Origin of the sequence: Lysobacter sp. Root76 (genome assembly GCF_001428685.1) — a bacterium.
In the GTDB taxonomy this organism is placed as follows: Bacteria; Pseudomonadota; Gammaproteobacteria; order Xanthomonadales; family Xanthomonadaceae; genus Lysobacter.
In genome coordinates this window covers 379055-836865 of record NZ_LMIK01000005.1, presented here as the reverse complement: position 1 = coordinate 836865, position 457811 = coordinate 379055, and the positions used below count along the sequence as shown (strand labels likewise).

Genomic DNA, 457811 nt, shown 5'->3' with positions numbered 1-457811 from the left:
GCGTGGCGGTGGCGGCGCAGTCGCAGACCCGGGATCCGGCCAACGGCGACAACCAGGCTTCGGCCGAGGTCGTCGTCACCACCCTGGCCGACCTGTCGGTGAAGATCGCCGGCGGCGCGCTGCCGGTGCGCAAGGGCGCGATCGCGACCTTCCTGGTCCCGGTGAGCAACGCCGGTCCGGACGCCGCGGCCCAGCCCAAGCTGATTCTGACCGGCAACGTCTCGGTCTCGGCCGCGGCGGTCGCCGCTCCGGCAGGCTGGACCTGCGCCCGCACCTCGGTGCCGACCGGTTTCCGCGCCGAGTGCAGCCGCAACGGCAGCATGAGCCGCGGCACCCAGTGGTTCGCGCTGGCGGTGGTCGTGCCGGAACGCCCGGCCGTGGGCAGCGCCCTGGAGTTTGGTGCCAACATCGGCGCCGACACCCCGGACCCGGTCCCCGGCAACAACAGCGACACGATCAGCGTGCAGATCCGCCGCTGATCCGCAACACCGGTAGGACCGAAAGGGCGCGGCGCAAGCCGCGCCCTTTTCGTTTGCGCCGCCCGCCTCTTCGCCATGGGGTAGGAGCGGCGTGAGCCGCGACTGCGGCAATACGACTACGACGACACCATCGCCAGCATGCGCGGTTCCGGGTCGCGGCTCACGCCGCTCCTACCCCGAGGCACCGCGGCTCCATACGCCTGCGTCCGCCGCCCGCCTAGCCCTTTCCGCACTTTTTTGCATGCCGCAGCGCGCAACGGCGCTTAACACGCCTTTGGGTATCATCTGGCACACCACGCAACGGCCGCCGCTAGGGCCGCTGCGGCAGCGCCAGGTCCGCAGCGAGCCGCACACCGCCGCCTCGGACCCAGCCAGTCTGAACGGTCTGCGCGCCGGCACTGGATCCGGGCGGGACGGTTCGGGCCTCCCCCATCCTTAAGTCAGGACTGCCCGCGATGACCGTCGCCGCGACGTTCGAAATCGAATACCTGCAATACCTCGGCATCGACGGCAAGCCCGTCGCCGAGTTGCCGCCCGCGTTCCGCGACGCCAGCAAGCTGCTGCCGCTGTTCAAGCAGATGCTGTTCGTGCGCGTGTTCGACACCAAGGCGATCGCCCTGCAACGCACCGGCAAGCTCGGCACCTACGCCGCCTGCCTGGGCCACGAGGCCACCCACGTCGGCATCGGCGCCTCGATGCTGCCCGACGACGTGTTCGCGCCGAGCTATCGCGAGTACGGCGCGCAGTTCATGCGCGGCGTGCTGCCGCGCGAAGTGCTGCTGTACTGGGGCGGCGACGAGCGCGGCAACGACTTCTCCGGCCCCAGGAAAGACTTCTCCTGGTGCGTGCCGATCTCGACCCAGTGCCTGCACGCCGCCGGCGCCGCGCTCGCGTTCAAGCTGCGCAAGGAAAACAACCTGGCCGTGGCCTGCTGCGGCGACGGCGGTTCGTCCAAGACCGACTTCTACGCCGCGCTGAATTCGGCCGGTGCCTACCAGCTGCCGCTGATCCTGTGCGTGATCAACAACGGCTGGGCGATCTCGGTGCCGCGTTCGGCCCAGACCGGCGCCAAGACCCTGGCCCAGAAGGGCATCGCCGGCGGCCTGCACTGCCTGCAGGTCGACGGCAACGACCTGATCGCGGTGATGGAAGGCATGCGCCGCGCCGCCGAGCGCGCGCGCAACGGCGAAGGCGGCAGCGTGATCGAGTTCATGACCTACCGCCTGCACGACCACACCACCGCCGACGACGCCCGCCGTTACCGCGGCGAAGCCGAAGTCAAAGAAGCCTGGACCCGCGACCCGGTGCCGCGCCTGCGCGCCTACCTGACCGCGCAAGGCCTGTGGAGCGAAGACGAAGAGAAGGCCTGGGCCGAGGAATGCGGCAAGAAGGTCGACATCGAGATCAACGCCTATCTGGAAACCCCGGTGCAGCCGGTCGAGGCGATGTTCGACTACCTGTACGCCGATCCGCCGCCGGATCTGCTCGCGCAACGTGCGGCCGCGCTGGCCCTGGAGGGTCGCCGATGAACGTCGATACCAAAGTGAAGGTCGAGACCGCCGACGCCGTGGCCGCACCGGTCGCGATCACCCTGATCGAAGCCATCACCCAGGCCCTGGCCTACGAAATGCGCGCCGACGACACCGTGCTGGTGCTGGGCGAGGACGTGGGCGTCAACGGCGGCGTGTTCCGCGCCACCGCCGGCTTGCAGCAGCAGTTCGGTTCCGAGCGCGTGCTCGACACGCCGCTGGACGAAACCACCATCGCCGGCCTCACCGTCGGCCTGGCCGCGCAGGGCATGAAGCCGGTCGCCGAGTCGCAGTTCGACGGCTTCGTCTACCCGATGGTCGACCACATCATCTGCCACGCCGCGCGCTTCCGTTACCGCACCCGCGGCCGTCTGCATTGCCCGATGGTGCTGCGCGTGCCGTGGGGCGGCGGCATCCGCGCGCCGGAACACCACAGCGAAGCCAACGAATCCATCTTCACCAACGTGCCCGGCCTGCGCGTGGTCATGCCGTCCTCGCCGGCGCGCGCCTACGGCCTGTTGCTGGCCGCGATCCGCGACCCGGATCCGGTGATCTTCATGGAGCCCAAACGCATCTACCGCCAGTACAAGGAAGTGGTCGCCGACGACGGCGAAGCGCTGCCGCTGGACGTGTGCTACGTGCTGCGCGACGGCAGCGACGTGACCCTGGTCAGCTGGGGCGCGCAGGTCAAGGAAGCGCTGGAAGCCGCCGACAAGCTCGCCGCCGAGGGCATCAGCGCCGAAGTCGTCGACGTCGCCACGCTGCGTCCGCTGGACTTCGCCACCATCGCCGAATCGGTGAGCAAGACCGGCCGCTGCGTGATCGTGCACGAGGCGCCCAAGACCGCCGGCTTCGGCGCCGAGATCGCCGCGCGCCTGGCCGAGGAGTCGATGTACGACCTGCTCGCGCCGGTCGAACGCGTCACCGGCTACGACACCCACATCCCGCTGTTCCGCCTGGAAATGAAGTACCTGCCCAGCGTGGAACGCATCGTCGCCGCGGCCAAGCGCGCGCTGGCGGCGGGCTGAGCCGCGGGCGATGCGCCGCGCCCGCGTCGTCGTCGGCCACCGCGTGCCGGATCGGTCGCCGATCCGGATCGAGCGCGGCCAGCGCGTGACCCTGGGCGACCGCGACCGCGACTGGCCGCAGTTCGTCTGGACCGTGCTGGCCGAAGGCCAGGGCGGCTGGGTACCGGCGGCCTTGTTCGACAGCGAGCACGGCCCCGCCACCGCCCTCAGCGACTACGACACCCGCGAACTGGCCGCCGCCGCCGACGAAGTGCTGACCCTGCACTACGAGCTCGCGCAATGGTGGTGGGCCGAGAATGCGCGCGGCGAGCAGGGCTGGATCCCGGCGCGCGCACTTGAGTACATCGACGAGCCCTCGCCATGACCGAATCCGCACCACCCGCCCACGACGCGATCAATCTGGCCGACAAGCTCGCCCGCTTCAGCGAGCACTGGTCGCCGCGGGTGATCGCCGAGATGAACGACTACCAGTTCAAGCTGGTCAAGCTGCAGGGCGAATTCATCTGGCACACGCACGAGCACACCGACGAGGTGTTCATGGTTGTGCATGGGCGCATGCAGATCGGCTTCCGCGATCGCGACGTGGATTTGGGCGAAGGCGAGATGTACGTGGTCCCGCGCGGCGTCGAGCACATCACCCGCGCCGAGCGCGAATGCCATGCCCTGATCATCGAGCCGCGCGGCGTGGTCAACACCGGCCAGGCCGGCGGCGAGCTGACCGCGCAGAACGACGTGTGGGTCTGAACCTTATCTACCGCCGGCCCGGGCCGGCGGCGACCGCATAACCAACGAGACGATCGAACCATGACCGACACGAAAACCTTCCTGCTCCCCGACCTCGGCGAAGGCCTGCCCGACGCGACCATCGTCGAATGGGCGGTGAAGGTCGGCGATACGATCCGCCTCGACGACACCCTGGTGTCGATGGAAACCGCCAAGGCCGTGGTCGAGGTGCCTTCGCCGGTCTCGGGCAAGGTGCTCAAGCTGGCCGGTGCCGCCGGCGATATCGTCGTCACCGGTACCATGCTGGCCGAATTCGAACTCGATCCCAACCAGCCGCAACGCGCCGACGGCCAGGACACCGGTCATCACCACGGCGGCGGTCACGCCGCGCCGGCCGCGCCCGCGCCGCAGGCCGAGGCCGCTCCGGCCAAAGCCGCCGAGGGCGAACGCGCCGACAGCGGTACCGTGGTCGGGGCGATGCAGTCCTCCGACGCAGTGCGCAGCGAACAGGCGGTCGCGGTCGGCGGAGTCAAAGCCATGCCGGCGGTACGCGCACTGGCGCGCAAGCTCGGCGTCGACCTGGCGCGCGTGCGCGCGACCGGCGCCGAGGGCGTGGTCACCAGCGACGACGTCAAGCGCGCCGCCGCCGACGGCAGCGCGGCCGCAGGCGCCGCACCGGCGCCGCGCGCCGCCGATCGCGCCGCGGCCGCCGCACCCGCACCGGTCGCCGCGCCCGCACGCAGCGCACTGTCGGCCAGCGGCCGGCCGATGCGCACCCAGCCGCCGGGCGTCAGCGTCAGCGGTCAGCCGGAACAGCTCAAGGGCGTGCGCCGCAACATGGCGCGGGTGATGGCCGACGCCCACGCCAAGGTCGTACCGACCACGCTCAGCGACGACGCCGACATCCACGCCTGGGCGCCGGGCAACGACATCACCGGCCGCCTGGTGCGCGCCATCGTGACCGCCTGCAAGACCGTGCCCGCGCTCAACGCCTGGTTCGACGGCGACCAGCTCACCCGCACCCTGCACCCGCACGTCGACATCGGCATCGCGGTGGACACCGACGACGGCCTGTTCGTGCCGGCGCTGCGCAACGCCGACGTGCTCGACGCCCGCGGCGTGCGCGAAGCGGTCAACCGCCTGCGCGCGCAGGTCGAGGACCGCAGCATTCCGGCCTCGGAACTCAGCGGCTACACGATCTCGCTGTCCAACTTCGGCATGTTCGCCGGCCGCTACGCGACCCCGGTGATCGTGCCGCCGACCGTGGCCATCGTCGCCGCAGGCAAGGGCCGTCACCAGATGACCCCGGTGATGGGCGGCTTCGAATCGCACAAGGTGATTCCGCTGTCGCTGACCTTCGACCACCGCGCCTGCACGGGCGGCGAAGCCGCGCGTTTCCTCAAGGCGATGCTGGACGATCTGGCGCGCCCGGCTTGATCGCATCGGCGCGAGCACCGGCCACGCACGCGCGCGAGCACGGCGCGTCGTGAGCCTGCTCGCGCTGACGCCGATGCTGCGCACGCCCGACCTGCCCGCATCGATCGCGTTCTACACCGACGTCCTGGGCTTCCAACGCCAGGGCGGCGGCGCCGCCGAGGGCTGGGCCGCGCTCGCGCGCGACGGCATCGAACTGATGCTCAGCGGCCTCAACGCGCACGAAGGCGATACCGCGCCCGCGTTCACCGGCTCGCTCTACCTGCGTACCGACGATGTCGACGGCTGGTGGCGCAGGCTCCAGGACACCGCGCGCGTGTGTTATCCGATCGCGGTCTTCGGCTACGGCATGCGCGAGTTCGCCGTCTACGACAACAACGGCTACCTGCTCCAGTTCGGGCAGCCGATCTCCGCCCACGACGAGGCCACTCCATGACCCACCGCAGCCGCCTGGCCGGTTTCATCATCGATTGCGAGACCGGCGACGTCGATCGCGCCGCCGGTTTCTGGAGCAACGCGCTCGGCCTGCCGCTGGGCGACGGCTACGACGACGACGGCGCCAGCTACGTCGAGCTGCGCAACGCACCGGGCGAGTTGCAGGTGGAAGTGCAGAAGGTGAACCACGCCTCGCGCGTGCACCTGGACATCGAGTCCGACGACATCGACGCCGAGGCCGCGCGCCTGGAGCGGTTGGGCGCGAAGAAGATCAAGTTCGTCAAACGCTGGTGGGTGATGGAAGCGCCGACCGGCCACCGCTTCTGCGTGGTGCGCATGAAGCACCCCGAACGCGGCGCCCCGCCCAAGGTCTGGGACTGATCGCATCGGCCGCACCCGCCCCGCCGGCGCGCGCCGGCAGCGAGCCTGGATCGCGCCGCTTCAACCACGGCACCTTCAAACCACGGCGTTTGCAAACCACAGCGTTTGCAAACCGCGGCGCGTTCAAGCCGCCGCGCTCTCCGCCGTGGTCGGACCGATCACGTTTTTCACCTGCGCCACGCGCGTGACCGGAAAACCGCCGAGTTCGCCATGGCGGCGGATGCTGGCCTCGTCGGGCGCGATGTAGACGCAGTAGATCTTGTCGTCGGTCACGAACGACTCCTGCCACTGCACTTTCGGCCCCAGGCCATCCAGCACCTCGCAGGATTTACGCGCGATCGCTTGCAGCTCGGCGCCGCTGAGCGCGCCGGCGCCGACCAGGTCGCGTTCGATGATGTATCTGGGCATGACACGCCCTCGGAGAAGCGCGTGCTCGACGTCCCTTGTCCGGCTACGCGGACTGCGATCGCGGCCCGGCTCCGCCTGCCGCCGCCTGCGCCTGTGCGCAAACGCAGTCTGCTCCTGCCCCCGCGGGCCGGCAAGCGCTATTCGCGCTGCGGGGTGTCGTCGGCGACCACGCGGTCGCGACCCAGGTTCTTGGCCCGGTACAGGGCCTGATCGGCGCGATCGAACACGCGCTCGGGCGTATCGCGGCCGGGCTCGCCCGCGGCCAGGCCCACCGACACCGACAGCGCGAACGGCAGCGACGAGCGCGCCACCCGTTCGCGGATGCGCTCGGCGATTTCGAAGGACTGCGCCAGGCGCGTGTCGGGCAGCACGATCAGGAACTCCTCGCCGCCGTAGCGCACGGCGATGTCGCCTTGGCGCACCGAGGACGCGACCGCGTCGGCCACCGCGCGCAGGGCACGATCGCCGAGCAGATGGCCGTAACGGTCGTTGACCAGCTTGAAGTGATCGACGTCGAGCAGCAGCAAAGCATAAGGCGCGCTTTCCAGGCGGCGTATCGCTTGCGGGCTGTCGCGCAACTGCGCCAGCGCCGCTCGATTGAGCAGGCCGGTCAGCGCGTCGTGACTGGCGCTGTACTGCAGCTCGTCGTGGCGACGCTGCAGATCGGCCTGCGCGTCCTCGAGCCGGCGCGCGAAGGCTTCGCGCTCGTTGAGCAGGCGCCGCTGCTCCAGCGCGTAACGGCGCAGTTCGAGCAGGTGCTGGGTCTGGCGCGCCAGCACTTCCAGGCCGTCGCGCTGGGCCGGACGCAATTCGCGCGGCTGGCTGTCGAGCACGCAGATCGTACCCAGCGCGTGGCCGTCGGGGCTCATCAGCGGTACGCCGGCGTAGAAGCGCAGTGGACGGCCTTCGATGCTGACCACGCGGGTGCTGAAGCGCGGATCGTCGGCGACGTCGCGCACGATCAAGGTCTGGCCCGGGGTGCGGATCGCGTGATCGCAGATCGCCAACGCGCGCGGCGTCTGCGACTGGTCCAGTCCGACCCGCGCCTTGAACCACTGGCGGTCGCGATCGATCAACGAGATCGCCGCCGCCGGCGCGTCGCACAGCGTCGCCGCCAGGCGCACGAGATCGTCGTAGGCCTGTTCGGAAACGGTGTCTACCACCGCGTAGGCGTCGAGCGCGTCCTGGCGCTGAGCCTCGTCGGCGGGCGCCGGAACGGCGCGTAGGCGGGCAAGGGACATGGGGGGTACCGGGGAGACCCTTGCAGGCTACCGTCCCGGGAAACGCCGTCTTGTGACCGCCCTCACAGCTGCCGGGCCGGTAATACCCCGGTTAAGCCAGGAGTCGTTCAGGCAACTGAACCCGCGCCCGATCGAGTCAATCGGGGCGCCGACGCCCGGTCCAGCCAGACCTCCAGACCCTGGGCATTGAGCTCGATGTCCACCGCCAGCAACGCCCGTACCTGCCCGGCGTCCATCGCGCTGCCATGTGCGGCCGCGCGCGCGACGTACAGCTCGCCCAGCGAGGCGACCAGGCGCGCGTGGCGGTCGGCGTGGCCGTCGGCCGCGCGCGCCAGCGCAACCATCGCATCGATCTGCGCCAACAGATCGTCGGCGAGCCGGGCGACGTCGCCGACCGGGCCGTAGTGGGTGAGCCGCATGGTCTGCGGTTCGCGCGCGAGCAGCTTGCGGATCGAAGCCTGCAGCGCTTCGGGTTCGAACTGCACCGGCGTGCTGGTCGGAATCGCCAACGCGCCGCGCGCACTGTCGAACTCGCGATAGGACAGGCCGAAGGTATCGCCGGTGAACCAGCTGCGGCTGCGCTCGTCCCACAGGCACAGGTGATGGCGGGCGTGCCCGGGCGTGTCCACGCACAGCAGCGGGCGACCGGCCAGATCGATGACATGACCGTCGCCGGCCATGACGACACGCTCGGCCGCGACCGGCAGGATCTCGCCGTAGCTGCGCGCGATTTCCTCCGCGCCGTAGACCGCGGTGGCGCCGGCGACCAGACGCGAAGGATCGATCATGTGCGGCGCGCCGCGCGGATGCACGGCCAGGCGCGCGTTCGGCAGCCGCCGCATCAGCGCACCGGCGCCGCCGGCATGGTCGAGGTGGACGTGGGTCAGGATCAGCCAGTCGACGTCCTCGGGCGCCAGCCCCTGCGCCGCCAGCGCGGCGAGCAGCGCCGGCACCGAATGCTGGGTGCCGCAATCGACGAAGGCACCGCGGCCCTGCTCGACGATCAGATAGGCGGCATCGAAGGCCGGGCGATGGAAGCCGGTGTCGATGATGACGATGCCGTCGGTCATGGGCGCAGGTCCGCTAGCGGTGGAGCGCCCAGTCTAGGCCGCCCACCCGCGATTGGCGACGACGCCGGCGCGTCGCACGCGCTCGCGCATGCACGGCCTCAGCCCTTTCCCGCCTGCGGGAGAGTGCCGAATACGCCTCAGCCTTCCTCGACCGCGAACTGCGCCAACGCCTCGATCACCTCGGCCAACTCCACGCCTTCGTGCAGGTGCCCGATCAAGTCCTCGCCCGCATGCACCGCCGCGGCTTCAGCGCCATGCAAGGCAGCGCCGCCTTCCTGCTTGAGACGTCCGATCAACTGGCCGGCGGTGCGCGCCGACTCGTGCCCGACGCTCTGCAGCAGCACGCGGTCGCCATCGACCAGCTTGAAGTAGAACTTGCCGTCGCTCTCACGGTACTGCTTGAAGGTCGGCGCCGTGCTCTTGGCGGTCTTCTTGGCCGCGCCCGCGACCACCTGCGACAGATCGCGCAAGCCGACCGCCGCACGCAGGGTCTGCATGAACGGCACGCCGTGGGTCGCGCGCACGCGCTGCGCGCCGTCGCGCAGGATGGCCTCGATCTCGGCCGGCTTGGCGATCAGCGCCTCGTACTTTTCGCGCAGCGGCGCGACTTCGGCGTCGATGCGTTCGAACAGCGCCTGCTTGGCCTCGCCCCAGGCGATGCCGTCGGCGAACGCCGCGCGCATCCGCTCGGTCTCGGCGCCGCTGGCGAAGGCCTGGTACAGCTGGAACACGTTGGACGCGTCGGCGTCCTTGGGCTCGCCGGGCGCGCGCGAATCGGTGACGATGGAATAGATCAGCTTCTTCAGCGTCTCGCGCGGCGCGAACAGCGGAATGGTGTTGTCGTAGCTCTTGCTCATCTTGCGGCCGTCCAGACCCGGCAAGGTCGCCACGTGCTCCTCGATCGCCGCTTCCGGCAGCACGAAATGCTCGCCGTACAGATGATTGAAGCGCTGGGCGAAGTCGCGCGCCATCTCGATGTGCTGAACCTGGTCGCGGCCCACCGGCACCTTGTGCGCGTTGAACACCAGGATGTCGGCGGCCATCAGCACCGGGTACATGAACAAGCCGGCGTTGATCGCGGCGTCGTCGTCCTCGCCTTCGGCGCGGTTGCGGTCGACCGCGGCCTTGTAGGCGTGGGCGCGGTTGAGAATGCCCTTGCCGGCGACGCAGGTCAGGAACCAGGCCAACTCGGGGATCTCGACGATCTCGCTCTGGCGATAGAACCAGACCTTGTCCGGCTCCAGCCCGCAGGCCAGCCAGGACGCGGCGATCTCCAGCGTCGAGCGCTGCACCCGTTCGGGTTCCTGCACCTTGATCAGCGCGTGCAGGTCGGCGAGGAAATAGAAGCTTTCCACGCCCGGCGTGCGGCTGGCGGCCACCGCCGGCCGGATCGCGCCGACGTAGTTTCCGAGATGGGGGGTGCCGGACGTGGTGATGCCGGTCAGGACGCGGGTCGGGGTCATTGCGGGCCAGGATGGAGCATGGCCGCCCAGTTTACCCGCTGAATTCGGCCGCCGCGGCCGGCCCGGCCGGGGCCGCGAACCTGAGTGGCCGCCAACGCGCCAGCCGCGTGTGCCGCCGCTTAACCCCACGCCCGACGCCGGCGCGTTCGCAGCAGTGCCCACACCGGAGAACCCGCCATGTTCCGCTCCCTCGTCTTGCTGGTCGGCGCCCTGATCGCCGCCACCGCCTGCGCGCCGCTGTCCGCGCGCCCCCTGGTCGACGTGTCCGTGATCGATCGCGACTCGGGCGACTGGCTGCCCGCCTACCCGCACCGCGGCCAGCAGTGGATCGCCGGCGCTCCCGGCCACCGCTACGCCGTGCGCCTGACCAACACCAGCGATCAGCGCGTGCTGGTGGTGCTGTCGATCGACGGCGTCAACGCCGTGACCGGCCAGGACGCGCATCCCTCGCAGGCCGGCTACGTGCTGGAGCCCTGGCAGAGCACCGAGATCAACGGCTGGCGCAAGTCGCTGGAAGACGTCGCCCAATTCGTGTTCACCGACCTGCCCGACAGCTACGCCGCGCGCACCGGTCGGCCCGACAACGTCGGCGTGATCGGTGTGGCGGTGTTCCAGGAAGCGCGTCCGGTCTACCGCTACGACTACCCGGCGCCGATCGCACGCGGCGAGCGCGAACTCGAGCGCCGCCAGCGCGCCGGCAACGACGGCGCCGCCAAGTCTTCCGCACCGGCTGCGGCCGAAGCGGTCAGCGACGCGATGGCCACGCAATCGATCGGCACCGGTCACGGCATGCGCGAATGGTCGCCGGTATCGCAGACCGGTTTCGTGCGCGCCTCGCGCTCGCCGTCCCAGGTCAGCCAGTTGCGCTACGACGATTACGACACCCTGGTCGCGCGTGGCGTGCTGCCTCGCTATCCGCGTTATCCGGGCTACCGCAACGACGAACCGCGCGCGTTCCCGAGCGGCTTCGTCGCCGACCCGCCGCGCTGGTGAACGCAAACGAATGGGCCGGGTTCGCACCCGGCCCATTCATCGGTGGTCCTGCCGCCTGCGCGCCGTGATCGGCGCTACAGCCGGCTTAGTCGGTCGAGATCGTCAGTTCAAGGTCTTCTCGAAGTCGCGCACTTCCTTCTCGGCGCGATCGCGCTCCCAGCCGTAACGCTCCTGCAGCTTGCCGGCGAGGTATTTGGAATCGCCCTGCGCCACGTCGAATACGTCATCGGTGAGATCGCCCCACTTAGCCTGGGCCTGGCCCTTCAGCTGAGTCCACTTGCCCGCGATGATGTCTTTGTTCATGAGTCAGTCCTCGATCTCGTTTTGGGGGTGACGATGCCTGTTGTCGGCATCGTTTGCGCAGCATCGCAAGAACGACATTCGCGCAAGGTCGCGATTGCGTTATGCGTGCCTTGATGTCGGTGAACGCGATGAACGCTTCAGCTGCGGGCGCGGCCCCGGATGAATGCGCGCGACGAAACGGCGCGAAGGGAGAAGGCGAAATAAAAGAGAAAGGCCGGATCGCTCCGGCCTTTCCGATTCGCGAAAACCGCGGCGCGATTACTTGCCGTCGCGCACTTCCTCGGCCTTTTGCTCGACCTTTTCGCCGGCTTTCTGCACGTCCTTGCCGGCGCCGGCAACGGTGTTGCAGGCGGTCAGGATGCCCATCGAAAACAGGGCGAGCAGCAACAGGGCAGTCAGACGCTTCATTGAATTCTCCTTGGTCGGTAGAACCGGTCGGCAACCCGTTCGGACGCGTTGTCCAGCGGCGCGACCTTGATGAAATGAGACTTGAGACGACGTGAAGCCGGTGTGGAATCGCCTGTTTTCCACCCGCCGCGGTTCATCCATTGGCCGGTCGCGTTCAGTCGCGCATCAGCGTCGATTTGCCGAACAAGCTCTCGACCAGGTCCACCGACAGCTTCGCGGTGCGGTTGCGCTTGTCCAGCACCGGGTTGAGCTCGACGATGTCCAGCGAGGCCAGGCGGCCGCTGTCGGCGATCATCTCCATCACCAGCTGGGCTTCGCGATAATTCGGACCGCCCGGCACCGTGGTGCCCACGCCCGGAGCGATGCTGGGGTCGAGGAAATCCACGTCGAAACTGACATGCAGATGGGTGTTGTCGTCGATGCCTTCCAGCGCCTCCTCCATCACCCGCTTCATGCCGATCTCGTCGATGTAGCGCATGTCGTACACGTCCAGGCCGTGTTCCTTGATCAGCTGCTTCTCGCCCGGATCGACCGAGCGGATGCCGATCTGGCGGATGTCCTCGGCGCGCATCGCCGGCGCCTCGCCGCCCAGCGTGGTCAGGGCCTCCGGACCGATGCCGCACAAACAGGCGACCGGCATGCCATGGACGTTGCCCGAGGGCGTGACCTGGCTGGTGTTGAAGTCGGCGTGCGCATCCAGCCACAGCACGCGCAGCTGCTTGCCGGTTTCGCGGCAGTGGCGCGCGACGGCGGTGATCGAACCCAGACCCAGGCAGTGATCGCCACCGAGCAGGATCGGCATGCGCCCGTCGCGCAGTTCCGCCGCGACCGCGTCCATCACCAACCGGTTCCAGGCCACCACTTCGGGCAGATGGCGGTAGCCCTCGACCGGCTTCTGCCAGGGATTGCGCGGACCGTCGAGGTTGCCGCGGTCCACCACGTCGACGCCGCGCTTGACCAGGGCCTCGCCGAGACCGGCGATGCGCAGGGCTTCCGGCCCCAGCCGTGCGCCGCGGTGCCCGGCGCCGACATCGGTGGGCGCGCCGATCAAGGAAACCGGGGGATAGGTACGACTCATAGAGAATCCTCTGGCCGCGCTGGCTGACGGACGAGCGCGCGGCATCGATAGGTGAACGCGGACGATGCCCGCGGCACCGCGCGATCGCCGCAACAGGGCCGCTGCGGCCGCCGACGATGCCCGCATTCTAATCCTTCCGCGATATCCCGGCCTGCCATCGCGATCCAGGAGCTGGTCTGGCCATCGCCGGCGCCGGCCAGGGATATGCCGCAGCGGTCGTTTCTGGATCCAAACGGTGCCGGCCGGTCGGCGGCTGGCACCGGCATCCGGTACGCAGACTCCGGTTTCGGGCCGACTAGTCGCACAACGACGAAGGATCGACGATGGCTTGCACGCGATACGTGTTGCGTCCCGCCTTCTTGGCCTCGTATAGCGCCGAATCCGCCGCGGACATCAATGCCGCAACGTCGATCGGCGCGCTCGAATACGCGATCCCGACGCTGGTCGTGACAGCCAGGCGCTGGTCGTCGACCGCTATCGGGACCTGCATCGCCTTGATCAACTTTCGCGCGATGACCTCGGCCGCTTCCGGCAGCATCGCGTCCTCGATGACGACCGCGAACTCGTCGCCGCCCAGGCGCGCCACCAGATCGGTACTGCGCACGCTGCCAAGCAGCCGTCGCGCGAATACGCGCAGGATCTCATCCCCGGCGGCATGGCCATGGTTGTCGTTGACACGCTTGAAATGGTCGACGTCGAGGTACATCAATGCGACCGGAAATCCCTGGCGCCTCATCTTCTTCAGCGTGAGCGAGAGGTACTCGTCGAACTGACGCCGATTCGCCACGTCCGTGAGCGTGTCGACCCGGGCCAGACGCTCCAGTTCCAGTCGGCTTTCCTCCAGCGCCCGCTCGGCGACGACACGCCGGGTCACATCGCGGCCGGCATAGATGATGTCCAGCTCACCGGCCCGGTCCGCGCTGGGAATCGGCCGGGTGACCGCCTCGACCCAGACGTAGTGCCCGTCCTTGTGACGCACGCGATAGATCGCGGTCTTGGCCTGGCCCGATGCGATGACCTCCGCCATGGCGCTCTTCTGGCGGTCGCGATCGTCCGGGTGGACGAGGTCCCAGCGCGAACCGAGCATTTCGTCGGGCGACCAGCCCAGAATGTCCTTGGCCGAAGGCGATACGTAGAGCCGCTCGCCATCGGCGCGCATGCGCACGATCACATCGTGAGAATAGTCGGCGAGCATGCGATAGCGGTGCTCGCTCTCGCGGACGCGGGCGGTCAGGCGCTTGCGCTCGGCCATGGCCAAGGCGACGGGAATGGTCATCAGACAGCCGCCTGCGATATAGAGCTGCAGCAGCGCGATACGTCCCGTGGCGCCGATGTCCTGCACCAGCCAGAGCGGCCCGCGGCCCATGGTCGTGGCGACGCTGCCCACGATCGCGAGCAGGATCACGCCCGCGGCCACGCCCGCGAAACGATGCCGGAACGCCCCCAGCAGCAGCGGCGGATAGGCCATGAACAGCACGGGATAGCGGGAATTGAAGACGGCGACGCTGACTCCGGCCAGCAGCAGCATGCTGACCAGAAAGGCCCAGCGCCGGCCGGGCGCGCCGGCGAAATCGAGGCCTTCGCGAAGCACCACCAAGGTGGACGTCGCGACGATCACCATGCCCACGACATGCGCGGCGAACCAGCTGATGAAGTTCATCGCCAGCGAATTGCCGTGTACGGCCGAGGTGATCGACGCTCCCAGCAGGCCGGACACGGCGCAGGCTACGAGCGTGCTGGCGATGGCGATACCGCCCAGACTGATCCAGCGCTTCGGATCGCCGACGTCGGGCACCAGACGCCTGACGACGCCGGCGACGATGAGCACTTCGATGAGATCGCTGATTCCCATCGACGCGGCATGCAGCACCGAATAGCCGGCGACGAGCTGCGCGACGATATCGGCCGCCAATCCCTGCAGGACGTAGCCCCGCCATATCGAAGTGGGCCTGGCCAACAGCCAGCCGGTGAAGATGCCGTTGCCTATCCAGATCGCGGCCAGCTCTCCGGGGCCGCGCGCCAGCGTGAGCGACAACCAAGCCGTGATCCCGACCAGTAGCGCCATGGCCGTTCGGTCGATCCAGGGCCGCTGCGGCGACGCCAAGAAACTGTTCACGCCGACCTCTCATCCGGAGAGCTGCCGGTTACCCTAGCCTTGAGGCGTGTGATGGCAGGTGAAAGCCCCGGAGAGCCGCACGATCGCTGTTTTCGCCCTTGCTGCGAGATGGGGCGATCTCCTCCCAATGGTGGCCTTCGCCGTCGAATGGACGATGCATGGTCGCCGGGTTCTGCATCGCCGCAGCGATAAGGCGGCATCGGGCGCCATGAGACGCCTCAGCGCTCGGCCATAAAAAAACCCCGCAGGTCGCGAGGTTCTCATGCCCACTGACGCGGCGGGATATCCATGGGATCGCCTATGGTGCGGCAGTCGGCACCGCAAAGCCGAGCCAACGCCGGCTGAAAGCTTGCTCGCGCTGTCAACGATCTCTTTTGCGATGCGTCGCCTCTCGCTGTTCGTCATTGTTTCTGCGATATCGGGCTCAGCCAAAGACGAGGCAACCGCGCCGACGATCCAGCTATCAAGTGGCAGTCGCTCTATCTCAAACGGCTTAACCCTTCTCTTGTCTTGCAGCATTGCAACCACAGCGGCGAGCGCGCCCGATGCAGCTAGCTTCGCAAGTTGCGGGTCACGCAAGCGCATCTCCAGACCTCGCTCGTACCGTTGCTCGTCCGATTCCATGTCCGTTGCTCGCTGAAGAATTTTCGATGGCCGGGTTTTTCACTAAAACCCACCCTGTCCGGATCCACGCAGGTTGTCCGGTAAGTGACCGTAGTGTCTCGCGCTAACCCTTCCCGCTAACGGGAAGGTTTCTGGGTTCCCGCCGCCGCTCGATTGATCGGAATCACTTTCGCACCGACCCGCAGCAGGTCCAAGTAGTCGGCCCACGCCTGCATCATCTTCACGCGCTCGGCCATGTATTGGGCGCGGTTGTAGGCGGCGCGGACCTTGTTTCGCTCCGCATGGGCTAGCTGGCGCTCGATCACGTCCGGCAGCCAGCCAAGCTCGTTTAAGCGCGTGCTAGCCATCGCGCGGAAGCCGTGGCCAGTCATGGTGGCCTTGTCATACCCCAGGGAGCGCAGCGCGGCATTGACCGTGTTTTCGCTCATTGGAGCCGTCGCGGTGCGCAGACTGGGAAACACGTAGCGCCCCCGTCCGGTCAAGGGTTTCAGCTCCTGCAGGATTGCCAGGGCTTGCGACGAAAGCGGGACCACGTGCTCCTCCCTCATCTTCATCCGTTGCGCCGGGATTCGCCATTGCGCGGCGTCTAGGTCCAACTCGGCCCACTCCATCGCCCGCAGTTCGCCGGGGCGCACGAACAGCAGAGGCGCAATCCGTAGTGCACAGCGGGTGACATGCTGGCCGCCGTAGCCGTCCAACGCCCGCAGGAGGGCGCCGACTTTGCTCGGGTCCGTAATAGCAGCGCGCGATGTGCGCACAATGGGGGCCAGTGCTCCGCGTAGGTCGGCGGACGGGTCACGCTTAGCCAACCCATGGGCGATGGCGTAACGGAACACCTGCCCGCATTTCTCCTTGGTCCGGTGCGCGGTTTCGTGCGCGCCTCGGGCTTCGATGCGCTTGAGCGCGGCCAATAGCTCAGGGGGCTCAATCTCAGCAACGGGTCGAGATCCCAGCCACGGCAGCACTTGGTCGAGTAGCCATTGCGACTTCGCGAACGTGGCGGGAGCAAGTTTCCTCTTCTGAGTCGCCATCCATGCGTCTGCGACCGCCAGAAAGCTGTTGGCGGCTGCGACGCGAGCCGCAACCTTGTTCGCCCGCTTCAAGGCACCCGGATCCTTGCCATCACGGATCACCTCGCGCGCTGCATCGCGCTTCCGCCGCGCCTCGGCCAGCGATACCTCGGGGTAAACACCGAATGAAAGCAGCCGCTCCTTGCCGCCGTGGCGGTACTTCATTTGCCAGTAGCGCGCGCCGCTCTCCTTGGTCAGCAGGAACAAGCCGCCGCCGTCAAACAACTTCCCAGGCTTGCTTGCCTTGATCGCCGCAGCGGTCAGCGTTCCTGTGTTCGCCGCCATTTCCGTTATCCCCGCCCCTTTTACCCCCACGGGGGCCTGTTACCCCCAACGTTACCCCCGCGCCTCACCGGCTGCAATGGGACCACTCGGGACGTTCTGAAACAAAAAACCCCGCGATTTGCGGGGTTTCGTGATGACTCCGAGTTGTCCGGGGACCGCTTGAAACCACCCTTTGGTGCCGGCAGTCAGAATCGAACTGACGACCTACCGCTTACAAGGCGGTTGCTCTACCAACTGAGCTATGCCGGCGATCACGCCATTCTATCCCGCGCGCGAGCCCGATGGCGGGCTTTGGGCGATCCGGGATCGGGCGCCGGGGCGCGAATCAACGCATCTTGGCGCAGTCCAGGCTGCGGCGCTGGATCGCGATCGCGGCCTGGGCGGCATCGGGATCGAAGCCTTCGCCCGCGGCCACGTCCAGCCAGGTGCTGGCGCGCGCGTCGCCCAGCGGTTCGGCCTGGGCGGCGAAACCGGCGGCATTGAGGCTCTGCGCGCGTTTGCGCGCGGCGTCCTCGGTGCGGTAGCGGCCGAGCGCGATCGCATTGGCCTCGGCACCGTCGGCGACCACGAAGTAATCGTTGAAACCGGCCGCGGCGATGCGTTGCGCCAGCGCTTGCGCCTGTTCGCGCGAGGGCTGCGGCGGCAGCACCACGCGCCAGCCGCGCGCGGGCGCGGTGCGCTGTTCGCGCATCGCGATGCGCTGCGCCAGCGGCTGCAGGTAGCGGCGCGCGGACGACGCCATATCCGCGTTCTCGAATGGGCCGAAGCTATAGCAGCGCGTGGTTTTGGCGAGCGGCGCGGAGGTTTCGGCGGCGGGGGCCTCGGTCGCGGCGGCAACCGGCGGCGGTGCGGGTGCGGGCGGCGGTGTCGCTGTTGCGGCGCTTGGCGGCGGCGTGGTGGCGTCGCGCAAGGCCGCGACCGATGCGTTCGGCGCCGCCGGTTCGGCAACCGACCGGGCCGGCGCATCGCGTTCGGCCAACAGTTGCAGGCGCGCCACGCCCAGCTGCGATGCGGCGGGCGCCGACGACGCCAGCGGCGTGCGCAGTCCCCACCACGCGGTCACGCCGAGGTTGAGCATCAACAACAGAACGAGCAGCGCGCGGACCAGCATGGCGCGATTCTAAGCCGGCCAGCTCACGCGCTCACGGTTCGCGCGCGGATCGGACGCGCACGTTGCGACGCGCGTCATATTCGCCGTGTGCATTGACGCATCGCGGTGACGTTCGTCATGCCGGCATTGTCGCAACGGCGACATCGGCTGGCGCGCCGGCTCGACGCTCACCCGCCTCTCGGCGACACGTCCGGACCGAAGCCCGCAAGCGCGGACGAAGTATCGGCATGGACGCAGTTGCGTCGACGCCTGCGTATCGACTCGAACGGCCGGACGGGTTCGAGCGGCTCCGCCGGAACCGCAGCGCCGCGATCAGTTCGCCGGCGGCGCCGAGGGCGCCGGCGCGGCTTCCGCGCTGGCGACGGCAGGCAAGGCCTGGGCGATGGTCGCCGCCGGCAGCGCCGGCTTGGCGGCGATACGCGGCCGCGGCCCGGTTTCGCCGACCAGCCGCAAGGGCGCGACCCCCGACAGAACCGTCGCGGCCGCGGCGGGCGCCGGAGCGCGCTGCCACCACCACACGGCGACGCCCAGGTTCAGCACCAGCAACAGGACGATCAAGGCGCGCAGCAGCATGGGCCGTATCCGGGCGGGGTACGGCCCGATTCTAGGCAGGAAGCCCGGCCGGCGGCACCTGCGAGCTGGCTGGACGGCGCCGCGTGGGGATCAAGCGGTGGTGCCGGCCGCCGCCGCGCCGGCCGGATCGGTCGCGACCCGCTCCACCGCGGCCCAGATCGCCAGTCCGTCCAGCACCAGGTTCGGGGCCAGGGCGGCCTCGGCCAGGTGCGGATGCATGGCGTCGGCGCCGCCGCCGTGCAGCAGCAGCCGCGGCGGCCCGCCCAGGCGCTGGCGGGCGGCGGCCAGGCTGCATTCGATCAGGGCCAGCGCCGCGCCGTCGCAGCCCGAGGCCAGGGCGTCTTCGGTGTCGCTCGCGAAATCGACGTAGTCGCCGCCGGTTTCCGGCAGTTGCGAGGCGCGCGCGTGCAACGCCTCGCGCATCAGGGTCGGCGATGGCGCGATGCGGCCGCCGAGATGGCGGCCGTCGGCATCGATCAAGTCAACGGTCAGGGCGGTGCCGACGCCGCAGACCAGCGCCGCGCCTTCGCCGCGCGCGCGCGTGCCCAGCAGGGCCAGGAAGCGATCGACGCCGAGCTTGCGCGGGTCGGCATAGGCGATGCGGACCTCGCCCAGGCACGGCTGGGTGCGCGCAATCGCGATCCGCGCGCAGCGCGCGGTCAGCGCCTCCAGCACCGCCAGGCGCAGGCTGGGCGAGGCCACGCTGGCCAGATAGGCGACATCGATGCGTTCGGGCAGCGCCTGCGCGAGCGCGGCGGCGACGTCCTCCTCGCGGTGCGACAGCGCCACGGCTGCTCCGGGGCGGCCGTCCGCGCGCAGCGGCGCGCATTTGAGGCGGGTGTTGCCGAGATCGAACAGCCAGGCGCTCATGCGTTCGCTCCGGGCGCGCGGCGCACGCTGACTTCGCCGGCATGGAAATTCTGCACCGTGCCGTCGTCCAGGCGCAGGCGCAGGGCACCGTCGTCGGCCAGGCCGATCGCGATGCCGTCCTGACGCTGGCCGTTACCGCCGAGCACCGCGACCGCCGCACCCGCGAGCGCGTCCAACGCGGCATAGCGCGGCAGGAACGGAGCCAGGCCCGCGCCATCGAATTCGTCCAGCGCCGGCAGCAGGCGCGCCAGGACCGCGGCCGCGATCGCATTGCGCGCGGGCGCGGTACCGTCACCGAGCCCGCCGCTGCCAAGCCCGCTGTTGCCGAGCATGCTCAGATCGCACCAGGGTTGATCGATGGCCGCCGCGGCGGCCGCCGGCATGCGCACGTTGAGGCCCAAGCCGATCACTGCGCGCGCCGGGCCGGCGTGTTCGCCGCCGCCCTCGATCAGCAGCCCACCGAGTTTGCGCAGCCCTTGCGGGTCGACTACGACCAGGTCGTTCGGCCATTTCAGGCGCACGCCTTCGTAGCCCAGACCATGCAGGGCCTCGACCGCGGCGATGCCGGCGACCAGGCTCAGCCCTCCCAGCCGCGCCAGCCCGCCGCCGAACTGACGCGACAACGACAGATACAGATGCGCGGCCAACGGCGAGGCCCATTCGCGCCCGCGACGGCCGCGGCCGCCGGTCTGGCGCTCGGCCAACAGCACCGCGGCGCCCTGCGCCGGCGTGGTCCGGCGCAGGAGTTCGCTGTTGGTGGAATCGATGCTCCAGGCGACTTCGATCTGGGCCAGACGCGCGCGTTCGCTCGCGGGCAGGGCCGCGGCGATCGCGTCGGCGTCGAGCAGATCCAGCGGCTGGCTCAGTGCGTAGCCGCGGCCGGGCTTGGCTTCGATCGCGACCCCTGCTTCGCGCAAGGCTTCGATCCGTTTCCAGACCGCGGCGCGGGTCTGGCCCGACGCGCGCGCGAGCGCATCGCCCGAGGCCGGGCCGGCAATCAACCGTTGCAGCAACGCGCGCTCGTCCATCAGCTGCGGCGCAGACGATGCAGCAGCCGCGCACGCGCGAAGCGCGCCTCGGTGCCGGCGCGCAGGCGCGCGAGGTTGCCGCGATGGGTGTAGACGATCAGCAGCGCGACCGCGCACGCGAACCACAGACGCGGCTCGCCGGCGTCGCTCCACCAGGCCAGCAGCGGCAGGCACAACGCCGCCAGCACCGTCGCCAGGCCGACATAGCCGCTGAGCACGACGGTCGCGATCCATACGATCAACAGCAGCGGAATTCCGTACGGCCACAGCACCAGCAGGCCGCCGACCGCGGTCGCGGCGCCCTTGCCGCCACGGAAGCCGTGCCACAACGGCCAGACATGGCCGATCACCGCCGCGAACGCCGCGGCGTAGCCGTGGGCGGTCACGCTCAGCGCACCGGCGACCGGCGCGTAGCGCAGCGCCAGCCAGGCCACCAGCGCGCCTTTGCCGATATCGATCGCGACCACGCCCAGCGCGAAGCGCCAACCCTGGGTACGAAACGCATTGGTGCCGCCGGCATTGCCGCTGCCCTGCTGGCGGATGTCGACACCGCGCAGGCGCCCCAGCAGCAGGCTGCCGGACAGGGACCCGATCAGGTAGGCGGCGGCGATCAGCGCGTAGGTCGACGGGGCGATCGAGGAGAGGGACGCGGGCAGCATGGGCGGATTATGAGGGAGCGCCGCGCCTGCGTAGCATGTTTCGCCCAGGGGTAGAGCGGCGTAGGCCGCGGTCGCGCCCATGCGGTAGACGGTGCGAGCGTCGGTCTTGCGGCGCGGCGCTATCCGCCGGTGGTTCAAGCACGCCCAGACGCGGAGCTCGCGTCGGCAGTGAGTTTCGCGGTCGCGGCTTACGCCGCTCCTACCCCTGTGCGGATGGGTCGGGGCGGCGCCGGCTGCACCGACACCAGCAGCGCGCCGCGCCCCGCATGCGCGCCGATCGCCGGGCCGGTTTCGACCAGATGCGCCTCGACCAGATCGACCCGGCGACGCAGGGTTTCGAGCAGGCGCGCGCCGTCGTCGCGGGCATCGCAATGGCCGACGATGGCGCGCCAATGCTGCCCGCGCGGCAGGCGCCGGGCGATGTAGCCGGCGAACTTCTCCGGCGCGCTGCGTCGCGCCAGCAGTCCGCCGGCCACGCTCAGGCGGCCGTCGGCCTTCATCCGCGCGATCGGGGTCAGCCCGCTGTAGCGCACCACCGGCCCGGCCCAGGACGGGATGCGGCCGCCGCGCACCGCGTGCGAGATGTCGCGCGCCATCGCCCAGGTCAGGGTCAGCGGACGCAGGCGTTCGAGTTCGGCCAGGATCGTGGCCAGATCGGCGCCGGCCTCGGCCAGTTCCGCCGCGCGCCAGGCCAGCAGGCCCTGGCCGCCGGCCGCGTTGATGCTGTCGAACACGCGCACGCGCAGCGGATCGGCGCGCGCGGCCGCCTGTTCGCCGGACTGCAAGGTGCCCGAGACCGCGCGCGACAGGCCGACATAGACCACCTCGGGATGGTGGGCGAGCAGGAAATCGAACGGACGCCGGAAATCGCCGGGCGGCGGCTGGCTGGTCTTGGGCAGGTCGGCGGACGCGCCCATGCGGCGGTAGAACTCGGCCGTGGCCAGACCGACCTTGTCGAGGTAGTCGCGGCCGTCGACGCTGACCCGCACCGGCACGACGTGGATCGCATGCCGTTCGAGCACGGCTTCGGGCAGGTCGGCGGCGCTGTCGGCGACCACCGCCACCCGCTGCGAGGATTCGGCGCTGCGTTGCTGCAGCAGCATGTCGTCGGCCTTCATGCCCTCGACCGCGCCGAAGCGCGCGCAGGCGTCGAACAAACGCTGCGGCACGCCGACGTGCGCATGCACGCGCATGCGCGTTGCGCCGCCGGCGAGCACCAGCGAATCGGCGCCGATCGCTTCGAGCGCGGCGCGCAGGGTTTCGCGCTCGATGCCCTCGCCCAGCAGCAGGCATTCGCTGCACCAGCGTCGCTCGGGATCGACGTCCTCGTGCGGCGCGTGGACGTCGTTCGCGCTCGGCGCCTCGTTGGCCGCGGCGACGGCGCCGTGCATGCGCAGCGCGCGCGGGCCGCCGTCGACGAACTCGGCGATGCCTTCGAGCAGGTCGACGAAGCCCTGGGCGCCGGCATCGACCACGCCGGCGCGCTGCAGCAGCGCCATCTGTTGCGGCGTGCGCGCCAGGGCGATACGCGCACTGACCAGGGCGCTGGCGAAGCCCGGACGCGGATCGCCCTGCCCGCTCGCGCCGCGCGCGGCCTCGTCCAGGGCGTCGGCGAAGGCGCCGATCACGCTCAGGATGGTGCCCTCGACCGGATGCGCGAGGGCCGCGCGGGCACTGTCGGCGCCGTGCCGCACCGAGGCCGCCAGCGCAGCCGCGTCCAGCACCGGCTGGGCGCGCGCGTGCTCGGCCACGCCGTGCAGGAACTGGGCCAGGATCGCCCCGGAATTGCCGCGCGCGCCGTCGATGGCATCGTTGCCGATCCGCAGCAGCAGCTCGCCGATATGCCGGCTGCGTCGGCTCAGCGCCCCATTCAGCAAGCTGCCGAGGGTGTGCGCCAGATTGTTGCCGGTGTCGCCGTCGGCGACCGGAAACACATTGATCCTGTTCAAAGTGTCGCGCCCGGCGATGACCCGGCGGGCACCCGCGATCAGGGCCCGGCGCAGGGCCGGCGCAGTCAGGGGCGGGCGCGGGTTCGTCATGGCCGGAGTCTGCCTCAACCGTTCGTCCGAACCTGCTGCGACGCAGCATCGGCCGGCCCCGCGGCATGCCCGGATTCGCGCTATAGTCCGGATCTGTCCGGCGGCTGTGCATGGCCGGGCTCACGAGGATTCCGCCATGCTACGGATCTGCTTCTGCCTGCTGATCGCCTTCGCCAGTGCGAGCGTCGCCGCGCGCGAGGTCAAGCTGAGCCCGAACGAAAGCTGCCCGGAAAGCGCCTCGCAGAAGAAGGACACGGTCCGCGCGAGCAATCGCGCAGTCGTCGCTCCGGCCCGCAGCAACGAAACCAAAGCCAAGCCCACGGTGCACAGCGACGCCAACAACGGCCGCCTGCAGTCGCCGCGCTGGCACAGCTTCCTGCCGGGCATGTTCCGCTAAGCCGGATCCGCGTGAGCGCGGCGCGCTCACGCTTGCTGCGCTAATCGTTCCGTCCGATACCCATTCAAGCCTTGCGCGCTTGTGCGCGAGCGAACGCTTGCGGTTAGCCTGTCGCTCCCTAGGCAACGTCTTCGCCCGCCTTGTTCGACTTTCTGCGCCGCCTGCGGCGGCCACCGCCCATCGCCGACGCACTCTGGCGCGACGCACGCGCGGCGGTGCCGTGGGCGGCCGCGCTCGATCCGGCGCGCGACGCGCGCCTGCGCGATCTGGTCGCGCGCTTCCTGCACGAAAAGACCATCAGCCCGATCGGCGAACTCGTCCTCGACGATCGCCGACGCTGCATGCTGGCGATGTTGTGCTGCCTGCCGCTGCTGGAGTTCGGCGCCGAGGGCCTGCGCGGCTGGTCGCAACTGATCGTCTATCCGGATGCGTTCCGGGTGAAGCGCAGCCACATCGACGCGGCCGGCGTGCTGCACGAATGGCAGGACGAACTGATCGGCGAAGCCTGGGACGCCGGTCCGGTGATCCTGTCCTGGGCCGACGTGCTCGCCGATTGCGAGGATCCGCGCGCGGGCTTCTGCGTCGCCGCGCACGAGATCGCACACAAGCTCGACGCGCTCGACGGCCTGCTCGACGGCACTCCGCCGCTGCCGCGGCCGTGGCAGCGCGAATGGGCGCGCGATTTCCAACGCGTGTACGACGGCTTCATCGACGAGGTCGACTCGGGCCGCGAGACCGCGATCGATCCCTACGCCGCCGAGGCGCCGGAGGAGTTCTTCGCGGTCGCGACCGAATACCACTTCAGCGATCCGGCCCTGCTGCGCGAGTCGATGCCGGAGATCGCGGCGCATCTGCAGCGTTTCTATGGGCCGTCGCCGTTCGCTCGATAAGGGGAACCGAGGGGGCTGGCCCTTTCCGCCCGCCGCTTACAGACCGGGCGGCAATTTGACTTCGAAACGCGCGCCGCCCAGTTCCTCCGACGGCACCACGTCCAGCGTGCCGCGATAACCGCGCACCAGGTCCTGCACGATCGCCAGGCCGATGCCGTGGCCGTGCACGCGCTCGTCGCCGCGCACGCCGCGCTGCAGGATCAGCGCAACCTTCTCGGGCGGAATGCCAGGGCCGTCGTCCTCGACCGCGAGCAGCAGGCCGGGGCGGCGACCCGGCGCGGTCTCGCCCGGCTTCACCGTCAGCAGCACGCGCGAGCGCGCCCACTTGAACGCGTTCTCGAGCAGGTTGCCCAGCAGTTCCTGCAGATCGCCCGGCTCGCCGTGGAACTGCACGCCCGAGGCGACTTCGAATTCGCACAGCACGCCCTTGCCGGCATAGACCTTTTCCAGGCCGCGCACGATCTGTTCGGCATGCGGCTCGATCGCCACCGGCGCGGCGAACAGGGCGTGGCCGCCCGAGGCCGCGCGCGCGAGCTGGTAGGACACCAGGTCGTTCATGCGTCGCAATTGCAGATCGACGTCTTCGCGCAGCTCGCCGTCGGGCGCGTTGTCGTCCAGCCGCGCGCGCAGCACCGCCAGCGGCGTTTTCAGGCTATGCGCGAGATCGGCCAGGGTGTTGCGCTGGCGGTCGAGGTTCTCGCGTTCGCTCTCGATGAAGGCGTTGATGCTTTCGGTCAGCGGCTCCAGCTCGCGCGGGTGGCGCTCGCTCATGCGCGAGGCCAGGCCGCGCTGCACGCGCTTGAGCTCCTCGATCACGCGCTTCAGCGGGCGCAGGCTCCACTGCATGATCAGCGCCTGCAGCAGCAGCAGGATGAAACCGGCGCCGCCGAGGTAGCGCCACAGCGCGCCGCGGAACACCGCGACCTGGCCGCTGAGCGAGGTCGTGTTTTCGAGGATGTAGATCGTGTACGGGAATTCGGCGCGCGGATCGCCGCCGGCGGCCCAGGTCAGGCCGATGCCGTAGCGGTAGGCCTCGCCGACGTCGCCGTTGATCTCGGTGATCGGCAGCGGGCCCTCGAAGCGGCGCTCGCTGGGCTTGAGCATGGACGCGGCCGGCAGCAGCGGACCCTGCGCCGAGGGCGAGTCCCAATGCCCGTTGGGCAGCACCAGTTCGGCGTACAGGCCGCTGCCGGGCTGGTCGAAGCGCGGGTCGATCGGTTCGTAGGGCTCGACGAATTCGCCGCTGCGGTCGAAATCGCCCTTGGCCGCATAGGCCAGAGCGTAGCCGTGCAGGCGTTCGCGCAGGTTGTTCTCGGCAGTGTCGAGGAAGGCGCGGTCCAGCGCGTAGCCGGCCAGGGCCAGGAACGCGAGCAGGCCCAGGCTGGCGGCGAGCAGCTGCCGGGCCTGCAGCGAACGCGGCTGGCCCCAGCTCACGGGCGCACGCCCACGAACGAAAACCGGGCGCGAATCGCGTTCGCGCCCGGTCTGTGATGTTCGTTTGAGGTTGAGTCCGCCCGCATGCCGGCCCGACGCCCTCGTCCGGCCGCGGCCGGACGAAGCCCGTCGTTACTCCCCGCTGCGCGGAATGGCGAAGCGGTAGCCGCGGCCGCGCACGGTCTCGATCGGCTTCATCGCGCCGTCCGGGTCCAGCTTCTTGCGCAGGCGACCGATGAAGACCTCGAGCACGTTGGAGTCGCGGTCGAAGTCCTGCTGGTAGATGTGCTCGGTGAGGTCGGCTTTGGAGACCAACTCGCCGGCATGCATCATCAGGTACTCCAGCACCTTGTACTCGTAGCTGGTCAGATCGACGTTGGTGCCGGCGACGCTGACCGTCTGCGCGGCCAGATCCAGCATGACCGGTCCGCATTCCAGGGTCGGCTTGCTCCAGCCCGCGGCGCGGCGCACCAGCGCGTTGAGGCGCGCCAGCAACTCCTCGACATGGAACGGCTTGACCAGGTAATCGTCGGCGCCCTGCTTGAGGCCTTCGACCTTGTCCTGCCAGCTCGAACGCGCGGTGAGGATCAGCACCGGGAATTTCTTGCCTTCGTCGCGCAGCGCCTTGATCAGCTCCATGCCCGACATCTTGGGCAGGCCAAGGTCGATGATGCCGAGGTCGAACGGGACTTCGCGGCCCATGTACAGGCCTTCTTCGCCGTCCTGGGCGGCGTCCACCGCGAAGCCTTCCCGCTTCAGGCGCGCGGCCAGAGTCTCGCGCAGCGGTGCTTCGTCTTCGACCAACAGAATTCGCATGGGCACTCCCTTATCAGTCGACCGCGCCGGAGGGCGCGACCTCTACGCCAGAGGTTAGTCGTTGTCGTTGTCGTCGCCGCGTGTACGGCCGCCGTCGTCGCGCCGGTTGCGGGCCTGCTGCGGGTCGTCCATGTAGATGCGGACCCGGCCGCTGGGGTCGACGACCTTGACCCGATTGACGTCGCGGCCGTCGAACGGCACGCGCTCGGCGCTCAGGACCTGGCCGCCGCCGCTTTCGCGTTCGACGCGGCGTACAGCATCGGACAACGCGCGGTGGCCCTCGTGCCGGTCATGGCCGTCGTCGCGCCCGCGGCGCTCCTGGCCCTGACCCTGGCCCCGGCCGCCCCGCTCCTGGGCCCAGGCGTCGCCGGCCCCGACCGCGAGAGCGGCGAGCAGCAGCGATGCCATGAGGCGGGCGGGCAGGATGTTCATGGGGACTCGAAGGCAACGTGACGGAACAATAGCGCACGGGCGCTGGATGAGGTGGCATTCTCGGAACGGAGCGGTGAATCCGGTCTGAACTTTTTCTTCACGTTCCAGCCGCCATTCAGACCGGTGCGTGCGGCGACCGGCGCGGCCTGCGGTCGAAACCGTTCGGTACTGAAATTGCGCGCCGGCGGCCACGGCCTGCCAGGCCCGCCCCGCCGCGTTATCAGGCTCGCGGTCGCGCCGGCGCGGTGCGCCGGGTCCGGCCTCAGTAGATCTCGCCCACGCAGCAGCGCAGCGAACCGCCGCCGGCCTCGATCGCGTCCAGCTCGACCGCCGCGACGGCGAAACCGGCCCGATCCAGCGCGGCGCGGCTGGCCGGGCTCAAGGCCGCGGCGGCCGCGGCGCTCATCCAGACCCGGTCCTGGGACAATGCGATCGCGTTGCCGGCGAAGGCGGCGTGCTCGGCCGGACTCAGTTCGATCGCATGCGGGCCGTAGACCCGGGCGATGGCGGCGGCCGCGGCCGGGTCGGCGAAGCCGCCGGGGCAGATCAGGGCGGCGCGGCCCGCCAGCACCGCCAACACCACGTTGGTGTGGTATTCGCCGGGCGCCAGATCGAACAGCAGGGTCGCGCGCAGGCCCAGGGCCTCGTGCATCAGGCGCGCGCCGTCGGCGTCGCAGCGCTCGGACAGGCCGCAGTAGCCCAGCCCGCGCGCGCGGTCGATCACCAGCGCGCCGGTGAGCTCGCAGGGGTGCGGCTGGGTCGACAGGTCGATCTCGGCATAGCCCAGCACTTCGCGGAAGAAGCCGCGGATGTCGGCGCGCTCGGCTTCGCGCTGGCGCACCGGGTGGCGCATGCGCCCGATCAGGGTCCGGCCGGGCGCGGTCGCATAGACGTTGTTCGGGAACAGCGCGTCGGGCGTGTCCGGGTCGCCGGCGAAGCAGATTGTCGGCAGCAACGCCGACAGCGCGCGCTGCAGCTCACGGTGCTGGGCGCTGGCGCGGCCCGGATCGAAGCCCTCGGCCGCGGCCATGTAGCGGTTGTCGCCGGCCGACTGCTCGGCGCGGGCGAAGCCGTCGGGCGCGACCAGGAACGCGGCACGCGCCGTAGCCGGGCCGAAATCGGCCGCGCAGGCCTGGGCGACGGCGAGGAAGGCGTCGGTGTCGCGGGTGATCATGCGGCGTCGGCCTGGGCCTCGGTCGGCGCCAGGGCGCGCTCGATCAGCGACCAGTCCGCGCCGGGCCGGTGCGAGCCCTCGCTGAGCACCTGGCGGAACGCGCGCCCGCCGCGCTCGCCGTGGAACAGACCGAGCAGATGGCGGGCGATGTGCTTGAGGTAGACCCCGCGCGCCAGCTGGTCTTCGATATAGGGCCGCAGGCCGCGCAGCAGTTCGGCGCGGCTGCGCAGCTCGCCGCCGAACCAGGCCACGTCCAGGCGATGCAGCAGATAGGGGTCGTGATAGGCCGCGCGGCCCAGCATCGCGCCGTCGCTGTGGGCCAGGTGCGCGCCCGCGTCTTCGAAACTGGCGATGCCGCCGTTGACGATCACCTGCAGCTCCGGATGGTCCTGCTTCAGGCGGTAGGCCCAGTCGTAGCGCAGCGGCGGCACCTCGCGGTTCTCCTTCGGCGACAGGCCCTTGAGCCAGGCGTTGCGGGCGTGGACCACGAACAGGCCGCAGCCGGCCGCGGCGACGCGCTCGATGAAGGCCAGGAACACCTCGTAGTGCTGGTCATCGTCGACCCCGAGCCGGCACTTCACCGTCACCGGCACCTCGCAGGCCGCGACCATGGCCGCGACCGACTCGGCGACCAGCTCTGGCTCGCGCATCAGGCAGGCGCCGAAACGCCCGGCCTGGACCCGGTCGGAGGGACAGCCGCAGTTGAGATTGATCTCGTCGAAGCCATGCTCGGCGCCGATCCGCGCCGCCTGCGCCAACAGCGCCGGCTCGCTGCCGCCCAATTGCAGGGCCACCGGATGCTCGACCGGGTCCATCGCCAGCAGCCTGTCGCGATCGCCGTGGATCACCGCATTGGCGTGGACCATCTCGGTGTACAGCCGCGCATGCGGCGCCAGCGCGCGGTGGAAGACCCGACACTGGGTGTCGGTCCAGTCCATCATGGGCGCAACCGAAAGCCTGATGCCCTCTGTATTCAACGGCTTGCTAATTTGATCAATCACTTAGGCGCACCCCAGCATCCCCGAAAGTCCCGCAAAATCCCGCCATTTCCCGACCCCGGTGTACCATCGGCGTACCCGAATCGGCTGGTACACATGGCGACCTTCCAACAGCGTGGGGACAAGTGGCGAGCCATTGTCCGCCGAAAGGGCTTCAAGCCCAAGTCCCGTACTTTCCCAACCAAGACCGCGGCGAAGATCTGGGCCGAGCGCATTGAGCGCGAGCTAGCCGAGCAAGAGGCACGCGGCACCTCGGAGCTAGACGGCGCTACCGTCGCCGACCTGATCGACTGGTACCGCGACTACGTCGGCAAGCTCAAACGCATCAGCCCCACGCAGAAAGGGAACCTCACCCGGGTGAAGGAAGGTCTTGGCGCGAAGGTGGCCAGCCGCCTCGTCGCGGCCGACGTGATCGAGCACGTCCGGCGCCGGCGACAGGGAGAGCACGTCAACTCTGCAGGTAAGCAGATCCCCGCCTGCAGTGGCGCCACGATGAACGTGGAGCTGGGCTATCTCTCCGAGATGCTCAAGGTGGCCAAGTCCATGGGCAAGCTCACCCTGCCCCACGATCCGATCGCAGAAGCGCGGCCAGCACTGCGCCTGGTCAAGCTGGTGGCCAAGCCGATTAGGCGCACACGCCGCCCGACCCAAGACGAGCTGGACCGCCTCAAGGCCCACTTCAAGGCCAACGAGTGGCGCATGAAGATACCGATGGTCGACATCATCGACTTCGCTGTCGGAACGGCAAAGCGCCAGGAAGAGATCACTCGTCTCCTTCGCGAAGACCTGGATGCCGAGACCCGCACCGCGCTGCTGCGCGATGCCAAGCACCCGCGCGCGAAGGAGGGCAACCACAAGCGCTTTCCGCTCCTTGGAGAGATGTGGGGCCTGGTCGAGCGCCAGCCGCAGACTTCGCCCCGCATCTTCCCCTACAAGCCCGACTCGATCGGCACCGCCTTTCGGCGTGGCTGCGTCGCCTTGGGGATCCAGGACCTGCACTTCCACGACCTGCGACATGAGGCGACGTCGCGCCTATTCGAGCAGGGCTACGGCATTGAACAGGTCGCTACAGTTACGCTGCACGAGAGCTGGCAGGAGCTAAAGCGCTACACGCAGATCAGGCCGGAAAGCCTGCACCGAGACTAAGAACGCGCCGACATCCCATCACCCGATCAGGCCCAGTGACTAGCGAGCGCAGACGCATTAGCGCCCAATCTATTCCTCGATAGAACTTGGAAAGCAACACACACTAGACGGCCGACGACTGCCTACAAAAACCAGGGCGATTCAGTTTCGCTAACTCGCCGCGCTGGTTCTTTCTCTCCTCTCATCATTGAACTGCAGAACAACCGCGGTCTGGCCCGCGGAAATGCAGTAGAAGATGACCTGCGGGCTATGAGGATCCGATTCCGCAAGCAATTCAAAGACCTCAAACGCGCCAAGCTCCGTGAGGACGACAGACATCATGTCCATGACTTTGAACGATAGGTAGTGTCGAAGATCGTGTAAATCACCCTGACTTTTCGTTGCCCCCTCCCTAACCAGATAGCGGCCGAGCGAGTCTTCTATATCTCGCACACCGCCATCCAATCGCTTCACCGAGGAGAATCGCAATTGAGGTAGCCAGTGATAGTAGTTCCTAATGACCTCATCAACGGAGCGCCCGTCGTCAACATGAACTACGTAGCAGCATGAGGAGTAGTCACGCAGCCCCCCATTCATCAAAGCCAAGCCGGAGAGAAATCCGTCAATCCGGGCAACTTCTCGCTCAACCTTTGACGTGTCATCAGTCTTCATGCTGGGCAAACTCCACCGCAAATGTCCCTATAGGCAGCTTCAAGCTTGACCAGTGCCGCCGAAAGCAGAGCAATTCGCTCTTTATGACCGACGTAACTGCTTGACCAGGGATTCAGATCCGTCTTTCGCCAAGCAATCTGTGCTCTCAGTACTCTAATCGCATTTGCAAGTCTAACGCACATATCGCCGCCTCCGAATGGATCCGGCGTGAAATAGAGAGCGTCAGTCTCCTCATAGTGAGTGTGAGGCGCCCGCTCCTTCGCGAGCCCTTCCGTGTATTGCTTACAACTATCATCGATGAGACAAAGCCAAAAAAAGGGCGGATAGGCCTGACCAACGTCACCTCCGGTTACGCGAGGCCCACCCATGTCATTGAAGCCATACGGATTCTGTCCAGGTGGCGGCGCACCAAGCCTACTGGCGAGCGTTGCTTGCAAGCCAAACGGATCAGAACTTCCGAGCGGCGCCCCACCGACATAAGAGTATGTTGAGGCTCCTCCTCTCATGCCAATCGGATCGCTTTGCGAATAGCGCCCTGCACGCGCCTCGTAATCCCTGAAATAGTTGTAGTTGAATCCGCTGACAGCATCGTAGCGCTGCCCCGGGAACCGCAGATCGAACACGAACGCGGTGCCGTTGTTGTCCGGGTCTTGGTTGGGCGCACTGTCACCGAACGCCTCGTTACCTAGTTGCCAGTTCCACACCGACTTCTCCGCAACCGGATCGATCACGTTGCGCGGCGTGCCCAGGTGATCGGCCTGGACGTAATGCAGCTTGTTCGTATCGATCACGCCGACTGGCAGATCGCCCAGCCAGATAACTTCCTGGATGCGATTGCCCGTGTGGTCGTACACACCCACGGTACGCCCCGCCTCGTCATAGCTGGCGTAGGTCTGCGCCGTTGATGTCGTGGTCGGGTAGCGCCGCGTCTGCTCGCCCTGGCCGTTGTAGGCGTAGTTCATCACCGCACTGCCGCTCTGCTTCACCTGCCCCATGCGGTTGGCGGCGCTGTAGACGAACTCCTGGGCCGTGCCGCCGATGGCAACGGTGTTGCCGGTGGCGTCGTAGCTGCGGGCGGTGGCGCCGACCTGCGACAGGCGGTGGCTGGTGGTTGGATAGGTGTAGGTCTGCGTCGCACCCGCGTCGGTCTTGCTGGTGCGGTTGCCGGTGGCGTCGTAGGTGTAGCCCTGCAGCAGCGCGTTGCTGGTGCCGTCGCGGGTTTCGGTCAGGCGGCCCAGCCTGTCGTAGGCGTAGGCTCGCAGCGGCGGTTCGGACTGGTCGCCCTTGCGCAGCTTGATCAGGTTGCCGACCGCGTCGAACTCGTAGCCCAGCGACAGGCCGTCCGGGCCCACGTCCTCGATGACGCCGGGCTGGTAGTTCTGGTTGTGGGTGCGCTTGAGGCGGCGGCCGTCGCCGTACTCCAGCTCGGCGGCCGGGCCGAACGGGTAATAGGTGACGCCGGCCAGCAGCACCTGCGGGCTTTGGCCCGGCTGGGTGACCGTCACGCCGCTGGGCTGGCCCAGGGTGTTGTAGGTGTAGCCCACCTGCATGCCGCTGGGATAGGTGACCGACGCCAGCTGGTTGGCGAGGGTGTAGCTGTAGACCAGGGTGAAGGTTTGGCCGTTGGTGGTCTGGACCTTACGGACCACGTTGCCGCGGCGGTCGTAGCAGTAACGGGTGTTTCCGCTGCCGTCGTCCATACGGGTCATGCGACCGGTGCTGAACGTCTCACCGCTTTGGCAGACGGCCTGTGTGGTGTCGTAGGTGTAGCCGACGTTAAGCGCCGTATCGCTGTAGGCGATGCCGACGACGCGGTTGAGGGCGTCGTAGCTGTAGGTCGCCGTCTCGTTGCGAGCATCGGTCTGGGTCTTGCGGTTGCCGGCGCTGTCGTAGGTGTAGCCGGTGACGCCGGTATCCGGGCTGGTCAGCTGGGTCAGGTCGCCCAGGCCGTTGTACTGGTACTGGGTGTTCAGACCCTTGGGGTCGGAGACCTGGGTCAAACGGTCCAGTGCGTCGTATTGAAACTGCGTCTGGGCGTTGATCCCGGCGGTGTCCTGCAGGGTCTGCGCCAGGCGGCCGATCGGGTCGTAGGCGTTGTCCGTGACCGTGCCCTGGGCATCCGTGGTGGTGTCCAGTTGGCCGGCTGCGTCGTAGACGTAACCGGTGGCGTGGTTGTAGGCGTCCTTGCCGGTACTGAGCTGGCCGAGCTGGTTGTAGACGCGCGACAGGGTGCGCAGCAGCACGCCGCCGCTGTCCTTGGTGTCTTCCTTGGTGCGCTGGCCCGCGTTGTCCAGGGTGTAGACGATCTGGTTACCGGCGTTGTCGGTGATCGTGGTCAGGCGATGCGCGGCGTCGTAGCCGAAGGTGGTGTAGCTGCCGTCGGGCTGGGCGATCTTGTTGATCAGGCCGGTAGGCGTGTACTCGTAGCGGTTGATCGCGTCGTCGGTTTCGCTGCCGGCGTTGGGGCCGCGCAGCTTCTGCGCCGTCAGCCAGCCACGGGGGTGGTACTCCATATCGGTGATCACGCCATTGGCGTCCTTCACCGACAGCGGGCGGCCCACGCCGTCGTAGGCCAGCGTCTCAGTGACCTGCCCCAGCGCGTTGGTGACCTTCCACAGGTCGCCCTTGCGGTGCGGGCAGGTGGTCGGGGCGCTGGCGCAGGTAGCGTCGTCGCTGGCGTAGTACGTGAGCTGAGTCGTGTCGGCCACGTCGGTGCGCGGGCCATTGACCGAGGTGACCAAGCCCAACAACGGACAGGTGCCAGCGGTGATGTCGGTTTGTTCGCAGTAGGCGGTGGTGCTGGTGCGGGTGTTGGACGGCGTCGCCGGGTCGGTGGCCGTTGCGGTCAGCGCTTGGCCGCGGGCGTTGTAGCTGTAGTCCTGTTTCGCCAGCAACGCGCCACCCGCGGTGTAGGTCTGGCGCTGCGTGGGCAGGTCCAGCGCGGTGTCCCAAGCCGTGGTCTCGCTGCGCAGGCGGGTGCTGGCGGCAGCCAGGGCGTCGGTGGCCGGGCATTGGGCCGTGGTGGCCGCCGGGTAGTCGTAACGCGCGATTACGCGCAGCCAGTCGGTGTCGTAGTACAGGCAGGTCAGCAGATCGCCGCGGCGGCGGTTGGACACGTTCGACTTGGTGTCGTAGACGGTGCCCGCAGCGATGGTCACCCCACCCGCCCCCGACTCCACCTGCTGGCTGGGCACCCGCATGCCGAACCGGGTCTGGAACTGGAACTGGGTATTGCCGCCCTGCGGCGTGGTGACGTTGACGTTGCTGCCGTCGGCGCCGTAATTGACCACGTAACGATCAACGCCGCCGGCGTGCTCGGTGGAGGTGGCGCGGCCGTTGTTGCTGTCGTACGTGAACGTGGCGTACGTCACGCCGTTGTGCGCCACTTCGGTCAGGTACCAGCTGTTGACGATCTTGATGTAGCTGTAGGTCGTGACCAAAGCGCCTTGAGTCACGCTGGCCAGTTGGCGGTTGACGTCGTAGGCGTAGACGATGGCCTGCCCGTCCGGCAGGTCGATGCGGTTGAGCAGGCCGCCGGCGTCGTAGGTCAGCGTGGACACGCGGCCGTTGGCGTCGGTGACGGAGGTTACGTTGCCACTGGCATCGCGCGCGTACGTCGCCACCACGCGGCCGTCGCGGATCTCACGCTGGAACTGGCCCTGGGCGTCGTAGATCTCTTGCGCGTTACCGGGCTTGCGCAGCTCCCAGAAGCTTTGGCCGCCCACCTGATAGGGGTTGAGGCGGTACAGGCGCTGATCGTCCTCGGGCTTCCACTGGCCGTTGCCGTCATGGGTGAACGCCAGCGAGCGCCCGTCCGCACGCATCACCAGCGCCGCCTGGAACTGCGAGGGCCGCGCCTCGCTCACGACCAACTCGCGCGTCAGGTCGGAGAACCAAGAGCCGCCATACGGATTCGGTGAGCCGATGAAGGTGGGGAACGAGTTGTAGCTGCGCGCCAGGCTCAACTGCGCCGTCAGCTCATCGCGCGCGCGCTCGATCTTGACGCCGCTGTTGACGGAGATGGGGTTGCCGACGTCCGTGGGGCAGTGCTGGCAGGCCTTGGCGGGCGCCACCACCGACGAGTAGCGCACGCAGGTGAACTGGTTCTTCAGGTAGTTGTATCCGGCCGGACACACCTGTTTGGGCGCCACGTAGTTCTGGCGGAACACGTTGTACTGCGTCTGCCCCGTCGAACGATTGGTCTCGTCGTAGTAGCACCCGATGCCGGCGGTCGGATGGGTGCCGTATCGGCCATTCGCATAGGTGATCGGCGGCTGAGGCGAGTTTCGGGTGATGGAGTCGCCCACCAGTCGGCAGGCCACGTTCGCGTTCGTAAAGAGCAAAGGCTTACCGTCGACACCGCCCTGATACATGGTGGTGGACGGCAACGAATGTTCCTGCGCCCAAGCAGTGGCCGTTGCGCACAGCAGCAGCGCGAGCGCGAAGGCCCGTGTAATCCGTGTCATCCCCTGTTCCCGAAGCGTTGCGATCGGCGGACATGATCGCGGGTGGGACACAGGCGGCACAAGACCCGTCAGCTGCATATTTATGTCGGGCTTAGCCAGGGCCCTGCGTGATGGGCACGGCCACCGACAACACTTCCGCCCAGAGCGGCCCCGTCTGGAACCAGACGAATTTTGGCGGCAGCTGCAGGAGATTGAAGGTCGACATGGCGCCAGGATAGCGCTGGCCATCTCAGGGGCTGCGACCGCTCAGCGGAAGATGCTCTAGGTGGTGGACTTGAAGCCGCTCCACACCCAGCTCGCCAGGACTTTAAGTCCAAGGCTCGCAACGTAGGCCAACACGATCGGCAAGATGAACACGATCAGCGACTGCCCAGCGCTCCCTAGCCGCGGCATGCCGGCCAGGATGCACGCCCACCACATCAGCACGGCAGCCCGAATAGGGCAAGCGAGAGTCGCCTGGTGCCTTCGGTCTTGCAGAAATAGGGATTGATCACGACGCACGCTCCATGTGGCAGGGAACCTCTTCACCCCTACATATCGCCGGAACGCCGACCCGCAGGACATCGCCTCGTCCAGGGGATTTGCCGAATTGGCCTTGCTCAAGGGCCGCGCGGTTGAGCGGCCTGGGGCCCGCACTCGGCATGCTTAGGATCGCGCGGCGAACTTGCCAGTGCTGTCGGCGCGGTGCGCATCGACGCGTAGGAAAACTCCGAATTAAACGTCAGGACACGGAGTCCCTCAGTCCAGAATCGCGGTCACCCACATGAAGGGTTCGCCCGGATTCCCTGGAACCGCGAGCGCAACATAGCGGCGCTCCTGTTGGGCACCCCAGGCATCGAACTCCTCGAACAGCCTATCTTCGTCCTCAGCGACATCGCTCGTGCGGCGGAACGCGGAGACCGCAATTGGTATGTACCTGCCGCCGCTGTCGTCGCGCTGCCAACGATCTTTCGGAAGTTCATTGAGCCAGCTGAAGTCCATGTGGCGCCCCTGCCCAAACCGGCTCGGTGCCGGCGCCGTGAGCCTAACACCTCGACCGGGGCTTCACGGCAAGCCAACCGCTGCGCCGTACTGCGCCACTCGGGCATCCTCCAGGCCGCCAAAGATCAGGAACGCCTCGGAATAGGTGTTGTCAGTTCCCTCGGTCAGCAGGCCGCGGTTGGCGACCAGCATATCCAGGCCGCCGCCGCCATAGTTCGTTAGTGGCGTGACAGAGCCGCTGCCGAGAAGTGCGCCATTGCCGAACAGCTTTACTGTGCCACCAGCCGTGATGGTCACCATCAGCAAGTGCGCCTGCCCGACGCTCATGCCATGAGTTGCGCTGACGGTCTGCGCCGATCCGGGAATCTTCACGAACTGCACGCTGCTGCCATTCAGCCGGAACTGCCAGCGGCGACCGCCGCCGGCGTCGTTGTCGCGGTTGACCAGATGGCGCAGCCCGGTAAGGGCGGCCGGCTTGACGATCACACCCAGCGTCATCTGCTCCATCGTGGCCGGAATGCCTGATACCGGGAAGCTGGCCGCCTTGTTGCTGCCCGTGGTGTGCATCGACGTGGGGCCGCCGACATACAGCGCCGTGTTCCCGAGCGAAGGCGCATTGAGGTACGAGCCATCGGTGCCACCCGCTTCGTTCTCAGCTACCGTCCACCGACACCCGCGGCAGCAGGATGCCGGCGAGCCCTTCGACCGTCTCCAAACGGGTATGACGTCGGCCGCGGGCTGCGGCGCATTGGGTCGTGTGGCCTGGGTGCTGCAGCCAGCGAGCAGCAGCGCTGCGGTTGCCATCAGGATGGTGCGCATCAGAACTCCCCTACCGTGGCACAGGCCACGTCCATGGCTTCTTGGGCTGCCTTGCAGCTGTCGGGGCGCTTGGCGTACGTCTGCCACCAGGCGCGGCTGCTGCGTTCGGCTATCTCCCTCTGGCGCCTGATCTGCTCCAGGGCCGCGGCGTTGTCCTGCTGGGCCTCGGCCAGGTCCTCGGTCTGCTGGCGCTGCAGTTCGGCGTACCGCTGCTCTTGCTTGCGGTAGGTAGCCAGCGTTGCCTCCAAGTCGGTGATGCGGCCCACGGCTTTGGACACGTCCGAGAGGGCGCTGTCCCGCTCCTTGGTGATCACCACGATCTGCCGGTTGGCCTGGTAGCTGGTCACGCTGGCCACGGCCGCTACGATCGCGAGTACGGCGCAGGTCGCCCTGAGCGTATTGCCGGGCTTGCGCAGCCACTGCACACCCTTCCGCAGGGCATCCAGTGCCAGGCCGCTGACGGCGCTGGCCAGCTTGGCCGCGGCCAGGGGATTCAGCACGGCGAAGGCGATCAACCCGACCAGCGCGCCGCTGCCGGCGATCCAGGGCCAATAGCCCGAGACCCAGTTCCAGACGCTCATCAGCCAGCTCATGCGATGTTTCCTGCTCGCCGGCGCCAGCGCACCAGCATCAGCGCCGCGACGGCGGTACGGATCACGCACAGGTGCCACTCCGTCGGACTGGGATGGCTGACGTGGTCCAGCATGTAGCCCACCGCGGCGACCGCGATGGCGATGTGCAGCAGGCCCCACACCGCCCAGCGCGCGCTGCAGCCCAGCGAGCGTTCCGGGTGAGGCGTTTGGATCAGGCGCCAGCAGACGGCCGCGAACAGGGCGAAGGTCGAGGCGACACCGCACCAGTAGAGGGTGCTCATTGGATCCTCCCGAACAGGCGGTCCGCGGCGCCCTCCAGGCCCTTCAGGTACCTGGGCAGCAGCGGTCGGATGAAGGCGCCGAGGATGCCGGCGTAGGGCATCGCGGCCGGGCCTACCTTGCCCCGCTCGTCCATCATCAGCGCGGCGATGGTCCAACCGTCGAGGAAGGCGAAGCACAGCACGCCGATGCCCAGCATCAGCGCCTTGAACACCACCCGGCCGTACCAGCGCCAGGTGTACTCCCGGCCCTCGAACAACGACGCCGCGTCCTTGCTCGGCATCAGGTAGCACCCGATCAGTGCGCCGACGATCGCCGCCAGCAGCACCGACTGCGGAATGCCGAGGATGCTGCGCTCGACGTGGTCGATCACGGTGACCGCGGTCTGCGTGGCTGCCAGGGCTGCCAGTGCGCCGACCGTGGACTTGACCGCCATGGCGCCGGAAATGGGCTCGCTCATGCGGTCAGCGCCGCCATCGCGCGCTTGTAGCGGTCCTGGCGGTCCTTCATGCCGTGCGTGCCGCCATTGATGATCTTGGTGATGCGCTCGAACTGCTGACCGTCCGCCAGCTCGTTCAGGCCGTGGTGGCTCCAGAATGCGGCCGCGGTGATCGCGGCCCAGCGCACCTCCAGCAGCGCGTCCGGGACCAGCACGAAGTCCGGTGCGTCGGGGAAGCGCGTGCGCACGATGTCGCGGTTCGATTCGTAGTTGGCCTTTCCGGTGATCTGCAGCCAGCCGCGGCCGCGGAACCGGTAGCCGTCCCCGGTCTCCTCCGGGCCGTTGCCCATCCGGCCGCCGTAGGCGGCATTGCCCAGGCCCTGCGGGTTGTTGGCCAGCTCGGCTACGCGCGGCAGCAGCGATCGCCAGCGTGTCCCGGGCTTCGCGTCCGAGCAGACCTCGCGCAAGCGCTCCGGCCGGTAGCTCAAGGACTCATACAGTCGACTGAAGCCCAGGGACTCGTGCCCAACCTGAGCCAGAAAGCAGCCGAGGCGACGCGACGAATCATCGATCTCGTACGCAGCTACGGCCTCGCGCAGGGGCGCGGCGATGGTTTCCGCCAAGCCGCGGCCACAGCCGACCGCCCGCGCGATCAACTCGGCGGTGATTACCTTCATGGTCAGATCCAGTTAGATGCCCGGCGGCCCGAGGGCGCTACGACGACGACGAGGAAGCCGCGGCCGGGCGAAGTGGAGCGGGCCGCGGGGATCGAACCCGCGTGGTCGGCTTGGGAGGCCGGTGCCTAGCCCCTCGGGCAGACCCGCACAACGCAGAAGCCCCGGCTTTTGGCCAGGGCTTCAGAGGTAGTTCGGGAACGTACCCAGTATTTAGGTGTTTTTGTCTAGACGCAACCCCGCCATCAACTTTATTCCGGCGAGATCCTGATGGACCCAGCGCCAGCCGGATCCGCACAACTCCCCGAACGCGCGCCGGCATACGTCCGAGAACTTTGCCTTGTGCTCCTCATTGCTCAGGTCCAAGGCGAACCACTCCCCGTGCGAGTGGTACTCGTTGAGTCCCCAGTGAATTCGGCGCTCCGCCTGATATGCAAAGTTTGAGGTAGCCATCGCCACATAGGCGACATCAGAAATCCGAACCGGGCAACCGGTCTGGACCTGGCAGATGCGATCCCAGAGAGAACCGGTCACTCCGACCTTGCAGTAAGTGGCGCCCCCGGCATGGACCACCATCATGTAGACGCACCAGCTCATGCAGCTGCGGCCCTGTTGAGTTGCCCTGCAATGTACGCCTTGGCGATCGCCAAGTAGTCGTAGTAGCCAGCCCGACTGATCTTAACCCCTACCTGCGCCAGGTTAGTCAGCCGCAATTCCATATGGGCGTCCGGCATGAAGTACTCGCAGCGCAACACATGGGCTTGGCGCCCGTAGCCGATCTCGTCCATGCCGCGCACCGCTGCCTCAATCTCATCGGCGGCTGTATAGATTGGCGTGGGAATGTATCCCCGCGCAGAAGGAACGAACCCTTCGTGCTCAATCAGGGTCTTGAGGATGTTTCGGCTGGGGTAACCGATCTCCTCATAGCGGCCGCCGCCGTACTCCGCGGCCCACGCTTCCAGCCTTGCGTCTAGCTTCCGCCGGTCCATCGCGCCTTACGTAGCCTCCCTGTAGTTCGCATGGCTGTAGAACACGTCCTCACGCAATTCCGCCAGGGACACGCCTCGGGTGTAAGTGCCGATCTCCACGAGCTCGGTAGCCCGCCGATCGTTTGCAGACCAGACCACGCGTCGGCCGCGAGTCAGATGCAGCGTGCGGCTACGACCGACACTCATCCTGGTGAGCGCCACCCAGGCCACTTCAATCTGAAGTTCCAGGGCCTCGCTCATGCAGCCTTCCTCGCAATTTGCTCAGTCACGTATGCCCAGTACGCCACCAGCAACGCGTCAGCCCGGCCAATATCCTTCTTGCGAGCCAGCTCGACCGCGATGACTGGAAACAGCTTGATCGCCAACTGGCGGGCAGCGTCCTTGTCCTTGTTGTCCAGACCCAGATGGCGTTTCCACGTAAGCGGAGGCACGTCGATCAGCGGCAGGCGTAGCGCGCCGATGACACCACGCGCTACGCCATCAGCCTGGCCAAACCTGAAGACGCTACTGACCCCTTGCTGCGGCATGGCCGCCACCCGCTCGATGACTGCGTATCGACTAGCGCCAGGGTGCTTGGAGAGCAGCTCGCGCAGCGATCTGGCGAGGTGCCCTGCGTCAACCATCTCGCCACCAGCTTTGCGGGTGAGGGTCGGCATGTCGACAAAGCCGGCAGGCTGGCCATCGGCTAAGAGGGCCACGGCGCCGGTCTGACCAGGGTCGACACCGGCGATGACTTGCAACGTCATGCCGCGGCCTGCCGGAAGGATCCGCGGCGCGCTTCGGCCCGGAGAACTTTGATCTTGGCGAGAGCCTCGGCAGAGAGCGACTTCACGGCTGCCGGCTCCGAGAAATCCCAAGAGACCTGGACCTTCTGAAGCTCGCGCGCTAGCCACTTGGCGCTTCGCTCTTCGGGAATCTCGTTCAACACCGCGTAGCCGGTGGCCCGGTGGGTTACCACCCATCCAGCGAGGTATGCGCTGGCCTCCCGATGAACGAGGAACGGACCGATGATGTCGCCAGTAACTTCGCGATGGAACTCCATCTCCCCTGTGACTGGATTGCCCATGGGGATGCTGAGCTTGGATCTCATGCTGCCTCCTGTTTGGCGATGAGTTGGTTCTGGTAGGCCAGTAGCGCTTCGTCACCTCCGAAGCGCTCACGAAATGCGCGAGGCTCGAGGGCGTAGCTCGGCCCGTAGGTAGCGGCCCCGAGCTCGGCGCTGCCGAAGGCATTCACTCCGCGGTGGTGCCAGCTGCATAGGCCGATGGTGAAGTCGTGGCCGCGCCTACGCTGGCCGTGCCGGCCGCCCACCGTGAGGTGGTGAATCTCGGCGGCCCGCCGAATCCTGTAGTGCTTGCGGCAAACGATGCAGCCGTACTCTTGGATAGATCCGCAGGCATCGGCCGCTTATTCGGTCGCGACTCCACCGCTCGGTTGAGCTGCGACAGAGCCAGCACCGGAACGTCCAGATCGCCGGCGAGCATCTTGAGCTTCTGGCTGATCTCAGTGACGCCCAGTGTGTGGTTCTCGGCGCCCTTCGTGTCGAGCAGCTGCAGGTAGTCCAGCACGATGAGCTTCAGGGGCTTCTTTGCGTGCCGGCGACGCGCCTGGGCACAAACCGCGTCGATGCGAGACGTACGTGGGCGCGAGACCCGCAGCGGCGCACCCCTGAGCCGGCGTATGGCCAGGGTGACTTTGCTCCATTCCTCGTCTTCGAGCTGCCCGCGGCGGAAGCGATCGTGGTCGACCTCCCCTTCTGCGCAGACCATGCGTTCCATCAGCTCCTCGGGCGGCATTTCGAAGGTGAAGAACGCGACGTGCTGCCGCTGCTCTACCGCCACGGCTCGCGCGATGCCGAGAGCCAGGCTCGTCTTGCCCATCTTGGGTCGGGCCGCCAGCACATACAGGCGACCGCCCTTGAGACCGTTGAGCACGCGGTCCAGCTCGGTCAGGCCAGTGGAGACCCCATCCAGTGCGCCGCCGAGCTCGTAGCGCCGCTGCAGGTTCTCGAACACACGTACGAGGACCGGCCCGACCTCCTCCAGCTCGCAGGGCTCGGCTTGCATCAGCTCACCCAGCGAGGCCATCGCATGCCCGACGATCTCGACGCTGTTCCTCCCATCCGGATTGAAGCCCATGTTCTCCAGGCCCGCGCCCACGTCGATAACGCGGCGTAGCCGGGCCTTGTCCGCCACGATCTCCGCGTATGCGCGGATGTTGGCCGCCGACGGAGTCGTCCTGGCCAGCTCCATCAGGTACGCGCCGCCGGCGACGTGTTCGGCCATGCCCGCGGAGGCGAACCACTCGCCAAGGGTCACCGCATCGAACGGCCGCCGCTTGTCAACCAGTTCGGAGACCGCCTGCCAGATGAGCTGGTGATCGCGGCGGTAGAAGCTCTCTGCTGTAGGCGAAAAGATAGTCCGGTGTGCCATCAAAACGCCTTAAAGGAACGCCCAATACACTTTTGACGCGCTCCAGGCTCAAGTCATCTCGCGACTCCAACCCTTCAAGCAGCTGCAGGAACCGTTTGCCGATCTCCACGGCGCTGCGTTTTGGATTGTCAGTCGCAGGATTGGATCCGGGCGTGACCATGACGGCATGTTCCTTGGCAGGCTGGCGGTCGGGTTCGGCTGTGGAGTGCGCGCATGCGCAGAGAAGCCAGCCCCCGGAGACGGCGAACACGATCGAAAGAAAAGGCGGTCTCATGAGCTGTCCTTGCCTGGCTAGACGCAACGTAGGGATATCAATATGAAAGGCTCGTTAGCTGCAGAGCCCTGAGCAAAGTAAGCGGTGCCAACCTGTTCGCACCATGCACCCTGTATCGCCGCAACATATTGCATTTAAAGACAATTTAGCCGCTAACGACTCAGTCCATCATGGGCGCCACCGGCAGCCGAATGCTTTCGGCGGGCAGCGGTAGCGCGTGGGCTCCGGTCACGGAGCGGGCACAGGCGGGCATTGCGACCGTCCATAGTCGGCGCAAAGCGCACCCAGCCCAAATCGGGCGACCAGCCGCGCTGTTCCAAGGCCACTACCATCACGCGGGCCGTCGCGTCAGCCTGAACGGGGCCGGGTCCACAGCCGCGTCACCGCCGGCGGCGGACACTGCCCGGTGCAGGGGCCGCGACCCAGGAGGCCGCTATGAAACCGCAGACCCTCGCCTGTACGCTGAGCTTCGCCGCCGCGCTCGCGGCGATATCGGCCACGGCCCAGGAAACCCCGAAGATGCGGCCGATGATGACCTCGGCCGAGAAGATCGCCACGATCGACAGCGACCACGACGGCATCGTCACCGCCGCCGAGCACGCCGCCGGCGCGCGCGCGATGTTCGAACGCATGGACGCCAATCACGACGGCAAGGTTACCGCCGCCGAAATGGATGCCGCGCACCAGGCCATGATGAGCGGCGACGGCGCCAAGAAGGCCAATGCCGACGATCCGCCGCCGAACGAGCGGCCGATGGACAACAAGAAAAAGGACTGATTGCGGCGCTACGCCCCGCGCCCGCGCCTACTCGGGCGGGTGCCAGATCATGTAGACGTCGGCGCGGGCGTAATGCGAGCCCGGCCGCGGCGCCGGGTAATGCCGGAAGCCGACGCTTTCGTAGAGCTTGAGCGCGGGCGCGAGCCGGGTGCTCGATTCCAGGAACAATTCGCGACCCCGCAGGGCGCGGAACTTGTCCAGCACGCCCCGCATCAGCAAGCGGCCGATGCCGCCGCCGCGCTGCGCGCTGTCGACCGCCATCTTGGTCAGCTCGTAGACGCCGTCGCCCTCGTACTTGAGCGCGACCGTGCCGACCGCGCGGCCGTCGCGGTCGATCGCGAACAGGATCTGGCCGCCGCCGGCGAGCAGATGGGTTTCCGGATCGCCCAGCACTTCGCGGTCGATCGGCTCGACCGCGAACCAGCGTTCCAGCCATTCCAGATTGAGGCGGGCGAAATCGTCGCGCCACTGCGGCGCGAAATCGACGATACGGATATCGGAGGCGCGAGAGGCGTCGGTCATGCGGCCATGATACGGCCCTGCGCCAATGCGGCGACCGGACAGCGGCGGAGATCGGATCGCTTATGCAGCGGCCCGGCACCGCGCGCGACCACCGCGCAATCAGTCCTTGCCCTTGCCCTTGGCGTGCCCCTTGCCCTGCCCCTTGGCTTTTGCCTTGCCGGCCTCGTGGGCCTGCGGTGGCAGCGGGCGCTTGCTCTTGACCGTCGGCCGGTTCGGGAAATCGCGACGCAGCTCGGCGTCGATCGCGATCGGACGGCCCCAGCGGTCGTAGGTCGGCACGAAACCGCGCTTGAGGCGATGGAATTCCGGCGAACCGGGCTTCAGCCCCAGCCGCTGCGCGACCGCGCCCCAGCCCTCGCCATGGCTGCGTTCCCACTCGTCGACCACGTAGCGGCAGGGACGGCCGAGCACCTGCGCCATCGCGCAGGCGTAGTAGACGTCGCCCGGCGCCCAACGCCGCGTCGCCAGCAGTTCGGACACCAGCTCGCGCGGCGCGCCGTAATTGCGCACCATCTCGTCCACGAAGGGTTCGCGGTAGCGCGTGCCGTAACGGTTCACATCGCTCAGCCAGGTATCGACCCAGGCGTCGCCGCTGCGCGGATCCCAGCCGAAGGCGAAATCCTGGGCCCAGCTCTGGCCAATACCGAGCACCGCCGCGATCGACGCCACCAGGGCGAGCAGACGCACCCGCACCGGGGAGCGCGGCGAACTATTCGACGGCGGCGCGATGCTGCGGTCCATGCTCAGCGTGAAATCACGAATTTGCCGAAGGCCACGCCCAGGTCCCAGCCCTCGCCCTTGCCGGCCAGGGCCAACGAGACTTCGCCCTTGGTCATGACCTGGGCCTTGCTGGACTTGACCGCGCCGGCATGGGCCTCGGCGGTGGCATAGGTGCCCAGGATCTCGGAGATGTTATGGACGCCGGAGAATTCGCCGACCCCGTTCTCGATCCGGGACTTGCCCACGGTGAGGCCGCCGCCCTTGGCGCTGATCTTGACCGCCATGCTCTGGCCGTTGCTGCACTGGACGGTACCGCTGCCGGAGGAGGTCTTGTAGAACACCGACCAACCCGACATGTTGAAGTGGAGCTTGCAGTCGACGTTGCCCGCCGCCTGCGCCGCCGGGGCCCAGGTGGAGGCTAGGCCGGCGACGGCCAGACTGGCGCACAGCAGCAGCGATTTCATGACGGGACGACTCCTCGCGGACAGGGCCGCAGGCTAGCACCGAAAGCGGCGCGCGGCAGCAGAAACGGCGACGGCACCGCGGAGAGCGGTGCCGCCGCCGGTGGCGGTCAATCGTCGTAGCGACGGCGATCGTAGCGGTAGTCGCTACGGCCGTCGTAGTAACGGTTGTCGTAGCGATTGTCGTAACGGCGGCCATAGCGGTCGTCGTAACGCGGGTCGTAGTACTCGGTCCGGCACTTGCCGTACCTGTTGCAGGTCACGCGCTGGCGGCTGTGCTGGTTGCGATAGCCGTAGGCGTTGCCGTACGGGGGCTGCGAGTAGTAGTTGCGGCGCGGCACGTTACGGTAATAGGTCGGACGACCGTAGCGGTCGCGGACCACGATCAGGCGATCGTCGTAGCCGTAGTTGCCGTAGCGGTAGTACGGGGTGTTGCCGCGGATGATCACGTCGGCCACATCGACGATCACGCGAGCCAGGTCATCGTTGCTCTGCGCCACCGCCGGAGCCGGCGTCATCGCGACCACGCCGAAGCCGGCGGCCACTACCACCGGGGCGAGCCATCGGGACAGTGCGGTCATGTCGTTCTCCTCAACGCCTGCACCATTGCAGGCATGGGCAGACGATGCGACCGCGACGGTGAACGACTTCCTAATTTTCCGGGCCCGGCCCGGAATCGCTCAGCCGGCGTTGGGAATAATGCCGGCCGCTGTTCAGGTGGCGGCGGCGCGGGCCAGTTCGCGCACCGCCTGGGGCAGCGCGGCGGCGCCGTCGACGCGACGCAGGCGCGGCGCATCGGCAGCGATCTCGGCCTCGTTCTCGTGCGCCCAGGTCACGTGGTAGGGCATATGGATGCCCCAGCCGCCGAGCTCCAGCACCGGCGCGATGTCCGAACGCAGCGAGTTGCCGATCATCACGAACTGATCCGGCGCCAGACCGAATTCGTCGAACAGGCGCGCGTAGGTCGAGACGTCCTTCTCGCTGACGATCTCGATGCGGCGGAACAGTTCGGCCAGGCCGCATTGGCGCACTTTGGACTCCTGGTGGAACAGGTCGCCCTTGGTGATCAGCACGACGTCGTACTCGGCTGCGATCGCGCGCACCGCCTCGGGGATGCCGGGCAGCAGTTCGACCGGATGCCGCAGCAGGTCCTTGCCCAGGCCGACGATGCGATGCAGGTGGGCTGCGCTGATCCGCTCGCCGGTGATCTCGACCGCGGCCTCGATCATCGACAGCACCATGCCCTTCACGCCGTAGCCGAACAGCGCGATGTTGCGCTTCTCGACTTCGTACAGGTGCTCCTGTACGCCGGCGTCGTGCAGGTCGACGTAGGCGCCGACGATGCGCTCGAAATCGAGCTGGGCCTGGTCGAAGTAGTCCTGGCTGCGCCAGAGCGTGTCGTCGGCGTCGAAGCCGACCAGCCGGATGCCGGCCGCGTGCGTGGAATTCATCCGCGCATTATGCCGCGCTGCGGGTCCGCCCAAAACAGCGGATAGAAGCGGCCCGTAAAAACAGGAAGGGCGGCCCTAGCCGCCCTTCCTTCCGCAGGGAGTCCACACCCCTTGGTTTCGAACCCGATCAGCCGCCGTGCTTGGCCGGCTTGCCGCTCTGCGCCTTGGCCACGTAGGCCTTGTATTCGGCGGCGGTCAGCGAACCGTCGGCATTGGAGTCGGCCTTGTCGAAGACCTGGCCCAGCGCGGGCACCGAGGACGCCTCGGTCTTGCTCAGATTGCCGTCCTTATCGGCGTCGACGTCGCTCCAGCTCTTCTTCTGCGGCGCGGCGGCGGTCGCGGTCGCCGCTGCCGGTTCGCTGGCCTGGGCGGCGGCATCGCCGGCGGTCGTAGCCGCAGTAGCCGCCGCGTCGGCGCTCTGTTCGGTCGGCGGAGCCTGTTCGGCCTGCTGCGCGAACGCGAGCGGAGCCGACAGAGTGGCGACGAGGGCGAAGGCACCGATCAGCGACTTGCGGGACAGGTTGTTCATGCGTTCTCTCCTGGATAGATGTGTTGCGCGGATGTCAGAAAGCTTGGGGGCCACCGCACGACTGCACCTTGCCGGTGCGCATCTGAACCGATCTCAGGCACGAAGCGTTAAAGCTACGTTCGCTTAACCACACTTGCCGCGAATGACGTTAGGACCGTCCGCCGAAACGCGTCAAAACGTGACGCAGGACGGCCTTGCGCCGGGTTGCGCTGTGCGGCGATTGGCTGAACACAACACAACCTTTACGAAATCGCAGATCGATGGCGTTTTGGCGCGCATTTTTCGGCGCTGGCATCCGCAGCGAACGACTGCACCGAGATGTCGCGCTGAATGCATGGATTGCGCGGCGTACTCAGCGGTCGCCGGCCTCGAAACGCAGGTCGTGTGCGAGTCCGGGCGCAAAGCTCGCCAGACAGCGCGCAGCTTCGTCGCCCAGCGCCGCGCGATCGGCCTTGGACAGCCGCGCGAACGGCACGATCGTGATGGCCGCCGCGTCCTTGCCGCGCTCCATGCTCCAGGTGCCGCGCACGAAGCCGTCTATCAGGATCGTCGCGCGGACGATGCCGTTGCGGGTGAAGATCGTCGGCTTATGGCGCTCCTCGAAGATGCGGCTGCGCTCGGCATGGGCGAGCAGGACGTTATCGAAGTCCGCGAGCAGGCGCGGCGGCACCGCTTGCCCGGCATCGGGCAGGCCGAGGTCGATGGGATCGAACAGCTCGTTACCGTGGACGTCGCGGTAGGCGCGCAGCCGCGGACGCAGGCGCGCCACGATCGCGCGCACGCCCTGCAGGCCCGACCAGGCCGCGATGTCCTTTACCGAGGCCGGCCCGAACGCGGCGAGATAGCGCAGCACCATGGCGTCGGCGGCATCGTCCGTGGACAAGGGCTGGCCGAGCCAGTCCGCGGCCGGCGCGAAGGTCGCCGCCTGGTGCGAATCCCATACCCCGGCCGGCGGCACGTGGACCAGCGGCTCGACGCTGCGCACCCAACGCGCCATCGCCGCGGCGTCGCGATCCGGCCACCGCTCCCGCAGCAGCGGCCCGAGCGCGGTCGCGCTGAGCGGCTTGCGTGCGAGCAGCGCGCGCCCGGCCGCATTCAAGGCGTCCAGGTCCATGTCGTGTACCGCACGTCCCTGATCGCTCTGCAGGGACAAGCGCCGCAAGACGGGCTGCAGGGTCGCGCGCCAGGCCAGGTAGTCGCGCGCGCTCACCAGATGCAGGGTGCCGCGCATCATGGTCGCGCGCACCACCTGCCGCGTTTGCATGAGTTCGGTCAGATCCTCGGGGCGGAAAGCCGTCAGCCGTGTCCACAGGCCCAGGTACGGTGGATTCGGCGCCTGTCCCTGCAGGCCGCCGAGGCGCTCCACCATCGCCAAGGCCGATTCCGACGAAGGCTGCAGCAGGGCCTGTCGATGCAGCAGGGCGCGATTGAGCGCGCGCGGATCGAGCGTGTCGCTACCGGAGCCGCGAGCGGCGGCGGATTTCCTTGCGGGCATGGTCGTCGCTGTGGTTTTACATACGACGAACGATAGCCCGAACGACGGCAAACGTGGCTTCACCGCTGCGATGCGATCGGCCCTGCGGGCGAAACGTCGAAGTCGCTGGATGGTCGCCCTCGCGCGATGACGAGCATGCACCCTGCGGGCGCCGCGACCGACGCTTAGGCTTCGTCTTCTCCGCTGACGGCGACTTGCGGCTCGCCGTCTTCGTCGACCGCGACGGCGACGACGATGGGCCGGCAGCAAACCTGGCAGTCCTCGATGTAGTTCTGATCGCCGGCCGAGAGATCCATCATCAGGCTGATCGTCTCCCCGCAATACGGGCAGGTCACGTCGACAAAAGGTTGCATGGCCATGGCTATCGTCCCTCGCCGCTAGACGCGATCGGTCTGCAGCGCTTCGCCCGCAGCGTTTGCCGCCACGTTCACGGCTTGGCCTTGGGCAAGGTCTGGTCGGCCGCGGGCACCAGCAATGTTTCGACCGGTTCGCCGGGGTTGTGGCTGCGGATGCGGAACTCGCCCGCGTCGAGCTTGAGGATGTCGGTCGGATACGACTGCCCTTCCTCGATCAGGGTCAGCTTGCCGGCGTCGAACTTCCATTGCCCGTACAGCGGCGTGCCGCTGTCCGAATCCACGACCAGCGTGCCATCCGCCAGGAAGGCGTAAGTGGTGCCGGCCTCGACCGCGGAGGAATCCTTGACCTGCCAGACCTTGCCGACGAAGGCCTCCGGAGCGATCGTCGCGCTGGGCGCCGGCGCGGCGGCGACCGGCGTCGGGGTGTCGGTGGACATCGCCGGCTGGGTCGAGGTGTCGGCGGTGGTCTGGGTCTCGGCCGGCGTGGGCGCTTCCGGTGCCGGTGCCGGCTTGCAGGCCGCAAGCGTCAGCGCGGCGACGGCGGCGAGTGCGTAGGCGGAATACTGCGTGCGCATGCGGGTCTCCGTGTAATGCGGTATCGAATCGAACAGACATTAACACCGCATCGTTAAGGCGAAGCGCAGGCGCCGACGCCCGTCACATGACGGTAACCCGGCCGCGCCCAAGCTCGTGGCGACGGCCGGGCGGTAACGCGCTAGGAGTGCGTTCGCTCCGGTCGCCACCCGCACGGTGCGCGGCGTGGCGATGCGCACCTGACTCCGCGTCAGGAGGAAGCATGAAGATCCGACACGTGTTCAGCACGCCAGATCTGAACAGCGCCCAGGCCGCGATGAACGCCGCACTGGAAGCCGGTGTGAACGACGACGACATTCTGTTGATCGCGCGCTCGGACATCGAGCTGGCGTCGATCCCTAACGAACGCAGGGAAGCCGACACCGACCTGATGCCCGCCGCGCTGCGCGGGGCCGGCATCGGCGGCGCCGCGGGTCTGGCGGCAGGCCTGGCGGTGGTCGCGGCGACACCGATCGCGCTGACCCTGGCCGGCGCGGCCGCGGCAGCCATGGCCGGCGCGATGGTCGGCTGCTGGGCCTCGGCCTTGGTGGGCTCGTCGCTGCCGGATCCGATCCGGCGCAAGTTCCATGATGAGATCGAAGCCGGTCGCATCTTGGTCGTGGTCGACGGCAGCAAGGAACTGCTGACCGCAGCCGAACCGCGCATCGTCGCCCAGAGCGGCGCGATTCCACTTCCTTTCGAAGCGCATAAGGCCGCGGTGGCCTGAAGCCCACCGCACCGGCCTGGGCCGCGGCGCTCAGCGCTTCTTCGCGCCGCGCTTGGGCTGGGCCGCCAGGGCGAGGCGGTAGTTTTCGTGCAGGGCCTGGACTTTGGCGATGTAGGCCTGGGTCTCGCGATACGGCGGCACGCCGCCGTAGCGGGCGACCACGCCGATGCCGGCGTTGTAGGCGGCAGCGACCAGGGTCAGGTCGCCCTTGTAGCGCCGGATCAGTTGCTTGAGATGCCGCGCGCCGGCGTTGATCGAATCCTCGGCCGAGAACGGATCAACCACACCGTACTCCTTGGCCGTGGCCGGCATCAGCTGCATCACGCCCTGCGCCCCCTTGGGCGAAACCGCCGCGGCGTTGAAGCCGCTTTCGGCGTGGGCGATCGCGCGCAGCCAGGCATCGTCGACGCCGGTGGCCTTGGCCGCGGAGCGGAACTGCGCGGCGTACTTGTCCAGTTGCGGCTTGCCGACCCGGCCCAGACCGACATGCGCGGGCTCGCCCGGCGGCGTTTCCACCATGAACGACAGGACCTTGACCGAACCGGGCAGATTGCGCGTGCTGTAGACGGTCTTGCCGTCCTGCTGGCGTTCGTAGAGCGTGCCGCTGATCACGCCCATCGAGCCCCACAGGTTGGGCACCTTGGCGACGTTGTCGTCGAACTCGCGCACCTCGCAACGCGAGCCCGGCTCCGGCGCAGTCGCCAGGCTGACCGTGCCGTCGCGTCCGACGCAGCGATAGACCTTGCGCGCGTGCGCGCTGCCGGCCACGCCCAGGGCGAGCGCGGCACCCAGCGCCAACACCGCCGGCAGGGGCGCGCGCGTCTTAATGCGCGGCCGCCTCGGTGGATTGGATCGCGACCACGCGCACGTCGACGGCCTTGCAGTCGTTGTCCTTGCAGATGCCGTTGATCCAGGCCTCGCCGTTGCCGAACATCACGCCCTTACCGCTGACGGCGAGCTCGGCGTACTTCTGCTCGGACACGACTTTGGCGATCGCCGGGGTCACGATCTTGTCGTAGGCGGCGACGAACGCGGCGGCGTCCTTGATCTGGGTCGGCTTGCCGTCGGCGGTCGCCTTGAACGGGTAGTCGGCCATCCTGGCGACCGCGGCCGCATCGTGCGCGGCGACCGCTTTCTGGAACGCGCGGATCGCCGGTTCGTAGATGGCCGGATCGCCGAGCACTTCTTCGATCGACTGGTTGACCTGGGCGCTGCCTTCGTCGCTGGCGGGCGCGGCCGGCACGGACTCGATTGCGGCCGGAGCCGGCGTAGCGGCGGTCCCCGGCTCAGGCGCGGGCGCCTCGGGGCTCGCCGGCGCGGTCGCCGGCGCGGGCGTGGCGGCCACAGGCGCAGCGGTGTCGGTCGGCGCCGGCTTGCAGGCGGCCAGCAGCACGACGGCTGCGGTCAGGATCAACGCTCTCATTCGGGTCCATCTCCTTGGGGGCGGCCGCCCGGCGGCGGCACGAGGCGTGCGGATAGTAGCGCCGCGGCCGTGATTTCCGGCCTAACGGACGCACAACCGGTGTCGGCGGTCGCGATACGGCGGGTCCGCGCTGGATTCGCGGCGTCCGACTGGGGCACTCTGGCCCTCACGCTCCCGCCGGGTGATGCCTTGGAACCGTCCTCGTCGTCGTCTTCGTCCGATCGCCGCGGCGCGCCGCCCGCCGACGCCGCTCCCGCCCCGCTGCGCGCAGTCAGCCGCTGGCAATTGCTGGGCCTGTCGATCAACGACGTCGTCGGCAGCGGTATCTATCTGTTGCCGGCGACCGCGGCCGCGCTGCTGGGTCCGGCCAGTCTGTGGGCGGTGCTGCTGGCGGGCGCGGCGGTCAGCCTGCTGGTGCTGTGCTACGCCCAGGCCGCGAGCTACTTCGACCAGCCCGGCGGCGGCTATCTGTATGCACGCGAAGCATTCGGCGCCTTCATCGGCTTCGAGGTCGGCTGGATGCTGCTGCTCACCCGCATCGCCACCGCGGCGGCGCTGAGCAACGGCCTGGCCGAGGCGGTCGCGCATTTCTGGCCGGGCGCCGCTGCGGGCCCGGGGCGCATCGCGGTGGTGGTCGGCTCGCTGGCGCTGCTGGTCGTCATCAACATGGTCGGCGTGCGTACCGCCGCGCGCGCCGCGGTGCTGCTGGCCATCGCCAAGCTGCTGCCGCTGTTCCTGTTCGTGGCGATCGGCGCCGTGCATTTCGACGCCGGCCTGGCCGACGCCGCCGGCGCGCTGCCGGGCGATGCGATTCCCTTGCGCAACCTCGGCCAGGCGGCCTTGCTGCTGCTGTTCGCCTACGCCGGGTTCGAAAACCTGCCCGCCGCCGCGGGCGAATACCGTAACCCGCGTCGCGATATTCCCTTCGCGCTGCTGACCATGATCGCTACGGTCACCGCGATCTATTTCGCGGTGCAATGGGTCGCGCTGGGCACCTTGCCGGGGCTGGCCGAATCCAAGGCCCCATTGGCCGACGCGGCCGCGCGCTTCGGCGGCTGGTGGCTGGCCCTGGCCCTGACCGTCGGCGCCAGCGTTTCGATCCTGGGCACCAACAACAACACGGTGATGATGGCCCCGCGCTACCTGCTCGCGCTGGCTGCCGATGGTTACGGCCCGCGCGCGCTGGCCGCGATCCATCCGCGCTTCCGCACCCCAGTGGTCGCCATCCTCGCCATCGGCCTGGTATCGCTGGCCTTGGCGCTGTCGGGCTCGTTCGTGCAACTGGCGCTGCTGTCGGTGGTCTCGCGGCTATGCACCTACCTCGGCACCGCCGTGTCCGTGCTGGTGTTGCGCCGCCGCCATGGGGATCGTGCCGAAGCCCTGCAGCTGCCGGGCGGGCCGTTGATTCCGATTCTGGCGACCTTGCTGTCTCTGGGTTTGCTGGCCAGTGCGAGCGCGCAGAACCTGATCGCCGCCGCCATCGCGCTGGCGGTGGGCGCAGTGGTTTATCTGCTGCGGCGAAAGCCGGAAGCCGGATCGCGGAACGCCTGAGGGTCCACCGCTTCCAGCGAAAGCAGAAGACGGACACAACCGCGTCTCGCCAGGAAGAACCCCGGCCGGAGCCGGGGTTCTTCGCCAAGCGGTCGTTCAGCGCGCGCCGCCGCAGCTGGCGTTGGCGCACACGTTGCGTTGCTCCAATGCCCGATCCACGCCGCTCTTGTTGGCGCGGTTACGCGCGGAGTCGTGTTCGGCCTGGCGCTGCGCCACGGTCTTGCACACGCGCTCCACCCGATTGCTGCCCATGGCCTTGACGCGCTCGCAGACCATTCGTTCCTCGCCGCTGCGTTGCGGCGCCGCTTCGATCCAGGCCAGGGTTTCGCTGGCCTGACTGCGCTCGGCGGCACTGAGGTCCTCGTAGCTGCGACCTTCCAGCAACTTGAACAATGCGTCCTGGCGCGCCGACACTTCGCGGCGGGCGTCGGCCGGAAGGGCGCCGTAGCGGCCGGCACCGGCGTCGAGATCGCTGCGGATCCGCTTTTGTTGCGCTACCACCGCAGTGGGGTCGAACGTGGCCGCGTCCTGCGCGGCGGCGATGGGCGCGACGGACAAGGCCGCGATCAGAATCAAACTCAAACGAATTGCGCGCATGGTTTCCTTTGCCTGCTGAGAGGCCGGACGACCGGTCGCGCCCATCTCGTGTGTATGCGGGCGCGCGCGTCCACGGTCGCCCACGCCGGCGCGCGTGAGCGGCCGGCGCGATCGATGCTAAGGGAGCTAGCGAGTGCGCCGACGCGCTCACGTGATTCCGCCAAATTCGGACAAGTCGCTCAGATGGCGTTGTCCATGGCGGCTTCCGTCATTGCGGCACGGACTGCGGCAAGGCCATCAGCTGCAGCTGCAGGTCGTAGAGAATCTCATCGTCGTCGGGCAGCCAGGCGTCGCTCTCCTGGCCGCGGTAGTGACGATGGAAGGCGCGGCGCGCGGCGGCGGGATCGCTCAGGTCGTAGCCGATCGTGCGCAGGGCGGCCCAGCGGTCGAAGCCGGGCGGCACGGCGGCGCGTTGCGCGCGCGGCCACAGGCCGTAGCCGGCCTCGGCCAGGCGCTGCCAGGGAAACAGCGCGCTCGGGTCGTGCTTGCGCGTGGGTGCGATATCGCCGTGGCCGATCACCAACTGCGGCGGAATCGACAGCCGCCGGGTGATGTCCTGCAGCAGTTGCAGCAGGGTCTGGATCTGCGCTTCGGCGAACGGCGCCGCACCGTCGTTGTCGAGCTCGATACCGATCGAGGCCGAGTTGAGGTCCTCGATGCCGGCCCAGGTCGCCGCGCCGGCATGCCAGGCGCGGTCCTGTTCCGACACCAATTGGTACAGGCGGCCGTCGGCGCCGATCAGGTAGTGCGCACTGACCCGGCGCTCGGGATCGCGCGCGCTGAGCACGCGCAAGGCGCCCTCGGCGCTGTCCATCTCGGTGTGGTGCAGCACGATCAGCTGCGCCCGGCGCGGGCCGTAATTGGGCGAACCGCGCCATTCGGCGAGCGGGTTGCGCGCGGGCACGCTCGCGCAGGCGCACAGGCCGGCGAGCAGCAGCCCCACGCATACCGAGCGCAGCCAGCGCGCCGCGTTCACAGCAGCTGCGCCGCCGACGTTTTCACAGACGACCTTTCCAGGATCGGATAACGACTGCACTGTCGCGCCTCTGATTGCATCGCCGGCGGATCGTCGCACGATAGCCGCATGCAGGCGAGCCGGGACCTGCGAATCCACGACCACGGCGGCCTCCGGCGCCCACCTGTCGCGGCCTTCGGCCAGGACGCGCACAGGCCACGGTTCCGGAGGCCGCCACCTCGATGGCGGCGGCGCCTTGGCGGATCGGGCAGCGCGCTTATTCGGCGGACGCATTCGGCTCCGGCAGCGACACGGGCGCCGGCCGGCGGATCTGCCGGCGCAGGCCGATGCCGTACACCAGGTAGTAGCCGACCAGGGTCGCGGCGATCGCCATCGTCAGCGGGCTGGTCTGGGTCATCGGCATACCGCCGGAGAACGCGCCGCCGGCCCAGCGCCAGGCCAGGCGCCCGATCAGCAGCAACGACAAGGCGCCGCCGATCCAGGGGTTGGGCGTGTAGTACGCCGCCTTCAGGCAGGGCTCGACATGCGTATGGCGCAGCGCGAACACACCGATGGCGGCGCCGATCAGGCTGCCCGCGAGCACGCCCGGCCACACATGCGGCAGCATGACCGCGCCGAAGATCAGCGCCAGCATCGCCACGCTCAGGATCGTCAGGCGCACCAGCGCGCGCGTCGGCCGATAGGCCTGGCGGCCGAACTGGCTGCGGATGCGGCGGTAGTACAACCATCCGATGCCCGCGGTGGCGAGGATCGGAGTCATGGCAGGCAGGGTCATTTGCATGGCGGCGCTCCTGGATTCAGGCGCACTTTGCGCCGGCGCCGCCGCCGCGGATAGGTGCCGGAGGTAACTTTCTGCGTGCGCCGCTAGCCGGCCTTGATCTTGTGGCCGCCGAACTCGTTGCGCATCGCCGCCAGCAGCTTGTCGGCGAACGAATCGCTCTCGCGCGAGCGCAGCCGCTCCAGCAGCGAGGCGGTGATCACCGGCGCGGCCACGTCCAGGTCGATGGCCTCGGCGACGGTCCAGCGGCCCTCGCCGGAGTCCTCGACATAGGGCGCGATCCCCTCCAGGGCCGGGTTCTTGCCCAGCGCGTCGGCGCCCAGGTCCAGCAGCCAGGACCGCACCACGCTGCCGTGCCGCCAGATCTGCGCGACCTGGTGCAGGTCCAGATCGAAGCCGGGTTTGCGCTGCATGATCGCGAAGCCCTCGGCATAGGCCTGCATCAGGCCGTACTCGATGCCGTTATGGACCATTTTGGTGAAATGCCCGGCGCCGCTGGGACCGACCCGGCCCCAACCGCGGTCCGCCGCCGGGGCCAGGGTTGCGAAGATCGGCCGCAACCGCTCCACCGCGGCCTCGTCGCCGCCGATCATCAGGCTGTAGCCCTCGGCCAGGCCCCAGATGCCGCCGCTGGTGCCGGAATCGACGTAATGCAGGCCTTGCTGGGCCAGCAGGGCCGCGCGCCGCATCGTGTCCTTGTAGTTCGAGTTGCCGCCGTCGATCACGCTGTCGCCCGGCGCCAGCAAGGGCAGCAACTGGGCCAGGGTGTCGTCGACGATCTGTCCGGCCGGCACCATCAGCCACACCGCGCGCGGCGCCGGCAGCGCCGCGACCAGCTCCGCCAGCGACGCCGCCGCCACGATGCCGCGCGGCGCCGCTTGCTCGCGCGCCGCAGCCCCGGGGTCGTAGCCCGTCACACGATGCCCGCCGCGCACCAGGCGCTCGGCCATGTTCGCGCCCATCCGGCCCAGCCCGACCATACCCAGTTCCATCGCTCGCTCCTGTTGGCGTATACCCGCAGTGTTGGCGCCCGGGCGCGCGCTTGCAACGCCGGATCGCGCAACGCAGCGGTGCGCGGCCGCTGCTGACAGGAATTGACACCGTCCTGGGCGATCATGCGCCCAGGCCCACCGAGGACGTCCCGATGACCCTGCAAGGCAGCTGCCATTGCGGCAAGACCCGTTTCGAATTGAGCTCCGCTCCCACCGAGCTGACCAGTTGCACCTGCTCGCTGTGCAGCAAGCGCGGCGCGCTGTGGGCCTACTACACGCCCGACCAGTTCCGCCTGTTGACGCCGCTGGACGACGTGGCGACCTATCGCTGGCGCAGCCGCATCATCGCCAACCACTTCTGCGACCAGTGCGGCTGCAGCACCTACACCGAAAGCCCGAGCTGGGTCGACTTCAAGCCCGACTTCGATCACCCGAAGATCGGCGTGAACGCGCGCCTGCTCGAGGGCTTCGACCTGGACGCGGTGCCGGTGACGGTGCTCGACGGCAAGAACCTGTGGTGAGCATGGCGGCGCGGCCTGGATGCCGTGCCCGCCCACCGGCACCGTCGTCGTCCCGGCGCTGAAACCCGCGATCGACGGCGCAGCTCCGGGACGACGCCTCCTACACGCCCCGCAACTATGATGAAGGCGCGCGAGCCGGCACGGGCTCGGCGCCCTACTTCCGGCGAGGTGCACATGCCCTGGACCCGCGCACAACTCGACGCCGAACTCGCCGCGCTGGAGGCGCGCCTGTCCGAGATCGAACGCGAGGCCGACCGTCACGACGTGCTGTCGCGGTTCGCCCTGTCGGCCAATCCCATCCTCGAAGCGGCCGCCGCCGACGACTACGCGCATGCGCTGGACCGGGTCCAGGCGATGCTGGCCGCGCGCGGGTTGGTGCTGGAGGACGACGGGGTCGCCGGCTAGGCGGCGCTGGCGTCGAACAACTCGGTGCCGTAGGCGGTCAGGCGCTCCAGCAGACTGGCCTGATTCACGCACTCGAAAATGCGCACCCGCCGCTCGACGAAAGCCTGCGAGGCTTCCTGCATCAGGAACGGCAGATGCTGGTCGTCGCCGACGATGTAGATCGAAGGCTTGCCCAGGATCAGCGCCCAGCCGGCCTCGTAGATCACGCTGGACACGATCTTCTTCGGATAGAACAGGATGAAATAGCGGCTCTCGCGCAAGGCGGCCATATCCTTGCGCAGCGCCAGTTCTTCCGGATCGAAGTCCTCCATCGTCGCCATATTCATGCCGGCGTAGAACACCGAGTCGAATCCGCAGCGTTGCTTCAGGACCTCGATCATCGCCAGCACGGTGTTGCGATTCTCGGTGTACTCGGCGTCGCCGTTGTGGCCGGCCATCGCCGCGGCCACGAACACGTCGTATTTGTAGCGGTTGAGCGCGATCTCGATGCGCTCCTTGACCCACGGGTAGACATCGCTGTCGCGGTCGGCCGGCGTGACGACGGACGTGTGCGAGCCGCGCACCACCTTGATCCGCGACGAGGTCAGGCCGATGCCCGCGCTCAGCGAATCCACCCAGCGGTCGTGGACGGCCTCCACCGCCCAGGTCGGAATCGTGGTCCTGCGCAAGGTGCTCACGCGCTCGTCCAGGGCGATGTGGTTCTCGAAGGTGTTGTTGATCTTGAGCACCAGCCTGCCGTGCGGCTGCAGCGCACGCGCGTCGAAGGACAGGGCGCTCAGCAGCCGCGGCACCCGCAGCGAACCCAGTTGCGGCGTCGCCATCAGCACCAGGCCGGCGATGCGGTTGAGCGCGTCGTGCTCCGCGGTCTCGACCAGACGATGGATCGCGGCCTTGCACAGCAGGCCGCCCATGCTGTGGCCGATCAGGACGATGCGCTTGTAGTTCTTGAGCTGGTCGCGGATCAGGTCGGCGAACACGCGCGCCTCGTCCTCCAGTTCTATCGACTTGCCCCAGCCCAGGCGCCCGGCCGCGGTGCGGTACTGGTACATGCCGATGTCGACCTGGGACAGGTCGTCGTACAGGAACGCCGGGAAGCGGCCCCAGGTCGCGCCCGGTCCGTAGCGGCTGCCGCCCAGGCCGTGCACGAACACCAGCAGGCTGTCGTTGACGCTGGCCGGCGTGCGCTGGTGCACGACCAGCGCTTCGTCCAGCAAGCGCGGATAGTCCGAAGGGTCGGCGTATGCGTCCTGCGCCTCGCGTTTCATCGTCGTCCTCTCCATGAACGGTGCGATCCCCGGTCTTGAAGTCCAACGGCGCAGGCGCCGGCGATGGGCCAGGGCGCAGCCTGCCGCGTCCTGGCCCCGCGCCAGTTATGCGGCCAGGGCCGCGATCGCCTCAACCTCGAACAGCATCCCGTCCAGGGCCAGGCGCGGCACCGGGATCAGCGTGCATGCCGGCTTGGCGCCGGCGCCGAACGCGGCCTCGAGCTCGGCGCCGAACACGTGCAGCCGCTCCTCGCTGTGGTCGACGATCAGCACGGTGAGCTTGGCGACATCGACGGTGCCCGCGCCGGCCGACGCCAGGGCGATCTTCAGATTCTCCAGCGCCTGCCGCACTTGGTCGCGGAAGTCGGGCGACAGGCGGCCGTCCTGGGTTTCGCCGCCCTGCCCCGCGACCAGCAGCCAGCGCGCCGCGCCGCTGACGCTGGCCAGATGGGAATAGCCGTTGGGAGCGGGGTCGTACAAGGCGGCCGGATTGGAGAGGGTCAGTACCGGGGTCTGTCGGAAGCTGGTCATGGTCGTCCTGATGCGGGGAGGTGTGCTGTGCGACATGGAGACCGCGGCGGTGCGATCAAGCGCGCGCCGCGCGGCCGCCCTGGTCGGCGGATACGGAAACGACGATCCGATGTGCGCCGGCGTGACGTCGCCGGACCTCGCATTCATCGCCGCGCCGCCCGCAAAGCTCACAGCCGCGGCCGCGCCGCGTTGGTAACGACAGGCGGACCCGTGCGCGCGTCCGCCGTCCCTACCACGTGCGCACGGAGAAGCGACATGAGCCCTGCAACACACAAGTTCGCCCATGCACTGCTGGGTGCGACGTTCTGGCTGGCCCTGCTGGGTTGGAGCGGCCAGGCCCTGGCGGCCTGTCCGGGCGCCAGCCCCTGCGAAACCATCAACGTCTATCGGATCCAGTCGTGGCCGACGATCCAGTTCGACGCCACCGGCCGCCCCCTGATCTCGATCCAGGAAGCCAACGGCGCCGACGAAAAGGCCTTCAAGGTCGCCGTCAGCGGGCAGACCGCCTCGACGGCGCTGGCGATCCGCTACAACGTCACCCGCATCGAGGATCCGCCGAACGACTACTGCGAGTGCAACCTGGAGAACAACGCCAAGGGCTGTCCCTCCAGCCTGCCGCCGCTGCAACTGCATCAGTGCTCGCGCGTCTGCCGTCGCGGCAATCTGGCCTGCACCGGCACCGGCTTCAACGTCAAACAGGACAGCGGCGGCAAGTGGTATTCCTTCCCCGCGGCGACCCAGTGCGGCGGCGTGCGTGTGAACTGGAAGAAGCACAGCTTCGGCGCGGTCAAAGCCACCTCCTGCGATTGGCTGGAGAACTCGCGCGTGATCAAGACGGTCGGTTGCATCGCCACCGCGCTGGCCACCGCCCCGGCCCCGAGCCTGGACGCTCTGTTCAACAACAACGCGATCTGCCCCGCCGTCGCCGAAGCGACGCTGGTGTACATCCCCTGAGCTGGGTTGCGACCGGCCCCGCGCGCTCGCCGGTCCGGCGGGCGCGCTCTTTTGGCCGGCACCGAAGACCGGCCGGCGCCTACAGTCCCAGATCGCTCAGGCCCGGATGATCGAGCGGGCGGCGGCCCGCGGCGTCCCAATGGAACTTGCGCTCGCCGGCGTCGATCGCCAGGTCGTTGATCGACGCGTGACGCTGGCGCATCAGACCGCGTTCGTCGAATACCCAATTCTCGTTGCCGTAGGCGCGAAACCAGCGGCCGTCGTGGTCGCTCCATTCGTAGGCGAAGCGCACCGCGATGCGGTTTCCGCCGTAAGCCCAGAGTTCCTTGATGAGCCGATAGTCGAGTTCCTTCGCCCATTTCCGGGTCAGGAAATCGACGATCGCGTCGCGACCGCGAAAGAACTCGGAGCGATTGCGCCATTGGCTGTCTTCGCTGTAAGCCAGGGCGATGCGCTCGGGATCGCGACCGTTCCAGGCGTCCTCGGCGGCGCGTACCTTGGCCAGCGCGGTTTCCAGAGTGAAGGGCGGAAGCGGCGGGCGCGATTCGGTGGGGTTCATGGCTGTCTCCTGGATGGCGGCGCTCCGGAATTCCGGAGCGCCGCGAGGCTGGTTCAGTGCTTGGCGAGGAATTCGCGGATCAGCTTGGCGATCTGCGGGCTCTGGGTTTCCAGGGCGAAATGACCGGCATCGAGCAGATGCACTTCGGCCTTGGGGTTGTCGCGACGGTAGGGTTCGGCGCCCGCGACCAGGAAGATCTGGTCGTTCTTGCCCCAGATCACCAGGGTCGGCGGCTGGTACTTGCGGAAGTAGGCCTGCCATTGCGGGTACTTGGGCAGGTTGTTGCGGTAGTCGTAGATCATCGCCAACTGGATGTCGGTGTTGCCGGGCCGGTCCAGATAGGCCTGGTCGAGCGCGTACGCATCCGGGCTGACCAGGGTCGGGTCCGGCTCGCCGTGGAGGTACTGCCAGCGCGTGCCGTCCGGGGTCAGCGCGGCCTTACGGATGTGCTCGCGGTTCTCGGCGCTGTTGTCGTTCCAGTAGGCCTTGATCGGATCCCAGAACTTGCCGATGCCTTCCTCGTACGCATTGCCGTTCTGCACTATCAGCGCACTGACGCGCTCGGGATGCTGGGAGGCCAGGCGGAAGCCCACCGGCGCGCCGTAATCCATGAGGTAGAGCGCGTAGCGCGGCAGTTCCAGCTGTTGGGTGAACTTGTCCATCAGCACGGCGTAGTGGTCGAAGCTGTAGTCGAACTGCGCGGGCGCGGGCATGACGCTGCGGCCGAAACCCGGGTAGTCGGGGGCGATAACGCGGTAGCGGTCGGCCAGGCGTGGGATCAGGTCGCGGTACATCTGGCTGGAGGTCGGGAAGCCGTGCAGCAGCAGCAATACCGGCGCGTCGCGCGGGCCGGCTTCGCGATAGAAGATCTCCACGCCATCGACGCTCGTGGTGCGGTAGTGGATGGCTGCCGTGTCGTGACGCGATGCGCCGGCGGACGGTGCCGGGTCTTTGGCCAACGCCAGCGGAGCCGCGAAAGCGGCCGCCGCGGCCAGCAGCAGCGATGCGCTGGCGCGCAGGAGACGCGAGGAGGGTCGTGCGGATAGGACGGACATGGGGTGGCTCCGGGGTGGATGGACGTTCTTGTACCGAACGATCGGTACAATAGATCTCGGGCCCGGACCCGTCAACGACGCCGATGCGGACGCAGCGTTGCATCCATGGATGCGTTGACCGCGCCCCTGCCCCGGGCCATATTGGACCGATCGTTCCAGTCGACTTGCCGCCATGCCCGCCCCTCTCCTGCCCCGTGATGCCGTGGTCGATCGCCTGCTGGGCGCGTTCCGCCGCTATGGCTACGACGCCGCGTCCTTGGGCCAGCTGTCCCAGGCCACCGGCCTGGGGCGCTCCAGCCTGTATCACTACTTTCCCGGCGGTAAGGAGGAGATGGCGCGCGCCGTGTTCGATCGCGTGGACGCCTGGGTGCACGACGAGATCCTCGCGCCGATGCAGGGCGCCGGCACCCCGGAGCGCAGGCTGGCCAAGGTGATCGCAGCCTTGGACAGCTTCTACGCCGGCGGCACCGAAGCCTGCCTGTTCGGCAATCTGGTCGTCGGCGATGCGCAGGCGCTGTTCCAGGATCGTCTCAGCGTTTCGCTGCGCGGCTTGATAGACGGATTCGCGCGGCTTGCGCGAGAAAAGGACGGCGTGTCCGCACGCGAGGCGCAGCGACGCGCCGAAGATGCGGTGGTGCGCATCCAGGGCGCATTGATCGTTTCGCGCGGCATCGACAATCCCGATCCGTTCCGCCGCGTGCTCAACACCCTGCCGCAACAGCTGTTGGGCTGATCGCGCAGGCGGCACCGCTCCTCCAGGCAGGCCAAAGGATGGCCCGTCCCGCGTGTCGCATCCGCGCAAGAGAATGAACGCGTCGTCGCCGACCGTTCGTCGCTCGCCTGGCCGATCCTTCGCCTCCGAATCGTTCGTCTCTTGGGAGTGGCGCCCGCCCCTGGCGGCGCAGGACGGATTCGTAGGGCGACAAGGAGGTTGGCCATGCCGAACAGCGCGGACATGCTGTGGTTCAAGACCCGTTTCGCAGCGCGCGTCGTGCCTGCGCTGGCCGGCACCCCGCTCACCCTGGACCTGATCACCGCGCTGGCCTGCCAGGAAACCGGCGAGGTCTGGCCGGTGCTGCGACGCAAGTCGATGAGCGAGGAGCGCATCCTGGCCCTGTGCGTGGGCGACACGCTCGATTCCAACGCCGGCCGCAGCGCCTTCCCCAAGACCAAGACCGAACTGGTGGCGGCCTCGCGCGGCGACGAGATGTTCGCGATCGCGCGCAAGGCTCTGGTCGACATGGCGGTGCACATCGAGGCCTACCAGGGCGCGGCGTCGCGGCCGAACAAGTTCTGCCACGGCTTCGGCATGTTCCAGCGCGACCTGCAGTTCTTCCTCGACGATCCCGACTACTTTCTCGAACGCCGCTACGAGCGGTTCGAGCAGACCTTGGCGATGTGCGTGGCCGAACTCAAGCGCGGGCTGCGCAAGCTCCGGCTACAGGATCGCGCATCGCTGACGACGATGGAGTTGGCCTCGGTCGCGATCGTCTACAACACCGGTGGCTTCCGCCCCGAGCGCGGCCTGCGTCAGGGCCATTTCGACGGCACCCGCTTCTACGGCCAGGCGATCTTCGATTTCATCCGCCAGGCCCAGACCGTGCCGACGCCCGACGCGCCGGCGCCGCTGCCCGCGCCGCTGCCCGGCGAAGCGCCGGTGCCGCCGCCCAGGCCGATCGCCGCGACCGGCCCGTTCTTCCGCGTCGACACCCGCGTTTCGACCCTGCGCCTGCGCCGCGAGCCGCGCATCAGCCGCCCGCCTACCGCCAACGTTCAGGCCGAACTGCCCGACGGGCATCCGGTGCGCGCGGTCACCGGACGCGCCGTCAACGGTTTCATGGAAGTCGAGACCAGTCTGTTCGGCGCGTTGCTGCGCGGGTTCTGCTCGACCGATTTCCTGGTCCGCGACAACAGCATCGTCGACATCCCGATCGTCGAGCCCGTGCGCGATCCGCCGCGCGCCGGCGTGGTCGCGGTGTTCATGCCGCGCCGGCCGGGCCGGGTGACCCGGCGCCGCGACGCGGCCGGCGCGCATTCGCTCAACGAAGACGGCCAGCCCGAACGCTCCGGTTCCACCGCACCGGAGCTGCGCGAGGACCTGGGCGCGATCATCGACTGGCTCGCGGTCGACAAGGCCTCGCACAAGCGCTACCAGCCGCACTCGGGACTGACCTTCTGCAATATCTACGCCCACGATTACTGCCATCTGGCCGGCGTCTACCTGCCGCGGGTGTGGTGGAGCACGCCGGCGATCGAGAAGCTGCGCCGCGGCCAGACCGTCGAGCCGTTGATCGCCGACACCATTTTCGAGATGCGCGCCAACGACCTGTTCCGCTGGCTGCGCGACTTCGGCCCCGAGTTCGGCTGGCGCCAGGTGAGTTCGCCCACGCGCCTGCAGGAAGAAGCCAACCAGGGCGCGGTCGCCCTGATCGTGGCGCGGCGCAAGATCGAGGGAAAATCCGGCCACATTCTGCCGGTGGTGCCCGAGACCGAAACCGAGCATGCGCACCGCACCGCCTCCGGCGAGGTCGACCGGCCGCTGCAGAGCCAGGCCGGCGTCAGCAACTTCCGCTACGGCACCAGCACTGCCAACTGGTGGAAGGACGAGCGCTTCGCCGAAAGCGCGTTCTGGGTCCACGCCTGATCCGGGCCTTGGGAATCGCCGCGCGGTCGGGGGGCCGCGCCGCGCAACGGGCGCCGGCGCGTCTCACGCCCGCACGGACGGCGTGGGGCGCGCCGGCTAAACCTTGCGCCGCGTTCGCGCATCGCATCCAGGCAGGCGCGTGTCGGCAACGGCCGCGTCGGTATCATGGCCCTGGCAATGCGTGGAGCAGCGGATGAAGGCTTGGTGGTCGGTGGCGGCGCTCAGCGTCGCCAATCTCGTTCCCGCGTTCGCGGCGGATACGCCGGCAGCGCAAACCGATCGCGGCGCCTGGTGGATACGCGACGTGACGGTCATCCCTGTCGACAGCGATGACGTGTTGGCGCATCGGGACGTGCTGGTGCGCGACGGACGCGTCGCTGCGATGTCGGAGCACGGCAAGGATCGGCCGGCGCGCGATGCGACCGTGATCGACGGCAACGGCAAGTTCCTGATTCCCGGCCTGGTCGACGCCCACGTCCACATCGCCACCGAAGGCGCGTTGCGCGACAGCAAGAATCCGGTGCGGTCCGGGCTCGACCCCGGCCCGGACCATGTCTACGACCGTCGCGTGCTGCTGAGTTTCCTCAAGGCCGGCGTGACCGGCGCGGCCAACCTGGGCGGCGGCGCGCGCAGCGACGAGGACCTGCTGTGGCTGCGCGACGAGATCGCCGCCGGCCGCATCCTCGGACCGCGCCTGTACGTGGCCAAGCGCATCAACGGCCCGCGCGCCGAAGTCGCCTCGCCAAGGCCGGCGCAGGTGCCGGTCTCCACGCCCGCCGCCCCGACCACCGCCGCCGACGGCATCGCCGCGGTACGCGCCGCGCGCGAGCGCCGCTACGACCTCATCAAGCCTTACCAGTTCCTCAATCGCCAGACCTACCAGGCCATCGTCGAGGAGACCCGCCGCCAGGGCATGGTCAGTTCCGGGCATCTGCCCGAACTGGGCTGCGGCGTCTGCGCCGACCGCGCATTCGCGTTCGCGCATCGCCTGGACAATATCGCCCACAGCGAGGAGCTGGGCCGCTACGGGCGCGAATCCAACCTGGCGCCACGCGACATCGATGCGCTCGCCGACCTGGTCGCCGCCAACAAGATCGGCGTCACCCCGACCCTGATCACGCTCAAGCAGATCGTCCATATGTACGTGCAGCGCGAGGTGCCCGCGACACCGGGCGACTGGGGCGCACTGGTCGATCCGGTCACCCGCCTGGACTGGGCGCCGGCCGGCAACAACTACCTCAGCGCCAGGTTCCGCAACCAGGACGGCGCCGACACCTTTTCGGCCGGCTACGACTTCTCGCGTCTGCTCACCCGCGAGTTGTGGAAGCGCGGCGTGGCGCTGACCGTGGGCACCGACGCGCCGATGCCCGGCTTGGCGTTCGGCGTCTCGGTGCACCAGGAAATGCTGGAGCTGCGCGAAGTCGGACTGTCGCCGCTGGAAGTGCTGCGCGCGGCGACCGTCAATGCCCATCGCCTGTTCGACCGCAAGGGCGGCAACGGCGCGGTGCGCGTGGGCGAGCGCGCCGACCTGGTGCTGCTGGACGCCGACCCGCTAGCCGACATCCGCAACGTCGCGCGCATCCACGGCGTGTTCGTGCAGGGTCGCTGGCTACCGGCGGCGCGGATAGACGCGCTGCTGGCACAATCGGATGAGGCTATGCGCGAACTCGCGCGAGCCATTGAGACGCGTCAAGCTGAGGCTAAGGCTGAGGCCGACCGGACGGCGCCGACGCCCTAACTCCATCGCGCAGCCGCCATGATCTCCCTGGCCTCCGCGATGCCCAGGCCAGCACGATAGCCGGCAGCAGAATCCCGGGCACTCGTAATTCCACAGCAGCCTGACACCCACGCGTTTCGAGCGGCTGAATTATTCTTCAGCGACCGGAAGGAGAGCATGTTCCGGTCTTCGTTCAATTGATACAAGAAAGAACCGATATGAATCCGATGCTCCCAACCGACGAAGAAACCAATCGCTTCTTCGATGAGGTGGTTTCAGACTTGCACGCAAGCTTCGGCTACTCGGTAGCCGATGCATCAACCCTCGCCAGGGAGTACTACTCTCGGTTCCGGAGCGCTCAGCACTGCGGCGCCATTGGAATTCCAGTGCAGGATGACGATTTCTTCTTCCATGAAGGCGTGACAGGAATGGCTCTCCGGAGTCACTACCATGTCGGACTAGGCAAGGACCCCTACCCTCATGCTTTCATTGAATGGCGATCCTCGTTTTGCAAGCCAAATTGAAATCGGGCCGCAGTGGCTGGTTCGTACAAGGAATGTCGGCGAGCTAAAGGCGAGGGGCTGGAGCACGTCGCAAAGAAAACCTTCCTAAAGACTTCCAGCCCACCGTCATGAGGCCGAACAGAAGGCCGAGAAGAGGCTCCCCGAAGCGACCTCGCTTTTCGGACGATGGACCGCAAGCGTTTAAAACGTAACTCGAGAAATCCGCAATTCCACGACAGCCTCCCACCCAAGCAAACCATGCAGCGGGGTAATTCTTTGGCGGCCAGAAGAGGTCGGCGTCCCTGGAGACCGTCGACGTGGGAGGCCAGGCCGTATGACAGCTAGACCAAGGCAGAGGACATTGATCATGGAATGCAATTTTCCCACCATGGCGAACCAGCATATCGAAGACTGCAGAACACTCAATCGTCCATCGAAGAGGCGGCGTTTCCGATAATTATTAGCGCGAAGAAATACACCGATGAAGAAGTAAAGCGCACCCTCTTCGCGCTCCCGGGCGACGTTATGGCAGAGATTGAGCTATTACTATCTGAATACACAAAGACAGGCGAGTACTACGTCATTTCAAGTGCAGGCACGAGAGATCTTTCCGAACTCATGAAGCGCATATGCCGACTGGTCTCAGAGAAGGTCAGAGATGACGACAACTGAGAACGGAGTCAAGCGCACCCGCTTTCCGGTCTCCCGCAAGACCTTCTGCAGATGAACGCAAGAATGGCCGCGCAAATCGTTCGCTCGCGTCGCGGCTGACTTGCAGAAGTTGGCCGATGCTGCCGCAATCCTCACTTTTGCCGCGATGGATTACGAAGACATCTATCGCATCCGAGACGAGCGAGCGGCCACACCGTTACGAACGCTTTGAAGCACGGGGCAGTTCTTTAAACAGACCACCCGATCGGCCACACCTTCACCGATGGGAAGACCGGGGATCGCGAAGCCGCCGACGGCCTCAAAGAAGCTCAGCCCCCATCGCTCTGCGGTGGCCAAACCATGCAAGCCGGGCGACGACGCAATCGCTTAAAGAATGATCCGCCGTGTCACGCGCGCACGCGCCGCGCGATCTCGCTGATCGCCGCGATGCCCAAGGTCAACGCGATGGTCGACAACAGCTGCATGCGCGGGCCCTCGGTGAGCAAGGCCAGCGCGATCACGCCGCCCAGCAGCGCCAGACCCAGCCAGGTCAGGTAGGGAAAGGCGTTCATCCGGAACGGCAGCGGCGTGCCCTCGCGGTCGGCGCGGCGGCGCAGGATCAACTGCGACAGCAGCGACATGCCCCATACCAGCAGGCAGGTCGAACCGACCACGTTCAGCAGCGCCGGCAGCACGCGCTCCGGATACCACAGCTCCAGCAGGGCGGCGAAGAAGCCGAACGCGACGCTGGCCAACACCGCGGCCACCGGCACCTGGCGGCGATCGACGCCGGCCAGGAAGCGCGGCGCCTCGCGGCGTTCGGCCAGCGAATAGATCATGCGCGAAGCGCCGTAGAGGTTGGCGTTGAGCGCCGACAGCAGCGCGATCACCGCGACCAGGGTGATCGCAGCCGCCGCGCCCGGGATATTGGCGACCTGCAGCACCGCGGCGAACGGCGACTTCAGCGACTCGCTGGTCCACGGCACCACCGCGATGATGACGCTGACCGAGCCGATGTAGAACACCAGGATGCGCCAGGCCACGGTGCGGATCGCGCGGGTGATGCTGCGCACCGGATCCTGGGTCTCGGCCGCGGCGACCGCGACGATCTCGGTGCCGCCGAAGGCGAAGATCACCACCAGCAGCGCCGCGCCCACGCCGGCCCAGCCCTTGGGCGCGAAGCCGCCGTGATCGACGAAGTTGGACAGGCCCGGCGAGCTCACGTTCGGCAACCAGCCCAGCAACAGGGCCGCACCGACCGCGATGAAGGCGAGGATCGCGACGACCTTGAGGATCGCGAACCAGAACTCGAAGGCGCCGAAATTCTTGACGCCCAGCAAATTGATCGCGGTGAATACGGCCATGAACAGCAACGACATCATCGCCACCGGCAAGCCCGGCCAGACCGTCGCCAGCAGACCGGCCGCGCCCACCGACTCGGCCGCGATCACGATCACCAGCTGCGCCCACCACAACCAGCCCAGGGTCGCGCCGGCGGTGGCGCCCATGGCGTCGGCGGCGTAGACCGAGAACGCGCCGCTGGCCGGCTTGGCCGCGGCCATCTCGCCCAAGGCGCGCATCACGATGATCACCAGCACGCCGGCGATCAGGTAGGACAGCAACACCGCCGGACCGGCCGCCTGGATGCCCACGCCCGAGCCCAGGAACAACCCGGCGCCGATCGCGCTGCCCAGGCCCATCATCACCAGCTGACGCGGTTTCATCGCGTAGCCGAGCTGGGTTTCGTCGGGGCGGGCGGTCTCGGTCTGGGAGTTCATTCGGCCATCGGCAAGAGTGCGGCGGAGGCCGAACGATACAGCAGGCGGGGTCCGGGCGCGGGTGCCGGTCCGCGCCCCGAGGCCGAGGGCGCTAGGGCTGTCCGCGCTCGCCCTCGGCACCACCGGAGCCAGCCGGTCCGCGGCTTACTTCGCCGCCGACACCTGCTCCGCCCAACTCTTCACGTCGCTGGTGCCGTCCAGGAACGGCAGCGCCGTCGTGGCCAGGCGCGGCGAGGCGAAGATGTCGTAGTGGGTCAGGTCGGGCAGGATCGCCAGACGGTTCCTGGACAGGGTCTCGCGGCCCCAGCCGGCGTCCTGCAGGCCGCCGCCGAGCAGCTGGTAGAACTTGATCACGTGCTCGGGGCGATACATGTCGCCGTCGCCGTAGACCAGCATCACCGGCATCTGCAGTTGCTTGACCTCGGCCGACCAGTCGTAGTGACCGCGCATGAAATCGCCGAGGGTGTCGAGCAGGCGCGGGAACTCGCCGACGTTCGGCGCTACCGCCGCGTAGTTCAGGTACATCGGCGTGTCCTTCATCATCGGCGCGGCGGCGGCGGTCAGGCCGTTCTGCTGGGCGCGGATGCCGGGGTAGTAGCCGTCGTCGGAATAGGCGCCCGACACCAGCACCAGCCGGCGCACGCTCGCCGGCCGCTGGATCGCCATGCGCAGCGCCACGCAGCTGCCCAGCGAGTAACCCATTACGTCGACCTGCGGGTGGCCGAGCTTGCCGACCAGCGCGGCCATGTCGTCGCCGCCGGACTGGCAGCTGAAGGGCCGCTGGCCCAGCGGGGTGCGGCCATGACCGTGCAGATCGACCGCGATCACCTGCCGGTGCTCGCTCAGTTTCGGCATCAGCGGGGCGAACATTTCGATCGAGCCCAGGCCGCCGTGCAGCAACAGCAGGGGCTCGCCCTTGCCGCGGATCTCGTAGTAGTAGTCGACACCATCGATGCTCTGGCGGCCCTTGATGACCTCCGCGCTGATGTTGACGACGGGTCGCGCTTCGGCCGCCGGTGCGGCGACGGGCAGCAGGACGGCGACAGCGGTATAGGCCCACAGGGCCAGCGTTGCGAACTTCATGATCGGTCTCCGATGAGGTCCGGCGTCGGATTGACGCCAAAATCCTGGTCTCACTGGAGCGACGAACCAGGCAGGCACGAATCGACATGCGGCCGGAAATTTTTTTTGAGACCCCGCGCCGGCGTACTCAGTCTTCCTCGACCAGGCCCGTCGCCAGCGCCCGCTCGCGGTTCTGGAAGATCGCCATGGCGGTGCGCATGCGCAGGAAGCCGAGCTTGCGGTAGAAGCCCTCCTTGCCCGGGTTGGCATAGAGGATGATCTTGCGATGGCCGGCCGAGAGCGTGGTCAGGCGCTCGATGATCGCCTTGCCCAGCCCGCTGCCCTGGTACTGCGGGTGCACCGCGACATCGCACAGATAGGAGCAGTCCAGGCCATCGGCCAGAGCGCGGCCGGCGCCGACCAGTCGGCCGCCGTCGTAGGCGAAGCACACATATCGGCTGTTGCCGAACACCACTTCCAGGTCGCGTGCGGGTTTCTCGCCCAACGGGGCGATCCGGTACAGCTCGGACAGTTCGTCCCAGTCGATTCGGTCGCGGTCCAACCGCCATTCCATCGTCGTCGTCACGTGGGCAGTCCGTTGTTCTTCGAGTTCGGGCCCGACGCGCGGGCGGCGTCGGGATCGGCGATATCGTACTTCGCGGATCGGCCAGGGCGGATGCTGAAGAGGTAGCGGCCAGGATTTGCCGGAGTGCGTCAGTCGCTTTCGGCTTCGTCGAAACCTTGCTCTACCGCAACGGCGATGCGCGAAACTCAAGCAGGATCGCATCCGCTCACCGCAAAACGATGCGGATCTCTAGTGGTTTTCACTCAGGACGCGACCGATTTCGCAAGCATCGCGTGACGCCGGCGTGACGTTGTGCAGGTGCACAACGAATCCACAATCGGCTTCACAGTTCTGCTTGCGCAGTAATGGCAACCTGTAAACGAGTCCGGCACTGGACTCCTCTCGAACACGTCAGGACGACGACATCGCAACGGGTGCGGCAGGCAGGCCGCAGCCGTTTCGTCGATGTGCACAAGGAGCGGTGCGATGAACGATGCGCGTGCAGTTTCGTTGCCCCTGTCCGTGGCCCAGCTCGGTCTCTGGTTCGGCCAGAAGCTCGCCGGGCCGGGCGCCAACTTCAATCTCGCCGAAGCCATCGATATCCGCGGCTGGATCGATCCTGGGCTGTTCCTGCGCGCCTTGCGCCAGGTGTCGTCGGAAGCCGAGGCCCTGCGCCTGCGCCTGATCGATGTCGACGGCGTTCCGCGTCAATGCATCGTCGGCACCCGCATCGACGATTTCCCCTACTTCGACTTCAGCGACGACAGCGATCCGGCCGCCGCGGCCGAACGCTGGATGGCCGCCGAACTGTCGGCCCAGGCCGAGCTGGACGACAGCCCGATGTGGGCCTGCGCCTTGTTCAAGCTCAGCCACGAACACCACGTCTGGTACCACCGTGCCCATCACATCGTCCTGGACGGCTACGCAGGCGGCCTGATCGCGCGACGCGTTGCCGAGATCTACTCGGCCTACGCGCTCAACCGTCAGCCCGAGGCCAGCGGCTTCCATTCGCTGGCCTCGCTGCTCGAAGCCGAAGACGCCTACCGCGCCTCGGACCGCTGCCGCCGCGACCGCGAGTACTGGCATGAGCAACTCGCCGAACTGCCCGAACCGGTGACGCTGTCGCGACGCCGCTCGCGCGGCGACGGCGGGCTCCGGCGCAGCAGCGGCTTTCTGTCCGGCGACAGCACGCGCCGGCTGCGCGCATTGGGCAAGGAACGCTCGGCGAGCCTGCCGCAGGTGCTGATCGCGCTGGTCGCCGCCTACTACTTCCGCGCCACCGGCGCCGCCGACCTGGTCCTGGGCATGCCGGTCAGCGGGCGGGTCAACCATCAATTGCGGCATACGCCGGGCATGCTCGCCAATGCGGTGCTGCTGCGCCTGCGGATGACGCCGACCCAGACCGTGAGCGAGCTGATCGCCCAGGTCGCACGCGTGGTCGCCCAGGCGCTGCGCCATCAGCGTTACCGCTACGAAGACCTGCGTCGCGAACTCGGCCTGGTCGGCCAGGGCCAGCGCGTGGCCTGGCTTGGGGTGAACATCGAGCCCTTCGATTACGCGCTCGACTTCGGCGGCGCGAGCGGCGTGCCGCGCAATCTGTCCAACGGCTCGGCCGAGGACCTGACCGTGTTCGTCTACGACCGCGGCGACGACGGCGGCCTGCGTTTCGATTTCGACGCCAACCCGGCGCTATACGACGCGGCCGAGCTGGACGAGCACCGCCGGCGCATGCAGCGCCTGATCGACGCCGCGCTCGCCGATCCCGACGCGACGCTGGGCGGCATCGATGTGCTCGGCGAGGAAGAACGCGAACGCCTGCTGCGGCGCTGGAACGACACCGCCGCGCCGGTGCCCGCGCAGACCCTGCCGGCGCTGTTCGCCGAACAGGCCTGGCGCAGTCCCGAGGCCACCGCGGTGCGCTACGGCGAGCGCCGCCTGAGCTATCGCGACCTGCACGTGCGCTGCCTGCACGAGGCCAACCGGCTGATCGAACGCGGGGTCGCCCCCGGCCAGATCGTGGCGATGGCGTTGCCGCGCGACGAGAACCTGCTGGTGGCGACGCTGGCGATCGGCTTCGCCGGCGCGGCATATCTGCCGCTGGATCCCGATACGCCCGACGAACGCCTGGCGAGCATGCTGGCCGACGCCCAGCCGGCGCTGTTGCTGACGTCGCCGCGGCTCGCGCCACGGCTCGCGCGCCTGGGCACGCCGCTGGCGACACTGGCGCCGGCCGACGTCGTCGCCGCGCTGGCGACCCCGCGCGCCTTCGACCTGTCCACGCCCGAGGCCACCGCGTACATCCTCTACACCTCCGGTTCCACCGGCCGGCCCAAGGGCGTCGAGGTCAGCCATCGCAACCTGGGCAACCTGCTCGAAGCGATGCGCCGCCAGCTCGCACCGATCGCCAGCGACCGCTTCCTCGCGGTCACCACGGTGGTCTTCGACGTTGCCGCGCTGGAACTGTTCCTGCCTTTGATAGTCGGCGCGCAGACGGTAATCGCCGGCGGCGACATCGTGCGCGACCCGCCGCGCCTGGCGGCCTTGATCCGCGAACACGGCATCGGCTACATGCAGGCGACGCCGTCGCTATGGCGCATGCTGCTGTCCAGCGGCGACACCGACCTGTCCGGCGTGCACGCGCTGGCCGCCGGCGAGGCCCTGTCCGGCGAACTGGCGCAGCGGCTGGCGCGGCTCGCGGACAAGGTCAGCAATCTCTACGGACCGACCGAGACCACCGTCTACTCCACCGCGATCGAGTTGTCGGACGCGGACCTGGCCGCGCCGCCGATCGGGCGTCCGATTCTCAACACCCGCCTGTACGTGCTCGATGCCGGCGGCAGTGCGGTTCCGACCGGCTGCCCAGGCGAGCTGTACATCGCCGGCGCCGGCGTCGCCAAGGGCTATCTGCATCGGCCGGAGTTGACCGCGGAACGCTTCTTGCCCGACCCCTTCGATCGCGACGGCAGCCGCATGTATCGCACCGGCGACGTGGTGCGCTGGCGCGAGGACGGCGTGCTCGAATACCTGGGCCGCAGCGATCAGCAGATCAAGATCCGCGGCATCCGGGTCGAGCCGGGCGAAATCGAGAGCCGGCTGCTCGAACACGCCGATATCGCGGACGCGGCGGTGATCGCCGAGCCCGCCGGCAGCGAAGGCGGCGTGCGTCTGAACGCTTATCTGGTGCCCGTCGCCGGCGCCACGCTGCAGGTCGATACGCTGCGCCGCCATCTCGCCGAGCGCCTGCCCGACTACATGATTCCCAGCGCCCTGGTGCCGGTGCCCGCGCTCCCGCTGACGCCCACGGGCAAGCTCGACCGCAAGGCCCTGCCCACGCCCGAACGCGGCGAGCGCAGCGGCTTCGTCGCGCCGCGCACGCCGGTGGAGCGCAAGCTCGCGGCGATCTGGGCGGAACTGCTGGGCCTGCCGCGCATCGGCATCCACGACAATTTCTTCGAGCTCGGCGGCGATTCGCTGATCGCCGCGCAGCTGATCGCGCGCCTGCCCGATCGCTTCGGCAAGCGCTTGCCGGTGGCCAGCCTGTTCGAAGCCTCGACCATCGCCGGCTTGGCCGCGCTGCTGGAGCGCACCGACCACGAGCACGGCGATCCGCTGGGCGCGGTGCTGTCCTTGCGCAAGCCGACCTCCTCCACCGCTGCGCCGCCGCGTCCCTTGTTCTGCATCCATCCCATCGCCGGGCTCAGCCTGGGTTACTCCGGCCTGCTCCGTCACCTCGATCCTTCGATGCCGGTGTACGGACTGCAGTCGCGCGGGCTGCGCGGCATGGAACCGTTGCCGGCCAGCATCGACGAAATCGCCGCCGACTATCTCGCCCAGATCCGCCGCATCCAGCCCGAGGGCCCGTATCGCCTGCTCGGCCGTTCGCTGGGCGGGCTGATCGGCCATGCCATCGCTGCGCAGTTGAACGAGCAGGGCGAACGAGTGGAGCTGCTGGCGATGATCGACAGCTATCTGTTCTCGGCACCGACCCAGACGCACGACCCGGCCGACGAAGTACGCGCGGCGCTGGGCTTCCTCGGCATCGCCGCGGATCGCGGCCCGGCGCCGCGCAGCCTGGACGAACTGGCCCCGGCCCTGCTCGCCCACAACGCGCGTTCGATGCCGCTGCTGCGCGAGATCGCGCGCGACCACCCGCGCTTCGTCGAGCATGCATTCGCGGTGATGCGCAACAACCTCACGCTCGCGCGCCGGCACGCGCCGCGCAAGCTCGATCTGGACCTGGTGTATTTCCACGCCACACAGCGCCTGGGCGACCCGTCGGGGCTGATCGAGCACGACCCGGAGACCTGGCGGTCCTATGTCGGCGGCCGCTTCGAACTGCATGCGCTGGACTGCCATCACGAGAGCGTGCTCGACCACGCGCCCGCCGCGCGCATCGGCCAGGTGCTGCGCCAACGCCTGGACCTGTTGCAACGGCCGGCCGTGGACGCGCTCGACGACGACAGGCAGGCATGGTCGGTGGTCCATGCCTGAGCCGACCATGTCCGCCGCGCGGCCCGTCGTCATCTTCACTATCGGCACGCTCGGCGACGTGCTGCCCTGCGTCGCGCTGGGCCAGGGCCTGCGGCGCGCGGGCTATCCCGTGCGCATCGCCACCAGCGCCAACTTCGCCGCGCTGGTGGGCGACGCCGGCCTGGAGCATTACCCGCTGAGCGCGGATTTCCAGGCCATGCTCGACGCCGACCGCAGCATCGCCGATCGCGGCCTCAATCTGTACGCCATGGCGCGCACCTTCCGTGAGCGCTATGCGCACTGGGCCCGGGACTGGGCCGCGGAAGGCCTGGCCGCCAGCGACGGCGCGGGCTTGCTGATCGGCGTCAGCAACGCCATCCAGCTGGCCAAGGCCCTGTCCGAAGCACGCGGCCTGCCGTTCGCGATCGCGCGCCTGCAGCCTCTGACGCCGTCGCGGATCCTGCCGCCGATGGTGATGGCCGGATCTCGCGAGCGCCTGCCGGGCGCGCTCAGCCTGGGCCTGTACAAGCTGATCCATCTGCTGGTGTGGTACGTGATGAAGCCGGCGATCAACGACTTGGTGCGGCCGCAACTGGGTCTGCCGCGCTATCCCTGGCACGGCCCGCATCTGGGCCGCAATGCCCAGCAGGAAAAGACCCTCAACGGCTACAGCGCGGCCCTGCTGCCGCGTCCTGCGGACTGGCCGGAGAGTTCGCAGATCACCGGTTACTGGTTCGCCGAACAGAGCTCGTGGCAGCCCAGCGAGGACTTGCGCCGCTTCCTCGCCGGCGGCGACAAGCCGGTCTATGTCGGCTTCGGCAGCATGGTCAACGCCGACGCGGTCGCTTTCACCCGCACCGTGCTCGACGCGGTCGAACGCAGCGGCTTGCGTGCCGTACTCGCCACCGGCTGGGGCGGCCTGGACGGCGCCGACGGCGCGCGCGACGCACGCACTTACTTCCTGCGCCACGCGCCGCACGATGCCCTGTTCCCCCACATGTGCGCGGCCGTGCACCACGGCGGCGCCGGCACCACCGCCGCCGCGGTGCGCGCCGGCATCCCCTCGGTGGTGGTGCCGTTCTATGGCGATCAGCCGTTCTGGGCGCGTTGCCTGCAACGCCGCGGCGTCGCGCCGCCGGCGCTGCAACGCAAGACCCTGGATGCCGCGCAACTGGCCGAGGCCATCCGCGCCACGCAACAAGCGCCGATGCTGCGGGCGGCGGCAGAACTGGGCCGCACGGTGCGCGCCGAAGACGGCATCGGCGCGGCGCTGGCGCAGTTGCGCGCCTGGGGCCTGCTCGATCCGATCGCGCCCGAAGCGCCGCGGCTGCGGAGCGTCGCATGAGCACCGTCCCCGCACGTCCGCTGACCCTGTTCGAACGCGCCCTGTACGGCGACGGCAGCCTGCCGGGCAACGTCATCGCTACCGCCTGCGTCGAAGGCCGCATCGATCAGACCGCGCTGCAGCGCGCACTGACCCAACTGCAGGCGCGTCACCCGCTGCTGCGCTGCCTGATCGTCGAACGCGACGGCCGGCCGTGGTTCGAAATGCAGCACAGCCCCCTGCCGATCGCCCTGCGTATCCTAGGCCGGAACGGCGACGACGGCTGGATGACGACCTCGGCGCGCGAGCTGCAACGGCGCTTCGATGGCCGCAGCGAACCGCTGGCACGGCTGATCTGGCTGCGCGGCGAGAACCAGAGCGAGCTGGTCCTGGTCTGCCATCACGCGATCTGCGACGGGCGCTCGCTGATGACCTTGCTAGGCGAGCTGCTGCGCTGGTCCGACGGCTCCGAACACGCGGTCGAACCCCGTCACCTGCTGGCGAGCTTCATCGATCTACTGCCCGACTCGGTGCGCAACGACCGCGGCTTGCAACGCAGCATCCGCTGGCGCGCGGCCGCGTTGTCCCTGGCGCTGCGGCTGCTGGTTAGGTCCAGGCCGGCGCAGCGCTACGGCGAGGTCTATCGCGAACTCTGGACTCTGGACGAGGCCGCCAGCCGACGGCTGTCCGAGCACTGCCGCCACGAGCGCGTCAGCACCTACGTCGCGATCAGCCTGGCCTTCATCGCTGCGTTCCGCGCGGTCTGCGGCCCGCGCTGGATCCAGCGCTACACCGCGCCGGTGGACATGCGCAGCCTGCTGCCCGCACTCGCCGACGACGACTTGTTCGGGATCGCGCCGACGATCGCGCTGCAGCCGGGCAAGGCGCGCGCGGGCGAATGCTCGCCGACCGAGTTCTGGGAGCAGGCACGGGCGCTGCAGGCAGACCTTCAGGCCAAGGTCGAAGTCCTGGCGCCCAAGGTCTACCGCAACTTCCTCGGCCTGGAACGCCTGCACGGCGTATTCGAACGCATGGTCTCCTACGGCCGTTCGCGGCGCGCCGGGCGCGAACTGACGCTCAGCAACCTGGGCCGGCTGTCGCTGGCGCAGGACTATCACGGCTACCGCCTGCGTGCGGTGCGCGGCGTCTCCGGCCTGGTCGGCGCGACGCCGGCGCATCTGGTGGTGATGTCGCGCTACGCCGGCCGCTACGACTTCGTGCTCGCCTCCGACGAAGACTCGTTGCCGCGCGCGCAGGCGCAGCGGATCCGCGAACACGCGATGGCGCTGCTGGAATCGATGACCGCGCCGCAGACGCAAACCGCCCAGCACGCGCCCTCGTCCGCACCGGTACGCGCCTCATGACTCGCTACGGCCTGATCTTCGTCCTGTACCAGCCGGGCCCGGAGTTCGTCGACAACTTGCGCCGCGCGCGCGCGATCTGCGCCGATCTGGTCGCGATCGACAACTCGCCCGAACCGGATGCGTCCCTGCACCGGGCCCTGCACGACGAACACATCGACGTACTGGTCAACCGCAACCGCGGCGGCCTGGCCGGTGCCTACAACCGCGGCGCCGAAGTGCTGCTGGCGCGCGGCTGCGAAGTGATCTTCCTGCTCGACCAGGACTCCAAGATCGAGGCCTCGTTCTTCGAACAGATGATGCAGGCCTGCGCCACGCTGGGCAACGACTGCTTCGTGCTCGGGCCGCGCGTGTACGAGATCAACCTGCGCAAATGCATGCCGACCTTCCCGCCGGGCCGGCGCTTCCCGCGGCCGGTGCGCATGACCGAGCGCAGCCAGGGTTTGTTCCCGACCCTGTTCGTGATTTCCTCCGGTTCGGCGATCTCGGCCGCCGCCTATCGCAAGCTCGGCGCATTCCGCGAGGACTATTTCATCGAGTACATCGATATCGAGTACGGCCTGCGCGCCTCCAGCCAGGGCGTGCCGGTACTGATGAACGCAGACGTGGTGATGAACCAGACCACCGGCCAGATCCGCCGCCACGGCAAGCTCTACACGACCCATCACGTCGCCTGGCGACGCTACTACGGCGCGCGCAACGCGGTGCATTGTCTGCGTCTATACAAGGCCCATTGGGGCCTGCACTGGCTCAGCGGCGCGCTGGCCCTGCACCAGAGCCTGTGCGTGGCGCTGTTCGAGCCGGACAAGCTGCGCAAGCTGACCGCCATCGCCTGCGGCTACTTCGACGGCCGACGCGGCAAGCTGGGCACGTTCGAACGCCTGCATCCGCGTATCCACGCCTACTGCTCCGGCGCCGCACGTGGGGCGCCAGCCGCCGCAACCGCGAGCTCGAGGTCGGCGCCGGGAGACGCCTCGTGAGCCGCAAGCTGTCCACGATCGAACATCTGATCGACGGCAGCCTGGTCTATGCGGTCCGGCTCGAAGGCGGCATCGACGAAACTCGCCTGCGCGAGGCGCTGGCGCGCGTGCAGCGCAAGCATCCCGCCTTGCGCGCCACCATGCAGGCGCGACGCGGCGGCCTGCACTATGTCGAAGACAGCGCCGGGCCCATCCCGCTGCGCGTGCTCGACCGGAACGGCGACGACGACTGCCGACGCGAATCCGTGGATGAAGCCGAGACCCCGTTCGCGCAGGGCCAGCCGCAGCTGCGCCTGGTCTGGCTGCGCGGCGCGGACGCCAGCGATCTGCTGTTCGTCGCCTCGCACCGCATCTGCGACGGCATGAGCCTGCTGATCCTGGTTCGGGAAACGCTGCGGGCCCTGTACGACGACGCGCCGCTGCGGCCCTACGCGGCGCTCAGCGCCGCCGATATCGTCGGCGACTACCGCCCCGAACACCCGCGGCGCCGGCGCTGGACCGCGCGCCTGATCGGGCTGCTGCTGCGGGTGCTGCCGCCGCTGCCTGCCCCGCGTAATCGCGAACATCACCTGGAATGGAATGCCGGGCCGGCCCTGTCGGCTGCGTTGCGGCAGCGTTGCAAGCATGAGGGCGTGTCGGTGCATGCGGCGCTGGTGGTCGCGCTGGACAGCGCCCTGCTGACCGCGCTGGGCCGCGAGCGGCTGCCGGCCTGGATCGAAAGTCCGATGGACGGCCGCCGCGGCCGTCTGCCGGCGCTGGCCGACGACATGCTGTTCTACGGTGGCGGCGGCCTCAAGTTCCGCACCGGCGAAGCCGGCGCTGCCGATTTCTGGGAGTGCGCCCGCACGGTGCATCGCTCGATGCAGGGCCAGATCGAACGCGAGACCCACGACATCCCGGGCCGCTACCACTTCTGCGAACTGATCCGCCCCCCGGCGCCGGCGCAACTGCATGCGCTGATCCGGTTCGGCAACGCGCTCGGGCTCAACGGCAGCTGGAACCGCTTCACCCTGTCCAACCTGGGCAATCTCGACCTGCTCGGCGACGACGCTCCGTTCCGCCTGCGCGATCTGCGCGTCTTTGTGCACTCGCGTTCGGTCCGTGCGCTTGGCTTGATCGTCTATGCCCTGCATGGCCAGATCCGCTTCTACTGCATGGGCGACGAACGCTGCATCACTCAGGAGCGCGCCCATGCCCTGCGCGACGCGCTGACGGCGATGCTGGACGCCCAGGTCGGCCGGTCCCAGCCGGTGCTGTCGGCCGAAGCCGGCGCGGCCGGCGTGGCGCTGGCCGGCTAGACGCGCCGATCAAGATTGGATCGACATCGGATCGACGCAACCACGCTGCGGCACCGGCCGTATCGGGCTAACCTGTCGTTCCGACCGGTTGCAGGAATCCGCGATGGCGCTCGTTCTGTACCAGCATCCCCTGGCTTCGTTCTGCCACAAGGTGTTGATCGCCCTGTACGAGAACGGCACCCCCTTCGAGCCGCGCCTGATCGAACGCGCCGCCGCCGACGAGCACGCACGTTTCCTCGACCTGTGGCCGGTCGGCAAGATGCCGGTGCTGCGCGACGAAGCGCGCGATGCGACCGTGCCGGAAACCAGCATCATCATCGAATACCTGGACCGCCATTACCCGGGCCCGTTACCGCTGCTGCCGGCCGACCCGACCGCCAATCTCGACGCGCGCCTGTGGGATCGCTTCTTCGATCTCTACGTCAGCGTGCCGATGCAGAAGATCGTGCTGGACCGCCTCCGCGGCGAAGGCGAACACGACCCGCGCGGCGTAGCCGACGCCCATGCCAGCCTGGGCATCGCCTACGGCATGCTCGAGCACCGCATGAGCGGCCGCCTCTGGGCCGCCGGCGACAGCTTCGGCCTGGCCGATTGCTCGGCCGCACCGGCCTTGTTCTACGCCGGCATCGTGACTCCGTTCGGCGAGGGCTTCCCGAACCTGTCGGCGTATTTCGAACGCCTGTTGCAGCGCCCCTCGTACGCGCGCGTGCTGGCCGAGGCGCGGCCCTACTTCAAGCTGTTCCCCTACTACGAGCGCATGCCGGTGCGCTTTTTGGCCGAGGACTGACGTGCTTGCGGCCGGCGCGTGGCTGCGCCATGACCTGCGAGGTCATGGCCGGCATGCCCGCCCCCGCCTATCATCGGCAGCGGACGCCTAGCCCCCGGGGCCGCACGAGCACGATGACGGATTTCGCAGTCTCCCGTTTGTTCGACAGCGGCACCGTCGCCGTGCGCAACGTGCTGTGCGCCGGTCATTGTCGTCACCGCAGCGCCGAGGAATGCGCGTCCTCGACCCATCTGGTGTTTCCCTACCGCGGCCTCTACCTGCGCCACGTCGGCCAGGACCAATCGGTCGCCGACGCCAACCATGCCCTGCTGTTCAACGCAGGCGAGGCCTATCAGGTCAGCCACCCTGTGCTCGGCGGCGACTCCAGTCTGGTGCTGGCGATATCGGCGCCGCTGCTGCGCGAATTGGCTCCGGCCGAGCTGCTGCACAAGCGCGACGAGCTCGGCTTCAACCGCCAGTCGCTGCGCATCGACGCGCGCGCGCAAGCCTTGGTCGCGTTGCTGCGGCATAGCCTGCAGATCGGCCATATCGAGGCGCTGGAAGCCGAAAGCCTGGCCCTGACCCTGGTCTGCCGCAGCCTGGGACCGCGCACCGCGCACGCCACCGCCGCGACCCATTCGCGCCGGCGCCTGGTGGACCGGGTCAAAGTGCTGCTGGCCGAGGATCTGACCCGGCGCTGGAGCCTGGAGGAGATCGCGGCCGAGATCGGCGGCTCGGCGGTCTATCTGACCCAGGCTTTCCAGCAGGTCGAGGGCCTGCCGCTCTATCGCTATCACCTGCAACTGCGCCTGGCGCGCGCCCTGGACCTGATTCCGCACAGCCAGGACATGTCGGCGCTGGCCCTGGACCTGGGTTTCTCCAGCCACAGCCACTTCAGCGCCGCATTCAAGCAGGCCTATGGCCGCACGCCCACGGCGTTCCGGCGCTCGGCCTACGCCAAGAGCGCGTGAGCGCGCTTCACAAGCGGCTCGTTCACGAGCGGGTCGTCCGCAAGCGGCCCGCAAGTCGCTAAAGATTCCGACAGCGGCCGAGCCGCCGCGATGGTCTCCTGGTCTCGCCCGGCCAACGGGCCCACCTCGGAGAAAATCATGAACGACAACACCTGCGCCGCTTGCGATTGCGAGCTGGACGAACAGGCCATCTCGATCAGCGTCGGCGGCCACACCGTCGAAGTCTGCTGCGAAGAATGCGCGCAGAAGCTGCGCGAAGCGGACGTGCGGCCATGAACGGCGAGACCTACTTCGCCGCGCGCCGCTCGGTCGACACGCCCTCGGGCCGGATCAGCTACGTCGAACAGGGCCAGGGCCCGGTCGCGCTGTTCGTGCACGGCGTGTTGCTCAACGGCTATCTGTGGCGCCATCAGCTCGCGGAACTGAGCGACAGCCGACGTTGCATCGCGGTCGACCTGCTCGCGCACGGTTACACCGAGGCCGGCGACGGCCAGGACGTGTCGGTCACCGCCAATGCGCACATGCTGGCGCAGTTCCTCGATGCGCTGGGCATCGACCGCGTCGATCTGGTCGGCAACGACAGCGGCGGCGGCGTCTGCCAGATCTTCGCCGCGCACTACCCCCAGCGCATCCGCAGCCTGGCGCTGAGCAACTGCGACGCCCATGACAACTGGCCGCCGGAGGCCTTCAAGCCTTTCGTCGCCATGGTGGCCGCGGGCGGCCTGGGCGATACGCTGCAGGCCATGCTGGCCGACAAGGCGGTGTTCCGTAGCGCGTTGGCACCGGCCTACGAGCGACCCGAACAGATCGCGGACGCGACCATCGACACCTACCTGCGACCGCTGCTGGATCCGGCCCGACGCCTCGGCGAACTGGAACGCTTCGTCAATGCCTTCGATTGCCGCCACACCCTGGCGATCGAGGACGGACTGCGCCGCCTGCAGGCGCCGACCCTGATCGCCTGGGGCACCGATGATATCTACTTCCCGCTGGCCTGGTCGTTCTGGCTGCAGCAGACCATTCCTGGCACCGTGCGACGGGTCGAGTTCGACGGCGCGCGCATTTTCTTCCCCGAAGAACGCTGGCAGGACTTCAATCGCGAACTGCGCACGCATTGGCAGACGCACTCCGTCGAACCCGCAAACGCACAGGCGGCCATCGCATGAGCCACGCTCAGATCCGCGCCGCGGCGTCGGCAGGCAAGACCGTCGCCGTCTACGGCGCCTACGGCCATACCGCAGGCTTCGTGATCGACGAACTGCTCCGGCGCGGCCTGGTGCCGCGCCTGTGCGGGCGCGATGCCGCCAAGCTGGCGGAGCTGGCCGACGCCTATCCGCATTTGCAGCGAGGCCAGGCGTCCATCGAAGACCCGCAAGCGCTGGATCGGATGCTGCAAGGCGCCGTCGCGGTGCTCAACTGCGCCGGCCCCTTCCTCGACACCGCCGCGCCGGTGCTGGAAGCGGCGTTGCGCGCGGGGCTGCCCTATCTCGACCTGTGCGCAGAGCAAGGCGCGGTACTCGATCTGGTGGCGGACTACGACGAGCAGGCGCGCGCCGCCGGCATCGTCGCGATTCCGGCCATGGCCTTCTTCGGCGGTCTGGCCGATCTGCTGACCACCGCTGCGCTGGATGGTGCATCAGATGCGGATGCGGTCGAGATCGCGGTCGCATTGGACAGCTGGCATCCGACCCTGGGCACACGCGTGACCGGTCAACGCAACCAGCGTCCGCGGCTGGTGATCGCCGATGGCCGGCTCGCTCCGCTGGCGCAACCGCCGGCGACACGCGAGTGGACGTTTCCGCCCCCGTTCGGCGCGCAAGCGACCCTGGCCCTGCCGTTCTCGGAAATCGCCACCTTGTCGCGGCATCTGCGCTGCGCTCAAGTCGATTCCTACATGAACCTGACCGCCGTGCAGGACGTGCGCGATCCCGGCACGCCGACGCCGACCGCAGTCGATGAAAGCGGGCGTTCGGCGCAACGCTATGTCGTCGACGTGCAGGTACGCCGGGATGGCCGCTCGCGTCGGGCGACCGCGCAGGGCCAGGACATCTACGCGGTCAGCGCGCCGCTGATCGTGGAGGCGCTGGTGCGCATACTCGACGGGCGTGCGATAGCCGTGGGGGTGGTCGCCCCCGGCCAGGCCTTCGACGCCGCGGACTTCCTGACCTCGTTGACTACTCTGGAATGGACGCTGGATCAGCACCCGTGATCGGATCGACCGGCGGGCCGCGCCGCTGCCCGCCGGTCGCGACTCAATAGAACGCGATGCCCGGACGCAGCACCAAATGGAACACCAGGGTCAGGGCGATCAGCGCCAGCAGCGGAATCGCGATCGAGCGCAGCGGGGTCGCGTCGCCTGTGCGCGTGGAGATCGCGAACCAGGCCGCGGCCTGCATCCACGCCACGCCGATCACGTATTCGGCCACCGGCACGATCGCGACCTGATCCAGGCTGCCCGGCACCCGCATCGCCAGGATCAGCGGCAGCGCCAGCAATCCCGGCAGGGTCGCGGCGCGGAACACGAAACCGTTGCGCCGGCCCGGCGTGGCGATCTGCTCCGCGTGCGTGGCCAAGGCCAGCAGCGGGCGCAGCAACCGGACCGCGATCCACACGATCAAGGCCATCGCCAGCAAGGCCGCGACGGTCTTGGTTGCCGCGCTCCATTGCAGGTACTCCATCGCCATGCCCACGTCGTTGCCCGGGAAGATCGCCCCGACCACGAATTGCGGCAGCGCCTGGAAGCAGCCGTGGAAAACCATCCAGAACGCGAACAGGCGCCACAGTGTCGAGCGCGGCGGGCAACGGCGCAGCCAATACGCGCAGATCGCGGCGACGATCAGTGTCGCCACCGCGCCGGTGCCCTGGAACAATTTGGCCAAAGGGTTGTCGCCGTCCCAATAGTGGTTGTTGTGGAACAGGGTCGGGCGCAGCCCCGGCGTGAACGCCTTGGGCAGCACCAGGAACAGCTCCTGGATGAAGAAGATCAGGCTGAAGCACAGCGCGTAGAGCAGCATCGAAGCCAGGATCAGCTTCCAGTCCCAAACCGGATGCAGTGTCGGCGTGGTCGCGCGGTCGCGGCGGCGCAGCAGCCCGGCCAGACCGAGCAGCACGGGACCGCCCAGCGCGAACGCAGGGGCGAAGACGGAAAGAAAACCGGTGGCAGTCATGCGGTCGTGCGGGAGTGGGGACCGCGCGAGTGTAGGCCCAGTCGTGGCCGCGCCGCGATCCTGCGCACGGACTAGCGACGGAATTCGTAGAGCACGTCTTCGCGCATGCGTTCGAGCAGATCCACGCTCAGCGCCTGCCTTGGCACGGCTTCGCGGTCCAGCAGCGCGATGTCCGCGCTTAGCGCGCCGTCGTAATCGTGCAGCAGGAGCCCGATGCGGGCATTGCTCCCATAAGCCAGCACCTCGCCGAGGAAGGCCACCCACACCGCCAGCGCCTCACGCGCCGCGACCGCGTCCACTTCGTCGACGGCGCCGCGCTTGGCCTGCTGCTGGGCCTGCGCGCGCTCGATCTTGGCCTCGCTCCAGCCCTTGCGGCGCAGCCGCTGCGCCGCTTCGGCCGGATCGGGCTCGCGACGCGAGCGCTCCGGCGCCCGCCTGCCCAACGGCGTACCGCAGTCGCAATGGCCCAGGGTGGTCAGGAAGTAACGAAAGCCGGGACCGATCTGGCGCTCGATGCTCGCGTTCGCCATCGGCTGCAACTGCCGGCCGTGGCGGCGCGCGATCGCGTCCAGCGCAGCGATATCGGCGGCGATCGGCAGGGTGGCGGTGATGAAGCGGCACATGCGGCGAGTTTATCCGACCAAGGAGGACGGCCTGAGCTACCTCCATGGCATCCATTCCCCGAACCTCGCCGGCGCAGAAGCTGGCGCGCGGCGTGCGCAAGGGCTTGCCGCAGGCCGGGCGCGGCGGGCCGAGCATGGCGACTCGGCGATGCCGCAGCGCATCGACATGGGTCTCGCGAGCCCGGTCCGGCGCCATGACAGGCGCCGGATCCGCCGGCGAGGGGCCTGCAGGCGCAACTTCAGAATTCTTCACTCGCCGATCAGGTACTTCATACGCAATGCGGCTGTGATCTCGGCTCCTTCCGCCAACGAGAGTCCGCCCATGCCCCTACCCCGCCTCCTGCTGTTGCTCGCCCTGGCCAGCCCGGCCGCGTTCGCCGCGCCCGGCAACGCCACACCTGATGACGGCTCACCCAGCGACGGCTGGCCCGCGGCGCGCGCCGCCGACACCGCCTTCGAGCCGGCGCGGCTGAAGACGCTGGACGTCCGCCTCGGCGACGGCAGCCTCAAGCAGCTGACCAGCGTGATGGTGGTGCAGCGCGGTCAGCCGGTGTACGAGCGCTACTTCAACGGCGCCGACGCCGGCACCCTGCACGACGTGCGCTCGGCGACCAAGAGCGTGACGGCGCTGCTGGTCGGGGCGGCCATCGACCGCGGTCTGCTGCCCGGCGTACAGGATCGCGTCTACGACCGCTTCCCGCAGTTCACCGCCCGCCACGAGGTCGACCCGCGCCTGCGCGCCACCACCCTGGCCGACCTGCTGACCATGAGCTCGCAATGGGAGTGCAACGACGAGAACCCGTTCTCCAGCGGCAACGAGGAACGCATGTACGTCACCGAACGCTGGCTCGACTTCGCCCTGGCCCTGCCGGTCAAGGGCTACGCGCCGTGGATGAGCAAGCCCGCCGACAGTCCGCACGGTCGCGCATTCGCGTACTGCACGGCCGGTTCCTTCGTCGCCGGCGCCGTGGTCGAACGCGCCGCCGGCAAGCCGCTGGCGGAGTTCGCCGCGGAAACCCTGGAGCGGCCGCTGGGCATCGCCCGCAGCCAATGGAACCGCTCGCCCGAGGGCATCGGCATGGGCGGTGGCGGCACCCGCTACCGCACCCGCGATCTGGCCAAGTTCGGCCAGTTGGTGGTCGACCACGGCCGCTGGCAGGGCCGCCAGGTGATCTCGGCCGACTACATCGCGGCGATGACCAGCGAACAGGCGAAAGCCGACGACGACGCCGAGTACGGTTACCAGTGGTGGCGCCTGCACTTCGATGTCGGCGGCCGCGACGTCGCCGCCTGGGCCATGTCCGGCAACGGCGGCAACTACGTGATGGTGGTGCCGGAGCGGCAACTGGTGGCGGTGATCACCAGCACCGCCTACAACCAGCGCAACGGCCATACCCAGTCGCGCGAGATCTTCCGCGAGCTGCTGGCAGCGCTGCGCTGAGGCTCAGGGCACGTCGGCCGGCTTCCATGCGGCCGACGTCACCTGCGCGCGCTGCCTGGCGATGTCGGCGTCGATGCGCGCCAACACGCGGGCGTAGCCGGGGTCGCCGCGCAGCGCCGCGAACAAGGGCGAGGCCTGCAGATAGGCGCGGTCGCGATAGCCGGCAGTGACCGCCGCGTCCAGCGCGGCCGCCGCGGCGACCGGTTGCTGTCGTGCCAGTTCCAGCATCGCCAGTTCCAGGTGCACGCCCGGCCATGGCGCGGGCTGCGTCGGCAACGGGCGCAGCTCGGCGATGCGCCGGGCGACCCAGTCCGGCGTCGGCGCGGGTTCGGCGTAGAGCCCGTTGACGGTGAGTCCCAGCGAGCTCTGCGGCCGCAGCCGCAGCGCTTGCGCGAACGCGGCCCGTGCCGCCGCGCGGTCGCCGCGTTGCAGGGACAGTTCGCCTTGCAACATATATAGGTCCGGATGAGGTGTGCCGCGCGTCAGCGCCTCGGCCAGGGCGCCGGCGGCCTCGTCGTAGCGGCGCTCGCCGAACAGGCTGCGCGGCCAGGCGATGTTGGAGAACACGTTGTCGGGAAACAGACGGAAGTTGGCCTGATGGCGGCGGCGCGCGGCTTCGACGAAGCCGAGCAGTTCCAGTTCGCGCGCGACCTGCACATCGCGGAAACGCACCCGCGCCGGATCGCCGCGCAGCTGCATGTTGCCGCGCAGGGCGTCGGCGACCCTGCCCTGCTCCTGGTACAGATACGCCAGCGAGGAGCGGGTGTTGTCGGCGTCCGGGTCCAGCTTCAGCGCGCGCTCGTAGCCGGCCACGGCCGCACCGATGTCGCCCAGGCAGTCGTGCGCGTAGCCCAGCGCGGACCAGGCCTTGGCGTTGCCGCCGTCGCGGCGCAGCAGCTGCCTGGCCAGGGCCAGGCCGCGCTCGGCGTCGTCGCGGCCGCCGTTATAGAGACAGGTACGCGCACTGGACAGGCGGCTCAGGCCGAGCAACGCCGAGACGTCGTCGGGATCGGCGGCCAGGGCCTGCCGGTACAGCGCGATCGCGCGCTCGTTGTCGTCGGCCTGGCCGATGCCGGCGTAATAGTCCGCGCGCGCCAGCAAGGGCGACTTCGGCGGCGGCGTCCCGTGCCGCCACCACAGTGCGGCGGTCGCAGCCGCCACGACCAGCACCGCAGCCACCGCCCATAGCCAGCGCCGCGCATTCGAGGGCGACGCTACCTCGGCCGTTGCAGCCTCCGCGTCCGCCAACGTCTGCGGCAGCGCACACAATTGATAGCCCTGGCCGCGCACCGAACGGATATAGCGCGGCGCGCGGCTGTCGTCGCCCAGCGCCTGCCGCAGCAGCTTGATGCGCTGGGTGATGGTCTCCTCGCTGACCACCGCCGGCGCCCACACTTCGTGCGCCAACTGGTCGAAGCCCAGCACCTGGTCGCCGTGCGAGAGCAGGCAGGCGAACAGACGGAAGCTCAGCCCCGATACGTCCAGTGCCGCGCCCTCGCGTTCGACGCGTTGGCGCTGCAGGTCGACGGTGAGGTCCAGCAGTTGGAGTCGGGACACGGCTGCGGCGACGAAGCGGAGGGACGCCGCGGGCGCGCGGCACCGGCGATGCTACACGGGTGCGCGCTGCCGTTGGCGCCGACGCGGACGATCCCGGCCGCGATCGCGCAGCGCTAGCCCTCGCGGCGTACGCGAAACACCACGCTGATGCGCGGCCCCTGAGCGCGCCTGGTCTTGGGAATGCCGTGCTCGTGGCTGAGCTGGGACGCGTGGCTCATGCTCAGCAGGCTGCCCGGAGCCAGGTCCACGGCCAGGGTGTCGCGCGCGCCGCGCTGGGCCCTGATCAGCATGCGGCGCGGCGCGCCCAGCGAAACCAGGGTTATAGGCCGGCCGGGCACGAGGGTATGCAGCTTGTCGTGGTGCATGGCCACGCTGTCGCGGCCGTCGCGGTACAGGTTCATGCCGATGCGGTTGTACGGCGCCGGCACCTGGGCGCGGACCCGTTGCAGCATGTCCGCCAACGGCAGGTCATCGGGCAGCTCCTGGGTGTCGTAGTGCGCCAGCAGACGCGGCACGTCGACGATGCGGTCGTACATCGGCCGCTGCAGATGCGTCCACGCCGCCCGCGCATGCAGGATTTCGAACCACGCCTCCGCGGTCGCGGCGTCGACGAAGCCGGGCCAATAGCGCACGCCGCCTTCGGCATCGTCCACCAGAGTCCGGCAGTCGATCGCGAACAGGTCGTCGGCGTGGGCGCACAGCGCTTTCATGCGGCGTCCTTCAATGGAAATCGCGCGAGGAGGTCTGCAGATCGCCGAGCAGATGACTCAGATCCTGCAGTTCGCGCGCGATCAGGTGCTGCACGCCGTCGACCTGCTCCCAGCGCCCGCGCACCGCTAGCAGGCGCGCCCCCAGCAGGGCCTTGCGCGAACGCAGCGCCACGTCCTGCCACACCACCACGTTGACCATGCCGTGTTCGTCTTCGAGGGTGACGAAGATGGTGCCGCCGGCCGTGGCCGGACGCTGGCGCTGGGTGACGATGCCGGCCGCGTGCACGCCGCGCCCATGCCGCTGTTCGCGCAACTGGCGCGAGTCCATCACCCGGTGCGGTTGCAAACGCTTGCGCAGCAGCGCCATCGGATGCGTGCGCAGGGTCAGGCCGACGGCGCGGTAATCGGACAACACGTCCTCGCCCTGGGTCGGCGCGGGCAACTCGATGACATCCTCGTCCGGGCTGTCCGGCAGCAAGGGGCGCTGGCGCTCGATACCGGCCACCGCCCAGCGCGCGGCGTGGCGATGCCCGGCCAGGCTCTGCAAGGCGCCGGCCTCGGCCAGGGCGTGGCGCGCCTTCTCGTCCAGCCCGGCGCGCAGGCACAGATCGCGCACGTCGGCGAACGGCGCCTGCGCGCGCGCGGCGACGAGCGCGCGCGCCATCGTTTCCGACAGGCCGCTTACCTGGCGCAGACCCAGGCGCAGCGCCGCCTGTCTGCCGTCGTCTACGCCGACGCGATATCCGCCGCCTTCCAGGGTGTTGTCCCAGTCGCTGCAGGTCGCATCCACCGGGCGCACTTCCACGCCGGCACGCTCGCCGCGGCCGCGTCGGGTGTCCTGCACGATCTCGCTGGGCGAATAGAAGCCCATCGGCTGGGCGTTGAGCAGTGCGCAGGCGAAGGCCGCCGGCTCGTGGCGTTTCATCCAGCAGCTGACGTAGACCAGTTTGGCGAACGAGGCGGCGTGGCTCTGCGGAAAACCGTAGGAGCCGAAGCCCTTGATCTGTTCGAAGATCTGATCGATGAACGCCGAGGAGTAGCCCTTATCCTCCATCAGGGCGCGGATGCGCTCGCGATGCGGTTCCATGTCCCCGCCCCGGCCCCAGGCCGCCATCGAGCGGCGCAGGCGATCGGCCTGCTCCGGCGTGTAGCCGGCATGGATCACCAGCTCCATCACCTGCTCCTGGAACAGCGGGATGCCCAGGGTCTTGCCGAGGATGTCCTCGATGCCTGCCGAGGGGTAGACCACCGGCTCCTTGCCCTGCCTGCGCCGCAGATAGGGATGCACCATGCCGCCCTGGATGGGACCGGGCCGGACGATGGCCACTTCCACCACCAGGTCGTAGAAGTTCTTCGGCTTCAGCCGCGGCAGCATGCTCATCTGCGCGCGCGATTCGATCTGGAACACGCCGATCGTGTCGGCGGCCTGGATCAGTTCGTAGGTCGGCCCATCGCCCGGCGGCAGGCGCGCGATGTCCAGGCGATAGCCGCGGTGGCGTTCGATCAGGTCCACCGCCTTTCGGATGCAGGTCAGCATGCCCAGCGCCAGGCAGTCGACCTTCAGCAACTTCATGGTTTCCAGATCGTCCTTGTCCCACTGGATGATGGTGCGGTCGTCCATGGCCGCGTTCTCCACCGGCACCACCGTGCTCAGCGGCGCATCGCTGATGACGAAGCCGCCGACGTGCTGCGACAGGTGGCGCGGATGGCCGCGCAGCTGCGCGGTCACCGCCAGGACGCGCCGGATCAGCGGGTTGTCCGGGTCGAAACCGGCCTCGCGCAGGCGCTGCTCCATCGGCGTCTCGCCGTTGCCCCAGCCGTAGCACTCGGCCAGTAGCGCGATCTGGTCCGGCGGCAGCCCGAAGGCCTTGGCCACGTCGCGCACCGCGCTCTTGCCGCGGTAGCGGATCACCGTGGCGGCCAGCGCCGCGCGCTCGCGGCCGTACTTTGCGTACACGTACTGCAGCACTTCCTCGCGCCGTTCGTGCTCGAAGTCAACGTCGATGTCGGGCGGCTCGCCGCGCTCCCTGGACAGAAAACGCGCCATCAGCAGCCGGCTCTCGGCCGGATCGACCGCGGTGATGCCCAGCGCGTAGCACACGGCCGAGTTGGCCGACGAGCCGCGGCCCTGGCAGAGGATATTCAGCGATCTGGCGTGGCGGACGATGTCCTCCACGGTCAGGAAGAAAGCCTCGTATTTGAGCTCGGCGATCAGTTCCAGCTCGGTGTCGATCTGCGCGGCGATATGCGCCGGCGTACCCCCCGGCCAGCGATCGCGCATGCCGGTCTCGGTCAAGGCGCGCAGCCAAGTGCTGGGCGTATGCCCTTGCGGCACCAGTTCGGCCGGATAGTTGTAACGCACCTCATCCATGCGGAAGCCGCACCGGCGCGCCAGCTGCACAGCGGCGGCCAGCAGTTCGGGCGGATAGATGTTGCCCAGCGCGCGGCGCGTGCGCAGGTGGCGTTCGCCGTTGCGGAACAGCTGCGCGCCGCAATCGGCCAGCGGCGTGTTGTGGCGGATCGCGGTCATGGTGTCCTGCAATACGCGCTGGCGGCGCAGGTCCATATGCACGTCGCCGGCCGCCACCGGGGTCAGCTCCAAGTGCGCCGCCATCTCCAGCAACAATTGCAGGCGCGCGGCATCGTCTTCTTCGCGGCGCAGCTCCACCGCCAGGAAAGCGCGCTCGCCGAGCAAGGCGCGCAGCCAGCGTCCCTGCGCCGCGTCCGGCACGCCGGCCGGCAGCCACAATGCGAACACGCCGGCCTCGCCATCGCCCAGTACCTGTTCCAGGTCCTGCCGGGTCAGGTGGTATGCGCCCTTCGGCGCCGCACGGCGCGCGTTGGTGATCAGCCGGCACAGCTGGGTGTAGCCCGCTTGGGTTTCCACTAGCAGCACCAGCTTGAGTCCGCAGTGCAGAGAGAACTCGCTGCCCACGATGAGGTTCAATCCGGTCGCGCGCGAGGCCTCCAGCGCACGCACGATGCCGGCTAGCGAGCACTCGTCGGTGATCGCCAGCGCTTCGTAACCGCAGTGCGCGGCACGCGCGAACAAATCCTCGGCGCTGGACGCGCCGCGCAGGAAGGAGAAGTCCGACAGGCAGTGCAACTCGGCATAGGCGGGCAGATCGCCGTCGCCGTCGGCATCGTCGTTGGCCGCATGCAGGCGCAAGCGGTGCGCGACCTCCCAGGCACGCGGCGGACGCCCGCCCGGCGTGTCGCGATAGACGCCGTTCACGGCATCGTCCCAGCTCATGCGAACCATCCGTGCAGCATCCAGCCCTCGCGCTCGCCCGGCGGCGCGTACGCCCAGGCGCGCTGGCCGCGGCCGGTCTCCACCAGGTAGTAATCGCGACGCGCGTCGGCACCGTCCCACCAGCCGCTTTCCAGCCGCTCCGGGCCGGACACGATGCGCAGCTGCGGATCGCGCAGCAGCATCGGCTGCGGCAATAGCCACAGCGGCCGCGGCGGACGCGCGGGCGCGCTGCCGATGCGGGTCTCGTCGCCGTCCACGCGTCGCCAGGCGCGTTCCGGGCGCGGGTCGCCGGAGGGCGTCACGCGGTACACCGCCTCGTCGCCCAGGCGCGCGCGCAAACGTTCGCGCAATTGCGGCCAAGGCTGGGTCTGCTGGGCGCGCGCGTCGAACAGATCGCGCGAGGCCGGCACGAACGGCGGCAGCTCGCGCGCCAGCAGGCGCAGCGCCACCACCGGCTGCGCGATCTGCACCCGCTCCAGGCGATTGCGGGTGAGCTCGAACAGCATCGCCGGCTCGCGCTCGGATGCCAGCAGGCCGACGTCGACATCGGTGTGCGCGCCCTCGTGCTCCAGGCGCAGCACGAAGCGCTGCACGCCGCCGTCGCGGATCGACAGATAGGTGCACAGATCGCCGATCAAACGCCGCAGCGGGAACAGCAGCGCCATGTGGCTTTCCACTTCGTAACCCAGCTCCACCCGCGCATCGAAGTGGTCCGGCGGAGCGTAGTAAGCCAGCGGATCGTCGGCCTGCCCGTACAGACGGTCCAGATGCTCCAGCAACGGCAGGCCGAAACGGCGGCGCAGGCTGTCGCGCGGCAGATTGCGCAAAGCGCGCAGATCGCGCACGCCCATGCGCTGCAGGCGCTCGCCATCGCCATCGGGCAGACGTGCGCGCCGCACCGGCACGCGATCCAGGTAGTCCGCCATCGCGCCCGGGTGCGGCAAGGCCAGGCCATCGCTGAGACCGGCCAGCACATGCGCCGCACGCGGCGTCGGGGCCAGCGCGATGCGGTGGCTGAAGCCGAGCGCGGACAGCTCTTCGCGCAACCGCGCTTCGATGCGCGGCCACGGCCCCAGCAAGCGAAAACTCGCGCGCACTTCCAGCACGATGCAACCCGGCCATTGCGCGCTGACCAGGGAGCTGTGGCGGTAAGCCCATGCGGCCAGGAAGCGCTGCCAGCGCGCCTCGGCCTGCGGCTCGTATTCCACCATCGAGAATTCCGGCAGCAAGGCGTGCGCGGCGGTCAGGCGCATGCCTGCGCGCAAGCCGGCCTCGGCGGCGCTGGCGTTCACCGCATGCAGGCTGCGCAACTGCGCCGGCCCGGCGACCAGGGCCAGCGGCGGGTCGGGATCAGGCAAACGCCGGAGGACGGCGTCCAGCGCCAGCTGCGGCAGCAGTATGCAGGCCCACAACATGCGCGCGCCTCACGCCGTGCCCGGTGCGTAGGTCTGCGCGGGCGCGGGACCGCCGCGGCATTTGCGCACATGCCAGGCGTCCCTGCCCTGCGCATCGCGCGCGTACTCCACCCGCAAGGCGGCAGGCGACGGGTTGGCCGCGTGCTTGCGGTCGCGCAGGGCGAAGCCCAGGCAATCGCCGCTGTCGGCGGCTACCTGCAAGCGGCGCAAGGCCGGCGCATCGGCATGCAAGGGCCAACCGATCACCGCCGCACAGGCGCCGCTGCGCAGGCATTGTTCGAACGCCCAGAGGGCATCGCGCGGCGAGGCGTCGACGATGTGCAGCGCCGCCAATTCCACCCCAGCCGCCTGCCAGGCCGGCGCATACGGCAGATAGGGCGGCGCGATCAGCGCCACCGTGCCGCCGGCCTGGGTCATGCGCACCAGGGTGGGCATCAGCAAGGACAACTCGCCCACGCCGTCGGCCGGCAGCAGCAGTTCGGTCAGTGCGCGGCGCGGCCAGCCGCGTTGCGGCAACAGCGCATCCAAGGCTGCATGGCCGGAGGGCTCGCCCTCGGCGGCGATGCTCGCGCTGCGCCCGGCATGCCACAGCGTCTGCGCAGCCAGCAGGGTTTCGATGGCGACCACGGCGCCCATCTCAGCCCAGCCGCACCAGGCCGCAGTAGACGCCTTCGATGGCGAAGTCCTGCCCCGCTTCCACCACGATCGGCGCATGCGCGGGATTGCGCGGCAGCAGGCGGATCTGCCGGCGCGTGCGCTGCAGGCGCTTAATGGTCAACTCGCCGTCGATGCGGGCGACCACCGTCTGTCCGTCGCGCGCGTCGCTGCTGCGGTGCACGCCGACCAGGTCGCCATCCAGGATGCCGTCGTCGATCATCGAGTCGCCCTGCACCTTCAGCAGGTAATCCGGCGCTGGCGAGAACAGGCGGCGGTCCAGCCACAGCTGTTGGTCCAGGCCGATGTCCGCACCGATCGGCGCGCCCGCCGCGACCCGGCCCAGCACCGCCAGGGGCAGCACGTCGGCGCCGCCGCCCGGCAGGCGCAACCCGCGTTTCTGGCCCGGAGCCAGAGCCAGCAGGCCGTCGGCGACCAGCGCCTGCACGTGCTTCTGAGCGGCATTGCGCGAGGCGAACCCGAAGGCGGCGGCGATCTCGGCCAGGCTGGGCGCGCGTCCGGACGCCAGCTCCCGGCGCAAAAAGGCCAGCACGGCGGCGCGTTGCGGCGGCAGGGAGTCGATAGGATCCATAGGTGTACATTTGTACACCCATTGGTCGCAGGAGGCGAGACCCGGTACGCCGCCCGTCGGGCGCAAGCGCCTGAGCACCCATCCGGACGCCCCGCCGCGCCTCGCCCTCGCCCTGCCGCAAGGGTCCCCAGGGGCGGTTTACGGCCGCCCTAGGCCCATGAAACACTCGCGCCGCCGCCCAGCGCGGCCGTCGCCGGGGAGGCGGCGCAGGGGTGCAATCACACAGGGGAACCACATGCTCGTACGTCTCGTGGCGTCGCTCGCCGCGCTTTGCCTTTCGTTCAATGCTCTGGCCGCCAAGCCGGTGCCGCTGCCCATGCCGATCGCCCAGGACCTGCCGGTCGAACTGGTGCTGAGCCAGCAGGAAGTCGCCATCGACGTGCCCAACACCGCCTCGGCGATGGGCGCCCAGTTCGGCCTGATCGGTGCGCTGATCGGCAGCGCCGTGCAGAACTCGCAAACCAAGACCGCCGAAAAGCGCGTCGCCGACCTGCGCAACCTGCTGCTGGACTATCGCTTCAACGAGCGCATGGAACAGGCGCTGCGCGCCAGGCTGGCCGGCGAAGGCTTCTCGCCCAATCCGCAGGTGGCGGTGATGGCCACGCCGTGGGATGCCGCCAGCGCCAAGGACAGCGCCAAGCTGCCGCAGGACGTGCTGGTGCTGACCCCGCGCTACTCGATGAGCACTAACCTGGGCGGCCTGACCGTGCGCCTGCAGGCCAGCTACATGCATCGCGAGCGCAAGAGCAATGGCAAGGTCAAGGAAACCGTGCGTTTCAGCCGCCCCTACACCTTCCAATACAACGTCACCGACTACCCCAGTGAAGACGGCGCCATCGACCGTCGCTGGCTGGCGATGGGCCCGGCCGGCGTGAGCGCGCTGATCGACAACGGCATCGCCCAGGTCACCGACATGCTGGCCTACGACTTCTCCGCCGCCGGCCGCGCCGAATCGGCGACCAAGGTGAAGAACGACAAGATCCCGTTCGCCGGCAACATCTACCGCGGCCGTTCGCTGCGCGCCACGCCCGACCAGGTCTGGGTGCGCAGCGGCAACAGCTGGATGCAGAGCGTCAACGGCTACACCACCCTCAACGCCGGCAAGATGACCGCCGCCGCGCCGGCCCCGCAGCCCGTCGTCGAGGCCGCACCGGCCGTTGCCCCCGTGGCCATGCCCGCAGCACCGGCCGCCAACGACGCCGCGCCCTCCGCGGCCGGTGCCGATGCAGGCGCAGGCGCAGGCAGCCGATGAGCCGCGCGTTACTCCCGCTGGCAATGGCAATGGCGGTTGCGGCGACGCTCGCCCTGAGCGCGTGCAGCCAGAAAGTGCATCAGGTCGTGGTGCGTTCGGACCGCCTGCCGGCCACCGCGCCGTCGAAGAAACTGCCGCGCCTGAGCTGCGTCTACCAGCTGATGGACGTCGTCGACGCCCGCGCCGCCGGCAATCGCGCCGGCGGCCTGGGCAATCACCAGTTGCTGCTGGACGACGCCCCCACCCTGGTCCGCAACCAGCTGCAGAAAGTCGGCATGACCAGCGCGGACGCGGCGGCCGACAGCGACGCCCGCCGCGTGGCCGTGCAGATCAAGCAGCTGTACCTGGCCCAGAACCAGGTCACCAAGGTCCCGGTGGCCGTGTACAGCGTGCGGGTCGGCGACGGCGCCCCGTTCGTGATCCGCGCCCAGGCCGCGACCATGAACTGGAACGGCTCGGAGAAAGAGGCCTACCAGGCCTTGGCCGACGTTCTGGGCGATGCCAGCGCCCAACTGGTCAACACGCTCAACAAGGACTGCGGCGCGAACAAAGCCAGCTGATCGCCGCGTCATCGTTTACGGTAGCCAGGGTGGACACCTCCACCCTGGCGCACCGCCGTCAGACCGCATACACATGGAGCGATACCCGTGGCCCGAATGCTACTGCTGCTTGCGGTCTGCCTGTTGAGCGGCTGCTCCCTGGGCGAGGGCACCGTCGCCGCCGACGTCGTCAGGCTGTACCCCGGCTGCCAACTGGACAAGCTCAACGAGACGCATCCGCTGGCCGCCGACAGCGAACAGATCCTGGCCAAGTTCACCTACACCTGCAAAAACGAATCGCACCTGCGCTACGGCAACCTCGTCTACCGCAAGGGCATGGATACCGGCGTCACCATCTATTGCTGCGCGCGCGAGGCCACGCCCGAGGAGATCTGAGCGCCGCGGTCGACCGCGAAACTCGGGAGTACGAGCGGGTATCCACGGATCGTCTTGTACTGCCTGCGACTTCGCAGTCCCAGCCATCGCGCCGCACTGCGTCATCCCAGATGTGTCGTGTAGCGTTCTGACAACGGTTCGGACTGCCCCGCGGGCCCATACACAATTCGTTGCCGACCCCGATGCTAGGTTCGGCGCTCCTCACTTCGGAGCGCAGCATGGAAACCCAGCGCATTCACCGTGGTCGCCTGATCGATCACATCCAACTGGTGGTGAAGGACCTCAAGGCCAGCCAGGGCTTTTACGAGGCCGTATTCAAGGTGCTCGACGTGCCCATCGGCGGCACCGGCGACGATTTCTTCTGGGCCGATGAACTGTTCGTCTCCACCGCCGACAGCGAGGCGGCGCAGGGCGAGCTGACGGGACGCCACCATCTGGCCTTCCAGGCCAAGGACCGCGCGACCGTGGACGCCTTCCACAAGCAAGCGCTCGCCAACGGCGGTCGGGACAACGGCGCGCCCGGCGAGCGTCCTTACCATCCGGGCTACTACGCCGCGTTCGTGATCGATCCGGACGGCAACAATATCGAGGCGGTCCATCACGGCGAAGGCGAGCGCAGCGCCGCTTCGGTGACGGTCGACTTCAAGGCCTAGGCAGAACGAGACGTGCGCGTCGCGGCCGGCCGGGAGCCGGCCGCGCTCAGCTCTTGTAATTGAACGTCCGGTTGATGCCCAGCGCGGCGAGCGTGCCGATCGCGCCCGACAGCAGATAGGCGCCCAGCCAGGCCAGGCCGAACTGCGAGCACAGGCCCAGGGCGACCAGCGGCGCGAACGCGGCGCCGATCAGCCAGGCCAGATCGGAAGTCAGCGCGGCGCCGGTGTAGCGGTAGCGCCGGCCGAAGTTGGCCGTAACCGCGCCCGCCGCCTGGCCGTAGGACAGGCCGAGCAGGGCGAAGCCGATCAGGATGAAGGCGTCCTGGCCCATCGAACCCGCGCCCATCAAGGTGGGGGCGAAACCGCTGAACATCGCGATCACGATGGCCAGGCCGCCCAGAGTGCGGGCGCGACCGACGCGGTCGGCGATCAGGCCGGACACGACGATGCCGCCGGCGGCGATGAAGCCGCCCAGGATCTGCACCATCAGGAAGCCGACGATGGACTGATCCGAATACAGCTTGATCCACGACAGGGGAAAGATCGTCACGATGTGGAACAGCGCATAGCTGGCGAGCGCGGCGAACGCGCCGACCACCACGTGCTGGCCCTTGGCGCTGAACAGCTCGCGGATCGGCGTGGGCTCCAGTTCCAGCTCGCCCATCTTGTCCTGGTATTCCTCGGCCACGACCAGGCGCAGCCGCGCGAACAGCGCCACCACGTTGATCGCGAACGCGACGAAGAACGGGTAACGCCAGCCCCAGCTCAGCAGATCCTGCTCGCCCAGGTTCGCGTACAGGAACGCGAACACGCCCGAGGCGACGATGAAGCCGACCGGCGCGCCCAATTGTCCGAGCATCGCGTACCAGCCGCGGCGTTCCTTCGGCGTGTTGAGCGCCAGCAGCGACGGCAGGCCGTCCCACGACCCGCCCAAGGCGATGCCCTGCAGCACGCGGAAGAACGCCAGCAACGCGATCGACAACCCACCCAGGGTGCCGTAACCCGGCAGGAAAGCGATGCCCGCCGTGGCGGTGCCGAGCAGAAACAGGGCCACGGTCAATTTGACGCCACGGCTCCAGCGCGTCTGGATCGACATGAACAGCATCGTGCCCAGCGGACGCGCCAGGAATGCCAGCGCGAAGATCGCGAAGGACCACAGCGTGCCCTGCAGCCGATCCAGGAACGGGAAGAACACCGACGGAAACACCAGCGCCGAGGCGATGCCGTAGACGAAGAAGTCGAAGTATTCGGACGCGCGCCCCACCACTACGCCGACGGCGATTTCGCCGGGAGCGACATCGGCATGCGCCTTGGCGCCGTGGTCGTGCGAGGAAGCGGTGGGGCCGGGAACGGTAGCCATCTGGGGGTGCGCGTCGACTTCAGGCAGGGATAGTTCGAGCCTAGGCTGACAGAGGCGGAGGCCCGAAGCGATAGGACAAAACGTCCAATACTCGTGAATGGGCGCGCGGACTACATTGATGCGCATCAAATAAGACTCCGCCCCAACCCCCTCATGCCCATCGCACGCAGACTCCTGCAAGCCGCAGCGCTGCTGGCCGCCGCCAGCCTGCTTTCCGGCTGCAACCTGGTGGTGTTCAACCCCGCCGGGGACATCGCGGCCCGCCAGGGCCAGCTGATCATCGCGGCGACGGTGCTGATGCTGATCGTGATCGTGCCGGTGATCGCGCTGACCTTCTGGTTCGCCTGGAAATACCGCGCCTCCAACCGCAGCGCCACCTACACGCCGGACTGGGACCATTCCACCCAGCTGGAGCTGGTGATCTGGGGCGTACCCCTGTTGATCATCATCGCGCTGGGCGCGATCACCTGGATCAGCACCCACCTGCTCGACCCCTATCGTCCGCTCGACCGTATTGCGGCGGGACGCCCGGTACCCGCGCAGCTCGAACCGCTGGATATCCAGGTGGTGGCGCTGGACTGGAAGTGGCTGTTCCTCTATCCGAAGGAAGGCGTGGCCTCGGTCAACGAAGTCGCGGTCCCGGTCGATCGGCCGGTCCGCTTCCACATCACCGCGTCCTCGGTGATGAACACCTTCTACGTGCCGCACCTGGCCGGAATGATCTACGGCATGCCGGGCATGGAAACCCAGCTCAACGCCGTGATCAACGCGCCGGGCGAGTACGAAGGCTTCTCCGCCAACTACAGCGGCGCGGGCTTCTCGCACATGCGCTTCAAGTTCCACGGCATGTCCAACGCCGACTACGACACATGGATCGCCGGGCTGCGCGGCAGCAAGCAGTCGCTGACGCGTTCGGCCTACCTCGAGCTGGAGAAGCCGAGCGAACGCGAGCCGGTGCGGCACTACACCAACGTCGACAGCACGCTCTACAGCGCCATCCTCAACCGCTGCGTCGATGCCGAGCGCCTGTGCATGGATCAGATGATGGCGCTGGACGCAGGCGGCGGCCTCGGCCTGGAAGGCCTGAACGCGCTGGCGATGCCGCGCCGCGGCGACCCGCGCCTGGGCGCGTACGTCTCCGCGGACGTGTGCACCGTCGACCAGCCGCCCCTGTCGCCCCTGGCGGCCGGCATGAAGGCGCCCTGAGGCGCCCGCTCCGACGAGCCTGCCCCGACGAGCCCGCTCTACGAGCTGCACGACGCCCCGTATCGTTACTGGAAGTTTTCCGATGTCCCTCGAAAGCGGCACCATACCGACCTCTCCGATCTTCGGACGCATGACCTGGGACGCCGTGCCCATGCTGCACGAGCCGATCGTCGCCGCGACCTTCATCGGCACGGTTCTGATCGGCCTGGCCCTGTTCGCGGCGATCACCAAGTACCGGCTGTGGGGCTACTTGTGGAAGGAGTGGTTCACCAGCATCGATCACAAGAAGATCGGCATCATGTACATGGTGCTGGGCCTGGTGATGCTGCTGCGCGGCTTCGCCGATGCATTGATGATGCGCCTGCAGCAGGCGATGGCTTTCGGCGACAACCTCGGCTACCTACCCCCTCACCACTACGACCAGATCTTCACCGCGCACGGCGTGATCATGATCTTCTTCGTGGCCATGCCCCTGGTCACGGGCCTGATGAACTACCTGGTGCCGCTGCAGATCGGCGCGCGCGACGTCGCTTTCCCGTTCCTGAATAACTTCAGCTTCTGGATGACCGTCAGCGGCGCCGTGCTGGTGATGATGTCGCTGTTCTTCGGCGAGTTCGCCGCCACCGGCTGGCTGGCCTACCCGCCGCTGTCCGGGGTCGCCTTCAGTCCAGGGGTCGGCGTCGACTACTACATATGGGCGCTGCAGATAGCCGGTGTCGGCACCCTTCTGTCGGGCGTGAACCTGCTGGTGACCATCATCAAGATGCGCGCACCCGGCATGGGTCTGATGAAGATGCCGGTGTTCACCTGGACCTCGCTGTGCACCAACGTGCTGATCGTGGTGTCGTTCCCGGTGCTGACCGCCGTGCTCGCGCTGCTCGGCCTGGACCGCTACGCCGGCACCAACTTCTTCACCAGCGACCTCGGCGGCAACGCCATGATGTTCGTGAACCTGATCTGGATCTGGGGCCACCCGGAGGTCTACATCCTGATCCTGCCGTTGTTCGGCGTGTTCTCGGAGATCGTGTCCACTTATTCCGGCAAACGTCTGTTCGGCTACTCCTCGATGGTCTACGCGACCGTCTGCATCACCGTGCTCTCGTACCTGGTGTGGCTGCACCACTTCTTCACCATGGGCTCCGGCGCCAGCGTCAACTCGTTCTTCGGCATCACCACGATGATCATCTCGATCCCGACGGGCGCGAAGATCTTCAACTGGCTGTTCACCATGTACCGCGGCCGCATCCGCTTCGAAGTGCCGATGCTGTGGACCATGGGCTTCATGGTGACCTTCGTGGTCGGCGGCATGACCGGCGTGCTGCTCGCGGTGCCGCCGGCGGATTTCGTGCTGCACAACAGCCTGTTCCTGGTCGCGCACTTCCACAACGTGATCATCGGCGGCGTGGTGTTCGGCCTGTTCGCGGCGATGACCCACTGGTTCCCCAAGGCTTTCGGTTTCAAGCTCGACGACTTCTGGGGCAAGGTCTCGTTCTGGTTCTGGCTGGCCGGCTACTGGTTCGCGTTCACTCCGCTGTACGTGCTGGGCCTGATGGGCGTGACCCGCCGCATGAGCCACTTCGACGACCCCTCGCTGCAGATCTGGTTCCAGATCGCCGCGTTCGGCGCGGTCCTGGTCGCCATCGGCATCGCCGCGTTCCTGATCTGCATCTACGTCAGCTTCCGCAAGCGCGAGCAGCTGCGCGACCTCACCGGCGACCCCTGGAACGCCCGCACCCTGGAGTGGTCGACCTCCTCGCCGCCGCCGGAGTACAACTTCGCGTTCACCCCGGTGGTGCACGACAACGACGCCTGGTGGGACATGAAGCAGCGCGGCTTCCAGCGCCCGACCTCCGGCTTCCTCGCCGTGCACATGCCCAGGAACACGCCCGCGGGCGTGGTGCTGGCAGCCCTGAGCACCGCCTGCGGTTTCGCCCTGATCTGGCACGTGTGGTGGCTGGCCGCCGCATCGCTGCTGGGGATCGTGGCCTACGCGATCTACAACAGCTTCGATTACGACCGCGACTACCACATCCCCGCCGAAACGGTCGCCGCGACCGAACAGGCGCGCAGCGCCCAGCTGAAGGCTTCCCATGTCTGAGTCCATCGCCCTGACCCGCGAGGATGGTTCGCCCGTGTTCCTCGACACGACCGGGCACCACCATCCTCAGAACGGAACGCTGTTCGGCTTCTGGCTGTACCTGCTCAGCGACCTGATGATCTTCGCCTGCCTGTTCGCCACCTACGGCGTGCTGGGGCGCAGCTACGCCGCCGGCCCTTCCGGCGCCGATCTGTTCGAGCTGCCGCTGGTCGCGCTCAACACCGCGATCCTGCTGCTGTCGTCGATCACGTATGGCTTCGCGATGATCGCGATGCAGAAGCGCAACAAGACCGGCATGATCCGCTGGCTGGTGCTGACCGGCCTGCTCGGCCTGGGCTTCCTGTCCGTCGAAATCTACGAGTTCGCCCACCTGATCCACCTGGGCGCCGGCCCGCAGCGCAGCGCCTTCCTGTCGTCGTTCTTCGCCCTGGTCGGCACCCACGGTCTGCACGTGCTATTCGGCGTGATCTGGCTGACGGTGCTGTGCGTGCAGGTGCAGCGCCACGGCCTGACCCGCGCCAACAGCCGCCGCATCGCCTGCCTGTCGATGTTCTGGCATTTCCTCGACGTCGTCTGGATCGGCGTCTTCACCTTCGTTTACCTGATGGGAGTGCTGCCATGAGCCAGCACGAGACGCACGATCGCCACGACGACCAGCTCGAAGACGGCATCCCGCACGTTTCGGCGCGCGACTATCTCACCGGCTTCGTGCTGTCGGTGGTGCTGACCGCGATCCCGTTCGGCCTGATGATGGGCAAGGTGATTCCGAGCCCGGGCCTGGTCGCCGTCGTGCTGCTGGCGTTCGCCGCCGTGCAGGTGGTGGTGCACATGGTCTACTTCCTGCACATGAACACCCGCTCGGAAGGCGGCTGGAACGTGCTGGCGCTGATCTTCACCGTGGTGTTGGTGGTGATCGTGCTGTCGGGTTCGCTGTGGGTGATGCACCACATGAACTCGAACATGATGCCGGGCCTGCACGACATGCAGGAAATGATCAAGAACGCGCCGTGAGCGATCGGCGGCACGCAGCGGTCGAGCAGGCAAGCGGCCGTCGTCCGCTGCTGCTGGCCGTGTTCGCTTCCTCGCTGCTCGTGGCTTGCGCGGGCTTCCTGGCGCTGGGCGGGTGGCAGGTCCAGCGCATGGCCTGGAAGCACGATCTGATCGCGCGCGTCGAAGCGCGCCTCACGGCCCCGCCCGCCGCTCCACCCGCGCGCGAACAGTGGGCCGCGGTCACCGAAGAACGCGACGGCTACCGCCGGGTGCGCCTGTCCGGGCGCTTCCTGCCCGCGCTGGAAACGCGTAGCCAGGCCGTCACCGAGCTGGGCGCGGGCGCCTGGGTGCTGGTCCCGCTGCGCACCGACGAAGGCGACTACGTGCTGGTGAACCGCGGCTTCGTGCCCGCGCAGGAGCAAGCCTCAGTGCCGCCCGCCGGCCAGGTGCAGGTCGAGGGCCTGCTGCGCATGAGCGAACCCAAGGGCGGCTTCCTGCGCAGCAACGATCCGGCCCACGAGCGCTGGTACTCGCGCGACGTCGCCGCGATCGCGCGCGCGCGCAAGCTGCCCGGCGACGCGGTCGCGCCCTACTTCGTCGATGCCGTGCGCGGCCCGGCCGACCCCGCTTGGCCGCGCGGCGGCCTGACCGTGGTGAAGTTCCGCGACCACCACCTGTCCTATGCGCTGACCTGGTTCGGCCTGGCCGCGCTGAGCCTGGTCGCGGGCTACCTTCTGTTCGCTTCGGAGCGTCGTTTGCGGCAAGATCGTGCGCAGCGAGGAGGCTCCCCCGATCATGCAAGCCCGATCCAGAGTCCTTGAGGCCGCCGCGGACACCGCGCTTCGCAGCCTCGGCGTGAACGGCGCCCAGGACCGCACCGGCCTGCGCAACATGCAGCAGTTGATCCAGTTGCGCTGGATCGCGGTGGTCGGCCAGGTCGTCACCATCTTCGTCGTCCACTACGGCATCGGCATCGCCCTGCCGCTGGGCACGATGTGCGCGGTGCTGGCGGCGCTGGTCGCGTTCAATCTCGGCAGCCAGCAGTGGTGGAAGCGGCGTGCGCACGTTTCCAACCTCGCCCTGCTGGTCGGTCTGCTGGTCGACGTGATCTCGCTGAGCATCCAGCTCTATCTCAGCGGCGGCATCACCAACCCCTTCGTCTTTCTCTATCTGTTGCAGGTGGCGCTGGGCACCGTCCTGCTGCGCTCCCCGGCCAACTGGATCCTCGCCGCCGCGGCCGGAGTGTGCTTCACCGCTCTGGCGGTGTTGCCGACGCCGCTGCACATCGCGGCCGATCCCGGCAACGGCCTGGCCGACCACTACGTGCAGGGCCTGCTGATCTGCTTCCTGCTGGTGGCGGCGCTGCTGGTGGTATTCATCACCCGCATCGGCCGCATCCTGCGCGAGCGCGACGCGCGCCTGGCAGAACTGCGACAGCGCGCCGCCGAGGAAGAGCACATCGTGCGCATGGGCCTGCTCGCATCCGGCGCCGCGCACGAACTCGGAACGCCGCTGTCGACGCTGTCGGTCATCCTCGGCGACTGGCAGCACCTGCCCAGCATCGCCTCGGAAACCGAACTGCACCACGACGTGGCCGAAATGCTGGCGCAGGTCGCGCGCTGCAAGTCCATCGTCACCAACATCCTGCTGTCCGCCGGCGAAACCCGCGGCGAGTCGCCGGTCGAAACCACCCTGCATGAACTGCTCGACGACCTCGCCGACGAATGGCGCGCGGCGCGCACGCCGGCCGCGTTCGAATACCAACGGCGCTGCGAGGACGACCCCAGCATCGTCTCCGACGAGGGCCTGCGGCAGATGGTGTTCAACGTGCTCGACAACGCGCTGGAGGCCTCGCCCGCCTGGGTGGCGCTGGACGCGGATTGCCGCGACGGCGAACTCGTCATCCAGGTCAGCGACGCAGGCCCGGGCTTCTCCGCCGACGTCCTCGAACGCCTGGGCACGCCCTACAACAGCAGCAAGGGTCGTCCCGGCGGCGGCCTGGGCCTGTTCCTTTCGGTCAATGTCGCCCGTACCCTGGGCGGCAGGCTCACGGCACGCAACCAGCCGCAGGGCGGCGCGGTGGTCACCGTGACGCTCCCGCTGTCGGCCATTGCCCTCGAGGAGCACGGCGATGACGAATGAACGCAGGCTGCTGATCGTCGAAGACGACACCACCTTCGCCCGCACCCTGGTGCGCTCGTTCGAACGGCGCGGTTATCTGGTGCGCCACCTGCCCGGCGAGGCGGGCCTGCCGGGCCTGCTGGAGGAATTCCCGCCCACCCACGCCGTGGTCGATCTCAAGCTGGCCGCCAACGCCTCCGGCCTGTCCTGCGTCAAGCACCTGCATGCGTTCGATCCCGACATGCTGATCGTGGTGCTGACCGGCTACGCCAGCATCGCCACCGCGGTCGAGGCGATCAAGCTGGGCGCGCGCCACTACCTGGCCAAGCCTTCCAACACCGACGACATCGAGGCCGCGTTCCAACGCGCCACCGGCGATGCCGAGGTCGAGCTCACCGGCCGCACGACCTCGATCAAGACCCTGGAGTGGGAACACATCCACGAGGTCCTCGCCGAAAGCGACTTCAACATCTCCGAGGCTGCACGCCGGCTCGGACTGCATCGGCGCACCCTGGCGCGCAAGCTGGAGAAGCGGCGCATCAAGTAGGCGCGGCGTAGCGGCCAGCCCGGACAAGAACCCGAACGACGCGCGGTTCGACCTGTATCGACGCCTCTTGGCGCGCGAGCTGGACGAGCGGCGGCTCAGGCGATCACGCTGTACGGCACGCCTGCGGCCTCATCGTTCGACTCCTGGGATTGAACGTGCGGCCGGAGCGGCTGGTGCCGGCCACAGCACGGCCCTAAGGTCTGTGTCGGCGGTATCGATGCCGCAAGCCTTCAGGAACGCCATGACCGTCGCGACCGTCCACGCCAGCTCCCAGTCCACGCCCTACGCGGTGACCTTCCTCGACGACGGCGGCCACCGCTGGCAGGCCGATGAGCCGGCCGACCTGGGCGGCGGCGACACCGCGCCCACGCCCGAGCGCCTGCTGCTGTCCAGCCTGGGCGCCTGCACCGCCATCACCGTGCGCATGTACGCCACGCGCAAGCAGTGGCCGCTAGCCGGAGTCGAGGTCGCCCTGCGCTTCAACCCCGACGGCAAGCCGGCCGCGGGCACCGACATCGAACGCAGGATCACCCTGCAAGGCGAACTGTCGGACGAACAACGCGAGCGCCTGCTGCAGATCGCCCAATTGCCCAGACTTATCCGCCTTCATGTAGAACGTCGCCAGCGCGTTGGCTGCCTCGCCAGAACCGGCATATGCGGCCGCCTTATAGACGGGACTGTTGCCGAACGCCTCGCCCTGTAGCGCCCAGGTCCAGATGGCGACGTCGCGGGTGCGGTCGATGACGGCACGGAGGCTGCCCAGGTGGTCGGGCTCGATGTAGTGCAGTTTCTGGTTGGCGCCGGCGCCGGCGAGCAGGCCGACGGGAAGGTCGTCGAGCCAGATCGCTTGCTGCAGGACGGCGCCGTTGTGGTCGTAGTCGCCCAGCCAGCGGCCGGATTCGTCGTAGACGGTGTAGGTGTGAACGTCCGGCGTGCCGCCGCTGCCGTCGGGGTTGCCGGTCGTGCCCGGGATGGTCGATACCACGCGCTCGCCCAGGGCGTTGTAGGTATAGCTGCGCACGATGGCGCCGCCCTGCTGGACGCTGCTCATGCGGTCGTCTTCGGCGTAATTGAACTGCTTCGCCGAACCGCCAATGGCGGTGGTGTTGCCGACGCCGTCGTAGGTCCGTGCGATGCCGCCGGCCGAACTCAGGCGATGGCTGCTGCCGGGATAGGTGAACGCGGTGGTGATGCCGCCGTGCAGCAGGCTGGTGCGGTTGCCGGTGGCGTCGTAGGTGTAGCCCTGCNCCGTGCGATGCCGCCGGCCGAACTCAGGCGATGGCTGCTGCCGGGATAGGTGAACGCGGTGGTGATGCCGCCGTGCAGCAGGCTGGTGCGGTTGCCGGTGGCGTCGTAGGTGTAGGTCTCGATCGGGATGCCGCTGCTGTCGCGCAGGATGGTCAGGCGGCCGAGGTTGTCGTAGTCGTAGCGCGACAGAAACGCGCTCTGCAGGCCGTCCTTCAACTCGGTCAGCTGGCCGGCGGCGTCATAGCCGTAATGCAACGACAGGCCGCCGCTGGCGTTGTCCTGGATGGTGGCAGGTCGATAGTCGAGATCGTGCTGGCGCGACAGGCTGCGGCCGTTGCCGTAGGTCCAGCCGACCGCAGGGCCGAAATGTGGGTGTCCTCATTTAGCGCTCATTTAGCGTCACCCTATCCGCTGAGATTCCCGGAACAGCGGGACAGCATGAAACAAAAAAAGGCCGAAAGCCTTGATTGGCTTCCGACCCTTTCTGAGCCGTCCTGAGGCAGATGTATGGTGCCCCCGAAAAAAAATGGGCGCAGCAAGGCTGATTTTGCGCAGGATTCGGGCTCCCGCAACGCATCAATGTCCCAGATGCGCTCCTAATCCCAAGCGGGCTCGGCCCGAATGACTTGTTGGACCAGGCCTGAGCTCTGCGACCAGTAGCCACGCCCTATCGCCTCGATACAGCCAGAAAAATCTGATCTGGATGTCAGGCACTGCGGAACTGCGGGTGTCCCGTCTCGATCGTCGCCCCACTTTGCTCGTTATGTCAGATCTGAGAACCGCTGATCACCGCAAGCACAGCGAAAACCAAAGAAACCACCATTACAAGGACTAAGGACAACCATTCCCATCCACTCAGCGTTGAAACAGGAAAATTGAAAGGACTTAACCCTGTTCGTCCTGACAAGCCTCGCCGCTTCGCATTGAGATAAAAAACAGCATTGCCACCTACAACGGCTGTCGTCACAAAAAGAATAACGAATAGCCATTGCAGACCATTGAGACTGGAGATCGCAACTCCAACCTGATCCAATATTGAAAAGCTCACTATGCTCCCTCCATATATACGCCTATCAACGCGCCCCAGCTCGCGCCCTTATATAACGGATTATTGCATTGGGGGACAAGGTCCAGGTGGTTGTCTTTGAAGCAGAAAGTCCCGCGCCAGGCCCAACCGTGAAACTTGCACCATTCAACCCTTGATCATCGAAACTGAGGGCGGGAGAGATCTTGCCTGCATTAATATCCAAGCCCACTCCTTTTCCTTCGATATCTCGACAAACATAACCCAAGCCAGCACCGATGCCGACGTTACCCCCATAGGATTCACCTATGGAGAAGTAGACACCAGAATCAAGCAATGAATCGGTGTCCAGAACTTGACCAAAATTGATCTCGACACCAAGGCCCGCCGTCAAATCGATGTCGAGGGTGCTATATATGTCGTCGAGTCCATATTTGTCGGTGTGTGAAACCGGCCTGCCGCCGACATATCCAAACGTGTCTGTCCCAGCCTCTAGCCCAATCGGATCCGACTGCACATACCGTCCACTCCCCGCATCGTAATCCCGGAAGTAGTTGTAGTTCAGCCCCGTCGCCGCGTCGTAGCGCTGGCCCGGGAAGCGCATATCGAACACGAAGTTCGTGCTGTCCAAATCCGGATCCTGATTCGGGGGACTGTTGCCGAACGCTTCGCCCTGTAGCGCCCAGGTCCAGATGGCGACGTCGCGGCTGCGATCGATGACAGCACGCGGGGTGCCCAGGTGGTCGGGCTCGATGTAGTGCAGTTTCTGGTTGGCGCCGGCGCCGGCCAGCAGACCGACGGGAAGGTCGTCGAGCCAGATCGCTTGCTGCAGGACGGCGCCGTTGTGGTCGTAGTCGCCCAGCCATTGGCCGGATTCGTCGTAGATCGTTTGGGTGTCCGTTCCGCCGGTGAACACTTGAGTAGCGCGCACGCGCTCGCCGAAGCCGTTGTACTGATAAACCGCCTGAGTTAGCCCGCCGACGTCGATCTGGGTTAGACGGTTGAGACGGCCGTAGACGAAGGTCTTGCCATTCATGCCCGTGGTATTGCCCGCAACACTGTAGCCGCGCGCGGCACCCCCCATAGCGCTGAGCTGATGGCTGCTGGACGGGTAGGTGTAACTGGTAGTTACGCCGCCGTGCAGCAGGCTGGTGCGGTTGCCGGTGGCGTCGTAGGCGTAGGTCTCGATCGGCACCGCGCTGGGGCCGTCGCGCAGGATGGTCAGGCGGCCCAGGTTGTCGTAGTCGTAACGGGCCAGGAAAGCGCTCTGCAGTCCGTCCTTCAACTCGGTCAGCTGGCCGGCGGCGTCATAGCCGTAGTGCAGCGACAGGCCGCCGCTGGCGTTGTCCTGGATCGTCTGGGCACGGTAGTCCAGGTTGTAGCTGCGCGACAAGGTGCGGCCGTTGCCGTAAGTCCGAGCATGCCCATCTAGCAATACCGAAATGCGCCCGATGAAATGCTAGTGCCTGGAGGGCAGGCCGAACAGTTGCGCTCCCTCGCCAAAAATATGCCAAACCGTGAAGTGGCTTCATTCCGACTCGAAAGGATCTGAACTCAGCTGACGTGAGTTGGCCGTTAACGCTTACACGCCTCCCTCTCCACATAATCCGCCACCGACCCCGGCGCCACCGGCGCCATGTCCTCGTCGGGTTTCGACTGCGCCATGGCGTCCAACGTGGCGCCGGCGCCCAAGAACTTCACGGTGTGATTGAGGCAGTCGTAGAAACGCTTGGCGTAGTGCGTGCCGCTGGGGCTGGTGCGCCGGGTGATGGCGGTGCGGCCGGGCCAGGTGCCGCCGATTTCCAGGATGTAGTGCTGGGCCTGGGTATCGCTGGGGATGGTGAGCGGCCAGTCGTAGGCGTGGGCGATGGCGGAGCACGCGAGCAGTGCCGCACCGAGGGTAAGACGTCGCATCGATCGCTCCTTTGGCTGACGCCTGAACTGGACGAAACGAAACGGGCGGTCACGCGCCGCGCTATTTGGCGTGGCTGGGGGCCGCTATGGGCTTCTGCTGCTCCGGCGCTTGGGTTCTTTGCTGCTCGGTGGTATCCACGCCGCGGCCGACCATGGTCTGCTCCACGCCCAGGTTGGTGCCGAAGGTTTGCGCGGTCTGCACGAACTGTTTGACGGGGCTCTCGCGCAGGGCCACGCGCAGGGGTTCGGCTTCGCGCCTGCCCACCTTCGACAGATCGAGGTCCGGCGGCAGGTCCGGCACTTGGAATCCCTGCTGCAACGCGTTGACGAAGGCGTATTGATAACGCGCGGTTTCGTTCAAGGGGACTTGGTTGCTGAAGCCTATGGTGCCGTACATGTGCAGCATGTTCTTGCTGAATAGCTGATCGCCGAGCGCTTGGGCCTCTTGGTCGGTGCGTTGCCCGGCGCCCCATTTGTCGTGGGTCTTGGCGGAGAAGTCGTTGCTTTGCTTCACCAGCATGGGCCGCTCTTTGTCGGGCATCCGCATGATGTCGCACACGTCCATGCCGGCCAGGCTGGTGAAGCTGTGCGGGTCGTTGAGCGACTGCAGGATGGCGGCGCGGTCGTCCTGCTGGAGCGTGCCGAAGCGCTGGCTGGCCTGCAGCAGGCCCGGCCGGTCTTTGTCCGGCAGGTCCATCAGCTGCTGCAGGGTCATGCCGCTCGCGTTGATGTAGTCCTGCGGTTGCTTGAGCGCGGCCACCAGGTCCTGGCGTTCGTTCTCGCTGAGGGCTTTCAATTTTTGCTGACCGGCGGCATCCAGCGCGAAGCGCGGGTCGGCGTGATCGAACGGCAACGCGGCAGCGGCGGGTGGCGGCGCGGGTGGCGGCGCGGCCTGCACCGGCGGCACGGCGGCCTGATGGGGCTGCGCCTGTTGCGGCTGTTGCGGGGCGCCGGGCGCGGGCGGTTGGGCCGGCGGCGGGTCGTTACGGAAGAACTCCACGAATCGCTTGAACATTCCACTTCCTCCCTGAAGGGTGGATCGGCGTTTCATGCGTACTGCGCCTACCGGCGGACTCCGCTTGCCCCCGGGTCCGTTCGCAGCGGGCCGGGCCATCATACGCCCGGTTTCGGGGTGGGGTCAGGAGGTGGGCGGGGTGTCGTCCTCCGGGAATATCGGCCGCCTAAACGCAAATGCCCGGGCACCACCGATTGGGTCGGCGATGCCCGGGCGTCCCCGTGATTGCGGAGTTACCTCACCCGGTGCGGCTGCAGCCGGGCTGTTTCATCGGTTTACTTCGACAGGCGGCGATACGCCGGGTCGGCCAGCGGGTTGCTGGCGCGCTTGGCGTCGCGGCCGTATTCCAGGGCGCCGCTGGTGCTGGCCAGGAACGGGCTGTCCTTGGCGGGCACGTACTCGGCGACCACGCGCTGGCCGGCGATGGCGTCGGGCGACACGGACCAGCTGGCGCGACCGGCCTTGTCCAGCCTGACGCCTTCGGCGATGTCCTTGCCGTCGATCAGCAGGCGCACGCCGCCGGTGGGCACTTCCTGGCCGCGGGCCAGACGCGCGACGGTGGCGGTCAGGATCAGGCTGTCGCCCTTGCTGTTGGCGCCCAGCGAGGTCTTGGTGCCGCCCAGTTGCACGTCCTGACTGACCTGGGCGCTCTTGGCGAAGATCTCATCGCCGGTGGTGCCGACGTCGAACTCGCAATCGCCGCGGATCTGGCGGTCTTGCAGCGGTTCGCAGACGCGGCGCGCCAGCTCGACGTTTTCGGGCTTCATCGGCGGGATCTTGTCTTCCGGGAAGGGATCCTTGCGGTAGTTGCCGGTCGAGTCTTCCTTGGCGTAGTCGAACAGCGAGGTCTTGTCGGTGACGCGCCACGAATCGACGAAGCCCGGGCGGTTCCATTCGTTGGCCGTCAGCACGCCCATGATGCCTTCGGTGGCGGGCGTGTGGTACGCACGCACGTTGATGTACCACTGGCTCTGGTTGGACCACCAGTTGGAGGTAGCGATCAGCGTGGTGCCGTCGGGGAAGTCGATCTGGAGGCCGTCGCTGCCGTACTTGCTGACGCGGCCGCCGACGCCGAGGGCGATGCCGCCCGGGCCGGGACTGACCAGCGCGCCGTTGACGCGCAGCTGCAGGCCGGTGGGGTCCGGCACGCCGCTGAGGTTGGGCACCCAGGTGACGCGGTAGCTGCCCACGCGCGCGGCGATGGCGGTGTTGACGCTGACCCACGGCGCGCTGGGGACGACGGTCTGGCGGGTCTGGACTTCCATGCCCATGTTGCCGAGCAGGGCGACGAACTCACCGCCGGGCTGGAAGTCGTAGTGCAGGCCGTTGACGGTGGTGATGTGTGGGTCGCCGTCGTTGAAGCCGTCGTTGAGCGAGCCGTAGTGCAGTTGCTCGTTCGGCGAACCGGCGCCGGGGTTGATGACGCCGGGCCACAGCGGCGTGGCGGCGGTGTTGTCGGCGTTGTGGATCGCGGCCCAGACCGCCGCCGGCGTCGCTGCCGGGTGGATCTGCAGGTAGCGCGCGGCCACGCCGGCCACGTGCGGCGACGCCATCGAGGTACCCGACATGACCATGGTCGCGGCGTCGTTGGCGATGCCCGCCGACAAGGTGTTCACGCCCGGTGCGAACAGGTCGACGCAGGTGCCCCAGTTGGAGAAGCTGGCGCGGGTGTCGCTGGTCGGGTTGATAGCACCCACCGTGATGGCCGCGGGTGCGCGCGCCGGCGAGATGTTGCAGGCGTCGCCGTTGTTGTTGCCGGCGGCGACGGCGTAGGTGACGCCGGAGGCGACCGAGTTGGCGATCGCGGTGTCCAGGGTCGGGCTGGGCGAGAAGCCGGAGCTGAGGTTGGCGACCGCGGGCAGCACGCGGTTGGCCGTCACCCAATCCACCGCCGCGATGACCGGCGCCAGGTAGGTGTTGGCGCAGTCGCCGGCGCGCACCGGATGCAGCAGCGCTTGTTTGGCGATGCCGAAGGTGGTGCCGCCGATGGTGCCGGCGACGTGGGTGCCGTGACCGTGGCAGTCGCCGGTGCCGGCGGCGAGGTTCATGGTGTTGGTGCCGCCGGAGACGCGGCCGACCATTTCGTTGTGGGTCGGGCGGATGCCGGTGTCGATCACGTACACATGCACGTTGTTGCCGGTTTCGCTGTAGGTGTAGCGCAGGTCCAGCGGCAGCAGGCGTTCGCTGGTGCGGTCCAGGCCGGCCGGCGGATTGTTCTGGACGACGTTGAGATCGCCCACCTGGTCGACTTCGATGTAGGCGACGTCGGGCCGCTCGCGCAGGCTGCGCACGGCGTTGTCCGGCAGGGTCGCGCTGAAGCCGCGCAGCGCGGCGCTGTAGGTATAGCCGATCTTGCCGCCGAGCAGGCGTACGCGTTCCTGCGACGACTGCACGGTGGCCTTGGCCACTCCTTGTTTGAAGACCACGATGTACTGGCCCGGTATGCGCTTGGGCGCGTTCTCGTTGATCAGCGGCGCCAGTTGCGTCTGGGCCATCGCGCCCAGCGGCAGCATCGCGGCGAACAGACCGCAGGCGACCCAGGTGATGACTTTATTGCCTCGTCGTTGCGGCGTTATCCGTACGCGTCCGATGGGCTTGTCCATTGCTCTTTCCATGATCCTTTCTCCATGATGTTGCGATTCGCCTGGCGACAGGCGTCGATCGTCGCTACCCGACGATTCGGATAGGGACGACGCGGCCCGCCCTTCCGGGCAAGGGGCCGGTCTTGAATGCACAGCGGGGGTATTGGTCTGTCGACCCGATGCGTACTGCGGACGACATCGTCGGCGGAGCGACGATGGCACTACGATTGGCGCGGTTACTCGGCGCAAGCCTCCATGGCTGATGCACTGTCCCTGTGTAATCCAATCAACGCGGGAAGCGGCGGCGACAGGTCATCGCGGTGTTGCGCCCAGCGCTGCGATACCGACGCTCGGCGTGAGAGACGCCCCATTTAGTGCGTTAAGGCGCGCAGGCGGCCTTCAACCGATCGACGCGATGAACGCTTCGCTTCGGACGAAACCCTCGATCGCTCGCTGCCGGAATGCACACGGGAGACCCTGCGGCATGGTCGTTGCAGCGCAATGAACGTCATGCATCGGGTGAACTGTCGCTGCGACGCAGCCTTCACTTCGCACACACGAGGTCACACCGACTTCATTGCGCCCGTCGGACACTCCGCACAGAGGCTGCGGCCGTCTCGGCTTCGCTGCCTCGAAGGAGGCCGCCATGCTTCGCGTACTAGCCCTCGCACGCGCGACCGCGTACGCGCTGTCGCTGTTCGCCGTCGCCGGCTGCGGCGGGTCCGCCCGTCTGGCGGCCAAAGCCGACACCGGGCCGAACCCCACGCTGCCCGAACCGACGCGCTCGCTCGTTCCCACCGTCAAAGTGGCGAAGGCCGTCGGCTGGTCCGCCGGCGCGACGCCGACGCCGACGCCGGCGCCCGGGCTATCGGTCAACGCATTCGCGTCCGGGCTGGACCACCCGCGCTGGTTGTACGTGCTGCCCAACGGCGATGTGCTGGTCGCGGAAACCAACCGCCCGCCTACGCCCGACCCGCCGGCGAATCCGATCCGCGGCATGTTCATGAAATCGGCCTTCGCCAAGGCCGGCGCCGCGGCGCCCAGCGCGAACCGCATCACCCTGTTGCGCGATGCCGATGGCGACGGGGTGGCGGAGACCCGCAGCGTGTTCCTGCAGAACCTGATGTCGCCGTTCGGCATGGCCCTGGTCGGCGACGAGTTCTACGTAGCCAATGCCGACGCGATCGTGCATGCGCCGTACCGCAGCGGCGACACGCGCATCGACGCGACGCCGGCGAAGCTGACGGATCTGCCCGGCGCTCCGCGCAATCACCATTGGACCAAGAGCCTGCTCGCCAGCCGCGACGGCAGCAAGCTGTATGTCGGCGTCGGATCGAACAGCAACATCGGCGAGAACGGCATGGACATCGAAGCCGGCCGCGCCGCGATCCACGAGATCGACATCAAAACCGGCCAGGGGCGCATCTACGCCAGCGGCCTGCGCAATCCCGTCGGCCTGGCCTGGCAACCGCAGAGCGGCGCCCTGTGGGCGGTGGCGAACGAGCGCGACGAGCTGGGCAGCGACCTCGTGCCCGATTACCTCACCTCGGTACGCGACGGGGCGTTCTATGGCTGGCCGTACAGTTACTACGGCGCGCATGTCGATACCCGCGTGCAGCCGCAGGACCCGGCGCTGGTGGCCAAGGCGATCGCACCCGACTATGCGCTGGGCGCGCACGTCGCCGCGCTGGGCCTGGCGTTCTACGACGGCAAGCTGCTGCCTGAGCGCTACGCCAACGGCGCCTTCATCGGCCTGCACGGCTCGTGGAACCGCAAACCGCCCAGCGGCTACAAGCTGGCGTTCGTACCGTTCGCGAACGGCCGGCCCGCCGGCCCGATCGAGGACGTGCTCACCGGCTTTCTGGACGAACAGGGACAGGCGCGCGGACGTCCGGTCGGCGTCGTGGTCGACAAGCACGGTGCCGTGCTGGTGGCCGACGACGTCGGCAACGTGGTGTGGCGGGTGGTGCCGGCGCGTTGATGTTTTCGGGAATGCGTCGCCGGATCGGCTGCACCAGCGACGGTTCCGCACCGGTATCTCATCGACAACCACCCGGTTGTTTGCCCCCTAGAGGATCACGACCATGCTCCAGACCGCGACCATCCTGCTGGCGATCACCGCTTTGGGCGGACTGCTCATGGCGATCATCCGTTTCACCACCAAACAAAACCCGCCGGCCTGGCTGGCGATGCTGCATGGGCTGCTGGCCGCGTCGGGTTTGACGCTGCTGGTCTATGCCATCTGCACCTTGGCGGTCCCGCCGATGGCGACTCTGGCACTGGTGTTGTTCCTGCTGGCCGCCGCCGGCGGCGCGGTGATGAGCCTGGCGTACAAATGGCGGCAACGGCTGTTGCCGGCGTGGCTGGTCGCGGCCCACGCCTCCGCGGCGGTGGTTGCGTTTCTGTTGCTGTTCTTGGCGGCGTTCGGTCAAGCGTAGTCGCGTCTCGCCTGGTGGCCAGTGCCTACTACGTCCGGCACGCGCGCCCCATCATGGCCAGAGCGTTGCGTTCTTGGGAAACCCCGGGCGCTGGACACGGACGACGCAGAACCGTTGCCCCGTGGGCGCCTGCATGACGACCCAGCGCTCCAGGCGCTCGACTACCTGCGCGCCCAAGGTTTCCAAGCGGGCGACTTCGGCGGGGATGTCGTCGGTTTCGATATCCAGGTGCACCCGGCTCTCGTGGTCGACGCGCTGGATTTGCACGATGGGCTCGTCTTGCGGCGTTTCCAGCATGCGGTAATTGCCGCGCGTGCCCGGATGGTCCGGGTCCAAGGGACGGCCCAGGGCTTCGGCCCAGAACTTGGCCGCCTGGTCGATATCGGCAGTGTTGCAATCGATCAGCAACGCGCAGAGTCGGGAATGGTGCATGGCTTCTCTCCGACGGACATGAGGATGGCGCCTAAGCCAAGGTGGCCTGCGTAAGCGCCAGGAATCAGTGCAGGTGGACGGCCAGCCAAAGCGCGCCTTCCGACACGCGGCGCACGGTGTGGGGCGTGCCGGCGGGCAGGAACAGGTAATCGCCGGTACGCAGCTCGACTAGCGCGCCGGCCACTTCGAGCGTCGCCTCCCCTTGGATCATCGCCACCCACTCGTCCTGAGTCTGCACGTACTGCGTCGGCGTAATGTCCGCGGAGCTGACGATGCGCTCGATGACGAGGTTCTTGTGGCTGAGCAGCGCTTCGAAGCGCTCGCCTTGAACCGGCGGCTGCGCATCGGCGAACAGGTTTCCGGTTTGCATGCGGTGTCTCCGTGGCGCGATGAGTTAAGCCCGATCGCAAAGCAGCGCCGGCTGGGCGAACGCCTATGCGCCGCGCCGAGCGGGTTCGCTCTGGTGCAGGAACTTCGTGTAGAGGTCGCGGGGCGGGTCGATCGCGATGGACTTGAGCACTTCGCCGACGTTGCCGCGATGGTAGCCGCCGTGGGTGACGACGTGCAGCAGCATCTCTTCCCTGGACATCCGGCCGCGGTCGCCGTCGGTGAACTGGAAGTCCAGGACTTGCGCGGATTCGGACTCCGTAAGGCCGGAGACGTAGGCCAGGTACCAGGCATCCGTGGCTTGGACGTCGGCCTGGAGCTGTTGGAGGGTGGGCGTGTCTTGCGTGTTGGTCGCGTCGAACGGGCGCGACGCGGCGCTCAGGTGGGCGCGAAAAATACTGTCGGTGACATAAACGTGGTTGAGCGTGCGGATGCAGGTATGCAGCGGAGCGGCGTGCTCCGGCGGCACCGTGGCCAAGAGCGCGAACAGCTCGGCGTTGGCCCAGGCTTTGTAGCCGAACAGGGACTTCAAGGGGGCGGTGGTCATGGCGTGCGCTTGGTCGTGGGAGGCAACGGCTTCGACTGGCTTGAACCGGGGATTCGCAAGACGCTCTCGAATGGAAACGAATCGCATCGCTGGCGCCAGAACGCTCTGGTCCGGTGAGTTTATAGGGTGGCACGGGGCGGCAGGGTGTGACGCAAGCCGCGACTACGCCCTCTTCGGTTGGCTGCGCGGTCGCGGCTTATGCCGCTCCTACCCCAAAGCGCGGGATGGGCGTATCAGTCTTCGTTTGCGCCGTGCGCATCCTGTTCTGCCGCCTCTTTGCGCAGCCACTGACAGAAGGCTTCGACGGCCGGATGGGCCTGGGCGTCGTGCCGGCGCACGATCCAGAACGCATAGGCGTTGGCCAGCGCCGGGCCGAACGGTCGGACGAGGCGGCCGCGCTGCAGGTCTTCCTCGACCAGCGGGGCGACGCCCAGCGCGACACCGTGCCCGGCGACCGCGGCTTCCTGGGCCAGGTAGATGCTGGCGAAGACCGGGCCGCGGGAGGCATCCACGCGCTTCGTACCCGAGGCGTCCAGCCACGCACGCCAGTCCGGCACGCCGGGGCGGCCCGCGGCGCTTTCGTCGTGGAGCAGCGTGTGGTGGCTCAGATCGTCGGGGACCTTCAGCGACTGCTGTACGTCGCTCCGCAAAGCAGGGGCGCACACCGGAAACACCGGCGCGTCCATCAGCCGCTCGGCGTCGACGCCCGAGTAGCCGCCGGGCCCATAGCGGATGGCGACATCGACGCCGTCGCGGAAGAAATCGGTGGGCTCGTTGCCGGTTTCGATGCGCAGCTTGAGATCGGGGCAGTCGCGATGAAAGCGGTGCAGCCGCGGCGCGAGCCATTTCGCGGCGAAGGACTCCACGGTGCTGACGCGCAGGTGCGCGGCCTTCGGCGCGGTCGCACGGTTCAGCGCCAGATCGAGCTGTGCGAACACGTCGCTCAGGGATGCGGCCAGGGCCTCGCCCGCGGGCGTCAGTTCCACGGCGCGGTGGCCGCGACGGAACAACTCGACGCCCAGGTAGGCCTCGAGTCGTTTCACCTGATGACTGACCGCCGCCGGGGTGACGAACAACTGCGTGGCCGCGGCCTGGAAACTGAGGCAACGCGCGGCCGTTTCGAAGGCGCGCAGTGCATTGAGCGGCGCTGGGTGGCGGGGCTGCACGGTCGCTACGCCGGAGTGGAGGACCGGCTCATCCTATCAGGTTACTTTTCCTAACCCGACGACGAAAACATCTCGTTTGTCGCCACCGCCGGCGCTGGCAATGATGGCCGCATCGAAACGATGGGCGAGCGGCATGCGAGTCGAAGAGATAGTCCCCAATGTGCTGATGTTCGTCGGCGACGAGTACGAGTCCGTCGCCACGGCCTTCATCGACGGCGACGATGCCTTGCTGGTCGATGCGCTCGCCAGTTTGGACGACGCGCAATGGCTGCGGCGCGTGCTGTGCGAGGAGATGGGCAAGACCGTGCGCGCGGTGGCGGCGACCCACTATATGAGCGACCACCTCGCCGGCATGTCGCTGTTCCCGGATGCGTTGACGATCGCGCACCGCCACCATCGCCACGCCTTCCTGTCGCAGAACCGGCGGGTGGATGCCTTCTATCGCGAGCCGCGGCTCGTGTTCGACAGTGCTATGACGCTGCGATGGGGGCCGCACGAGCTGCGTTTCGTGCACAACCCTGGCAAGACCATGGACCACGTCAGCGTGGACGTGCCCAGCGCCGATCTGGTCTGCGCTGGCGACAACATCGTCGGCAACATCGTCTATTTGTCGAAGGCGGACCCTGCCCTGCTGCGCCAGGCCATCGTGCGGATGCGGCAGTTCGGCCGCGGCACGGTGATCGGCGGACACATGGGCCGGTTCCCGGCCGCGACGCTCGACCACGCGGTGCACTACCTGGACCGGCTGCAGGCGGCGGTCGTGGCCATCCGCGCCACGGCGGAACCGCAGGCGATCGACGCGCGTATCGCGGCGATCCACATCGAGGCCTGTCTGGCGCCGCAGGTCGAAGCGGTGGCTTTCGAACGCGAATGGCACCAGCGCAATCTGGAGGCGATCGTGGCTCAGTCGGTCTTTGCGCTGGACACGGCGCTGGCGTCGCGGGAGGCGTACGCATGAACGGCAAGCGGGAATTCCGCATCGGGCGCAGAGCCTTCCTGTCGGGTAGCGTCGGCATGGCCGCCGCGGCGCTGTTGCCGGGCGGCCGCGCGTTCGCCGCCGCTACGCAGGGGCTACGCATCCAGCGACTGGCGTGGGCGGGCATACGCCTACAGTTGCCGAACGCGACCCTGTTCATCGACCCGCTGACCGATCCGGAAGCATGGGGACCGGCGCTGAAGGACGCGCTGATCCCCGTCGACGATGCGATCGGCGACGCGGCGGTACTGATCACCCATGCGCATCCCGACCACTTCGATGCCAAAGCCGTGGCCGCAGCGCTCGCCAAGGGCGGCACCCTCGCCCATCTCGCCGGGATCAATCCATTGCCCGTGCCTGCGGGCGTTCGGGCCAGACCGAGCGAGCTGTGGGAACCGCAGCTGATCGGCGATTTCACCGCGACCCCGGTGCCGGCCTCGGACGGCTATGGCGATCCGCAGGTGTCCTGGGTGGTGTCGGCCGGCGGCCGGCGCATCTTCCATGGCGGCGACACGCTCTGGCACGGGCATTGGTGGCGCATCGGCCGCCAGTTCGGACCGTTCGACGCGGCCTTCCTGCCGGTCAACGGCGCACGCTTCGGATGGCGCAAGCCGGTCAGCGGCCAGCCTGGCGTGCTGACGCCGGAGCAGGCCGTGGCCGCCGCGACCATTCTGGGCGCGCGCGTGCTGGTGCCGATCCACTATGGGATTTCGGGAATGGAGGAGTACGTGGAAGTCGAGGATCCGATCGGGCGCTTACGCGGACTGGTGCAAGGGACTTCGATCCAGTTGCAGCCGATCGCGCCCGGGGGCTGGGTGGATTGGGGGCGGTGAGCGAATCCCCGGTCAACTTCATCAGCTGCCATATGCAGGAGCACTGCATCGGGAGCTGACGATCGAGGAATTGGCGGACGAGACCGGCGGTTCGCACTTTCACTTGAACCGTCTGTTTCACACCACCATCGGATTTCAGCTGGGTTGGCGCGCTGCGCGGGCATGAGCCTGCCGATCAGTCGATCACTCGATCGGTCGTTAGCGGCCGGGTGCGGCAGCGTCCGTCTGGGCCGCGAGCGACCGCAGTTCCACTATCGCTTCCAGGCCGCCGCCCTCGCGATTGCGCAGGGTCAGGGCGGCGCCGATGGAGTCGGCGAGCTGTTGCGCGATCGCCAGGCCCAGGCCGGTGCCGCCGGTGTCGCGGTTGCGCGAGGCTTCCAGTCGGTAGAAGGGCTGGAACACTTGACCGAGTTCTTCTTCCGGAATGCCGGGGCCGCGGTCGCGCACGCTGATTCGTGCGCCGCCCTGGCCGTCGTCGCCGACTTCCAGTTCGGCCGCGCCGGCGTACTTGATGGCGTTGTCCAGCAGGTTCGCCAGCACGCGACGCAGCGCATGCGGGCGCGTGGTCATCGCGCCGTCGTAGCGGCCGCTGAAGGCGACCTGCTTGCCGGTGTCGAGATAGTCGTAGACCAGGCTGTCGAGGAAGGCGGCCAGATCGATACGCAGCGGCGGCTCGGACGCCGCGTGCGCACTGCGCGCGTAGGCGATGCCCTCGCGCACCAGGTGCTGCATCTGGCCCAGGTCCTCGGCCATCTTGTCGCGCTCGGGCGACTCGGCCATGGCCTCGGCGCGCAGTTGCATGCGCGTGATCGGCGTCTGCAGGTCGTGCGAGATCGCAGCGAGGATCTGCACGCGCTCCTGTGTGTACTGGGCGATGCGGTCCTGCATGGCGTTGAACGCCGCCACGGCGTGGGCGACTTCGGTGGGGCCGCCTTCGCGCAGACGCTCGCCGTCGCCGGACGGGCGCAGGGTATCGGCGGCTTCGGCCAGGCGTTGCAGCGGCCGGGTCGCCAGCCGCACCACGGCCCAGGTGCACAGCAGCAGCAGGCCGAGTTGCGTGACCAGCACGTAAGGCAGCCACCGCGCCAGCGGCATCACCGAGGGCTGTACCTCGATGGTCATCGGGCTGCCGTCGCTCAGGCGCAGGTGCACCTGGAAACGTTCGGGATCGGTGGACACGACATTGGCGATGATCGGGTGCTTCGGTCCCAGCGCCGACGCGATCATGCCGGCCATGTCGCGCGAGGTGTCGCTGACCAGCGGCCCGCCGGTTTCGCCGGGCCCCAGCAGGTAGTGGAAGGTCCGCCGCCGCAGCATCGGCAGCCAGTGCGCGCGCTCTTGCGCCGGGAGATGGTCGAGCAGGTTCACCGCCACGACCACGTCCTGTTCGAGATTGCTCATCAGCATCGAGGTCGCGGACTCGTAGCGCTCGTAGAACAGCAAGCCGAACGACAGCCCGTGCGCCAGCAACAGGCCGCTGAACAGGATCAGGTACAGGCGCGAGGCGATCGACTTCGGCAGCCAGCGCGATTCGCCTCGGGGACGCGGCGCGTTCATTCGTGCTCGCCGACCAGGGTCACCGGCATGCTGAAGACATAGCCTTCGCTGCGCACGGTCTTGATGTAGCTCTGCTCGCGGGCGTCGTCCTGCAGGCGTTGCCGCAACCGGCTGATCAGCAGATCGATGGAGCGATCGAAGGGTTCGGCGTCGCGGCCCTGGGTCAGGCTGAGCAGCTGATCGCGGCTGAGCACGCGGTTGGGATGGTCCAGCAGGGTGCGCAGCAGGCGGAACTCGGCGCCGCTGAGAGCCACCGCGGTGCCGTCGGGATCGAGCAGGTGGCGTGCGGTCGTGTCCAGGCGCCAACGTCCGAACGCCAGCACGCGGCTGGCTTCGGTGACCTGCAGATTGGGCGGCAGCATGCGCGCGCGGCGGATCACCGCCTTGATGCGCGCCAGCAGTTCGCGGGCGGCGAAGGGCTTGGTGACGTAGTCGTCGGCGCCCATTTCCAGGCCGATGATGCGGTCGGTCTGGTCGTCGCGCGCGGTCAGCATCACCACCGGCACCGCACGGTGCTTGCCCGCACGCAGATTGCGGGCCAGGGTCAGGCCATCCTCGCCCGGCATCATCAGGTCCAGCACGATCAAGTCCACGGCATGGGTGTCGAGCACGGCGCGCATTTCCCGGCCGTCGGCCACGGCGGTGGCGCGCAGGCCGTTCTTCTGCAGGTAATCCGCGACCATCTGCCGGATCTCGCGGTCGTCGTCGACGACCAGGATGTGATCTACGTGTTCCATGGGGCCCTCGTCGGCGCTCCGGATGCGGTGCTGGCCTGTCCGCGATTGTGCCATCGCGTCCCTGCGATGACGCGGTCAGGGTTTGGCCAGCAATTGGCGGATGCGGGCTTCGGTGGCGTCGTAGGCGCCCTCGCCGTAGTGGCGGTAGACCACCCTGCCGTCGCGATCGATCAGGTACACCGCCGGCCAGAAGCGATTGCCGTAGGCGTTCCAGGTCTTGTAGCCGTTGTCCTGCGCGACCGGATAGCCGATGCCGAAGCGCTGGATGGCGGCCCGGACATTGGCGGCGCTGCCCTCCTCCGGGTATTCGGGGGTGTGCACGCCGACCACGACCAGGCCTTGGTCCTGGTAGGTCTGATGCCACTGCTTCACGTAGGGCATGACGTGGATGCAGTTGATGCAGGAGTAGGTCCAGAACTCCACCAGCACGACCTTGCCCTTCAGCCCCGCCAAGCTCAGCGGCGGACTGTTGTGCCATTGCTCGATGCCGACGAACTCGGGCGCGGGCTGCGCCACTTCGGCTTGGGCGCCGGGTGCGCAGCCGATGGCGACCAGGGACAACGCGGCAATGATCGACTTCCACATGGTTCAACCTCCAGCGAGCGGATCGGGCTCGGCCTGTTTCACGCCTGCGGCCTGCAGGATGGTGTCCGCGACCTGCGCGGGCTCGGACAGCGGGGAGGCGTGGCTGCTGCCGATCGATTCCAGCGTGGCGCCGATGCGCCGTGCGGTGGCCGTCTGCAACTGCGGCGCGATCATCCGGTCCTTGCGCGAGACCAGGTACCAGCTCGGCTTGGCGTGCCAAGCCGCCGTCGTCACCGGCTCGACGAATGCGCTGGCGCGGATCGGGCGCTGATTCGCGAAGATCCGTTGCGCTTGCTTGCCGCTCAGATCCTGGGCGAAGTCTTCGCGTGCGCCAGTCTCGCTCAACCACAGCGAGCCGTCGCGTTCCTGCAACCGGGACAGGCCGGGCGGAGCCGGGAAGCCCTTGCCCTGGTCCGCGGTGTTCTGGCCCAGGTCGGGCGCGAACGCCGCGACGTAGACCAGCGCGCCGACCTTGTCGTCGCCGCCGGCCTGGGTGATCACCGTGCCGCCCCAGGAGTGGCCGACCAGCACGACCTTGCCCGGCGCAGCATCGATGGCGCGGCGCGTGGCGGCGACATCGTCGGCCAACGAGGTCAGCGGGATATCCACGGCCACGGTGCGCACGCCCTTACGCTGGAGTATGTGCGCGACCTGGTTCCAGCTGGCCGCGTCGGCGAACGCGCCATGCACCAGCACGACGGTGGGCGGGTCCGCGGCCGGCGCGGTCGATGCGGCGGCTTCGACCGCCGACGCGAAGCCTGCGGCCGCGATCGCCGCGGAAAACAGAACGGTACGCAGCATGTCGATATCCTCAGGCGATCGCCAGTTGCACGTCCACGTGTCCGCGCGTCATGCGCGAGTACGGGCAGGTCTGGTGGGCGGCTTCGATCAATTCGCGCTTCAGGCTGTCGTCGACGCCGGGAAGATCGATGTTCAGTTTCACCGCCAGCTGGTAGTCGCCGGCGCCGGTCTTGCCCAGCGTGACCTCGGCATCGACGGAGGCCTCGTCCGGCAATCGCAGTTTCTTCGCGGCGGCGGCGAGCTGCAGCGCGCCGATGAAGCAGGCCGAGTAGCCGATGCCGAACAGCTGCTCCGGATTGGTGCCGGGCTTGCCCGAACCGGGCGTACTCAGCTTGACGTCGACTGCGCCGTCGCTGGAACGGCCGGCGCCGCTGCGGCCGCCGGTGACATGGGTGTGTGCGGTGTAGATGACGGTTTCGAGGGGACTGCTCATGGTCAGGGCTCCAATGCGTGTTGGGGATGGGTGTTGGCTTGGCTGTTGCGGATTTGCGCTTGCTTGCGCTTGTTGGCCTGGGCCCATTTGCCGACCAGACGGACGGCGACCGCGGCGCAGAGGATCGAGAACGGGATGGCGTACGCCACGCCCATGCTGGGAATGCGCTTGAAGAACGACAGGCCGAAGATCGCGGCGATGACCCAGATGCCGACGGTGTGCAGGCGCTTCCACGTGGCTGCGCTCATATGCCTGGAAACGGCATGGAACGAAGTGACCGCCAGCAGCGCGATGAACACATAGCCGATCGTGCCCGGCGTATTGGTCAGGGCACCGCGGCTGGGCCAGAACTTCGGATCGAGCACGCCGTAGCCGACGATCGCGGCCATATGCACCAGGTGCGAGAACGCGAACGACAAGCCCAGGTAGCGGCGCTCGCGCATCAGCGCGCGGGTGAACGCATTCGGCACCAGCGCGGCCAGCGACGAAGCCACGAACGCGGCCAGGAACAGGACGAACGAGGTCCGTGCCGTCGCCCGGATGACCGTGCGCGTGGCCTCCACCGGATCGGGGCCGACCGCCAGCAGCAGCCCGGACATCAGCAGGATGCAGGCGCCCAAGGCACAGAACAGCCGCCAGCCGGCCAGCTTCGAGGACAGGGCGTTCATGCCGGCTCACCTGCGGTCAGCGTGCCGAGGATCACGCCCTGCGTCCGCAGCTGTTGCAGCAGCGCCAGACCCTGGGTGTGCAGTTCCCGCGGATCGGCGCCCGCCTCCATCGCCAGCGCAGCCAGGTGCTCGCGGCCGGTCATCGGCTGTTCCTGCAGCGAACTCAACAGCCGATAGACCAGCGGTGCGATGCGGGTGAAACGCACCTGATGGCCGGCATCGCGATGCACCAGCAGCGTGGTCGGCTCGGTCGGCGGCGCGTCCGGCGTGTAGTCGGGACCGATGTCGGTGACCGGCCAACGGTAGGCCAGGGGCAGCGCGAGCGGCGAAAGCACAGGCGTGCCGTCGATCAGGTCGCCGTGCGGATCGTGCGGCGGCGGCGATGCGTCGCTGACGAACAGCGCCTGCTCCACCCATTCGTAGTGCACCAGTTCCGGCAACCACGGCGGCAGCTCGGCCGCCCTTTCGAGGAAAGCGACGAACTCGGCGGCGATCCGCGTGAACAGCGGCGTGCGGCTGCGGTGCGTGGCATAGAACGCGCGAACCAGCGAGGTCCAACGCGCATCGCCCAGGGTTTCATGGATCACCGGGAAGCCACTGGCGAGCAGACTGCGGATATTGTTGAAGAACAGCTCGCGGTACACGCGCAGGCGCCGTGCTTCGATGCCGGGCGGCGGCGCATTCCCGTCGGGGTCGCGCAGATGGCTCGCCAGGGCGAATTGCTGGTCGCGCAGGGTGTCATGCCGCATGGGCCTGCTCCAGCGGTCGGTCGCGCGCCGGCCGGCCGATCTGCATCGCGCGGATGCGATCGGTCTCGTCCAGCAGTTCGCGCAACGGCGGGAAATTGAAATCGCGTTCCAGCAGGGTCGGACGCACGCCGAAACGCCGGTAAGCGCTGGCCAGCAACGACCACACGTCGGACTTCACCGGCGCGCCATGGGTGTCGACCTTCAGGTCGATGTCTTCGTCGTAGTGGCCGGCGATGTGGTACGAGGCGATGCGATCGGCAGGAAGGCGGGCGAGGAACTGCTCCGGGTCGTAGCCGTGGTTGATCGAGTTGACGTAGAGATTGTTGACGTCCAGCAGCAGGTCGGTGTCGGCCTCGGCCAGCACGGCGTCGATGAAGTCGATCTCGGCCAGCGCCTGGTAGGGAGCGGCGTAGTAGGAGACGTTCTCCACCGCGATGCGCCTACCCAGCACGTCCTGCACCTGGCGGATGCGCCCGGCGACGTGGCGTATCGCCTCGTCGGTGAAGGGAATCGGCATCAGGTCGTACAGCTGCCCGTCGTCGGAGGTGTAGCTCAGGTGCTCGCTGTACAGGAAGACCTCGTGGCGATCGTTGAATTCGCGGGTTCGCGCGAGCAGCTCCTCATCCAGCGGTTCGGTTCCGCCCAGGGACAGGGACAGGCCGTGGGCGCTGATCGGAAAGCGCGCCGACAACTGCGCGAGCGCCTCGCCGAACTGGCCGCCTACGCCGATCCAGTTGTCCGGCGCGACCTCCAGGAAGTCGACCGCGTCGCCGGACATCGCCAGCAACTGCGGCAGCAGTCCGCGGCGCAGACCCAGCCCGGCGGCGGTGGGGGAATCGATGGTGCGCATGGCCCAGGTCCTCGGAAAGAGCGCCCCGACGTGAGCCGTCGGGGCGCGGAACGGCGCAGGTTTATTCGACGATGTCGGCGAACAGGCCCGACGGCATCGGCTTGCCGTTGGCCTTGAAGCGGGCCTTGATGTAGTCGTAGGCCTCCTGCTCGCTGATGAAGCCGTCGTGGTTGGCGTCCTTGCGGGCGAAGCCGGCGGATCCGTCCGGCACCACGGCGACGTACTCGGCGCGGGAGACCAGACCGTCCTTGTCGGTATCGGTCTTGCCGAAGCGGGCATCGCCGCATTGGCCTTCGCCGCACTTGCCTTCGGCGGTCTTGGCGCCGCCGGTCTTGGCCGTCTTGCCGGCACCGCACTTACCTTCGCCGCATTTGCCCTCGGCGGACTTCGCGGCGCCGGCCTTGGCCGTCTTGCCGGCACCGCACTTGCCTTCGCCGCACTTGCCCTCGGCGGCTTTCGCGGCGCCGGCCTTGGTCGCCTTGCCGGCACCGCACTTGCCTTCGCCGCACTTGCCTTCGGCACCGGCGTGACTGGCGGACAGCAGGTAGCCCTGGCTCAGCGGCTGCATGGCGAACGCGGAGCCGCTGAGGACCAGGCCGGCCAGGGCGACGCCGAGCATGCCGGCGGTATTGCGGGTGTTGGTACGGGACATTGTCTTTCTCCAGATGGGGAGCACGAGGTCGTGCGGGGGGCACCGCGTTCGCGGCGAAATTCGAGACGAGAGGCGATGGGCGACCGAGCAACCGTCAGGCGCTGGCGAAGGTTCCCAGTGCAGCCGCGCGGCGGCGCGGCCAGGTCATCAAGGCGACGCCGACGATGGCCAGCGCGCCGCCGGCCCAGGGCAGCAGCAGCGACACGGTCGTGCCGATGGCGAACAGCACCAGACCCCAGGCGGTGGAATCGGCGGCAGCGGATGCGACCGGTGCGCGACGCATCGAGATCAGTCCATCGAGGCTGAAGCGACCGGCACCGCCCAGCATCAACGGCAGCAGCATCGCCAGATAGATCAGCGGCAGCTTGTAATTGCCGAAACCGTCGTTGCTGATCGCATAGCCCTGCCACAGCTGCGACAGGCTCGACCACTCGGACGGCCAGTGCACCGCGTAGATCGCCACGACGGTCAGCACCCAGAGCGCAGCGGCCACGTAGCGCGTGCCCAGGCCGAGCAGCAATGCGACCGCGCCGGCGAGTTCCGTCCAGGTCGCCATGGTCCAGTTGAGGTCGGCGCCGAGCAGCGAGAACGGCAGCGGAAACTTATCGCCCAGATCGGCGAACCAGTTGCTGCCTTGCAGCTTCTCGCGACCGGCCTCGAAGAATTCCCAGGCCAGCAGAACGCGCAGGCCGAGCGGAGCGAGCCACTGCCCCACGCCGTCGACGCGGGACATCAGCGGTGCGGTATTGCCCTGGTAGGTAGCGCTGGACATCGTGTACTCCCGGCGGCCGGGCCGCGTGTTTTCGTTGAGGCGATTACGAGCCTCCGGGGTATCGCGCAGGTGTCGGGCAAAGCGGGGATTTGTCTGGAAAGTTGGCTATCCGGGCGCTGGATACATTCGGATACAAAGCCGGCGGGCGGATCGCGCTGTCGGAGCGCACCCGCGGGCCGGGCCTTGAATTCAGGCCCCAAAAGGAAGCCGGGCCGCCACCCGTACGAAGCGGAGGACGGCCCAGACGGGCGCTTACGGCGGCACGGCCTGTTGGCGGCGGCATTCGATGACCGACGGACCGCCGCCGTAGCGCTCATCCCGCCTCGCCCGGCGCCTCCGGCATGCCGTTCGGGACTGTATAGTTCCGCCGAGCAAGGCGGGTACGGTGCCCGGCCAAAGAATCGCGGGGAGATGTCATGGGTCTGGTGCAGGCAGTGGCGGGTTCGATCGGCGGCGTGCTCGCCGACCAGTGGAAGGACTTCTATACGGTTCCGGAAGGCTTGCCCGCGACCGCGGCGCTGTTCGCCGCCGTGCCGCGCGGCACCAATGCCGGACGCGGTTCGAATACGAAGGGCTCCTCGAACATCATCACCAACGGTTCGAAGATCGTCGTCCCCGAGGGCTACGGGCTGCTGCTGTTCCAGGACGGCGCGATCACCGGCTTCGCCGCCGAGCCGGGCGGCTACGAATGGAAATCCGACGACCTCAACTCGCAATCGGTCTTCGCCGGCGACGGCCTGGTCAGCTCGCTCATCAAGCAGAGCTGGGAGCGTTTCAAGTTCGGCGGCCAGCCGGGCTCGCAGCAGGCCGCCTTCTTCGTCTCGCTGAAGGAACTGCCGGATAACCGCTTCGGTACGCAGTCCGAGATCTACTGGAACGACGGCTTCATCGGCACCCAGGTCGGCGCGCTGACGCGCGGCTCCTACACCCTGAAGATCGTCGACCCGATCCTGTTCGTGAAGAATTTCGTGCCGGCCGCGTATCTCCAGACGGGCCAGGTCTTCGATTTCACCGACATCGACAACGCCGCCGCCGGCCAGCTCTTCAACGAAGTGGTCGGTTCGCTCGCGCCGGCCTTCAGCCTGTACACGAACGACCCGGACAAGGGCAATCGCATCACCAAGCTCCAGCAGGACTCGCTTGGTTTCGCCAAGAGCCTGTCCGATGCGGTGGAGGCCGGCTACCAGTGGAGATCCGACCGCGGCCTGGCCATCGTCAAGACCGCCATCGTCTCCATCGAGTACGACGCCAACACCCGGGAACTGCTCAAGACCGTGCAGCGCGCCGACGCGCTGTCCGGTTCGCGCGGCAATTCCAATTTGCAGGCCAGTGTCGCCGCGGGCATCCAGTCGGCGGGCGAAAACGGCGGCGCGGCGGGCATCATGGGCGTGGGCATGGCGACGGGCATGGTCGGAGGTATCGGCAGCTTGCAGCAGCCGGTTGCGCCGGCCGCACCGGCGGCCGAAGACCCGGTCGCGAAATTGAAGAAAGCCAAGGAAATGCTCGATCTCGGCCTGATCACCCAGACCGACTACGACGCGCTCAAAGCCAAGGCGCTGGGCCTGTAAGCCGGGAGCCGCGCAAGCATCATGTCGAACGCCAATAGTTCGCCGCCGCCGTTGCCGCCGCTTACCGGCCCGGGGTCGCCGCAGGACGTGCCGCCCTTGCCTGGCAGTTCGCCGATCGACCCGGCGACGTTGCCGCAGCCGATCCGCGACGAGTTGCTGGCGCCCGACCCGGTCGCCATCGATACGTCCTCCGATGAGCTCAAGGACGGCCTCAACCGCTGCCCGAAATGCGGTGCGACCGATATCCGGCAAAAGCCGGGCGGCGACCTGCTGATCTGCCTGTACTGCCGGAATGTATGGCATGGCGCGCGGGTGGAGGAGGAATTCGGGCTCGGCGAGGGCATCGACCAGCTCAAGGGCACGGTCGTCGCTTCGGGGGCGCGCGACATCGCGGCCGATGCCGCCAGCCTGATGACCTTCAAGTGCACCGGCTGCGGCGCCGAGGTGACGGTCAATACCGACAACGCGATGACGGCCCGGTGCCACTGGTGCCGACACGTCTTCGGCGTCAACGAGCAGGTGGACAACGGCGCGGTGCCGGACGCGGTGCTGCCCTTCCACATCAGGAAGGAGGACGCGGTCGCGCGCATTCGCCAGTTCGTGGACAAGCGACGCTTGTTCGCGCTGAAGGCATTCAAGGAACAGTTCACGCCCGAGAACGTCGTCGGCGTCTACCTGCCCTACATGATCGTCGACGGCAACGCGAGCGCCGACATCGCCGGCCAGGGCGAGATCGAAACACGCCGCTACACGCGCGGCACCGGCGACAAGAAAAAGACCTACTACGACGCGGACGTCTATCAGGTGGAGCGGCACGTCGACTTCACCGTGGACGACTTGCCGCTGGAATCCTCCACCGAGCGCGGCAACCTGGACACCAAGGTCAACACCAACAACATCATCAACACGATCCTGCCGTTCGACACCAAGAATGCGGTGAAGTGGAACGCGTCCTATCTGTCAGGCTTCAGTTCGGAGAAGCGCAACGCCGACGTGCAGCACCTGCTTCCACGCCTGGAGGACCAACTCCTGTCGATCGCCCGCGCCCAGGTCGAGGCATCGGTGAACCGCTTCGATCGCGGCGTGCGCTGGGAGCAGGAGCGGCTCGACGTCCACGGCACGCGCTGGGTGTCGATGTACCTGCCGGTGTGGCTGTATTCGTATCATCAGCCGGGCCGCAACGGCGGCTTGCTGCACTACATCGCCGTGAACGGCCGCACCGGCGAGACGATGGGCAGCGTGCCAGTGCAGCAGTGGAAGCTGCTCATGGCCGCGATCACCGTCGGCACCATCCTTGAAGGCATTGCACTGTGGATCGTGGGGGCCTCGTCATGAGCGACGACAGCGGACTATGGCTGCTCCTGCTCGGCCCGGCCGGCGCCACCGGACTGTACTGGACCCTGTACCGGTACTACCGCAACACCGACAAATCGCACGCGTTCGAGCGCGAAACGGCCGTCGAGGCCAAACCGGTGACCGGCTCGGACGACAAGATCGACGAGGTGACAGGGACGCAGGAGACGGAGATCGACGGCAATAACGTGACGGCATACCGCAAGCGCGTGCAGCGCATCGAGGGCGACACGGGCTGAGTTCACGCCGCGCGGGGCTGGCGCACGAAGCGCGGCTAGCGAGCCTGCCTATCGATCCCGATGCGTCACGGGGCTTTTTTGGATTCCGGTGTTTGGATCCGGCAACTTCCCGAACGTCGCGATCGTCTTCTCTATCCAGTCGCGGTAGTGCTCCACCCGCACCCCGTAATTGGTCTGTCCGTATTTGCCCGGCCAGGTTTCCACCGGGTTGCCCTGCACGTGCTTCCATGCGGAGATCCCGGCCACCTGCCATTCCTTGCCTACGGCGACGAGCATAGGGCTGCCGCTGTCGCCGTTGCCCGACGAGGCCTCCAGGGGAAGCGCTGCCGGCGGCGGGTCGAAGGTGTATCCGATCCATCGGCCTTCGGAGATGCTGATCTCGTTGTAGCCCTGACGCAGATCGGTCCTGTTCGGGCCGTGCGGATGATGCCCCTGAGAGCCCTTCCCGGTGGCACCCCGCCCCATGATGCGCACGACTTTGCCCAGCGCCGATTCGCTGTAGATGCGCGCGGGGGCCACGTCGCGCACCGGTTCGGCCAACTCGATCAAGGCGATGTCGTCGGAAGCGGTCATGAACGCCAGAAAGGCCGTCCAATCGCCCGACTTGATCGCCGCGTCGATCATGGACTGGGGCGGCTTCTTGTAGTCCGGGTGGACGACGACACGGCTCACGGCATAGGGAGTGCCGCCGACGGCGACCACATCCACCGCTTCCTGCCAGCTAACCGCGTGGGCCGCGGTCAGCACCCACCGCGGTGCGATCAGGACCCCATGGCCCTCGCCCGGCACGTCGGCCAAAGCCGGGAATTCGGAGACGGCCATCCGATACCGCATATCGGGGACGTCGTCCCGAATGACGACCGCGTCGGCACCGAACGAGACCAGTAGAAAAAACGAAAGGACCGCACAACGCATCAGGGGCACCCGGGAGGCGATCTGTCGGAAAAGGAAGGGGCTCGGATGAGCCCCATTCGAGTATCGGCAATTTATGGGCGCCTAGCCAGCGGCTCCAGGGCCGATGGCGCCCCTGCGCTCCTGTCCCGTCAGCTCTGCACTCCACAATCCGAACGACGCCTGGCGGCCGTCCGGACCGGCTACCGTACCTGCCTTTGCGGATACGTCGATGGTCACGATCCACCTGCGAGCAACTCATCCAGCTGCGCGAACTGTTGCGGCAGGGCTTCCGCCGAACCGGCGAGGGCTTCGTCGAGGGCCGCTGCCGTGGGATAGAGTTCGTGCAAGGTGACCAGCGTCCTACCAGCATTTTCTTCGAACGTTACCGTGGTCACCGCGCCCTGATCGCTTTCCTCGTTCGTCCACACGATGCGCTCGTGAGGCGTTACTTCCGTGTACGTGCCGAAGAACGCCATCGGCTCATCGAAGGCCGGATGGCGGAACACAAGGCGATACTTGCCCCCGGTGCGAACATCCATTTCGCACGAGAGCAGCGACAGGTCCGCCGATGCCGGAACCCACCACTGCTTGAACAATTCGGGCCTGCGCCACGCTTCGAAGACGATGCGCGCGGGAGCATCGAACGTTCGCGTCGCGACGAATTCGCAGTCGGACTTGCGCTCCACAACGGTACGGTTCACGACGGCGGGACTACCTTCGTTTCCCTTTGGCATCTGCCTTCTCCTCGCGTTTCAATTGTTCGACTATCTGGTCGAGCGCGTCGAAGCGCGCACTCCAGAGCTGACGGTGCCGCTCGATCCAGGCGGCTTCTTCTTCCAGTCGGCGCTGTCCGAGCTTGCAGGTCCGTACACGACCGACCTTCTCCGTGGTCACCAGCCCCGCCTGCTCCAAGACGCTGACGTGCTTCTTCATGCCCGTGAGGGTCATGTGGAATTTTTCGGCAAGATCGGTGATGGAGGCTTCCGAGCCGCCCAGGTGCTCGAGCACGCCGCGTCGGGTGACGTCAGAGAGCGCGGCGAAGGTTGCGTCGAGACGGGCTTGATAGTGAACCATATGGTTCACTGTAGAATACGCGCAGGCGCTTTGCAAGCGGATGGCCGCATGGGCGCGAATCGCAGCCGGCGCCGGCCTCGTGGCGAGTGGCGGCCCGCGCCCGAGCGGCCGCTCATCACGTTTGGTCCGTCTTCGGGCTGTCTTTCCACGCACCGAACCGGTAAAAGAACCGGCACGCGCAGGCGAAGCCGGAAGCCCATGATCGACCGCGAGCAACTCCATCGGGACGGATACGTCCTGCTGCGCCGCGAAATCCCGGCGCAGTGGCTGGCCGATCTCCGCCGCGCATTCGATGTGGGCGTGCAGCCATCGGAGCAATGGCCGGTCCCGCGCGATCCGGGCTGGCGTCATTCGCTGCTGGACCATTATCCGACCGTGCAGGCGGTCTGCCGGCTGCCGCGCTTGCTGGCCGCGGTCGGCGCGCTGATCGGCGAACGGTTCTTCCTGGCGCAGGTCGAGGGTCGCGAGCCCTTGCCGGGATGCGGCCACCAGGGGCTGCATCGCGACCTCTCGGCGCAGCGGCCCGGCGATACGGTGAACGCGCTGGCCTTCTTCGACGATTACGGCGCAGACAACGGCGCGACCCGTCTCGTGCCCGGCAGCCATCGCCCGACACGCGACGCACCGCCGCTCGGCCCCGACGACGAATCCCGGGGCACGCAACTCGCGGGCGCTGCGGGCGACATTCTGGTGTTCGACGCCGACCTGGCCCACGCGGGCAGCCGCAATCCGGGCGATCTACGCCGCCGCTCCGTGCTCATCGGCTACTTCGCGGAATCCAACTACGCAGCGCACTTGGAAACGGTGCGACTGCGCGGCATCCGGATGGACACCAGCGAACGGTTCGAGCCGTAGGGCGCTGCGGCGAAGCGTCGGGCCTCTTTCCCGATCGCTGCGATGCCGGCGACGCGGAATAAGGTCTGCAAGGCCGGAACCGCAGCTTCGATAAAGGCCATGCCGGCGATGCGCACACCTGTCGCCATCGCAGCCCGATTGCCGGTGCCCGGATCCGCGGGCATGCTGCCTGCCGGGCGGCGCTGCTACGGCGTCAAGGGGGATCGCATATGCACTTCGTACGATGGATGCCGCGCGGCGGACGCGCGGCCAGCTGGCTCCTGAGTGTCGCGCTGCTGGTTGGCTGCGGGAGCCATCCCCAAGGAAACGAGTACGTGCAGTACCAGGGTACGGCGCTTGTCGTCGAAGGCAACGCGTTCGCACGTGAGGCCACGGGGGATCCTCCGGGTACCAACCTCCCGGGGCGCGTCGTGGTAAAGCCCGATAGCGACAACATGGACGACGCGCTGGTGCTCATCGAGCGTTACGGACTGCCGCTCGAAGGTCGTAGTGGCGAAGGCTGGCTACTGTTGAAAGTACCCACCGGCTTTGAGCTGCAGTGGGCTACGGCCTTGGCGTCGCAGCTCGGAGGACGGAGCACGGCGACCACGGATTCCGCCACGGCGCCCATGGCCGTCGTTCCTGACGTGGCCGAAAGCAAAAGTGCTCCGGTCGCAGGCGCGCCCGCGCCTGACGACGAGCCGTCGGCCGCGGACGTGCGCCGTCTCGCGATGGAGATGTACGAGCGGCTCGAAGACGCCGGAGGTTTACCGATCACGCTGACCGCCACTGGGCGATCGGCGACCATCCACGGCAAGGTGTTCGACGCGCGCAAGGAATCCTGCCGCCGGCTGCCCGGCGCGAAGCCCGGCGAGTGGGAGTGCGAGGCCGAGCTGATGGTGGGCCTGTGCAGCGGCGACTGCGATCCATCCGCCGAAGAGCCTTTGCCGAAAGGCGAGCGCATCCCCATCCATTGGGATCCCGCGCAGCGTCGCTTCACGCTCGATTACTGACTTGCCTTGGTGGCTGGCGCGAAGTCCGCTTTGGGTCGGAAGCAGCCAAAAAATTAAAAAATGGGGCTCCGGAGAGCCCCATTTTAGGTACTAGCGACTTTCGTTTCCTCGATATTTCAACAGCTAAAATCATGAATTGAGCGATTCGACCCGAGTCGAATCGCACCAGAGCTGCTCACCGCTTAGGCAATTGCTCGCACCGGGGGCAATGCATCACCGCCCCGATCAGTGATGATCAGCTCGCCGGCGGCGATCGGTTTCGCGTGATATGCAATGACGGCTTACGGCCCGAAGCGGACATCGCCCCTTGCCGGGCAAGCCCGTATCAGACGGACAACGTACTTCCTGCGCCCTGCTTGCGACCACGCATCCGCCGCAGGTCCCTCTGGGGTGGCGCCCCGAAGAGTCGTCCGTACTCACGGCTGAACTGGGAAGCGCTCTGGTAGCCAACGATGCCTGCCGCTCGCCCCGCATCCACGCCCTGGTTCAACATCAATTGGCGCGCCTCCTGCAGCCGGAGCTGCTTGAGGTATTGCAGCGGGCTCATTCCGGTCTGTTCGCGGAAATGCTTGCGGAACGCGGTGCCGCTCATGTTTGCGCGGTTGGCCAAGTCCTCGACCCGGAACGTTGTGCCGAAGTTCTGCTTCATCCAGGCGACGACACGGCCGATCTGCTGGTCGGGCGATTCCTCCAACAGCAACTGGCGAAGATGTCTGCCATGTGGCCCCCGCAGCAGGCGAATGGCGATTTCCCGCTCGATCAATGGCGCGAGGTTGGCGGTGATCTCCGGCTCGTCGAGAGCACGAACCAGCCGCAGCAAGGCTTCCAACAACGCAGGCTCGAGTGGCTCGATCGAAATCCCGCGCGGGTCGGGACCCGACGTAGACGGGGTTTCCATTTCGGACGCCACGTTTGCGATCTGTCGCAAGTCCAACCTGAGCAAGAGGCCGAGAAAGGGCTCATGCACCGTCGCACGGGTGACGTGCGAGATGACGGGCTGGTCCAGCGATACGACCATGGACTGTCCCGGTGCGTAGTTCAGGATGCGGTCGCCGATCAGGACCTGCTTGGCGCCCTGTGCGATCAGGACCAGCCCGAGGGGGTAGATGCATGGCACCGGATCCGTGGGGCCGTGCCGACGGTGCAATGAGAGGGCCGGGATGCCGGTCAGGTGGTCGCCGGCAGTAACTGCCTGCCTGGCGATAGCCTGCGCGATGTCCTTGGGCAGGGTCTCCAGGATCATCCTGGCATCTTCGTTCGGCTGCATCGGAGGCCTCCCATCTGTACTCGCCGGGCAGGGCAAACAGTATGTCCCGACAATCCGACCCTAGCGTCCCGCACGGTGGAATGTGCAAATAAAGCGTTGAAACGGGCAAGGATCGGGGATGCCGGATCGCCACACTGGCATCCCGCTGCCTCGCGCGGCAATCGATCCGGAGCCTCCCATGGAACCCATCAGGATCCGCAATCAGGACATGGCATGGGACATCGCCGCACTGGTCCTGTTCCCGCCCGGCTTCGATGCGTCGAAGACGTATCCCGCTATCGTCAGTGTCCATCCCTTTGGTAGCTGCAAGGAGCAAACTTCGAGCGCGGTCTATGGGAAGCGCCTGGCCGAGGCCGGCTATGTCGTCATCGCCTATGACGCCAGTTACCAGGGCGAAAGCGGTGGCGCGCCGCGCTGGATCGAGGACCCCACGCAGCGCGTCGAGGACATCAGCCACGTCATCGATCATGCGGTGACGCTCCCCTACGTCGATGCCGATCGCATCGGCGTCCTCGGCATCTGCGGCGGTGGCGGCTATGCGCTCAACGCCACGCTGACCGAGAAGCGCATCAAGGCCGTGGTCGGCATCACGCCGGTCAATATCGGCCGCTTGTTCCGCGAAGGTTTCAGTGGCTACGACCCGATCGGTGCGCTCAACGCGATGGCGGCACAACGCACCAAGGAAGCGCGTGGCGGAGAACTCCAGGTCAACGAATTGCTCCCAGCCAGCCCGGAAGCGGCAAAGGCGGCTGGCATGACCGAGCGCGACGTGTGGGAAGCGACCGACTACTACAAGACGCCGCGCGGCCAGCAGCCCGGCGGCTGGACCCGGATGCTGTACAGCCACGCGCAGAACACCCTCGCCTGGGACGCGTTTTCGTTCGCGGAAACCCTGATGACCCAGCCGATGATGGTGGTGATCGGGCAGAAGGTCGGTGCGTTCGGCGCCTATCGCGACGGCATGGAGGCGTATGGCCGCTCCACCGCGTCGAAGGACCGCCAGCTCGTGTCGCTGGAGGACTGGTCGCATTACGACCTTTACGACAAGGACGAGCCGGTCGATCTCGCGATGGAACGCATCCTGCCCTTCCTCGGCAAACATGTGTAACTCATCGATCAGGCCATGCACGTCATGAGCAATATCCTGATCCTGGGTGCCGGCGGCCAGATCGCGCACTGGGTGATCGACCGCCTCACGGGCGCAAGGGGCATCGGACTTACCTTGTTCCTGCGGCATGCCCGCAAGCTGCGCAACAAGGCGCCGGCCAACGCGCGCGTGGTGCAAGGCGACGTGCTGGACGCCGCCGTGCTGGCGCAGGCGATGGAAGGCCAGGATTTTGTCTACGCCAATCTGACTGGCACGGACATCGATGGACAGGCGCGGGCCGTGATTGCGGCGATGAAGGCCGCGCACGTCAAACGCCTGGTCTTCGTCACGTCGCTGGGCATCTACGACGAGGTGCCTGGCAAATTCGGCGAGTGGAACAGCACGATGATCGGCGAGGACCTCAAGCCGTTCCGCCGTGCCGCCGACGCCATCGAAAGCTCGAGTCTGGATTACACCCTTCTGCGCCCGGCCTGGCTGCAGGATGAGGACGAAGTCGACTACGAAATCACCGAGAAGGGCCAGCCCTTCAAGGGAACCGAAGTGTCGCGCAGAAGCGTCGCCGACGTCATCGTGAAGATCATCCACTCCCCGACTCTTTATTCGCACAAGAGTATCGGCATCAACAAACCCGGCAGCGACGGCGACAGACCGTCCTTCTATTGAGCGCAACGACCCCTGCCTGTCGCTTTGCTCGAGCCTGCCGAAGCAAAGTCCATCCGACAAGATACGGAGCCATGCTATGAACGACAAGGTCAGCATCCCCAATCGCAACGGCCAAGGCATCACGCTTGCTGCCGTCATCAACTACCCACCGGGTTTCGACAAGGGCAACAAATACCCGGCGGTCATCGTTTCGCACCCGGGCGGTGGCGTGAAGGAGCAGGCATCGGGCCTGTACGCGCGCAAACTCGCGGAACAGGGTTTCGTCGCTATCGCCTATGACGCTTCCTACCAGGGCGAAAGTACCGGAGAGCCCCGGCAGCTGGAGAACCCGCACGTGCGGACCGAGGACGTGAGTGCCGTGTTCGATTACCTGACCACGCTGCCTTACGTGGATCCCGCGCGCATCGGTGCGATGGGCATCTGCGCGGGCGCCGGCTACACGGCGAATGCCGCAATCAACGACCGCCGTATCAAGGCCGTGGGCGCGGTCAGCCTGGTCAACATCGGCCAGATGTTCCGCAACGGCTGGGACAACAACATCCAGGACGCCGACGCGGCCCCAGTGCTGGATATCGGCTCCAAGGCGCGCACCGGTGCGGCCGGTGGCGGCGACGAAGCGATCTTTCCTTTGGCACCGATGAAGAAGGAGGACGCGCCGAACAGGGAGCTCGAGGAGGCCTGGGAGTACTACCACACCCCGCGCTGCCAGTATCCCACTGCACCTGGATACATGACCGCACGCAGCCTCAACCAGATCATCACCTACGACGCTTTCCACAAGGCCGAGGCATTCCTCACCCAACCGCTGCAGATCGTGGCGGGCAGCAATGCCGGCAGCAAGTGGATGAGCGACGACCTGTTCAAGCGTGCGGCCAGCAAGGACAAGCGCTTCCACGTGGTCGAGGGGTCGAACCACATGCAGCTTTATGACCGCGACAAGCAGGTGGATGAAGCGGTATCGGTGCTGGCGCCGTTCTTCAAGGAAGTCCTGTAATCAGGACGTGCGCGCCCCGCTGGTACGTCAGGGATGCGATCTACACGACGCAATTCGTCAAGCCGATGTCGCTCGGTGGCTCGGCTTGACCCAGGCATTGATGGGTGTCCGCTTCTGGCCGCTAGCGACCCGAAACGGACATTCCAGCAATTACACCCGTAATGCGTCCACGACGAGCGAGAACGCAGGCGAATTCTGGCGGCGGCTTGGGTAGTAAAGGTGATAGCCGGCGAAGGGCGGACACCAGTCCTGCAGTACGCGGACCAGGCGGCCTTCCTCGATGTGCGGCGCGAATTCTTCTTCCGGCAGGAACGCGATGCCCAGACCGTCGAGTGCCGCCAGCACGATGTGCGGCGAGGTGTTGAATATCGCCTGGCCGTCGATGCGCACGTTCACCTCCCGGCCGCGGCGCTCGAACTCCCACACATATACGCCACCTGACGGGAAGCGAATGTTGATGCAGTTGTGCCGCTGCAAGTCCTCGGGGACTTTCGGCACCGGGTGCTTTTCGAAGTAGAAAGGCGAAGCAACCGCGGCCATTCGCAACTTCGGACTGATGGGCATGGCGATCATATCCTTGTCGATGCTTTCGCCAAGACGAACACCGGCATCGAAGCGGTCGGCGACGATATCGCGGAATCCATAGCTCACATCGAATTCGATGTGGATGTCCGGATAGCGATGCATCACTGGCAGCAACTTGGGCAGCAGGATCGTGCGGAGGACATGGTCGCCGCTGGTGATGCGGACCGAGCCGGCCGGTTTGTCCCGCAATTCCGTAAGCGCATCCAGTTCCGCCTCGATCTCGTCGAAGCGGTTGCCGATGGCGTGTAGGAGCCGTTCGCCTGCGGGTGTCGGCGACACGCTGCGCGTGGTTCGGGTCAGCAGGCGGATCTCCAGCCGCTCCTCCAGCGCCTTGATGGCCTGACTGAGCGCCGACTGGGACACACCGAGGACAGCGCCTGCGCGGGTGAAGCTCCCCTCCCGGGCAACGGTCACGAATGCCAACAAATCATTGAGGTTGCGTCTTGCCATGGGACGAGTGTGACACGGCTTATTGGTTAGCAGAACTAATAGAGCCTAAAAGGATTCATCGCCTAATCAAACAGATCCTCCGCGCGGACAATGGTCTCACCCCCTGATCCGAGAGCCCCAAGCGGAGATCCCATGAAGAAGCTTCTGGCGCTCAGCGCCCTGTTGATTAGTCCCCTCATTGCCACCGGAGCCGACATGTCCCACGGCGCGAACAACTTCTACACAAGCGACCGCCTGGTCACGGAAAAGGTCACCTTCAACAACCAATACCGGATGAAGATCGTGGGCAATCTGTTTCTCCCCAAGGACCGGAAAGCGGGGGCCAGGTATCCGGCGATCATCGTCGGGCATCCGATGGGCGCGGTGAAGGAGCAAAGCTCGAATCTCTACGCGCAGAAGCTGGCCGAACAGGGTTTCATCACCCTGGCGATCGACCAGTCGTTCTGGGGCGAGAGCGAGGGCCAGCCACGCAACGTGGTCGCACCGGACATTTACGCCGAAGCCTTCAGCGCGGCAGTGGATTACCTGGGCACGCAGACCTTCATCGACCGTGAGCGCATCGGCGTGCTCGGCATCTGCGGAAGCGGCAGCTTCGTCATCAGCGCGGCCAAGATCGACCCGCGCATGAAGGCGATCGCCACCGTGAGCATGTACGACATGGGCGCGGCGAATCGTGATGCACTGAACCACTCGCAGACCGTCGAACAGCGCAAGGCCATCATCGCGGAATCCGCGCAACAGCGCTGGGTCGAAGCCGAAGGTGGGGCGACGAAATACACCAGCGGCACCGTGCACCAGCTCGATGCGAACACGCATCCGATCCAGCGCGAGTTCTATGACTTCTACCGCACGCCGCGCGGTGAGTTCACACCGGCGAATTCGTCATCCGAAGTTACGACGCACCCGACGCTGGCCAGCAACGTCAAGTTCATGAATTTCTACCCGTTCAACGACATCGCGACGATCTCGCCGCGTCCGATGCTGTTCATCGCCGGCGACCAGGCGCACTCGAAGGAATTCAGCGAAGAGGCGTACCGCCTGGCCGGCCAACCGAAGGAACTTCATTGGGTGAAGGGTGCGGGTCACGTCGACCTCTATGACCGCACGGATCTCATCCCTTTCGACAAGTTGGCGGCCTTCTTCAAGCAGAACCTGGCGGCGAAGTGAGGACGATCGCAGCCGCCCCATTCCAGCAACCGGACATCACGCAATCATGAGCACCGCAATCAGCACCACTGCCGAAGTCGGCCAGCATCAGGCAAGCGCACACCCGGCTCGCTGGGGCGGCGTCTTCGCCATGACACTGTGCGTGTTCGCGCTGATTGCCTCGGAGTTCATGCCGGTGAGCCTGCTGACGCCGATGGCCGCCGACTTGCGCGTCAGCGAAGGCGCGGCTGGATACGGCATCGCCATCTCCGGTGCGTTCGCGGTACTGACGAGTCTGTCGATCTCCGCATTGGCGGGCCGCATGGATCGCAAGACATTGCTGCTGGGGCTGACGGGCCTGATGGCAGTATCCGGCGGAGTGGTTGCGGTCGCGCCCAACTACTTCGTCTACATGCTCGGCCGTGCACTGATCGGTGTGGTGATCGGCGGCTTCTGGTCGATGTCCGCCGCGACTGCGATGCGGCTGGTACCCGCCGAGCGGGTGCCGCGCGCGTTGGCCGTCTTCAATGGCGGCAACGCGCTGGCCACGGTGATCGCTGCGCCGCTGGGCAGCTACCTGGGTTCCGTCATTGGTTGGCGTGGTGCGTTCTTCTGCCTGATCCCGGTAGCCGCCGTTGCCCTCGCCTGGCAGTGGATCAGCTTGCCTTCGATGACCGCCGCACGCAGCAATGGGTCCAACAACGTATTCCGGTTGCTCAAGCATCGCTCCGTCGCGCTGGGCATGGCTGCCTGCGGCGCGTTCTTCATGGGGCAGTTCGCCTTGTTCACGTATGTGCGACCTTTCCTGGAAACCGTGGCACACGTGAGTGTGTCCACGCTGTCCTTGATCCTCCTGGGCATCGGCGTGGCCGGCTTCATCGGCACCGCGATGATCGGTGCCGTCCTCAAGCGCGGCGTGTATCGGGCGTTGATCGTCATCCCTGTCCTGATGGCAGCCGTAGCTTTGGCCCTGATTCCCTTCGGTGCCTCGGTTCGCGCCGTGGCCGCCTTGCTCGCCTTGTGGGGTTTGCTGGCCACCGCGGCTCCAGTCGGCTGGTGGAGCTGGATCGCAGGCACGATGCCGGACGATGCCGAAGCCGGTGGCGGCCTGATGGTGGCCGTAGTGCAGCTGGCCATCGCGCTGGGTTCCACCGCGGGCGGGATGTTGTTCGATAGCAGCGGTTACCGGAGCACCTTCGCGGCGAGCGCCGCCGTACTGCTGGTAGGTGCTTTCGTGACGCTCCTGACATCGCGCTCGCAAACGCCTCGAGTCTCGCGTGAGCAATAGCCTTGCAGGAGACGTTCGATGGCGTTTAACACCTCGTGCTCCACACTCCGATCGATGAGGCAGGCAAGCTTGCGCGCGCTAGTCCTGGTGCTTGGCGTGTTGATGCTGGGCAGTTGCAAGGCTTCCCAGCCGGAGACGCCCAACGCCGTGGCCCGCGATACCGCCAGAGCCTCCGCCACAAAGGAGAGAACGCGCATGTGGATGACCATCGGCGAACGCCGCTTCTCCGTCACCCTCGCAGATACCGATGCCGCGAAGGCATTCGCGGCCCGGCTTCCCCTGACCCTGGACATGGCCGAGCTCAACGGCAACGAGAAACACGCCGACTTGCCGCATGCGCTCCCCACCGAAGCCACGCGGCCGGGAACGATCCACAACGGGGATCTGATGCTTTACGGCTCCAGCACGGTCGTCTTGTTCTACAAGACCTTCCGTTCCTCCTACGCCTACACCCGCTTGGGACGCGTGGACGATCCCGATGAACTGAGCCGCATGCTTGGCGCGCGCGGCAGTCGGGTGGTCTTCTCGGAACAGTAGGTCCGATGAGTCAACCCATCAGGAAATTCCACATCAAAATGGCGAAGCCGCGCGCGCTCTCAGTGCTGGTCCTTGCCTCAGAAATAGGATCGACTATCAACGTGGTGCCAGTGTCCGCTTCTGGCCGAAAGCGGACTGCAGCTATTGATCTCTAAACCAGCGCTCCACTGACCAACACCATAATTGGCCATCACCAACCGGCATCTCGATCTTCGATGAACTCAACCTCTGCCGCCGAAAGTACCTTAGCCGGATCGAATGAGAGTAATTCTACGGGCCTCTGCGCTTCCAGAAGCGCATGGGGCGTCATCAGCCACTCGACCTCGCTCCAGCCCGACCCGGTGCTTCCTTCAAGCAGATACCCCAACAATGGTTCCACCTCGGCAATTACCCCAGTTTCATTGAACTGATAAGGGGGTATAGGTAGCGATTCTCGGGCTGATACCAGACGGCAAGGAGCCTTCGGGCCTGTCGACACGCAACGAGGGTTTCATAATCGATATCCAGTTTGCTCAGAACATCCGCCTCCACTAGATAGCTTCTCGCTAGTTCAGCGCGACGTCGCGCCGAAGCAGCTTCTAGGGCCTCTGGATCATGACTAAGCGATGTTTCTTGCATCACTGGTGTGGCTCCTCAGCTCTGACTTGGAGTGTTGCCCCCTGCCTTCGCAATTTATGAGGCGGTACTCCGCTGATTTCCGACGTAGGTGACGGCAGGTCGGCGTGTGGGGCGCTGTAGTCAGTGGCTCTCGGCCGGAATAGTCTCTGGCCAATGACTGCCAAGGCCCAAGAGATTACCCGTAAGAGCGCTCTGGTTCTTTCGCCCAGCATGGTCATGGTGGTCTTCCATAGAATGCTGATTCCCGATCAGCGTCTCTTGGAGCAGTCGCGCAGACTGCGAACAATCCTTGGCATCCCAAAAAAAAGGGGCTCCGAAGAGCCCCTGGAACATATGATTAAGTCTGGTAGCAGCTTATGGGCGCTCGCAGTCGCAGCTTATGAGTGGCAGCTTATGAGTGCTCGCACACAACAGTTGTTCAGCAGCAGCGCATGCCTGCGCTCAACCGCACTTGGAGTAACCGCAGTTCAGGCAGGTCGCGCAGCCGTCCATGATCACCACGGCCTTGGTGCTGCACTTGTGGCACATGGTCGCCGAGGGCGGGAAGGACACGCCTTCGCCGGTGACTTCGATGTCTTCGTGGCCGCCCTCGCCGGCGGCAGCGGGAGCGACGACGCCGACCGGGTCTACGTCAGAGTTTTTTTTTGAGCGCTGCTCGTAGGCGGAGCGCTTTTCGGCGATGAGGGCGCGCTGGGCGTCGCTCATTTCCGGGTCGTGCATCATGCCGATCGACTTGAGGTGGTCCTCGACGATGGCGCCCATTTCGGCGACCAGCGAGGGCATGTAGACGCCGCCGGGCTTGAAGTAGCCGCCGCGCGGGTCGAACACGGCCTTCATCTCGTCGACCAGGAAGGTGACGTCGCCGCCCTTGCGGAACACGGCGGACATGATGCGGGTCAGGGCCACGATCCACTGGAAGTGGTCCATGTTCTTCGAGTTGATGAAGATCTCGAAGGGACGACGCAGTTCGTGCTCGGTGCCGGCGTTGAGGACGATGTCGTTGATCGTCACGTACAGCGCGTGCTCGAACAGCGGCGATTTGATCTTGTAGGTGGAGCCGATCAGGATCTCGGGACGCTCGATGCGCTCGTGCATCTGGATGACGTCGGCGCTGGGCAGTTCTTCGACCTTGCGCGCGGCGGCTTCGGACCGGGCCGATTCCTTCGCCTTGTCTTCCGGGGTGACGACGCTGTAGCCCTTGATTTTCTTTTCGATCTTGACGGCCATGGGCCAGACTCCTGTTGCGGTGGCGCTTTTCTAGTTTTGGCGTGTGTTGCGCGACTGCGGCGCGGCCCTCGCCCCGACCCTCTCCCGCGAGCGGGAGAGGGGGTGGAGCACGGGCTTACATCTTCTTCGCGGCCTTCTTGACGGCCTTCTTCTTGGCCGGCTGGCGCGGAACCTTCTTCGCGGCCTTGGCGGCCTTCTTGACGACCTTCTTGGCCGCCTTCTTCGCAGGCTTCTTGGCGACCTTCTTGGCGACCTTCTTGGCGGCTTTCTTGGCTGCCGGCTTCTTGGCGACCTTCTTCGCTGCCTTCTTAGCCGCCGGCTTCTTGGCGACCTTCTTCGCCGCCTTCTTGGCCGCGGGCTTCTTGGCGACCTTCTTCGCGGCTTTCTTCGCTGCCTTCTTGGCCGGCTTCTTGCCGGTGGCCTTGGCCTTCAGCGCGGTCGCTTCCTTCTTGGCCTTGGCGCTGGCCGTAGCGAGCTTCTTCTTGGCGGTGCCGACGGCCTTCTTGGCGGCCTTGCGGGCCTTGGTGGCGGTCTTCTTGACCGACTTCACCGCGTCTTCGGCGCGCGTGGCGATGGCGCTGCCGATGTTGGACGCGGTTTCTTTGACGTTCTCGGCGGCCTGGGTCAGGGTCGCCGTCACTCCATTACCGTTGCTCATATGCCCTCCTCGTGGGCGCTTTTCTCGGCGTTACGTCTTGGCTATGTGTAATCGGGGTGTTGCGGGAACGATGCTATACCCGCTGCGCGCGCAAATAACAGTGATGTCACGCACGCGCATCCGGCCTGGCCTGAACGCGCACCGCTGGCCGGGCGGTGCGTGAGGCGATGAAAACGGTCGCCTCCGCCGTGAAACCGCGAGCTCCGAACCGGGTCCCGCGCGCAGCTGCGCCGGCGCGGTGATCCCCCTGCCCCCCCTCTTCAAAAGAGGGGCAGGCGCGGGAGGCGGTCAGAACTTGCCGTAATAGCCTTCCTTGAGGGCGTCGAACAGGTTGGCGGCGGTGTGCATTTCGCCGTCGTACTCGATCTGCTCGTTGCCCTTGACCTCGAGCAGGCTGCCGTCTTCGAGTTCGAAGCGGTAGGTGGTGTTCTCCAGGTCGGCTTCCTTGACCAGCACGCCCTGGAAGGCCGCCGGGTTGAAGCGGAAGGTGGTGCAGCCCTTGAGGCCTTGCTCGTGGGCGTAGCGATAGATGTCCTTGAAGTCCTCGTACGGGTAATCCGTGGGGACGTTGGCGGTCTTGGAGATCGAGCTGTCGACCCATTTCTGGGCGGCGGCCTGGACGTCGACATGTTCCTTGGGGGTGATGTCGTCGGCGGAGATGAAGTAGTCGGGCAGCTGGGTGGCGGCGTCTTCGCTGAACGGCATCGCCTTGGGGTTGATCAGCTCACGGTAGGCGAGCAGTTCGAACGAGTAGACGTCGACCTTTTCCTTGGACTTCTTGCCTTCGCGGATCACGTTGCGGCTGTAGTGGTGCGCGAACGAGGGCTCGATGCCGTTGGAGGCGTTGTTGGCCAGCGACAGCGAAATCGTGCCGGTCGGCGCGATCGAGCTGTGGTGGGTGAAGCGGGCGCCGGCCTCGGCCAGTTCCTCGACCAGTTCCGGGGCGACTTCGGCCATGCGCTGCATGTAGCGCGAGTAGCGCGCGTGCAGGAGCTTGCCGGGGATCTCCTGGCCGACCTTCCAGCCGTCCTTCTTCATCTCCGGGCGCTTGCGCAGCATTTCGGCGGTGACGGCGAAGCGCTCTTCCATGATCGGGGCGGCGCCCTTCTCCTTGGCCAGGGCCAGGCCCATTTCCCAGCCGGCCACGGCCATTTCGCGGGCGATGCGCTCGGTGAATTCGCACGAGGCCTTGGAGCCGTACTTCATCTTCAGCATGGTCACGGTGCTGCCCAGGCCGAGGAAGCCCATGCCGTGGCGGCGCTTGCGCATGATCTCGGCGCGCTGCTGTTCCAGCGGCAGGCCGTTGACCTCGACCACGTTGTCGAGCATGCGGGTGAACACGCGCACGACTTCCTTGTATTCCTCCCAGTCGAACTGCGCCTGGTCGGTGAAGGCGTTGCGCACGAACTTGGTCAGGTTGACCGAACCCAGCAGGCAGGCGCCGTAGGGCGGCAGCGGCTGTTCGCCGCAGGGGTTGGTGGCGCGGATGGTCTCGCACCACCAGTTGTTGTTCATCTCGTTGACGCGGTCGATGAGGATGAACCCGGGCTCGGCGTAGTCGTACGTCGAGACCATGATCATGTCCCACAGATGGCGGGCGCGGATGTGGCCGTAGATCTTGCAGGCGACCAGGCCGTCGTCGCGGGAGATGTAGTTCTTGTGGGTCGGCCACTCGCGCCAGACGACCTTTTCGGCGTCGTTGAGGTCGAGGTCGCCGCGCTCCTTGATGTTGACCGGGAATACCAGCGGCCAGTCGGCGTCGGTCTTGACCGCTTCCATGAAGCCGTCGGTGATCAGCAGCGACAGATTGAACTGGCGCAGGCGGCCGTCTTCGCGCTTGGCGCGGATGAAGTCCTTCACGTCGGGGTGGCTGACGTCGAAGGTGCCCATCTGGGCGCCGCGACGGCCGCCGGCCGAGGACACGGTGAAGCACATCTTGTCGTAGATATCCATGAAGGACATCGGACCTGACGTGTAGGCGCCGGCGCCGGCGACGAAGGCGCCGCGCGGCCGCAGGGTCGAGAATTCGTAACCGATGCCGCAACCGGCTTTCAGGGTCAGGCCGGCTTCGTGGACTTTCTCCAGGATGCCGTCCATCGAGTCTTCGATGGTGCCCGAGACGGTGCAGTTGATCGTCGAGGTGGCGGGCTTGTGCTCCAGCGCGCCGGCGTTGGAGGTGATGCGGCCGGCCGGGATCGCGCCGCGGCGCAGGGCCCAGACGAAACGCTCGAACCAGTACTGCTGCTTCTCGGACGTGGGCTCGGCGTCGGCCAGGGCCTTGGCGACGCGCTGGTAGGTGGAGTCGATGTCGGCGTCCACCGCCTCTCCGGTCTTGGTCTTCAGCCGGTACTTCTTGTCCCAGATGTCCTGGGATGCGGGCTGCAGCGGGATGTCCTTGTCAGCCGCTTCCGTCTTGACCGCCTCGAGGCGAACCGTACTCATGCCTGTCCTGTCTCCTTAACTGGGGCGGGCCGTGCTGTTGCGCCCGCCGCCGGGTGAGTCTTGTTTGTGATTGCTGGTAATCGGGGTGTGTCTGGGAACGCTGTTACACCGTGGGTGGTGCCTGTTGCCTGCCGCTGCCGCGATGGTGGCTGGCCACCGACGGCTACGCGCGCGATCGCGCCATTACGCGCCGCGTGCGAGATTGTGTGATGGCATCGGGCCGAGCCTGCTCCTGTCATGCGCCGCCCCCCGTTGGCGCCTAACCGACCCAAGCCGAACCCCTAAGCTTGGGCTCCCGTCGCTGCGGCAACCACTACATGTAGTGTCGAAGCGAGGCCTCAAGCTACGCCCGGCCTCGGACGGTGTCAACGGTTTTTTTGATCGCAGTCACGTGTCGGGACGAGGCTGAACGCCACACGCGCGCGTTACGAAAACGCCTGCCAAATACGGCCACACCTCGTGTGCAGGCCGTGCATACGAACCCTGAAGAGGAACACTTCATCGCATATTTAACGCCGTTGCCGGACACTGCCGTTCAGCAACCCGCGGCGGGCGGTTCTGCCCGGCCGCCGGCCCCCATCACCGAACCCAACCGGAACAGTTTCACGATGCGTCCTCGTCCTTTGCCGACCTTGCTCGCCCTGACCCTGGCCGCCGCTTTCGGCGGTTTCGCCGCGACCGCGATCCGCGACGGCCTGGAGGCGCCGGCCCAGGCCTCGCCCGCCGCGGCCGCGCTGCCGGCGGTATCGGCGCTGCCGACCGCGGTCGGCGGGCAGCCGGTGCCGTCGCTGGCGCCGATGCTGGCGCGGGTGACGCCGGCGGTGGTCAGCGTGCACGCCAAGCAGACCGTGCGCACCCCGTTCGCCAACAATCCGATGTTCCGGCGCATGTTCCCGAACGTGCCGCAGGAGCGGATCAACGAGTCGCTGGGCTCGGGCGTGATCATCGACGCCAAGAACGGCTACGTGCTGACCAACCACCATGTGATCGAGGGCGCCGACGCGGTTTCGGTCACGCTCAGCGACGGGCGCACGCTCAAGGCCGATTTCGTCGGCTCCGACCCGGACACCGACATCGCGGTGATGAAGATCGCGGCCGAGAACCTGAGCGCGCTCAGCCTGACCGACTCCGACGCGCTCAAGGTCGGCGATTTCGTGGTCGCGGTCGGCAATCCGTTCGGGATCGGCCAGACGGTGACCTCGGGCATCGTTTCGGCGGTCGGCCGCAGCGGCCTGCGCGGGCTGGGCTACCAGAACTTCATCCAGACCGACGCCTCGATCAATCCGGGCAATTCCGGCGGCGCGCTGGTCAACCTCAACGGCGAGCTGATCGGCATCAACACCGCCAGCTTCAATCCGCAGGGCAGCATGGCCGGCAACATCGGCCTGGGCTTCGCGATCCCGGCCAATCTGGCGCGCAACATCAAGGACCAACTGATCGCTAACGACGGCGTGGTCCGGCGCGGTTCGCTGGGGCTGGAATCGCAGGACGTGGACGCCGCGCTGGCGCAGGCGCTGAAGCTGGACGAGCCGCGCGGCGCGCTGGTGACGCGGGTGTTCGCCGGCAGCGCCGCGACCGCGGCCGGGCTGAAGCCGGGCGACGTGATCCTGGCCGCCAACGGACAACGCATCGACAGCCGCGACGCGCTGCGCAACTTCGAGGGCCTGCAGCCGATCGGCGGGCGGGTGTCGCTGGAGGTGCGCCGCGAGGGCAAGCCGCTGCAGCTGGCCGCGACCCTGCGCGAGCAACCCAAGGCCTACTCGGGCAACGAACTCGACGAACGCCTGGCCGGCGCCCGCTTCGCCGAGCTGCCCGAGCGCCTGCGCCAGGCCGGCGCATCGGGCGTGCTGCTGGAGTCGGTGGCGCGGGGCAGCCGGGCCGAACGCAACGGCCTGCGCGCCGGCGACGTGGTGATCGCGGCCAATGCCGGCGATTTCGACGATTTGCCGGGCTTCCGCGCGAGCTTCACGCGGCCTCCGGCACAGTTGGTCCTGCGCGTCATGCGCGGCGGCGCTGTCGCCAATCTGCTGATGCAATAACGCGGTCCTGCGGTTGAGCGATCATCGCAAGGACGCGTACCGCCGACGAGTTCCGCCCCATTCCCAGGAGAACGCAATGACCCCTACCTCGACCGACGCCATGAAGGCCAACCTCGGTGAAGCCGGATCTCACCTCAAACAAGCCGCGGCCGACGCCGGCGTGGCGATCCGCGGCGCCGCCGGCGCGGCGGGCGACGAACTCAAGATCGGCAAGGCCAACGTCAAGGCCGACCTGGCCGACGGCGCGCTGGCGGGCATCGCCGCCGCCGAGCACGCGGGCGGCGCAGCGCGCGAGCAGGTCGACGTGCTGATGGACAAGGGCCGCGACCTGATCGAAAGCGCGGCCGAGCTGGTGCGGGAGCGTCCGCTGGCTTCGTTCGGCGTGGCCTTCGCGGCCGGCTTCATCATCGCCAAGCTCGCCCGCGGCAGCGACAAGTAAGCCGCCGCATGCAAGTCACGGGGGACGAACGCGAGCCGCAGCCGCCGGGCGAGGATCCCCCGCCGGCGGATGCGGCGCCGGATCTGCTGGAATCGCTGCGCCAGCTCGGCGATACCGGCCGCGCCGGTCTGGGCGCGGCCGGCGATACCGTCAAGGCGCTGCGCAGTCTGGTCGCGGCCGACATCTCGCTGGCGCGCAGCGCCTTGGGCCGCGCCCTGGCCTTGATGGGCGTGGCGATCGCGTTCGGCGGTTCGGCCTGGTTGCTGCTGATGGCGACCCTGATCGTGTTCCTCAACCGCAGCCTGGGCATGCCGTGGTCGCTGGCGCTGCTGCTGAGCGCGCTGCTGAGCCTGGTGGTGACGGGCTGGGCCGGATGGCAGGCGGCGCGCTATTTCGAACATACCCGCATGCAGGCCACGCGCCGGCAGCTGGCGCGGCTGGGCATCGGCGAACTGGCCGACGTCACCCCGACCCCGGGTTCGCCGGAGTCGGCGCGCGAGGCCACCCGGCGTTGGCCGCCGGACCAGCCCGGCGGCGACAAGGACGAGCGCGGCATCGACGTGACCCCGCCCTGAGCCGTCGCGCATCCCCTTCGATCCACCGTCCTGCGAGGCACGCCCCGTGAGTTTCGAACAGCTGATCACCAAGGTGCACCAGGCCGAGGACGTGGTCGAGGCACAGGAGCGGCGCCTGGTCGCCCACTTCGACCGGATCAAAGGCTCCTGGCGCGAGACCTGGACGCCCGGCCGGATCGTGATCGCCGGGCTGGCGAGCGGCTTCGTGGTCGGCCGCGCCGAACCTCTGCGGGTGGCGGCCAAGAGCGGCGGCCTGATGCAGATGGTGTCGATGCTGTCGAGCCTGTTCGCCGGCACCACGGCCGGCGTCGCCGCGGGCCAGGCCGAGCGCGCGGCCGAGAACACCGAGGCGGTCGCCGCCGCGGTCGAGGACGGTGACGAAGCCGTCATGGCGCGCGCCGAGGCGACGGTGCAAGCTGTGCGTTCCACTGCCGACCCGATCGACTTTTGAACGCCGCGCCTGCCGATAACGACCCCGAACCCGAGCCCGCCGCACCTGCACCGAACGAGGACGGCGGCGCGCGGCGCTCGCCGCCGCGGCCGCGCGCACCGGCTTCGGTGGTGGTGCTGGCGACGCTGGCGGTCGGCGCCACCCTGTGGGCCGCGCAGGCGCTGATCCTGCCGATCCTGCTGGCGGCGTTCTTCGCCCTGATCGGCAACCCGATCATCCGCGGCCTGCACAAGCTGTGGCTGCCGCGTTTCGCCGGGGCGCTGATCGTGCTGATCGGCGGCCTGGCGGCGGCCGGGCTGTTGGCCAATCAACTGATCGAACCGGCCGGCGAGTGGGTGCGCCAGGTGCCGCGCGAGATGAAGCAGCTCGCGCCGAAACTGCGCGAGATGACCAGGCCGATGCAGGAAGCCAACCGCGCCGCGCAGAACATCGCCCGCGCCGCCGGCGGCGAAAGCACGGCCAAGCCGGTGCAGGTGGTCAAGACCGAGCTCAACGACCCTTACAGGTCGCTCACCTCCACGCCCAAGTACGTGGCCTCGGTGCTGGCGGTGGTGCTGCTGACCTTCTTCTTCATGGTCTACGGCGAAAGCCTGCAGCGCAACGCGATCGGCTTGTTGCCGGGCTTGCGCGAGCGCAAGGTCACCGTCGACATCCTGCAGTCGATCGAGCGCGAGATCTCGCGCTACGTGCTCACCATCAGCCTGATCAACACCGCGCTGGGACTGGCCCTGGCCGGCGCGCTGTTCTGGCTGGGCGTGCCGCTGCCGGAGGCGCTGCTGTGGGGCACGATGGCGGCGGTGCTGAACTTCGCGCCGTATGTCGGCCCGCTGATCGGCATGGTGACCATGCTGCTGATGGGTTTCGTCGCCTTCGACGAGGTCTGGCGCGCGCTGCTGCCGGCCGGCCTGTACCTGGTGCTGCACACCATCGAGGGCCAGATCGTGACCCCGATCGTGCTCGGCCGGCGCATGCGCCTGTCGCCGCTGGTGCTGATCCTGGCGCTGATGATCTTCGGCTGGCTGTGGGGCATCGTCGGCCTGTTGCTGGCGGTGCCGATGCTGGTCTGCGTGAAGCTGGTGCTGGCGCGGATCGAAAGCCTGGAAAAGTGGTCCAAGCTGCTGGAGTGACGGCCTGGGTGAAAACCCCCAGGCGTTCGCCGTGGATCCGGCGGGGTCGCACAGGCAATACGCGCTAAAATGGCGGGATGACTTTCCCCGTCCGCGCCATCACCCTCGATCTCGACGACACCCTCTGGCCGATCGCCCCGGTGATGATCCACGCCGAACGCGTGCTGGGCGAATGGCTGCGCCAACACGCCCCGCGCACCGCCGAGCGCTGGCCGGCCGCCGCGATGCGCGCCCTGCGCGATCAGGTCGCGGCCGAACACCCGCACCTGGCGCACGACTTCACGCACCAGCGCAAACTCACCCTGGAACGCATGCTGCGCGATTCCGGCGACGATCCGGCCCTGGTCGCGCCGGCGTTCGATGTGTTCTTCGCCGCGCGCTGCGAGGTCGAGCACTACGACGACAGCCTGGCTGCGCTGGACCGCCTGGCCGCGCGCGTGCCGCTGGCCGCGCTCAGCAACGGCAATGCCGATCTGGAACGGATCGGGCTGATGCATCTGTTCCGGTTCCAGCTCGGCGCACGCGAACACGGCGAAGCCAAGCCGGCCGCCAGCATCTTCCACGCCGCCTGCACGCGCCTGGACTGCGAGCCGCAGCACGTGCTGCACGTGGGCGACGACATCGAGCTGGATGTGGTCGGCGCGCACCGCGCCGGGCTGCGCAGCTGCTGGATCAACCGCGTCGACGGCGCCGGCCAACGCCGCCAATGGCCGCATGCCGGCCTGCGTCCCGACCTCGAATTCGACACCCTCGCCGCGCTCGCCGACTGGCTGGACGCGGCCCAGACCCCGGATACCGCCGCCGCATGAACCTGCCCCTGGGCTTTACCGACTCCGCCACCGACGCGCTGCCGCTGCATCTGGTCGCGCGCGCGGACTTCGCCGCCTGGCGCGCGACGCTGCCGGCGCCGGCCGCGGCCTGGATCGCTGCGCAGGGCTTCGACGCCTCGCCGGGCACGCTGCTGAGCCTGCCCGCCGCCGACGGCGGCCTGGGCGGCGCGGTGCTCGGTATCGCCGACGCGCTGGATCCGTATTCGTACAGCCATGCCGCGTTCGGCCTGCCGGCGCGGACCTGGCGCGTGGAAGGCGCGCCCAACGCCGCGACCCTGGCCGCGCTGCGCCTGGGCTGGGGCCTGGGCAGCTACCGTTTCAGCCGCTACAAGCAGCCGCCGCGCGCGCCGGCGCTGTTGCTGGTCGACGGCGACAACAGCGAAACCTTCGCCGTGCTCGCCGCCTGCTTGCGCGTGCGCGACCTGATCAACACTCCGACCGAGCACATGGGGCCGGAGCAGCTGGAAGCGGTCGCGCGCGAGATCGCCCAGCAGCACGGGGCGCGCATCGACGCGGTCACCGGCGACGAACTGCTGGCGCAGAACTTCCCCGCGATCCACGCGGTCGGCCGCGCTTCGCACCGCGCGCCGCGCCTGATCCGCCTGAGCTGGGGCGACGAGGCGCATCCGCACATCGCCCTGGTCGGCAAGGGCGTGTGCTTCGACACCGGCGGCCTCGACCTCAAGCCGGCCGACGGCATGCGCAACATGAAGAAGGACATGGGCGGCGCCGCGCACGCGATCGCCCTGGCCGAACTGGTGATGGCGCGCAAGCTGCCGCTGCGCATCACCCTGCTGGTGCCGGCGGTGGAGAACGCGATCGGCCCGGACGCCTTCCGTCCCGGCGAGGTCATCGCCACCCGCCAGGGCATCAGCGTGGAGATCGACAACACCGACGCCGAAGGCAGGGTGGTGCTGTGCGACGCGCTGACCCACGCCGGCGAACTGTCGCCGGCGCTGGTGCTGGACTTCGCGACCCTGACCGGCGCGGCGCGGATCGCGCTGGGCCCGGACCTGCCGGCGCTGTACAGCAACGACGAAGCCCTGGCCCAGCGCTGGCTCGACGCCGGCCTGCAGCAGCGCGACCCGCTGTGGCGGATGCCGCTGTGGCGCCCCTACCTGCGCTACCTCACCAGCCCGATCGCCGACATCGCCAATGCCGGGCCCTCGAAGATGGCCGGCTCGGTCACCGCGGCCTTGTACCTGGAGCGCTTTGTCCCGGCCGCCCTGCCCTGGGCGCACTTGGACGTGTACAGCTGGAACGACGCCGACCGCCCCGGCCGCCCCGCCGGCGGCGAGGCCCAGGGCCTGCGCGCGGCCTACGCCCTGCTGCAATCGCAGGCGAATCCGGGGCAGTAAAGCGGCACGCTTAAAACGCTTTCAGGCACAACAAATACCCGTTAGAGTGCGCGGCTTGGGCCGAGATTGTGACAGCCGTCACTAGAATCCAGCCGGCCCGCACCACCGGCGACCGCGGCCCCGTGCCGCTCGCCGGCATTCAACGGGGATAGTTTGTGAAAGCGACGATACGTCTGGCTCTGACGCTGGCGCTGGCTGCTGCCGCGCTGCTTCCGCAATTCGCGCACGCGCAGTTCGCCACCGGCGGCAGCGGCGTGCATCGCTCGCGCATCTTCTGGGTCGACTGGGGCAACAACGGCCAGGACGTCTACAACGGCGCGACCATCACCCGCGGCTTCAACATCGGCACGCCGGCGACCACGGCCAACCGCCTCGACATCACCTGCACCCTGTCGGGTGCGACCACCACCGCCGGCACCCAGGGGCTGTTCGTGTACACGCCGGGCAGCTGGCAGGGCGACGGCCTGGACGAGCTGTACAACATCGGCGGCAACCAGCCCGGCACCGGCGCCAACCCGAACACCTTGTCGGCGGGCCTGCGCGTCAACGGCGGCGCCACGGTCGAGTTCAACTTCAACTGCTCGGCGACCCTGGGCGGCGCGCCGTTCGCGTTGACCGGCCTGGTGTTCGCCGATGCGGAAGCCAGCGGCGGCAGCGAATACGTGGCCGCGCGCCTGACCAGCGGCGGCACCCTGCGCGTGATCGACCAGATCTCGCAGTGCGGCAGTTCGAGCACGGTCAACGTGATCGCCGGCACCCCGCAGGAAGTGCGCTTCAACGGCCCGACCGCACCGCAGACCAGTTGCGAAGGCAACGCCACCGCCAGTCTGCGCGCCGGCCCCTCGCTGGTCGGTTTCGTCGACGGCGCCACCGGCGCGCGCGTGATCGCGCGCGGCGGCGGCGTGTCCGCGGTCGCGGTGGGCGCGGTGCTGGAACTGGAATTCTCCGAGGCGATCCCGACCAGCTACGGCATCGCCGCGCATGTGCTCAACTCGGCCTGGACCGGCGGCGTAGCGGCCAACGGCGTCAACTTCAACAACCCGGCCAACCTGGCGACCCTGGTCTACAACGCGCGCCTGGGCGCGACCGTGCAGCCCGACTCCGACGCCACCGGCGCGGTCGGCGGCAGCGACGTCGACGCCCTGCCCAAGACCAACGGCCCGCTCGGCGCCGGCTATGCCAACGTGGCCGCGCCCAACGCGCTGCCGGGCGGCAACTACACCATCGCCAACGTCGCCTGCGTCGGTCCGGCGCGGTTACGCGGCTGGATCGACTTCAACGGCAACGGCGTGTTCGACGCCAGCGAAGCCTCCAACGCCGGGACCTGTCCCTCCGGCAGCAACACCGTCTCGCTGACCTGGACCCTGCCCACCGGCACCGGCTACGTCGCCCAGAGCACCAGCTATATGCGCCTGCGCCTGGCGCCGACCCTGGCCGCGGTCGCCGACCCGACCGGGGTGTCGACCGACGGCGAAGTCGAGGACTACCGCCTGGTGCTGCCGGCGCTGACTCCGACCCTGCGCATCAGCAAGATTAGCCAAACCCAGACCGGCACCTTCAACTTCACCGCGACCAATCTGAGCAGCGCCGCGTTCTCCGTCACCACCACCGCGTCGGCGACGCCGGCCACCTCGGCCTCGGCCAACGTGAGCGCGCCCGCGACCGCAGTGACGATCACCGAGACCGTGCCCGCCGGTTGGGTGCCGGCCAGTGCCAGCTGCAGCGACGCCAATGCCGCGATCACCGGCAACCCGGCCAGCTTCGGCACGCTCGCAGGCGCGGTGCTGACCGTGCCGAGCAGTGCGCTGCGCGCGCGTGCCGACATCAACTGCACCTACAACAACCGCCTGGTCACCGCCGACCTGACGATCACCAAGTCCGAGATCGGCGGCGCCACCGCTTTCACTCCGGGCGCGACCAGCACCTACACCCTGCAGGCCTGCAACACCGCCGGTCCCGACGCCGCCACCGGCGCGACCGTCAACGATCCGCTGCCCAACGGCGTGACCCTGACCGGCCCCTGGAGCTGCAACGGCAGCGGCGGCGGCATTTGTCCGGCTAGCGGCGGTGCGGCCAACGGCACCTCGGTCGCGGTCGCCGGCATCGACCTGCCCGTCGGCGCCTGCGTCAACGTCAGTGTGCCGGTGCGCTTCAGCGCCGACCCCAGCAACTACTGATACGACCGCCGATACCGCGTCGCGCGCTATCGGCTCGGGCAACGCGGCGGCGACGATGGCTCGTCGCCGTATGCGATGGAGATGACGCGCTCCTGCGCGTCGCGCCTCCCAGGCTGCCGACGCAGCGGTCGTCCCGCTGGCACCCGCGGGGCGCAGCCTGACCCGATGGCCCCTGCAGGCCGCTACTGCAGGTCTCGATGCCGGTCCGCTTCTCTCCCATTAGCCGACCGCTGAATCGGGCCACGGCGCCGATCCACCGCGATGGATCACCCTCCCGCGCCAGTAATGTGTAAATTGCGTGGCATCAGTAAGTCAAAAGACGCGACCGGGGATGGCCGCGCCGAGGCGGCCGTGACGTGATCCCTTGCAGCGCGACCGCGCTGCGAGGCCCGCAACGGCCGCGCTGGAACAGGCTCGCTGCCCCCGCCGGCAGCGGACGTCAGGGAGGAAGGGAATGCTGGATCACGCATCGCGCCGTCTCGGCGCCCTGGGATTGGCCGTGGTCGCGGCCGTTTTCGCACCGGACGCCGCAGCGCAGGTGCAGCGCACTTTCGTCAATCTGGGTTTCGAACAGCCGGCACTGACCGGCAACAGCTGCTACCTGATCGTCTCTTCCAGCGTGGTGCCGGGCTGGAACACCGACCACCCCTCCAATCTCGTCAGCGGCAGTTGCAGCCTCGCCGGCCAACCCGGCGGCAGCGCGATCACCGGCCCGATCGAGATCTGGCGCGGCCCCAACTTCAGCGGCGTACCGCCCCGCGCCGGCAACCAACACGCCGAACTCAACGCCTACGTCGCCTCGCGCCTGTCGCAGACCATCTGCCTGACCAACGGCGAACGCGTGGACTGGAAACTCAGCCACCGCGGCCGCAACAGCACGACCGTGCCCGACGTCATGAACTTCACTGTCGACAGCACGGCCAACACGGTCGCGGTGCTGTCGAGCACGACGCTGGCCGGCGCCCCTCCGGTCTGCGTGGACGGCGGCAGCATCGACAACATCGGTTGCACGGTCGGCGCGGGCGGCAACGGCTGGGCCGACTACTCGGGCAGCTTCAACTGGAACGGCACCAGCGGTAACCATGACCTGGGTTTCCAGGCGGTAGGCGGCAGCGGTTCGGGCAACTTCCTCGACGATATCCAGATCACCCTGCGCCCCTATCTGGAGTTCGATCCGGTCACCTACACCACCCGCGAAGGCCAGGCCGTGCCCTCGGTGCCGACGATCCGCATCACCGGCACCGTGCCGGCCGGCGGCATCACCGTGCTGGTCAACGTCACCGGCGGCAGCGCGACCGCCGGCAGCGACTACAGCACCGGCGCCAACGTCAACGTCCTGATTCCCGCCGGCACCTACGACGACAACCGTTTCCCGATTCCGCTCACCGTCCTCGACGACAGCACGATCGAGGACAACGAAACCGTGCTGGTGCAGGTACTGCCCGACGCGGCCGCCTACACGCTGGCCTCGACCACCACCTGCGGCAGCGCGACGGTGCAGAACACCGCCACGCTCACCATCCTCGACAACGACGTCGACCTGCTGACCACCAAGACCGTCAGCGGCAATGCCACGCCGCCCGCCGGCAGCACCACTCAGTTCACCGTCACCTACCGCAACAACACCGCCAAGCCGACGTTCGGCGATCTCACGGCGCACGACGCGGTCGCGACGGTCTCCGACGCGGTGCCCGCCGGTTTGACGTTCGCCTCCTGGACCTGCGCGGGCGGCAATGGCGGCGTGTGTCCGGCGGCCAGCGGCAGCGGCGCGATCTCCGGCAACGCGAGCTTGCCGGCCGGCACCGGCGGCACCGCCGGCGGCTTCGTCACCTACACCGTCAACGCCACGCTGGGCGCGACCCAATGCACCGCGGTCAGCAACAACGCCAGCATCGCGACCAACGCGCCGCTGGCCGAAGGCACCGCGGTGCAGGCCGGATACGTCACGCCCGCACCCGGCGGCAACGCCAACAACACCGCCAGCGCCGCGATCGATCCGATGTGCGCCGACCTGACCATCAGCAAGAGCGAAACCGGCAACGCGACCACCTACACGCCGGGCGCGACCACGACCTACACCTTGCAGGCCTGCAACCCGACCGGTCCCGACGGCGCCACCGGCGCGACCATCAACGACGCGCTGCCCAACGGCGTGACCCTGACCGCGCCCTGGACCTGCAGCGGCACCGGCGGCGGCGGCTGCCCCGCCAGCGGCGGCGCGATCGGCGGCAATACGGTCGCCATCTCCGGTGTCGATCTGCCGGTCGGCGCCTGCGTCAACGTGCTGGTGCCGGTGATCTTCGATCCGAATGCGGCGGCCTACTGACGCTGGCCGGGAGCGCGTATCGAGCTGTAACAAGATGTTACGTACCGTCTTGGCGCGGCTGGCGCCTTCGCCGACTGCTGACAGAAACTGACTTCCGGCAGGTTGGCACATGCGGCGGGCTGCGGTCACACTAGCCGCTGTTTCGCGTCTAGTGTCCGCATATGAATGCATCGGCTGATCTGTTAAAGGAACTACGCATAGACCGGAGCGCGCCTCCGCCGTCTTCGGGACCGGGGCGCGGGCTGTGGATCGCGCTGGGCGCGATCGGCCTGATCGCGGTGCTCGGCGTCGCCGGCTGGGCGGTGTTCGGCCGCAGCGCCGCGCCTGAAGTCAAAACCGCAACCGCGGTCGCCATCGGCGGCGGCGGCAGTGCCTCGGTGCTCGACGCCACCGGCTACGTGGTCGCGCGGCGCATGGCCACGGTCTCGGCCAAGATCACCGGCAAGGTACGCGAGGTGATGATCGAGGAAGGTCAGCGCGTCGAAGCCGGCCAGATCATGGCCACGCTCGACCCGATCGACGCCGACGCCGAACGCTCGCTGGCCGACGCCCAGCTCGGCGCCGCGCAGAGCGATGCCGTGCGCGTGCAGGCGCAACTCAAGGAAGCCGAGCTCAACGCCAACCGCCTGAGCACGCTGGTCAAGCAGCAACTGGTGGCGCGCTCGCAATACGACCAGGCCGTGGCCCAACGCGATTCGCTGCGCGCGCAGCTGCTGACCGCACAACGCAACGCCAAGGTCGCCGGCGGCCGCCTGCGCATCGCCGACCTGGGCGTGGACAACACCATCGTGCGCGCGCCGTTCGCCGGCGTGGTCACGGCCAAGGCCGCGCAGCCGGGCGAAATCGTCTCGCCCTTGTCGGCCGGCGGCGGCTTCACCCGCACCGGCATCGGCACCATCGTCGACATGGATTCGCTCGAGGTCGAAGTCGACGTCGGCGAAGCCTTCATCGGCCGGGTGCAGCCGAAGATGCCGGTCGAAGCCACGCTCAACGCCTATCAGGATTGGAAGATCCCGGCCGAAGTGATCGCGATCATTCCGGCTGCCGATCGCGGCAAGGCCACGGTCAAGGTGCGCATCGCGCTCAAGACCAAGGACCCGCGCATCGTGCCCGACATGGGCGTGCGGGTGAGCTTCCTGGAAGCGGCCAAGCCGGTCGCGGCCGATCAGCCCAAGCCCGGCGTGCTGGTGCCGACCGCGGCGATCGTGCAGCGCGGCGGCGGCGATGTGGCGTTCGTGGTCGAGGCCGACAAGGTCCGGCAGCGTGCGCTCAAGCTCGGCCGCAGCCTCGGCGACGACCGCGAAGTGATCCAGGGCGTGTCCGGCGGCGAAACCGTCGTGCTGTCCCCGCCGGAAACGCTGGAAGACGGCGCGCGCGTGCGCGTGGCCGCGAGCGACGGTTCCGCCGGTGACGGTTCTGCCAGTGACGATTCCGCCCCCAGCAACGAATAACCCCTAAGCCGTTCCCTTATTTACGCGCGAGGAAGTCCAAGATGGATACGCTGGTTTCGATCCGCAACCTCAAGAAGACCTATCAGCGCGGCCCCGAAAAGGTCGAAGTGCTGCATGGCATCAACCTCGACATCCCCAAGGGCGACTTCGTCGCGCTGATGGGTCCGTCGGGCTCGGGCAAGACCACCCTGCTCAACCTGATCGGCGGCCTGGACAATCCCAGCGACGGCGAGATCGAGATCGAGAACCAGCGCATCGATCGCATGAGCGCGGGGCAGCTGTCGCAATGGCGCAGCAACCACGTCGGCTTCGTGTTCCAGTTCTACAACCTGATGCCGACCCTGACCGCGCAGAAGAACGTCGAGCTGCCGCTGCTGCTGACCAAGCTCAACGCCTCCCAGCGCAAGCGCAATGCCGAGATCGCCCTGCAACTGGTCGGCCTGGCCGAGCGCGGCAAGCATCGCCCGAACGAACTGTCCGGCGGCCAGCAGCAGCGCGTGGCGATCGCGCGCGCGATCGTGTCCGATCCGACCCTGCTGATCTGCGACGAGCCCACCGGCGATCTCGACCGCCAGTCGGCCGAGGAGATCCTGGCCCTGCTGCAGACGCTCAACCGCGACCACGGCAAGACCATCGTCATGGTCACCCACGATCCCAAGGCCGCCGACCATGCGCGCCGCACGATCCATCTCGACAAGGGCACGCTCGCGGCCAACGGCGGCGCGCATTGAGATCCGGACGCCCTCTCCGTCCGGAGAGGGACGCAGGCGACAGCCGGCGCATAGGCGCGGCTCGAACCTCATCCGGATCCTCATCCGCCCCTTGAGCCACTTCTCCCGCGCGGAGAAGGAAACACCTAAAGGAAAGCAGACATGAAATACCTGCACCTGATCTGGGCCGCATTGTTCCGAAGCAAGACCCGCACCCTGCTGACCTTGTTGTCGGTGGTGACCGCATTCCTGCTGTTCGGCACGCTCGACTCGGTCCGCGTCGCGTTCAACTCCGGCGGCAGCGTCGCCGGCGCCGACCGCCTGGTCGTGGCCTCGCGCCTGTCGATCACCCAGATGCTGCCCTACAACCTGCTCAGCCAGATCGAATCCCAGCCGGGCGTGAAGAAGGTCGCTTACGCGGCCTGGTTCGGCGGCATCTACCGGGACCCGAAGAATTTCTTTCCGAACTTCTCCGTGAGCCCGAACTATTTCGAGCTGTATCCGGAATACGCCTTGCCCGCCGATCAGATCAAGGCCTGGCAAGCCGACCGCCAGGGCGCGGTGGTGGGCGCCTCGCTGGCCAAGCGCCATGGCTGGAAGATCGGCGACACCATCCCCTTGCAGGCCACGATCTTCCCGACCAAGGGCAGCAACGACTGGCCGCTGAAGATACGCGCGATCTTCGAGATCAAGGACGCCAAGCGCAAAGGCGAAGAGAACCAGCTGTGGTTCCACTGGAAGTACTTCGACGAGTCCAACGACTACGTCAAGAGCCGGGTCGGCTGGTACATGGTCAAGCTGGACGATGTGAACCAGGCCACGCGCGTGGCCAAGGGCATCGACGCGCTGTCGGAGAACTCCGACCACGAGACCAAGACCCAGACCGAACAGGCCTTCAACCAGTCCTTCGCCAAGCAGTTCGCCGACATCGGCCTGATCGTCAGCGCGATCATGGGCGCGGTGTTCTTCACCCTGTTGCTGCTGACCGGCAACACCATGGCCCAGGCGGTGCGCGAGCGCATACCGGAACTGGCGGTGCTCAAGACCATCGGCTTCAGCGACCGCAGCGTGCTGGCCCTGGTCCTGGCCGAGTCGACCTTGCTGATCGTGATAGGCGGGGTGATCGGCCTGGGCCTGGCGGCGCTGCTGATGCCTTTCATCAGCTCCGTCAGCGGCGGCGCCATCCAGCTGCCGACCGTACTGCCGCAGACCTGGATCATGGGCTTGGTCCTGATGATCGCGATCGGCGTGGCTGTCGGACTCCTGCCCGCGCTGCGCGGCATGAGATTGAAGATCGTCGATGCGCTGGCCGGCCGATAAGGAGAGATCGCGATGAAGAGAGTTCTAGTCAATATCGGGATCGCGCTGCTGCTGGCGGTCGGACTGGTCGGGTGGATATTCCTGCCGTGGTACGGCGTATTGGGCGTGGTCGCGGCGTTGCTGCTGTGGCTGTTCCTGACCAAGCGCGGCCAGCAGACCCTGGCGGTGGCCGGCGTCGGCATCTCCAGCCTGCCGCAGCGCTGGGGCGCGTCCTCGGTGATCGTGATCGGCATCGCCGGCGTGGTCGGCGTGCTGGTGGCGATGCTGGCGATGGGCGAAGGCTTCCAGAACACGCTCAAGCAGACCGGCAGCGACGACACTGCGATCATCCTGCGCGGCGGCTCGCAGGCCGAGACCAACTCGGTCATCACCCGCGACCAGGTGCCGCTGATCTCGTCCCTGGCCGGCATCGCCAAGGACGGCAACGGCCGCGCCCAGGTCTCGCCGGAACTGTCGCAGGTGATCAACCTGCCCACCGTCAGCGACGGCAGCGACGCCAACGCGCAGTTGCGCGGCGTCGGTGCCGAAGCCTGGTCGCTGCGGCCCAACGTCAAGATCGTGAAGGGCCGCAAGTTCGGCGAAGGCCTGCGCGAACTGATCGCCGGCCAGGGCGCGGCCAAGCAGTTCCGCGGCCTGGAAATCGGCAAGCAGATCGAACTGGCCAACCAGAACTGGACCGTGGTCGGCATCTTCGCCGCCGGCGATTCGCACGACTCCGAACTGTGGGCCGACGGCGAAGTGCTGGCCTCGACCTACCAGCGCACTTCGTTCCAGTCGGTGACGGTGAAGCTGGCCGGCAAGGACGGCTTCAAGCAGCTCAAGGGCGCGCTGGCGGCCGACCCGCGCCTGAAGCTGGACGTGCAGACCACCCACGACTACTACGCCAAGCAGTCCGAGGTGCTTACCAAGGTCATCAAGGTCCTGGGCATCTTCATCGGCACCATCATGGCGATCGGCGCAGTGTTCGGCGCGCTCAACACCATGTACGCCGCGGTGTCCGGCCGCGCGCGCGAGATCGCGACCCTGCGCGCGCTCGGCTTCCGCGGCGTGCCGGTGGTGATCGCGGTGATGCTGGAAACCATGCTGCTGGCGTTGCTGGGCGGCCTGCTCGGCGCGGGGCTGGCCTGGCTGATCTTCAACGGCTACCAGGTGTCGACGCTGGGCAGCAACTTCAGCCAGGTGGTGTTCCAGTTCAAGGTCTCGCCGGAGCTGCTGTGGAGCGGCCTGAAGTGGGCGCTGGGCATCGGCCTGGTCGGCGGCCTGTTCCCGGCGCTGCGCGCGGCACGCCTACCGGTGACCACAGCCTTGCGCGCGGCCTGAGCCAAGGCCATCGCAACAAGACGACGAGGCGCCGTTCGCGGCGCCTCGTTCGTTTGCGGGACATCAACGCCATGCCTTGGGGTAGGAGCGGCGTAAGCCGCGACCGCGAATCCGCAGCCGCCGCGAAACCGGCGTCGCGTGTCGGAACTCCGGGTCGCGGCTTACGCCGCTCCTACCCCAGGGCAGCGGCTCATGCGGCCGCCAGTGCCGCCTGCCGCCGTGAGCGCCACAGCCCTTCGCCGGCGAAGACCAGCAAGCCGATCCAGATGAACACGAAGCCGATCAGGCGCGAGCGGTCGAAGGGTTCGTGCAGCACCAGCACGCCGATCAGGAACTGCAGGGTCGGCGCGATGTACTGCATCAGCCCGACCACCGACAACGGCACCCGCCGCACCGCGTAGGCGAAGCCGATCAGCGGCAATGCGGTCAGCGCGCCGGCGAGGATCAGCATCAGGTCCAGGCCCAGGCCCCAGCCGCCGAGGAAGCCGCCCAGGCCGTGGCTCTCGCTCCACAGCAGCACGCCCAGCGCGGGCAGGAACAGGTAGACGCTTTCGATGCCCAGGCCGGTCACCGCTTCCACCGCGACCAGTTTGCGGATCAACCCGTAGGCGGCGAACGACAGCGCCAAACCTATAGCGATCCACGGCGCCTGCCCGTACTGCCAGGTCAGCCAGCCCACGCCGGCCGCGGCCATCGCCACCGACAGCCACTGCACCCGGTTCATGCGCTCGTGCAGCAGGGCCACGCCCAAGACCACGTTGACCAGCGGATTGATGAAGTAGCCCAGGCTGGTCTCGATCACGTGGCCGGCATTGACCGCCCAGATGTACAGGCCCCAATTGAATGCGATCAGCACGCCGCTGAGCGCCAGCATCGCCGCCTTGCGCGGCTGCGCGAGCACGCCGCGCAACCACTCGCCGCCCTGCTTCCACGACAGCCAGGCCGCGACCATGGCCGCGCTCCAGACGATGCGGTGGCCGACGATCTGCAGCGACGGCACCGCCTTGAGCAGATGCCAGTACAGCGGCATCAGGCCCCACAGCACGAACGAGGCGGCGGCGATCCACAGACCGCGCCGCCCTTCCGCCTGCGCCGGGGTCATGCCGGCGGCTCGTTCGGGGCCGGCACCACCGGCGCACGCGCAGCGCGCGCCTTGGCCAAGGTGATGATGACCACGCCGACCAGGATCACCGCCATCGCGCCCAGGTCGTGCGAGCTGAAGCGCTCGCCCGCGAGCAGGGCGCCGAACAGCACCGCGATCGGCGGATTGACGTAGGCGTAGCTGGTCGCCAGCGCCGGACGCACGTGGTGCAGCAGCCAGATGTAGGCGGTGAAGCCGAAGATCGAGCCGGCCACGACCAGGTACAGCAGCGCGCCGGTGGCGCCGGCGCTGGGCATCGCGCTCATGCGCTCGCCGGTGATCGCGGCCGCGCCCAGCATCCACACGCTGCCGGTCAGCATCTGCGCGCTGGCGGCCATGAACGGCGACGGTAGGTCCTGGTCGCGGCTCCAGATCGAGCCCCACGCCCAGGCGATCGGCGCGATGATCAGGCAGACCAGTCCCAGCGTGGAGCCCGACAAGGCGCTGCCGGCGTTGAGCCAGATCACGCCGAGGAAGCCGATCACCAGCCCGATCCATTCGATCTTCGACGGATGGCGGCCGCGCAGCATCGCGAATACGCCGGCGAACAGCGGCATCGACGCGACCGCGATCGCGGCCAGGCCGGAGCCGACTTCGGTCTCGGCCAGGTTCACCAGGCCGTTGGACAGCAGCACCATCCAGATCGACAGCAGCCACAGCGTGCGCCATTGCTTGCGGGTCGGCGGCGCGGTGCCGCGCCAGCGCAGCACGGCGTACATCAGCGCGCCGGCGACGAACATGCGCAGCGCGCCCAGGATGAAGGGCGGATAGCTCTCCAGGGCGAAACGGATGGCGAGGTAGGTCGAGCCCCACAGGATGTAGACCGATGCCAGGGCGAACGCGACCGCGATCGCGCCGGGGGCCAGTCTTGCTGCGGTGGGTGAGGCGGCGCTCATGCGGTTGTGGTTCCGAGGGGAGGAAGGGGGGGGAGCGGATCTGTGTCGGTTGGATCTGTGTCGGTTGGATCTGTGTCGGTTGGATCTGTGTCGGTTGGATCTGTGTCGGTTGGATCTGTGTCGGTTGGATCTGTGTCGGTTGAATCGGTGTCATTTGGATCGGTGTCAGCGGGATCGGTGCACGCAGACCGCGGTGCGGCAGCTGCCGACGTTGCGGCGCATGGGGTCGTGGAAGGCGTCGACCACGACGAAACCGGCCTTGCGCATCATGCCAGCCGAACCCGCGTTCTCTTCGTGTCGTTCGGCATAGCACTCGCGCAGGCCGCGCGCGCGCAACTGCGCGACCGCCTCGCGCAGCAAGTGCGCACCGAGACCGGCGCCGCGATGCTCGCGATGCACGACCACCTCGCCGATGTGGCCGTGGCGCGCGCGCGCGCGGCCGGCGCTCTGGTAGCAGGCGAAGTCGTCGCTGACGGCGTAGGTCGCCACCGCGACCGGCACGTCGTCCAGGCTGGCCAATACCGCGTCCACGCCGTCGCCGATCGCGCGCAGGTGTGCGGACAGCGCAGGCTCGGCGAGGTAGTTCCACGGGCTGGGACCGTGCTCGCGGATCAGGGCGTGGATGGCGGCGATATCCGCGCGCGAGGCGACGCGCACCCCGTAACGCTCGACGCCGGCGCGGACTGGGGGAGCGGTGGGGGCGAGGCGCTGCATGCGGCTCTTCGGGTGGTTCGACCCATTCAGACTATCCGCGAGGGCAGACAGGCGATTGAAAATTTGCCCGCTTGAACGCAAAATTTTTGCATGGCCCGCCCTCCCCTCGCCCTCGACGAACTCGACCACAAATTGCTGGGGCTGCTGCAGCGCGACGCCTCGGCCACCCTGACCGCGCTCGGCGACGCGATCGGACTGTCGCCCAGCGCGGTCCAGCGCCGCCTCACCGGCTACCGCAAGCACGGCCTGCTCCGCCAAGTCGCGCTGCTCGATCCGATCGCCCTGGGCAGCACGCTGGCCGCGGTGTGGGTGACGATGGAGCGCGAATCGGCGAGCCGCCACGCCGCGTTCTACGCGCGCATGCGCGCCGCGCCCGAGGTGCAGCAGTGCTACGTGCTGGCCGGGCAATGGGACTATCTGGTGATCCTGGCTACCACCGGCGTCGCCCATTTCCGCCAGGTCGCGGAGCGCTTGTTCCTGGACGAAGGCAACATCAAGCGCTACGAAACCCATCTGGTGTTCGACGTGGTCAAGCTCGGGCTGGAGCTGCCGACGCGCGATGCGCCGAAGGCGACACGCAAGCGGCGCTGAGGACGGCGGAGCTGGGCAAGCGCCAATCGCGCCGGCGAGCGAGTGTCGCGATCGCGGCTCACGCCGCTCCCACAGGAAGCACGGCTTTCGCGGCTCACGCCGCTTCCGCGGAAGGCGCGGCTTTGGGGTAGGAGCGGCGTGAGCCGCGACCGCACCCTCAGCGCGCCAGCGCGAGTACGACCATACCGCGTTCGCGAAACAAGCCGCGCGCTTCCTGTGGGAGCGGCGTAAGCCGCGATCGCTTTACCCGTCATGCCGCAATGCCGCGGCACCGACGTTCGCAGGACGCGATGCGCCTGCGGCTCACCCCACCCTACATCTCAAGCCGCCCGCTCGCGCTGCAGCAACTTCTCCTTCAGCGGCAGCCCCCAGCGATACCCACCCAGCGAACCGTCGCCGCGCACCACACGATGACAGGGCACGACCACCGCGACCCGGTTGCCGGCGCAGGCGCGCGCGACCGCGCGTGCGCTGCCCGGCGCGCCGATCTGCTCGGCGACCTGGGCATAGCTGCGGGTCTGCCCGGCCGGAATCTTCATCAGCGCGTCCCAGACTTTTTTCTGGAACGCGGTACCCAACAGGTCCACCGGCACCGCATGGGCCTGGCCGCCGAGGGTATCGGCGACCGCGCGCAGGCGCGGCGCCAGGAATTCGTCGCGGCCGGCGTCGACGCGTTCCAGCTGCGCCTGCGGAAACTCGGCGCGCAGCTTGGCCTCCAGCGCCACCGCGTCGTCGCCCAGCTCGACCATGCACACGCCGCGTTCGGTGGTCGCGACCAGGGCGGTACCCAGCGCGGTGCGCGCCAGGCTCCAGCGGATCTGCTCGCCGGCGCCGCCGGCGCGGTAACGTGCCGGGGTCATCCCCAGGCGCGCCGCGCCGCCCTCGTACACGCGCGAGGGCGAACCGTAGCCGGCGTCGTAGAGCGCTGCGCTGACGTCGCTGCCTTCGCGCAGCGCCGACTTCAGCGTGCCCAGCTTGCGTTGCGCCAGGTACTCGGCCGGGCTGATCCCGAAGCGCGCGGTGAAGCGGCGCTGCAGGTGCGAGGCGCTGATGCCGACCGCCGCGGCCAGGTCGGCCAGGGTCGGCTCGCCGGCATCGAGCAGGGCGCGGGCGTGGTCCAGTTTGTCGACTGGTGTGAGATCGCGGATCGGGGTCATGGCGTTCATGGCCTCAGGGTACGGCCGCCTGCGCAGGCGCGATATCCGATTCTTGCACCCCAGCCCCGGCCCGCGTCAGCACCCGCTCAGGCCGGGCCGGGACGTCGCTGCGGTGGCCAAAAACGACGAAGGCGCGCCCCGAAGGAACGCGCCCTGTCGATACGCCGTGCAGCAGGCTCAGTCGGCCCAATGCCCCGGCTTGCTCGCGGTCGGGAGCACCTGCGCCGACAGCTGGCGATCGTCGTTGAGCAGGCGCACCGCGTCGGCCAGGATGGAGGCCGATTCGCGCAACAGCGGGTCCGGACGCTTTTCGGCGGCCTTCTCGCGCGCGACTTCCTGAGCCAGGTTGCGCTCGCTGGACTGCAGGCCGTCGTCGCCGTTGTCGTCGGCCAGCGGATCCAGGTCCAGGCCCATGGTCTTGCGCTCGGCCTGGCGCTGCTTGCGCTTGCTGTCGTCGCGGTCGCGCTCGGCGCGGCGCTCGGCCTCGTTGAGCGTGATCGACTTCTTGGCGCGTTCCTCGCGGAACTCGGTCACGTCCTGCGACCACCACTGGAATTCCTTGTCGCCGGCGACGCGGCTGTCGTGCAACGCCGACAGCTTGGGCAGCAGCGGCGCGAAGTTGCCGTAGCGCACGTGCGGCACCGCGGCGATCTTGGTCCACGGCAGCGCGTTGTCGTAGGTGCTCTCGCCGTATTCGCTGGCGTCGACCGAGGCCGGGAACGACAGGTCCGGCACCACGCCCTTGTTCTGGGTCGAGCCGCCGCTGACGCGGAAGAACTGGGCGATGGTCAGCTTGACCTGGCCGAAGCGCGGGCCTTCGTTGGCCGGCCAGCGGTCGAGGTCGAGCATGTTCTGCACGGTGCCCTTGCCGAAGGTGGTCTCGCCGATGACCAGGCCGCGGCCGTAGTCCTGGATCGCGCCGGCGAAGATTTCCGAGGCCGAGGCCGAACCGCGGTTGATCAGCACCGCCAGCGGACCTTCCCAGGCGATGCCGGAATCGTCGTCGCCGTTGACCTCGATACGGCCGCCGGACTGGCGCACCTGCACCACCGGGCCGCGGTCGATGAACAGGCCGGTGAGCTCGATGGCTTCGTCCAGCGAACCGCCGCCGTTGTAGCGCAGGTCCAGGACCACGCCGTCGATCTTGTCGGCGCGCAGCTTGGTCAGCAGCTTGCTGACGTCGCGGGTGGCCGAGGCGTAGTCGGTGCTGTTCTTGCGGCGGCCTTCGAAGTCCTGATAGAAGCCCGGCAGCTTGATCACGCCGATGCGCTTGGCCGGGGCGTCGCCGGTGGCCGGGATGGTGATGATTTCGGACTTGGCGGCCTGGTCTTCCAGGCGCACCTTGTCGCGCACCAGCACCAGGCGGTTGGGCTTGCTGTCCAGGCCGGCTTCGGCCGGAATCACGTCCAGGCGCACCTTGGTGCCCTTGGCGCCGCGGATCTTGGCGACCACGTCGTCGATGCGCCAGCCGATCACGTCTTCCATCGCGCCGCTGTCGCCCTGGCCGACCGCGACCACGCGGTCGCCGACCTTGATCTTGCCGGAGTTGCCGGCCGGACCGCCGGGCACGATCTCGCGGATCGCGACCACGTCGTCCTGCTTCTGCAGCACCGCGCCGATGCCTTCCAGCGACAGCGACATGGTCATGTTGAAGTTGTCGGCCGACTTGGGCGTGAAGTAGTCGGTGTGCGGATCGATCGCGTTGGCGTAGCTGTTGACGAAGGTCTGGAACACGTCTTCGCTCTTGAGCTCGGAGAAGCCCTTGGCGAGATTCTGGTAACGCTTGTCCAGGGTCTTGCGGATGTCTTCGGGCTTCTTGCCGGCCAGCTTCAGGCGCAGCCAGTCGTTGCGCACCGACTGCTTCCACAGCGCGTCGAGCGCGGCGGTGTCGGCGGGCCACGGCGCTTTCTCGCGGTCGTATTCGAAGCGGTCGTTGCCTTCGAAGCTGAAGATGTCCTGCTTGAGCAGCGCGCGCGCGTAGTTCACCCGCTCGTCGACGCGTTGCTTGAAGGTGGCGAAGATCGCGTAGGCCGGGCTCAGGTCGCCGCCGCGGATGGCGTCGTCGAGCTTGGTCTTGTAGGCATCGAACTTGGCGATGTCCTGGGCGGTGAAGTACTGCTTGCCCGCGTCCAGCGATTCGAGATAACGCTTGTGCATGTCGGCCGACAGGGTGTCGTCGAGCGCGCGCGGCCGGTAGGCGTAGCGACTGTCGGACAGCACGCCGTACACGAGCTTGGCGGCGGTGGCCTGGTCGGCGGTCGGCGCGTTGGCCAACGCGTTCGGGGCGCCGCCGGCATCGGCACGCGCGAGCAGCGCGAGCGGGGCGGTCAGCAGGAAAGCGAGCAGAGTGGTCTTGGCGGTCATCGCGGGGGTCTTCATGGCCGAGCTTGGCCTAGGCGTCGAGGATGTAGCGGGATTGGACAAGCCCACAGTGCCGAAAGTTGCCGTGCCTGTCACGCGCGGCAGTAAGGGTTTCGGGCATCCGGGGGCGAATGGCGTTCAGGTTCGCGACGACGGGGGTTAGCGGGGCGTTAGCCGGGCGTTACGCCGGCACGCCGGACCAGCTGTCGGCAGCTCGATCGGTCGCGGCCCGACGGCGGGCATTCGGCCATCGGCGAGCCCGGCCGCGGCTTGCGGCCGTACGAAATCGGCCGGTTGGCGCACTCAGGCGGCGGCGAAGCCGGCTTCGATCGCCTGGCGGTCGGCGTGGTAGGACGAGCGCACCAGCGGGCCCGAGGCGACATGGGTGAAGCCCAGCGCCATGCCGTAGAGCTCGAGTTCCTTGAACTCGTCCGGGGTCCAGTAGCGCAGCACCGGATGGTGGTGCGGGGTCGGCTGCAGGTACTGGCCGATGGTGATCATGTCGACGTCGTGCGCGCGCAGGTCGCGCAGCGTGGCCTGCACCTGCTCCATGGTCTCGCCCAGGCCGAGCATGATGCCGGATTTGGTCGCGACCTCCGGGTGCTGGGCCTTGAACTTCTGCAGCAGGGTCAGCGACCACTGATAGTCGGCGCCCGGGCGCACGTTGCTGTAGAGGTCCGGCACGGTCTCGACGTTGTGGTTGAACACGTCCGGCGGGTTGGTGTTCAGGATCTCCAGCGCGCGCTCCATGCGGCCCTTGCCGCGGAAGTCGGGCGTGAGGATCTCGATCTTGGTGCGCGGGCTCTCGCTGCGGACCGCGGCGATGCAGTCGACGAAGTGCTGGGCGCCGCCGTCGCGCAGGTCGTCGCGATCGACGCTGGTGATGACCACGTACTTCAGGCCCATGTCGGCGACGGTGCGGGCCAGGTTGGCCGGCTCGCTCGCGTCCGGCGGCTTCGGCCGGCCGTGGGCGACGTCGCAGAACGAGCAGCGGCGCGTGCAGACCTCGCCCAGGATCATGAAGGTCGCGGTGCCGTGGCTGAAGCACTCGTGGATGTTCGGGCAGCTGGCCTCTTCGCAGACCGTGACCAGGCGGTTTTCGCGCAGCTTGGCCTTGAGCTGGGCGACCGAGTTGCCCGAGGGGATGCGAACGCGGATCCAGGACGGCTTGCGCAGCACCGGGGCGTCGACGAACTGCACCGGCGAGCGGTTGATCTTGTCGCCGCCGAGCTGCTTCGCACCGGGCGTCATGGTGGTCGACTGCAGCACCGCCGGCGCGTCGCTACCGCTGACTACCGTGAGCGGGATGGTCTTGGAGGCGGGATCGGTCATGGCGCTGCGTGGACTCTTGTCGTTTGGCTCCCTCTTCCGCTGGCGGGAGAGGGTTGGGCTGAGGGCGGGCACCGCGGGTTTCGCGGCGGCTGGCGGATTCGCGGGCCCTCATCCGCCCTTCGGGCCCCTTCTCCCGCTAGCGGGAGAAGGGGATCGAACACCCCTTCCCGAGGACAGGAGAGGGCAATCAGAAGCTCAACGGCTCGGCGGTTTCCACCGTCAGGCCGAACTGCCGGGCCAGGTGGTCGACCAGGACCGGCTTGACCGCATCCAGCCCGGACGGGCCGCCCAAGTCTACCACCGAGGTCACCTGCAACCCCTGGTAACCACAGGGATTGATGCGCTGGTAGGGCGACAGGTCCATGGCGATATTGAAGGCCAGGCCGTGGAAGGTGCAGCCGCGGCGGACCCGGATGCCCAGGGCCATGACCTTGGCCCCGGCGACGTAGACGCCGGGTGCGCCGTCGCGGCGGCCGCCCTCAATGTTCCATTCGCCCAGGGTGTCGATCACCGCCTGCTCGATCCGGTCCACGTACTCGCGCACGCCGACCTTGAGCCGGCGCAGGTCCAGCAGCGGGTACAGCACGATCTGGCCGGGGCCGTGGTAGGTCACCTGGCCGCCGCGGTCGACGTGCAGCACCGGGATGTCGCCCGGCATCAGCACGTGCTCGTCCTTGCCGGCCTGGCCCAGGGTGAACACCGGGTCGTGCTCGACCAGCCACAGCTCGTCGGGGGTCTCGGCGTCGCGGGCGTCGGTGAAGGCCTGCATCGCACGCCAGACCGGCTCGTAGGGCTGGCGGCCGAGATCGCGCAGTTGCGCGGCCGGCAGGCGCCCAGCGCCGCCCAGCACCGCCGCGACCGCGTCGATTACAGCGTCCACTTCACTTCCGGATGCTCGCGCAGGACCTGGTGGGCCAGGTCGTACTGCTCGCGGCTGACGGCGCGGAAGCTGATCCGTACCGACACGTACTTGCCGCTGGCCGAGTGCTTCCACTGGATGGTTTCGGCCTCGACTTCGATGCCGGCGCCGATCAGCAGCTGCGGCAGCTCGCGCTCCAGCCCGGCCTCGGCCGAGCCCATGGCGCTGAGCTCGAACGTACCGGGGAACTGGAAGCCGTGATCGGGGTTGTCGGAGTTGATGTTCATGCGTCGATTATGGGTCCGCGGGAGCCCGAACCCAACCCGGCGTAGGATGCGCTCAGGCACCGGTTGCAGGAGTCACAGCAGATGAATACAGCGTCGCTCTGGTGGGGCTTGCTGTTCGGCTCGATCGGCCTGGGTTACTTCATCTACGGCAAGCGCCAGGGCGCCCCGGTGCCGCTGCTGTGCGGGCTCGGGCTGATGGTGTTCCCCTATTTCGTGTCCAACAACTGGGCGATGGTGCTGATCGGGGCCGGGCTGGCAGCGATTCCGTATTTTTTGCGGTTTTAGGGCGCGCCCGATCGCCACCATGCCAACCGTAGGATGTGGTGAGCGTAGCGAACCGCATCACCCTCCCCTCTCACGTCAGACTTCCCCCACCCTCGAACACGCCTTTTCCGGATACCGAAAGCGCATCGCAGCTACCACCCTGAGCTCACTCACTTCGAGCCAGGACGATGACCCGCTATCGCCGCCCGTTCGCGCCCGGCGCGACTTGGTTCTTCACCACCAACCTCGCCCTGCGTGGCGACAATCGACTGCTGATCGAACGCGTCGAACTGCTTCGCAGCGTGATTGCGGCGGTCAAGACGCGCCATCCCTTCCGGATCGAGGCGATGGTGGTGCTGCCCGATCATCTCCACGCCGTATGGACGCTGCCGCCGGACGACACCGGTATCGGCCTGCGCTGGGGCCTGATCAAGGCCGGATTCGCACGGCGGTTACCCCGGCTGGAACGACGATCGACGAGTCGCAGCGGGCGCGGGGAGCGCGGAATCTGGCAGCGACGCTTCTGGGACCATCTGATCCGCGATCAGGCCGATCTGAATGCACACTGCGACTACATCCACTACAACCCGGTGAAGCACGGTTTGGTGATGACGGCGAAGGATTGGCCGTATTCGAGTTTTCATCGTTACGTTCGTAGCGGCGTCTATCCCATCGATTGGGGCGTGGCGCGGGATTTCGGGAGGCGGTCGTTTGGGGAGTGACGTGGGCGATGCGGTTCGCTGTGCTCACCACATCCTACGAGGGTGAGTCGGGAGGGACGTCGCCAGCGCGAGCGCGCGGTCGCGGCTCACGCCGCTCCTACAGGAATCGGCCAGGAATCGGCATCGGAACTCGCGCGCGCGGCGCCGCAACGGAAAAGGCCGGCTTGCGCCGGCCTTTCCTGATTCACGCTGCGGTGCGCGAGCCGTTTATTCCGACTCCCACCACATCCAGAACTCGTCCCACAGGCGCTTGAAGAAGCCGCCCTCTTCGATCGCGTTGAGCGCGACCAGCGGGCGCTGGGCGATGACCTTGCCGTCCAGCACGACCTTGACCGTGCCCACGGCCTGGCCCTTCTTGATCGGGGCGACCAGGGTCTTGCTGACGTCCATGCTCGGCTTGAGCTGGGCGTACTTGCCGCGCGGCACCGTGACCAGCAGCGGCTCGGCGACGCCGAGCTGGGCTTCGTCGGCCGTGCCCTTCCAGACCTTCTGCTTGGCGATGGCCTTGCCGGCGTCGTAGAGACGGTGGGTTTCGTAGAAGCGGAAGCCCCAGTTCAGCAGCGCCTGGCTGTCGACGGTGCGCTGATCGTCCGAGGTCGAGCCCATCACCACCGAGATCAGGCGCTGGTCGCCGCGCAGGGCCGAGCCCATCAGGCAGTAGCCGGCGCCGGAGTGGTGGCCGGTCTTGATGCCGTCGACCGAGGGGTCGCGCCACAGCAGCCGGTTGCGGTTGGACTGCAGGATCGGGCCGACCTTGAGTTCCTTGATCTTGTTGTACGAGTACGCGACCGGGAAGTCGTGGATCAGCGCACGCCCGAGCAGGGCCAGATCGCGCGCGGTCGAGTAGTGGTTTTCCTGCGACAGGCCGTGCGGGTTCATGAAGTGCGAGTTCTTCATGCCGATGCGCGCGGCGTACTGGTTCATCAGCGCGGCGAAGGCATCCTCGCTGCCGGCGACGTGCTCGGCCAGGGCGATCGCGGCGTCGTTGCCGGACTGCACCACCATGCCCTTTTCCATGTCGACCAGCGGCGCGGTCTTGTTGACCTCGAAGCCGGAGTAGCTGCCGTCGGTGGCCGCGCCGCCCTTGCGCCAGGCGTTCTCGGTCATCATCACCTGGTCGGTGTCCTTGACCTTGCCGCCCTTGAGCTCGGCGGCGATCACGTAGCTGGTCATGACCTTGGTGATGCTGGCCGGCTCGACCCGGGTGTCGATGTTCTCGCCGGCGAGCACGTTGCCGCTGGCGGCGTCCATCAGCACCCAGGCGCTGGCCTTGATCGCCGGCGGCGGCGGCACCGGCAGCGAATCGCTGGCCGGCGGCAGGGCCGCGGCGGGCTTCGGAACGGGCGACTGCGCGAAGACCAGGCCGGCGGTGGTCGTGACCAGGCAGGCGGCGGTCAGCGCGGCGAGCGCCGCAGCGCGGGGGGTGAAGCGGGCTTTCATCGTTCTACTACTCCGGGGAGCCGGTCTCGTGCCGGCCTGGGCTGGGAATTCTGCGCTGGAGCCGCCCGTCCGGGGCGTTCCAGATCGGCGGGGCCGGGCCTGCGCCCTCCCCGTCTGTTCGACGCGGCCGTCCCGGGCCGCGATCGACGGCGGGACGTCCTGCCCCGCGCAGCTCCGGACGCATCCGGAGCGAGATGTAGCTCCTGCGCGCTCAGTCGCGCACGCGCTGCGGTTGTCCGAACCCCAGACCGACGATGCGCGCGGCAAGTTCCGGCGCCGCGGCGGCCTGCAAGGGGCCCACGCGCAGGCGCCAGACCTTCTGGCCGTTGGCGTCGCCGTCGAGCAGACGGGCATCGTCGATGCCGGCGCTCTTGAGCATACCCAGAGCGCGGTCGGCGTTGCTGCGCGCGCTGAAGCTGGCGACCTGCAGGGTCACGTCGCCGTCGCGCGGCACGGCATTGCGTTCGATGGCGGCGGCGACCACGGTCGCGGCCTTGGCCGGAGTCGGCGGCGGCGGCGCCTTGGGCGGCGCCGGCAGCGCGGCGGCGGCGACCGCCTCGGCCTTCTGGCGTTTTTCCAGCGCGCGGCGTTCGGCGCGGCTGAGTTTGCGCGGCGGCGCCGACTCGATGCGCACGGCCTTGCCGGTGGCGACGCGGACCTGGCGCGACTTCATCCACAGCTCGAACTCGTCGGCGCTCATGGCCTTGCCGTTCTGCATCATGTCGAAGCGATAGTCGCCGCCCGGCGTCGCGGCCACGGCAGCGGCCGGCTTGCCGGTGGCGATGCGCGCGCCCGGCGGCAGTTCGCTCGCGGCGGCGCTGGCGACCGGCATCGCCGACACCAGCCGATCGATCGCGCTGGGCGGCGCTGCGGCCGGCGTGGCCGCAACGGCCGGCGGCGGGTTGTTGGCGGCGCGGGCGTAGGCCGGCGGCGGCGCATCGCCCGGATGCAGGGCGCGCACCTCGACCCGGCCGGTGCCGCGCTGGGTGATGCCCAGCTTGACCGCCGCCGCGTAGCTGAGATCGATCACCCGGCCGTCGTGGAACGGGCCGCGGTCGTTGACGCGCACGGTCACCGACTTGCCGTTGTCGAGGTTGGTGACGCGGGCGAAGCTCGGCAGCGGCAGCGATTTGTGCGCGGCGGTGAAGGCGTACATGTCGTACACCTCCAGGTTGGAAGTGCGGCGGCCGTGGAATTTCTGGCCGTAGTAGGACGCGGTGCCGGTCTCGACGTAGTCGTCGTGGTTGTCGAGCACGCGGTAGGTCTTGCCCAACACGGTGTACGGCGAACGGTTGCCGAAACGCGAGCGCGGCTCGGCGGTGATCTCGGGTTCGGGAATCGCGTCGACGTCGGGCACGTGGTCGGGCGTGCTGTCGCGCTGGCCCGGCGCGTACAGGCCGCCGGCGGTGTAGTTGCCGCGCTTGCCCATGTCTTCCTGGGCCGGCGCGTACGGCGACTTCTTGCGTCCTTGCGACGGCGGCAGATTGCTGCGGCCGACGCCGCCGCGGTCGGGCAAGGCGACCGACTGGGAAGCGGGTTTCCTGGGGGCGCTAGCGCAGGCCACCAGGGCCAGGGGCAGGATCGCGGCGATCAGCCGCTTCATGCCGGAGGCTGTCCGGTGCTGTTCGTGGCCAAGGGGTTCTCCCGTCCGGCGATCGCCTCGGACAACTGATACACCGCCATCGCGTAGTGGGCGGAGATGTTGTAGCGGGTGATCGCGTAGAAGTTGCGGAAGCCGAGCCAATACTCCGGCCCGGCGACGCCTTCCAGGTTCAGCAAGGTCGCCGTTTCGGTCGGCGCGACCGTGCCCAGCGGGCGATAGCCGCGCGCGGCCAGGTCGCTGAGCGGAATGATGGGATCCATGTTGTCGGGCTTGAAGTCCAACGCGGTGGCGTCGCGGTTGGCGCGCACCACGATCGGACCGCCGCGCACCCAGCCGCCCTTCTTGACGAAGTAGTTGGCGACCGAGGCGAACACGTCGTCGAGATCGGTGAACAGGTCTTTCTTGCCGTCGCCGTCGCCGTCGACCGCGTACTGGCGGTAGCTGGAGGGCATGAACTGGCCCCAGCCCATCGCGCCGGCGTAGCTGCCGGTCAGGCTGGCCACGTCGAGCCCGGTTTCCTTGCCCATCGCGAACAGCTGGCCGAGCTCGTCGCGGAAGAAGGCCTCGCGGCGGTTCTCGCGCTCGGCCTTGGCCGGGTCGCCGCTGCGCGGGTACGCGAACGCCAGGGTGTACAGCGCGTCGATCACCGGGTAGCTGCCGGTATTGCCGCCGAAGCTGGTTTCGACGCCGATGATGGAGACGATGATTTCCGCCGGCACGCCGGTCTGCGCTTCGACCCGCACGAGTTGCTCGCGGTGTTCGGCCAGGAAGGCGCGGCCGCCGTCGATGCGCTTTTGGGTGACGAAGATCGGGCGGTAGTCGCGCCAGGGCTTGGCCTCGGCCGGACGCGACATCGCCGCGACGATGCTGTCGCGGATCTGCGCCTTGGCCAGCACCGATTCGATGTAGGCCGGGTCGATCGAATACTTGGCGGCGGTATCGCGCACGAACGCGGCGCGGGCCTGCTCGATCGGCATCGGCACCACCGGCGGCGGCAGATGCGCCAGCGGATCGGGCTTGACGGTCGACGCTGCAGCGATCGGCGGCGGCGGCTGGAGCTGGGCGGCAGTCGGGGGCGGCGCCTGGGTGGCGCAAGCCGCCAGAGCGAGAGTGAGCGCGCCAATCGCGGCGCGGCGTACGGTGTCGGGGCGTCGAATCATCGCCGCGAGGGTAGCACGCGAAAACAGGGGCCAAAACCGTGAATTCGTGAAGATCGCGGCCGATAGTCAGGTTTTGTTGCTTAATCGGCGCGGGAAGACGGGGGAGTTTTGGAGCGGCCCTCACCCCAACCCCTCTCCCGCGAGCGGGAGAGGGGCTATTGAGAGCACCGCTGCTTCCGTCGGAGAGCGCCGCTGCTTCCGTTGAGAGCACCGGTGCTTCCGCCTGCAAGCGCCGATGCTTCCATCTGCAAGCGCCGATGCTTCCCCCTTCTCCCGCTTGCGGGAGAAGGTGCCCGAAGGGCGGATGAGGGCCGCTTTACCCGATGAGGGCCGCTTTCCCCTTACCGCCCCCCGTGCACCGGCCGATGCGCGCGCACCGCCATCACCACGCCCAGGCCGGCCAGCAGCGAGACCGCCGAGGTGCCGCCGTAGCTCAGCAGCGGCATCGGCACGCCGACCACCGGCAGCAGGCCGGCGATCATGCCGCCGTTGACGATCACGTAGACGAAGAACGCCAGGCCCAGCGCGCCGGCGATCAGGCGCGAATAGCCGTCGCGGGCCTCGGCCGCGATCCACAGGCAGCGCCCGACCACGAACAGGTACAGGCTCAGCACCACGGCCACGCCCAGCCAGCCGAATTCCTCGCTGAGCACGGCGAAGATGAAATCGGTGGTGTGTTCGGGCAGGTAGTTCAGGTGCGACTGCGAGCCCTGCAGCCAGCCCTTGCCGGTCATGCCGCCGGCGCCGATCGCGATCTTGGACTGGATGATGTTCCAGCCCGTGCCCAGCGGATCGGACTCGGGGTTGAGGAAGGTCAGGATGCGGTCCTTCTGGTACGGCCGCAGCAGCCAGAACCAGGCCACCGGCGCGACCGCCGCGACCCCGCCGAAGGCCGCGCCGAACCACCACCACGGCAGTCCGGCCAGGTACAAGGCGAATGCGCCGCTGATGCCGACCAGCATCGCCGTGCCGAAGTCGGGCTGGAGCAGGATCAGCAGGGTCGGCACCGCGATCACCACGCCGGCGACCAGCACCGAGAACAAACGCGGCGGCAGCGCCTGGCGGTTGAGGTACCAGGCCACCATCATCGGCAGGCTCAGCTTGAGCAGCTCGGCGGGCTGGAAATAGAAGACCTTGAGGTCGATCCAGTGGCGGCCGTGCTTGCCGGTGCCGATCGCCAGCACCAGCAGCAGCGGCAGCAGCGAGACGCCGTAGACCAATGGGGTCCAGTTGCGCAGCTGCGAGGTCGGCATGCGCGACAGCGCCCACATCGCCGCCAGGCCGACCGCGAAGCGCGAGCCCTGCGCCAGCACCATGCGCATGGAGTGGTCGCCGGCGCTGTACAGCACCGCCAGGCCGATCGCCATCAGCGCCAGCAGCGCGCCCAGCATGGGCAGATCGACGGTGCGCAGCGCGCGCGCGATCAGGTCGAACAACCAACGCAGGATCTGCCTCACCGGCGCGGCTCCGGCGGCGGTGCGGGGTTCCGCGGGCGCGGCGCGGCGCTCGCGGGCGCAGGCAGGGGCGGCGCGCGGCGCGCGTCAGCCGCGGCGCCTGGCCCCGGCGCGGTCGCCGCGGCCGCAGGAGTCGCATGCGCCTGCGTCGCCGAGGCATCGCGGCGCGCATTCAAGGTCGGCGCGTTGGCGTGGCCCTTGGCGGCCTCGCGCGCCAGCGCTTCCGCGCTCAGCGCACCGACCGCGAACGCCGGCGACACCGGCGCCGGGGTGTTGACCACCACACCGTCCTGGTTCACCGACAGCGCGACCGGCGCCGTCGTCGCCGCGACCGGAGTCGTCAGCGGCGCGATCGCGTTGGCGTCGGCCGGATCGGGCTCCGGCATCTTGCCCAGCAGCCAGGCATCGAAGATCTTGCGCGCGATCGGGCCGGCCGAACTGGCGCCGTAGCCGCCGTGCTCGACCACCACCGCGACCGCGATGGTCGGGTTATCGGCCGGCGCGTAACCCACGAACAGCGCCTGGTGGCGCAGGTGATATGGCAGCGAATGCGGATTCACGCTGACGTTGCCGCGCCGGCTGATCTTCTGCGCGGTGCCGGTCTTGCCCGCACTCTGGTACGGCGCGCCGCGCACCAGGCTGGCGCCGGTGCCGCCGGGCAGCATGGTCCCGACCATGCCTTCCTGGACCGCGCGCAGGTGCGAGGGGTTGTCGGTGATGCGGGTCGGCGCCGGCTGTTCGACCGGCGTCCACGGCGTCTCGTAGCCGTCGCGACGTTCACGCACCAGATGCAGGCGGCGCAGGTCGCCGCCGTTGGCGATCGCCGCGGTGCCGCGCACCAGTTGCAGCGCGGTCGCGACCCAGTAGCCCTGGCCGATGCCGGCGATCACGGTCTCGCCCGGGTACCAGCCTTCCTTGCTGCGCTTGGCCTTCCACGTCGCCGAAGGCACCACGCCGCTGTTCTCGCCGGCCAGGTCGATGCCGGTCGGCCCGCCGAAGCCGTAGCGGCGCATGTACTGCTCGAAACGGGCGATGCCCATCTCGTAGGCGAGCTTGTAGTAGTAGTAGTTCACCGACTGCGAGATCGACTTGCGCAGGTCGGTCCAGCCGGCGCCGCCGTGGGCGTCGCGGTAGCCGCGCTTCTGCCCGGGGATGTGGAACTCGCCGGTCGAGAACACCTTGTCCTCGGCGCGGCGCAGGCCGCTGTCCAGGCCGGCCAGGCCGATCAGCGGCTTCACCGTCGAACCCGGCGGGCCGCCGCCGAGCACGTTGCGGTTGAACATCGGCCGCGACGGGTTGTCCATCAGCGAACGGTAGTCGGCGCTGGAGATGCCGTTGACGAACAGATTGGTGTCGTAGCCCGGCAGGCTGACCATCGCCAGCACCTCACCGGTGCGCGGATCGACCGCCACCGCCGAACCGTCGAATTCGCCGAACGCGGCTTCCATCGCCCGCTGCAGGTCCAGGTCGATGCTCAGGCGCAGGTCCGCGCCCGGCTGCGCCGGCACGTGCCCGACCTGGCCCATCGGGCGGCCGTCGACGTTGGTCTCGATCTTCTCGTAGCCGACCTTGCCGCGCAGCGCTTCCTCGTAATAGCGCTCCAGGCCGGTCTTGCCGACGTGGGTCAGGGCCGCGTTGCCCTCGGCCATCGTCTCCAGGTCCTTGGTGTCGATGCGGCCGACATAGCCGATCACGTGCGAAAACAGCTCGCCGTAGGGATAGCGCCGGTTGAGGTAGGACACCAATTCCACGCCCGGGTAGCGCCAACGGTCGACCGAGAACCGCGCCGCCTCCTCGTCGCTCACGCGCAGCTTCAGGGTGATCGGCTTGAAGCCGCGGGTGGCCTTGCGCTCGTTCTCGAAGCGCTGGATGTCCTCGGGCGACAGCGCGATCAGCTTGGCCAGCGACGGCATCCAGGTCTCGGTCTTGCCGGCTTCGCTGGGGGTGACGTCGATCCGGAACGCCGGCACGTTGTCGGCCAGGATCCGGCCCTTGCGGTCGTAGATCAGCCCACGCCCGGGCACCACCGGCCGCAGCTTGATGCGGTTGGCGTCGGAACGGGTGACGTAGTCGGCGTGCTGCAGCACCTGCAGGCGGTAGTACCAGAAGCCCAGCCCGAGCACGCCCAGCAGCACGAACGCGAACGCGACCGCGGCGCGGCGGCGGAACTGGTCCGCCTCGGCGGCGGCGTTCTTCAGCACCCGCTTCCTCAGCGGGTGCGGACCGAACCAGCGGCGACGCGGGCCCATGGCTCAGCGCCTCCGCCAGCTGCCCAGGCGCAAGGCGTCGAGCAACAGGAAGATCAGCGGCCACAGCAGCAGGCCCGACAGCGGCGCCAGCCAGAACGTCGCCGGCAGGGTCGGCTCGCCCAGGGCGACGTGGATCGCGGCGGTGACGATGCGGTCGTTGAGCATCAGGCCGCCGACCCACAGCGCCTGCTGCCACAGCGGGAAGAAGCGCAGACGCGCGCGGAAGCGCTGCAGGATGAAGGTCATCACCACCAGGCGCAGCGCCTGCTCGCCGAACAGGCCGCCGTAGACCACGTCGCCCAGCAGGCCGAGCGCGAACGCGAAGCCCAGGCCGGCGCGATCGGGGTCTTCGATCACCCAGTACGCCAGCACCAGCGCCAGCCAGTACGGACGCAGCGGCTGCAAGGCCAGCGGCAGCGGCAGCAGCCCCAGCAGCAGCGCGGCGATCAGGCTTACCGGCAATACCCAGTGTTGGCGAGTACGGGTCATCGGCGCGGCTCGCGGGCGGCAGGACCGGTGGGCGGGGTCGCGCGCGCGGGCGATGTCGGCGGATTCGTTGCCGGCGCGGCGTTGGCGGGCGCAGTGTTTGCAGGAGCGGCGCCGGTCGCCGTAGCCGCAGCGGCGGCCGACGCGCCGGGCTGGCCCGGCGCCGGCGCGGTGGTGTCGAATTCCTCCGGGTTCACCGGCGGCGGCATCGACAGCAGCACCAGCACTTCGCGGCCGCGGTCCAGCTGCGCCGCCGGCTTGACGTCGCCGACCAGGAAGGCGCGGCTGTCGTCGGGCCGCAGCGCGGCGATGGTGCCGACCGGGAAGCCGGGCGGGAAACGTCCGCCCAGGCCCGAGGTCACCAGTTGGTCGCCGACCTGGACATCGCTGGACAGCGGCACGCTGGCCAGGCGCAGGGTGTCGCTGCGGCCGTCGCCGTAGACCACCAGGCGCACGCCGTTGCGCGCCACCGCGACCGGCACCGCGTGCGAGGGATCGGTGATCAGCAGCACGCTGGCGTGCATCGGATTGACCCCGATGATCTGGCCGAGCAGGCCACCGGAATCGATCACGCTCTGGCCGGTGCGCACGCGGTCGCGGCTGCCGGCGTCGAGGATCAGGCGCTGACGGGTCGGGTCCAGGTCGATGTCGAGGATCGGCGCCAGCACCACGTCGAGATTGCCGCGCTCGGCGGCTTCCAGCAGGCCGCGCAGGCGCGCGTTGTCCGCGGCCAGGGTCTGCAGCCGCGCCATCCGCGCCTGGTTGACCAGCAACTCGTTGCGCAGGCGGCGGTTGTCGTCGGTGAGCTGGCTCAGCGTGCCGGCGTCGTCGTGGATGCGCTCGGCCACGCGTCCCGGCCAACCGGCCACGGCCCACAGCGGCGCGACCGCGACACCGGCCTGCCGGCGCGCCTGGTTCAACCAGCCGCCGCGGTGATCGAGCACGATGAGCACCACCGCCAGCGCCAGGTAGGCGAGCAGGCGCAAAGTCCCTGCGACATCACCAATGCGGGCGGTGGAGGGAGGACCGGCGTAAGACGGCACGGGCGGGTGTCTACGAGTCGAAAGAGGCGGACGGAAGAGGCCGCGAACGCGGCGCCTGCATCGGGACGGCGTCCTGCCCTCCCGGACCGCGGACGGCAGGCACGCTGCCGACGCGCGAATGCTGCAAAAACTGTGACGGTCGTCGCGACTTGACCCCTCCCGCTCCGACCAGCGCGGGCGCGCGTTGCGTCATTCCGGCGCGAAGAACTCGTTGCCGTGCATGTCGACCAGCTCCAGCGCACGGCCGCCGCCACGGGCGACGCAGGTCAGCGGATCGTCGGCCACCTGCACGTGCAGGCCGGTCTCCTCGCTGATCAGACGGTCCAGGTCGCGCAGCAGCGCGCCGCCGCCGGTGAGCACGATGCCGCGCTCGGCGACGTCCGCACACAGCTCCGGCGGGGTCTGCTCCAGCGCCAGCTTGATCGCCGAAACGATCCCGGCCAGCGGTTCGCGCAGGGCTTCGAGCACTTCGTTGGAATTGATCAGGATCATCTTCGGCACGCCCTCGGCGAGGTTGCGGCCGGAGACTTCGATCGTGGCCGCCTTCTGCTGCGGGTAGGCGCAACCGATCTCGAGCTTGATGCGCTCGGCGGTGGCTTCGCCGATCAGGGTGCCGTAGGTGCGGCGCACGTAGTTGATGATCGACTCGTCGAAACGGTCGCCGCCGATCCGGACCGAAGCCGAATAGACGATGCCGTTGAGCGCGATCACCGCGACCTCGGTGGTGCCGCCGCCGACGTCGACCACCATCGAACCGCGCGCCTCGGTCACCGGCATGCCGGCGCCGATCGCCGCGGCCATCGGTTCCTCGATCAGGTAGACCTCGCGGGCGCCGGCCTCTTCGGCCGATTCCTTGATCGCGCGACGCTCGACCTGGGTCGAACCGCAGGGCACGCAGACCAGCACGCGCGGGCTCGGACGCAGGAAGCGCGACTTGTGCACCTTGCGGATGAAGTGCTTGAGCATTTCTTCCGTATAGGTGAAGTCGGCGATCACGCCGTCCTTCATCGGCCGGATCGTGGTGATGTGCCCCGGGGTACGGCCGAGCATCTGCTTGGCCTCGCCGCCGACCGCCGCCACCGTGCGGTTGCCGCCGATCAGCCGGTCCTGGCGGACCGCGACCACCGAAGGTTCGTTCAGGACTATCCCTTGTCCACGCACATAAATGAGTGTGTTGGCCGTGCCCAGGTCAATGGACAGGTCATTGGAGAACATGCCGCGAAACTTCTTGAACATCGGGGGATAGGCCGTCAAAAGGGAGGCAAGAAGAGTTCGCTAGCCTAACGCCCGCCCCCCCTGCGAGCAAGGAAAAACAACGCTTTCCGACGCTTTTCGACGGCGAGGCTCACCCGCCGGGGGGGCCCGAAGCCGCGGCCGGTCCCGAGCCGGTCCGAGCCTGAATAGGGCTCCCTTCGCCGGACACGGCCGAATCCTGATTTGCGTCACAAACTGGCCGGCCGGCCCGGCAGCGGCTACCCTACGCCGCCGGGCGGCACAGGGCCGCCGTTTTTATGGCCGCTCCTGCGCCTGCACGGCGCCGCACCGAGCGGCTCTCAACATTGGGGTTTCATCGATGTCTGCACTGATCTGCGGTTCTCTGGCTTACGACACCATCATGGTGTTTCCCGACCAGTTCAAGAACCACATCCTGCCGGACAAGGTCCACATCTTGAATGTGTCCTTCCTGGTGCCGCGCATGCGCCGCGAGTTCGGCGGCTGCGCCGGCAACATCGCCTACAACCTCAAGCTGCTCGGCGGCGATCCGATCCCAATGGCCACCGTCGGCCAGGACTTCGGTCCGTACCGCGAATGGTTCGAAGAGCAGAGCATCCGCCTCGACCAGGTCAAGGTGATCGACGAACTGTTCACGCCGCAGGCCTTCATCACCACCGATCACGACAACAACCAGATCACCGCCTTCCATCCGGGCGCGATGATGCGTTCGTACGAGAACCACGTGCGCGACGTGGCCGGCGTCAGCTTCGGCATCGTCAGCCCCGACGGCCGCGAAGGCATGCTGCAGAACGCGACCGAGTTCGCCGAAGCCAACATCCCCTTCATCTTCGATCCGGGCCAGGCGATGCCGCTGTTCAACGGCGAAGAGCTGCGCCACTTCATCGAGCAGGCCGACTACGTCACCGTCAACGACTACGAGTCCAACCTGCTGCAGGAACGCACCGGCTGGAGCGAGAAGCAGATCGTCGAACGCGTGAAGGCCTACATCACCACGCGCGGCCCGCACGGCTCGCTGATCCACACCGCCGAGAAGACCTACGACATCCCGCCGGCGCACGAGCGCCGCGTGACCGATCCGACCGGCTGCGGCGACGCCTTCCGCGCCGGCCTGATCTTCGGCATCGAGAAGGGCTACGACTGGCTGACCATCGGCCGCATGGGCAACCTGATGGGCGCGCTCAAGGTCGAACACCCGGGCACCCAGAACCAGCGCTTCGACTACGACGAATTCGCCGAGCAGTTCCGTCAGCAGTTCGGTTACGCGCTGTAAGCCGACGCGCGTCGCGCGTCGCGCGTCGCGCGCCGAACGCAGAAGAATCAACGCACAAGAATCCCGGCCATGCGCCGGGATTTTTTTGCTCCGCGTTGGCGACGGCATGCCGCGATGCGGCGGCGATGGGCGACGCCGATCAAACGTCCAGGCGCTTGCGGAAAACCGCGACGTCTTCGCCGCGATGGTGCGCGCTCTCGAGATACTCCCAGCCCAGCCGCCGCATCAGGCTCCGCGCGGTCGCGGTGCCGGGACCGCCTGCCCCGTAGTAGTCGGATCATTCGCTTTCGAACAGACGCTGCGGGCCGGCGGTCGCCAGCGAATGGTCCGCCAGCAAGGCGACCGTTACTGCGTCCGTGCTCATGGCGAGGTCGCCCGCAGCGCACGCCACTGCGCGAACGCCGCGGCATCGCCCGCGAACACGTTCAGATCCACCGGCCCATCGATGCCCGGTACGCTGCCGCGATTGTGGTACTGCCATAGCGTCCAGCGCGCGCTCGCGTCGGGCGCGCGCACGATCCTGCGTCGCCACAGCGCGCGCGCCGGCAGGTCCAGACGATGGGCGGCGAAGAATTCCGGAGTCACGTAGAGCAGCACGGGTCGGCCGTAGGCGGCCTCGACCAGCGCAAGGTAGGTATCGAGCTCACGACGCAATTGCACGCCGTCCGGACTGCGGCCGCAATTGCCGCCGAACTCCAGGTCCAGCGCCGGCGGCAGCGCGTCCGCGTCGGGCGGCGCGGCGGCGATGAAATTAAGCGCCTGCTCCGCGCCCGGCTTGCACCAGGTGAAGAAATGATAGGCGCCGACCGCGAGACCGGCCGCGCGCGCCTCGCGCCGGTTCCGATCGAAACGGCGGTCGCGATGGTCGCCGCCCTCGCTGGCCTTGAGATAGGCGAAAGCGACATCGTCCGCGGCGACGGCACGCCAGTCGATCGCGCCCTGGTGATGCGAAACGTCGATGCCGCGCAGCGGATAGCGCGTGCGGTCGGGCTGCCAATGCAGGAACCACAGCCAAGCCAGCGCCACGACCAGTACGGCCGATGCCGCCAGACCGATCGACGCGGCGGCGATGCGCCAGCCGCGTGCCTTCACTTCCAGCCCGGCAGCTGGCTCGCGTCGACGCCGCCGACCTCGAACACCGCGGTGCGGGTGCCGCCGGCCTTGACCGGGAACTCGATCGCGATGGTCTTGGCATTGCGTACGCTGCGCCACAGCGCGCGCTCGTCCTCGATGAACATGGCGATCGCTTCATCGGTCTTGGGCCGGCTCGCCGCCATCGGCTTGGGCGCTGCGTCGTCGATCTTCACCTGGACCTTGCAGCCGCTGTAGCAGTTGAAGTCGCCGGCCTGCAGCACGAGGTAACTGCTGCGACCCCACTGCGGATGGTCGCGGAAGATCAAGCGCACTTCCTTGGCGCCGCTGCCGTCGGTGTCGATGTGGTCCTTGGCGTAAAGCGCCGCCGAGCGCTGTTCACCGCCCTTGAGCACCGCCTGGGTCTGGTACGACCACAACGCCGCCAGACGGCGCGTCTCCAAAGTCTCGACCGCCTTGACCTTGGCCTCCTCATATTGCGGCTTGATCCGCGCGGCAGCCTCGCTGTTCGGGTACTTGGCCGTCAGCACATCGCCGTGCGCGCGCGCCACGTCCCATTTGCCCAGGGCCACGGCCTCGTCGAAGGACTTGGCCATCTCGCCGGCAGCCTTTTCGTCGGCCGCGGCCTGCGCGGCGGCGACCGCCTTGGGATCCACCGCCGGCTTGCAGGCGGCGAGCGCGAGCGTGGCGGCGAGCAACAGCATCGGGGTCCTGGCGTTCATAGGGTGCATCTCGTTGTGGGTCCGTGAGGTCGGGTCGTGAGTTCGGTCAACGCGTTCCAGCCAACTTGGTCACTGCCTGCGCGACCGCGTCGGGACGTTCGACCAAAGACATGTGGCCGCAGCCGTCCAGCAATACCTGCCGCGCCTGCGGCATGCGCGCAGCGTATAAAGCCATCGCGCTGGAATCGATCACCGCATCATTCTTGCACCATAGCAGCAGCGCCGGCTGACGGATCTGCGCGGCGGCATCGCCCGGCAGGAAACGCTCCGGCCCGCGCCCGATGCGGTCCAGCACCGATTGCTCGAACGCGGCGTCGCGCTTGCGGCGCGCGATGTAGATGTCGTCGGCCGGCCACGGAATCGCCGGCTTGGCGGCGGCGTCGAAGAACACGGTGTCGAGGTAGCGCTGCAGCGAATCGGCGTCGCCGACCGCGAACGGGTTGCGCCCCGCAAGCACCTCGACGCCGAAACGGTTGTCGCGAAAACGCACGCCCGCCGCGTCCAGCAGGCCGACGCGGTCGACATCGCGCGGATAACGCGCCGCGGTCAGGGCGGCGATGCCGCCGCCCATCGAATGGCCGAGCAGCACCACCTCGCCGCCCCGCGGCCGCGCGACCTGTTCGATGAAACGCGCCAGCCGCGCGCTCTGGGCAACGAAACCGTAGTCGCCACCGGCGCGGCGCTGGCTCTCGCCCCAGCCCGGCAGATCGGGAATCAGCAGCCGGTAACGGCCGCGCAGGCGCTGCGCCAGCGGGTACCAATTCTCCTTGCTGCCGGTGAAACCGTGGACCATGACCAGCAGCGGCGCGTCGGCCGGCGCATCGTCGTTGTAGGCATACACCCAGCGGTGATCGCCGACCACGACGCTGTCGCGCGACAACCCGGCGGCGATGAGCTGGCGGGTGTAGTCGGCCAGTACCACGCGATAGGGATCGCGCCACAACAGCAGCGCGACGATCGCAAACGACGCGGCCGCCACGAGGGCGGCCGCGAGTTTGATGCGACGCCAGCGCACGGCGTCCTTACTTGGCCGCCTGCGGCGCGGCCTTGGCCTTGGCGATCACCGCCTCGACCGAGTCGGTCGTGATCGGGTGATAGCCGGGCTTGGCCTTGGCGAAGGTCTCCTCGGCCAGCTTCAGGCCGGCCGGCGTCTTCACCAGTTCGCTGTAGGTCGGCATGATCAGCTTGCGCCGGCCGATGCGCTGCAGGAACGCCGCGATCGCGCTATTGGCCTGGGTGTAGCCGCTGCGCACGGTCAGCGGATACCAGCGCTGCGCGATCTCGCCATTGGGCGTGCCGGTGATCTTGTAGGCCGCGTCCAGCGCCTTGAGCTGATCGACGCTGAGCGTCTCCGGCATGCCTTCGATGAAGTGCACCCATTCCTGGGTCGACCATTTCGCGGTCGCGGCCTTGTCCGGCAAGGTGCCGGCGTCGATCCAGGCCTTGCGCGCGGCGTCGATCGCGTCGAAGCGCGCCGACGGCGTCTGCGGCGCGGTGCTGGGCACGCCCGGCTCGTACAGCCAAGCGTCGAACTCGGCCTGCGTGACCTTGCCCGGGTACTTGTCGAGCAGGTTGGCCTTGGCGTAATCGACGAACTGCTGGGTCGAGATGCTCTGGAACGCGAAGTGGTCGAAGTAGCCGCGCAGGAAGGCGTCGAAGTTGTCGCGGCCGAAACGCTGCTCCAGGAACTGCAGGAACCACGCGCCCTTGGTGTAGACGGTGCCGGTGAGGTTGTCGTCCGGATCCTTGAGGTCGCCCGGCTTCACCGCCAGCCGCTGCAGCGCCTTGTTGTCCTCGGTGAACTCCGACTTGAGTTCGTTGCGGCCGATCAGGCTCTCCATGTCGGCGCGCTCCTTGCCGTAGAGCACTTCGACGATGCGGTTCTCGACGTAGCTGGTGAAGCCCTCGTTGAGCCAGGCGTCGTTGGAGGTCGAGAACGTCACCAGGTTGCCGGACCAGCTGTGCGCGAGCTCATGCGCGATCAGCGACACCAGCGACTTGTCGCCGACGATCGCGGTCGGCGTGGCGAAGGTCAGGCGCGGGTTCTCCATGCCGCCGTACGGGAACGACGGCGGCAGCACCAGGATGTCGTAGCGGTCCCAACGGTAGGGGCCGTACAGCTTCTCGGCGGTCTCCATCATCTTTTCGGTGTCGGAGAACTCGGCCACGGCCTTGGGCGCCATCGCCGGTTCCGCCCACACGCCGCTGCGCTGCGAGATCGGCTGGAACACCAGGTCGCCGGCCGCGATCGCGAGCAGATAGGACGGGATCTTCTGCGGCATCTTAAATTCGTAGTCGCCGTCGCGCGCGGCCTTGGGATCGTTGTCGGCGCTCATCAGCACCATCGCGTCCTTGGGCGAGGTCACATGCGCGGTGTAGGTGAAGCGCACGCTCGGCGTGTCCTGCAGCGGCACCCACGAGCGCGCGTGGATCTGCTGCGACTGGCTGAACATGAAGGGCGTCTTCTTGCCCTCGGTCATCGCCGGCGTCAGCCATTGCAGGCCCGACGCGTTAGGCGAGGTCTTGTAGGTCACGCGGATGCGCGCGTTGCGCTCCGGCGTTTCGATGGTGAGCTTGCTGCCCAGCAGCTTGTCGGCCGGCGCCAGCGAGAACTTGAGGTCGTTCCACTTGCCGTCGCTGCGTTCGCCGACGATCTTCTCGATGGTCAGATCGCGCGTATCCAGCACCAGCTGGGTCGCGGCCTTGTCGACCCAGTCGAGGGTGTAGGTGGCCGAACCGCTGAGCTGCTTGTGTTCGAAATCGACCGCCAGCTGCAGGGCGAGATCGTCGATCCGGACCTTGCCCGGCTGGGCGTAGGAATGCTCGTCGACCACGGCAGGACTGGTCACGGCGGTCTCCGTCTTGGCGGCGGGGGTGGCGGCGCCGTCGGCGGCCGGCGCGGCCTCGCGCGAGCAGCCCAGAGACAGCGCGGCGGCGAGGCAAACGGTAAGGATCGAATAACGCATGGCAGGCCCACGACTAGGGATCGAGCCTTCGAGTTTAGCGCCTAGTCCGCGCCGGGGGCACAGCGCAGCATGGCGGTTCGCCGGCCCGCGCTCGGCGCCGGCGCCGGCGCCGCAACGCTGATTTCCGACCCGCGGCGCTGCAACAGTCAGTCCCGCGCACCCGGCTGCGCCCGCGCGTGCAGAGGCCTAGCATCGGCATCCTCCCCCTTTCGGAACAAGACGATGACTCCTCTCGCAGGCAAAGTGGCCCTGGTCACCGGCGGCAGCCGCGGCATCGGCGCGGCCATCGCGCAACGCCTGGCGCGCGACGGCGCCGACGTGGCGCTGACCTACGCCGCCTCGCAGGACCGCGCACTGGCGGTGGCGGCGGCGATCGAGGCCGGCGGCCGGCGCGCGCTGGCGATCCGCGCCGACAGCGCCGACCCCGACGCGGTGAGCGCCGCGGTCGAGCGCACCGTGGCCGAGTTCGGGCGCCTCGACATCCTGGTCAACAACGCCGGCATCTTCATGTACGGCCCGTTCGAGGACGAGTCGCGCGAGAGCTTCGAGCGCGCGATCGCCATCAACGTGCAGGCGCCGTTCGTCGCCGCCCAGGCCGCGTCCAAGCACATGCGCGAAGGCGGCCGCATCATCACCATCGGCAGCTGCCTGGGCGAGCGCGTGGGCGCGCCGGGCATGACCCTGTACTCGCTGACCAAGTTCGCCACCGTCGGCCTGAGCAAGGGCCTGGCCCAGGACCTGGGCGCGCGCGGCATCACCGCCAACGTCGTCCAGCCCGGCCCCATCGACACCGAAATGAATCCCGCCGACGGCGAAGGCGCCGACGGTCAGCGCGCGAGCCTGCCGCTGGGCCGCTACGGCGAAGCCGAAGACGTGGCCGACCTGGTCGCGCATCTGGCCGGGCCGGGCGGCCGCTTCATCACCGGCGCCGCCTTTTCGGTCGACGGCGGCTTTTCCGCCTGAGCCGGCGATGACGCGCGCGGCGATCTGGGCCTGGGCCCTGCTGGTCGGCGCAGGCCTGCTGGAGATCGTGTGGGCGATCGCGCTCAAGCACAGCGAAGGCTTCGCGCGCCTGTGGCCGAGCGCGATCGGCCTGGGCGCCGCGATCGCGAGCTTCGCCATGCTGGCGCTGGCCTTGAAGTGGCTGCCGGTCGGCACCGCCTATGCGGTGTGGGTCGGCATCGGCACGGTCGGCGTCGCGATCGCGGGCATCGTCGCCTTCGGCGAGCCTGCGACGGCAGCGCGCTTGCTGTGCCTGAGTCTGATCGTGGGCGGGGTGATCGGCTTGAAGCTGGTGGGCTGAGCCGCTACCGGAAGATCGGCCGCAGCATGCGGCCTATCCGCTGGCGAGCGCCTGCGCGCCGATCAGGCCGAAACGGCGGGCACGGATACCGCCGCCTTGCCGAGGCCGGGCTGAAGCGCCGTTCTTCGCATCGCTTGCGCTTCGGCGCCGGGATCAGACCTTGTAGCCGGTGTGGATCGCGACGATGCCGGCCGACAGGTTCTTGTAGTCGCAGCGCGCGAAACCGGCCTCGCCCATCATGCGCTTGAGCTCGTCCTGCGGCGGATGCTTGCGGATGCTCTCGGCCAGGTACTGATAGCTGTCGCTGTCGTTGGCGAACAGCTTGCCCAGCTTGGGCAGGATGTTGAACGAGTGGAAGTCGTAGATCGGCTTGAACCACTCGGCCTTCACCTCGGAGAACTCCAGCACCCGCGCCTGTCCGCCGACCTTGAGCACCCGCTGCATCTCGCGCAGCGCCGCGTCCTTCTCGGTGACGTTGCGCAGGCCGAAGGCGATGGTGACCAGGTCGAAGCTGGCGTCCGGAAACGGCAGCTTCTCGGCGTTCATCTGCACGTATTCGAAGCCGGCGACCTTGCCCATGTCGGTCATGCGATCGCGGCCCACGCGCAGCATCGCGCCGTTGATGTCGCCCAGCACGATGCTGCCGGTGTCGCCGACGCGGTCGCGCAGCAGCAGGGCGATGTCGCCGGTGCCGCCGGCCAGGTCGAGCACGCGGTCGCCGCGCTTGACCTGCGCCGTGGCGACGAAATAGCGCTTCCAGACCCGATGCACGCCCAGGCTCATCAGGTCGTTCATCAGGTCGTACTTGCCGGCGACCGAGGAGAACACCTCGCCGACCAGCTTCTGCTTGTCGCCCTTGGGCACGTCGCGAAAACCGAAGTGGGTGGTGTCGTCGGGTTTTTGGGTCTGTTCGCTCATGGCGGGGATTATCGCATGGCGGTCGTGGGGGCTTCGGTGGGGGGGCGGCCCTCCCCCCGGCCCTCTCCCGCGAGCGGGAGAGGGAGCCAAAATCGAATGCGTGCCGTGCTCCCTCTCCCGCTCGCGGGAGAGGGCTGGGGTGATGGCAAGCGCAACCCCACGCCCCTACGGCATCATCCCCCCATGCCCACCGCCCCCACCCTGCACTGGCAGGCCAAGCCCTACGCCGACCTCGAGCGCGACGAGCTCTACGACCTGCTGCGCCTGCGCGCCGAGGTGTTCGTGATCGAACAGAACTGCGTCTACCTCGACCCCGACGGCAAAGACCGCCACCCCGACGCCCTGCACCTGCTCGGGCGCGCCGCGGACGGCGCGCTCGCCGCCTATCTGCGGATCCTGCCGGCCGGGCTCAGCTACCCGCAGGTGAGTTTCGGCCGGGTGCTGACCGCGCCGGCGTTCCGTGGCCAGGGTTTGGGCGACCCCATGATCGAGGCGGCCCTGGCCGCGATCGAGGCGCGCTGGCCCGGTGCCGACATCCAGATCGGCGCCCAGGCCCACCTGCAGGGCTATTACGGCCGCCACGGCTTCGCGCCCTCCTCCGAGCCCTATGTCGAGGACGGCATCCCGCACATCGACCTGTTGCGCCGCGGCCGCGGCTGAATCCGGCCCCGCCCGCCCATTCCGCCGTCCGGGCGTACGAATCCGCCGATTCGGACGACGCGCACTGCCGCCACGACCACGCTGGGGCCTCCTGAATATGTCGGAGGTGCGAGATGTGGCGTGGGACGACGGTCTGGTTGCGGCGGGCGGCGGCGCTGGTATTCGGCCTGGGCTGCCTGGCGGTGGCGGCCTACGCCTTCACGTTCTTCTCCCGCGACACCAGCCTGGGCAATCCCTTCGACGCCCGCTTCGTGGTGTCCGGCTGGGACGTGCCCGGGCACATCTTCGGCGCCGGCCTGGCCCTGCTGCTGGCGCCGCTGCAGCTGCTGGGCGGCGTGCGCCGGCGCTGGCCGCGCCTGCACCGGCTCGGCGGCGGCGTGTATGCGGGCGCGATCCTGATCGCCGCGATCTCGGCACTGTCGCTGTCGCGTCACGCCCAGGGCGGCGTCGCCAGCGGTTCGGCGTTCGCGCTGCTGGCGGTGATCTGGGTCGGTTGCACCGCCATAGGCATCGGCTATGCGATCCGCCGCGATTTCGTGAACCACCGCCGCTGGATGTTCCGCAGCGTCGCCCTGACCGCCTCCGCGGTGACGCTGCGGATCATGCTCGGGGTCGGCGCGGCGGCGATGCAGTGGCCGTTCCTGCCGGTCTACATCACGGCGGCCTGGTCCTGCTGGACCCTGAACCTGGCGCTGTGCGAACTGATACTGCGCTGGCCGGCGATCCGCACGCGCCTTGCCGCGCAGCGCAGGACCTCAGTCGACGTCGCGCGTTGAGGCCGCGCCGGCATGGCGCTGGCGGTAGGCGCTGGGTGTCTGCGCCAACTGGCGCTTGAACGCGGCGTTGAAGGTCGACTTGGAGGTGTAGCCGCAGGCGTAGGCGATGTCGAGGATGGTGCGGGTGTCGCCGGCGTCGGCCAGACAGACGCGCGCAGCCTCGACCCGCTGGCGATTGATGTAATCCCAGAAGTGGCCTTCGAAGCGGCGGTTGATCACGTCCGACACCAGGTATTCCGGGTAGCCGCTGCGCTTGGCGAGCTGGCCGATGGTCAGCGCGGGCTCGCGGTACAGCTGCTCCTGCGCCATCAGCTGCGACAGGCGCGCCTCGACCGCAGGGAAACGCGGATCGTCGGCGCCTGCCGGTTCGAGCTTCGCATCGGCCGCAGGCGTGGGCTCGGCCGCCACCGCGACCTGATGTAGGCTCAGGTAACCGACCACGAACACCCAGCCCACCACCGCGCCGTAGATCAGCGGGTAGTCGATCCAGGGGATGCGCGCCAGCCACTGCACCAGCGCGATGCACCAGATCACGATCTGCGAGACCGCCATCGCATCGATCCAGTGCAGGGACATGCGGTCGGCGTCCGAGCGCCGCTGCAGCAGGCCGCGGCGGTAACGGCGCACGCGCACCAATCCGGCGATCACATAGCTCAGGCTGTAGCCGAACAGCAGGATGTCCAGCCACGGCCGGCCCGGCCAGTGAGCGCCGTGGCGCAGCGCCTCGAAGAACGCACGGTCCTGCGCCGCGTCCTGCAGGAACAGGCCGGTGTTGGCCAGCAAAGCCACCACGAAGCCGGACAGATGCACCAGGTCGCGGCGATCCAGGCCGCGCGCCTCGGTCAGCGCGCGCGCATACAGATAGAACAGGCTGCCGTAGAGGAACGGCAGCAGACTGACCAGCCGGTAGGCCTTGAGTAGTTCCGGCGCCGGCCCATGGAAGTACACCGCCTTGACCGCCAGATCGGCGCCGATCAGCGCGACCCAGCCCGCCAGCATCCGGTTGGCCTGCGGATTGATCGGCCGCCGCCACAGGGCCAGCGCCAGCAGCGCGGCCTGGCCGGCACCGATCGCGAATACGAGACTCCAGGAAATCATGCGGCGCGGATCGGCGACGTGGCGGCGGACGCGGCGATTATGCCTGCGCCACGACCCTCGACCGCGCCCGGTCCGCGCGCCAGACTGCGCACCTGACACCAGGAGTTCCGCATGATCGCCACCCCCGACTACCACGCCCTGCTCGCCACCGCCGTCGCCGAAGCCCGCCAGGGCCTGGCCGAAGGCGGCATCCCGATCGGCGCCGCGCTGTACCACAACGACGGCCGCCTGCTCGGCTGCGGCCACAACCGCCGCATCCAGGAAGGCGACCCGTCCGTGCACGGCGAGACCGACGCGTTCCGCAAGGCCGGGCGTCAGCGCCGCTACCGCGACACCATCATGGTCACCACCCTGGCGCCGTGCTGGTACTGCAGCGGCCTGGTGCGCCAGTTCAACATCGGCACCGTGGTGGTCGGCGAATCGGTCAACTTCAGCGGCGGCATCGACTGGCTGCGCGAAAGCGGCGTCGAAGTGATCGACCTCAACGACGGCGAATGCATCGACATGCTCGGCGACTACATCGCCGCGCATCCCGAGGTCTGGAACGAAGACATCGGCGAAGACTAAACGACGATGCGCAGCCGCGGCGCCGACGCGCGCCGCGGCTGCGATATCGATGGCGCTTGAGACCGCGATCGACCGTCATGCGACGGTGCTACCCTTGCCCGCGCAGGGGTGATCAATGGAATGGTGCGTCCATCCATGCAGCGGTACTCAAGGAGATCGAATGAACGTAATGCGTAAGCGGGCGCCGATGTTCGGCGCCATCGTCGCAGTGGGCCTGGTTGCGGGCTCGATCGCCGCCCCGACCTGGGCCGGCAGCTATCAGTGCGACAACGACCGCTCCGCCAGCCAGTATCCCAATTGCAGCAACATGGGCGGCCTCAACTACGTCTACCGCAGCGGCCAGGGCGGCGACTGGAACGGCGACGACCGCCTGAACTCGACCAACAGCGGCTGGTACGGCTGGTTCTTCCCCGGCTACGAACGCTCCTACAGCTTCTACGCCTGGCTCAGCAATCCGGCCTTCACCGATGCCTACGCGCGCTACAGCGTGCTCGACACCAGCAACGCCTCGCACCAGACCGCGATCATCAACCAGAACACCGCGCCCGGCGGCTGGAACTACGTCGGCTACGGCTACGGTTACCTGTTCATGGTCCAGCCCAGCGGCAACGGCCGTAACGGCGCCGACATCGTGCAGCTGTACTTCTCCTCGCTGGCCGCGGCCGACGCCAAGCCCGGCATCGTCGAGGCCGACCGCGACAGCGCCGGCCGCTGCGCGTCGATGGCCCCGCAGGACGCGCGCATCGCGGCGCTGCAGCAGCGCATGCTCGATGCCGTGGACCGTTACCTCGACGCGGCCGGCTCGGTGGACGTGCATTTCGGCAACAACGGCCAGGACGAGGCGATCGATTTCGAGGTATCGCAGTCCGCGCGCAGCAGCTTCGTGCGTATCGCCCGCGGCGGCGATCGCGTCGAAGAGCACGTCAGCCGCGACGGCAGCACCCTCAGCCTGTATCCGCAGAGCACCTCCTATCGCAGCACCCGCAACGCCGACGCATCCCCGCCGGCCGGCACGCGCCAGTACCGCAACGCCCGCTGCGAGCCGGTGTTCGTGCATCGCCCGGATCCATCCGGCGCGGTCGGTGCGGATGCCGTGCTGTCGCCGCAGAACTACGCCTTCTGGCTGTCCACCGAGGACGTGCGTATCGCCGGCCGCCAGCGCCTGCTCGGCCGAAACGCGACCGTCGTCGTCGGCAAGCATGGCGACTACCTGGGCAGCAAGCTCGGCGCCGACAGCTTCCGGATGTGGGTCGACAGCGACACCGGCGTCCTGCTCAAGCTGATCGGCAACGACCGCCAGGGCAAGCAGGCGTATTCGATCGTGGTCCGCGATCTGCGCCTGGATACGGGCCTGAAGCTGCAGCCCACGTTGGCGACGCCGCGCGGTTGGACGCGGATCGAAGACTGAGTCGCCATTGCGGCACGTGGGCGATCGCCCGCGTGCCGCTACCCGCCTAGACCGGCTTGAGCACCATCAGCCAGAAGATCGCGAGCACGCTCAGGAAGGCCGGCCAGCCCAGCCAAAACCACCAGCGCATGACGCGGTAGTACGCCGGCGGCAGCGGCTCGCCCTCGCGCGCGGCCGCCTGCGCCAGGTTGCGCGCGCGCAGCTGCAGCCACAGCACCGGCAGCCAGCAGGCGCCGATCACGAAGAACAGCACCAGCGCCGTCTTCACCCAGAACACTTCGAACGGCAGGCCCAGGGTATGCGCCAGCCACAAGCCGCTGAAGAACTGCACGACCACCGCCGGCGCGGTGAAGCAGGCATCGGCGATCACCACCGTGCGCGCGGTCTCGGCGATCACACGCGCATCGCCGCGCCGGTGCGCGAGCCAGAAAAAGAATGCGATGCCCAGCCCGGTGCCGAACAGCAGCGTCGAGGACAGGATGTGCAGCCACTTCACCCATAGATACATCATGCTTATCTCCGCTCCGCCAGCACCCAGGCCACCGCCAGCGCCGGCAGCAGCACCAGATTCTTGGCCAGGCCGCCGAGCGGATCCAGCCACAGCCCGGGCAGGAGTGCGCCGAACACGAGGGTGTAGGCCGCGACGCTGAGCCCCATCAGCGCCAGCGCCCAACGCGGCCGCCAGGCGCTGGCCAGCCACACCGCCAGCACCAGATCCAGCGTTGCGGTCGCGCGCGCCAAGGCCACCGGCGCCCACTGCGCCAAGCCCGTATCCGCTGCCAGGCGCTCGATCTCGGCCACGGGCGTCGCCCAACCGGCCCAGGCCGACAGCAGCCACAGGGCCACCACGGCCACGCGCAGGCTCGGTGCGAGGAAATACAACTGCGCCTGCCAGCGGTCCTGGACCTGGCTGGGATGCGCGGCCAGCACCTCGTCCAGACCGCGCGGCGCGATGCCGAAGCTCTCGCGCAAGCGCGCGCCGGCCTGCGGCGCGGTCGTGTTGCCGCGCCGGAGCATGCGCCACATGGTCGTGCCGACCGGACCGCGGCCCAGCCATTCGCCGATCCGCACCTGCAAGGAGACCAGCGCTTCGGGCACCTGCCAGGCGCGCGTGCCGTCGATGCGCAGCCAGCGCCGCCACGCGTTCTGATAGGCGCGCAGGCTCAGCGGCTCGGGACCGCCGACGTCGTAGATGCCACGCGCACCGGTGTCCAGGGCACGCGCGACGAGAGCGCCCAGGTCCTCGGCCGCGACGGGCTGGATCGGCCAGCGCGCATCGCCCGGCAACAGCTGCATGCCGGGAAACGCGGCCAGCGCGCGCAGCAGCGAGGTGCCGCCGTAGGAACCCGAGGTCGCATAGACCACCGACGGCCGCAGCACCACCGCCTCCAGCGGCAGCGCCAGCAGCGCTTCATCGAAACGGTGCTTGGAGGCGACGAACTCGCCGTCTTCGGGCCGGCCCAGCGCCGACACCTGCACATAGCGCGACACCCCGGCGCTCACGCAGGCGCGCGCAAGCGCGAGCGGCGCATCGACATGGATGGTGGCGAAGCGCTGGGCGCCGGCCTCGCGCAGGATGCCCGAGGCGTTGACCACCGCATCCACGCCGGCGAGCACGGGCAACCAATCCTCCGGCCGGGTCAGGCGGGTCAGATCGCAACGGCGCTCGTCCTCGCGCAGGGCCCCGGCGCGACGCACGCCGCGCAGCACGCGCCAGCCCGAACCGCGCAAGGCCGCCAGGATGTAGCCGGCGAGAAAACCGTCGGCGCCGATCACCAGGACGGTGCGGGCGCTCGCGGTGGACTGGATCGGTGAGGACGGGTTCGACGACGGCATCCGCGCAGGCTAACCGAGCTCGCGCGCGAACGCGCGCAAGCCCCGCGGCGGATCGCGTCCGACGCCGGTGAGCCGGTAGCCGCTTGCGCTCAGCCGTCGCTCAACTGCCGCTGCAATTCGCGCAAGCGCGCCAGCCTGCGCTTGCCGCTGCGCGACTTGCGCCAGGCCATCACCACCGAGACCAGCAGACCGATGGCGCCGCCGATCACGCCGCCGGCCATGCCGCTGAGTTGGCGCGGGTCGCTGTCCGGAATCCCGATGACGGTGAGCGCGCAGATCCCCAGCCACAGCAACAGGCCGATCCAGGTGCCCTGGCGCCAATAACGCATGCTGGCCTGGACCCGGTCGATATCGAGCTGCAGCATCGCCGCGGTGTCGAGGCCCTGGTCGCGCCATTGCCGGCGCCGCAGCCACAGCGACCAGCCCTGGAATCCGATCGAGACCGGAATCAGCAGTACCAAGATCGGCAGCATCGGGTCCGAGGGATCGGCCTTGACGATCAGCGCGATCAGCATGGCGATCGACAGCAGCGTAAGCGCCATTTCGCCGAGCAAGGCCCGGCGCAGGCTGCGGCCGCGCTTGCGCACCTCTTCGCGCAGGCGATCGACGTCGATCGGGCTCGCGGCTTGCGCGCGCCACTCGTCGCCCAGCGAAGTCCAGTCGAATTCTGCGTCGTTCATGCCGATTCTCCCAGGCCGTCGCGCAATTGCCGGCGCGCGCGGCTCAGGCGCTGCGCGACGGTGTTCTCTTCCAGACCCAGCGAGTCGCCGATCTCGCGCAGCGAAAAGCCTTCCAGCGCCAGCACCACGACCTGGCGCTGGCCCAACGGCAGCAGCCGCACCGCCTCCAGCAGATTGCGGCGGCGTTGCTGGGCTTCGGCGTGACCGAGCGGATCGGGGCCGGGATCGGGGTGGGCGTCGTCGAGTTCGTCCTCGACCCGGCGATGCCGGGCGAGATAGTCGATGGCGCGGTTGTGCGCGATCCGGGCCACGAACGTGCGCAACGAGGCTTCGCCGCGCCAGGCCGGCAGCGCGCGCCACAGCGCCAGGCTGATTTCTTGCAGCAGGTCCTCGCGGCGGCCCGGCTCGGATTGATAGCTGCCGGCGATACGGCCGAGCATCGGCCCGTGCTCGCGCAGCACCGCGTCGAAATCCGGCGCTACGGCTTCGCCCCTGCGCCGCGCTGCGTGCGCAGCTGCGTCGTCGGCCTGCGTCGAAACCGCTTCCGCGGCGTTGTCCATACCGGTCTTCCTGGGTCCCCTGCCTGCATAGTCTGCCGGGGCGCGGAAAACCTGACACGGCGGCCGCACATCGCGGCCGCCGCGGGCCGGCTCAGAGGATGTAGCGGCTCAAGTCCGGGTCCTGGACCAGCTCGCCCAGGTGGGCGTCGACGTAGGCGCGGTCGATGCTCACGGCCTGGCCGCCGCGGTCGGGCGCCTCGTAGCTCAGGGTGTCGAGCAGGCGTTCGAGCACGGTGTGCAGGCGACGCGCACCGATGTTCTCCTGGCGCTCGTTGACCTGGGCCGCGATCTCGGCCAGGCGCTCGACCGCGTCGGCCGTGAATTGCAGGTCCACGCCCTCGGTGCGCAGCAGCTCTACGTACTGGGTGGTGAGCGCGGCCTTGGGCTCGGTCAGGATGCGCACGAAGTCGTCCTTGTTCAGCGCGCCCAGCTCGACCCGGATCGGGAAACGGCCCTGCAGCTCCGGAATCAGGTCGCTGGGCTTGGCCAGATGGAACGCACCGGAGGCGATGAACAGGATGTGGTCGGTCTTGACCGCGCCGTACTTGGTGCTCACGGTCGAGCCTTCGACCAGCGGCAGCAGGTCGCGCTGCACGCCCTCGCGGCTGACGTCGCCGCCGCCGACGTTCTCGGAACGCTTGGCGACCTTGTCGATCTCGTCGATGAAGACGATGCCGTGCTGCTCGCAGGCTTCGATCGCGGCCTCGCGCACTTCGTCCTCGTTGACCAGTTTGCCGGCCTCCTCCTCGATCAGCTGCGGACGCGCGGCCTTGATCGTGAGCTGGCGTTTGTGGGTCTTGCCTCCGGACACCTGCGAGAACATCTGGCGCAGCTGCTGGCCCATCTCTTCCATGCCCGGAGGCGCCATGATGTCGACGCCCAGGTTGAGCGCGGTTTCGATCTCGATCTCGCGGTCGTCCAGTTCGCCGGCGCGCAGCTGCTTGCGCAGCTTGGCGCGGGTGTCGTTGTCGGGTGCCTGGTGATCCTGTGCCGGCGTGTCTGCGCCGAAGCCGAAGCCGCCGGGGATGCGCTTGGGCAGCAGCGCATCGAGGATGCGGTCTTCGGCGCGGTCCTCGGCCTGCGCACGCACGCGGTGCTTGGCCTGCTCGCGGTACAGCTTGACCGCGGTGTCGGCCAGGTCGCGCACGATCTGCTCCACGTCCTTGCCGACGTAGCCGACCTCGGTGAAGCGGGTCGCTTCGACCTTGACGAAGGGCGCGTTGGCCAGCGTCGCCAGGCGCCGCGCGATCTCGGTCTTGCCGACACCGGTCGGGCCGATCATCAGGATGTTCTTGGGCATCACTTCGTTGCGCAGATCGGGCTCGAGCTGCATGCGCCGCCAGCGGTTGCGCAGGGCGATCGCGACCGCGCGCTTGGCCGCTTGCTGGCCGACGATGTGGCGGTCTAGCTCCTGCACGATCTCGCGCGGAGTCATGGTGGCGTGGCTGTTGTCGGGTTTCATATTCATCGGGATGGGATGCGGGGCGTGGACGGGCCGGAGCTCAAAGCTCTTCGACGACGACGTTGCGATTGGTATAGATGCAGACATCGCCGGCGATGCCGATCGCCTCGGTGGCGATGGTGCGGGCCTCGAGCTCGGTGTGCGCCATCAGCGCACGCGCCGCCGACAGCGCGTACATGCCGCCGGAACCGATGGCGATGATGCCGTCTTCGGGCTCGATCACGTCGCCGGTGCCGCTGATGATCAGCGAGGTTTCCTTGTCGGCGACCGCGAGCAGCGCTTCGAGCTTGCCCAGGCGACGCTCGGTGCGCCAATCCTTGGCCAGTTCGACCGCGGCACGGGTGAGCTGGCCGTGCTTTTCCAGCTTGGCTTCGAACAATTCGAACAAAGTGAAGGCATCGGCGGCGGCGCCGGCGAAACCGGCCAGCACCAGGCCGTCGCGGCCGAGACGGCGCACCTTGCGCGCGTTGGATTTCATCACGGTATGTCCCAACGTCACCTGCCCGTCGCCGGCGACCGCGACGCGGCCGTTGCGGCGCACCGAGACGATCGTGGTGGCGTGGAAAGTGGTCGGGTTTTGACTGGGGTCCATGCGGCCTCCGTTGCTGACCCTTCGAACGTGGGGCCGTGGCCGGTGGGTTCAAGGTCGGCAAGGAACGGCGGGGCCCGGCACTCAGCTGCCGCTAGGCCGCGCGCTGCTCCGCATGCCGGGTGCGAGTGCCCCGCAGCCTCAATCGGCGGCAGCCGGCCCTGCGATGCAGGTCCGCCATTCCTGCGGACGCAGGCAATAGCCGATGACGCGATCGATCTGCGCGAGCGTGACCGCCGCGGTCCGCCGTTCGAAGCCGAGCAGATCGTCCGGCTCCCAACCCAGGTCGGCGGCCGACAGGATCGCATCGCTCAGCCCGTCCAGGGTCGCCAAGCCGATGTGGAACGCGCCGATGGCGGCGCGCTGCGCATTCTCGAACTCCCGCGTCTCCACGCCGGTCTTCGCCAGCTGCTCGACCACCGTACGCGTCGCCGCCAGCGCAGCCTCCAGCTTGTCGGGGCTGGCCGACAGCACGACCTGCCAATGGCCGCCGCCACGCCGGGATTCGCCGAGTTCGGAGCGCATGACATAGCAGAGCCCCTGCCGTTCGCGAACGCTGGAGACCAGGCGCGAGGAGAACGCGCCGCCCAGGATGCGGTTGGCCAAGCGCAGGGCCGGGTAATCCGGATGCGTGCGCTCCTGCGCCAAGCGCTGACCCATTGCGACGCCGTAGCTTTCCTGCCCCGGCAATAGCAGTCGCTGGCTGTCCGGCCCGGCGGCAGGCTCGCCCCATTGCGTCGCCTCCGGCACGGCACGCGGCGCCCATCCTTGCACGCCGCGCTCGACCAGACGCGCCGCCGCCTGCGGGTCCACGTCGCCCACGACCGCGATGCGCAGATCGTTGGCGCCGTAGCGTTCGCTGTGAAACCTGCGTACGTCGGCGACGGTGAACCCTTCGAGCAAGGCGACCTGTTCGGCGGGATCGGGCTCGTAAGCCGGATGCGCCTGCGGATAGAGCATGCGCGTCAACGCGCCGGTCGCGATGTACGCGGAATCCATCGCGCGATACTGCAGTTCCGCGATCAGGCGGGCGCGCTCGACGTCGAGCAGGGTCTGGTCGAACTCGGGTTCGCGCAGGCACTCCAACGTCCAGTCCACGAGCTGCGGCAGATCGACCGTGCGGGCGCGCGCGGAGAAGCGAACTCCGTCCGCATCGGCCTCGACCGTGAACGAAGCGCCACGCGCTTCCAGCAATTCCGCGATCTCGACCGGGCCGCGCCGGCGATTGGCGCAGCCCACCAAGGCGGCGACCAAGCTCTGCAGCACCGTGCCTCCCGGCGCGAGCGCCGTCCCCGTGCGGAACGTGCCGGTCAGCGCAACGATCGACGGCACCGCCGCGCGCAGTCCGTAGAAATGTCCATGCGCGAGCGGCACCGTCGCGACAGACTGCAGCCCGTGCGACTTCTGGTCTGTGCTCATGACGAAAGCGCCGTGCGATCCGCTGCGTCCACGAGCCAGCCCACGGTGAGCCGCTGCTCGCCCAGGTAACGCGCCGCGACACGCGCCACGTCGCCCGCGGTCAACGCACCGACGCGCTCGGCCGCAGTGGCGTAGCTGCGCCAATCGCCGGCAGCTATGGCTTCATTCAACTGCATGGCGATCGCCAGCGGCCCGTCGCGCGAGGTCAGCAATCTGCCGCAGATCTGCGACTGGGCGCGGGCCAGCTCCTCGTCGGCGATTCCGGCACGAACTTCCTCGACCGCAGCGCGCATCGCGTACTCGACACGCCGATGGTCGGCATCGGGATGCACGACCGCGCTCAACTGAAACATGCCGGGGTGCCGCAAGCGCGACACGTCGGCCCATACCTCCGTCGCCAGACCTGCCGCGACCAGGCGACGGTACAGCCGCGACGATCGCCCGCCCGCCAGCACCCGCCCCAGTACCTCCAGCGCGTCCACGTCGGGATCGAGGCCGCAAGGCGACTTGTAGGCGAGCATGACGATCCCCGGCGCCCCTGGGCATTCCACCGTGGCCCGACGCTCGTCGTCCTGCTCCGGCTCGGGCAGTTGCGCCGCCTCCGGCCCGGGCCGCGCGGCGATGCCTTCGAAGCGGTGCCTGACGGTCTCCAGCGCCGCGTCGCGCTCGACGTCGCCGATGAGGGTGATGGTGGCGTTGTCGGGCCGGTAGTGCGCCCGATAGTGCGCCAGCAGATGTTCGCGCCCGAAGCCTTCGATGTCCTCGCGCCGGCCTATCACAGGCATACCGTAGGGATGGCTGGCGAAGGCGGCACCCCAGACCGCTTGCAGCAGTTGTTCCAGTGGGTCGCCGATGAGGCGGTCGAATTCATTCAGCACGACCGTCTTCTCGGTCGCGAGCTCCGCGGCATCGAGGCTGAGGTTACTCATCCGATCCGCCTCGATCTGCGCGATCAGGTCCAGGCTGTCGCGCGGTGCGAGGGCGAAGTAGTGGGTACGGTCGTACCAGGTGGTGGCGTTGACCTGCGCGCCTAGCGGCAGCAGCAGTTGGTGTATGGAATTGCCCTGACCTTTGTGAAAATTAGCGCTGCCCTTGAACATCATGTGTTCGAGCATATGGCTCGCGCCGCGCGCACCCGCGCGCTCGTGGCGACTGCCGACCTCGTAGGTGACCATCAGCAAGACCACCGGCGCGGTCCGCATCGGCAAGTGCAGGATCTTCAGGCCGTTCGCCGCGAGGCGGCGCTCCTCGATGCCCCCGTCGCGGCTCGACGACGGTTCTGTCGCCCCCTCATCGCCGGCGATCGTCGCTCGCGCTTGCAGTTCCGTCGCTTCCATCGCCCATGCCTCCGCTACGGCGCGACAGCAACGCTGTCGGGAGAGGCGGCCAGCGGCGCCTCGGCCGGCTTGCCGAATTCGCGGCGCAGGAACCACCAAGCCATCATCGCCTGGCTCGAACCGGCGGCGACCATCGCCCACCAGATCCAGGTCGGACGGAAGCCCGCCAGCAGCGACAGGCCGCACGCCAGCGAGACCAGCAGGGTCATGTGCAGCAACTGCGCCATCAGTCCGGCGCGGGTATTGCCCATGCCGGAAAGCACCGCGAACACGACCGAAGCCATGCCCAGCGGAATCAGGTCCAGGGCGGCGATGCGCAGGAACGAAGCGCTCGCGGCGATCACCTGCGGGTCGCTGGAGAAGCGGCTGCCGATCCAGGGCGCGAAGCCCTCGGACACGATCAGCAGCACGGGCACCAGCACCCCAGCGAACAGCAGCCCGATCCGCAGCGTCCGGCTCACGCGCTCGCGCAGCCCGGCGCCGTAGTTCTGGCCGGCGACGATGCAGATCGCGCCCGCCAGTGCGGTCAAGGGCATCAGGCCAGCCTGGAACGCGCGCTGGCCTATGCCGAAACCGGCCTGTTCGATAGGTCCGAACGGCCGCAGCATCAAGCCGATCGTCAGCAACGACACGCTGACCACGCCACTGCCGATGCCGGCGGGCACGCCGATCTTCAGCGCGGTCCACAGTTCCCTGGGCCGGGCGAACCAGATCGCAGGCCGCATGCGCAGATAGGCGTCCTTGCGCGTGAAGTAAGCCAGCAACACCAGCATCACCGCCGCGCACGACAGCAGCGAGGCCAGTCCAGCGCCCGCGGCGCCCATCGCCGGCAAGCCCGACCAGCCGAACATCAACGCAGGCGTGAGCATGGCGCCCAGGGCCACGGTGCCGACCTGGGCGATGGCGCCGGCTTTGACGTTGCCGGTGAATTCCAGCATCGAGGCCAGCACCAGCATCGGGATCTGGATCGCGATCGAAGGGATGAACCAGCTGTAGAAGGAAGCGATCACCGCGGCGGTGGCCGCATCGGCCGTCATCAGGCCGCTGAAGGCCTCGCGATTCGCCCAGGCCAGCAGCGCCACCAGGGCCGAGACGATGGAGGATGCGCCGAAGGCCTCGTTGAAGATCCGGTCGACGCGCACGCGGTCCTTGGCGCCGACCGCATGCGAAATCAGCACGCCCGCGCCCATGCTGAGCACCGGCAGCAGGATCAGCACCAGCATGATCGGCATCGCCGCCAGCGTGACCGCGGCCTGCGCGGTCGGTCCCAGCTTTCCCAACCAGTAGATGTTCACCAGCGAGAACACCGTCCCGGCCAGCGAGTTCAGCAGCAGCACGCCGGACATCCGCAACAGATGCGCGGCGATCGGACCCTCGGTCAGATCGCGCATGAGGCCCTCCGAGGCGCCGGACTAGGCACGCACCACCGCGCCGACGAAATCCATCGGCCTGACCACCGAGGCGACGACCATCTTCGCGCGCTCCGGGTCGGCGATGCGCAGCCGATAGCGGGTGCTGAACAGATGCGCCATCAGGATCAGCTGACCCAGGCCGAGATTCGCGCCGATGCAGGACTTGGGCGCCCAGCCGAACGGCACGTAGCTGCCATGCGGGCACTGCTCGCGGCTCTCGGCCAGCCAGCGGTCGGGATTGAACACGTCCGGATCCGACCAGGTGCTCGCGTCGTGATGGGTGAAGAAGGAACTCAGCGCGTACACCTGCCCGGTCTTGAGCTGGGTTTCGCCTTCGCAGATGTCGGTTCGCACGCTGCGCGTCACGATCGGCGGAGAACTCCAGATCCGCAGCACTTCCTTGACGAAGCGCGTGGTGTTCGGCGCCAGGCGCGCGGGCGATTCGCACAGGGCGTCCAGCGGAATCGCGGACAGCTCAGCGATCATGCGCTCGCGCCATTCGTGCTGGCGCTGCCATTCGAACAACAGACAGGCCGCGCCGGCGCCGGGGGAACTGGTGATCGCGGTCAGCAGCGCGGTGACCGCGTCGGCGGCGCGATCCAGGCCCAGCTCCGGCAGCATGTCCACCATCGGATCGGTCAGATCCTCCTGGCGCGGGCGCTTGCCGCTGGCCCGGCCCTTCAACTCGCGCCTGACCTCCACGCCGACCAGGAACTGATAGACCCACATCTTGGGTTTGTGCAGCGGCGGACAGCGGTGCTCGTCGATATCCGACAGCACCAGCGCCACCTTCGACATCACTTCATCGACCACGCGCCGATGCGCGCGCGGCGTCAGGCCGGCGATGATGGCCGACACCAGCGGTTCGAGCATCGCCCGTTCGGCCAGCCAGACCAGGTCCTGATCGCGCCCGATTTCCGCATCGAGCAGGTTCTGAATGCGCAGCGCCAGTTGCTTGAAGCCTTCGACGCTGGTCAGCACGCGCATTTTCCCGAGCCAGGCCCCGCGCACCTGATGCCAGGACACCGGCTCGCTCTTGCGCCCGCGCACGATATCGGAGAAGCCGTCCAGCATCGTCAGATCGGCGTAGTTCGCCGCTTCCACGCGCTCGGCGACGTCCGGATCGAAGATCGCCATGGCCCGGTCTTCCTTTACCCAGAACACCGGCCCCTCTTCCTGGAGGCGACGACGGAACGCCTGCACCGACGGAATTTCCACCACTTTCGAATCCTGCATCGTCCGCGTCCTTGGGCCTGATGGGAACCGCTGATCGAAGCCGGGGGCGGCATGTCGCCGCCCCCAGCGCTACCACTCAGATGTTGTGGTAGATCACCCAACGCCAGAGGGTAATGCCGCAGCCAGAAGCACCGCGCACGCCGAAAGCGGCGCGCATCGCACAGATGACGTTCTTCATATCGAGCTACTCCTTGTAGATATGTGGAAGTACTGCGTTTACGCCATGACGCTCCGAGCGGTTCCTGCTCCGCACGCCGTGGTGCCCTTGCTGCGCCGGCCACGTCGCGGCCGTCGCGAATTTGGTCGATCGGAATTACCTGTCTTCAAGCCCTGTTTCGCAGGGTCAGGGTGAAGGGCGGCGGCGCCATCGCCGCGGCCACCGTGGGACGATCGCCCTGCGCGACGATGCCGACTTCGCCCAGTTCGAGAACCGTGCGCAGCATGTCGCCGACCAACTGCGTCGCCAGGTCGGCCGCCACGCAGCGATGCGCGCCATGGCCGAAAGGAATGAACGCCGGATTGCGCCAGGCCTGCGGATCCGCCCAGCGCTCCGGCTGGAATTGCGCCGGATCCGACCAGTGCGCGGCGTTGCGCTGGACCATGTAGGGACAGACCACGACTTCGTCGGAGGCCTCGAGCTTCACGCCCGACAGTTCGTGCGCCTGGGTCGGGCGGCGCCCGAGTTGCCAGGCGACGGGCCACAGGCGCAGCGCTTCCTGCACGATCCACTCGACCGGCGTGTCGCGGCGCGGGTGCGTTCCCCACAGATACAGCGACCAGGCCAGCACGAAGCCCACCGAGCCGGAAATGGCGAACAGGAAGGACAAAAAGACTTCGGACAGCTCGTCCTGCCGGCGATCCGGCCCGGCGGAATGGGCGACGATGTCGAGGATGTCCCTCGGCGGCGTGCGCGGATCGCGCTGACAGTCGCCGATCGCACGCGACAGGCGCAGCGTGGTGTTGAATTGCAGCAGCATCCGCCGCCATCGCGGCTGGCGCGCGCGCGCATTGGCGAGCACCGAACGCTCGACGATCTCATCCAGCAGGCGGCGCAGGGACGGCGAACGGTCCGGCGCGAGCAGCACCGGCAACAGGTATCGGTAGGTCAGCCGGTTGCCGGTGTCCGGCCATTGGCTTACCGGCGCCAGCTGTTCGCGCAGGAAGTCGCGCAGTTCGTCGGGTGCGCGCGCCTGCAGGAAATCCCGCAGCAGGCTGCGCGCCTCGCGGCGCATTTTCAGTTGCGCGGATCTCGGCTCGAAATAGCCGTAGCGGGTGTGGAAGAAATCGGAGTGTTCGGCGTAGCTGCCGTCGGCGTTGCCGAGCACGGAGCGCGCATCGGCAGGATTTCCGACGCAATATTCATTGCGCCCGGTCTGGACGATATCGCCTGCGCCAGACAGCTCCCGGTCCAGGAACCCCAACGGGTCCCGTTGAAAGCCGGACCAGGCTTCTTCTTTCAACACACGCCCTCCGATCCTGAATCACGGGTGCTGATACTTAAGTTGTATGGCGACCGGGTCGCCTGGAGTTGCAAACGACGGTGAGTTCCTTCACCTGCACTCCACACCGAGTATAGGTTTCGTTTTTGAAGAGCGTCAAGCGGATTTCCGGGCGTCGTTTTTCCCAACCATGCGTTCGCGTAAGGCAGACGATTCGCTGCGCGACTGCAGGTCTACACGCTTGCTGGGATTGGCTTTCGCTCGCCTATGCGCGGTCGCGCCATCGATTTCGAGTGTCGAACGAAACGCCCGTGGCGACGACCCCGAGCGCTAGTCGGCGAGCCGAACCACTCATGCTGCTCGGATGCGCACTGCAGCAATACGGCACGGTTTGGTTGCGTCGCAACAGAAACCTTCGCCTGGTCAGGCTAAGACGCGGTCGAATTAAGCAGTGGTTTCGGCGAGCGCAATCGTCCAGCAATCAACGAATCGGTAGCGACCGCACGAACTTCGACAACAACTCCGACGCAACCGCGTCCGCGTTTACGCGTCGCTCTTGGCGGGCTTGCGCTTCGCACGCGGATGCGCGGCGTCATAGACCTTGGCCAGGTGCTGGAAGTCCAGATGCGTGTAGATCTGAGTGGTGGCGATATCGGCGTGGCCCAGCAGTTCCTGCACACCGCGCAGATCGCCGGAAGACTCCAGGATGTGGCTGGCGAAGGAATGCCGCAGCAAGTGCGGGTGCACGCGCTTGAACAGGCCTTGGCGCTGGGCCAGCTGACGCAAACGCAGCTGCACCGCGCGCGGTGTGATCGGCGTGCCGCCGCGGCCCGGAAACACCGGCGCGTCGTTGCCGGCGCCGGTCGACGCGCGCCATTCGCCCAAGGCCGCGCGCGCATGCGAACCCAGCGGCACGCTGCGCTGCTTGTTGCCCTTGCCGAGCACGCTGACCAGGCCGTCGGACAGATCGAGGTCGCGCCAGCGCAATCCGCATAGTTCGCTCAGGCGCAGGCCGGAGGAATAGAACAACTCCAGCAAGGCGCGGTCGCGCAGGCCCAGCGGCACGTCGGTCGGCACTTCGACCAGCGCCTTGGCCTCGTCGGGATCGAGCACCTGCGGCAGTTTGCGTGGCGCCTTGGGCGCGCGGATCGCGGTGGCGGGATTGGTGTCGATACGGCCCTGCTTGAGCAGCCAGCCGTAGAAACTGCGGCAGGCCGAGAGACGGCGTTGCAGGCTTTTCGGGGTGAGCCCGCGCCGGTGCTCGGCGGCGATGAAGCCGCGCAGTTGCTCGGTGTGCAGGGCCAACAGCTCGATGCCCTGTGCCTGCGCCCAATCGGCCAGCGCGAGCAGATCGCGGCGGTAGGCGTCGAGCGTATGCGCGGACATGCGCCGCTCGACCTGCAGATGGGCCAGGAAATCTTCGATCGGTCCGACGGACACGGCGGCGTGGACTCCAAGGTTGCGAAAAAACGCCGGAATCCAGCGCATCTTGCGAGCATGGAGGGGCGATGTCGAGGGCGCAGCCCGCGCGCAATGGCGCGGGGTTCACGGTCGCGACTTACGTCGCTCCTACATGGGATAGACGGCTTTGGGCGGCAGCGACAGGTGCCGCGGCCGGGCTTAACCCTCGAAGCGCTTCAGCGCCGCCGCCAGCGACTCGCCCATCATGCGCAGGAACAGCGTGCCCATGCCGGGGAAGAAGCGGTTGGGGTCGCGGCTGCCGACCGCGACCATGCCCACGCCAGGCAGCGGCAGCAGTGCGGTCGACTGGACCTCGTCGGCCTGGGCGCCGTACAGCAGCGCGTGCTTCTCCGGCTGCAGGCGGCCGCACAGCGGTTCGCCGTCGGCCAGGCAATCGCGGAACGGCTGCAGGCGCGCGTCGGCGGCGGCGATGGTCTGCAGCCATTCGGCGCCGTCCAGGCCGTCGACCGGCTGGAACATCACCAAGCGCACGCGGTCGCCGTTGAAATCCTCGGCCAGGGTCGCGGCCATCGCGCGCAGGGTGTCGGCGGCGCTGTTCTGGCGCATCAGCGCCAGCGTCAGTTGGTGCGTGCGCACCGACAGGCGCTCGTTCTCCTGGGCGTTGCCGAACAGTTCCTGCAGGCGGCGCGAGAGTTCGCGGTTCTTGTCGCGCAGCACTTCCAGCTGATAGCTCGCCAGCGATGCGGCCGAGCCTTCCTCGCGCGGCACCACCAAGCTCAGGGCCAGGTCCGGGAACTGCTGCAGGAAACGCGGGTGGCGACGCAGCCATGCGGCGACTTCGTGCGCGCCCAGCTTGTCCAGGGTTTCGTTCATTGCGCCCATTCCCCTTCGTAGACGAAAGCGGCCGGTCCCGACATCGACAGCGGAGCGTCGTCGGACGGCCAGACGATACGCAGCTCGCCGCCGGGCAGGGCCACGGCGACCTCGCGGTCGATGCGGCCGCGCCGCATCAGCACCGCCGCCGCGGCGCAGGCGCCGCTGCCGCAGGCCAGGGTTTCGCCGGCGCCGCGCTCGTACACCCGCAGGCGGATGCGGTCGCGCGATTCGACCTGGGCGAAACCGACGTTGACCGACTCCGGAAACGCCTCGTGCGACTGCAGCAACGAGGCGATGCTGTCCACCGGCGCGGCGTCGACGTCGTCGACTTCGATCACCGCGTGCGGATTGCCCATCGAGACCGCGCCGAAGCCGATCACGGTGTCGTGGATGTCGAGCACGTACTGGTCGCGCGCGCCGGGAAAGCCGTGCAGCGGGATCGCGTCGGGATCGAAGCGCGGCTCGCCCATGCCGATGCGATAGACCTCGTCGGACAGGCGCTCGACCTGATGGGTGTCGAGCGGGCTGTCGAGGGCGAAACTGCCGCCGACGGCGGCGCCCTCGCCGGCCGCGCCTTCGCGCACCAGCCAGGCGGCGATGCAGCGCGCGCCGTTGCCGCACTGCTGCGAGGAGGTGCCGTCGGAATTCCAGATCCGGTAGCTGGCGATCGAACCGGGCTCGCGCGGGTCTTCCACGGTCAGGATCTGGTCGCAGCCGGCGCCGAAGTGGCGGTCGGCGAGCAGGCGACAACGCGCGGCGTCGGGCGGTGTCAGACCGCCGCGCAGGTCGAGCACGACGAAGTCGTTGCCGGCGCCGTGCATCTTGCTGAAACGCTGCATCGGTCGCTCCGCGTTAGGGCTCATCGGCCGCCGTCGGCCGGCGGGGTCGGTTCGGGCGGCGGCGTCTCGGTGCCGGTGCCGTCGTCGGCGGCCGGCGGCGTGGCCGGCTTCTGCGGCAGCGACGGCGGGGTCGCCTCCGGCGCCATCTGCACCGGGACTTCGCCCGCGGGCTGGTTCGGCGCGGTCACCGGGACCGGCTTGGTGGGCAGGACCAGGGGGCCCTTGTTGCCGCAGGCCGAGACGGCCAGCGACAGCGCGATCAGAGTCAGGACGGTGCGTGCATTCATGGCCGCAGTGTAGCCCGCGGGCGTGGCCGAACGAAGCTCAGCGCGGCGGCGGTTCAGGTCGCGCCCAGAGCCAGATTGCGACCACGGTCATGAAGCCGGTGCCGGTGGCGGCCATCCACCATTTCGGGGCGGTCAGGAACATGATCACGGCGCAGACCGACATCATGCTGATCGCCAGCCTTTTGGCCCGGCGGCTGACCGCGCCGTGCGCCTGCCAGTCGCGGATCATCGGGCCGAACTGACGGTGGGCGAGCAACCGGGCGTGCAGCCGCTGCGAGCCGCGTGCGGCGGCGAACGCCGACAGCAGCACGAACGGGACGGTCGGCAGCCCGGGCACGACGATGCCGACGATGCCCAGGCCCAGGCTGGCATAGGCCAGCAGCCACCAGGCCCAGCGGAAGCGGCTGGGACGGACCGGTGCGGGCTCGTCGGACGGTGGCGGGGTCGACATGGCGGCAGTATGCGACCGCGGCGGACGCCGCGGTCGCATCGGCCATGCGTCAGTGCGTTGCGCTGGCGGCGGCGGCGGCGCCGGCGCCGGCCAGACCCAGCTGGCCGAGCATGAAGGCGAACATTTCCGAGGATTCGCGGTAGCGGCGGAAACGGCCGGACTTGCCGCCGTGGCCGGCTTCCATGTTGGTGCGGAACAGCAGCGGCCCGGCGCCGGTGTTCAGGTCGCGCAGGCGCGCCACGTACTTGGCCGGTTCGAAATACTGCACCTGCGAGTCCCACAGGCCGGTGCCGACGAACATGGCCGGATAGGCCTGCCTGGACAGGTTGTCGTAGGGCGAGTACGTCAGCATGTAGTCGTAGTACTTCTTCTGCTCGGGGTTGCCCCACTCGTCGTATTCGTTGGTGGTCAGCGGGATGCTCGGGTCCAGCATCGTGGTGACCACGTCGACGAAGGGCACCTGCGACAGGATCACCCGGTACTTGTCCGGCGCTATGTTGGAGATGGCGCCCATCAGCAGGCCGCCGGCGCTGCCGCCGTAGGCCGCGACGCGGTCCGGCGCGGCATAGCCAGCCTTGACTAGGTAGTCGGTGACGTCGATGAAGTCGGTGAAGGTGTTCTTCTTCTTGAGCAGCTTGCCGTCGTCGTACCACTTGCGGCCCATCTCCTGGCCGCCGCGGATGTGCGCGATCGCGTAGACCATGCCGCGGTCGAGCAGGCTGACGTTGGTGACGCTGAAACCCGGGTCCATCGAGGCGCCGTAGCTGCCGTAGCCGTACTGCAGCAGCGCGGCCTTGCCGTTCTTCTCGAAGCCGCGCTTGTACACCAGCGATACCGGAATCCGGGCGCCGTCGCGCGCCGGCACCCAGACGCGCTCGGTCACGTACTGCGACTGGTCGAAGCCGCCCAGCACCGGCTGGCGCTTGAGCAGGCGGCGCTCGCCGGTCTGGACGTTGAGTTCGTACACGGTCGCCGGGGTCGTCAGCGAGGTGTAGCTGTAGCGCAGCCACTGGGTGTCGGGCTCGGCGTTGACGTCCAGGCCCATCGAATACGCCGGCTCATCGGCCTTGACGTACTCCTCGTGGCCGTCGGCCTTGAGGATGCGCACGCGCTCCAGCGCGTCGGAACGCTCGGCCACGGCGGTATAACCGTCGAACAGCTCCACGCCTTCGATGTAGACGTCGTCGCGGTGCGCGATCCAGTCCTTCCAGTCCTTGCGCGAGGTCGACCCGGTCGGCGCGGTCACGACCTTGAAGTTGGTGGCGCCGTCGGCGTTGGTGCGGATCACCCAGCGGCCGTCGAAGTGATCGGCGCTGTATTCGACGTCGCGCGCGCGCGGCGCCAGCACGGCGAACGCGCTCGGGTCGGCGGCGGGCGCGTAGCGGTATTCGTCGGACACGGTGCTGCTGAGGCCGATCAGCAGGTACTTGTCGTCGCGGCTGCGGTCGATGCCCATGTAGAAGCTGTCGTCCTTCTCCTCGTACACCACCGGGTCCTGGGCGACCGGAGTGCCGAGCACGTGCTTCTTGACGCGCTTGCTCAGCAGCGTCTCGGGGTCGTTCTCGACGTAGAACAGGGTCTTGTTGTCGTCGGCCCAGACCAGGTTGGCGGACACGCCCTTGATCTCGTCGGCGTAGGTTTCGCCGGTGCCCAGGTTCTTGAAGCGCACGGTGTACTGGCGGCGGCCGTTGGTGTCGTCGGCGTAGGCCAGGATCGCGTTGTCCTGGGTCACGGCGTAGTCGCCGACCTGGTAGTAGTCCTTGCCCTTGGCCATGGCGTTGACGTCGAGCAGCACGCTCTCGCCGGCGAAATCGCGCGCGGCGTTGGCTTTCTGGATCGACGCGGCATCGACACCGGGGGCGTCCTTGCGGCGGGCGTGGATCGGGTAGTCCTGGCCGGTCTCGAAGCGGCTGTAGTACCAGTAGCCGCGTTCGCGGTACGGCACCGAGCTGTCATCCTGCTTGATGCGGCCGACGATCTCGTTGTAAAGCTTGTCTTCCAGCGGCTTCAGCGCCGCCATCTGGGTATCGGCGTAGGCGTTCTCGGCGTTGAGATACGCCAGCATCTCCTTGTTCTCGCGCTTGTCGTCGCGCAGCCAGTAGTACTCATCGTCGCGCTGGCCGCCATGCGGCGCCTTGACCACGTGCGGCTTCTTGGCCGCATCGGGCGGCAGGGCGGAATCGGCGGCGAGAACGGGCGGGGTCGTGGTCATCAGGAGCGTCGCGGCCAGCAGGATGGAGGTCGGTTTCATAGATGGGTCCGATTGCGGGGAGCGCAATGGCGGAGGCTCTCAGTCCGCCGCCCCGGGATATTCATGGCTGGAAGGCCAGCGACTCAAGTGCTTCAGGACCGGCCCGGGCTAAGCCCCGAGCCGGCCCCGGGTGAAGACGCGCGACGGCCATGCCGCCAAGGCGGCCAGCGCGAAGGCTTCGATCAGCAACCCCAGGAAGAATCCGAGGTCGCTGAGGCATGGGCATCGGCGCCCGCCGCCGTCACTTGGACAGCTTGTCCCAGAGGAAGGTGTAGGCCAGCGCGCTCATATGCGCGGCCTGGGCGTTGTTGGCCGAACCGCCGTGGCCGCCTTCGATGTTTTCGTAGTAGCGCACGTCCTTACCGGCCTCGGACATCTTCGCCATCATCTTGCGCGCGTGGCCCGGGTGGACGCGGTCGTCGCGGGTCGAGGTGGTGAACAGGGTCGGCGGGTAGTCGCGCTTGGCGTCGAACAGGTGGTAGGGCGAGAAGGTCTTGATGAAGTCCCAGTCGGCCGTGTCCGGGTCGCCGTATTCGGCCATCCACGAGGCGCCGGCCAGCAGGTGGCTGTAGCGCTTCATGTCCAGCAGCGGCACCTGCACGACCACCGCGCCGAACAGCTCGGGGTACTGGGTCAGCATGTTGCCGGTGAGCAGGCCGCCGTTGCTGCCGCCCTGCACGCCCAGGTGCCTGGACGAGGTGACCTTGCGCGCGACCAGGTCCTGCGCGACCGCGGCGAAGTCCTCGTAGGCCTTGTGGCGGTTGGCCTTGAGCGCGGCCTGGTGCCAGCGCGGACCGTACTCGCCGCCGCCGCGGATGTTGGCGACCACGTACACCCCGCCCTTCTCCAGCCAGCCCTTGCCGACGCTGCCGGAATAGCCCGGGGTCATCGAGACCTCGAAGCCGCCGTAGCCGTACAGCAGGGTCGGGGTGCTGCCGTCGAGCTTGAGGTCCTTCGGGCGGACCATGAAGTAAGGCACCTTGGTGCCGTCCTTGCTGGTCGCGAAGTGCTGCTCGATCACGTTGTCGGACCCGTCGAAGAACACGGGCATGGTCTTGAGCGTTTCCGGCCGCTGGCCGAGCTTGGCCAGCGACAGGGTGGTCGGGGTCAGGTAGTCGGTGGCGGTCACCCAGACGTCGTCGTTCTCGTCGTCGTCCACCGCCGACACGCCGATGCTGCCGAAGGCGGGGGCGCCGACGAACTCGCTGCGCTGCCAGCTGCCCGGGGTCAGCACGCTGAGCTTGTACTTCACGTCTTCCATGACGTTGAGCACGAGCTTGTTGCGGGTCCAGGTGGTGCCGGCCAGCGAGGTGCGTTCGGTCGGCTCGAACAGCGCGGTGAAATCGCGCTTGCCGGCCATGAAGTCGTCGAAGCGGGTCACGATCAGGCTGCCCGGCTTGTAGGTCTTGCCGCCGGCGGTGTAAGGCTCGCGCAGCTCCAGGGTCAGCCACTCGCGGTGCACGGACTTTTCGGCCGAGTTCGGCGCGTCGATCTTGGTCAGCTTGCCGTCGGCGCCGCGCAGGTACAGCTCGTTGTTGTAGAAGGCGATGGTGCGCGAGACGAAATCGCGCTCGAAGCCTTCGGTCGGGTCGTGGCCGGCGGAGATGTACATGTCCTCCGCGGTGCCTTCGTAGACGACCGTGGCGGCGCTGAGCGGCGTGCCGCGCTTCCACTGCTTGACGATGCGCGGGTAGCCCGACGAGGTCATGCTGCCCTCGCCGAAATCGGTGAACACGTAGACGTTGTCGCGGTCGATCCACTGCAGCCCGCCCTTGGCTTCGGGACGGAAGTAACCGTCCTTGACCCAGGACTTGCTCTCCAGGTCGAACTCACGGGTCACGTCGGCGTCGGCGCCGCCGCGCGAGAGCGCGATCAGGCAGCGCTGATACTGCGGCTTGAGGCAGTCGGCACCGTGCCAGACCCAGTTCTCGCCCTCGGCCTTGTTGAGCGCATCGAGGTCGATCACGGTTTCCCAGGCCGGCTTGTCCTTGCGGTACTCAGCCAGGCTGGTGCGGCGCCACAGGCCGCGCTGGTGGTTCGCGTCCTTCCAGAAGTTGTAATAGTGGTCGCCGATCTTCATCACGCCGGGGATCTTGGCGTCGGAGTCGAGGATGGCGCGGATGTCGGCCTCAAGCTTCTTGAACTCGGGCCCGGCGGCCAATTCGGCTTCGGACTGGGCGTTGCGCTGGCGCACCCAGGCGAGCGAGCGCTCGCCTTGCACGTCTTCCAGCCAGGCGTAAGGGTCGGACCCATCGGTCACTTTGGCGGCCTCCTCGGCAGGGGCGGCAGCGACCGGAGCGGCCAGGCCGGCCAAGCCGATGGAGATCATTCCAACCGAAACGAGCAACGGCTTGCAGGCCTTGGACAGCGTGGACATCGGCGCTCCGCGAAAACAGGGAAAGGCCGAACGCTAGCACAGGCCCTGGCGGCGGCCGCCGTGCCCGAAGTCATGTGGGGAGGACGCGGCGTGGCCGCGTTATGGCGGAAATTACCGGGTTCGTATGCTGGATGGCGCTATCCGCAGCCGCTATCCGCAGGCGCTGGGCGACGGCGACGGCGACGGCGACGGCGGTTGGCGGTTGGCGGTTGGCGGTTGGCGGTTGGCGGTTGGCGGTTGGCGGTTGGCGGTTGGCGGTTGGCGGTTGGCGGTTGGCGGCGGGCGGCGGGCGGCGGGCGGTTGCGCCGCGTCACCGATCGACTCGGCCTGCTCAGGCCGCGCGCGCAGCCGCGACGCGCGCCAGCGGACGAGCGCGGCGCCGCGCCTGGGCGCCCGCGCGACGGCGGCGGACCGGCGCCGGCAGTGCGTCGGCCGCGCGGCGCGGCAGCCGGAAGCGGTGCAGCGCCCACCACGCGGTCAGCGGCATCGCCAGCAACCACAGCGGCAGCCAGCCGATCTCGGCGCTGGACGCACGCGCGGCCGGCAACAGCAGCACCAGCGCGGCGCCGATGGCGACGGCGTAACGCAGGACCTCTTCGACGCGCGGGTCGATGGCGGGGTCGGCGGAGGGGCGGATCGGGTGGGCGACGGACTGGCGCATGGCGAGGGCTCCGAAGGTAGGCAACGGGTCCGAGGACCCGACGCATCCACCTTGGCCCGCCTCCGTCTCAAAGGCTGCGACCTGTCCTGAGCCGCGCTTCGGCCCCCTGTGGGAGCGGCGTAAGCCGCGATGCCGACCATGCGATATGGCCGTAATCCTGCGGCTTGCGGAAGGAAATCGCGGCTCACGCCGCTCCCACAAAAAGCGGGCTTTGGGGTAGGAGCGGCGTAAGCCGCGACCGCGTATTCGCGACTGCCTTGAGATTCCGATCGCGGCCGTAGCTCCGGGTCGCGGCTTACGCCGCTCCTACCCCAAGGCGAAGGCTGGTTATCAGTAGCCGGCGGCGTCCAGGGCTTTGTCGGCTTCTTCGCGGCCCAGGGCGATGAGTTCGCGGGCGCGCCAGAATTCGTAGAACTGGCAGGCGTCGCGCGGGATGCGGATCACCAGTTCCGGCGGGTCCAGGGCCAGATGCACGCGTGCGATCTGCGCCTGCATGGTGTCGAGCGAACGCGCCATCAGTTCGCTGAAACCCAGCTCGTGTTCGTTTTCGCCCTCTGCGTCGGCGACGTTCTGGCGCCGCCAGCGTTCGCCGAACCAGCGCAGCAGGCCCGCGCCGCGCGTATCGGAATCGCCTTCGACGACACCGCCGCCGGCACCCGCTGCCGCATCCGATGCGTCGCCGGCCGGGCCGCGGCCGTCTCGCACCGGTGTGCCGTTGTTGCGTCGCGCCGGCGCACCCGGCGGGCGCTGCGGCCAGCCATGCATATCGACCGCAATCAAGCGATGGGCGTCGGACAGGCGCGTCGCGGCGATCGGCAACGGCGCCAGCAGGCCGCCGTCTACCAGTTCGCGCCCGTGCACTTCGTAGGGAGTGAACACGCCGGGGATCGCGATCGAGGCACGCACCGCATCCCAGAGGTCGCCCTCGCGCAGCCAGACCTCGCGCTGCCGCATCAGATCGACCGCGACCGCGGTGAACGCGATCGGCAGCTGTTCGATGCGCGGTTCGCCGGCGAGTTCGCGCAGGGCGTGCATCAGGCGCTCGCCGCGGAACAGCGAGGCGCGGCCGAGCGCGGGATCGAGCAGGCGCAGCATGTCGGTGCGGCTGAGGCCGTACAGCCAGTCGCGGTAGACCTCCAGCTTGCCGGCCGCATACAGGCCGCCGACCAGGGCGCCGCTGGAAGAGCCGGCGACCGCGACCACGTTGAGCGAGCGCGCCTGCAGCGCTTCGATCACGCCGATCTGGGCCAGGCCGCGCGCGCCGCCCGCACCCAGCACCAGCGCGACCGGTTCGTCGCTGCGGATATGCGGGGCGTCGGCCGCGGCCATCAGCGGTCGTAGTTGCCCAGGGCCAGCGACAGCATGCTCTTGGCCTGCTCGCGCAGCACCGCCGGCTCGACGATCTCGGCGTCGCTGCCGTAGTGCATCACGTCCATCAGCAGTTCGCGGCCGGCGCTGTAGGGCAGCTTGAGTTCGTAGCGGCCGTCGGGCAGGAAGCGGCCCTGCTGCTGCGAATGCCAGTGTTCGTCGGCGACCCAGCGCGCGGCCTTTGCGCTGAACACGATCGTGGCCCAACCCTTGGGCGTGCCGGAGAAGATGCCGTAGCTGGAGGCGAGGTGACGGTCGAGCTCCTCGTCGGGCACGTCGCGGGCCTCGCCTTCGAGCATGCGCGCGGCCGTGATACGGTCGACCGAGAAGCTGCGCAGGGCGTCGCGCTCGTGGTCCCAGGCGTCCAGGTACCAGTTTTCGCGGTAGTGGGTCAGGCGTTGCGGCGAGACGTTGCGGCGGGTGCGCTCGTCGGTGGAACGGGCACGGTATTCGAAGCTCAGCGGCTTGCGGTCCAGCACCGCGGTGGCGACCGCGCGGAACGCGGTTTCGTCCAGGCGGCGGGTGCGGTGCGGGATCACCCGCACGCGCTCGACCGGCACCCGGCGGCCGCCGGCGTGTTCGTCCAGCAGCTTTTCGATCCGGTGCTGCAACGGCGCCAGCGCGTTCGACAGCACGCCGCCGCCGCTGCGCAGCAACAGCTGCTGGGCGGCCAGCAGCGAATGCAGTTCCTCCGAGCTCAGCCACAGGCCGGGCAGTTCGAAGCGGTCGCCCTCGCTGCTGTCGTAGCGAAAGCCGGCCTCGCCGTTGCCGACCACCGGTGCCATCAGGTAGTCGCGCAGGTAGGCCAGGTCGCGGTAGACCGTCGCGCGCGAGCACTCCAGGTCCTCCTGCAAACGCTGCACGGTCACCGGATAACGCGCGGCGGTCAGGATGCGGTGCAGGGCGTGGATGCGTTCGATGCGTTCCATGGCGGGGTCTGAAGGAAGCGGTGATCCGACGCCTAGCATCGCACCCGCGACTACGCAGCCGCCACTGCCGCGGGCGAGAAGCCGATCACGACGCGGTTATCCGCCCGAACGGCTAACGACCGTTTAACCGGCTGGGCCACAAGATGCGCGGCCCCGGAACGGAAGCCGAGCATGCGGACCAGGTCAGGATGGAGCGAGCAGACGCTGGCGGTCGCGGTCGTGGTCGTGACGCATCTGCTGATGGTCATGACCTTGAACCGCTACTTGCGTTCCGATCCCCCCACCCCGTCGGCGGACGATGAGGAGCCGCTGTTGCTGGTGTTCCTGCCGCCGCCGCGCCCGGCGGCGACGAGCACCGTCGCTGCGCCCGCCCAGCATCCGCCGCGCGCGTCGCAGACGCTGCGACCGGTGCCGGCGCGCACCGCGACGCCACCCGCCGCAAGCCCGGTCGTCGCCGACGCGGCAGCGCCCTTGGCGGGTCGACCGCTGACGGCTGTCTACATGCAATAGGTCGGCGGTCTGCGCGAAAGGCCGCCGCCGGGACTGGACACGCAGCGCGCCGATCCGTTCGCGAAACGCAGGCCCACCCTGCCCGGCGCCGGCGCGACCTTGGGCGTCGCCATGCGCGAACCGATCAGCGCGGCCAAGGTGGTCGATGCGATCGGCAGCCTGTTCGGCGGACCCAGCTCGCCGTGCCCGGACAACCGCAAGGACATCGCCGCGCTGGCGACCGGCGACGATCGTGCCGCCCTGGATCGCGCGGTCGACTACGAGCGGCGCTACTGCCGGCCCTGAGTCGTGCTGCGCCGGCATCCGACGCCGGCCGCGACGATGCCGGAGGCGCGCCTGGCTGGTCGCGGCCGATTCCCGCGTTAGGCATGGCATCGGCCGATGCTCGGTCCTCCAGCGGATGAGCCATGAAGACGATCGGATACGCGGGCCGCGTGCTGTGCCTGGCGGCAAGCCTGGTCGCGCTGCCGGCCTGGGCGGGCGCGCGCGAGGAAGTGAACGCGTCGATGGAGAAATTCATGGCCGCGCGCAGCTACCACGCCAGCATGACCGCGACCGGCGCGCACACGATGAACAATCAAGTCGACTACGTCGCGCCCGGCCGCTACCGCATGCGCATGGCCGGCATGGGCGAGCAGATCATCGTCGGCGACACCATGTATCTCGACCTGCGCGGCCGCAGCACCAAGGTGCCTCTGCCCAAGGGCACCCTGTCGCAATGGCGCGATCCGGCGAGGCTGGCCGAGAACGCCAAGACCATGACCGTCACCGCGCTGGGCAGCGAGGCCGTCGGCGGCGCACCGGCGCGCAAGTACCGCGTCGACCACAGCCAGCCGCAGCCGAGCACGATGACCCTGTGGGTCGGCAGCAACGGCTATCCGCTGCGGATCGTGAGCAGTACCCAGATACAGGGCAAGCCGATGGTCACCACCATCGTCTATTCGCGCTACAACGATCCGGCGCTGCGGGTCGACGTGCCCCAATAACCGCGACGCGCAGGGTCCTGCGCCGGGCCCGCATTTTGTTGCAGTGCGGTGAGCGGGCGTCGCCGCCGCCACGCACAAGCCCGGCCAGCGCGCAAGCTCGCCCTCGGCCGCCGGGCTAGGCACAATGCCCGCATGCGAGGGCCCGCACCCACCAAGCCAGCTCCATCGGAGCCAGCGATCGATCTGTCGCCCTCGCCGGGCGACGAGGTCAAGACGACCACCTGCTACATGTGCGCCTGCCGCTGCGGCATCAAGGTGTGGCTGGCCGACGGCAAGATCCGCTACATCCAGGGCAACCCCGAGCACCCGGTCAACCAGGGCGTGCTCTGCGCCAAGGGCTCGGCCGGGATCATGCAGCACTACTCGCCGGCGCGGCTGGACAAGCCGCTGCTGCGCGTGGGCGAGCGCGGTCGCGGCGAGTTCAAGGAAATCGAGTGGGACGAGGCGCTGGCGATCGCCGCCGGCTGGCTGGCGCCGATCCGCGAGCGCAATCCCGACGAGCTGGCCTTCTTCACCGGCCGCGACCAGTCGCAGGCGCTGACCGGCTGGTGGGCGCAGCAATTCGGCACGGTCAACTACGCCGCCCACGGCGGTTTCTGCTCGGTCAACATGGCCGCCGGCGGCTTGTACACGCTAGGCGGCTCGTTCTGGGAATTCGGCGAACCCGACTGGGAGCATTCGCGCTACCTGATGCTGTGGGGCGTGGCCGAAGACCACGACTCCAACCCGATCAAGCTCGGCCTGGGCAAGCTGAAGGCGCACGGGGCCAAGATCGTCGCGGTCAATCCGGTGCGCAGCGGCTACGGCGCGATCGCCGACGAGTGGATCGGCATCCGCCCCGGCACCGACGGCCTGTTCGCGTTCGCGCTGATCCACGAACTGCTCAAGGCCGACCGGATCGACCTGGACTATCTGGTGCGCTACGCCAATGCGCACTGGCTGGTGATCCGCAATCCGGGCGGCGCCGACGATGGTCTGTTCGCGCGCGACCGCGAGGGCCATCCCTTGTGCTGGGTGCGCGGCCCTCACCCCGGCCCTCTGCCGCAGACGGGAGAGGGAGCGGACGCGACGCGGCCGATAGCGACACGCGCGACCGAAGCCTCCCTGCTGTACAGCGAAGCGGAGGCTTCCGAAGCATCTTCTCTGCATAAGCAAACGAATGCCGCGGAAGAGCTCCCTCTCCCGTCTGCGGCAGAGGGCCAGGATGAGGGCAGCGCACAGCGCGCCGACGCCATCGGCATCTCGCCCGCCGTCGTCGGCGAATACACCCTGCCCGACGGCCGCCGCGCGGTGCCGGTGTTCCATCTGATCGCCGAGCGCTACCTCGATCCGCAGTACTCGCCCGACGCGGTCAGCGAACGCTGCGGCATTCCGGCGGACACCATCCGCCGGATCGCGCGCGAGCTGGCCGAGGCCGCCTTCGATCATCCGCTGACCCTGCCGATCGCCTGGACCGACGCACACGGCCGCGAGCATGCCGAAATGGTCGGGCGCCCGGTCAGCATGCACGCCATGCGCGGCATCAGCGCGCACAGCAACGGCTTCCACACCTGCCGCGCGCTGCACCTGCTGCAACTGCTGCTGGGCGCGGTGGATACGCCGGGCTCGTTCCGCTATCAGCCGCCGTTCCCGAAACCGATCGCGCCGCCGAACCGGCCCGGCAAGAACCGCCAGGCCAACGGCGTGCTCGATGCCGCGCCGCTGGGTTTCGTGCACGCGCCCGAGGACCTGGTGGTCGACGCCGACGGCCGGCCGCGCCGCATCGACCACGCTTTCTCCTGGGCCTACCCGCTGTCCGCGCACGGCATGATGCACAGCGTGATCCGCAACGCCTGGGCCGGCGACCCGTACAAGATCGACACCCTGATGATGTTCATGGCCAACATGAGCTGGAACTCGTCGATGAACACCGCCGAGACCATCGGCTGGCTCACCGACAAGGATCAGCAGGGCGAGTACCGCATCCCGCGCATCATCTACGCCGACGCCTACGCCTCGGAAATGGTCGCCTACGCCGACCTGGTGCTGCCGGACACGACCTACCTGGAGCGCTTCGACGCGATCAGCATGCTCGATCGCCCGATCTCCGACGCCGAGAGCGCGATCGACGCGATCCGGCACCCGGTGGTCGACTCGAAGGAGCAGCGCGAAGGTCGCGACGTGCGCGGCTTCCAGTCGGTGCTGATCGATCTGGGCGCACGCCTGGGCCTGCCGGGACTGGTGCACGAGGACGGCAGCCCGCGCTATCGCGACTACGCCGACTACATCGTGCGCCACGAACGCGCGCCCGGCGTCGGCCTGCTCGCCGGCTGGCGCGGCGAGCATGGCGAACTCGAAGCCAAGGGCCCGCCTAATCCGCAGCAGCTGGAGCGCTACATCGAACACGGCGGTTTCTGGCGCAGCCCGATCCCCGAGCACGCGCGCTATTTCAAGATGGCCAACCGCGGCTATCTCGACTGGGCGCAGAAGATGGGCTTCATCGGCCATGCCGACCCGATCGTGCTGCAGCTGTATTCGGAGACGCTGCAGAAGTTCCGGCTCGCGGCGCAGGGCCACGGCGAACACCGGCCGCCGGAGCAGCACCGCGAGCGCGTGGCCACCTACTTCGATCCGCTGCCGATCTGGTACGAGCCCTTCGAAGGCGCGCAGGTCGCCGATTCCGACACCCGCTACCCGCTCAGCGCGGTGACCCAGCGGCCGATGTTCATGTACCACGCCTGGGGATCGCAGAACGCCTGGCTGCGCCAGATCACCGCGCGCAACTATCTGTACCTGCATCCCGACACCGGCGCCCGTCACGGCATCGCCGACGAGGATTGGATCGCGGTGGAATCGCACCACGGCCGCATTACCGTGCAGGCGAAGTTCGCCGGTAACGTGCAGCCGGACACGGTCTGGACCTGGAACGCGATCGGCAAGCGCAAGGGCGCCTGGCGCCTGGGCAAGGACGCGCCGGAAGGCCGCAAGGGCTTCCTGCTCAACCATCTGATTTCCGACATCACCCCACGCGGCGACTACGCCAACGCCGATCCGGTCACCGGCCAGGCGGCCTGGTTCGACCTGCGCGTGCGCATCAGCCGCGTCGAGCCGGTCGAGCAGAGCCAGCCGCAGTTCCCGGCGCTGGAGCTGGGCGAGGCCGACAATCGACCGCTGCGCTACGGCGCGGCTTTCCGCAACAAGGCGTCCCGATGAAACGATCGTTCCGCATGCTGGTGGGCTGGTGCTGCGTCGCGCTGAGCTTCGCGCTGGTGATCCTGATCGGCCTGGGCGTGTTCGACCCGATCGGCAGCGTCGCCGGTCGCGGTTCGCTGACGCCGGTGCTGATCGGCCTGCTGCCCAGCGTGAGTTTCGGCATCGCCATGTTCGCCCTGGGCGTGTGGTTGATCAGTACGAGCCGCAAACGATGACCGCTCTGCCGCCGCCGAGCACGAAGAAGATGGGCCTGGTGATCGACCTCGACACCTGCGTGGGTTGCCATGCCTGCGCGGTGAGCTGCAAGGAATGGAATGCGGGCGGTTTCGCCGCGCCGCTGACCGACGAAAGCCCGTACGGCAAGGACCCGACCGGAGTCTGGTTCAACCGGGTACACAGCTACGAGATCGCGGCCGAGCCGGCGACCACAACAGGCTGCGGTAGCGGGGCGCAAACGGTCGCGCCGCAACCGGCGATGACCCTGCACTTCCCGCGCTCCTGCCTGCATTGCGAAACCCCGGCCTGCGTGACCGTATGCCCGACCGGCGCCAGCTACAAACGCGCCGAGGACGGCATCGTCCTGGTCGACGAGGACAAATGCATCGGCTGCAAGCTGTGCTCCTGGGCCTGCCCCTATGGTGCGCGCGAGTACAGCCCGGTCGAAGGCGTGATGAAGAAATGCACGCTGTGCATCGATCGCATCTACAACGAGAAGCTCGAAGAGTCCGAGCGCCAGCCTGCCTGCGTACAGGCCTGCCCGACCCGCGCGCGCCACTTCGGCGATCTCGGCGATCCGGAATCCAAGGTGTCGAAGCTGGTCGCCGCGCGCGGCGGCGTCGACCTGATGCCGGAGCTGGGCTACAAACCGACCAACAAGTACCTGCCGCCGCGGCCGCGCCGCGCTGGCGAAACGGCGGCACCGCCGACGCCGCCCGCCGAAGCCCTGGACACCGCGGCGCTGCCGCCGGTGTTGCGTTGGCTGGATCGGGTGCTGTCGCGATGAGGCGGATGTTCGTGGGCGCCATCGCGGCCGATTCGTCGGCCGCAGCATCGTGCGTCGATGCGATCCCATACCGGATGCGACGCGCGTGCGGGCCGGCGCGGCCCTGCATTCCGCTTCCGCCCGACGCGCGTATGCGCGCGCTGCTGCCGGGCGTGGCCCCGACGCCGGACCGCTGATGCATCCCGCCTTCTCCGTCATCCTGTTCACCACTCTGTCCGGCGCGGGCTATGGCCTGCTGGCGTGGCTGGGCGCCTTGCTCGCGACCTCGCGGCTGCAAGCGCTGAGCTACCCCGGCGCCGATATCGTCTCGGCGCCGCTGCTGGGCCTGCTCGCGCTCGGCCTGGGTCTGCTGCTGAGCGTGGTCGGCCTGCTCGCTTCGACTTTCCATCTGGGCAAACCGCTGCGCGCCTGGCGCGCGTTCTCGCAATGGCGCACATCCTGGCTGTCGCGCGAGGGCGTGCTGTCGCTGGCGACCTTCGTGCCGGCGCTGGCCCTGGCCGCGATGCTGTGGGGCGCGGGCGACGCGGGCGCGCTGGCGGCCGGCTGGGGCCGCGCACTCGGCGCCGCGCTGACCGTACTGTCGCTGCTGACGGTGGTCTGCACCGCGATGATCTACGCCTCGCTGCCGCCGATCCCGGCCTGGCGCCATCGGCTGGTGGTGCCGGCGTATCTCGGCTTCGCCCTGCTCACCGGTTGGGCGCTGCTGGCGACGCTGGCCGTGGCATTCGCCGGGAACGGTCTGCCGGCACCGACGCTGCGCTACCTCGCGCTCGCGCTGGGCGTGCTGGCCCTGGCCGCGGCCGCGATGAAGCTGCGCTATTGGCGCGCCATCGACACCACCCCGCTCACCGTCACCCGCGCCGACGCGGTCGGCCTGCCCGGTCGCGAACTGAGCGTGTTCGAGCGCCCGCATACCGAAGACAACTACCTGACCCGCGAGATGGGCTATGTGCTCGCACGCAAGCACGCGCGCAAGCTGCGCCTCATCGCCCTGGCGTTGTTCGGCGCGATCCCGGTGCTGCTGGCGGCGCTGACGTGGCTGCTGCCGGGCGCGGCCTGGTTGGCGTTCCCCTTGGCCGCGCTGTCCGCTCTGACCGGCGCCCTGGTCGAACGCTGGCTGTTCTTCGCCCAGGCCCGGCATCTGGTCACGTTGTATTACTAGTCGTTAGCCGCGCCGTCGCGCGGTCTGGACGGCGGTTCAGCCCAGGTCTTGGGACTGTAATCGTTTTCATGGCATCATCCAGCTACTTTCTTGGCCCTGTTCACGACGATGTCCGGCTTGCTCGGGCTCGCCCTGTTGGGCGGCCCCTTCCTCACATTGCCGACGATGCCGGTCTCCGGCGACCCCACGCTGATGGCGCTCGCCAGCGATCCGGCGCAGATGCGGCTGTACTGTTTTTCCACGCGCTGCGGGGATGAGGAATGGCGCCTGGCGCTGGCACCGCCGGTCCGGGTACGCAGCCTGGACGAGCCGCAGGCCGCGCCGCGCCGGCCGCTGCGCCTGCCGGGCTCGCAGCGCTACATCGGCCTGAGCGCGCCGGCCGCGACGCGCGAAAGCCGCGGCGCCTACTCCAACGATTTCCGCATCGGCACCCGCTACGGCGTGCAGGTGCTGCGCGACGGGCCGACCCAGCTGGGCCTGCAGTTCGGCGCCGGCTACCGGCTGGCGCCGCTGTACGACGACGGCATCAACCGGCCCGGCGCGGTGATGCGCGGCGAACTCAACTTCGGGCAGAAGATCGGCGACCGCGCGCGCTGGACCCAGCGCGTGTTCGTCGAAAGCGGCCACGGCAATACCTTCGTCAAACAGTCGGTGCGGCTGGACGTGGCCTTGTGGCCGGACTGGACCCTGGAAACCGACTTCGCGATCCGCCACGACTCCGAGAGCGGCGGCGGCAGCGAGACGGCGGAGAGCTCCATCGAGTTGCGGCGGCGGTTCTAGTTGCGGCGGTGGGTGCGGGGGGAACGGGGAATCGTGTGGTTCGCGGGTGATCGGGTGGGCTCGGTCGCGGCTTACGCCGCTCCTACCCCAGGGCGGCTGTCGGCGGGAGCGGCGTGAGTCGCGACCGCGCCGCCGCTGGTAACTTCGCGATCGCGGCTTACGCCGCTCCCACAGCGCCGCTCGTGCTCATCGCATGCCGGCGTCGGCTATCTCTTTCGCTCCTGCGCCGACGCTAGGTATCGCATCCAGCGGGCGCGGCTCAGAGCGCGGCAGCGATGAACTCGCCCGCGCCCTGTGCCAGCAGCGCCTGCGCGACTTCCAGGCCCAGGCATTCGGGCGCGTCGCCGCGGCCCTCGCCGTGGGCGCGCACCTGGCGGCCGTCGGCGGCGCCGACCAGGCCGTCCAGGCGCAGGTGTTCGCCGTCCAGGCGCGCGTGCGCGGCGACCGGCACGTGGCAGCTGCCGTGCAGGGCGCGGTTCATCGCGCGCTCGGCCTCGACGCAGGTGCGGGTGTCGCTGTGGTCGAGCGCGGCGCACAGCGCGCGCGTGGCCAGGTGGTCGCTGCGGCATTCGATCGCGATCGCGCCCTGCGCCGGCGCCGGCAGCCATTGCGGGGCCTGCAGGCGCTCGCGCACGCGTTCGCCCAGGCCGAGGCGCTCCAGGCCGGCGACCGCGAGCACGATCGCGTCGTATTCGCCGGCGTCTAGCTTGGCCAGGCGGGTGTTGACGTTGCCGCGCAGGTCCAGCAACTGCAGGTCCGGACGCAGCGCGCGCAGCTGGGTCTGGCGACGCAGCGAAGAGGTGCCTACGCGCGCGCCCTGCGGCAGCGCGTCGATGCGGGCGTAGTGCGGGCTGACGAAGGCGTCGGCGTAGTCGGCGCGTTCCAGGATCGCCGGCAGGGCGAAGCCGGGTTCCAGCTCCATCGGCACGTCCTTGAGCGAATGCACGGCGCAGTCGGCTTCGCCGCGCTGCATCGCCACTTCCAGCTCCTTCAGGAACAGGCCCTTGCCGCCGATCGCGGCCAGGGAGCGGTCCAGCACCTCGTCGCCGCGGGTGCTCATCGGCACCAGCAGCACCTCCAGACCGGGATGGGCGGCGCGCAGGCGCGCGGCGACGTGCTCGGTCTGCCACAGGGCGAGCGGGCTTTTGCGGGTAGCGATGCGGAGACGGGTCATGGGGGAATTTTAGAAGCAAATCCCCCTCGATCCCCCTTTTCCAAAGGGGGAAGCTGCATTGTGGGGTTCTGGGTGCCACTGCCGCTCCGTGCTTCGCTTTCCCCTCTTCTAAGGGGAAGCTGCATTCGTGGGCGTAACAGTCACTCCCCTGCCCTCGCTACTCCCCCTCGTCAAAAAGGGGCCGCATTCGTGGGTTCTGGGTGTAACCGCTGCTTTCGCTGTTCGCCCGTCAAAGGGGGCGCATTTGTGCGGTTCTGGTGTAGCCGCCACTCCCCTGCTCCGCGGTACCCCTCTTCAAAGGGGGAAGCCGCATTCGTGAACGGTTGCCAGCTCGCCCCCGCTCTGGCTGTTTCCGCCTTTGAGAAGGGGGGCTGGGGGGATTTGCTCCGCCCGCTACAGATGCTTCAACGTCTCCCGCAGCGCCGACACGCAGCGCCGGCTGACTTCCAGCGGCTGCTTGCCGTGGCGCAGCACCGCCTGGACGTGGCCGTCCGGGCAGCGCTTGAGCTCGACGATCTCGTGGCGGGCGACCAGGCAGTTGCGGTGGATGCGCACGAAGCGCTCGCCGAACTCGTCTTCCAGCGACTTCAGCGATTCCTCGATCAGGTCCTCGCCGCGCGCGTGGTGGACTATCACGTACTTCTCTTCGGCGTGCAGGTAATGCACGTCCTCGATCGGGATCAGGCGCAGGCTGCCGCGCAGGCGCGCGCACAGGTGGGTGCGGCGCTGGCCCGGCGCGACCTCGCCGCCGCGCTCGCGCCCGGCGGCGAAGGTGCGCACGCGTTCCAGCGCGGCGCTCAGGCGTTCGGCACGGACCGGCTTGACCAGGTAGTCGATCGCCTCGGCCTCGAACGCCGACAGCGCGTGGGCGTCGTAGGCGGTGCAGAACACCACCGCCGGGCGCGGTTCGAACGCGGCCAGATGGCGCGCGGCCTCCAGGCCGTCGATGCCGGGCATGGCGATGTCCAGCAGCACCAGGTCGGGCTGGTGCTCGGCGCAGGCGTGCAGGGCGTGCTGGCCGTCGGCGGCCTCGGCCACCACCTCGACGTCGTGCAGCTCGGCCAGCAGAGCGCGCAGGCGCTCGCGCGCCAGCGGCTCGTCGTCGGCAATGACTATCCTCATTGCGGCCCTCATCGGTACAGCGCCTCCACCCCGGTCGGCACGTGCAGTTCGCACAGATAGTAGTCCTGCGCCCAGCCCGCGGTCATCCGGGCCTGCGGGCCGTAGGCGTAGCGCAGGCGCTGGCCGATGCTGCGCTGGGCGTGGCGGGTACCGCTGCCGGGGCCTTCCGGCGGCGGCGGGGCCGGATTGCGCACCCGCAGCACCAGCATCTGGCCGCTCACCAGCAGCTCGATTTCCAGGGTCCCGCCGCCCTGCAGGCGCGAAATGCCGTGCAGCACCGCGTTCTCGACCAGGGGCTGCAGGACCAGGCGCGGCATCGGCAGGGTCCAGGGCAGCGGCTCGTGCTTGCGCCATTCCACCTGCAGGCGGTCGCCCAGGCGCAGCTGCTCGATCGCCAGGTAGCGCTCGGACAGCTCGACCTCCTCGGCCAGGCTGGAGTCGGACTCGCCGGCGCCGAGCGCGGCGCGGAACAGGTCCGACAGGTCCAGCACCGCGCGCTCGGCCACCACCGGGTCGCTGCGCACCAGGCCGGCGATGGTGTTCATGCTGTTGAAGAGGAAGTGCGGCTTGATCCGCGCCTGCAGCGCATCGACCTCGGCGCGCGCACTGGCGCGCACCTGCGCCTTCCAGCCGTCGTTGATATAGAGGTAACGCAGCACCACGCCGACCGCGAGCATGGTCACCGCCGCGGTGCCCAGGCTGAAACGCGCGAACGAGACGCCCGGCGGCACCAGGCTGGCGCCGACGGCGTGGTCGATCGAATGGGTGATCGCGGCGAAGGTCGCGCCGAGCAGGGCCGCGGCCGCGGTCGCGATCACGCCGCCGAGGCTGGCCGGCAGCCGCAGCAGGCGTTCGCGCGAGACGCACAGCAGCACCGACACGGTCAGCGCCAGCCACAGCGCGAAAGTGCTGCCGGACACGAAGCGCTGCCAGTCCCAGGGCGCGCCGCCGTCGGGCGCCAGCGCCAGCACGACCACGATCAGCTCGGCCATGCTCAGCATCACCACCAGCCGCGGCAGGCGGCACAGGTCGGGCAGCCAGGGTTCGCGCTCGCTGCCGGGGGCGCTCATGCTCAGGCGGCGAAGCGCCGCGACATCCAGTCGCCCAGGTCCTGGATCTGCTCCAGGCAGACCTGGTGCGCCATCGGATAGGCGTGCCAGTCCGGGTTCAGGCCGAGCGCGCGCAGCCGCGCCGCGCTGGTCTCGCCGGCGGCATAGGGCACCACCGGGTCGTGGCGGCCGTGGGCCATGAACACGGGCTGCGAGCGCGCGCCCTCGCGGGTTTCGCGGGCCAGCCGTTCCGGCATCGGCAGGTAGGTCGAGAGCGCGATCAGGCCCGCCAGCGGCTGTTCGCGACGCAGGCCCGCGGCCAGGGCCACCGCGCCGCCCTGCGAGAAGCCGGCCAGCAGCACCCGCGAGGCCGGCACGCCGCGCTCGGCTTCGCGCTCGATCAGGGCTTCGATCTGAGCCACCGATTCATCCACGCCGGCTTCGTCGGCGCGATGGTTGAAATCGCTGAAGTCGCGGATGTCGTACCAGGCGCGCATACGCACGCCGTTGTTGATGGTCACCGCGCGCACCGGCGCATGCGGGAACACGAAGCGCAGCGCCGGCCAGTCCGGGCGCAGCAGCTCGGGCACGATGGGCGCGAAATCGTTGCCGTCGGCGCCCAGGCCGTGCAGCCACAGCACGGACCAGGCCGGCGACGGGCCGGTTTCGTGTTCGACGGTATCCAGCAGGGGGGCGGTGGCAGTAGTCATCGCCGCATTGTGCGCGCAGGCCCCCGCGAGCCGCCAGCACCGGCGTCACGCCTGCGGCTCAGCCCTTGGGCAGGCGGAAACTCAGGGTCCGGCTGGTCGGCACGCGCTGACCGCCGGCCTCGAAGCGCCAGCGCGAGACCGCGGCCAGCGCGGCCTCGTCGAACACGCCCGGCGGCGTCGACGACAGCAGCCGCACGGCGGTCACGCTGCCGTCGGGCTGAATCACGAACGCGATCTGCACGCTGCCCTCGATGCGGCGATTGAGGGCGCTGAGCGGGTAACGCGGCGCGGAATCGCTGATCAGGCGCGGCAAGGGACGCGCGGCGGCCTCGTCGCGGCGCGGCGCCGGCGGCGCTGCGGCGATCGCGATCGGTTCGACCGGCGCCGGCGCGGGCACCGTGGCAACCGGCGGCGGCGCGGGCGCGGCCGATGCGGCTGGCGCAGCGGAGGCAGGCGCGCTCGATACAGGCGCGACCGATGCCGGCGCGGCCGGCTTGTTGGCCGCATTCGCGAGCGCCGTGGCGCGTTGCTGGGCCAGGCGCTGATCTTCGGCCTGCAACTCGGCTAAACGCTGGCTCTGCGCGGCACGCGCCGCGTCCAGGCCCGCGCGCAGACGCGGCAGCGCCGGCGCCTGCGCGTCCACGCGCGCGAGCAGGTCCAGCAGACGCTGGGCCTCGCTCAGTTCGCCGCCGGCCATCGCCTGTTCGGCGGCGATCAGCACGTAAGGCTGCAGTTCCTGCAGCGCATTGGCGACCGTGGCCTCGCCCGGCGCCTTGTCGCGCAAGGCGAGGTAGTACTCGACCGCGTTGTCGCCGGCCGGTGCGTAGGTGCGTTGGCCGCGCAGGGCCTCGGCGGCGAGCGTGCGCAGGCGCTCGATGTCGAGACTGGCCAGGGCCGGTCGCGCCGGTATCGCCTCCGGCGACGACGGGGCCTGCGCTTGCGGCGCCGGCTCGGCGCCGCAAGCGACCAGGCACGACAGCGCGGCGAAGGCCGCGCAGGTCCGAACCCACTTCATGACACGCCCCCTGTAGACGAGGCGCGCAGTCTGGCCAGCGCATGTGACGCCCGTGCGGCACGCACTGTGCCGTATCGGCGCAATTGTGTATCGCCGCACCCGGCCCGTACCCTAGCGGCCATGTCCGGTCTGCCGCCCCTGTCCTCGATCCTGCGCTGCCTGGTCTTCGGCCTGCTGATCGCCATGGCCGTGGTCCGGCCGGCGCTGGCGTTCGCCGAGGAGGCGCGCGAGATCGCATCGATCGGCGGCGCGCAGAGCGAATCGGCCCTGGGCGAGCACGGCCATGACCATCCGCCGGGCCAGCCCGGCAGCGACGGCGACAGCGACAACCGCTGGCACCTGAGCCACTGCTGCGGCCAGCAGGCCGCGGTACTGCCGCGTTACGAGTTGGGCGTGACCGCGCCCGCCACCCGCGAGGCGATTCCGCCGCGCGCGTTCGCGTTCGTGCCGGCGCCGTTGCCGGCGCCGTTCCGCCCCCCGATCGCGGACTGACGTCGCCGCCGGCCTGAGCCGGCCGATCGTTCCTGTCCCGATTCGGAGTATTCCCTCATGTGGTTGCGTCCAGCGGCTTCGGCCGTCCTGGCGGCTGCGTTGTGCTTTCCTGCACGCGCGCAGTTGCCCCCTGCTGTTTCCGCCGCGGCCCCGCGCCCGGCGGTGTTCACTCTCGACGACGCGCTCGCGCGCATCGACGCCTCGCATCCCGACCTGCGCCTGTTCGGCCAGCGCCGCGACGCGCTCGCGGCCGAACTCGACCGCGCCGGCCAGCGCCCGGCGCTGGTCGCCGGCGCTAGCCTGGAGAACGCGTTCGGCAGCGGCGACCTGCGCATGCTGCGCGGCGCCGAACTGTCCCTGACCCTGGCCTCGGTATTCGAACGCGGCGGCAAGCTCGACGCACGCCGTGCGTTGGCGCAGGGCCGGATCGACGCGCTCGCGCTCGAACGCGAGAGCCGTCGCCTCGATCTGTTGGCCGAAGCTGCGCGGCGTTATCTCGCCATCGCCGTCGCCCAGCGCCGGATCGAACTCGCCCAACTTGATATCGCCCAGCGCAAACGCAGCGTCGCCGCCGCGCGTCAGCGCCTGATCGCCGGCGCCTCGCCGGAATCGGGCCTGCTGACCGCGCAGGCCGCGCAGGCGCGCGCCGAACTCGACCGCGGCCGCAGCGAGCAGGCCCTGCTCGCCGCACGTCAGCACCTGGCCGCGCTGTGGGGCGAACGCGACCCCGGCTTCGCCCAGGTCGCCGGCGATCCGTATGCCTTGCCGAAGATCGCCGACGCCGATGCGCTCGCCGCTTTGCTCGAACGCACGCCGGAACTGACCCGCTTCGTCGACGCGCGACGCATCGGCGAGGCGCGCCTGCGCCTGGCCCAGAGCCAGGCCAGCGCCGATCTGGACTGGCAGGCCGGCGTGCGCCGCCTGCAGGACGGCGGCGATCTGGCGCTGCTCGGCGGGGTGTCGTTCGCGCTGGGCGCGCGCGGCCGCGCCGAACCGGAGATCCGCGGCGCGCGCGCCGAACTGGCGAGCGTGGAGACCGAACGCGAAATCCAGGGTCTGGCGCTGTACTCGACCCTGGTCGAAGCGCACGGCCGCTATCGCGTCGCCGCGCTCGAAGTCGGGCGATTGCAGGAGGACGTGCTGCCGCGCCTGAAGCGCGCCGAGGACGCGGCCGAGTACGCCTACCGCGCCGGCGCGATCGGCTATCTCGAACTGGCCCTGCTGCAGGCCGAAAGCGTGGCCGCGCGCAAGCAGCGCCTGGACGCTGCACTGGAAGCGCAGCTCGCCCTGATCGAAATCCAGCGCCTCACCGGCGAGTCCTTCGTCGTCGCCGACGCCACCCCCACCGGAGCCGCCCCATGAAGCCCGAACTGTTGCTCGCCGCGGGCCTGCTGGCCCTGACCCTGAGCGCCTGCGGCAAGGACGACGCGCGCGCCGCGCCGCCGGCCGGTGCGAAAGCCGCGCCTGCCGACGAGGCCGGCGCCGGCCACGACGAAGGCGTCGCCGATCACGGGGAGCAAGCCGAAAGCACGACCATCCCCGCCGCGATCGCACGCCAGTCCGGCATCGTGGTGGCCGCCGCCGGCCCCGGCATCATCGCCGACGAACACGAGGTGCAGGGCCTGGTCACGCCGCTGGAAGGCCGCGTCGCCCGCGTCACCGCCCGCTATCCCGGCCCGGTGCGCACGCTGCGCGCGAACGTCGGCGACCGCGTGCGCGCCGGCCAGACCCTGGCCACCATCGACAGCAACCTCAGCCTGACCACCTACGCCATCGCCGCACCGATCTCCGGCGTGGTGCTGGCGCGCAACGCCGCGTTCGGCGAAGTCGCGACCGAAGGCACCGCCCTGTTCGAGATCGCCGACCTGTCGACGCTGTGGGTCGACCTGCATGTGTTCGGCGCCGACGCCTCGCACCTGCGACCGGGCCTGCCGGTCACGGTGATGCGCATGGGCGAGGACAGCGGCGTCGCCACCACCCTGGACCGGATCCTGCCCGGCACCGCGACCGCCAGCCAGAGCACCGTCGCGCGCGCCTCCATCGCCAACGCCGACGGTCTGTGGCGCCCTGGCTCGGCGGTGCGCGCGCGGGTCACGGTGGAACTGCAGCCGGTCGCGCTGGCGGTACCGCTGAGCGCGCTGCAGCGCATGGACGAACGCGACGTGGTGTTCGTGCGCGAGGGCGAGCGCTACAGCGCGCGGCCGCTGCGCATCGGCCGCCGCGATGCGCGCCGCATGGAAGTGATCTCGGGCCTGAAGGCCGGCGAACAGGTGGTGGTCGAACAGAGCTTCCTGATCAAGGCCGACATCGAAAAGTCGGGGGCCGCGCATGAGCACTGACCGCGACACCGCGCGCAGCGGCGTGCTGGAACGGATCATCGGCTACGCGATCGCGCACCGCTGGCTGATGCTGGCGCTGACCCTGGCCCTGATCGGGCTGGGCGTGTGGAGCTTCCGCCAGTTGCCGATCGACGCGACGCCCGACATCACCAACGTCCAGGTCCAGATCAACACCCAGGTACCGGGCTATTCGCCGCTGGAAGCCGAACAGCGCGTGACCTTCCCGATCGAGACCGCGCTGGCCGGCGTGCCCGAACTCGACTACACCCGTTCGCTGTCGCGCTACGGCCTGTCGCAGGTCACGGTCGTGTTCAAGGACGGCACCGACCTGTATTTCGCCCGCCAGCAGGTCGCCGAGCGGCTGCAGCAGGTGAAGTCGCAGATACCGGCCGGGCTGGAACCCGAACTCGGCCCGACCGCGACCGGCCTGGGCGAGATCTTCATGTACACCGTCGACGCCGAGCCGAAGGCGCGCAAGGCCGACGGCATGCCCTACACCGCCACCGACCTGCGCACCCTGCAGGACTGGATGATCCGCCCGCAGCTGCGCAACACGCCCGGCGTTACCGAGGTCAACACCATCGGTGGTTACGCGCGCCAGATTCACATCACCCCGGATCCGGCGCGGCTGATGGCATTGAACCTGAGCCAGCGCGACGTGGTCGCCGCGCTCGCGGCCAACAACCAGAACGTCGGCGCCGGCTACATCGAACGCAACGGCGAGCAGTTCCTGGTGCGCGTACCGGGCCAGATCGCCGGCATCGAGGCGATCGGCGACATCGTGCTCGACCGCCGCGACGGCGTGCCGATCCGCGTCCGCGACGTGGCCGCGGTCGGCGAAGGCCAGGAACTGCGCAGCGGCGCGGCGACCCAGAACGGCCGCGAGGTCGTGCTGGGCACGGTGTTCATGCTGGTCGGCGCCAACAGCCGCGAAGTCTCGCAAGCCGCGGCCGAAAAGCTCCAGGCCGCCAACGCCAGCCTGCCCAAGGGCGTCAGCGCCAATCCGGTCTACGACCGCACGTCCCTGGTCGGCCGCACCATCGCCACCGTGTCCAAGAACCTGGTCGAAGGCGCGCTGCTGGTGGTGGTGGTGCTGTTCCTGCTGCTGGGCAACTTCCGCGCCGCGCTGATCACCGCGCTGGTGATACCGCTGGCGATGCTGTTCACCATCACCGGCATGGTCCGCGGCGGCGTCTCGGGCAATCTGATGAGCCTGGGCGCGCTCGACTTCGGCCTGATCGTCGACGGTGCGGTGATCATCATCGAGAACTGCCTGCGCCGCTTCGGCGAAGCCCAGCATGCGCTCGGCCGCGAGATGAGCGACGAGGAACGCCACGAACTCACCGCCAGCGCCACCGCCGAGGTGATCCGTCCCAGCCTGTTCGGCCTGGGCATCATCACCGCGGTTTATCTGCCGATCTTCGCGCTCAGCGGCATCGAAGGAAAAATGTTCCACCCCATGGCGATCACCGTGGTGCTGGCGCTGACCGGGGCGATGCTGCTGTCGCTGAGCTTCGTCCCGGCCGCGGTCGCGATCTTCCTGGGCGGCAAGGTCGCGGAAAAGGAAAACCGCGCGATGGCCTGGCTCAAGCGCCGCTACGAGCCGGCATTGGCCTGGGCGCTGCGCAGCCGCACTGCGGTGATGGCCGGCACCGTGGCGCTGGTGCTGCTCAGCGGCGCGCTGGCCCTGCGCATGGGCAGCGAGTTCGTGCCCAGCCTGGACGAAGGCGACGTCGCGGTGCAGGCCATGCGCATCCCCGGCACCAGCCTGAGCCAGTCGGTGACGATGCAGAAGACCATGGAACAGGCCTTCCTGGCCCTGCCCGAAGTCGAGCGGGTGTTCAGCAAGATCGGCACCGCCGAAGTCGCCAGCGACCCGATGCCGCCCTCGGTGGCCGACACCTTCCTGATGCTCAAGCGGCGCGATCGCTGGCCCGACCCGGGCAAGCCCAAGGCCGCGCTGATGGAGGAGATCGAGGCCGTGGCGCGGCGCCTGCCCGGCAACAACTACGAGTTCACTCAGCCGATCCAGATGCGCATGAACGAGCTGATCTCGGGCGTGCGCGCCGATGTCGCGATCAAGGTCTACGGCGACGACCTGCCGCGCCTGCTCAAGCTGGCGCAGAAGATCGAGGCCGTGGCCAAGCGCGTGCCCGGCGCGGCCGACGTCAAGACCGAACAGGCCACCGGTCTGCCCATGCTCAGCATCGAGCCGGACCGGCGCGCGCTGGCGGTGTACGGCCTCAACCCGGCGGCGGTGCAGGAAACGGTAGCGACCGCGGTCGGCGGCGAAGTCGCCGGCCAGCTGTTCGAAGGCGACCGCCGCTTCGATCTGGTGGTGCGCCTGCCCGAAGCGCTGCGCCAGGACCCGGCCGCGCTCGCCGACCTGCCGATCCCGCTGCCGCCGCGCAGCGAGGGCGATACCGACGAATCCAGCCGCGCCGCGACCTGGAGCGGCGGCGCGCCGCGCACGGTGCCGCTGCGCGAGGTCGCCAGGTTGAATCCGATCCTGGGCCCGAACCAGATCAACCGCGAGAACGGCAAGCGCCGGATCGTGGTGACCGCGAACGTGCGCGACCGCGACCTCGGCGGTTTCGTCGCCGAGCTGCGCCAGCGCATCGACGCCGAAGTGAAAGTGCCCGAGGGCTACTGGATCGGCTACGGCGGCACTTTCGAGCAGCTGATCTCGGCCAGCCGGCGCCTGGCGGTGGTGGTGCCGGTGACGCTGGTGGTGATCTTCGCTCTGTTGTTCATGGCCTTCGGTTCGGTCAAGGACGCGGCGATCGTGTTCAGCGGCGTGCCGCTGGCGCTGACCGGCGGCGTGATCGCGCTGGCGCTGCGCGGGATACCGCTGTCGATCTCGGCCGGCGTCGGCTTCATCGCGCTGTCGGGCGTGGCGGTGCTCAACGGCCTGGTGATGATCGCTTTCATCCGCAAGCTGCGCGAACAGGGCGACCGCCTCGACGACGCCATCGTCGACGGCGCGCTGGGGCGTCTGCGTCCGGTGATGATGACCGCGCTGGTGGCCTCGCTGGGCTTCCTGCCGATGGCCTTCAACGTCGGCGCCGGCTCGGAAGTGCAGCGACCGCTGGCGACAGTGGTGATCGGCGGCATCGTGTCCTCGACCCTGCTGACCTTGCTGGTGCTGCCGGTGCTGTACCGCTGGCTGCATCGCGGCGAGGAAGGCGGTCGCGACGCGACGCCGGCCGGCTGAAACGACGAAGCCCGCGGCGCGACGCCGCGGGCTTCAGTCCATGCGCCAACACGCCAGCGACTGTGGGAGCGGCGTGAGCCGCTGTGGGAGCGGCGTGAGCCGCGATCGCGATACCGCAGTTGCGTCGCAACCGCGAGGACGCGATCGCGGCTCGCGCCACTCCCCAGGCGGGGTTACGAGGCCGGGCAAGGACCGCCGGCGTCGGCCCAGAGTTTGAACTGGGCGACGAATTCGTCGTGCGGCACCGGCACCGGCAGACGGTTGCCGCCGGGCTCCCAGCCCCACAGCACCAGCTTGTCCTCGCTGACGTGCTTGAGCAGCGCGGCGAAGTCGCGGTCGCCGTTGCTGCGTTTGTCCTGGATCATTTCGCACAACTGCTTCGGCGGCAGACCGATCCAGGCCATCTTGTGCTCCGGCGGCGGCAACTGCCAATGCGGCGCGCCCGGCGGCGCGTTCGGGCCGTAGCTGGCCGGCAGGTTCTTCTCGCCATGGCAGGTCGCGCAGGGCAGGCCCGCGGCGCCCTTGCCGTCGGGGCCGCGCACCACGCCCATGGCGTGCGGCAGGCCGGCGTCGAACTGCAGCGGCTGGTCGCCGGGGATGTGGCAGTTCTGGCAGCGCGGGTGCTGGAACACCTTCTGCACGGTGGCGAAGGCCGCGACGGCTTTTTCGCGCTGCTCGGGGCTGGGCCGCGGGCCGCAGGCGGCGAGCGCGCAGATCAGGGCGATCGATAACGGTATGCGCATGTCGTCGTCCTCAGGCCTTCAGCCGCAGCGGCAGTTCGCGCAGGCGCTGGCCGGTCAACGCGAACACCGCGTTGGCGACGGCGGGCGCGATCGGCGCGGTACCGGGCTCGCCGGCGCCGCCCATGCGTTCGGTGCTGGGCACGATGTGGACCTCGACCTGCGGCATCTCGTGCAGGCGCAGCACCTGGTAGTCGTGGTAGTTCGATTCCTGCACGCGGCCGCCCTTGAAGTTCAGTGCGCTGTGCAGCGCCGCGCCCAGGCCGAAGGCGATGCCCGATTCCATCTGCGCGCGCACGCCTTCCGGATTGACCGCCACGCCGCAGTCGATGGCGCACACCACCCGGTGCACGCGGATCGCGCCGTTCTCGACCGAGACCTCGGCGATCTGCGCCAGATAGCTGCCGAAGGATTCGTGCACGGCGACGCCGCGGCCGCGGCCCTTGGCCGGCGCCACGCTCCAGCCGGCTTTCTCGGCGGCCAGGTTCAGCGCCCCGAGATGGCGCGGATGCGCCTTGAGCAGCGCGCGCCGGTATTCGACCGGATCCTTGCCGGCGGCGTGCGCGAGCTCGTCGATCAGGCTCTCCATCACGAAGGCGTTGTAACTGTGGCCGACCGATCGCCACCACAGCACCGGTATCCCGGTCTTGGGCGAATGCAGCTCGACGCGATGGTGGGCGATGTCCTTGAGGTAGGGCGAATCGGCGACGCCTTCGACCGAGGTCGAATCGATGCCGTTCTTGACCAGCGCCGCTTCGAACGGCGTGCCGCCGAGGATGGACTGCCCGACCAGGCGGTGCTGCCAGGCCACCGGATAGCCCTGCGCGTCGACGGCGATTTTCGCCTGCTGCAGGTACATGGGCCGGTAGTAGCCGCCGCGCACGTCGTCCTCGCGCGACCACACCGTCTTCACCGGCTTGCCCGCGGCCTTGGCCACCTGCACCGCTTCGGAAACGAAATCCGAGGTCGGGGTGGCGCGCCGGCCGAAGCCACCGCCCAGGAACATGGTGTGGATCATGACCTGCTCGGGCTTGAGCCCGAGAATGCCGGCCGCGACCTGCTGGTCCAGGGTCTGGAACTGGGTGCCGGTCCAGATTTCGCAACCGTCGCCGTCGATCTTCACCGTGCAGTTCAAGGGCTCCATCGGCGCATGCGCGAGATAGGGCACGTTGTATTCGGCGTCGAAGGTCTTGCCGGCCTTGGCCAGCGCGGCGGCGGCATCGCCGGCCTGCGCGGCGACGGTGCCCGGGGTCGCCGCGAGCTTGCGGAATTGCTCGCGCAGCGCCGCGGTGTCCAGCGCCGCGTTCGGTCCCAGGTCCCACTCGATCTGCAATGCGTCGCGGCCCTGCTTGGCGGCCCAGTAGTGATCGGCGACCACCGCCACGCCGGTCGGCACCTGGACCACGTCGCGCACGCCGGGCACGGCCTTGGCCTTGGCCGCGTCGAAGGATTTGACCTTGCCGCCGAACACCGGCGGCCGCGCGACCACCGCGGTCAGCAGGCCCTCGAACTGCACGTCCATGCCGAACTTCGCCCGGCCGGTGATTTTTTCGGGCGAGTCCAGGCGCTTGGTCGGCTTGCCGATCAGCTTCCAGTCCTTGGCCTGCTTGAGCACCGGCGCGGTCTTGGATACCGGCAATTTCGCCGCCGCGTCGGCGAGTTCGCCGTAGCGCGCGCGCTGGTTGCCGGCGATGGCCACGCCGTTCTCGGTGCGCACCTCCGACTCGGCCACGCCGAAGCGCTGCGCCGCGGCGGCGACCAGCAGCTGGCGCGCGGTCGCGCCGGCCTGGCGATAGCGGTCGAACTCGGACCAGGTGCTGGTGGAACCGCCGGTCATCTGCATGCCGAACGCGGTGTGCGCGTACGCCGGCGCCGCGGGCGCGTGCTCGACCCGGATCTTCGACCAGTCCGCGTCCAGTTCTTCGGCGACCAGCATCGACAGGCCGGTCCAGATGCCCTGCCCCATTTCGGAGTGCGCGATCAGCACGGTCACGCTGTCGTCGTTGCCGATGCGCAGGAAGGCGTTGGGGGCGAAGCCGGCCGCGGCGGCGGCTTCGGCGGGCGCGGCGAGCGCGAAACGGCGCGCGCCGGGTATCACGAAACCGATCACCAGCCCGCCACCGAGCAGGGCGCCGGCTTTGAGGAACTGACGTCGGGACGGCTGGGGCACGGCGTTCACGGCTAACCTCCGTTGAGTCGCGTGACGGACGGCGCGGGCGGCAGCGAAGCCGCGCGAGGTCCGGTTGCTGGCGTGGTCAGACCTGCTCTGACAGACCTGCCCTGATCAGACTTGTCCCGAGCCGGCCGCGCGCTTCACCGCCGCGCGGATCCGCGGGTAGGTGCCGCAACGGCAGATGTTGCCGGACAGGGCCTGATCGATATCGGTGTCGGTAGGCGCAGGCACCTTGGCCAGCAGCGCGGCCGCGGACATGATCTGGCCGGACTGGCAGTAGCCGCACTGGACCACATCGAGCTCGGCCCAGGCGCGCTGCACCGGATGGCTGCCGTCGGGCGACAGGCCTTCGATGGTCAGGATCTGCTTGCCTTCGACGGTCGATACCGGCGTCACGCAGGAGCGGCGCGGGGCGCCGTCGACGTGCACGGTGCAGGCGCCGCATTGGGCGATGCCGCAGCCGAACTTGGTGCCGGTGAGTTGCATCAGGTCGCGCAGGACCCAGAGCAAAGGCATGTCGGGTGGGGCGTCCACCTCGTGCTCGTTGCCGTTGACGTGCAGTTTCATGCATCCCTCGCGGCGGCTGGGGAAACGACAACATACGCCTGGCACGCGCGTTGTGCCAACCGGGTCCGGCGACCTCCGCGTCCCCCGCAGTACGGCGCCCCGGCGGAACGGCGCCCGGCAAATACCGCGTCAATGCGTTTGCAGGCGTCATGCCCAGACCGCATGATCGGGGCGTCGTCCGCGCCCAGGGAACCACCGTGCCAGACGCTCCGCCCGTTACTCCCGCCCTGCCCGCCGCCGGCGGCGTGCGCGGCATCCTGGAAGCCGCGGTGCGCGCGCAGGAACGCGGCGACGGCGCGACCCTGGCGCTGGTGCTGGAGACCGACGGTTCGACCTACGTGCACCCCGGCGCGCTGGCCCTGTTCGGCGCCCGCGACGGCCAGGCCGGCTGGCTCAGCGGCGGCTGCATCGAACCGGAGATCGAAACCCTGGCTGCGGACGCGGCGCGTTACGGCCGGGTCGAATGGATGGACATCGACACCCGCAGCGACGAGGACCTGTTCGACGGGTCGGCGATCGGCTGCCGCGGCCGCCTGCGCCTGGCGCTGCTGCCGCTGGCCGCGCTGCGTGAATTGCCGGCGCTGGTCGACGAATGGCGGCGCGGCCACGGCGACCTGCGCCTGGAGATCGACATCAACGGCGCGATGCGCGCCAACGTCGGCGACCTGCGCCGGCCCTGGACCCTGCCGGTGGCGACGCCGCCGTGGCTGGGCCGCGGCGCCACCGCGTGGCGGCTGGAGATCGCGCGGCCGCCGTCGGTGCTGGTGTTCGGCGCGGGACCGGAATCACCGGCGCTGCTGCCGCTGTTGCGCACCCTGGGCTGGGTCACCAGCGTCGTGGAGCGCCGCCCGCGCTGGTCGGCGCAAGCCGCGCTCGCCGACAGCGTGATCGCGCGCGCGCCGGCGCAGGCGCTATCGACCACGCGCCCGCACGACGCCGCGCTGGTCATGCACCACCATTTCGAACTCGACCGCGAGGCCCTGGAAGCGCTCGCCGCCAGCGACATCGGTTTCGTCGGCCTGCTCGGCCCGGGCCAGCGCCGCGACGACCTGTTCAAGGTGCTGCCCGAAACCGCGCGCGCGGCGCTGACGCCGCGTCTGCACGCGCCGATCGGACTCAAGCTCGGCGGCGACGGGCCGGAGGCGATCGCGCTCAGCATCGCGGCGCAGTTGCAGGCGCTGCGCCACACCCCGGCATGAGCGCGGCGCACGCGGCGGTGGTGCTGGCCGCCGGCGGCAGCCGCCGGCTCGGCCGCGCCAAACAGAACCTGAGCCGCGACGGCGAAACCCTGATCCACCGCGCCGTGCGCCTGGCCGCGCAGACCGGGCCGCGACGCCTGTTGGTCGTGCTCGGCGCCGACGCCGATGCGCTGCTGGCGGCGATCGCGGATCTGCCGGGCGAGCGGTTGTTCAATCGCGATTGGGAACAGGGCCTGGCCGGCAGCCTGCAATTGGCCGCCTCGGCGCTGGCCGCGCATGCCGGGCCGGTGCTGATACTCGGTTGCGATCAACCGGCCTTGGAGGCCACGCATCTGCAGCAGCTGATCGCCGCCGCGGCGACCGCGGCCTCGGGCTGCGCGGTCACCCGGCACGGCGACGCGCCGGGGATACCGGCGGCGATCTCAAGCGAATTGATGGCGCAGGCGGGCAGCCTGTACGGCGACCGCGGCTTCGGCCGCTTGCTGGCGCGCCGGCCGGCGCAGGAACTGGGCTGGCTCGACGACCCCGCCCTGCATCTGGACGTCGACGTGGAAGCCGACGTCGCCCGTGCCGTGGCCCTGGGCCTGCTGGATCGCAGCGCGGGCGCTTGAGAGGCGCCCATGCCGCCCGGCGCGGTCGTCCTCCGTTCCGGGCGGCATGGGCTTCACGCGGGCCTAGGGGACCAGCGTGCCGAACACTGCCTGCGAACGCGCGTCGTAGATGCGCAGCCACAGTCCGTTGCGTGTTTGTTGCGCGTAGCGCTGCGCCAGCGGCAGCACCGCTTCCAGTGCGGCCTCGGGGCTGAGGTAGACCTGCGCCAGTTCCGCGATGGAAGTGGTCAGGGCCTTGCCGTCGTTGCCTTCCCGCAGCTTCAGTTCGACGCGGAACATGGCGCTTCCTTGCTCTGTGATGAGGCGCCCCCGGCCCAGCTTCGACATTCCTGTCTCGGCGTCCATCTCCATGGCGGCGGCATCCTGCCGTTGCCTGAGGCCGTGCTGTCGGGGACGCGATCAATGTGCACTTTTCGTGACGCAAATAACGTCATCGGACTACCCGACCGCTTGTAGGACTTTTCCTACACGGCTAGCCCGGCGGGCGCCTGTCCGTCCAGGCGCGGCTGCAACTCCGCCAGGCCCTCGCGCATGGCGTCCAGGAACACCCGTACGCGCTCGGTGCGGCGCAGGTCCGGATGGGTCAACAGCCACAGATCGGTGCGCAGCTCGGGGATCGGGTCGCCGACCCGCACCAGGCGCGTATCGCCGTCGCAGAGGTAACAAGGCAGCACCGCCAGGCCGATCCCGACCGCGACCGAATCGCGCAACGCGAGCAGGCTGTTGCTGCGCAGCGCGGCACGCTCGTGATAGCCGCGCTTGCGCACCCATTGCGCCATCGAGATATGCGACAGGCTGTCGTCCGGCACCACCCAGTCGCAGTCGCCCAGGTCGGCGCCGGTAGCCAGCTGCATCCGGCGTGGCCGATACACCGCCGCGGCGATCGCCCCGACCTTGCGCCCGACCAGCGTCTCCGACGGTTGCCCGCCCGGGCGCAGGGCGACATCGGCCTCGCGTCGGCTGAGGTCGCGGGTGGCGTTGTCGGCGGTCAGCTCCAGCACGATGCGCGGATACGCCTGGCGGAACTTCGCCAGCAGCGGCGGCAGGAGGTCGTACAGCAGCGGCTCGACCGTGGTCACCCGCAAACTGCCGGCCGGCCGCGCGTCCAGGCCGGAGAGCCGGCGCTCGGTCGCCTCGATGCGTTCCTCGACCTCGGCCGCGACCCGCACCACCTCCTCGCCGGTCGCGGTCGGCGCGTAGCCGTCGCGCGCGCGTTCGAACAAACGCGCGCCGAGCTTGCGCTCGATCTCGTTGACGCGGCGGAACACGGTGGGGTGGCTCACGCCCAGGCGCTTGGCGGCGCCGTTGAGCGAGCCGGCGCGGCCGATGGCGAGGATGAAGCGGTAATCGTCCCAGGACATGGATTGTTCATTCATGCAATCACCGCTTGCACTTGTGTCGGAATGTATTTCACCGATGAACATCCTACTCTGCCCGCCGGACGCCCCGCACGGCGCCGCCGCCCCTCTCCCCGGAGCACGCTCATGTCGCAACGCCTCGATACCAACACCCTGCTGCCCGCCGGTCTCAAAGCCCTGGGCGCCCTGCACGCCGCGGTCCACGACAGCGGCCTGGAAGCCTCGCTGATCGACCTGATCAACCTGCGCGCCTCGCAGATCAACGGCTGCGGCTACTGCCTGTGGCTGCACACCCGCGAAGCCCTCGCCCACGGCGAAACTCCCGAGCGCCTGCAACTGCTGCGGGTGCCGGAGGAAGGTCCCTTCAGCGAACGCGAGCGCGCCGCCCTGGCCTGGACCGAAGCGGTCACCCGCGTCGCCGACGCGCCAGTGCCGGACGCGGTCTACGAACGCGCCCTGGCCGCGTTCGGCGAACGCGACCTGGGTGCGCTCAACTATGCGGTGATCGCGATCAACGCCTGGAACCGGCTCGCGATTCCGTTCCGCAAGGCGCCGCCGGCGGCGCACGGCGCGCACGCGGCGGCATGAACCCCCTCGCGTCGGCACCGATGCCGTCTTAGCCGGTTTCGTCAGAAGCGATAGCGCGCCAGCCGCCCCAGCCGGCGCAGCCAGGCCCAGCGGTCGTAGACGCTGTACAGCCAACGCTGGCCCGCAGGGAGCCCCGCCAGTCCGGCGCGCTCGTGCAAACGCGGCTCGTCGACGAAGGCCAGCCGCGGATGCCATTCCTCCATTTCGCGCGGATCGTCGAAGCCCCAGTCGCCGAAGCGCGCACCGGTGCTGCGCGCGACCCAGGAGCGCTGCAGCAGCCGCAACGCGAGCCGGCTGTAGATGTCGCACAGCCATTGCCCGCGCGGAAAACGATCGATCACGCGCTGCACCAGCGCGCGCGCGGCGGATTCGCTCAGGTAGGGGAACAGGCCTTCGCTGATGATCAGCGCCGGACGCCCGCCCGCGATCGGCGCCAGCCAATCCGGATCGGACACGTCCATCGCCAGCATGCGGTAGCTGCCATAGCGCTCGGGCAGCAGCTCGCGGCGCAGCTGGATCACATCGGGGTAGTCGATGTCGATCCAGTCCAGGTCCGAACGCGGATTGATCCGGAACACGCGCGTGTCCAGGCCGCAGCCCAGGTGCAGCACGATGGTGTCGGGATGCTGGGCCAGCCATTCGCGCGCCCAGTCGTCCAGCACCTTCGCGCGCAGCGCCAGGCCGCTGATCTGCCCGGCGTTGAGTTGGAAACGGCTGAAGTCGTAGTCGATCCGGCGCACGACCTCGTCGGCCAGTTCGTCGCGCAGCAAAGGCTTCGCCGTTCGGTTGTCCAAGGCCTTGGCGTACAGAGTGATCAACAGCGTCAGCTGGCTGCCTTGCAGTTCCACGTCGTTTCTCCGGCCGCGCCGCGAGGCCGCGATCGCGCGCCCGTGCACGCCGACCCCGACCTTATGGACGATCTTGCGACTGCGCATGTGAGGGTCAGGCGTAGACGGGCCCGGTCCGGACCGGCCCGGCCCGGCCCGGCCCGGGGCTGTCCGCGTGTGCGGCGGTTCATCACGAATGGCGGCGGTACCGCGGTCCGTGCCGCCGGCGCCAAGGCCCCAGCTGCGCAACAGCGCTTCTTTCCGGCGCCGATTGCGCGGCGCTCAGGCAGCGCCGAGACTGCCGCTCTGGCCCGCGCGACCGCGCGGCGCACCGCCCGGGATCCGACGATGGAGCTGTTGCTGCACCTGATCGAAAGCTACGGCCTGCTCGTGGTCCTGGTCGCCGTGCTGCTCGATCAGGGCGGCGTGCCGGTGCCGGCGTATCCGCCGATCATCGTCACCGCCGCGGTCGCGGTCGATCGCGGCGAGAGCCTGCTCGCGATCGTGCTGGTCGCTTCCCTGGCCGCGGTGGCCGCCGACTGGCTGTGGTTCATCGGCGGCCGCCGTTTCGGCAATGCACTGCTGCGGCTGATGTGCCGTCTGTCGCTGTCGCCGGATTCCTGCGTCCTGATGACCCGCGGCGTATACGCGCGCTGGGGCGCGCCGTCGCTGATCGTGGCCAAGTTCGTGCCCGGCTTCGCCGCGGTCGCGACCACCCTGGCCGGCGATACCGGCACCAGCACACGCCGCTTCCTGCTGTTCGACGCGCTCGGCGCGCTGCTGTGGGCCTCGGTCGCGGTGGCGGTGGGCGCGGTGTTCCACAAGGCGGTCAACGAAGTGCTGGAGCGGCTGGAATCGCTAGGACACTACGCGCTGCCGGTGCTGCTGACCCTGATCGCGGCCTTCGTCGCCTACAAATGGGTGCGCCGGCAGTGGTTCCTGCGCCAGTTGCGGATGGCGCGGATCAGCGTCGGCGAGCTCTACCGCATGATCGAGGACGGCAGCGGTCCGACCATCCTCGACATCCGCCGCGCCGAAGCGCGCGCCGAATCGGGCTGGATTCCCGGCGCGATCCTGGTCGCGACCCTGTCCGACGCGCCGCTGGTGCCGGCCGATGAAGTGATCGTCTACTGCGACTGTCCCAACGAAGCCTCGGCCGCGGTGCTGGCACAGGAACTCAAGCGTCGCGGCTACAAGCGCGTGCGCCCGCTCGCCGGCGGTTTCGCGGCCTGGGCGGCGGAAGGCCATGCGGTCGCGCGCGACTGAGCGCGCCGCGGCATCATCAGTCCGCCGCGCGTTCGTACAGTTCCAGCGGCAGCCCGTCGGGATCGGCGAAGAAGGTGTAACGGCGCCCGGTGTACTCGTCCACGCGCACCGGCTCCACGGCTACGCCATGGCCGCGCAGCGCGACCGCCGCGGCGTCCACGTCGGCGACTTCGAAGGCCAGATGGCGCAGTCCGCAGGCCTCGGGGTACGAGGGCCGCGGCGGCGGATCGGGAAATGAGAACAGTTCGAGCTGGCTGCCGTCGGGCAGGGCCAGGTCGAGCTTGTAGGAGTCGCGCGCCTCGCGGTAGGCCTCGCCGATCACGCGCAGGCCCAGCACCTGGGTATAGAAATGTTTCGAGCGCGGGTAGTCGGAGCAGATCAGAGCGACGTGATGAAGCGCGGAAATCTGCATGGCGGCGACCGCATTCGGACTGCGCTCATTCTAGAGCGAGGCCGCGGCGCGTTCGGTGAACCGCGTCTTGCTGCCACGATCGGCCAAGGCCGTCGGCCGGGATCGCGTCGAACTGGCCTGGCCGAACCATGGCGCTCGCGTGCATAGTCGGAAACCGTCGCCCTACCCCACCGGATTCCCCATGACCGTCTACGTCGACGACGCCGTCTGGCCCTGGCGCGGCGAACGCTGGGCCCACCTGATGGCCGACACCCTGGACGAGCTGCACGTATTCGCGCAGCGACTGGGCATCCCGCGGCGCGCGTTCCAGAACAAGACCAGCGGCGCCCACTACGACGTCAACGTGGCCCTGCGCGAGCGCGCGATCGCCTTGGGCGCGGTCGCGATCTCGCGCCACCGCGATCGCGAACTGGTGCATGCGGTAATCGCCAACGCCAAAGCCCAAGGCCGCGGCGAGCGCCCTTGAACGCTTTCAGGTCTTGAGCTTGTAGCCGGTGCGGAAGATCAACCAGATCGCGCCCAGGCACAGCACCAGGAAAGCCGCCGTCATCGAGACGCTGATCGCGATGCTGACGTCGGACACGCCGTAGAAGCTCCAGCGGAAGCCACTGACCAGGTAGACCACCGGGTTGAACAGCGAGATCTTCTGCCACAGCGGCGGCAGCATGTTTATCGAATAGAAGCTGCCGCCCAGGAAGGCCAGCGGCGTGACCACCATCATCGGCACCACCTGCAGTTTCTCGAAGCCGTCGGCCCAGACCCCGATGATGAAGCCGAACAGGCTGAAGCTGACCGCGGTCAGCATCAGGAAACCCAGCATCCAGAACGGATGGGCGATCTCGAACGGCACGAACAGCCGCGCCGTCGCCAGCATGATCAGGCCCAGCACCACCGACTTGGTCGCAGCCGCGCCGACGTAGCCCAGCACCACCTCGACGAAGGAAATCGGCGCCGACAGGATCTCGAAGATCGTGCCGGTGAACTTGGGCATGTAGATGCCGAAGGACGCGTTGGAGATGCTCTCGGTCAGCAACGCCAGCATGACCAGGCCCGGCACGATGTAGGCGCCGTAGCTGATGCCGTCGATCGCGACCATGCGCGAGCCGATGGCGGAGCCGAACACGATGAAGTACAGCGAGGTGGACAGCACCGGCGAGGCGATGCTCTGCATCAGCGTGCGCCAGGTGCGGTGCATCTCGAAGAAATAGATGGCGCGGACCGCATGCACGTTCATGCCGCCGCTCCCCGGCCGTTCGACCGCACCAGGCTGACGAAGATCTCCTCCAGCGAGCTCTGGGTGGTCTGCAGGTCCTTGAAGTCGATGCCGTGCTCGCCCAGGCACCTCAGCAGCGCGGCGATGCCGGTCTCCTCGGCCTGGGCGTCGAAGGTGTAGATCAGCTCATTGCCGTCCGCCGACAGCTCCAGTGCGTAGCCGGCCAGCGGTTCGGGCAAACGCTGCAGGGGCGCCTGCAGATGCAGGGTGAGCTGCTTCTTGCCGAGCTTGCGCATCAGCACCGCCTTGTCCTCGACCAGCACGATCTCGCCTCGGTCGATCACGCCGATGCGGTCGGCCATTTCCTCGGCCTCTTCGATGTAGTGCGTGGTCAGGATCACGGTCACGCCGTTGGCTCGCAGCGCCGAGACCATGTCCCACATGTCGCGGCGCAGTTCGACGTCGACGCCGGCGGTGGGCTCGTCCAGGAACAGCACCTTGGGCTCGTGCGACAGCGCCTTGGCGATCAACACCCGGCGCTTCATGCCGCCGGACAAGGCCATGATCTTGGCGTCCTTCTTGTCCCACAGCGACAGGTCGCGCAGCACCTTCTCCAGATACTTGGGATTCGGCGGCTTGCCGAACAGGCCGCGGCTGAACTTGACCGTGTCCCAGACGCTTTCGAAAGCGTCGGTGGACAACTCCTGCGGCACCAGGCCGATGGTGGCGCGGGCGGCGCGGAAGTCCCGCACGATGTCGTGGCCGTCGACCCGCACCGTGCCGCCGCTGGCGTTGACGATGCCGCAGACGATGCTGATCAGAGTGGTCTTGCCGGCGCCGTTGGGTCCCAGCAGGGCGAATATCTCGCCCTGGCGTATTTCCAGGTCCACGCCCTTCAGGGCCTGAAAGCCGCCGGCATAGGTCTTGGTCAGGCCGACGACGGAGACGATGGCTTCGGCGGACGCGGCGTCCTGCGCTTTCGCGGTCGACTGCATGGCAACTCCATCAAGATCGCGCGCCCGAGCGGGCCGCGCAACACGGCGGCACGGGCCGCGCGTGGCCACTCTAACCGACCGGCGCCGCCTCCGGCCTGCGCCGGATGGAACGATGCGATCCCAGGCCGATCACGCCGCGATCGGCAACTCCAGCGGCAGTTCCGAGGGCGGGCGAATCGGTGTCGCGACCGGCGCGGGCGCGGCGACGCGGGCGCGCGCCTGCACAGCAGGCTCCAGCGCGACAGGCTCCAGGCATCCCATGCCGATCAGGGTCTCGCGCACCGCGGTATCCAGATCGGTGCGCGGCTCCTCGCCGAGGAAATCGAGCAGGCGGCGATTGTCCAGGCGCACCGGCTCCTGCCACAGCCGGCGCAGTTCGGCGATCTCGCGGAACATCGGCAGCAGCGGCGAACTCATGCGCAGCAGCGCCCATGGGAAACGTTTGACGCGCAGGTCCTGGCGCCCGATCGCGCGCGCGATCGCCGCGGTCATGGCGGTGCCATCGGCGTCCCAGTGCCCGCCGACGTGGAAACTCTCGAACGCGCCGAGGCGCTCGTCGTCGAGCAGGCGCAGCATGGTTTCGGCCAGGTCGGGCAGATAGCACCACTGGTGGCCGATGCCGGCGCGGCCGGGGTAGCGCAGGCTCGCCGGCGCACGGCCGGGCTCGACCATGGCCTGCGAGAACCAGTTGTTGCCCGCGTAAGGCCCGAAGTGATCGCCACTGCGCACGATCAGCGCGCGCGCACCGCGCGCGACCGCATCGCGCAGGCGCCGCTCCATCTCGACCCGGAGCAGGCCGCGGCGGGTGAGCGGCCGCTGCGCCGCGTCTTCGGCGACCGCCGCCGAAGGACCGTAGTTGCAGGCCGCTCCCGGCAGCAACAGACGCGCGCCGCCGGCAACCGCGGCGTCCAGGCTGTGCTGCAGCATCGGCAACGACTGCGCGTCGCCGTCTTGGTAGACCGACGGATTGACCGCGTGCACGATCAGCGCCGCGCCCTTGGCCGCCTGCATCACGTCGTCGCGGTTCATGGCGTCGCCGCGCCACCAGTAGATGCCATTGCCGCGGCGCCCGGCCATGCGCGTGCGGTGCTGCAGCGCATGCACTTCCCAGCCGCGCTGGACCAGCCGCACCGCGACTTCGCCGCCGATGCCGCCGCTGGCGCCCAACACCAATGCGCGTCTGTTCGAGTTCATGCGGTCCTCCGTTGCCCACGCCGGCCACGACGCGGCTTGATGCGTACCTTGGCAGCGCACCCGCGGGCGCGGAATTGACGAATGTCATCTGCTGCGCATCGAAAAACGCATGACATCGCGAAGCGCCGCCGGCCGCAGCCGACGGCGCCCCCTGCGCATCAGGCCGCGTGGGCCTGGCGCGGCAGCGTGTCGGCCAGGGCGATCTCGCCGCGGAAGCCGCCGGCGCTGGTCGCCGCCGTCTGCCGCTCGATCGCATGCGCGAACACCACCGCCGGGTCGGCTTCCAGCGCGTCGTACAGGCGCTGCAGCTTGGGGTAGTCGCGGCGGTCGACGACGTCGTGGTACTGGGTCCAGCGGGCGATGCCGATGAAGTAGGCGTCGGCCACGGTGCGCTGCTCGCCCAGCAGCCAGGGGCCGTCGCCGATCATCGCCTCGAGTTCGGCATGGGCTTTCTCGACCTTGGCCCGGCCGTACTTCGCCAGCGCGTCCTTCTCCGCGGCGGGCACCTCGTGTTCGAGCACGTACCACAGCGATGCGAAGGCATTGAAGAAGCTCGTGTTGAGGAAGGCCAGCATGCGGTTGAGGCGGTCGAAATCGCGACTACCTTGCAGGTAACCCAGGCCGCGATCGATGCCGCGCGCGGCGATGTGATTGAGGATCGCCATGCTCTCGCTGAGCGTATGGCCCTGCGCGTCCATCAGCGCCGGGGTCTCGGCGGCCGGGTTGATGCGGCGGAACGCGTCGCTGGTCACCATTTCCGGCATCTCGATCCGGCTCAAGGCATAGGGCTGGCCCAGCCATTCCAGGGCGACGATGGAACCGAACGAACAGCCCGAGGGCACGCCGTAATAGAGGATGGGGTGCGAATTCATGAGGTTCTCCAGTTGGATGGGGACCGGTTCGGCCCTGGAGAAAGCCTATTGACGTGGACTTAGGCTGTGTAGACTGCAATTCGTGGACCTATCGTCTACATATGTGGACTTTCCATGCTCAACCTCAATGACCTGGTCCTGTTCGCCGCCGCGGTCGAGGAAGGCGGCTTCGCCGCCGCCGGGCGTCGCCTGGGGGTGCCTAAATCCACCGTCAGCAAGCGCGTGGCCGAGCTCGAAGCCGGCCTGCAGGCGCGGCTGATTCACCGCACCTCGCGCAGCTTCACCCTGACCGAGGTCGGCCGCGACTTCTACGAACACGCACGTGCCGCCCTGATCGAAACCGAGGCCGCCGAAGCCAGCGTGCGCCAACGCGTCGCCGAACCCAGCGGCAGCGTGCGCATCACCGCCTCGGTGCCGACCGCGCAGTTGTACCTGGCCGAGCACCTGCCGCGACTCGCGCAACGTCATCCGAAACTGCAACTGCAGTTGGACGTGACCGATCGTTTCGTCGACCTCGTCCAGGAGGGTTACGACATCGCCCTGCGCAGCCACTTCGCGCCGCTGCCGGATTCCGGGCTGGTGCAGCGCTCTCTGGTGGTGGAAACCATCGTCCTGGTCGCCGCGCCCGCCTATCTCGACGCGCAGGGCATGCCGGCCACGCCGTCGCAGTTGTCCATGCACGACGGCCTGCTCACCAGCGCCGCGGCCACGGCCTGGAACCTGCAACACCGCGACGGCGAACGCGCGCAGGCGACGCCGCGCGCACGCATGAGCGCGAACGAATCCACCGCCTTGCTGCGCGCGGCCTGCGCCGGCCTCGGCATCGCCTGCCTGCCGGAAGCGTTCTGCGCCCGAGCGCTGCGCGCCGGCGAATTGCAGCGGGTATTACCCGACTGGAACGCTGGCCGCGTGACCACGACCCTGGTGATGCCGCACCGCCGCGGCCTGCTGCCGGGCGTGCGCGCGACGGTCGAGTTCCTCGCCGACTGCCTGGGCGAAACCCAACAAGCCGGTGAAGGCGTCGCTTGATCAGCGGCGTGCGCCGCGCTCGACCAGGTACCGCCGCAACGCGTCGGTGCGCGCCTGGTTCAAGGGCGAGCGCCACACCGGCCCGCCGCCCGCGTGCAGGCGTACCGACACGCCCAGGTTGACGTCGGCGCCGCGCTCGACCAAGTAAGCGACCGCGCCGAGGTCGCCGCTGCGCGCGGCGTTGATCAGCGGCGTTTCGTCGTCCTCGACGATCGCGTCGACCTCGGCGCCGGCCTCGACCAGACGCCGCAGCACCGGCAGATTGCCTGGTTGCGCCGAGGCGGCGATCAGCGGATTGCCGTCGCCGGGCACGGCGAGGTCGACGTCCGCTCCCAGCCGCAGCAACTCGTCGACCAGCAGTGCATCGCGCTCGCGCGCGGCCTGGATCAGCGCGGTGCCGTCGCCGGGCACGACCGCGTCGATGTCGGCACCGCGGCCGACCAGATTGCGCAGGCGATCGATGCGGTGCGCCTTGACCGCCGCGATCAGCGCGGTGCCGTCGTCGGATGCGGCGCTCGCCGGCGCCAGCAGCGGCAGCAGCAGGGCGGCGGCCAGCGCCGCGCACAGGCCGGTGCGGATCGGGTACTGAAGCTTCATCGCGATCTCCGTGTTGCGGCGCGCGCTCAGCGGCGCGGGCCGTTGGGGTCGTAACCGGCGTCGAGTAGCACGCGCTGCACCGCGCGCTGCTCATCGGGGCTGGTGGCCTTGTGGTAAAGGTTGATCACCACGCCTTCGTTGGAGGCGATCAACAGGCTCTTGAGCACTTCGTCGCGCAGCGCCGGCGCAGCGCGCACGTTCGGGTACAGGGCCAGCAGATCGCGGGTGGCGTTGGCCGTGCCCAGGGCCTTGATCGCCTCGATCCGGGTCGGCGCATCGACCGAACTGCGCGCCACTTCCGCCAGCACCTCGCTCTGTCCAGCCACGCCCAGCGCCTGCAGCGCGCCCTGGCGCAGGGCCGGGTCGGGACCATGGCGCGCGACCTCGGCCAGAGTGTCGTAGCTGCCGGCCACGCCCATGGCCTTGAGCACCAGCAGCTTGCGCTTAGGATCGGACACCGCGGCATAGACGTTGCCCAGCTCGTCGCCGGCGTTGGCCACCGCGAGCATGCGCACCGCACGCTCGGCCAGCAGCGGATCCCTGCCGCGCGCTACCACCGCGACCTGCGCCATCGCGCCGGCGTCGTCCATCTGGCTGAGCAGGAACAGCGCGCGCTGCTTGAGCCGCGGCGCGCCGCCGCCATTGAGCATCGCCACCAGTTTCGGGATCGCCTGCGCCGGCGGCTGCCGCAGCAGGGATTCCAGCGAGTCGTCGCGGGCGCTCGCAGTGCCGCCCTCGCCGCTGCGCAGCAACAGCGCCGCGTCGCGGTTCCAGCGGCTGCGCGGGTATTCGGCGCGCAAACGCCTGACCAGCACGGTCGCCTCGTCGTCGCGGCCGGCGCGCTTGAGCGCGTAGGCCTGCCAATAGATCGCGGCATCGACCGCGGTGGGTTCGCTCTGGCGCAGCCGGCGTTCGAGGTCGGCGAAACGCTGCTGGGCGAGCTTCCAGTCGCCCGCGCCGAGCGCACCGTGGCCCTGCCAGTACAAAGCGTTCAACTCGCCGCCGGGATCGGCCGGCGCCGCCGCCAAGGGGCCGGCGAACAGCAGCGTCGCCAGCGCCAGCGCCGTCAGCCGCGGCCGCAGGGTCTTGAATCGCATCATGTCGTCACTCCTTCCTGCTGCGCGGGCTCGCCGCTGCGCTGTTGCAGACGCGCTTCGACCGCGCGCACCTGGAACACCAGATCGCTGCCGTCGACGTAGTCGCGCAGTGCGTTTTCATTTTCGATGCCCTCGGCGGGCGTGCGGTTAGCCAGTTCGATCAGAGTCGGCTCCAGCGAGCGCAGGAAGCCGGCCAGCGCGCGGTCGCCGCGTTCGCTCGCGGCCGCCGCGTACAGGCGGTTGTCGTCGACCAGTTCGCGGACGTAGTCCCCGTCGACCGGGGCCAGCGCGCCGCCGTCGTTGTTGACCACGCTCAGCAGCAGGCCTTCGGTGCTGCGCAGATGAGTGGCGACGTAGGCGTCGAGCACGCGGTCGGCGGCCATGTCCTGGGCACCGTCCTGGGCCGCTTCGGGCGCACGATCCTGCACCGCGACCGGCGCGGTCGCCGGCGGCTCCACGTCGCGGCGCGCGAACGGCAGGTACACCGCCAAGGCCAGCACCGCGGCCGAAGCCAGGCCCGCCCCCCAGGCGCGCAGGCGGCGACGCGGGCGCGCATGCGCGCGTGCGGCCGACAGCGGCAGCGTGGCGGTCGCCGGCGCGGCGGTTTCGTGCAGTCGCGGCTGCAGGCGCTGCCACAGCCGCGCTTCCAGATCGGGATCGTACGGCGGCAGCGCGTCGGCGTCGGCCGCGGCCAGCACCTGGCGCAGCGCCTGGTAGCGCGTGGCCAGCTCCGGCGACGCGGCCAGCGCGGATTCGATCTCGCGCAGGCGCTCGGGCGCCAGGCCGTCGCGGTAGTGGTACAGGATCAGGTCGTCGTCGCGGATGGACATGGCTTACCTCAACGGTTCCAGCGCGTCGCGCAACTTGCGCACGGCGCGGAAGATGGCCTGCTTGCACTGGCCAGTGTTCAAACCCAGGGTCTCGGCGATCCGTTCCAGCGGTTCGCCTTCCCAATGACGCAGGACGAAAGCCGCGCGCTCGGACGGACTCAGGCGCTGCATCTGGCGGTCGATGCGCTGGCCGATCTGCACGCCGGAGGCGCGCGCCTCCGGATCGGGCGCGTCGTCCGGCAGCGAGGCCAGGAAGTCCGCGCCCTCGTCCTCGTCCGCCACCGACCCGGTCGCGTCCTGGCGGTGGCGGGCGTTGCGGCGCAGTTGCTCCAGCGCGGCGTTGACCGCGATCCGGTGCAACCAGGTCGAGAACGCGGCGCGGCCGTCGTAGCTATCCAGCCCGCGCCAGGCCTTGTAGAACGCCTCCTGCACCGCGTCCTCGGCCAGGGCGGCGTCGCGGGTGATGCGGAAACACAGTTGCAACAGGGGCCGCGCATGAGCCTGGACCAGGTCGCGGAACGCGCGCTCGTCGCCCGCCCGCGCGCGTGCCACCGCCGTTTGCGCCGCGCTGTCCAAGGGTGGGTCGCCGCCGTCCATCCCCATAGGATGCACGCCCCCCGGATTCGGTTAGCACGGATTTTGCGATCCAATGCCGGCCGATCCGGCCGAGGCCGCGGGCCTAGAACCGGTAGCGGATCTTGGCCAGCAGCTGGTCGGCGTCGCGCAGGCCCAGGGCGTCCTCGAACAGCTCGCCGCTGCCGTAGCCGTCGCGTTCCTGGCGCCGGTAGCCGCCGCGCGAATAAGCCAGGAACACGTCCGACTGCGGCCCCAGCAGGTAGCGGTAGCGCAGTTGCAGGCCGAAATTGTTGACGTCGAAGTCCGGGCGCGCCTGGCCGGCGGCGGTCAGCTGACCCGAGGGCTGCAGCCGGTAGCGCTCGCCCTGGCTGCCGCGCACCGCCACCCATTCGGATTTGAGGCGCAGCTCGTGGCGCTGGCCCGGGAACCAGCTCAGGCCGAGGCTGGCGAAGTCGCCGCGACGCTCGTAGCGGCCGAAGTCGCGCCCGCCCTCCCAGATCAGCCAGTCCTCGCCGCGGTCCGGGCCGAATTCGAACGAAGCGTTGAAGGCATCGCTGGGGTACCAGTTGGCGCTGAGGACCAGTTCCTGTGTCGGTCGCGCGCTCAGCCCGCGTGGCGCCAGCTCGAGCGAAGCACCCAGCGACCAGTGGCCGTAGCGGCGGCTGGCGTAGCCGACTTCGGTGGTGTAGCGGCCGGAGCGATGCCACAGACCGTTGCCGCGCGAGATCAGATCGTCCCAGCCGTCGCTGATCAGGCTGGCCTCCAGGTAGATCAGATCGCCGCTGCGGAAATTGAGGTTGCCGCCCAGCAGCAGGTAGGTCGGCAGACGATCGCCGCGGTCGTTGCTGCGCGCCTGCAGCTCGGCCGACCAGCGCGTGCTGCCCAGCTTGGAATTCGCGTCCTCGATCCGGTGCAGGTACACGCCGGTCGCCTCCATTTCGTTGAGGCTGGCGCGGCGCTGGAAACCCAGATCGTTGAAGTCGAGCCGCTCGCCGAAATGGGTGAGTTCCAGCTCGTAGCGCCAGCGGCTCGACGGCGTCCAGTTGATCCGCAGCCAGGCGCCGTTGCCGTCGCTGCTGCGCCCGGCCTGGTCGATGAAGCTGGCCAAGGCCTGGGCGTTGACGATCAGCCGTTCGTTGGGCTTCCAGCTTAGATCCAGCGCCTGCACCTGGGCCTCGCGATCGCGGTAGGGCCGCTGCACCAGGCTGCCCAGCCAGCCCAGGTTGAGCCCCGGACGCAGCGGATACTGCAGCCGCGCCGCGTAGAAATCGCGGCCGGCTTCGCCGTCCTCGCTGGCCGCGAGCAGGCCGTAGCCGAGCGCGCCCAGCGAACCGTTGAGCTTGAGCGCGGCGTCGATGTCGCTGGCGCCGGAACCGTCGTCGGCGTCGCCGCCGATCCGGCGCGTGTGGATCAGGCGCCCCGAATCGGGCGTGGTCAAAGCGAAGATGCTCTGGTTCTCGGTGAAGAACGGCCGCCGGTCGCTGTAGAAGGTTTCGACCGCGTCGAAGTTGATCACCAGATCGTCGGACTCGACCTGGCCGAAATCCGGATTGACCGTGGCGCTGAGCTGGAAGGTTGGCGAGGGCTTCCAGAACACGTCGACGCCGGCGTTGTAGCGGGTGCGGCCGTCGATCAGGTCGTGGTTGGCGGTCAGATAGGGCCAGAAGTGCAGCAGCGGCTTGCGGTACTGTGCGATCTCGACGGATTCGAAACCCGACACGAAGCGGCCGCGCGAGGTCGCCACCGCCGGATACGCCTGGCGCTCGCCGTTGCTGCCCAGGGTGCGGCTGAAATAGACGTTGACCTTGCGCGTGGCCGCGTCGGTGCCGCGCATGGTCGCGACCGACCACGGGATCAGCAGCTCGGCCTGCCAACCGGTTTCGCTCTCGCTCACCGCCCAGGACCAGTCGGTGTCCCAGTCCAGGTTCAGCACGTTCTCGTTGGCGACCACGCCGTCCTGGACCGAGCCGGACAGGTCCACGCTGAAGCTGTAGGCGCTGCGGCCGTCGCCGTCGAAATCGATGCTGACGTTGACGCGGTCGGCGGCGCGGTCCTGGTCGCGCTCCAGGCGCGGCTTGACCCGCGCGAACGCGCTGGATTGCTCAAGCTCGAACGCCACCGCGATGCCGTCGGGCGTGGACAGCAGCCGCGCTTTCGTGCCCGTGCCGGCGGCCGGCGCCTCCAGGCGGTAAGGCTCGGTGACCTTGAAGTCCTGGTAGGTGCGCGCCTGCTGCCACTCGGTCTCGTCGAACTTTCCGTCGACCACGATGGCCGCCTGCGCGCCGGCGCACAAACCCAGCGACAACACTAGCCCGCCGCATGCCTGCGCATGCGTTCTGAATTTCCTGGTTTTCATCGAACCCCTGAACTGTCGATCGTTTTGTCGACCTAGGGGATTGGATGCAGCGATCGCGCGTTAGTCATCAAGGCCGATCGCTTCGGCGCAAACGAATGCGCCAGGCCGGTAGCGGCCTGGCGCAGGAACCGCCGCCGACGCGGCGCGGACTACTGGACCAGGCCGCGATTCTGCTGTTGCGCCTGCTGCCAGCTCTGTTGGGTCGGCGCGGCCACGTTGGCGATTTCCTGGGTGTTCTGCTCGACGGTGCGGTTGAGCATGGCCTGCTCGGGGTGACTCACCACGTCGCGCGCGCCGCTGAAGCCGTGATCGCGCACCGCATACAGATTGCCTTCGTGGCTCACCACGCGCGAGATGTCGGGCATGTGATTCTGCTTGGCGAACAGCGCCACCGACGAAGCCAGGACCTCCTGCTGCTGCGGCAGCAGGCCCTTGTATTCGTCCTGCACGCACTTGAGCGCGTTGCAGTACAGCGGATGGTCCGGGTGGCGCCCGTCGTTGAGCAGGATCGCCCGTTGCGGCTGCGGCATGCCGAAAGGCTGTCCGCCGAAACTGCCTTCCTGCATGCTGCCGATACCGCCGTAGACCTGCCGCACGGTCGAGCGGATCTCGTCGCGCATGTTGCCGGACACGACCATTTGATCTTCGCTGTAATCGCCCGGCAGCGGCTTGATCTCGACGTCGTCGCGGAACTGGCCCAGGCCGTTCAATTCCCACTCGTGCGAACTGTTGGCGCTGCGGCCGACCAGACGCAGGTTGCTGGTCTCGTTGTATGCGTCCAGCGCATTGGCCTTGGTGGCGACGCCGTTGTCGGCGTACTTCATCATTTCCTGGGCCAGGATCTCGAACGGAATGCGGTGGTCGATGTCCAAGGCATCGCGGGTCAGCAGTTGACCCGAGGCATCGCACTTGAACAGCGGCACCTCGGTGATATTGCCGGTGGTCGGGCTCTTCATGTGCACGGAGCCCGCATAGGCCTGCGCCAGTTGCGCCTCGTACCACTTTCCGGCCACCTTCGCGTCGAACGCCAAACCCTTGCGCCCGTCCTCCGGCGCCCACTGCGCGCCCGTCGTCTTGGCGGTGCGGCGCGCCAGATCGCGGTCCTCGTCGAACTCGGGATGGTCGGCCTTGGCGTCGAAGCTCAGGCGCTTGTCGACCCACTCCTGCCACTCCGGCGAGTTCGGGCCGTAGGTGCCGTACACCAGATCGGCGCTGTCGCGCGCGCGGTTCACCACCGCCGGCAGCATGCGCAGGTTGCTGACGTCGTTGTAGGCCTTGTGGGCGTCGGCATGCGTCTGCACGCCGAGGTTGTCGAAGTGCTCCAGCACCTGGGTCTTATGATCGATGTCCAGCGCATCGGTGCTGTGCCAGGTATCGGTTTGGGCGTTGTGGAACAGCACCACCTTGCCGTGATCGTTACCCACCAGCTGCGGGCTCATCTTCTCGAAGGCCCAGTCGTTGCGCATGTATTCGACGGTGGAATCGTAAAAGCCGACCGAGGAACGGGTATCGCTATCGGTCCAGGGCTTGTTGCGCAGCTTGGCGCCGTGCTCGGGCGGCGACAGGTCCTCCCAGCTGACCAGGGTGACGGTCTTTCCGCTATTCAGATCGACGTCTTCGAATTGGTAGGGCATGGCACGGCTCCTGGGCGATGACGCTGCGGCGTCCTTGGCGGCGGGCGTAGGACGGGCGCGGGCCCGCCGGTACGTCGTGGATCGGGTCGGCCCGGTACGGGGCCTGGGTCGTCGACAACGAGGCTTCGACGGCCGATGAGCGGCGCTTCAACATGCGGCCCGCCGCGTGCCCGGCGAACGCCGGGGCCGTCGTGCCCCGGGCGTCCCGCCGGACAGCGGCGCGGCTTACTTGGTCATCGAGAAAGTGTGGCTCTGCGGCGCCTGCGTCGTGGTCTGGGTCGGCGGCGTCAAGGCCGCGACCTCGCGCGTGTTCTGCTCCACGGTCCGGCCGTTGAACTGCTTCTCGTCGACATGGACCACCTGACGCGAAGCTGGCCCGGTGTCGCGCACCACGTACACCATGCCCTCGTCGCTGCGCACCACGCGGCTGATGTCCGGCATGTTGTTGGCCTTGGCGAGCAGGACCAGGGACGAGGCGACGATCTCCTGCTGCGGCTGCAACAGCTTGCCGGCGTACTCCTTCTGCACCCCCGCCAACGCGCTCTGGTAGAGCTTGTTGTCCGGATGGCGCCCGTCGTTGAGCAGGATCGGGCTGCTCGAACTCGCGGTGCTCAAGGTGAGCGGGCTGCTGGAGCTTGCGCCGTTCAGGGAGAACCCGCTGCTGCTCTGCGGCATCGACGCGAAGCTGTGCTCCTGGATGCTGGAGATCGTGCCGCGGCCCTGGCCCATGGCGCTGCGCACCTGGTCGCGGATGCTGCTGGACACCACCAGTTCGTCTTCGTCGTAGTCGTCCGACAGGCTCTCGCCGTCGTCGTCGCGGTAGGTCATCTCCTCGTTGAGTTCCCACTCGTGCGAGCTGTTGGCGCTGCGGCCGACCAGGCGCAGGTTGCTGGTCTCGTTATAGGCGTCCAGGGCCTGGGCCTTGCTGGCCGTACCGTTGTCGGTGTACTTCATCATCTCCTTGGCCAGGATCTCGAACGGCAGTTCGTGATCGATGTCCAGGGCGTCGCGGGTGCACAGCTGCCCGGAAGCCGAGCAATAGAACAGGTGCACGTTCTGCTTGATGCCGGTGGTCGGGTGGGGCATCGCCACCGTGGTCGCGTACTGCTTTTCCAGCTGCGCCTCGTACCACTTGCCGACCACTTTGGCGTCGAAGCTCAGGCCCTTGCGGCCGTCGTCCGGCGACCAGTCCTTGCTGGTGGTGGCGACCGTGCGCCGGGCCAGGTCGGTACTGGGATCGAATTCGGGATGACTGGCCTTGGCATCGAAGTTGAAACGCTCATCGACCCATTCTTTCCACTGCTTGGAATCTTTGCCGTAGGTGTTCAGCACGTTGTCGGCGCTGTCGCGGGCCCGATTCACCACCGCCGGCAGCATGCGCAGGTTGCTGACGTCGTTGTAGGCCATGTGGGCCTCGGAGTGGGTCTTCACGCCCTTGGCCGCGAAGTGGTCCTTCCACTGCACGACATGGTCGATGTCGAGCGCATCGGTGGAATGCCAGGTGTTGGTGGATGCGTTGTGGTACAGCATCAGACTGCCTTTCGGCGTCGTCACCGGCGTGGCCGACATGTGCTTGGCGGCCCAGTCGTTGCGCATGTACTCGACGGTGGAATCGTAGAAGCCGACGCTGGCGCGGGTGTCGGTGGTCTTCCACGGTTTGCTCTGCAGTTTCGCCCCGTGCTGGGTCGGCGACTCGTCTTCCCAGCTGACCAGGGTGACCTGCTTGCCGCTGGCGAAGGTCTGCTTCTCGAATTCGTAGCCCATAACCGCATCTCCTTGTCGATGACGCTTCGACTTCCGTGATGATCAGGCGACGGCCGGCCCCTACCCCCGGCTCGGCCTTGCCCGGGCCGAGCGGAGCTCAGGGCGGGCAGGCGGCGAGGATACCGCTACTGGCCACCCCCATGACACTTTTTGTCCCCACCCGGCACGGGCATAGGCGACGAGCGGTCGCGCGGCGCCGCGAGCCGGACGACGCGGCCGAACGAAGGCCCGGCTGGACCACGATGGGCAGATAAACGGCTCCAGCGGCGCCGGCCGGCCAGAGCGCGGGCGGCGACAGCGGCATCGGCGACGGCAGCGCTGGTAACAGCAGCGCCCGCCGCCGTTTGCGTCGTCCTTGCTTAGAAGGAGTCGCCCGGGACCCGCACCCAGCCTTCCATCAGCACGCGCGCGCTGCGGCTCATCACCGCCTTGGTCACGATCCACTTGCCATCGACCTGCTGCGCCTGTGCACCGACGCGCAGCGTGCCCGAGGGATGGCCGAAGCGCACGACCTCGCGCTGCCGGTTGCCGGCGGCGAGGTTGACCAGGGTGCCGGGGATCGAAGCGGCGGTGCCGATCGCGACCGCGGCCGTGCCCATCATGGCGTGGTGCAGCTTGCCCATCGACAGTGCGCGCGCCAGCAGGTCGATGTCGCCGGCTGCGACCTGCTTTCCGCTGGAGGACACGTAGTCCTGCGGCGGCGCGACGAAGGCGACCTTGGGCGTGTGCTGGCGTTGCGCCGCGGCTTCCACGTTCGGTATCAGGCCCATGCGCACCGCGCCGTGGGCGCGGATGGCTTCGAACATCGCCAGCGCCTTGGCGTCGCCGTTAATCGCGCCCTGCAGTTCGGTGCCGGTGTAGCCGATGTCGGCGGCGTTGAGGAAGATGGTCGGCACGCCGACGTTGATCATGGTCGCGCGCAGCGTGCCCACGCCCGGGACTTCGAGGTCGTCGACGAGATTGCCGGTCGGAAACATCGCGCCGCCGCCCTCGCCTTCGTCGGCCGGGTCGATGAACTCCAATTGGATTTCCGCGGCCGGGAAGGTGACGCCGTCGAGTTCGAAGTCGCCGGTTTCCTGGACCTGGCCGTCGCTGACCGGCACGTGCGCGACGATGGTCTTGCCGATGTTGGCCTGCCAGATGCGCACGACCACGGTGCCGTCCTGCGGAATACGGTTGGGATCGATCAGGCCGGCGGCGATCGCGAACGGACCGACCGCGGCGCTGAGGTTGCCGCAGTTGCCGCTCCAGTCGACGAAAGGCTGTTCGATGGCGACCTGGCCGTAGAGGTAGTCGACATCGTGGTCGGGCACCGAGGCCTTGGAGACGATCACGCACTTGCTGGTGCTGGAGGTCGCCCCGCCCATGCCGTCGGTGTGCTTGCCGTAGGGATCGGGCGAGCCGATCACCCGCATCAACAGGGCGTCGCGCGCCTGGCCCGGCGTCTGCGCGGCGACCGGCAGGTCCTGCAAACGGAAGAACACGCCTTTGCTGGTGCCGCCGCGCAGGTAGGTGGCGGGGATGCGGATCTGCGGAGCGTGGGACATGGGCATTCTCTAGCGGTTGCGTTCGGGAATCGCGGGCGGCCTCAGGCCGCCTGCACGGATTCCAGGAAGTCGTTGGCGAAGCGCTGCAGCACGCCGCCGGCCTCGTAGATCGAGACTTCCTCGGCGGTGTCGAGGCGGCAGGTCACCGGCACTTCGACGCGCTCGCCGTTGCGGCGATGGACGACCAGCGTCAGCGTCGCGCGCGGCGTGCGTTCGCCGATCACGTCGAAGGTCTCGGTGCCGTCCAGACCGATCGTCTTGCGGTCGGTGCCGGGCAGGAACTCCAGCGGCAGCACGCCCATGCCGATCAGGTTGGTGCGGTGGATGCGCTCGAAGCCCTCGGCCGCGATCGCCTCCACGCCCGCCAGGCGCACGCCCTTGGCCGCCCAGTCGCGCGAGGAGCCCTGGCCGTAGTCGGCGCCGGCGACGATGATCAGCGGCTGGCGGCGGTCCATATAGGTCTCGATCGCCTCCCACATGCGCGCCACCTGGCCCTCCGGTTCGATCCGCGCCAGCGAGCCCTGCACGACCTTGCCGGCCTCGTCGCGGACCATTTCGTTGAGCAGCTTGGGATTGGCGAAGGTCGCGCGCTGCGCGGTGAGGTGATCGCCGCGGTGGGTCGCGTAGGAATTGAAGTCCTCTTCCGGCAGGCCCATCTTCGCCAGGTACTCGCCGGCGGCGCTGTCGAGCAGGATCGCGTTCGACGGCGACAGGTGATCGGTGGTGATGTTATCGCCGAGCACCGCGAGCGGACGCATGCCGGTCAGCGTGCGTTCGCCGGCCAGCGCGCCTTCCCAGTACGGCGGACGGCGGATGTAGGTGCTCTGCGGACGCCAGTCGTACAGCGGGCTGATCTTGGCGCCGTGCTCGACGCTGAACTTGAACATCGGGTCGTAGACCTGGCGGAACTGCTCGGGCTTCACGCTGGCGGCGACGATCGCGTCGATCTCCTCGTCGCTGGGCCACAGGTCCTTGAGCGTGATCGGCTGGCCGTCGGCGTCGAAGCCGAGCGCGTCCTTCTCGATATCGAAGCGCACCGTGCCGGCGATGGCGTAGGCGACCACCAGCGGCGGCGAGGCCAGGAACGCCTGCTTGGCGTAGGGATGGATGCGGCCGTCGAAGTTGCGGTTGCCCGACAGCACGGCGGTCGCGTAGAGGTCGCGTTCGATCACTTCCTTCTGGATCGCCGGATCCAGCGCGCCGCTCATGCCGTTGCAGGTGGTGCAGGCGAAACCGACGATGCCGAAGCCGAGCTGTTCCAGCTCGGGCAGCAATTTGGCTTCCTCCAGGTACAGCTGCACGGCCTTGGAACCCGGCGCCAGCGAAGTCTTCACCCAGGGCTTGCGGCTCAGGCCGCGCGCGTTGGCGTTGCGCGCCAACAGGCCGGCGGCGATCACGTTGCGCGGGTTGCTGGTGTTGGTGCAGCTGGTGATGGCGGCGATGATCACCGCGCCGTCGGGCATCTGGCCCGGCACGTCTTGCCAGGCGCCGGCGATGCCGCGCGCGGCCAGTTCCGAGGTCGGCAGGCGCTTGTGCGGGTTGGACGGGCCGGCCATGTTGCGGACCACCGAGCTCAGGTCGAAGCTCAGGCTGCGCTCGTACTCGGCATCGGCCAGCGAATCGGACCACAGGCCGGCCAGCCTGGCGTAGGTCTCGACCAGCTTGACCTGCGCATCCTCGCGGCCGGTGAGGCGCAGGTAGTCGATGGTCTTGTCGTCGATGGAGAACATCGCCGCGGTCGCGCCGTACTCCGGCGCCATGTTGGAAATGGTGGCGCGGTCGCCCAGGGTCAGCGCGGACGCGCCCTTGCCGTGGAACTCGAGGTAGGCGCCGACCACTTTGGACTGGCGCAGGAACTCGGTCAGCGCCAGCACGATGTCGGTGGCGGTGATGCCGGGCTGCGGCTTGCCGGTCAGCTCCACGCCGACGATTTCCGGCAGGCGCATCCACGAGGCGCGGCCGAGCATTACGCTCTCCGCCTCCAGGCCGCCGACGCCGATCGCGATCACGCCCAGCGCGTCGACGTGCGGGGTGTGGCTGTCGGTGCCGACCAGGGTGTCGGGGAAGGCGACGCCGTCGCGCGCGTGCACCACCGGCGACATCCGCTCCAGATTGATCTGATGCATGATCCCGTTGCCCGGCGGGATCACATCGACGTTCTTGAACGCCAGCTTGGTCCAGTTGATGAAGTGGAAGCGGTCTTCGTTGCGGCGGTCCTCGATGGCGCGGTTCTTGGCGAACGCGCCCTTGTCGAAGCCCGGAGCTTCCACCGCCAGCGAGTGGTCGACGATCAGCTGCGTCGGCACCACCGGATTGACCTGGGCCGGGTCGCCGCCGCGCTCGGCGATGGCGTCGCGCAGGCCCGCCAGATCGACCAACGCGGTCTGGCCCAGGATGTCGTGGCAGACCACGCGCGCCGGGAACCAGGGGAAGTCCAGGTCGCGGCGGCGCTCTATCAGCTGGGTCAGATAGGCCGTCAGCATCGCCGGTTCGGCCCGCCGCACCAGGTTTTCCGCATGCACGCGCGAGGTGTAGGGCAGGCGGTCGTAGGCGCCGGGCGCGATCGCCTCGATCGCGGCACGGGCGTCGTAGAAGTCGAGCTCGGTGCCCGGGAGCGGCTTGCGGTAATCAGAATTCATGGCTGGCTGCTGGATTGGGAGGCATGAGGGACGGCGACGCGGCACGCGGACCGGAGCCCGCACGCATGCGGCCATACGGAAGCCTGAGGGCGACGACGCCAAGGCCGGGACTCGCCCGGCCATGAGGATTATCCCGCAATCGCCCGCTGACCGGGGTGCGGCGGCACGGCGAGGCCGCCAGCATGGCCTCCGCGCCGGGGAGAGGTCTTGTGGTTCGACGGGCCTGACGCAGGCCCGGACTAGGTTGCGGCCGCAAGGGTCGGGCGTGGAATCGGCCTGCCCCGCTCGTGCCGGCGCAGTCCCGCATGCGGTTCTTCGCGGACTCGGCGGTTCCACAGCCGCACCGCGGCCGCCGGCAGCATTCGCTGCCGACGGCTTCATTCCCTCAGTACTTCGCGTCGAAAGCGAAGATCGGCTTGCGCGACCGCCACAGGCCCTTGGTGAAATCCGGGAACTCCAGGGTCTTGAAACCTTCGGCGATGGATTGCTCGGACAGGGGCGTGATCGCGCTCCAGGTCACCGCGTCGTAGATGTCGATCGGCATCGGCGCTCCGGCTTTGAGCGCCTCTATGAAGGCATGGACGACGAAATAGTCCATGCCGCCGTGACCGGCGCCGGCGGCGTCCTGCGCGTACTTGCGCCACAGCGGATGGTCGTACTGATCCTGGTAGGCCTGGAACGGTTCCCACTTGTGCGCCGGGCTGCGGCCTTCGAGGTGGATGGACTGGTTGACGTCCATCCACAGGCCCTGGGTGCCCTGCACGCGGAAGCCCAGCGAATACGGCCGCGGCAGCGAGGTGTCGTGCTGCAGCAGGATGGTCTCGCCGTTCTCGCAGGCCAGGGTCGTGGTCACCACGTCGCCGAGCTTGAACTTGACCTGGGTGCTGGGATGCGTGGTGCCGCCGCTCTTGGCCACGGTGTACTCGTGCAGGCCGCGCGCCTTGGTGGCGAAGCTGTTGATGTGGGTGAAGCGGTTGCCGCGATTGACGCCGGTGTACATCGCGCAGGGGCCGACACCGTGACTCGGATACAGCTCGCCGTTGCGACGCACCGAATGCTCGGTGCGCCAGCGCGCTTCCGACCAGCCCTTGGGACCGAACTCCACACCGCTGCCGTACGGCTGATCCGGATCGCCGGAGTTGAACTTCACCGCGCGCAGATCGTGCTGGTAACCGCCCTGCAGATGCACCAGCTCGCCGAACAGGCCGGCCCGCACCATCTGCAGGGCCGCCATCACATCGCGCCGGTAGCACACGTTCTCCAGCAGCATGTAGGGCGTGCCGGTGCGCTGCTGCGTCGCCAGCACGTCCCAATGGTCCTGCAGGCTCACGCCGGCGACCACCTCGCAGCCGACCGCGACCTTGGCCTGCATCGCATCGATCGCCATCGGCGCATGCCATTCCCAGGGCGTGGCGATGATCACCGCGTCCAGGCCGCGCTGCTCCAGCAGGCGGCGGTAAGCGTGCTCGTCGCCGTCCTGACCATAGGCCTTGGGCGCGGGCTTGCCGGCCTCGCTCGCCATCGCCAGCCCACGCTTGAGCGTGATCGGCTCGATGTCGCACATCGCGACGACCTCGACGTCGTCGCGGCGCAGCAACTCGCGCAGCAGCACCTGGCCGCGCATGCCGGTTCCGATCAGGCCCAGGCGGATGCGCCGGTCGACGGCCCAGGCCGGCGTTGCCGACAGCAGGCTGGTCGCGCCCAGGGCGGCGCCTGCCAGGATGAAATCTCTACGGTTCATGAGGTGTTCCTTTGCATCCGCGGCCGGTTCCGCCTTCAGCTTGCCACGCGCGGTTCGAATGAATGCGGATCCGACCGGATCCGCAAGAAATCGGTCAGGGCTTCAGGTGCCAGCGCTGATAGTCGTTGGCCAGACAGGTGTAGGTCTCCAGGTAGGCCCCGCGCACGCCGCCGTTCATCGGGGTCAGGCACTTGCGCGCGCCGATGTTGTAGAGCTCCCTGGAACCCGGGATCGGCATCCAGCGCTGGCGCGAGCCGTTACCGCAATCGGCCAGCCGCACCTTGCCGTCGGCGTCGGCCTGCATGCACTGGCTGCGCGAGCGCATCAGCAGGCGGAAGCCGTCGTCGCGCTCGACCTGCTGATTGACGTTGGCCGTGCAATCCCACAGGCCCGCTTGCGCGCCGCCCGACAGGGTGTCCAGGCAGTAGCCGCTGCGTTCGTTGAGCAGGCGCTGCGGGCTGCCGAGCGTGCCGTAGACGTTGGCCGCGGCGATGCAATCCTGCTCCGAGGTGCAGGCCGCGCGGGCGATGGTCGCGCAATTGCCATAGGTGGCAGCGGTGCTGGACACCGGACCCACGCTGCCCTGCTCCGCCGTCGGCGCGTGCATTACCGCGCTGCTGGCCGGCACTGCGGCGCAGCTCTTACGCTGCTGGTCGCCCTGCGCATAGTCTTCCAGGAAGGTGAGGCTGTAGTTGGTCAGGGCGCCCCAGGCCGCGGGCACCTGGATGGTCGCGACCTTGCGCTGGCTGCCATCGCCGGTATCGACGATGTACGCCGCCCATTGCGCGGGCGCCTCGGCGACGATGCGGATGTCGTAGGTGGCGCGCTCGCGCCAGGCATAGTCGACCGAGCATTGCACGCCGCTGCCTTCGTGATCGAAGTAGCGGCACAGGGTGCCGGGTTCGGCGGTCCAGCCGGTCGCCTTCCAGATCGAGAAGTTCAGCCACTTGCTGCGGCCGTCGCGCTGCTGCAGGCCGACGTAGCCGCCGTCGCCGCCCTTGAACCAGAATTGGTGCGCCCAGTAGGTGTAGCCGTCCTTGCCGGGCTCGTCGGTGATGGTGGTGGGGAAGTTCATGTCCAGATAGCCCTGCTCGGTGGCCGGCCAGTGGCGGTCGATGCGGACCATGCCGCCGGCGACCAGAGCGAAGGCGTTGGACGAAAGCATCAGGCACAGCAACAGCACGGCGTAGCGGATGGTGCGCATGGAAACTCTCCTGTGAAAGGCTTGGCGTTCTGGCGAACGCGGCCGGGTGCGCGACGGCGGCCCCAGGGGGAGCGGCCGCCGTGCGCTTGCGATCAGAACTTGTAGTCCACTGTCCAATCGGATCCGCGAGGAATCGGTCAGGGCTTCAGGCTCCAGCGCTGATAGCCGTTGGCCAGACAGGTGTAGGTCTGCAGGTAGGCCCCGCGCACGCCGCCGTTCATCGGGTCCAGGCACTTGCGCGCGCCGATGTTGTAGACCTCCTTGGAACCCGGGATCGGCATCCAGCGCTGGCGCGAGCCGTTGCCGCAATCGGCCAGCCGCACTTTGCCGTCGGCGTCGGCCTGCAGGCACTGGCTGCGCGAGCGCATCAGCAGGCGGAAGCCGTCGTCGCGCTCGATCTGCTGATTGGCGTTGGCCGTGCAGTCCCACAGGCCCGCTTGCGTGCCGCCCGACAAGGTGTCCAGGCAGTAGCCGCTTTGTTCGTTGAGCAGGCGCTGCGGGCTGCCGAGCGTGCCGTAGACGTTGGCCGCGGCGATGCAATCCTGCTCCGCGGTGCAGGCCGCGCGGGCGATGGCCACGCAATTGCCATAGGTAGTCGCGGTGCTGGACACAGGACTCACGCTGCCCTGCTCCGCCGTCGGCGCGTGCATTACCGCGCTGCTGGCCGGCACCGCGGCGCAGCTCGCACGTTCATTGGCGCCCTGCGCATAGTCTTCCAGGAAGGTATTGGTGCTGTCGGTGAGGCCGCCCCAGGTCGCGGGCACCTGGATGGTCGCGACCTTGCGCTGGGCGCCGCTGCCGGTGTCGACAATGTAGGCCGCCCATTGCGCGGGCGCCTCGGCGACGATGCGGATGTCGTAGGTGGCACGCTCGCGCCAGGCATAGTCGATCGAGCATTGCACGCCGCTGCCTTCGTGGTCGAAGTAGGCGCACTGGGCGCCGGGCTCGGCGGTCCAGCCGGTCGCCTTCCAGATCGAGAAGTTCAGCCACTTGCTGCTGCCGTCGCGTTGCTGCAGGCCGATGTAGCCGCCGTCGCCGTTCTTGAACCAGAATTGGTGCGCCCAGTAGGTGTAGCCGTCATTACCGGGTTCGTCGGTGATGGTGGTGGGGAAGTCCATGTCCAGATAGCCCAGCTCGGTGGCCGGCCATTGGCGTTTGATGCTGACCATGCCGCCGGCGACCAGAGCGAAGGCGTTGGACGAAAGCATCAGGCACAGCAGCAGCATGGCGTAGCGGATGGTGCGCATGGAAACTCTCCTGTGAAAGGCGTGGCGTTCTGGCGAACGCGGCCGGGTGCGCGACGGACGCCCCACGGGGAGCGGCCGCCGCGCGCTTTCGATCAGAACTTGTAGCCCACCGTCATGCTGAAGATGCGGCCGAAGTTGTTGGTGTAGCCGGAGAAGGACATCCAGTCGTTGGGGTCGTAGAACGGACGGCGGTCGAACAGGTTCTTCACCGTCGCGCCGACGGTGAGCTTGTCGGTCGGCCGCCAGGTCACGCCCAGGTTGGCCGTCCACCAGGCCGGCGCGCCGTCGCACTTGCTCGGCTCCACCGACACATAGCTACCGGTGCAGGTCTCGGCGTTGTTGTCCTCTTTGTCGATGCGGTCGTAGGCCCACTTGGTCCTGCCGACGTAGTTGACGTAGAAGCTGGTGTTCCAGTCGCCGTAGTTCCAGTCGACGTTGAAGGTCGCACGCACGCGTGGGTTGTTGTAGTAGCCGACCGAGTTGCCGTACATCCAGCCCGAGGCGTCGTCGACGTAGTACATGTTGCGGCGGGCGATGGTCGCGGCCACGCCGACGTTCAGGCGACCCCATTCGCCCAGGTCGAAACGGCCGCGCGCGTCGATGTCGAAGCCGTCGACCAGGGTGCGGCCGCGGTTCTTGTACTGGCCGACGACGCTGGAGATGTTGCCGATGCTGTAGCCCGGCAGCGTGCCCGGGCAGGTCACGCCGCTGGCCGGATCGGCGCACATCGCCGCCAGGGCGGCCAAGTTGGCGCGGTCGGCGTCGGTAATGCCGAAGCGCCGCAGCTCCAGAACGTCCTCCGGCTTGCTGTAGTCCGGTGCCACGATCTCATTGCGGCGATAGATGAACCAGTAGTCGGCCGAGACCGACAGCCAGTCGGCGGGCTCGTACACAAAGCCCAGCGTCGCGATCTTGGCCTTCTCCGGCTTCAGGTCCTGGTTGGGTTGGGTCAGGCGCGCCACGTTGCGGCTGCAATCGGAATTGCGCAGGGTGCGGCCCAGGTCCACGTCGCCGGGACGCGCGGACTGCAGCAGCAGGCTGGCGATGGCGTTGGTTTCGTTGCAGCGGATCTCGTCGCGGTAGCCGCCGATCTGCGCGAACACGCCGCCCTCGCCGGACTCGGCCAGGCTGGGCGCGCGGAAGCCTTCGGAATAGGTGCCGCGCAGCAGCAGCTGATCGAACGCCTGGTACTTCAGGCCGATCTTGGGCGCCAGGTTGGCGCTGAAGTTGGGGTACTTGTCCAGGCGCGCGGCGACTTCCAGCTCCAGCTTCTCGGTGATCGGCGCCACCGCCTCGCCGAACAGCGCGTAGGTGGTGCGCTTGCCGTCGAACCAGGAACCGCCCTGCTGGGTGATCAGGCCATTGGCCGCGTCGGCGTTACCGGGCGTGTAGAAGGTTTCGCGGCTGAGGTTGAAGCCGAACGCCGCGCGCACTTCGCCCGCGGGCAGCGAGAACAGCGGACCTTCGATCTTGCCGTCGAGGGTGTGCAGGCGCGTCCACGACTCGATGTCGAAGGTCGGATAGGCCTCGCGCAGCAGCTTGGCGTTGGCCTCGCTGATCTCGCCGAACTTGTAGGCCGGGTTGTCGGAGATGATCACGCGTCCCGTGCCCGGGTCGACGGTGAACGGACCGAACGCGCGTTCGAAGCCTTCCAGGTTGACGTTGGCCGTCTGGTAGGTGACCGAATGCGAGCCGGCCGTGGTGAAGGCGCTTTCCCAGTTCCAGTCGCCGAGGCTGCCGCGCAGTCCGAACATGCCGCGGTAGCTCTTATCGGTATTGCGTTGACCGAAGTGGTTGTCGCCGACGTCCTGCAGCAGGTACTGCAGCCCGACCACGCCGCCGTTGATCGCGCGCAGCGCCGGACTGGCCTTGTTGTAGACGTTGTTGGGGCCCAGGTACGGGTAGAAGAACTGGTTGACGGTGTTGCCGGTGTTGCGCGAGAACCAGCTGGTCGGGTTGCCGGTGGTGGTGCCGAAGGCGCGCGGGGTGCCGCCGTTGGCGCGCAGGTCGATGTCGGTGTAGGTCGCCTCGGCGAACGCTTCGGTCGTGTCGCCGATCAGGAAGCGCGCGCTGACGTAGGCGGTGGCGCGTTCGGACTGGGCGCCGCCGTCGATCTCGTTGTTCAGCCAGGTCTGCCAGATACAGCGCGGACCGGCCGCTTCGACGACGACGTTCTGGCAGCCGGGCGCGGCCTCTTGCGTGCGCCGGCCGGTGACCGGATTGATCGCGAAATAGCTGCCGGGGTTGAACACGCCCGGCGCGCTGCCGGTGCCCAGGCGCAGGTTGTTGATGTAGTTCGGGTTGTTGACGTAGTACTGCTCGGGCTTCTTGTCGTACCACTCGGACAGCGGAATCGGGTCGCGCCGGTACAGGTTGACCGAGCCGTAGACGTTGTAGCGGTCCTCGTCCAGATCGCCGAAGCCGCCGGTGAAGCTGAGCTGGTGCTCGCCGTAGGAATCGAAGCGCGGCGCGAAGTCGGTGGTCAGGTTGATTTCCGCGCCCTGGTACTCGCGCTTGGTGATCACGTTGATCACGCCGGCGACCGCGTCGGTGCCGTACACCGCCGAGGCGCCGTCGGTCAGCACTTCCATGCGTTCGATCGCCGCGGCCGGGATCGAGTCGATGTTGACGAACTGGGTCTGGAAGCCGGCCGGCGCGCCGTAGTACGACAGGCGGCGGCCGTTCAACAGCACCAGCGTGCCTTGCGCGCCCAGGCCGCGCAGATTGGCCTGCGAGGCACCATCGGAACCGGTGAACAGCGACTTGGAATCCACCTGCGCCGGGCGTGCCGCCGGCAGGTTGTCGAGCACCTGCAACAAGGTGCGGGCGCCCATGTTCTCGATGTCCTGCTTGCTGATGACCTGCACCGGCGAAGCGGTTTCCACATCGGTACGTTTGATGTTGGAGCCGGTGACTTCGATCCGCTCCAGTTCGGTGGCCTTCTCCTTGGCCTCGGCGTCGGGCGCGGCGGTGTCGGCGGTCTGCGCGTAGACCGGTCCCGCCAGGGCGGCGGCCAGGGCGACGGACAGCACGGTGACGGGGATGCGGCGATGGCGACAGCGTTGGCTTGAATGCAACATCTTCGGCTCCATTTCGATCGGCAGCGCTCGGCGCTGCGCGTGCGGGTTGGCTTGCGTGAGGCAACAAAGCTCCGGTGCCGCGGCCCATGGCCGCAGTCGGAAGGCGAGTGCTTGGTGTGACGCTGGCTTAGGGCGTGGCGATGCTGGCGGTATCGCCCTCCTGTCCGATCAGGACCGCATTGGCCCAGTTGCCGCAGACCTGCGCCGGTTTCGCGCCCTGTGCTCCGAGAGTGCGCAAGCTCAGGCGCTGCAGGCCGCGGATATCCAGTTCGGGTTTGACCACGGCAGGCGCACGCAACGGGCCGCTGTCGTAGAGCAGGCGGTCGTCGCCCCAGACCTGGAACTGCAGGCCGCCGGCCTCGCGGCAGCGGTCGTCGATGCCCAGGTCGGCGCGCAGCAAACGCCAGCCGCCGTGCAACTGCACATCGATGCGGCTGGCCGCGCCCACGCCCAGACCGCGGCGAAATTGCAGACCGTTCATGCGCATCTCGCCGGCGCCGCCGTGCGCGCGGTCGCGCGCGACCTCGTTGGCCAGCGCCGCCGGCAGCTCCAGTTCGGACAAATACCGCTGCTGCGCCGGACGCTCCGGCGTGCGGTGTTCGAGGATGCGGAAGGTGGACAGGGCGATCGGGCCGACATCGCGCGGACGCAGCGCATCGACCGCGCGCGCGGCGCCGTTCTGCGCCGCCGACACCATCGGATCGCTGCCGCTGGCGGCGTCGCCGTCCGGGTTCTGCGTGCTCAGCACGCGGAAGCGCAGCATCCGGCCCGCGCGCGGCGCGAAATCGATGCGCTGCAGTTCCTGCTGCAACTTCAGCTGTCCGCGCGCGATCGGCTCGCCCCACTCGCCGTTGCTGTCGGCCAGGTAGACCTCGTAATCGCGGACCTGGCCGTGCTTCCAATGCTGGTCGTTGCGCGGCGCCAGTTCGATGCCGTCGATCAGGCTGCGTTCGCCGAAGCCGATCGTCCATTCGTGTGCGCCGGTGCGCACGGCCTGATTGCGCAGGGTCCGGAACCAGGTCGCCGGATCGTCGTCGAAAGCCTTCTCCAGCGCGTGGCCGGGTTCTTCGGCAGGACGGTTGATCACCAGCAGGCTGTCGGCCGGCAGCGCGCGGCCGAGTTCGGGCGCGGTCGGGAACGCATCGTCCGGCACGGCCGCCGCGACCGGCAGGTCGAGGCGGAAGTCCAGCGCGCGGCGAATGTCGATGGGCGCGGTGCGCACGTGCAAGCTGCCGCGACGTTCGGCCGGATCGAAGTACCAACCCTCCGTAGCCGAGGCCAGTGCGGCGCGGTCGGCCAGCGCCGGCAGCGCGCGACCGTCGAGTTCGACCGCGCGCGGGCGCTCGCGGCTGAGTACGCGCAAGGCGTAGCGGCGCTGCGGCAGCTGTCCGGCGTACTGGCCGCGCTGCGCTTCGATGCGCACGCGCACTTCGCCGCTGCCCTGCTCCGGCGCCTGCATGGCGATGACCTGCTCGGCGAACTCGCCCTGCACATAACGGCGGGTGCCGCCGTCGTCCTCATACAGGGTGTAGTGCGACTCGCCCTGCGGGTACAGATCCAGAGTCAGCTCGTCGAGCGGCTTCTCGCCGTCGTAGAGCATGGCCGGGTACATCGGCAGGATCGCGCCGGCGCGCACGAACAGCGGCAGCGTCGCCAGATCGACCTGGCGATCGAGTTGACGGCCCTGCGCGCCGGCCTGCAGCTGGCGACCGTCCCAGTAGTCGATCCAGCGGCCCGGCGGCAGGTGGATGTCGCGGCGCCAGCCGCGGCTGGCGGCTTGGCTGCGGTAGACCGGCGCGACCAACAGCTCGCGGCCGAGCAGGAACTGGTACTTGTGCGCCTCGGTGTAGGCCTGCGGATCCTGCGGGTAGTCCCACATCAAGCCGCGCACCGGCGGCGCACCGCTGCGTTCGGCCTCGCGCGTCAACCCGTACATGTACGGCGTCAGGCGCATCTTCAACTTGAGGTAGTCGCGGTTGATGCTGCGGTAGGGTTCGTCGTACCACCACGGATGCTTGCGCCCCGCCGACGACCAGCCGGACATGCCCATCAGCACCGGGGTGAAGCTCTTCCACTGCAGATCGCGGGTGTAGGTCTCGGCGCTGCCGCCGAAGATGCCGTCGACGTCGCCGGTGGCGTAGGCCATGCCCGACAGGCCCGAGCCGATCAAGGTCGGGATATGCCAGCGGATGTAGTCCCAGCTGCCGCTCTGGTCGCCGGTCCAGGCCACCGCGTAACGCTGCACGCCGGCCCAGCCCATCACCGTCCACAGGAACGGGCGCGAATCGGAATTGTTGAGGATGCCGTCGTAGGCCGCGTGGTTGGCGTCCATCGCAAACTGATAGCCCTTGCCGGTCCAGGCGACGTCCAACTTCTGCACGCGACTGCCGGCCTTGCCGACTTCCCAGGCGATCTTGTCGACGCCGTCCTCGGTCCACAGACCGGTGCGGAAACCGTAGCGCGCCAAACCCTGCGCGACTTTCGGCAGATCCTTGTAGCCGCAGCCGTAGCCGTCGTTGGGCAGGATCCAACCGCCCGGCATGTCGTGTTCGCGGTATTGGCGCGCGACGCTCTCGACCACGTCCGGCGTGGTGCCGGTGGGGCCGTCGCTCCAGCCTTCGGGCACGGTGCCCGGCTTCTTCTTGTTGTCGCCGTCGTTGTAGCAATCGGCGTCGCCGTAGGACAGCGCCCAGCGCGGCAACAGGCCGGCGCGGCCGGTCAGCGCGGTGTAGCGGTCCAGCAGTTCGGGCAGGCCGGCGCCGACGAAGTAATAGGCGTCGAAACGGTCTTCGCGATGCAGCAAGGTGGACTGGTCGAGCTGACGCAGGTCGTAGTTGCCGTCGCTCCAGGTGTTGCGGAGCATGCCCCAGCCGCGCGAGCTCAACAGCATCGGCGCCGGACTCGGACGATCGCCGTCCTCCCAGCCGCCGGAGTAGGAAATCTCCAGCTCGCGACCCTTGAACTCGAAACGCCCGTTCTGCTGACCACCGCCGTAGTAGTGCTCGCCGGCTTCGCTGGACAGCACCTGCACGCTTTGGTCCTTGGCCAGATCCAGCGGCTGCAGTTCGCGCCACAGCGGCAGCGTCTTGCCGGCCGCGATCCGGTCCATCGACAGACGCAGCGGCTGGCGTTGGATATGCAGCACCAGCGCGTCGGTGCGGATACGCAGCTCGTCCGCGTCCTCTTCGAAGGTGTAGGCCACCTTCGCCGCCGGCTGCGCCAGCACGATCGGCGTGGCCTTGTCGGCGGGCGCGGTCAGCTTGCCGTTGCGTCCGGCCTGCACGCGCAACAGATCGGCGCGCAGCAGATCGATGCGGATGCGCGCGCCGTTGTCGGCGGTAAGGGTCCAGGTCGGCGTGGCCGCGCCATCCGATGCCGGCGCGATCGCGCGCAGCTTGCCCAGAGGTTCAGCCAGGGCCGGCGCGGCGAACAGCCACAGCCCGCACATCGCTGCGGTCAGCTGCCGGCCCCTGCTGCGTGCATCGGTTCCCACTCTTGCCCCCAAGCCGCCGTATGCGGATATGAAACCCTTGCGGCCGACTCTAGGGCAGCGCGTCGAAATATGTCAACAAATTGCAAAGGAAAAAGAAGGATATTTTCTTTATATCGAAAGATTGTGCAGAGCACAACTTACAGTTACGGGCGCGGTCCGTGCGTATTTTCTGCTCATCCACTCGATTGCTGCAGAGCAGCATGATGAAAGCTTAATTCGACTGTCTGCGGGGCCCGGGAACCGATAACTTTCTATTAGCTTTCGATATTTGACTTTTCGAAAGGAAACACAGATCGTGCATGTGCCCAACAGGAACCGTGAATGGACGCTCCCGTGCTCCCCGACTTGCCCGCCTGGCACCGCCTGGGCGGAGCCCACACCGCCGAAGAAATCGCCCAGCAGCCCGCGCTGTGGGAAGACCTGGCCGCGACGCTCGATCGGCAGCGCGAGCGCATCGACGGCTTTCTCGGCGACTGGCTGCGCCAGCCCGGGCACCGGGTGATCCTCACCGGCGCCGGCAGCTCCGGCTTCATCGCCGAGATGGTCGCCGACCAGATCAATGCGCAGTGGCCGGCCGACGTGCGCGCCCTGCATACGACCAGCCTGCTGACGCATCCGTCCCTGTACCTGCAGCGCGAGCGACCGACCCTGCTGGTGTCGTTCGGGCGCAGCGGCTCCAGCCCGGAAAGCATCGCCGCGGTGGAACTGGTGCGCGAACGCGTCGCCGACGCACGCTTCCTCGACATCACCTGCAACGGCGAAGGCGAACTCGCACGACGCGGCCAGGGCCGCGCCGACACGCTCACCTTGCTGATGCCCGAGGCCAGTTGCGACCGCGCCTTCGCCATGACCAGCAGCCTGAGCTGCATGCAGCTCGCCGCGCTCGCCGTATTCGATCAAGCGCCGTGGCCGCAGCGGCTGCAGCAGCTGCGCACGCTCGCCACGCACGGCCGCCGCGCCTTGGCGGACTGGGACGCAGCCGTGGCCGCGCTCGCGCAGGCGCCGTACACGCGCGTGATCTATCTGGGCAGCGGCCCCTTGGAATCGCTCGCGCGCGAAGCCGCGCTCAAGCTGCTCGAACTCACCGCCGGCCGCGTGCTCGCGCTGGCGAACACGCCGCTGGGTTTCCGCCACGGCCCCAAGTCCACGCTCGATAGCGAGACGCTGGTGGTGCTGCTGCGCAGCGCCGAACCGGTCGCGCGCCGCTACGAGCAGGATCTGCTGGACGAACTGCGCCGCGACGGCATCGCCGCGCGCGTGCTTTCGGTCGGCCCGGGCGACGAGCGGGCCGATGCCGGCGATTTCACTCTGGATACACCGGCCCTGCCCGATCCCTGGCTGGCGCCGCTGTGGCTGAGCATGGCCCAGCGCTACGCCCTGCACCGTTCCGCCGGCCTGGGCCTGACGCCCGACAATCCATTCCCCGACGGCACCGTCAACCGTGTCGTCCAAGGCGTGATCATCCATCGCCATGACTGATCCGAACGCCTCCGCGCAGACCTGGTACGGCCTGGACATCGGCGGTACCAAGATCGAACTGGTCGCCTGCGACCAGGCGATGGAGGTGCGTTATCGGCGCCGCGTCGCCACCCCGACCCAGGATTACGAGGCCTTCCTGCAGGCGGTCGCCGACCTGGTGCTCGCCGCCGACGCCGACCTCGGACACGCCGGTGCGGCGGTCGGCCTGGGCGTGCCGGGCGTGGTCGATCGCGACAGCGGACGCCAGCTCAGCTCCAACGTGCCGGCGCTGACCGGCCAACGCGTCGAGCAGGACCTGCGCGCACGCTTGCAGCGCCCGCTGTTTCTCGGCAACGACTGCCAATGCTTCGCCCTGTCGGAAGCCCACGGCGGCGCGGCCGCCGGCTATCCCAGCATGTTCGGCGCGATCCTCGGCACCGGCGCCGGCGGCGGTTACTGCCTCGACGGCCGGCTGATCGCCGGCCACAACGGCATCGCCGGCGAATGGGGCCACTGGAGCGCGCCGGCCGCCCTGCTGCAACGTCATTCCCTACCGCTGCTGGACTGCGCCTGCGGCCTGCGCGGCTGCATGGAGCGCTACGTCTCCGGCAGCGGCCTGGCCCTGATCCACCATCAGCTCGGCGGCGACACCATCGACGCCAGCGCGATCGCGGTACGAGCGCAGCAAGGCGAGATCACCGCGCTGCGCGCGCTCGACATCCACCGCGATCTGCTCGGCTACGGCCTGGCCGGCCTGGTGCTGGCGCTGGATCCGCACGTGATCGTGCTCGGTGGCGGCCTGTCGAAACTCGAGCTGCTGTACCGCGATTTGCCCGCGGCGGTCGCCGCGCATCTGTTCCGCGGCCCGCGCGTGCCGCCGATCCTGCCGCCCGCGTTCGGCGATGCCGGCGGCGCGCGCGGCGCGGCCTTGCTCGCGCGTCAGCGCAGCGCTTCCTGATTCCCAGAACCGCCGAGGCCACATGTCCGCCGTGCAATCGCTGATCGCCGCCCACCGCCGTGGAGAAAACGTCGGCCTGTACAGCGTCTGTTGCAGCAACGAGCAGGTGCTGCTGGCGGCGATGCAGGTCGCGCGCCGCTACGACACCGTGCTGCTGATCGAGGCGACCTCGAACCAGGTCGACCAGTTCGGCGGTTACACCGGCATGAACCCGGCCCAGTACCGCGACTACGTGCTGCAGTTGGCGCGCACGCAGGATTTCCCGAGCGAACGCCTGATCCTCGGCGGCGATCACCTGGGTCCGAACGCCTGGCAGCGACGCCCGGCCGCCGAAGCGATGGCGCATGCGCGCGAGCTGATCGCCGCCTACGTCGCCGCCGGTTTCCACAAGATCCATCTCGACTGCAGCATGTCCTGCGCCGACGACCCCACCCCGCTGCCGGACGAGATCGTGGCCGCGCGTTCGGCCGAGCTGGCGCGGATCGCCGAACGCACCGCCGCCGACGCCGGCCTGCCGCCGCCGGTGTACGTGATCGGCACCGAAGTGCCGGTGCCCGGCGGCGAAGCCTCGCTCGCCGGCGGCCTGTCGGTGACGCGCCCGGACGCGGCCGCCCGGACCCTGGAGATCCACCGCCTCGCCTTCCAAACACCGGACCTGGCTCCGGCCTGGGAGCGCGTGATCGCGATGGTGGTGCAGCCCGGCGTCGACTTCGACCACAGCAGCGTGCACCACTACGACCCTCGCGCCGCGGCCGAACTGTCGGGCTTCGTCGAGAGCCAGCCGCGCATCGTCTACGAGGCGCATTCCACCGACTACCAGACCGAGGCCTCGCTGCACGCGCTGGTGCGCGACCACTACGCCATCCTCAAGGTCGGCCCGGCCGCGACCTACGCCTACCGCGAGGCGCTGTTCGCGCTGGCCGCGATCGAAGACGAACTGCTGCCGCCCGCGCAGCGCTCCGATCTGGTCGAAGTGCTGGACCGGGTCATGCGCGAACGTCCCGCGCATTGGCGCAACCACTACAGCGGCGACGAACGCCAGCTGCGCTTGCTGCGCGGCTACGCGCTCAGCGACCGCTGCCGCTATTACTGGGGCGAACCGGAAGTACAGGCCGCGGTGGAGCGGTTGCTCGCGAACCTGCAGGCGCTGCCGCCGCCGGCGATCCTGCTCAGCCAGTTCATGCCCGAGCAGTTGCGCGAGATCGAAGCCGGCCGCCTTGCGCCCGAGCCGCTGGCGCTGATCCGGCACAGGATTTTCGGGCGCCTGGCCGAGTACGCCCGCGCCTGCGCCCGCAACCGCGCTGGCGCGTTCGACGAAAACGAAACCTCTGCTGCCAGCGTGCTTTCGGAACGGTAAGCTTCGGCTTCCGTTCCGACAACCAAGGCCCGTCATGCGAAACACCCGCCAACGCCGGCAACAGATCCTGCAATTGCTGGTCCAGCACGGCAACCTGCAGGTCGCGGACTTGGTCGAGCAGTTCGGTGTGTCGTCGGTGACGATCCGTGCCGACCTCAGCCATATCGAGTCGCAGGGCCTGGCCACGCGCAACCACGGCGGCGCCACCCTGGTGCGCACGCCGCCGCAGGAACAGGACATCCACGAGAAGGACGCGCTGAACCTGCCGCTGAAGGAGTCGATCGGCGCGCATGCCGCGCGGCTGGTCAAGGCCGGCGACAACATCATCATCGACTCCGGCTCGACCACGATGACCCTGGCCCGCCACCTGCGCCAGCATCGCGACGTCACGGTGATGACCAACGGCCTCAACATCGCCTGGGAACTGGCCAACGCGCCCGGCGTCGAGCTGCTGCTCACCGGCGGTTTGCTGCGCAAGCAATCGCTGTCGCTGCAGGGCAGCCGCGCCGAGGCCAGCCTCAACCCCTACAGCTTCGACGCCGTGTACCTGGGCGTGGACGGGCTGGACCTGCAGTTCGGGCTGACCACCCACCACGAGGCCGAAGCCAGTCTCAACCACCGCATGGTCGAACACGCGCGCCGGGTCGTGGTGCTGACCGACGCCTCCAAGTTCGGACGCGTCAGTCTGCACCGCATCGCCCGCCTCGATCAGATCCACACCGTCATCACCGACGACGGCATCAGCAGCGAGTACCGCGAGGGACTGCAGCGGCTGGGCATCGAGGTGATCATCGCCGAGCCGCCACCTTGACCACGCCACGCGTACTGCACGGCCGCATCCTCACCGCAACGGGATGGGTGCGAGGGAACATCGAGTTCGACCAACGCGTGCGGCGCATCCGCGCCACGCACGACGATGCGGACGGCGGCGACGGCCCGCTGATCCTGCCCGGCTTCATCGATCTGCATGTGCACGGCGGCGCCGGCGTGGACCTCATGCAAGGCGGCGACGTCGCCCGGACCGTGGCGCGCACCCACGCCCGACACGGCACCACCGCCCTGCTCGGCACCACCATGACCGCGCACGAGGACGACATCGTCCAGGCCCTGCACGGTCTCGCCGACGCCATCGCCATCCGCACGCCGGACATGGCGCGGGTGTTGGGCGTGCACCTGGAAGGCCCCTACATCAGCCTCGAACGCCTGGGCGCGCAGCCGCCGCTGGCGATCGAGGCGACCATGGCGCAGGTGCGGCGCCTGCATGCCGTCGCACCGATCCGGGTGCTCACGCTCGCACCCGAAGTCGGCCAGCACCTGGCGCTGATTCCGCAACTCGTCGCGCTCGGGATCCGCGTCCAGCTAGGCCACAGCGCCGGCAGCTACGAGGACGGCGTGGCGGCGCTGCAGGCCGGCGCTTCCGGCTTCACCCATCTGTTCAACGGCATGACCGGGCTCGACCACTACCGCCCCGGCATCGCCGCCGCCGCACTCGCCCACGCCGAGTACGCCGAGCTGATTCCCGACCTGCAGCACGTGCATCCGGGCGCGATTCGCACTGCGCTGCGCGCGATCCCGCGCCTGTACTGCGTGACCGATGCGACCGCCGCGACCGGCATGCCCGACGGCGAGTACGCCCTGGGTTCGCAGCGCGTGCACAAATGCCTGGGCTGCGTGCGCCTGGGCACCGGCTCGCTGGCCGGCAGCGCACTGACCATGGACCAGGCGCTGCGCAACCTGGTATCGCTGGGCCTGGACCTGGCCGACGCCTCCGATCGCCTGTCGCGCTATCCGGCCGACTACCTCGATTTGCACGACCGCGGCCGCCTGCAGGCCGAGGCCTGGGCCGACCTGGTGGTGCTGGATCCGCAGCTGCAAGTGCAGCGGGTCTTCGTCGAAGGGGACGAGGTCGCGCTGGCCTGAGCTCACCCGTTCGAATCGTCTTCCCCAATCGCCACCGCCGCCGACGCGTCCGCGCCGCGCGGCCTTCCCCTCCCAGACAGGATCGGCACGATGAACGACGTTTCCGCCGCCACGCCCATGCACGCCAGCGCCACGCCGTCATGGCGCATCCGCTACCTGTTGTTCATCGCCGGCATGGGCGGCCTGCTCTACGGCATCGACATCGGCATCATCGCCGGCGCGCTGCCCTACCTGGAGACCACCGCGACCGCGAGCTGGCACCTGAGCAGCCAGCAACTCGGCTTCGTCGTCGCGGCAGTGCTGTTGGGCAGCGTGCTGTCCTCCCTGTTCGCCGGCGCGGTGGCCGACCTGATCGGACGCCGCGGCGCGATGCTGCTCAGCGGCGTGCTGTTCACCCTCAGCATTCCGATCATGGCGCTGGCTTCGGGCTATCTGCCGCTGCTGCTGGGCCGGCTGCTGCAAGGCATCAGCGGCGGCCTGATCGGCGTGGTGGTGCCGCTGTACCTGGCCGAAGTGCTGAGCCCGGAACGGCGCGGCCGCGGCGCGGCGATGTTCCAGCTGTTGCTGACCATCGGCCTGGTGCTGGCCGCGGTGATCGGGCTGTACCACGCGCATGCGGTCGACATCGCTACCGCTTCGGTGCAGCAACTGGCCGCCGAAGAGCAGCAGCGCGTGCTGTTCGCGGTCAAGGACCACGCCTGGCGCACGATCTTCTGGAGCTGCCTGCTGCCGGGCATGGTGTTCAGCGCCGGCGTGCTGCTGCTGAGCGAATCGCCGCGCTGGCTGGTGCGACGCGGCCGCATCGAGCAGGCGCGCATGGCGCTGCAACGCACCGTGCCCGCGGCCCAGGTCGAAGCCACTCTGCAGCAGATGCAGACGCCCGCGAGCGAGCAGACCACCGGCGTGGCCCAGCAGCGCGACCGCCTGCTCAGCCGCCGCTACGTCTGGCCGTTCCTGCTGGCCTGCGCGATCCTCGCCTTCACCCAGGCCACCGGCATCAACTCGGTGCTCGCCTACGCGGTCAACATCCTCAACCAGGCCGGCCTGCCCGGCGCGGCCGCGAACTGGGCGGACGTGGCGATCAAGCTGCTCAACGCGGTGATGACCGTGGTCGCGCTGGTACTGGTCGACTGCAAGGGGCGCAAGTTCCTGCTGATGCTCGGCAGCGGCGGCATCGCCGTGGCCCTGCTCGCGGCCGCGCTGCTGTTCCTGCAAGCCGAGCGCGGCCTGCAGGACGTGCGCCAACCGCTGCACCAGCAGATCGCCGGCGACGCGCTGTCGCTGCGTCTGGATGCGGCGCAATGGCAGCGCCTGGGCGGCAACACCGCGGCGCAGCCGCAACAGTTGACGGTGGCCTACGCCTACGGCGGTTTCAGCAACGTGCGTTCGCTGCGCAGCGATGCGATCGGCACCGCCGAACTGACGATCCGGCGCGAGGACAGCGTGCAGGCCGACAGCGTAATCGGTGCGTTCTTCCGCCGTCTGCACCTCAACCCCTTCCCCGACCCGGCCGCCGCGGCGCAAGCCCCGCTGACGATCGAGCGCGCCAGCATCGGCCCGGTGCCGCCGCCCGCGCACGGCTGGGCGGTGGCGACCTGCATCCTGGTGTTCGTCGCCTTCTTCGCGGTCGGCCCCGGCGTGTGCGTGTGGTTGGCGCTATCGGAGCTGATGCCCACGCGCATCCGCTCCAACGGCATGAGCATCGCCCTGCTGATCAACCAGTTCGTCTCCACCGTGATCGCGGCGATCTTCCTGCCCACGGTCGGCCAATACGGCTACGCCAGCATGTTCTTCTTCTGGGCCGGCTGCACCGTGGTGTATTTCCTGGTCGCGGCCTTCTTCCTGCCCGAGACCAAGGGCAAGTCGCTGGAACAGATCGAAGCGCATTTCCGCTGAGGGCGGCGCTTCGGGCGCGGGCGGGCGAACCGCCCGACGCGCGCCGTGCCCAAGCACCATCCCCATATCGCAACTTCATCGCTCGGATGCGCCCGCGAATGGATTAAAGCGCGTTCATGAAGATCAAGGCCGTTCGCATGCGCGCGACCGGCCTTTGTTCTTTAATGAGGGAATGCGGCCACCGAACGACCCTCGACCCGGGCGACGCCTGATGGGCCCTGCACCATGTCGCAACGCATCCTGATCGTGTGCCGCGGCAATCTCTGCCGCAGCCCCATGGCCGAAGCGCTGATGCGCCACCGCGCATCGGCGCTCACGGTGACCTCGGCCGGATTGGCCGCGATCGAGGGCAGCGATATGGATCCCGCCGCGCGGCGTGCGCTCGCGGCGCATGGATTGGACGCGCAAGCGCATGTCGCGCGCCAGGTCACGCTGGCGGCCATCGAATGCGCCGATGTGGTGCTGGCGATGGAAAAGCGTCACATCGCCGCCCTGCTCGCGCTGTCGCCGGCCGCGCGCAGCAAGGCCTACTTGCTTTCGCGCTGGAGCGACAAGCTCGACATAGACGACCCGTTCGGCCGTTCGCAGGATGCATTCGATCGCAGCTGCGCGATCATCGCATCGGCAGTGGATGCTTGGCTAGCGAAACTCGATTAATGCGATCGCGCTCGCTGTTTCCGTTATCGCAACATCGAACACGATCTCGTTCATTGAACTGAACTCAAGCCTAGCGAGCGTGCAGTTTCACGACGATGAATCTGCGATCTTCATGAAATCATCAACTTCCGCCGAATAGATTTCGTTGCGAACCGATATCGCTCGCGCCTCTCGCGCTGAACGGAAATATCGAATTCGTGCAGGTGGTTGTTGTAGGTGCGCACGCACACGGAACGCAACATCCGGGACATTCCCCTCCGAGGTGTGTGCATGAACGACCACAAGTTGGTAGCCGCCAGCGCGATCGCCTTGGCTGTCACTTTGTTTGCCATCTTCTCCATCCGGCCTTGGGCACGCAGGTTCGGCCTGGTCGACAAGCCCGATGCACGCAAGCGCCATCGCGGCCATATTCCGCTGATAGGCGGGCTTTGCTTCTTCCTAGGCACGCTGATCGGCCTGGGCTATCTGGGCTACCTCGACCGTTTCGTCACCAGCCTGATGATCGGCTCGGCGGCGATCGTGATCGCCGGCGCCCTCGACGATGCGCACGATCTGAGCGTCCGCTCACGCCTGGTGATCGAAGCCGGAGCGACCTTGCTGGTGATCGGCTTGTCCGGCTTCTACGTGCGCGACCTGGGCGACTTCGCGGTGACGGGCGATACCTTCGGCCTCGGCCCATTCGGCATTCCGTTCACCATCGTCGCAGTGATCGGGCTGATCAACGCCTTCAACATGCTCGATGGCATCGACGGCCTGGCCGCGACCATGGCCATGGCCTGCATCGCCGCGATCCTGCTGTTCAACGGCACGCACTGGACGGTGCCGGGGGTGCTGGTCCTGCTGCAGGTGATGTTCGCCGCGCTCATTCCCTATCTGTTGGTCAACCTGGGCTGGCCCGACGGGCGCAAGGTGTTCATGGGCGATGCGGGCAGCACCCTGATCGGCTTCGTGCTGGCCTGGAGCCTGATCTACGTGAGCCATCCGCGCATCGCGCGGCTGTCGCCGGTGGACGTGATGTGGTGCGTGTCCCTGCCGGTGATGGACACCCTCTCGGTCATGTTCCACCGCATGCGCGCCGGCCGATCGCCGTTCCGTCCCGACCGCCGCCACCTGCACCATCTGCTGATCGGCGCCGGCCTCAAGCCGCGCGCGGTGCTGGTCGCGATCCTGGGCCTGTACGGCGCGCTGATGCTGTTGGGCTACAGCCTGCGCAAGGCGCCCGAGCCGGTCAGCGGCGCGGTTTTCATCGTCTGCCTGATCGCCTACGTGCTCGGCCTGACCGCGATCCTGAGCCGGCTGCCGCAGCGTTCGCCGGCCGCCGCCGCCGCGACGGGCGCGACGCCCGAAGCCGCGCAAGCGTCGCTGCCGGCGCTCGACGAGTTCTCCCCGGACCAGGCGCCGCCGCTCAAGGCCTTGTGCGTGTTCGCCGACCCGCCGGATTCGGCGCAGATCGGCCCCATCGCGCAGCAACTCGCGCGCGACGAGCGCTTCGAATCGACCGTCTGCGTGACCACGCCCGATCCGGTCGACGCGACCACCCAGGTACTGGATGAGTTCGGCCTGGTCGCCGATCTCGCGATCGATCTGCCCGCGCCGGTGCGCGACGGCCCTGAGCTCGCCGTGTCCGCGCTGGACGGCCTGCAGCGGGTCATGGACGAGGTGCAGCCCGATATGGTGCTGGTGCCGGGCGATACCTCGGCCTCGTTGCTGGCGACCCTGGCCGCGCATTACCACCACGTGCCCGTGGTATGCGTGGATTCCGGCCAGTCGGCGCCGGAACTCGCCGGCGCGGACGATTCCGCCCGCGGCATCGCGCTGGCGCTGGCGACCCTGCACCTGGCCAACGACGACGATGCCGGGCAACTGCTGGTCGATCGCGGCGTTCCTCCCGAACGCGTGCTGGTGACCGGCGATCCAGCCAACGATTTCGACGCGTGCGCGCGCGTCGCCGACGCATTGGCGGGCCTGCGCTCCGCAGCCCACACCGCACAGACCCCGACGTGGGGCGTGGGTTCGCCAATCCCGCCTGAGGCCGACACGGTACGGGTCTCATGAATCGCAATACCGACATCGCGCCCGGACGTGCACGCATGCGGCGCCTGCCGCCTGCGTCTCCGGGCCTATGCCGGCGCGCCACTTTCAAGGGTGAACAGACATGGCAACGCAACTGATACCGCGAACCGAGCCCATCCAGGCGATTCCCGCCGTCGCGACACGCGAGGACGACATCGACCTGCCCAACCTGGTCTCGACCTTGGCCGATCACAAATGGACGATCGCGTTCGGCACCCTGCTGTTCTTCCTGCTCAGCGCGGCCTACGCCATGCTGGCGACGCCGAAGTACGAAGCCAACGCCGTGGTGCAGGTCGAAAGCCGGCCGCCCACCGTGCCCGGCCTGAGCACCAGCAGCGCCACGCCCATGCCGCCGGTGGTCGACGCGCCGGCCGCGACCGAATCGCAGTTGCTGACCTCGCGCCGCGTGCTGGGCGAGGCCATGAGCGAGCTGGATCTGGATGTGAGCGCCAAGCCGATGCGTCTGCCGGTGATCGGCGATCTGATCGCGCGCGCGCAACAGCGCTTCAATCCCGGCGTACTGGCCGCACCCTGGCTGGACCTGAAGCAGTACGGCTGGGGCGGCGAGCGCATCGACGTCGCCCACCTGAAGCTGCCCGACGCACTGATGGATGTGCCCTTGCGATTGCAGGCCGGCGAACACGGCCGCTATGTCCTGTTCGGGCCCGACGGCCAGCAACTGCTGGAAGGCACGGTCGGCAGGACCGCCAGCAACGGCCAGGGCGTGAGCCTGGATCTCAAGACCCTGGTCGCCCAGCCCGGCACCCGTTTCGAGTTGCGCAAGTTCAATCCGGTGGCGGTGATCAGCGCGCTCAAGAACGACATCACCGTCGCCGAGCAAGGCCGCAGTTCGGGTGTGATCGCCCTGACCTACGCCCACGAAGACCCGATCCGCGCGCGCGAAGTGCTGGACAAGATCACCCAGGCCTATGTGCGCCAGAACGTCGCGCGCAATTCCGCCGAGGCCGCCAAGCGCCTGCAGTTCGTGAGCAAGCAGCTGCCCAACGTGCGCCGCGAACTGGCCAACGCGCAGGCGGCGCTGAACGCGTTCCAGACCCGCACCCACACCCTCGATGTCGGCATGCAGAACCAGGCCCTGCTCAACCAGACCGTCGCCCTGGACACCAACATCCGTCAGCTGCAGGTGCAGTTGGCCGACGCCGGCAGCCGCTACACCCCGTCGCACCCCGTGTACGCGTCGCTGGCGCAGCAGATCGCCCGCTTCGAGGGCGAGAAAGGCCGCCTGCAGGGCCAGATCAGCCAGTTGCCGGACACCCAGCAGGGCCTGTTCCGCTTGAACCGCGACGTCGAAGTCATCAACCAGACCTACGCCAATCTGCTCGACCAGGAGCAACAGCTCAACATCGCGCGCGCCAGCGCGGTCGGCAACGCGCGCATCATCGACCCAGCCGACGTCAACCTGGACAGTCCGGCCTGGCCCAAGCCGATGCTGATCCTGGCCGTCGGCACCGCCCTGGGCAGCGTGCTCATGGTCGCGCTGGTGCTGCTGCGCCAGACCTTCCGGCGCGGCGTCGAGGACCCCATCGACATCGAGCTGCTCGGCCTGCCGGTGTATGCCTCTATTCCGTTCAGCGCGCGCGGCCGCCAGATCGCGACCCAGCCCGGCCGTAGGCGCCGCGACGGCCGCCAGCGCCTGCTCGCGCTGCGATCGCCGTCCGACCTGGCGATGGAGGCGCTGCGCACCCTGCGCACCAGCCTGCATTTCGCCCGCATGGAGATGAAGAACAACGTGCTGATGATCGCCGCGCCCAGCCCCGGCGTCGGCAAGACCTTCGTCTGCGCCAACCTCGCCGTCACCATGGCCCAAGCCGGCCAGAGCGTGTTGCTGATCGACGCCGACATGCGCCGCGGCACCCTGCACCAGGCCGTGGGCGTACGCTCCGAGGGCGGCCTGTCGGAGCTGATTTCCGGGCAGATCACCCCCGAGGACGCGGTACGCAAGGTGCCGGGCACCGAGCGCATGTCGTTCATTTCGCGCGGCGCGGTGCCGCCCAACCCTTCCGAACTGCTGATGCGGCCGCGTTTCGCCGAGCTGCTCAAGCAGATGGCGCGCGACTTCGACGTGGTGGTGATCGATACCCCACCGGTGCTGGCCGTGACCGACGCCGCGGTCATCGGCCACCACGTCGGCACCTGCCTGATGGTGGTGCGCTGGGGCCTCAACCAGCAGCGCGAGATCGCGCTGGCCAAGCAGCGCCTGGAACAGAACGGCGTCGACGTGCGCGGCGCGATCTTCAACGCGGTCGAGAAGCGCGGTTCAGGCCAGTACGCCTACAGCTACTACGACTACCGCGCCCTCCACGAAGCGCCGGCGAGGCGGTGAGCATGCGCATGCAGATCACCATGTCGCCCTACTACGGCACGCCCGACTTCTCGGCCCTGGACGGCGCGGCGCCGGCGAGGCTGGACCCGGTGTCGGTGGCGGACCTGTTGCGCAACGCCTTCGTGTATCCGCCCTACTCGATCTACGAGGGCGTGCGCCTGGTCACCTTCGGCTTCTGTCCGCAGGAAGACATGCACGCCGATCCGAACTTCCGCTTCAAGTTCCGCAATGCCGGCGAGATGCCGGAGCAGGTGGGCGTCGAGCAGGACTGGGTGGGCGTGTACCACCGCCTGCTGTGCCAGGCCGTGAGCCGGCGCTGCGCCGACATGCGCGCGCCCTGGCTGCTGCAAAGCGGCGGCAAGGACTCGACCACCCTGGCCATAGCGATCGCGCAGGCGCGTCCGGACACCGTGTGCATCACCTATCTAGGCGGCCGCGAGGAAGACGAAGTCGCTTCGGCCGCGCAGGTCGCGCGCACGCTGGGACTGCGCCATCACGCCCTGGTCTGCGACCCCGGCCGGGCCTACGACCGTTACCTGGACCTGATTCCGCGCATGCCGCTGCTGACGGCCGACTTCGCGTTGCTGTCCTACGCCGATCTGGGCACCGAGATCGCGGCCCTGGGCGGCGACGGCGTCGTCGACGGCCTCGGCGCCGACAGCTATTTCGGCACCCCGATGAGCACGCGCCAGCAGCTGCTGTCCGGTCTGGCGCGGGAGTTGCGGCTGCCGCCCTCCCTGTCCGAGCTGCCGTTGGTGTCCCGCAGTTTCCACCTGTGCTATCTGCTCAGCACCCTGCAGATGAATCCGGTGGAGCGGGTGTTTCCCGGCTCGCGCTTCAGCGACGAGGAGGTGGACGCCCTGTTCGGGCGCGAGGTCTCGCGGCAGTCGCGCGAACGCCTGCAGGTGTTCGCGCGGGAGATCGGATCGGCCACCAGCGCCTGGGAGTGGCGCGACATGTCGACCTCGATCGCGGGCTCCGCCGGCGCCTTCGCCAAGGGCCTGTACGTGTCCGAGGCGCTGGGCCTGGGGGTCGCCTATCCGCTGTGCGACCGCGAACTGCGCGAATGGATCCACCACGAAGTGCCGGGCTATCAGAAGGTCGACCCGGCCAGCCAGCTCAACAAGATGCTGATCCGGCGCCATATCGCGACCCGATTCCCGCAGCTGCCCTACGTCGAGCGCAAGGGTTCGTTCCGCTTCGACCTGCGCGGCCTGGCGCGCCAGCGCTACGATCGGGTGCGCGACTACGCCGAACGCGCGCGCGATTTCCTGCCCGGCGCGACGGCCTGGCTGGACCGCAATCGCGGCCGTCTCGACAACAAGTACTACGCCTCCAAGTTCTACCTGCTGGCCGTGGTCCTGCCCTGGCTGGATCGGCATGCCGCCGACACCGCCGCCGCCCAGCCGCGAGCGCGCCATGCGCCGGCATGGAACTGAGCACGACGGCCGACGCCGGGCGCTGCTGCGCGCCGGCCTGACCGCGCTGCTGGGCGCGATCGCGCCGCAGGCGGGCGCCGGTCCCTCCCGCGACAGCGTGCGCGTCGACGTGCGCGCTCACGGCGCGCGCGGCGACGGCCGCCACGACGACACCGCCGCCTTTCAGTCGGCGATCGACGCCCTGCCCGCGAGCGGCGGCACGGTGGTGGTGGCGGCCGGCGACTACCGCATCGATCCGCAACGCAGCCTGCGCCTGCGCAGCCGCATGCACCTGGCCATGGACGCCGGCACGCGCCTGCTGGCGATCCCGAACCCGGCCGCGCGCGCCTACGTGCTCAGCCTGATCGGCGTCGACGACGTCGAGGTCTCCGGCGGCCGCATCGTCGGCGATCGCGACACCCACCTGGGCGCCACCGGCGAATGGGGTCATGGCGTGATGGTGCGCGGCTCGTCCTCGGTGACCCTGCGCGATCTGCACATCTCGCGCTGCTGGGGCGACGGCATTTCCATCGGCGGCGACAAGGCCGCCGGCGGGCGCGTCACACCCAGCAGCGACGTCCTGATCGCCAACGTGCGCTGCATCGGCAACCGCCGCCAGGGCCTGACCATCGGCCGTTCGCGGCGGGTGCGGGTGCGCGACTGCGAATTCGCCGACACCGGCGGCACCCTGCCCGGCTGCGGCATCGACATCGAGCCCGACGCCGGCGACAGCGCCCGCGACGCGGTGATCAGCGGCAGCTTCATCCACGGCAACCAGGGCGCCGGCGTGCAGATCTACAAACGCAGCGCCGGCGTCGTCCTGCGCGGCTGCACCATCGAGGCCAATCGCGGCCACGGCGTGCTGGTCATAGGCGCCAGCGACTGCACCGTCGTCGACAACCGTATCCGCCGCAACGCCCTGGGCGGGCTCAGCCTGCGCCCGGGCAGCGACGGCGTGGTGGTGAGCCTGAACGAGTTCGTCGCCAATGGGCCGGCGCGCGCGCGCGGCGGCAAGGACGGCCTGCGCGCGCGCCAGCTGTCGGTGGCGGCGGAAGCGCGCGCGGTCCGCATCGACGACGACAACCGCTACAGCGAATGAGTGCGATTCCATGCAAATGGGCTTCGCGCAAATGGGCTCCGCGCAAACGGATTTCGCGCAAACGTCCGTATGCTCCGCCGTCCCTATCCATAGTCATCAACTTGAATGCGCGGCATCCTGAACGATTTTCCTCTCAATGTTTGCGCGCGCGCACAGATAGCGAAATTCACGATTCCGGTTCAGGCACCCTGCGCTAGATTGCGCCGGTCACGAACATGATCGTGACGTGATGACGCACCAGCGCATCGCAACGCAATTCTCTGAACAGGGGTCATCCCGGGAACCATAGTGAACGAAGCCCATTCCGGCGGCGTAGCGACGCCGCGCCGCGATTTTCTCCGCAAGTCCTTGCTCCTCGCCGTACCCGGCATCCTCTCCTTCTCCTACCTTCCGCGCGCCTTGGCCGCGATCGGAAGCACGTCCGACGCCACCTACACGCCGCCCACGCGCGCGCGCGGCGCCGCGGTCCTCAACGTGCTCGACCACGGCGTGTACGGCGACGGCGACCACGACGACACCACCGCGTTCCAGGCCGTGATCGACGCGCTGCCCGCCGACGGCGGCACCGTCTACGTTCCGGCCGGTAACTACATCATCGACCCGACCCGCAACCTGCGCCTACGCAGCAATATGCACCTGCAGCTGGCCGACGGCGCCAAGCTGCTGGCCAAGCGCAACAGCGCCGACCGCGCCTACGTCCTCATGGCCTACAAGGTCAGCGACGTGGAGATTTCCGGCGGCCAGATCGTCGGCGACCGCGACAACCACCTGGGCACCACCGGTGAATGGGGCCACGGCGTCATGGTGCGCGGGTCTTCGCGCGTCACGATCCGCGACATCCGCATTTCCCGCTGCTGGGGCGACGGCATCTCGGTCGGCGGCGCGATCGTCACCGGCCTGCCCACGGTAATCTCGCAGAGCGTGGTGATCGCCAATGTGGCGTCTACCGGCAACCGCCGCCAGGGCCTGTCGATCGGCCGATCCAGCGAGATCAAGGTCTACGATTCGGAGTTCAGCGACAACGTCGGCATCGCGCCGGGTTGCGGCATCGATGTCGAGCCCGACGCCAACGACCTGGGCACCACCACCACGGTGCACATCGAGAACTGCTTGATCACGGGCAACCAGGGCAACGGCATCCAGGTCTACAAGCGCGTCAAGGGCATCACCATCAAGCGCTGCACGATCGAGTACAACGGCGGTTATGGGATCCTGACCATCGCCCCCGTCAGCGGCTACATCGCGCTCAACCGGATCGCGCACAACTATCTGATGGGCGTGATGCTGCGCTCGGCGACCACGTCCTACCAGGTCAGCGGCAATGTATTCCGCAACAATCACACCCGCTTGCACGGGGTAAACACCACCGACCTGCCGCTGGTGTCCATGACCGGCCTGGTCGGCGGCAACAACGGCAACGGCGCCCACATCCAGGCCACCACCGACTGCATCGACCTGCGCGTGACGACAAACTCGTACGCCAAATGAACGCGCATGCGCGCAGAGCCGGCGACAATGCCGGCGCTGCGCGCCATGAATGCGTATCGACGTTCGCAATTCATCCAACGATGCGACAAACGGCGCGATCGCCGTCCATCGTTGCGCGCCGTCTCGCACTCGTTCACCTGCGGCCCGGAAACGTGAGCATGTCGTAAAAATCCGCGCCAGCGGGTGTGGCTACAATCGAACCACCTCCGTTGATCCGATTCGGTCGCCCGCATCGCCTCTTCGTTCCTGCGCGATGCACGACCGCGATTTTCTATGCGTATCGTTTTCTTTGCCAACACGGACTGGTACCTCTACAACTTTCGTCTTCCGATGGCGCTGCAGCTCCAGCAGCGCGGCGCCGAGGTGGTGATGCTCTCGCCGCCGGGCGAGTTCGGCGAGCGCTTCCGGCAGCACGGGCTGCGCTGGCTGACCTTGCCGATGGACCGGGTCAGCCTGAATCCCCTGCGCGAACTGTGGACCCTGCAGCGCCTGTTCGCCCTGCTGCGTGCCGAACAGCCCGACCTGCTGCATAACTTCACCGTCAAATGCGCCATCTACGGCGGCATCGCCGCGCGCGCGGCGCGGGTGCCGGCGATTGTGCACGCGGTGGCCGGCATGGGCTTCGTCTACGCCAGCGACCGCGTCAAGGCGCGCCTGCTGCGTCCGGTGGTCGGCGGATTGATGCGCGGCGTATTGGGCAGGGGCCATTCGCGGGTGATCCTGCAGAATCCCGACGACGCGCAAACCATGGCCGAAGCCGGCCTGGTGCCGGAGGACCGCATTCGCCTGATCCTGGGCTCCGGCGTGGACACCGAACGTTTCCAGCCGGCGCGCGACGATGTCCCCAGGCCCTTGCGGGTGCTGCTGGCGGCGCGCCTGGTGCGCGAGAAGGGCGTGCACGAATTCGTCGCCGCCGCGCGACTGCTGCGCGAAAGCGGACGCAACATCGAATTCCTGCTGGCCGGCACGCCGGATGCCGGCAACCCCAGCTCGGTGGCGCAGGAGGAAGTGGAGGCCTGGCACCGCGAAGGCGTGCTGCGCTGGCTGGGCCACGTCGAGGACATGCCGGCGCTGCTCAACTCCGTCGACGTGATGACCCTGCCCAGCTACTACCGCGAAGGCGTGCCGCGCTGCCTGCTCGAGGGCGCGGCCTGCGGCCTGGCCCTGATCACCACCGACATGCCCGGCTGCCGCGAGATCGTCAGCGAGCACGGCCAGGACGGCCTGCGGGTGCGGCCGCGCGACGCCGCCTCGCTGGCCGCGCTGCTGGCGCGGCTGGACGACGATCGCGCGCTGCTGCGGCGATTGGGCGAGAACGCGCGCACGCGCGCGGTCCGCGACTTCGACGAACGCAGCGTGATCAGCAAGACCTTCGAGGTATACGACGAACTCCTGGGGCGCGTCCCCCAGGAGGCCGTGGCCGAGCCGCGGTGAGTCGCATGCTGCCGCACTCCTGGCGCTCCGCCGCGGCCGCGATCACCGTGCTGTGGCTGGCCACGCTGGCCGCGGCCGGCATGATCTTCCTGTCCCAGACCTTGCTGGCGCGCCGCCTGGGTCCTAGCGACTACGGCCTGTTCGCCTCTTCGCTGGCGACGGTCAGCATGCTGGCGCCGCTGGCCGGCTTCGGCCTGTCGCAGTTCCGGCTCAAGGCCTACGGCAGCGAAGGCTGGTCCGCCGAGCGCTGGCTGCGGCCGGCGCTGCGCTTCTCGCTGCTGAGCACGATGCTGGCCTGGTTGCTGCTCGCCGCCTGGGCCTGGTTTGCCCCGGGTATCGATGCCGCCACGCGCACTGCCCTGTGGGCGCTGCTGCCGGTGGTGGTGGGGCTGCTGGCCGTCGACCTGGTCGGCAGCAAGCTGCGCCTGGAAGAACGCCACGGCGCGCTCGCAGCCTGGCAACTGCTGATGCCGGGCGGGCGCCTGCTGGTGGCGATGCTGGCGTTCGCCGCGGTCTCGGTGTCGGCCACGGCCGTGGCGCTGGGCTATGGCCTGGTCGCGGCGCTGGTGGCCATGTTGGCGGCGCCGCAGTTGTGGGCGATGTGGCGGGGCCGGATCGAGCTCAAGGGTCACGGGCCCCGCCCCGAGGCCGCGTCCGCGCTGGACATTCCCAGCGTCGCCCAACTCAGCGCCCAGGCCTGGGCCTACGGTCTGGCGGCGGTGCTGTATCCGATCTTCTTCCAGATCAGCACGGTCTTGCTGAAGTACCTGGGCAGCGACGCCCAGGCCGGGCACTACGGCGTCGCGCTGGCAATCATGACCGCGGTCTATCTGTTGCCGGCCACGATCTATCAGAAGTTCCTGCTCTCGCGCCTGCACCGCTGGGCCGCGCACGACCAGCCGAAGTTCTGGCGCGTCTATCGCTTGGGCAACCGCTGCATGGCCGCGGCCGGCGCCGCGATCGGCCTGACGCTGGCGGCGCTGGCGCCCTGGCTGGTGCCCGCCTTGTTCGGTTCCGCCTACGCCGAGGTCGCCGCGGTGCTGATGGTCCTGGCGCTCTGCACCCCGATCCGCTTCCTGTCCACCTCGGTCGGGTCGGTATTGCTCACCGCACAGCACATGCGTTATCGCGTGCTCGCCATGCTGGCCGCCACCGCGGCCGCGGTGGCCTTGAACGCCGCGGCCGTACCGCATTACGGCGAACTCGGCGCCGCCTGGGCCACGGTGATCGCAGAAAGCCTGCTCCTGCTTTCGATGTGGTTGGGCGCGCGCCGCGTGATGGCCAAGGCGGTGATCGCATGAGCCGGCCACTGAGCGTCGCCCTGAGCGGCTACTACGGCATGCGCAACTTCGGCGACGACCTGTTCGGCCTGCTGTGCGCGGCCGCGACGCGCCGGTTCTGGAGCGCCGAGCCGGTCCTGATCGGCCCGCCCCTGCTCGGCGCGCACGCACGCAGCACCTGGCCGCGGCCGCTGCCGTCGGCGCTGTACGGTGCCGGCGGTCCCGCCGGCAAGCTCAGCCGCCTGCTGGGATTCGCCAACGGGCTGCGCGCCTGCGATCTGTTGGTCATGGGCGGCGGCTCGGTGATCAACGCGCGCGAGTCGTTCCGCAAGCCGCTGATGCTGGCGGCGCAACGGCGCGGGCGCGCGCAGCTCGCGGCGGTCGGCGTCTCGATCGGACCGTTCGCGAACCGCGCCGAACAGGCCACCGTCGCCGAGTATGTGCGCAGCTTCGCCTACCTGGCGGTGCGCGACCGCCGCTCGCATGCGCTGGCGCTGGAGATGGGCCTTGAGCGCATCGTCCACGACGGCCGCGATCTGGCCGGCTTGCTGGCGCATCTGGTGCCGGTCGCGGCGCGCCGCGGCGATCGCAGCGCGCCGGTGATCGGCGTCGCACCCTGCCATTTCCACGTCCGCCCCGACCACCCCGCGCCCGCGCCGCAGGCCTGGCAGGACGCGGCGATCGAGGCGCTCGCGCAGTGCGCGAGCGAACGCGCGCTGGCGGTGAAGGTGTTCAGTCTCAACGGACATCCGCGCCACGGCGATGCGGAACTGGCCCTGCGCATGCAGTCGCAATTGCACGACCGCGGCGTGGTCGCCACCGCGCAGCTGTACGCAGGCGGCGATCCGCTCGCCATGGTCGACGCGATCGCCGACTGCGACGCCTTCATCAGCGCGCGCCTGCACGGGGCGATCGTCGCCTATCTGTGCGGCGTCCCGTTCACGATCGTGGACTACCATCCCAAGTGCCGCGATTTCGCCGACGACATCGGCCTGCCGTCGGCGCTGCGTCTCACCGCGGACGAACATGACTACGCCGCATGCGCACGTGCGCTGTCGACGATGCTGAACGAAACCGGTATCGAGCCCGTCGTTTCACCGAACTTATACGCGCAGCAAGCGCTGCGTATATTCCAATGCGCACCATGGTCGACGACTGCGCCCTCGACACCATGAACGTGAACCGCCCAGCCCCGCGCGAGATCGCGCCGATCAGCGTGATCGTTCCCTGCTACCGCTGCGCGGACACCATCGCCGAGGCCGTGGCCTCGGTCGCCGCGCAAAGCCTGGCGGTGGCCGAAGTCGTCCTGGTCGACGATTGCAGCGGCGACGGCACGCTGGAGCGGCTGCATGCTTTGGCGGCGCGCTATCCCGAAGGCTGGCTGCAGGTGCTCGCCCTGCCCGAGAACGGAGGGCCGTCGCGCGCCCGCAATGCCGGCTGGGCGCACGCCAGCCAGGAGTATGTCGCGTTCCTGGATTCGGACGACACCTGGGCGCGCAGCAAGATCGAGCTGCAGATGCGGGTATTGCGCCAGGATCCGGGCATCGCCCTGATCGCGCATCGCATGCAGGTCCGCGACCGCCACGCGCCCGCGCCGCCGCCCGTGGAGCGCGCGCGCGCGACCGTTATCGGCCGGCGCCGTCTGCTGCTCAACAACCCGTTCCCGACCGCGTCGGTGATCTTGCGCCGCGACTTGCCGTTCCGTTTCGACGAACGTTTCCGTCGCGTCGAGGACTTCTTGCTCTGGGCCCAGATCGCGTTTTCCGGCTACCGCTGCGTCAAGCTCGACCGCACCCTGGCGTTCTGGCACAAACCGACCTTCGGCGCCGGCGGCCTCAGCGAAGACCTGCGCGCCATGCACGCGGCCGGCCGCGAGGTCCGGCGCGAACTGCTGCGCCAGGGCCTGGTGAGCCTGCCCGAACACTGCTTCGCGCGTGCGCTGGGCTACCTGCGCCGCGGCCGCCAGCGCCTGCGGCTGGCGTGGCGGCGCGCGAACCAACCCGAGCTGCGGACATGAACGCCGTGCCGGACCTCCTGGTCGCCAGCGAGCGCCCGCAACGCACGACCGACGTCGCCGCCAGAACGGTGCTGAGCGTGCTGCTGCTGGCGATGGTGGCGGCGTTCGGTTGCTGGCTGGTCGGCACGCGCGCTCCCGATATCGGCACCGATACCCACACCTATGCCGGCTTCTTCGAGGCGCTGGGCCAGGGCAGCATGGAAACGCGCCTGGAACCGGGCTTCGTCTACCTCAGTTACCTGCTGTGGAAGCTCGATGTGGGCATCACCGGCTACCAGGCCGCGCTGTTCGCCCTGATGCTGGTCACGGTGGTGATATCCAGCCATCGCTACTTCGCCTATCTGGGCGATCGCCGCGGCTACCTGACCTTCCTCGGCGTCGCGGTCATGCTGCTGTTCGTTTCGCCCATGTTCGTCAACGCCACCATCAACGCGGTGCGCCAGGGCCTGGCCGCGCTGCTGGTGTTCACCGCCCTGCTGTCGTTCCACGACCGCAAGTGGCTGCACTTCCTGCTCTACGGCGCCGCCGCCAGCAGCCTGCACCTGTCCTCGCTGCTGTATCTGCTGTTCGCACCCTTGCTGTTGCTGAGCACGCGGACCCAGCGCCTGGTCGCCGTGGCCGCGTTCGCGCTCTACGTCAGCGGGGCCTCGCTGATGCTGGTGAGGGCCGCGGTGCCGGCGCTGTACGAGCTGGTGATGTCCTATACCGCCAACAGCTACTACCGCTCCGGCGTGCGCATCGATTTCGCAGTGTTCTCGATATTCTGGTACCTGGTGCCGCATTTGCTGTCGCCGCTGGTGCGCGCGGACGTGCGCAAGAAGATCAAGGACAGCACCGGCATCTACTTGGTCATGATGCTGCCGTTCTTCGCCATCGGCTGGGGCTATTTCTCCAACCGCTACCTGCTGCCGGCATGGTTGTCGCTGTCCCTGATCCTGGCCGCGATGCTGTTCCACAGCCGCCTGCCCCTGCTGCGCCACCCGCTGCTGCTCCGGTTCGGACTGATCGCGTCCTGCGCGGTGTTCTATTACTACGTGACCCACGAGATCGTGATCTGAGGGCCGATGATGCTGGCATCGCTGCAAAGATTGGCCGTCGCGCTGACCTATCCGCCCACCTTGAGCCTGGGCCTGACGGTGCTGGCGGCGCTGCTGATGATCCGCTACCGCAAGGCCGGCCTGCTGACCCTGTGCGCGGCGCTGGGCTGGTCCGCGCTGTGGTCGGTGCCGAGCGCCTCGGATTGGCTGCGCCACCAGCTGGAGAAGCGCTACCCGGTGCTGGACACGGCGGCCTTGCCGCAGGCGGACGCCGTCGTCGTGCTCGGTGGCGGCAGCCGTTATGCCTGGCTGGACCGGCCCGATGTACGGCCGGAGACGCTGCAAAGCAGCCGCCTGGCCGCCGGCGCCCGCGCCTGGCATGCCGGGCGGGCGCCGCGCATCGTACTGTCCGGCGGCGGCGAGGGCGGCGACAGCGAAGCGCGCATGATGGCCGGCGCGATCGCCAGGCTGGGCGTGCCGTCGTCGGCGCTGCTGCTGGAAGAGCGCAGCCGCAATACCCGCGACAACGCCTACTACACCGCCGAACTGGTCGAACGCTTCCACATGCGCCGCGTGCTCCTGGTCACTTCCTCGCTGCATATGCCGCGTGCGATCGCGCAGTTCCGCAAGCAAGGCATAGACGCGATCGCGGTACCGGTACCCGAACTCGCGCGGCGATCGACCTGGCGCGAGCGCTGGCTGCCTTCGCGCAGCGCGCTGTGGCGCAGCGGCCGCGCATTCAAGGAGTACGCCGCCTTGTTGTCGGTACGCTTATGGACCTGAATGTCTACACGGATATGAATCGGGCTGTCGCACGCGCCGCGCGCGCGTTCACGATGAACCCGCTCTCGCCGCAGGCAGCGGCCGTCACATCCCTTAGGCGAATTCCCACTTAGGATCTTTTTCACTGACGTGCACAGCGGGAACGCTGAGCGCCATCAAAGTCGGCACGTTGGCATGGACGCGCACCCGGCATCCACGATGCCGGCCACTGCCGTGAACATGAGGACCAGACCTTGAAGACCATCCTTTGCGCTTGTTCGGCGATCGCGCTTTCGATCGTATCCGTGGGCTGCGTGCCCGGCCAACAGATGTCGAGGAGTTCGGCGCACGAAGCCGAAGCCGTCGCCGGCAGCGACGTCAGGATGGTGCCGATCACCCAGGAGCTGGTGACGGCGAACGCGCGCCCCGCGGCCAAATTGCCGCCGGAATTACTGAACGTGCGCAAGGAGGACTACACGATCCATCCCGGCGATACCCTGCTGGTGACGGTATGGGAGCACCCTGAGCTCACCGCGCCCGCCGGCAGCCAGCAGCAGGCCGTGACCAACGGCCGCCTGGTGCAGCCCGACGGTACGTTCTTCTATCCCTACGCCGGCAAGATCAACGTCGCCGGCATGACCGTCCAGGCCTTGCGCGATACGCTGAGCTCGAGTCTGGCCAAGTACCTGCGCAATCCGCAGCTGGACGTCAACGTGGTCGGCTTCGGCAGCCGCGTCTCGCTGCAGGGCGCCTTCGTCGACACCGCGCCGCAGGAGCTGACCACGGTGCCGCTGACGCTGTCGCAGGCGATCGGCCGCGCGCGCATCAATGCCGAAACCGCCGATCTGGCGGGCTTCACCCTGACCCGCGACGGCCGCAGCTATGCGCTCGATCTCGACGCCCTCAACCGCGACGGCTCGGTGGCGCCCGATATCGTGCTGCGTCCCGGCGATCACCTGTTCCTGCCGTTCAACGATCGCAAGGAAGTCTACGTGGTCGGCGAGGTACTGCGCCCGCAGGCGCTGACCTTCAAGACCACCGACATGAGCCTGACCCAGGCCCTGGGCCGCAGCGGCGGCCTCAATCCCGTGACCTCCAAGGGCGAGGCGGTGTACGTGATCCGCGGCATCGAGGCCATGCAGAACACGCCGGCCACGGTCTACCACCTCGACGCCAAATCGCCGGCCGCGTTCGCGCTGGGCGATCGCTTCTCGCTGCGTCCGGGCGACGTGGTCTGGGTCGGCCCGGCGGGCGTCACCCGTTGGAATCGCTTCCTGTCGCAGCTGTTGCCGCTGTCCGGCATCATCAGCAACGCGGCCTCGGCGCAGTACAACTTCGATCGCGGCAACTGATCGGGCGTTTATGCAGCGGGCCGGCCGACGCGGCCGGTCCGCGCGTGGTCGGCGGCGGCGCAAGTACGAGTTGCGCCTGGAACTCGTCTCGATCAACGGCCGCATGAGCCTATTGCGCTAGTTCGGCGACGAACTCGAATCCGCTCAGTCCTGCGACACCGACGGCGAGTGGATCGTGCAGGTGTAGGTGTAGCGCAATCCGGAGAAGTTGCAGCGGATCGCGGCCGAGTACGTCTCCTCGCTGCGATTCTGGCCTTGCAACATGAAGATCATGACAGCGAACCTTCAAACAAATTAAAAGCATTCGCGCCGATCAGCGCGGCGATTCATCGTTAGCGCCGCATACACGATGCCAAGCGAGCCACTGCGCCTCATGTTTGAGCATTTGTGAGTGGCATCACGACGGAAGCATCCTTTTGCGCGTACAAATTCGCGCCAGAAACGGAGTTTCTCTCGCTACTGGGCAAGGCAGGCGGACGGGCCCTCAATCGGCTTTCCCCTGCAGACATGGAGGTCGCTATGCGCATCAACGCAAACGCGTGCCCGATATTCTCTGCGGCCAACGGTCTCTCGGTTGAGCTTGCTCTTTACGAATTCAGGCCGCCTCCGCGGCGTGCCACGCCTGCACATCCCTGATTGCCGCGAACGCGGCTGAAATTCAGGATCGACATTCACGGACCGCGGCATCAAGCGTGCCGCGAGCGGCATGCGCATGGCATGCGCATGGCATTCGGATCCGAACATGCGAACCAGCGGAGCGTCGTGAGACGCGCCGCCAGCGCGGCCAGGGACGGCCGCGTCGGCGAAACGGACGACCCCTGCCCGTTTCGTCGGAGCCAGTCCGGGCCCCTGTCCGGATTGCTCCAGGTCGAGAGAACGCAGGAGGCGCTTTCTCGACAGCCCGCTAAAGGACTACCCCACCAACAACGGAGCTTGTTATGAAAACGCTAGCCGCGCTGAGTTTGGTGCTGTTGATTTCGATCCCGGCAATGGAGACGGCGCAAGCCAAGGAACCTTCATTCCAGAAGTTGAACGCGAAAGCCAGGTTCATCCATGGCGACAATCTGGTGACGCACGCGTTGCCGGAAATGGGCATCGCCACCGACGCCCGCCTGCAGAGCCCGCGACAGAAGGCCGCCGGACTGAGCACCATCACGGTCACCCCCAACGGCGATCAGTACGAGTCCAAGATGCATCCGGAAGACGTCGCCATCTTCGAGCAGGCCATCAAGGACCTGGAGATGATCGGCCGCACCCCCACCTCGCAAAGCACTGCCCCGAAGCCCCCGCTCCGCTACGGTAGCGCCATGATCGGCCCCACCGTCGTCATCGGCCCCGACAATCGCGTGCAGGTGACGAACACCGTCGCTTCGCCGTATTGGCATATCGGCCGCATCGCGATCGGCTGCACCGGCACGCTGATCACGCCCAAGCACGTGCTCACCGCCGGGCACTGCGTGTCCAACGGCGCCGGCACCTGGTACTCCGCTTTGAACTTCACCACCGCCCAGAACGGCAGCTACCAGCCCTGGGGCACCACCAGCTGGGCCCGCGCCGTCACCACGACGGCATGGCACAACAGTGCGGACTCCAACTACGACTACGCCCTGATCGTGCTCAGCTCGGCCCCGCACGGCGGCAACTCCGGCTGGGGCGTCTACTCCGGCGGCACCCACACCATCAGCGGCTATCCGGGCGACAAGCCCTTCGGCACGATGTGGACGCATTCCGGAACGGTCTCCACCAGCGGTTCCTACCGGCTGTGCTACACCATCGACACCTTCGGCGGTAACAGCGGCAGCGGCATCGCCAGCGAGGGCGGCGTTAATGTCCGCGGCATCCACACCACAGGCTCGGCCTCCCAGAACTGCGGAACGCGGATCACCAGCACCGTCTACAACCAGCTGCAGAACTGGATCACGACCTATCCTTGATCTATCGACGGGCGTTGAATCGAACTGACGCCGGCGTGGCGCGCCGCAAGACGGCGCGCCACGCTTTCGTCGCCTAGCCCAACCCGCGAGGCCGGAAGCATGAGAACTCTCTTCATCGTGGCACTGATGCTGCTGGCAGCCTGCAGCGTCAACGGCAAACAGGCGACCGTGGATCGAGCGCCTCTGGAAACTGCGCTGATCGTCGGCAGCGCGGAGACCCCCGACCCGGTATTGGCCAAGGTCATGGAGTTGGAGAAGAACGGCGTGGTGAAGGACGTCGTCGTGCAGGAGTCCTTTCCCGTGCAGATCCGATTGCGGGCGCCCAGGAAAGTGATCGATGAGCTAAACCGGATGCCTCGGTCCGGCGGGCTGCGATAGCTAAAGGGCGCTGTGCCGCTAATTCAGAAAAGCGGAAAGGGCCAGGCGCACGTCGTGAATCGCGTTAACGCACCCGCCTCAACCGCCGCAGGAAATGCACGCCCTCGCTATCGCCCTCGATAGTGAGCACATCCCCCTCGACGCGGAACGGCCGCGGCTGATCGGTGCCGGTGTAGCTGGGCATCAAGCTGCCCTCCACCCGATGCACGACGACCCCCTTCTTGGCGTCGACCTCGTACGTTCCGAAATAGGCGACGAAACCGTCGTACGCGGCACGCACCTCCGCGTCGGTGCCCTTGGCATCGTCGCCGGACGCGAACGGTGGCGTCGCGGGCGTGCGCATGAGCTGCACGCTCAGATGCCCCGTTGGGTCGTAGACGATGTAGCCCTTGGGGTGCTCGCCGTAGGGATGGACGACCTTGCCGGTTTTCGAATCGGTGTCGGTGACGCGCTCGACCCGCCAGGTACCGACCAGCGGCGCGGCACCGTCGGTTGCGCGCGACGGCGAGCTGACCGACAGGGCCAGCAGCGCGGAAAGAACGGCGCAGGCGGCGGGGAAAGCTCGTGCGATGTTCATGCGGGCACCACGTCGTGGCTTGCGGCCCCACACGATATCAGCGTCGTTCTGCGCGCTCCTGGAACGCTGTGAGCGAAGGGCTGAAACGAATCGGCGGCGCCTGGCCCGCAGGCTAGGGCCAAGCGTCCTTTGCTCCAGGCCGTGGGCTCCGACGCCGGATCGCAAAAAAAGGGCGGCGCAATCGCGCCGCCCCTACTTACAACTTCAGCTTCCGTCGCCGTTTACACGCCAATGGCGGTTTCCGCGGTCACGTAAGGCAAGCCGTGCGCTTCGGCCACCGGCTCGCAGGTCACGTGGCCTTCGGACACGTTGAGGCCGTTGCGCAGATGGACGTCGCGCGCAAGCGCTTCCTTCCAGCCGTGGTTCGCGAGCGCCAGGGTGAACGGCAAGGTCACGCTGTTGAGCGCGAAGGTGGAGGTGCGGGCGACCGCGCCGGGCATGTTGGCCACGCAGTAGTGCACGACGCCGTCGACGACGTAGGTCGGCGCCGCGTGGGTGGTGGCGCGCGAAGTCTCGACGCAGCCGCCCTGGTCGATGGCCACGTCGACGATGACCGAGCCGGGCTTCATGGTGCGGACCATGTCGTGCGTGACCAGCTTGGGTGCGGCGGCGCCCGGCACCAGCACGGTGCCGATCAGCAGGTCGGCGCGGCGCACGAGTTCTTCGATGGCCGAGCGGGTGGAGAACACGGTCGAGATGGCGGTGCCGAACTGGGTGGCCAGACGCTTGAGCGCATCGGCCGAACGATCCACCACGGTGACCTTGGCGCCCATGCCGACGGCGATCGTCGCCGCGTGGGTGCCGGACACGCCGCCGCCGAGGATGACGACTTCGGCGGCCGGCACGCCGGGCACGCCGCCCAGCAGCACGCCGCGGCCGCCCTGCGCCTTCTCCAGCGAATGCGCGCCCACCTGAGGAGCCAGGCGGCCGGCGACTTCCGACATCGGAGTCAGCAGCGGCAGCGAACCGTTCGCCGCGGTCACCGTCTCGTACGCGATGCAGATCGCGCCCGACTTGATCAAGTCGTGGGTCTGCGCCGCGTCGGGGGCCAAGTGCAGGTAGGTGAAGAGGATCTGGCCCGGACGCAGCTTGGCGCGCTCTTCCGCCAGCGGCTCCTTCACCTTCACGATCATTTCGGCATCGGCGAAGATCTGGTCGGCACCGTCCACGATGACGGCGCCGGCGGCGACGTAGTCGGCATCGGCCAGACCGGCGCCCAGACCGGCACCCTGCTGCACCATCACCTGGTGGCCGTGGTGCACCAGCTCTTGCACGGACGAGGGAACGAGACCTACGCGGTACTCGTGGTTCTTGATTTCCTTCGGCACACCTATGCGCATGGTCTGTACTCGCCCGTGATCTGGCCCCGGCTCTTCCGGCGCCTTGTGGGGAGGCAGTATGAACGAGCAAACATGCACTTATTCGCTAATTTCGTTGCTTCGGCGAAGCCAATGCCGCACTATTTACCGATATTTCGAGCATCCGTCGAATAATATGCGAATGAAACTGGACGCCCGCGATCGCGCCATCCTGCGCCTGCTCCAGGAGGACGGGCGCCTGACCAACGCCGACGTCGCCCAGCAGATCAACCTGTCGCCCTCGGCCTGCCTGCGGCGCGTCAAGTTGCTGGAGGAGCGCGGCCTGATCGCGCGCTACGTGATGCTGCTGGACGAGAAAGTGGTGGGCCTGCCCGGCACCGCCTTCGTGCTGGTGTCGCTGGACCAGCAAGGGCGCGCGTCGCTGGACGCGTTCGAGGCGGCGATCCAGCAACACCCCGAAGTCACCGAGTGCTGCCTGCTCGCCGGCACGGCCGACTACATGGTGCGCGTGGCCTATGCCGACTCCGCCGACTTCGAGCGCATCCATACCGAGATCCTGACCCAGCTGCCCGGCGTGGTGCGGGTGCAATCGACGCTGGCGCTGCGCACCGTCAAGAAGACGACCGCGCTGCCGGTGTGAGGCCGGCTGCAATCATCGACGCATCGCCGGCGCCGCTCAGCCAGCCGTCGATCGAAACCACAAGTCGCCGGCGCCTCCAGGCACCGGCGACCGCATTGCGGACACTCAGCTGATCGCGATCGCCAGCGTCAGCACCGCCAGGCGATTGACGTAGGCCGACATCAGGTCGGCGTTGCCGTTGCCGTTGTTCTGCGGAGTGAATGCGTCGCAGGCCCCAGGGGGCGATGCCGCGCCGAAGTTCGGATTCACCAGCGCGTTAGCGGTGGCGATGATCGCCGGCTTGTACGCGGCCAGCAGCGCCGGCTCGGCCCGATAGGCCTGCAGCAGATAGCGCATGTAGGCGCCCACGCCGGTCTGGTAATCGCCGTAGTCGCTGCCCGGCGGCGTCGCGTTGTACGGGTCCGTGGCCCCCACCTCCAACCATGGCAGCGGGAAATTGCCGCTGACCGAGCCGTAGGCGCGCGGCCGGAAATAGTTGGCGAACGTGCCCTTGATGAGATCCGGGTACAGACCGCACACCGGCGGCGGCGAGGCCTTATAAATCGCATTCGCCTCGCGCAGCGCCCCGATCAGCAGGCCCTGGTCGCCGCTCCAGGTCATCCCCTTGTTGTACGAGGAGTCCCAATAGATCTCGTTGTTCACCGCCGCGAAGCTGGACACTCGCTCACGCACCAAGGACCCGCCCTGCGAGCCCTGCTGCCCCGTCAACAACAGCGATTGCAGCGGGTCCGGTGTCTTCAGCATCCACAGCTGCCACCAGGCGATCTGGTTTTCCCAGGCCTGGTTGCAAGCTGCGAGATTGAAGTTCACGTTGTTGAAGTACGGCGCGAAATCCGGATTCTTCGCGGCCTGGGACAAACGCAGGCTCAGTAAGGCGTAGACGGCATTGGTGACGGTGTTCTGGATCGGATTGAGGACGTCGCCGCCGCCGCTGTTGTACTCGGGCACCGGAATGGGGTGCTCGGTGGCGGTGAAAGGCGAGTTCCAAATGCCGCCGGGCGAGTAGCGCGGACGCAACTTGGCCTGCATGTCCGGCGACACGCCCGGCCAGGTCTGGGCGATGTAGGCCCAGCAATTGGGCGCGCCGGTGTTGTTGCCGTGGGTGCTGGCGAAGCTCGCCCAACCGGGCGGGTCGAGATAGGGGTAGGCCCCATGCGGACCCGACTTCGTCGACCAACCCGCGCCGTACATGTAGCACCAGGAATTGATCGCGATCTTGAGGAAGTCGTAGCGGTGATTGGCCGCGAAGCCCAACTCGGCCGCACGCAAGGCCGCGATGCCGATCCAGCCGAAGTCGTCCCACCAATTGCCTTTCTTGGTCGGATCCAAGGCATTCAACGCGGCGGCTGCATAAGGCGCGCTGTCGGTACCGCTGACGACGAAATAATCGAGCAGGCTGTCGAAAGCGCAGGCCGTGCGCCAGACATTGCCGGCCGAGTCCCACAGCGGGAGGATCTCTTTGAACAGTGAAGTAGCTTCGGCCAGATAGGCCGCTTTATCGGCCGCCATGCCTTGCTGCGTGGTCCGGCCGTTCTGAATGTCGTTCATGGCTTCATCCTTGAGCTGGGTGATGGGGAGCTGCGGTCTGTGCTGCTCTTGGTGCGAGGGCAGCATAGTCCTGCAGGGGCCCGCAACCTTGACGACTTGCCCGCTTTCCGCGACACGCGGCGACGTTCGTCGGTTTGGCGGGCGCGGTGTCCCGACGGTCCCGGCCTCAGCGTAGGGCGCCCGCGGCTATATCACCGACTCCGATAACTCCCTGCCCCTCGTCTTGGAGTACCTGGAAGGACGCAATCTGCAGGTCAGCGAGAATCGCCTGGGCCGCGATTTCGCGGAGGAATGGAAAGATGAACCTGCCCCTCCAAGCTATCCGATCGCGCGACCCGGTCGCTGTTGCTCGTCTTGTTGCCGCTGGCTCGCATCCATTGCCAGTTGCTGATCGCACTGCTGATTTACGGCCTGCGTTTCTTTGAGGGTGTCCTGTATGCTCGGCGCGGGGCCATGTGCCGGCACCGAGGCATGAAAGCCAGGGGTTACGCTGCCGACCCAGAGCTTTCCATCCACAACGCCGACCTGGCCGACGCGCTCAACGTCCGGAATGCCGTTGCGCTTGGCCTCCAGCATGGCCTTGGCTACCACCTCGTCGGACACATCGGTCGGTACTGCGCCGCGAATTTTGGCGAACATCGCCTGATCCGCTGGTGATAGTCGCGCAACCTCTCGCCGGGCTTCATCGCGATCAGGATTCGTACGCTCCGCACTCTGCGTCGCGACAGGCTGCAAATGCCCCGAAACGCTCGCGGCCCGGAATGGCGCGGACTGGATCGGGAGTTCCGGCTCAGGCCGAGCCGGTGACGGGATTTGGCGCTCAGGCTCGCCTACGGCGAGGACAGGCACGTCGGGCTTCTGCGGCTCCGCCCCCATTGGCGCAGGCTTTGCCTGCCCGGACTGCGCGACTGCCTCCGATGCTGGCGACGGCGCCACGGATTTCTGCGACTCGATCTTTGCCTGCTGAGCGACCGCCAGCGCCTGCACCGTGTCGGGGTCGACGCGGCCCGTCTCGGCCAGACCATGGTCTCGCTGAAGCTGGCGGACGGCATGTTCGGTCGAAGCGTCGAAATGCCCTGGCTCGGGAGCCGGCGCATCTGCTGGCCCACGGTATCCCACTCGTTGCAGGCGGTATTGCAGCAGTTCGACCTCCTGACCTCGATCGCCACGACTCAACGCGCCGTCGTCCGGAGCAGGCATAGCCTCCGCCGCAACAGTCGGAGCGGCCTGCGGAGGTTGGGATGCTTCCGGGACGGCCAGCGAAGCTGCTTCGCCAGCAACAGCCGGAACGGCCTGCACAGGCTGAGTGGCCGCAGCCACGACTGGCTGCGCGACCGGCGGCACCGGTGCCAGGTCCGCCGCGACAGGCGGCGCGACCTGGGGCGTCGGCGCGGTCGGCAATTCCGCAGGCGCCTCGGGGGCGCTCGCAGGCTGAGGCGCAAGTGCACCAGGCCCTGCCGGCTTGGTCGCCAACACATCGGACTGTTCGGCCTGGCCGGCCGGGTTCGGCTGGTCCATCGTGCGGCCTGGCAACTTCGGCTCGGGCGGCGCCGCTTCGGCCACGGTCGCAGCCTGCGGAGACGGCGAAGACGCTTCAGGCTGCGTCACCCTCAGCGCGGAGATGGGCTCCGCTTCGACAACCACGCGGACGGCCTCGACTTCACGTACGGGTAGCGGGCCTTCCGAGCGCAACGGCGCTGCCGCCGCCGCGACCGCAACCTGTTGCACCTGATCGTTCGACACGCCTTGCCGATTCGCTTCCCGGATCATCTGATCCTGGGCATCGCGCTGCTGCGGCGACAACGCCGCAATCCGCAACTCCGCTGTTTCCGGTATCGGCTGCTTCAAGCCGCGCTGATCGACGAGCGCCAGTTCAATGTCCTGTGAGCTGGTGACCGCCGCAACGTGCACACCTTGCGCATCACGACCCAGGTGGACGATCGGACTCTGAGCGTCGTAGCCGCCCTTCTCGTTTCGCTCCACGTAAAGCGAGGTCAGATTCGCATCGATACCCTGCGCCTCACGGGTACGTTGCACGGCCTCCAGCGCCGCGTCGAATCGATCGGGATTGGGGGCCACGCCGACCGCCGCGTAGGCCGTCCGCAGGTTGACGCGATCCATGTCCTCGCGAGTGGGCGGCGTCCAGGCAGGCGCCGCCGCCAACTGCTCCGCGTGCTGAACCAACGCGGGCTGCAGTTGCTCGCGCGTACCATTGAGTTCGCGGGCGGTATTGCCCTGCGCCAGTTCGCCGCTATCGGACCGCCATTGGCCATCCTGGCCATGCCGGTAGGACTCCTCGTTGGAAGCAGTCAATCGATCCGCATTCGCCAGAGCGGCGGTCACCGCGCTCGGCGGCGCGCCGAAGGATTGACAGCCGTAGGCTTTATAGGCCAACTCGTAACGCGCGGCGATCGGCGCCGGTCCGCTCGCGATGTTCGCTTTGATGACCTGCTCGGCATCGCGCTCCAACTCTGCGGCGCGCTCGGGCGGCGCTGTATCCGTGCGGGTCAGCGGATGGCCGCGGTCCGTTCGGGCGATGACCGTCTCGCGCCGCCAGTCGCCGGATTCCGCATCGCGCTTCCAGTTCGCATCGCCGAGGCTCTTGGCATCCTCGTCATTCGCGGGCAGGTTGAAGGGATCGCGCGGCGCCACGACGTTGCCCAAAGCGAGCATCGTGGCCGAGTTGCTCGCCAGGAAGTTCAGCTCGCGCTCCTTTTCCGGCAGTGCGGAGAACGACTGCCTGGTCGGCGCCCGGATACCGGTGTCGCTGAGATCGCCTTGCTCCTGGCGCAGCCACTGCCGACCGTTGAACTCCCACTCGACGCCCTGCCCGTCCTTTTGTTCGTAGATCTGCTTGTTGTCCCACCACTTGGCGACGTTCTCGCCGACGTGACTGCCGGCGACGGCACCCACAGCAGCAAAGCCGATCACGCCGGGACCGGTCTCCCAGCCAACAGCAAGACCAGTGGCCGCGCCGCCGACCCAGCCGCCCGTGCCGCGCGCGGCGTAGTGGGTCAGTTCCGACTGTGCGGCCAGCGGATTGTCTTGCGAAAACAGCGTACTGGCGCGGTCGGCGCTGGCCTTGGCATCCACCACGCTGGCGGCGATCCCGGCGATGCCGGCTGCGGCCATGACCTTCGCACCGGGGCTGAGCGGCCTCGGAGGTTCATAAGCCCGGACCTCGATATCGACCTCAACCATAAGCTTGTTGCGTGCCGCCGCCATCGAGTCCTCGGCCAGCGGAGCCGTCATCTGCGTCGGGACGCAACGGGCCGCATCCCGAGTGCATGACGCAATCTCGGTGATCTGCGCGGCTGTTGTCATTGGCTCCGGCCGATGGCGGACCGCTGCGGCGATCGGATCGCTGGGAACCGGGCTTCCGTCATCCGACATCAGCTTGATGACCTCGCCAGCAGGCAAGTCCCGCCGAGTCTTCGGCATGTACTTAAATGGGTTGGCTTCTTCGGAACGATGGATAACGTTCATTCGCGGATCGTCGGTCTCCGGCAATCGCCGCAGCAGCGATTCACTGAAAAGGGCGTCGTGGTAATCCGTCATCAGGTTGTAGCTGCGCGTGCCCAGGCCATTGCGCAGGTAGCTGCCGCCGATGTCGGAATGCGCGCCGGCCACGCTGACGCTCAGAAAGCGTCCGTCTTCCGACATGCCGGCCGGTATGATGCGATCCACCGGAAACGTACGGCGTCTCTCGTCGGCGGCGTTGATCTGGAAACCGGACACGACCGAAGGCGGCAAGCGCCGGTCTAGCTTCTCCATCGCGCCAGTCGGCACCGGGTCGTAGATACCCACCGACATCGCCGTGTGTCCCGGTGCCTGATGGAAGTGAGGAAAGGCTTTCTTCAGGTTGCCGTGCTCGTCTGAGACAATTTCGGGGCGATACAAATTCGGAATGCCACGCTCATGAATCATCCGCGCCAGTATCGGAACTTGGCTACCCCCTCGGCTAAACCCCTCGGCATGAACCGCGACCTTCGCGTCAGGGTCTTGCTCGTAAATGCTGTTCGTCTGCTCGACTATCCGCCCGTACAGCTGCTCAGCGATTGACTCGCTGGTGTAGCCGGTAGCTGCGTCGATTTTTTGTTTGATAGGGTTTGTCTGCGTGGCGGGACCGGCCTCATACAAGACCTCAATGTTTAATCCCGCGCTCTTTAATTTTTCGGCCTGAGCTTTGAACCTAGCGACGTTGGTTGCATTAAGCGGGTCTTGCGCAACATCGTTCTGAGTGCCGTCCATCAACCCGAACAAGAGATACGAGTGCGGGTCTTTGGTGTTGAGTAACGTCGGCACCTTGAACTTGTACAGTTCATCGGCGGCTTTGTCGTAACTCCTCAGATGCTCCGCAGTCGCGGTGTAGTGAGACACGTCATCCTTCGGCAACCCGTCTTCGGCGAGATAGATGACGTACTTCTTTCTCTTCTTGTCTTCTTCCATGTGACGCCGCTCCGTTAGTACGTTTTCGTCCAGGCCAACACCAACTCGTTTCGTCCCACAATATCGGGGCGATTGGGATTCGGCGGTGTTTTGGTCAGCACGCGCGCCTTCATGTAGACATTGATGGTTCGGTCGTTGACCTCCATAAGGATGTCGGGAGCGCTGGTTTTGCCACCCTCGTATCGCACCCAGTCTTCGTTGACATCCTCTTTGGAGACGTTGTGAAGAACGATCTTCTCCGGAAAGATATCTTTGATGAGGTCGATTTCATCATGGTGTTTCACACCGTCCAGCGAGGTCCACTCGACCTCCACGGGCCCCGGGGGCATTCTGTAAACTCCGATGATGAAACTGGCGCTCCAACGATCCTTCCAATTTGGTAACGGAGGCGGACCGGACGGTCCAGTTAGATGCTCATCGAATGCGAGTTGATGGCCCTCGAAAAGGAGCTTGGAGTGAAGGGTGTTGAATATCGCTGAGCCAAAGGTGAACTCATCGAAGGTCAGCGGCCACGGGATTGGGGATGAGTTGCTAGGGGCTTGGTTATTCATATTCAGATTCCTAAGGGGAAAATGCCGCAATAGTCGCAAGTGTGCCGTTCATGGCGACTTTGTCGTAAGTCATGCTCGTCAGCTGCTCCGGCGTGGTGGTGTAGTGCGAAACGTCGGCCTCCGGGAGCTCGTCTTCGGCGAGTTGAACCACCTTCTTCTTGTTCCTTTTTGTCTTCTATGCGCCCACCCTTCCTTAGTAGGTCTTCGTCCAGGCCAGCACCAAATTTTCGCAGCCCACAATGTCGGGTCGATCAGGATTCGGGGGGAACTTGGTGAGCACCATTGCGCTCATGTAGACATTGATGATTCGGTCATTGATCTCCATCAAGATGTCCGGTGTGTCTTTGTCGTACCGCGCCCAATCCTCGTTGACATCCGAAGGTGAACTCATCGAAGGTCAGCGGCCACGGGAAGTCGGCGGCAGCATTAGCGGGGCGAGCGCCTTGGGTCATTGCAGCATGTCCTGAGAAAAGAATTCCTAATGCGGATGAAGTTCATCGCCGCCACGCGAACGGCCCGCGCTGTCTGGCAACAGCTCCGATCTGTCGATGCGCATTGGAGGGATAAGACATAAGCATCCATGTTCGATCGTCGATTCGCATCACCCGTCCCGTGCGATATCGAGTTGCTTTCGACTGGGCTCGATCATCAAAAAATGTGCTGTCTGAGACAGCATCGTTGGCGACTCCCTTCGATCTGTGCAGCTTGCACGGTGAGGTTGATCCGGCGCAGCTAGCGTCGTCAAGCCCAATCGTGTCTGATGCGAATTAATTTGCGGTCGATTTTTTCAAGAAGGCATTAGATAAAAGTATTTTCTGTGCCCTCATGCCGTCTCTGTTACGTCATCACCCGCTGAGATTGTTGGCCGCTAGTTTTTTGATCGCCTTCGCCGGGGATTCGATAAATGAACTGCACTGCCCTGCGCGGCGGAATCGAGCGACCCGCGCTTCCATGGTCATGGGTTGAGGTCAGGCCGGCACGATGTCGGACACAAGCGGCGGGGTGCTCGGCCATCACATGAGGCTGCATCGATCAATTGAACCCGCCGAACAAAGTGGCTCAGGACACACTTTTACGCACAAGCGAAGGTTCGCTATGGCAACCTGTGTTTCGACATTCGACGCATGCCCAATCGAACGACTTGCCCATCTGGCCAGCCATGGCAGCGCTGAATCCAATCGTTGCGCTCTATGCGTGGCGATATCGCGCACGATTCCGCATGCCGTCAATGCAGATGAGCGATCCAATTGAGTAATGAGCGGCCGCACCGCTCTCCTGTTGAGCCACATCGCTTCGGATGACCACTCGGGTCGTTAGCCGCTGCTCGCCGCTCAATTGAAAAAAGTTCCGCCGGCGGCGGGCGGCGGGCAGAAGCGGTCGTCCCCGAGAGTTCAGTACGGCGGGATACCCTGATTGGTCGGATTTGTCCGAAGGCGGCTGCGAATACTACAGCTTCAGCTCAGGTAGCAGCGCCAGCGGGCGTCAAGATCGAATGCCTCGATCGCCCTTGCCTTCTGTGATCTGGTTTCGGCGATATAGAGCGGCGAGACAGAACAGGGTTAGAAGCATTACTGATACGTACGCAACCATCGCAACTTCGTTGACGTGGGCTGAGTGGGCCGCTTCAATTCGCATGGTCCACATTCCGTGGTCTCCTTTGCCACCACGCATCCAGTCGCCAAAATTCCAAGCTGCATGCAATCCCAGGGGAAGCGCGATACCGCGCGTCAGCAAAGCCGCCATGCTAAACACCAACGCGCCTAAACCTGATCCCAAAACGGCATTACTCCATGTAGCGCCGCCCAACCGGTGTTCCGCAACGAAGATCGTCATCACCATCAACTGGGCGCCGACCGCGCCGAACGCAGGCAGCAGAGTGCGCAACGGGTAGCCCCGAAACGCGACTTCTTCGCGCAAGGCAAGGAGGCCGTATCCGAGCGCAGCAACAGCTATCCCCGTCGCGTCGACTTGAGTATTGCGAGTCCAGCTCACCTGACCCGTGCTGGCGACAATAGCCGCGTGCAAGGCCACCAACGCGCAGCCGATTGCCAAACCGACAAGAAAACGCATGTGCGTCCGGCGGTCCCATGCGAGTCCGATATCGCTGAATCTCTTTCTGTCCCAACGCAAGAATGCAGCAGTCAGTGCCAGCGTAAGCAAAACTCCTATCCCCCCGATCACTATCTCTTCGGGCCATCCAGGGAAATGGCGGGCTACTATGCTGGCAGCCACGAGGGCCGCCGCAGCGGCCAGAAAGAACGCCAGTGCATGCAACAAGGATTTCAGTCGCCTGGCGCCTGGAAGATTCATTGATCTACCCGCGAAGAATGACCGATGGTCGCTCGGAGTGATGAGTGCGGCAAGTAGCCAATGTCACGACGGGCTCAATCAAACGGAAGAGGTGTGTCCGCTTTGAGCCTTCGCCATCTTGCCTGGCTGGCAGCAGCCGAGCCCAAAGGACAACCGGCCGTTAAAGCCGGTTATCGGCCATCTTGGCGGTCAAATTATGGTTGGCATTTCAATAAAAGTTGGCCGAACCGGCCAGCTTATGCTTGCCCCACCAGATACCCGCGCACAGCAGCATGGTGGGCCCACCAGGATTCGAACCTGGAACCAAAGGATTATGAGTCCTCTGCTCTAACCGTTGAGCTATAGGCCCTGAAAGGGTTTCAGGCGGTTTTGCGAATCGCTTTGTGTAATTTTGGTGAAGTCTTGCGCTTCGTCAACTGCTGTTCGAGGGCCGCCATGGCGTCCTGCATCGATGCGGCGTGAGTATATCTTTCGGCCATCGCTCTAGTCTTCCAGCCACCCATTGCCTGGATCGTCGCCGCATCCAGGCCGGCTTGCGCGGCGTTCGTCGCCATGGTGTGTCGCATCGTGTGCGGAGTGACGTGCTTGTCGATCTTGGCGCGATCGACACATCGGGCGAAGATCGAGTTGATCTGATAGACGCGGCCTGACTCAGCCCGCTTGGAAGCGAACAGCAGCTCGTCGGGATCCAGCCGCTTGATCACCGCGGCGAGGTACTTGGCCAGCACCTCGGGAATAGGTTGCTCTCGCCTGCCGGCCTTGTCCTTCCCAATCCAGAGAATGCGGCGCGCGGGATCCACATCCCGGGCACGCAGGTTGAGGATCGGCGATTGTCGGATGCCGGAGTAGAGGGCGATCATGACGAACAGGTGCGCGTGCTCGGACTGGTCCTCTGCAGCAGCCTTCAGCAGACGCTGTGCCTCATCGGGGGACAGATACACCAGCTTGCCTGCCGGCTCCTTCTGACGATCGAGCACGGGCACCGCGGCCAGCTGTCGATGCCGGCGCATCGTATTGAGCATATGGAGAAGCGCCGATCGCTCGCGGTTGATCGTACCCGGACCAGCCCCCTCCCCTTTCCGGGCGGCCACGTAAGCCGCCCAGTCGTCCTCTGTGAGCCTAGACACGCTCTTGTCACCAAGATGCGGGGTTAGGTGCTCCCGGAACCGCATCTGTTTCGTGTCGACGTCCTTGCCATCGTGTGAGCGCAGGAAGGCGAGATAGTCTGCCGCGGCTCCGCGAACGGTCTTAGGCACTCCCTGACGGCTGCCGGACACCCCATGCCCTGCGGAGCGCTTTTGCGCCTTGAGGCCAGCAATCACGTCCTCGGCCTGGGTTCGGGTGTAGCCCTCCGATTCGTTGCCGACAACCTTGTGGTGCCTGACCCTGCTGACCATTACGTTGATGGACCAACGACCATCGCCATTGACCAGCCTGGTGAAGGTGATGCCGTGCTCGCTGATGGACTCGCCGGCCTTCAGGGCGCGCATGGCGGGCCTTGTTAGCTTGACGAATGCGGTCATCTCTTGAGTTTCCGTTCGCCCTGCAACTGATGCGCCTCATGCAACTGATGCGCACGCCCCTTGATGGAGTCGGTCAAGGCGTCAATGTCTGCTCGCACGCGTTGAATCTGGGTGTCGAGGCGCAAAGCTGATTCGGCGCACGCGATGATTCGCGCCCTTATAGCGGCAAGTTGTGGCGCACGTTTCAGCCTGTCAGCCTCTTTCATGGCCTCTTCTTCGGCAACGTCTAGTTGCTTGCCCTCTTCATTCAAACCGTTCCACCGGGCCTGGAGCGCCTCAAGTTCCTGAAGCCGACGATCCAGCATTTGAATTTCAGGATCCGCGGGATCTTGGCCTGAAGCGGAGAAGCTCGCTTCAAGGCGCCAGACGATCTCAGCCGTCAGGGTCCGACCGCTATTCCGAGCAGACGCCTCCAAAATATCCTTCAAATTCAAAGGAATGCGGAAATTAACTTGAGGATCAGATCGCGCCATACGCGGATGGTACTAGCACGGTGCTTGCACTTCTATAAAGCACCGTGATACAAAGCACCGTGCTTGGAAAACTCGAATATCAGGAGACGAATTGAGATGGGACATAGCAACGACCAATCGACGGCGGAAGTTCTCGAAAGGCTGAGGGTGGCATCGGCTGCGGCCTACTTGGGGCTAAGCGAACAGACGCTTCACAAGATGCGAAGCCAAGGGCGAGGCCCACGCTACGTGAAGCTCGGCGGTCGCGTTTTCTATCGGCGCACGGATCTGGACGCGTATCTCAGCGCCTCAACCGTCGAGACGGCGGATAGCCGGAAGGATGCTGCCTAAAAGAGAACGGGCCGAGCGCTGAAGACGCCCGACCCGCGAGACCACAACCGTTCGTTAGGAGAACGATCATGACCACCCAAAGTGTACAGGAACCGAAATCCCAGGCAGTGAGAAAGCAACCCGTCGTGGTGTCAGAAAACTCCTACTTGACGCGGCCCCGGCTGGCCACGCGCACGGAGTGCGACATCGTGAGCAAGCGGGCGAGCGCCGCGGGGAGGCAGCAATGAGCGCGCGCGGCACCAGCAGCTACCGTGTACAACCTGGCTACAGCCGCTGCATCGAGTTGGCGCTTCGAGTTGTTCGCGCCTATCCGAACCGGATGCCGACGGTAGATTCGCTGCAGCGCACATTCGGCATGAGCCGAGCCACGGCTTACAGGTGGCGGGCTGCCTTACTCGATGCCGGCGTCCTGCCGATGGGTAGGGAGGGCTAAGCCATGGCGCTGACCAGACCTGAGATCAAGACGCTGGCGTTAGAACTGGAAGCCGCGATGCCGCCGATCCGCCGTTCGGAGCCAGGCTGCGGCCCCATGCTCAGCCGAGCCACGCCGCAGGATCTGCTGCTGATGAGCGATGCCATCCAGTGGCTTGTGGAGCGCGCGCTGTCGGAAAGCGACACCGCCGACTCAAGGCCGACCTCTCAAGCAGTTATGGCTGCGTACTGCCTGCAGGGCGCCCGCCACCTAACCGACCAGGCCATGTACGCCCTGGAGTGCGGCAGGCGCTTCGAGGAGACCATTCAGTGAATACCGAAGAATCCAGGATCAAGGCTGTTCGATTGGACATTGTCGACCCGATCGCACTGACGGAACTCGGCGAAAGCGTGTGCGCTGTCGGCGGCGGCGTACGTGCAAACCCGAATCCGCTTTACGCCATCCCGCTCACGGACCTGTCGGAGTTGAAACAGGTCGTTGACACCTGGCACCCCGTCCTGAGCTCCACGGCGCGGGGGCTGGGAAACCTGCAGGGCCGTGTGAGCAAGGCTGTGAAGCGCCGCAGAGGCGAGGTTCGGGCGTGAGCGAAGACGGCAAACCCAGCCTTCTCCTTGATCGCTGGCGTTTGCTGGGCGCAGCGCTGAATGATCCACGGACCAGAGACTCCACGGCCGCTATCGCGGTGCTCTGGACGATCCTGGAGCGCATCAACCGGGACACCGGCGAGGCATTCCCATCGCTGTCGCGATTGTCCAAAGATACGGGCCGCGCGCGCAGCAGCGTGCAATCCGCGATCGATCTGCTGGAGCGCTGCGGCTACGTCGTGCGGATTAGTGGCGATCGCACGCAGGCCAACAGGTACAGGCAGGGCACACCGAGCGATACAGGTATACCGGCAGACCGACCTACACCGGTGGATCGGCCTACACCTGCTAGCCGGTCTACACCGGTGCGCAGGGGTACACCGGTCCACCGGTCGGAGGTAGACCGGCCGGCCGGTTTTGGGGTAGACCGGCCCACCGGTAACCAACCCGCTTTTAAAAGCAACCCACTTAAAGAACCCACTAAATCTCTTGTTCGATTCGGTGAGTTCTGGTCTGAGTACCCACGCAAGGTGGCTAGGGCGACGGCCGAAAAGGCATGGAAGCGGCACGCCCTCGACAAGTTGGCCGATCAGATCCTGCAAGACGTGCGCGCGCGCTGTGGAGATCCGCAGCAGTGGACAGACGCCCAGTTCATTCCACACCCCAGTACCTACCTCAACCAGCGGCGATGGGAGGACGACCCCTCTGTCGCGGCTCCCAACCATGGAGGCAATGTGATCGACGCAGACTTCGGTCGCCTACCAAGGGAAACCCAGGAGGCGGCTGATGCCATCAACGCTGCGAGCGCGAAGCGCCTAGGGATCAAGCCATGAGCGAGACCTTCATCTGCCCACGTCATGGCGACTACCTGGCCCCAGAAGCGATCACGTTGGCCGCGGACTTGAGGACGATCGTGCCGCTCGCCGTCAAGCGGCGCGCGCGCTGCACCCAATGCGTGGCCGACGCAGATGCCGCGAAACAGGAGGCACAGAAGCGTTACGAGATCGATCTGTCGCGGTGGCGGCGCTGGGAAGCCGCGGAAGTGCCATATCGCTATCGCAATCGTACGCTGGGCAACTGGAAGCCGTCGCAGGACCAGCAGCAAGCCTTTCGCCTGGTCGACGCATGGGCGGCTGACATACGAAGCCGCTACGACGCTGGCGAGGGCCTGCTAGTCATGGGGCCGCCAGGCGTGGGCAAGACCCATCTTCTCGCCGGCTTGGTGAGCGCGGTGATAGGTGCGGGGTTCAAGGCGCGCTATGCCAGTTGGCCAGAAGCCTGGGCACGGTGCCGCCCGCCATTCGATGGCAGTCCTGAGCTGCTGTTCCGCGAGCTGATGAACGTGGACTTCCTGGCTCTGGACGAGATCGGTATTCGATCTGGCACGCCTAAGGAGCAAGAGCGTCTATTCGAGCTAATCGACTACCGCTACAGCCGCGCGCTGCCGATGCTGGTCGCGACCAACCTCACTGCCTCGGAGTTGCTGAGGGTCGGCGAGCGTACGGCCGACCGTCTGCGGGAGGCCTGCACGGGTGTGGTGCTGACAGGCTCCAGCAAGCGCCAGGAGGCGGCGGAGGACGAGGCCCTGCGCAGAGCGCCTGACGCCCACCAGGAGCCTGCGCCGCCCTCCCTGCGCCTGCTGAAGGCGGTGGACGGGCAAGACGAGGAGGAGCAGTGGCGCGCGCGGCAGGCTGCGTGAGTGCCCATAGGGGTAGGTGGGTCAAAACTCACGGCCGTAACCGCCGGACACCGTCCTCCCAGTCGTTTATTCACACCGTCAATTCGAAAGTTTCAGATTTTTTGGAGGTACCAGATGAGCGCTTGCGGCACTTGCGGCCGGCGGCTCAAGGCAAAGACCAATGGCCGGCCCCGCCGGTACTGCAGCAACGGGTGTCGCCAAAAGGCACACCGAACCCGCCAAGGAGCCCCAACCATGAGCATCACCCAGAAGTCCCGAGACGTTGTGCTGAGCGCACAGCAGCTGCTCAGCGACATGATCCAGGACGTCCAGTCGCGAGATCCGGAAATGGCCCAGGCAGTCGCCTTCGCGATCAACCACGGCGAGAAGTTCGAACTGTCGGTGCTGTTCGACCTGCCGAAGCCGAGCATCACGTTGGCCTGCCTGGACGCGCAGGGCGCGCGCAAGACTGTGGCCACCGTGAAGCTTGAAGTGCCGAATCAGCACTGAGTGTTACGAAACCCGTTGTCGGTCGCGTGCAACGGTCGGACGATGGTTGCGTGGCAGCGGAAGTCCGGCGGGAGCCGGGCGCCGGGCGCACCATCTCGAAGCGACGTCTGGGGGATCCAGGCCGCGAGCGAGCCAACCGCTAAAGGCTTAGGGGCACAGCGTCCCCGCGACCCCAGGAGACTTCCATGCTTCGCAAGACCGCGATGGCTGGTGCAATCGAGCACGGCCGCAAGAACGGGCACGGTAACGAATACGACATCGAAGTGAAGGCCGCGCTGGACCGCATCAGCGGCCAGGTTCGGGATTTCATCGAGAAGAGCGGCGGCAAGACGACCGAGATGCTGCAGCGCCTGCAGGACGTCGAGCAGAAGATCGCCGGCGGCGACTTTTCCCTGAGCTATAGCTCGGCCGCGGCCGGCTTCGATCTGCAAACGATCACCGAGGACGAGGGATTTAAGGCCTTCGTCGAGAAGTCGGTCGACAAATCGCCGCACATTCGCCTGAAGGCCGGCATCAAGGCGCTGATCAACGATCCCGGTGCGCCGGACTCGGTCAACGGCACCATGCCCGCCAACCCGCAGCGCATTCCCGGATATCACGGCTACGTGCTGCGACCGGTGCGTCTGATCGATCTGCTGCCGGCGGTGCCCCAGGACACCAACACGTTCGAGTACGTCCGCCTGGGCTTCGTCGGCGACGCCGAGGTGCAGGACGGAGAGGGCGCCGAGAAGGCCGAAATGGACTTCGAAGGCACGCTGATGCAGGACAAGGTAGCCACGATCGCGGTGCACACCACCGCGTCGGCCCAGATCCTCGACGATGAGACCCAGCTGCAGAACACGCTGCAGAACATCCTTTCTCAGAAGGTCCGCGGCCGGATCGAGCAACAGCTGACCGTCGGTTCGGGCACCGGCGTGAACATCGAAGGCCTGTACACCGCGGCCACCACGATCCCGACCCTGATGAACCCGACGCCGGACCGCATCGGCGAGGCGATCACGGCGATGGAGACAGCCGGCTACACGGTCAACGTGATCCTGATGAACCCGGCGGACTGGCTGGACATCTCGGTCATGAAGGACGAGGAAGGGCGCTACCTGTATGGCAACCCTGCGTCGCCGGCGCCGCCCACGCTGTGGAACCGCCCGGTGGTCACGATCCCGGACCTTCCGCGAGGCACGGCGCTGGTCGGCGACACGGGCAAGGTGGAGATCCGCGACCGGATGCAGCCCACGGTCTTCATCAGCCGCGACCACAAGGACTACCGCACGCGCAACCTGGTGCTGATCCTCGTGGAGGCCCGCATCGGCCTGGCCATTCTGGACGCGCTGGCTTTCCGCCGCGTGGACCTGAGCCCCGCAACGTAACCCAGTCGGGAGGACCTGAGCGGGCCGGCTGAGGCTCGTAGACCGTTCGGGACGATTGGCGTTGATCGTGGTTAAACAACGCATGCCAGCCTGCGGGCGGTGAGGCTCCCCATCGCTGATCCCCCGATGCTCCCGCCCGCGCGCTGGCCCCATTAAAGGGCTAACTACATGTCAGGTTCAACGATTGGAGGCGTGGCCGGAGCTATCGTCGGGACTTTCATCCCGGCAATCGGGCCGCAAATTGGTTGGATGGTTGGCCCTGCGATCGGATCATCGCTTGAGCCGGCTGGATGCAGGGCTATCCCAAACCAGCCAGTATCGGAGCTCGATGCAAGGGCCGATAAGGAGCGCCATGAGCATTCTTAACGTGCAGCTGACTCGGCACGTCGCATTAATCGCCTCTGACACCGCCGGGCGCTTGCAGGATGGGGGCTCCTCGGATTGGAGCAAGCTCCACTACCTAGCGCATGCGAATACAGTCATAGCGGGACGAGGAGAGAGGCTACTTCTCTTCAACGTGCTGGCCCAGTCATCCTTCGCCAACGGTGTGCAGGACTTCGACACACTGCTATTTGGGATGCAGAAGCGGGTCGATTCGGTTCTAACCACCTACCTTGGAATAGCCGACAAGGCTGTTCTGCATCCAGGGCTGACTGAAGTAGCCGTCGTAGGTTGGTCCGCGTATAGGGGGCGAATGACCGCCTTCCTCTACCGCATGAACCCTGTATCTGACACTGTCGCCATATCGGAAATTAACCCAAGTCTTCTAGCTCCAAATGGCGGCTGGGAAGACGTGGATGCGCCTGAGGATTCCGCGGCCATGGTGGAACTCGCGCGCGATCAAGTCAGGCACACCCGGGAGACATTTGGGCCGGACGCCGTGATCGGAGGCCGATTGGTGATAGCCGAGCTGACTCGATCGGGGGTCTCAATCGCTACGGTGGGGTCCCTGGACTAGCTTTTAAACGCACGCCAGGCCGCGCGCATTCTGGTAACCAGTCCTCGCGCCGGCCGCGGATAGATCAAGTCGACTCTCTGTATGGCTTGATCCCCCGTGATAATTGCCGCGTCCAACAAATTGACAAGTGTGTTGTAGACACGCGCTGCCCCTTCGGGATCCTCCGTGGAGAGAAGGCTCTCGGGAGTATCGACCGTATAGCTTGAAATACGCTTTATATCTGCGATCAGGCTATCCGTTAGCGTTAGAATTCTGCCCAGTAGAATCGCCAAGTCGTGATCAATTGAGCCTGCATGGGCCATTGCTGCGCGACACATGGGCAGGTAATCGTCCTTGGTGTGGACGCTAATCGAGTAAACATTGCCGGCGTAGGCATTGTTGGCTGCTGAAACGAACGCGTCACGCCAGTTTCGGACTTTGACCATGCCTATGCTTGCCGCAAGCTCGCTGGAGGCAGCCACGGCAAAGTTGCGGGCAATTCGACTCTCTCGCCGTAGTTCAACACCCCAGGTCGCGGCTTGACTGATAGCTCCGCCGAGCACGGCGCCCATGAGGCCTGCCCATCCCTCGTCCATAGTGCCCCCTGTGTCTCGCTCAAAATTCGAGAGTCGCCCGGCTTTCCCCGCAGTCCCAAGGCTGGGAAGGTGTCCACGTCTCAGACGCGGGCTTCCGTTTCTCAGGTTGTTGACCTCCGGACCGATTTGTCGCCCGTCATCGTCTTGCCCCAGGCATGGGGTGACGCTATCAGGATCTACCTGCAGGTCGGCCCTGCAGGTGCGTGGAGGTGATGATTCTCCACGCTTCACCGTTTGACTCTCTACGCTCCCTTAGGTCAACACCCAATGCCTGGCCGACAGGCCATGGATCGGGGTCGGGGAGAAAAGAAACGCTTCAAGGGCGACTCCTTTGGCTCCCCCGAGTGGGAGACCCTCTTAGACTGAGGTGATCGTCGTCACAATTCAAGGAGTACAAGAATCGCAATATGCGGAGGCATGGACCTACGACCAGCAGCCCGCGATCGCAGCTCGCCGGGGCCTGGAGAGGACCAGCAGATGAAGGGCTGAACAAGCCGAGTTAAGAGGGATCACTGATCGCAGGCTGGGAGACGTCGAAGCTGTACCTTTATTAATCAAACACTTACGCATCCTATCTTTTCGGTACCACCCCGTTATAATCTCGCGGTTAAGGAGGTGTCCCGTGCTGCAAGAACGCGCTGTTGTCAACGCACTTCTGCAGCGTCATTGGACAGGTCGGACGCTACCCATAGACCCTTTCGAAATTGCGCAAAAGGAAGGGTTGAGTATCCACCCGTTCTTTGACGCTAGTGGCTGGTATAAGCCAGCAGAAAAGATCATCTATTTTAATCCGACCGAGCCCCCCACTCGGCAACGCTTTACTGTTGCCCATGAATTGGGGCATCACTTCTTTCAGCATGGCGAGCGCCCACGGGACTCGGCGGCTCAGTTCAGCGCGCTTTACTTCGATCCCATCGAATCTCAAGCGAATCGTTTCGCAGCTGAGCTTCTGATGCCGGCAGGATCCGTGCAGCTTCTTGTTGTCGACAGAGGCGAAACTGATATAGCAACATTGGCACGTTACTTCGATGTATCAGAAGTAGCCATGAAGATCCGACTGAAGAACCTCGGCTATTTAGCATGAGCGAAGCGAACGGCACGGAAGCCGGCCACGCCGTAGTCAAGACGGGCGACGGTGACGTAGTAATTCTTCCGGGCGAGAAGCCGATAGGTTCGTCTTCGACGGCCTCACACGCGCAAAGGGATGCTCTTCCCCTGGTAGAGCGGGCGGAAGCAGAGACAGAGCTCAAAAGCGATCTTGACCGACGCATGATGCGTCGTGCTGCGTTCTTTTATTTCACAATTCTATCGATCGTCTTCTTCGGAATTCTGATCCAGCTTCTAAACAAGCTGATCGAGGGAGACGACCTCTCTGCGACCCTGGGAGCACTCTCCAGGCCGCACTCGGCGATCGCCTTCTCACTCCTACTCCTTGTCGTGGCGACTGTGCCCATGTCCCTGGCATTCGCTCTCATCAGAATTTCTGCGGAGCGCGATAAAGGATCTGAAAAAGGGCGGGACGAATCCGGGCTTACGGATATTTCTCCGCCTCAACTGCGAACAGTTCAAGGGCTTCTCGATCTAGCGAAGTCAATGCTTGGCAGATAGGTGTCCTGTGTAGATCCGGTGTAATCGCGCCGGAAATGCCAGGAAAAAACGGGGCGTGCACCACTACCCCCGCATGAAGAAAACCCTATAGAAGCGCTTATTTTCGCAGGTTTTTACAACTGCTGACAATTTGCGGCAACTCGCCGCGAACGGATTATGAGTCCTCTGCTCTAACCGTTGAGCTATAGGCCCGCGCGTGGGGGAATTCTACGGGAGCGGGCTGCGCGGCATAAGCCATGCGCGATGTGCCGGAGGCGGCCGCGCGGTTTGGCGCGGCGCGGCCGTTGCGGGCTCAGGGTTGCGACATCGAGTAGGGGCGCTGCGTCGGGTCCGTCGCCCAGGCCTTGTCGGGCTGGGCCTGCATGGTGAAGCGCAGTTCGCCGCCGGCGAGGATTTCGTCGTGGCGCAGGTAGGCGCGGTCCAGCGGTTTGCCGTTGAGGGTGGCGCGGCCGATGTAGGTGTGGGCTTCGTCCAGGCCGTCGGCGATCACGCTGAAGCGCTTGCCGTTGGGCAGGTGGAGGTTGGCGCGCGGGACGAAGGGGCGGCCGATCACGTATTCGTTGCTGGCCGGGGCGACCGGGTAGAAGCCCAGGGCGGTGAACACGTACCAGGCCGACATCTGGCCGAGGTCGTCGTTGCCGGCCAGGCCGTCGGGGCGCGGGGCGTACTGGGTGGCCATGATCTGCTTGAGGCGTTCCTGGGTGCGCCAGGGCTGGCCGGCGTAGGCGTAGAGGTAGGCGACGTGGTGGCTGGGTTCGTTGCCGTGGGCGTACCAGCCGATCAGGCCGGTGATGTCTTCCATGTGCTCGAAGATCTTGGGGTCGACCTTGGCGTCGAAGACCTGGTCGAGCTTGTCGACCAGTTTGGCGTCGCCGCCCAGCGCGGAGGTCAGGCCGGCCACGTCCTGCGGCACGTACCAGGAGTACTGCCAGGCGTTGCCTTCGGTGTAGTCGCTGCCGTAGCCGCTGACGGTGGGGTCGAAGGGTTCGCGGAAGCTGCCGTCGCGCTTGCGTGCGCGCATGAAGCCGGTCTTGGCGTCGAAGGCGTGCTTCCAGTTGCCGGCGCGCTTGCTGAAGTCGGCGGCGACGTCCCTGCGGCCCATGGCTTCGGCCATGCGCGCGATGGTCCAGTCGTCATAGGCGTATTCGAGGGTCTTGGACGCGGCTTCGCCTTCTTCGTCGATCGGCACGTAGCCCAGTTCCATGTACTGGGCGATGCCGTCGTAGGGGCCGTAGCTGGCGCTGGCTACCATGGCCTGCAGGGCCTCGTCGGCGTCGTAGCCGCGGATGCCCTTCATGTAGGCGTCGGCGATCACCGGCACGGCGTGGTAGCCGACCATGCACCAGGTTTCCTGGCCGTGGAACGCCCACACCGGCAGCACGCCGTAGGGGCTTTCGCGGCGCGAGGCCAGCAGCGAGTTGACGAAGTCGTTGTTGCGCTGCTCGGGCTGGACCAGGGTCAGCAGCGGGTGCAGCGCGCGGTAGGTGTCCCAGAGCGAAAAAGTGGAATGGTGGCGGTAGCCCTTGGCTTGATGGACCGCGTTGTCCGGGCCTCGGTAACGGCCGTCGCTGTCCATGAACAGGCTGGGGCCCATCAGCGAGTGGTAGAGCGCGGTGTAGAAACTCTTGCGCATCGGTTCGGGCGCGTCGAGCTCGACCGCCGACAGCGCCTGGGTCCAGCTCGCGCGCGCCCGCGCGCGCACGCCGTCGAAATCCCAGGCGGGCACTTCGGCGTCGAGATTGGCGATCGCGCTGTCTTCGCTGACCGGTGAGATCGCGACCTTGACCACCAGCGACTGCCCCGGCGCATCGGCGAAATCGAACGCGCCGACCAGCTGCCGGCCTTCGATCTGCGCGCGCTGCGTCGGCGTCTTCTCGGCCGGCGGCGGGAAGCCCTTGTAGATCACGTCCTGTTCGGTGTCGTGGAACTGGTGACCGCTGAGCGGGCGCGAGAAGCGCATCGCGAAGTAGAGCTGACGCCCGGGCGCCCAACCGCGGGTTTCGCGGAAGCCGGTGACGGTGCCGTCGGGGCGCAGGCGCAGGCGCGACCACAGCACCTTGCCGGGGTAGTCGTACATGCTGGTGCGCAGGTCGATCAGCACGTGCGCGGGCTTGCCCTTGGGGAAGGCATAGCGGTGCACGCCGACGCGCTCGGTCGCGGTGAGTTCGGCGCGCACGCCGTAGTCGTCCAGGGTGACGGCGTAGTAGCCGGGCTGGGCGACTTCGTCGTCGTGGCGGAAACGCGAGCGATAGCCGCTGCCGGGTTTGCCGTCTTCGCCGCGCTCCAAACGCACCTCGCCCGCGATCGGCATCAGCAGCACGTCGCCGAGATCGGAATGGCCGGTGCCGGAGAAATGCGTATGCGAGAAGCCGACGATGCTGCTGTCGTCGTAACGGTAGCCCGCGGCCCAGCCGTAGGCCTCCTTGCGCGGCTTGATCTGGGTGTCGGGGCTGAGCTGGACCATGCCGAACGGGACCACTGCGCCGGGGAAGGTGTGGCCTTCGCCGCCGGTGCCGATGAAGGGATCGACCGCGGCGTAGGCGCGGCGGCCGGCTTCGTCGGAGGCGACCGGCGCGGCCGCCGCGGCGATGCCGCTGATGGCCCAGGCCAGCAGCAGCGGCCAGCGCAGGCGACGCGTAAACGGGAGGCGCGGCGGCGGGGAATCGGCGGGCATGGACGGCTCCGGTAGGGACGGACCGGGTGCGGACGACCCGATCGGGCAGCGCTGGCAACGAATTTAGATCGTTCTAAACGGCCGGAACGCTAGCACGCAGCCGATGTGCCCGCATGCTGCACTGCAGAATGCAAGGGCGTGGCCCGGAGCGCAGCATGCGGCGAATTTAGAACGATCTAAACGCATGCGCCCCACCCCGCTCACCACCCCGGCCGCCAGCCGATGACGCCGACCCGCGCCCGCCACGGCCGCGTGACCCTGACCGACATCGCCAAGGGCTGCGGCCTGTCGCGCGCGACCGTGTCGCTGGTGCTGCGCGGCAGTCCGCTGGTGCACGCCGAGACACGGGTCCGGGTCGAGGCCGAGCTCAAGCGCCAGAACTACGTCTATCACCGCGGCGCGGCCAATCTGCGCCGCAAGGTGTCTTCCGGCGTGGCGCTGGTGATCAACGATCTGTCGAATCCGTTCTTCGCCGAATTCGCCGCCGGCGTCGACGAGTCCCTGGCCGCCGCCGGCTACGTCACCCTGCTCGGCAGTACCGGCGAGTCGGCCGAACGCCAGCACGCGGTGCTGGGCTCGCTGATCGAACACGATCCGGCCGGGATCATCCTGTCGCCGGCCGAAGGCAGCGACGGCGCGCGCCTGCGTGCGCTGGTCGGCGCGCGCACGCCGGTGCTGGTGTTCAACCGCGAACTCGACGCCGACTGGGACTTCCTCGCGCTCGACAACCGTCGCGGCGCGCGCCTGGCGACCGAGCACCTGCTCGAACGCGGCCATCGCCGGATCGCGTTCTTCGGCGGCCATCGCGATTCCAGTTCCTGCCGCGAGCGCCGCGACGGCTATCGCGAGGCGCTGGCCGCGGCCGGGCTGACGCCGGAACCGCAATGGCTGATCGAATGCGCGCCCACGCGCCTGGAGGCGGCCGGGCAGACCGGCGCGCTGTTCGTGCGCGACCCCGCGCCGACCGCGGCGGTCTGCTACAACGACGCGGTCGCGCTGGGCCTGATGGCCGGACTGACCGCACGCGGCCGCCGCGCCGGCCACGATTTCGCGGTGGTCGGCTTCGACGATATTCCCGAAGCGCAGGTCAGCGCGCCGCCGCTGACCACCGTCGCGGTCGATCCGCGCGCACGCGGACGCCAGGCCGCCGAACTGATCCTGCAACGCCTGCGCGATCCCGACGCGGCGCCGACGCGCACCATCGCGCCGGTGCGCCTGCAGGTCCGCGCCAGCAGCGACATCGCATCCGTCCCACCCGGAGACATCGCATGAACGGTCGCACCCTGTCCTACGGCGCGGCCACCGCCGTCGTCAGCCTGATCTTCTTCACCTGGGGCGGCCTGACCAGCCTCAACGACGTGCTGATCCCGCACCTGAAGTCCGTGTTCGATATGAACTACGCGCAGACGATGCTGATCCAGTCGAGCTTTTTCGGCGCCTACTTCCTGATGTCGCTGCCGTCCGGACGCGTGCTGGCGAAACTGGGCTACCAGCGCAGCATCGTGGTCGGGCTGCTGGTGGCCGCAGCCGGTGCGGCGCTGTTCTTCCCGGCGGCGCGGCTGCCCTCGTATCCCTTGTTCCTGGGCGCGCTGTTCGTGCTCGCCAGCGGCATCACCCTGCTGCAGGTGGCGGCCAATCCTTACATCAGCCTGCTCGGCGATCCAACCGGCGCGCCCAGCCGCCTGAACCTGGCGCAGGCGCTGAACTCCCTGGGCACGACGCTGTTTCCGTACCTGATCGGGCCACTGATCCTGTCCGGCGCGGTGCTCGGCGCGACCGAGCTGGCGGCGCTGTCGCCGGCCCAGCTCGCTGCGTATCGCGCCGAGGAAGCCGCGTCGGTGCAACTGCCGTACATGGTGATCGCCGGCTGCCTGCTGGCGATGGCGGCGTTCGTCGCGTTGATGCGGATTCCGCCGCTGACCGAAGCCACCGAGCGCGCCGACAACGCGCGCCACACCTACCGCGAGGTGCTGAGCCACCCGCACCTGCGCTGGGGCGTGCTGGCGATCTTCGTCTACGTCGGCGCCGAGGTGTCGATCGGCAGCTTCATGATCAACTACATCACCGAGCCGTCCATCGGCAGGCTCGACCGCGGCGCGGCCACCGAGCACCTGGCCTATTACTGGGGCGGCGCGATGGTCGGCCGTTTCATCGGCGCGGCGCTGCTGCGCCGTTACGACGCGCGGCGTCTGCTCGCTCTGGCCGCGGTGGTCGCGATCGGTCTGCTGGTCGCGACCATGTCGCTGCACGGGCCGCTGGCGATGTGGAGCGTGCTCGCGATCGGCCTGTTCAATTCGGTGATGTTCCCGACCATCTTCACCATCGCCATCGAACGCCTGGGACCGATGACCAGCAAAGCCTCCAGCCTGCTGGTCATGGCCATCGTCGGCGGCGCGATCATCCCGTGGCTGCAGGGCGCGCTGGCCGACCACACTGGTCTGCAGTCCTCGTATGCGATTCCGTTGCTGTGCTACGCCTACATCGTCTGGTACGGCTGGCGCGGCTCGCGTCTGGCGCCGTCGCTGCAGAGCCAAGCGCTGGCGGGCGCAGCGCTGGCGAGGGCCCTGCACTGATGGCACGCGAGCAACGCCAGGCCATCGTCTGTTTCGGCGAGGCCCTGATCGACTTCCTCGCGCGGCCGCCGACGCAGCCGGGCGAGGCGCGTCATTTCGTCGAGTACGCCGGCGGTGCGCCGGCCAATGTCGCCGCCGCGATCGCGCGGCTGGGCGGTCAGGCGCGCTTCGTCGGCATGCTCGGCGAGGACATGTTCGGCGATTTCCTCTACGAACAATTGCGCGATGCCGGAGTGGATGTGCGCTATACGGTGCGCACCGCCGGGGCCAAGACCGCGCTCGCGTTCGTGTCGCTGGACGCGCACGGCGAGCGCAGCTTCAGCTTCTACCGCCCGCCCGCGGCCGACCTGCTGTTCCGCGCCGAGCACTACCAGGCGCACTGTTTCGAAGACGCGCTGGCCTTCCATGTCTGCTCCAACAGCCTGACCGAGGCCGGCATCGCCAACGCGACCCTGTCGGGCATGCAGCGCGCGCGCCAGGCCGGCGCGCTGGTCAGCATGGACCTCAACTTGCGCCCGGCGCTGTGGGCCGATGCCTTCGACCCGCAGCCGACGGTGTGGCGCGCGTTGCTGGAGGCGGACACGATCAAGCTCAGCCGCTCCGAATTCGACTTCCTGGCCGCGCCGCTGGGCAGCCAGACCGCGGCGCTGCAGCGCCTGTGGCACGGCTATGCGACCTGCGTGCTGGTCACCGACGGCGCCGCGCCGATCCGCTGGTACACGCGCACGCGCCAGGGCGAGTTGGGTACGTACGAAGTGCTGCCCACCGACACCACCGCCGCCGGCGACGCCTTCGTCGGCGGTTGGCTGCATCGGCTGGCGACCCTGGACGTGCAGGCCGCCGACTTCGCGGCGTTTCTCGAAGGCGGCGACGCGTTCGAAGATGCGCTGCGCTACGCTGCGGCGACCGGCGCGCTGGCGACCACGCGCCACGGCGCCTTCGCGGCCATGCCGCCGCGCTCGGAAGTGGAGAGTCTGATGGAGGAACAGTCATGAGCCGCTACGACGCCCCCGTCCGCGACGGCGCCCTGCCGGATTTCCGCGATCCCGCCTTTCTGCGCGCGCACATCGCCGACACCATGGCGTTCTATCATCCGCGCGCGATCGACCCGGCCGGCGGCTACTTCCACTACTTCCGCGACGACGGCAGCGTCTACGACGCCTCGCACCGGCACCTGGTCAGCAGTACCCGCTTCGTCTTCAACTACGCCATGGCCGCGCGCGAGTTCGACAGCGAGGACTATCGCGAAGCGGCGCGCCATGGCCTGCGCTATCTGCGCCAGGCCCATCGCGATCCGGTCGGCGGCGGCTATGCCTGGACCCTGCGCGACGGCGTCGCCGAAGACCGCACCAACCATGCCTACGGCGTCGCCTTCGTGATGCTGGCCTATGCCAGTGCGCTCAAGGGCGGCATCGCCGAGGCCGCACCGTGGCTGGAAGAAACCTGGCAGTTGCTGGAAACCTGGTTCTGGGACGAGGACGCCGGTCTCTACCGCGACGAAGCCGACGCCAACTGGCGCTTCTCCGACTACCGCGGTCAGAACGCCAACATGCATTTGTGCGAGGCCTTGATCGCGGCGTACGAAGCCAGCGGCGAATCGCGCTACTACTACCGCGCGCGCACCGTGGCCAGCCAGATGACCCGACGCCAGGCCGCGCTCGCCGGCGGGCTGGTGTGGGAGCACTACGACCGCGACTGGAACGTCGACTGGGACTATCACCGCGACGATCCCAAACACCTGTTCCGGCCCTGGGGTTTCCAGTCCGGGCACCAGACCGAATGGGCCAAGCTGCTGCTGATCCTGGACCAGCATGCGCAGGAGCGCGGCGCGCCGGTCGATTGGCTGCTGCCGACCGCGCAACACTTGTTCGACACCGCGATCGCGCATTCCTGGGACGAGCGCCATGGCGGCCTGTGCTACGGCTTCGATCCCGACGGCGCGGTCTGCGACGACGACAAGTATTTCTGGGTCCAGGCCGAGTCGCTGGCCGCGGCCGCTCGCCTGGCGCACCGCACCGGACAGGTGCGCTACTGGGACTGGTATCAGCGCCTGTGGGCCTACAGCTGGCGTCATTTCGTCGATCACGAACACGGCGCATGGTTCCGCATCCTCGATCGCGAGAACCGCAAGTACAGCGACGAGAAGAGTCCGGCCGGCAAGACCGACTACCACACCATGGGCGCCTGCTACGACGCGCTGGAACTGCTGCGCCCCCGCTGATCCCCGGAGACCGAAGATGCCGTTGCCGTTGCCGTCCCGCGCGCGCGCCTGCGCCCTGCTGCTTTGCGTATCGCTCGCCCTGCCTGCGACTGCCTGGTCCGGGACGCCGCTTGCGCAAGCGTCCCCTGCCCCCGCGTTCTCGGCGATCGCTGCCGCGGCCGCATCCCCCCTGACGGCGGCCGCGGCGTCGAAAGCCCCTACCGACATCGCCTACGAAGCCGCCGCCGCGCGCGACGCGGCGCGGGTCAAGGCCGAATTCCTGCACGCCTGGAACGGCTACAAGCGCTACGCCTGGGGCCACGACGCGCTCAAGCCGCTGAGCAAGGGCGCGCACGACTGGTACGGCGAATCGCTGCTGATGACGCCGGTGGACGCGCTCGACACCATGATCCTGATGGGCCTGGACCAGGAAGCCGACGAGGCGCGCGAACTGATCGCGACCCGGCTCTCGTTCGACCGCGACCTCGACGTCAAGCATTTCGAGATCGTGATCCGCCTGCTCGGCGGCCTGCTCTCGGGCTATCAGCTCAGCGGCGACGAACGCCTGCTCAAGCTCGCCACCGACCTGGGCGATCGCCTGCTGCCGGCCTTCGACTCGCCCACCGGCCTGCCCTATGTCTACATCAACCTGCGCAGCGGCAAGGCCCACGGCAACGAGAGCAATCCGGCCGAGGCCGGCACCCTGCTGATCGAATACGGCACCCTGAGCAAGCTCACCGGCAATCCGGTGTACTACGCCAAAGCCAAGCGCGCACTGGTGGAAACCTATAAGCGCCGCTCCAAGATCGGCCTGGTCGGCGAGCGCTTCGACGTGGTCAGCGGGCAGTGGACCAACACCCGCAGCCATATCGGCGCGCGCGTGGATTCCTATTACGAGTATCTGTGGAAGTGCTGGCAGCTGTTCGGCGACCAGGATTGCCTGGCGATGTGGAAGACCAGCGTCGCCGCCGCCGACCGCTACTACGGCGAAGAGGTGAACGGCGCGCTCTGGTACGGCCATGTCGACATGCACAGCGGCCAGCGCCTGGCCAGCCGTTACGGCGCGCTGGACGCGTTCTATCCCGGCCTGCTGGCGCTGTCGGGCAACATCGAACGCGCACGGCGCCTGCAGGAGTCTTCGTTCGCGATGTGGAACGCGCACGGCATCGAACCGGAGGCCTACGACTACCGCAAGCGCGAGGTGACCTCGGCCGGCTACCCGCTGCGGCCGGAGATCGTCGAGTCGACCTGGTACCTGTATCGCCTGACCGGCGATGCGCGCTACCGCAGCATGGGCCGTTCGCTGTTCGACGACTTCGTCCGCTACACCCGCACCGAGGCCGGCTACGCCTCGCTGAAGAACGTGGTCAGCAAGGAGCAGGCGGACGACATGGAGAGCTTCGTGCTCGCCGAGACCTTCAAGTACTTCTATCTGCTGTTCGCGCCGCCGGCGACGCTGGATCCGCAGGCAGTGGTGCTCAACACCGAGGCGCATCCGATCCGGGCGACCTGGAAGCGGGCCGACTGAGAGTCGAGTGCGCGAACCGGGACGGCGCGGCGCCGCTAGCGTCAGGCCAGTAGCGATGCCGGCAGCAGGAACACCACGACCACGGCGATCGCGACCAGCGCCGCGGCCACCAGCAACGAAATGCCGAAGGCGAGCCAGTTCGAATGCATCGCCGCGCCGCGCGCCTGGTGCGCACCGATCGCTACGCCCTGCAGCTTGCGCGCCAGCATCTGCACGACCAGCAACTGCGGCAGCACGAATGCCAGGCCCGGCACCGATTCCGGCAGCACCATGGCCAGCGCCAGCACCGCCGCGGTCGCGAAGAACGCCAGCACCAGTGCGTTGCGCGCCTTGATCGGCTCACCCAGCGAGCGGTAGTTGAGCGCCATCAGCAAACCGCCGGCAAAGGCGCTGCCCACGAAGGCCGCCAGGGTGATGCCGGCGACGCTGTACAGGCGCGCCCTCGGGTCGGCCTGGGCGACATCGTGCACGGCTACGCTGGGCGGTTGGTAGGGGTTGTCGTCCGACATTCGCGGCTTCCTGGTGCGCTGGATCGGACAATGCCGCGCCCGCCCCGACATCGCAAGCCGCCGGCGCGGGCGCAGGCCCCTGACAACACGCTGTCAGCAGCCTGGGCGTAAGCTGCGGTTCCTCCCCCAAAGGAATGCCCCCATGAATACCGAACAGATCGCGCAACGCCTGGTCGAGCTGTGCCGCCAGGGCGAGTACGAGCAGGCCCAGGTCGAGCTGTATGCCGACGACGCCGTCAGCATCGAGCCCGAAGGCCTGCCCCCGGAAGCGCTGGGCAACGTGCGCGGCATGGACGCGATCCGCGAGAAGGGCCGCAAGTTCAACGAAGGCATCGAAACCATGCACGGCAGCAGCGTCAGCGACCCAGTGGTCGCGGGCAATTGGTTCAGCCTGTCCATGCGCTTGGACGTGACCATGAAGGGCAGGGGCCGCATCGACATGTCCGAGATCTGCGTCTATCGCGTGCGCGACGGCAAGATCGTGCACGAGCAGTTCTTCTACGACGTGGGTTGAGCTGGCGCCCGGAGAATCGATCGCGGCTTACGCCGCTCCCACAGTAGGCGGCGACGCCCGGCCTTGGGGTAGGAGCGGCGTGAGCCGCGACCCAATGCCAGCTAGCACCGGAGCTTTCGTCGTCGCTGTATTGCGCGGTCGCGGCTCACGCCGCTCCTACCCTACGGCACGGCCTTTTTTGGGAGCAGCGTAAGCCGCGATGGCGCCACCACCGCGACGAATCCCCAAAGAAAAAGCCCCGCATCGGCGGGGCTTTTTCGTACCGCCGCAACGCCAGCTTCAGTCGATATCGAGGAAGCTGCGCAGCTGTTCCGAACGGCTGGGGTGACGCAGCTTGCGCAGCGCCTTGGCCTCGATCTGACGGATGCGCTCGCGGGTGACATCGAACTGCTTGCCGACTTCCTCAAGGGTGTGGTCGGTATTCATGTCGATGCCGAAACGCATGCGCAACACCTTGGCCTCCCTCGGGGTCAGGCCGGCGAGCACGTCGCGGACCGTCTCGGAGAGGTTGATGTTGGTGGTGGCTTCGACCGGGGACTCCACGTTGGTGTCCTCGATGAAGTCGCCCAGATGCGAATCCTCGTCGTCGCCGATCGGCGTCTCCATGGAGATCGGCTCCTTGGCGATCTTCATGACCTTGCGGATCTTGTCCTCGGGCATGTCCATCTCTTTCGCCAACTCTTCCGGCGTGGCCTCGCGGCCGTACTGCTGGAGCATCTGGCGCGAGATGCGGTTGAGCTTGTTGATCGTTTCGATCATGTGCACCGGGATACGGATGGTGCGGGCCTGATCGGCGATCGAACGGGTGATGGCCTGACGGATCCACCACGTGGCGTAGGTCGAGAACTTGAAGCCGCGACGGAATTCGAACTTGTCGACCGCCTTCATCAAACCGATGTTGCCTTCCTGGATCAGATCGAGGAACTGCAGACCGCGGTTGGTGTACTTCTTGGCGATGGAGATCACCAGGCGCAGGTTGGCCTCGACCATCTCCTTCTTGGCCTTGCGCGCCTTGGCTTCGCCGTAGGCCATCGCACGGCTGATTTCCTTGATGTCGGCCAGGGTCAGGAACGAAGCCTGCTCGATCGCGATCGTGGCTTCCTGCTCGGCGATCACCAGTTCCTTGACGTCGCGCAGGCCCGACGACCACTTCTGCTTGCGCTTGAGCAGCTCGTCCACCCATTCCAGATTGGTCTGGTTGCCTTCCCAGGCGCGGATGAAGTCCTTGCGCGGCATCTTGGCGACGCGCGTGGACAGGTCGAGGATCTTGCGCTCGTGGTCCTTGATCTTGCCGACCACCTCGCGCAGGTTGCGCACCAGCGAATCGGTCAGGGCCAGCGGCAGCTTCAGGGTGACGAACACCGCCGCCATGTCCTCGCGTGCCTTGAGCGCGGTCTTGTGGGTCGGACCGTTCTTGGCGTACGCCTTCTGGAACTTGGCGTAATCGGCGGCCATCGATTCCATGCGGCTGGCGACTTCGACCGGATCGGGACCGCTGACGGTCTCTTCGGCTTCTTCGTCGGCGGCGGTCTCGACTTCCTCTTCGTCGCCTTCCTCGACTTCGGCGGCCACGACCACCGGTGCCGGCGGCTCGGGCTCGTCGTCGAGGTGGTCGTTGAAGCCGACGATGATTTCGGCCAGGCGCTTCTTGCCGGCCTTGTGCAGCTCGTAGTCTTCCAGGATCGACTGGATCGTCGCCGGGAACGAAGCGAGCGAGGCCTGGACCTGGTTCAGGCCCTCCTCGATGCGCTTGGCGATGGCGATTTCGCCTTCGCGGGTCAGCAGCTCGACCGTACCCATCTCGCGCATGTACATGCGCACGGGGTCGGTGGTGCGGCCGCCTTCGCCGTCGAGCGCGGTCAGCGCCGCCGCGGCTTCTTCGGCGGCGGTGTCGTCGACTTCGCGGTTACCGGTGTTGCCGTCGGCAAGCAGCAGGGTCTCGGCATCGGGCGCAACTTCGTGCACCTCGATGCCCATACCGTTGATCATGCCGATGATGTCTTCGATCTGCTCGGCGTCGACCAGGTCGTCCGGCAGGTGATCGTTGACCTCGGCATAGGTCAGATAGCCCTGCTCCAAACCCTTGCTGATCAGGAGCTTGATATCGGACGGAGGGGGCTGTCGTTCGTTGGCCATGGGCTGCGCCACCCGCGCTTGTAGGTCTAGGGAACGTTCCAGTATAGCAGGCCGGGCCGGCTCGGGCCCGATCTAGGACCGGAGGAGGAAGGTGACCGGGCCGTCGTTGACCAGGCTGATCACCATATGGGCACCGAACCGCCCGGTTTCCACCCCCCCGGCGTGACGGTCCCGGCAGATGGCCGCCAGCCGGTTGAATATCGGTTCAGCCAGTTCCGGCGCGGCCGCGGTGCTGAAGCCCGGGCGCATGCCGCTGCGGGTGTCGGCGGCCAGGGTGAACTGGCTGACCAGGAGCAGGCCGCCGCCGGTGTCGCCCAGGCCCAGGTTCATGCGCCCGGCCGCGTCGGCGAAGACCCGGTAGCCGAGCAGGCGCTCGGCCATGCGCAGGATCTGGGCCTCGCCGTCGCCGGGTTCGACCCCGACCAGGGCCAGCAGGCCGGGCCCGATCGCCCCGACGGTCTCGCCGTCGACGGTCACGGCGGCCTGGGTCACGCGCTGGATCAGGCTGAGCACGGGGCGGGTCCTGCGGTTCGGCGACGGGCCGCACAGTGTCGCCCGGGCCGGCCGCATCCGGCCAGCCTGAACCGACCAGCCCGCTTCCGACGAGCTCGCACCGATCAGCCCGCACTGGCCAGCCCGCGCACCGGCCGATCCGCCCGCGCCGGCTAGACTGACGCGATGACCCGATTCGTCGCCCGTGTGCTGTACCTGCTCGCCTCCGCGCTCGCGCGCCTGCCCTGGTCCTGGCTGCTGCGCCTGGGCGACCTCGTCGCCGCGGCCTGGCGCTGGCGCGACGGCCGCGAGAGCCGGGTCGCCCGGATCAACCTGGAACTGGCCTACCCGGAGCTGCTGCCGGCCGAGCGCGCGCAGTGGCACCGCGCGATCCTGCGCACCACCGGCCGCCAGATCCTGGAGACCCTGCGCCTGTGGACCCGGCCGCACCAGGAAAACCTGGGCCTGCTGCGCGAGACCCACGGCACCGAGCTGTTCGACGCGGCCATCGCCGCCGGCCGCGGGGTGATCGTGGCCGCGCCGCATTACGGCAATTGGGAGCTGTTGAACCAGTGGCTGGCCTCGCGCACGCCGCTGGCGATCCTGTACCGGCCGCCGGAGTCGAAGATCGGCGAGGCGTTCCTGAACCTGGTCCGCGCCGACGCGCCCGACCGGGTCACCCAGATCCGCGCCGAGGGCCCGGCGGTGCGCCAGCTGTGGAAACTGCTCAACGCCGGCGGCGTGACCGGGATCCTGCCTGACCAGCAGCCCAAGGCCGGCGACGGCGAGTTCGCGCCGTTCTTCGGCGTACCGGCGCTGACCATGACCCTGCTCGGCCGCCTCGCCGGCCGCACCGGCGCGACCGTGCTGTTCGCCTACTGCGAGCGCATCGACACCCACACCGGCGCGCCCGGCTTCGCGCTGCGCATCGAACCGGCGCCGGCGCAGATCGGCGACGCCGACCTGGTGGTCGCCACCACCGCGCTCAATGCCGCGGTCGAACGCATCGCGCGCCGCGACCCGGCGCAATACCAGTGGACCTACAAACGCTATACGCTGCGACCGCCGGGTTCGGGCGAGGAAAACCCGTACTGGAATCGCTGAGCGGCCGCTGCGCTGCGCGACGCGACAAGCGAATTCCGGCGCCGCGCCGGACTCAACGACTCAAGGGGAAGCGGATGCGTGGTTGGATCCTGTGTTTGGCGCTGCTCGCCGCGCCGGCGATGGCGGACGAGCTGGAGGACATGAATGCGGTGAGCCAGGCCTGGGACCGTTTCGCCCAACTGAGCAGCGAAAGGGACCCCGACAGCGTCGCCCTGCTCAGCCAGGACAGCCTGCGCTACATGACCTTCCTGCGCGACGCGGCCTTGTACGCCTCGCCCGACCAGGTACGCCGGATTCCCATGACCGAGCGCGCACCGGTGTATGCGATGCGCGCGACCCTGGACGAAGCCAAGCTCGCCGCGCTCGACGGCGAGGGCGTCGCCCGCCACTGCACCAAGATCAACGTTTACGGCCTGGGCCCGCGCGACGAGGGCGAACGCCTGCCCACGATCACCCACGTGACGCTGATCCCCGGCGATCGCGCGATCGGCGAGCTCGGGCCGCCGAACGGCGAGCAGTACCAGTACGGCCCGGAGTTCAAGCGCGAAAACGGACAGTGGAAGGTTCGTTTCGAATCCATGGTCGTGGACAACACCATCCTTTTCGACCAGGAGCTGCGCAAGTCCGGCCTGAGCGAGAACGAGATGATGGAGCTCCTCCTGAACGACCTGGTGGGCGAACTCATGCCCGTGGTCACGCTGTCGGACCTGGACCGCCCGCTGCGCGACGACGCGGCTGCGCGCACGCGCCTCAACGAGATCTGGCCGGACTACCGGGACAGCTACCGCAGCCGCATGCTCGCCACCGAACGCAAGGCGGCCGATGGCGAAGATCTGGCGATGCTCGGCCTGGGCGCGCTGCTGTACAGCGGCGCGAAGCCCGAGTACGCCCCGCAGGACAAGCCGCGCGGCCTGAAGCTGCTCGAGCAGGCCAGCGACAAGGGCAATACTCAGGCCTCCCTGTTGGCGCTGCTGGCGCTGACCGAAACCTACCGGCCGGCCAAGGGCAAGGTCGCGCCGCCCGACGTCCTGAACCGCATGGCCGTGCATTCGCGCCGCGCCGCCGAGGGCGGCATCGCCGACGCCATGGTCAGCACGGCCACCTTCACGTTCAACGGTGTCGGCGGCCCGCGCGACTGCAAGCGCGCCGAGGAATGGGCCGCGCGCGCGGAAGACGCCGGCGCGAAGGCCGGCCGCAACGAGCGTGTGTGGTACCTGGCCACCTGCCCCATCCCCGACCAACGCGATCCCAAGCGCGCGCTGGAGCTGGCCGCGTACATGATCGAGCGCGCCGACACCATCGGCGCCGGCGAACTCGACACCGTGGCCGCCGCCTACGCCGCCAATGCGCGTTTCGCCGAAGCCGGCGACTATCAGCGACGCGCGATCGCCAAGCTCGGCGGCGACGACGTCGACAGCGCCCGCCGCATGAAGCAGCGCCTGAACGACTACAAGCGCGGCAAGGACTGGGTGCAGGACTACAACTACTTCGAGCTGCCAGGCGAATGAGCGAAACGCGATCCGACTCCGACCCGTCCGCCGCGCCCGCCACCGCCGTCGAGGGCGAACCCGCCTGGCAGTCGCTGCCGCTGCGCGCGCGCCCGCTGTTCGTGCTCGGTACCTCGATCTCGCTGGCGATACTGTTCGGCGTGGCCGGGGTGATCACCGCGACCCTGGGCCTGGGCATGGCCGCGGGCATCGCCGCCGGCGGCACCGGCGCGCTGCTGGGCATCGCCGCCGGGATATGGATAGGCACCAAGCAGTTCCGCTACACCTACTGGCGCCTGGACGATCACGGCCTGGCGGTGCGCCGCGGTCGCCTGTGGCAGCGCGAGACCCGGGTGCCGATCACGCGCGTGCAGCACCTGGACCTCAAGCACGGGCCCTGGCAGCGCCGGCGCAGGCTGGCGACCCTGGTCGTGCACACCGCCGGCACCCGCCACAGCTCGGTCCAGGTGCCGCACCTCGACGCCGAGGACGCGCAGCGCCTGCGCGACCGCCTGGGCCGGCAGATCGATCTCGATGACGATGTCTGATCCCGGCGCCGGCGACCCCACCCCGGGCGCCGCAGCCTCCGGACCGGCCGCGCCGACCGCGGCGGAAGCCGCCAGCGCCGAGCGCCGGCTGCACCCGATGTCGTGGCTGTTCGTGCTGCTGCAGCAGCTCAAGCAGTTCATCGTGCCGCTGATCGCGCTGCTGGTGTTCGGGCGCGGCGATCGCAACGAGCTGTGGTCGCTGCTCGTGGTCGGCGTGCTGGTGATGCTGGCGCTATGGCAGTACTTCACCTACCGCTACGGCGCCACCGGCGACAGCCTGGTGGTGCGCAGCGGCCTGCTCGAACGCAGCTTGCGGGTGATCCCGTTCGCGCGCATCCACAACGTCGCGCTGCGGCAGTCCGCATTGCACCGCGTGTTCGGCGTGGCCGAGGTGCGGCTGGAATCGGCCGGCGGGCACAAGCCCGAAGCCGAGATGCGCGTGCTCAAGCTGTCCGACGCTTTGGCCCTGGAAGCGCTGGTACGGCGTCGCGGCGCGAGCGAGGATGCCGCCGGCGCGGTCGATGAGCCGGCCGCCGCGCCGCTGCTGACGATGTCGCTGGGCGACGTGCTGCGCGTGGGCGTGGTCAACAACCGCGGCATGTTCGTGGTCGGCGCCGGCATCGCCGCGTTCATGCCCTACAGCCGCGACCTCATCCCCGGCGGCATCATGCCCAGCACGACCCGGCACCTGATCCTGTCGCTGTTCGGCTGGACCAGCGAGCACCACTTCGGCCCGCCGCAGTACCTGCTCGGCGCGCTGGTGCTGGCGGGGCTGTTCATCGGCCTGGTGCGGGTGCTGTCGATGCTGCTGGCCCTGCTGCAGTACTACGGCTTCAGCCTGACCGAGCACGGCCGTCGCCTCACCGTCGAACGCGGCCTGCTGGCGCGCTGGCGCACCAGCGCCTCGCGCCGGCGGATCCAGGCCTGGACGCTGCGCGAGGGCCTGATGCACCGGCTGCTGCGCCGGCGCAGTCTGGAGATCGAAACCGCGGTCGGCGACGACCAGCAGCAGGAGCGTGCGCTGCGCGAACTGGCGCCGGTCGCGACCGCCGCCGCGTGCGAGTCGCTGATCGAACATCTGCTGCCGAAGGCCGGCTGGGCTAGCCTGGACTGGCGCGCCTTGCCGTTGGCGAGCTGGTGGCGCTTGTTCCTGCCCGGCCTGCCCTGGCTGGCCGCAATCACCGGCCTGCTGTGCCTGCGCTTCGGCGCCTGGGGCCTGCTCGCCCTGCTGTGGCTGCCCTGGGCCGCGCTCAAGGCGCGCCAGCGCGCGCGCCGGCTCGGCTACGCCCTCAACACCGAGCTGATCGCGGTGCGCGAAGGCTGGTGGCAGCGTTACTGGCGCTTCGCCGAGATCGACAAGCTGCAGGCGCTGCAGCTCACCCGCAGTCCGATCGACCGCCGCTGCGGCACCGCGACGCTGTGGCTGGACACCGCCGGCGCCGCCGCACTGGCGCCGCCGCTGCGGATCCGTTTCCTGCCGGTCGCCGATGCCGAAGCGCTGTACCGCGGCCTGTCGGCGGCCCTGGCCCGGCGCAAGCTGAGCTGGTGAGGCGGCGTGGGATGCGGCGATGACCGCAGCGGCGCGTTGGTTCGATTTTTCGCGACGGTGCGGTTGCCACCGCACCCTACGGCCAAGGTCGGTGCTTACGCTTACGCCGCTCTCTGTGGGAGCGGCGTAAGCCGCGATCGCGAAGCCACAGAGACCGGCGCAAGGTCGTGCGCCCGCCTGCAGCGCGGCGGCCCATCGCGGCTTACGCCGCTCCCACAGAAAGCCAAAAAACCGAAGCCGCGGGACCGCGAGTGTGGCGACAGCCCCGCCGCGCCTCAGCCGCGGCCCCAGTAGCCCAGTTCGCGCCGGATCTGCAGCGCGCGCAGGCGCGCCGAGAACGGCTTGGCGCCGAGCCGGCCCAGGCGCCCTTCGATCAGGTCTTCCGTCGCTGCGATCACGCGCTCGGACGAGCGCCCGTCGCGATAGGGATGGATCGCGTCGGCGTAAGCGTCGAGCGAAGCCTGCAGCTCCGGGCTCGGGGTGAAGGCGTTTTCCAGCATCGCCGGCAGCTCGTGCGGCTCGTGGAAGTCGATCATGTGGGCCTTCGGCGCACGGTTGCGGAAAGTCACCACCGGCTTGCGCTGGACCACGAACTCCGAGACCACCGAGGTGGTGTCGGCGACCAGCACATCGGCCGCGCGCTGGGCCGCGATCAGCTGCTCGGTCTCGACGAAGTCGGCGTTGGGCCCGGCCAGCTTGCGGTAGCGCTCGAACAGCTCCGGCGGGCACTTGGGGTGCAGGGTCAGCAGCCAGTAGCGGTCGCCGCGGCGGACCTCGTCGGCGATCGCCTCGTACAGGTGCGGGGCGGCGCTCAGACGCTCGGTGAAGGTGGAAGCGAACAGCACCACCGGGCGCCGCCCGGCGCGCCGGCGCAGGCGCGCGGCGCTGCCGTCGTCGTCGCGGAACAGCGGGTCGAGCTTGGGCCAGCCGGTCTCGACCACGGCGAAATGCCCGGCCTGCGCGGCCAGCGAACGGAACGGCGCGGTGGTCGCCGGGCCCTGGGTGCAGTACAGGTCGAACAGCCCGCGCACCCGGAAATGGCCGCGCGCGTCCTCGCGTTTTTCGACGTTGAAGCCATGGAACAGCTGCACTTTGGCCCCGGTCACGAACGGCGGGACCCAGTTGGCGGCGCTGAACACCGCGCGCGGTTTCAGCGCCACGGCCTCGTGCAGGCCGATGCCGCGCACCGGCGCCGGCAGCTTGGCGCCGGCGGCGCCGTCGACGAACCAGGCATGCACCGCATGCCCCTGCGCTTGCAGCGCATCGGCCACCGGTTGCAGGATGGGCAGCGCATAACGCTCGCTTGCGAACAACAGGTAATCCGCCATCAACGCATCCCGGACTGAATCGAACGTGGCCGCCGCGGGCGCGCAGGCGCGCGCAGCGCAGGCATCTTGCCAGCTTTCGGCCTGCATCATCGCGTTCAACGAAGCCGACCGCATCGGCGACTGCCTGGCCTCGCTGGCGTTCTGCGACGAAGTGGTGGTGGTCGACTCGTTTTCGACCGACGCCACGGTCGAGATCGCGCGCGCGGTCGGCGCGCGCGTGCTGCAGCGGCCGTTCGACGGTTTCCGCAGCCAGAAGCAGTTCGCGATCGAGCAGGCCGCGCACGACTGGGTGCTGTGCCTGGACGCCGACGAGCGCGTCGACGAGCGCCTGCGCGAGGCGATCGAAGCCGAGCGCGCGGCCGGTTTCGCGGCCGCCGCCGGCTACCGCTTCGCGCGCCTGTCGGAGTATTTCGGCAAGTTCCTGCGCCACGGCAACGCCTATCCCGACCGCGTGCTGCGCCTGTTCGATCGCCGCCGCGGCGGCTGGCGCGGCCAGCGCGAGGTCCACGAGGCCGCCAGCGTCGACGGTGCGGTGCTCACCCTGCCCGGCGACCTGATCCACTACCCCTACCGCTCGCTGGAACAGCAGTTGGCCAAGACCCAGCGCTACGCACGGATGATGGCCGAGCACGACTACGCGCGCGGCAAGCGCGCGACCCTGGGCAAACTGGTGCTGGCGCCGGCCTGGCGCTTCTGGCGCGGCTACGTGTTGCGGCTGGGTTTCCTCGACGGCTGGCACGGGCTGGTCTATGCCTATGTGCGCGCGAACTACGTGCGCCAGAAAACCATCATGCTGTGGATGTTGCAGAACGGCCAACCCGTCACCACGTCCGAACCATGAACGCAGCCATCGTCCCGCGCGCGAGCGTGGTCGTCACCACCTACAACTGGCCCGAGGCGCTGCGCCTGGTCCTGGGCGCGCTCGCGCGCCAGCGCACGCTGCCGTACGAGGTCGTGGTCGCCGACGACGGCTCGCGCGACGACACCCGCGAACTGATCGAGCGCACCGCGCGCGACTACCCGGTGCCGCTGCGCCACAGCTGGCTGGAAGACCGCGGCTTCCGCGTCGCCCTGGCGCGCAACCGCGCGATCGCCGCCACGTCCGGCGACTACGTGCTGCTGCTGGACGGCGACATGGTCGCGCACCCGCAGTTCGTCGCCGACCACCTGCGCGCGGCGCAGCCGGGCAGCTTCGTCCAGGGCCAGCGCGTGCTCACCGACGAGGTCGGCCGCGACCGCCTGCTGTCGGGCGAGACCCAGGCCCTGGGCTTCTTCGACCGCGGCCTGACCCGGCGCCGCCACACCCTGCGCGTGCCGGCGCTGGCGGCGCTGTCGCTGCGCGGCACGCGCGGCCGGAGCACCGCCGCGATCAAGACCTGCAACCAGGGCTGGTGGCGCGAGGATCTGGTCGCGCTCAACGGTTTCGACGAGCGCTACGAGGGCTGGGGCCGCGAAGACAAGGACCTGGCCGTGCGCGCGTTCCACGCCGGCCTGGAACGGCGCTCGCTGCGCTTCGCCGGCCTGGCCACGCACCTGTACCACCGCGAACGCCACGACGACGGCGACAGCCCCAACGACGCGCTGCTGGCCGAGGCCAAGGCGAGCCAGCGCGTGCGCGCGCCGGTCGGCTTGGATCGGCATCTGGCCGAGTTCGCGCTGAACCCGCTGCCCGATTTGAGAGGCGCGCGCTGAGCCCGCAATGACGCTTCGCGGGCCTTGGGCGCCACGCCCCAGGCGAGCCACTGTCCCTGTGGGAGCGGCGTAAGCCGCGATGCCGCCGCCAGGCGGCGCTTCGCTCAGATCACGAAACGCGAATCGCGCGGGACGCCGCCTTACTTCCCATATTCGAAACTTGCGTCGTTGCCGCGGCGCATCGCGGCTTACGCCGCTCCCACAGGGCCAGGAACACGGGCCAGAAGCGCGGCGCTGGGGCGCGATTCGTTTCCTCTCGCCCCTACTTGGGGACGCAGGCTTGAATGGCCGCCCCCGGCACCAGGGTCCAGCCGCGCCGGTTGGCGCTGCCCATGTGCGTGCTCAGCCGGTCATCCACGCATTCGGCCAGGGCCACGTCCTGCACCAGCAGCCAGCGGGTATCGGGATGCTGCGCCTGCCACGCCAGGCCGCGGCGCATCTGTTCCTTGAAGTCGACCTTGAAGCCGAAGGTCGCGGCCGGGCGATCGGCCATCAGCAGGTTCTGTTCGCGCCAGGCGACCAGGCCCAGCTCAGCCTTGGGCCCGATTTCCTGGCCGACCTGGGCCATCAGGCCGCGCGCCGACGAGGAATCGTTGAGCAGCGGCGCCATCAGCAGGCCGAAGCCGACCCACAGGCCGGTCAGCAGCGAAGCCATCGACGCCAGCGGACGCCGCGGCCCGAACCACAGCAGGCTCGCCAGGCCCCAGCCGCCGACCGCCATCAGGCTGGCCGCCATCGCGCGCGCGCCCTCGGCGATGCCGCGCTCGGCGACCAGCTTGCGTTCGAAACCGGGTTCGCCGAACCACATCGCCGCACCCAGGCCGAGCAGGCCCAGCGCGAACAGCCAGGTGAAGCCGGCGGCGATGCGGCGCGGCCACAGTTTGCGCACGATGCCCGGCAGCAGCGGCGCCAGCGCCAGGCACACCATCGGCAGCGCCGGCAGGATGTACATGTCGCGCTTGCCGTTGGGCAGGGTGAAGAACACCAGCACCAGCAACCACCACGCCAGCGGCAGCAGGTAGCGCGGATCGCGCCGGCGCAGGCGCCGGCGCCAGGCCGGAATCGCCCACGGCAGTGCCAGCATGGTCGGCAACCACATCGTCAGCACGACCTGGACGAAGTACCACGGCGGCTGGCCGTGGTCCCAGGACGCGCTGTAACGCTTGGCGGTCTGGCGCAGCAGGATGTCGTCCATGTAGCCGCGGTATTCCGGCGAACCGTGGCCTGTCGCGGCGATCACCATCGGCACCAACCACACGCAGGCCGCGGCCACGAACGCCAGCGGCCCCAGCCAGAACTTCGGATCGCGCACCTGCACCCGCACCGGCCAGCCGCACAGCGAGGCGATGCCGGCCGGTATCAGCATCAGCAGCGCGATCGCGCCGACGCCCTTGGTGATGGTGCCCAGGCCGGCGGCGGCCCAGCCCAGGACCCACATCCGCCAGTCGCCGCGGCCGTCCCGGCGCCACTGCAGCAGGTGCCGCAGCAAGCCGTAGTTGGCCAGGGTGATCCAGAACACCACCAGCGGATCGATCTGCGCCTTCTTCGACTGCCAGGTGAACTGCAGCGCGAACAGCAGCGCCCAGCCCGCGTACAGCCCGACCTTGCGCGTCCACAGCCGGCGGCCCAGATCGACCACGCACCACAGCGTGCCCAGCGCGGCCAGCAGCGACGGCAGCAGGAACGCCACGCGCCAGTCGCGGAACACGGTGTAGGCGGCGGCCTGCAGCCACATGAACAACGGCGGCTTGTCCGAGTAGAGCTCGGTCCCGCGGTGCGGAAACAACCAGTCCCCGCTCTCGACCATCTGCCGCGCTACCAGCGCGAATCGCGGCTCGTCGGCGGGCCAGGGGTCGCGCATGCCCAAACCGGCGCCGAGCACCAGCAGGGCGATGATCCAGAACAGCCAAGTGTCGCGGGAGCGTGTCGAGTTCAGCATGCGCGGGATGATAGCCGCGATGCCCGGCCGGGATGTCGGAGAAGCGTTCAGCGGCCGCAGATGGCGAGGGCGCTGGAGGGGGCGCTTGTCGAATGAGTGATCCGCGGTCATGGTTGGCGCCCGAACGGCGCCGGCGAGACCTGCCGTACCGATAGGCCGCAGCCAGTGCCGCGCTTCAGACGAAGTCTGCACTAGTCTCGGAGGCTGCGGCTGCGTTGCCGTTGCCGTTGCCGTTGCCGTTGCCGTTGCCGTTGCCCCGGCATTGAAATCCATTGAGCCGCACTCGCCCAATCCCACCCAGACCCGAAGGGCGGCGCGCAGGACGCGCGCCGTTTTTCGAGGAACAGGATGTTCCTTCGAAAAATCCCCGCGTCACCTCCGATCTCGCACGGGAGGGTTGTCTAGGCAAGCCCTTCTCTTTGGTTACTTTCTCTTGGGCTAGCAAGAGAAAGTGACCCGCATGCGCAGCAGGCGGAAGCTGTTGCTTAAGAACGAAACCAGCAAAGCAGCCGGAATTCGCGATCGCGGCTCACGCCGCTTCCACAGAAAGCGGAAGCGAAGCCGATCCGAATCGAAGCCAGCGCGGTAGCCGAAGGTCGCGGTCGCGGCTCACGCCGCTCCTACCCCAAGGCGGGTGGCAAGAGAAAGTGACCCGCAGGCGCGGCGGGCGGAAGCCTTTGACTTAAGTAACGAAACCAACGCAGCAAACGGAGTTCGCGATCACGGCTTACGCCGCTCCCACAGAAAGCAGAAGGCGGAGCCGTAGCGGAACCTATGCCGGCGGACGGAGTTCGCGGTCGCGGCTCACGCCGCTCCTACCCCAAGGCAGGTGACACGCGGCGCAGGCGCGAATAGAAGAAACCGTCGTAGCCCAACTCACCCGGCAAACGCTGCCGCCCGACCTCGCGATCACGGCCATAACTCTCGCCCAAAGCCTCGACCCGCGCATCCGGCGTACGCGCCAGAAACGCGCGCACCTGATCCTCGTTCTCTTCCCTCAGGATCGAGCAGGTCGCGTACACCAGCACGCCCCCCGCAGCCACGGTCCGCCACAGCGCATCGAGCAGCCGCGCCTGCAGCGCCACCACCACCGCGATGTCGGATTCGCGCCGGTGCATCAGCACGTCGGGCTGACGGCGGACGATGCCGGTGGCCGAACACGGCGCGTCCAGCAGCACCGCGTCGAACGGCGTGCCGTCCCACCAGGCGGCGAGGTCGGACGCGTCGGCCGCGAGCAGCCACGCCTGCGCGCCCAGGCGCAGGCGCGCCAGGCCGCTGCGCACCGTGTCCAGGCGCGCGGCATCGACGTCGAGCGCGGTCAGCCGCAGGCTGGGATCGCGTTCGAGCAGATGCGCGGTCTTGCCGCCGGGCGCGGCGCAGGCGTCGAGCACGCGCGCGCCGGACGGCGGCGACAGCGCATCGGCGACCAACTGCGCGGCGCCGTCCTGCACCGAGACCGCACCGTCGGCGAAGCCCGGCAGGGCCGCGATCGCGATCGGCTCGTCCAGGCGCAGCGCATCGGGCAGGGCTTCGTCGACCGAGGCCGCGATACCGGCTTCGGCCAGACGCGCGCGATAGGCCTCGCGCCCGCCCTGGCCGCGATTGACGCGCAGCCACAGCGGCGGCGCGGTGGCGCTGGCTTCGAGGATCGCGAGCTCGTCCGCGGGCCAGTCGCGCCGCACGCGGGCGCGCAGCCAGGCCGGCCAATGCGCATGCGCCTCGATCGTTGGAAAACCGTCGCGCTGGGCGCGGCGCAGCAGCGCGTTGACCATGCCGGCCTGATGGCTGCGGCCGATCGTGCGCGCGGCGTCGACCGTCGCCGCGACTGCCGCATGCGCGGGCAAGGCCAGGTCCAGCTGAGCGAAACCGACGTACAGCAGCGCGCGCAGGTCGCTGTCGCGCTTGCCCAGCGGGCGCGGCATCCAGTCCTTGAGCGCGGCTTCGTAGCGCGCGGGGCGACGCAGCACGGCGAAGCAGATCGCCTCGACCAGCGCGCGGTCGCGCGGATCTTTCAGGGTCGGCAGCGCGGTGGCGAGTTCGGGCTTGAGCGAGCGGCCGCGGTGCAGCACCGCGTCGAGCACGCGCGCGGCGACGGCGCGGCTTTCGGCGCCGCTGGACGCGTTCACGCGCCGACCGCCAGGTCGCGGCGGCCGTTGAGGTAGTCGGCGGCGGTGATGGCCTTGCCGCCGTCGCGCTGCAGCACGCGGATGCGCAGCGCGCCTTCGCCGCAGGCGATGTCGATGCCTTCGCGCCCGGCCTGCAGCAGGGTGCCGGGCGCCGCGCCGTGGGCCAGCGGCAGCGCGATCGCGCCGTGCAGGCGCACGCGTTCGCCGGCGACCACGGCCTCGGCCATCGGCCAGGGGTTGAAGGCGCGCACCTTGGCCGCGAGCGCGACCGCGGGCTGGTTCCAATCCAGCCGCGCCTCGGCCTTGTCGAGCTTGTGCGCGTAGGTCACGCCTTCCTCGGGCTGGACCCAGGGCTGCGGGCGCAGTTCGGCGCGCAGCAGGCCCAGGCCGTCGCTGAGCACGCTCGCGCCGATCTCGGCCAGGCGGTCGTGCAACTGGCCGCCGGTTTCGGTCTCGCCGATCTCGGTGGTCTGGGCCAGCAGCACCGGGCCGGTGTCCAGGCCCTTTTCCATCTGCATCAGGCAGACGCCGGTTTCGCGGTCGCCGGCTTCGATCGCGCGCTGGATCGGCGCGGCGCCGCGCCAGCGCGGCAGCAGCGAGGCATGCACGTTCCAGCAGCCATGGGTCGGGATATCGAGCACCGACTGCGGCAGGATCAGGCCGTATGCGACCACGATCATCAGGTCCGGCTGCAGCGCGCGCAGCGCCTGGCGCGAGATCGCCGCCTTGAAGTTTTCCGGCTGCAGCACCGGGATGCCGCGCAGCAGCGCCTCGCGCTTGACCGGCGACGGGGTGAGTTCGCGGCCGCGGCCGGCCGGGCGGTCGGGCTGGGTGTAGACGGCGACGACTTCGTTGTGCCGCGCGGCGGCGCGCAGGCTGGGCACGGCGAAATCGGGCGTACCGGCGAAGACGATCCTCAGGGACATGCGAAAAACTCCGGAAGCGGGGGAGCGGAAGCGCTCGGATCGGGGCCGGACGGCGGCGCGCGTCCGGGGACCAGCATGCCGCCTGCGACGGCGGCCGTGTGCGCTGCGTGCGGCGGATACGGGGAGCATGGGCCGACGCGGCGCGAAGGCCGCCGCATCGTGCGGGCATCGCAGCGGTCGGTACCTAGGCGAGCGGTACCGGAGCGATGCGGGTGGGCGCGCGGTCGCGGCGACGCCGGCCGCGCCCGCGACCTCAGGCCGCGTCGCCGGCGAGCTTGCGCTGCTTGGCCAGCTTCTTGCGCACCATCTCGCGCTTGAGCGGCGAGAGGTAGTCGACGAACAGCTTGCCGTCCAGGTGGTCCATTTCGTGCTGGATGCAGACCGCGAGCAGGCCGTCGATCTGCAGTTCGAACGGCTGGCCGTCGCGGCCGACCGCACGCACCGTGATCTCGTTGGCGCGGGTCACGTCGGCGAAAATGCCGGGGACCGACAGGCAGCCTTCCTGGTAGACCTGTTCGCCGGCCTTGACCAGGATTTCCGGGTTGATGAACACCAACGGCCGGTCGTGCTCCTCGGACACGTCTATCACCATGAAGCGCTGGTGGACATCGACCTGGCTCGCCGCCAGACCGATGCCCGGGGCCTCGTACATGGTTTCGAACATGTCGTCGAGCAGCTTCTGGAACGCAGGCTCGGTGACTCGGGCAGGGTCGACCGGCACGGCTTTGGTGCGCAGCCGGGGGTCGGGAAATTCGAGGATCGGCAACAGAGACATGGCGTCGAAAAAAATGGGGGCGTCGGTCACATACACAAGCAAGAAGAGGATTGTAACCCCGTTTTGGGCCTCGAAAGCTTGCAAGCACGGGGTTCTTCTGGGCTATAGTTCCGAGGCCCGCAAAGGGCAAACCTGCAAGGGGAATCAGGTAGATGGCCGCCATGTTTAAACCATTCCGCGCGGTTGCAACCGCCGCGTTGCTGACGATCGCCACCTACGCCCTCGCGGCGGAGATGCAAGGCGGTCACCCCGACACCTATGTGGTCAAGCGGGGCGACACCCTGTGGGACATCGCCGGGCGTTTCCTTAAGCGCCCGTGGCTGTGGCCGGAAATCTGGCAGGCCAACCCGCAGATCAAGAATCCGCACCTGATCTACCCGGGCGACGTGATCTCGCTGGCCTACCTCGACCGCCTGGGCGTCCAGCCCGGTCCGCGCGAGGAAGCCCCGATCACCGGCATCCCGCTGAGCCAGGTCGAGCCGTTCCTGAAGAATCTGCGCGTGGTCGACAGCTTCGAGCAGCTGCCCTACGTGGTCAGCCTGGAAGAGGACCGCCTGCGCGGCTCTCAGGGCCAGGTCGCCTACATCAAGGGCCTGAGCGGCGCCGAGGCCGGTCAGCGCTACGCCGTGGTCCGCCCGACCCAGCGCTACAGCCGCCTGACGAGCGACAAGTGCTGCGACGTCAACCACCGCACCACCGACCTGCGTAGCCACGATCTGGACTTCAACGGCCGCATCCCGCCTGGGTTCCAGGCCATGTGGAGCGATTCCACCCTGCCCCAGGGCCGCGGCGATCTGCTCGGCTACGAGCTGATGCAGCTGACCACGGGCACCCTGAGCCGCGGCGAAGTCGGCGGGGTCGGCGCCAGCACGCTGGTGATCGACGACGCCGGTCGCGAAGTCCGGGTCGGCGACCGCCTGATCCCGGTCGAAGCCCAGCCCTACGACCTGCAGTTCTTCCCGCATCCGCCGAAGCAGGAATTCCAGTACGGTCACGCCCGCGTCCTGGCCGTGGCCGACCAGCTGACCAGCGGCGGCGCGCGCGACGTGGTCGCCCTGTCGGTGGGCCGTCTGGACGGCATCGACAACGGCACCGTGCTCTCGACCTGGCGGGTCGGCCGTAACGTCGTCGACCGGGTCAAGGTCGGCGCCGAGCGCAGCGAAGACACCGTCGGCCATGCCAACAAGGTCCGCGTGCCCGACGAATACGCCGGTCACGTGATGATCTTCCGCACCTTCGACAAGGTCAGCTACGGCCTGGTGATGGAAGGCGTGCGTCCGACCCGGGTCGGCTACGAGCTCAAGCATCCGGACGCCCCGTACTGATCGGGGCGCCTCGCAGACCGGGGTGTTTTCCTACGCAACGAAGCGACGGCGCCCTAGGGCGCCGTCGTCGTTTCCGGGGCAGGCTGACCGCATGCCCGAGATCGCCGACCACTACGCCCTGATCGCCCTGATCGCCGCCGACGGCGCCAGGGCCCCGCGCCGGGCCCTGCTGGAACGCCACGGCAATGCCGCCGCCGCGCTTGCGGCCGGGCCCGCGGCCTGGCGCGAGGCCAAACTGGGCGAAGCCCAGGCGGTGGCGCTGCGGACGCCGGATGGGGCCGAACTGGAACGCACCCAGGCCTGGCTGGCCGCGCCCGGGCACCATCTGATCGGCTGGCACGACCCCGACTACCCGCCGCTGCTGCGGCGCAGCCCGAACCCGCCGCTGGCCCTGTTCGTGGCCGGCGACCCGAACCGGCTGTGGCACCCGGCGGTGGCCGTGGTCGGCAGCCGCGCGCCCACGCCCGGCGGGCGCGACAACGCCGCCGATTTCGCCCGCGCCCTGGCCGCTTCCGGCCTGGCCGTGACCAGCGGGCTCGCCGCCGGCATCGACACCGCCGCCCACCAGGCCGCGCTGGCGGGCGGCGGCGCGACCGTGGCGGTGCTCGGCACCGGACCGGACGTGCCCTATCCGCGCGCCAACGCCGCCCTGCACGCGCGCATCGCCGAGACCGGCGCGGTGGTCAGCGAGCACCTGCCCGGCACCGGCGCGCGGCCGGCGCACTTCCCCTCGCGCAACCGCATCATCGCCGGCCTGAGTCTGGGCACGGTGGTGATCGAGGCGGCCGAACGCTCCGGCGCCCTGATCACCGCGCGCCTGGCCGCGGAGGCCGGCCGCGAGGTGTTCGCCCTGCCCGGCTCGATCCATAACCCGCTCGCCCGCGGCTGCCACCGCCTGATCCGCGACGGCGCCGCCCTGGTCGAACGCCCGGACGAGCTGATCGCGGCCCTGGCGCCGCTGGCGCAGGAACTCGCGGCCGCCTTGCGCCTGCGCCTGAACGCCCCCATACAGTGCGGCCACACGCCCGTCACGAGGCCCGTTCAGGATGAACGCCTCGACGACCGCAACTACCAGTCCTTGTGGCACGCGCTCGGCCATGACCCCACCGGTATGGATCACCTGGTCGAGCGGACCGGATTGACGCCTGCCGTACTGTCCTCCATGCTGCTGATCATGGAGCTTGAGGGTCGCGTAGCGGCGCAACACGGCCGTTACTTCCGCAACCGCTGAGCCACTCCCGCGCAGGGGCTCAGCGGTCGTCAGCCACTCCAGACCCACCGCGCCGCATGCGGCGCAGGCCGAGGGAAATGAAAGAGAGCATTCTGGACGTCCTGCTGTACCTGTTCGAGCATTACTTCACCGACGATGCGGACCTCGTCCGCGACCGCGATTCGCTCCGCAGCGGCCCCCTGTTCGACGAACTGGGCCAGGCCGGTTTCAGCCCCGCCGAAATCAACAAAGCCTTCGAGTGGCTCGATGCGCTGGCCCTGCAGCGGCCCGACGCCAGCCCGCCGCGCGCGAACGGCCCGACCCGCGTCTACTTCGGCCCCGAGCTGGACAAGCTCGATGTCGAATGCCGCGGTTTCCTGATGTTCCTGGAGCAGCACGGCATCCTCGATGCCGGCCAGCGCGAGCTGGTGCTGGACCGCGCCATGGCGCTGGACCAGGACGAGCTCGATCTCGACGACCTCAAATGGGTCGTGCTGATGGTGCTGTTCAACCAGCCGGGGTCCGAAGCGGCCTACGCCTGGATGGAAACCCAGATGTTCGAGGACGAGCCCGAACCGGTACATTAAGGGCGCACGAACTAGCGCGCGGCGCCCGGGGAGGCGCCCCGCCGGCGTCCGCCCGCGCGACGCCTCATCAAGGACGACTCCAGGGGGAGCGAAATGGCGGATTGGTACTACCACGATGCGGCACAGGGCCGCGTCGGACCTTTGAGCGCGGAAGACCTGCAGGCGCGCTATCGCGATCGCCGCATCCAGCGCGACACCTTGGTGTGGCGCGAAGGCCTGCGCGAATGGCAGCCGCTGGACCGCGTGTCCGAAGAACTCGGCCTGGACGGCATCCAGCAGGACACTGCCAAGCCGCCGCCGCTGCCGCCGGGCGCGCCGATCGGCATCAACCCCACGACCGCCTACGCCGGCGCCGGCCTGCGCACCGACGTGCGCCGGCCCGAGCCCAAGCGCGGCATGTCCGGCTGCCTGATCGCGGTGATCGTGCTGGCGGTGCTGGCCCTGCCGGTGCTCGGCATCCTGGCCGCGATCGCGCTGCCGGCGTATCAGGACTACACCCTGCGCGCCAAGGCCATGCAGAGCATCAACGAGGTCAACCCGATCAAGACCGCCGTGGCCGAGCACATGCTCAGCAGCGGCGGCGACTGCCCCAGCAACGGCGACGACGGCTTCGGCGCGCCCGAGGACTACGCCACCAGGACCACCGCGCAGATCAAGATCGGCACCATGCAAGGCGGCCATTGCGCGATCGAGCTGGAGCTGCGCGGGATCGGCGAGCGCGTCGACGGCAAGACGATCTGGTTCGAGGCGGTACCGCAGAGCGGCGGCGGCGTGCAGTGGGATTGCAGCGGCGGCGACCTGCCGGCGATCTACCGTCCCAGCGCCTGCCGTCCCGGCACTTCCATCAGCAACGGCTGAACCGACATGACCGATTGGTACTACAGCGACAGCGACCGCAACCGTCACGGCCCGGTACGCGCCGAAGACCTGGCGCAGCTGCACGAGCACGGCCAACTCGCGCCCGAGACCCTGGTCTGGCGCGAGGGCATGCCGAGCTGGCGCCCCTGGCGCGAGATGATCGGCGAAGTCGTGCCCGGCGCCGGCCGGCCGGCCGTGGCCGCGGCGACCTTCGCCACCGCCTCGGCGGACGCCGCGCCGGAAGCCGCCGCCAACCCCTACGCCGTCGCCGAACCGGTCTCGCCCTACGCCCCGCCGCGCTCGACGCTGGCGCAGGACGAAGAGTTCGTGCAGGGCGGCGAGGTCGTCTACGCCGGGTTCTGGAAACGCGTCGCCGCCAGCACGATCGACGGCTTCGTGATCGGCATCGCCGGCGCGGTCGTCCAGATGATCCTGATGGTGGTGTTCTTCGGCATCGGCGCCGGCATGAGCGGCGACCCGTCGAGCATGTTCGAAAGCGGCGGCGCGATCGCCCTGCTGGCCCTGGTCTATCTGATTCCGCTGGGCATGCAGGCGGTGTACTTCGGCATGTTCCACTCGTCGGCCAAGCAGGCCACGCTGGGCAAGATGGCGATCGGGATCAAGGTCACCGACGACGACGGCCGCCGCATCTCGCTGGCGCGCGGCATCGGCCGCTTCTTCGCCTACATCGTGGCGACCCTGCCGCTGGGCATCGGCGTGCTGATGGTCGCCTTCACCGACCGCAAGCGCGGCCTGCACGACATGATGGCCAGCACCCTGGTGGTCGACCGCTGGGCCTACACCAGTCACCCGGAGCGCCAGCGCCCCGAGCTGGGCACGGTCGCGACCGTAATTTTGGTGATTTTCGGCGTCCTGGCGGCGCTGTATCTGGTGTTCGCTTTGTTCATGCTGGCCGCCGTCGGCCTGAGCGCCGGCCGCTGAACCTGAACGGCCGAAGCTGAATGGGAGGCTGGTCCTAACCGGCTCCCGGTCGCACTCGCAACGCCCCGCGCTTGACAGCCGGGGCCGCCGCATGGTCCCAATAAAAAAGGAAACCCTGAACGCCCGCGTCTTCATTGCCGCGGGCGTAGCCTTCTTTGCGTTAGTCAGTTGCAGTGCGCCGGCAATGGCCCCTGCGGAGCTCCAATGGCCAAGAACCTCCTCATCGTCGAGTCGCCCGCCAAGGCCAAGACGATCAACAAGTACCTCGGCAAGGACTTCACCGTCCTGGCCTCCTACGGCCACGTCCGCGATCTGGTGCCCAAGGAAGGCGCGGTCGATCCGGACAACCACTTCGCGATGGACTATGCGGTCATCGAGAAGAACGAAAAGCACGTCGATGCCATCGCCAAGGCCGCCAAGAGCGCCGACAACCTGTTTCTGGCGACCGACCCGGACCGCGAAGGCGAGGCGATCAGCTGGCACATCGGCGAGATCCTGCGCGAGCGCGGCCTGCTCGAAGGCAAGCCGCTGCAACGCGTGGTGTTCACCGAGATCACCCCGCGCGCGATCAAGGAAGCGATGAACCATCCGCGCGCGATCGCCGGCGACCTGGTCGACGCCCAGCAGGCGCGGCGCGCGCTCGACTACCTGGTCGGCTTCAATCTGTCGCCGGTACTGTGGCGCAAGGTCCAGCGCGGCCTGTCCGCCGGGCGCGTGCAATCGCCGGCGCTGCGCATGATCGTCGAGCGCGAGGAGGAGATCGAAGCCTTCGTCGCCCGCGAGTACTGGACCATCGAGGCCGAGTGCGCGCACCCGACCCAGACCTTCACCGCCAAGCTGGTCAAGCTGGACGGCAAGAAGTTCGAACAGTTCACCATCACCGAAGGCGACACCGCCGAAGCCGCGCGCAAGCGCCTGGTCGCGGCCGCCAACGGCGCCCTGCACGTCACCGACGTGGCCAGCAAGGAACGCAAGCGCCGTCCGGCGCCGCCGTTCACCACCTCGACCCTGCAGCAGGAGGCCGCGCGCAAGCTCGGCTTCACCACCAAGCGCACCATGCAGGTCGCGCAGAAGCTGTACGAAGGCGTGGCGATCGGCGATGAAGGCACGGTCGGCCTGATCAGCTACATGCGTACCGACTCGGTCGCGCTGTCGGCCGACGCCCTGGTCGAACTGCGCGACGTGATCGCGCGCGACTACGGCACCCGCGCCCTGCCCGACCAGCCCAACGTCTACAAGACCAAGTCCAAGAACGCCCAGGAAGCGCACGAAGCGGTGCGCCCGACCTCCGCGCTGCGCACGCCCTCGCAGGTGTCGCGCTTCCTCGACGACGACGCACGCCGCCTGTACGAACTGATCTGGAAGCGCACCGTCGCCTCGCAGATGGTGCCGGCCACGCTCAACACCGTCTCGGTCGACCTGGCCGCCGGCAGCGAGCACAGCTTCCGCGCCAGCGGCACCACCGTGATCGATCCGGGCTTCCTGGCGGTCTACGAGGAAGGCAAGGACGCCAAGGCCGCCGAGGACGAGGACGAGGGCCGCAAGCTGCCGGCGATGAAGACCGGCGACCGCGTGCCGCTGGACCGCATCCACACCGACCAGCACTTCACCCAGCCGCCGGCGCGCTACACCGAAGCGGCGCTGGTCAAGGCGCTGGAGGAATACGGCATCGGCCGTCCCTCGACCTACGCCTCGATCATCCAGACCCTGCTGTTCCGCAAGTACGTCGAACTCGAAAGCCGCAGCTTCCGTCCCAGCGACGTCGGCCGCGCGGTGTCGAAGTTCCTGTCCGGCCATTTCACCCAGTACGTCGACTACGACTTCACCGCCAAGCTCGAAGACGAGCTCGACGCGGTCTCGCGCGGCGAAGAGGAGTGGGTGCCGCTGATGGAACGGTTCTGGGAACCGTTCAAGAAGCTGGTCGAAGAGAAGAAGGAATCGGTCGATCGCAGCGAAGCCACCGGCGCGCGCGAACTCGGCACCGACCCCAAGAGCGGCAAGCCGGTCAGCGTGCGCCTGGGCCGCTACGGGCCGTACGCCCAGATCGGCACCGCCGAGGACGAGGACAAGCCGACCTTCGCGTCGCTGCGGCCCGGCCAGAGCATGCACACCATCGGCCTGGAGGATGCGCTGGAGCTGTTCAAGCTGCCGCGCAAGCTCGGCCAGGACAAGGACGAGGAAGTCAGCGTCGGCATCGGCCGTTTCGGTCCCTTCGCCAAGCGCGGCAGCACCTATGCCTCGCTGAAGAAGGAAGACGATCCGTACACGATCGACCTGGCGCGCGCGGTGTTCCTGATCGAAGAGAAGGAAGAGATCGCGCGCAACCGCATCATCAAGGAATTCGAAGGCAGCGAGATCCAGGTCCTCAACGGCCGCTTCGGTCCCTACATCAGCGACGGCAAGCTCAACGGCCGCATTCCCAAGGACCGCGAGCCGGCGTCGCTGACGCTGGAGGAAGTGGTCAAGCTGATGGAAGAAACCGGCAAGCCGATGCGCGGCCGTTTCGGCAAGAAGACCGCGGCCAAGAAGGACGCGCCGGCCAAGAAGGCGGCGGCCAAGAAGACCGCAGAAAAGAAGTCCACGGAAAAGAAGCCGGCGGCGAAGAAGGCGGTCAAGAAGACCGCGAAGAAGGCTGCGAAGAAGGCTGCGAAGAAAGCCGTGAAGAAGGTCGCGGCCAAGCCGGCGCCGGTCGAAGCCGCGGCGCCGGCCAAGAAAGCGATCAGCACCGCCAAGAAACTGGTCAAGAAAACGACCGCCTGATCGCGGCGCCCATGAGCCCCGGCCTGCCCGGGGCAGCGCTTCCCCGGAAAGTCCTGTGGGAGCGGCGTGAGCCGCGATGGAAAGGGAGCGACGACGCAGTTCGGCTTGCCGCGATCGCGGCTCACGCCGCTCCCACAGAGGCCACGCAGCCAGCGGGCGAATCGCCGCGAAATGTTCCGTCGCCGCCGCGCGCAACGTGCCGCAGTACGGCGGCCAACGCCGCCCATCGTCGTCTTCGCGCTCGCCGCACCGCGAACTGCGCCACAGATTCGTCCGCGCACGCGCCCTACCATCGACGGCTAGAACAGATCGCGGCCATGTCCCGCGATGCGCGTCACCGCAGGACTTCCTGACCGAGGGGCTCACCTACCCTTCCACTCTATGTCGGGAGTCGACATGACCACGTTCAACACGCGCACGCACGCCGGATGGGCGTCCGCGCTGGCGCTGGCGGCCCTGTGGCCGCAGGCCGACGCGCAGGCGCACGGCACCATGATTCATCCCTACAGCCGCGTCTATTACTGCGCCCAGGGCAATATCGAGAACCCCACCGACCCCGCCTGTCGCGCCGCGACCCAGGTCGGCGGCACCCAGGCGTTCTACGACTGGATGAGCATCAACCAGGCCAACGCCAACGACAATCACCGCGCGGTGGTGCCCGACGGCAAGCTGTGCAGCGGCAACAATGCGACCTTCCGCGGCCTGGACCTGCCGCGCGACGACTGGCAGGCCACCGACATCTCCGCGGGCAGCTATGAGTTCCAGTTCCGCGGCACCGCGCCGCACGCGACCCGCGAGTGGGCGTTCTACATCACCCGCGAAGGCTGGGATCCGCAGACCCCGCTGCGCTGGAACGATCTCGAACACTTCTGCAGCATCGGCAACGTGCCCGTGGTCGGCGGCATCTACCGCTTGCAGTGCACGATCCCGCAACGCAGCGGCCGCCACGTGATCTACAACACCTGGCAGCGTTCGGATTCGACCGAGGCCTTCTACACCTGCATGGACGTGAAGTTCGCCGGAGGCGGCAACCCGCCGCCTCCGCCGCAGTGGCGCGACGCCGGTCCGCTGACCGCGCAGAACGACCATCCGATCGGCACCACCGTGAGCGTGCGCGTGTTCAACGCCGACGGCAGCGACGCCGAGCGCATCGACACCGTGCTGACGGCCGGGCAGACCTCGGCCGCGGCCTGGCCGCTGCGGGTGGCGCAGAACGTCAACGCCCAGGCCAGCACCGTGCGCATCGGCGTGCTCCAGAACGGCGCGATCACGCCGGTGCCGGCGGCGACCGGCAACCGCGTCTACCTGACCGGCAGCGGCCGCAGCCACCAGATCGACGTGCTCTTGCCGCCGCCTCCGGAACCGCCGGAGCCGCCGGGCCCGACCCCGGACTACGACTACGTCTACCCGACCGGCATCGGCCAGTACGTGCCGGGCCAGACCGTGGTCAAGGCCGGCGACGGCAAGCTCTACGCCTGCAAGCCCTTCCCCGAAGGCGCCTGGTGCAACATCGACGCCGATGCCTATCGCCCGGGTAGCGGCTGGGCCTGGCGCGACGCCTGGATCGCGTACTGAGCCGCACACGACGCAGGGGCCGCACGCCCCTGCGTCGCGCTTCGGCTTTGACCGCTCTTCGACTTCGACCGCGCTTCAAGCTTTGGCCGCGCTTCGGCTTCGGGGTAGGAGCGGCGTGAGCCGCGACCCCGAAGCGATGGATTAGCGGCCGACGAGACTCTTGCCGAAACCGGGATTGACGACGGTTGCCGCTTGCCGCGGTCGCGGCTTACGCCGCTCCTACCCCAAGGCGGATGGCCCAAAGGCGGATGGCGGACCGCCGCATTCCGGCCGCGGCGGCGCAATGCGACACTGCGCGCATGAGCTCCCTCGCGCCCCTGTCCATCGAGGCCGCCGCTGCCGCGCTGCGCCGCGGCGGCGTGATCGCCTATCCGACCGAAGCCGTCTGGGGCCTGGGCTGCGATCCCCACGACGAAGCCGCGGTGCTGCGCCTGCTCGCGATCAAGCAACGCCCCGTCGACAAGGGCGTGATCCTGATCGCCGGCGCCCTCGCCCAGTTCGACGGCCTGCTCGATTGGGATGCCCTGGCGCCCGAGCGCCGCCAGGCCGTACAGGCGAGCTGGCCCGGCCCCCACACCTGGATCGTGCCCACCACTGCGCGCGTGCCGGGCTGGATCACCGGCCAACACGACGGCGTCGCGGTGCGGGTCAGCGCGCATCCGACCGTAATCGCGCTGTGCGCCGCGTTCGCAGGTCCGTTGGTATCGACCAGCGCCAACCTCGCCGGCGCCCCGCCAGCGCACGCACGCGCGACGCTGGACCCCTCGGTGCTGGCCCTGCTCGACGGCGTCAGCGTCGGCGAGACCGGCGGCCTGACGTCGCCGACGCAGATCCGCGACGCCCGCAGCGGCGCCGTGCTGCGCGCCTGAACGGCTGTCAACGGGCGCTCCGCCGGCAACAGCAGCGCTTTCGCGCGGCAAATCGCTGGCGCAAGATGCGCGCATGTCCCGCCGTTTCCGCCCCTGCCTGCTGCTCGCGTTGCTGGCCCTGGCCGGCGGCGCGCACGCGGCCGAAGTCACCATCTACCGCTGCACCGATGCCAGCGGCCGCCTGAGCCTGCGCGACACGCCCTGCGCGCGCGGCGAGCAGCAGCAGACCCGCGCGATGGCGCTGCCGCGCGATCCCGCACCGCGTCCGGCCGAGGCGGTCAGCCGCGCCGAGCCGCCGCCGCCCGCGGCCGCGCCGGCGCCGCGAACGCAGGTGATCGTGGTCAACACCCCGCGCCCCATGTACGAATGCGTGACGCCCGACGGCGATCGCTACACCAGCGAAACCGCCGAGGGCAATCCGCGCTGGGTGCCGCTGTGGACGCTGATGCCGGTGATCGCGACCCGCAATCCGCTCGGCGACAACGTCGGCGGACGCCGGCCGCCGCCCAGCGAATTCCGCCCCGGGCCGCCGCGTCCGCTGCCGCCGGGCGTGGGATTCGCGTACCCTGCCGGCACCTGGGTACGCGACGAATGCCACACCCTGCCGCAAAGCGAAGTCTGCGCGCGGCTAGGCGACCGCCGCTACGAGCTCGACCGCCGCTACAACAGCGCGCTGCAGAGCGAGCGAGCGCGCATCCAGTCCGAACAACGCGGCATCGATGCGCGCATGGCCGACGATTGCGGAGCGTACTGATGCGGTTGCTGTGGAGTTTGGCTTTGCTGGCCTTGGCCGGCGCCGCGCAGGCGCAGCAGGTCACGATCTATCGCTGCACCGACGCCAGCGGCGCGCTGACGGTGCAGAACGACGTGCCCTGCCCCAAGGGCCAGAAGCAGGAGAAGCGCGTGATCGGCTCCGCGCCGACCTCGTCGACCCCGCCCGCCTTCGTGAACCCCGCTGCGCCGCCGGTCGCACCCGCTCCGCCTGCCGCGCCCGCGGCTCCGCCTGCGCCGCGCGAACCCGCCGCGCCCGCCAACCCGACCCCGACCCCGCCCGCGGTGGCCGCCAGCGACCGCCTGCCGCCGCCGATGCTGTTCGAATGCCGCACCTTCGACAACGACCGTTACCTCAGCGACAAGGGCGATCCGCCCGAACGCTGCGCGCCGATGGCGACGGTCGGAATCAACGGCGAACCCAGCGCCGGCGCCGCCTGCCAGATGGTCACCGACCAATGCCAGCGCGTCGCCGACGGCGCTCTGTGCGACAGCTGGAAGCAGCGCCTGCGTCAGGCCGAATCGCAGCTGCGCTTCGGCCCCGCCGACCAGCGCGCCGGCGCCCAGGCCGATGTCGAACGCATGACCCGGATCGTGCAAGAGAGCAGTTGCGGCGGCTGAGCCGGCGCCTGTCGCGCCCGCTTCGGAGCCGCCGCGCGGCCGATGTACTCCACGGCCGTCGCTTCAGAACCCGTAACGCAGGAACCCGCCGTCGACCGCGATGCATTCGCCGGTGATGTAGCCGGCCGCGGGCAGGCACAGGAAGGCGACAGCGGCGGCGACCTCCTCGGCTTCGCCGATCCGGCCCAGCGGCGTGCGCAGCAGCACTTCGTCCAGGTAATCCGGATCGGCGAGCTTGTCCGAAGTGCGGCGGGTGCGGATGTACCACGGCGCGACCGCGTTCACGCGCACGCCGTCCTCGGCCCATTCGACCGCGAGGTTGCGGGTCATCTGGTGCATCGCCGCCTTGCTCATGCCGTAGGGCGCGCCGGTGCGGACATGGGTGACTCCGGACACGCTGCCGACGTTGACGATGCTGGAAGCGGCATGGCGCGTCAGCAGCGGATGGGCGTAGCGCGAGAGTTCGAAGGCCGAGAACAGGTTGATCTCGAACACCTGGCGCCACTCGTCCTCGGTGTAGTCGGTGGCCGGCTTGACCACGTTGCCGCCGGCGTTGTTGACCAGGATATGCAGGCCTTCGCCGAAGTCCTCGACCCAATCGAGCAGTTCGCGCCGCTGCTCCTCGTCTGCGACGTCGGCGACGAAGGCCTGGATCTCGCGCTCGGGGAAGTCTTCCAGCAGTTCGGCGCGCGCCGCGTCCAGCGCTGCGATGTCGCGCGCGGCCAGCAGCACGTCGGCGCCGAAGCCGAGCAGCTCACGTGCGATCGCGCGGCCGATGCCCGCACTGCCGCCGGTCACCAGGGCCAGCTGTCCGTCCAGTCGCCAACGCTTGGGGTCCATGCTTGCCTCCGCCTGTTCCGGCCCATGGCCGTGTTTGGGATCGCCGTTCGGGATCGCCGTTTGGAATCGCCGCTCAAACCGCTGTTCGAAGCAGCCGATCCGCAGCCGGCGTTCCGATTCGCCGTTCTGCGGCGGCCGGCGTTTGCCGCGCGCGGCCGCCGGCGTAGCATAGCCGCGTCACCGACCGAGGATGCCGCGATGCGCTTACCGCTGTCCCGCAAGATCCTGGCCCGGCTCGCGCCGCTGGCGGCGCTGGCGCTCGCGCTGGCCGTGCTCGGCGCCTGCTCCAAGCCCAAGCCGCCGGAAAAGGAACGCCCGGTCGATCCGCAGGCCACCCAATTGCGCGACAGCATCCAGCAGCCGATCCAGAAGGCCCAAGCGGTGGAGGCGGACGTGCTCGAGGCCGCGGACAAGCAGCGCGACGCGATCGAAGCGCAGGCGAACTAAAGGCGTCTGCGCCGGCTTGGGGGTAGGAGCGGCGTAAGCCGCGACCGCGCCGCAGCCGAAGGTGCGCAATCGCGGCTTACGCCGCTCCTACAGAAAGCCGCTGCCTTCGCCCCGTTGCCGCGTGGAACCGATTCCGACCTGTGGGAGCGGCGTGAGCCGCGACCGCGCCGCAGCCGAAGGTGCGCAATCGCGGCTTGCGCCGCTCCTACGGAAAGCCGCTGCCTTCGCCACCTTGCCGCGTGGAACCGATTCCGACCTGTGGAAGCGGCGTGAGCCGCGACCGCGCCGCAGCCGAAGGTGTGCAATCGCGGCTTGCGCCGCTCCTACAGAAAGCCGCTGCCTTCGCCACGTTGCCGCCTGGAACCGATTCCGACCTGTGGGAGCGGCGTGAGCCGCGATTGCGTAGTGGCCGTAGGCTCGCGGTCGCGGCTCACGCCGCTGCTACCCTACGGCGAAAAACCAGACACAAAAAACCCCGCCGCAGCGGGGTTTTTCGTTGCGTCGCCGCGACTCAGAAGCCGCAGAAGCAGTAGGCCAGCGACTTCACCGGCACGCCGCGGGTCGGCTGCACCGCGCTTTGCAGGAAGCGCAGGTCGGACGCGGCCTGCGGCATGGTCTTGGCGAGCAGGCCGCGGGCGAGGTCGGAATCGCTGCGCAACCAGGCGGCGCCGATCCGGCTCTCGGCGAAGCCGGCGAAGAAGCGTTCGAACGGGGTCGCGCTCTTTTCCACGTAACGCACCTGATAGTCGTCCTTGCCGAGCTTCACGCGCTTGGCCACGTCGTCGATCGCGGTCTGCAGACCGCCGAAGTCGTCGACCAGGCCGCGCTCCTTGGCCTGCGCACCGCTCCAGACGCGGCCGCGGGCGATGCCGTCGATCTCTTCGACCGGACGCTTGCGCGCGGTGGCGACCTTGCCGGTGAAGTCGCGGTAACCCTTGTCGATCACCGACTGGATCACCTGGCCGACTTCCGGCGCCAGCGGCCGGGTGATGTCGAACGCACCGGCGTAGCGGGTGGTGCCGACGCCGTCGCCGTGCACGCCGATCTTCTCCAGCGCGCGCGGGATGGTCGGGATCATGCCGAAGATGCCGATCGAACCGGTGATGGTCGAGGGGTCGGCGTAGATCTTGTCGGCGTTCATCGAGATCCAGTAGCCGCCGGAAGCGGCCAGATCGCCCATCGAGACCACGACCGGCTTGCCGGCGGCCTTGAGCGCGACGATCTCGCGACGGATCTGCTCGGAGGCGAACACTTCGCCGCCGGGCGAGTCCACGCGCAGCACCAGCGCCTTGACGTTTTCGTCGTCGCGCGCCTCGCGCAGCAGCGCCGCGGTCGAGACGCCGCCGACCGTGCCCGGCGGCTGCTCGCCGCCGCTGATCTCGCCCTCGGCGACCACCACCGCAACCTGCGGACGGCGATCGGCGGCGGCCGGCAGCGCGGCGCGGTTGAGGTGGCTCAGGTAGCCGTCCAGCGAAATCTGGCGGAAACCGCCTTCGGCATCGTCGTCGGCCACGCCGCGCTCGATCAGCAGATCGTCGACCTGCTCGCGGGTCTTGAGACCGTCGACCAGCTTCTGCTGCAGCGCGTACTTGGCCAGGTCGCCCTGCGCGGCCTGGATCTGGGTCGCCATCTGGTCGATGTCGGCGGCGATCTTGGCGGCGTCGAGCTTACGCGCCTTGGCCACGTCGGCCAGGTAGCGCTGCCACACGTCGTTCATCCAGAACAGGTCGGCTTCCTTGGCCTCGGGCGAGGCCGCGTCGAGCACGTAGGGCTCGGCCGCGGACTTGTACTCGCCGACCTTGAACAGGTGCACGTCGACGCCGAGCTTTTCCTGCAGGCCCTGACGGTAGTACAGGCGGTAGCGGCCCAGGCCCTCGAGCATCAGCGCGCCCATCGGGTCCATGTAGACCTCGTTGGCCTGCGCGGCCAGCAGATACTGCTTCTGGTCCATCATTTCGCTGAAGGCGACGACCTGCTTGCCGCTGGCACGCACGCGCGCGATCGCGGCGGCGACATCGCGCATCGAGGCCATGCCGCTGCCCTGCAGCTGGTCCAGGCGCAGCACCACGCGGTTGATGCGCTTGTCGTCCTTGGCCGCGTCCAGCGCGCGCAACACGTCGCGCAGCTGCACTTCGCCGCCCTTCTCGCCCAGCGCCTTGCCGAGCGCGCGCGAGGCCGGGTCGCTGCTGTACTGCTCGACCAGGGTCGCTTCCGGCGCGATCACCAGCGTGGTGTCGTCCAACAGCGGCCTGACCCGGCCGGCCGTGGTCATGGCGAGCAGGAACAGGAACAACAAGGTGAAGAACACCAGGTTGAAGATCAGCCGGCGGGTGAAATTCATCGTGTCCCAGACGGCCACGAAAAAGCGGGCCACCGGGCCGCGACGCGGGGTATCGTTCATTGCGCACACTCCATTTGACGCCCGCAGCGTACCGCGCCCCGGGTATTTTCTTCATCCGCCATTCGTAACGCGGATTTTTCAAGCCTGGCCAATGCCGGCCGGGGCTCAGGATTCAGCCAGGGGTTGGACAGGTGAGGGTGGCGAAGTTTCCTGGGCCACCCGCCCGGCCAGCCGCCGCGGGTGGCTGGAGCGCACGAAACGCGCGCACAACAGCACCGAAGCCACGGTCAGGCCGGCGATCAGGCCGATCCACATGCCCTTCGGGCCCCAGCCCAGGCCCAGGCCCAGACCGGCGCCCAGCGGCATGCCGACGCCCCAGTAGGCCAGCGCCGCCAGCAGCATCGGCACCTTGGTGTCCTTGAGCCCGCGCAGGGCGCCGGCCGACAGCACCTGAACGCCGTCCGGGAACTGGAAGGCGGCCGCGTAGAACAGCAGCGAGGCGGCCAGGGCCGCGACCGCGGCGTCGGCGGTGTAGAAGCTCACCAGGAACTCGTTGGCGTTGAACAGCACGATGCCGGAAATCAGCTGGGTGCCCATCACGATCGCGTAGCCGGCCCAGGCCGCGCGCCGCACCCCGTGCAGGTCGTTGCGCCCCAGGGCATGGCCGACCCGCACCGTGGTCGCCTCGGCCAGGCCCATCGGGATCATGAAACACAGCGCCGACAGATTGATCGCGATTTGATGCGCGGCCGCCGGCACCTGGCCCAAACGCCCGATCAGCAGCGCGGTGACGATGAACAGGCTGCCTTCCATCAGCACGGTCACGCCGATCGGCAGGCCGGTGGCGAGCAGGCCGCGGATGGTCGGCCAGTGGGGCGCGTCGAAGCGCTCGAACAGTTTCAGGTCGGCGAAGCGCTTGGCGTTGCGCAGCACCACCGCGAACGCGATCGCCTGGATCCACAGCATGATCGCCGAGGCGATACCCAGGCCGCCGGCGCCCATTTCCGCAAAGCCGAACTTGCCGAAGGTCAGCACATAGCCGATCGGCAGTAGCACCAGCAGGCTGCCGGCGCTGATCAGCATGGTCGGCAAGGTCCAGTGCAGGCCCTCGGCGAGGTAGCGCATGCAGAAGAACAGGGTCAGCGCGAACACGCCCCAGCGGATGCCGTGCAGGAAGTCGCGCGCGCCCGGGATGATCTCCGCCGCCATGCCCATCGGCGCCAGCGCATGCGGAATGAAGGTCAGGAACGCGAACAGCAGCACGCCCAGGCCCAGCGCCAGCCACAGCGCCTGGCGGAACAGCGCGCCGATCTCGCCGCGGCGGCCGGCGCCGTCGAGCTGCGACACCGACGGCGGCACCGACAGCAGGGTGCCGATCGGAACCATCATCGGCAGCCACCACAGCGCGGTGCCGATGGTGACCGAGGCCAGTGTGGTGGTGCTGTGGTGCCCCGCCAGGACGTTGTCGATGAAACCGATCAGGCCGGTGGAAACGTGGCCGGCGACCAGCGGGGCGGCGAGCAGGACGGTGGTGCGGATTTCGCCCGGAAGACCGCGGGCGGAGGGGGCATGCGACGACATTGCGAGGGACCAGAACCGCGACTGCGGCCGCGCGACCGTGGAGGGCGCTGGCGCCGGGTCACGGCGGCCCGCTATCTTACCCGCTTGCAATGACCGGCCGGGGAGCCGCACGCAATCGCAGCCATGAGCGCCTCAAACGACCACGCCACGCCCACCCATTGCGAAAACTGCGCCGCGCCGCTGCAGGGACACTACTGCCACGCCTGCGGACAGTCGATCGTCAACCCGCTGCGCCACGCCGGACATGCGCTGGAGGAGGTGTTCGAATCGTTCTGGCACCTCGACGGACGCATCTTCCGCACTTTGCGCGATCTGCTGTCTCCGGGCCTGGTCGCGGCCAACTACCTGGCCGGCCACCGCGTCCGCTACGTCCCGCCGTTGCGCCTGTTCGTGATCCTGAGCGTGGTGACGTTCTTCATCGCCCAGTTCACCGTGCATATCGGCGAGGGCCAGAGCGAAGAGCTCTACAAGGGCAAGTCCGGCGCCCTGGTGATCAACGGCAAGAACGTCCAGCTGGGCAGGCTCGGCGACCGCATCTCCTCCGCGCGCAGCGTGCCGGAGGTCGAGGCCGCGCGCGCCGAGGCGCTGAAGGAACTCAACAACGTGCGCGACAAGATTCCGAAGGGGATACCCGGCGGCGCGCGCGAAGGCGTCGAGGTCGGCATGCGCAAGGTCAACGAAGCCGCCGACGAACGCGTGGCCGAATTGCGCGAAAAGACCCGTCCCGACGCCGCGGCCGAGGCCGCCGGCATCGTCGCGCCGGCCAATGAAAATGCCGAGATCCCGGCGACGATCGAGAACGCGGCCACCTTGGCCGAACTCGAACGCCTGCGCGACGAGAGGATCAAGCCGCTGCGGGTCGAGCGCGCCGGCCTGGCACCCAAGGACACGCGGGCGCTGGCCCGCAACAGCAACGCCATCCGCGACATCAACCGCAACGCCGGCTGCCGCGCCGCTCAGTTGCAGATCGACCACGCCGTCGCCACCGAGGGCGCGCTCAAGCGCAAGGCCGCCGTCGACGCCGAGATCTATGGCGACGGCGAATGCGACAGCGAGCTGACCTTCTTCGGCAACGCGCCCTGGGACGAGGAAACCAACCCGGTGGTGATGACCGGCGCGCCGGAGTTCGTGAACCGCTGGATCAACCGGCAGATCGCCCGCGGCCATGCCAACGCCAAGCGCATGAGCAAGGACCCCTCGTTGTACAAGCACGCCCTGCTCAGCTCGGTGCCGTCGGCGCTGTTCCTGCTGGTGCCGGTGTTCGCGCTGCTGCTCAAGATGACCTACCTGGGCTCCGGGCGCGGCTATCTCGAGCACCTGGTGGTCGCGCTCTACAGCCACGCCTACCTGTGCCTGAGCTTGCTGGCGATGTTCCTGATGTTCGGCCTGGACAGCGCGATCTCGGCGCACTGGCCGGGCTTCGGCTGGATCGCGGGACTGATCGAGGCCGCGCTATGGGTCTGGATGCCGATCTATCTGCTGCTGATGCAGAAGCGCGTCTACCGTAACGGCTGGCTCGTAACGCTGCTGCGCTACACCGTGATCGGCGGCTGCTACTTCTTCCTGATGTCGATCGCGGTGCTCTCGCTGATGGTCGCCAGCCTGGTGCGGATGTGAGCGCGAACGTGGTCTACGAGGTCAACCTCGACCTCGACGCGGCCATCGCCGACGACTACCGCGTCTGGCTGGGGCCGCACATGCGCGAGATCCTGGCCCTGCCCGGCTTCCTCGATGCGCGCATCCACACCCAGCTGGAGCCCCCGGCCGAACCCGGACGGCTGCGGCTGTGCGTGCAGTACCGGCTCGATGGCCTGGCCTCGCTGGACGCCTACCTGCGCGACCACGCCCCGCGCCTGCGCGCCGAAGGCCAGGCCCGCTTCGGCGACCGCTTCAGCGCCAGCCGCCGAGTGTTGCGCGAAGACTGATCGGACGGCCACCTCCTCCGCCGAAGCTTGCGGCAACCGGAGTCCCGCGCACCAAGCAACTGGGATCGCAAACACCCACTGTAGGAGCGGCGTAAGCCGCGATTCGGACCCCATGAAAGCCGCGCCGGCCGGTGCGGTGGCGCGATCGCGGCTTACGCCGCTCCCACAGAAATCAAAAGCCCGCCGACGCGCCTAGTCGCGCGCGCTGCGCACCCCGGTGCGCTCGTAATGGCGCATCTCCTCGATCGCCTCGATGTAACGCCGGATCGGGGCCAGGAAATCGCGAAAACCGGGGCTGCCGCGGAAGCCTTGCAGGTGGCCTTCGGCGCTGTCCCATTCGATCCGCAGCAGATAGCGGTCCGGCTGCTCGACGCAGCGCGCCAGCTCGTAGCCCAGGCAATGCGGCGATGCGTCCAGCTGGGCCGCGGCCTGGGCGTAGTCCAGCTCGAATTGCGCGCCGGTGCCGGCCGGCAGGGCGTAGCGCAGGTATTCGACGATCATGCGGCGTTCCTTGCGGAGTGGGAAAGCGGCGCCGCGCCGGCGCTCACTGCCGGAGTTTGTGCCAGAACCAGCCCTCGCGCTCGTCCCAGCGCGTCGCCAGCAGTTCGCGGCGCAGGGCCTCGCGACCCTGCGGCGGCGTGCGCTGCACCAGCACGGCCAGGTCCTTGCGCTGCTGCACGCTGAGTTCGCGCAACACCCGCAGCATCGGCGCGTGCTGCTCCGGCGGCAGTTGCGCCAGCAGCGGCTGCAGCGCGGCGTAGTCCAGGCCCAGGGTCGGGCCCAGCAGCCAACCGCGGCGCAGGCTGCGGTCCAGCGCATCGAAACGCGCACGCAGCGCCTGTTGCTGCTCCGGCGGCAGGGCCGCGTAACGCGCCGCAGCGGCCTGGGCCGAAGCGCGTTCGTCCGCGGGCAGGGCCAGCCAGGCGGCGTAGCGTTCGCGGCGCGCGGCGCGCTCGGCGGCCGGCAACGCATGCCAGGCCGCGGCGCGGGCATTGAAGGCGGCGCGCTGCTCGGCGCTCCAGCCCGCCCATTGCGCGGCGTTGGCCTGCAGGCGCGCACGCGCCTGCGCCGGCAGGCGCTCGGCGATGGCCGCGTACTCCGGCGGCAGCGTCTGCGCCGCGGCCGCCCCCAGCGCGCAGGCGAGCATCAGGCCGGCAGCGGCGGCGATGCCTAGCCGGAGGCGGCGGCGCGCGCGCTCAGCCCGGGACATCGGCGCTCTCGGTTTCGGATTGGGATGGGGCCTGCGCGCCGGCCGGGGCGGTCGCGGGGTCGGGCACGGACTCGGCTCCGGGCTCGGCCGCATCGAGCGCGGCGCCGGGCAGGCCCGCGGGGCCGGCGCGCTCGTACGCGACCAGCCAGTTGTGGAACTCCAGCTCGCGCGCCGCGGCATCGCCGTCGGGATCGGCGAGCTGGGCGAAATCGCGATCGCCGATCAGCCCGGCCTCGTGGCCGTAGCGCGCGGCCGGCGCGGCGGCCGGCGGCAGCGCCTCCACCCGCACGCGCTCGCTGCCCAGCCAGTCGGCGACCCCGCCGAACGGCCACCACCAGGTCGCCGCGAACGCGAGCACGCACAGCGCCAGCAGAGTCCACAGCAAGGGCAACAGCCAGCGCGGACGGCGACCGGAGGCCGCGCTCGCCGTATCGCGCTCGACGGCGGTCGCGGACGCGGCGCCGCTGAGCGCGGACTCGCGCGCCAGGGTCAGCCGCGCCAGTCGCTCCGGCGGCAGGGTCTTGATGCGGCGGTGGATCTGCTCGCGCAGTTGCTGCCAGGCCGCCGGATCGGCGCGGCCGTCGTCGTGGTGCGGCAGCGCGCGCTGCAGCGCCAGGCGGTAGGTCGGCTCGGCGATGCCCAGCACGGCCGCGGCCTCGGGTTCGGACAGACCGGCCGCCAGGCGCAGCAGCAGGGCCGCGCGCGGGCCGTGGCCGAGTTCGCCGAGACGGTCGGTGGCGTCCAGCGGCAGCGCGACCCGGGTGCGCTGGTGCAGGCCGGGCTGGGCCAACAGCTGCGCCCAGAAGCGCCGCGGCCACTCGGCCATGGGCGCGGCCTCGATGCCGGCGCGGAAGGCCTGCATCGCCGCGGCCAGGGCGGCGTCGCCGGCGGCGGCATCGCCGGCCTGGAGCTCGGCCAGCACCGCACCGCGCCGCTCGACGCCGCGCAGGAACGCCGACAGCGCAGCCGGCGCATCGTTCTTGTGCCCAGACGTTCCGGAGAGGGCGGAGCCCGCTGCGGCGGGGCTCATCGCATACCCATCAGCATGTTTGCATCATAGCGAGGCGCAGGTCGCACAAAACCGCTTGACACCGCGTTAATTCCTGCTCCGTGAAGCAGGACGCGGCTTGTACGAAAAAACGGTTGTGCACAGCAGTAATGGAAGTGTCATCGAGCTGAGGGAGAACCCCTAAAAGGCCCGCGTTACAAACATGTTTCACGGTCAAACCATTGATTTGGAAAGAGATATATGCATTGGCGATTTTTTCACCAACCTGGCTGCAGGGCTTATTCCTGCGTCATCGCGCAGTCCTGCCGACACGCCATGCACAGATTTATCCACAAGTCGTGTGGATAAGGGTGAATTTTCTTTAAGCACCGCAACTTGCGTGCGCTTTGTCACGGCCGGGGCAGCAATAGTCCGCAACTTTGTCGCAGCCGGTGCGCGGTCGCGCTCGCTAGACTGAGCGCATGTCCGACGGCTCCGCTCAGTCACTTATGCACGTCTGGCGGGTCGCACTGCCGGTGCCGCTGCCGCGCCTGTTCGATTACCGCCCCGCCGACGGCCGCTCGGTCGATCCGGCCGATGTCGGCACGCGCGTGCGGGTGCCGTTCGGCAGCCGCGAACTGGTCGGGGTGATCGCCGACACCGGTGCCGCCGACGCCGACGCGCCCGAGCCCAAGCCGGCGCTGACCCGGCTCGACCCCGAACCCCTGTTCCACGGCGAGTTGCTGGAATCGCTGCGCTGGCTGGCCCGCTACACCCATGCCCCGCTGGGCGAGGTGTTCGCGACCGCGCTGCCGGCGCCGCTGCGCCACGGCGAGCCCCTGGCCGACACCCACGCCTGGGCCTGGCAGCTGACCGAAGCCGGCCTGACCGCGCGTCCGGGCCTGCGCGCCGGGCGCCCGCGCCGGCTCGCCGACCGGCTCCAGGCCGGCCCCTGCGACGAGGACGCGCTGGACCTGGCCGAGGTCGAGGGTCACGACCCCGACTGGCGCGCCGCCGCGCGCGCCCTGGCCAAGCGCGGCCTGGCCGAACGCGTCGCCGTGCCGGCCAGCGCCCTCGCCCCGGCGCCGCAGCCGGGCCCGACCCTCAACGACGAACAGCAGGCGGCGGTCGACGCGATCCTGGCGGTGCGCGAGCGCTTCGCGCCGCTGCTGCTGGACGGCGTCACCGGCAGCGGCAAGACCGAGGTCTACCTGCGCGCCATCGCCGACTGCCTCGCGCGCGGCCGCCAGGCCCTGGTGCTGGTGCCGGAGATCGGCCTGACCCCGCAGACTCTGGCCCGCTTCCGCGCGCGCCTGGGCGTGCCGGTGCACGCGCTGCACTCGGGCCTGGGCGACAGCGAACGCGCGCGCACCTGGGCCGCCTGCCTGCGCGGCGAGGCGCGGGTGATCGTGGGCACGCGCTCGGCGATCTTCCTGCCGCTGCCCGAGGCCGGCCTGATCGTGGTCGACGAAGAACACGACGGCAGTTTCAAGCAGCTCGACGGCATCCGCTACCACGCCCGCGACTTCGCCCTGGTGCGGGCCAAGGCGCTGAACGTGCCGGTGCTGCTGGGCAGCGCGACGCCGTCGCTGGAATCGCTGCGCAACGCCCAGGCCGGGCGTTACGCGCACCTGCGCCTGCTGCAGCGCGCCGGCGACGCGCAGCCGCCGCGGGTGCGCGTGGTCGACGTGCGCAAGCGCCCGCTCGACGCCGGCCTGTCGCCGGAACTGATCGAGACCATCGCCCGTGCGCTCGACGCCGACGGCCAGGTGCTGGTGTTCAAGAACCGCCGCGGCTACGCGCCGGTGCTGATCTGCCACGACTGCGGCTGGAGCGCGCACTGTCACCGCTGCAGCACGCCGACCTCGCCCACGCCGATGACCGTGCACGCCGGCGGCCGCCGCCTGCAATGCCATCACTGCGGCGCGCGCCGTCCCGCGCCCAACGCCTGTCCCGACTGCGGCGGCCTGGCACTGCAATCGCAGGGCGCCGGCACCGAACGCATCGAAGAAGCCCTGGCCGCGCGTTTCCCCGAGGTGCCGGTGCTGCGCATCGACCGCGGCACCACCCAACGCCGCGACGCGCTGGAAAAACACTTGGCGCAGTTCGGCAACGCGCGCGGCATCCTGGTCGGCACCCAGATGCTGGCCAAGGGCCACGACCTGCCCAATCTGACCTTAGTGGCGGTGGTCGGCATCGACGAAGGCCTGTTCAGCGCCGACTTCCGCGCACCGGAAAAACTCGCCCAGTTGCTGATCCAGGTCGCCGGCCGCGCCGGCCGCGCCCGCCGCGCGGGCGAAGTGGTGCTGCAGACCCACCACCCTGAGCATCCGCTGCTCAGCACCCTGCTCGCCGGCGGTTACGCCGCGTTCGCCGAGATCGAACTGGCGCAGCGCGAACTCGCCGCCTTCCCGCCGTTCGCGCACATGGCGCTGCTGCGCGCGGAGGCCAAGGAAGCCGAAACCGCCAATGCATTCCTGCAGGCGGCGCGCATGGCGCTGCGCGAGGTCGGCGACGATGCGCTCGAACTCAACGGCCCGGTGCCGGCACCGATGCCGCGCCGCGCCGGCTACCAGCGCGCGCAGCTGATCCTGTCGGCACCGGAACGCCGCAGCCTGCACGCCGCGCTCGACCGCGCCCTGCCCGCGATCCACGCCCTGCCGCAGGCGCGCAAAGTGCGCTGGTCGCTGGACGTGGACCCGGCGGATCTGTACTGAGCGGCGACCGACGCGCGCTGGCGGCGGGCCTGCCAGCGGCGCACTTTCATCTCACGAACGTCCTGCATTCCGCGCACAGAAACAGGGTTTGCTCCTGTTCCGCGATCAGCTTCGGTAATTTATGCGTCAACCAAGGCCCGACATGGCCGCAGTTCAGGCAGAACTGACTGGGATCGTCGTGCGGCTGCGCTTGCGCTTCCGGTTTGTGGTTCACGACCTCGACGTTGGCCACCCCCACCGTCGTCACGGTCATGCTGACCGCGCAGGCCTTTTCGTGGTCCTTGCTGGCGCCCTTCCATCCGATCGCACCGTCGGCGCCGTCGACGATCGGGCACGAACCGACCAGGAAATTGTCGCCATTGGGATGCGCGCACACGCCGCCGCCCAGCCAGCGTTCGCTCTGATCGCGGCGCGTCATCCTGACGTCCGGATGCCCGGCCTTCTTCGCCGTTTCGCTGCGATACCGGGGCACCAGGCGGGTGCCGTTGCGCGGCCGCAGGCCTATGGCGATCGCGGTCAGCTGGTGGCGGCTGTCTTTCAGGCAACTGCGCGATGCGACGTAGTAGCCGGGCTTCGGCGCCGCATCCGCTGCGGCATCGGGCTCGGGCTGGAAGCCGCATTGCGTCAGGGTCGCCCAGCCGAAGCGGTCGATGCGTCCGCCGCCGCCGGTCACCAGGTAGTCGGCCTCGGCATTCGCCACCAGATCGTGCGCCGGCTCCAGGCCCTGGCTTTGCCGGGCGAACAGCCGCACCTCCCATTCGTCGTCGGGGTCGTACACGGCGATCACCGAGATCTCATGCTCCTCGCTGGAGGGATGCTTGATGTAGCGCATCTGCGCATGCCACGACCAACGCTTGAGGGCGGGGTCGTAGCTCGGGTAGCTCGAGATCAGGAAGTTGCCTTCCTTCGTCTGCAAGGTGGCGGCGCCGCCGGACAGGATCTTGTAGTGCTCGGGAAGATCCAGCGCGCAACGCATCGTGTGGGCGGCCGGGAAGGTTTTGCGGAAGCAACTCACGCGCAGCCGCGGCGCACGCATCAGCCCGGCGACCGCATCCACCGCCGCGGCCACCGAATCCGCCTCGGCCAGCGCGCGGTTGCTCTTCAGTCCGGCATCCAGCGCGAACAGATCGGGCAGGAAGTAATCCCGGACCCAGCTGCGCTCCAACCGGCGGCAGACCGCCTCCCGTTGTTCACTGCTCAGGCCATCGGCGTTGGCGTCGCGCAACAGCGCCCACACCTCCACCGGCCGCAGCCGATCGATCACCCGCCAGTTCTGGTTCTTGCCCAGGCTGTACTTCCACAGGTCCGCGGAAAGGCCCGGCAGTCCGCCGATCGCATGCGAACTGATGTCGATGCGCACCGACTTGAGCTGGTTGCGCTCGTCCTTGCTGAATCCCTCGGCCTGCGCTTTGTCGCCCTCGTTGGCGGTGCCGCCGGTTCCCAGGAAACCCAGGCCGACATAGGTCGCCGCACCGGAGGCCTTCCAGCCCGCAGCCAGGCTGGCCGCCTTGGACAGCACGCCGATGCTGTCCTCGGCCATCGCCTCGGCCCTGACCACGCTCTTGTAGCAGCCGCCCAGCTTGACCTCGCAGAACAGGTGGCTGCCGAACTCGGCGATGAAAGCGCGCGCGCGTTCCGCCGCCTGCGCCTCGTCGGCCTCGCGGGCGATCCGCCCTAGCGCCTCGACCGCCTCGCGGCTCAGCCGCGCGCCGGCCCTGGGCAAGCGCGCCTGCGCGCTGACCATCTCGATCTTGCGCACCGCCAGCTTGCTGGCCTGGCTGCGGCGCCCGGCGGCCGTGGATTCCTTCTGCTCGTACTTGACCCGCGCGTAGGATCCGGCCAGGCTGAGCGCGAACAGCCCGGCCTGGCCGATGCCGCCGCCAGTGATGCGCTGGGACGTCGAAAACGCCGACGACGAACGCTCGACCGTCTTCTCCGCGTATTGATACGAAGACTCGCTGTCGAACTGGGCGATGCTTTCCCGATAGCCCTCGTTGCTGTGGCTCACGCTGGCTGCGACATCCACCAGTTCCGGGCCGCCGGCGTCGCGCACGCCGGCCACGGTCAGCACGACGCCGCGGCGCAGGCCGTTGTATTCGACCAGCTTGGCGTTCTCCAGCGGCGGCTCGCCGCGTTGCGCGGCCAGCAACTCCTTGCCGATCGCATCGCCCAGGTTCTTGTTGATGTCGGCCAGGGCCGCGTTCAACGCGCCCAGGCTGGCGAACGCACCCTTGTCCAGCCGGGTCAAGGCGCCGCCGACGCCGGCCCGCTCCAGCATCGCCGTCAGTTCGGTTTCGGCGCGCTGCTTCATCTCCTGCAGATTGGCGCTGGCGTCGCCGACGCAGGATTCGCGGAACTCGTCGACCTTGGCGATCGCCTCCTCGATCTTCTTGCGGCGCGCCTGCGCCTGTTCGGACATCAGGTCGTCGGCCTGGATCGGCGGTTTGGATTTGGCCGCCACCTCCTGCGCCGACAGGTTCTTCAGCAAGTCCGCGGCGCTGGCGGATTTCGGGTATCTGCGTCCGCCGATCACCCCGCCCTGCCGGAGCGCATTCTCGAGTTCGCCCTTGTCCGGACCGGCGCACAAATCCTGCAGGGCGCCGATCGAATAGACGCCCTTGCTTTCGAACACCGGCACGCTCTCTTCGGGGAAGCCCTCCTGCGCCAGGTAACGCTTCAGCTCCGCCGTCGCCTGATAGCGCGCTTCGCCGTGCGGGGCGCGTTCGTGGCGGAACGTCGCGATGTCCTGATCGATGCTCTGCGCGCTCAGGGCGTCGAACGCCGCCAGCGCCAGCCGGTGACCGGCCAACAACTCGTCCTCGGTCCTGGGCTGGGCCTGCGCTGGGTCCGGCTTCGGCGGCGCCTTGTTGTCGATGAACGCCTGCCGCAGCGACGCCTTCAAGCCGGCGTCCTTGATCAGCTCGGCGAACTCGTCCAGCGTCGCGATGTCCTGCGCTTCCAGCACGCCGGAAAAAGCCACGACTCGACGCAGGGTCAGGAACGCGGCCAATTCGGACGCCGGCGTGGGTTTGGCGAGCGCGCCATCCTCGGACGGCGCTAGCGGTGCTTGGGGACCGGGCATGACGAGCTCCTTGCTTGGGCACGGGCCGCACGGCGCAGGAGCCGCGCGCGGCTGCGGAAGTGCCGCCACGATGCGCGGCCGGCGCTGGCTCGAACATCCCCGAAACCGAGTAGACGCAAGGCCCCGCGCTAGGCCGGCAGCGGAAAATCCAGCCGCAGCCCGGTGCCGGCCGGGCCGGTTTCGATCCGCAGTTCGCCGCCCAGGCGTTGCGCGCGCAGGCGCATGCTGGCCAGGCCCGCGCCGCCGTCCGTCGACGCGGCGGCGGGCGCGATGCCCTGGCCGTCGTCGTCGATCCGCAACTGCAGGTGCGCCTCGACCCGGCTCAGGCGCACGTCCACGCGGCGGGCGCCGCTGTGCTTGAACACGTTGGTCAACGCTTCCTGCAGCAAACGCAACAGGTCCAGGCTGCGCGCGCTGTCCAGTTCGATTCCGTCCAGCCCTTGCAACTGCCAGCGGCTGTCGATGTCGGCGGTTTCCAGCAGCCGGCCCAGACGATGGCGCAGCGGCGCGATCTGCGCGGCCAGGTCGGCGTGCTCGCGCGCGGTGCTGTCGATCACCAGGCGCAGGTCGTCGCGCATCTCCTTGAGCACTTCAACCACCTGCGCCTTGGGCGTGTCTTCGGGCGCTCGTTCGAGCTGGGCGATCGCCCCGACCAGGGTGCCGCCGAACCCGTCATGCAGGTCGCGCACCAGATGCAGGCGCTCGCCGGCGCGGCTGTGCGCGAGCTCCAATGCGTGCTGGCGCGACAAGGTCAGGGCCAGCTCGGAGGTGGCCGCCTCGACCTCGCGCTTGAGTTCGAGGTTGAAGCCTTCCACGCGCCGCATCGCGGCGACGAAACGGTAGGACAGCACGAAGCCGATGCCGATCAGGGTCAGCACCGAGGTCAGGCTCAACAGATAAGTCACCCCGTCGACCCAGCCGAAGAACAGGGCGAAGTCGTAGAACGACACCAGCACCGGCAGCAGCAGGCAGGCCGCGAGCACCAGGGTATCGGGACGACGATGGCGCCAGGCCTGGATCAGGAACCAGCCGATGCTGACGTAGTAGATCGAGCCGCCGAGCGCGAACCAGAGATTGCGCTGATGCCCCATCCACGTCGGCGCCAGCGCGGCCGCGAGCAACGCCGCCGCGGCGACCACGCCCAGGCCGCGCTCCAGGCGCGGATAGCGGCGCTCGCAATAACGCAGCAGGAACAAGGCGTAACTGGCGCCTGCCACCACATAGAACGCGGCGTTGAACGCCTGCCAGGCGTCGGTGTTGGGCAAGGGCCAAATGTCGGTGGCGATGTGGTTGTAGCCGTACAGCGAGCCGGCCAGCTCGGTCAGCGCGAACCAGCCGTAGACGCTGTCCTTGCGCCGCAGCAGCCACATCAGCAGGAACACGCCGCCCAGCACCACGGCCATGGCCAGGTTGATCAGCTTGATGTCGTAGCGCAGGAAGCGCTCGCTGCGGTAGCGCTGCTGCAGCGCCTGCGGATCGCCGATCCGCACCGGCCCGGCGCCGGGCAGATAGGCCGACAGCCCGGACACGCGCAGCAATACGGTGTTCTCGCCCGCACGCAGCAGCGACGGCGGCAGCAGGACGTAGTGCGGCGAATTCCAGGTCCGCGACAGCGGCTCGACCAGATTGGGATCGCGCGCGACGGCCTCGCCGTTCACATAGATCGCGCCGCTCAAACTCATGTAGTCGGCCAACAGCGCGGTCGGCCGGCGCGGATCGTCCTGGCGCCAATGCAGCCGATACCAGACCACGCCGTCGTGGCCGGGCCAGCGCTTGTGCCAGACGTCCAGCAGCGTTACCGGCACCCAGCCCGCGGCCGGCGGCGCCGCGGCGTTCCAGTCCGAACGCGCGGCCTCGGCACGGTCGAGCAGCACCGTGCCGGGCTCGGCCGGCTGCGCCGCGGCATCGAGCGAACCGCAGGCGAACAGCATCAGCAGCCACCACGCGCATGCGCGCACGAGGCCCGCGACGGATCGCTTCCGGCTCAGTTGAGCAGTCCCAGCGCGCGCGCCTCGAACACGGCGGCGGTACGCGACCCCACCGCGAGCTTGCGATAGATGTTCTTGGTATGGCACTCGATGGTGAGCTTGGACAGCGCCACCAGTTCGGCGATCTCACGGTTGCTGAAACCCTGCGCGACCAGGCGCAGGATTTCGCGCTCGCGCTCGGACAGCTGCGCGGTCGGCTCGGGCTCCTGCGGCACGCTTGCCGCCGCCTGCGCCTGCGGCAGCAAAGCCAGGATCCGGCGCGCGATCAGCGGATCGATCGGCGCGCCGCCGCGCTGCAGGCTCTTGAGCGACAACCGCAGCTCGTCGTCGTCGCGGTCCTTGAGCAGGTAGCCGATCGCGCCGGCCTGCACTGCCGCCAGGATGGTTTCTTCCTCGGCCCAGGCCGAGACGATCACCGACTGCGTCTGCGGCGCATGCCCGGACATCCATGCGATCAGGTCGATGCCGCTGCCGTCGGGCAACTGCACGTCGACCAGGGCCAGGGCGAAACTCGCCTGTCGCAGCAGCGTGCGCGCCGCGGTCAGATCGGCGGCGGTCTCGATCCGCGCCTGCGGCTCGACCAGCCCCTGCATCAGCGCCTGCATGCGTGCACGCGCCACCGGATCGTCTTCGACGATCAGCACGGAAGTGAGGACGATCGGCTGCGGCTGCATGCCTCTCCCATCGGCATGATATGGCGGCTTCAGTGTAGCGCCGGAGCCTGTCCGCTTGCGTCGCCGGACTGCGGATCCTGTGGCCATCCGCGCCCGTGTCCGTGCTGCGCTATACACCCTAGCCGGCTGCGGTTTCGTGCTGCGGCCGCTCGGGCTGCGCGCCTGTCGTTCAAACGTTCGCCAGCGCGGCGAGCACCGCAGCGCGCAGGTCATCGACGTCGCCGGCCTCGACCCGCCGCCAGGCCATCGCCGCGCCCAGGCCGCAGGCCGGCGTCGCCACCACCGGCAGGCCGCTGGCGATGGCGGTCAACAAAGCGCGCGGTTGGTGTTCGATCCAGGCCGGCAGGGCCACGACATCGGCTTCAAGCAAGCCCTGCCGATAACTGGCGACACGCCGCAATGTGGCGCGGCCCGCGTCCAGCCCGCGCTCGCTGTCGCCGGGCGGCAGCAGGATCTCGAGGTCCTGGTCGCGCAACGCGGCCAGCAGTTCGAGGATGCCCTTGCGCGCCAGCGGCGAGGCCGGGAAGAACACCCGCGGCTTGGCGCCGGCGGCGACGCGCTCGGCCGACGGCAGCGGTGCGGGCATGGTCCAGGGCAACGCGCAGGCGCGCGCGCCGGCCAGGGCCAGCACCTGCGCATGCGGGCTCCACCAGGCCTGCGCGGCGAGCAAGCCGTCCCATTCCGCTTCGATCAGGGCCGGATCGGCGCGGAAGTCGCGCAAAGATCGCTGCTCGGGATGACGGCGCACCGCGCCGTCGAGTTCGGCCTGCAGCGCGCGCATCGGCAGCGCGGTCATCATCACCGCGTAGCGGCGGCCGGCGAGTTCGCCGTCGCGCCACAGGAACGGCAGCAGGCTCTGCGGCAGCACCAGGTCCACGTCGCGCGGCTGCAGCGCGCGCGCCAGGTCGCGTGCGTGCGCGCGCAACTGCGCCAGACGCACCTGCGGCAGCGCCTGCCCGCGCCAGCGCCCGTAGCGCCAGGCGATCGACTGGCTCACGCGGCGCAGCGGTGCCTGCGCCGGGAAACGCCGCCCGCCCGGACCGAACACGCGATCGTCGTCGCCGCGTTCGGACTGCAGGCGTTCGCGGAACTCGGGCCAGGCCTCTTCCATCCACCACAGCCGGCGCAGCCCGTCGAGGTTGGGGCCGGTATGCCGATGGCATTCGTGCTGGCCGCAGCTGCCGCAATCGTTGCTCGCCTCGGGCGGGCGGCGCGGCGCCACCGCCAGCGGCCAGGCGTCGCTGGCCGCGGGGCGATGGCCGCGTATGCGCAGCCGCAGCCGCTGCGCGTCCATATCGATCTCCAGCCGCCATGCGTGAGGCGCGCGCAGGCGCAGGTCGAGGTAGTTCCAGAACACGGTGGCGTCGCGGTCCTGCTCGGCCAGCGAGCCCGGCAGCACCCGCGAATGGCGATGACGCTCGACCACCTCGAGCCCGGCGCGCACGGCGCCGTCATAGAGCGCGTTGCTGAGTTGGCACAGGCCGCCGCCGACCGCGGGAATCAAGCAGCCTTCGCGCAATTCGCGGCCGACCGCATAGCCGCCGCGGCGCGTCGCCCGGCCGACCTGCTTCCAGAAACCGAACTTCGCGCCCGCCGGCACTTCGATCCCATGCAGCCGCTTCAAGGCCAGGCGCAGGTTCTGCAACTTGCCTGCGACCAGCAGCGGATCGGTTTCGTCCTGCGGCCACAGCGCGCTTTCGAACTCGGCCAGCACCGGCGCATCGATCAAGACTTCGGCGCGCGCATGGCGACGCGGCCACTCGCGGTCCAGCGCGTCGCGCAGCAGGCGCCGGCCACGCAGGCCCCAGGCCTTGAACTCGAACACGATCGCTTGCCGCCGTGTCGGCAGAGCGGTACCGACCATCTCGATCGCCGCGACATTCATGCTGCTTTCGTTCCCCTTTCGAAACCAGCGACCGGGCTACGCCCGCCGCACCTTCATCCTTGCGGCGAACGCTAGCTGCCGGCCTTGCCCTTGTCGGCCTTGGCGGCGCCGCCTTTCCCACCGCCCTTCGCGCCGCCTTTGGGCTGCTCGCGTATCCACACGATCTGGTTGTCGCGGCGCACGTCGAACAGGCCGGTGGCTTCGATCAGATCGCTGAGCTTGCGGTAACCGTAGTTGCGCGAGTCGAACGAGGCCTGGTTGCCGATCTGATGCCCGACCGCGCCCAGATGCGACCAGCCGTCGTCGCCGCTGACCGCATCGACCGCGCCGCGCAGCATCTGCAGCAGTTTGGTGTCGCCGCGCAGCTCCTTGGCGCTGCGTTGCGGCGTGGTCGCGCGCTCCGCGGCCGGCACGTCGGCGCTGGCCGGCTGGCCCAGCGCTTCGACGTAGGTGAACTTGGAACAGGCGTTGACGAAGGGCTCGGGGGTTTTCTTCTCGCCGAAGCCGTAGACCTTGACCCCGTCGGTGAGCAGACGCATCACCAGCGGGGTGAAGTCGGCATCGCTGGACACGATCGCGAAGCCATCCAGGTTGCGCGCGTACAGCAGGTCCATGGCGTCGATCACCATCGCCATGTCGGAGGCGTTCTTGCCTTTGCTGTAGGCGAACTGCTGGATCGGCCGGATCGCGTACTCGTGCAGCACCGCTTCCCAGCCCTTGAGGCTCTGGCTCTTCCAGTTGCCGTAGGCGCGGCGCACGTTGGCGGCGCCGTAGCGCGCGACCTCGGCCAGGATCACGTCGATCTTGGCGGCCGGCGCGTTGTCGGCGTCTATCAGCAGCGCGATGCGCTTTTCTTCCGTGGCGACGGCCATGGCTGCGGTCTCCGGGCCCGGGGCGGCCCTGTCGCGGCCAGCCTAGCGCAACCGCATGCGGACCGGGTGGCAGAAGATAGGCCGGCTTCATCACCGCTCGTGCCCGATCGGCGAGAATGTGGGCGAATCCAACGACGAAAGCATGACCCCAATGACCAGCCAACTCGAACACCTGCGGGCGCTGTCCTCCGTGGTCGCCGACACCGGCGACATCGAGGCGATCGCGCGCTTCCGACCGCTCGACGCCACCACCAATCCCTCGCTGCTGCTGAAGGCGGCCTCGTTGCCGGCCTACGCGCCCTTGATCGACGCCGCGCTCGCCCAGACCGACCGCTACGCCCACGACCGCATCGCCGACGCCAGCGACCGCCTCGCGGTCGCGATCGGCAAGGAGATCCTCAAGCTCATCCCCGGCCGCGTCTCCACCGAAGTCGACGCCCGCCTGAGCTTCGACACCGAGGCCACCCTGGCCAAGGCGCGCCGCCTGGTCCAGCTGTACGCCGAATCCGGCATCCGCCGCGAGCGCCTGCTGATCAAGATCGCTGCGACCTGGGAAGGCATCCGCGCCGCCGAACAGCTCGAACGCGAAGGCATCCACTGCAACCTGACCCTGCTGTTCTCGTTCGCCCAGGCCGTCGCCTGCGCCGAGGCCGAGGTGTACCTGATCTCGCCCTTCGTCGGCCGCATCCTCGACTGGCACCTGGCCCACGGCATGAGCCCGCCGGCCACGCCGCAGGACGATCCGGGCGTGCAGTCGGTGATGCAGATCTGGCGCTACTACAAGGCCTTCGGCTACAAGACGGTGGTCATGGGCGCGAGTTTCCGCAACGTCGGCCAAGTGCTGGCGCTGGCCGGCTGCGACCGCCTGACGATCTCGCCGGACCTGCTGGGCGAACTCGAATCGCGACCGGGCGAGGTGCCGCGCGCCCTGATCGACGACGGCGAGCGCTACGAAGCGCCTCGCCGCATGAGCGAAGCCGACTTCCGCTGGCTGCACAACCAGGACGCGATGGCCACCGACAAGCTCGCCGACGGCATCCGCCGCTTCGCCGCAGACCAGCACGCGCTGGAAGACCTGCTGCGCCAGCGTCTGGACGATTGAGGACGCGCGCATGAACCATGAACCTCCGGGGCGCGGCGACGCACGCGTCCCGCATGTCGTCATCGTCGGCGGCGGCTTCGGCGGTCTGTGGACGACGCGCGCGCTGGCCTCGGCCGACGTGCGCATCACCCTGATCGACCGCCGCAACCACCATCTGTTCCAACCGCTGCTGTACCAGGTCGCGACCGCCGGGCTGTCCTCGCCGGACATCGCCGCGCCCTTGCGCCACATCCTGCGCAGCCAGCGCAATGTCGAAGTGCGGCTGGGCGAAGTGGTGGGCCTGGATCCGGCCGCACGCCGGGTCGCGCTCGCCGACGGCGATTCGATCGGCTACGACTATCTGCTGCTCGCCAGCGGCGCCGCCCACGCCTACTTCGGCCACGACGACTGGGCCGGCGACGCGCCCGGCCTGAAGACGCTGGACGACGCCCTGCACATCCGGCGGCGCCTGCTGCTCGCGTTCGAACGCGCCGAGGCCAGCGACGACGAAGCCGAACGCGCGGCCTGGCTGAGCTTCGCCGTGGTCGGCGGCGGCCCGACCGGGGTCGAGCTGGCCGGCACCCTTGCCGAGATCGCACGCAAGACCCTGCGCCGCGAATTCCGCCGCATCGACCCGGCCCAGGCCAAGGTGCGGCTGATCGAAGCCGGTCCACGGGTGCTGTCGAGTTTTCCGGAGGAATTGTCGGAGAAGGCGCGCAAGCAGTTGCAGAAGCTCGGCGTCGAAGTGGTCACCGGCACCCCGGTGAACGCGATCGACGAACGCGGCTACACCTTGGGCGACACCTTCGTGCCGGCGCGCACCGTGGTCTGGGCCGCGGGCGTGGCCGCGTCCAAGCTGGGCGCGCTGTTGGACGCGCCGCGCGACCGCGCAGGCCGGGTCCAGGTGCTGCCCGACCTCAGCGTGCCCGGACACCCGGAGATCTTCGTCGCCGGCGACCTCGCCAGCGTGCAGCAAGACGGCAAACCGGTGCCGGGCGTCGCGCCCGCGGCCAAGCAGATGGGCGCGCATGTCGCGCGCGCGATCCGCGACCGCATCGCCGGCCGCAGCACGGCGCCGTTCCGCTACAAGGACTACGGCAACCTGGCGACCATCGGCCGCATGGCCGCCGTGGTCGACGTGCACGGCTTCAAGCTCTCCGGCCTGCTCGCCTGGTGGTTCTGGCTGGCCGCACACGTGTTCTTCCTGATCGGCTTCCGCAACCGCGTGATCGTGCTGATCAACTGGGCCTGGGCGTACTGGAGCTACCAGCGCCACGCCCGGATCATCCTCGGCGATCGCGAGGAATAGCGGGGCACGCGCGGCGGCGGACGCGCATGGTGTCCGCCGCCGCGCTCAATCCAGGCGCTCGCGACCGCCGTGCGCGTCCACGCGCCAAAGCCGGCCGCCTTCGTACAAGGCCGCCTGCGCCACCGCGCCGGGCTCGTGCATGTCCAAGTCCAGCGCCAACACCCTGCCCTGTTGCTGCAGCCGCACCCTCGGCACGATCGTGTGGCCGATCGCGATCCGGCGCACGCCGTAGCGCTGCAGCGCGCGATCCAGATGCGCCGAGGGATCGGCTTCGCGTACGTACCTGGGATCGTCGGGCAAGGCCATGCCGCGGTACCAGGTCACGCCGCTGCGGCCCAGGATCGGCTTGATCGCGGAAGGCAGGTCCGCCATCGGCGTCCCCAGATGCGGCCGCATCGCGGCATTGGCCGCGGCGATGTCGAGATTGCGGTCGAGGAACTCGGCGCTGATGCCGCCGTGCACCAGCAGATGATCGCCGACGCGCGCGATCACCGGCTTGCTGCGCAACCATGCGCCCAGTACCGAACGTTCCGAAAACAAGGGCTCGCCCCCCAAGGCGGCTTCGCTCGCGACCAGGTGCCGCGGCCAATGCTTCTTGCGGCCCGAGGTCGCGAGCTGCTCGTGGTTGCCGAGCACGTAATGCACACGCCCGCCGGCCTGGCGGGCTTCGCCGTCCAGGCGGTAGATCAGCCACAGCAGCGGCAGCATGTCGTGGCCGCGATCGACGAAGTCGCCGACCAGGGCGATATGGCCGTCGCCGTAGCGCCAATGCAACTGCGCGTCGAGCACGCCCTGCGCACGTAGCAGGGCGACGAAGGCGTCGAACTCGCCTTCCATGTCGGACAGCATCAGCAATCGCGGCGGATTGGCCGCATACACGCCGTCCTGCGGCGCCGGGGTCGGCCGCAGTGCGACTTCGAAGCGGGTGCGCGCCGGATTGTCGACGCGCACGGCAAGCAGCGGCAGCGGCCGCGCCGGCAGGCGCGTTTCGCGCATGCGCCAGGTCGCACTCTCGGACTCGGTGGCGGCAACGCGGAAACCCTGCGCATCGACGAACACGTGCGGCCCGTCCAAAGCCAGCGCCGGCCGTTCGAGTATCCGGAAACGCTGGCGCGCCGCGTCCCAGCCGAAGGCGACGTTGCCCTGGCCGTCCTTCAACTGCCAACCGCCGAACACCGCCAGCGCCGGCGCCGTCACCGAGGTCAGCACCAGTGCCCATAGCAGCCACTTGGCTATCCGTCGCATACGTCCTCTCGCATCGCCAGACCTGGATCGTACCTAGCGCCGGCATGGGCCCCGCGGCGGTGGAGCGCCGCGGTCGCGCGTCGACTGCGCCCACGCATCAGCGTTGCGTGGCGCCTTGCGCGGCGCCAGCTTGCTCCCGTATCGCACAAAACGAAACGGCCCGGTTTCCCGGGCCGTCGTCGTTGGCTGGCTTGCGCGGATCAGGCCGCGAACAGCGCCCGCATCTTCTTCAGCGCGTTGGCTTCGATCTGGCGGATGCGCTCGGCGCTGACGCCGTACTCGTCGGCCAGTTCCTGCAACGTGACCTTGCTGTCGGCATCGAGCCAGCGGCGCTTGACGATGTCGCGCGAACGCTCGTCCAGGCCGGACATGCCTTCGCGCAGCAGGGCGAGCTGGCTGTCTTCCTCGTCCTCGCGCTCGTAGCTCTGCGAGGGGTCTTCGTCGTGGGCGCGCAGGTACGCGGCCGGCGACGGCGGAGCGTGGTCGTCGTCCTCGTCGGACGGCGCATCGAAACCGATGTCGCGGCCGGACAGGCGCGACTCCATCTCCAGCACTTCGCGCTCGGAAACGTTGAGATCCTTGGCGACCTGGCTGACTTCCTCGGCGTTCATCCAACCCAGGCGCTTCTTGCTCTTGCGCAGGTTGAAGAACAGCTTGCGCTGCGCCTTGGTCGTGGCGACCTTGACGATGCGCCAGTTCTTGAGGATGAACTCGTGCATTTCGGCACGGATCCAATGCACGGCGAAGGACACCAGGCGCACGCCCTGTTCCGGGTCGAAGCGCTTCACGGCCTTCATCAGACCGATGTTGCCTTCCTGGATCAGGTCGCCGATCTGCAGTCCGTAACCGTTGTAGCCGCGGGCGACATGGACCACGAAGCGCAGGTGCGAATGCACCAGCTCGCGGGCGGCGTCGAGGTCTTCTTCGTCGCGGAAGCGACGCGCCAGACTCTGCTCGTCTTCGACGGTCAGCACCGGAATGCGATGCACCGCGCCGATGTACGCGTCCAGCGAACCGAGCGCGCTGGGCACAGGCAGGTTGTTGGCGACTAGGGCGTTCGAGAGGGGGGTCTGGGTCATGGCAGCCATCTTAGCAGTCGGGGTCTAGGACTGCTAAAGACCCCGGAAGTTCCGCAGTGTTGCGTGGATAGAACGAATGTCGCCCGCTGCGGCCGCTCCACGAATCCGGCCGCGCGCCGGGAGAAACAAGAAATTAACAACTAAATCAATGGCTTATCTAAACACATCGGACGTGTCCAAGGGGTGAACCGGCCCAGGCGCCACACTCGCCGGCTGAACGGGCACTACAGGACATGGGGACCGGCCCGGCCAGCCCAAGCCTGACCTTCGGCAGGCGCGGCGGCGGTCCCAGGCTATTCCTTACTTATTACAGGCCGCCCCTGCCCCGACCTACGAGAGGTTGCGGCCGGGGCGTTTCCGAGCCGATCAGACCAAACGCCGCAATTCGCCCATCGAATCGAAGAACTCCTCCGCGCCCGCCGCGCGCAGGGTGTCGGGGTGCGCGTAGCCCCAGCCGACCGCCCCGAAGGCCACGCCCGCGCGCCGCGCGGCCTCGCCGTCGCTGACCTGGTCGCCAATGTAGATCGCCTGCGACGCATCGGTCCTCGCCTGCCTCAGCATCCGCGCGATGCGCCGGTGCTTGCCGAGCATGTGGGCGCCGCCGTCGACCCGTTCGATCGCCTCCAGCAACTCCGCGTCGAGCACACGGCGCACGTTGTCGGCGGAATTGGACGTCAGGATCGCCAGGCGCGCCCCGCCTTCGCGCAGGTGGCGCAGCGTTTCCGCGACGCCCGGAAACAGCGGTACCGGCGGCGCGGCGCGCATGCTGCGCACGAAGTCGGCCGCCACGATCGGCAGCTTCCATCTGGAAAACTCGAACTCCCGCAGCAACTCGCGCGTGCTCAGCCGCCGCATGTCGTCGACGCGGTCCTCGGGGATGGCCTTGAAACCGTGGCGCTGCGCCAGCGCGTGCTGCGCCTCCATAAAGAAGGGGAACGAATCGGCCAGCGTGCCGTCGAAATCGAAGATGACCAGCGGGTAGCGCATGTCGGCGGCTAGAGGCGACGAAGGCGCATTTTGCCGGCAGCCGCGCCCATCGTGCCAACTGCTTACGGCATCGGCTTGTTCAGCGCCGGCCGATTACCAGTACAGCGCATAAAGCGCGACCAGGATCGCGATCACGCCCAGCCCGCCGACATTGAAACCTGTCGGTGTGCGATAGCTGACGTCGTCGACGCGGATCAGGTCGCTGCCTTCCTTCTGCCTGGGCGTGATCAGCGACACGATCACCGCCAGCGCCAGCGCCGCCAGGAACACGAGGCCTACGCGGTCGATGAACGGCAGCGCCGGCCAGGTCAGTTTCAACAGGACCGACAATACAAACGAGCTGATCGCCGCGGCCAGCGCGCCCGCCTCGTTGGCGCGCTTCCAGAACAGGCCCAGCATGAAGATCACCACGATACCGGGGGTGAAGAAACCGGTGTATTCCTGGATGTACTGGAAAGCCTGGTCGAAGCTGCCCAGCAGCGGCCGCGCGCTCAGGATCGCCAGCAGCACCGCCACCGCCGCGGCGATACGGCCGACGCGGACCAGATGCGCCTGATCGTCGTGGCGTCTGCGCTTGGCGTAGAAGTCGAGGGTGAAGATGGTCGCGATCGAATTGATCTTCGAGGCCAGCGACGCCACGATCGCCGCCACCAGCGCGGCGAAAACCAGGCCGAGCATGCCGGTCGGCAGCATATCCATCATCGTCGGATAGGCCTGGTCGGGCTTGGCCAGGCCGGGCGCCAGCATCACCGCGGCGATCCCCGGTATCACCACCACCAAGGGCATCAACAGCTTCAGGAACGCGGCGAACAGCACGCCCTTCTGCGCTTCGCCCAGGTTCTTCGCCGCGAGCGCGCGCTGGATGATGTACTGATTGAAGCCCCAGTAGCTGACATTCATGACCCACATGCCGCCGACCAGGACGCTGATGCCGGGCAAGTCCTTGTAGAACGGGCTGTCCTTGCTCAGGATCATTTTGAAATGTTCCGGGTGGGCGTCCAGCAGCTTGCGGTAGCCGGCGACGAGGCTGCCGTCGCCGATCTGCGACAAGGTCAGGAAGGTCACCGACAAACCGCCCAGTACCAGCAGGCAAACCTGCACGATGTCGGTCAAGGCCACCGCCTTCAGGCCGCCGTACAACTGATAAGCCAGCGCGAACGCGCCCAGCAGCACCAGCGCCGCCATCGGGTCGAGGCCGGTGACCTGGTTGACCGCGATCGAGCCGAGCCACAGGATCGAGGTCAGGTTCACGAACACGTACAGGCCCAGCCAGAACACCGCCATCAGCGTGCGGATCCTGTGGCCGTAACGTTCTTCCAGGAATTGCGGCATCGTGTAGATGCGGTTGCGTATGAACACCGGCAGGAAGAACTTGCCGACGATCAGCAGCGTCGCCGCCGCCATCCATTCGTACGAGGCGATGGCCAGCCCGATCGCATACCCGGAACCCGACATGCCGATGATCTGCTCGGCGGAAATATTGGCCGCGATCAGCGAAGCGCCGATCGCCCACCACGGCAGCGCCTTGCTGGCGAGAAAGTAGTCGCTGGCGGATTTCTTGCGGCCGTCTTTCTCGCGCGAAACCCATTGTGCGAGCGCGAAGATGCCGATCAGGTAGACCAGCACGATCGTCAGGTCCAGGGTCGACAGTTTCAAGGCGTTACCCCCTCAGTGTGACGCCCGCCCTGCGGTTGCAGGGAAGGAATTAATGGCTTCAAAAAGCGGACTTTCCGAAACCCCTTATGCGTCGCTCACTTGCTGGTTCTGCAGGCGAGCGTCCGCTCCGCTTCGCCCTGCGGGGCCAGCGCGATGCGCGAGAACGACAGTTGCAAGGGCGCGGCGGTTTCGATCGCCAACAGGCCGGACAACTTCGACAGGTCCGCGCCGGCCAGCGCGAAACACTTCAACGGTATGCCGAGCGTGGTCCATCGGCCGGCCGGCAGCGACGCCAGCGACTCGCGCAGCGGCAAGCTCGCGCCGCAACCTTCGCCGCAGGCGACGCCGACGGCCACATCGCCCTGCGGCGGTGCGTCCACGCGCAGCGTCAGCATGAGCTGTACGTCGCCGTTGGCCTCCCGCGTCAGGTCCTTCGCGGTGTCCGCGATCAAGGCCAAGCGTGCGCGCGCAGACCCTGACCAGGTCACGCGCCGCGCGTCCTCCTGGCGCCGGTGATCGACCGCGGCGATGCGGATGCTGCCGTCGCCCAACGCCGCAGGCAGCGTCTTGATGCCGACGGCGCGCCGATCGGCGCCTTCCAGCGCCATCGACAGCCCCGGCGCCAGCATGCCGAGCCCGTAGTACAGGCCCGGTTGCGCCTGCGCGAGCGATACGCCGGCGGTTTCCGGCAGCGGCGCGAGATCGCCCTTGCTGGCATACGTCAGGCCGTAGCCATAGGCGAATTGCGGGCGGTAATCCTTCTGGCCGACGTTGTTGGCGTACTGATCGGCGCGGCGCGGCCAGGAGAAGCTGAGTTTGCCCTTGAAGTCGTAATGGACCCCGCCGTCGGGCCTGCGCAGCAGCACGTCGGCGATGCCGCCGCCTTCGCTGCCCGGTAGCCAGGCCGCAACGAAGGCGTCGGACGCGTTGATCTCGCGGTTCACCCACAGCGGCCGGCCGCTGAGGAACACGGTCACCACGGGTATGCCATCGGCCTTCAGTTTCCTGATGAGCTGCAGGTCGCTGTCGTCGCCGGGCTTGTAAAGCAGGGTCGGCAGATCGCCCTGGAACTCGGCGTAAGGGTTCTCGCCGATCACGACGATGGCGGCGTCGGGTTTGCTCCGATATTGGCCGTCGAGCGCGAGCTCGGCGCTGCCGCCGGCGCTCTCCACCGCGCTCTTCAGCCCTTCCCAGATCGTCTCGGCGTTCGGAAAATCGGCGCGAGTGGTGCCCGTGCCCTGCCAGGTCAATGTCCAGCCGCCGCTCTGCTTGGCCATGCTGTCGGCGCCGTCGCCGGCGATCAACAGCTTCTGCTTCGGATCCAGCGGCAACACGCCGCGCTGGTTCTTCAGCAGCACCAGCGATTCGCGCACCGCCTGGCGCGCGACCGCGCGATGCTCAGGCGCGCCCAGCAGTTCGAACTTGCCGCCGAGCGCGCGCTGCGACGGCTTGCCGGCATCGAACAGACCGAGCCGGAATTTCACCCGCAGCAGGCGCCGCACCGCATCGTCGATCCTGGCGATCGGGATGGTGCCGGCCTTCGCCGCGGCCAGCGTGCTCTCGTAGAACGGTTTCCAGCTGTCGGGCGCCATCACCAGGTCGACGCCGGCGTTCACCGTCGCCGGACACTGCGTGTTGTCGCAGCCAGCGACTTGGCCGTGGGCGTTCCAGTCGGTGACGACGAAGCCGCCGAAGTTCATGCGCCCCTTCAGCACGTCGGTGACCAGCGGCTTGTGCCCCGCCAGTTTCACGCCCTGGTAGCTGCTGAAGGAAATCATCACCGCTTGCGTGCCGGCGGCGATGGCCGGCGGGTAGCCGGCGTTGTGCACGTCGCGCAGTTCGGCCTCGTCGACCTGGGTATCGCCCTGGTCCTTGCCGTCGCTCGTGCCGCCGTCGCCGAGGTAGTGCTTGACCGAGGAAACCACATGCGCGCCGTCCAGGAATTCCTTGTCGCCGACCTTGCCCTGCAGTCCTTCGACCATCGCGCCGGCGTAGCTCGCAACCAGCTTCGGATCTTCCGAATAGCCTTCGTAGCTGCGGCCCCAGCGGTCGTCCTGCGGCACCGCCACGGTCGGCGCGAACGCCCATTCCATTCCGGTGGTCCGGGTCTCGATCGCGGTGATGCGGCCGATCTCGCGGATCAGCTCCGGATTGCGCGCCGCGCCGAGGCCGATGTTGTGCGGGAACACGGTGGCGCCGACCACGTTGCTCTGGCCATGCACCGCATCGATGCCGTACAGGATCGGGATCGCCTTGCCGCCGCCGCGAGTGTCCATCGAGGCCTCGTAGAACGCGTCGGCCTGCGCCAGCCATTGCGCCGGCGCGGCATTGTATTTTCCGCCCGGATCGGAGCCGCCGCCGGCCAGCACCGAACCGAGCCGGTACTTGCGCACGTCTTCGGGCGTGAGGCTGGAAATGTCGCCCTGCACGATCTGGCCGACCTTTTCTTCCAGCGTCATCGTCGCCAGCAGCGCATCGACGCGCGCCTCCAGCGCCGGATCGGCCGGCAGCGGCCAGGCCGGCGCCGGCCAGCGCTCGGGATGGATCGTGCCGCCTGCCGGCGCGTTCCCGGCGACGCCGGGGCCGACGGTCAAACCCAGCGCCGCCACCATGACCAGCCCTCCCCGACGCAGGGCCGCTGCGCGCGCCCGCGGGTTCTTCGATGCGATCTTCAAACCGTGCTCCAGAAAGTCCGTGCGGGCGGCGTGCCGGATCGCCGGTTACGCCGCATGCCCCTGCGCAAGGCAAAGGCAGGATCGAGTGCGATGTCCGCATCGGCGTCCCCTCGTTCGCAATGCGAGCGAGGGGAGCCGGGTGCCGGTCAGAAGTGCAGACCGAAGTTCACTCCGTACGTACGCGGCGGCAAGTACTGCGACACCCACAGGTACTGGCCGGCGCCGGGGCTGAAACGTCCGGCCGCGGTGCGGGTTTTCTCGTCGCTGAAGTTCTGCACGTACAAGCCGGCCCACCAGCGCCGCTGGGGCTCCTCGTAACGCAGCGAGAAATCGCCGCGGCCGTGGGCGTCCTGCTGATCCTCGTCGCCGAGGTTGAACACGCTCAGCCAGGTTTCGGTTTCGTAGTGGCCGGTCAGTCGCGGGGTCAGCGTGCCGCCGTTGCCGAGATGGAAGTCGTGTTCCCAGATAAGCGTCAACGCGAAGTCGGGCGCATGCGGCAGTTCGTTGCCGGTCACGTTCATGCAGTTGCTGATGCCCGACGCCGGCGGGCAGGCCGGCAGGCCCTGGTAGTCGTTGCTGCCTGCGTACAGCAGTCTGCCCAGGTCCTTCTTCGGAATGCCCGAAACCGTCAGATTGACGCGGTCGTTCTCGCCGAGGAGGGCCGCCAGTTCGCTCTCGTAGCCCCACACCTTGGTGCTGCCTTCCACGTTGTTGAAGCCCAGGCCGCGGTTGCCGTCGGGGAAGGTAACCGGCGCGGACAACTGGAAGTTCTTGAAGTCCATGTAGTAGATCGCGCTGTTCCAGGTCAGCCGCCCTTCCAGGAAACTGAACTTGCCGCCGATCTCGTAGTTGGTCAGTTCCTCGTGCTTGTAGGTCGCGCCGCCGTCCTGCAGGCCGCCGGACTTGTAGCCGGTGGAGACGCTGGCGTAGAGCAGCCCCTTCTCGCCGACATCGAAATCGGTACGCGCCAGCCACGTCACCTGGCTGTGGCCGTACTCACCGTCGTTGACGGTGGAAATGTTGAATCCGTTCTGCGGACTCGGATAGGTGCCGGGGGAAATCGGAACCTGCGGTACGTTCGGGTTGTAGGCCCAGCCCCAGCCGCGGCCGCCGACGTTCTTCTTCGTGTCGTCGGTGTAGCGCGCGCCGGCGGTCAGGCGCCAGCTGTCGTTGACGTTCCAGGTGGCCTGGCCGAACGCGGCGTAGGAATCCACCGTCTCCTTGGGCTGGATGAACGAGCCCTGCCAGGCCACGGTGCCGTCCTGGGTGCCGTTGAAGATCGGAATGTCGAAGCGGATCGAGTTCTTCTCGGCGGCGTAGTACAGGCCCACGATCCAGTCGATGGTCTGTTCGCCGGTCGAGGACAGATTGAGTTCGTGGCTGGTGCTCTTGTACTCGGAATCGTTGGTACGGTCTTCCTGATACTGTGCGGGGCCGCAGGCGAAACAGGTCGGCACCAGCACGCCGCTGTCCTGATCGTAGGTGGAACGGCCGTCGAAGCGGCTGAAGCCGGCGATGTAGGAAAGCCGCAGGCCGTCGTTGATGTCCCAGTCCATGCGGCTGCGCAGCGCGTAGGAATCGCGCTCGATGTACGGCGCGGTGTCGATCAGCGCCGACCAGAAGTCCTGACCCGCCCGCGGTCGCTGCATCAGGTTCATGCTCGGCGTGCCGCGGTCGCGGAAGTACTCGAGCGCCAGATTCCAGCTGAAGGCCTCGTTGGGCTGCCACAATGCGCTCATGCGCGCGGCGGACTGGTTTTGGGCGCTGTATTTGTCGCCGCCGGTGACGTACTGGTTCGGATTGATCGGCCGGAACGTGGCCGGATCGCCGCCGGCCGCCGCATAGGCGGCGCGCTGCGCGTCGACCGAGGGGATCTGCCCCACCGGATCCTGATAATCGACATAGCCGTCATGCTGTTCCTGGGCGACCGCTACGCGCATCGCGAAGGTGTCGCTGATCGGCAGATTGACCACCGCGCGCGCGCCGATCGCGTTGTAGTTGCCGACGCTGAGCTGGGCGTTGCCGAAGTAGCTGCCGATCTCCGGCGTGGCGGTGCGGAAGTTGACCGCGCCGACCGTGGAGTTCCGGCCCCACAACGTGCCCTGCGGACCGCGCAGCACTTCCGCGGCCGCCACGTCCAGCAGCAGACCGGCGGCGGCCTCGGCGCGCGGCGAGTACACGCCGTCGACGAAGATCGCCACTTCCGGATCGGCGTATTCGGTCTTGGCCTGATCGTTGCCGATGCCGCGCAGAGTCATGGTGGTCACGTCATGGTCGCCCTGACGGGTGGCCTGCATGCTCGGCACCAGCTTGGTGAGGTCCTGCACCGTCATCACCCGCTCTTTGTCGAGCGTTTCGGCGTCGAGCGCGCTGATCGCGACCGGCGTCTTCTGCAGCGGCGTCTCGCGCTTGGTGCCGGTGACGACGACCGCGTCGAGTGTCTTGGGCGTGCTGTCCTGCGGCGCGGTTGCCGCTGGCGTCTGCGCTTGCGCGGGATCCGCGGTTTGCGCCTGGCCGGCGGGTCCGGCCAGAGCATCAGTTGATGAAACGAGCGCGACGAGAATCGCGCCATACAGCGCGTGCAAGCGGTACGCCATGTCCTCTTCCCTCCAGTTCGGACGCTCCCGTCTTCCGGCTCTTCTGGCGGTATCCGCCGCCGGCCGGTGTGGAGCGGGGCGAGTGATACGCCGGAATGGCAGCGCTGTCAATTGGCAAATGACAGCGCTGCCAATTTGCTCGTACGGCGTCACATCGGCGTCCTGGGAGGATGCGCGGATGCCGCACCGCAGCAAGAAATCTGCGCGACGGTTCCGGCAGGCCGGAGCCGACGCAACCGCACTCCCAGCTCGATCTCGCAGCGGCCCCCGCGGTGTGCGATAACATGATTCGCCCCACCTGCCCTTCGGAAACGCATTGATGCGCGCCAGAATCGAAGACGTCGCCCAGGCCGCCGGCGTCTCCATGAAAACCGTCTCGCGCGTCTTCAATCACGAACCGAACGTGCGCGAGAAAACCCGGTTGAAGGTCGAGGCGGCGGCCCAGGCGCTGAACTACCGGCCGAATCCGTCGGCGCGCAGCCTGGCGGGAAACCGCTCCTACCTGATCTCGCTGGTGTACGACGATCCCGCCGCGGCGTCGAGCTACATCATGGAGATCATCGTCGGCATGCTCGTCGCCTGTGAGCGCCAGCGTTACAGCGCGATGCTGCGGCCGCTGGAATATTCCAACGCCGACCACGTCCGCGCGGTGGAGGAATCGATCGCGCAGTATCGTCCGGACGGCCTGATCCTGGTGCCGCCGTTCGCCGACGACGTCAAGCTGCTGCATCGTCTCGACAGCCTCGGCGTGCGTTATGCGACGATCTCGGCGAAGGCCAAGCTCGGCCATGAGCGCATCGGCACCATCCTCGACGAGCGCAAGGCGGCGGCGGACATGATCGCGCACGCGGTCGAACTCGGGCATCGCCGCATCGCCCATATCGCCGGACCTCCGCCGCATGGCGGGCGCGCCTGGCGCCTGGCCGGTTATCGCGACGGCCTGCGCCGCGCGGGCATCCCTTACGATCCCAAACTCGTCGTCGATGGCGGTTTCACCTTCGACGACGGCGTCGCCGGCACCAGGCAGCTGCTCGATCTGAAGCAGCCGCCCACGGCGATCTTCGCCGCCAACGACGACAGCGCCTGCGGCGTCATGCACGAAGCGTTCGAACGCGGCATGCGCATCCCGCAGGACTTGTCGGTGTTCGGCTTCGACGACACGCCGGCCTCGCGCCAGATCTGGCCCAGCCTGACCACGGTGCGGCAGCCCTGCCGCGAGATGGGCCGGATCGCCGCCGAGCAGCTGCTCGCCGCGATCCGCGATCCGCAGGCCGGTGCGCTGGTGCGCGTGCCCTACGAACTGATGATCCGCCAGTCCGGCGGGCCCGCGCCCGCCGCGGCGAAGCGGCGCTGAGCGACGCCGCCGCGAACGCCGCACGGCCCGGCCAGATGTCCACACCCGCCACGACTAGCAGGCCCCCGGTCGGCTTCTGGCAGATCTGGAACATGTGCTTCGGCTTCATGGGGCTGCAGTTCGGCCTCGCGCTGCAGAACGCGAACGTCAGCCGCATCTTCCAGACCCTCGGCGCCAGCATCGACGACATTCCCGCGCTGTGGATCGCCGCGCCGCTGACCGGACTGCTGGTGCAGCCGATCATCGGCTACTGCTCCGACCGCACCTGGGGCCGGCTCGGCCGGCGCCGGCCGTATTTCCTCGCCGGCGCCATCATCGCCGCATTGGCGTTGATCGCGATGCCGAATTCGCCGACGCTGTGGAGCGCGGCGGCGCTGCTGTGGCTCCTCGATGCCGCGATCAACGTCTCGATGGGGCCCTTGCGTTCGTTCGTCGGCGATCAGCTGCCGTCGTCGCAGCGGCCGGCCGGCTACGCGATGCAGACCATGTTCATCGCGGCCGGCGCCGTCATCGCCAGCCTGCTGCCCTGGCTGCTCGCACAATGCGGGGTCAGCAACCTCGCCGCCGCCGGCGGGATACCGGACACGGTGAAGCTGGCGTTCTATCTCGGCGCCGCCGTCTTGTTCGGCACGCTCGCATGGACCGTGCTGTCCACGCGCGAGTATCCGCCCGATGCGCTCGCCGCTTTCGAGGACGAGGCGCCGGCAACGCCTCCATCGCCGGTGCCGGCGCACGTGCGATACACCGGCATGCTCTGGTGCGCGGCAGGATTGGCCGCGTTTCTGGCGATCCGCCTGAGCCAGGCCGATGCGCGCCTGCACCTGCTCGCCGCCGGCCTGTTCGCCTATGGCGCGATCCAGCTGATCGCCGGCTACAGCCGCGCACGCAACCCGATCACCGCGATCATCGCCGATCTGCTGACGATGCCCACGATCATGCGCCAGCTCGTGCCGGTGCAGTGTTTTTCCTGGTTCGCGCTGTTCGCGATGTGGATCTACACGACGGCGGCGGTGACCGGCGTGCATTTCGCCACGGAGGACACGCGCTCGGCGGCCTACAACGACGGCGCGAACTGGGCGGGCGTGCTGTTCGCCGCCTACAACGGTTTCGCCGTGCTCGCCGCGATGCTGATCCCATGGATGACGCGCCGGCTCGGCCTACGCCTGAGCCACATGCTCAATCTCGTCCTGGGCGGCTGCGGCCTGCTGTCGTTCCTGCTGATCCGCGATCCGCATTGGCTGCTGCTGTCGATGGTCGGCGTCGGCTTCGCCTGGGCGTCGATCCTGTCGCTGCCCTATGCGCTGCTGTCCGACAGCGTGCCGGCGGGGAAGATGGGCGTGTACATGGGCATCTTCAATTTGTTCATCGTCATCCCGCAGTTGCTCGCGGCCAGCATCCTCGGCTTCCTGTTGAAGACCTTCTTCGGCAACGCGCCGATCTGCGCGATGTTGATCGGCGGCGTCAGTCTGCTGCTGGCGGCGCTGTGCGTCGTGCGCGTCGGCAAGGTAGCGGAAGGCGATCGCATGCCGGTGGTCTAGCAAACCGACGCGGAGCGGCCGGCGCATCTCCGGGAAACGAAATCGCCTCAGGTTCGGGCTAGAAAATCCGAGCTCCGCGGCCGATGCGCAACAGCGCGTTGCGCAACCGGCGCCAACCGCGCTCCAGCATTCCGCCCAGCGAACGCATCGTCCGCGGCCGTGAATTCGCTGCCACCTGCTTGGCCAGGACATGCAGGCTGCCGGTGGCGAGCTGCAGCATGGTGATCCTGCAGCCGGTCGATGCTTCGATCCGGGCAACGGCGCGCATCGCCAGCAAGGAATGGCCGCCCAGCTCGAAGAAGTTGTCGTGGCGTCCGACCTGCGCCACGCCTATCAGTTCCTGCCAGATGTCGGCGATCGCCTGTTCGATGTCGCCGGATGGCGGCTCGAAGCTCGCAGCGGTCTGCGCGGCATCGGGCGCCGGCAGGGCGGCGCGGTCCAGCTTGCCGTTGGGGGCCAGCGGCAAGCTCGGCAGGAACTGGATATGGCTAGGCACCATGTACTCGGGGAGCGCCGCGCGCAGGTGCGTGCGCAAGGCATTCGCGTCCGGCTCGTCCGCCACCGGAACCACATAGGCCACCAGGCGCGGATCCCCCGAGGCTTCCTTCCGCACCACCACGACCGAATTCGCCACCTGCGAATGGGTGAGCAGCCGAGCTTCGATCTCTCCGGGCTCGATGCGGTGTCCCCGCAGCTTCACCTGGAAGTCCAGCCGTCCCAGATGCTCGAGCAAGCCGTCGGCGCACCAGCGTCCGCGATCTCCCGTCCGATACAGGCGCGCACCGGGCCGGCTATCGAACGGATCGTCGACGAAACGCTGTGCGGTCAGCTCGGGCCGGTCGTGATAGCCCAGGCTGAGCCCGGCGCCACCGATATGGATCTCGCCCGCCACGTCGAGCGGACATGGGCGCATGTGCGCATCGAGCACGTGGATACTGGTATTGGCGATGGGGCTACCGATCGACATGGCGCGGTGGGGACTGACCTGCCAGCACGTCGACCAGACCGTGGTCTCGGTCGGGCCGTAGAGGTTCCAGGTTGCTCCGCTGCGCGCGAGCAGCTGTTTGGACAGGTCGTCGGCCAAGGCCTCGCCGCCGACCAGAGCCTTGAAGTGACTGCCGCCCTGCCAGCCGGCCTCGACCAGCATTCGCCACGTCGCCGGAGTGGCCTGCATGACCGTCGCCTCGGTGGATTCCAGCAAGCCGCGCAGCGCGACGCCATCCATGGCCACTTCACGGCTGGCGATGATCACCTCCGCGCCGACGCACAAGGGCAGCAGCAACTCCAATGCGGCGATGTCGAAACTGAGCGTCGTTACCGCCAGCAGCCGGTCGGACGCGGTGAGTCCCGGCGCGGACGCCATGCTGGCGAGGAAGTTCTCCAATGCCCGATGCGGCACGACGACGCCCTTGGGCGTCCCGGTCGAACCGGAGGTGTAGATCACATAGGCCGGGTCTTCTGCGCGTGCATCGCGTTCCGGATCCGCAGTCCATTCGATGTCGGTCGCCTGGTCCGCATCTGCGATCAAGTCGGCCAGATGCAATGTGCGCTCCGGCGGCACGATCGACCCCCAGCGCCCCGAGACGTCCACGATCAGATCCAATGCCGCATCGCCGGCCATATAGGCCAGACGGGAGCACGGATATTCGGGGTCGAGCGGCACGTAGGCTCCGCCCGCCCGCAGGATCGCGAGCAGCGTCACCACCATCCCCGTGCCGCGCGGCAGGCATACACCGACCCGGGAGCCACGCGCCACTCCGCGCGCGCGCAGCAAGCTCGCAGCCCGATCCACGCGCAGGCAGAGTTCTCGATAGCTCAGTCGCTCGTCGTTGAAGCGCAGGGCCGGTGCATCGGGATGCAGGGCCATCTGCGCGGCCAGCTGGTCCACGACCCGACCTGCTCCCAGCGGGCGATCGGTCGCATTGCAGTCGAGCACGAGCCGCCTGTATTCATCGCGCGGCAGCACGTCGAGTGTCGCGATGTCGTCGTCACCGCCGCCCTCCAACGCCGACACCAGCGCCTCGATCGCCGTGGACGCATACGCGGCGATACGCGCCGGATTTGCGCCGGTGGTGCACTGAGCGGCGATGGCGAAGCCGTCGCTGGACTGGTCCACCGTCAGGGAGATCGGATAGTTGGTGCGTTCCTCGTCGGACAGCAAGGTAAGGCCGGACAGGCTCGGGTGGCGGGCGACGCCGCTGCCGGGGGCAAAGCGCCCGCCGTCGCTGTGGCGGTAATTGAGCAAGGAGTTGAACAGCGGCGAGGGCGACTGCACGGCGCTGCAGGATTGCGCCAGCACCAGCGACGCGTGCTCGTGTTCCACCAACTCCGCCAACTGCTCATGCACCGCCGTCACGGTTCGACGCACGCTGCGTTGCGCCAGCTTGATGCGCAGCGGCAGTGTGTTCATCAACAGGCCCACACATCCGCTGGCCTCGTCCGCGGTGGTGAGGCGGCCGGAGAGCACGGTGCCGAAAACGACGTCGTCGGCATTGCTGCAACGCGCGAGCACCATCGCCCAAGCCACGTGGAACAGCACCGCGATGCTGACGCCGGCCGCACGCGCCGCCGCGGACAGCCGCGCGCACATCGCCGGATCCAGCCGGATCCGGCTTTCCGAGGCGTGACTGCCATCGTCGCGGACATCGACCAGCCCGAACGGGGTCGTGGCTTCGGACAAATCGCCGAGCTCGCGCTCGAAATAGGCTTTCGCGGCGGCCTGGTCGCGGGACAAGGTCTGACCGACGAAGGTGCGGAAGGGCACGGGCTCGGGCAGGCTGTCCGCCGCGCCCGCCAGGATCGCCGCGACCTCATCCCAGAGCACATCTTCGGACACGCGGTCGTTGACGATGTGGTGCGACAGCAAGGCGATCGTGCAACCGTCGCCCTTTTCATCGGCCACCATGGCCGCGGCGAACAGCGGCGCTTCGTTGAGCGCCATGCGCCGGACTTTCGGATCGGTCCGCGCCAACAGGCGAGCGCGGCCATGGCGCCTGCCGCGCAGCCTGAGCACAGGCAGTTGCGCGTGGCGCAGCACCACTTGCACCGGCCGCGACAGGCCGCGCCAAAAGATCGCCGTGCGAAACGCGTCGTGGCGGTCGATGACTTGTTGAAGCGCAACCAGGAACCGCTCCGCGCGCTCGCTTGAATCGAAGGCGAGCAAGCATCGCGACAAATAGGCATCGCCCTGCTGCTGCAGGCGGTGATGAAACAGCATTCCCTCCTGCAGCGGCAGCAACGGATAGATGTACTGGACGTTGCCCGCCCCGCCCGGAACCTCGGCTGCGATCCGCGCCAGTTCCTGCGCATCGAGATCGAGCAAGGGAAACATCCCCGGGCTAAGGTCGATAGCGTCTTCGGGCACGCGCGACGCTGGCACCTCCTCTATGGCGGGCGGACGCGAAGCGGCCATCGCGGCGCATAGGGCCGCCAGGGTGGGATGGGCGAACACCATGCGCGCATCCACCGTCCACCCGTGTTGGCGCAGCCGGTGCAGCATGGCCACCAGCAGCAGCGAATCCCCGCCGAGTTCGAAGAAATGATCGTCGCGGCCGACCTGCCCCACACCCAGCAACGAATGCCAGATGCCGGCGACCTCCTGCTCGAGTTCGCCGCGCGGCGCGTCGAAGGCCTGCCTGGCGAGGGATTCGCGCGAGGGTGCCGGCAGTTGCGCTCGATCGATCTTGCCGCTGGCCAGCATCGGCAGCTGCTGAAGCAGCACGAAGGCAGAGGGCACCATGTGGCCGGGCAGTCGCTGCCGCAGCGCTTCGCGCAGCGTATCGGCTTTCATATCCGCGCCCGAGGCATAGGCCACAAGCCGCGGCTCGCCCGGCGCATCCTCGCGCAACGCCACCGCGCAGGCCTCGACCCCGTCGATCGCCGCCAGCGTCGATTCCACCTCGCTCAGCTCGACCCGGTAACCACGCACCTTCACCTGCGTATCGGTGCGCCCGATAAAGTCGAAGTTGCCGTCTTCGCGCTGGCGCACCCGGTCGCCGGTGCGGAACATGCGTGCGTCGGGACGCGAGGGATGATCGATGAAGCGTTCGGCCGTCAACCGTGGCTGGTTGCGGTAGCCGCGGGCCACGCCCGAGCCGCCCACGTGCAGCTCGCCGACGACGCCCGCCGGCACATGGCGACGTTCCGCATCGAGCACTTCGCACCAGACGTTACGGATCGGCCGACCGATCGGCACCACCGCATCGCACGCCAGATCGGCAGGGACCTCGAAGTGCGTCGCGTCGACGGTGGTTTCGGTCGGTCCGTAGAAGTTGCCCAGCCGCACGCCCGGCGCGACCTCAAATAGTCGGTGCGCCAGTTCCACCGTCAGCGCTTCGCCGCCGCAGGCCACGTAGCGCAAGCGGGCCGGGACCAGCGAGGGCTCGGACAGCAGGCCGCGCAGAAACGACGGCACGCAGTTCAGCAAGGTCACTTGCCGCCCCTCGATCAAGGCAGTCAGGTACGGCATGTCCAGTTGCCGCTCGGGATGGGCCAGCACCAGCGCGGCGCCGCTCTGCAACGGCGCGAAGAATTCCACCAGCGTGGCATCGAAACTGATCGAATTGCACTGCAGGATGCGGTCGTCGGGAACGATGGCGAGGGTGTCCCGCAACCATGCCGCATGGTTGGCCAGCCCCCGGTGCAGCAATTCCACGCCTTTGGGCCGACCGGTCGAACCGGAGGTATAGATGACGTACGCGAGTTGCTCCGCTGCGACCTCGGTGTCGAGATCGGTCGCCGCCAACTCCGCCAGCGCGCCCCATACCGTATCGACGCACACGCATTCGACGACGTGACCAAGAGGAGGCAACCGTTCCCGCAGCCACGACTGGGTCAGGACCACGGGCGCGCCGGTGTCGGCGAGCATGAACGCCAACCGTTCCTCCGGATAGGTGGGATCCAGCGGTACGAACGCGCCGCCCGCCTTCAATACCGCCAGCAATGCCACGGGCAGGTCCAGCGAGCGTTCCATCAGAACGCCGACACAGACCTCCTCCCCGACTCCCAACGCACGCAGGTGCCGCGCCAGGCGATTGGCCCGGCGGTTGAGTTCGGCGTAGTCCAGCGACTGTTCGCCGCAGAGCGCCGCGATGGAGTCGGGCGAGCACGCGGCCCAGCGCTCGATCGGTCCATGCACAGGATCGAAGCGCACCGTTTCACGCGCAAACGCAACCTGCACCGTCACCGACATGAGCCCCCCCTGAGCCTCTTCGCCCCATGCCGGAATAGTCAAGACACTAGTGATCCGCCTGCGGCCAGGCCTGCGAGATCGGTAACGCCCAACCGCCCGAGACGGCGACTCATACCCTCAAACGACGGGCCTCGGGGAATCCGGTCAGGCGGGAACCACGCCTCGGGAACTGCCAGCCAAGCAACGGACCCGGATGGTCCGGGTCGTCCGCCCCAGGCGGTCCGGGCCAAGCCGAACGCTGCCCTGGCGACCCCGTTCACACTGGCGCCCGGGTGCTCAAAGTTGCCGCGGCCATGCGCTCGGACGTCCCGGAGCGCTCTTTTCTTGTAACCGCGACAGGTGCGCTAGCGCCGGAGGCCCAGTATCAACACGCCGGCGCCGACCATCGCGATGCCCAGCCATTCCCGCGGGCTCGGCCGCTCGCCCAGGAACACGAAGGCGAACACCGCCACCAGCAGCAGGCTCAGCTTGTCGACCGGCGCGACCTGCGAGGCCTGACCGATCTGCAGGGCGCGGAAGTAGCACAGCCAGGAGGCGCCGGTCGCCAGGCCCGACAGAATCAGGAAGGTCCAGGTCTTGCCCGGCAGCTGCAGCGGATCGCTCCACTTGCCGGCATACGCCACGAACAGGCTCAGCGCGAGCGCGATCACGCCGGTGCGGATCAGGGTGGCGAAGTCGGAATCGACGCCGCGCAATCCGATCTTGGCGAAGATCGCGGTGAGCGCGGCGAACACCGCCGAGCCCAGTGCCCAGAACAACCAAGTCGGCGCGGTGTTCATACCCAGCCTCGCGATCTGCGGTCAGGCTCCGATTCTGCGCCCGCCGCGGCGGCGGCGCAGCGCCTCAGCCGGGCCGGACGCAACGCCCGAACAGGTCGCGCTTGGCGTCGTACACCGACGTGCGGACCTGCATCAGGCCCAGCACCGAGTGGAACAGGTTGTCGTGGCTGACCGGCTGCGCGGCCTCGTGCCGCAGGCAGGCGGTGTCGACGCCGCGGCTGGCGGCGAAGCCCGGCGACAGCCACATCACCATCGGCACGCGCAACTGGGTCTGCGGCGCGATCGCATACGGCACGCCGTGCAGGAACAGGCCGTTCTCGCCCAGCGATTCGCCGTGGTCGGACAGGTAGATCATCGCCGCGTCGCGTCCGTTCTGCTCGGCGAGGTAACGGATCGTGCGGGCCAGGAAGGCGTCGGTGTGCAGGATCGCGTTGTCGTAGGCGTTGACGATCTCGGCCAGGCTGCACTGGCCCAGCTCGGAGGTCTCGCAGGCAGGCGTGTAGCGTTTCAGATCGCTGGGGTAGCGCTTGTAGTAGGCCGGACCGTGGTTGCCGAGCTGATGCAGCACCAGCACCACGTCGCCGCGGCGCTTGCCCAGCTCGGCGTCCAGGCCCTGCAGCACCACTTCGTCCGAGCAGCCTTCGGCGGTGCAGAAGGGCGCCAGGTCGCCGTGTTCGAAGGATTCGAACGACAGGCCGTCGCACACGCCCTTGCAGCCGGTCTGATTGTCGCGCCACAGGGTCTGGATGCCGGCGTGTTCGAGCACGTGCATCAGCGATTCGGAACGTTTGATCCGGTCCTTGTCGTAGTCGGCGCGGCCCCAGGGCGAGAACATGCACGGCACCGAGACTTCGGTGCTGGAACCGCAGGCGCTGACGTTGGGGAAGTTGATCGGGCCGATCTTGGCCAGTTCCGGGGTGGTCTGGCGCGCGTAGCCGTTGAGGCCCCAGTTCTGCGCGCGCACGGTCTCGCCGACCACGATCACCAGCAGCCGCGGCTTGGCCAGCGTGGAGCGGCCGACGACTCTCGCGTCCTGCCCGATCGGCTCGCGTACGCGGTTCTTGCCGGCCTGGTCTTCGAACGCCACCCGCGCCAGCGACATCACGTAGTTGCCGGGCGTAATCAGATGACGCACCTCCCTGTGGTTGCGCATCAGCGCCGACAGGTTCTGGAACGACAGCAACGCGGCGGCGCAGGCGACCACCAGCGCGCCGACCAGGCAGGCGCTGCGGATCAGCACCGCACGCTTGAACGTGCGCGATTTCAGGCGCACGCGCCAGACCAGCAGCGACGGCAGCACGCCGTACAGGAGCAGCGACGGCAGCAGCCGCCACGAGATCAGCTCGCCCGACTCCTTGCCGTCGGTGTGCAGGATGTTGCGGATCATGTCGGTGTCCAGATACACCGTGTATTCGCTCATGAACCGCACCGCCATCGCGGTGGTCAACAGCAGCACGACCAGCAGCGGCTTGGCGACCGGCCGGTACAGGACCAGGCACAGCAGCAGCATGTTGAGCGCGGCGATCATCGCGAACAGGCTCAGCGCGGTCAGCCAGCCGCCCGGACCTTGCAGCGCGCCGGCCTTGGCCACCGCGGCGAAGAACGAGCCGTTGCAGAACACGGTGAAGAACAGGCTGACGATCAGCGCCAGCGTTTCCAGGCTCAATTCGGGACGGTAGGCCAACAGGGCGCTGAAGCGGCCCGGGCTGACGACGCGCGTCTGGGCGACCGCGCTCACTGGGCGCCCCGCCGGCGGACCGCAGCCGTGTCCGGGGCGAGCGCGGCCTCGTGCGGCGTGAATTCGTCATCGGCGGCACGCCGCGCGTCGCCGCGTCGCGCGAACAGCAAGTAGATGCCGAACACGCTCATCCAGCACAGGGTGGCGGTCCACAGGTCGTGCGACAGGAAATGCGCGCCGCGCAGTTGCTGCGAGATGCCGAACAACAACCCGGCCGCGACGCCCACCGACAGGCCGAGCCAGCGCAGACGCGGGCGCACCATCAGGAAGAAGAAGTACAGCGCCATCCAGGTGTAGCCGCCGCTGGAATGGCCGGCCGGGAAGCAGACCCCGCGCGACATGCCGACCGGACGCAGCCCCAGCAGGCCGATGTAGGGCCGATCGCCTCCATAGCGCAGCAAGTCCCAGGGACAGTCCATGTTCGACCACGACTTGATCCAGGCCACCAACGCGGTGGCCAACAGCGTCGACAGCACCAAGTAGGCCAGCGGCGCCCGCAGCGCGGCCATACCGGGACGCAGGCAGGCGACGACCCAGGTCGCCGCCACCGCCAGCCAAGCCGCGGTGCTGAGGTCGCGACCGGCGATGTGTATCAGGGTCTGGGTGACGAAGGCGTTCTTTAGCGCCCAGCGGTGGCCCTGCCAGGCGTACATACGGTCGGCGACCCAGGTGTCGCCGTGCAGCAGCATCAGACCGACCGCCAGGATCGCGAAGGCAAGCAGCGGCAGCCAGAAATGGGCGAAGTAGAAGCCCTCGTCGCGCAGCCGCGACGGCATCGCAGCGATGCGATCCAGGCCGGGATGGTGCGGCGGCCAGGACTCGCCGCTCATGCTGTATTTGGTCGCCGCGGGAGATTTCATCGAAGGTGGCCGGTACGCACCGGCGCGGATTGGAAGCCGCAGCAATGATCGAAACGCGGGTGTCGGAGAGCGGTAGGAGCCGGATTCGGGCTTCGTTAAATGCGCGGCTCCAGGCCGCCGTAGCTAAATGCAGGCTGACCGCGACCGGGGCGGCGCCGGGTTTCCTGGCGGGGAACCGCCAGCGTCGGCGTCGCGCGCCTGCGGTATCGTTCCTGTCCGTTCCGACATCGCTCCGACGCGGTTTTGCCAAAACTGACCAGTCGGGCGCGCCGCGTCGTCGCGGCAAGGGAGAATCCGCAGGTATGCGTGTACTGGTGGTGGAAGACAACCGGAACCTGGTCGCGAACCTGTTCGAGTACTTCGAGGCGCGCGGCTACACCCTGGACGCCGCTCCCGACGGCGCCACCGGGCTGCACCTGGCCGTGACCCAGCACTACGACGCGATCGTGCTGGATTGGATGCTGCCGCGCCTGGACGGCCACGGTGTGCTGCGCGGCCTGCGCGACGCCGGCAACGAGGTCCCGGTGCTGATGCTGACCGCCCGCGACGAACTGCCCGACAAGATCGCCGGCTTCCGTGCCGGCGCCGACGACTACCTGACCAAACCCTTCGCCTTGCCGGAACTGGAAGTCCGCCTGGAAGCGCTGATCGCTCGCGCGAGCGGACGCGGGCGCAGCCGCGTGCTGCAGGTCGCCGACCTGCGTTACGACCTGACCACCCTGGAAGTCAGCCGCGCTGGCCGCGCCCTGCACCTGTATCCGGCCTGCCGCAAGCTGCTGGAAGTGCTGATGCAGTCCAGCCCCGCCGCCGTCACCCGCGAACGCCTGGAACACGCGCTGTGGGGCGACAGCCCGCCCGACGGCGACATGCTGCGCTCCCACATCTACGAACTGCGCCGCAGCGTCGACGGCCCGTATCCGAACAAACTGATCCAGACCCTGCCGCGGGTCGGCTACCGCCTGGCCGACCTCGCCGCACCGGGCGCCGTGGAGGCCGCGCATGGCGGCTAAGAGCAGCCTGCGCCGGCGCATCCTGCTGGGTTTGCTCGGCTACACCGCCTTGCTGTCGGTCGCGGTGATCGCGCAGGGCTTCATCGTCAACGAACATGTCGAACACCTGGTCTGGCAGACCCTGCTGGAAACCGAGCTCGACCACTTCATCGAGCGCAGCCACAACGATCCCGGCTACCGCTGGACCGATACCGCCGGGGTCAAGCTCTACGACGACCGCTCCCCGTCGCCGAGTTCGTTGCCGCCGCAACTGCGCACGATGTCGCCGGGCGTGCACGACGACATCGAAGTCGGCGAGGCCGAATGGGTCGTGCTGGTGCGCGACCTCGAAGGCCGCCGCGTCACCCTGGCGCTGGACATCTCCGAGCTGGAAACGCGCGAGTTCGACATGGGCCTGACCATCGCCGGCTCGGCGATCACGACCCTGCTGGTGCTCGCGCTGCTGATCGCGCTGGGCGTGAATCGATTGATGCAGCCCTTGAGCACCCTGGCCGAGCGCATCGCGCGGCTGCGCCCCGACCTGCCCGGCCAACGCGTCGACGTGCCGCACGCGGCCAGCGGCGAGCTGGTGGTGATCGCCGACGCGCTCAACGAGTACCTGCAGCGCAACGAACGCTTCGTCGAACGCGAGCGCGTGTTCATCGACAGCGCCAGCCACGAACTGCGCACGCCGATCGCGGTGATCGCCGGCGCCACCGAACTCGCCCTGGACCAGCCCGATGTGCCGGCATCGGTGCGCCACCAGCTCGGCCGGGTCCGTCGCACCGCGCAAGACGTAGAACGGCTGATCTCGCTGTTGCTGGCCCTGGCCAAGGATCCGGCGCGCCTGGCCAGCGTCAGCGACCATGTCGCGCTCGACCAGTTGCTGCCGGAAATCGTCGAGGACCACCGCCAGCTCACCCTGGACAAGGACCTGCGCCTGAGCCTGGCGCCGTTGCCGCCGTGCGACATCGTCGCGCCGCTGCCGATCGTGCAGGCCGCGATCGGCAACCTGCTGCGCAACGCGATCGAGAACAGCGACCGCGGCGAGATCCGGGTGCGCCTGCAGGCGCCGGCGACCATCGTCATCGAAGATCCCGGCCACGGCATGACGCCGGAGGAGATCAGCGCGATCTACGCGCGCCTCGCCCGCGGCGGCGGCGACCGCGCCGGCGGCGGCATCGGCCTGGACCTGATCTCGCGCCTGTGCGAACACCTGGGCTGGACCCTGAGCTTCGAGTCCGCGGTCGGCCGCGGCACCCGCACCACCCTGGTGCTCAGCGCCGACGACGCGACGCCGCCGGCCTGAGCGCGTCGCGCCTCAGCGCGCCTGCGGCGCGATCGGGCGGACCATGCGCTCCAGCAGGTGATCGAGGATGGCTTCGGGCCGCAGGCAGCGCCCGGTATGCACCGGCGACATCTGGATGATCGAACTGCGCCGCGCGGTCAGCCAATGGAAGCGCGCGCGCGCCGGCAGTTCGCCGATCGGACCCGAGCCGGGACCGCCGCGGCAGATGCGCTCGATCGCGGCCAGGTGCGCGCGCAGCGACTCCAGGTCCAGGTTCGGATCCAGCGCCAGCACGCGCGCCTCGTCCAGTTCGATCGCCGCTTCCAGCAAGCCGGCGCCCGGGCACGAGACCAGCACGCCGACATTGACGAATTCGCCGCGCTCGACCCGCGGCACGACCCGCACCACGGCGTAGTCATACGTAGCGGGATTGGGCACGGACGGCCTCCTCGACGAAACCGGCGCGCTGCGCGATCCGGCGCTTGAGATAGTCGGCGTAGCCGCGACGCAGCGCATCGGCGTCGGCGAACTCCGGCTCGTCCTGCAACCAGGCGTCGGGCAGCAGGCCGACGATACGCTCGATCAGCGCCGGAGTGATCTGCGGCGCGAGTTCGGCGTCGGCCTCGCGCAGGCGCCGCGCCAGCGGCAGCAGCACGTGGTCCTGGACCTGGGCGAACACGCCGGCGCTGGCGCGCTCCGCGCTCGGCCAATCGTGGTGGAAATACAGCGCGGCGCCATGGTCGATCAGGTGCAGGCGCCGATGCCAGAGCAACAGGTTGGTGTTGCGCGCGGTGCGGTCGACATTGCTCACGTAGGCGTCGAACCAGACCAGGCGCGAGGCCAGCGCCTCGTCTGGCTGATCGACCAGCGGGTCGTAATTGACCGCGCCCGGCAAGTAGTCGAGCGCCAGGTTGAGGCCGGCGCTGGCGCGGATCAGGTGCTGGATCTCGGGGTCGGGCTCGGTGCGGGCCAGCTCCGGATCGAGTTCGGCCAGCACGATTTCCGGTATCGGCAGGCCCAGGGCGCGCGCGAGCTCGCCGCCGATCAGCTCGGCGATCAGCGCCTTGCGGCCCTGGCCGGCGCCGCGGAACTTCAGCACGTACAAGCCGTCGTCGTCGGCCTCGACCACGGCCGGCAGCGAGCCGCCTTCGCGCAGCGGCGTGACATAGCGGGTGGCGGAAACGGTTCTCACGTCGCATTCGCAAGCGGCCGCGGGGTGCGGCATCGGCCGCCCACCTTAGGTCGGGTGCCGCGAAATGCAAAGCTCGGCGTGCGCGATCAGGCCGCGGCGCGCTGTCCGCGCTGCGCGGCCAGGCGCTCGGCCAGGGCATCGACGCCGGCCTCGGCCTCGGCGATCGACGCGCGCAGCCTCGCGTCGGCGAATTCGTCGTACTCGATCGCCACCCCATGGACATCAACGATGCCCAGGTAACCGAACGCGGTGCGCACGCTGGCCTCGCCGTGGTTGAGCCGGCCCAGCCGCCCGCCTTCCGCATAGCCGTAGTCGCCGCGCGAGCCCAGCAGGACCAGGGTCTTGCCGGCTTCGGCCAGCAAGGGCCAGTACGGCTCGGCGCCGCGGCTGCGGTCGAAACCGAAGGTGCGGCCGACCCGCACCACGTTGTCGACATAGGCCTTGAACTGGGCCGGGACATTGAAGTTGTACATCGGCAGGCCGACCACGATCACGTCGGCCGCCAGCAGTTCGTCGACCAGGGCGTCGCTTTCGGCCAGGGCCTCGCGCATCCACGGCTCGCGCGCGTCGGCGGGCGTGAACGCGGCATGGATCCAGGCCCCGGTCACCGGCGCCGGCGGCGATTGGCCGACATCGCGGTAGACCACCGGGTCCTGCGGCCGCAGCGCCTGCCAGCATTGGATGAAGCGCGCGCTGAGGCGGCGGGTGTGGGAACCGTGGGCGTGGCGGTCGGAGCCGTGGGGGCGGGCGCTGGAGTCGATATGGAGCAGGCGGGTCATGGGGAGTTCTCGTAGAGGACGGATTTGCATGAGCCCTACTCATCATGATTCCTGGCCCGGAATCACCGTGCTCGGCTCATATAACCATTTGACGCGCCATACGGCTGGCCGACAAACTCCGATTCCTCAGGCATCAGATGAATTTCCTGCATCCATGAACCCTCGCCGCCTGCCCCCACTCGGCGCCCTGCGCGCCTTCGAAGCCGCCGCCCGCCTGGCCAGCTTCAAGCGCGCCGCCGACGAACTGGCGGTGACCCCGACCGCGATCAGCCACCAGATCCGCCTGCTCGAGGACCAGCTCGGCGTGCGCCTGTTCGAGCGCCGTACCCGCCAGGTCGCCCTGACCGCCGACGCAGCCCAGCTCTACCCGGTGCTGCGCGAAGGCTTCGACGCCTTCGCCGCCGCGGTCGCGGCGATCGCCGCACGCCGCGCACGCCGCGCGATCACCCTGTCGGCGACGGTGTCGTTCACCGCGAAATGGCTGGTGCCGCGGGTGGCCGCATTCCGCGCCGCCTACCCGGACTTCGACCTGCGCCTGCATGCCTCCGACGACCCGGTCGACCTGCACGCCGGCGTCGCCGACGCGGCGATCCGCTACGGCCACGGCCCCTACCCCGGCCTGGTCTGCCTGCCGCTGATCGACGACGTGTTCGCCCCGGTGTGCAGCCCGCGCCTGGGCGTGCGCGTGCCGGCAGACCTGCGCTCGCAACCGCTGCTGCACGTGGAATGGCGCCACCCCGCCGCGCGCACGCCGAGCTGGCGCGGCTGGTGCGAACGTGCCGGCCTGCACGATGTCGAGGTCGACGCCGGCCTGCGCTACACCGACGACAGCCATGCGATCCAGGCCGCGATCGCCGGTCAGGGCGTGGCCCTGCTGAGTCTGGCGCTGGTCGCCGACGACCTCGCGTCGGGCCTGCTGGTGCAGCCGTTCGGGCCGAGCCTGGAGGGCTACCGCCACAACCTGGTCTACCCCGACGGCGGCCCGCCGGGCGCGGAAGTCGCGGCGCTGCGCGACTGGCTGCTGGCCCAGGTCGCCGGCGACGGCCCCGGCGCCTAACGCAAGGCTTGCTGGTAGCGCCGCTCCTGGGTCAGGCCGCCGTAGCCGTAGGCCGCGGCACGCGCGTCGATCACGTGGATGTACGAGGTCGGATGCACATTGCCGATCAACTCCGACAGCCGCGCGAACACCTGCTCCAGATAGCGCGCCTTCTCGGCCTTGGTGTTGGTCTCGTCGGTGATGCTGATGTCGAGCTGAAAAGCGTTGCGGCCGTGTTCGGTCAGCGGGCGGCCGTCGATGATCCACTGCGCCGGGTCGAGGTACTGGATCGTCACCGCGATCAACTCGCGCGGCTTGCCCAGGACCTCGACGGTGAGGTCGGCGACGGCGGCGGCGACCGCCTTGGTCAGGGCGGTATCCGGGGCTCCTGAAATCTGCAGGGCGATGTGCGGCATGGACTTGTTCCGGTGATGGGGTAGGACCACACTAGCCCCGCCCCGACCACCGGAATAGCTGGATTATCAGGTGGCACCCATCGGGATTTCCGATGGATAACCCATGGAGCCTCGCATGCGCAGCCTGGACCTGGAACAGCTCCGCTCCTTCGTCGCCGTGATCGATGCGCGCAGCATCTCCGCCGGCGCGGCGATGGTGTTCCGCTCGCAGTCGGCGATCAGCGAACAATTGCAGAAGCTCGAAGCCGTCGCGGGCGTGCCGCTGCTGCTGCGTTCGCGCAACGGCGTAACGACCACGCCGGCCGGCGAGCGCCTGCTGGCGCATGCGCGCCAGCTGCTGGAAATCGGCGAACTCGCGCTGCGCGACGTGCAGCAAGCCGCGCCCACCACCGACGTGCGCCTGGCGATCAGCGACTACTTCCGCCCGGCCGACGTCGCCGCACTGCTGCGCCACGTCGCACGCGCCTGCCCGCAACTGCGCCTGCAGGTGACCGTCGCGCAGAGCGCGGCCATCGTCGAAGGCCATGCGCGCCGCGACTACGACCTGGCCTTAGTGATGGAGGTGAAGCCGGCCCGCGCCGGTGGCCGCCCACTGCGCCGCGAAGCGCTGTCATGGCTGGCGGCGCCGCAGTTCCGCCACCTCGAAGGCGAGCCCCTGCCCTTGGTGCTGCTGCCCGACAGTTGCGCGGTACATCGCACAGCGGTGCGCACGTTGGTCCAGCGCGGCATCGCGCACACGGTGGCGCACACCTGCAGCGGCGTCGCCGGCCTGCAGTCGGCCATCGCGGCCGGCTTGGGGGTGGGTTGCCTCAACGCATCGGCGGTCGTCGAAGGCCTGGTGCCGGCGCCGCGCGCCCTGCGCCTGCCGGCGCTGCCATCGGTCGCGTTCCGGCTGCTGGCGCCTCCGCGCGGTTCGCCGGCGGCGCTGCTCGAAGCCGGCGCGGTGTTGAGCGCGCATTTTCGCTGAAGGGCGCGGCCGAACGGGACTTCGTTGCATCGGCCGCGGCGGATGCGCGGATCCAACGCCCCATCGAGGCCACCGGAGCAAGCTGCACTCGCTGCCGTCGATCCGCTCAGCAATCGCGCCCATGCCCAGAAACCTTGAACGGCGAGCGACGGAGGAGAGAGTCCGTCGCGCGCCTCGTCGGGTACCGCCATCCGACTAGAGCAACATCAGCTCGGATCGCTCCTCTACTCGGTCGAGTTGCTTGAAGCGAGACGAACGCCGATGGACATCGCGTCGCCACGCTTAACAAGATGTGTGACATCGCGCGGCCGACGCTCAATCGATGCATGCCAGGCCTCGGTCGGCGAGACGGGCGTGCGGCGAGTGCGTCCATCATCGCGATCGCATAAGCGGAGCGTTTCGTTGCTGCCGGATCGATGAAGCGGAGCCGCTCGTCTGCCAGCGGCTACTACGCCCACACCTGCGGCTTCCGTGAGCACCCCACTAGCGCTTCGGCATCCACACCCCCAGGACTTAGGAGCAGTCGCAATCGCAATCGCGACTTGCGGAAACAACGGCCGGCCGCGGTGCCCAACGGATATCCGCAGGCACATTGCGCTCGTCCAGAGCTCTTACCGGTCCCACCTCACCCCTCCGCATCCTTGGGGAGTCATCCATGTCGCCCATCACAAACTTTTGCCAGCTGAGCCAATGTAACTCAGTTTGGACAATGCGAGCAATATTGTCTTAATCAGCAAATATCATGGCCTAATGCCCAATATTTATCCCGTGAACTGATAAAAATTGTGGCATCGGATCTGCAATGACGATGCCCTGCTCTCTCAAGCTCAGCTCGGCGAGCTGGGCCGCACCAATTCGATGCCCTTTTTTGCAGCCGAAATATTGGGGAAATCCGCGGACAGCCGAGCAGGTCCGGCGTCGATCCGCAACGCCTCGCCGACAGCCGCGCAGATTTCGATGAAATCTGCCAATCGGATAATATTTCTCCAATACGGATAATCTACCCGTATCGGGATTCTTTTCGTGGATGCCCGTTGAGTCCGGGCACAGGGGGCATGGCCGGAGCCCGCCCCAGGTATCGGCCCGGTAGGGCGACGCTGAGCTGCCATTCGCAGCCCCGGCTTGAATGCATGCGCAGCGCCGCACGGCGATGAATTCGCACTCCAACGCAGCTGGACTCAAGCCGCATGGGCGCACGAAATGCCTGCCCCTGCCCGGGATCGCGGCCACGAGCGGAGGCGGCGGCGCTCGGTCCCGGGATCAAAAAAACACGGACAAACAACGAATTAGGCTGACTTTTGGCATCAGTTTTGTGTATTTTTCACATACTGAACCATTTGCCTGTTCCGAGGCTGCATCGGCGTCCCGTCCTCGTTTCGCCGCAACCGGAACCGTTTTCATGCTGCGGAGAGTTCATCCATGAAGTCGCCCCACCCGACCATCGGCGGCCTGCTGCGCTCGCTACGTGCGCGCAACAAGTGGACGCTGAAGCAGATGAGCGAGCGCTCCGGGATCCCGCTGTCCACCCTGTCCAAGATCGAGCACGACCGCCTGTCGCTGACCTACGACAAGCTGCAGCAGCTCAGCGAGCGCCTGAACATCCGCATGTCGGAGCTGTTCGCCGAGGAGACCGTGAACGGCGGCGTGCCGACGGTGACCGCACGCCGCAGCATCGGCCGGGTCCGCGATGCGGTCCGCATCGACGGCAAAAACTACGAGTCCTTCTATCTGTGCCCAGAGTTGCGCCACAAGCGCATGACCCCGGCCGTGACCCATCTGCGGGCGCGCAGCCTGGACGAATTCGGGCCCTACGCCCGCAACTCCGGCGAGGAGTTCGTCTACGTCCTGGAAGGCACGGTGGTGCTGCACACCGAGTTCTACGATCCGCTGCCGCTGCAACGCGGCGAGTCGGTCTACATCGACGCGAACATGGGCCACGCCTACGTGATCGGCGCGGACAGCGAGGCCGCCACGATCATGACGGTCAGCGCGAGCGACGACGATCAGGGCGCGCTCGAAGCCCTGATGGCGGCCCAAGGAACGCGCTGATCCGCGGCCATGCCGCGTCTCGGGCCGGCAACGGCCGAGGCGGTTTCCCGGGCGCCCGGACGGCGCCGGATCAGAGTGCGCTGCGCGGCGGCAGCGACCAGTCGATCGGGGTCTGGCCCTGACGCGCCAGATACTCGTTAGCGGCCGAAAAATGCCCGCAGCCGATGAAGCCGCGGTGCGCCGACAGCGGCGAGGGATGCGGTGCCTTGAGCACGCGATGACGCCGCGGATCGATCACCTTGCCCTTGGCCTGGGCGTAGCTGCCCCAGAGCAGGAACACCAGGCCTTCGCGTTCGCGATTGAGGGTGTCGACGACGTGGTCGGTGAAGCCCTCCCAGCCTTTGCCCTGGTGGGCGCCGGCGCGGCCGTCCTCGACCGTCAGCACCGCGTTGAGCAACAGCACGCCCCGGTGCGCCCACGGCATCAGATAACCGTGGTCGGGGCGCGGCAGGCCGAGGTCGCGGTGGATCTCCTTATAGATGTTGTCCAGCGACGGCGGCACGCTCACCCCGGGCGGGACCGAGAAGCACAGACCGTGGGCCTGACCAGGGCCGTGGTAGGGGTCCTGGCCGAGCACGACGACCTTGACCTGCTCGAACGGGGTGGCGTCGAACGCGGCGAAGATCTGCGGGCCGGGCGGGTAGATGCGGGCGCCGGCGGCCTTGCGCTGGCGCAGGAACGCCGATAGCGCGCGCATGTCGTCGCGGGCGAACCAGTCGCCGACGCGCGCCTTCCACGAAGGCTCCAGCTTGATCCGCTCGCCGTCGTCGCCGTTCATGCCGAGCTCCGCTCCGGCAGCCGCGACAAACGCAGCTGGAACAGGGTCTTGGTGACCAGCAGGCGTTCTTCGATCGGCTTGAGCACCAGGTCGTTGGCGCCGGCGCGCAGCAGTTCGCTCTGGTTGTCGCGGTTGGCGTCGCCGGTCATCACCAGCACCGGCAGGCGGCGCTTGCCGTACTTGTAGTCCTGGCGCAGGCGTTCGAGCAGATCGTTGCCGCTGAGCGCGCCTTTCAGATAGACGTCGGTCAGCACCAGGTCGGCGCCGACGTCGTCGTTGCCGCGGTGGGTTTCCATGTATTCCAGCGCTTCCTCGACCCCGATGAAATGCAGCACCTGCAGGCCGTGGCGTTCGAGCATGCGCTTGGTCGCGACCGCGACCACGCGGCTGTCCTCGACGTAGAGCACGCGCGCGCCGGGGATCGGCTCGGGCTGGACGTAGCCGCGGATGAAGGCGGCCAGCGCGCTGTGGCCCAGGGACTTGTCGAAATAGTCGGTGACGTCTTCGGTGAAGCGGCGCGATTCCAGGTGCGACTGTGCGTCGCCGGAGACCACGATCACCGGCACGTAGGCCTGGCCGCCGGCCTCGCGCACGCTGCGTGCCAGGCCGATGCCGTCGCCGTCGGGCAGCACCAGCGAGGTGGTGACCAGGTCGACCGCGCCGCCGCCCAGGACCGCGCGCGCCTCGGCGATGCTGCCGCAGGGCACGACCTCGACGTTCGGCAGCTCGCGCGCGAGCACGTCGCCGATGAGCTTGCGTACCAGCTTGGAACCGTCGACGACCATCACCCGGGGTGCGGCGTTGTCGAAATGGCGTAGATCGTGACTGTGCATGCGGTACGGATCGGGTCGCTATCGACGAGGGCGCGAAGGGAGTCCGAGTTTAGGCGCGAAACGCTGTCGATTCCGAGTCTGGCGTATCGTCCCGGAGAGATCGGCCGCTGCGGCGGCGAATCCGGGCCGGCCGATCAGGTGTCGGTGGGGCGGGTCTGGCGCAGATAGTGCCCGGTCACCAGCCCGGCGCCGAGCCAGCCCAGCAGCGCGGCGCCGACGACGATCGCGGCCGCGTAGCGCAGGTCGAAGCCGTGCAGGGCGAACGCGCTACCGTAGCTGCGCGCCAGTTCCGCCAGCGGCTGGCGCAGGGAGATGTCGGCGGCTGTCAGCAGGGCCAGCGCCAAGGCGCCGGCGACCAGGCCGTAGCAGGCGCCCAGGTACAGGAACGGACGCCGGATGAAGCCGTCGGTCGCGCCCAGCAGTTGCAGCACGCTGATTTCTTCGCGCCGCGACTGGATGTCCAGGCGCACGGTGTTGCCGACCACCAGCAACGCGCCCAACCCAAGCAGCGCCGCCAGCACCCAGGCCAGGCGGCTGCCGAAGCGCAGCCAGCCGTCCAGGCGCTGACGCCAGCCGGCGTCGTGCTGGACCAGATCGGCGTCGGGCAGGGTCTTCAGCGATTCGGCCAGCAGCAGCTCGTCGCCCTTGGGCGTGATCAGCAGCAGAGCGGGCAGCGGGTTGCCGTCCTGGGTCGCGATCGCCTCGCCCAGGCCGCTCTTCTCGCGCAGTTCGGCCAGGCCTTGTTCGGGCGTGCGCAGCTCGACCGCGGCGATGTCGCGGCGCGCGCGCAGCTCGTCGGCGAGCGCGCTGGCGCGTTCGGCGGCCAGGCCGGGCTTGAGGAACACCGCGATCTGGCGCGACTGCTCGACGTCGCCGGTGAAGCGTTCGACGTTGCTCAGCGCCGCCCACAAGCCCAGCGGCAACGCCAGCGCCACCGCCATCACGCCGACGGTGAGCGCGGTCGCCCAGGGCTTGCGCAGCATGCGGCCGAGGCTGGCGACCAGGCTGTAGACGTGGTGGTCGACCCAGGTGCCCAGGCGCGAGCGCGAATCGGAAGGCGCGTCGGATTTGACGTTCATTCGGCCAGGTCCTGCGGCGAGATGTCGTCGACCAGGCGGCCCTGGTTCAAGACCAGCACGCGCTTGCGCATGCGTTTGACCAGGGCCAGATCGTGGCTGGCGACCAGCACGCTGGTGCCGCGCTCGGGCAGCGAGGCGAACAGCGCCAGGATCTCCGCCGACAGGGTCGGGTCGAGGTTGCCGGTGGGCTCGTCGGCGACCAGCAGGCGCGGCTCGCCGACGATCGCGCGGGCGATGCCGACGCGCTGCTGTTCGCCGGCCGACAGTTCGCCCGGCAGCGCGCGTTCGCGCGAGCCCAGGCCGACCTTGTCCAGCACCGCACGCACGCGCTTGGCGATGTCGCCGCGGCGCAGGCCGCGCAGCAGCAACGGCAGGGCGACGTTGTCGGCGACGCTGCGGTCGGCGAGCAGGCGGTGGTCCTGATAGACCACGCCGACCTCGCGCCGATGCAGGGCGACGCGGCGGCCGCGCACCTTGAGCAGGTTCTTGTCGCCGAACAGCACCGCGCCGCGGCTGGGCCGCTCGCTGAGGTGGATCAGCTTCAACAGCGTGCTCTTGCCGGCGCCGGAGTGGCCGGTGACGAACAGCATCTCGCCGGGGGCGACGTCGAAGCTGACTTCGCTGAGCGCCTCGTGGCCGCTGCTGTAGCGTTTACTGACGTTGTCGAAGCGCAGGACGGTCATGGCGGAAGTATCGCAGATGAGCGATTCGCGAGAACACATCATGTTTCATGGCGCGCGCCGCGTTTCCGCCTGCACCCGGCCAATGCCAGCGCCCTGACGTCGTGCAACAAGGAAGGCACCGCGATCGACCACCGCCGCCCGCAGGACCGCATCGGCAGCGGTAAGCCGCGCCCCGCTGCGTACGAAAACGAAAACGGGCGCCCCAGGGCGCCCGTATCGTGTCGCCGCGCGAGCCTGCGCCCGCCTGCGTCAGTGCTGCGAACGCGGTGCGCGCGTGACCAGCGACTTCAGGCCGCGGCCGATCCGGCTGAGCAGGCCGCCCTGCTTGGCGTCGCTCTCGCCCGCCGGAGCGGGCTTGGCGGCGCCGGACTTGGCGGCCGGTGCGGCCTTGGTTGCGGCGACCTGGGTGGTCTGACCGGGCGTCGCACCCTCGGCGCCTTCGATGCGCCGACCGCCGCGACGACGGCGGCGCTTGCGCGGTGCGTGCTCGCCTTCGACCGCGGCCGTGGCGACCGGAGCCGCCTCGCCTTCCGGACGCGGCTTGCGCTCGGGACGCGGCGGACGCGGTGCGGCGCCTTCCGCCGTGGCAGCGGGTGCGGCGGCGCCGGGCTCGCGGCGCGGACGCTCGCTGCGCGAACCTTCGCGACGCGGACCGCCCTCGCGACGGCCGCCGTCGCGCGAACCGCCGCTGCGGCTGCCGCTGCGACCGCCGCCACGACGCTCTTCGTCGGCGGCGCGCTGCTCGCGCGCTTCCTTGAAGATCGCGCCGATGCTTTCGTTCTCTTCGCCTTCCTCGCCCGCCGGCACTTCGCGCGGCTTGCGCGGCAGCGCGACCAGCAGGTCGGCGTCGACCGTGGCCACCGGCAGCTTCTGCTCGATGTAGCTCTCGATGTCCGGCAGGCTCATCGCGTAGCGCTCGCAGGCGAAGCTGATCGCGTCGCCCTCGGCGCCCAGGCGGGCGGTGCGGCCGATGCGGTGGACGTAGTCCTCGGCATCGAACGGCAGGTCGTAGTTGTAGACGTGGCTGACGCCGTCGATGTGCAGGCCGCGGGCGGCCACGTCGGTGGCGACCAGGATCTCGAGCTGGCCCTTCTGGAACTTGTTGAGCAGCGACTCGCGCTTCTTCTGCGGCACGTCGCCGGACAGCACGCCGACCCGGTAGCCGCCGCGCTCCAGCGAACGCGCCACGCGCTCGACCCAGACCTTGGTGTTGACGAACACCATGGTGCGCGCGCCCTCGGAGCGCGACAGCAGGCCCAGCAGCAGCGGGATCTTCTCTTCGTCGGACGGGAAGTACACCTTCTGGCGCACCTTGGCCGCGGTGATGAACTCGGTTTCGACGACGATCTTCTCGGGCTCGTTCATGTGCTCGTAGGCGAGCTCGAGCACGCGGTGGCTCAGGGTCGCCGAGAACAGCAAGGTCTGGCGCTCGGTGCGGATCGGCATGCGCCGCAGCAGGAAGCGGATGTCCTTGATGAAGCCCAGGTCGAACATGCGGTCGGCTTCGTCCAGCACGCACATCTCGCAGGCGTGCAGCGACACCACCTTGTGCTGCTTGACGTAGTCGATCAGGCGGCCGGGCGTAGCGATGATGACGTCGGCGCCCTTCTGCAGCAGCTCGCGCTGCTTGTCGTAGTCGACGCCGCCGTAGACCAGGGCGAACTTCAGGCCCAGCTCGGAACCGAACTTGACCGCGTCCTTATGGATCTGGATCGCCAGCTCGCGGGTCGGGGCCAGGATCAGGGCGCGCGGGTCTTCGGGCTTGCGCTCGGCCAGGGCCGGACGGGTCAGCAGGCGGTTGATGACGGTGACCAGGAAGGCCAGGGTCTTGCCGGTGCCGGTCTGGGCCTGGCCGGCGACGTCGCGGCCGGTCAGGGTGATCGGCAGGGTCAGCGCCTGGATCGGCGTGCAGCGCGAGAAGCCGGCGGCTTCGAGGCCTGCGAGCAGGCTGGGATGCAGGTCGAACGAGGAGAACGTTACATCGGTTAAAGGCTTGTCGCTCATGCGTCTTAAGGGTCCGCGCGCAGAACTGCGCTTGCGTGGGTGGCGTCGGCGAAGCAGACTGCCGGGGCCGGGCAGACCCCATGGCCGACCCGACGTTCTGCCTCTGGGAGGCGGTGGCGCAGCCCTTGAAGGTGCCGCGAAACGCCCCAGTTTACAGTAAGCCCCCGCCCGGCACGGCCCGCCCGGGGTTTCCATTCAAGAAGAGCCCGTTCCGTACGGGCGAGCACCCCGCAGGAGATCATCCCCGTGAGCGAAAAAGTTCTGCATGCTGGCGATTCCGACTTCGATGCCACCGTGCTGCAGTCGTCCGAACCGGTCCTGGTCGACTTCTGGGCCCCCTGGTGCGGCCCCTGCAAGGCGATCGGGCCGATCGTCGAGCAGCTCGCCGACCAGTACGACGGCAAGGCCAAGGTGGTCAAGGTCGACGTTCAGGAATTCCCGGCGCTGGGGGTCCGCTACAACGTGCGCAGCATCCCGATGCTGCTGATGTTCAAGGACGGCCAGGTCCACTCCAGCCAGCTGGGCGCGCCGCCGAACATCAAGACCCTGCTGACCCAGATGATCGACAAGGCGATCTGATCGCCCCCCGCCTTCGCCCGCGCCATGCGGGGCGAAGGCCGAAGGCCGCCGGGCCCGGCCCGGCAACGTGAACGGCAAGCCCCACCAGGCTTGCCGCCGCGCAGCGGCAGTGCTAGTTTCGCCATACCCGGCGCCGAACCGTAGCACTGGCAGCGCCGCACCCCATCTCGCGAAACCATCATCCACCCACGTCCCCGACGTCCCGCTCGCTGCCTGCGAGCGCTCGCCCCTTAGCGAGGATTCCCTGCTTGTCCGATAACACCCCCGACGCTGGCGATATCGCCGAAAAGCGTGTGCGCAAGCCGCGTGTCGCCAAAGCCGACGCCGCTCCCGCCGCCGCCAGTCCGTCCGCTCCTGCCGCCAGCGCTCCGCCGCCGGCCGCGCCCCCCGCACCGGCCGCCCCGGCCGCTCCCGCTCCCTCCGCAGGCGACTCCGCACCGGCCCCGTCCGGCGGCGAGAGCGCGCCGCAGGGCGGTGGCGGCGGCGGTGGCGAAGGCGGCAACGCTCAACGCGACTTCGACAACAACCGCGGCGGCAACCGCCGCGACCGCTTCCGCAATCGCCGCGACCGCGAACGCGGTGGTGGTGGCGGCGGCGACCGTAGCGGCCGTCCGCGCGACGAAGGCATGTTCAACGACGGCGGCAACGGCGAGAACTTCGTCCCGCGCCCGCACCCGCAGGTGCCGGAAGGCTTCCCGCAGTACTCGCTGGGCGACCTCAAGCGCATGCCCGCGCCGAAACTGCTCGACCTAGCCGACCAGCTGAGCATCCAGGAAGGCGTCGCCCGCGCCCGCAAGCAGGACGTGATCTTCGCCCTGCTCAAGGTCCTGACCCGCCACGGCGAAGGCGTCGCCGCCGACGGCGTGCTGGAAATCCTGCCCGACGGCTTCGGCTTCCTGCGCGCGGCCGAGGCCAGCTACCTGGCCGGCCCGGACGACACCTACATCTCGCCCAGCCAGATCCGCCGCTTCAACCTGCGCACCGGCGACCACCTGTCCGGCCGCATCCGCTTCCCCAAGGACGGCGAACGCTATTTCGCCCTCTCCATCGTCGACACCATCAACGGCGAGCCGCTGGAAGCGTCCAAGAACAAGGTCCTGTTCGAGAACCTGACCCCGCTGTTCCCGCGCCGCAAGTTCCGGCTCGAGCGCGGCGACGGTTCGACCGAAGACATCACCGGCCGCATCCTCGATCTGATGGCGCCGCAGGGCAAGGGCCAGCGCGCCCTGATCGTCTCGCCGCCCAAGGCCGGCAAGACCATGTTGATGCAGCAGGTCGCCACCGCGATCACCCACAACCACCCCGACGTGCACCTGATCGTGCTGCTGGTGGACGAGCGTCCGGAAGAAGTGACCGAAATGCAGCGCACCGTGCGCGGCGAAGTGGTCTCCTCGACCTTCGACGAACCCGCCGGCCGCCACGTCCAGGTCGCCGAGATGGTGATCGAGCGCGCCAAGCGCCTGGTCGAACACAAGAAGGACGTGGTGATCCTGCTTGACTCGATCACCCGCCTGGCCCGCGCCTACAACAACGTCGTGCCCAGCTCGGGCAAGGTCCTGACCGGCGGCGTCGACGCCAACGCCCTGCACCGTCCGAAGCGCTTCTTCGGCGCCGCGCGCAACGTCGAGGAAGGCGGCTCGCTGACCATCATCGCGACCGCGCTGATCGACACCGGCAGCAAGATGGACGAGGTGATCTACGAAGAGTTCAAGGGCACCGGCAACTCGGAAGTGCACCTGGACCGCCGTATCGCCGAAAAGCGCGTCTACCCCGCGATCAACATCAACCGCTCCGGCACCCGCCGCGAGGACCTGCTGATCGAGCCGGAACTGCTGCAGAAGATCTGGATCCTGCGCAAGCTGCTGCACGGCATGGACGAGATCGGCGCGATGGAGTTCCTGCTGGACAAGATGAAGACCACCAAGTCCAACGACGAGTTCTTCAGTTCGATGAAGCGCTGAGGCGCGCTTCGCCGGCGCCGCGAAACGCCCCGCTTTGTGCGGGGCGTTTTTGTTTGGGCGATGAGGGGTGGGCGGCCCTCACCCCAACCCCTCTCCCGCAAGCGGGAGAGGGGCTAAAGCAGCAGCGTCGCAAGGATTCCCTCTCCCGCTTGCAGGGAGATGAGTTAAAAGCAGCTAGCGTCGTTGCTGTTCCCTCTCCCGCTTGCGGGAGAGGGCTAGGGTGAGGGGATGAGCGTAAAGCGCGAATGCTTTTGCCGCTAACAGAACAACGGCAGGAGCCCCTCACCCCCTTCTCAATGGGGAAGAGCCGACGCAGTAGTCGCAGGTTCGCAGTCGCAGCTTACGCAGCTCCTACCCAGCGCATCGAAGCGCTGCCGCATTCGGCAGCCTGGAAAAAGAAACGCCCCGCAGCGCGGGGCGTTTCTCTGGTGCAGTTGGTAGGGTCAGAACCCGCGACCGCCACCCTGCGCCTGCTGCTGCGTCGTCTCGCCGCTGGCCATGTTGCGCGCCGCCAGCTGGCTGCTCACTTCCAGGCTCTGGCTGGCACCGGCGGCCACGTCTATCGAGACCATGCGCCGGGTCGCCGACTGCGGATCGCCCTGCACCGCGAACAGCTTGCTGCCGTCCTTGCTCGCGAACAGATGATCGACCTGGGTCAGGCCGCCGTCGCGGGTCACGGGCACCAGCGCCGCGGCCAGGTTCTGCTGCTGTTGCTGGTTGAGCTTGACCTGCGCGGGATCGACGCCCTTGAGCTTGTCGAGCATGTCCTTGTACATGCCGTTCAAGGAATTCGCGCCGCTGGTCAGGGCGCCGGCCACGCGCAGGCCTTCGTCGATCGCGCCGCCGAGCTTGTTGGTGTTGCGGTTGGCCGCCTCCTGCGCCGCCGCCGGCAGCAGATAGGTGCCGCGCTCGCGGTCGCCGTCGCGATCGCGCACGTAGCGCTTGACGTCCTTGAGCTCCAGGTCGAGGAACTCCCTGGACGAACTCTTCGCCGCCTTGGCCAGATCGACGGCCTGTTGCGCGCTCAGGCGCTCCAGGCCCTGGCCGGAGGCGAGGATGTCGACCAGCGACTCGGGTTGCACCTTCTGCTTGAGGAAAGCGAGGAAGCGCTCGCGCGTTTCCGCGTTCTCGCCCAGCGCGTCGAGCACGCGGGTGGCGGTGGACATGGCGTTGCCGGCGTCGGTGGGCATGCCCGAGATCTGGCGCATCACGCCGTTGATCGCCTTGCGCGGCTCCAGGCCCTCGGCGAACGGGAAGCGCTCGCGGAATTCTTCCCAGCGCGGCGCCAGCAGTTCCTCGCGGATGTGCTTGATCAACTGGTACGCACCGGCGGCGAAGGCGACGATGGCCGCGCCCGCCGGCGCGACGCCGATCAGGCCGGTAACCAGGGAGCCGCGCGCGCCCAGCATCAAGGCGGTGGCGCCGACATCGCCGGCCATCTTGAAGCCGTTGCCGAGCAGGTCGAACGCGGCGTCGACGCGGCGGTCGGTGTCCAGCGGTTTGCGGGTGATCGGGTCGCGACCGTTGAAGACGCGTTCGGCGTCCTGGCCGATGAGCTTGGCGTCGTTAGCCACGCCTTTGACCGCGCTGTAGCGCTCGAGGATCTTCGCCGCCTCGCGCTCGCGTCCGGTACTGGTCGCGAACTGCAGCACGGCGGCCATGGCCACCGCGTCGATCGGCTTGCCGGCCTGGTTGGCGGCGCTGCCGGCCTGGATCGCGGCTTCCAAAGCGGCCAGGGTCTGGGCGATGTCGCCGTGACCGCCGCTGCGGGCGAGCTGCTGGAGCTCGGCCAAGGGTTTGTCGATCGGCGCCTCGGGGCCGGCATCGCGCTGCGCCGACCAGGTCTTGGCGTACTCGGCCAGCGAGTTTTGCAGGTTGGCGGGGACCTCCACCGCATAGCCGTGGAACGGCGGCGAGGCGCGGCCGTCGGCGCGGGTCTCGCCGGGGTGCAGCTTCCAGGTCAGCGCCGTCTGCGCGAGCGCGCCGCCGGGGGCTGAGACCGAGGCCACCGTGGCTTCGAGGGTGTCCTCGTCCACGACCTGGCCGTTGCGCTGCAAAGCGTCGGCGACGATCGCGCGGAGCACGTTGTCGCGCGACCACTCGTCGTCGGCGGGTAGCAGCGCCGTGTAGTTGAGGGCGCGTTCCTGCGGCGCACCCTGTCCCGCGTACCAGCGGCGGGCGACGGACACGCCGCCCCGGTTGCCGCTGTCGATCGAATCGACCACTGCATTCATGGACTTACTCCTTGTTCGGTGAACTAGCTCCTGGTGTACCGACCCCTGGCGCTCCGGCCGGGGGTCGAACCTGAATCATGCGCCCGTCCCGTGACCGGGGCAATTCGGGGGCGTGTGGTGGGCGCCGGGCAGGCGGGCCGAGCCCGCCTGGGGCCGCAGGCGGCGGCCCGTATCGGCGTGGCATGCCGGATTCGGCCGTGGACGCCGGTTTCGCCTTGCGCGGCGCGACGGACCCAGAGAGAAAAGCCCCGTGGTGCGAGGCCTTCGGAGCCGGCGGGGCGGATGCTCAATCCCGTCGGATGGCATCCAGGCCGCAGGCGTTCGGCATTCACTCGTCGACGCTGTCGAGATCGGATTCGACGTGCTGCCAGCCCGCCGCGCTGCGGCGCATCAGCACGCGGCCGCGGCGGCGGATGTCGTCGCGGTCCACCCCTTCCACCCAGAGCACGGCCTGGTCGGCGTGCTGGCGGCCGCGCGAAATCTGCGCGCGCAGCGGTTCGCCGTCGCGCAGGGATTTCAGCGATTCCTTGACCGTGCCCGGGTCGTCGTCGGGAAAGCGCCAGCGCGCGTCCTCGCCGCCCATGCGCCGCAGCGCGGCGACGTCGCCTTTGGCCAGGGCGTCCAGCCAGGCGTTGTAGGCCGCGCCGGGCGCGCCGCCGCCGGCGGGCAGGTCGCTGCCGGGCGCGGGCACGATCGGGGTGTCGAAACGCAGGTCGTAGTCGTAGGGCGTGCCGAGGAAATCGCCCTTCGCCAGCAGCCAGCGGCCGGCGATGTGGGCGGGCTCGTTGCGCTGCAGGCTCAGTTCGCCGTAGCCGCCGCTGTTGAAGCCCTCGGGCGAGTAGTACAGGCCGCACTCGCTGCCGTCGGCGGCGATGCATACGCGCACGTAGCCGCCCGCCGGTTTCTGGTCGCGCACCGCGTCGGCGGCGTCGAAGGCGGCCGCGATCGCGGCCGCGTCCAGCGGCTCGGCGCTGAGGAACACCAGGGTGCGGCGTTCGTCGGCCCGATCGGTCGGCTCTTCGCTCACGGCGACCGCGTGCTTGAGCGCCAGGCGCGCATCGGCGTAACGGAAGTAACCCGAGCCGCCCTGGGCCTGCGCAGTCGTGCCGATGAGTGCGGCGGCGATCAGTGCCGCCGCCAGCGTCAACGCCTTCGGGCCGTTGCGTATTCCTTGCGAGTCGCCCATGGCCGCCGTCCTTTGTGGCTGTCCCAATAGACGGACGTACGGACCGCACGGCGGCGGACAACGGCCGCCGGGAGATAAACCCGGCGGCCGCGGGCCGGCTTACAGCGCGAGGCCCTGCACTTCGCTGGCGAGCTTGAACGCGCTCGCCAGCGGGACCACGTCGCCAGAGTCCACATCGGACACGCCGATGCGCTGGGCGCCGGCGTCGTCGCGCAGCCAGGCCGCCTCGCGGCGCGCGCCGCGGACTTCGGTGCGCCATTGCCCGGGTCGGGTCTCGTGCGCGCCCGGGGCCTGGAACTCCACCGGCATGCTGACGGTGAGATCGCGCGCGCTGGGATGGTCGGTGTGGACCTGGACGTTGAACTGCCAGCTGCGCGCGGCGCGCGCGGTGGCCTGCTCCAGCGCCGACACGCCCTGGGCCAGGCTGCGGTCGTTGCCGTAGACGTTGAGCAGGCTGGTCTGCACCGGTGCGGCATCGAGCACGCGGCCGTCCGGCGACAGGCGCAGGTACAGCAGCACCACGCCGCCGACGCCGGCACGCGCCAGGCCCTGGGGATAGGCCGGCGCAACGATCTTGCGGCTGCTGACCGTGACCGCGGACGGCGGCGCATCCGGCAACACTCCCGAACCATTGCTGGGGAAGGTGACGTTATCGACGGTGACCGCGTAGCGCTCGTCGCCGAGCTGGCGCGAGGCCAGGGTGATGCGCATGCGGGTTTTGGCCTTGACCGGTTTGCCCTCGACCAGCACCGGTTCGAAACGCCAGGCGCGGACCTGGCGCTCCAGGCTGGTCCTGACGTCGTCGGGCAGCGGCGTTTCGCTGCGGTAGTCGATCAGGGCGCCGCTGGGGTCGATCGCGATCTCGCTGTCGACGCGGGTGGTCATGATCGAGTCCACCGCCGGCTTGGGCGCGGCTTGCGGCGCCTGGGCCTGGGCGGCGCCGGTGAGGGCGGCGCCGGTAAGAGCGGCCAGCGCGAACGCGGCCAACTTGCTTGAGTTTCCTTGCATCGTGTAGCTCCTGTGGTTGCCGTGAATGCGCGCGACCCCGACGTCCTGCCGGTGCAGCGGCCGCGCGCGTTGCGAGCTTAGCAATGCGCGCGCGGGCCAGGCGGGCCTAAATCACCGTTTCGCCGCACGGCGACGCGGCCCGACCGTGCTGCGACGCGCCATCGGCGGCGATTGGACCGCTGCGGCGGAAGCTGTTTCCCGCCAACGCGCATCCACCGCGGCGGCGGCGCTGGGTAAGATGACGCTATCGCGGTCGGCGCGATCTACTCAGCGACGAGGTGATGCATGCATAGCGGTGGTCTGGAACTCGCCTTGGTCTTTCTGCTCGCCGCGGTGATCGCGGTGCCGGTCTTCCGGCGTTTCGGGCTGGGCGCGGTGCTGGGCTATCTCGCCGCCGGCGTGGTCCTGGGCCCGTACGGGGTCAAGGTGATCCGCGACGCCGAGCCGGTGCTGGCGGCGTCGGAAATCGGCGTGGTCATGATGCTGTTCGTGATCGGCCTGGAACTGTCGCCGTCGCGGCTGCGGGTGATGCGCAAGCCGGTGTTCGGCGCCGGCGGCCTGCAGGTGCTGCTCAGCGGCCTGGCCCTGGGCGCGGTCGCGATGTTCGGCGGCGGCCTGGGATGGAAGGCCTCGGTGGTGGTGGGCGTGGGCCTGGCGCTGTCTTCGACCGCGGTCTGCCTGCAGTTGATGTCCGAACGCAAGGAACTGACCAGCGACTACGGCCGGCTCGCGTTCGCGATCCTGCTGTTCCAGGACCTGGCCGCGATCCCGCTGCTGGCGGCGATTCCGCTGCTGGGCAAGGCCGCGGCGGTGCACGGCGGCGGCCTGCAATGGATGGCCATCGCCAAGGCGGTCGGCGCGATCGCGGCGGTGATCTTCGGCGGCCGGGTGCTGCTGCGGCACGTGTTCCGGATCGTCGCGCGCACCCAGATGCCGGAAGTGTTCACCGGCGCGGCGCTGCTGACCGTGCTCAGCGCGGCCTGGGTGATGCAGATCGCCGGCCTGTCGGCGGGCCTGGGCGCCTTCATCGCCGGCGTGCTGCTGGCCGACTCGGAATTCCGCCACGAGCTCGAATCGCAGATCGATCCGTTCAAGGGCCTGCTGCTGGGCCTGTTCTTCATGGCCGTGGGCATGAGCATCGACCTGCAGCGCGTGGTCTCGGAGCCGGCGATGATCGCGGCGATGGTGGCCGTGCTGATGCTGATCAAGTTCGCGCTGCTGTTCGGCGTCGGCCTGCACCCGGGCGGCCTGGACCGGCGCGAATCGATACAGCTGGCGGCGGTGATGTCGCTGGGCGGCGAGTTCGCCTTCATCGTATTCAACGAAGCGGTCAACGCCGGCCTGCTCGACGACCCGTCCCGCGATCGCCTGATCGCCGCGGTCGGCGTGTCGATGGCGCTGACGCCGCTGCTGCTGATCGCGATCTCTCGCGCGCTGTCGGCCGCGCCGAAGGCCAAGCCCAAGCGCGAGTTCGACCGGATCCCCGACAACCACCCCAAAGTGATGATCGCGGGCATGGGCCGCTTCGGCCAGATCGTCGCGCGCCTGCTGCTGGCGCACAAAGTGCCGTTCATCGCCATCGAGAACAGCGCCGACCAGGTCGACTTCATGCGCCGCTTCGGCAACATGGTCTATTACGGCGATCCCGCGCGCCCCGAACTGCTGCGTTCGGCCGGCGCGGCCCAGGTCGACGTGTTCGTGATCGCCATCGACGACCTCGACGGCAACATCCGCACCGTGCGCACCCTGCGCCGGCTGTACCCGCGCGCCAAGGTGTTCGCGCGCGCACGCGACCGCCGGCACGCCTGGCAGCTGATGGACCTGGGCGCCGAGCCGATCCGCGAGACCTTCTATTCCAGCCTCAAGCTGGGCGAGCACGTGCTGACGTCGCTGGGCGTGGCGCCCGAGGTCGCGCGCGACCACACCGAACGCTTCCGCGAGCACGACGAACGCATGCTCAACGCCCAGTACCTGGTCCACGACGACGAAGCCGCGCTGCTGCAGTCGGCCAAGGACGCGCGCAAGGAATTGGAAGAGCTGTTCGAGGCCGACCAGGGCGAAGGCATCCTGGGCGAGATCACCGCCGAGGCCGACGCGGCGGCGCAGCGCTCGCTGCATTGAACCGCGCGGCGCCGCAACGGCGCCGCGTCGCTAGGCGACTCAACGCTCGCGCAGGAAACGCGCCATCGACACGCCGTTGCCCGGCGTCGGCGGGGCGAACTCGGCGGCGATATCGACGAAGCCGCGCATCACCGCGATCTCGCGCGGGGTGCGGTTGAGGGCGTCGCGCAGGTCCGGATCGGCGCCCGCGCGCAGCAGACGCTGGACCACCCGCAGCAGGCCGTGCAACGCCGCCAGGTGCAGCGGGCCGAAGCCGCGCGGGTCCTGGGCGTCGAGCGCGGCGTCGTGGTCGAGCAGCAGGTCCAGGCCGGCGACCAGCACTTCCTCGTCGGCGGCGGTACCGGGCTCGGCGCGCGCGCCCAGCAGCAGCAACAGCGGAGTGGCGCCGGCGGCGGACTGATCGGCGTCGACGCCGGCCAGCAGCAGGGTGTCGAACAGGGCCACCAGGCGGCTGCGCTCGCGCGCGGTGAAGCCGTACATGGACGCGCAATGCAGGGCCATGCGGCCCTGCGCGTCCTGGGCGTGGACGTCGGCGCCGGCCGCAAGCAGGCGTGCGGCGAGGTCGGTCAGGCCCAGCGCGCAGGCGACCATCAGCACGGTCAGGCCGCCGGGCAGGCGCTGTTCCAGCGAGGCGCCGGAGGCGACCAGGCGGTCGACGATTTCGCCGTGGCGCATACTGACCGCGGCCGACAAGGGCGTCGCGCCGGAATGCGCGGGCAGCTGCGGATCGGCGCCGCGCGCCAGCAGCAGATCGACCACGGCGCGATGGCCGCCGCCGGCCGCGCGCAGCAGCGCGCTGCAGCCCTGGCGGTCGAGCGCATCCACCGGCAGACCGAGATCGAGCAGGCGGCGCACCGCGTCGGCGTCGCCGACGATCGCCGCGGCCGGCACGTCGTAGGCCTGCAGCGGGCGCTTGGGCAGCGGCCAGCCGCGCCAGTCCAGCCAGTCGGCGAGGTCGCGGCGGCCGGTCGACAGCGCCACGCCGAGCGGGCTCTGGCCGTCGGCGGCGAGCAGGTCGGGCGATGCGCCCTGCGCGACCAGGCGCTTGAGCATGGTCTCGCGGCCGAGCGCGGCGGCCAGGTGCAGCGCGCTCATGCCGTGGCTGTCGCGGGTGTCCAGGGCGACGCCGATCTCGACCAGGCGATCGACCAGGCGGGTCCAGCCCAGGCGCACGGCCAGCGCCAGCGGCGGGTCGCCGTTGCGCGAATGCGCGAACGGGTCGGCGCCGCGTTCGATCAGGTCCAGGGCGAACTGTTCCAGGCCGCGCGCGGCCTGCTCGGCGCTGGCGCAGGCGGCCAGGAAGCGCGCCAGGCCGCCGGCACCGGCGGGCGAAACGCCGCGCCGCAGCAGCGCCTGCAACGCCGGGACCGCGGCCGGACCGCGCGCCAGCAGCGCGAACATCGGAGTGTCGCCGTGCGCGTCGCGGGCTTCGGCGTCGGCGCCCTGCGCCAGCAGCCAGGCGATGCGTTCGGGCGACGGCGCATTGTCTTCGTCGTGCAGCTGGGCGCCCAGTTCGGCCGGCGTCAGCAGCTTGGCCAGGCCGCCCAGGTCGGCGGCGCGGCCTTCGCGCAGGCCGTCGCGCAGCAGGCTGGCGGGCATGCGGTCGGGCAGCGGCGCGTCGCCGGCCTCGTCGTCGCTGACCGCGGCCGGCAGCGGATAGGCGCGGTCGAGCGCGGCCACCAGCGACCAGCGCCCGGCCTCGGCGGCGCGATCCACCGCGCGCTTGCCGATCGCGTCGCGCTGTTCGGGGTCCACGCCCAGATCGAGCAGGCGCTGCACCAGCGCCGGGGTCGCGTTGTCGGCCATGCAGGCCAGCGCCAGCGCGTTGCGGCCGTCGGCGTCGGTCATCGCCGCTTCGGCGACGCCGCCGCGCGGCAGGTGTTCGAGCAGGCGCTCGAGCACGCCCAGGCGCGCGCCGCGCGCGGCTTCCAGCAGGGGCGTGCGGCTGCGCGCGTCGATCGCATTGGGATCGGCGCCGGCGGCGAGCAGCACGCTGACGATGTCCAGATGACCGGCGTAGGCGGCTTCGTGCAGGGCGCTGCGGCCGTGGCCGTCGCGCGCGTCGATCTTGGCCTTCTGCTTGAGCAGCAGGCTGACGCCGGCCGGATCGTCCTCTTCGGTACCGGCCGCGGCCAGCAGCACCGGCTGGCCGCCGGCGGGTTCCGGACGCGCGCCGCGTTCGAGCAGGAACTTGGCCAGGCGCCAATTGCCGCCGGCGCAGGCCACGCCCAGCGGCGACTGGCCGTCGCGATTGAGCGGGTCGAGTTCGGCCTGGGCGTCGCGCAGCAGCGCGGCCACGCCGGGGTCGGAACTGCGCGCGGCGTGGTGCAGCGGGGTATTGCCGTCGCCGTCGGCCAGGCGCGGATCGGCGCCGTTGGCGAGCAGGGTCATGACCGCGTCCGGACGGCCGTGCCAGCTGTCGCGGGTCGCGGCCAGCAGCGGGGTCATGCCCGCGGTGGCGGCATTGAGGTCGACGCCGTGCGCGATCAGCGCGCGCAGCAGGCGCAGGTCGGGCAGCACCGCCGCCAGCACCGCCAGACTGCGCTGGTCGCGCTCGTCCGCGGGCGGCGCGGCGTTGACGTCGGCGCCCAGTTCGATCAGTTCCAGCGCGCGCTCGACCCGGCCGCCGCGCGCCGCCGCATACAGCGCCGGCTCCAGCGGCTCGCCACTGAGCAGCGGCGCCTGGGCGGCGTCCAGCGGCTCTTCGTCGACGGCGAAATCCAGCCCCGGCAGCGGGTCGGCCGGCTCGATCCGCTGCAGCAGCCAGTGCAGCAGCGGCGAGCCCAGCGCCAGCGCGACCGCCGACGCCCAGCGCCCGCCCTCGGACAACAAACCCGGCCAGGCCAGCGCGATCACCGCGGCGGCCAGCGCGGCGACTATCGCGGCCGCGCCCAGTCCGCGCCAGGCGCCGAGCTCCAATTCGCCCAGGGCCTGCCAGTACTCGCGCAGGCCGCCGCCGTCGCGCTCCAGTTCATGCCACAGCGGCCACACCCGCCACAGGCCCAACAGGGCGACACCGGCGACCGCGCTCAGCCCCAGCGCCGCCATCAGCGAGCCGGTCTGCAGCAGCGACGACAAGGGCCAGGCCACCACCAGCGCCAGCGCGGCCACGCCCGCGGCCCACAGCAGCGCCACCGAACCGGCGTCGTGCAGCCAGGCCGCGGCGCGCGGCTGATCGGCGCCATCGCGCCAGAACCGCACCGCCAGCGCATAGGCCGGCTGCGCCAGGGTGCCGGCGACCGCGGCGACCACGCCGCCGAACCCGCTCAGCAGCGCCAACGCGAGCCCCGCCGCCGCAGTCGCGGCCAGGCGCAGCCGGGCGTGCTTGGGCTCGGACCAGGGACGACGGCGCTCAGGCATCGGACCGCACTTCGTCGTGCCGCGGCGGGAACTGGATATGGAAACCGCGCGCCGCCAGGTTCTCGCGCACCACCGCGGTATCGCCGCGGGCCAGCTGGCGTTCCGGCGTCAGCGCCACTTCGAGCACGAACTGCAGCGCCCCCAGCTGGGTGCGCAGCGGTTCGGGCAGACGCTCGAAATCGTCGCGCACGGCCAGGAAGACGTAGGTTTCGTCCTTGCGGAGGCTCTTGTAGACGTAGGTTTGCATGCGCTGGACGGCTCGGCTCCCGGTCGGATTTTCGGTGCGGATTTATGTGACACACAGCATACCTGCCCATCCGCGTCACGCGAACTCTGACGTTCAGCGTCAGGCGCGGGGCGGGCTGGTAGCGGGGGCGCTGAAGCCGGGGCCGGAGTGGCGGGTGACCGGGGTCCCTGGCGTGGCGCTCCGGAGGGGCCGCCGCCGCCTTCCAGGCCGTCCCGGCAGCCGCCAGTTGTCGCCTCGCCATCCGGTTGCGATTGCCGTTGCCGTTGCCGCTGCCGTTGCCGTTGCCGTTGCCGTTGCCGTTGCCGTTGCCGCGGCATTGAAATCCAATGCCCGCACTCGCCCAGCCCCACCCAGACCCGAAGGGCGGCGCGCAGGACGCGCGCCGTTTTTCGAGGAACAGGATGTTCCTTCGAAAGGCAAGCCCTTCTCTTTGGTTACTTTCTCTTGGGCTAGCAAGAGAAAGTGACCCGCACGCGCAGCGGGCGGAAGCTGTTGCTTAAGAACGAAACCACGCAGCAAACGGAATTCGAAATCGCGGCTTACGCCGCTCCCACAGAAGGCAGAAAGCGAAAGCCGATTCGCATCGAAACTCACACAGCAACTGGAGGTTGCGGTCGCGGCTCACGCCGCTCCTACCCCAAAGCGAGTGGCAAGAGAACGTGACCCGCATGCGCAGCGGGCGGAAGCTGTTGCTTAAGAACGAAACCAGCGCAGCAAACGGAATTCGCGATCGCGGCTTACGCCGCTTCCACAGAAAGCAGAAAGCGGAGCCGATCCGCATCGAAACTCACGCGGCAGCCGGAGTCGTGGTCGCGGCTCACGCCGCTCCTACCCCAAGGCGGGTGGCAAGAGGCCGCCAGCCTCAGTGATACCCCGCATCCGCCGCAATCTTCCCCTTGAACACGCTATACGACCAATACGTGTAGCCCAGGATCGCCGGCAGCAACACCACCAGTCCCGCCAGCACGAACCCCTGCGACGAAGGCGGCGACGCCGCGTCCCAGATCGTCAGCCCCGGCGGCACGATGTTCGGCCAGATGCCCAGCACCAGCCCCGCGAATCCGAGCATGAAGAAGCACAGCGTCAGCACGAACGGCGCCAGGTCGCGGCCCTCGCGCATCGCCGCGCGCCACAGCGCGAACGCATTGACCAGCACCAGCAACGGCACCGGCGACAGCCACAGGAAGTTGGCCCCGTCGAACCAGCGCGCCATGATCCGCGAGTCCAGGAACGGCAGCCATGCGCTGACCAGCCCCATGAACACGACCACCACCAGCACCAGCGGCCGGGTCAGGGTGCGCGCGATCTGCTGCATGCGGCCCTCGGTCTTCAGGATCAGCCAGGTCGAGCCCAGCAGCGCGTAGCCGAACACCACCGCCGCGCCGGTCAGCATCGAGAACGGACTGAACCAGCCGAACACGCCGCCGACGTATTTGCCGCCCTGCAGCGGCATGCCCTCGACCAGCGCGCCCAGGATCACGCCCTGCGCGAACGCGCACAGCAGCGAGCCCAGCGCGAACGCCGCGCCCCAGGCCGGCTTGGCGCGATGCGCCTTGAAGCGGAACTCGAACGCGACGCCGCGGAACACCAGCGCGATCAGCATCAACAGCACCGGCAGGTACAGGGCCGACAACACGACCGCATAGGCCTTGGGGAACGCCGCCAGCAAACCGGCACCGCCCAGCACCAGCCAGGTTTCGTTGCCGTCCCAGATCGGCGCGGCGGTGTTCATCATGTGATCGAGCTGGCCCTCGTCCTCGGCGAACGGCGCCAGGATGCCCAGGCCGAGCACGAAGCCGTCCAGCAGCACGTACATCAGCACGCCGAAGCCGATCACGCCGAACCATACGATTGGCAGCCAGTATTCCATCGTCCACCACCTTCTGTGTCGCTCCCGCAGCGGCGGGACTGTCGTGCATGCGCGCGGGCCGCGCGCAAGCGATCACGCCTTGCTGTCGGCCGGCTCGTCCGGCACCGACAGCGGCCGCGCCGGCGTCTTGTCGCCCAGGCCCGGACGCGGCGCCGGCTCGTGCGGCTGCGGGCCCTTGCGGATCAGCTTGAGCAGATAACCGACGCCCGCACCGAACACGGTCAGGTACACCACCGCGAACACGATCAGCGACGTCATCACGCTCGCGGCGTCGATCGCGCTGACCGCATCGGCGGTGCGCAGCAGGCCGTAGACCACGTAGGGCTGGCGACCGATCTCGACCACGTACCAGCCGGCCAGGATCGCGACGAAGCCGCTCAGCGTCATCGCGCGCCAACCGTTCAGGACCCAGCGCCCGAAGCCGCGGCCTTCGTACAACTGCTTGCGCTTCCACGCCCACAGCGAAGCCAGTACCAGCGACAGCATCGTCACGCCCAGGCCGATCATCACCCGGAACGCGTAGAACACCGGTTTCACCGGCGGGCGATCTTCCGGCGGCACCGACTTCAGCGGTTGGACCTCGCCGTCCAGCGTGTGGGTCAGGATGATGCTGCCCAGCTTCGGGATCGCGACTTCGTAATCGTTGCGCTCGGCCTTCTCGTTGGGCACCGCGAACAGCACCAGCGGCACGCCCTCGCCCTTGGGCTTGGCCTCCCAATGCGCTTCCATCGCCGCGACCTTGATCGGCTGATGCTCGCGTGCGTTGAGGCCGTGCAGATCGCCGACGAACACCTGGGTCGGCACCGTGATCGCGGCGAAGATCACCGCCGCCTTGAGCATCCGCCGCGCCGCGTCGACGTGCACGCCGCGACGCAGATAACCCGCGCTGACGCCGCCGATCACGAAGCAGGTGGTGATGAACGCCGCCAGCACCATGTGCGCCAGGCGATACGGGAACGAGGGATTGAAGACGATCGCCCACCAGCTATCGGGTTCGAACACGCCTTCGACGATCTTGTAGCCGGCCGGCGTCTGCATCCAGCTGTTGGCCGAGATGATCCAGAACGTCGAGATCAAGGTGCCCAGCGCGACCATGCAGGTCGCGAGGAAATGCATCTTCTCTTCGACCCGGTTCCAGCCGAACAGCATCACGCCCAGGAAGGTCGCTTCCAGGAAGAACGCGGTCAGCACTTCGTAGGACAGCAGCGGACCGAGGATGTTGCCGGCCTGTTCGCTCAGCACGGCCCAGTTGGTGCCGAACTGGAAGCTCATGACGATGCCGGACACCACGCCCATGCCGAAGGACACGGCGAAGACCTTGGTCCAGAAGAAGAACAGGTCGCGCCAGACGGTGTCGCGCGTGCGCAGCCAGCGCCATTCCAGGAAGGCCAGCCAACTCGCCAAGCCGATGGTGAAGGCCGGGAACAGGATGTGGAACGAGATCACGAACCCGAACTGGATACGCGACAGCATCAATGCATCCACGTCACGACTCCTGTCATGTCCCGCGATTCCAACGGGACTTCAGATGCGCAGGAACATTGTGCGCCGCGTCATCAGGCCCGGTAAAGCACCGTGACGCATGGCCCAATCGCGCAAACTATTGAGGCTGCTACCCTGCGTCAATTTGCCCACCCTAGACTTCCAACCAGGTCCGCCGATGCGCCTAGTTCCGAACGCTCTGACCCTGTCGCTGGCCGCGCTGTTTCTTATGGCCCCCAGCGCCCACGCCCAAACCCCGATCACGCTCGCCCAGACCATGGCCGACCCCGACTGGATCGGCCCGCCGGTGGAACAGGCGTGGTGGGCCTGGGACGGCCAGCGCGTGCAGTACCAACTCAAGCGCGAAGGCGCGACCGTGCGCGACATCTGGCAACAGGGCACCGGCGCCAATGCGGTGGCGGCGAAGATCGACGGCGCCGCGCGCGCCGATCTGGATGCCGCGCAGCCGGTTTACGACGCCCAGCGCACGCGCATGGCCTATGTGCGCAACGGCGATGTGTTCGTGCGCGACCTGCGCAGCGGCGCGCTCACCCAGGTCACGCGCAGCAACGACAACGAATCGCGTCCGCAGTGGAGCCGCGACGGGAACCTGGTGTTCCGCGTCGACAACAACTGGTACCAGTGGCGCGCCGGCCAGGGCGTGAGCCAGGCCGCGCAGCTCAAGGCCGAGAACGATCCGGCCAAGCCGCCGAAGGCCGACGATCTGCGCGATCGCCAGCTCGCGACCATCCGCACGCTCAAGGACGACCGCGCCAGGCGCGATGCCGCACGCGAGCAGGACGAGGCCTGGCGCCGCGCCGACGGCAGCCGCGCGCCGGCGCCGATCTACCTGGGCAGCGATGTCGAGATTTCCGACAGCGCGCTTTCGCCCGACGGTCGCTGGATGCTCGCCGTCACCCAGGCCAAGGGCGCCGACGCCGGCCAGGTCGGCAAGATGCCCAAGTACGTGACCGAATCGGGTTACGAAGAATTCGAGGAAGTGCGCACCCGCGTCGGCCGCGGCGCGCCGCTGCCGCAGAAGCTGTGGCTGATCGACATCGCCGGCGGCAAGGTCACCGAACTCAAGTACGACCGCCTGCCCGGCATCGCCGACGACCCGCTCGCGGCGATGCGCCAGGCCGCGAAGAAGGACCCGCTCAAGGGCGGTCGCGCGGTGCGGATCGAAACCGACGGCGACGGCAGCGGTCCTGCGATCCGTTGGAGCGACGACGGCCGCCAGGCCGCGGTGCTGGTGCGCGCGGTCGACAACAAGGACCGCTGGCTGACCACGGTCGACCTGGCCCAGGCCACGCTGGTGGTGCGCAACCGCAGCAGCGACCCGGCCTGGGTCGGCTGGAACACCACCGACTTCGGCTGGCTGCCGGCTTCCGGCAATGCCGGGCCGGCGCTGTGGTGGCTGTCCGAGCAGAGCGGTTACGCCCACCTGTACCTGAGCGAAGGCAACGGCGCGGCGCGTGCGCTGACCTCGGGCCGTTGGGAAGTGTCCTCGCCGCAGGTTAGCGCCGACGGCCGCGGCTTCTACTTCGCCTGCAACCGCAAATGGCCGGGCGACTACGAAGTCTGCGCGGTCGACCGCAACGGCGGCGCGGTGCGCGAAGTCACCGCGCTCGACGGCGTCGAAGACTTCACGCTATCGCCCGACGGCAAGCGCCTGCTGCTGCGTTATTCCTCCAGCTACATGCCGGCGCAGCTGGCGGTGATCGGCACCGACGGCGAAGGCCTGAGCAAGCTCACCGACACCCGTACGCCGGAGTTCAAGCAGCGCGAATGGATCCAGCCCGAGTTCGTGCAGGTGCCGTCCAAGCACGGCGCCGGCACGATCTGGGGCAAGTTCTACGGCCCGAAGAACTACGAACCCGGCAAGAAATACCCGATCGTGATGTTCGTGCACGGCGCCGGTTACCTGCAGAACGTCACCGCGCGCTACCCGAACTACTTCCGCGAGCAGATGTTCCACAACCTGCTGGTGCAGCAGGGCTACGTGGTGCTGGACCTGGACTACCGCGCCAGCGCCGGCCTGGGCCGCGACTGGCGCACCGCGATCTATCGCCAGATGGGCCATCCGGAACTCGAGGACTACCTGGACGGCCGCGACTGGCTGATCGCGCAGAAGCAGGGCGACGGCGACCGCGCCGGCATCTACGGCGGCTCCTACGGCGGCTTCATGACCTTCATGGCGCTGTTCCGCGAGCCCGGCAAGTTCAAAGCCGGCGCCGCGCTGCGCCCGGTCACCGACTGGTCGCAGTACAACCACGAGTACACCTCCAACATCCTCAACACGCCGGAGCTGGACCCGGAGGCGTACAAGAAGTCCTCGCCGATCGAATACGCCGACGGCCTGCAGGACCACCTGCTGATCGCCCACGGCATGATCGACGACAACGTGTTCTTCAAGGACTCGGTGATGCTGTCGCAGCGTCTGATCGAGCTGCGCAAGGACAAGTGGGAACTCGCGCCGTATCCGATGGAGCGCCACAGCTTCACCCATCCGGACAGCTGGTACGACGAGTACCGGCGCATCTACGAGCTGTTCGAGCGCAACTTGAAGTAAGCCCGTGCGAATCGGGGTGCGCGGCGATGCCGCGCGCCCCGCCGGCCGGTGGGGCAGCCCGGCGCTCGCACATGCGGTGGCTCGATCTGACCGCCTGCGCACGCACGCTGCCGCAGGCGGACGACGCCGGTCCGCGCTGGTCGCGCACGATCATCGCGGTGCTAGCATCGCCGCACCCAGGAGGGAATCGCCTTGCAGTCCATCCGTCGCTGTGCCGCGCTCGCCGCTTTGTTGATCGTCTCTTCCCTGGCCGCCGCGCAGGACCGGCCCGCTGCGAAGCCCGGCTACCAGGAGCAGGTCGCGCTGCGCACCTTCACCACCTCGCTGATGCGCGAGGCCATCATCGCCGAGTGCCGGGCCCAGGGGTATGCCGGCATCGACCGGCTGCAGGCCGCCTACGCGCAGTGGCGCGCGCCGCGTGAGGTCACCATCGCCACCGGCCAGGTCGCCGCGCTGACCCGCTATCCGGAGCTGGGCGGCAATGCCGCCGCGCAGCGCAGCAACTTCCGCCGCCAGTTCGACAAGAACCTGAAGCCGGGCATCGAGGCCGACCCCGGCGAGGCCTGCTCGGCCGCGCTGTCGACCTTCGCCAGCGGCCTGCCGATTCCGTTCAGCGGCGACACCCGGACCTCGCAGGAACTGCGCTTCGACATCTACAAGCAGGCCATCGTCGCCGGCAGCGCGGCCAATGGCTGTCCTGAGTTCGACACCATCGAGAGCAGCGTGCTGGAAGCCTCCAAGACCGGCACCGGCGCCACCGAGCGCTGGCTGCTCAAGGGCTGCGACACGCAGATCGCGCTGACGGTGAAGCACCAGCCCGCGGCGAACGGCGGCTCGGACTTCGTGATCTCGGTGGCGCCCGCCGCCCAGCCCTGAGCGGCACCGGCCCAGAGCCGCACCGGCTCTGGCGGTTCGCCGAGCGGTGCCGGGCCGGCGCGCCCGGCCCGGTAGAATGCGCGCCATGAGCGATTTCGACCGCGTACGCGACTATCTCACCGGCCTGCAGGACCGCATCTGCGCCGCCATCGAACAGGCCGACGGCGACGCCCGTTTCGCCGAGGACCTGTGGCAGCGCGCCGAAGGCGGCGGCGGGCGGACCCGCATCCTGCGCGGCGGGCGCGTGTTCGAACAGGCCGGGGTCGGCTTCTCCGACGTCTCGGGCACAAAGCTGCCGCCGTCGGCGACCGCGGCGCGGCCGGAACTCGCCGGCGCGTCCTGGCGCGCGGTCGGCGTGTCGCTGGTGTTCCATCCGAACAATCCCTACCTGCCGACCACCCACGCCAACGTGCGCCACTTCCATGCGGTCCGCGACGGCCAGACGGTGGCCTGGTGGTTCGGCGGCGGCTTCGACCTGACCCCGTTCTACCCTTTCGACGAAGACGTGCGGCACTGGCACCGCACCGCGCGCGAGCTGTGCGAACCGTTCGGCGGTGCCGAGCGCTACGCCGCGCATAAGCGTTGGTGCGACGAGTACTTCTTCCTCAAGCACCGCAACGAAACCCGTGGCGTCGGCGGCCTGTTCTTCGACGACCTGCACGGCGATTTCGAACGCGACTTCGCCTACCAGCGCGCAGTCGGCGACGGTTTCCTCGACGCCTACCTGCCGCTGGTCGAACGCCGCCGCGACACGCCCTACGGCGAGCGCGAGCGCCAGTTCCAGCTGTACCGGCGCGGCCGCTACGTCGAATTCAATCTGGTGCTGGACCGCGGCACCCTGTTCGGCCTGCAGTCGGGCGGGCGCACCGAGTCGATCCTGATGAGCCTGCCGCCGCTGGTGCGCTGGGAATACGGCTACGTGCCGGAAGCCGGCAGCGACGAGGCCAGGCTGGCCGAGTATCTGGTGCCGCGGGATTGGCTGGGCGAAGCGGCGGTCTAGGACCGGCCGCGGCTTTCGCAGCACGCGCGGTTTCGCGATCGCGGCTTACGCCGCTCCCACAGGAAGCGAGGCTTCGGCGCGGCGGCTCACGCCGCTGCGCCTGCTGGAAGCGCGGCCTTGGGGTAGGAGCGGCGTAAGCCGCGACCGCGTCGCGCCGCCCACGACGCCATCACGAATGCGCTAGACCCGATCGCCCCTGCGCAGAATCGTGATGTGGCCGTTGGTCTCGAGCGTCGCCAGACCGATATGGTCGACCTCGGCGCAATCGTTCTCGCGCATCGCCTTGTGGAAATCGGCGCGGCTGACCAGTTCGCGCCTCAGTACTTCGCGATAGACATGGCCGTCGCGCGCCAGCACCACCGGCACGCCTTCGAACAGGCGCTCGGCGCGGTCGCTGCGCGAACTCACGTAGCCCACTCCCCAGTTCAAGGCGATCAGGGTCGCGGCCAGGATCAGGCCGCCGCCGACCGTGGTGTCGGTGCCCAGCAACGCGTTCTGCACCGCGTTGCCCAGCAGCACGACCAGCAGCATGTCGAACGAGGTGAACTGCCCCATCGAACGCTTGCCCGATACGCGGATCATCACCAGCAACACGAAATACACGACGCAGGCGCGCAGCAGGTAATGCCACCACGGCATCGACAGGTCGAAGGCGTCGGACATGGGCACGGACTCCTGCGGCGGGGATGGCTGCGATTGTGGCCGAGCGGCGGGCAGCGCGGGTGTGGATCCAGTGCGCAGGTACGGCGAGCCCGGCCGCGATCGGGCCGTGCCTGAGCCCGACCGCCGCCGACGCGACGGCAGGGCGCGGCATTCCGCCGCTCGGATCCCGCAGGCCGAGGGAACGAGACAGCCCGATTTAGTCGCACAGAATCTCGCCCCGAAGGTGTGCGCTGCGGCGGCGCCGGCGCGAGACTTTCTGCGGCGCAAATAAAAAGCCCCGCAGGCAGGGGGGGCCGGCGGGGCTGGTGGAGCGGGACCTGGGGAGGGGCCTTCGCTCCGGGATCACTCCAGGGGAGGGAGAGATCAGCGACAGACGTTGCATCTGTCGCGACCTATATGACCACTCCGCACATGGATAGTTCGTGAAGATGGAAGTTAATAATTTGTTGGATTCAGGACCGATTCATTCTGCCAAACGCAGCAACGACGGGCTTTTCCGGATTATTAATGCGCTTCGTCCCAATTATCACCGACCCCGCTGTCGACGACGAGCGGCACCCTCAGTTCGGCCGCCCCGGACATCATCGCCCCGGCCTGGGCGACCAGGGTGTCGACGAAGCCGGCCCGGACCTCGAACACCAGTTCGTCGTGGACCTGCAGGATCATCCGGGCCTGTCCGCCCTGCCCGGCCAGCCAGGCGTCGATGGTGATCATGGCCCGCTTGATGATGTCGGCCGCGGTGCCCTGCATCGGCGCGTTGATCGCGGCGCGCTCGGCGCCCGCGCGCAGGCCCTGGTTGGAGGCCTTGATGTTCTCCAGGTACAGGCGGCGGCCGAACACGGTCTCGACGTAGCCCTTCTCGCGCGCGTCCTGGCGGGTGCGCTCCATGAAGTCGCGCACGCCCGGGTAGCGGCTGAAGTAGAGCGCGATGTAGTCCTGCGCTTCGCCGCGGCCGATGCCGAGCTGGCGCGCCAGGCCGAAGGCGCTCATGCCGTACATCAGGCCGAAGTTGATCGCCTTGGCGGCGCGGCGTTCGTTGCCGCTGACCTCGTCCATGGCCTTGCCGAACACTTCCGCCGCGGTCGCGCGGTGGATGTCGGCGCCGGACGCGAACGCGCGCAGCAGGCCCTCGTCCTCGGACAGGTGGGCCATGATCCGCAACTCGATCTGCGAATAGTCGCAGGCGACCAGCTTGCAGCCCTCGGGCGCGATGAAGGCGCGGCGGATGCGGCGGCCGTCTTCGGTGCGGATCGGGATGTTCTGCAGGTTGGGATCGCTGGACGCCAGGCGTCCGGTCGCGGCGCCGGCCTGGTGGTAGCTGGTGTGGACGCGGCCGGTGTCGGGATTGACGATCTCCGACAGCTTGTCGGTGTAGGTGCTGCGCAGTTTCGTCAGGCCGCGGTATTCCAGGATCACCCGCGGCAGCTCGTGCTGGTCGGCGATCGCCTCCAGCGCTTCTTCGTTGGTGCTGGGCTGGCCGGTCGGGGTCTTGATCAGCGCCGGCAGCTTGAGTTCGTCGAACAGCAGGGCCTGCAACTGCTTGGGCGAATCCAGATTGAAGGTACGCCCGGCCAGTTCGGTGGCCTTCTGCTGCGCCGCGAGCATGCGCTTGCCCAGGTCCTGCGATTGCCGGCGCAGCTCGTCGGCGTCGATCATCACGCCGTTGGCCTCGATCCGTTCCAGCACCGGCACCAGCGGGATCTCGATCTCGCGGTAGACGCGCTCCAGGGCCGGCTCGGCGGCGAGCTTGGCGCCCAGCACCCGGTGCAGGCGCAGGGTCACGTCGGCGTCCTCGGCGGCGTAGCGGGTGGCGTCGTCCAGCGCGACTTGCGAGAACGAGATCGCCTTGGCGCCCTTGCCGGTCACGTCGGAGTACTTGATGGTGTCGTAGCCGAGATAGCGCTTGGCCAGCGAATCCATGTCGTGGCGGCTGGCGGTGGCGTTGTAGACGAAGCTCTCCAGCATGGTGTCGTCGGCGTAACCGGCGACGTCGATACCGTGACGGCGCAGCACGTGCAGATCGTACTTGCCGTGCTGGCCGAGCTTGCGCCGGGCCGGGTCGGCGAACACCGGACGCAGCGCGTCGCGCACCGTATCCAGCGCCAGCTGCGCGGGCACACCGGGGTAGTCGTGGCCGACCGGGAGGTAATACGCACGTTCGGGCTCGACCGCGAAACTCAAGCCGACCAGGCGCGCGCGCATCGGGTCCAGCGAATCGGTCTCGCAGTCGAAGGCGAACTCGGCGGCGGCCTGCAGCTTCGCGACCAAGGCGTGCAGCTGGGCCGGCTCGACGATGGTTTCGTACTCGCCCTTGGCCGCGAGCGCCGCGTCGGGCGCCTCCGCCGACGCCGACGAGCGCGCGTGGCCGGCCGCGGTCGCGCGCAGCCCGGCGCGGTCGGCCGCGAGTTCATTCTCGGCGCTGCCGGCGCCGCCTTCGAGTTCGCGCAGCGCCTGCTTGAAGCCGTAACGCGCGTACAGCCGGCGCAGGTCCTCGGCGTGGCGTTCGCGCAGCGCCAGGTCGGTCGGGCCGCGCTCCAGGGCGACATCGGTCTTGATCGTCGCCAGCTGGCGGTTCAAGGGCAGCCGCTGCAGCGCCGCGCGCAGGTTGTCGCCGATCTTGCCCTTGACCTGGTCGGCATGCGCGATCACGCCATCGAGGCTGTCGTACTCGGCCAGCCATTTGGCCGCGGTCTTGGGGCCGCACTTCTCGACGCCGGGGATGTTGTCGACGCTGTCGCCCATCAGCGACAGCAGGTCGATCACCTGGTTCGGGCGCACGCCGAACTTGGCGAACACGCTTTCGTCCGAATCCATGCGGCTGCCGCTCATGGTGTTGACCAGGGCCACGCCCGGGCGCACCAGCTGGGCGAAGTCCTTGTCGCCGGTGGAGATGGTCACGTCGATCCCCGTGCCAGCGGCCTGCAGCGCCAGGGTGCCGATCACGTCGTCGGCCTCGACCCCGTCGATGCGCAGGATCGGAATGCCCAGGGCCTCGACGATCTCGCACATCGGCAGCACCTGCGAACGCAGGTCGTCGGGCATCGGCGGGCGATTGGCCTTGTACTGCGGGTCGAGGTCGTCGCGGAAGGTCTTGCCGGGGGCGTCGACCACGAATGCGACGTAGTCCGGGCGTTCGTTCAAGGTCGAGCGCAGCATGTTGACCACGCCGAACAAAGCGCCGGTGGGCTCGCCGGCCTCGTTCATCAGCGGCGGCAGGGCATGGAAGGCACGGTAGAGGTAGCTGGAACCATCGATCAGGACGAGTCTTTTCATGCCGGCGATTCTACGCCCGCCGGTCGCGTGCGCCGCGACCGGAGCGTGACACCGATGCGGCCGCTTCACGGCCCCCGGAGGTATGCTGGCGGCCTGGATTCCGGAGAACCGCCATGCGCACCCTCACCGCATCGCTCGCCCTGCTGCTGCTCGCTCCGCTGGCCGGCTGCGCCACGATGGGCGGCGGCGACCCCACCGCCGACCTGAGCAACCCCGAGATCACGCGCCGCTCGACCCAGGGCGGCGACAGCGTCGAGGAATACCGCGTGGCCGGCCAGCTGCGGGTGGTCAAGATCACGCCCCAGCGCGGCCCGGTCTACTACCTGGTCGACAGCGACGGCGACGGCACCCTGGACAGCAGCAAGGGCGAAGGCCCGATCTCGCCGGTGCAGTACAAGCTCTTCAGTTGGTAAGGCACGTCCCGCACATGTCCGGACACGAGATCCGCTCCCTCAGCGGCGAGGACGAACTGCGCGCGGTCTGGCCGCTGGTGGCGCAATTGCGGCCCGAATTCGACGAGGACCGCTTCGTCGTCCAGATCCGGCGCCAGATCGGCCAGGGTTGCCGCGCCACCGTGCTGTTCGACGCCGACGGCGCGCCGCGTGCGTTCGCGTGCTGGCGGGTGCTGGAAATGCTCGCTGTCGGTCTGCACGTCTACGTCGACGACCTGGTCACCGACCAGACCGTGCGCAGCCGCGGCTACGGCAAGGCGATGCTGGACTGGCTCAAGGCCGAGGCGAAACGCCTGGGCTGCGTGCGCCTGCAACTGGACTCGGGCACCCAGCGCCGCGACGCGCATGCGTTCTATCTGCGCGAGGGCCTGCGCATCGAGGCCTTTCATTTCGGGATTGCGCTCGGCGAGTAGTGCCGAACGCGCGGCACGGCGGTTCGCCGCGCTCATGGCATCCAGGTTGCTGCGTTCGAGGCGTTTCACCGCGTTGCGCATCGTATCCGCGCGGCCTCTGGACGAGCGCAGCGCGCGCCTAGCTCAAGCCGATTGCAAGTTGGCTGCATCCGCTCGTCGCTTCGGATCTGCCGGCGCATCGGCCCCGCGTGGTTTTCGCGCCGGCGCCACTACCGTTCGTCGTGGCGCCGATTCCGTTTTGGAACCGCGCGCACAAACACCGCTGCCGCTGCGCTCATTTTGCGTTGCGCGACTGCGTTAAATCTAGCTGCCGGCGTGGAATCGCTCGCGCCGGTCTGGCCTAGAAGGCCGGTTCCGATGCTCAACATGGAGGTTTTCCGATGCTTAGCCTTAAGCCGCGCAGCCTGTCTGCGCTGATCGCACTCGCGCTGATCGCACCGGCCGCCAACGCGGCCCCGACCTGTCCCGCCAACGTCCTCGCGCAGCCCAAGACCAACCAGCTGTACGTGTTCTATCCGACGGTCAACACGCCGTTCCCATCGATCGGCCCGTCCTCGTCGGCGGCGCCGTTCAACGTGGCCGATCTGGACCCGGTGGTCGGCAGCACGACGACGCTGCGCAATCGCATCACCGACTTCGTCGTCGACGACTACTGCGAGTTCAACGTCAAGGTCAATCCGGTCACCACCCTGCCCAGCCCGACGGAACCGCGCTGGCAGATCGTGGCGGTCGGCTCCGACACCGCCGGCAGCCTGTTCGGCCAGGCCCAGGCCGTGGATACCAACGACGCCGATCCGCAGGACTACGCCCGCGTCTGGGCCAAGTCCTTCAAGGACACCTACGGCGCCGCGGGCCAGCCGCTCAACGGCATCGGCTCGACGCTGGAGCGCTGGTCCACCGCGATCGGCACCACCACCTCGCACGAGTCCGCGCACAACTACGGCGCCGCCCATGGCCATTCCGCGCCGCGGCCGACCGAGGACGCGCAGAACTGGCACATCATGGCGACCGGCTCGACCGGCCTGACCGGCGAGATGCGTGCCGCGCGCAACCGCCACTTCAGCGACACCGAGTACGAGATCCTCGGCCACAACGTCGGCCTCAACACCAAGACCCTGCACAACTGGGACTTCGTCAATCCCAACAACACCAACGCCAACAAGATGCGCATCAAGCTGCTCAGCACCACCAACAGCCTGAGCATCAACTGGTGGTACAACGGCTCGGAGAGCCCCTGGCAGAACCCCACGGTGACCTACACCGGCGGCACCCAGAACTTCCAGGGCAACGTCTACTACGTGCACGACCTGGACTTCGCCAGCGCCAAGCCCTGGAGCGGCCCGACCGCCGGCGTGGTGATGCCGGCCGCGCCGTTCCACACCGGCGCCAGTTTCGCCGGCGGCGCCAGCGTGATCGTGTTCGACGTGCAGCTGTTCAACGGCGCCACCCTGCTGCCGCTGGCGCCGCGCCTGGCCGGTTACGACGCAGGCGACATCGACGTCGCCAGTGGCGCGTTCAATCTGAACTTCTTCAATACCAACCCCGCCGCCGGCGCCCTGGAATTGTCCGAAGTGCAGATCTTCCGCTCGCCGCGCATGCTCGACATCTCGGCGATGATGCGCGACGGCCGCCCGGTCGACGTGCGCGGCCAGCCGGTGGAGTTCCACTCCAGCAGCGTCATCCGCAAGCAGGTCGTGCAGGATCGTCTGCAGATCCCGCTGGGCAAGCTCACCGATCCGCGTACGGTGGATATCGTCTACCGGCCCGAAGACTGCCCGAAGGGATCGCCGGGTTCGGCGGGGCCGGGCGATCATGCCACCGGCGAGATCCGGTACTGCCACAAGGGCAACGCCCTGAGCCTGTTCCCGAACACCTACACCTACCTGGTCGCCAACGTGATCGAACCCAATGCGACCTATTGGGATCCGGGCCAGCGCAAGTTCGTGCAGGGGCCGCAGCAGAACACCATCTACTACCAGGTGGGCGGCGTGGTGCCGGACCTCAACCGCAACGGCCAGGACGATCTGATCGACATCCGCACCGGCGTGTCCAAGGACGAAGACCGCAACGGCGTGCCGGACGACGCCAGGCCGGAACAGTGATGGATCGCTGAAACGCAGCGATGCGTCGGCCACGCGGCCGGCGCATCGCAGCGGCTTCAGGCCGGCTGCAGGTTCGCGTAAGCCAGCACCAGCCACTTGCTGCCGGCATCGTCGAAGTTGACCTGCACGCGCGCGTGCGCGCCGGTGCCTTCGTAATCGGTAACGGTGCCGGTGCCGAAACTGGGATGGCGCACCTGCGCGCCCAGGCGCACCGGCGGCGCCTCGATGGCGGCGTGGCCGGGGTCGCGGCGCGGCTGATTGCCGTACACCGGGCGCGACACCTGCACCTTCGGACGTACCTCGTGCAGCAGCGACGGCGGAATCTCGCGCAGGAAGCGCGAGGGCACGCCGTACATGTCCATGCCGTGGATGCGGCGGGTCTCGGCGTAACTGAGCACCAGTTTCTGGCGCGCGCGGGTGATGCCGACGTAAGCCAGCCGGCGCTCTTCTTCCAGGCGCCCGGATTCTTCGGTCGAACGGTTGCTCGGGAACAAGCCTTCTTCCAGACCGCCCAGGAACACCAGCGGGAACTCCAGGCCCTTGGCGCTGTGCAGGGTCATCAGCTGCACGCCGTCGTCGCCGGCCTGGGCCTGGCCTTCGCCGGCTTCGAGCGCGGCGTAGCTCAGGAACGCGATCAGCTCCGGCATCGCCGCGGCGTCGTCCTCGTCGCTGCGGGTGAAGCGCGAGGCGACCGAGACCAGTTCGTCCAGGTTGTCGGTGCGCGAATCGAGCTGACCGCGCGATTCGTTGGCGTAATGCTCGCGCAGACCGGAGCGCTGCAGCACATGGTCGATCTTTTCCGGCAGCGGCATCGACGCCAGGTCGGTTTCGAGTTCGTCGATGATCCTGATGAAGCCCGCGAGCGCATTGCGCGCGCGCGCCGCCAGCAGCGTCTCCTCGGTCATCCAGCGCGCGGCGGCCCACAGCGGGGCGCCGTCGGCACGCGCGCGCTTGCGCACTTCGTCCAGGGTGCGCTCGCCGATGCCGCGCGCCGGCGTGTTGACCGCGCGCTCGAAGGCGGCGTCGTCGGCGCGGTTGGCGACCAGGCGCAGATAGGCCAGGGTGTCCTTGATCTCGGCGCGCTCGAAGAAACGCTGCCCGCCGTAGACGCGGTAGGGCACCTGTTCGGACAGCAGCGCTTCTTCGTAGGCGCGCGATTGCGCATTGCTGCGATAGAGCACCGCGACGTCGCCGTAGCTGCCGCCGTCGCGCACCCACTGGCGCAGGCGCTCGACCACGAAGCGCGCCTCGTCCATCTCGTTGTAGGCCGCATACAGGTCGATCGGTTCGCCCAGGCCGGTGTCGGTCCACAGCTTCTTGCCCAGGCGGTCCGGGTTGTGCGCGATCACCGCGTTGGCGGCTTCCAGGATGTTGGCGCTGGAGCGGTAGTTCTGTTCCAGGCGGATGGTCTGGGCGCCGGGGAAGTCGCGCAGGAACCGCTGCACGTTCTCGACCTTGGCGCCGCGCCAGCCGTAGATGGCCTGGTCGTCGTCGCCGACCACGAACACGTGGCCGCTATCGCCGGCCAGCACGCGCACGAACGCGTACTGGATGGCGTTGGTGTCCTGGAATTCGTCGACCAGGATCTCGCGGAAGCGGTGGCGGTAGTGCGCGAGCAGGGCCGGGTTGTCGCGCAGCAGTTCGTGCGCGCGCAGCAGCAGCTCGGCGAAATCGACCAGGCCGGCGCGTTCGCAGCGTTCCTGGTAGGCCTCGTAGGCGCGCCGCATCGCGTCGGCCCAGGGGTCGGCGGCCGGCTGGATATGCTCGGGACGGCGGCCTTCGTCCTTCTGGGCGTTGATCCACCAGGCGATCTGGCGCGGCGGGAAGCGCGCCTCGTCCAGTTCCAGCGCCTGCACCACGCGCTTGACCAGGCGCAGCTGGTCGTCGCTGTCCAGGACCTGGAAGCCTTCGGGCAGCTTAGCGTCCTGCCAATGCAGGCGCAGCAGGCGATGGGCCAGGCCGTGGAAAGTGCCGATCCACATGCCGCGCGCGCCGTGGCGCAGCTGCAGGTCGACGCGGTTGCGCATCTCGCCGGCGGCTTTGTTGGTGAAGGTCACCGCGAGGATGCCGTGGGTCGGCACGCCGACGACTTCGTTGAGCCAGGCGATGCGGTGGGTGAGGACTCGGGTCTTGCCCGAGCCGGCGCCGGCCAGAACCAGATAGTGGCCCGGGGGGGCCGATACGGCTTCGCGTTGGGCGGGATTGAGTGCGTCGAGCAGGTGCGATACGTCCATCGTCGTATTGTAGCGGCCGCACCCGCGGGAACCTTGCTCCAGCCTGGACATCCAATGCCCATGCGCCCTACGCCCCTGCTGTTCCTGATCGCCTGCGCGCTGGCCGCCGCCGCGCCGCCTGCGCGCGCGGACGACGACGCCGCGCCGGCGCGCACCCTGCGCGCCGGCGGCAATGCCCTGCAGGTGAGCGTGGAAGGCGTGTCCGACCCGGCGCGCGCGGCGATGCTGCAGCGCTGGCTGGCCGAAGCCGCCGACGCCACCCTGACCGCGTTCGGGCGCTATCCGCTGCGCCGGGCGCAGGTGCGGATCCGCCAGATCGACAGCCGCGATCCCAGCCCCGTGCCCTGGGGCCAGACCGAGCGCGGCGACGGCGTCGCGGTGCTGCTGTTCGTGCGCCGCGACGCCAGCCTGGCGCAACTGCGCGCCGACTGGACCGCGGTCCACGAACTCTCGCACTTGTTCCATCCCTATCTGGGCCGCGACGGCCGCTGGATGGCCGAAGGGCTGGCGAGCTATTACCAGAACGTGCTGCGCGCCCGCGCCGGCCTGCTCACGCCGGACCAGGCCTGGCGCCAGCTCGACGCCGGCTTCGGCCGCGGCCGCCGCCTGGGGCCGGGCGCGGCGCTGGACGAACTCGGCCGCGGCGGCACCATGCGCGTGTATTGGGCCGGCGCGGCGTACTGGCTGGAAGCGGACCTGGCGCTGCGCCGCGAACGCGGCCTGGATCTGGACACGGTGCTGTCGCGCTACGCGCGGTGCTGTCTGGACGCGGCGGCGGACGACATGGACGAGGCCTCGCCGCAGGCGTTCGCCGACGAGCTGGATCGCCTCGGCGGCGACGGCGTGTTCGCGCGCCTGTACCGGCGTTATGCGCGTTCGCGCGAGTTTCCGGACTTGAGTGCGGCCTACGCGGCGCTGGGCCTGGAAACCGACCCGAGCGGCCTACGCTATTCGCAGCGTGCCGATGCGCTGAACTTGCGCACGGCGATCATGGGTCCGCGCCCGTCGAACGCAACGCATTGATTGCGCCAACCCGGTTCGGCGCAGCGGCGCGGCCGACGGCACCGATGCCGGAGAGCCGGTGATAGATTGCAGCGGTAGACGCGTCAGGCCATGGATTCGGCAGAAACGCCGCTGGCTGCCGGAGCCCCAATACCGCATAGCGGCATCGGACAAGGAGTCTTACAGATGCACAAGATCATGCTCGGCGCGGCGATCGCGTTGCTCAGCCTGGGAATGAGCTCCAGCGCGAATGCGTGGCCGCCGCCGACCGCGACCTGCGACGCCTCCAACGCGGGCGCGCAGACCGCCACCCCGTTCGGTTCCGGCTACATCGTTTGGGAATGCGACGGCAGCCAGTGGTACTTCATGCTGCAGTACGTCTGCGATTCGCAGGGCAACAACTGCATACCGCTCTGAGGGAGCGTCGCCGGACGCAGGGGCCTGCGCCTCTGCGTCTTTCCCGCGCCGCGCGCTAGATCGCGGCGCGCCGGAAGGCTGGCTTTACTGGCTCAATGCGCCGGCTTGGCCTTGGGCGCATGCGACATCAGCTTGTCCGTCATCGCGATGCCGATCGCCGAGACGATGAAGACCATATGGATGATGGTCTGCCACATCACGCCGGTCGAGGTCGAGGTCGTGCACTTTGCGGCCACGCCGGTCATGCCGGCGGCCACGGCCTCGGCGGCCGCGCGGCTGGCGTTGATCGCCTCCAGCGTGTTGCACATCGGCAGGCCCAGGTCGCCGGCGGCGATGAAGGTCTTGAGCAGGTGGATCGAGGAGATGCCGATGATCGCCATCGCCAGCTTGACCTTGAGCACCGAGGCGTTGACGTGGCTCAACCACTCCGGCTGATCCGGATGCCCTTCCAGGCGCAGGCGCGAAACGAAGGTCTCGTAGCCTCCGACGATCACCATCACCAGCAGGTTGGAGATCATGACTACGTCGATCAGACCCAGCACGATCAGCATGATCCCCTGCTCGTTCAAGGTGTTGGCGCCGTGGATCAGGTGCCACAGTTCCTTGATGAACAAGAACACGTAAACGCCTTGGGCGACGATCAGGCCCAGATACAAGGGCAGCTGCAGCCAGCGCGAACTGAAGATCAGCGCGGGCAGCGGATTGAGGCGTTCGGTACGCTCGACGGTCATGCGATGGCCTGGCGGGCTGTGTCTTAAGGCCGTCCAGGGTAACGGCGCGCCCATGACTGCGCCAAGTCGCCTGCTGAACGAAGCGCGCCGCCGCGCAGGCCCGCACCGCCGCAACGATGCCTTCCCCGCCCGCCGGGACCGCCGCCCGGCGCAGCGCTTACACTCGGCCTTCGTCCCTGTGCGACCCGCCCATGATCGATCTCTATTACTGGCCCACGCCCAACGGCCACAAGATCACCCTGCTGCTCGAAGAGGCCGGCCTGGACTACCGCATCCGCCCGGTCGACATCGGCGCCGGCGACCAGTTCAAGCCCGAATTCCTGGCGATTTCGCCCAACAACCGCATGCCCGCGATCGTCGACCATGCGCCCGCCGACGGCGGCGAGCCGATCAGCGTGTTCGAGTCCGGCGGGATCCTGCACTACCTTGCCGCCAAGATCGGCAAATACCTGCCCGACGACGTGCGCGGCCGGGTCGAGGCCGACGAATGGCTGTTCTGGCAGGTCGGCGGCTACGGCCCGATGCTGGGCCAGAACCACCACTTCAACCGCTACGCGCCGGAGAAGATTCCTTACGCGATCGAGCGCTACGAGCGCGAAACCCAACGCTTGTACGGCGTGCTCGATCGCCGCCTGGCCGGACGCGAATACGTGGCCGGCGGTGCGCTCGGCATCGCCGACTTCGCCTGCCACCCTTGGGCCCACGCGCACGCCTGGCACTACATCGACCTGGCCGACTATCCCCATGTGCGGCGCTGGCACGACGCACTCGCCGCCCGCCCCGCGTTCCAGCGCGCCTACGCCCTGGAACAAACCTACCGCCCGTCTCGCGACATGACCGACGAGATGCGCAAGAACCTGTTCGGAACCCCGGCCCGTACCGCATGAACATTCCTCTCGCCCGCCGCGGCCTCGCCGCCTGCCTGTTGCTCGCCATGTCGCTGACCGCCCCCGCCCTTGCCCAGAACGCGTCCGCCCTGCCGCAGAACGCTGCCGAAAAACTCACGCTCGACGCCCTCG

General features: G+C 68.3%; 408 protein-coding genes, 3 tRNA genes and 1 pseudogene (2 of these 412 running past the window's edge). 182 read left to right on the top strand and 230 right to left on the bottom strand.

Annotation, left to right across the window (positions count from 1 at the left end; translation table 11 throughout):
• The 8 genes from ASE10_RS11105 to ASE10_RS11070 form a co-directional block, all read left to right on the top strand.
• Nucleotides 1-479: the final stretch of a lamin tail domain-containing protein gene (locus ASE10_RS11105; RefSeq protein ID WP_055909016.1), read on the top strand. 2740 nt of this gene lie to the left of the window's left edge; 479 of the gene's 3219 nt are visible here — the last part of the coding sequence; its start codon lies off the left edge, out of view; it ends in the stop codon at nt 477-479.
• A 455-nt stretch (nt 480-934) separates the two neighbouring features.
• Entirely contained in the window at nt 935-2008 is a 1074-nt protein-coding gene (gene pdhA / locus ASE10_RS11100) for a pyruvate dehydrogenase (acetyl-transferring) E1 component subunit alpha (RefSeq protein ID WP_055909019.1), read from the top strand.
• The gene (locus ASE10_RS11095) at nt 2005-3036 is read left to right on the top strand and encodes an alpha-ketoacid dehydrogenase subunit beta (protein ID WP_055909021.1); all 1032 of its coding nucleotides are present in this window, start codon (nt 2005-2007) and stop codon (nt 3034-3036) included. Before pdhA ends, ASE10_RS11095 begins: the two co-directional genes overlap by 4 nt.
• A 10-nt stretch (nt 3037-3046) precedes the next feature.
• Nucleotides 3047-3400, top strand: coding sequence for an SH3 domain-containing protein (locus ASE10_RS11090; RefSeq protein ID WP_055909026.1), 354 nt, complete (start codon nt 3047-3049; stop codon nt 3398-3400).
• Entirely contained in the window at nt 3397-3780 is a 384-nt protein-coding gene (locus tag ASE10_RS11085) for a cupin domain-containing protein (RefSeq protein ID WP_055909028.1), read from the top strand. Before ASE10_RS11090 ends, ASE10_RS11085 begins: the two co-directional genes overlap by 4 nt.
• A gap of 60 nt (nt 3781-3840) precedes the next feature.
• On the top strand, nt 3841-5196 hold the full coding sequence (locus ASE10_RS11080) for a dihydrolipoamide acetyltransferase family protein (RefSeq protein ID WP_055909030.1): 1356 nt from the start codon (nt 3841-3843) through the stop codon (nt 5194-5196).
• A 49-nt stretch (nt 5197-5245) separates the two neighbouring features.
• Nucleotides 5246-5629 (top strand): VOC family protein, encoded by a 384-nt coding sequence (locus tag ASE10_RS11075; RefSeq protein WP_055909034.1) that lies wholly within the window; start codon nt 5246-5248, stop codon nt 5627-5629.
• Entirely contained in the window at nt 5626-6009 is a 384-nt protein-coding gene (locus tag ASE10_RS11070; RefSeq protein ID WP_055909039.1) for a VOC family protein, read from the top strand. Before ASE10_RS11075 ends, ASE10_RS11070 begins: the two co-directional genes overlap by 4 nt.
• Nucleotides 6010-6132: 123 nt before the next feature.
• Here ASE10_RS11070 and ASE10_RS11065 read toward each other — a convergent pair whose 3' ends face one another.
• The 4 genes from ASE10_RS11065 to ASE10_RS11050 form a co-directional block, all read right to left on the bottom strand.
• Nucleotides 6133-6417 carry a DUF4242 domain-containing protein gene (locus tag ASE10_RS11065; protein ID WP_055909042.1) on the bottom strand — a complete coding sequence of 95 codons (285 nt, stop codon included), beginning with the start codon at nt 6415-6417 and terminating at the stop codon, nt 6133-6135.
• Nucleotides 6418-6554: 137 nt separating this feature from the next.
• A complete protein-coding gene (locus ASE10_RS11060; protein ID WP_055909045.1) occupies nt 6555-7658 on the bottom strand; it encodes a sensor domain-containing diguanylate cyclase in 1104 nt (367 codons plus the stop codon).
• 107 nt (nt 7659-7765) lie between these two features.
• On the bottom strand, nt 7766-8728 hold the full coding sequence (locus ASE10_RS11055) for an MBL fold metallo-hydrolase (protein ID WP_056304915.1): 963 nt from the start codon (nt 8726-8728) through the stop codon (nt 7766-7768).
• Between the two features lie 137 nt (nt 8729-8865).
• On the bottom strand, nt 8866-10191 hold the full coding sequence (locus tag ASE10_RS11050; RefSeq protein ID WP_055909052.1) for a tryptophan--tRNA ligase: 1326 nt from the start codon (nt 10189-10191) through the stop codon (nt 8866-8868).
• 177 nt (nt 10192-10368) lie between these two features.
• Between ASE10_RS11050 and ASE10_RS11045 the strand changes: the two genes are divergently transcribed.
• Nucleotides 10369-11184 (top strand): hypothetical protein, encoded by an 816-nt coding sequence (locus ASE10_RS11045; RefSeq protein ID WP_055909057.1) that lies wholly within the window; start codon nt 10369-10371, stop codon nt 11182-11184.
• Nucleotides 11185-11286: 102 nt separating this feature from the next.
• On the opposite strand, the gene ASE10_RS11040 is transcribed toward ASE10_RS11045, so the two are convergent.
• The 12 genes from ASE10_RS11040 to ASE10_RS10985 all read right to left on the bottom strand — a co-directional run bounded on the left by ASE10_RS11040 (nt 11287) and on the right by ASE10_RS10985 (nt 23348).
• Entirely contained in the window at nt 11287-11487 is a 201-nt protein-coding gene (locus ASE10_RS11040) for a CsbD family protein (RefSeq protein ID WP_055909073.1), read from the bottom strand.
• A 258-nt stretch (nt 11488-11745) separates the two neighbouring features.
• A complete protein-coding gene (locus tag ASE10_RS11035) occupies nt 11746-11895 on the bottom strand; it encodes an entericidin A/B family lipoprotein (RefSeq protein WP_055909076.1) in 150 nt (49 codons plus the stop codon).
• 154 nt (nt 11896-12049) lie between these two features.
• Nucleotides 12050-12973 carry an arginase gene (gene rocF, locus ASE10_RS11030; protein ID WP_055909077.1) on the bottom strand — a complete coding sequence of 308 codons (924 nt, stop codon included), beginning with the start codon at nt 12971-12973 and terminating at the stop codon, nt 12050-12052.
• A gap of 295 nt (nt 12974-13268) precedes the next feature.
• Nucleotides 13269-15038, bottom strand: a complete 1770-nt coding sequence (locus tag ASE10_RS11025) for a sensor domain-containing diguanylate cyclase (RefSeq protein WP_056304913.1) — start codon at nt 15036-15038, stop codon at nt 13269-13271.
• Nucleotides 15039-15829: 791 nt separating this feature from the next.
• On the bottom strand, nt 15830-17068 hold the full coding sequence (locus ASE10_RS11020) for an integrase arm-type DNA-binding domain-containing protein (RefSeq protein WP_055909095.1): 1239 nt from the start codon (nt 17066-17068) through the stop codon (nt 15830-15832).
• 173 nt (nt 17069-17241) lie between these two features.
• Nucleotides 17242-17317 (bottom strand) — tRNA-Thr (locus ASE10_RS11015).
• 76 nt (nt 17318-17393) lie between these two features.
• Nucleotides 17394-18179: an SPOR domain-containing protein gene (locus ASE10_RS11010; RefSeq protein WP_056304911.1), complete on the bottom strand. Its 786-nt coding sequence runs from the start codon at nt 18177-18179 to the stop codon at nt 17394-17396.
• Nucleotides 18180-18491: 312 nt separating this feature from the next.
• Entirely contained in the window at nt 18492-18752 is a 261-nt protein-coding gene (locus tag ASE10_RS11005) for a hypothetical protein (RefSeq protein WP_055909102.1), read from the bottom strand.
• A gap of 90 nt (nt 18753-18842) precedes the next feature.
• Complete coding sequence (locus ASE10_RS11000) at nt 18843-19622, bottom strand: type III pantothenate kinase (RefSeq protein WP_056304909.1); 780 nt, start codon at nt 19620-19622, stop codon at nt 18843-18845.
• On the bottom strand, nt 19619-20650 hold the full coding sequence (gene birA / locus ASE10_RS10995) for a bifunctional biotin--[acetyl-CoA-carboxylase] ligase/biotin operon repressor BirA (protein ID WP_055909107.1): 1032 nt from the start codon (nt 20648-20650) through the stop codon (nt 19619-19621). Before birA ends, ASE10_RS11000 begins: the two co-directional genes overlap by 4 nt.
• Entirely contained in the window at nt 20650-21309 is a 660-nt protein-coding gene (plsY, locus tag ASE10_RS10990; RefSeq protein WP_055909110.1) for a glycerol-3-phosphate 1-O-acyltransferase PlsY, read from the bottom strand. Before plsY ends, birA begins: the two co-directional genes overlap by 1 nt.
• Before the next feature lie 188 nt (nt 21310-21497).
• On the bottom strand, nt 21498-23348 hold the full coding sequence (locus ASE10_RS10985) for a DegV family protein (protein ID WP_055909113.1): 1851 nt from the start codon (nt 23346-23348) through the stop codon (nt 21498-21500).
• A 136-nt stretch (nt 23349-23484) separates the two neighbouring features.
• On the opposite strand from ASE10_RS10985, the gene ASE10_RS10980 reads away from it, so the two are divergent.
• Together ASE10_RS10980 and ASE10_RS10975 are read left to right on the top strand one after the other, a co-directional pair.
• Entirely contained in the window at nt 23485-23745 is a 261-nt protein-coding gene (locus ASE10_RS10980) for a hypothetical protein (RefSeq protein ID WP_055909116.1), read from the top strand.
• Nucleotides 23746-23924: 179 nt separating this feature from the next.
• Nucleotides 23925-24635 (top strand): M90 family metallopeptidase, encoded by a 711-nt coding sequence (locus ASE10_RS10975; RefSeq protein WP_235565909.1) that lies wholly within the window; start codon nt 23925-23927, stop codon nt 24633-24635.
• A gap of 36 nt (nt 24636-24671) precedes the next feature.
• Here ASE10_RS10975 and ASE10_RS10970 read toward each other — a convergent pair whose 3' ends face one another.
• The 5 genes from ASE10_RS10970 to dusA all read right to left on the bottom strand — a co-directional run bounded on the left by ASE10_RS10970 (nt 24672) and on the right by dusA (nt 29492).
• Nucleotides 24672-26069, bottom strand: coding sequence for an ATP-binding protein (locus ASE10_RS10970; RefSeq protein WP_055909120.1), 1398 nt, complete (start codon nt 26067-26069; stop codon nt 24672-24674).
• A 132-nt stretch (nt 26070-26201) separates the two neighbouring features.
• Nucleotides 26202-26885 carry a response regulator transcription factor gene (locus ASE10_RS10965; protein ID WP_055909122.1) on the bottom strand — a complete coding sequence of 228 codons (684 nt, stop codon included), beginning with the start codon at nt 26883-26885 and terminating at the stop codon, nt 26202-26204.
• A 54-nt stretch (nt 26886-26939) separates the two neighbouring features.
• Nucleotides 26940-27317, bottom strand: coding sequence for a hypothetical protein (locus tag ASE10_RS21065; RefSeq protein WP_056304907.1), 378 nt, complete (start codon nt 27315-27317; stop codon nt 26940-26942).
• Between the two features lie 262 nt (nt 27318-27579).
• Nucleotides 27580-28491 carry an arginine deiminase-related protein gene (locus tag ASE10_RS10955; protein ID WP_055909128.1) on the bottom strand — a complete coding sequence of 304 codons (912 nt, stop codon included), beginning with the start codon at nt 28489-28491 and terminating at the stop codon, nt 27580-27582.
• A complete protein-coding gene (dusA, locus tag ASE10_RS10950) occupies nt 28488-29492 on the bottom strand; it encodes a tRNA dihydrouridine(20/20a) synthase DusA (protein WP_056304906.1) in 1005 nt (334 codons plus the stop codon). The genes ASE10_RS10955 and dusA overlap by 4 nt, the downstream gene beginning before the upstream one ends.
• Before the next feature lie 93 nt (nt 29493-29585).
• On the opposite strand from dusA, the gene ASE10_RS10945 reads away from it, so the two are divergent.
• On the top strand, nt 29586-30635 hold the full coding sequence (locus ASE10_RS10945) for a site-specific integrase (protein WP_056304904.1): 1050 nt from the start codon (nt 29586-29588) through the stop codon (nt 30633-30635).
• A gap of 150 nt (nt 30636-30785) precedes the next feature.
• Here the strand turns inward: ASE10_RS10945 and ASE10_RS20175 are convergent, their stop codons facing one another.
• The 15 genes from ASE10_RS20175 to ASE10_RS10875 form a co-directional block, all read right to left on the bottom strand.
• Nucleotides 30786-31286 carry a hypothetical protein gene (locus ASE10_RS20175; protein ID WP_157480848.1) on the bottom strand — a complete coding sequence of 167 codons (501 nt, stop codon included), beginning with the start codon at nt 31284-31286 and terminating at the stop codon, nt 30786-30788.
• Nucleotides 31283-35752 carry an RHS repeat protein gene (locus ASE10_RS10940; protein ID WP_162255273.1) on the bottom strand — a complete coding sequence of 1490 codons (4470 nt, stop codon included), beginning with the start codon at nt 35750-35752 and terminating at the stop codon, nt 31283-31285. Before ASE10_RS10940 ends, ASE10_RS20175 begins: the two co-directional genes overlap by 4 nt.
• 738 nt (nt 35753-36490) lie before the next feature.
• Nucleotides 36491-36733 (bottom strand): hypothetical protein, encoded by a 243-nt coding sequence (locus ASE10_RS10935; protein WP_056304899.1) that lies wholly within the window; start codon nt 36731-36733, stop codon nt 36491-36493.
• A gap of 63 nt (nt 36734-36796) precedes the next feature.
• Nucleotides 36797-37552, bottom strand: a complete 756-nt coding sequence (locus ASE10_RS20170) for a hypothetical protein (RefSeq protein ID WP_157480847.1) — start codon at nt 37550-37552, stop codon at nt 36797-36799.
• Nucleotides 37552-38145 (bottom strand): hypothetical protein, encoded by a 594-nt coding sequence (locus ASE10_RS10925; protein ID WP_056304894.1) that lies wholly within the window; start codon nt 38143-38145, stop codon nt 37552-37554. Before ASE10_RS10925 ends, ASE10_RS20170 begins: the two co-directional genes overlap by 1 nt.
• Nucleotides 38142-38426 (bottom strand): hypothetical protein, encoded by a 285-nt coding sequence (locus ASE10_RS10920; RefSeq protein ID WP_056304892.1) that lies wholly within the window; start codon nt 38424-38426, stop codon nt 38142-38144. The genes ASE10_RS10925 and ASE10_RS10920 overlap by 4 nt, the downstream gene beginning before the upstream one ends.
• Nucleotides 38423-38884: a hypothetical protein gene (locus ASE10_RS10915; protein WP_056304890.1), complete on the bottom strand. Its 462-nt coding sequence runs from the start codon at nt 38882-38884 to the stop codon at nt 38423-38425. The genes ASE10_RS10920 and ASE10_RS10915 overlap by 4 nt, the downstream gene beginning before the upstream one ends.
• Nucleotides 38881-39540, bottom strand: coding sequence for a glycoside hydrolase family 19 protein (locus ASE10_RS10910; protein WP_056304888.1), 660 nt, complete (start codon nt 39538-39540; stop codon nt 38881-38883). Before ASE10_RS10910 ends, ASE10_RS10915 begins: the two co-directional genes overlap by 4 nt.
• A 73-nt stretch (nt 39541-39613) precedes the next feature.
• Nucleotides 39614-39687, bottom strand: a tRNA-Gly gene (locus ASE10_RS10905).
• Between the two features lie 63 nt (nt 39688-39750).
• The gene (locus tag ASE10_RS10900; protein ID WP_162255271.1) at nt 39751-40116 is read right to left on the bottom strand and encodes a GIY-YIG nuclease family protein; all 366 of its coding nucleotides are present in this window, start codon (nt 40114-40116) and stop codon (nt 39751-39753) included.
• Nucleotides 40117-40130: 14 nt separating this feature from the next.
• Entirely contained in the window at nt 40131-40526 is a 396-nt protein-coding gene (locus ASE10_RS10895; protein WP_056304884.1) for a hypothetical protein, read from the bottom strand.
• A 6-nt stretch (nt 40527-40532) separates the two neighbouring features.
• Complete coding sequence (locus ASE10_RS10890; RefSeq protein ID WP_056304881.1) at nt 40533-40766, bottom strand: hypothetical protein; 234 nt, start codon at nt 40764-40766, stop codon at nt 40533-40535.
• A complete protein-coding gene (locus ASE10_RS10885) occupies nt 40763-41272 on the bottom strand; it encodes a hypothetical protein (RefSeq protein WP_056304879.1) in 510 nt (169 codons plus the stop codon). Before ASE10_RS10885 ends, ASE10_RS10890 begins: the two co-directional genes overlap by 4 nt.
• Nucleotides 41269-41616, bottom strand: a complete 348-nt coding sequence (locus ASE10_RS10880) for a hypothetical protein (RefSeq protein WP_056304877.1) — start codon at nt 41614-41616, stop codon at nt 41269-41271. Before ASE10_RS10880 ends, ASE10_RS10885 begins: the two co-directional genes overlap by 4 nt.
• A 142-nt stretch (nt 41617-41758) precedes the next feature.
• A complete protein-coding gene (locus ASE10_RS10875; protein WP_056304875.1) occupies nt 41759-42958 on the bottom strand; it encodes a replicative DNA helicase in 1200 nt (399 codons plus the stop codon).
• Between the two features lie 709 nt (nt 42959-43667).
• Here ASE10_RS10875 and ASE10_RS10870 point away from each other — a divergent pair.
• Nucleotides 43668-44009, top strand: coding sequence for a hypothetical protein (locus tag ASE10_RS10870; protein ID WP_055909139.1), 342 nt, complete (start codon nt 43668-43670; stop codon nt 44007-44009).
• Nucleotides 44010-44036: 27 nt separating this feature from the next.
• Here ASE10_RS10870 and ASE10_RS10865 read toward each other — a convergent pair whose 3' ends face one another.
• The 9 genes from ASE10_RS10865 to ASE10_RS10825 form a co-directional block, all read right to left on the bottom strand.
• Nucleotides 44037-44531 (bottom strand): GNAT family N-acetyltransferase, encoded by a 495-nt coding sequence (locus tag ASE10_RS10865; RefSeq protein ID WP_055909142.1) that lies wholly within the window; start codon nt 44529-44531, stop codon nt 44037-44039.
• Nucleotides 44532-44630: 99 nt separating this feature from the next.
• Nucleotides 44631-45272 (bottom strand): hypothetical protein, encoded by a 642-nt coding sequence (locus ASE10_RS10860; RefSeq protein WP_055909146.1) that lies wholly within the window; start codon nt 45270-45272, stop codon nt 44631-44633.
• Nucleotides 45273-45274: 2 nt separating this feature from the next.
• Complete coding sequence (locus tag ASE10_RS10855) at nt 45275-45715, bottom strand: hypothetical protein (RefSeq protein WP_056098560.1); 441 nt, start codon at nt 45713-45715, stop codon at nt 45275-45277.
• A gap of 107 nt (nt 45716-45822) precedes the next feature.
• Nucleotides 45823-46293, bottom strand: coding sequence for a hypothetical protein (locus ASE10_RS10850; protein WP_055909149.1), 471 nt, complete (start codon nt 46291-46293; stop codon nt 45823-45825).
• A 132-nt stretch (nt 46294-46425) separates the two neighbouring features.
• On the bottom strand, nt 46426-47163 hold the full coding sequence (locus ASE10_RS10845; RefSeq protein WP_055909151.1) for an HAD family hydrolase: 738 nt from the start codon (nt 47161-47163) through the stop codon (nt 46426-46428).
• 127 nt (nt 47164-47290) lie between these two features.
• The gene (locus ASE10_RS10840; RefSeq protein WP_055909153.1) at nt 47291-47692 is read right to left on the bottom strand and encodes a hypothetical protein; all 402 of its coding nucleotides are present in this window, start codon (nt 47690-47692) and stop codon (nt 47291-47293) included.
• A 352-nt stretch (nt 47693-48044) separates the two neighbouring features.
• Entirely contained in the window at nt 48045-49187 is a 1143-nt protein-coding gene (locus tag ASE10_RS10835; protein WP_082586097.1) for a winged helix DNA-binding domain-containing protein, read from the bottom strand.
• 164 nt (nt 49188-49351) lie between these two features.
• Nucleotides 49352-49546 carry a CPXCG motif-containing cysteine-rich protein gene (locus ASE10_RS10830; RefSeq protein ID WP_055909155.1) on the bottom strand — a complete coding sequence of 65 codons (195 nt, stop codon included), beginning with the start codon at nt 49544-49546 and terminating at the stop codon, nt 49352-49354.
• Nucleotides 49547-49614: 68 nt separating this feature from the next.
• Complete coding sequence (locus ASE10_RS10825) at nt 49615-50118, bottom strand: hypothetical protein (RefSeq protein ID WP_056098552.1); 504 nt, start codon at nt 50116-50118, stop codon at nt 49615-49617.
• A 221-nt stretch (nt 50119-50339) separates the two neighbouring features.
• Between ASE10_RS10825 and ASE10_RS10820 the strand changes: the two genes are divergently transcribed.
• Nucleotides 50340-50843, top strand: a complete 504-nt coding sequence (locus tag ASE10_RS10820) for a hypothetical protein (RefSeq protein WP_055909163.1) — start codon at nt 50340-50342, stop codon at nt 50841-50843.
• A 30-nt stretch (nt 50844-50873) separates the two neighbouring features.
• Here the strand turns inward: ASE10_RS10820 and ASE10_RS10815 are convergent, their stop codons facing one another.
• Both ASE10_RS10815 and ASE10_RS21060 read right to left on the bottom strand, forming a co-directional pair.
• Nucleotides 50874-51644 (bottom strand): lytic transglycosylase domain-containing protein, encoded by a 771-nt coding sequence (locus ASE10_RS10815; protein ID WP_235566439.1) that lies wholly within the window; start codon nt 51642-51644, stop codon nt 50874-50876.
• A 22-nt stretch (nt 51645-51666) separates the two neighbouring features.
• Nucleotides 51667-52266 carry a hypothetical protein gene (locus tag ASE10_RS21060; RefSeq protein ID WP_157480846.1) on the bottom strand — a complete coding sequence of 200 codons (600 nt, stop codon included), beginning with the start codon at nt 52264-52266 and terminating at the stop codon, nt 51667-51669.
• Nucleotides 52267-52527: 261 nt separating this feature from the next.
• Between ASE10_RS21060 and ASE10_RS21055 the strand changes: the two genes are divergently transcribed.
• Entirely contained in the window at nt 52528-53817 is a 1290-nt protein-coding gene (locus ASE10_RS21055; protein WP_056305264.1) for an APC family permease, read from the top strand.
• Between the two features lie 96 nt (nt 53818-53913).
• Here ASE10_RS21055 and ASE10_RS10800 read toward each other — a convergent pair whose 3' ends face one another.
• The 4 genes from ASE10_RS10800 to gnd all read right to left on the bottom strand — a co-directional run bounded on the left by ASE10_RS10800 (nt 53914) and on the right by gnd (nt 57160).
• Nucleotides 53914-54414: a hypothetical protein gene (locus ASE10_RS10800; RefSeq protein WP_157488356.1), complete on the bottom strand. Its 501-nt coding sequence runs from the start codon at nt 54412-54414 to the stop codon at nt 53914-53916.
• A gap of 208 nt (nt 54415-54622) precedes the next feature.
• A complete protein-coding gene (locus tag ASE10_RS10795) occupies nt 54623-55390 on the bottom strand; it encodes an N-acetylmuramoyl-L-alanine amidase (protein ID WP_056304869.1) in 768 nt (255 codons plus the stop codon).
• 256 nt (nt 55391-55646) lie between these two features.
• On the bottom strand, nt 55647-56171 hold the full coding sequence (locus ASE10_RS10790) for a hypothetical protein (RefSeq protein WP_056304867.1): 525 nt from the start codon (nt 56169-56171) through the stop codon (nt 55647-55649).
• Between the two features lie 83 nt (nt 56172-56254).
• Nucleotides 56255-57160, bottom strand: coding sequence for a phosphogluconate dehydrogenase (NAD(+)-dependent, decarboxylating) (gene gnd / locus ASE10_RS10785; RefSeq protein WP_056304866.1), 906 nt, complete (start codon nt 57158-57160; stop codon nt 56255-56257).
• A gap of 152 nt (nt 57161-57312) precedes the next feature.
• Here gnd and ASE10_RS10780 point away from each other — a divergent pair, with 152 nt between their 5' ends.
• On the top strand, nt 57313-57681 hold the full coding sequence (locus ASE10_RS10780) for a GFA family protein (protein ID WP_055909190.1): 369 nt from the start codon (nt 57313-57315) through the stop codon (nt 57679-57681).
• Nucleotides 57682-57855: 174 nt separating this feature from the next.
• The gene (locus ASE10_RS10775; protein ID WP_056098542.1) at nt 57856-58086 is read left to right on the top strand and encodes a hypothetical protein; all 231 of its coding nucleotides are present in this window, start codon (nt 57856-57858) and stop codon (nt 58084-58086) included.
• Here ASE10_RS10775 and ASE10_RS10770 read toward each other — a convergent pair.
• Nucleotides 58083-59351, bottom strand: coding sequence for an alpha/beta fold hydrolase (locus ASE10_RS10770; protein WP_056304865.1), 1269 nt, complete (start codon nt 59349-59351; stop codon nt 58083-58085). The two genes, ASE10_RS10775 and ASE10_RS10770, sit on opposite strands and share 4 nt — an antisense overlap.
• Before the next feature lie 105 nt (nt 59352-59456).
• Entirely contained in the window at nt 59457-59882 is a 426-nt protein-coding gene (locus ASE10_RS10765; protein ID WP_056304864.1) for a RidA family protein, read from the bottom strand.
• On the opposite strand from ASE10_RS10765, the gene ASE10_RS20160 reads away from it, so the two are divergent.
• Nucleotides 59881-60078, top strand: coding sequence for a hypothetical protein (locus ASE10_RS20160; protein WP_156087572.1), 198 nt, complete (start codon nt 59881-59883; stop codon nt 60076-60078). The genes ASE10_RS10765 and ASE10_RS20160 overlap by 2 nt on opposite strands.
• Before the next feature lie 59 nt (nt 60079-60137).
• A complete protein-coding gene (locus ASE10_RS10760; protein WP_056304863.1) occupies nt 60138-60836 on the top strand; it encodes a hypothetical protein in 699 nt (232 codons plus the stop codon).
• A gap of 79 nt (nt 60837-60915) precedes the next feature.
• Here the strand turns inward: ASE10_RS10760 and ASE10_RS10755 are convergent, their stop codons facing one another.
• On the bottom strand, nt 60916-61395 hold the full coding sequence (locus ASE10_RS10755) for a nuclear transport factor 2 family protein (RefSeq protein ID WP_056304861.1): 480 nt from the start codon (nt 61393-61395) through the stop codon (nt 60916-60918).
• 53 nt (nt 61396-61448) lie between these two features.
• Nucleotides 61449-62450: an alpha/beta hydrolase gene (locus ASE10_RS10750; RefSeq protein ID WP_056304859.1), complete on the bottom strand. Its 1002-nt coding sequence runs from the start codon at nt 62448-62450 to the stop codon at nt 61449-61451.
• 172 nt (nt 62451-62622) lie between these two features.
• Between ASE10_RS10750 and ASE10_RS10745 the strand changes: the two genes are divergently transcribed.
• The 5 genes from ASE10_RS10745 (at nt 62623) to ASE10_RS20150 (ending at nt 67986) form a co-directional block, all read left to right on the top strand.
• Nucleotides 62623-63183 carry a TetR/AcrR family transcriptional regulator gene (locus tag ASE10_RS10745; RefSeq protein ID WP_055909220.1) on the top strand — a complete coding sequence of 187 codons (561 nt, stop codon included), beginning with the start codon at nt 62623-62625 and terminating at the stop codon, nt 63181-63183.
• 204 nt (nt 63184-63387) lie between these two features.
• Nucleotides 63388-65094, top strand: a complete 1707-nt coding sequence (locus ASE10_RS10740) for a hypothetical protein (protein WP_056304857.1) — start codon at nt 63388-63390, stop codon at nt 65092-65094.
• Nucleotides 65095-65287: 193 nt separating this feature from the next.
• The gene (locus tag ASE10_RS10735) at nt 65288-66832 is read left to right on the top strand and encodes an amidohydrolase family protein (RefSeq protein WP_056304855.1); all 1545 of its coding nucleotides are present in this window, start codon (nt 65288-65290) and stop codon (nt 66830-66832) included.
• Between the two features lie 197 nt (nt 66833-67029).
• Complete coding sequence (locus ASE10_RS20155; protein WP_157480844.1) at nt 67030-67335, top strand: hypothetical protein; 306 nt, start codon at nt 67030-67032, stop codon at nt 67333-67335.
• Nucleotides 67336-67686: 351 nt separating this feature from the next.
• The gene (locus tag ASE10_RS20150) at nt 67687-67986 is read left to right on the top strand and encodes a hypothetical protein (protein WP_157480843.1); all 300 of its coding nucleotides are present in this window, start codon (nt 67687-67689) and stop codon (nt 67984-67986) included.
• A gap of 386 nt (nt 67987-68372) precedes the next feature.
• Here ASE10_RS20150 and ASE10_RS10730 read toward each other — a convergent pair whose 3' ends face one another.
• The 3 genes from ASE10_RS10730 to ASE10_RS10720 form a co-directional block, all read right to left on the bottom strand.
• Nucleotides 68373-69743, bottom strand: a complete 1371-nt coding sequence (locus ASE10_RS10730) for an amino acid permease (protein ID WP_055909229.1) — start codon at nt 69741-69743, stop codon at nt 68373-68375.
• A gap of 144 nt (nt 69744-69887) precedes the next feature.
• Complete coding sequence (locus ASE10_RS10725) at nt 69888-70826, bottom strand: alpha/beta hydrolase (protein ID WP_055909234.1); 939 nt, start codon at nt 70824-70826, stop codon at nt 69888-69890.
• 127 nt (nt 70827-70953) lie between these two features.
• Entirely contained in the window at nt 70954-71391 is a 438-nt protein-coding gene (locus tag ASE10_RS10720) for a GNAT family N-acetyltransferase (RefSeq protein ID WP_235565905.1), read from the bottom strand.
• Nucleotides 71392-71856: 465 nt separating this feature from the next.
• Here ASE10_RS10720 and ASE10_RS10715 point away from each other — a divergent pair, with 465 nt between their 5' ends.
• The 10 genes from ASE10_RS10715 to ASE10_RS10675 all read left to right on the top strand — a co-directional run bounded on the left by ASE10_RS10715 (nt 71857) and on the right by ASE10_RS10675 (nt 84749).
• A complete protein-coding gene (locus ASE10_RS10715; RefSeq protein ID WP_056304853.1) occupies nt 71857-75861 on the top strand; it encodes a non-ribosomal peptide synthetase in 4005 nt (1334 codons plus the stop codon).
• A 7-nt stretch (nt 75862-75868) separates the two neighbouring features.
• Nucleotides 75869-77185 (top strand): glycosyltransferase, encoded by a 1317-nt coding sequence (locus ASE10_RS10710; protein ID WP_235565906.1) that lies wholly within the window; start codon nt 75869-75871, stop codon nt 77183-77185.
• Entirely contained in the window at nt 77182-78528 is a 1347-nt protein-coding gene (locus tag ASE10_RS10705; RefSeq protein WP_055909243.1) for a condensation domain-containing protein, read from the top strand. Before ASE10_RS10710 ends, ASE10_RS10705 begins: the two co-directional genes overlap by 4 nt.
• Nucleotides 78525-79505 carry a glycosyltransferase gene (locus ASE10_RS10700; RefSeq protein WP_055909245.1) on the top strand — a complete coding sequence of 327 codons (981 nt, stop codon included), beginning with the start codon at nt 78525-78527 and terminating at the stop codon, nt 79503-79505. Before ASE10_RS10705 ends, ASE10_RS10700 begins: the two co-directional genes overlap by 4 nt.
• Nucleotides 79502-80803, top strand: coding sequence for a condensation domain-containing protein (locus tag ASE10_RS10695; RefSeq protein WP_055909246.1), 1302 nt, complete (start codon nt 79502-79504; stop codon nt 80801-80803). Before ASE10_RS10700 ends, ASE10_RS10695 begins: the two co-directional genes overlap by 4 nt.
• Before the next feature lie 103 nt (nt 80804-80906).
• Nucleotides 80907-81590, top strand: coding sequence for a glutathione S-transferase family protein (locus ASE10_RS10690; RefSeq protein ID WP_055909248.1), 684 nt, complete (start codon nt 80907-80909; stop codon nt 81588-81590).
• Nucleotides 81591-81703: 113 nt separating this feature from the next.
• Complete coding sequence (locus tag ASE10_RS10685) at nt 81704-82540, top strand: AraC family transcriptional regulator (RefSeq protein ID WP_055909256.1); 837 nt, start codon at nt 81704-81706, stop codon at nt 82538-82540.
• A gap of 138 nt (nt 82541-82678) precedes the next feature.
• A complete protein-coding gene (locus tag ASE10_RS20750) occupies nt 82679-82816 on the top strand; it encodes a hypothetical protein (protein ID WP_200945888.1) in 138 nt (45 codons plus the stop codon).
• Complete coding sequence (locus tag ASE10_RS10680; protein WP_055909266.1) at nt 82813-83706, top strand: alpha/beta hydrolase; 894 nt, start codon at nt 82813-82815, stop codon at nt 83704-83706. Before ASE10_RS20750 ends, ASE10_RS10680 begins: the two co-directional genes overlap by 4 nt.
• Nucleotides 83703-84749, top strand: coding sequence for a saccharopine dehydrogenase NADP-binding domain-containing protein (locus ASE10_RS10675; RefSeq protein ID WP_055909271.1), 1047 nt, complete (start codon nt 83703-83705; stop codon nt 84747-84749). The genes ASE10_RS10680 and ASE10_RS10675 overlap by 4 nt, the downstream gene beginning before the upstream one ends.
• Before the next feature lie 43 nt (nt 84750-84792).
• On the opposite strand, the gene ASE10_RS10670 is transcribed toward ASE10_RS10675, so the two are convergent.
• Together ASE10_RS10670 and ASE10_RS10665 are read right to left on the bottom strand one after the other, a co-directional pair.
• Nucleotides 84793-85707 carry a hypothetical protein gene (locus tag ASE10_RS10670; protein ID WP_055909274.1) on the bottom strand — a complete coding sequence of 305 codons (915 nt, stop codon included), beginning with the start codon at nt 85705-85707 and terminating at the stop codon, nt 84793-84795.
• Nucleotides 85708-85778: 71 nt separating this feature from the next.
• Nucleotides 85779-86330: a hypothetical protein gene (locus tag ASE10_RS10665; protein WP_056304849.1), complete on the bottom strand. Its 552-nt coding sequence runs from the start codon at nt 86328-86330 to the stop codon at nt 85779-85781.
• A gap of 322 nt (nt 86331-86652) precedes the next feature.
• Between ASE10_RS10665 and ASE10_RS10660 the strand changes: the two genes are divergently transcribed.
• Nucleotides 86653-87771 carry a serine hydrolase gene (locus ASE10_RS10660; protein WP_056304848.1) on the top strand — a complete coding sequence of 373 codons (1119 nt, stop codon included), beginning with the start codon at nt 86653-86655 and terminating at the stop codon, nt 87769-87771.
• 3 nt (nt 87772-87774) lie between these two features.
• On the opposite strand, the gene ASE10_RS10655 is transcribed toward ASE10_RS10660, so the two are convergent.
• The 6 genes from ASE10_RS10655 to lexA all read right to left on the bottom strand — a co-directional run bounded on the left by ASE10_RS10655 (nt 87775) and on the right by lexA (nt 95943).
• Nucleotides 87775-89328, bottom strand: a complete 1554-nt coding sequence (locus ASE10_RS10655; protein ID WP_055909282.1) for a winged helix-turn-helix transcriptional regulator — start codon at nt 89326-89328, stop codon at nt 87775-87777.
• A 113-nt stretch (nt 89329-89441) separates the two neighbouring features.
• The gene (locus tag ASE10_RS10650; protein WP_055909286.1) at nt 89442-90038 is read right to left on the bottom strand and encodes an alpha-ketoglutarate-dependent dioxygenase AlkB; all 597 of its coding nucleotides are present in this window, start codon (nt 90036-90038) and stop codon (nt 89442-89444) included.
• A 10-nt stretch (nt 90039-90048) separates the two neighbouring features.
• The gene (locus ASE10_RS10645; RefSeq protein WP_056304846.1) at nt 90049-93291 is read right to left on the bottom strand and encodes an error-prone DNA polymerase; all 3243 of its coding nucleotides are present in this window, start codon (nt 93289-93291) and stop codon (nt 90049-90051) included.
• Entirely contained in the window at nt 93288-94706 is a 1419-nt protein-coding gene (locus tag ASE10_RS10640) for a DNA polymerase Y family protein (RefSeq protein WP_056304844.1), read from the bottom strand. Before ASE10_RS10640 ends, ASE10_RS10645 begins: the two co-directional genes overlap by 4 nt.
• A 9-nt stretch (nt 94707-94715) precedes the next feature.
• A complete protein-coding gene (gene imuA, locus ASE10_RS10635) occupies nt 94716-95342 on the bottom strand; it encodes a translesion DNA synthesis-associated protein ImuA (protein WP_056304842.1) in 627 nt (208 codons plus the stop codon).
• Nucleotide 95343: 1 nt separating this feature from the next.
• The gene (gene lexA, locus ASE10_RS10630) at nt 95344-95943 is read right to left on the bottom strand and encodes a transcriptional repressor LexA (protein ID WP_056305263.1); all 600 of its coding nucleotides are present in this window, start codon (nt 95941-95943) and stop codon (nt 95344-95346) included.
• A gap of 244 nt (nt 95944-96187) precedes the next feature.
• Here lexA and ASE10_RS10625 point away from each other — a divergent pair, with 244 nt between their 5' ends.
• From ASE10_RS10625 to ASE10_RS10610, 4 genes are all read left to right on the top strand, one after another.
• Nucleotides 96188-97204 (top strand): hypothetical protein, encoded by a 1017-nt coding sequence (locus ASE10_RS10625; RefSeq protein ID WP_056304840.1) that lies wholly within the window; start codon nt 96188-96190, stop codon nt 97202-97204.
• Nucleotides 97205-97233: 29 nt separating this feature from the next.
• The gene (locus ASE10_RS10620) at nt 97234-97764 is read left to right on the top strand and encodes a hypothetical protein (RefSeq protein WP_055909301.1); all 531 of its coding nucleotides are present in this window, start codon (nt 97234-97236) and stop codon (nt 97762-97764) included.
• An 87-nt stretch (nt 97765-97851) separates the two neighbouring features.
• Nucleotides 97852-98139, top strand: coding sequence for a hypothetical protein (locus tag ASE10_RS10615; protein ID WP_157480840.1), 288 nt, complete (start codon nt 97852-97854; stop codon nt 98137-98139).
• A 218-nt stretch (nt 98140-98357) separates the two neighbouring features.
• Nucleotides 98358-98792 carry a VOC family protein gene (locus tag ASE10_RS10610; RefSeq protein ID WP_055909307.1) on the top strand — a complete coding sequence of 145 codons (435 nt, stop codon included), beginning with the start codon at nt 98358-98360 and terminating at the stop codon, nt 98790-98792.
• Nucleotides 98793-98838: 46 nt separating this feature from the next.
• Here the strand turns inward: ASE10_RS10610 and ASE10_RS10605 are convergent, their stop codons facing one another.
• Complete coding sequence (locus ASE10_RS10605; protein ID WP_055909312.1) at nt 98839-100152, bottom strand: MFS transporter; 1314 nt, start codon at nt 100150-100152, stop codon at nt 98839-98841.
• Between the two features lie 153 nt (nt 100153-100305).
• Between ASE10_RS10605 and cyoA the strand changes: the two genes are divergently transcribed.
• The 8 genes from cyoA (at nt 100306) to ASE10_RS19635 (ending at nt 107817) form a co-directional block, all read left to right on the top strand.
• Nucleotides 100306-101358, top strand: a complete 1053-nt coding sequence (cyoA, locus tag ASE10_RS10600) for a ubiquinol oxidase subunit II (RefSeq protein WP_055909315.1) — start codon at nt 100306-100308, stop codon at nt 101356-101358.
• A gap of 118 nt (nt 101359-101476) precedes the next feature.
• Nucleotides 101477-103456: a cytochrome o ubiquinol oxidase subunit I gene (cyoB, locus tag ASE10_RS10595; protein ID WP_200944133.1), complete on the top strand. Its 1980-nt coding sequence runs from the start codon at nt 101477-101479 to the stop codon at nt 103454-103456.
• Entirely contained in the window at nt 103449-104078 is a 630-nt protein-coding gene (gene cyoC / locus ASE10_RS10590; protein ID WP_055909320.1) for a cytochrome o ubiquinol oxidase subunit III, read from the top strand. Before cyoB ends, cyoC begins: the two co-directional genes overlap by 8 nt.
• Complete coding sequence (cyoD, locus tag ASE10_RS10585; RefSeq protein ID WP_055909322.1) at nt 104075-104467, top strand: cytochrome o ubiquinol oxidase subunit IV; 393 nt, start codon at nt 104075-104077, stop codon at nt 104465-104467. The genes cyoC and cyoD overlap by 4 nt, the downstream gene beginning before the upstream one ends.
• Entirely contained in the window at nt 104464-105267 is an 804-nt protein-coding gene (locus tag ASE10_RS10580) for an SURF1 family protein (protein ID WP_235567554.1), read from the top strand. Before cyoD ends, ASE10_RS10580 begins: the two co-directional genes overlap by 4 nt.
• Before the next feature lie 34 nt (nt 105268-105301).
• Nucleotides 105302-106588 carry an ATP-binding protein gene (locus tag ASE10_RS10575; protein WP_055909329.1) on the top strand — a complete coding sequence of 429 codons (1287 nt, stop codon included), beginning with the start codon at nt 105302-105304 and terminating at the stop codon, nt 106586-106588.
• A complete protein-coding gene (locus tag ASE10_RS10570; protein ID WP_056098471.1) occupies nt 106578-107114 on the top strand; it encodes a response regulator transcription factor in 537 nt (178 codons plus the stop codon). Before ASE10_RS10575 ends, ASE10_RS10570 begins: the two co-directional genes overlap by 11 nt.
• Before the next feature lie 217 nt (nt 107115-107331).
• On the top strand, nt 107332-107817 hold the full coding sequence (locus tag ASE10_RS19635; protein WP_343123446.1) for an OsmC family protein: 486 nt from the start codon (nt 107332-107334) through the stop codon (nt 107815-107817).
• Between the two features lie 545 nt (nt 107818-108362).
• Here the strand turns inward: ASE10_RS19635 and ASE10_RS21045 are convergent.
• The 6 genes from ASE10_RS21045 to ASE10_RS10540 all read right to left on the bottom strand — a co-directional run.
• On the bottom strand, nt 108363-108617 hold a 255-nt coding region (locus tag ASE10_RS21045; protein WP_235567553.1), incomplete at its 3' end, for an RHS repeat domain-containing protein.
• A 511-nt stretch (nt 108618-109128) separates the two neighbouring features.
• Entirely contained in the window at nt 109129-109410 is a 282-nt protein-coding gene (locus ASE10_RS20145; RefSeq protein WP_157480839.1) for a hypothetical protein, read from the bottom strand.
• A gap of 25 nt (nt 109411-109435) precedes the next feature.
• Nucleotides 109436-110779 (bottom strand): RHS repeat-associated core domain-containing protein, encoded by a 1344-nt coding sequence (locus tag ASE10_RS10555; RefSeq protein ID WP_055909351.1) that lies wholly within the window; start codon nt 110777-110779, stop codon nt 109436-109438.
• Between the two features lie 182 nt (nt 110780-110961).
• Nucleotides 110962-111300, bottom strand: a complete 339-nt coding sequence (locus ASE10_RS10550) for a hypothetical protein (RefSeq protein ID WP_055908437.1) — start codon at nt 111298-111300, stop codon at nt 110962-110964.
• A gap of 61 nt (nt 111301-111361) precedes the next feature.
• Complete coding sequence (locus tag ASE10_RS10545) at nt 111362-112315, bottom strand: hypothetical protein (RefSeq protein WP_055908434.1); 954 nt, start codon at nt 112313-112315, stop codon at nt 111362-111364.
• A 275-nt stretch (nt 112316-112590) separates the two neighbouring features.
• Nucleotides 112591-114918 carry a S8 family serine peptidase gene (locus ASE10_RS10540; RefSeq protein WP_055908430.1) on the bottom strand — a complete coding sequence of 776 codons (2328 nt, stop codon included), beginning with the start codon at nt 114916-114918 and terminating at the stop codon, nt 112591-112593.
• 625 nt (nt 114919-115543) lie between these two features.
• Between ASE10_RS10540 and ASE10_RS10535 the strand changes: the two genes are divergently transcribed.
• Nucleotides 115544-116878 (top strand): sorbosone dehydrogenase family protein, encoded by a 1335-nt coding sequence (locus tag ASE10_RS10535; protein ID WP_056304834.1) that lies wholly within the window; start codon nt 115544-115546, stop codon nt 116876-116878.
• A gap of 103 nt (nt 116879-116981) precedes the next feature.
• Nucleotides 116982-117335, top strand: a complete 354-nt coding sequence (locus ASE10_RS10530) for a hypothetical protein (RefSeq protein WP_055908423.1) — start codon at nt 116982-116984, stop codon at nt 117333-117335.
• A gap of 51 nt (nt 117336-117386) precedes the next feature.
• On the opposite strand, the gene ASE10_RS10525 is transcribed toward ASE10_RS10530, so the two are convergent.
• From ASE10_RS10525 to gcvA (ASE10_RS10510), 4 genes are all read right to left on the bottom strand, one after another.
• Complete coding sequence (locus tag ASE10_RS10525; RefSeq protein WP_056098090.1) at nt 117387-117767, bottom strand: VOC family protein; 381 nt, start codon at nt 117765-117767, stop codon at nt 117387-117389.
• 64 nt (nt 117768-117831) lie between these two features.
• Entirely contained in the window at nt 117832-118137 is a 306-nt protein-coding gene (locus ASE10_RS10520; protein WP_055908417.1) for a cupin domain-containing protein, read from the bottom strand.
• A 63-nt stretch (nt 118138-118200) separates the two neighbouring features.
• Nucleotides 118201-118701, bottom strand: a complete 501-nt coding sequence (locus ASE10_RS10515; RefSeq protein ID WP_055908414.1) for a DinB family protein — start codon at nt 118699-118701, stop codon at nt 118201-118203.
• 233 nt (nt 118702-118934) lie between these two features.
• Complete coding sequence (gcvA, locus tag ASE10_RS10510; protein WP_055908411.1) at nt 118935-119867, bottom strand: transcriptional regulator GcvA; 933 nt, start codon at nt 119865-119867, stop codon at nt 118935-118937.
• Between the two features lie 100 nt (nt 119868-119967).
• Between gcvA (ASE10_RS10510) and ASE10_RS10505 the strand changes: the two genes are divergently transcribed.
• Both ASE10_RS10505 and ASE10_RS10500 read left to right on the top strand, forming a co-directional pair.
• Nucleotides 119968-120825, top strand: coding sequence for an MBL fold metallo-hydrolase (locus ASE10_RS10505; RefSeq protein WP_082559882.1), 858 nt, complete (start codon nt 119968-119970; stop codon nt 120823-120825).
• Nucleotides 120822-121676: an MBL fold metallo-hydrolase gene (locus ASE10_RS10500; RefSeq protein WP_055908405.1), complete on the top strand. Its 855-nt coding sequence runs from the start codon at nt 120822-120824 to the stop codon at nt 121674-121676. The genes ASE10_RS10505 and ASE10_RS10500 overlap by 4 nt, the downstream gene beginning before the upstream one ends.
• A gap of 198 nt (nt 121677-121874) precedes the next feature.
• On the opposite strand, the gene ASE10_RS10495 is transcribed toward ASE10_RS10500, so the two are convergent.
• The 10 genes from ASE10_RS10495 to ASE10_RS10450 form a co-directional block, all read right to left on the bottom strand.
• A complete protein-coding gene (locus ASE10_RS10495) occupies nt 121875-123233 on the bottom strand; it encodes a HAMP domain-containing sensor histidine kinase (RefSeq protein WP_055908403.1) in 1359 nt (452 codons plus the stop codon).
• Nucleotides 123230-123970, bottom strand: a complete 741-nt coding sequence (locus ASE10_RS10490; protein WP_055908401.1) for a response regulator — start codon at nt 123968-123970, stop codon at nt 123230-123232. The genes ASE10_RS10495 and ASE10_RS10490 overlap by 4 nt, the downstream gene beginning before the upstream one ends.
• 75 nt (nt 123971-124045) lie before the next feature.
• Nucleotides 124046-124555 carry a thioredoxin family protein gene (locus ASE10_RS10485; RefSeq protein ID WP_055908399.1) on the bottom strand — a complete coding sequence of 170 codons (510 nt, stop codon included), beginning with the start codon at nt 124553-124555 and terminating at the stop codon, nt 124046-124048.
• A 3-nt stretch (nt 124556-124558) separates the two neighbouring features.
• Complete coding sequence (locus ASE10_RS10480; RefSeq protein ID WP_055908396.1) at nt 124559-125356, bottom strand: alpha/beta hydrolase; 798 nt, start codon at nt 125354-125356, stop codon at nt 124559-124561.
• Nucleotides 125357-125366: 10 nt separating this feature from the next.
• Nucleotides 125367-125789, bottom strand: a complete 423-nt coding sequence (locus ASE10_RS10475; protein ID WP_055908392.1) for an Ohr family peroxiredoxin — start codon at nt 125787-125789, stop codon at nt 125367-125369.
• Between the two features lie 2 nt (nt 125790-125791).
• Nucleotides 125792-126457 carry a ferric reductase-like transmembrane domain-containing protein gene (locus tag ASE10_RS10470; protein WP_055908389.1) on the bottom strand — a complete coding sequence of 222 codons (666 nt, stop codon included), beginning with the start codon at nt 126455-126457 and terminating at the stop codon, nt 125792-125794.
• Nucleotides 126454-127206 carry a putative DNA-binding domain-containing protein gene (locus tag ASE10_RS10465; RefSeq protein WP_056304831.1) on the bottom strand — a complete coding sequence of 251 codons (753 nt, stop codon included), beginning with the start codon at nt 127204-127206 and terminating at the stop codon, nt 126454-126456. Before ASE10_RS10465 ends, ASE10_RS10470 begins: the two co-directional genes overlap by 4 nt.
• Nucleotides 127196-128056, bottom strand: a complete 861-nt coding sequence (locus ASE10_RS10460) for a DUF692 domain-containing protein (protein ID WP_055908385.1) — start codon at nt 128054-128056, stop codon at nt 127196-127198. Before ASE10_RS10460 ends, ASE10_RS10465 begins: the two co-directional genes overlap by 11 nt.
• A 61-nt stretch (nt 128057-128117) precedes the next feature.
• A complete protein-coding gene (locus tag ASE10_RS21040; RefSeq protein ID WP_055908383.1) occupies nt 128118-128708 on the bottom strand; it encodes a hypothetical protein in 591 nt (196 codons plus the stop codon).
• A 94-nt stretch (nt 128709-128802) separates the two neighbouring features.
• The gene (locus tag ASE10_RS10450) at nt 128803-129480 is read right to left on the bottom strand and encodes a DoxX family protein (protein ID WP_235565889.1); all 678 of its coding nucleotides are present in this window, start codon (nt 129478-129480) and stop codon (nt 128803-128805) included.
• A 416-nt stretch (nt 129481-129896) separates the two neighbouring features.
• Between ASE10_RS10450 and ASE10_RS10445 the strand changes: the two genes are divergently transcribed.
• The 3 genes from ASE10_RS10445 to ASE10_RS10435 are packed head-to-tail and all read left to right on the top strand — an operon-like array spanning nt 129897 to nt 132640.
• Nucleotides 129897-131048, top strand: coding sequence for an SPFH domain-containing protein (locus ASE10_RS10445; RefSeq protein WP_056304830.1), 1152 nt, complete (start codon nt 129897-129899; stop codon nt 131046-131048).
• Between the two features lie 21 nt (nt 131049-131069).
• The gene (locus ASE10_RS10440; RefSeq protein WP_056304829.1) at nt 131070-132383 is read left to right on the top strand and encodes a hypothetical protein; all 1314 of its coding nucleotides are present in this window, start codon (nt 131070-131072) and stop codon (nt 132381-132383) included.
• Entirely contained in the window at nt 132380-132640 is a 261-nt protein-coding gene (locus ASE10_RS10435; RefSeq protein ID WP_056304827.1) for a hypothetical protein, read from the top strand. The genes ASE10_RS10440 and ASE10_RS10435 overlap by 4 nt, the downstream gene beginning before the upstream one ends.
• A 48-nt stretch (nt 132641-132688) precedes the next feature.
• On the opposite strand, the gene ASE10_RS10430 is transcribed toward ASE10_RS10435, so the two are convergent.
• The 3 genes from ASE10_RS10430 to ASE10_RS21035 form a co-directional block, all read right to left on the bottom strand.
• Nucleotides 132689-133555, bottom strand: a complete 867-nt coding sequence (locus ASE10_RS10430; protein WP_082586091.1) for a trypsin-like serine protease — start codon at nt 133553-133555, stop codon at nt 132689-132691.
• Between the two features lie 212 nt (nt 133556-133767).
• On the bottom strand, nt 133768-134235 hold the full coding sequence (locus tag ASE10_RS10425) for an SRPBCC family protein (protein WP_200949787.1): 468 nt from the start codon (nt 134233-134235) through the stop codon (nt 133768-133770).
• A 10-nt stretch (nt 134236-134245) separates the two neighbouring features.
• Nucleotides 134246-134830: a metalloregulator ArsR/SmtB family transcription factor gene (locus tag ASE10_RS21035; protein ID WP_235567552.1), complete on the bottom strand. Its 585-nt coding sequence runs from the start codon at nt 134828-134830 to the stop codon at nt 134246-134248.
• Between ASE10_RS21035 and ASE10_RS10415 the strand changes: the two genes are divergently transcribed.
• Both ASE10_RS10415 and ASE10_RS10410 read left to right on the top strand, forming a co-directional pair.
• On the top strand, nt 134807-135463 hold the full coding sequence (locus tag ASE10_RS10415; protein ID WP_056304824.1) for a phytanoyl-CoA dioxygenase family protein: 657 nt from the start codon (nt 134807-134809) through the stop codon (nt 135461-135463). The genes ASE10_RS21035 and ASE10_RS10415 overlap by 24 nt on opposite strands.
• Before the next feature lie 434 nt (nt 135464-135897).
• Nucleotides 135898-136455 carry a hypothetical protein gene (locus ASE10_RS10410; protein WP_157480838.1) on the top strand — a complete coding sequence of 186 codons (558 nt, stop codon included), beginning with the start codon at nt 135898-135900 and terminating at the stop codon, nt 136453-136455.
• A 325-nt stretch (nt 136456-136780) separates the two neighbouring features.
• On the opposite strand, the gene ASE10_RS10405 is transcribed toward ASE10_RS10410, so the two are convergent.
• The gene (locus ASE10_RS10405; RefSeq protein ID WP_200945884.1) at nt 136781-137722 is read right to left on the bottom strand and encodes an AraC family transcriptional regulator; all 942 of its coding nucleotides are present in this window, start codon (nt 137720-137722) and stop codon (nt 136781-136783) included.
• A 178-nt stretch (nt 137723-137900) separates the two neighbouring features.
• Between ASE10_RS10405 and ASE10_RS10400 the strand changes: the two genes are divergently transcribed.
• The 3 genes from ASE10_RS10400 (at nt 137901) to ASE10_RS10390 (ending at nt 140487) form a co-directional block, all read left to right on the top strand.
• Nucleotides 137901-138830 carry an alpha/beta hydrolase gene (locus ASE10_RS10400; RefSeq protein WP_055908358.1) on the top strand — a complete coding sequence of 310 codons (930 nt, stop codon included), beginning with the start codon at nt 137901-137903 and terminating at the stop codon, nt 138828-138830.
• 24 nt (nt 138831-138854) lie between these two features.
• Nucleotides 138855-139493 (top strand): SDR family oxidoreductase, encoded by a 639-nt coding sequence (locus ASE10_RS10395; RefSeq protein WP_055908559.1) that lies wholly within the window; start codon nt 138855-138857, stop codon nt 139491-139493.
• A 76-nt stretch (nt 139494-139569) separates the two neighbouring features.
• Nucleotides 139570-140487, top strand: a complete 918-nt coding sequence (locus ASE10_RS10390; protein WP_055908354.1) for an alpha/beta hydrolase — start codon at nt 139570-139572, stop codon at nt 140485-140487.
• Nucleotides 140488-140637: 150 nt separating this feature from the next.
• Here ASE10_RS10390 and ASE10_RS10385 read toward each other — a convergent pair whose 3' ends face one another.
• Entirely contained in the window at nt 140638-141522 is an 885-nt protein-coding gene (locus tag ASE10_RS10385; RefSeq protein ID WP_055908351.1) for a LysR family transcriptional regulator, read from the bottom strand.
• A 132-nt stretch (nt 141523-141654) separates the two neighbouring features.
• On the opposite strand from ASE10_RS10385, the gene ASE10_RS10380 reads away from it, so the two are divergent.
• The 3 genes from ASE10_RS10380 to ASE10_RS10370 all read left to right on the top strand — a co-directional run bounded on the left by ASE10_RS10380 (nt 141655) and on the right by ASE10_RS10370 (nt 144493).
• Nucleotides 141655-142689 carry an alpha/beta hydrolase gene (locus ASE10_RS10380; protein WP_055908348.1) on the top strand — a complete coding sequence of 345 codons (1035 nt, stop codon included), beginning with the start codon at nt 141655-141657 and terminating at the stop codon, nt 142687-142689.
• 46 nt (nt 142690-142735) lie between these two features.
• The gene (locus ASE10_RS10375) at nt 142736-143956 is read left to right on the top strand and encodes an MFS transporter (RefSeq protein WP_055908345.1); all 1221 of its coding nucleotides are present in this window, start codon (nt 142736-142738) and stop codon (nt 143954-143956) included.
• Nucleotides 143957-144151: 195 nt separating this feature from the next.
• Complete coding sequence (locus ASE10_RS10370) at nt 144152-144493, top strand: cyclophilin-like fold protein (RefSeq protein ID WP_200945883.1); 342 nt, start codon at nt 144152-144154, stop codon at nt 144491-144493.
• Nucleotides 144494-145552: 1059 nt separating this feature from the next.
• Here the strand turns inward: ASE10_RS10370 and ASE10_RS10365 are convergent.
• From ASE10_RS10365 to ASE10_RS10355, 3 genes are all read right to left on the bottom strand, one after another.
• Nucleotides 145553-146338, bottom strand: coding sequence for an NrdJb (locus tag ASE10_RS10365; RefSeq protein ID WP_055908342.1), 786 nt, complete (start codon nt 146336-146338; stop codon nt 145553-145555).
• 115 nt (nt 146339-146453) lie between these two features.
• The gene (locus ASE10_RS10360; RefSeq protein WP_055908339.1) at nt 146454-146996 is read right to left on the bottom strand and encodes a hypothetical protein; all 543 of its coding nucleotides are present in this window, start codon (nt 146994-146996) and stop codon (nt 146454-146456) included.
• 288 nt (nt 146997-147284) lie between these two features.
• Complete coding sequence (locus ASE10_RS10355) at nt 147285-149438, bottom strand: adenosylcobalamin-dependent ribonucleoside-diphosphate reductase (RefSeq protein ID WP_055908336.1); 2154 nt, start codon at nt 149436-149438, stop codon at nt 147285-147287.
• 608 nt (nt 149439-150046) lie between these two features.
• Between ASE10_RS10355 and ASE10_RS10350 the strand changes: the two genes are divergently transcribed.
• From ASE10_RS10350 to ASE10_RS10290, 13 genes are all read left to right on the top strand, one after another.
• The gene (locus tag ASE10_RS10350) at nt 150047-151477 is read left to right on the top strand and encodes a Do family serine endopeptidase (RefSeq protein ID WP_055908333.1); all 1431 of its coding nucleotides are present in this window, start codon (nt 150047-150049) and stop codon (nt 151475-151477) included.
• A 76-nt stretch (nt 151478-151553) separates the two neighbouring features.
• On the top strand, nt 151554-151916 hold the full coding sequence (locus ASE10_RS10345; protein ID WP_055908332.1) for a hypothetical protein: 363 nt from the start codon (nt 151554-151556) through the stop codon (nt 151914-151916).
• Between the two features lie 8 nt (nt 151917-151924).
• Nucleotides 151925-152491, top strand: a complete 567-nt coding sequence (locus tag ASE10_RS10340; protein WP_235565888.1) for a phage holin family protein — start codon at nt 151925-151927, stop codon at nt 152489-152491.
• A 46-nt stretch (nt 152492-152537) separates the two neighbouring features.
• Nucleotides 152538-152942, top strand: coding sequence for a hypothetical protein (locus ASE10_RS10335; RefSeq protein WP_055908329.1), 405 nt, complete (start codon nt 152538-152540; stop codon nt 152940-152942).
• 107 nt (nt 152943-153049) lie between these two features.
• Entirely contained in the window at nt 153050-154069 is a 1020-nt protein-coding gene (locus ASE10_RS10330) for an AI-2E family transporter (RefSeq protein ID WP_235565897.1), read from the top strand.
• A gap of 77 nt (nt 154070-154146) precedes the next feature.
• On the top strand, nt 154147-154878 hold the full coding sequence (locus tag ASE10_RS10325) for an HAD-IA family hydrolase (protein ID WP_055908323.1): 732 nt from the start codon (nt 154147-154149) through the stop codon (nt 154876-154878).
• Nucleotides 154875-156257, top strand: coding sequence for a leucyl aminopeptidase family protein (locus tag ASE10_RS10320; RefSeq protein WP_055908320.1), 1383 nt, complete (start codon nt 154875-154877; stop codon nt 156255-156257). Before ASE10_RS10325 ends, ASE10_RS10320 begins: the two co-directional genes overlap by 4 nt.
• A gap of 155 nt (nt 156258-156412) precedes the next feature.
• The gene (locus ASE10_RS10315) at nt 156413-158434 is read left to right on the top strand and encodes a CshA/CshB family fibrillar adhesin-related protein (protein WP_055908316.1); all 2022 of its coding nucleotides are present in this window, start codon (nt 156413-156415) and stop codon (nt 158432-158434) included.
• A gap of 454 nt (nt 158435-158888) precedes the next feature.
• Entirely contained in the window at nt 158889-160760 is a 1872-nt protein-coding gene (locus ASE10_RS10310) for a Calx-beta domain-containing protein (RefSeq protein WP_055908313.1), read from the top strand.
• Nucleotides 160761-160921: 161 nt separating this feature from the next.
• A complete protein-coding gene (locus ASE10_RS10305; protein WP_055908310.1) occupies nt 160922-162211 on the top strand; it encodes an efflux RND transporter periplasmic adaptor subunit in 1290 nt (429 codons plus the stop codon).
• Between the two features lie 41 nt (nt 162212-162252).
• Nucleotides 162253-162942, top strand: a complete 690-nt coding sequence (locus ASE10_RS10300) for an ABC transporter ATP-binding protein (RefSeq protein WP_055908307.1) — start codon at nt 162253-162255, stop codon at nt 162940-162942.
• 141 nt (nt 162943-163083) lie between these two features.
• On the top strand, nt 163084-164241 hold the full coding sequence (locus ASE10_RS10295; protein ID WP_055908304.1) for an ABC transporter permease: 1158 nt from the start codon (nt 163084-163086) through the stop codon (nt 164239-164241).
• Between the two features lie 12 nt (nt 164242-164253).
• Entirely contained in the window at nt 164254-165561 is a 1308-nt protein-coding gene (locus tag ASE10_RS10290; RefSeq protein WP_055908301.1) for an ABC transporter permease, read from the top strand.
• Nucleotides 165562-165751: 190 nt separating this feature from the next.
• On the opposite strand, the gene rarD is transcribed toward ASE10_RS10290, so the two are convergent.
• The 3 genes from rarD to ASE10_RS10275 all read right to left on the bottom strand — a co-directional run bounded on the left by rarD (nt 165752) and on the right by ASE10_RS10275 (nt 168312).
• Complete coding sequence (gene rarD, locus ASE10_RS10285) at nt 165752-166663, bottom strand: EamA family transporter RarD (RefSeq protein ID WP_055908298.1); 912 nt, start codon at nt 166661-166663, stop codon at nt 165752-165754.
• Complete coding sequence (yedA, locus tag ASE10_RS10280) at nt 166660-167598, bottom strand: drug/metabolite exporter YedA (RefSeq protein WP_055908295.1); 939 nt, start codon at nt 167596-167598, stop codon at nt 166660-166662. Before yedA ends, rarD begins: the two co-directional genes overlap by 4 nt.
• A gap of 165 nt (nt 167599-167763) precedes the next feature.
• Entirely contained in the window at nt 167764-168312 is a 549-nt protein-coding gene (locus tag ASE10_RS10275) for a GNAT family N-acetyltransferase (protein ID WP_055908292.1), read from the bottom strand.
• Nucleotides 168313-168402: 90 nt separating this feature from the next.
• On the opposite strand from ASE10_RS10275, the gene ASE10_RS10270 reads away from it, so the two are divergent.
• The gene (locus ASE10_RS10270; protein WP_055908289.1) at nt 168403-168903 is read left to right on the top strand and encodes an Lrp/AsnC family transcriptional regulator; all 501 of its coding nucleotides are present in this window, start codon (nt 168403-168405) and stop codon (nt 168901-168903) included.
• 320 nt (nt 168904-169223) lie between these two features.
• Here ASE10_RS10270 and ASE10_RS10265 read toward each other — a convergent pair whose 3' ends face one another.
• From ASE10_RS10265 to ASE10_RS10245, 5 genes are all read right to left on the bottom strand, one after another.
• Nucleotides 169224-170069, bottom strand: a complete 846-nt coding sequence (locus tag ASE10_RS10265) for a methylated-DNA--[protein]-cysteine S-methyltransferase (RefSeq protein ID WP_235565887.1) — start codon at nt 170067-170069, stop codon at nt 169224-169226.
• Between the two features lie 168 nt (nt 170070-170237).
• Nucleotides 170238-172424, bottom strand: a complete 2187-nt coding sequence (locus ASE10_RS10260) for a carboxy terminal-processing peptidase (RefSeq protein WP_156087546.1) — start codon at nt 172422-172424, stop codon at nt 170238-170240.
• A 300-nt stretch (nt 172425-172724) separates the two neighbouring features.
• Complete coding sequence (gene lipA, locus ASE10_RS10255) at nt 172725-173753, bottom strand: lipoyl synthase (RefSeq protein ID WP_055908282.1); 1029 nt, start codon at nt 173751-173753, stop codon at nt 172725-172727.
• Nucleotides 173754-173940: 187 nt separating this feature from the next.
• Nucleotides 173941-174621, bottom strand: coding sequence for a lipoyl(octanoyl) transferase LipB (lipB, locus tag ASE10_RS10250; RefSeq protein WP_157480901.1), 681 nt, complete (start codon nt 174619-174621; stop codon nt 173941-173943).
• The gene (locus ASE10_RS10245) at nt 174621-174899 is read right to left on the bottom strand and encodes a DUF493 family protein (protein ID WP_055908276.1); all 279 of its coding nucleotides are present in this window, start codon (nt 174897-174899) and stop codon (nt 174621-174623) included. The genes lipB and ASE10_RS10245 overlap by 1 nt, the downstream gene beginning before the upstream one ends.
• An 81-nt stretch (nt 174900-174980) precedes the next feature.
• Between ASE10_RS10245 and ASE10_RS10240 the strand changes: the two genes are divergently transcribed.
• The gene (locus ASE10_RS10240; RefSeq protein WP_055908273.1) at nt 174981-175184 is read left to right on the top strand and encodes a hypothetical protein; all 204 of its coding nucleotides are present in this window, start codon (nt 174981-174983) and stop codon (nt 175182-175184) included.
• Between the two features lie 167 nt (nt 175185-175351).
• Nucleotides 175352-175885: a transposase gene (locus ASE10_RS10235; protein WP_055908271.1), complete on the top strand. Its 534-nt coding sequence runs from the start codon at nt 175352-175354 to the stop codon at nt 175883-175885.
• A gap of 207 nt (nt 175886-176092) precedes the next feature.
• Here ASE10_RS10235 and ASE10_RS10230 read toward each other — a convergent pair whose 3' ends face one another.
• From ASE10_RS10230 to ASE10_RS10195, 8 genes and pseudogenes are all read right to left on the bottom strand, one after another.
• Nucleotides 176093-177325 (bottom strand): D-alanyl-D-alanine carboxypeptidase family protein, encoded by a 1233-nt coding sequence (locus ASE10_RS10230; RefSeq protein ID WP_055908268.1) that lies wholly within the window; start codon nt 177323-177325, stop codon nt 176093-176095.
• 211 nt (nt 177326-177536) lie between these two features.
• Entirely contained in the window at nt 177537-178928 is a 1392-nt protein-coding gene (locus ASE10_RS10225; protein ID WP_055908265.1) for a septal ring lytic transglycosylase RlpA family protein, read from the bottom strand.
• Complete coding sequence (gene mltB, locus ASE10_RS10220) at nt 178925-180088, bottom strand: lytic murein transglycosylase B (RefSeq protein ID WP_056304821.1); 1164 nt, start codon at nt 180086-180088, stop codon at nt 178925-178927. The genes ASE10_RS10225 and mltB overlap by 4 nt, the downstream gene beginning before the upstream one ends.
• Nucleotides 180089-180429: 341 nt before the next feature.
• Nucleotides 180430-181545: a rod shape-determining protein RodA gene (gene rodA / locus ASE10_RS10215; protein WP_055908261.1), complete on the bottom strand. Its 1116-nt coding sequence runs from the start codon at nt 181543-181545 to the stop codon at nt 180430-180432.
• Between the two features lie 377 nt (nt 181546-181922).
• Nucleotides 181923-183791, bottom strand: a pseudogene (mrdA, locus tag ASE10_RS10210) (penicillin-binding protein 2); the annotation flags it as partial.
• A 3-nt stretch (nt 183792-183794) separates the two neighbouring features.
• A complete protein-coding gene (gene mreD / locus ASE10_RS10205) occupies nt 183795-184280 on the bottom strand; it encodes a rod shape-determining protein MreD (RefSeq protein WP_055908258.1) in 486 nt (161 codons plus the stop codon).
• Complete coding sequence (gene mreC / locus ASE10_RS10200) at nt 184277-185320, bottom strand: rod shape-determining protein MreC (RefSeq protein ID WP_055908255.1); 1044 nt, start codon at nt 185318-185320, stop codon at nt 184277-184279. Before mreC ends, mreD begins: the two co-directional genes overlap by 4 nt.
• A 189-nt stretch (nt 185321-185509) precedes the next feature.
• Complete coding sequence (locus tag ASE10_RS10195; protein ID WP_055908252.1) at nt 185510-186556, bottom strand: rod shape-determining protein; 1047 nt, start codon at nt 186554-186556, stop codon at nt 185510-185512.
• A gap of 337 nt (nt 186557-186893) precedes the next feature.
• On the opposite strand from ASE10_RS10195, the gene ASE10_RS10190 reads away from it, so the two are divergent.
• Complete coding sequence (locus ASE10_RS10190) at nt 186894-187826, top strand: carbohydrate kinase family protein (protein ID WP_055908245.1); 933 nt, start codon at nt 186894-186896, stop codon at nt 187824-187826.
• A gap of 360 nt (nt 187827-188186) precedes the next feature.
• Here ASE10_RS10190 and ASE10_RS10185 read toward each other — a convergent pair whose 3' ends face one another.
• Genes ASE10_RS10185 through ASE10_RS10170 form a run of 4 tightly spaced genes read right to left on the bottom strand, consistent with a single transcriptional unit; the run spans nt 188187 to nt 192606 of the window.
• Nucleotides 188187-188918 (bottom strand): GH25 family lysozyme, encoded by a 732-nt coding sequence (locus tag ASE10_RS10185; RefSeq protein WP_200949783.1) that lies wholly within the window; start codon nt 188916-188918, stop codon nt 188187-188189.
• Entirely contained in the window at nt 188915-189640 is a 726-nt protein-coding gene (locus ASE10_RS10180; RefSeq protein WP_235567551.1) for a hypothetical protein, read from the bottom strand. Before ASE10_RS10180 ends, ASE10_RS10185 begins: the two co-directional genes overlap by 4 nt.
• A 46-nt stretch (nt 189641-189686) precedes the next feature.
• Nucleotides 189687-190655, bottom strand: coding sequence for an alpha/beta hydrolase (locus ASE10_RS10175; protein WP_082586090.1), 969 nt, complete (start codon nt 190653-190655; stop codon nt 189687-189689).
• 7 nt (nt 190656-190662) lie between these two features.
• Entirely contained in the window at nt 190663-192606 is a 1944-nt protein-coding gene (locus ASE10_RS10170) for a M1 family metallopeptidase (RefSeq protein WP_055908239.1), read from the bottom strand.
• Between the two features lie 222 nt (nt 192607-192828).
• Between ASE10_RS10170 and ASE10_RS10165 the strand changes: the two genes are divergently transcribed.
• Together ASE10_RS10165 and ASE10_RS10160 are read left to right on the top strand one after the other, a co-directional pair.
• Nucleotides 192829-193569, top strand: a complete 741-nt coding sequence (locus ASE10_RS10165; RefSeq protein ID WP_055908236.1) for a 3-oxoacyl-ACP reductase family protein — start codon at nt 192829-192831, stop codon at nt 193567-193569.
• A 7-nt stretch (nt 193570-193576) separates the two neighbouring features.
• Entirely contained in the window at nt 193577-193909 is a 333-nt protein-coding gene (locus ASE10_RS10160) for a multidrug efflux SMR transporter (protein WP_055908233.1), read from the top strand.
• Between the two features lie 153 nt (nt 193910-194062).
• On the opposite strand, the gene ubiE is transcribed toward ASE10_RS10160, so the two are convergent.
• On the bottom strand, nt 194063-194827 hold the full coding sequence (gene ubiE / locus ASE10_RS10155) for a bifunctional demethylmenaquinone methyltransferase/2-methoxy-6-polyprenyl-1,4-benzoquinol methylase UbiE (RefSeq protein WP_055908231.1): 765 nt from the start codon (nt 194825-194827) through the stop codon (nt 194063-194065).
• A 183-nt stretch (nt 194828-195010) separates the two neighbouring features.
• On the opposite strand from ubiE, the gene ASE10_RS10150 reads away from it, so the two are divergent.
• A complete protein-coding gene (locus ASE10_RS10150) occupies nt 195011-195487 on the top strand; it encodes a GNAT family N-acetyltransferase (protein ID WP_055908229.1) in 477 nt (158 codons plus the stop codon).
• 113 nt (nt 195488-195600) lie between these two features.
• The gene (locus tag ASE10_RS10145; protein ID WP_082559879.1) at nt 195601-196263 is read left to right on the top strand and encodes a DUF2306 domain-containing protein; all 663 of its coding nucleotides are present in this window, start codon (nt 195601-195603) and stop codon (nt 196261-196263) included.
• Here ASE10_RS10145 and ASE10_RS10140 read toward each other — a convergent pair.
• Nucleotides 196243-197361, bottom strand: a complete 1119-nt coding sequence (locus ASE10_RS10140) for a helix-turn-helix transcriptional regulator (protein WP_055908224.1) — start codon at nt 197359-197361, stop codon at nt 196243-196245. The genes ASE10_RS10145 and ASE10_RS10140 overlap by 21 nt on opposite strands.
• Nucleotides 197362-197472: 111 nt before the next feature.
• On the opposite strand from ASE10_RS10140, the gene ASE10_RS10135 reads away from it, so the two are divergent.
• Both ASE10_RS10135 and ASE10_RS10130 read left to right on the top strand, forming a co-directional pair.
• Nucleotides 197473-197928 carry a nucleoside deaminase gene (locus ASE10_RS10135; RefSeq protein WP_055908221.1) on the top strand — a complete coding sequence of 152 codons (456 nt, stop codon included), beginning with the start codon at nt 197473-197475 and terminating at the stop codon, nt 197926-197928.
• Nucleotides 197929-198088: 160 nt separating this feature from the next.
• Entirely contained in the window at nt 198089-199336 is a 1248-nt protein-coding gene (locus ASE10_RS10130; protein WP_157480836.1) for a hypothetical protein, read from the top strand.
• Between the two features lie 46 nt (nt 199337-199382).
• Here ASE10_RS10130 and ASE10_RS10125 read toward each other — a convergent pair whose 3' ends face one another.
• The 21 genes from ASE10_RS10125 to ASE10_RS10025 all read right to left on the bottom strand — a co-directional run bounded on the left by ASE10_RS10125 (nt 199383) and on the right by ASE10_RS10025 (nt 222767).
• Nucleotides 199383-199847, bottom strand: coding sequence for a DUF2269 domain-containing protein (locus tag ASE10_RS10125; RefSeq protein ID WP_055908214.1), 465 nt, complete (start codon nt 199845-199847; stop codon nt 199383-199385).
• Between the two features lie 2 nt (nt 199848-199849).
• Entirely contained in the window at nt 199850-201172 is a 1323-nt protein-coding gene (locus ASE10_RS10120) for an SDR family oxidoreductase (protein ID WP_055908212.1), read from the bottom strand.
• Nucleotides 201173-201261: 89 nt separating this feature from the next.
• A complete protein-coding gene (locus tag ASE10_RS10115; RefSeq protein ID WP_056304819.1) occupies nt 201262-201852 on the bottom strand; it encodes a hypothetical protein in 591 nt (196 codons plus the stop codon).
• Nucleotides 201849-202412, bottom strand: a complete 564-nt coding sequence (locus ASE10_RS10110) for a sigma-70 family RNA polymerase sigma factor (RefSeq protein WP_082559878.1) — start codon at nt 202410-202412, stop codon at nt 201849-201851. Before ASE10_RS10110 ends, ASE10_RS10115 begins: the two co-directional genes overlap by 4 nt.
• 91 nt (nt 202413-202503) lie before the next feature.
• Nucleotides 202504-203874, bottom strand: a complete 1371-nt coding sequence (gene hslU / locus ASE10_RS10105; RefSeq protein WP_156087544.1) for an ATP-dependent protease ATPase subunit HslU — start codon at nt 203872-203874, stop codon at nt 202504-202506.
• A gap of 40 nt (nt 203875-203914) precedes the next feature.
• A complete protein-coding gene (gene hslV, locus ASE10_RS10100) occupies nt 203915-204466 on the bottom strand; it encodes an ATP-dependent protease subunit HslV (protein ID WP_056304816.1) in 552 nt (183 codons plus the stop codon).
• Between the two features lie 138 nt (nt 204467-204604).
• Nucleotides 204605-205882 carry a pitrilysin family protein gene (locus ASE10_RS10095; RefSeq protein ID WP_056304815.1) on the bottom strand — a complete coding sequence of 426 codons (1278 nt, stop codon included), beginning with the start codon at nt 205880-205882 and terminating at the stop codon, nt 204605-204607.
• On the bottom strand, nt 205879-207219 hold the full coding sequence (locus tag ASE10_RS10090) for a pitrilysin family protein (protein ID WP_056304812.1): 1341 nt from the start codon (nt 207217-207219) through the stop codon (nt 205879-205881). Before ASE10_RS10090 ends, ASE10_RS10095 begins: the two co-directional genes overlap by 4 nt.
• A gap of 14 nt (nt 207220-207233) precedes the next feature.
• On the bottom strand, nt 207234-208610 hold the full coding sequence (locus tag ASE10_RS10085; protein WP_056304811.1) for an MATE family efflux transporter: 1377 nt from the start codon (nt 208608-208610) through the stop codon (nt 207234-207236).
• Between the two features lie 21 nt (nt 208611-208631).
• Nucleotides 208632-209867, bottom strand: coding sequence for a cytochrome P450 (locus ASE10_RS10080; RefSeq protein ID WP_056097972.1), 1236 nt, complete (start codon nt 209865-209867; stop codon nt 208632-208634).
• A 323-nt stretch (nt 209868-210190) separates the two neighbouring features.
• Nucleotides 210191-211192, bottom strand: a complete 1002-nt coding sequence (locus tag ASE10_RS10075; protein WP_056304808.1) for a cytochrome P450 — start codon at nt 211190-211192, stop codon at nt 210191-210193.
• A gap of 657 nt (nt 211193-211849) precedes the next feature.
• Nucleotides 211850-212746: a tyrosine recombinase XerC gene (gene xerC, locus ASE10_RS10070; RefSeq protein ID WP_304438347.1), complete on the bottom strand. Its 897-nt coding sequence runs from the start codon at nt 212744-212746 to the stop codon at nt 211850-211852.
• A 180-nt stretch (nt 212747-212926) separates the two neighbouring features.
• A complete protein-coding gene (locus tag ASE10_RS10065) occupies nt 212927-213601 on the bottom strand; it encodes a DUF484 family protein (protein WP_056304806.1) in 675 nt (224 codons plus the stop codon).
• Complete coding sequence (gene dapF, locus ASE10_RS10060) at nt 213598-214467, bottom strand: diaminopimelate epimerase (RefSeq protein WP_056304804.1); 870 nt, start codon at nt 214465-214467, stop codon at nt 213598-213600. The genes ASE10_RS10065 and dapF overlap by 4 nt, the downstream gene beginning before the upstream one ends.
• The gene (locus tag ASE10_RS21325; protein WP_055908180.1) at nt 214464-214730 is read right to left on the bottom strand and encodes a lipoprotein; all 267 of its coding nucleotides are present in this window, start codon (nt 214728-214730) and stop codon (nt 214464-214466) included. Before ASE10_RS21325 ends, dapF begins: the two co-directional genes overlap by 4 nt.
• A 37-nt stretch (nt 214731-214767) precedes the next feature.
• Entirely contained in the window at nt 214768-215181 is a 414-nt protein-coding gene (locus tag ASE10_RS10050; RefSeq protein WP_056304802.1) for a YbaN family protein, read from the bottom strand.
• Nucleotides 215182-215230: 49 nt separating this feature from the next.
• Entirely contained in the window at nt 215231-217432 is a 2202-nt protein-coding gene (locus ASE10_RS10045; protein ID WP_056304800.1) for a S9 family peptidase, read from the bottom strand.
• 241 nt (nt 217433-217673) lie between these two features.
• Nucleotides 217674-219809, bottom strand: a complete 2136-nt coding sequence (locus tag ASE10_RS10040; RefSeq protein ID WP_056304798.1) for a prolyl oligopeptidase family serine peptidase — start codon at nt 219807-219809, stop codon at nt 217674-217676.
• A 331-nt stretch (nt 219810-220140) separates the two neighbouring features.
• A complete protein-coding gene (locus ASE10_RS10035) occupies nt 220141-220470 on the bottom strand; it encodes a hypothetical protein (protein WP_055908168.1) in 330 nt (109 codons plus the stop codon).
• Nucleotides 220471-220800: 330 nt separating this feature from the next.
• Nucleotides 220801-221799 carry a patatin-like phospholipase family protein gene (locus tag ASE10_RS10030; RefSeq protein WP_055908165.1) on the bottom strand — a complete coding sequence of 333 codons (999 nt, stop codon included), beginning with the start codon at nt 221797-221799 and terminating at the stop codon, nt 220801-220803.
• Complete coding sequence (locus ASE10_RS10025) at nt 221799-222767, bottom strand: YafY family protein (RefSeq protein WP_055908161.1); 969 nt, start codon at nt 222765-222767, stop codon at nt 221799-221801. The genes ASE10_RS10030 and ASE10_RS10025 overlap by 1 nt, the downstream gene beginning before the upstream one ends.
• Before the next feature lie 171 nt (nt 222768-222938).
• Here ASE10_RS10025 and ASE10_RS10020 point away from each other — a divergent pair, with 171 nt between their 5' ends.
• The 8 genes from ASE10_RS10020 (at nt 222939) to ASE10_RS09985 (ending at nt 230400) form a co-directional block, all read left to right on the top strand.
• The gene (locus ASE10_RS10020; protein ID WP_157480835.1) at nt 222939-223277 is read left to right on the top strand and encodes a hypothetical protein; all 339 of its coding nucleotides are present in this window, start codon (nt 222939-222941) and stop codon (nt 223275-223277) included.
• Nucleotides 223278-223388: 111 nt separating this feature from the next.
• A complete protein-coding gene (locus tag ASE10_RS10015; protein WP_157480834.1) occupies nt 223389-223562 on the top strand; it encodes a hypothetical protein in 174 nt (57 codons plus the stop codon).
• 122 nt (nt 223563-223684) lie between these two features.
• The gene (locus ASE10_RS10010; RefSeq protein ID WP_055908155.1) at nt 223685-224263 is read left to right on the top strand and encodes a hypothetical protein; all 579 of its coding nucleotides are present in this window, start codon (nt 223685-223687) and stop codon (nt 224261-224263) included.
• A gap of 132 nt (nt 224264-224395) precedes the next feature.
• Nucleotides 224396-227455, top strand: a complete 3060-nt coding sequence (locus tag ASE10_RS10005; RefSeq protein ID WP_055908152.1) for a molybdopterin oxidoreductase family protein — start codon at nt 224396-224398, stop codon at nt 227453-227455.
• Nucleotides 227452-227670, top strand: a complete 219-nt coding sequence (locus ASE10_RS10000; RefSeq protein ID WP_157480833.1) for a hypothetical protein — start codon at nt 227452-227454, stop codon at nt 227668-227670. The genes ASE10_RS10005 and ASE10_RS10000 overlap by 4 nt, the downstream gene beginning before the upstream one ends.
• A complete protein-coding gene (locus ASE10_RS09995) occupies nt 227667-228458 on the top strand; it encodes a 4Fe-4S dicluster domain-containing protein (RefSeq protein WP_055908146.1) in 792 nt (263 codons plus the stop codon). The genes ASE10_RS10000 and ASE10_RS09995 overlap by 4 nt, the downstream gene beginning before the upstream one ends.
• 175 nt (nt 228459-228633) lie before the next feature.
• Entirely contained in the window at nt 228634-229620 is a 987-nt protein-coding gene (locus ASE10_RS09990; RefSeq protein WP_055908144.1) for a DmsC/YnfH family molybdoenzyme membrane anchor subunit, read from the top strand.
• Between the two features lie 108 nt (nt 229621-229728).
• Nucleotides 229729-230400, top strand: a complete 672-nt coding sequence (locus ASE10_RS09985; protein WP_157480832.1) for a DUF481 domain-containing protein — start codon at nt 229729-229731, stop codon at nt 230398-230400.
• 259 nt (nt 230401-230659) lie between these two features.
• Here ASE10_RS09985 and hemC read toward each other — a convergent pair whose 3' ends face one another.
• The 5 genes from hemC to ASE10_RS09960 all read right to left on the bottom strand — a co-directional run bounded on the left by hemC (nt 230660) and on the right by ASE10_RS09960 (nt 235470).
• Nucleotides 230660-231574: a hydroxymethylbilane synthase gene (gene hemC / locus ASE10_RS09980; protein ID WP_055908136.1), complete on the bottom strand. Its 915-nt coding sequence runs from the start codon at nt 231572-231574 to the stop codon at nt 230660-230662.
• Nucleotides 231575-231967: 393 nt separating this feature from the next.
• Nucleotides 231968-232708 carry a LytTR family DNA-binding domain-containing protein gene (locus ASE10_RS09975; RefSeq protein ID WP_200944108.1) on the bottom strand — a complete coding sequence of 247 codons (741 nt, stop codon included), beginning with the start codon at nt 232706-232708 and terminating at the stop codon, nt 231968-231970.
• Nucleotides 232705-233766: a histidine kinase gene (locus tag ASE10_RS09970; RefSeq protein WP_055908131.1), complete on the bottom strand. Its 1062-nt coding sequence runs from the start codon at nt 233764-233766 to the stop codon at nt 232705-232707. Before ASE10_RS09970 ends, ASE10_RS09975 begins: the two co-directional genes overlap by 4 nt.
• A gap of 2 nt (nt 233767-233768) precedes the next feature.
• Nucleotides 233769-234455 carry an alpha/beta hydrolase gene (locus tag ASE10_RS09965; RefSeq protein WP_200944107.1) on the bottom strand — a complete coding sequence of 229 codons (687 nt, stop codon included), beginning with the start codon at nt 234453-234455 and terminating at the stop codon, nt 233769-233771.
• 58 nt (nt 234456-234513) lie between these two features.
• Nucleotides 234514-235470 carry an energy transducer TonB gene (locus ASE10_RS09960; protein WP_056304792.1) on the bottom strand — a complete coding sequence of 319 codons (957 nt, stop codon included), beginning with the start codon at nt 235468-235470 and terminating at the stop codon, nt 234514-234516.
• 120 nt (nt 235471-235590) lie between these two features.
• Between ASE10_RS09960 and ASE10_RS09955 the strand changes: the two genes are divergently transcribed.
• The 4 genes from ASE10_RS09955 to ASE10_RS09940 are packed head-to-tail and all read left to right on the top strand — an operon-like array spanning nt 235591 to nt 241515.
• The gene (locus tag ASE10_RS09955; protein WP_055908127.1) at nt 235591-235962 is read left to right on the top strand and encodes a hypothetical protein; all 372 of its coding nucleotides are present in this window, start codon (nt 235591-235593) and stop codon (nt 235960-235962) included.
• Nucleotides 235963-236019: 57 nt separating this feature from the next.
• Entirely contained in the window at nt 236020-237324 is a 1305-nt protein-coding gene (locus tag ASE10_RS09950; protein ID WP_055908124.1) for a TolC family protein, read from the top strand.
• Nucleotides 237321-238301 carry an efflux RND transporter periplasmic adaptor subunit gene (locus ASE10_RS09945; RefSeq protein WP_055908120.1) on the top strand — a complete coding sequence of 327 codons (981 nt, stop codon included), beginning with the start codon at nt 237321-237323 and terminating at the stop codon, nt 238299-238301. Before ASE10_RS09950 ends, ASE10_RS09945 begins: the two co-directional genes overlap by 4 nt.
• 22 nt (nt 238302-238323) lie before the next feature.
• Entirely contained in the window at nt 238324-241515 is a 3192-nt protein-coding gene (locus tag ASE10_RS09940; RefSeq protein WP_056305253.1) for a CusA/CzcA family heavy metal efflux RND transporter, read from the top strand.
• 173 nt (nt 241516-241688) lie between these two features.
• On the opposite strand, the gene ASE10_RS09935 is transcribed toward ASE10_RS09940, so the two are convergent.
• The 3 genes from ASE10_RS09935 to ASE10_RS09925 all read right to left on the bottom strand — a co-directional run bounded on the left by ASE10_RS09935 (nt 241689) and on the right by ASE10_RS09925 (nt 244995).
• The gene (locus ASE10_RS09935) at nt 241689-242258 is read right to left on the bottom strand and encodes a hypothetical protein (RefSeq protein ID WP_200944106.1); all 570 of its coding nucleotides are present in this window, start codon (nt 242256-242258) and stop codon (nt 241689-241691) included.
• 10 nt (nt 242259-242268) lie between these two features.
• Nucleotides 242269-244434, bottom strand: a complete 2166-nt coding sequence (locus ASE10_RS09930; RefSeq protein ID WP_055908115.1) for a xanthine dehydrogenase family protein molybdopterin-binding subunit — start codon at nt 244432-244434, stop codon at nt 242269-242271.
• Between the two features lie 105 nt (nt 244435-244539).
• Entirely contained in the window at nt 244540-244995 is a 456-nt protein-coding gene (locus tag ASE10_RS09925; protein WP_055908113.1) for a (2Fe-2S)-binding protein, read from the bottom strand.
• 197 nt (nt 244996-245192) lie between these two features.
• On the opposite strand from ASE10_RS09925, the gene ASE10_RS09920 reads away from it, so the two are divergent.
• Nucleotides 245193-246194 (top strand): XdhC/CoxI family protein, encoded by a 1002-nt coding sequence (locus ASE10_RS09920; RefSeq protein ID WP_235565885.1) that lies wholly within the window; start codon nt 245193-245195, stop codon nt 246192-246194.
• Nucleotides 246191-246805, top strand: a complete 615-nt coding sequence (locus ASE10_RS09915; protein WP_056304790.1) for an NTP transferase domain-containing protein — start codon at nt 246191-246193, stop codon at nt 246803-246805. Before ASE10_RS09920 ends, ASE10_RS09915 begins: the two co-directional genes overlap by 4 nt.
• A gap of 63 nt (nt 246806-246868) precedes the next feature.
• Here ASE10_RS09915 and ASE10_RS09910 read toward each other — a convergent pair whose 3' ends face one another.
• Together ASE10_RS09910 and ASE10_RS09905 are read right to left on the bottom strand one after the other, a co-directional pair.
• The gene (locus ASE10_RS09910) at nt 246869-247156 is read right to left on the bottom strand and encodes a hypothetical protein (RefSeq protein WP_157488355.1); all 288 of its coding nucleotides are present in this window, start codon (nt 247154-247156) and stop codon (nt 246869-246871) included.
• A 113-nt stretch (nt 247157-247269) separates the two neighbouring features.
• On the bottom strand, nt 247270-248181 hold the full coding sequence (locus tag ASE10_RS09905) for a LysR family transcriptional regulator (RefSeq protein ID WP_056304789.1): 912 nt from the start codon (nt 248179-248181) through the stop codon (nt 247270-247272).
• A gap of 108 nt (nt 248182-248289) precedes the next feature.
• Between ASE10_RS09905 and ASE10_RS09900 the strand changes: the two genes are divergently transcribed.
• The gene (locus ASE10_RS09900; protein WP_056304786.1) at nt 248290-248751 is read left to right on the top strand and encodes a carboxymuconolactone decarboxylase family protein; all 462 of its coding nucleotides are present in this window, start codon (nt 248290-248292) and stop codon (nt 248749-248751) included.
• Nucleotides 248752-248792: 41 nt separating this feature from the next.
• Here the strand turns inward: ASE10_RS09900 and ASE10_RS09895 are convergent, their stop codons facing one another.
• Complete coding sequence (locus ASE10_RS09895) at nt 248793-249686, bottom strand: class I SAM-dependent methyltransferase (RefSeq protein WP_082559876.1); 894 nt, start codon at nt 249684-249686, stop codon at nt 248793-248795.
• 240 nt (nt 249687-249926) lie between these two features.
• Between ASE10_RS09895 and ASE10_RS09890 the strand changes: the two genes are divergently transcribed.
• Nucleotides 249927-250844: a rhodanese-like domain-containing protein gene (locus ASE10_RS09890; RefSeq protein ID WP_056304784.1), complete on the top strand. Its 918-nt coding sequence runs from the start codon at nt 249927-249929 to the stop codon at nt 250842-250844.
• Between the two features lie 16 nt (nt 250845-250860).
• On the opposite strand, the gene ASE10_RS09885 is transcribed toward ASE10_RS09890, so the two are convergent.
• Nucleotides 250861-251256 (bottom strand): VOC family protein, encoded by a 396-nt coding sequence (locus tag ASE10_RS09885; RefSeq protein ID WP_056304782.1) that lies wholly within the window; start codon nt 251254-251256, stop codon nt 250861-250863.
• Between the two features lie 181 nt (nt 251257-251437).
• Between ASE10_RS09885 and ASE10_RS09880 the strand changes: the two genes are divergently transcribed.
• Complete coding sequence (locus tag ASE10_RS09880; RefSeq protein ID WP_056097918.1) at nt 251438-251722, top strand: DUF4031 domain-containing protein; 285 nt, start codon at nt 251438-251440, stop codon at nt 251720-251722.
• A 6-nt stretch (nt 251723-251728) separates the two neighbouring features.
• Here ASE10_RS09880 and ASE10_RS09875 read toward each other — a convergent pair whose 3' ends face one another.
• The 4 genes from ASE10_RS09875 to ASE10_RS09860 form a co-directional block, all read right to left on the bottom strand.
• Nucleotides 251729-252490, bottom strand: coding sequence for an ABC transporter permease (locus tag ASE10_RS09875; protein WP_056304780.1), 762 nt, complete (start codon nt 252488-252490; stop codon nt 251729-251731).
• Nucleotides 252487-253464 (bottom strand): ABC transporter ATP-binding protein, encoded by a 978-nt coding sequence (locus ASE10_RS09870; RefSeq protein WP_056304778.1) that lies wholly within the window; start codon nt 253462-253464, stop codon nt 252487-252489. Before ASE10_RS09870 ends, ASE10_RS09875 begins: the two co-directional genes overlap by 4 nt.
• Nucleotides 253465-253593: 129 nt before the next feature.
• On the bottom strand, nt 253594-254658 hold the full coding sequence (locus ASE10_RS09865) for an NAD-dependent epimerase/dehydratase family protein (protein ID WP_082586089.1): 1065 nt from the start codon (nt 254656-254658) through the stop codon (nt 253594-253596).
• 158 nt (nt 254659-254816) lie between these two features.
• Nucleotides 254817-255530, bottom strand: coding sequence for a glutathione S-transferase family protein (locus ASE10_RS09860; RefSeq protein WP_056304777.1), 714 nt, complete (start codon nt 255528-255530; stop codon nt 254817-254819).
• Nucleotides 255531-255644: 114 nt separating this feature from the next.
• On the opposite strand from ASE10_RS09860, the gene ASE10_RS09855 reads away from it, so the two are divergent.
• Nucleotides 255645-256559, top strand: coding sequence for a LysR substrate-binding domain-containing protein (locus ASE10_RS09855; protein WP_055908073.1), 915 nt, complete (start codon nt 255645-255647; stop codon nt 256557-256559).
• Here ASE10_RS09855 and ASE10_RS09850 read toward each other — a convergent pair whose 3' ends face one another.
• The 14 genes from ASE10_RS09850 to ASE10_RS09785 form a co-directional block, all read right to left on the bottom strand.
• Entirely contained in the window at nt 256560-257156 is a 597-nt protein-coding gene (locus tag ASE10_RS09850) for an ankyrin repeat domain-containing protein (RefSeq protein WP_056304775.1), read from the bottom strand.
• Nucleotides 257157-257182: 26 nt separating this feature from the next.
• Entirely contained in the window at nt 257183-258256 is a 1074-nt protein-coding gene (locus ASE10_RS09845; protein ID WP_055908066.1) for a hypothetical protein, read from the bottom strand.
• Nucleotides 258253-259083, bottom strand: coding sequence for a hypothetical protein (locus ASE10_RS09840; protein ID WP_056304773.1), 831 nt, complete (start codon nt 259081-259083; stop codon nt 258253-258255). Before ASE10_RS09840 ends, ASE10_RS09845 begins: the two co-directional genes overlap by 4 nt.
• Nucleotides 259084-259086: 3 nt before the next feature.
• Nucleotides 259087-259686, bottom strand: a complete 600-nt coding sequence (locus ASE10_RS09835; RefSeq protein ID WP_082559874.1) for a sigma-70 family RNA polymerase sigma factor — start codon at nt 259684-259686, stop codon at nt 259087-259089.
• 76 nt (nt 259687-259762) lie between these two features.
• Complete coding sequence (locus tag ASE10_RS09830) at nt 259763-261967, bottom strand: DUF5916 domain-containing protein (protein ID WP_157480830.1); 2205 nt, start codon at nt 261965-261967, stop codon at nt 259763-259765.
• Nucleotides 261968-262164: 197 nt separating this feature from the next.
• Nucleotides 262165-263649 carry an XVIPCD domain-containing protein gene (locus ASE10_RS09825; protein WP_055908054.1) on the bottom strand — a complete coding sequence of 495 codons (1485 nt, stop codon included), beginning with the start codon at nt 263647-263649 and terminating at the stop codon, nt 262165-262167.
• A gap of 225 nt (nt 263650-263874) precedes the next feature.
• Nucleotides 263875-265413 (bottom strand): XVIPCD domain-containing protein, encoded by a 1539-nt coding sequence (locus ASE10_RS09820; protein WP_055908049.1) that lies wholly within the window; start codon nt 265411-265413, stop codon nt 263875-263877.
• 359 nt (nt 265414-265772) lie between these two features.
• A complete protein-coding gene (gene prpF, locus ASE10_RS09815; protein WP_055908046.1) occupies nt 265773-266960 on the bottom strand; it encodes a 2-methylaconitate cis-trans isomerase PrpF in 1188 nt (395 codons plus the stop codon).
• Nucleotides 266961-267001: 41 nt separating this feature from the next.
• Nucleotides 267002-269599, bottom strand: coding sequence for a Fe/S-dependent 2-methylisocitrate dehydratase AcnD (acnD, locus tag ASE10_RS09810; RefSeq protein ID WP_055908039.1), 2598 nt, complete (start codon nt 269597-269599; stop codon nt 267002-267004).
• Nucleotides 269600-269984: 385 nt separating this feature from the next.
• Nucleotides 269985-271340 carry a Gfo/Idh/MocA family oxidoreductase gene (locus tag ASE10_RS09805; RefSeq protein WP_055908036.1) on the bottom strand — a complete coding sequence of 452 codons (1356 nt, stop codon included), beginning with the start codon at nt 271338-271340 and terminating at the stop codon, nt 269985-269987.
• Between the two features lie 94 nt (nt 271341-271434).
• A complete protein-coding gene (locus ASE10_RS09800) occupies nt 271435-272544 on the bottom strand; it encodes a ricin-type beta-trefoil lectin domain protein (RefSeq protein WP_055908032.1) in 1110 nt (369 codons plus the stop codon).
• A gap of 137 nt (nt 272545-272681) precedes the next feature.
• Nucleotides 272682-273791 carry a ricin-type beta-trefoil lectin domain protein gene (locus tag ASE10_RS09795; RefSeq protein ID WP_055908029.1) on the bottom strand — a complete coding sequence of 370 codons (1110 nt, stop codon included), beginning with the start codon at nt 273789-273791 and terminating at the stop codon, nt 272682-272684.
• A 92-nt stretch (nt 273792-273883) separates the two neighbouring features.
• A complete protein-coding gene (locus ASE10_RS09790; protein WP_055908527.1) occupies nt 273884-276871 on the bottom strand; it encodes a TonB-dependent receptor in 2988 nt (995 codons plus the stop codon).
• 127 nt (nt 276872-276998) lie between these two features.
• Nucleotides 276999-280319: a TIM-barrel domain-containing protein gene (locus ASE10_RS09785; RefSeq protein ID WP_056304771.1), complete on the bottom strand. Its 3321-nt coding sequence runs from the start codon at nt 280317-280319 to the stop codon at nt 276999-277001.
• Nucleotides 280320-280685: 366 nt separating this feature from the next.
• Here ASE10_RS09785 and ASE10_RS09780 point away from each other — a divergent pair, with 366 nt between their 5' ends.
• The 19 genes from ASE10_RS09780 to ASE10_RS09690 all read left to right on the top strand — a co-directional run bounded on the left by ASE10_RS09780 (nt 280686) and on the right by ASE10_RS09690 (nt 304914).
• Nucleotides 280686-281843: an SIS domain-containing protein gene (locus ASE10_RS09780; protein WP_055908023.1), complete on the top strand. Its 1158-nt coding sequence runs from the start codon at nt 280686-280688 to the stop codon at nt 281841-281843.
• A complete protein-coding gene (locus ASE10_RS09775; RefSeq protein WP_056304769.1) occupies nt 281836-282780 on the top strand; it encodes an ROK family protein in 945 nt (314 codons plus the stop codon). Before ASE10_RS09780 ends, ASE10_RS09775 begins: the two co-directional genes overlap by 8 nt.
• A 22-nt stretch (nt 282781-282802) precedes the next feature.
• The gene (locus ASE10_RS09770) at nt 282803-284137 is read left to right on the top strand and encodes a D-tagatose-bisphosphate aldolase, class II, non-catalytic subunit (protein ID WP_055908017.1); all 1335 of its coding nucleotides are present in this window, start codon (nt 282803-282805) and stop codon (nt 284135-284137) included.
• Between the two features lie 34 nt (nt 284138-284171).
• Complete coding sequence (locus ASE10_RS09765) at nt 284172-284948, top strand: DeoR family transcriptional regulator (RefSeq protein WP_055908014.1); 777 nt, start codon at nt 284172-284174, stop codon at nt 284946-284948.
• The gene (locus tag ASE10_RS09760) at nt 284945-286057 is read left to right on the top strand and encodes an N-acetylglucosamine-6-phosphate deacetylase (RefSeq protein ID WP_055908011.1); all 1113 of its coding nucleotides are present in this window, start codon (nt 284945-284947) and stop codon (nt 286055-286057) included. The genes ASE10_RS09765 and ASE10_RS09760 overlap by 4 nt, the downstream gene beginning before the upstream one ends.
• A 117-nt stretch (nt 286058-286174) precedes the next feature.
• Nucleotides 286175-287953, top strand: a complete 1779-nt coding sequence (locus ASE10_RS09755) for an MFS transporter (RefSeq protein ID WP_056304767.1) — start codon at nt 286175-286177, stop codon at nt 287951-287953.
• Nucleotides 287954-288178: 225 nt separating this feature from the next.
• Nucleotides 288179-288610: a low molecular weight protein-tyrosine-phosphatase gene (locus tag ASE10_RS09750; protein ID WP_055908005.1), complete on the top strand. Its 432-nt coding sequence runs from the start codon at nt 288179-288181 to the stop codon at nt 288608-288610.
• Nucleotides 288611-288880: 270 nt separating this feature from the next.
• Nucleotides 288881-290665: a UDP-N-acetylglucosamine 2-epimerase gene (locus ASE10_RS09745; protein ID WP_055908003.1), complete on the top strand. Its 1785-nt coding sequence runs from the start codon at nt 288881-288883 to the stop codon at nt 290663-290665.
• 100 nt (nt 290666-290765) lie between these two features.
• A complete protein-coding gene (locus ASE10_RS09740) occupies nt 290766-293027 on the top strand; it encodes a polysaccharide biosynthesis tyrosine autokinase (protein ID WP_056304764.1) in 2262 nt (753 codons plus the stop codon).
• Between the two features lie 2 nt (nt 293028-293029).
• On the top strand, nt 293030-294466 hold the full coding sequence (locus tag ASE10_RS09735; RefSeq protein ID WP_055907997.1) for an asparagine synthase-related protein: 1437 nt from the start codon (nt 293030-293032) through the stop codon (nt 294464-294466).
• Nucleotides 294447-295544 carry a right-handed parallel beta-helix repeat-containing protein gene (locus ASE10_RS09730; protein ID WP_162255269.1) on the top strand — a complete coding sequence of 366 codons (1098 nt, stop codon included), beginning with the start codon at nt 294447-294449 and terminating at the stop codon, nt 295542-295544. Before ASE10_RS09735 ends, ASE10_RS09730 begins: the two co-directional genes overlap by 20 nt.
• Before the next feature lie 288 nt (nt 295545-295832).
• Nucleotides 295833-297032 carry a right-handed parallel beta-helix repeat-containing protein gene (locus ASE10_RS09725; RefSeq protein ID WP_056304761.1) on the top strand — a complete coding sequence of 400 codons (1200 nt, stop codon included), beginning with the start codon at nt 295833-295835 and terminating at the stop codon, nt 297030-297032.
• A 273-nt stretch (nt 297033-297305) separates the two neighbouring features.
• Nucleotides 297306-298466 (top strand): glycosyltransferase family 4 protein, encoded by a 1161-nt coding sequence (locus ASE10_RS09720; RefSeq protein WP_055907989.1) that lies wholly within the window; start codon nt 297306-297308, stop codon nt 298464-298466.
• A 5-nt stretch (nt 298467-298471) separates the two neighbouring features.
• A complete protein-coding gene (locus tag ASE10_RS09715) occupies nt 298472-299767 on the top strand; it encodes a polysaccharide biosynthesis C-terminal domain-containing protein (RefSeq protein WP_055907987.1) in 1296 nt (431 codons plus the stop codon).
• Entirely contained in the window at nt 299764-300921 is a 1158-nt protein-coding gene (locus ASE10_RS09710) for a polysaccharide pyruvyl transferase family protein (protein WP_055907985.1), read from the top strand. The genes ASE10_RS09715 and ASE10_RS09710 overlap by 4 nt, the downstream gene beginning before the upstream one ends.
• Nucleotides 300891-301763: a glycosyltransferase family 2 protein gene (locus tag ASE10_RS09705; protein WP_162250472.1), complete on the top strand. Its 873-nt coding sequence runs from the start codon at nt 300891-300893 to the stop codon at nt 301761-301763. Before ASE10_RS09710 ends, ASE10_RS09705 begins: the two co-directional genes overlap by 31 nt.
• Nucleotides 301760-302821: an EpsG family protein gene (locus tag ASE10_RS09700; RefSeq protein WP_055907980.1), complete on the top strand. Its 1062-nt coding sequence runs from the start codon at nt 301760-301762 to the stop codon at nt 302819-302821. Before ASE10_RS09705 ends, ASE10_RS09700 begins: the two co-directional genes overlap by 4 nt.
• A 6-nt stretch (nt 302822-302827) precedes the next feature.
• Nucleotides 302828-303583 (top strand): YdcF family protein, encoded by a 756-nt coding sequence (locus tag ASE10_RS09695; RefSeq protein ID WP_055907976.1) that lies wholly within the window; start codon nt 302828-302830, stop codon nt 303581-303583.
• A gap of 233 nt (nt 303584-303816) precedes the next feature.
• Nucleotides 303817-304914, top strand: a complete 1098-nt coding sequence (locus tag ASE10_RS09690) for a polysaccharide biosynthesis/export family protein (protein WP_235567550.1) — start codon at nt 303817-303819, stop codon at nt 304912-304914.
• 144 nt (nt 304915-305058) lie between these two features.
• Here the strand turns inward: ASE10_RS09690 and ASE10_RS21295 are convergent, their stop codons facing one another.
• A complete protein-coding gene (locus tag ASE10_RS21295) occupies nt 305059-305187 on the bottom strand; it encodes a hypothetical protein (RefSeq protein ID WP_255355485.1) in 129 nt (42 codons plus the stop codon).
• Between the two features lie 665 nt (nt 305188-305852).
• Between ASE10_RS21295 and ASE10_RS09685 the strand changes: the two genes are divergently transcribed.
• Both ASE10_RS09685 and ASE10_RS09680 read left to right on the top strand, forming a co-directional pair.
• Entirely contained in the window at nt 305853-306848 is a 996-nt protein-coding gene (locus ASE10_RS09685; protein WP_055907968.1) for a trypsin-like serine protease, read from the top strand.
• A gap of 99 nt (nt 306849-306947) precedes the next feature.
• Nucleotides 306948-307226 (top strand): hypothetical protein, encoded by a 279-nt coding sequence (locus ASE10_RS09680; protein ID WP_055907965.1) that lies wholly within the window; start codon nt 306948-306950, stop codon nt 307224-307226.
• Between the two features lie 64 nt (nt 307227-307290).
• On the opposite strand, the gene ASE10_RS09675 is transcribed toward ASE10_RS09680, so the two are convergent.
• Both ASE10_RS09675 and ald read right to left on the bottom strand, forming a co-directional pair.
• Entirely contained in the window at nt 307291-307803 is a 513-nt protein-coding gene (locus ASE10_RS09675) for a lipocalin-like domain-containing protein (RefSeq protein WP_056304757.1), read from the bottom strand.
• A gap of 221 nt (nt 307804-308024) precedes the next feature.
• Nucleotides 308025-309143: an alanine dehydrogenase gene (gene ald / locus ASE10_RS09670; protein WP_055907959.1), complete on the bottom strand. Its 1119-nt coding sequence runs from the start codon at nt 309141-309143 to the stop codon at nt 308025-308027.
• Nucleotides 309144-309303: 160 nt separating this feature from the next.
• Here ald and ASE10_RS09665 point away from each other — a divergent pair, with 160 nt between their 5' ends.
• Complete coding sequence (locus ASE10_RS09665) at nt 309304-309762, top strand: Lrp/AsnC family transcriptional regulator (protein ID WP_055907956.1); 459 nt, start codon at nt 309304-309306, stop codon at nt 309760-309762.
• A 105-nt stretch (nt 309763-309867) separates the two neighbouring features.
• Here the strand turns inward: ASE10_RS09665 and ASE10_RS09660 are convergent, their stop codons facing one another.
• From ASE10_RS09660 to ASE10_RS19625, 7 genes are all read right to left on the bottom strand, one after another.
• A complete protein-coding gene (locus tag ASE10_RS09660) occupies nt 309868-311310 on the bottom strand; it encodes a hypothetical protein (RefSeq protein WP_056304756.1) in 1443 nt (480 codons plus the stop codon).
• Between the two features lie 318 nt (nt 311311-311628).
• Nucleotides 311629-315759, bottom strand: coding sequence for a peptidoglycan-binding protein (locus ASE10_RS09655; protein WP_056304754.1), 4131 nt, complete (start codon nt 315757-315759; stop codon nt 311629-311631).
• Between the two features lie 14 nt (nt 315760-315773).
• Complete coding sequence (locus ASE10_RS20140; protein WP_157480828.1) at nt 315774-316310, bottom strand: hypothetical protein; 537 nt, start codon at nt 316308-316310, stop codon at nt 315774-315776.
• A 1482-nt stretch (nt 316311-317792) separates the two neighbouring features.
• Nucleotides 317793-318587, bottom strand: coding sequence for a CPBP family intramembrane glutamic endopeptidase (locus tag ASE10_RS09640; RefSeq protein WP_056304749.1), 795 nt, complete (start codon nt 318585-318587; stop codon nt 317793-317795).
• A gap of 306 nt (nt 318588-318893) precedes the next feature.
• Nucleotides 318894-318969: transfer RNA gene (locus ASE10_RS09635), tRNA-Ile, on the bottom strand.
• Between the two features lie 10 nt (nt 318970-318979).
• A complete protein-coding gene (locus ASE10_RS09630; RefSeq protein WP_056304748.1) occupies nt 318980-320143 on the bottom strand; it encodes a site-specific integrase in 1164 nt (387 codons plus the stop codon).
• Nucleotides 320140-320616 carry an Arc family DNA-binding protein gene (locus ASE10_RS19625; protein WP_082586086.1) on the bottom strand — a complete coding sequence of 159 codons (477 nt, stop codon included), beginning with the start codon at nt 320614-320616 and terminating at the stop codon, nt 320140-320142. Before ASE10_RS19625 ends, ASE10_RS09630 begins: the two co-directional genes overlap by 4 nt.
• Before the next feature lie 766 nt (nt 320617-321382).
• Between ASE10_RS19625 and ASE10_RS09615 the strand changes: the two genes are divergently transcribed.
• The 7 genes from ASE10_RS09615 to ASE10_RS09585 all read left to right on the top strand — a co-directional run bounded on the left by ASE10_RS09615 (nt 321383) and on the right by ASE10_RS09585 (nt 326476).
• On the top strand, nt 321383-321691 hold the full coding sequence (locus tag ASE10_RS09615) for a hypothetical protein (protein ID WP_056304744.1): 309 nt from the start codon (nt 321383-321385) through the stop codon (nt 321689-321691).
• On the top strand, nt 321688-321963 hold the full coding sequence (locus tag ASE10_RS09610) for a hypothetical protein (RefSeq protein WP_056306777.1): 276 nt from the start codon (nt 321688-321690) through the stop codon (nt 321961-321963). The genes ASE10_RS09615 and ASE10_RS09610 overlap by 4 nt, the downstream gene beginning before the upstream one ends.
• On the top strand, nt 321960-322796 hold the full coding sequence (locus tag ASE10_RS19620) for a helix-turn-helix domain-containing protein (protein ID WP_162255267.1): 837 nt from the start codon (nt 321960-321962) through the stop codon (nt 322794-322796). The genes ASE10_RS09610 and ASE10_RS19620 overlap by 4 nt, the downstream gene beginning before the upstream one ends.
• On the top strand, nt 322793-323662 hold the full coding sequence (locus tag ASE10_RS09600) for an ATP-binding protein (RefSeq protein ID WP_056304737.1): 870 nt from the start codon (nt 322793-322795) through the stop codon (nt 323660-323662). Before ASE10_RS19620 ends, ASE10_RS09600 begins: the two co-directional genes overlap by 4 nt.
• Before the next feature lie 234 nt (nt 323663-323896).
• Nucleotides 323897-324151, top strand: a complete 255-nt coding sequence (locus ASE10_RS09595) for a hypothetical protein (protein WP_056306775.1) — start codon at nt 323897-323899, stop codon at nt 324149-324151.
• Nucleotides 324152-324336: 185 nt separating this feature from the next.
• Nucleotides 324337-325518, top strand: coding sequence for a phage major capsid protein (locus ASE10_RS09590; RefSeq protein WP_056304733.1), 1182 nt, complete (start codon nt 324337-324339; stop codon nt 325516-325518).
• A gap of 352 nt (nt 325519-325870) precedes the next feature.
• Nucleotides 325871-326476, top strand: coding sequence for a hypothetical protein (locus tag ASE10_RS09585; protein ID WP_157480827.1), 606 nt, complete (start codon nt 325871-325873; stop codon nt 326474-326476).
• Here ASE10_RS09585 and ASE10_RS20135 read toward each other — a convergent pair.
• On the bottom strand, nt 326473-327027 hold the full coding sequence (locus ASE10_RS20135) for a hypothetical protein (protein WP_157480826.1): 555 nt from the start codon (nt 327025-327027) through the stop codon (nt 326473-326475). The two genes, ASE10_RS09585 and ASE10_RS20135, sit on opposite strands and share 4 nt — an antisense overlap.
• 646 nt (nt 327028-327673) lie before the next feature.
• Here ASE10_RS20135 and ASE10_RS19615 point away from each other — a divergent pair.
• Nucleotides 327674-328135 carry an ImmA/IrrE family metallo-endopeptidase gene (locus ASE10_RS19615; protein WP_162255265.1) on the top strand — a complete coding sequence of 154 codons (462 nt, stop codon included), beginning with the start codon at nt 327674-327676 and terminating at the stop codon, nt 328133-328135.
• Entirely contained in the window at nt 328132-328659 is a 528-nt protein-coding gene (locus ASE10_RS09580; RefSeq protein ID WP_056304730.1) for a hypothetical protein, read from the top strand. The genes ASE10_RS19615 and ASE10_RS09580 overlap by 4 nt, the downstream gene beginning before the upstream one ends.
• 292 nt (nt 328660-328951) lie before the next feature.
• Here the strand turns inward: ASE10_RS09580 and ASE10_RS09575 are convergent, their stop codons facing one another.
• Nucleotides 328952-331333 carry a GH92 family glycosyl hydrolase gene (locus ASE10_RS09575; protein ID WP_056304728.1) on the bottom strand — a complete coding sequence of 794 codons (2382 nt, stop codon included), beginning with the start codon at nt 331331-331333 and terminating at the stop codon, nt 328952-328954.
• A 222-nt stretch (nt 331334-331555) separates the two neighbouring features.
• Between ASE10_RS09575 and ASE10_RS09570 the strand changes: the two genes are divergently transcribed.
• The 5 genes from ASE10_RS09570 to ASE10_RS09550 all read left to right on the top strand — a co-directional run bounded on the left by ASE10_RS09570 (nt 331556) and on the right by ASE10_RS09550 (nt 337634).
• Complete coding sequence (locus ASE10_RS09570; RefSeq protein WP_056304726.1) at nt 331556-332605, top strand: LacI family DNA-binding transcriptional regulator; 1050 nt, start codon at nt 331556-331558, stop codon at nt 332603-332605.
• A complete protein-coding gene (gene fucP, locus ASE10_RS09565; RefSeq protein ID WP_055907930.1) occupies nt 332602-333906 on the top strand; it encodes an L-fucose:H+ symporter permease in 1305 nt (434 codons plus the stop codon). The genes ASE10_RS09570 and fucP overlap by 4 nt, the downstream gene beginning before the upstream one ends.
• Nucleotides 333906-334901, top strand: coding sequence for a carbohydrate kinase (locus tag ASE10_RS09560; protein ID WP_055907928.1), 996 nt, complete (start codon nt 333906-333908; stop codon nt 334899-334901). Before fucP ends, ASE10_RS09560 begins: the two co-directional genes overlap by 1 nt.
• Nucleotides 334902-334984: 83 nt before the next feature.
• Nucleotides 334985-336127: an AGE family epimerase/isomerase gene (locus ASE10_RS09555; protein WP_235565894.1), complete on the top strand. Its 1143-nt coding sequence runs from the start codon at nt 334985-334987 to the stop codon at nt 336125-336127.
• A gap of 16 nt (nt 336128-336143) precedes the next feature.
• The gene (locus ASE10_RS09550; protein WP_082559870.1) at nt 336144-337634 is read left to right on the top strand and encodes a glycoside hydrolase family 47 protein; all 1491 of its coding nucleotides are present in this window, start codon (nt 336144-336146) and stop codon (nt 337632-337634) included.
• A gap of 41 nt (nt 337635-337675) precedes the next feature.
• Here ASE10_RS09550 and ASE10_RS09545 read toward each other — a convergent pair whose 3' ends face one another.
• Nucleotides 337676-338143, bottom strand: coding sequence for a hypothetical protein (locus ASE10_RS09545; RefSeq protein WP_055907922.1), 468 nt, complete (start codon nt 338141-338143; stop codon nt 337676-337678).
• Nucleotides 338144-338285: 142 nt separating this feature from the next.
• Here ASE10_RS09545 and ASE10_RS09540 point away from each other — a divergent pair, with 142 nt between their 5' ends.
• The gene (locus ASE10_RS09540; RefSeq protein WP_055907919.1) at nt 338286-338657 is read left to right on the top strand and encodes a nuclear transport factor 2 family protein; all 372 of its coding nucleotides are present in this window, start codon (nt 338286-338288) and stop codon (nt 338655-338657) included.
• Nucleotides 338658-338936: 279 nt separating this feature from the next.
• Here ASE10_RS09540 and rpoD read toward each other — a convergent pair whose 3' ends face one another.
• Nucleotides 338937-340793, bottom strand: coding sequence for an RNA polymerase sigma factor RpoD (gene rpoD, locus ASE10_RS09535; RefSeq protein WP_055907916.1), 1857 nt, complete (start codon nt 340791-340793; stop codon nt 338937-338939).
• Nucleotides 340794-340865: 72 nt separating this feature from the next.
• Nucleotides 340866-341306, bottom strand: coding sequence for a D-aminoacyl-tRNA deacylase (dtd, locus tag ASE10_RS09530; protein ID WP_055907913.1), 441 nt, complete (start codon nt 341304-341306; stop codon nt 340866-340868).
• Nucleotides 341307-341471: 165 nt separating this feature from the next.
• On the opposite strand from dtd, the gene ASE10_RS09525 reads away from it, so the two are divergent.
• The 4 genes from ASE10_RS09525 to ASE10_RS09510 all read left to right on the top strand — a co-directional run bounded on the left by ASE10_RS09525 (nt 341472) and on the right by ASE10_RS09510 (nt 345973).
• Entirely contained in the window at nt 341472-342389 is a 918-nt protein-coding gene (locus tag ASE10_RS09525) for a lauroyl acyltransferase (RefSeq protein WP_056097814.1), read from the top strand.
• Between the two features lie 74 nt (nt 342390-342463).
• Complete coding sequence (locus tag ASE10_RS09520; protein ID WP_056306771.1) at nt 342464-343897, top strand: sel1 repeat family protein; 1434 nt, start codon at nt 342464-342466, stop codon at nt 343895-343897.
• The gene (locus ASE10_RS09515) at nt 343894-344424 is read left to right on the top strand and encodes a PH domain-containing protein (RefSeq protein ID WP_055907904.1); all 531 of its coding nucleotides are present in this window, start codon (nt 343894-343896) and stop codon (nt 344422-344424) included. The genes ASE10_RS09520 and ASE10_RS09515 overlap by 4 nt, the downstream gene beginning before the upstream one ends.
• Nucleotides 344425-344521: 97 nt before the next feature.
• Entirely contained in the window at nt 344522-345973 is a 1452-nt protein-coding gene (locus ASE10_RS09510) for a PH domain-containing protein (protein ID WP_055908519.1), read from the top strand.
• Nucleotides 345974-346248: 275 nt separating this feature from the next.
• On the opposite strand, the gene ASE10_RS09505 is transcribed toward ASE10_RS09510, so the two are convergent.
• Nucleotides 346249-347304, bottom strand: coding sequence for a CDP-glycerol glycerophosphotransferase family protein (locus tag ASE10_RS09505; protein ID WP_200945880.1), 1056 nt, complete (start codon nt 347302-347304; stop codon nt 346249-346251).
• A 22-nt stretch (nt 347305-347326) separates the two neighbouring features.
• Between ASE10_RS09505 and ASE10_RS09500 the strand changes: the two genes are divergently transcribed.
• On the top strand, nt 347327-348142 hold the full coding sequence (locus tag ASE10_RS09500) for a glycosyltransferase family 2 protein (protein ID WP_055907897.1): 816 nt from the start codon (nt 347327-347329) through the stop codon (nt 348140-348142).
• Complete coding sequence (locus tag ASE10_RS09495; protein WP_055907893.1) at nt 348139-348993, top strand: glycosyltransferase family 2 protein; 855 nt, start codon at nt 348139-348141, stop codon at nt 348991-348993. The genes ASE10_RS09500 and ASE10_RS09495 overlap by 4 nt, the downstream gene beginning before the upstream one ends.
• A gap of 262 nt (nt 348994-349255) precedes the next feature.
• On the opposite strand, the gene ASE10_RS09490 is transcribed toward ASE10_RS09495, so the two are convergent.
• The 4 genes from ASE10_RS09490 to def form a co-directional block, all read right to left on the bottom strand.
• Nucleotides 349256-350932, bottom strand: a complete 1677-nt coding sequence (locus ASE10_RS09490) for a glycosyltransferase family 39 protein (RefSeq protein ID WP_055907891.1) — start codon at nt 350930-350932, stop codon at nt 349256-349258.
• An 815-nt stretch (nt 350933-351747) separates the two neighbouring features.
• Entirely contained in the window at nt 351748-353058 is a 1311-nt protein-coding gene (gene rsmB, locus ASE10_RS09485; protein WP_055907888.1) for a 16S rRNA (cytosine(967)-C(5))-methyltransferase RsmB, read from the bottom strand.
• Entirely contained in the window at nt 353055-353978 is a 924-nt protein-coding gene (gene fmt, locus ASE10_RS09480; RefSeq protein WP_056305250.1) for a methionyl-tRNA formyltransferase, read from the bottom strand. The genes rsmB and fmt overlap by 4 nt, the downstream gene beginning before the upstream one ends.
• Before the next feature lie 259 nt (nt 353979-354237).
• Nucleotides 354238-354759, bottom strand: coding sequence for a peptide deformylase (def, locus tag ASE10_RS09475; protein ID WP_055908516.1), 522 nt, complete (start codon nt 354757-354759; stop codon nt 354238-354240).
• Between the two features lie 161 nt (nt 354760-354920).
• Here def and ASE10_RS09470 point away from each other — a divergent pair, with 161 nt between their 5' ends.
• The 10 genes from ASE10_RS09470 (at nt 354921) to ASE10_RS20130 (ending at nt 366277) form a co-directional block, all read left to right on the top strand.
• A complete protein-coding gene (locus tag ASE10_RS09470; RefSeq protein ID WP_055908513.1) occupies nt 354921-356084 on the top strand; it encodes a LysM domain-containing protein in 1164 nt (387 codons plus the stop codon).
• Between the two features lie 91 nt (nt 356085-356175).
• Nucleotides 356176-357315 (top strand): DNA-processing protein DprA, encoded by a 1140-nt coding sequence (gene dprA / locus ASE10_RS09465; protein ID WP_055907880.1) that lies wholly within the window; start codon nt 356176-356178, stop codon nt 357313-357315.
• Nucleotides 357316-357392: 77 nt separating this feature from the next.
• Nucleotides 357393-357881 carry a DUF494 family protein gene (locus ASE10_RS09460; protein WP_055907876.1) on the top strand — a complete coding sequence of 163 codons (489 nt, stop codon included), beginning with the start codon at nt 357393-357395 and terminating at the stop codon, nt 357879-357881.
• Nucleotides 357882-357974: 93 nt separating this feature from the next.
• Nucleotides 357975-358739 (top strand): GYF domain-containing protein, encoded by a 765-nt coding sequence (locus ASE10_RS09455; protein ID WP_055907873.1) that lies wholly within the window; start codon nt 357975-357977, stop codon nt 358737-358739.
• Nucleotides 358740-358745: 6 nt separating this feature from the next.
• Nucleotides 358746-359681: an RDD family protein gene (locus tag ASE10_RS09450; protein WP_055907871.1), complete on the top strand. Its 936-nt coding sequence runs from the start codon at nt 358746-358748 to the stop codon at nt 359679-359681.
• A gap of 204 nt (nt 359682-359885) precedes the next feature.
• The gene (locus tag ASE10_RS09445; RefSeq protein ID WP_055907868.1) at nt 359886-362441 is read left to right on the top strand and encodes a DNA topoisomerase I; all 2556 of its coding nucleotides are present in this window, start codon (nt 359886-359888) and stop codon (nt 362439-362441) included.
• Between the two features lie 492 nt (nt 362442-362933).
• On the top strand, nt 362934-364016 hold the full coding sequence (locus tag ASE10_RS09440; protein ID WP_235565893.1) for a lytic polysaccharide monooxygenase: 1083 nt from the start codon (nt 362934-362936) through the stop codon (nt 364014-364016).
• A 299-nt stretch (nt 364017-364315) separates the two neighbouring features.
• A complete protein-coding gene (locus ASE10_RS09435; RefSeq protein WP_056305249.1) occupies nt 364316-364885 on the top strand; it encodes a Sua5/YciO/YrdC/YwlC family protein in 570 nt (189 codons plus the stop codon).
• A 73-nt stretch (nt 364886-364958) separates the two neighbouring features.
• A complete protein-coding gene (locus ASE10_RS09430; RefSeq protein ID WP_055907862.1) occupies nt 364959-365639 on the top strand; it encodes a DUF4124 domain-containing protein in 681 nt (226 codons plus the stop codon).
• Nucleotides 365639-366277: a DUF4124 domain-containing protein gene (locus ASE10_RS20130; RefSeq protein ID WP_055907859.1), complete on the top strand. Its 639-nt coding sequence runs from the start codon at nt 365639-365641 to the stop codon at nt 366275-366277. Before ASE10_RS09430 ends, ASE10_RS20130 begins: the two co-directional genes overlap by 1 nt.
• A gap of 63 nt (nt 366278-366340) precedes the next feature.
• On the opposite strand, the gene ASE10_RS09420 is transcribed toward ASE10_RS20130, so the two are convergent.
• Entirely contained in the window at nt 366341-367117 is a 777-nt protein-coding gene (locus tag ASE10_RS09420) for an SDR family oxidoreductase (RefSeq protein ID WP_055907855.1), read from the bottom strand.
• Between the two features lie 198 nt (nt 367118-367315).
• Between ASE10_RS09420 and ASE10_RS21360 the strand changes: the two genes are divergently transcribed.
• Nucleotides 367316-367564, top strand: coding sequence for a hypothetical protein (locus ASE10_RS21360; protein WP_055908507.1), 249 nt, complete (start codon nt 367316-367318; stop codon nt 367562-367564).
• A gap of 511 nt (nt 367565-368075) precedes the next feature.
• On the opposite strand, the gene sppA is transcribed toward ASE10_RS21360, so the two are convergent.
• Nucleotides 368076-369965: a signal peptide peptidase SppA gene (sppA, locus tag ASE10_RS09410; protein ID WP_055907854.1), complete on the bottom strand. Its 1890-nt coding sequence runs from the start codon at nt 369963-369965 to the stop codon at nt 368076-368078.
• A 105-nt stretch (nt 369966-370070) separates the two neighbouring features.
• Complete coding sequence (locus ASE10_RS09405; RefSeq protein WP_055907851.1) at nt 370071-371486, bottom strand: MATE family efflux transporter; 1416 nt, start codon at nt 371484-371486, stop codon at nt 370071-370073.
• 123 nt (nt 371487-371609) lie between these two features.
• On the opposite strand from ASE10_RS09405, the gene ASE10_RS21010 reads away from it, so the two are divergent.
• Nucleotides 371610-373103 (top strand): DUF3667 domain-containing protein, encoded by a 1494-nt coding sequence (locus ASE10_RS21010; protein ID WP_055907848.1) that lies wholly within the window; start codon nt 371610-371612, stop codon nt 373101-373103.
• Entirely contained in the window at nt 373100-373411 is a 312-nt protein-coding gene (locus tag ASE10_RS09395) for a DUF4286 family protein (RefSeq protein WP_055907845.1), read from the top strand. The genes ASE10_RS21010 and ASE10_RS09395 overlap by 4 nt, the downstream gene beginning before the upstream one ends.
• Before the next feature lie 192 nt (nt 373412-373603).
• Here the strand turns inward: ASE10_RS09395 and ASE10_RS09390 are convergent, their stop codons facing one another.
• From ASE10_RS09390 to ASE10_RS21320, 3 genes are read right to left on the bottom strand one after another with little or no spacing between them, the layout of a single operon-like run.
• Nucleotides 373604-373912 carry an antibiotic biosynthesis monooxygenase family protein gene (locus tag ASE10_RS09390; RefSeq protein ID WP_055907843.1) on the bottom strand — a complete coding sequence of 103 codons (309 nt, stop codon included), beginning with the start codon at nt 373910-373912 and terminating at the stop codon, nt 373604-373606.
• A gap of 43 nt (nt 373913-373955) precedes the next feature.
• Nucleotides 373956-374621, bottom strand: a complete 666-nt coding sequence (locus tag ASE10_RS09385; RefSeq protein WP_055907840.1) for a DUF3106 domain-containing protein — start codon at nt 374619-374621, stop codon at nt 373956-373958.
• The gene (locus ASE10_RS21320) at nt 374608-375651 is read right to left on the bottom strand and encodes a sigma factor-like helix-turn-helix DNA-binding protein (RefSeq protein ID WP_055907838.1); all 1044 of its coding nucleotides are present in this window, start codon (nt 375649-375651) and stop codon (nt 374608-374610) included. The genes ASE10_RS09385 and ASE10_RS21320 overlap by 14 nt, the downstream gene beginning before the upstream one ends.
• Nucleotides 375652-376118: 467 nt before the next feature.
• On the opposite strand from ASE10_RS21320, the gene ASE10_RS09375 reads away from it, so the two are divergent.
• Nucleotides 376119-378326 carry a primosomal protein N' gene (locus ASE10_RS09375; protein ID WP_055907835.1) on the top strand — a complete coding sequence of 736 codons (2208 nt, stop codon included), beginning with the start codon at nt 376119-376121 and terminating at the stop codon, nt 378324-378326.
• A 46-nt stretch (nt 378327-378372) separates the two neighbouring features.
• Here the strand turns inward: ASE10_RS09375 and ASE10_RS09370 are convergent, their stop codons facing one another.
• The 5 genes from ASE10_RS09370 to ASE10_RS09350 all read right to left on the bottom strand — a co-directional run bounded on the left by ASE10_RS09370 (nt 378373) and on the right by ASE10_RS09350 (nt 386827).
• Nucleotides 378373-381408: an MAC/perforin domain-containing protein gene (locus ASE10_RS09370; protein WP_082586083.1), complete on the bottom strand. Its 3036-nt coding sequence runs from the start codon at nt 381406-381408 to the stop codon at nt 378373-378375.
• Nucleotides 381409-381536: 128 nt separating this feature from the next.
• Nucleotides 381537-383339: a 7TM diverse intracellular signaling domain-containing protein gene (locus ASE10_RS09365; RefSeq protein WP_157480824.1), complete on the bottom strand. Its 1803-nt coding sequence runs from the start codon at nt 383337-383339 to the stop codon at nt 381537-381539.
• Nucleotides 383340-383392: 53 nt separating this feature from the next.
• Nucleotides 383393-384070 (bottom strand): response regulator transcription factor, encoded by a 678-nt coding sequence (locus ASE10_RS09360; protein ID WP_055907829.1) that lies wholly within the window; start codon nt 384068-384070, stop codon nt 383393-383395.
• A gap of 169 nt (nt 384071-384239) precedes the next feature.
• Nucleotides 384240-385955, bottom strand: a complete 1716-nt coding sequence (locus ASE10_RS09355; protein ID WP_055907824.1) for a VanW family protein — start codon at nt 385953-385955, stop codon at nt 384240-384242.
• 71 nt (nt 385956-386026) lie between these two features.
• Entirely contained in the window at nt 386027-386827 is an 801-nt protein-coding gene (locus tag ASE10_RS09350; protein ID WP_055907822.1) for an NYN domain-containing protein, read from the bottom strand.
• Between the two features lie 142 nt (nt 386828-386969).
• Here ASE10_RS09350 and tal point away from each other — a divergent pair, with 142 nt between their 5' ends.
• Both tal and ASE10_RS09340 read left to right on the top strand, forming a co-directional pair.
• Nucleotides 386970-387929, top strand: a complete 960-nt coding sequence (gene tal / locus ASE10_RS09345; protein ID WP_343123445.1) for a transaldolase — start codon at nt 386970-386972, stop codon at nt 387927-387929.
• A gap of 10 nt (nt 387930-387939) precedes the next feature.
• Nucleotides 387940-389217 carry an NAD(P)/FAD-dependent oxidoreductase gene (locus ASE10_RS09340; protein ID WP_055907817.1) on the top strand — a complete coding sequence of 426 codons (1278 nt, stop codon included), beginning with the start codon at nt 387940-387942 and terminating at the stop codon, nt 389215-389217.
• 45 nt (nt 389218-389262) lie between these two features.
• On the opposite strand, the gene ASE10_RS09335 is transcribed toward ASE10_RS09340, so the two are convergent.
• From ASE10_RS09335 to ASE10_RS09310, 6 genes are all read right to left on the bottom strand, one after another.
• Nucleotides 389263-390462 (bottom strand): metallophosphoesterase, encoded by a 1200-nt coding sequence (locus tag ASE10_RS09335; protein ID WP_055907815.1) that lies wholly within the window; start codon nt 390460-390462, stop codon nt 389263-389265.
• Nucleotides 390463-390662: 200 nt separating this feature from the next.
• Nucleotides 390663-391541 (bottom strand): RNA polymerase sigma factor RpoH, encoded by an 879-nt coding sequence (gene rpoH, locus ASE10_RS09330; RefSeq protein ID WP_055907813.1) that lies wholly within the window; start codon nt 391539-391541, stop codon nt 390663-390665.
• A 366-nt stretch (nt 391542-391907) separates the two neighbouring features.
• The gene (locus ASE10_RS09325; RefSeq protein ID WP_055907810.1) at nt 391908-392528 is read right to left on the bottom strand and encodes an HAD-IA family hydrolase; all 621 of its coding nucleotides are present in this window, start codon (nt 392526-392528) and stop codon (nt 391908-391910) included.
• A 93-nt stretch (nt 392529-392621) separates the two neighbouring features.
• A complete protein-coding gene (locus tag ASE10_RS09320; protein ID WP_055907807.1) occupies nt 392622-394184 on the bottom strand; it encodes a sodium/sugar symporter in 1563 nt (520 codons plus the stop codon).
• A 95-nt stretch (nt 394185-394279) separates the two neighbouring features.
• On the bottom strand, nt 394280-396853 hold the full coding sequence (locus tag ASE10_RS09315) for an exo 1,3/1,4-beta-D-glucan glucohydrolase (RefSeq protein ID WP_235565891.1): 2574 nt from the start codon (nt 396851-396853) through the stop codon (nt 394280-394282).
• A 152-nt stretch (nt 396854-397005) separates the two neighbouring features.
• Nucleotides 397006-399456: a TonB-dependent receptor gene (locus ASE10_RS09310; protein ID WP_056304723.1), complete on the bottom strand. Its 2451-nt coding sequence runs from the start codon at nt 399454-399456 to the stop codon at nt 397006-397008.
• A 319-nt stretch (nt 399457-399775) separates the two neighbouring features.
• Here ASE10_RS09310 and ASE10_RS09305 point away from each other — a divergent pair, with 319 nt between their 5' ends.
• Both ASE10_RS09305 and ASE10_RS09300 read left to right on the top strand, forming a co-directional pair.
• A complete protein-coding gene (locus ASE10_RS09305) occupies nt 399776-400810 on the top strand; it encodes a LacI family DNA-binding transcriptional regulator (protein ID WP_055907803.1) in 1035 nt (344 codons plus the stop codon).
• A 35-nt stretch (nt 400811-400845) separates the two neighbouring features.
• Nucleotides 400846-402348, top strand: a complete 1503-nt coding sequence (locus tag ASE10_RS09300; protein ID WP_055907799.1) for an MFS transporter — start codon at nt 400846-400848, stop codon at nt 402346-402348.
• Between the two features lie 58 nt (nt 402349-402406).
• On the opposite strand, the gene ASE10_RS09295 is transcribed toward ASE10_RS09300, so the two are convergent.
• The 4 genes from ASE10_RS09295 to ASE10_RS09280 form a co-directional block, all read right to left on the bottom strand.
• On the bottom strand, nt 402407-407539 hold the full coding sequence (locus ASE10_RS09295) for a non-ribosomal peptide synthetase (protein ID WP_055907796.1): 5133 nt from the start codon (nt 407537-407539) through the stop codon (nt 402407-402409).
• A gap of 344 nt (nt 407540-407883) precedes the next feature.
• Nucleotides 407884-408318 carry an EamA family transporter gene (locus ASE10_RS09290; RefSeq protein ID WP_055907793.1) on the bottom strand — a complete coding sequence of 145 codons (435 nt, stop codon included), beginning with the start codon at nt 408316-408318 and terminating at the stop codon, nt 407884-407886.
• Between the two features lie 64 nt (nt 408319-408382).
• Entirely contained in the window at nt 408383-410056 is a 1674-nt protein-coding gene (locus tag ASE10_RS09285) for a phosphoethanolamine--lipid A transferase (RefSeq protein ID WP_055907790.1), read from the bottom strand.
• A complete protein-coding gene (locus ASE10_RS09280; protein WP_157480823.1) occupies nt 410053-410916 on the bottom strand; it encodes a phosphatase PAP2 family protein in 864 nt (287 codons plus the stop codon). The genes ASE10_RS09285 and ASE10_RS09280 overlap by 4 nt, the downstream gene beginning before the upstream one ends.
• 302 nt (nt 410917-411218) lie before the next feature.
• Between ASE10_RS09280 and ASE10_RS09275 the strand changes: the two genes are divergently transcribed.
• Nucleotides 411219-411926: a response regulator transcription factor gene (locus ASE10_RS09275; protein ID WP_055907788.1), complete on the top strand. Its 708-nt coding sequence runs from the start codon at nt 411219-411221 to the stop codon at nt 411924-411926.
• Nucleotides 411916-413214, top strand: a complete 1299-nt coding sequence (locus ASE10_RS09270; protein WP_055907785.1) for a HAMP domain-containing sensor histidine kinase — start codon at nt 411916-411918, stop codon at nt 413212-413214. The genes ASE10_RS09275 and ASE10_RS09270 overlap by 11 nt, the downstream gene beginning before the upstream one ends.
• A 12-nt stretch (nt 413215-413226) precedes the next feature.
• Here the strand turns inward: ASE10_RS09270 and ASE10_RS09265 are convergent, their stop codons facing one another.
• From ASE10_RS09265 to ASE10_RS09255, 3 genes are all read right to left on the bottom strand, one after another.
• Entirely contained in the window at nt 413227-413631 is a 405-nt protein-coding gene (locus ASE10_RS09265; RefSeq protein ID WP_055907782.1) for a DUF3037 domain-containing protein, read from the bottom strand.
• Complete coding sequence (locus ASE10_RS09260; RefSeq protein ID WP_055908498.1) at nt 413609-414385, bottom strand: HipA family kinase; 777 nt, start codon at nt 414383-414385, stop codon at nt 413609-413611. Before ASE10_RS09260 ends, ASE10_RS09265 begins: the two co-directional genes overlap by 23 nt.
• An 86-nt stretch (nt 414386-414471) precedes the next feature.
• A complete protein-coding gene (locus ASE10_RS09255; protein ID WP_055907779.1) occupies nt 414472-415164 on the bottom strand; it encodes an NAD(P)H-dependent oxidoreductase in 693 nt (230 codons plus the stop codon).
• Between the two features lie 154 nt (nt 415165-415318).
• Here ASE10_RS09255 and gcvA (ASE10_RS09250) point away from each other — a divergent pair, with 154 nt between their 5' ends.
• A complete protein-coding gene (gene gcvA / locus ASE10_RS09250) occupies nt 415319-416221 on the top strand; it encodes a transcriptional regulator GcvA (protein WP_055907776.1) in 903 nt (300 codons plus the stop codon).
• Here the strand turns inward: gcvA (ASE10_RS09250) and ASE10_RS09245 are convergent.
• Entirely contained in the window at nt 416218-416616 is a 399-nt protein-coding gene (locus tag ASE10_RS09245; protein ID WP_055907774.1) for a 4-oxalocrotonate tautomerase family protein, read from the bottom strand. The two genes, gcvA (ASE10_RS09250) and ASE10_RS09245, sit on opposite strands and share 4 nt — an antisense overlap.
• Before the next feature lie 103 nt (nt 416617-416719).
• On the opposite strand from ASE10_RS09245, the gene ASE10_RS09240 reads away from it, so the two are divergent.
• Nucleotides 416720-417583, top strand: coding sequence for a LysR substrate-binding domain-containing protein (locus tag ASE10_RS09240; RefSeq protein WP_200949782.1), 864 nt, complete (start codon nt 416720-416722; stop codon nt 417581-417583).
• A gap of 827 nt (nt 417584-418410) precedes the next feature.
• Here ASE10_RS09240 and ASE10_RS20115 read toward each other — a convergent pair.
• Complete coding sequence (locus ASE10_RS20115; protein ID WP_157480821.1) at nt 418411-418554, bottom strand: hypothetical protein; 144 nt, start codon at nt 418552-418554, stop codon at nt 418411-418413.
• 448 nt (nt 418555-419002) lie between these two features.
• Between ASE10_RS20115 and ASE10_RS09235 the strand changes: the two genes are divergently transcribed.
• Nucleotides 419003-419632: an XRE family transcriptional regulator gene (locus tag ASE10_RS09235; protein ID WP_055907764.1), complete on the top strand. Its 630-nt coding sequence runs from the start codon at nt 419003-419005 to the stop codon at nt 419630-419632.
• A 70-nt stretch (nt 419633-419702) separates the two neighbouring features.
• Here ASE10_RS09235 and ung read toward each other — a convergent pair whose 3' ends face one another.
• The 5 genes from ung to rhlB form a co-directional block, all read right to left on the bottom strand.
• On the bottom strand, nt 419703-420410 hold the full coding sequence (gene ung / locus ASE10_RS09230; protein ID WP_055907762.1) for a uracil-DNA glycosylase: 708 nt from the start codon (nt 420408-420410) through the stop codon (nt 419703-419705).
• Nucleotides 420407-421243, bottom strand: coding sequence for a response regulator (locus ASE10_RS09225; protein WP_055907759.1), 837 nt, complete (start codon nt 421241-421243; stop codon nt 420407-420409). Before ASE10_RS09225 ends, ung begins: the two co-directional genes overlap by 4 nt.
• A 134-nt stretch (nt 421244-421377) precedes the next feature.
• Complete coding sequence (gene ftsX, locus ASE10_RS09220) at nt 421378-422322, bottom strand: permease-like cell division protein FtsX (RefSeq protein ID WP_055907756.1); 945 nt, start codon at nt 422320-422322, stop codon at nt 421378-421380.
• Entirely contained in the window at nt 422319-423005 is a 687-nt protein-coding gene (gene ftsE, locus ASE10_RS09215) for a cell division ATP-binding protein FtsE (RefSeq protein WP_055907753.1), read from the bottom strand. The genes ftsX and ftsE overlap by 4 nt, the downstream gene beginning before the upstream one ends.
• 249 nt (nt 423006-423254) lie before the next feature.
• Nucleotides 423255-425009 carry an ATP-dependent RNA helicase RhlB gene (gene rhlB, locus ASE10_RS09210; RefSeq protein WP_055907750.1) on the bottom strand — a complete coding sequence of 585 codons (1755 nt, stop codon included), beginning with the start codon at nt 425007-425009 and terminating at the stop codon, nt 423255-423257.
• Between the two features lie 246 nt (nt 425010-425255).
• On the opposite strand from rhlB, the gene trxA reads away from it, so the two are divergent.
• Nucleotides 425256-425588, top strand: a complete 333-nt coding sequence (gene trxA / locus ASE10_RS09205; protein WP_055907747.1) for a thioredoxin — start codon at nt 425256-425258, stop codon at nt 425586-425588.
• A 248-nt stretch (nt 425589-425836) separates the two neighbouring features.
• On the top strand, nt 425837-427549 hold the full coding sequence (rho, locus tag ASE10_RS09200) for a transcription termination factor Rho (protein ID WP_055907744.1): 1713 nt from the start codon (nt 425837-425839) through the stop codon (nt 427547-427549).
• A gap of 443 nt (nt 427550-427992) precedes the next feature.
• Here rho and ASE10_RS09195 read toward each other — a convergent pair whose 3' ends face one another.
• The 3 genes from ASE10_RS09195 to ASE10_RS09185 form a co-directional block, all read right to left on the bottom strand.
• Nucleotides 427993-429783 carry an XVIPCD domain-containing protein gene (locus tag ASE10_RS09195; protein ID WP_157480820.1) on the bottom strand — a complete coding sequence of 597 codons (1791 nt, stop codon included), beginning with the start codon at nt 429781-429783 and terminating at the stop codon, nt 427993-427995.
• Between the two features lie 328 nt (nt 429784-430111).
• Complete coding sequence (locus tag ASE10_RS09190) at nt 430112-430969, bottom strand: hypothetical protein (RefSeq protein ID WP_055907739.1); 858 nt, start codon at nt 430967-430969, stop codon at nt 430112-430114.
• Between the two features lie 99 nt (nt 430970-431068).
• Nucleotides 431069-431977 carry a hypothetical protein gene (locus tag ASE10_RS09185; RefSeq protein WP_157480819.1) on the bottom strand — a complete coding sequence of 303 codons (909 nt, stop codon included), beginning with the start codon at nt 431975-431977 and terminating at the stop codon, nt 431069-431071.
• 285 nt (nt 431978-432262) lie between these two features.
• Here ASE10_RS09185 and ASE10_RS09180 point away from each other — a divergent pair, with 285 nt between their 5' ends.
• On the top strand, nt 432263-434098 hold the full coding sequence (locus tag ASE10_RS09180) for a monovalent cation:proton antiporter-2 (CPA2) family protein (protein WP_055907732.1): 1836 nt from the start codon (nt 432263-432265) through the stop codon (nt 434096-434098).
• A 39-nt stretch (nt 434099-434137) separates the two neighbouring features.
• On the opposite strand, the gene ASE10_RS09175 is transcribed toward ASE10_RS09180, so the two are convergent.
• From ASE10_RS09175 to ASE10_RS09160, 4 genes are all read right to left on the bottom strand, one after another.
• Nucleotides 434138-437458 (bottom strand): ankyrin repeat domain-containing protein, encoded by a 3321-nt coding sequence (locus ASE10_RS09175; protein ID WP_056304720.1) that lies wholly within the window; start codon nt 437456-437458, stop codon nt 434138-434140.
• Nucleotides 437451-437705 (bottom strand): YcgL domain-containing protein, encoded by a 255-nt coding sequence (locus ASE10_RS09170; RefSeq protein WP_055907726.1) that lies wholly within the window; start codon nt 437703-437705, stop codon nt 437451-437453. The genes ASE10_RS09175 and ASE10_RS09170 overlap by 8 nt, the downstream gene beginning before the upstream one ends.
• 862 nt (nt 437706-438567) lie before the next feature.
• On the bottom strand, nt 438568-439575 hold the full coding sequence (gene cydB / locus ASE10_RS09165) for a cytochrome d ubiquinol oxidase subunit II (protein WP_055907723.1): 1008 nt from the start codon (nt 439573-439575) through the stop codon (nt 438568-438570).
• 72 nt (nt 439576-439647) lie between these two features.
• On the bottom strand, nt 439648-441060 hold the full coding sequence (locus ASE10_RS09160; RefSeq protein ID WP_055907720.1) for a cytochrome ubiquinol oxidase subunit I: 1413 nt from the start codon (nt 441058-441060) through the stop codon (nt 439648-439650).
• 175 nt (nt 441061-441235) lie between these two features.
• On the opposite strand from ASE10_RS09160, the gene ASE10_RS09155 reads away from it, so the two are divergent.
• The 3 genes from ASE10_RS09155 to hemF all read left to right on the top strand — a co-directional run bounded on the left by ASE10_RS09155 (nt 441236) and on the right by hemF (nt 445505).
• A complete protein-coding gene (locus ASE10_RS09155; RefSeq protein ID WP_055907716.1) occupies nt 441236-443629 on the top strand; it encodes a S9 family peptidase in 2394 nt (797 codons plus the stop codon).
• A 192-nt stretch (nt 443630-443821) separates the two neighbouring features.
• Entirely contained in the window at nt 443822-444505 is a 684-nt protein-coding gene (locus ASE10_RS09150) for a hypothetical protein (RefSeq protein WP_157480817.1), read from the top strand.
• An 85-nt stretch (nt 444506-444590) separates the two neighbouring features.
• Nucleotides 444591-445505, top strand: coding sequence for an oxygen-dependent coproporphyrinogen oxidase (gene hemF / locus ASE10_RS09145; protein ID WP_055907710.1), 915 nt, complete (start codon nt 444591-444593; stop codon nt 445503-445505).
• 180 nt (nt 445506-445685) lie between these two features.
• On the opposite strand, the gene ASE10_RS09140 is transcribed toward hemF, so the two are convergent.
• Nucleotides 445686-446168, bottom strand: coding sequence for a YetF domain-containing protein (locus tag ASE10_RS09140; protein ID WP_055907707.1), 483 nt, complete (start codon nt 446166-446168; stop codon nt 445686-445688).
• 504 nt (nt 446169-446672) lie between these two features.
• A complete protein-coding gene (gene polA / locus ASE10_RS09135; protein WP_056304719.1) occupies nt 446673-449441 on the bottom strand; it encodes a DNA polymerase I in 2769 nt (922 codons plus the stop codon).
• Between the two features lie 113 nt (nt 449442-449554).
• Between polA and ASE10_RS09130 the strand changes: the two genes are divergently transcribed.
• From ASE10_RS09130 to ASE10_RS09120, 3 genes are all read left to right on the top strand, one after another.
• Nucleotides 449555-449854, top strand: coding sequence for a DUF2782 domain-containing protein (locus ASE10_RS09130; RefSeq protein WP_055907701.1), 300 nt, complete (start codon nt 449555-449557; stop codon nt 449852-449854).
• A 14-nt stretch (nt 449855-449868) separates the two neighbouring features.
• Complete coding sequence (locus tag ASE10_RS09125) at nt 449869-450306, top strand: GNAT family N-acetyltransferase (RefSeq protein ID WP_055907698.1); 438 nt, start codon at nt 449869-449871, stop codon at nt 450304-450306.
• Between the two features lie 380 nt (nt 450307-450686).
• Entirely contained in the window at nt 450687-452408 is a 1722-nt protein-coding gene (locus ASE10_RS09120; RefSeq protein WP_055907695.1) for a hypothetical protein, read from the top strand.
• Between the two features lie 56 nt (nt 452409-452464).
• Here ASE10_RS09120 and uvrD read toward each other — a convergent pair whose 3' ends face one another.
• Nucleotides 452465-454642 carry a DNA helicase II gene (gene uvrD / locus ASE10_RS09115; RefSeq protein WP_056304717.1) on the bottom strand — a complete coding sequence of 726 codons (2178 nt, stop codon included), beginning with the start codon at nt 454640-454642 and terminating at the stop codon, nt 452465-452467.
• A gap of 60 nt (nt 454643-454702) precedes the next feature.
• Here uvrD and ASE10_RS09110 point away from each other — a divergent pair, with 60 nt between their 5' ends.
• Nucleotides 454703-455665 (top strand): hypothetical protein, encoded by a 963-nt coding sequence (locus tag ASE10_RS09110; RefSeq protein WP_055907688.1) that lies wholly within the window; start codon nt 454703-454705, stop codon nt 455663-455665.
• A gap of 165 nt (nt 455666-455830) precedes the next feature.
• Nucleotides 455831-456061 (top strand): hypothetical protein, encoded by a 231-nt coding sequence (locus ASE10_RS09105; RefSeq protein ID WP_055907685.1) that lies wholly within the window; start codon nt 455831-455833, stop codon nt 456059-456061.
• A gap of 92 nt (nt 456062-456153) precedes the next feature.
• Here ASE10_RS09105 and ASE10_RS09100 read toward each other — a convergent pair whose 3' ends face one another.
• Nucleotides 456154-456792: a TIGR00645 family protein gene (locus ASE10_RS09100; protein WP_055907682.1), complete on the bottom strand. Its 639-nt coding sequence runs from the start codon at nt 456790-456792 to the stop codon at nt 456154-456156.
• Between the two features lie 191 nt (nt 456793-456983).
• Here ASE10_RS09100 and ASE10_RS09095 point away from each other — a divergent pair, with 191 nt between their 5' ends.
• Entirely contained in the window at nt 456984-457679 is a 696-nt protein-coding gene (locus ASE10_RS09095; RefSeq protein ID WP_055907680.1) for a glutathione binding-like protein, read from the top strand.
• A 47-nt stretch (nt 457680-457726) separates the two neighbouring features.
• Nucleotides 457727-457811: the beginning of a S9 family peptidase gene (locus ASE10_RS09090; RefSeq protein WP_055908495.1), read on the top strand. It continues 2144 nt past the right edge of the window; 85 of the gene's 2229 nt are visible here — the first part of the coding sequence; its start codon is at nt 457727-457729; the stop codon falls past the right edge of the window.

Coding starts and splice junctions, on each gene's coding strand:
- ASE10_RS10310 (WP_055908313.1), top strand. CDS start 158,889: ATGCTGGATCACGCATCGCGCCGTCTCGGCGCCCTGGGATTGGCCGTG.
- ubiE (WP_055908231.1), bottom strand. CDS start 194,827: ATGAGCGAACAGACCCAAAAACCCGACGACACCACCCACTTCGGTTTT.
- ASE10_RS10550 (WP_055908437.1), bottom strand. CDS start 111,300: ATGCGACGTCTTACCCTCGGTGCGGCACTGCTCGCGTGCTCCGCCATC.
- ASE10_RS10345 (WP_055908332.1), top strand. CDS start 151,554: ATGACCCCTACCTCGACCGACGCCATGAAGGCCAACCTCGGTGAAGCC.
- rpoH (WP_055907813.1), bottom strand. CDS start 391,541: ATGACCCAGACCCCCCTCTCGAACGCCCTAGTCGCCAACAACCTGCCT.
- ASE10_RS10685 (WP_055909256.1), top strand. CDS start 81,704: ATGACGGATTTCGCAGTCTCCCGTTTGTTCGACAGCGGCACCGTCGCC.
- ASE10_RS10940 (WP_162255273.1), bottom strand. CDS start 35,752: ATGACACGGATTACACGGGCCTTCGCGCTCGCGCTGCTGCTGTGCGCA.
- ASE10_RS09785 (WP_056304771.1), bottom strand. CDS start 280,319: ATGTGCGGGCTGTGGCTGTTCGCCGCGCCGGCCCTGGCTGAACCTCTG.
- ASE10_RS10820 (WP_055909163.1), top strand. CDS start 50,340: ATGAAGATCCGACACGTGTTCAGCACGCCAGATCTGAACAGCGCCCAG.
- lipA (WP_055908282.1), bottom strand. CDS start 173,753: ATGACCGATCCCGCCTCCAAGACCATCCCGCTCACGGTAGTCAGCGGT.
- ASE10_RS09495 (WP_055907893.1), top strand. CDS start 348,139: ATGAACGCAGCCATCGTCCCGCGCGCGAGCGTGGTCGTCACCACCTAC.
- ASE10_RS09590 (WP_056304733.1), top strand. CDS start 324,337: ATGCTTCGCAAGACCGCGATGGCTGGTGCAATCGAGCACGGCCGCAAG.
- ASE10_RS09450 (WP_055907871.1), top strand. CDS start 358,746: ATGACCGATTGGTACTACAGCGACAGCGACCGCAACCGTCACGGCCCG.
- ASE10_RS11085 (WP_055909028.1), top strand. CDS start 3,397: ATGACCGAATCCGCACCACCCGCCCACGACGCGATCAATCTGGCCGAC.
- ASE10_RS10405 (WP_200945884.1), bottom strand. CDS start 137,722: ATGCAGCCGAACGAAGATGCCAGGATGATCCTGGAGACCCTGCCCAAG.
- ASE10_RS09255 (WP_055907779.1), bottom strand. CDS start 415,164: ATGACCCGCCTGCTCCATATCGACTCCAGCGCCCGCCCCCACGGCTCC.
- ASE10_RS09705 (WP_162250472.1), top strand. CDS start 300,891: ATGGTCGACGACTGCGCCCTCGACACCATGAACGTGAACCGCCCAGCC.
- ASE10_RS09105 (WP_055907685.1), top strand. CDS start 455,831: ATGCACAAGATCATGCTCGGCGCGGCGATCGCGTTGCTCAGCCTGGGA.
- ASE10_RS09515 (WP_055907904.1), top strand. CDS start 343,894: ATGAGCGAAACGCGATCCGACTCCGACCCGTCCGCCGCGCCCGCCACC.
- ASE10_RS10540 (WP_055908430.1), bottom strand. CDS start 114,918: ATGGACAAGCCCATCGGACGCGTACGGATAACGCCGCAACGACGAGGC.
- ASE10_RS10090 (WP_056304812.1), bottom strand. CDS start 207,219: ATGGAAGCGACGGAACTGCAAGCGCGAGCGACGATCGCCGGCGATGAG.
- ASE10_RS10715 (WP_056304853.1), top strand. CDS start 71,857: ATGAACGATGCGCGTGCAGTTTCGTTGCCCCTGTCCGTGGCCCAGCTC.
- ASE10_RS10700 (WP_055909245.1), top strand. CDS start 78,525: ATGACTCGCTACGGCCTGATCTTCGTCCTGTACCAGCCGGGCCCGGAG.
- ASE10_RS09630 (WP_056304748.1), bottom strand. CDS start 320,143: ATGACCGCATTCGTCAAGCTAACAAGGCCCGCCATGCGCGCCCTGAAG.
- ASE10_RS10340 (WP_235565888.1), top strand. CDS start 151,925: ATGCAAGTCACGGGGGACGAACGCGAGCCGCAGCCGCCGGGCGAGGAT.
- ASE10_RS09460 (WP_055907876.1), top strand. CDS start 357,393: ATGAAAGAGAGCATTCTGGACGTCCTGCTGTACCTGTTCGAGCATTAC.
- rarD (WP_055908298.1), bottom strand. CDS start 166,663: ATGACCCCGGCGCAGGCGGAAGGGCGGCGCGGTCTGTGGATCGCCGCC.
- ASE10_RS10800 (WP_157488356.1), bottom strand. CDS start 54,414: ATGCGCGCAATTCGTTTGAGTTTGATTCTGATCGCGGCCTTGTCCGTC.
- polA (WP_056304719.1), bottom strand. CDS start 449,441: ATGAAAAGACTCGTCCTGATCGATGGTTCCAGCTACCTCTACCGTGCC.
- ASE10_RS10095 (WP_056304815.1), bottom strand. CDS start 205,882: ATGAGCACAGACCAGAAGTCGCACGGGCTGCAGTCTGTCGCGACGGTG.
- ASE10_RS20160 (WP_156087572.1), top strand. CDS start 59,881: ATGGTCGTCCTGATGCGGGGAGGTGTGCTGTGCGACATGGAGACCGCG.
- ASE10_RS09895 (WP_082559876.1), bottom strand. CDS start 249,686: ATGCGCAGTCGCAAGATCGTCCATAAGGTCGGGGTCGGCGTGCACGGG.
- ASE10_RS10610 (WP_055909307.1), top strand. CDS start 98,358: ATGGAAACCCAGCGCATTCACCGTGGTCGCCTGATCGATCACATCCAA.
- ASE10_RS09865 (WP_082586089.1), bottom strand. CDS start 254,658: ATGAACTCGAACAGACGCGCATTGGTGTTGGGCGCCAGCGGCGGCATC.
- ASE10_RS09110 (WP_055907688.1), top strand. CDS start 454,703: ATGCGCCCTACGCCCCTGCTGTTCCTGATCGCCTGCGCGCTGGCCGCC.
- ASE10_RS09890 (WP_056304784.1), top strand. CDS start 249,927: ATGGAGCTGTTGCTGCACCTGATCGAAAGCTACGGCCTGCTCGTGGTC.
- ASE10_RS09455 (WP_055907873.1), top strand. CDS start 357,975: ATGGCGGATTGGTACTACCACGATGCGGCACAGGGCCGCGTCGGACCT.
- ASE10_RS09190 (WP_055907739.1), bottom strand. CDS start 430,969: ATGGGCGACTCGCAAGGAATACGCAACGGCCCGAAGGCGTTGACGCTG.
- ASE10_RS09845 (WP_055908066.1), bottom strand. CDS start 258,256: ATGATGCGATTCAAGACCCTGCGGCCGCGGCTGACGGCGCTGGCGCTG.
- ASE10_RS10470 (WP_055908389.1), bottom strand. CDS start 126,457: ATGAACGCCCTGTCCTCGAAGCTGGCCGGCTGGCGGCTGTTCTGTGCC.
- ASE10_RS20150 (WP_157480843.1), top strand. CDS start 67,687: ATGCAATTTTCCCACCATGGCGAACCAGCATATCGAAGACTGCAGAAC.
- ASE10_RS10825 (WP_056098552.1), bottom strand. CDS start 50,118: ATGCGCACGCAGTATTCCGCCTACGCACTCGCCGCCGTCGCCGCGCTG.
- ASE10_RS20140 (WP_157480828.1), bottom strand. CDS start 316,310: ATGAATAACCAAGCCCCTAGCAACTCATCCCCAATCCCGTGGCCGCTG.
- ASE10_RS10730 (WP_055909229.1), bottom strand. CDS start 69,743: ATGAACTCCCAGACCGAGACCGCCCGCCCCGACGAAACCCAGCTCGGC.
- ASE10_RS10890 (WP_056304881.1), bottom strand. CDS start 40,766: ATGAGCGAGGCCCTGGAACTTCAGATTGAAGTGGCCTGGGTGGCGCTC.
- ASE10_RS10880 (WP_056304877.1), bottom strand. CDS start 41,616: ATGAGATCCAAGCTCAGCATCCCCATGGGCAATCCAGTCACAGGGGAG.
- ASE10_RS10545 (WP_055908434.1), bottom strand. CDS start 112,315: ATGTTCAAGCGATTCGTGGAGTTCTTCCGTAACGACCCGCCGCCGGCC.
- mltB (WP_056304821.1), bottom strand. CDS start 180,088: ATGATTCGACGCCCCGACACCGTACGCCGCGCCGCGATTGGCGCGCTC.
- ASE10_RS10985 (WP_055909113.1), bottom strand. CDS start 23,348: ATGACGAACCCGCGCCCGCCCCTGACTGCGCCGGCCCTGCGCCGGGCC.
- hemC (WP_055908136.1), bottom strand. CDS start 231,574: ATGACCCGTCTCCGCATCGCTACCCGCAAAAGCCCGCTCGCCCTGTGG.
- ASE10_RS09805 (WP_055908036.1), bottom strand. CDS start 271,340: ATGAACCGTAGAGATTTCATCCTGGCAGGCGCCGCCCTGGGCGCGACC.
- ASE10_RS09180 (WP_055907732.1), top strand. CDS start 432,263: ATGCATAGCGGTGGTCTGGAACTCGCCTTGGTCTTTCTGCTCGCCGCG.
- ASE10_RS09510 (WP_055908519.1), top strand. CDS start 344,522: ATGTCGTGGCTGTTCGTGCTGCTGCAGCAGCTCAAGCAGTTCATCGTG.
- ASE10_RS09775 (WP_056304769.1), top strand. CDS start 281,836: ATGACTGATCCGAACGCCTCCGCGCAGACCTGGTACGGCCTGGACATC.
- ASE10_RS10370 (WP_200945883.1), top strand. CDS start 144,152: ATGTGGATGACCATCGGCGAACGCCGCTTCTCCGTCACCCTCGCAGAT.
- ASE10_RS10025 (WP_055908161.1), bottom strand. CDS start 222,767: ATGGAACGCATCGAACGCATCCACGCCCTGCACCGCATCCTGACCGCC.
- ASE10_RS10290 (WP_055908301.1), top strand. CDS start 164,254: ATGAAGAGAGTTCTAGTCAATATCGGGATCGCGCTGCTGCTGGCGGTC.
- ASE10_RS10015 (WP_157480834.1), top strand. CDS start 223,389: ATGCGCGAACCGATCAGCGCGGCCAAGGTGGTCGATGCGATCGGCAGC.
- ASE10_RS10170 (WP_055908239.1), bottom strand. CDS start 192,606: ATGCGTTATTCGATCCTTACCGTTTGCCTCGCCGCCGCGCTGTCTCTG.
- ASE10_RS10130 (WP_157480836.1), top strand. CDS start 198,089: ATGAACGTAATGCGTAAGCGGGCGCCGATGTTCGGCGCCATCGTCGCA.
- ASE10_RS10980 (WP_055909116.1), top strand. CDS start 23,485: ATGCTACGGATCTGCTTCTGCCTGCTGATCGCCTTCGCCAGTGCGAGC.
- ASE10_RS11060 (WP_055909045.1), bottom strand. CDS start 7,658: ATGTCCCTTGCCCGCCTACGCGCCGTTCCGGCGCCCGCCGACGAGGCT.
- ASE10_RS10270 (WP_055908289.1), top strand. CDS start 168,403: ATGGCCCGCCCTCCCCTCGCCCTCGACGAACTCGACCACAAATTGCTG.
- ASE10_RS10845 (WP_055909151.1), bottom strand. CDS start 47,163: ATGAATTCCACGCACGCGGCCGGCATCCGGCTGGTCGGCTTCGACGCC.
- ASE10_RS10440 (WP_056304829.1), top strand. CDS start 131,070: ATGTCGAACGCCAATAGTTCGCCGCCGCCGTTGCCGCCGCTTACCGGC.
- ASE10_RS10955 (WP_055909128.1), bottom strand. CDS start 28,491: ATGATCACCCGCGACACCGACGCCTTCCTCGCCGTCGCCCAGGCCTGC.
- ASE10_RS11020 (WP_055909095.1), bottom strand. CDS start 17,068: ATGGCGGCGAACACAGGAACGCTGACCGCTGCGGCGATCAAGGCAAGC.
- ASE10_RS10140 (WP_055908224.1), bottom strand. CDS start 197,361: ATGATTTCCTGGAGTCTCGTATTCGCGATCGGTGCCGGCCAGGCCGCG.
- ASE10_RS10450 (WP_235565889.1), bottom strand. CDS start 129,480: ATGTCCAGCGCTACCTACCAGGGCAATACCGCACCGCTGATGTCCCGC.
- ASE10_RS11025 (WP_056304913.1), bottom strand. CDS start 15,038: ATGGCGCTACTGGTCGGGATCACGGCTTGGTTGTCGCTCACGCTGGCG.
- ASE10_RS09945 (WP_055908120.1), top strand. CDS start 237,321: ATGAAGCCCGAACTGTTGCTCGCCGCGGGCCTGCTGGCCCTGACCCTG.
- ASE10_RS09520 (WP_056306771.1), top strand. CDS start 342,464: ATGCGTGGTTGGATCCTGTGTTTGGCGCTGCTCGCCGCGCCGGCGATG.
- ASE10_RS09540 (WP_055907919.1), top strand. CDS start 338,286: ATGAATACCGAACAGATCGCGCAACGCCTGGTCGAGCTGTGCCGCCAG.
- ASE10_RS10750 (WP_056304859.1), bottom strand. CDS start 62,450: ATGTCCGTCCTATCCGCACGACCCTCCTCGCGTCTCCTGCGCGCCAGC.
- ASE10_RS09295 (WP_055907796.1), bottom strand. CDS start 407,539: ATGTCGGTGACGGTGCAGGTTGCGTTTGCGCGTGAAACGGTGCGCTTC.
- ASE10_RS10675 (WP_055909271.1), top strand. CDS start 83,703: ATGAGCCACGCTCAGATCCGCGCCGCGGCGTCGGCAGGCAAGACCGTC.
- ASE10_RS09225 (WP_055907759.1), bottom strand. CDS start 421,243: ATGCACAGTCACGATCTACGCCATTTCGACAACGCCGCACCCCGGGTG.
- ASE10_RS09140 (WP_055907707.1), bottom strand. CDS start 446,168: ATGTCCGACGCCTTCGACCTGTCGATGCCGTGGTGGCATTACCTGCTG.
- ASE10_RS09685 (WP_055907968.1), top strand. CDS start 305,853: ATGAAAACGCTAGCCGCGCTGAGTTTGGTGCTGTTGATTTCGATCCCG.
- ASE10_RS11055 (WP_056304915.1), bottom strand. CDS start 8,728: ATGACCGACGGCATCGTCATCATCGACACCGGCTTCCATCGCCCGGCC.
- ASE10_RS10480 (WP_055908396.1), bottom strand. CDS start 125,356: ATGCTGCGTACCGTTCTGTTTTCCGCGGCGATCGCGGCCGCAGGCTTC.
- ASE10_RS09960 (WP_056304792.1), bottom strand. CDS start 235,470: ATGAAGTGGGTTCGGACCTGCGCGGCCTTCGCCGCGCTGTCGTGCCTG.
- ASE10_RS10645 (WP_056304846.1), bottom strand. CDS start 93,291: ATGAGCTGGGACGATGCCGTGAACGGCGTCTATCGCGACACGCCGGGC.
- gnd (WP_056304866.1), bottom strand. CDS start 57,160: ATGGAACTGGGTATGGTCGGGCTGGGCCGGATGGGCGCGAACATGGCC.
- rhlB (WP_055907750.1), bottom strand. CDS start 425,009: ATGAGCGACAAGCCTTTAACCGATGTAACGTTCTCCTCGTTCGACCTG.
- ASE10_RS10790 (WP_056304867.1), bottom strand. CDS start 56,171: ATGCAAATGACCCTGCCTGCCATGACTCCGATCCTCGCCACCGCGGGC.
- ASE10_RS10460 (WP_055908385.1), bottom strand. CDS start 128,056: ATGCGCACCATCGATTCCCCCACCGCCGCCGGGCTGGGTCTGCGCCGC.
- ASE10_RS09595 (WP_056306775.1), top strand. CDS start 323,897: ATGAGCATCACCCAGAAGTCCCGAGACGTTGTGCTGAGCGCACAGCAG.
- ASE10_RS20130 (WP_055907859.1), top strand. CDS start 365,639: ATGCGGTTGCTGTGGAGTTTGGCTTTGCTGGCCTTGGCCGGCGCCGCG.
- ASE10_RS09870 (WP_056304778.1), bottom strand. CDS start 253,464: ATGCAGTCGACCGCGAAAGCGCAGGACGCCGCGTCCGCCGAAGCCATC.
- ASE10_RS09860 (WP_056304777.1), bottom strand. CDS start 255,530: ATGAATTCGCACCCCATCCTCTATTACGGCGTGCCCTCGGGCTGTTCG.
- ASE10_RS11035 (WP_055909076.1), bottom strand. CDS start 11,895: ATGAAGCGTCTGACTGCCCTGTTGCTGCTCGCCCTGTTTTCGATGGGC.
- ASE10_RS09755 (WP_056304767.1), top strand. CDS start 286,175: ATGCACGCCAGCGCCACGCCGTCATGGCGCATCCGCTACCTGTTGTTC.
- ASE10_RS10780 (WP_055909190.1), top strand. CDS start 57,313: ATGACCCTGCAAGGCAGCTGCCATTGCGGCAAGACCCGTTTCGAATTG.
- ASE10_RS10620 (WP_055909301.1), top strand. CDS start 97,234: ATGGCGGTTGCGGCGACGCTCGCCCTGAGCGCGTGCAGCCAGAAAGTG.
- ASE10_RS10160 (WP_055908233.1), top strand. CDS start 193,577: ATGACGCGCGCGGCGATCTGGGCCTGGGCCCTGCTGGTCGGCGCAGGC.
- ASE10_RS21060 (WP_157480846.1), bottom strand. CDS start 52,266: ATGAGAGCGTTGATCCTGACCGCAGCCGTCGTGCTGCTGGCCGCCTGC.
- ASE10_RS10195 (WP_055908252.1), bottom strand. CDS start 186,556: ATGTTCAAGAAGTTTCGCGGCATGTTCTCCAATGACCTGTCCATTGAC.
- ASE10_RS09545 (WP_055907922.1), bottom strand. CDS start 338,143: ATGTCGGACGACAACCCCTACCAACCGCCCAGCGTAGCCGTGCACGAT.
- ASE10_RS10350 (WP_055908333.1), top strand. CDS start 150,047: ATGCGTCCTCGTCCTTTGCCGACCTTGCTCGCCCTGACCCTGGCCGCC.
- ASE10_RS19625 (WP_082586086.1), bottom strand. CDS start 320,616: ATGGCGCGATCTGATCCTCAAGTTAATTTCCGCATTCCTTTGAATTTG.
- ASE10_RS10375 (WP_055908345.1), top strand. CDS start 142,736: ATGAGCACCGCAATCAGCACCACTGCCGAAGTCGGCCAGCATCAGGCA.
- ASE10_RS10475 (WP_055908392.1), bottom strand. CDS start 125,789: ATGAGCAGTCCCCTCGAAACCGTCATCTACACCGCACACACCCATGTC.
- ASE10_RS09375 (WP_055907835.1), top strand. CDS start 376,119: ATGCACGTCTGGCGGGTCGCACTGCCGGTGCCGCTGCCGCGCCTGTTC.
- ASE10_RS10230 (WP_055908268.1), bottom strand. CDS start 177,325: ATGAAAGCCCGCTTCACCCCCCGCGCTGCGGCGCTCGCCGCGCTGACC.
- ASE10_RS09305 (WP_055907803.1), top strand. CDS start 399,776: ATGCGCGCCAGAATCGAAGACGTCGCCCAGGCCGCCGGCGTCTCCATG.
- ASE10_RS09170 (WP_055907726.1), bottom strand. CDS start 437,705: ATGCAAACCTACGTCTACAAGAGCCTCCGCAAGGACGAAACCTACGTC.
- ASE10_RS09675 (WP_056304757.1), bottom strand. CDS start 307,803: ATGAACATCGCACGAGCTTTCCCCGCCGCCTGCGCCGTTCTTTCCGCG.
- ASE10_RS09280 (WP_157480823.1), bottom strand. CDS start 410,916: ATGAAATCTCCCGCGGCGACCAAATACAGCATGAGCGGCGAGTCCTGG.
- ASE10_RS10260 (WP_156087546.1), bottom strand. CDS start 172,424: ATGACCGCCAAGACCACTCTGCTCGCTTTCCTGCTGACCGCCCCGCTC.
- ASE10_RS10490 (WP_055908401.1), bottom strand. CDS start 123,970: ATGGAACACGTAGATCACATCCTGGTCGTCGACGACGACCGCGAGATC.
- ASE10_RS10665 (WP_056304849.1), bottom strand. CDS start 86,330: ATGTGCCGCTTCATCACCGCCACCCTGCCGATCGCCGCCGATATCGCT.
- ASE10_RS09385 (WP_055907840.1), bottom strand. CDS start 374,621: ATGTCCCGGGCTGAGCGCGCGCGCCGCCGCCTCCGGCTAGGCATCGCC.
- ASE10_RS10660 (WP_056304848.1), top strand. CDS start 86,653: ATGCCCCTACCCCGCCTCCTGCTGTTGCTCGCCCTGGCCAGCCCGGCC.
- ASE10_RS10570 (WP_056098471.1), top strand. CDS start 106,578: ATGACGAATGAACGCAGGCTGCTGATCGTCGAAGACGACACCACCTTC.
- ASE10_RS10265 (WP_235565887.1), bottom strand. CDS start 170,069: ATGAACGCCATGACCCCGATCCGCGATCTCACACCAGTCGACAAACTG.
- plsY (WP_055909110.1), bottom strand. CDS start 21,309: ATGCTGCCCGCGTCCCTCTCCTCGATCGCCCCGTCGACCTACGCGCTG.
- ASE10_RS10860 (WP_055909146.1), bottom strand. CDS start 45,272: ATGGACCGCAGCATCGCGCCGCCGTCGAATAGTTCGCCGCGCTCCCCG.
- ASE10_RS10895 (WP_056304884.1), bottom strand. CDS start 40,526: ATGGACCGGCGGAAGCTAGACGCAAGGCTGGAAGCGTGGGCCGCGGAG.
- ASE10_RS10430 (WP_082586091.1), bottom strand. CDS start 133,555: ATGCGTTGTGCGGTCCTTTCGTTTTTTCTACTGGTCTCGTTCGGTGCC.
- ASE10_RS11010 (WP_056304911.1), bottom strand. CDS start 18,179: ATGCTGGTCCGCGCGCTGCTCGTTCTGTTGTTGATGCTCAACCTCGGC.
- ASE10_RS09780 (WP_055908023.1), top strand. CDS start 280,686: ATGGACGCTCCCGTGCTCCCCGACTTGCCCGCCTGGCACCGCCTGGGC.
- ASE10_RS09240 (WP_200949782.1), top strand. CDS start 416,720: ATGGAGCCTCGCATGCGCAGCCTGGACCTGGAACAGCTCCGCTCCTTC.
- ASE10_RS09390 (WP_055907843.1), bottom strand. CDS start 373,912: ATGATCGTCGAATACCTGCGCTACGCCCTGCCGGCCGGCACCGGCGCG.
- ASE10_RS10050 (WP_056304802.1), bottom strand. CDS start 215,181: ATGTCGACCCCGCCACCGTCCGACGAGCCCGCACCGGTCCGTCCCAGC.
- ASE10_RS09820 (WP_055908049.1), bottom strand. CDS start 265,413: ATGGGCTACGAATTCGAGAAGCAGACCTTCGCCAGCGGCAAGCAGGTC.
- ASE10_RS10115 (WP_056304819.1), bottom strand. CDS start 201,852: ATGAACGACGCAGAATTCGACTGGACTTCGCTGGGCGACGAGTGGCGC.
- hemF (WP_055907710.1), top strand. CDS start 444,591: ATGAGCGATTTCGACCGCGTACGCGACTATCTCACCGGCCTGCAGGAC.
- ASE10_RS10485 (WP_055908399.1), bottom strand. CDS start 124,555: ATGTGGAAGTCGATCATTGCCGCGTTGTCCCTGGTCGCCATCGGCTGC.
- dprA (WP_055907880.1), top strand. CDS start 356,176: ATGCCCGAGATCGCCGACCACTACGCCCTGATCGCCCTGATCGCCGCC.
- cyoD (WP_055909322.1), top strand. CDS start 104,075: ATGAGCCAGCACGAGACGCACGATCGCCACGACGACCAGCTCGAAGAC.
- ASE10_RS09325 (WP_055907810.1), bottom strand. CDS start 392,528: ATGCGCTACCCGCTGGTCATCTTCGATTTCGACGGCACGCTGGCCGAT.
- ASE10_RS10525 (WP_056098090.1), bottom strand. CDS start 117,767: ATGCACCATTCCCGACTCTGCGCGTTGCTGATCGATTGCAACACTGCC.
- ASE10_RS09765 (WP_055908014.1), top strand. CDS start 284,172: ATGCGAAACACCCGCCAACGCCGGCAACAGATCCTGCAATTGCTGGTC.
- ASE10_RS10640 (WP_056304844.1), bottom strand. CDS start 94,706: ATGTTGTGGGCCTGCATACTGCTGCCGCAGCTGGCGCTGGACGCCGTC.
- ASE10_RS09420 (WP_055907855.1), bottom strand. CDS start 367,117: ATGGACCCCAAGCGTTGGCGACTGGACGGACAGCTGGCCCTGGTGACC.
- ASE10_RS09700 (WP_055907980.1), top strand. CDS start 301,760: ATGAACGCCGTGCCGGACCTCCTGGTCGCCAGCGAGCGCCCGCAACGC.
- ASE10_RS10705 (WP_055909243.1), top strand. CDS start 77,182: ATGAGCACCGTCCCCGCACGTCCGCTGACCCTGTTCGAACGCGCCCTG.
- ASE10_RS09120 (WP_055907695.1), top strand. CDS start 450,687: ATGCTTAGCCTTAAGCCGCGCAGCCTGTCTGCGCTGATCGCACTCGCG.
- ASE10_RS10870 (WP_055909139.1), top strand. CDS start 43,668: ATGAAACCGCAGACCCTCGCCTGTACGCTGAGCTTCGCCGCCGCGCTC.
- ASE10_RS09680 (WP_055907965.1), top strand. CDS start 306,948: ATGAGAACTCTCTTCATCGTGGCACTGATGCTGCTGGCAGCCTGCAGC.
- cydB (WP_055907723.1), bottom strand. CDS start 439,575: ATGGAATACTGGCTGCCAATCGTATGGTTCGGCGTGATCGGCTTCGGC.
- ASE10_RS09440 (WP_235565893.1), top strand. CDS start 362,934: ATGATTCATCCCTACAGCCGCGTCTATTACTGCGCCCAGGGCAATATC.
- ASE10_RS09270 (WP_055907785.1), top strand. CDS start 411,916: ATGGCGGCTAAGAGCAGCCTGCGCCGGCGCATCCTGCTGGGTTTGCTC.
- ASE10_RS10735 (WP_056304855.1), top strand. CDS start 65,288: ATGAAGGCTTGGTGGTCGGTGGCGGCGCTCAGCGTCGCCAATCTCGTT.
- sppA (WP_055907854.1), bottom strand. CDS start 369,965: ATGAACGATACCCCGCGTCGCGGCCCGGTGGCCCGCTTTTTCGTGGCC.
- ASE10_RS10325 (WP_055908323.1), top strand. CDS start 154,147: ATGACTTTCCCCGTCCGCGCCATCACCCTCGATCTCGACGACACCCTC.
- ASE10_RS09970 (WP_055908131.1), bottom strand. CDS start 233,766: ATGAGCGCCCCCGGCAGCGAGCGCGAACCCTGGCTGCCCGACCTGTGC.
- hslU (WP_156087544.1), bottom strand. CDS start 203,874: ATGAAACCCGACAACAGCCACGCCACCATGACTCCGCGCGAGATCGTG.
- ASE10_RS10150 (WP_055908229.1), top strand. CDS start 195,011: ATGCCCACCGCCCCCACCCTGCACTGGCAGGCCAAGCCCTACGCCGAC.
- ASE10_RS09985 (WP_157480832.1), top strand. CDS start 229,729: ATGTCCGGCTTGCTCGGGCTCGCCCTGTTGGGCGGCCCCTTCCTCACA.
- ASE10_RS09600 (WP_056304737.1), top strand. CDS start 322,793: ATGAGCGAGACCTTCATCTGCCCACGTCATGGCGACTACCTGGCCCCA.
- ASE10_RS09435 (WP_056305249.1), top strand. CDS start 364,316: ATGAGCTCCCTCGCGCCCCTGTCCATCGAGGCCGCCGCTGCCGCGCTG.
- ASE10_RS09790 (WP_055908527.1), bottom strand. CDS start 276,871: ATGTTGCATTCAAGCCAACGCTGTCGCCATCGCCGCATCCCCGTCACC.
- prpF (WP_055908046.1), bottom strand. CDS start 266,960: ATGTCCCACGCTCCGCAGATCCGCATCCCCGCCACCTACCTGCGCGGC.
- gcvA (WP_055907776.1), top strand. CDS start 415,319: ATGAACCCTCGCCGCCTGCCCCCACTCGGCGCCCTGCGCGCCTTCGAA.
- ASE10_RS10680 (WP_055909266.1), top strand. CDS start 82,813: ATGAACGGCGAGACCTACTTCGCCGCGCGCCGCTCGGTCGACACGCCC.
- ASE10_RS10690 (WP_055909248.1), top strand. CDS start 80,907: ATGGCGCTCGTTCTGTACCAGCATCCCCTGGCTTCGTTCTGCCACAAG.
- rocF (WP_055909077.1), bottom strand. CDS start 12,973: ATGAGTCGTACCTATCCCCCGGTTTCCTTGATCGGCGCGCCCACCGAT.
- ASE10_RS09950 (WP_055908124.1), top strand. CDS start 236,020: ATGTGGTTGCGTCCAGCGGCTTCGGCCGTCCTGGCGGCTGCGTTGTGC.
- ASE10_RS09840 (WP_056304773.1), bottom strand. CDS start 259,083: ATGTCCATCCGCGACGACGACCTGATCCTGTACCACTACCGCGACGGC.
- ASE10_RS09910 (WP_157488355.1), bottom strand. CDS start 247,156: ATGGAGATGGACGCCGAGACAGGAATGTCGAAGCTGGGCCGGGGGCGC.
- ASE10_RS09310 (WP_056304723.1), bottom strand. CDS start 399,456: ATGGCGTACCGCTTGCACGCGCTGTATGGCGCGATTCTCGTCGCGCTC.
- ASE10_RS10000 (WP_157480833.1), top strand. CDS start 227,452: ATGAAACGATCGTTCCGCATGCTGGTGGGCTGGTGCTGCGTCGCGCTG.
- ASE10_RS09750 (WP_055908005.1), top strand. CDS start 288,179: ATGTCGCAACGCATCCTGATCGTGTGCCGCGGCAATCTCTGCCGCAGC.
- birA (WP_055909107.1), bottom strand. CDS start 20,650: ATGGACGAGCGCGCGTTGCTGCAACGGTTGATTGCCGGCCCGGCCTCG.
- ASE10_RS09095 (WP_055907680.1), top strand. CDS start 456,984: ATGATCGATCTCTATTACTGGCCCACGCCCAACGGCCACAAGATCACC.
- ftsX (WP_055907756.1), bottom strand. CDS start 422,322: ATGAACGTCAAATCCGACGCGCCTTCCGATTCGCGCTCGCGCCTGGGC.
- ASE10_RS10935 (WP_056304899.1), bottom strand. CDS start 36,733: ATGGACTTCAGCTGGCTCAATGAACTTCCGAAAGATCGTTGGCAGCGC.
- ASE10_RS09655 (WP_056304754.1), bottom strand. CDS start 315,759: ATGGAAGAAGACAAGAAGAGAAAGAAGTACGTCATCTATCTCGCCGAA.
- ASE10_RS10135 (WP_055908221.1), top strand. CDS start 197,473: ATGATCGCCACCCCCGACTACCACGCCCTGCTCGCCACCGCCGTCGCC.
- ASE10_RS09855 (WP_055908073.1), top strand. CDS start 255,645: ATGCTCAACCTCAATGACCTGGTCCTGTTCGCCGCCGCGGTCGAGGAA.
- cyoC (WP_055909320.1), top strand. CDS start 103,449: ATGTCTGAGTCCATCGCCCTGACCCGCGAGGATGGTTCGCCCGTGTTC.
- yedA (WP_055908295.1), bottom strand. CDS start 167,598: ATGAGCGCCGCCTCACCCACCGCAGCAAGACTGGCCCCCGGCGCGATC.
- ASE10_RS11050 (WP_055909052.1), bottom strand. CDS start 10,191: ATGACCCCGACCCGCGTCCTGACCGGCATCACCACGTCCGGCACCCCC.
- ASE10_RS10145 (WP_082559879.1), top strand. CDS start 195,601: ATGTGGCGTGGGACGACGGTCTGGTTGCGGCGGGCGGCGGCGCTGGTA.
- ASE10_RS10710 (WP_235565906.1), top strand. CDS start 75,869: ATGTCCGCCGCGCGGCCCGTCGTCATCTTCACTATCGGCACGCTCGGC.
- ASE10_RS09490 (WP_055907891.1), bottom strand. CDS start 350,932: ATGCTGAACTCGACACGCTCCCGCGACACTTGGCTGTTCTGGATCATC.
- ASE10_RS10240 (WP_055908273.1), top strand. CDS start 174,981: ATGAATACAGCGTCGCTCTGGTGGGGCTTGCTGTTCGGCTCGATCGGC.
- ASE10_RS10190 (WP_055908245.1), top strand. CDS start 186,894: ATGTCTGCACTGATCTGCGGTTCTCTGGCTTACGACACCATCATGGTG.
- ASE10_RS09615 (WP_056304744.1), top strand. CDS start 321,383: ATGGCGCTGACCAGACCTGAGATCAAGACGCTGGCGTTAGAACTGGAA.
- ASE10_RS19635 (WP_343123446.1), top strand. CDS start 107,332: ATGCCGCAAGCCTTCAGGAACGCCATGACCGTCGCGACCGTCCACGCC.
- ASE10_RS09900 (WP_056304786.1), top strand. CDS start 248,290: ATGTCGCAACGCCTCGATACCAACACCCTGCTGCCCGCCGGTCTCAAA.
- ASE10_RS09575 (WP_056304728.1), bottom strand. CDS start 331,333: ATGCCCGCCGATTCCCCGCCGCCGCGCCTCCCGTTTACGCGTCGCCTG.
- ASE10_RS09100 (WP_055907682.1), bottom strand. CDS start 456,792: ATGACCGTCGAGCGTACCGAACGCCTCAATCCGCTGCCCGCGCTGATC.
- tal (WP_343123445.1), top strand. CDS start 386,970: ATGACCCCAATGACCAGCCAACTCGAACACCTGCGGGCGCTGTCCTCC.
- ASE10_RS21065 (WP_056304907.1), bottom strand. CDS start 27,317: ATGAACATCCTGCCCGCCCGCCTCATGGCATCGCTGCTGCTCGCCGCT.
- ASE10_RS10765 (WP_056304864.1), bottom strand. CDS start 59,882: ATGACCAGCTTCCGACAGACCCCGGTACTGACCCTCTCCAATCCGGCC.
- dapF (WP_056304804.1), bottom strand. CDS start 214,467: ATGAGCCCTAACGCGGAGCGACCGATGCAGCGTTTCAGCAAGATGCAC.
- ASE10_RS10830 (WP_055909155.1), bottom strand. CDS start 49,546: ATGGCCATGCAACCTTTTGTCGACGTGACCTGCCCGTATTGCGGGGAG.
- ASE10_RS10415 (WP_056304824.1), top strand. CDS start 134,807: ATGATCGACCGCGAGCAACTCCATCGGGACGGATACGTCCTGCTGCGC.
- ASE10_RS09445 (WP_055907868.1), top strand. CDS start 359,886: ATGGCCAAGAACCTCCTCATCGTCGAGTCGCCCGCCAAGGCCAAGACG.
- ASE10_RS20155 (WP_157480844.1), top strand. CDS start 67,030: ATGAATCCGATGCTCCCAACCGACGAAGAAACCAATCGCTTCTTCGAT.
- ASE10_RS09525 (WP_056097814.1), top strand. CDS start 341,472: ATGACCCGATTCGTCGCCCGTGTGCTGTACCTGCTCGCCTCCGCGCTC.
- ASE10_RS11090 (WP_055909026.1), top strand. CDS start 3,047: ATGCGCCGCGCCCGCGTCGTCGTCGGCCACCGCGTGCCGGATCGGTCG.
- ASE10_RS10865 (WP_055909142.1), bottom strand. CDS start 44,531: ATGACCGACGCCTCTCGCGCCTCCGATATCCGTATCGTCGATTTCGCG.
- ASE10_RS10670 (WP_055909274.1), bottom strand. CDS start 85,707: ATGACTGCCACCGGTTTTCTTTCCGTCTTCGCCCCTGCGTTCGCGCTG.
- ASE10_RS21325 (WP_055908180.1), bottom strand. CDS start 214,730: ATGAATGCACGCACCGTCCTGACTCTGATCGCGCTGTCGCTGGCCGTC.
- ASE10_RS10380 (WP_055908348.1), top strand. CDS start 141,655: ATGAAGAAGCTTCTGGCGCTCAGCGCCCTGTTGATTAGTCCCCTCATT.
- ASE10_RS10300 (WP_055908307.1), top strand. CDS start 162,253: ATGGATACGCTGGTTTCGATCCGCAACCTCAAGAAGACCTATCAGCGC.
- ASE10_RS09360 (WP_055907829.1), bottom strand. CDS start 384,070: ATGCAGCCGCAGCCGATCGTCCTCACTTCCGTGCTGATCGTCGAAGAC.
- ftsE (WP_055907753.1), bottom strand. CDS start 423,005: ATGACCGTCCTGCGCTTCGACAACGTCAGTAAACGCTACAGCAGCGGC.
- ASE10_RS10395 (WP_055908559.1), top strand. CDS start 138,855: ATGAGCAATATCCTGATCCTGGGTGCCGGCGGCCAGATCGCGCACTGG.
- ASE10_RS10065 (WP_056304806.1), bottom strand. CDS start 213,601: ATGAACGAAACCCTGGACAAGCTGGGCGCGCACGAAGTCGCCGCATGG.
- ASE10_RS21035 (WP_235567552.1), bottom strand. CDS start 134,830: ATGGAGTTGCTCGCGGTCGATCATGGGCTTCCGGCTTCGCCTGCGCGT.
- ung (WP_055907762.1), bottom strand. CDS start 420,410: ATGAACGGCGACGACGGCGAGCGGATCAAGCTGGAGCCTTCGTGGAAG.
- ASE10_RS10295 (WP_055908304.1), top strand. CDS start 163,084: ATGAAATACCTGCACCTGATCTGGGCCGCATTGTTCCGAAGCAAGACC.
- ASE10_RS09955 (WP_055908127.1), top strand. CDS start 235,591: ATGTCCGGTCTGCCGCCCCTGTCCTCGATCCTGCGCTGCCTGGTCTTC.
- ASE10_RS09990 (WP_055908144.1), top strand. CDS start 228,634: ATGCATCCCGCCTTCTCCGTCATCCTGTTCACCACTCTGTCCGGCGCG.
- ASE10_RS09935 (WP_200944106.1), bottom strand. CDS start 242,258: ATGCGCATACCGTTATCGATCGCCCTGATCTGCGCGCTCGCCGCCTGC.
- ASE10_RS20170 (WP_157480847.1), bottom strand. CDS start 37,552: ATGCGCACCATCCTGATGGCAACCGCAGCGCTGCTGCTCGCTGGCTGC.
- ASE10_RS09735 (WP_055907997.1), top strand. CDS start 293,030: ATGCGCATGCAGATCACCATGTCGCCCTACTACGGCACGCCCGACTTC.
- ASE10_RS10925 (WP_056304894.1), bottom strand. CDS start 38,145: ATGAGCTGGCTGATGAGCGTCTGGAACTGGGTCTCGGGCTATTGGCCC.
- ASE10_RS09195 (WP_157480820.1), bottom strand. CDS start 429,783: ATGAATGCAGTGGTCGATTCGATCGACAGCGGCAACCGGGGCGGCGTG.
- fucP (WP_055907930.1), top strand. CDS start 332,602: ATGAACGGTCGCACCCTGTCCTACGGCGCGGCCACCGCCGTCGTCAGC.
- ASE10_RS11080 (WP_055909030.1), top strand. CDS start 3,841: ATGACCGACACGAAAACCTTCCTGCTCCCCGACCTCGGCGAAGGCCTG.
- ASE10_RS09350 (WP_055907822.1), bottom strand. CDS start 386,827: ATGGCCGTCGCCACGGAAGAAAAGCGCATCGCGCTGCTGATAGACGCC.
- ASE10_RS10840 (WP_055909153.1), bottom strand. CDS start 47,692: ATGAACAACCTGTCCCGCAAGTCGCTGATCGGTGCCTTCGCCCTCGTC.
- ASE10_RS10445 (WP_056304830.1), top strand. CDS start 129,897: ATGGGTCTGGTGCAGGCAGTGGCGGGTTCGATCGGCGGCGTGCTCGCC.
- ASE10_RS11095 (WP_055909021.1), top strand. CDS start 2,005: ATGAACGTCGATACCAAAGTGAAGGTCGAGACCGCCGACGCCGTGGCC.
- ASE10_RS10515 (WP_055908414.1), bottom strand. CDS start 118,701: ATGACCACCGCCCCCTTGAAGTCCCTGTTCGGCTACAAAGCCTGGGCC.
- ASE10_RS09965 (WP_200944107.1), bottom strand. CDS start 234,455: ATGACTACTGCCACCGCCCCCCTGCTGGATACCGTCGAACACGAAACC.
- ASE10_RS10605 (WP_055909312.1), bottom strand. CDS start 100,152: ATGGCTACCGTTCCCGGCCCCACCGCTTCCTCGCACGACCACGGCGCC.
- ASE10_RS10410 (WP_157480838.1), top strand. CDS start 135,898: ATGGACGACGCGCTGGTGCTCATCGAGCGTTACGGACTGCCGCTCGAA.
- ASE10_RS10915 (WP_056304890.1), bottom strand. CDS start 38,884: ATGAGCGAGCCCATTTCCGGCGCCATGGCGGTCAAGTCCACGGTCGGC.
- ASE10_RS10275 (WP_055908292.1), bottom strand. CDS start 168,312: ATGCAGCGCCTCGCCCCCACCGCTCCCCCAGTCCGCGCCGGCGTCGAG.
- ASE10_RS10465 (WP_056304831.1), bottom strand. CDS start 127,206: ATGCGGCATGACACCCTGCGCGACCAGCAATTCGCCCTGGCGAGCCAT.
- ASE10_RS09580 (WP_056304730.1), top strand. CDS start 328,132: ATGAGCGAAGCGAACGGCACGGAAGCCGGCCACGCCGTAGTCAAGACG.
- ASE10_RS10755 (WP_056304861.1), bottom strand. CDS start 61,395: ATGAACCCCACCGAATCGCGCCCGCCGCTTCCGCCCTTCACTCTGGAA.
- pdhA (WP_055909019.1), top strand. CDS start 935: ATGACCGTCGCCGCGACGTTCGAAATCGAATACCTGCAATACCTCGGC.
- ASE10_RS09570 (WP_056304726.1), top strand. CDS start 331,556: ATGACGCCGACCCGCGCCCGCCACGGCCGCGTGACCCTGACCGACATC.
- ASE10_RS09125 (WP_055907698.1), top strand. CDS start 449,869: ATGTCCGGACACGAGATCCGCTCCCTCAGCGGCGAGGACGAACTGCGC.
- ASE10_RS09185 (WP_157480819.1), bottom strand. CDS start 431,977: ATGCAAGGAAACTCAAGCAAGTTGGCCGCGTTCGCGCTGGCCGCTCTT.
- ASE10_RS11000 (WP_056304909.1), bottom strand. CDS start 19,622: ATGAGCGCCTGGCTGTTCGATCTCGGCAACACCCGCCTCAAATGCGCG.
- ASE10_RS10530 (WP_055908423.1), top strand. CDS start 116,982: ATGCTCCAGACCGCGACCATCCTGCTGGCGATCACCGCTTTGGGCGGA.
- ASE10_RS09835 (WP_082559874.1), bottom strand. CDS start 259,686: ATGGGGATGGACGGCGGCGACCCACCCTTGGACAGCGCGGCGCAAACG.
- ASE10_RS11040 (WP_055909073.1), bottom strand. CDS start 11,487: ATGAACAAAGACATCATCGCGGGCAAGTGGACTCAGCTGAAGGGCCAG.
- ASE10_RS09560 (WP_055907928.1), top strand. CDS start 333,906: ATGGCACGCGAGCAACGCCAGGCCATCGTCTGTTTCGGCGAGGCCCTG.
- ASE10_RS10235 (WP_055908271.1), top strand. CDS start 175,352: ATGACCCGCTATCGCCGCCCGTTCGCGCCCGGCGCGACTTGGTTCTTC.
- ASE10_RS10040 (WP_056304798.1), bottom strand. CDS start 219,809: ATGTCCACGCTGTCCAAGGCCTGCAAGCCGTTGCTCGTTTCGGTTGGA.
- ASE10_RS09555 (WP_235565894.1), top strand. CDS start 334,985: ATGGCGTTCTATCATCCGCGCGCGATCGACCCGGCCGGCGGCTACTTC.
- mreD (WP_055908258.1), bottom strand. CDS start 184,280: ATGACCCGTACTCGCCAACACTGGGTATTGCCGGTAAGCCTGATCGCC.
- ASE10_RS09875 (WP_056304780.1), bottom strand. CDS start 252,490: ATGAACGTGCATGCGGTCCGCGCCATCTATTTCTTCGAGATGCACCGC.
- ASE10_RS10245 (WP_055908276.1), bottom strand. CDS start 174,899: ATGAACATCAACTCCGACAACCCCGATCACGGCTTCCAGTTCCCCGGT.
- ASE10_RS09975 (WP_200944108.1), bottom strand. CDS start 232,708: ATGAGGGCCGCAATGAGGATAGTCATTGCCGACGACGAGCCGCTGGCG.
- ASE10_RS09880 (WP_056097918.1), top strand. CDS start 251,438: ATGACCGTCTACGTCGACGACGCCGTCTGGCCCTGGCGCGGCGAACGC.
- ASE10_RS21010 (WP_055907848.1), top strand. CDS start 371,610: ATGAGCGCCTCAAACGACCACGCCACGCCCACCCATTGCGAAAACTGC.
- ASE10_RS09800 (WP_055908032.1), bottom strand. CDS start 272,544: ATGCGCACCATCCGCTACGCCGTGCTGTTGCTGTGCCTGATGCTTTCG.
- ASE10_RS10110 (WP_082559878.1), bottom strand. CDS start 202,412: ATGGACAACGCCGCGGAAGCGGTTTCGACGCAGGCCGACGACGCAGCT.
- ASE10_RS09915 (WP_056304790.1), top strand. CDS start 246,191: ATGAGCGCGGCGCACGCGGCGGTGGTGCTGGCCGCCGGCGGCAGCCGC.
- ASE10_RS10505 (WP_082559882.1), top strand. CDS start 119,968: ATGATGGCCGCATCGAAACGATGGGCGAGCGGCATGCGAGTCGAAGAG.
- ASE10_RS09275 (WP_055907788.1), top strand. CDS start 411,219: ATGCGTGTACTGGTGGTGGAAGACAACCGGAACCTGGTCGCGAACCTG.
- ASE10_RS10320 (WP_055908320.1), top strand. CDS start 154,875: ATGAACCTGCCCCTGGGCTTTACCGACTCCGCCACCGACGCGCTGCCG.
- ASE10_RS10125 (WP_055908214.1), bottom strand. CDS start 199,847: ATGATGTATCTATGGGTGAAGTGGCTGCACATCCTGTCCTCGACGCTG.
- ASE10_RS10740 (WP_056304857.1), top strand. CDS start 63,388: ATGCCGAACAGCGCGGACATGCTGTGGTTCAAGACCCGTTTCGCAGCG.
- ASE10_RS20135 (WP_157480826.1), bottom strand. CDS start 327,027: ATGGGCGCCGTGCTCGGCGGAGCTATCAGTCAAGCCGCGACCTGGGGT.
- ASE10_RS09795 (WP_055908029.1), bottom strand. CDS start 273,791: ATGCGCACCATCCGCTACGCCATGCTGCTGCTGTGCCTGATGCTTTCG.
- ASE10_RS09715 (WP_055907987.1), top strand. CDS start 298,472: ATGCTGCCGCACTCCTGGCGCTCCGCCGCGGCCGCGATCACCGTGCTG.
- ASE10_RS09130 (WP_055907701.1), top strand. CDS start 449,555: ATGCGCACCCTCACCGCATCGCTCGCCCTGCTGCTGCTCGCTCCGCTG.
- ASE10_RS09995 (WP_055908146.1), top strand. CDS start 227,667: ATGACCGCTCTGCCGCCGCCGAGCACGAAGAAGATGGGCCTGGTGATC.
- uvrD (WP_056304717.1), bottom strand. CDS start 454,642: ATGGACGTATCGCACCTGCTCGACGCACTCAATCCCGCCCAACGCGAA.
- rpoD (WP_055907916.1), bottom strand. CDS start 340,793: ATGGCCAACGAACGACAGCCCCCTCCGTCCGATATCAAGCTCCTGATC.
- ASE10_RS09245 (WP_055907774.1), bottom strand. CDS start 416,616: ATGCCGCACATCGCCCTGCAGATTTCAGGAGCCCCGGATACCGCCCTG.
- ASE10_RS21295 (WP_255355485.1), bottom strand. CDS start 305,187: ATGATCTTCATGTTGCAAGGCCAGAATCGCAGCGAGGAGACGTACTCG.
- ASE10_RS10435 (WP_056304827.1), top strand. CDS start 132,380: ATGAGCGACGACAGCGGACTATGGCTGCTCCTGCTCGGCCCGGCCGGC.
- ASE10_RS10775 (WP_056098542.1), top strand. CDS start 57,856: ATGCCCTGGACCCGCGCACAACTCGACGCCGAACTCGCCGCGCTGGAG.
- ASE10_RS10885 (WP_056304879.1), bottom strand. CDS start 41,272: ATGACGTTGCAAGTCATCGCCGGTGTCGACCCTGGTCAGACCGGCGCC.
- ASE10_RS09585 (WP_157480827.1), top strand. CDS start 325,871: ATGAGCATTCTTAACGTGCAGCTGACTCGGCACGTCGCATTAATCGCC.
- ASE10_RS09550 (WP_082559870.1), top strand. CDS start 336,144: ATGCCGTTGCCGTTGCCGTCCCGCGCGCGCGCCTGCGCCCTGCTGCTT.
- ASE10_RS10500 (WP_055908405.1), top strand. CDS start 120,822: ATGAACGGCAAGCGGGAATTCCGCATCGGGCGCAGAGCCTTCCTGTCG.
- ASE10_RS20175 (WP_157480848.1), bottom strand. CDS start 31,286: ATGAAGACTGATGACACGTCAAAGGTTGAGCGAGAAGTTGCCCGGATT.
- ASE10_RS11045 (WP_055909057.1), top strand. CDS start 10,369: ATGTTCCGCTCCCTCGTCTTGCTGGTCGGCGCCCTGATCGCCGCCACC.
- ASE10_RS09825 (WP_055908054.1), bottom strand. CDS start 263,649: ATGCCCTACCAATTCGAAGACGTCGATCTGAATAGCGGAAAGACCGTC.
- ASE10_RS10225 (WP_055908265.1), bottom strand. CDS start 178,928: ATGAAGCGGCTGATCGCCGCGATCCTGCCCCTGGCCCTGGTGGCCTGC.
- ASE10_RS10020 (WP_157480835.1), top strand. CDS start 222,939: ATGCGGACCAGGTCAGGATGGAGCGAGCAGACGCTGGCGGTCGCGGTC.
- ASE10_RS10520 (WP_055908417.1), bottom strand. CDS start 118,137: ATGCAAACCGGAAACCTGTTCGCCGATGCGCAGCCGCCGGTTCAAGGC.
- ASE10_RS09335 (WP_055907815.1), bottom strand. CDS start 390,462: ATGCGACGGATAGCCAAGTGGCTGCTATGGGCACTGGTGCTGACCTCG.
- ASE10_RS09155 (WP_055907716.1), top strand. CDS start 441,236: ATGCGCCTAGTTCCGAACGCTCTGACCCTGTCGCTGGCCGCGCTGTTT.
- ASE10_RS09850 (WP_056304775.1), bottom strand. CDS start 257,156: ATGAAGCTTCAGTACCCGATCCGCACCGGCCTGTGCGCGGCGCTGGCC.
- ASE10_RS10085 (WP_056304811.1), bottom strand. CDS start 208,610: ATGCGCGATCTGACCGAGGGTCCGATCGCCGCGCATCTGTTGCGGATG.
- ASE10_RS10010 (WP_055908155.1), top strand. CDS start 223,685: ATGAAGACGATCGGATACGCGGGCCGCGTGCTGTGCCTGGCGGCAAGC.
- ASE10_RS21360 (WP_055908507.1), top strand. CDS start 367,316: ATGCGCTTACCGCTGTCCCGCAAGATCCTGGCCCGGCTCGCGCCGCTG.
- ASE10_RS09720 (WP_055907989.1), top strand. CDS start 297,306: ATGCGTATCGTTTTCTTTGCCAACACGGACTGGTACCTCTACAACTTT.
- ASE10_RS09340 (WP_055907817.1), top strand. CDS start 387,940: ATGAACCATGAACCTCCGGGGCGCGGCGACGCACGCGTCCCGCATGTC.
- ASE10_RS09740 (WP_056304764.1), top strand. CDS start 290,766: ATGGCAACGCAACTGATACCGCGAACCGAGCCCATCCAGGCGATTCCC.
- ASE10_RS10120 (WP_055908212.1), bottom strand. CDS start 201,172: ATGCCGTCGTCGAACCCGTCCTCACCGATCCAGTCCACCGCGAGCGCC.
- ASE10_RS10005 (WP_055908152.1), top strand. CDS start 224,396: ATGCGAGGGCCCGCACCCACCAAGCCAGCTCCATCGGAGCCAGCGATC.
- ASE10_RS09355 (WP_055907824.1), bottom strand. CDS start 385,955: ATGAATGTCGCGGCGATCGAGATGGTCGGTACCGCTCTGCCGACACGG.
- ASE10_RS10745 (WP_055909220.1), top strand. CDS start 62,623: ATGCCCGCCCCTCTCCTGCCCCGTGATGCCGTGGTCGATCGCCTGCTG.
- hslV (WP_056304816.1), bottom strand. CDS start 204,466: ATGGACCCCAGTCAAAACCCGACCACTTTCCACGCCACCACGATCGTC.
- ASE10_RS09665 (WP_055907956.1), top strand. CDS start 309,304: ATGAAACTGGACGCCCGCGATCGCGCCATCCTGCGCCTGCTCCAGGAG.
- ASE10_RS09300 (WP_055907799.1), top strand. CDS start 400,846: ATGTCCACACCCGCCACGACTAGCAGGCCCCCGGTCGGCTTCTGGCAG.
- ASE10_RS10365 (WP_055908342.1), bottom strand. CDS start 146,338: ATGGCCGTCAAGATCGAAAAGAAAATCAAGGGCTACAGCGTCGTCACC.
- ASE10_RS10080 (WP_056097972.1), bottom strand. CDS start 209,867: ATGCAGGATTCGAAAGTGGTGGAAATTCCGTCGGTGCAGGCGTTCCGT.
- ASE10_RS09730 (WP_162255269.1), top strand. CDS start 294,447: ATGCGCCGGCATGGAACTGAGCACGACGGCCGACGCCGGGCGCTGCTG.
- ASE10_RS09430 (WP_055907862.1), top strand. CDS start 364,959: ATGTCCCGCCGTTTCCGCCCCTGCCTGCTGCTCGCGTTGCTGGCCCTG.
- ASE10_RS10900 (WP_162255271.1), bottom strand. CDS start 40,116: ATGATGGTGGTCCATGCCGGGGGCGCCACTTACTGCAAGGTCGGAGTG.
- ASE10_RS09175 (WP_056304720.1), bottom strand. CDS start 437,458: ATGCCTGAGCGCCGTCGTCCCTGGTCCGAGCCCAAGCACGCCCGGCTG.
- ASE10_RS09290 (WP_055907793.1), bottom strand. CDS start 408,318: ATGAACACCGCGCCGACTTGGTTGTTCTGGGCACTGGGCTCGGCGGTG.
- ASE10_RS09770 (WP_055908017.1), top strand. CDS start 282,803: ATGTCCGCCGTGCAATCGCTGATCGCCGCCCACCGCCGTGGAGAAAAC.
- ASE10_RS21040 (WP_055908383.1), bottom strand. CDS start 128,708: ATGTCCCGTACCAACACCCGCAATACCGCCGGCATGCTCGGCGTCGCC.
- ASE10_RS10535 (WP_056304834.1), top strand. CDS start 115,544: ATGCTTCGCGTACTAGCCCTCGCACGCGCGACCGCGTACGCGCTGTCG.
- ASE10_RS10875 (WP_056304875.1), bottom strand. CDS start 42,958: ATGGCACACCGGACTATCTTTTCGCCTACAGCAGAGAGCTTCTACCGC.
- ASE10_RS10305 (WP_055908310.1), top strand. CDS start 160,922: ATGAATGCATCGGCTGATCTGTTAAAGGAACTACGCATAGACCGGAGC.
- cyoA (WP_055909315.1), top strand. CDS start 100,306: ATGCCCATCGCACGCAGACTCCTGCAAGCCGCAGCGCTGCTGGCCGCC.
- ASE10_RS10650 (WP_055909286.1), bottom strand. CDS start 90,038: ATGAAAGCGCTGTGCGCCCACGCCGACGACCTGTTCGCGATCGACTGC.
- ASE10_RS10360 (WP_055908339.1), bottom strand. CDS start 146,996: ATGAGCAACGGTAATGGAGTGACGGCGACCCTGACCCAGGCCGCCGAG.
- ASE10_RS09710 (WP_055907985.1), top strand. CDS start 299,764: ATGAGCCGGCCACTGAGCGTCGCCCTGAGCGGCTACTACGGCATGCGC.
- ASE10_RS10920 (WP_056304892.1), bottom strand. CDS start 38,426: ATGAGCACCCTCTACTGGTGCGGTGTCGCCTCGACCTTCGCCCTGTTC.
- ASE10_RS11005 (WP_055909102.1), bottom strand. CDS start 18,752: ATGCTGCTGCGCGCCTTGATCGTCCTGTTGCTGGTGCTGAACCTGGGC.
- imuA (WP_056304842.1), bottom strand. CDS start 95,342: ATGGGCGCCGTGGTCGCCATCGAAACCCTGCTGGCTGCGCAGACGCTG.
- ASE10_RS09925 (WP_055908113.1), bottom strand. CDS start 244,995: ATGAAACTGCACGTCAACGGCAACGAGCACGAGGTGGACGCCCCACCC.
- ASE10_RS10850 (WP_055909149.1), bottom strand. CDS start 46,293: ATGACCGCACTGTCCCGATGGCTCGCCCCGGTGGTAGTGGCCGCCGGC.
- ASE10_RS10045 (WP_056304800.1), bottom strand. CDS start 217,432: ATGAAACCGACCTCCATCCTGCTGGCCGCGACGCTCCTGATGACCACG.
- ASE10_RS09885 (WP_056304782.1), bottom strand. CDS start 251,256: ATGCAGATTTCCGCGCTTCATCACGTCGCTCTGATCTGCTCCGACTAC.
- ASE10_RS10165 (WP_055908236.1), top strand. CDS start 192,829: ATGACTCCTCTCGCAGGCAAAGTGGCCCTGGTCACCGGCGGCAGCCGC.
- ASE10_RS10390 (WP_055908354.1), top strand. CDS start 139,570: ATGAACGACAAGGTCAGCATCCCCAATCGCAACGGCCAAGGCATCACG.
- ASE10_RS11065 (WP_055909042.1), bottom strand. CDS start 6,417: ATGCCCAGATACATCATCGAACGCGACCTGGTCGGCGCCGGCGCGCTC.
- ASE10_RS10355 (WP_055908336.1), bottom strand. CDS start 149,438: ATGAGTACGGTTCGCCTCGAGGCGGTCAAGACGGAAGCGGCTGACAAG.
- ASE10_RS20750 (WP_200945888.1), top strand. CDS start 82,679: ATGAACGACAACACCTGCGCCGCTTGCGATTGCGAGCTGGACGAACAG.
- ASE10_RS09405 (WP_055907851.1), bottom strand. CDS start 371,486: ATGTCGTCGCATGCCCCCTCCGCCCGCGGTCTTCCGGGCGAAATCCGC.
- ASE10_RS09370 (WP_082586083.1), bottom strand. CDS start 381,408: ATGCCCGGTCCCCAAGCACCGCTAGCGCCGTCCGAGGATGGCGCGCTC.
- ASE10_RS10945 (WP_056304904.1), top strand. CDS start 29,586: ATGGCGACCTTCCAACAGCGTGGGGACAAGTGGCGAGCCATTGTCCGC.
- ASE10_RS10725 (WP_055909234.1), bottom strand. CDS start 70,826: ATGAAGTTCGCAACGCTGGCCCTGTGGGCCTATACCGCTGTCGCCGTC.
- ASE10_RS21320 (WP_055907838.1), bottom strand. CDS start 375,651: ATGAGCCCCGCCGCAGCGGGCTCCGCCCTCTCCGGAACGTCTGGGCAC.
- ASE10_RS09905 (WP_056304789.1), bottom strand. CDS start 248,181: ATGAATGAACAATCCATGTCCTGGGACGATTACCGCTTCATCCTCGCC.
- ASE10_RS11070 (WP_055909039.1), top strand. CDS start 5,626: ATGACCCACCGCAGCCGCCTGGCCGGTTTCATCATCGATTGCGAGACC.
- ASE10_RS09235 (WP_055907764.1), top strand. CDS start 419,003: ATGAAGTCGCCCCACCCGACCATCGGCGGCCTGCTGCGCTCGCTACGT.
- ASE10_RS09470 (WP_055908513.1), top strand. CDS start 354,921: ATGTTTAAACCATTCCGCGCGGTTGCAACCGCCGCGTTGCTGACGATC.
- ASE10_RS10835 (WP_082586097.1), bottom strand. CDS start 49,187: ATGCCCGCAAGGAAATCCGCCGCCGCTCGCGGCTCCGGTAGCGACACG.
- def (WP_055908516.1), bottom strand. CDS start 354,759: ATGTCTCTGTTGCCGATCCTCGAATTTCCCGACCCCCGGCTGCGCACC.
- ASE10_RS10910 (WP_056304888.1), bottom strand. CDS start 39,540: ATGAAGGTAATCACCGCCGAGTTGATCGCGCGGGCGGTCGGCTGTGGC.
- ASE10_RS09745 (WP_055908003.1), top strand. CDS start 288,881: ATGAACGACCACAAGTTGGTAGCCGCCAGCGCGATCGCCTTGGCTGTC.
- ASE10_RS10760 (WP_056304863.1), top strand. CDS start 60,138: ATGAGCCCTGCAACACACAAGTTCGCCCATGCACTGCTGGGTGCGACG.
- ald (WP_055907959.1), bottom strand. CDS start 309,143: ATGCGCATAGGTGTGCCGAAGGAAATCAAGAACCACGAGTACCGCGTA.
- ASE10_RS10400 (WP_055908358.1), top strand. CDS start 137,901: ATGGAACCCATCAGGATCCGCAATCAGGACATGGCATGGGACATCGCC.
- ASE10_RS10180 (WP_235567551.1), bottom strand. CDS start 189,640: ATGAACGCCAGGACCCCGATGCTGTTGCTCGCCGCCACGCTCGCGCTC.
- ASE10_RS10495 (WP_055908403.1), bottom strand. CDS start 123,233: ATGAACGCGCCGCGTCCCCGAGGCGAATCGCGCTGGCTGCCGAAGTCG.
- ASE10_RS10770 (WP_056304865.1), bottom strand. CDS start 59,351: ATGAAACGCGAGGCGCAGGACGCATACGCCGACCCTTCGGACTATCCG.
- ASE10_RS09695 (WP_055907976.1), top strand. CDS start 302,828: ATGATGCTGGCATCGCTGCAAAGATTGGCCGTCGCGCTGACCTATCCG.
- ASE10_RS10030 (WP_055908165.1), bottom strand. CDS start 221,799: ATGGCCGCGGCCGACGCCCCGCATATCCGCAGCGACGAACCGGTCGCG.
- ASE10_RS09365 (WP_157480824.1), bottom strand. CDS start 383,339: ATGCTGTTCGCCTGCGGTTCGCTCGATGCCGCGGCGCAGCCGGCCGAG.
- ASE10_RS10855 (WP_056098560.1), bottom strand. CDS start 45,715: ATGAAATCGCTGCTGCTGTGCGCCAGTCTGGCCGTCGCCGGCCTAGCC.
- ASE10_RS10965 (WP_055909122.1), bottom strand. CDS start 26,885: ATGCGAATTCTGTTGGTCGAAGACGAAGCACCGCTGCGCGAGACTCTG.
- ASE10_RS10625 (WP_056304840.1), top strand. CDS start 96,188: ATGCTCGTACGTCTCGTGGCGTCGCTCGCCGCGCTTTGCCTTTCGTTC.
- ASE10_RS10035 (WP_055908168.1), bottom strand. CDS start 220,470: ATGCGCCAGTCCGTCGCCCACCCGATCCGCCCCTCCGCCGACCCCGCC.
- acnD (WP_055908039.1), bottom strand. CDS start 269,599: ATGAATTCTGATTACCGCAAGCCGCTCCCGGGCACCGAGCTCGACTTC.
- ASE10_RS10385 (WP_055908351.1), bottom strand. CDS start 141,522: ATGGCAAGACGCAACCTCAATGATTTGTTGGCATTCGTGACCGTTGCC.
- ASE10_RS09660 (WP_056304756.1), bottom strand. CDS start 311,310: ATGAACGACATTCAGAACGGCCGGACCACGCAGCAAGGCATGGCGGCC.